Genomic DNA, 461304 nt, shown 5'->3' on the forward strand with positions numbered 1-461304 from the left:
CTGGCGTTGATTTTTGGCACGCTGTTGAGTTCTCAAGGAACGGACGCTTCCTTCGTACTCACCCTTTCGGGCTTTCCTCCGGGCGCTTCCCTTCGTTGTTTCCAACCTTACCAGATTCTTTTTCCGTTCCGTTCCCGGTTCGGATTTTGTATCCAGTGGCCGTTGGAGGGCCTTTTGCCTTTCGGCTGATCCGACTTTATCAGAGACTCTGAGTCGGAATTCCCGCCCCGTTGAGTGGACCTTCCGAGCACACATCAGTGCGCTGGACTTCCCTCAGGCGGAGCCGTAAACGTACTGGAGCGGAGCGGCCGATGCAAATCGAGGGCCGCCCCGCTCCAAGATCACCCGACGAGGTGTCAGACCTCCACCACGACAGGCAGGATCATCGGACGCCGACGGTAGGTGTCGGAGACCCACTTGCCGACCGAGCGACGGATGAGCTGCTGCAGCTGGTGGGGCTCGGAGACCCCGTCGGCCGCGGACTTGTGGATGGCTTCCTGGATCTTCGGAATCACCGCGTCGAAGGCGCCGTCCTCGATACCCGAGCCACGGGCGTGGATGTTCGGGCCGCCCACGATCTTGCCGGTCGTGGAGTCCACCACGACGAAGACCGAGATGATGCCCTCGTCGCCGAGGATGCGGCGGTCCTTCAGGGACGACTCGGTGACGTCGCCGACCGAGAGGCCGTCGACGTACACGTACCCCGCTTGGACCTTGCCGGTGATTTTGGCCTTGCCGTCCAGGAGGTCGACGACGACGCCGTCCTCGGCGATGACGATGTGGTCCTTGGGAACGCCCGTCATGGCCCCGAGCTCGGCGTTGGCGCGCAGATGGCGCCATTCGCCGTGGACCGGCATGAGGTTCTTCGGCTTGCAGATGTTGTAGAAGTACAGCAGCTCGCCGGCCGAGGCGTGGCCCGAGACATGGACCTTGGCGTTGCCCTTGTGGATGACGTTCGCGCCCCAGCGGGTGAGTCCGTTGATGACGCGGTAGACCGCGTTCTCGTTACCCGGGATGAGTGACGAGGCCAGGATGACGGTGTCGCCCTGGACGATGCGGATCTGGTGGTCGCGGTTGGCCATACGGGAGAGGGCCGCCATCGGCTCGCCCTGGGATCCCGTACAGACGAGCACGACCTCGTGGTCCGGAAGGTCGTCGAGGGTCTTGACGTCCACGACGAGGCCGGCCGGCACCTTGAGGTAGCCGAGGTCGCGGGCGATGCCCATGTTGCGGACCATCGAGCGGCCGACGAAGGCGACCCGGCGGCCGTATTCGTGGGCAGCGTCCAGGATCTGCTGGATGCGGTGTACGTGGCTGGCGAAGCTGGCCACGATGATGCGCTTCTGGGCACCCGCGAAGACGCCGCGCAGCACGTTCGAGATGTCCCGCTCCGCGGGGACGAAGCCGGGGACCTCTGCGTTGGTCGAGTCGACCAGCAGGAGGTCGATTCCCTCTTCGCTCAGGCGTGCGAAGGCATGGAGGTCCGTCAGCCGGCCGTCCATCGGGAGCTGGTCCATCTTGAAGTCGCCCGTGTGGACGGCCATGCCCGCGGGGGTGCGGATGGCGACGGCCAGGGCGTCCGGGATGGAGTGGTTGACCGCGATGAACTCGCAGTCGAAGGGTCCGATGCGCTCGCGGTTCCCCTCGGCGACTTCGAGGGTGTACGGGCGGATGCGGTGCTCCTGCAGCTTGGCCTCGATCAGGGCGAGGGTCAGCTTGGAGCCGATCAGTGGGATGTCCGGCTTGAGCCGGAGCAGGTACGGGACACCGCCGATGTGATCCTCGTGGCCGTGCGTGAGCACGATGCCCTCGATGTCGTCGAGGCGGTCCCTGATCGTGGTGAAGTCCGGCAGGATCAGGTCGATGCCGGGCTGCTCCTCCTCCGGGAAGAGGACGCCGCAGTCGACGATGAGCAGTCGGCCTTCGTACTCGAAGACCGTCATGTTGCGGCCGATCTCGCCGAGGCCGCCGAGCGGTGTGACGCGCAGACCGCCCTTGGGGAGCTTCGGCGGGGCGCCGAGTTCAGGATGCGGATGACTCAAAAGACTCTCCTCACCACACGCGCCACGTACCGCTTGGGCACGTGGCGCGCATGACATTCGTGCACTTGCTGTTGTCGTTTTGGTTGTTCGTATTCAGTTGTGAAGTCTGTGGTTACAGCTGTACCCCGCCGGCCGCGAGATCGATCTTGAGCTGGGCGGTCTCGCCCTCGGTGAGCTCGACGAGCGGGAGGCGCAGCGGGCCTGCGGGCAGACCCTGCAGGGCGAGCGCCGCCTTGGTGGTGATGACGCCCTGGGTGCGGAACATGCCGGTGAAGACCGGGAGCAGCTTCTGGTGAATCTCGGTGGCCTTCTGGACGTCGCCCTCCGTGTACGCGTCGATCAGGGCGCGCAGCTCGGGGGTGACCACATGGCCGACGACGGAGACGAAGCCGATGGCCCCGACCGAGAGGAGCGGCAGGTTGAGCATGTCGTCGCCCGAGTACCAGGCCAGTGCGCTCCGGGCGATGGCCCAGCTGGCGCGGCCGAGGTCGCCCTTGGCGTCCTTGTTGGCGACGATGCGCGGGTGGTCGGCGAGGCGGACGATCGTCTCGGTGTCGATCGGTACGCCGCTGCGGCCGGGGATGTCGTACAGCATGACCGGCAGGCCGGTGCTGTCGGCGATGGCCGTGAAGTGCCGGTACAGACCCTCCTGCGGAGGCTTGTTGTAGTACGGCGTGACGGCGAGCAGGCCGTGTGCGCCGGCGCGTTCGGCGGCGCGTGCCAGCTCGACGCTGTGCCGGGTGTCGTTGGTACCGATTCCGGCGACGACGTGGGCGCGGTCGCCCACCGCGTCGAGGACGGCTCGTACCAGCTGGTCTTTCTCCGCGTCACTGGTGGTCGGGGACTCACCCGTGGTGCCGTTGATGATCAGGCCGTCGTTGCCTGCGTCCACCAGGTGGGTGGCGAGCCGCTGCGCGCCGTCGAGGTCAAGTGCGCCGTCCGCCGTGAACGGCGTGACCATGGCGGTGAGGACCCGCCCGAAGGGGATCTGCGGAGTGGAGATTGGAGCCATGGGTAACACGCTACTCGCTGCTCAGCGCGTAGGGCCCCCTCGGGGGACGTGACCTATGCCGTGGTGAGTGGAGCCCGGCACTGCCTGCTCGGGGGTTCAGGCAGTGCCGGGCCCGTTTGATCAGCCTAGATGAACTTCTCGAAACGCCGCAATACGGACACCGAGTAAGGCTGACCGTACATCTGTGCTCTACGGGGCGACACGGCCGTTGCCGTTGAAGGCGGCGTACGTGAGCGGCATCAGCTTGGCCCAGTGCTCCTCCATCTTCTCGCCCACCATCTCGATCTCCCGCTGCGGGAAGGACGCGACCTTCGCCAGCTCGTGCTGGGTGCGCAGGCCGAGGAAGTGCATCAGCGAGCGCGCGTTGCACGTCGCGTACATCGACGAGTAGAGGCCGACGGGCAGGACCGAGCGGGCGACTTCGCGCGCCACTCCGGCGCCGAGCATCTCGTGGTACGCCTCGTACGCCTGGCGGTACGAGTCCTCCATGACCCGGCCGGTCAGCTCCTGCTGCGCCTGGGTGCCCTCCACGAAGACGTACTTCCCGGGACGGCCCTCCTGCACGAGCTTGCGCGACTCGTCCGGCACGTAGAAGACGGGCTGCAGCTCCCTGTAGCGGCCGGATTCCTCGTTGTACGACCAGCCGACGCGGTGGCGCATGAACTCGCGGAAGACGAAGATCGGGGCGCTGATGAAGAAGGTCATCGAGTTGTGCTCGAAGGGGCTGCCGTGGCGGTCCCGCATCAGATAGTTGATGAGCCCCTTCGACCGCTCCGGGTCCTTCGAGAGCTCTTCCAGGGACTGCTCGCCCGCGGTGGAGACCCGGGCCGCCCACAGCACGTCGGAGTCGCCGGCGGTGTGCTTCACCAGCTCGACGGTGACATCGCTGCGGAAGCTGGGCTTGATGTCGGCGTGGGGGTGTGTCACCGGCGGGGGTCCTTCCAGTTGCGTCGCTCGGGCGGCGCCCATTCTCTACGGCGCACCCTCTACAACGACAGCCGGGGCGGCTCGTCCCGATTTTCCCTGTGCCAATTCGCCGGAATCGGGCACCAAGTGGCCGTTCTACGCGTCTGTACCAGTAGCCGCGTACCGTCACACACCGAAAGGGGCCCGCTCCATGTTCCGCCGGCGAGAGGCCGTTCCGTTCACATTCGTCGCCGAGGCCGAGCGCTTCCGTAGCAACGTCACCCCGCCTTCCCCGCAGCGGCCCAGTGCCTCGCAGCTCGTCGGCCGTACGCTGATCGGCCTGACCGTGGTGGCGGGGCTGGTCGGATCGCTGCTTCTGGGCATGCCGGCCCTGGAGGCCCCGGTCTCCCCCAAGGCGCCGAGCCAGGCCCAGCAGTCCGGGGGCGCCGACGGCCGCTGACCTGCCCCCACCGCTCCAACGGGGGCGGGAAGCACACCCATGGCCCCCCTGGGGTGGTCGGCTGATGGCCGCCTCGATAGCCTCACCGGGCACAAGCCCCATCGTGGTGATGAGTGAGGACCAGCCGTGCCCCTGCCCTTTCTGACGGCGGACCGCGCCTTTGACGCGACGGACGACGATGTCGCGCTGCCGTTCGACGATCACGACCACGACCAGTGGCGACGGCCGTACCGTCCTGGCCCCTGGCGGGTCGGAGCGGCCGCGCTGATCCTTCTGCTCGCGTCGTTCGTGCTGCTGGCCGCCATGGTCATCGCCTTCGCCGGCGCCCTGCCCGGCGCCGGTGTCTGCATCGGCATCGGGGCGCTGATGATCTGCGCGGCGCTGCGGCTTCTGCGCATCGGCGCCTGGGTGAGCCGGCACGGGCTGCGGCGCGTGGCCTTCTTCTCCACGACGACCCTGTCGTGGGCGCGGGTCAAGGGCCTGCGCACGGTGCAGCAGCCGGTGCGGTGGCTCGGGCTGCCGCGCACGGTGCAGGGGCAGGCGCTGGTCCTCGTCCGTGAGGGCGACGAGCCGCTCCCGCTGCTCACGGATCACAACGCGGACTTCCTGTCACGCGTCGAGGCGTTCGACCGGGCCGCGGACACGATCGAGGCCTGGGGCGCGGAGTACGGCGCCGCAAGCTGACCCCGGCTTCGCCCGCCCCGTGACCGATCCCGGGGCGGGCCCCACGACAGCGCTCACGCCGTGCCGTCGTGCAGGGCGATCGCCTTCTGCATGGCCTTGCGGGCCCGCGGGGTGTCCCTGGCGTCGTGGTACGCGACGGCCAGCCGGAACCAGCAGCGCCAGTCGCCCGGGGAGTCCTCGGTCTCCGCGCGGCGCTGGGCGAAGACGGCGTCGGCCGAGTCGCGGTCGATCCTGCCGCCGGGCGTACGCGCCAGCTCGTCCACCGGCAGTCCGCCCTCGGCGTCGAGCTCGGCGGCCAGCGCGTTGGCCTTCCTGACGAACTGGGTGTTCTTCCAGAGGAACCAGACACCGATCACCGGCAGGATCAGCACCGCGACGCCGAAGGTGACGGTGAGCAGGGTGCCGTGCCGGATCAGCATCACGCCCCGGCTGCCGACCAGGACGAAGTAGACGACGAGGACGGCACCCGTGACGAAGTAGGAGACTTTCGCGCGCATCCGGGCACTCAGCCGAGGTCGAGGAAGTGCTCGAGGCCGAAGGTGAGCCCGGGGGTCGTCACCACACGCCGCACGCCCAGCAGGATGCCCGGCATGAAGCTGCTGTGGTGCAGGGAGTCATGGCGGATGGTGAGGGTCTCGCCCTCCCCGCCCAGCAGGACCTCCTGGTGCGCCAGCAGCCCGCGCAGCCGTACGGCGTGCACCGGCACCCCGTCGACGTCCGCCCCGCGTGCGCCGTCCAGGGCCGTGACCGTGGCATCGGGCTGCGGTGCGCAGCCTGCCTCGGCACGTGCCGCGGCGATCAGCTGGGCGGTGCGCGTGGCGGTACCGGAGGGGGCATCCGCCTTGTTGGGGTGGTGCAGCTCGACGACCTCGACCGACTCGAAGTAGCGCGCCGCCTGAGCGGCGAACTTCATCGTGAGGACGGCGCCGATGGAGAAGTTGGGCGCGATGAGCACGCCCGTCGACGGGGTGGGTGCCTCCCCGCCGGAGGTAGGGGAAGCGTCCAGCGAAGTGCGCAGATGCGCGAGGCGCTCGTCCGTCCAGCCGGTGGTGCCGACGACGGCGTGGATGCCGTGACGTACGCAGAAGTCGAGGTTGCCCATCACCGAAGCGGGGTTGGTCAGTTCGACCACGACCTGGGCGCCGGTCTCGGCAAGGGTCTCCAGCTTGTCGCCCCGGCCCAGCGCGGCGACGAGTTCCATGTCGTCGGCGGCTTCGACGGCCCGTACCGCCTCGGAGCCGATACGGCCCTTGGCGCCGAGAACGGCCACGCGCAGCTTGCTCATGCTCTTGCTCTCTCTACGAGACGGATTCGTGCAGTCGGTCGGCCTGCTTGTCCTTGAGCGGGCCGATCACCGACAGCGAGGGCCGTTGCCCCAGGACCTCACGGGCCACCGCGCGGACGTCGTCGGGAGTGACCGCGGCTATGTTCGCCAGCATGTCGTCGACCGACATCTGGGCGCCCCAGCACAGCTCGCTCTTGCCGATGCGGTTCATCAGCGCGCCGGTGTCCTCCAGGCCGAGGACGGTCGAGCCGGAGAGCTGGCCGATGGCGCGGTCGATCTCGTCGTCCGCCAGTCCCTCGTTCGCGACCCGGTCGAGTTCGTTCCTGCAGATCTTCAGTACGTCGTGGACCTGGCTGGGCCGGCAGCCCGCGTAGACGCCGAAGAGTCCGCAGTCGGCGAAGCCCGAGGTGTACGAGTAGACGCTGTAGGCGAGGCCGCGCTTCTCGCGGACCTCCTGGAACAGGCGCGAGGACATGCCGCCGCCGAGGGCCGTGTTCAGTACGCCGAGGGCCCAGCGGCGGTCGTCGGTCCTGGCGAGGCCCGGCATGCCGAGGACCACGTGGGCCTGCTCGGTCCTGCGGTCGAGGACCTCGACACGGCCGGCGGTCTTCAGTGTCCTGCTGCCGTCACGGGGGGCGACCGGCAGGCCGTCCGTACGCGTCAGGGCGCCTGCCTTGTCGAAGGCCCTGCGGACCTGGCGTACGACCGTCGCGTGGTCGATGTTGCCCGCCGCTGCGACGACCAGATGGGTCGGGTCGTAGTGCTTCTTGTAGAAGCGGGCGATCTGGGAGCGGTTCAGCGCGTTGATGGTGTCGACCGTGCCGAGCACGGGGCGGCCCAGCGGGGTGTCACCGAACATGGTGTGCGCGAAGAGATCATGGACGACATCGCCCGGATCGTCCTCGGTCATCGCGATCTCTTCGAGGATGACGCCGCGCTCGGCGTCGACGTCCTCGTCGAGGATCAGCGATCCGGTGAGCATGTCGCAGACGACGTCGATCGCCAACGGCAGATCGGTGTCGAGGACCCGCGCGTAGTAGCAGGTGTACTCCTTCGCCGTGAAGGCGTTCATCTCGCCGCCCACCGCGTCGATGGCGGAGGAGATGTCGAGGGCGGAGCGCTTGTGCGTGCCCTTGAAGAGGAGGTGCTCCAGGTAGTGGGTGGCGCCGTTGAGCGAGGGGGTCTCGTCGCGGGAGCCGACGTGCGCCCAGATGCCGAAGGTGGCGGAGCGTACGGACGGCAGGGTCTCCGTGACGATGCGCAGGCCGCCGGGGAGGGTGGTCTTACGCACCGTACCGATGCCGTGCTCGCCCTGGAGAAGCGTTTGGGTACGGGCGACGGCCCGCGCCTCCGAGGAGGTGCGGGCCGTCGTCCTGGCACTACGGGACGTCACTTGTCGGTGTCGTCCTTCTTCTCGGCGTCGTCGCCGGCAGCGTCCTCGTCTGCGATCACGGGGATGAGGGAGAGCTTGCCGCGCTGGTCGATCTCGGCGATCTCGACCTGGACCTTGGCGCCGACCGCGAGCACGTCCTCGACGTTCTCCACACGCTTGCCACCGGCGAGCTTGCGGATCTGCGAGATGTGCAGCAGGCCGTCCTTGCCGGGCATCAGGGAGACGAAAGCACCGAAGGTGGTGGTCTTGACGACCGTACCCAGGTAGCGCTCGCCGACCTCCGGCATGGTCGGGTTGGCGATCGAGTTGATCGTGGCGCGGGCGGCCTCGGCGGCCGGGCCCTCGGAGGCACCGATGTAGATGGTGCCGTCGTCCTCGATCGTGATCTCGGCGCCGGTGTCCTCCTGGATCTGGTTGATCATCTTGCCCTTGGGGCCGATGACCTCGCCGATCTTGTCCACGGGGATCTTGACGGTGATGATCCGCGGGGCGTTCGGGGACATCTCGTCCGGGGTGTCGATCGCTTCCATCATCACGTCGAGGATGTGGAGGCGGGCGTCGCGGGCCTGCTTGAGGGCCGCGGCCAGGACGGAGGCCGGGATGCCGTCCAGCTTGGTGTCGAGCTGGAGGGCGGTGACGAACTCCTTCGTACCGGCGACCTTGAAGTCCATGTCACCGAAGGCGTCCTCCGCACCGAGGATGTCGGTGAGGGCGACGTAGTGCGTCTGGCCGTCGATCTCCTGGGAGATCAGACCCATGGCGATACCGGCGACGGGGGCCTTCAGCGGCACACCGGCGTTCAGCAGCGACATGGTGGAGGCGCAGACCGAGCCCATGGACGTCGAGCCGTTGGAACCGAGGGCCTCGGACACCTGACGGATCGCGTACGGGAACTCCTCGCGCGTCGGCAGCACCGGCACGATGGCGCGCTCGGCGAGGGCGCCGTGGCCGATCTCGCGGCGCTTCGGCGAACCGACGCGGCCGGTCTCACCGACGGAGTACGGCGGGAAGTTGTAGTTGTGCATGTAGCGCTTGCGGGTCACCGGGGAAAGGGTGTCCAGCTGCTGCTCCATACGGAGCATGTTCAGGGTGGTGACGCCCAGGATCTGGGTCTCGCCACGCTCGAACAGCGCCGAACCGTGCACGCGCGGGATGGCCTCGACCTCGGCGGCGAGCGTACGGATGTCCGTGACGCCACGGCCGTCGATGCGCTTCTTCTCCTTGATGACGCGCTCACGGACCAGGGACTTGGTCAGCGAGCGGTACGCCGCGGAGATCTCCTTCTCGCGCCCCTCGAACTGCGGGAGCAGCTTCTCGGCGGCCAGACCCTTGACGCGGTCCAGCTCGGCCTCGCGGTCCTGCTTGCCCGCGATGGTCAGCGCCTGCGAGAGCTCGTCCTTGACGGCGGCGGTGAGCGCCTCCAGGACGTCGTCCTGGTACTCGAGGAAGACGGGGAACTCGCCGGTCGGCTTGGCGGCCTTGGCGGCGAGGTCGGCCTGCGCCTTGCAGAGGACCTTGATGAACGGCTTCGCGGCCTCGAGACCGGCGGCGACGACCTCCTCGGTCGGCGCCTCGGCGCCGCCCTTGACGAGCTCGATGGTCTTCTCGGTGGCCTCGGCCTCGACCATCATGATCGCGACGTCGCCGTCCTCCAGGACGCGGCCCGCGACTACCATGTCGAAGACGGCGTCCTCGAGCTCGGTGTGCGTCGGGAAGGCCACCCACTGGCCGTTGATCAGCGCGACACGGGTGCCGCCGATCGGGCCGGAGAAGGGCAGGCCGGCCAGCTGCGTGGAGCAGGAGGCGGCGTTGATCGCGACCACGTCGTACAGGTGGTCGGGGTTGAGCGCCATGATCGTCTCGACGATCTGGATCTCGTTGCGCAGGCCCTTCTTGAAGGACGGGCGCAGCGGGCGGTCGATCAGACGGCAGGTGAGGACCGCGTCCTCGGACGGGCGGCCCTCACGGCGGAAGAAGGAGCCGGGGATCTTGCCCGCGGCGTACATCCGCTCCTCGACGTCGACCGTCAGAGGGAAGAAGTCCAGCTGGTCCTTGGGGTTCTTGGACGCGGTGGTGGCCGACAGCACCATGGTGTCGTCGTCCAGATACGCCACGGCGGAACCGGCGGCCTGCTTGGCCAGGCGGCCCGTCTCGAAGCGGATGGTACGGGTGCCGAAGGAGCCGTTGTCGATGACGGCCTCGGCGTAGTGGGTCTCGTTCTCCACTAGCGATATCTCCTCGTCTGCGTCCCCCGGCCCGTGTGGCGGGAGGACGGTGGCGGAGAAGCGCGCCTTGTGTGCGGGCCGGTCTTCGATCGAAGCACCCGGATGATGATTCCGGGGGCCACTACCGAGGACCGGCGGCGGAGGGGCGCTCCTCCTCGTTCGGTGTTCCGTTTTCGGTATTGCGTTGTGCGACCAGACTACAAAGCGTCTGTGACATCCCGCACGTACAGCAAAGGGAGCGGCCCCCTCAGAGTGGGAACCGCTCCCTTCACGGCGTCTTACTTCGCGCCCGCCGCACCACGGCGGATGCCGAGCCGGTCGACCAGCGCACGGAAGCGCTGGATGTCCTTCTTGGCCAGGTACTGCAGCAGCCGGCGGCGCTGACCGACCAGGATGAGCAGACCACGGCGGGAGTGGTGGTCGTGCTTGTGGGTCTTGAGGTGCTCGGTCAGGTCGGAGATCCGGCGCGAGAGCATCGCGACCTGGACCTCGGGGGAGCCGGTGTCGCCCTCCTTGGTGCCGAACTCGGACATGATCTGCTTCTTCGTAGCGGCGTCGAGAGACACTCGGTACTCCTCTTTCGGTTCGATGCGCCTGCGAGTGCCCCTGGTCTTGGTCTCAGGGGAGCTTCCGTTGCTCGGAGGCGAAGGCACGATGGGCGCTGCACTCCAGAGTTTCGATGCTCCGGGGTACGCGTACACAAACGGCCGTCACACAGAGTACCAGCTCGCGGCAGCCTGCCGAGCGGGGCAGGGACCGGCACGCTCGTGGGGCGCACCGGTCCGTCTCTCTGGTCCTTCTCGGCGGTCCTTCCGGGCGGTCGTCCCGGGCGGTCCTTCTCCGCGCAGGGTCAGTCCGCGCAGGGTCAGGAGGTCAGCGCCCGGATCGAGTGGTAGACGTCGAAGACCGCGAGGCACAGGGGCACGAGCGTCAGCAGGACGGTCGTCTCCGCGATCTCCAGGAAACGGCCCCAGAAGGGGGTGACGCCCTTGCGCGGAACGATCAGCCCGATGGCGATGATCAGTGCGGCGACGCCGGCGACCGCGGCGGACAGCCAGACCGTACGGATGTCGAGCGCGGTGCCGTCGCCCTTCAGGGCGGCGTGCATCAGCTCGGTGGGCGGGTTCAGGCACAGCCCGAGGCCGAGCAGGATCAGCGACCCGAGGCCCGCCACGAGGGCGCAGCCGACCTGCGCCGTGTAGCGGAAGAGGTGGGCGCGCATCAGCATGGCGATGCCGGTGGCGAGGGCGAGCAGCTGGCCCCACACGTCGTCGGAGAACCCGAGGACCGCGGCCGATCCGACGGCCAGCAGGGCGCAGCCCCCGACGAGGCCGACGAGCAGCTCGTGGCCGCGACGGGCCTGGGCGGCGATGCGCTCGGCGTCGACCGGGCCCTGCGGCGAGGCGGGCTCGGCCCCGTAGCCGCCGACCGAGGTGCGCGGCGGCTCGAAGCCGACGGGCAGGCGGGCGAAGCGCGTGGAGAGACCGGGCAGGAAGGCCAGGGCCCCGACGGCGAGCGGAGAGCACACCGCGGCGGTCTCGGACGGCTCCATCCCGGTCACGATCGCGGCGAAGGTGACGAGCAGGCCGATGGCCGCGGCGAAGACGAACGCGACGAAGGGACCGTCCCCGCCGGGGGCGACCATCATCAGGATCACCGAGACGACCAGCACTGCGGCGCAGGCCAGCAGGAACTGCAGCCGTCCGATGCCCTGCCCGCTCGCCGGCGGCAGCAGTCCCGCGCCGGCGACGGCGGCGTTCGCCATCGCGCCGATGCCCAGGGCGACGGCCGCCCCGCGGTCGTCGTAGACCCGGGCCCGTACGCAGGCGAGCGCGAGCAGCAGTACGCCGGCGACGGCGGCCAGGATGCCCGGCAGGCTGTGCATGTCGTGACGTGGGTCGGCCGACCACAGGACGAAGCCGAGCAGTACCAGCAGCGCCGAGCCGCCGAAGAGCCCGGCGCCGCGCATCAGGGCGTCGTTCCACAGCGTGCGGTCGCGGGCGACCGCGGAGGCGACGGCGTCGGAGACGTCGTCGAACACGGCGGGGGGCAGCGACTCGGCGAAGGGCCGCAGCGACAGCAGCTCGCCGTCGAGGATGCGCTGCGCGACGAGCGAGCGCGCGCCGTCGAGCACGGTGCCGTCGCGGCGCACGAGGTGGTAGCCCACCGGGGCGCCCGCCGCGGGGCTCTGCCCGGACAGCCGGAGGATCTCCGGATAGAGGTCGGCGACGGGGATGTCTTCGGGCAGAGCCACGTCGACGCGACTGTCCGGCGCGACGACCGTGACCCGGCAGAAGCCGGTTCCGCCGCCGGACGGAGTCGCGGGACCCGGGTGACCGGATCCGGTGGCCGCCGCTGGGGCCGTCATACTCACCTGCTGCATCCCCTCGTGATTCGCATGGACCGCCGGGTCGGCACTGCGTTCCGAATGACCCTTTTTTTGCGGTAGTTCATGCGTGCGCAAACACGTCGCGCCACCCTACCGCCCGCCCCCGCACCCCCGCGCAAGTAGGATCCCTCCCCGCGGACGGAACCCGTCGCCACGGGGGCGCCGATAGGAACATTTCCGTCCGGCAAGGGAATTGGTGAGCTGTGAGTCAGATCGTCGTCAAGCGCCCACCACGGGCCCTGCCGTCCGAAGTGCCCGGCGAGCAGGTGCAGCTGCAACCACCGCCCGAGTTGCCCAGAGGGCAGCAGGAGGGCGTGCTGATGCAGCTGCTGCCGATGCTCGGTATGGGCGGTTCCGTCGTCTTCTTCTTCATGACGCCGAATCCGATCATGCGGATCATGGGCATGGTGATGATCGCGTCGACGGTCGCGATGGGCATCGCCATGCTGGTGCGCTACCGGCGCGGTACCCAGGGCCAGCTCGCCGATCTGCGCCGCGACTACCTCAAGTACCTGACCCAGACCCGGCGTACGGTCCTGCGGACCGCCCGTCTGCAACGGGACGCGCAGTTCTATCTGCATCCGTCGCCCGAGCAGCTGTGGGCGCTCGTCGCCGAGGGCAGCCGGGTGTGGGAACGCCGGACGGGTGACGACGACTTCGCCCAGGTGCGCATCGGACTGGGCAGCCAGCAGCTGGCGACGCCGCTCATGGCGCCCGACACCGCGCCGGTGGACGAGCTGGAGCCGCTGACCGCGGGCGCGATGCAGAAGTTCCTCAGCACCCACGGCACTCTCGACGGACTGCCGATGGCCGTGTCGCTGCGCGCCTTCTACCACCTGACGGTGAGCGGCGAGCCGGAGTCCGTCCGCTCCACCGCGCGCGCGATGGTCGGCTCGCTGGCCTCGCTGCACTCCCCCGAGGACCTCGTCGTCGCGATCGCGGCCGGCTCCTCCGCTGCTCCGCACTGGGAGTGGGCGAAGTGGCTGCCGCACGTTCAGGCGCCGGGCGCCGCCGACGGTGCGGGCAGCCGCCGCCTCATCACCACCGACGCCGGCGAGCTGCAGGACATGCTCGCGAGCCACCTCGAAGGGCGGCCCCGCTTCCAGGGCGGCCACCAGCCGCTGCTCGACCGGCCCCACGTCGTCGTCGTGCTCGACGGTCAGTCCGTGCCCCCGATGTCGGCGCTCGCCGCCGCCGAAGGGCTGCAGGGTGTGACGCTCATCGAGGTCGTGCCCGGTGAGATGGCCGCGATGCGCGGCGGGCTGTCCGTCTCGGTCCACCCCGACTCCCTGCAACTGGAGTCGGGGCACGGCCTGGTGTACGACGGAATGCCCGACCGGCTGAGTGTCGAAGCCGCCGAGGCGCTCGCCCGGCAGCTCGCACCGCTGCGTGTCGCCATGGGCGGTGACGACGATGAACCCCTGCTCGCCAACCTCGAGTTCACCGATCTGCTGAACCTGGGCGACGCCGCTTCCGTCGACGTCAGCCGCACCTGGCGACCCCGCTCGCAGGCCGAGCGGCTGCGCGTCCCGATCGGTGTGGGCGAGGACGGTTCCCCGGTCATGCTGGACCTCAAGGAGGCGGCGCAGGAGGGCATGGGCCCGCACGGGCTGTGCGTGGGCGCGACCGGTTCCGGAAAGTCCGAGTTGCTCCGTACGCTCGTACTCGGCCTCGCCGTGACGCATTCATCGGAAACGCTGAACTTCGTCCTCGCGGACTTCAAGGGTGGCGCCACCTTCGCCGGAATGTCGCAGATGCCGCACGTCGCCGCGGTCATCACCAACCTCGCGGACGACCTGACGCTGGTCGACCGCATGGGCGACTCCATCCGCGGTGAGCTCAACCGCCGGCAGGAGCTGCTGCGCGACGCGGGCAACTACGCCAACATCCACGACTACGAGAAGGCGCGCGCGGCCGGTGCCGCGCTGCAGCCCATTCCGTCGCTCGTCCTCGTCATCGACGAGTTCAGCGAACTCCTCACCGCCATGCCGGACTTCATCGAGATGTTCGTCCAGATCGGCCGCATCGGCCGCTCGCTCGGCGTCCATCTGCTGCTGGCCTCGCAGCGTCTGGAGGAGGGCCGGCTGCGCGGCCTGGAGACGTATCTGTCGTACCGGATCGGTCTGCGCACGTTCTCCGCGGCCGAGTCGCGTGCGGCGATCGGCGTCCCCGACGCGTACCAGCTGCCGAACGTCCCCGGCTCCGGCTATCTGAAGTTCGGCACGGACGAGATGGTGCGGTTCAAGGCCGCGTACGTCTCCGGGGTGTACCGGTCGAACGCGCACCACGCGGCGGTGCCCGGCGGTCCGCTGCCCGTGGACCGCCGGCCCGTACCGTTCACGGCCGCGCCCGTGCCGGTCCGCTACGCGGCGCCCACCACCCGGGCCGCCGTCCCGGAGGCGCGTACTCCGGAGGACGACGCGCTCGCCGACTCCGTGCTCGACGTGATCGTGCGACGGCTCGAGGGCCGGGGCGCGGAGGCCCACCAGGTGTGGCTGCCGCCGCTGGACAACCCGCCGCCACTGGACGAGATCCTGCCGGACCTCGCCGGTGTGGAGGGGCGCGGACTGACGCAGCCGGGATTCGAGGGCGCCGGCAAGCTCGTCGTCCCGCTGGGTGTCGTCGACAAGCCCTTCGAGCAGCGCCGTGACGTGCTCTACCGGGACTTCTCCGGGGCGGCGGGCCACATGCAGATCGTCGGCGGCCCGCAGTCCGGCAAGTCGACTCTGCTGAGGACCCTCATCTCGGCGTTCGCGCTGACGCACACACCGCATGAAGTGCAGTTCTACGGGCTGGACTTCGGCGGCGGCGGCATGTCGTCCATCGCGGGACTGCCGCACGTCGGCGGGGTCGCGTCGCGCCTGGACCCCGAGCGGGTCCGCCGCACCGTGGCCGAGGTCTACGGCATCCTCTCCCGGCGCGAGGAGTACTTCCGCAGCGCCGGAATCGACTCGATCGCCACGTACCGCAGGCTCCGCGCCCGCGGTGAGATCTCCGTGACGGACCAGCCGTGGGGCGATGTCTTCCTGGTCATCGACGGCTGGGGCAACTTCCGCAGCGACTACGAGGGGCTGGAGTCCGCGGTCGTCGACATGGCGGTGCGCGGGCTGGGCTACGGGATCCACGTGATCCTGACGGCGTCCCGGTCGATGGACGTGCGCTCCAACATCAAGGACCACCTGATGAACCGCCTGGAACTCCGTCTGGGCGACACCATGGACTCCGAGGTGGACCGCAAGATCGCCATGAACGTGCCGCAGGGAGTCCCCGGCCGCGGTCTGGTTCCCGAGAAGCTGCACTTCATGGCGTCGGTACCGCGTATCGACGGCATCCAGTCCGACAGCGACCTGTCCGAGGCGACCTCAGCGATGGTGCAGGAGGTCAGTCGCCACTGGCCGGGCGCCGCCGCCCCGAAGGTGCGTCTGCTCCCGCGCGAGCTCGCCGGGGACCAACTGCCCGCAGGGTTCGCAGAACCCCGGCGCGGAGTGTCGTTCGCGATCGACGAGAACAACCTGGAGCCGGTGTTCGCCGACTTCGGGCGCGACCCGTTCTTCCTGGTGTTCGGTGAGAGCGAGTCCGGCAAGTCGAACCTGCTGCGCCTGCTCATCAAGCAGTTGACGCAGCGGTACGACGGCAACGCCGCCAAGTTCTTCGTGATCGACAACCGGCGCGCGCTGCTCGACGTCACCCCCGCCACGCACCTTGCCGAGTACGTGCCGATGTCCAACAACATGGAGCACCACGTCGACGCGCTGGCGGACCTGATGCAGCGCCGTGCGCCGTCCGCCGACGTCACGGCCCAGCAGCTCCGCGACCGCAGCTGGTGGCAGGGCCCGGACGTCTTCGTGGTCGTCGACGACTACGACCTCGTGTCCACGTCGAGCGGCAACCCGCTGGCCAAGCTCACGGAGCACCTGCCCTTCGCGCGGGACGTCGGTGTCCGCTTCATCATCGCGCGCAACTCGGCGGGCGCGAGCCGCGCGGCGTACGAGCCGTTCCTGCAACGGATGATGGAACTCGGCGCACAGGGCCTCCTGCTCTCCGGCGACCCGCAGGAGGGCGAGGTGCTCGGCGTCCGCATGCGGCCCATGCCCGCGGGACGAGGCATCTTCGTGTCCCGGCAGCGGGGGAAGCCGTTGGTGCAGACGGGGTGGCTGGGGGATCCGCAGTGAGCGCGTGACGATGTGACCGCGTCACAGCTGACCGCGTGACCATGTGATCGCTTGGCCGGCGTGCGGTGCGTGGTGCCCGGTGCCTTCGGAAGGGCGCCAGCGGCTACTGCGCAGAGGCTGGACGTCCCAGAGCTCCCGGCGTGTGCCCGCCCGGGCGGGCACACGCCGGACGTCGAGCCGCGTTGGGGCCATCCGAAGAGAGGGACCAGGGACATGTCTGGGTTTGCAATATTCATGGTGGTCTTCGGCGTGGCCTTCGTCGCGCTCGGCCTCGCAGACCACCGGGCGATCTGGTGGCGGTTCCAGGCACAACGGCATTCCGACCCTGCCGCCGCCGAGCCCTCCAGCGCCGGGTTCCTCGTCCAGCGGCTGTGCTGCTTCGCGGCGGCCGGCCTGGCGTTCTATGGCTCCTGGACCAACTATCAGCTCCACGAACGGGAGCTGCCCGACGGGACCGGTCAGGCAGAGGTGCTGGAACGGACCGTTGCCGTGGCGAAGTGGCTGGACGGCTCGAGGATGTCCCCGGTGTTCGAAGGGGACGACGGCGCGTGGAACGAGCGCATGGACCCACAGCTCGACGGACCGGAGCGGGACGACCCGACGGCGCTACTGGTGTGGCGTTCGGGCGAGCTGACGCCGAAGGGCAACGTGGAGCACTACGAGGTCAGCAGCACGGACGGCACCACGTGCCTGAAGGTCACGGCCAAGCCCTCGGCCGACCAGCCGGCGCCGGAGGGCATGTCACCGATCGACTTCGACCTGCGCGCCGGCGCCGCGGAGGGCCCCTGCACGAAGTGAGCACAGAAACCTCAATCGATTCCTCTTGAAGCGCCGAGTGAAGAACCGGAAAGGTGTGGCAGATGGCGTGGGATGAGTGGGAACAGCTCAAGACGCAGGCGGCCGGCCGTCAGTCGGAGCAGATGCAGCTGAACCGGGTGCCTGACGAGGGCGGCGGCGGCGGAGGCAGCTACGGCGATCTCACGACGTCCGAGACCGACCTCGCGAAGATCGGCTCGAACGCGTACAAGCTCTTCAACCGCTTGTACGACGAGGCGCGTGTGGCCGGCCCCAGCAGTTCCAAGGCCGCTGAAGACCTCAAGACCGAGGGCTTCGAGATCGGAACAGGGCTCGCCCACGTCGCCAAGCGCTGGGACGAGCAGCTGGGCTCCCTCCGGGATGCCTGCTCCCACATCTCGAACCACATGCGGGTGACCACGAAGATCCACAAGAACGATGAGCAGTACATCACGGGGCAACTGAGCAGCATCGCCACGCTCGACAGCGGGTTCGACGAGCGTGTGGGGCAGCCGGGTGAGAAGAACCCGATCTACGGCGAGAAGAAGAAGGACGAGAAGGACAAATAGTCATGGATCTCGAATCTCTTCGCTCCGCGAAGTTCGGACTTCTCGACGAAGCCGTCACCGACTGGACGACCTTGGTCGGCAAGCTCGCAAGCCTGAAGGAAGACGCGGACAAGGGGCTCCGTGAACAGGCGAATCGCGCGAACTGGACCGGCGAGAACCAGAAGATCTCGAAGCAGTTCATCGGCAGAACGGCCGGCGAGTTCGCCGACGCGCACACCCAGGCCACGTCGATCCGCAACATCCTGCGGGACACCTGCAGCGAGCTCAAGAACTACCAGACCAAGCTCAACGACGCGATCGAGCGCGGGCTCAAGAAGAACCTCACCGTCGTCACCACGACCGGCGGCGGCTTCACGGTCAGCATGAGCATCCATCCCGGTCGGGTCGCGGACGGCAAGAGCGTCCCCAGTCACACCCCTTCGGACGTGACGGCCCTGCGGGACGAGGTGCAGAAGATCCTCGACGACGCGACGGAGAGCGACAGCTCCGCAGCCAAGGTCCTCAAGGCACTCGTCGACCAGAGCAAGCTCGGCTTCTCCGACGCCAACTACGCGGACCGCGACGCGGCCGCTGACGCGCTCAAGGAAGCCGACGCCCTGGCGAAGCTCGCGAAGAAGAAGCCCGAGGACCTCACCGTCCAGGATTTCGACCGGCTCAATGCCGGCCTCAAGAAGTACGCCAACGACGACCTCTTCGCCGAACGGTTCGCCGCGAACCTGGGCGGCAAGGGAACGCTGGACTTCTGGGCGGACCTCAACAGGCCCATGGTCAATCCCGAGCTCATGCACGAGCGGCGTGAACAGTTCGACGACCTCCAGAAGAGTCTGGGCCTGACACTGGCGACCGCCAGTCAGAGCGACACGGCCGCGATGGAGACGTGGAAGCGGGACGTCGTCGCCTTCGCCGACAAGCCGCTGGAGAAGAACGGCGGAATGCCCTTCGGTGGTCAGGTCATGAGCAACCTGATGCGGTGGGGCGACTACGACGACAAGTTCCTGAACGAGTACGGAAACAAGCTCGTCGCGGCGGAGAAGAAACTCACCCACAACGGCGCCCACGTGGCCTGGCAGCCCATCGGCATGTACCCGCAGCTGAACCACACGGGAACCGACTCCGGCTGGGACCCGATGACCGGCTACTTCAAGGCTCTCGCCAACAGCCCTGCGGCCGCGACCGAGTTCTTCGGCGACACGTTCGTCACGAAGGACGAGGACCACGACTTCAAGGTGGAGGGCAAGGACGACCGGCGCGCTCTCAGCAACTTCGAGTACTTCTTCGAGGAGCGCGACTGGCCCAAGGACTACGACAAGGACATGGAGGAGAGCATCGCGGGGCGTAACAACCTCGCGATGGCGCTGGAGGCAGCGACGACCGGCCACCCGGCGGGCGAAAAGCCGACGGCCGACCTGGCTCCGCACTCGCCGGCGCAGGCCAAACTGATGGCGGACATCGTCGCGTCGGTCTCGGAGATTCCCACGCGCCTCACCGACAACGCCGAGATGTCGGACAGCATGGGCCAGATCGCCTCGGAGTACCTGCCGGACATCAACCGCGCGATCGCGGACGATTTGAAGGGGAACACCGACAAGCTCTTCCCCCTGGCGGGCGCCCAGGCGGAACTCGAGCACAAGGACGTCACTGCCTTCCTGGTCAGCGTGGGACAGAGTCCCGACGGCTACTCAGCGGTTGAAGTGGGCCAAAAATCCTACATGGCCGACCTTATGGACTATCACCTAAACCCTGACCTGCCGGCGAACCAGCAGTACCCACAGTCGCCCGAGAACACGATCGAGGCGATCGCCCGCCGTTCCGGAGAGGTAAGCGGAACGCTGGCCATCGGCGTGCAAGAAGCCGTATTGGGCCCAGCCGGCAAGGAGGCAAAGGAGTTCTCCGACTCGGTCGCCCAGCACAAGAACGCGTGGTCCGGGGGTGTCAGCACTGGCATTGGAGTCGGTGTGAGCTTCATCGCCACACCGGTCGGTGGCGCAATCGCCAGCGGCGTCACAAGCACCGTCAGCAGCATGGTTCTCGAGCACGTCTTCCAGCAGTCCGAGACCGACGTGCTGACAGAGGCCAGCAAGCAGGCAGCCGGCCTATGGGAGAAGGGCAAGGAGCTGAGCGGGGCACAGAGCCAGATCGCAGCCATCGAGGCAGCCAAGGCTCATGGGCACGATTACAAGGACCAGGTCGCGGACTGGGCCCTGGAGGGGCGCGACAACGGATTCTCGGACGCCGCGGCAAACGTCCGCCACATGGCAGGCCATCTGACCACGGAGGTTCCCGCCCAATGACTCCTACCAGCACGTCCACAGCCCTCGGACGGGTCGCGGCGCCAGCTCCGAAGCAGCGAACGGCGCGGCGGCTCGCCGCGCTTGTGGCAGCCGCCCAGCTCGCGATGGTGCTTACTGCCTGCCAGGAACCGGAGGATACGCGGTCCTTCAGCGTGCCGTCGGATCTGTGCGGCACCCCGGTGCCCGCCGCCGCACTCGATGCGGTACTGCCCAAGAGCGGCAAGACCCTTGAGGCGCGCGCGTCGTCGCGAGAAGTGGGCCGCACGCACTGTGAGGTCGTCGTCAACGACGCGCTTGTACTCAGCGCCTTCTCGGAGTGGAAGAAGGGCGACTCATTGACGAAGGTGGCCGGCAGCAACCCCTACATCGACCTCGGCGAGCACACCAGCGAGGACGGGACGTACACCTGGAGCAACCAGGGTGGGGTCCGTCTCATCCCCTGCCCGGTGGCCGCCAAGGCTCATCCCGAACGAGACCTCTTCATCAGAGTCCTTATCTACGACAAGAAGTTCTCGGATACCGACGCAGCCAAGAAACTGCTCCTCGCTTACGCGAAGTCCGTTGCGGACTCTGCGGCATGCAAGGGGTCCGCGTCCTGAGTTCGGGCTACGTCCTTTACGACTGAGCACAAAGCAGAGACCCCGGGAGCCGCCTGTGCGGCTCCCGGGGTCTTTCGCGTCGGAACGGACGGAGGGTGGGCACCCCTCGCGCGTGCCCACCGCTGATCAGCGTCCCGATGCGTCGGCCGTAGCCGGACGCGTCAGGCGAAGTAGCTGGCGGCCTTCTTGTCGCCACCCATGTAGTCGCCGCCCGCGTTCGCCACGACCTGGCCGATCTGCATGAGGGCGCGGTGGATGTCCGCAGCTTCCTTGTCCCACTTCACCTGCTCCTGGACGTAGGCGTTGTGCGCCTCGCCCTCCCAGCCGGCGGCAACGGTGGCCATGGCGGTCTTGATCTCCCGCAGGTCCTCTTCGAGCTTCTTGGCCTGGTTGCCGAGCGTGGTCGCCGCCATGTCGAGGCCGTCGTACTTGACGACGAGCTCGTCACCCGAGTTCATGCCCATGATTCCCTCATCTCACGTGTTGTGGTCACTCGGCTGTCGCGCGCCGAGATCGAATGCGTCCAGCGGCTCAGAGGCTGCTGATGCCGGACTTCGGAGCAGCGCTGGTGCCGACGCCGAGGTCGACGTTGATCGCCTGCACGGCGGCGCGGACGTCGTCCTCCGTGCCGTCCTTGATCTTCCTCGAGCTGCTCATCGCCTCGAGGAACTTCGCGAGGATGTTGCCGAGACCCACCATGGAGGTGTTGATCTCCTGCTGCTTCGTGTTGAAGGCCCCGGCACCGATGCCCTTCCACTGGCCCTCAAGGCTGTCGATCGTGCCCTGAATCTGCTGGAGCTGGCCCTTGATCGAGTTGAACTTCTCGAAGAGCTGCTTCTCGAGCTGGATGACTTGCTGGTCTGAAAGCCGCTGGCCCTGTGACACGGTTGCGTTTCCCTTCTGAACTACTGTTGTGACTGGCTGCGTTGCGCCTCACCAGATACTGACAAGGTGAAAGCACAACGTGAGGTGAAGGTCTGAACGGGCCTTGATGGCCCGGAGGTTCGGTCAGGCGCTGCGACGCTTGCGTATGACAGCGAAGGCGCCGACTGCGATGACCACGGCTGCGCCGATCCCGATGATGAGCCCCAACTGACCGCCGTCATCAGTGCTCTTGCTGGAGCCTGTCACAACGGCGTCCGACTCCGCCCCGCCCTTTGGTGCTTGTGACGAAGCTGGTGCAGAGGGGGCGGATGAGGCGGAGGACGAGTCGCCGCCGGCAGTGCCGCCGCCGACCTTGGTGTTGGTGAGGGGGCTGATGCCCGGGTCGCCGGGCTTGCCCACGCCGCGGTTGATGTGGGCGCCGGGACGGACGATGCCGTGGCCGAGGTAGTTGCTCACCGTGCCTTCCTTCCAGTCCTCACCGCGTCCCGCGGACTCGAACATGACACGGAGGACCTGGTTCGCCGTCCAGTCCGGGTGGGCGGACCAGATGAGCGCGGCGGACGCGGAGGCAATGGCGGTGGCGTAGCTGGTGCCCTGGCCCTCGCAGTAGCTCTTGAACTTTTCGTCGCACCACTTGGGCATGTTGCTGCCGGGGGCAGCGATGTCCACGTAGTCTCCGAACGTGGAGTAGTCGGCTACCTTGCCATCCTTGCCCGTTGCGGCAACGGCGACCGCCGCCGGATAGGCGGCCGGATACTGAACTTTGTTGGCTTCATCGGCGTTGTTGCCGGAACCCGCGAAAAGCAGCTTTCCCTTGGACCGGGCATACTCGACGGCCTGCCGATCGTCGGAGCTGTAGAAGTCGGTGGCCATGGAGATGTTGATGATCTTCGCATCACTGTCTGCTGCAGCCTTGATCGCCTCCTCCATGTCGAAGGCGTTCACCTTCTGTTCGTTCTGCAGCTTGGTGTCACTGACCCGAAAGGGAATCACCTGAGCATCCGGAGCCAGCCCCTTGATGCCCCCGCCTGCACCGGTTCCGACGATGACTTCGGCCATCGTCGTGCCATGGCCGGAGTAGTCGTCGGTCTCGTCGCCTTTGGCCTCCGCCACATCCATTCCCTTGAGGACCTGACCCTTGAGGGAGGGGGTAGCCGGGTTGACCCCGCTGTCGATGACGGCGACCTTCATACCCTTGCCGGTCGAGGCCTTCCAGATCTCCTCGGCATGCATGGCACCTAGGTACCACTGCATTGACTGCCCATCAGCGGCTTGCGCCGCAGGGGCAGCAATGACGGATCCGCACGCCATCGCTGCCATCACAGCCATGGCTCCGAAACCTCGCCGGAGCCTTCCGCCCTCGATCGTTCCTGCCGTCATTCTGACTTCCAAGCCTTCCAGTGGTTAGTCGATCACCGGCGGTACAGCACCGCGTCGGCGGTTCGCCCATGTCTCTTCGTCTTCGGTCAGGTAGTCAGGGCGGGCTGTGCCCTCCTGCTCCTCGGGTCCCTTTCGCCGCTGGTTGGCACGACCGCCGGTACCCCCCGTGGCACCAGGGCGCGCGCCGGGCGCGCGGGGGGCGCCGACGACTCCATTCACGCTGGGCGTACCGCGCCCGACCGGTCGGGCAGCCTGGCTCGCGGAGCTGGCTCCTACGACACCTGCCTGGCTCGGCCGGGCCGCAGAGGAGCGTCCCGTGGCAGGGCTGTCTCCACCGATGATCGTGCCTCGGGGAATGCGTGACCCCGTGCTTCCACCGGTGGAACGCTGAGGAGTGCCACCGATGATTCCGTTGCCACGGCTGCCGCTCGGTCCGCTCGTGCCGGTGCTGCGTCCAGCGGCGGGCTGGCTTGTGCCTCCGGGGCGACCCACGATGGGCGCCTGGCTACTGCCTGCGCCTGTTCCGGGACGTCCGGTGCCTCCGCCAGGCATGCCCGTGGCACTCGGGCGACCGACCATCGGCGAACGGCCGGACGACGTGCCGTTCGGAGCTGCCGGGGACCGCCCGGTCGACGTGGCTGAGCGTCCCATGGGCGGCTGCGAGCCGCCCGTCGTGCCTGCACGGCCCACGGCCTTGCTCGGCGGCCCCCCTGCGGTCCTCGGATCGCCTGGCCGAGGAGCCGGACCGGCTCGTCCTGGCAGGCCGAGACTGGTGGGCGGCAGGTTGATCGGATTGGCTGCCTGGTTGGGGTTGCTGACGGCGGTCGGCGGCGCCGTGGTCGGGCCGGTGGTCGTCGGCGGCGGGGCCGTGGCCACGCTGTCGATCTCCATCGATGTGGATCCTGGGACGGAGCCGGGCCTGCCAGGCGCCTCGGTGCGCGGTGCGGTCTCGGCGACGCCGGACTCTCCCAGGCTCGTGGGGCTGGGAGTACGTGAATCCCCCGAACGGCCGCCAGCCGATTCATAGCCCGTGGCATCGTCGATACTGCCCGTAGGCTTCGGCACCGCAGCCTTGTACGCCGCCGGCGGCTTCGGCGCCTCCTGCGCGGCGAGCGTGCTCTGGGAGACGACGTAGAACGAGGCCAGGCGGTTCATCTGGTTGATGGCCTCCTGCCGGTCCTTCTCGACCTGCAGGGCCCTCTGGTACTCGGGGTTGTCGGCCGTCTGCTCGGGGAGCTTGAAGTCCTTGACGTCCTTCTGGATCGCGCGGTTGTCGCGCGGCGGTCGCGCGTTGCGGACCGAGGTCAGGCCGGTGCTGGCGACCTTCATCTGGGCGCCGACCGCGTTGGCCATCTTGCCGACGGACCAGGCGTAGCTCACGACCTCCGCGCCGTAGCGCTGGAACTCCTTGGCGCCTTCGCCCTCCCAGTCGGTCTGCTTGACGAAATCGTCGAGCTCCTTGGCGGCCTTGTTGATGGCGACGTTCGCCTTCTCCAGAGCCTCGCCGGCGTGCTCCAGGTCCGCAGGGTTGGTGCTCTCCAGGAAGTCCAGCATCTCGTTGAGCTTCCGGCCGTCGAACGCGGTCGAGCCCAAGACGCTGCCGGTGGATCCGAAGCCGAAGACGTCGAAGAAGTTCTGCATCTGCTCCACCATGTCGGTGGCGGCGAACTGGCCTTCGATCTGCTCCTGGTCCTTCGCCTGCTCCAGCTCCTGCTTCGTCAGGGGCGGCTGGGTGTCGGACTTCGGCTGCTTCTCTTCACTCATCACTCGTCACCCCAGATCCTTGGTGCCGGACTTGGCATCCTGGCGAGGCTGTGCGGGCTGCGCGGACTTCTGCTGCTGCTCCAGCTCGCGCTCGATCGCTTCGTCCCGCTCCCTGTCCAGCCGGGCGCGGATCTCGTGGAACCGAGCGCGCTGCGCGTCTTCGACGTTGCCGTAGCCGACATCGGCCGCGTGCACGCCGATGCTGAGCAACTCGATCTGGTCGCCGAGCGACTTGGACAGCGAGACCAGTGCCTTGTGGACGCGGTTGTACTCCTTGTAGAAGCCCTCGGCCTCCACGAAGGGCAGCCCGACGCCGAACGACCCGCGGGTGACCCGCTCCGCCGCGACCTTTGTCTTGCCGCCGTCACTGGTCTCCAGATCGGCGAGGGCCGCGTCGACCCGGCTCCGGAACTGCTCCAGCGCGTTTACTCCGACGCCAAGGTCAGCCATTGCCGCCCCCGTCACCAACTGCCTCGAGCACGAGCCAATCCTCCCCGTTTGCTACTGCTGTCCTACCTGCGACCGTGGTGTCCCACGGTCCGCCAACTACCTCGTACACCACTCTATCCACGGGCTATGACAGCCCCAAGTCTCTTATCCGTCACGAGACTTCTGCGGTTGGTCCGCCGTGGACCCGTGTGCTGCTGCAACGTCACCGTCTCGTCCCGATCTCGCTGCGAACGTCTCATCCGAGCGCACTTTGAGCGGTCCGTCGCTTGCGGCGTCGTGAGTCCCGCACCGTCACCGCACCGCCGGCGATGACCGCCACCAGGACTCCCCCGCCCACCACGACGTACGTCGCGACGCGGGCGTTGCGTTCGTCCGCGGATTCGCCGAGGTGGAGTTCGGCGGGGGTCGGTGCCTCGGCGCGGGTGAGGCCTTCGTGGGCGACCGGCTTCTCGATGGGTTTGTCGTCCTCGGTGAGGGCGCGGACCGGGTCGACGACGCCCCAGCCGACGAGCCGGTCGTGGCCGGCGACGGAGCGTTCCGCGGTCTGCTGGATCTGGGCGACGATCTGCTCCTGGGTCCAGTCCCCGTGCTTGCTCTTGATGAGCGCGGCGATGGCCGCGACGTACGGGGCGGAGAAGCTGGTGCCGTTGTCGGTGCAGTGGCCGCCGCCGGGGACGGTGGAGATCATGTCGACGCCCGGGGCGGCGATGCCGACGAAGTCGCCGGACTGGGAGAACGCCGCCCGCTCGTTGTTGCGGTCGGACGAGGCGACGGCCAGGACGCCTTCGAACGAAGCCGGGTAGGTCTTCTTGACGTTGCCGCCCATTCCGTCGTTGCCCGCCGAGGCGACGACGACGATGTCCTTGGCCAGGGCCTTGTCGATGGCCTGCTGCAGCAGTGGCGAGGGCTTCACGGCGTTGGCCGTGTCCTGGGAGATGTTGATGACGTCGGCTTCCTTGGCCACCGCGTGGTCGATGGCTTTGGCCAGTGACTGTGCGGTGCCGTGGCCCTCGGCGTCGTTCTGCTGGATGGGGATGATCACGGCGTCGGGGGCGAGGCCGACGAAGCCGGTGCCCTTGGCGGGCCGGGCGGCGATGATGCCGGCGACCTTGGTGCCGTGGCCCACGGTGTCCGTGGTGCCGTCCTCCTTGCCGCGCTCGATCTTGTTGCCGTCGTCATCCTTGAGGTTCTTGTCCAGGAGGTTGACACCGCTCTTGACGTCGACCGCACTCTTCAGCTGCGGATTCCTGATGTCGACTCCGGTGTCGATGACGGCGACCCGCACGCCCTTGCCGGTGGACTGCTTCCACAGTTCGTCCAGCAGCACGCGTTGCAGCGCCCAGGGGCGGCCCGCATACATCTTCCCGGGGTACGTGCACTGATCGGTCGTGTCCCCCGACGCGGGCGCCACGGGCAGACCGACGACGGCGAGGAGCGCGGTTGCGGCAGCGGCGGTCAGCAGGCGAGGGCGCGGAAGGGCGCGCCGGTGCGGGCGCGGGTCATGTGTGTACGTCATGTCGGGGCCGGTCCTCACGAACCCTGCGGCTGGCTCGCGGCACCGGTGGACAGGCGCGGGCCGGTGGGCAGGAAGGTGGACCAGGCGGCGGGCACCGGTACGGGATCCACGTCCTTGTACCCGAGCCGGTTCTGGGCCTGTTGTGCCTCCTGCGCCCGCGCTTCCTTCTCCTTCTTCGAGCCCGAGGACCCGATGCCGGAGTCGTCCGTGGCGCTGTCGCCGTTGGACTGCATCGCGTAGCGCAGCCCGGTGTCGGTGACCAGGAAGAGGAAGCCCGTGTCCGTGCGGGATCCCTTGAACTGGCGGAACAGCTGACCTGAGCCGGGAGTGACGTACGCGCTGCTCGAACCGGTCGGCAGGGGCGCGGGGAAGTCGGTGCCCGCCCAGGTGCTGAGGGTGGTCGTACCGTCGTCGTCCACCTCGCGCAGGACGTTGCAGACCGTGTTGCGGCTTCCCTCGTCGGCGCCGGCCGAGTTGACGGGCTTCGGGGCCTGCGACGGCCACTTCTTGTCCTGGCCGAAGGCTTCGCCCGGCTGGAAGGTGGCGGCGCTGACGGACTTCGCCTGGCCGTCCTGACCCATGTCGATCAGGTCCTTGCTGTTGAGCAGCAGCTTGGCGGTGAAGTCGGTGACGGGCGCCACCCGGCCGGACAGGACGACGTACTGCTGGGTCCTGGTCCCGTCGGTGGCCTTGAGGACCATGCCGACCTTGTTCACCCCGGGCTCCAGGTCGCCGGGCACGCCCGCGTCCTGGCCCGCACCGGGAATCTTCGGGAACGCGATCCTGTCGCCCTTGTGGAGGGTCTCCAGCCAGGCGGCGGAGACCCGCTGGGCCTCGCGGCCGAGGCCCACCACCTGGCGCAGCAGCAGCTCGTCCTTCTCCACGGGGTAGGCGGTGCCCTCGGCGTCGACGACGTAGCGGGCCTTGTCCGGGCCCTCCACGTACATCAGTTCACCGCCGCGCAGCCGGTTCGCGCCCTCGGTCTTCTTCTCCTCGCGCTCGGCGAGGACGAACGCCGCCTTCTGGATGGCCAGGCCGCCTTCGCCCGGCCGCTCGCAGACGGCCCAGCGCTTGGCGACGCCGGCGTCCTTGGCGTCGGGCAGCCGGTCGGGGGCGTACGGGATGCCGAGAGTGGCGCCGTGCGGGATCTTGCCGTTGTCGAGGACCGACTCGTCGACGTTGATGACCTTGCCCTTGTCGGGCAGGAGGAGCAGCTTCGCCGACGACATGTTGAGGACAGGGTGGAGCTGTGTCTTGCCGTTGGTCTTCAGAACGACATAGCGAGTTGTCGATTTGCTGGCGATGATGACGTTCTCGCCGGGCGAGTCCCATTTCTGGGGTGCCACCGGCTTGAACATTCCCCAGGCGCCGAACACCGCGAGCACGACCACCCCGACGATGGCTCCGGGAACCACCGCACGCAACGGACGAGGTGCGCCCTCCTCCGAGCCGGTCGTGTTTGGCTGCACGAACTGCGCGACCAGTCTCCGCTTCGCGAAGGTGTATGCGTTGAGTTCGTCCCGACGTGATGCCATCTGTCCGCTGTCCCTCTCCCCGCTGGGCGACCAGATTCCCACACCCACGTCATGGGGCCCGCCGCCGCACCGCCCCCTACTATGCCTGCTGGCGCTTGCTCCCCACTGCTCAGGTAGGGTGATCGCCCGGTCAACGCCCATAAGAATTTGGCAAATACGGACACGAGGGGGCAACGCGGCGATGGGTACGGCGACGCGCGCGCGAAGTGGGCGGACTTCCGGACAGGCCCCGGGCAGTTCCCGGCGGCAACGCAGCAACGCCCCTGCGGTCGCGCCCCCTCGGACGGCCCCGGCCTCAACGACCCTGCGGCCCCTGTCGCGTACCAGCCGGATCGGCCCTCTTCAGCTGCGGCAGCTGATGCTCGTGGAGCTGGCACTCGCGCTGGTCGTGGTGGGGGCTGCGCTCGGCGGACTCTGGATGGTGCCGGCGGTCGTCGTCGCCTCGGTCCTGGTGCTGCTCGCGGTGTTGCGCCGGCGCGGCCATGCTCTGCAGGACTGGCTGGCGACCGCGATGGACCTCCGCGCGCGGCGGCGGGCCGCCGAGCCCTCCCCCGCGGACCTGGATCCCTCGCTGGCGCCGCTTGTCGAGGCGATGCCGGGACTGCGCCCACACACGTATGTGGACCGTGACCGGCGTACGGTCGGCATGCTCGGCGACGGCACGTTCCTGACGGCCGTCGTACGGGTCGAGGCGAGCGGTTCCGCGCTGCGTCCCGCCTTCGGCGCGCGGGCCCTGCCGCTGTCGCTGCTGGGCGGTGCGCTCCAGGTCGACGACATCACGCTGGAGTCGGTGCAGCTGGTGCAGCAGGTGCGCTCGGCGCCCGCACCGCACCTGCCGCAGCAGTCGGTCGCCCGGCTCTCGTACGCCCCGCTCCAGGAGCGCACCGGCGCACCCGCGTTGAGGATGACCTGGGTCGCGGTGAAGCTGGACCCGGAGCTCTGCCGCGAGGCGGTCGAGGCCCGCGGCGGCGGGACCGAGGGTGCCCAGCGCTGTCTCGTACGCGTCGCGGACCATGTGGCGAGCCGTATCACCGGAGCCGGGTTCCAGGCCGTGGTCCTGGACCAGGAGGAGCTCAACTCCACGATGGCGACGGCGGCCTGCGCGAGTCCCAGGGCCGCGGCGCTCGCCGGCCGGCCGGGTGCCACCGCGCAGCGCCGCACCACCGAGACGTCGCGGGTCTGGCGCTGCGACGACCGCTGGCACACGACGTACGCCGTCGGCCGCTGGCCCGAGCTGGGCCGCGGGGCGCAGCCGCTGCCCAAGCTGGTGTCGACCCTCACCTCGGCCCCGGCCTACGCGACCACCTTCAGCCTCACCCTGCGCCGGGGTGCACACAAGGGAGCGATGACCGTGGGCGGCCACGTACGGATCACCGGCGGCTCGGACACCGAACTGGTCGGGGTCCGGCGGGTGTTGGAGCAGGCAGCCCGGTCGGCGAAGGTCGGACTGCAGCGACTGGACCGCGAACAGCTGCCCGGCGCGCTGGCGACGATGCCGCTGGGAGGTGCGCGGTGATGGGCGTGACGACCGGACCGGCAGGACGGCTGCGAGGGCTGCTCGGCCCGCGCCACGCGGGTCACACCATGGCGGCGGACGACCTCGGGGCGCTCTCCCTGCCCGTCGGGGACGACGGCGTCGTCATCGGTGACGACGCGGAGGGCCGCCCGCAGATGGTGGGGTTCCACCGGTCGACTCCCTACGACGTCCTGCTGATCGGCGGGCTCTGGACGGCTCAGGTGCTGGCGCTCCGTGCGGCGGGCACAGGCGCACGGGTGGTGGTGGAGACGGGCCGTGCCCAGGCGTGGACGATGCTGGCGCAGGCCGCGGGCGCGGGCCTGGAGTGCATCACGCTCCACGATGTGGGGCGCGTCCCGCCGATGGGCGCCACGGTCGGCAGTCCGGTGGTCGTCATCCGGGACTGCGGCATGCGGCCGCCGCGGGGGCGCGTGGTGTCGTCGCCCTGGCAGTCGGTGCTGACCCTGCTTCCGTATCTGAGCCCGGTCGCGCCGCGGCTGCTGCGTGACTCGACGCTGGTGGGGGTGCAGCGGGTCTCGCCGCAGGAGGCGGAGCAGATCGGCCGGATCCTGGGGCTCTCCCGGGCGGAGAGCGACGCGCTGCCGACACTGGCGGACGGGGTCACGCTCTGGGTGTCCGGTCGTGAGCGGCAATGGGTGATGACGAGCGCCACGGACGCCGAGACGGGGCTGCTGGGCGTGGCCCGCCGGATGGACTGAGGACGGCTGAGGACGGCTGCCGGCGCGGACCGCGGGCGCCGTCCGAAGATCGAGAGCCCGTCCGGAACGGGAGTGGTCGCGAACTCCGCTGGATAGGATGCCCGGTGTGACGGGGGCAACATCCAACTGCGCGGCGCCTCACGGGAAGTCCCCTGGGAACAGGGCATGACCGGGCCGTTCCGGGCTCTTTCGCCCCGGCACCACCGAAAGCGGCACCACCGAAAGGAACGTGGCTCATGGGGAGCGCACAAGAGAAGGACGAGCTCTACGCCCTCGACATCTCCGGCGTCGAGTGGCACGGCGCCCCCGGCACCACCGCGGACGAGGAGCGGGTCGAGATCGCGTATCTGCCCGACGGTGCCGTGGCGATGCGGTCGTCGGTGGACCGGGACACCGTGCTGCGGTACACCGAGGCCGAGTGGCGGGCGTTCGTCCTGGGTGCGCGCGACGGGGAATTCGATCTGCGCTGAGCGCCCGCGCCGGCCGGACGAGCCCGGAGTCGGGGCAGTCGGATCCGGAACCGAGTACGGGTACGGGTACGGGCATGCGTTCAGGCACCCGGAGCCGGGCCGGGTCCGGGAGTTGACCGGGGGCCGTACGGCGAGCGGCGGGCGCCGTCGGCATGTGACGATCCTGTAGCGCCTCGACTGACATGGTCCGTACGGCTTTGCCCGGTTCACCCCTCACGCTGCGGCCCACCCGTGTCACACGGGGCCAGTGCTGAGGCAGGGGTGACCTACCGGACAGTCGTCGACGGGTGGTCCGGCCTGCCGTACCGACAGCGTTGACGATTAGGGTGGGTCAGAGCGCGGCGAGAACCTGCGGGCAGGTGCGCGGCGTCGTACGGGGGAGAGCCGGGCGGACCGGAAGACGGCACGGTCGCCCCCACCCACCACGGCACAAGGGTGCTCGACCACAGGAGGCAAAGTGAACGGCGATCGGGACGAGATCCGCGGGGACTGGAGCGTGCCCGTCGACGATCAGTCCGACGCGGAGCCCGCGGAGCTGACGGGTGAGTTCACCATCGACTACACCCCGCCTGCCTGGTACACGCAGAATGCGTCAGGAGATTCGGCGGGGGGCCCGGCCACGCAGGGAGGGACCCCTCCGCCGCCGTCCGGAGCGCCGGTCGCCGTGCCCGGACTGCCTCCGGGCAGTGGCTTCGAGCCGAACTGGCCGCCCGTGACGCCTGCACCCGCGCAGGCCCAGACGCCCGAGCAGTCGTCCGTGCCCGCTCAGCCGCCGGTACCGGCGCCCGAGGCCGCGCCGGTCGCCCCGGTTGATCCGATAGCCCCCGCGCCTGTCGCCGCTTCGGCCGATACGGGCGGCGGCGCTCCTCAGCCGTTCGGCGGCGGGGACATCGAGAGCGGCGCGACGATGCGGTTCTCCCCCGCCGCGCTGAAGCGCGAGATCGCGGAGAGGGAGGCGGCCGCAGCGGCGGAGGCCGAGGCCAACGCTGACTCCGCCTCCGACCCCGCTCCCGACGCCCGCCTCGACGCCGACGAGGCCGCGGGTGAGGCCGCGGGTGAGAGGGCGGTCGGGGCCGACACCCCCGTGGCCGCCGCTGCGGAGGCGACGGCCGGGGCCCAGGACACGGACAGCGATACCGGTGCAGCACACGAGGACAGCACCGACGAGCCGGCCGTCGTCGAACCCGCCGACGTCGCACCCGGCGATTCCGCCCCGCAGGACTCCGCTCCGCAGGACTCCGCCCCGGTCGTCGCGTCCGGGGAAACCGCCCCGAGCGCGCAGGGCGCGGGCCTGCCCCCGCTGCCGCCCGCGTTCCAGCCGGCCGCGCCGACGGCGGCGCCCCAGTGGCCCGTGCAGGCACAGCAGGCCGACCAGCCCGCGATGCCGGCACAACAGCAGCCGCAGCAGCCGCAAGCGCAGCCCACTTGGCCCGCGCACACCGCGGGCGTCGGCCCTCAGCAGGGTGGCTACGGCTTCCCGCAGCCGGGCGCGGAGAACTCCAACCTCCCCGCCCAGCAGGGTGGCTACGGCTTCCCCCAGCCCGGTGCCGAGAACCCCAACCTCCCCGCCCAGCAGGGTGGCTACGGCTTCCCCCAGCCCCAGCAGCCCCAGCACCTGCCGGCCCATCAGCCGCAGGCCCACCAGCCCGGCGCTCCCCTGCCGCCCGCCGTGCCGGGTCCCAACCCGCAGCCGGTGCACGGCGGTTACGGCTTCCCGCAGGCGCAGCAGCCCGGTGTGCCCGCCCAGCAGACTCCCCAGGTTCCACAGACCCCGCACACGCCCCACCAGCCACACGCGCCGCAGACACCGCAGCCTCCGCACCAGCCCCAGGTCCAGCAGCCTCCGGCCGCTCCCGTCGACCCGCGGACCGGTGCGGCCTGGCCCACGCCCGTCGCGCACGACCAGCGTGAGCGTTCCGTGCCGGGTGCCCCGCTCGGCTACACCGCGGCCGTCGAGCTCTCCTCCGACCGCCTGCTGCGCAACAACAAGCAGAAGGCCAAATCGAGTCGCAACCCCTCCGGTGCCGCCGCCCGTTTCAAGCTCGGCGGCAAGAAGGAGGAGGCCGAGCGGCAGCGCAAGCTCGAACTGATCCGTACGCCGGTGCTTTCGTGCTACCGCATCGCGGTGATCAGCCTCAAGGGCGGCGTCGGCAAGACGACGACCACCACCGCGCTCGGCGCCACCCTGGCCACCGAGCGCCAGGACAAGATCCTGGCCATCGACGCCAACCCGGACGCGGGCACGCTCGGGCGACGGGTGCGGCGCGAGACCGGCGCGACCATCCGCGACCTGGTCCAGGCGATCCCGTACCTCAACTCGTACATGGACATCCGCCGGTTCACCTCGCAGGCGCCCTCCGGTCTGGAGATCATCGCCAATGACGTGGATCCGGCCGTCTCGACGACGTTCAACGACGAGGACTACCGGCGTGCGATCGAGGTGCTGGGCAAGCAGTACCCGGTCATCCTCACCGACTCCGGCACCGGCCTCCTCTACAGCGCGATGCGCGGTGTGCTGGACCTCGCCGACCAGCTGATCATCATCTCCACACCGTCCGTGGACGGCGCGAGCAGCGCAAGCACCACGCTCGACTGGCTCTCCGCACACGGCTACGCGGATCTGGTGCAGCGCTCGATCACGGTGATCTCCGGTGTCCGCGAGACCGGCAAGATGATCAAGGTCGAGGACATCGTGCAGCACTTCGAGACCCGCTGCCGCGGTGTCGTGGTCGTGCCGTTCGACGAGCACCTGTCGGCGGGCGCCGAGGTCGACCTGGACATGATGCGGCCGAAGACCCGTGAGGCCTACTTCAATCTGTCCGCGATGGTCGCCGAGGACTTCGTGCGGGCCCAGCAGGCCCAGGGGCTGTGGACCTCCGGCGGTCAGGGGCACCAGCCCCCGCACATGGCGCCGCCGATGCCGCACCAGCCGTACGCGGCCCAGCCCCAGCCGGGCCAGCCGCAGCCGGGCCAGCCCTATCCGCCGAACCCGCACCAGCCGCCGCACGCAGGACAGCCGCCCCAGGCCGGTCAGCAGCCGCAGGGCGGGCCGCCCCCGTACGGCGGGCAGCAGCCCTACGGTGGACAGCAGCCGTACGGCGGGCCCGTCCCGGGCGCGCAGCAGCAGTGGCACCATTCGCTGCCTCCCCAGGCGCCGTCCGCGCCGAGCCCAGCCGGGCAGCCCCCGGCGCAGCCGGGGCCGTTCCCGGGCCCGCCCGCCCAGCCTCCGGCACAGGCCCAGATCCCCGGCCAGCCCGGTCCGCACGGCGAGCAGCCCGGCCGGCCCGAACTCCCGGGTCCTGTTCCGCCCGCCGGATACGGCTACCCGCAGCAGCAGCCGCAACAGCCCCCGCAGGCACCGCCGGCTCCTCAGCAGTAGGGCTTCAGCGGTTCAGACCAATGAGGGCCCGCGCCGTGTTCCACGGTGCGGGCCCTTCGGCGTTCTCGCAGTCCACAACGGATTTGACGCGGCATCACAGGATCGTTGACTCGTCTGGACCACGCTGATAGACCTTCGCATCACCAGTTGGCGCCCAGAAGATCCACGTGCCGCCTCCAAGCGAGTTACGACGCGAGGTCAACGTCCTATGATCACAACGGCTCCGCACCTCACCCGTCGGCCGAAGGGCCTGCCCCGGCCGCGTCGCGTTCTCCGGCTGCTGGTCGCCTCCGGCATCGCGGCCTCAGCCCTCGCCGTCGTACCGCCTCATCCGCAGGCGTCGGCCGATGCCCGGGCGGTCATGACCGAAGCGGACGGCAAGGACGGCAAGGACGGCAAGGACGGCGCGGACAACGTCCTGACCGTCGCCGTCTCGCAGAGCGTGGACTCCCTCAGTCCGTTCCTGGCGCAGCGGCTGGTCTCCACCAGCGTCCACCGCCTCGTCTACGAGTACCTGACGAACTACGACGCCAAGGACGCGCGCCCGATTCCCGGCCTCGCCACCACCTGGACGCCGTCCGCGGACAAGCTGACGTGGACGTACACGATCCGCAAGGACTCCACCTGGTCCGACGGCAGGCCGGTGACGTCGGCCGACGCCGCCTGGACGTTCAACAAGATGATGACGGACCCGAACGCCGCCACCGCCAACGGCAGCTTCACCGCCAACTTCCGGAAGGTCACCGCCCCGGACCCCGAGACGCTGGTCATCGAGCTGAAGAAGCCCCAGGCGAACATGACCGCGCTCGATGTGCCGATCGTCCCCAAGCACGTCTGGGAGAAGGTCGGCGACTTCTCGAAGTTCAACAACGACAAGCAGTTCCCGGTCGTCGGCAACGGCCCGTTCGTCCTCACCGACTTCAAGGTCGACCAGTACATCAGGCTGAGGCCCAACAAGACCTTCTGGCGCGGCGCACCGAAGTTCGACGAGCTGGTGTTCAGGTACTACAAGGACGGCGACGCGGCGGTCGCCGCGCTGCGCAAGGGCGAGGTCTCCTTCGTCCCCAACCTCACCCCGGCCCAGGCCGCGTCGCTGGAGAACGCCGAGAACATCAAGGTCAACGACGCACCCGGCCGGCGCTTCTTCGCCCTCGCCACCAACCCGGGCGCCCGGGCCAGGAACGGCGGACGATTCGGCAGCGGCCATCCGGCGCTCCTCGACCCGGTGGTGCGGAAGGCTCTGTTCCATGCGGTCGACCGCAAGACCATCGTCGAGAAGGTCTTCCAGGGCCACGCCGTGGAGGGCGAGGGCTACATCCCGCCGCGCTTCGGCCCGTACTTCTGGAAACCGGACACCGCCCGGCGGATCGCGTACGACCCGGCGATGGCGGCCGCACTGCTCGACCGGGCCGGATACCGGAAGAACAGCAGTGGAAAGCGCGTCGGCAAGGACGGCAAGGCCCTGGACTTCCGCATCCTCTGCCACGCCACCGACCCCAACGACAAGGCGATCGGCAAGTACCTCCAGGAATGGTGGGGCGCGCTCGGCGTCGGGCTGAAGGTCGACTGCCTCGACAACGTCTCCGACCCCTGGCTCAAGGGCGACTACGACCTGGCGTTCGACGGCTGGTCCGTCAATCCCGACCCGGACTTCGTCCTGTCCATCCACACCTGCTCCGCACTCCCCGCCACCCCCCGGGACACCGGGGCGACGGACAACTTCATCTGCGACAAGCAGTTCGACGAGCTGTACGCGCAGCAGGCCGTCGAGTACGACGCGACCAGGCGGAGCGCTCTGGTCAAGCAGATGCAGTCCCGGCTGTACGACACCGGATTCATGAACGTGATGGCCTATCCGAACGCGCTGGAGGCCTACCGCACGGACCAGATCAAGTCCATCACGACGATGCCCGAGGCGGCCGGCAATCTGTACGGCCAGGACGGCTACTGGAGCTGGTGGTCGGCGGAACCGGCCGCGGCCGGCGGCTCGTCGTCCGGCGGCGGCGGTTCGTCCGCCGCCGTGGCCATCGGCATCGGGGTGTCGGTCGTCCTGGTCATAGCGGTCGGTGTCATCACCAGTCGGCGACGCCGCGCCTCCGCGGACGACCGTGAGTAGCCGATGAGCGGCACGGCAAGCACGGAGACGGCCCCGGCCGCGACGACCGCGGCCGGGGTACCGGGGTCCCCGGAGGCGCGTGCCGACCGGCGCGATGGTGCGACGGCCTCGGCGTACCCGGCGTATGTGGCCGGCAAGCTGGCGGGTGCGGTCGTGTCGCTGTTCGCCGTGCTCGTCACCAGCTTCTTCCTCTTCCGGATCATCCCGGGCGATCCGGTCAAGGCCATGACCCACGGCATGCCCACGAGCGCGGAGCAACTGGCCACGCTGCGCCGCCAGTTCGGCCTCGATCTGCCGATGTGGCGGCAGTTCACCGACTACTGCGCGGGCGCGCTCACCGGCGACCTGGGCATGTCGTACCAGTTCCGCGCCCCCGTCGGAGAGCTCATCGCGCAGAAGCTGCCCGCGACGCTGCTGCTCACGGGCGTGGCCGTGGTGATCTACTCGGCGCTCGGGCTGTGGCTCGGTACGCGTTCGGCGTGGCGGCACGGCGGAACGGGCGACCGGCTCCACACCGGGGTGGCGCTGACGCTGTGGTCGGTGCCGTCGTTCTGGCTCGGACTGTTGCTGATCATCACCTTCTCGGTGGGCGTCGGCCCGATCCCCGGCATGTTCCCGACCGGGGGTATGGAGTCGGGGGACGCGACGGGTCTCGCGTACGTCCTCGATGTCGCCCACCACATGGTGCTGCCGGTGCTCACGCTGGTCGCCGTCGGCTATGCCCAGACGCTGCTGGTGATGCGTTCCTCCCTGCTGGACGAGATGGGCAGCGACTATCTGACGACGGCGCGGGCGAAGGGGCTGCGGGACGATGCCGTGCGGCGCCGGCACGCCGTACCGAACGCGCTGCTGCCCACGGTCACGATGGTCTTCATCAATCTCGGCCATGTGGCCGCCGGGTCGATCCTCGTCGAGACCGTCTTCTCCTGGCCCGGCCTCGGCGGGCTGTTCTACCAGGCGCTGAGCGTGCCCGATCTGCCGCTGGTGCAGGGGCTGTTCGTGGTCTTCGCGGGCGCGATGATCCTGATGAACCTGCTCGCCGATCTGCTGTATCCGATGCTGGACCCGAGGGTGGGCCGATGACTCTCACCTGGACACGTCGCCGTGCCTCCGCCGTACGGTTCTGGCGCGCGTACCGTACGCACCGCGCGGGCGTCGCCGGACTCGGCGGGCTCGCGCTGCTCGCCCTGATCGCGTTCGCCGCACCGCTGCTCGTCGGCAGCGAGGTGCAGAGCGTCACCCATGCCCCGGGCGGGGCGCTGGAGTCGCCGAGCGGAGCATTCCCGCTCGGCACCGACCAGTTCGGGCGCTCGCTGCTCGGGTTGCTGGTGTGGGGCGCGCGGATCTCGCTCACCGTGGGGCTGCTCGCGGCGGTGCTGTCGGTGGCCATCGGGACACTCGTAGGGATCGTGGCCGGTCACTACGGTGGCTGGTTCGCCACGGTCGTCATGCGGATCACCGACTGGTTCCTGGTGATGCCGACGCTGGTGCTCGCGATCGTGCTAGCGACGGTGATGTCGCGGAGCGTGTGGACGGTGATCCTGGCGATCGGCGTCACGACCTGGCCGACGACGGCGCGGCTGGTGAGGGCCCAGACGATCGCGGTCGAGTCCCGCCCGTACATCGAGCGGGCCAAGGCGCTCGGAGGAGGGCACCGGCACGTCATGGCCCGCCATGTGCTGCCCAATGTGATGCCGCTGGTCCTCGCTCAGACGACGCTCGGCATCTCCACCGCGATCCTGACGGAGGCGACGCTGGCGTTCCTCGGCCTCGGCGACCCGTCGGTGGTGTCATGGGGCGGCATGCTCCAGGACGCCCGGGAGGCGGGTGCCGTGTCGTCCGGGCACTGGTGGTATCTGGCCCCGCCGGGGATCGCCGTGGCGCTGGTCGCGCTGGCGTTCACGCTGTGCGGACGGGCGATCGAGTCCGTGCTCAACCCGAAGCTGGGGGTGGGGCGTTGAGTCTGCTGGAGGTCAGGGACCTGCGGGTGACGTACGGGTCGGGGGCGTGTGCCGTCCCGGCCGTTCGGGGTGTCGATCTGGCGCTCGGCCCGGGGCAGAAACTCGGTGTCGCGGGCGAGTCGGGGTGCGGGAAGTCGACGCTGGCGCTGGCGCTGCTGCGGCTGCTGCCCGTGTCGGCGCGGCTGTCGGGCGAGATCCGCCTCGACGGCGAGGACGTCCTCACCATGTCCTGGGGGCGGCTGCGGGCCGTGCGCTGGGCGGGGGCGTCGATCGTCTTCCAGGGGGCGATGCACTCGCTCAACGCGGTGCACCGGATCGGGGAGCAGATCGCGGAGCCGCTGCTCGTGCACGGGCGGGCGACGCCGGGTGCGGCGAAACGGCGGGCCGGGGAGCTGCTGGAGCAGGTGGGGCTGCCGGCCTCGCGCGCGGCGGCGTATCCGCACGAGCTGTCCGGCGGGCAGCGGCAGCGCGTGATGATCGCGATGGCGCTGGCCTGTGATCCGCGGCTGCTCGTGGCCGACGAGCCGACGACGGCACTGGACGTGATGATCCAGGCGCAGATTCTGCGGCTGATCGAGCAGTTGGTCGCCGCGCAGGACATCAGCCTGCTGATGATCAGCCACGATCTGGCGGTGCTGGCCGACACCTGCGACCGGCTCGCGGTGATGTACGCGGGACGGGTGGTCGAGGAGGGGCCCGCGCGGGCCGTGTACGACGCGGCGGAGCACCCGTACGGACGGGCGCTGTCGGCGGCGTTCCCCCGCATCGGGGACCCTGCCTCGCGCCGGGCGCCTCAGGGGCTGCCCGGTGACCCGCCCGACCCGTCGGCGCTGCCGAGGGGCTGTACGTTCCATCCGCGCTGCCCCGTGGCGCTGGACGCCTGTGCGCGGGACGAGCAGGAGCTGCGCGAGGCAGGACCGGGCCGGCAGGCCGCGTGCGTCCATGCCGGGGCGGCGGTGCAGGCATGACGAGCGTCGAGGAGTCCCCCGTGACCGCGGCTTCCCTGCTGGCGGCGGCCGGCCTGCGTGTGACCTTCCCCGGACGAAGGGGCGCGCCGGCGGCCCGCGCCGTCGACGGCATCGATCTCGACATCGGCTCCGGTGAGATCGTCGCGCTCGTCGGCGAGTCGGGCTGCGGCAAGACGTCCCTCGCGCGGACGCTGCTCGGGCTGGTCGAACCGGCGGCGGGGCGCGTGACGTTCGGCGGGGCGCCGCTGTCGTACGGGTCGAGGGCCCTGAAGGCGTACCGCAGACGCGTCCAGCTGGTGCTCCAGGACCCCAGCGGGTCGCTCAATCCCCGGCACACCGTGTACGAGGCGGTGGCGGAGGGCCTGCGGATCCACGGGTACGGGGGCGACGAGCGCGCCGCGGTCGCGGAGGCGCTCTCGCGGGCCGGGCTCCGGCCGCCGGAGCGGTTCTTCCTGCGCTATCCGCACGAGCTGTCCGGAGGCCAGCGGCAGCGTGTGGTCATCGCGGGCGCGCTCGTCCTGGAGCCCGAACTCATCGTCGCCGACGAGCCGGTGGCCTCGCTGGACGCCTCCGTCCGGGGCGAGATCCTGGCGCTGCTGCTGCGGCTGCGCGACGAACTGGGGCTCTCCGCACTGGTGGTGACCCACGATCTGGGCCTGGCGTGGAACATCGCGGACCGGGTCGCCGTGATGTACCTGGGCCGGATCGTGGAGACGGGGCCGGTGGAGGACGTCCTGACGGCGCCGCGGCATCCGTACACGCGGGCGCTGCTCTCCGTCCTCCCCGAGTCCGCCGGTCCTGCGGTGGTCCTCACCGGGGAGCCCCCGGACCCGTCCCGGATCCCTGCGGGCTGCCGCTTCCACGCACGCTGTCAGATCCTGGCGTCGGGCGAGGCGGAGACGACGGGCGTCGCCGACCGCTGCCGCACCGAGGACCTGCCGGTCCTGCCGGGTTCGGGCCCGGCCGCGGTGGCCTGCCACTGGGCGGCGCCTCGGGTACGCGGCGCCTGAGTCCGTCAGGTGCACGGCGCCCGGATCCTGTCCGGGCCCTGGCGCGGGCCCGCCGCAGAGGTTACGCGTCGTACTCCGTCGTCAGTTCGCGTGCGCGCTTCACATCGTCCGCGATGGCGTCCAGCAGGGCCTCGACGGACTCGAACTTGGCCATGCCGCGCACGTACGCGAGGAAGTCGACGGCCACGTGGAGCCCGTACAGGTCGAGGCCGACGCGGTCGATCGCATACGCCTCGACGGTCCGCTCCGTGCCGTCGAACTGTGGGTTCGTGCCGACCGAGATCGCGGCGGGCATCCGCTCGCCGTCGGCGGTGAGCCAGCCGGCGTAGACGCCGTCCGCGGGGATCGCGGTGTGCGGGAGGGTCTCGACGTTCGCCGTCGGATAGCCCAGCTCACGGCCGCGCTGGGCACCGCGGACGACCACGCCCTCGACGCGGTGCGGACGGCCGAGGATCTCCGCCGCCCCCTCGACGTCGCCCTCGGCGATCAGGCGCCGGGTCAGGGTGGAGGAGAAGGGCTCGCCGCCGCCCGCCTCACCGCGGACGTACAGGTCGACGACCTCGACCTCGTAGTCGTACGTCCGGCCGAGGTCGGCCAGGAACTCGACGTTGCCGGCCGCCTTGTGGCCGAAGCGGAAGTTCGGTCCCTCGATCACGGCGCGGGCGTGGAGCTTGTCCACCAGCACCTTCACGATGAAGTCCGCGGGCGACAGCTTCGAGAACTCCGAGGTGAACGGGAGGATCAGCACCGCGTCGACACCCAGCTCCGCCATCAGCTCCGCGCGCCGGTGGTGCGGGGCGAGCAGCGGCGGGTGGCTGCCGGGGCGCACGACCTCGCTGGGGTGCGGGTCGAAGGTGACCACGACCGACGGGACGCCCAGTTCGCGAGCCCGCTCCACGGCCTGCCCGATGATCAGCTGGTGGCCCCGGTGCACACCGTCGTAGGAACCGATGGTGACGACGCTGCGCCCCCAGTCCTGGGGGATGTCCTCCAAGCCACGCCAGCGCTGCACTGTGACCGCTCCTCGCCCAACCCGAATCGAACCTGTGTACGTCATGATGCGTCTTACGCAGGTCTAAGACTGCCATGCCCACGGTCCTCCGTCGGCATCGGCACCGGCCTGCCCAGCGCCTCCAGGGTCCGGCGCGTGCTCGGGCCGACCAACGCCGCCCACTCCTGCGACGCCTCGGCCTGCCAGGTCACGACCTGAGCGGCGAAGCCGGGCACCCGGTGGGCCAGCTCGACCAGGCGGCGGTCGAAGCGGTTCGCGCCCTCGAGCGTACGGACGAACAGGACGCCGGTGCGGTGGACCAGCTCGCGGGTCCGGGCGTCCGCGCACCGGCCGGAGCCGAGTGCCGCGGCCTCGAGCAACGCGTCCAGGACCGCCAGGTTCCCGCTCTCGTGCCGCTCGTGCTCCAGCAGCACGTCGAGCAGCCCGGCCCGCAGCGGCTCGGAGGCCCGGGAGACCGGGGGCGCCGCGAGCACGCCGGCCAGCGCGCCCCGTACCTCCACGGGCCGTCCCCGCAGCAGGTCCATGACGAGGGGGACGAGCACGGCACGGGCGGCCGGGCCGTGTTCCAGCCGGCGCTCGACGAAGGCCGCGGCGCCCGCCGCCGCACCGGGCCGCAGGCCGGCGTGCTCGGCCACGAGCACGGCGGCGCGGCGGGCCAGCGCGGGCGTGCCGAACTCGGCCAGCGCCCGCAGGACCTCGCCCGCACCGTCGCCGGGGCCCGCACGGTCTCCGGAGCCCGGTGCGGCGCCCGGCCCGTCTCCCGGCCCGTCCTCCGGCCCGTCGGCGGCCTCGCGCAGCCTGGCGCGGAACGCCGCGAACACGGGCTCCGGATGGGTCGACGCCGCGCCGGCGAGGACGTCCGCGGTCAGCCCCCGGTCCCCGCGGCGGTACGCGGCCAGCGCCCGCCCGAGGTAGCGGGCCCTGGTGCGCGGGTCCCGTACGAGGAGCGCGAGCGCGGCGCCGTGCAGTGCGGTGTCGGCCGGCCGGGCCAGCAGCGCCAGCGCGGCGAACCGCAACAGGTCCCGGTCGGTCCCACCGGTGACCCGGACGGCGACGGCCGGACCGTACGTGGCCGCGGCGAGACGACGGCCGGGCCGGCTGTCGTCGTGCGCCCAGCGGTCGACGGCCCGGCAGACGGCGGACGGCTCGTCCTCCACGAGAGCGGCCAGCAGCTCCGCCGCGCGGGGATGGGCGGTGCTGACGAGCGCCTCGCACAGATCGTCCACCGACCGTCCGCGATGGGTGTGGAGCAGCGCCTGAGCGGCTCCGGCGACGGTGGGCCGCATCGCGGCTCCCGGCCCCGCCGGCAGGGGCCGGTCATCGGTGAACCAGCGGCAGAGCAGCGGCTGTACGTCCCGGGGCGAGCGGGCCAGCTCCTCCGCGACCGCGTCGAGGAAGCGTGGCGGGGAGCCGCCCGGCGCGGTCCCGGCGGCACTCTGCGGAGCACCGTCCGCCGGGACGAGGCGGCGGAAGAGATCCATCCGCTCGGCCTCGCCGACGCGCAGCCGCTGCCAGAACCAGGGCCCGAACTCCCCCAGTCCGCCCAGGTTCCGTGGTCCGCCCCCGCGCAGGGAACGGCGGGTGACGCGGTCCGCGAGGGTGCGCAGGACGCCGAGGTACGCGCGCGGCGCGGGGACACGCAGCAGCGTCTCCCGGAGCAGCCCGCACGCCCACCAGCGCGCGTCGTCCGACAAAGGCTCCCTCTCGTCGAACGCCTCGTCGAACGCCTCGTCCAGCGCCTCGATCAGGGCCGTCAGCCGCGGCCCCAGCGCGGACGGCCCGGAGCGGCGGTCGATGAGCAGCAGGGCCTGGACCGCGGTACCGATAAGGTGCCGCGGCGGCGTGGGCGCGACGTCTTCCGCCGCGTCCGGTCCCGCATGGCCGAGCAGTGGGCGCAGTACCCCGTCCACGTCGAGGTGCGCCGCCTGGAGCCACCGCGCGAACTCCTCGTGCGCGAAGCGGTATCCGGCGCCCGCGCGGACCAGCAGGCCCTCGCCCAGGACCGCGGACGCCCAGCCCGTCCGCCAGGGGAACAACTCCCCGAAGGTCTCCCGGTCGAGCCCTCCCTCCCCCGGGCCGAGAGACCGTCTCGCGGCCTCGTGCACCTGCCCCGAGACGCGCGCCGCGAGCCGCCGCACCGCTGTCGCCCGCGGCTCGGGCCGTGCCGCCGCCGCGATCCGGGCCGCCGCGCGCAGGCACACCAGATCCAGGTACGCACCGAAGATCTCGTCCCGGGACGGCCTCCCCGGTACGTCACCCGGCAGTGCCTCACGGACCTCGGCGAGCAGCCGCAGCGCCAGCGGATGGCGGGCGTCGGCGCCGGTCAGGGCTCCGGGCGGCAGTCCGTACCGGACGCGGGCGTCCTCCGCCTCCTGCTCGGTGAGCGCGGCGAGACGCACCACCGGGCGGTGAGCCGCGGTCCGCGGACGGAGCGCCCCGGGCTGCTCCCCGTACCCGGACCGTTCCCAGTGGTCGTGTCCGGAGGCGATCACGAGCCGTACGTCGTTCTCACGGAGCCAGCGCATCGTCCGCGCCGTCCATGCGCGCAGTCGGCCGGCGAGGGCGGCCGGCATCTCCTCGGGACCGTCGAGCAGAACGAACAGCGGGCGCCCGGCTTCCCGCGCGACGCGCGCCACTTCCCCGGGACCGGCCTCCCAGCCGGCGCCGGGAACGGCCTGCGGGCCACGGCGCTGGGCCATGACACCGGCGACGATACGGCCCGACCGGCCGAGCGTACGAGCGACGGCGTCCGCGAGGGAGGCGTCGCCCTCGCGCAGGTCGGCGCCGCGCAGCCAGAGGCTGACGGCCGGCTCCGGGGCCCGGGCGCGACGGGCGGCGAGGGCGGTGAGTTCGGTCGTGCGGCCGGTTCCGGCGTCTCCCGTCAGCCCGAGGACGAGTGCTCCGGACTCCTCGAAGGCCTCGAACTCCTCGATGACGGCGGGACGTTCGACCGGGTCGGTGCGGACGCCGGTGCTCCCGGCCGGACTTGCCGGACCGAGGGAGACGGCGGCGAGCCGCAGCGCGCCCGCGACATTGAGGTCGTCCCCGAACCCGGGAACCGTCGCCGCGTTGCGCCGCAGCAGTTCGGCGAGCGGCCCGGCGGGATCACGCGCCGCGGCCGCTCGCAGCGGTACGGCGAATCCGGCCGCCGGATGCCCCGTGTGCAGCGCGGTGCCGAGCACCGCCACGACGGAACCGGTCGTGGCGTCCAGCACGGGTCCGCCCGTGGCCGTGCCGCCGGGCCGCAGGGCGTCGCTCCCGTCCGCGCCGATCGCCAGTTCCAGGGCGTCGTCGAGGAGATGGAAGCGGTCGGCGGCGGTGTAGGTGGCCCGGGCCGCGCCGAGGACCCGGGCCTCGCGCCAGCCACCCGCGGGGACGCGTACGTAGGCGCCGCTGTCCACCGTGTCCCGTACGGTCACCGGCAGCGGCCGTACGTCGAGCCCTTCGGTACGGATGAGCGCGAGATCCGCCTCCGGAACCGGCACGACGGCATCGCCACCGGCAAGGCGCACGACACCGTCGCCCGGTGGACGCACCATGACCCTGTCGAGCCCGTCGACGGCTTCATGGCTGGTGACGACCGTGCCCCGGTCGTCCGCGACGAACCCGGTCCCACGCGGCCGGCCCGCCGGATCACAGATACGAACCAACGTCGCCAGGTCCCCGCGTCCCATGGCCCGACGGTAGGCCGGTGTTGATCACCAGGAGAAGACCGCCGGGCGAACGCGCCCCCCAGTGCCCCCTCGGTGCACTCCGAGCGCCTGCCCGATGGGGTGAATCCGCACGGCGATGCGGATAGACACCCTGCGAGGGGGATCGTGGAGCGGGCAGCGGCCGTGCCCGCTCCACGATGGAGTCCTCCGGCGAACCGGGCTCGACGCACCGGTCAGGACCGCGACGGGGCCGTCAGCCGAAGACCGCGAGGCTCTTCGCCTTGCCCCGGTGCTGTTCGACCAGCGCCAGGAAGCGGTCCTCCGGGCCGAAGACGGCCACCGCGCCCTCCGTGTCGAAGGCCGGCATGTCCAGCCGTACGCCGTTCAGGAGCAGCCGGGCGCGCTTCTCGTCGACGTCCCAGCGGGGGAACGCCGCCGCCGCGGCCTCGCCGATCGGCATGACCGTCAGCTCCTCCTGGAGCTGGTCCAGCGTCTTCGCCACATCGAGCTTGTACGGACCGACGCGGGTGCGGCGCAGCGCGGTCAGATGTCCGCCCACGCCGAGCCCGGCACCGAGGTCGCGGGCGAGTGCCCGGATGTACGTGCCCGAGGAGCAGACGACCGAGACGACGAGGTCGACGACGGGGGTGCCGTCGTCGGCGACCGCCTCGCGGATGTCGTAGACCTGGAAGGACGACACGGTCACCGGACGGGCCGGGATCTCGAAGTCCTCGCCGCCACGCACCCGCGCGTACGAGCGCTTGCCGTCGATCTTGATGGCGCTGACCTTGGACGGGACCTGCATGATGTCGCCGGTCAGCTCGGCGACGCCCGCGTGGACGGCGTCGCGCGCGACCCCGGAGGCGTCGGTGGACGAGGTGATCTCGCCCTCGGCGTCGTCCGTGACCGTGTTCTGGCCGAGCCGGATCGTACCGAGGTACTCCTTCTCGGTCAGGGCGAGATGGCCGAGGAGCTTGGTGGCCTTCTCGACGCCGAGGACCAGGACTCCCGTGGCCATCGGGTCGAGGGTGCCGGCGTGGCCGACCCGGCGGGTCCTGGCGATGCCGCGCATCTTGGCGACGACGTCGTGCGAAGTGAAGCCGGACGGCTTGTCGACGATGACAAGTCCGTCCGGCGTCCTGTTGTGCTGAGTCATTCGGAGGCTGTGTCCCCGTCCTCGTCCTCGTCCTCCGGCTTGCGGTACGGGTCGGCTTCGCCGGCGTACGTCTTGCCGGTGGAGGCTTCACGCACCTCCGCGTCCTTGGCGCGCGCCTTGTCGAGCAGATCGTCGATCGTGCGCGCGTTGTCGGGGAGGGCGTCCGGGACGAAGCTCAGGGTCGGCGTGAAGCGGACCCCGGTCTGCCGGCCGACCTCGGAGCGGAGGACACCCTTGGCCGACTCCAGCGCCGCGGCGGACGCGGCACGCTCCTCGTCGTCCCCGTAGACCGTGTAGAAGACCGTGGCCTCCCGCAGGTCGCCGGTGACCCGGGCGTCCGTGATCGTGACGAAGCCCAGCCGCGGATCCTTGATTCGCCGGTCCAGGGTCTCCGCGACCACGACCTGGATGCGATCGGCCAGCTTACGGGCCCGCGCGTTGTCGGCCACCGGTCCTTCTCCTCTTTCGCTTACTACTCAGTCTTCGTCCCCGTGGAGCCGCCGTCGAACCGACAGCAGTTCCACCTCGGGCCGGGCGGCGACGAGGCGCTCGCACCGGTCCAGTACGTCTGTGAGGTGACCCGGATCCCCGGACACCGCCGCAAGGCCGATCTCGGCCCTGCGGTGAAGGTTCTGACCGCCCACTTCGGCCACTGCCACCGCGTACTTGCGCTGGAGTTCGGCCACGATCGGGCGGACCACGGAGCGTTTCTCCTTCAGCGAGCGAACGTCGCCGAGAAGCAGATCGAAGGACAGCGTCCCCACAAACATGTATGTCCGGATGTCCCGCCGGTACGGGTTCGGTAGATGCCCTGCCCGCTCTTGGCAGGGACATCAAGAACCGTACACGCACGGCCGGGGCCGATCGACGGGATTACGTCCCGTCGACCGGCCCCGACCACTGTGTGCGTCAGCCGCGCGGCTTCTCGCGCATCTCGTACGTCGCGATGACGTCGTCGATCTTGATGTCGTTGAAGTTTCCGAGGTTGATACCACCCTCGAAGCCTTCGCGGATCTCGGTGACGTCGTCCTTGAAGCGACGCAGGCCCTCGATGTTGAGGTTCTCCGCGATGACCTTGCCGTCGCGGATGAGGCGCGCCTTGGTGTTGCGCTTGACCTCGCCGGAGCGGATGAGAACACCCGCGATGTTGCCCAGCTTGGACGAGCGGAAGACCTCGCGGATCTCCGCCGTACCGAGCTCGACCTCTTCGTACTCCGGCTTGAGCATGCCCTTGAGGGCCGCCTCGATCTCCTCGATCGCCTGGTAGATGACCGAGTAGTAACGGACGTCCACACCCTCGCGCTCGGCCATCTGCGTGGCACGCCCGGCGGCGCGCACGTTGAAGCCGATCACGATGGCGTCGGAGCCGGTCGCCAGGTCGATGTCCGACTCGGTGACCGCACCGACACCGCGGTGCAGCACCCGGATGTCGACCTCTTCGCCGACGTCGAGCTGGAGCAGCGAGGACTCGAGAGCCTCCACCGAACCGGACGCGTCGCCCTTGATGATGAGGTTGAGCTGCTGGACCTCGCCGGCCTTGAGCACCTTGTCCAGGTCCTCCAGCGACACCCGGCGGGTGCGCTTGGCGAACGCGGCGTTGCGCTCACGGGCGGCACGCTTCTCGGCGATCTGACGGGCCGTACGGTCCTCGTCGACGACCAGGAAGTTGTCGCCGGCGCCCGGGACGTTGGTGAGACCAAGGACCAGGACGGGAGTCGACGGGGTCGCCTCCTCCACGTTGTTGCCCTTGTCGTCGAGCATCGCGCGGACACGTCCGTACGCGTCGCCGACGACCATCGTGTCACCGATGCGCAGGGTGCCTCGCTGGACCAGGACGGTCGAGACGGCACCGCGGCCGCGGTCGAGGTGGGACTCGATCGCGATGCCCTGCGCGTCCTGCTCCGGGTTGGCGCGGAGGTCCAGGGCGGCGTCCGCCGTCAGGACCACGGCCTCCAGCAGGGAGTCGATGTTCAGACCCTGCTTGGCGGAGATGTCGACGAACATGGTCTCGCCGCCGTACTCCTCGGCCACCAGGCCGAACTCGGTCAGCTGACCGCGCACCTTGGTCGGGTCCGCACCCTCGACGTCGATCTTGTTGACCGCGACCACGATCGGCACGTCGGCCGCCTTGGCGTGGTTCAGCGCCTCGATCGTCTGGGGCATCACACCGTCGTTGGCCGCCACCACGAGGATCGCGATGTCGGTCGACTTGGCACCACGGGCACGCATGGCGGTGAACGCCTCGTGACCCGGGGTGTCGATGAAGGTGATGCGGCGCTCTTCCTCGTTGACCTTGGTCGAGACCTGGTACGCACCGATGTGCTGCGTGATACCGCCGGCCTCACCCGCGACGACGTTCGTCTTGCGGATGGCGTCCAGCAGCCGGGTCTTACCGTGGTCGACGTGACCCATGACGGTCACCACCGGCGGACGCGCGACCAGGAACTCCTCGCCGCCCTCGTCCTCGCCGAACTCGATGTCGAAGGACTCGAGAAGCTCGCGGTCCTCCTCCTCCGGGCTGACGATCTGAACGGTGTAATTCATCTCGCCGGCGAGGATCTGCAACGTCGCGTCGGACACGGACTGCGTGGCCGTGACCATCTCGCCGAGGTTCATCATCACGGCGACGAGCGACGCCGGGTTGGCGTTGATCTTCTCCGCGAAGTCGGTGAGCGACGCACCGCGCGACAGACGAACGGTCTCGCCGTTGCCGCGAGGCAGCATCACACCGCCGACGGACGGGGCCTGCATGGCCTCGTACTCCTGGCGCCTCTGCCGCTTCGACTTACGGCCACGACGCGCCGGACCGCCGGGACGGCCGAACGCACCCTGCGTGCCACCACGGCCGCCGGGACCACCCGGACGTCCGCCGAAGCCGGGACGGCCACCGCCGCCACCGCCGAAGCCGCCACCGCCGCCGCCACCGGGACGCGGGCCGCCGAAGCCGCCACCGCCGCCACCGGGACGACCGCCGCCACCGGGACCGGCCGGACGGCCGGCGAAGCCGCCGCCGCCGGGACGACCGGCACCGCCGGGACGACCGCCGCCGCCACCGGGGCCACGACCGCCGCCGCCACCACCGGGACCGGGGCGCGGACCGGCAGCGGGACGCTGCGGCATCATGCCCGGGTTCGGACGGTTACCACCGGGGCCGCCGCCGGGGCCACCGGCTCCACGCGGAGCCTGCGGACGCGGCATGCCGCCCGGGGTCGGACGGGCACCGCCGGGACCGGCCTGCGGACGGGGACCGCCCTGACCGGCGCCCTGCGGACGCGGACCGCCCGGCGCACCGGCACCACCGGGACGCGGGGCGCCACCCGGACGGGGCGCCTGGGGGCGCGCCATGCCGGTGGAGCCGCCGGACGTGAAGGGGTTGTTGCCCGGACGCGGGCCCGCGGGACGGGCACCGGGACGCGAGCCCTGACGCTCACCACCGGGGCGCGGGGCACCGCCGCCGGGACGGCCTCCGCCACCCTGGCCACCCTGGCCGGGACGAGCGGACGGACGCGGACCGGGAGTCGCACCGGGCCGGGGACCGGCAGCCGGAGCGGCCGGGGGCGCGGTGAACTCGGGCGCGGCCGGAGCGGCCGGGGTGACCGGAGCCGGCTTCGGAGCGGCCGGGGGCTTGGGGCCCGGGGTCGGCCGCGGGCCGGGGGCAGCCGGAGCCGCAGCCGCGGGAGCACTCTGGGGAGCCTCGGCAGCAGCCGGCTTGGGGGCCGGTGCGCCGGGCTTGGGGGAATTGGGGACAGCGGGACGCGCCGCCTGCGCCGGGGAGGGCGCGGCGGGCGTGGGGGCACCTCCCGCGCGGCTTGCCGCTGCGGGGGAGGGCGTCGCCTTGCGCGGCGCCGCGGGCTTTCCGGCAGCGCGCTTCGCGGGGGAGGCCCCGGAGCCCTGCTGGAAAGCATCAGTCAATTTGCGTACAACCGGCGCCTCGATCGTCGAGGACGCCGAACGGACGAATTCACCGAGTTCTTGGAGCTTGGCCATGACGACCTTGCTCTCCACACCGAACTCCTTGGCGAGTTCGTATACCCGGACCTTAGCCACTTCGCTCCTTTTAGGTCCGGGTTACCGCCGGACCGTCGCTACTTCATGGGCGTACTCATCGCGTACTCATCGAGTGCTCATCGCAATCTCGACCTACTTCCAACTCGCGAGGTACCTGACCGCATGGGGATCCGTGCGGTACTGCTTCCTACCTTCTTACGGTGCTGCCTGCGACGCCGCCATCGCCTCGATGGTGCGGCGTACATCCGCGGTATCGAGCGGCCCCTGGACCCTGAGGGCCCTCGGGAACGCCCGGCGGCGGACCGCCAGGTCGAGACAGACCGAGGCGGGGTGCACATACGCACCCCGGCCGGGCAGCGTACCGCGATGATCGGGGACGCATGCGCCCTCGACCGCCACGATGCGCAGCAGATCGCGCTTGGCCGCTCGCTCCCTGCACCCTGTACACGTTCGCTCAGGGCATGCGCGGGCGTGCGTCCGACCAGACACGACTCAGTCTACCTCCCCGTACCGACCTCACCCCTTTGGGGCAAGAATCGAACAGTTGATGGCTCAAAACTCTTGGCGATCCCTCGGTCACGGAACGCTCCCGCTCCGTGATCTGTTCCCGGACGGCATCCGGGGCCCGGCCTGCCGGCCGGAGGTTCTCAGTCCTGCTCGGCGGGCTGTTCCGTGTCCGGACGGATGTCGATGCGCCATCCGGTGAGCCGCGCGGCGAGGCGGGCGTTCTGGCCCTCCTTGCCGATCGCCAGCGACAACTGGTAGTCGGGCACCGTCACCCGTGCGGACCTGGCGCCGAGGTCGACGACCTCGACCTTGGAGACACGGGCCGGGGAGAGGGCGTTGGCGACCATCTCCGCCGGGTCGTCCGACCAGTCGACGATATCGATCTTCTCGCCGTGCAGCTCGGCCATGACATTGCGCACCCGGCCGCCCATCGGGCCGATGCACGCACCCTTGGCGTTCAGACCACTGCGCGTGGACCGCACGGCGATCTTCGTACGGTGGCCGGCCTCACGGGCGATCGCCGCGATCTCGACCGAGCCGTCGGCGATCTCCGGGACCTCCAGGGCGAAGAGCTTTTTCACCAGATTGGGGTGGGTCCTCGACAGGGTGACGGACGGACCGCGCACGCCCTTGGCCACCCGCACGACATAGGTGCGCAGCCGCAGTCCGTGCGTGTAGTCCTCGCCCGGGACCTGCTCCTGCACCGGAAGGATGGCTTCCAGCTTGTCGTCGAGCTTCACCAGGACGTTCTTGGGGTCCTTGCCCTGCTGGACCTGGCCGGCGACGACATCCCCCTCGCGGCGGGCGTACTCGCCGAAGGTGACGTCGTTCTCGGCGTCCCGCAGCCGCTGCTGGATGACCTGGCGGGCGGTGGACGCGGCGATGCGGCCGAAGTCGTGCGGGGTGTCGTCGAACTCGCGGGGCTCCTGGCCCTCCTCGAGCTCCGCCGGGTCCTCCTTCGCCCACACCGTCACATGCCCGGTCTGCCGGTTGAGCTCGACGCGGGCGTGCCGGCGGCTTCCCTCGGTGCGGTGGTACGCGATGAGGAGGGCCGACTCGATCGCGTCGACCAGCAGGTCGAAGGCAATCTCCTTCTCCTGTGCCAAGCCCCTCAGGAGCTTCACGTCGATGTCCACGGCTACGCCTCCTCTTCCTTCTTGTCCTTGCGGTTGAACTCGATCTCCACGCGCGCCTTGGCGATCTCGGCGAAGGTGACACGGCGGGTGGTGGGCTTACGGCCCTTCACACCCGGCACCTCCAGGTCGAGGCCCTCGTCGTCCAGGTCGAGGATCCGGGCGACCAGCTCGCCGGCGGGCGCGCCCTCCGGGGTGATCAGCTGGAACCTGGCCAGGCGGCCCTTGGCACGAACGTAGTGGCGGTGCTCCTTGAGCGGGCGCTCCGCGCCGGGGGAGGTCACCTCGAGCTGGTACTCGCCGTCCCCCATGGCGTCGCTCTCGTCGAGCTTGTCGGAGATGACACGGCTCAGCTCGGCGCAGGCGTCGAGATCCACACCCTCTTCGGAGTCCACGACGATGCGGAGCACACGGCGGCGGCCGGCCCGGGACAGCTCGATCTCTTCCAGATCCAGATCCGCGGCGCTGACGAGCGGTTCGAGCAGTCCGCGCAGCCTCTCGCTCTGGGTGGTGCTCATCCGGGTGACTCCTCGGCCGCGTGTGCTGTTGTGGGTTTCGTCGCGTGTCAGCACAAAGGGTATCCGGTCCCGGGGGGTGTTGCCGTCCACCCACGGATGACCCGCAGGTACGCTCGCCTGCGGTGATCACAGCGAGGCCGAGGAGACAGGGCGTGGAGCGCACCGGGACGACACGCAGACGTGCGCTCATAGGGGCGGGAGCGGCCGCCACGGCGGCGCTGTCCGGGTGCTCCTCGGACGAGCCCGGCGCCCGGCGCGACCCGCCGCCGTCCGTCTCGGCGGAGACCCTGCTGCGACGTCGGAGCGCGGCTCTGAGCAGCGCGTTGCTCGGGCGGTACGACGCGGTCCTCGCCGCGCATCCGGGGCTGGCGCCCCGGCTGGCCCCGCTGCGGGCGCAGGTGGCGCTGCATGTGCAGGCGCTGTCGCCGACGGGGGACCGGCCGCGGCCCGCCTTCTCGCCGTCGCCGTCGCCGTCGCCGTCCTCGTCGGCCGGGGCTGCGGCGTCGCCGTCGTCCAGCGCGTCGCCGTCGCCGGCCGTTCCCGCCGATGCCGGTACGGCTGTGCGGGAACTGGCCTCGGCCGAGCGGAGTACCGCCGGGGCGCACACCGCCGCGCTGACCGGTGCGCCGCCGGAGTACGCCCGGCTGCTCGCCTCGGTCGCCGCGGCCGGAGCCGTGCATGTGTATCTGCTGACGAAGGGGTCCCGCTGATGAGCACGCTGAACGCCGTGCAGGCCGTGCTCGCCGCCGAGCACGCCGCGGTGTACGGGTACGGCGTCGTCGGCGGCCGGGCCGGTGAGGACCGGCGCCCCGAGGCCAGGTCGGCCTACTCGGCGCACCTGGCACGCCGCGACGCGTGGGAGCGGACCGTCCGCGACCTCGGCGGAAAGCCCGTCGCCGCACAGGCCGCGTACTCTCTGCCGTTCGCGGTGCCGGATGCCGCGGCCGCGGTACGTCTCGCCGCGGTGCTGGAGGACAGGGTCGCCGGCGTCTACTCCGATCTCGTCCGCGCCGCGGAAGGGCCGCTGCGCCGGCAGGCGGCGGAGGCCCTGAGCGAGGCGGCGGTGCGGGCGGTGCGGTGGCGCGGCACCGGCGTAGCCTTTCCTGGGCTTGCCGAGCGGGCCGCAGGGCAGTGAAAGGGAACGACGCACGCATGGGTTTTGAACCGCCCCAGCGTCTGGTGCGGGCGCTCGGCGACAACGACTGGCTCGGACGGCTGCCGAAGCTCTTCGAGGAGACGGTCGCCCGGCACGGTCTGGAGATCGAGCGGGTGATGGCGCCGGGCGGCCGGAGCAGCCTGGTCGTCCTCGTACGGCGGCAGGACGGTACGCAGGCCGCGCTGAAGATCGTCCCGCCGTTCGCGGCGCCGGAACTGGAGCGGGCCGCGCTCGCGCACTGGGACGGATTCGGCGCGGTGCGGCTCCTGGGCGGCTCCGAGGAGGCGCTGCTGCTGGAGCGCCTGCACCCCGAGATGTCGGTGCGCTCGCTGCCGGACGCGAAGGCGCTGCTGGAGGCGGCGGGCACCTTGCGACGACTGTGGGTGGAACCGCCGGCCGGGCACGCCTTCGAGACGGTGGCCGAGCGCACGGGCCGTCAGGCGGCGGCGCTGTCGGGCCGCGCGGACGTGGCGCCTGCGGCACTGGTGGCGGCGGCGCTGTCCGCGCGGGAGGAGCTGACCGCGCTGTCCCCCGAGGAACTGCTGCTCCACGGCAACTTCCGCCAGAGCAAGGTCCTCGCGGGCGACCGTACGCCGTGGCTCGCGGTCGGTCCTGAGCCGCTGGTCGGCGAGCGGGCCTACGACCTCGCACGGCTGGCCCGGGACCGGGCCGAGGACCTGATCGCCGCGTCCGCCGGCGCCTCCTCCGCCCGGCGCCGGGTGAACCGCCTCGCGGACTCCCTGGACGTCGATCGGGACCGCCTGCGCGGCTGGACGCTGTTCCGCGCGGTGGAGTCGGGCACGCGGGCGATCGCCGCGGGGCGCCGCGCGGAGGGCGAACTCTCGCTGGAGTTCGCCGGCTGGCTCTAGGTGTGTCCGGCGAATCCCGCCCGCCGCGCGGACGCCCGGCACTCCCCCGGAGCTTGCGCCCGGGAGACGGCCCCCGCCCCGGGCTCGTGCCTGGGAGGTGCTCCCACCCCGGGCGCGCGTGTCTGAGGGAGACGCCCCGGTAGCCCTCCGGGCACGGGAGACGCGCCCATGGCGCGTCGTCGGGGTCATTCCGGTACGTGCGGTACGCGGACGAGCTGCGCCGGCGTCGGCCGGGGGTACCCCCACCGCCTTTCGACGGCATGCGCCGGACGCCGTGCTCCCCGCACTGCGGGCGCACGGCACGGCGCCCTTCGCCGGACACGGCCTCGCGCGGACCCACGGGGCGCTGTCGCGGGCGCAGGGCCGTCGCACGTCGGCGGGCCGGGGAGTGGTGGATTGCACGGGCTCGTGGCGCCCGGGACCGGCCCGGGCGCCACGGCAGGAGGTCAGGACGTGAGGCGGGCCAGGGCCTCGGCGACGGTGAGTTCCTCGCGCTCGCCCGTGCGGCGGTCCTTGAGCTCGACGACGCCCTCGCCCGAGCGGCGGCCCGCGACCAGGATCTTCGGGACGCCGATCAGCTCCGCGTCGGTGAACTTCACGCCCGGGGAGACCCCGGCCCGGTCGTCCACCAGCACGCGTACGCCCGCCGCGCCCAGCTTCTCCGCGACGTCGAGCGCGAGTTCGGTCTGGAGCGCCTTGCCCGCGGCGACGACGTGGACGTCCGCCGGGGCGACCTCGCCCGGCCAGCACAGGCCCTGCTCGTCGGCGTGCTGCTCGGCCAGCGCGGCGACCGCGCGGGAGACGCCGATGCCGTATGAGCCCATGGTCACGCGGACCGGCTTGCCGTTCTGGCCCAGAACGTCGAGCTGGAAGGCGTCCGCGTACTTGCGGCCGAGCTGGAAGATGTGGCCGATCTCGATCGCGCGGTCGAGCTTGAGCCCGGTGCCGCAGGACGGGCACGGGTCGCCGTCCTCGACGACGACCACGTCGAGGTGGTCGTCGACCTCGAAGTCACGGCCGGCCACGACGTTGCGGGCGTGCGTGTCCGGCTTGTTGGCGCCGGTGATCCACGCGGTGCCCGGCGCGACGCGCGGGTCCGCGATGTAGCGGACCTTCTCCAGGCCCTGCGGGCCGACGTAGCCGCGCACCAGGTCGGGGCGGCCCACGAAGTCCTCGGCCGTGACCAGCTCGACGGTGGCCGGCGCGAGGTGGTCGGTGAGCTTGCCGAGGTCGACCTCGCGGTCACCGGGCACGCCGACCGCGACGATCTCGCCGTCGACCTTCACGAGGAGGTTCTTGAGCGTGGCGGACGCCGGCACACCCAGGTGCTCGGCGAGCGTCTCGATGGTGGGGGTGTCGGGGGTGTCCAGCTCCTCGACGGGGCCGTGCTCACCGGAGACGGGCTTCAGCGCGAAGGTGACCGCTTCCGTGTTCGCGGCGTAGTCGCAGGAGGGGCAGTAGACGAACGTGTCCTCGCCCGCCGCCGCCGGGGCCAGGAACTCCTCGGACGCAGAGCCGCCCATCGCGCCGGAGACGGCGGAGACGATGCGGTGCTCCAGGCCGAGGCGCTGGAAGATCTTGATGTAGGCCTCGCGGTGCAGCCGGTAGGACTCCGCCAGACCCTCGTCGGAGGTGTCGAAGGAGTAGGAGTCCTTCATCTGGAACTCACGGCCGCGCAGGATGCCCGAGCGCGGACGGGCCTCGTCGCGGTACTTCGTCTGGATCTGGTACAGGATGACCGGGAGGTCCTTGTACGAGGTGCACTGGTCCTTCACCAGCTGGGTGAAGATCTCCTCGTGGGTGGGACCGAGGAGGTAGTCCGCGCCCTTGCGGTCCTGGAGGCGGAACAGCTCGGCGCCGTACTCCTCCCAGCGCCCGGTCGCCTCGTACGGCTCCTTGGGCAGCAGGGCCGGCAGCAGCACCTCCTGGGCGCCGATGGCGTCCATCTCCTCACGGACGACGCGGGCGACGTTCTCCAGGACCCGCATGCCGAGCGGCAGCCAGCTCCAGATGCCCGCCGCGTTACGACGGACGTAGCCCGCGCGGACCAGCAGCTTGTGGCTGAGCGTCTCGGCGTCCGCCGGGTCGTCGCGCAGTGTCTTGACCATCAGACGGGACATGCGCTGGACCTGGGCTGCCATGGGTTAACTCCTGCGTGCAAGGAAGGGTGATGTGCAGGAGGTTAGCCGGGCGGTGCCAGCGGGCGGAAATCAGTTCCGCGTTCACGCGCCCCGCATCAGCGGCAGCGGCGCCCCCATCACCGCGTACGGCTTCGGTGCGCTGGGGAACAGGACCTGGCGGGCCAGGTCCTCGTAGCCGAGGGCCCGGTACAGTCCGCGCGCCGGGCTCTCCACGTCGATCGCGGAGAGGATGGAGCGGGGCTGGGACGCGCCGTCCGTGATGGTGGTGATCAGCGAGCGGCCGATGCCTCGCCCCTGGTACGCCGGGTGGACGTGCAGCTCGGTGATCACGAAGGAGTCGTCCAGCCAGTCGTCGCAGCCGTTGCCGCGGAGGTACGGCTCGACGACGGTGGACCACCAGTGGGTGCGGTCGTTCGGCATGCCGTAGACGAAGCCCACCAGACGGCCCTCGGGCGTCGTCGCTCCGAGGGCGTGGGCGCCGGGGCAGAGCAGATGCCGGAGCACGATATGGCGACGGATCCCGATCTCGTCCTCGGTGAGCCCGAAAGCGAGGGCCTGCACGGCGAGGGCGTCGTCCACGCGTGCGGCGAGGTTGACCGGAGCGACCTCGACATCGTGTTCCATGCGGGAACCCTACTTCGCCGTCAGCCGCTCAGAACAGCACGCTCATGAACGCACCGACCTCGCGGAATCCGACACGTCGGTACGCCGCGCGGGCCGCGGTGTTGTAGTCGTTGACATACAGGCTGACCACCGGTGCGACTTCGGCGAGGGCGTAGCGGATCACGGCCGCCATCCCGGTCTCGGAGAGGCCGCGGCCGCGGAACGCGGGGTCGACCCAGACGCCCTGGATCTGGCAGGCCAGTGGAGTGGCCGCGCCGATCTCGGCCTTGAACACGACCCGGCCGTCGTCGATGCGGGCGAAGGAGCGGCCGGCACCCACGAGTTCGGCGACGCGGGCCTGGTAGAGCAGTCCGCCGTCGCCGGCCAGCGGTGACACCCCGACCTCCTCGGTGAACATGGCCACGCAGGCGGGCATGATCACATCCATCTCGTCCTTGCGGATGCGCCGGACGTACGGGTCGGGCGCGACGTCCGGGGGCATGGACTCGGTGATCATGAGCGGCTGGCGGGTGCGGACCTCGCGGGCCGGTCCCCAGCTGGGCTCCAGCAGCTGCCACAGGGCGGCGGTGGTCTCGGCCGGTCCGACGATGGAGGAGCAGCGGCGGCCGGTCCTGCGGGCGCGTTCGGCGAAGGCGCGGACGGCCTCGGGGGTGGCGCAGATGGGGACGAGGTTGGCGCCGGAGTAGCAGAGCGAGCGGAGCATTCCGTCGCTGTACCAGCCCCACATCTCGCCGCCGAGGCGCCAGGGGTCGAGACCGGCGACCTGGACCCGGGCGGTGACGAAGGCGTTGGTGACGGGGTCGCTCTCCAGGACGGCGAGGGCGGCGCCGAGGTCGCCGGGGTCGAGGACCCGAGTGGTGGTCTGCGTCAGCACGAGAGGGCCCTCCATCACTCCTTGCGGGCAACGACAGGTGCCGCTCGGTCGGCTAGCGTCGGCACGCGCCCTGTGATGGCTGCGGCCTGCTGGTCTGTGCACTTTACCTGGAGACGCCGGACGGTACCCCCTCGTGCGGAAGGACCGGGCCCCGGCTGGGGCGGCCCGGTCCTTCGTGTCGCACGGGGTCAGCCGCTGACGGAGATCTCCGGCTCTCCGGAGGCGACGCCGTCCTTCTCCATCTGCTCGGCGATCTTCAGCGCCTCCTCGATGAGGGTCTCGACGATCTTCGACTCGGGGACGGTCTTGATGACCTCGCCCTTGACGAAGATCTGGCCCTTGCCGTTGCCGGAGGCGACGCCGAGGTCGGCCTCACGGGCCTCACCGGGTCCGTTGACGACGCAGCCCATGACGGCGACGCGCAGCGGCACCTCCATGCCGTCCAGACCCGCGGACACCTCGTCGGCCAGCTTGTAGACGTCGACCTGGGCGCGGCCGCAGGACGGGCAGGAGACGATCTCCAGACGGCGCTGGCGCAGGTTCAGCGACTCCAGGATCTGGATGCCGACCTTGACCTCCTCGGCCGGCGGCGCGGACAGCGAGACCCGGATCGTGTCGCCGATGCCCTCGCTCAGCAGCGCGCCGAAGGCGACGGCGGACTTGATGGTGCCCTGGAAGGCCGGTCCCGCCTCGGTCACACCGAGGTGCAGCGGGTAGTCGCACTGGGCGGCGAGCTGGCGGTAGGCGTTGACCATGACGACCGGGTCGTTGTGCTTGACCGAGATCTTGATGTCGCGGAAGCCGTGCTCCTCGAAGAGCGACGCCTCCCACAGCGCGGACTCGACGAGCGCCTCGGGGGTGGCCTTGCCGTACTTCTTCAGCAGCCGCGCGTCGAGCGAGCCCGCGTTCACGCCGATACGGATCGGAGTGCCGGCGTCGTTGGCCGCCTTGGCGATCTCCTTGACCTTGTCGTCGAACTGCTTGATGTTGCCGGGGTTGACGCGGACGGCGGCACAGCCCGCGTCGATGGCCGCGAACACGTACTTCGGCTGGAAGTGGATGTCGGCGATCACGGGGATCTGCGACTTCCTGGCGATGGTGGACAGCGCGTCGGCGTCGTCCTGCGTGGGGCAGGCGACCCGGACGATCTGGCAGCCGGACGCGGTGAGCTCGGCGATCTGCTGCAGCGTGGCGCCGATGTCGGAGGTCCGCGTCGTCGTCATCGACTGCACCGAGACGGGTGCGTCGCCACCGACGGCGACCGAGCCGACCTGGATCTTGCGGCTGACCCTCCGGTGGGCGAGCTTGGTCGGAACGGCCGGCATTCCGAGAGAAATCGCGGTCATCTGCTGTGCAACCCCAAGGTGTGGATCGAGGCCCCGAGAGGGCGGGCTCCAGCCTTCGAGATTACGCCACGGGCCTGGACCCCAGCACACCGCGGCGGCAAACCACCCGAAGGGACGCGGCCGGACACCTCATGGTGTCCGGCCGCGGTGAACAGCGGGCTGCTACGAGATTTTCACCGGGTTGACGATGTCGGCGACCAGCACGAGCAGTGTGAAGCAGATGAAGATCCCCGCGACCACGTAGGCCACCGGCATCAGCTTCGCGACGTCGAAGGGCCCCGGGTCGGGCCGGCGGAAGATCCGGGCGACGTTGCGTCGTACGGACTCCCACAGCGCTCCCGCGATATGACCGCCGTCGAGCGGCAGCAGCGGCAGCATGTTGAACAGGAACAGCGAGAGGTTGAAGCCGGCGAGCAGCATCAGGAACGTGGCCACGATGTTCTGCGTGGGCACGTCCAGGTTGAGCACCTCACCGCTGATGCGTGCGGCGCCGACCACTCCGACCGGGGAGTCGTCCTTGCGCTCGCCGTCGCCGAAGGCCGCGGCCCACAGGTCGGGCACCTTGGCGGGCAGCGAGATGATCGACTCCACGCCGTTCTCGAACATGTCGCCCATGCGGTCCAGGGACTGGCCGAAGGTCTGCGGCATGATCTCGGTCCTGGCGGCGAAGCCGAGATAGCCGGCCGGGACGAACTCCCCGGGGACGACCTGCCCGTCGGCGTCCTTCTTGGCCACCATGTTCTTGAGCAGGGTGGCCTGGAGGACCTTCTCCTGACCGCCGCGGTCGACCGTGATGGTGGCGGGGCCGATGTTCTCGCGGATGCGGTTGGACAGATCGCCCCAGTCCTTGACCGGGACCCCGTTGAAGGCGACGATCCGGTCGTCCTTCAGCAGGCCCGCGGCCGCGGCCGGTGACGTCGGGTCCGTCGCCTCGCAGGTGCTGCGCTCCTCGCTCTGCGGGATGACGCACTTCTGGACGCCGGCGACCTGCGTCGTCTGGGTCGCGAAGCCGAAGGACATCGAGACGCCGAGGAAGATCGCGACGGCGAGGACCAGGTTCATGAACGGGCCCGCGAACATCACGATGACGCGCTTCCACGGCTTGCGCGTGTAGAAGAGCCGGGTCTCGTCGCCGGGCTTGAGCTCCTCGAAGGCCGCCGAGCGGGCGTCCTCGATCATTCCCCGCCAGGGAGAGGTGGAGCGGGCCTCGATACGGCCGTCGGGTCCTGGCGGGAACATGCCGATCATCCGGATGTAGCCACCGGCCGGGATGGCCTTGATCCCGTACTCCGTCTCGCCCTTGTGCCGCGACCAGATCGTGGGACCGAAGCCGACCATGTACTGGGGCACGCGGATGCCGAAGAGCTTGGCCGTGGACAGATGGCCGAGCTCGTGCCAGGCGATGGAGAAGAGCAGTCCGACGGCGAAGAGCGCTATGCCGAGGACCGTCAACAGAATCGTCATGCGCGAGCCTCCGCTGTCGCCTTCGCTGCCAGTGCAGCCAGTTCCCGGGCGCGTGCGCGCGCCCAGGTCTCCGCTTCCAGGACGTCCGGGACCGTCAGCGAGGTTCCCCGTCCGGGGTTGCCGTGTTCGCCGACGACTGCCGTGACCGTATCCATGATTCCGTTGAACGGCAGCCGTCCCGCGAGGAAAGCGTCCACGCACTCCTCGTTCGCGGCATTGAACACCGCCGGGGCGGTGCCGCCCAGTTCTCCGACGTGCCGGGCGAGTCCCACGGACGGGAACGCCTCGGTGTCGAGCGGGAAGAACTCCCAGGTCGAGGCCTTCGACCAGTCGAAGGCGGGAGCCGCGTCCGGCACCCGCTGCGGCCAGCCGAGCCCGATGGCGATCGGGCCGCGCATGTCCGGCGGGGTGGCCTGGGCGAGCGTCGAACCGTCCGTGAACTCCACCATCGAGTGAACGTACGACTGGGGGTGGACGACGACCTCGATCCGGTCGAACGGGATGTCGTAGAGGAGGTGCGCCTCGATGACCTCCAGCCCCTTGTTGACCAGCGTGGCGCTGTTGACCGTGATCACCGGGCCCATGGCCCAGGTGGGGTGGGCGAGGGCGTCCTGCGGCGTGACGTCGGCGAGCTCGTCCTTCGTGCGGCCGCGGAAGGGGCCTCCGGAGGCGGTGACGACGAGCTTGCGCACGTCGGCGCGGGTGCCGGCGGCCAGGGCCTGGAACAGGGCGGCGTGCTCGGAGTCGACGGGGATGATCTGGCCGGGCTTCGCCAGCGCCGTGACCAGCGGGCCGCCGACGATCAGCGACTCCTTGTTGGCGAGCGCGAGCGTGCGGCCCGCCTCCAGTGCGGCGAGCGTCGGGGCGAGGCCGATGGAACCGGTGATGCCGTTGAGGACGGTGTGGCATGCGGAGGCGGCGAGCTGGGTCGCCGCCTCGGGCCCCGCCAGGATCTCGGGGAGCGGCTCGCCCGTTCCGTACTGCTCGCGCAGCGCTTCCCGGAGCGCGGGCACGACGTCCTCGCGGGCGACGGCGACCGTGCGCACCCGCAGTCGGTACGCCTGCTCGGCGAGCAGTCCGACCCGGCCGCCGGCGGCGGAGAGTGCGGTGACGCGGAAGCGGCCGGGGTTGCGCAGGACCAGGTCGATGGCCTGCGTGCCGATGGACCCGGTGGAGCCGAGGACGACGATGTCCCGGCGGCCTTCGGACGGATCGAAGGCGATGTGCGGGTCGGCGAGGGGGGATGGGCTGTCGCTCATGCCCCCCATTGTGGCCGCTTCGGCCGCGGGCACGGACAGGGCGTCCCCTACGCGCCGCCCGCGGGCTTCCCCGCCGAGAACTTGTCCCACTGGGCCTTGATCACTTCCTGGGGTACTCCCCCGATGTCCTTCGTGTCCGTGATCCCCGCGCGGAAGGACAGCGTGGTCGTGCCGGAGCGGACGACCGTGAGGTACTCGTACAGCTTCAGCTTGCCTTTGACGTCGAGGATGGTGAAGCGGTAAGCCTTCGCCTCGTCGCCGACGGCCGGGGCCTTGGCCGCTTCGGCCTTCAGGTACTTGGCCCGCGCGATGGCGCGGACCTCGGTGAATCCTCCGGCGCACTGCCTGCCCGCCGTGTCGAGGGCCTTCATGACCCGGGCGGCGCCGTCGTCGGCGTACGAGCGCAGCTGCACGGCGACGTTGGGGCCGAGCATCTCGTCGGGGTCGTCGACCTCGCGGTGCACCTCGGCCACGGGGTGGAACGACGTGACGTCGGAGGCGAGGCTGACGAGCGGCTGGCAGTCGGCGGGATCGGCGGTGAAGTCCTCGCCGTACGGTTCGCCGAGGCTGAACTCGGAGGCGGTGTACGGGCCGACCTGCTCGCCGTCGGTGAACGCGAGGGCGGTGAGCTGCTGCTCGGACAGCGCGCCGGTGCCGGCGCCAGCCGTGGACCGCGGGGTCGCACCGGGCTTCGCGGAGTCCTGTGCCTCGCCGCCGCAGGCGGCGGTGCCGGTGAGCACCGCGGCGACGACGGCGGTGGCCGCGGCGGCGCGAAGCGTCTGCCGTCCGCCCCGCGTGCCGTGTCCGCCCAGCCGGCCGCCCGTGTGGTTCCCCGCCCCGAACATCCTGCCCCCAGCGTCGAGTTCCGCGTGATCGTGCGTCGCCGCACGATTGTGGCTCACGGGGCGTCAGGCGTCACGGCCGGCCCGACGCGGCCGGAACCGGCCGCCGGCCCACGGGCCGTACACGCCGCCGGGACGAGTGGGGCCCGCGGTGACCGCCCCGCAGGGGACGGCCACCGCGGCACGGTCAGCGGATGGGACGGTGGACGTTCTCCGCCGCCGACGGGCCCGGAGAGGCGTCCGCGATCCAGGGGCCGTCGCCGCTGGGGTCGATGACGCCCTCCTCCAGCCAGGTGTAGGAGCCGGCGAGGACGTCCTTCACCACCGAACGGTCGAGGTCGTCGGTGTTGGTCCACAGCCGGCCGAAGAGCTCCTCGACGCGGATGCGGGACTGCCGGCAGAAGGCGTCGGCCAGCCGGTACGCCTCGCGACCGTGGTCGCCGGTCTTCCGCAGCAGCTCCGCCCGTACGCAGGCGGCGCTCATCGCGAAGAGTTCCGCACCGATGTCGACGATGCGGCCGAGGAAGCCCTGCTTGGTCTCCATCCGGCCCTGCCACCGGGACATGGCGTAGAACGTGGAGCGGGCCAGCTTGCGCGACGCGCGTTCCACGTACCGCAGATGGGTGGAGAGGTCCTCGTGGCCGCGCGGGTGGAACTCGGCGTACGAGCGCGGCAGCTGCCCGGGACCCGCGACGAGTTTGGGCAGCCAGCGGGCGTAGAACGCCGTGGCGGCCGCACCCGCCTTCGCCTTGTCGCCCAAGGACTTGTCGGGGTCGATGATGTCCCCGGCGACCGAGAGGTGCGCGTCGACGGCCTCACGTGCGATCAGCAGATGCATGATCTCGGTCGAACCCTCGAAGATGCGGTTGATGCGCAGATCGCGCAGCAACTGCTCGGCGGGGACCGCGCGTTCACCGCGGGCGGCCAGCGAGTCCGCGGTCTCGAAGCCCCGGCCGCCGCGGATCTGGACCAGTTCGTCGGCCATCAGCCAGGACATCTCGGAGCCGTACAGCTTGGCGAGGGCGGCCTCGATGCGGATGTCGTTGCGGTCCTCGTCGGCCATCTGGGACGCCAGGTCCACGACCGCTTCGAGGGCGAAGGTGGTGGCGGCGATGAAGGAGATCTTCGCGCCGACCGCCTCGTGCGTGGCGACGGGCCTGCCCCATTGCTCACGCACCGCGGACCATTCGCGGGCGATCTTCAGACACCACTTGCCGGCGCCCACGCACATCGCGGGCAGCGAGAGCCGGCCGGTGTTGAGCGTGGTCAGGGCGATCTTGAGGCCCGCGCCCTCGGGACCGATGCGGTTCGCGGCCGGGACCCGGACCTGGTGGAAGCGGGTCACGCCGTTCTCGATGCCGCGCAGGCCCATGAAGGCGTTGCGGTTCTCGACCGTGATGCCCTCGGAGCCGGCCTCGACGACGAAGGCGGTGATACCGCCCTTGTGGCCCTCGGACTTGGGGACCCGGGCCATGACGACGAGGAGGTCGGCGACGACGCCGTTGGTGGTCCACAGCTTCACGCCGTCGAGCACGTAGTCGTCGCCGTCGGGGACGGCCGAGGTGGCCAGGCGCGCCGGATCGGAGCCGACGTCCGGCTCGGTGAGCAGGAACGCCGAGATGTCGGTGCGGGCCAGCCGCGGCAGGAACGTGTCCTTCTGCTCCTGGGTGCCGAAGATCTTCAGCGGCTGCGGTACGCCGATCGACTGATGCGCGGACAGCAGCGCGCCGATCGCGGGGCTCACGGAGCCCACCAGGGCCAGGGCCTTGTTGTAGTACACCTGGGTGAGGCCGAGACCGCCGTATTTCATGTCGATCTTCATGCCGAGGGCGCCGAGCTCCTTGAGCCCGCCGATCACCTCGTCGGGGATCCTGGCCTGGCGCTCGATCAGTGCGCCGTCGATCTTCGTTTCGCAGAAGTCGCGCAGTTTGGCGAGGAACTCCTCGCCGCGCTGCACGTCCTCGGAGGACGGCAGCGGATGGGGGTGGAGCAGGTCGAGCCGGAAACGGCCGAGGAACAGTTCCTTGGCGAAGCTGGGCTTGCGCCAGCCCTGCTCGCGCGCGGCCTCGGCGACCTGACGTGCCTCACGCTCGGTGACCTTTGGTGCCCCGGTGACGTCTGGGGTCACGGTGACCTTCGGGGCGTCCTGCGGAGTGGATGGGGCGGACATGAGGGACTCACCTCGCCGCTGAATCGAGGGCGGCCGGACCGGAATTACCGTCCGGTGCTACTCGTCCGTATCTACCCGATTATCGACCGGCCCACCAGTCCTGCGGAGCAGCCGGGTGGATCCCGCCCCGCTAGCACAAAAGGACGGCCGGAGCCCCCGCACAGTGGGCTCCGGCCGTCGGTTCCGGACGTACTAGAGGGCGAGCCCCGTGAGGACCAGCACCCGCTCGTAGGTGTAGTCGTCCATCGCGAACTTCACGCCCTCGCGGCCCACGCCGGACTGCTTGGCGCCGCCGTACGGCATCTGGTCGGCGCGGTAGGACGGGACGTCGCCGATGACCACGCCACCGACCTCCAGCGCGCGGTGCGCGCGGAACGCGCTCTGCAGGTCGTGGGTGAACACGCCCGCCTGGAGGCCGTACTTGGAGGAGTTGGCCGCCGCGAAGGCCTCGGCCTCGCCGTTCACGCTCTGCACGGTGAGCACCGGTCCGAAGACCTCCTCGCAGGCGAGGGTGGTGTCCGCCGGTACGCCGGTGAGGACGGTCGGCGCGTAGGAGGCCCCGTCGCGCTTGCCGCCGGCGAGGAGCTGGGCGCCGGCCTCGACGGCCTCGTCGACCCAGGACTCGACACGCTTGGCGGCGTCCTCGTTGACCAGCGGGCCGACGTCGGTGGCGGAGTCGGACGGGTCGCCGGTGACCTGGGCCTCGACGGCCGCGACGATCTTCGGCAGCAGTCGGTCGTAGACGGAGGCGTCGGCGATCACGCGCTGTACGGAGATGCAGGACTGGCCGCCCTGGTAGTTGGAGAAGGTGGCGATACGGGTCGCCGCCCAGTCCAGGTCCTCCTCGGAGGCGAAGTCGGCGAGGACGACGGCCGCGCCGTTGCCGCCGAGCTCCAGGGTGCAGTGCTTGCGCGGCACCGAGTCCATGATCGCGTAGCCGACCTTGTCGGAGCCGGTGAACGAGATGACCGGGAGGCGCTCGTCCTGGACGAGGGCGGGCATCTTGTCGTTCGGCACCGGCAGCACGGACCAGGAGCCGGCGGGCAGCTCGGTCTCGGCGAGCAGCTCACCGATGATCAGTCCGGACAGCGGGGTGGCGGGCGCCGGCTTGAGGATGATCGGCGCGCCGACCGCGATGGCCGGGGCGATCTTGTGGGCACACAGGTTCAGCGGGAAGTTGAACGGCGCGATACCGAGGACGACACCCTTGGGGAAGCGGCGGGTGAGGGCGAGCCGGCCCTGGCCGCCGGCGTCGGTGTCCAGGCGCTGGGCCTCGCCGCCGTTGAAGCGGCGGGCCTCCTCGGCCGCGAAGCGGAACACGGAGATGGCGCGGCCGACCTCGCCGCGGGCCCACTTGAGGGGCTTGCCGTTCTCGGCGGAGATCAGCTGGGCGATCTCCTCGGTGCGCTCGACGAGGCGCTTCGACACATGGTCGAGGGCGGCCGCGCGGACATGGGCGGGGGTCGCCGCGAACTCGTCGATGACGGCGTGCGCGGCGGCCACGGCCTCCTCGACCTGGGCATCGGTCGGGACGGCGACCGTGCCGACGAGACGGCCGTCCCAGGGGGAGGTCACGTCGAAGGTCGTCTCGCCGGTGGCCTGGCGGCCGGCGAGCCAGAAGGCGTGCGTGGAAGTCATAGGGGGTCCCGGCCCTTCCGAAGTAGTGGGTGGCTCTTCCCACACGGTAGGGCGGCCCGGCCCGATCGGGGTTTGTCCGCGTTGGAGTGGTCGGCGGGGCCACCCCTGCCGCTTTGGCGAGTGCGCAGGTCACCGCAGGTGCCGGCGGCAGGCGGGGGCGACACGCGGGCAGCTGCTCAGCGGCGGCGTTCCGTGCTGACGATCAGGAACACGCCCGCCACGACGACCGCGCCGCCGAGGGCGATGGGCCAGGTCAGTTGCTCGCCCAGGATCAGCGCGCCGAGGAGGACGGCCACGACCGGGTTGACGTACGCGTACGTGGCGACCAGCGAGAGCGGCGCCGAGTGCAGCAGCCAGGCGTACGCGGTGAACGCGATCAGCGAGCCGAAGACGACGAGATAGGCGAGGGCGGTCCAGGACCGGCCGGAGACCTCGGAGAGCACGAAGCCGTGCTGTTCGCCGCGGCCCAGGCCGACGAGCAGACAGCCGATGCCGCCCGCGACCATCTCGTACGCACTGGCCGCGAACGGGTTGGCCGGCATGGGGATCCGGGAGGACGAGAAGGACCCCACCGACCACATGACGGTCGCGGCGATCACGGTGAACACCCCCCACAGGCGGACGTCGCCGCTGAGACCCGGCACGGTCAGCACGGCGAGGCCCGCGAGCCCGAGCAGTACACCGCCGTACGCCGCGAGCCCGGGCCGCTCACCGGAGGCGCGACGCAGCACGACGACCCACGCCGGGACGACGGCGATGAGGAGCGCGGCGAGGCCGGAGGGCACGGCGGTCTCGGCGAGGACGACGAGTCCGTTGCCGCCGAGGAGGAGCAGCAGGCCGACCAGCGCGGCGGAGGCCAGCTGGGCACGGGTGGCCTTGAGCGCCGGGAGGCCCTGGCGCCAGGCGATGATCGCGGCGAGGATCAGCCCGGCGGCGATGAAGCGCGCGCCGGCCGAGAGGAACGGCGGCATGGTCTCGACGACGACCCGGATACCGAGGTACGTGGAGCCCCACACGACGTAGACGATGGCCAGCGCGCCCCACACGGCCCCCGATATCCGGCGGCCCGGCACGGTCGGTCCCGCGGGCACGGTGGACTCGACGGGCACGGTCGGGCCGGCGGGCACGGTGGAGTCGACGGGCGCGGTCGGGCCGGCGGGCGCGGTGCTCGCGCCGGAGCTGCCGGGCGCGGGCATGCCGGTATCGGCGGTGGGTTGTGTCATCGGTCCTTCTCGTCTCGTGGACGGCCCCACAGGTGTCCCCGCCCAGCTGCTGTCACGAGGCAGGACCCTAGACAGCGCAACACGTAAACGCCATGTTTTCTGCCCGAGTTCGGGCAGCCGAACGGGATTTCCTCACTCGGGGGCCGGGTCCGGGGCCGGACCCATGGTGGCGTTCTCCGTCGCCTTGAGGGCGAGCCACAGCTCCATGCGGACGTCCGGGTCGTCCAGGGAGCGGCCGAGGATCTCCTCCACGCGGCGCATGCGATAGCGCAGGGTGTGACGGTGGACGCCGAGATCGGCGGCTGCCGCGTCCCACTGTCCGTGGCGGGAGAGCCAGGCGCGCAGGGAGGCGACGAGATCGCCGCGGCCGGTCGCGTCGTGCTCGTACAGGGCGCGCAGCATGCCGTCGGCGAAGGCACGCACGGCATCGTCGGCGAGGAGCGGCAGCACGGACCCGGCCGCGAGTTCCTCGTGCTCGACGAGGGCACGGCCCCGCCGGCGGGCGACCGAGAGGGCCTGTTCCGCCTGCTTGTAGGCGCCCGCGGCCGCGATCGGTCCGGTCGGGGCGGACATGCCGACGGCGACTTGCGCCTCCTCGGCCTCGCGCTCCGTGTACGGCTCGCAGGCGAGGGCGACCGCTCCGCCGTCCGCGGCCAGGACGACGAGCCGTCCGTCGTGCTCGGAGACGGTGAGCACCGGCTCCCCCGCCCGGGACGCGGCGGACTCCAGGAACTCGGCGAACGCGTGCACGGGATGCTCGGCCGCCGGGTCGGGTTCGCCCACCGGCTCGGCGATCAGCAGCCGGAACGGTGCGTCCAGCAGGCCCGCGTACAGATCCCCGGCGACCGCCCTGGCGTGGTCGTGCTGCCCGGACAGCATCATCCGGAGCACCGCGGCGCCGAGCCGCTGTTCGGCGGCCTGCAGCGAGCGGGAGCGTTCCGTCGTCAGCGTCAGCAGCGCCACGGCGGAGTGCACGGCGTACCGTTCGGCCGTGCCGAGCGGCGCGGCGGTACCGACCGCGAGGGCGCCGCGGACCCGTCGTCCCGTACCCAGCGACTGCAGTTCGACGCGGTCGTCCGTGCCGCCGACGACGGCACTGGCGGGCGCGGGCCGCTCACGCAGCCGCTCCACGTCACCGGTGAGCCGGGCCGCGCGGCGGGTGGCCCAGTCGGGAGCGGCGGCGACGACGGCTCCGGACGCGTCGTACAGCGCGGCCCAGCCGTCCACATGGGCGGCGAGCTTGGCCAGCAGGGCGGCCGGGCCGTCGGAGAGCGCGGCGCGCGTCAGCTCCCGCTGGGCCTCGAAGCCCGCCGTGACGGCGCGGTACTGGTCGGCGGCGATGGCCGCCGAGACGGCCTTGCTGATGGCGAGGAAGGGAGTGCGGCGCGGTACTTCGAGGAGGGGGAAGTCCTCGGCCTCGGCGGCCTCCAGCAGCGCGTCGGGGATGTCCTCGTAGTTGACGCCGACGGCGAAGCCGAGCCCGACGACGCCCGCGCCCGCCAGACGCCGTACGTAGCGGCGCATCGCCTCGCGGTCGGCGGCGTCCAGCGTCATGGCGGTGACGAGGAGCAGTTCGCCGCCCTCCATGTACGGCACGGGGTCGGCCAGCTCACTGGCGTGCGCCCAGCGCACGGGGGTCCCCAGCCGGTCCTCCCCCGCGCGCACGGTCAGCTTGAGCGCGGAGTGCTGGACGAGGGAGGCGAGGGTGACCGGCATGGGACCGCGGACTTTCGGCAGAGGGACGGGAGGGGTGGGCGTGCGCTGCTGGGCCTTTTCGCCGTCCCGTATGAACGGCGTACCTCGATTCTGCCACTGCGTACGGTTGCCCGGGTCAGGTCCGCAGATCCACCAGCAGCGGCGGTGCGTGGTCCCCGCGTACCGAGGCGAGGGACAGTACGGCGTGCCCGGCGGGCACGGAGTGCGCCAGCTCGGACGCCGACCAGCGCTCCCGCTCGACCTCGCGGACCGTCACCGCCTCGGCGGTGGCGGCCTTGCCGGTCACCAGCCGTCGCATGAAGTGGAGCGCCTTGGTCAGGGGCTCGTCGGAGATGATCTGCCGGTTGGTGACGTCCCTGGTCTGCACCCACTCGGTGCCCCAGGTCTCGGCGAACCGTCCGCCGTCCCAGGGCGCGAGCCCCGCGAACGCCATCCGGCAGCCGACCGCGCCCAGCAGCGGCCCGCGCAGCGGCTCGGGCACGTCCTCCAGGGTGCGCAGCGCGAGGACGACACCGGCGTGCGCGGAACGCAGTCGCTGCACGGCCCTGACCGAGTCGGCGGTGACCGTGGACGTGGCGTCGTCGAGGACCAGGCAGGCGAACAGCGAACGGTCGGTACGGGCGAGCGCGGCCTCGGTGAACTGGGCGAGGAGGAGCCGGGCGATGATGCGGGAGGCCTCCGAATGGCCCCGTTCGGGAAGATCGACGCGGACCCGCAGCGGGTGCTCGATGGCCCGCAGCGAGAACTGCCGGCCCTCGCCGTCGGTGCGGAAGAACTGCGCGAAGGCGGGCCGGTCGAGGAACGCGATCCGCTCGGCGAGCAGCACACCGACGTCGTCGGCGCGCTCCGACTGCCGTACGCGCGCGTCGAGTTCGCGGAGCTGTGACGCCTCGCCCCCGGCCTCCAGGACGGTACGCAGCTCCCCCAGCGCCGCGGGCACGCCACAGACGAGGTCGCGCAGCTCCGGTACGGCAGGGAAGTGACCGTGGACGCTTCGGTAGGGCCCGATGAGCTGCGCGAGCGCGGTGGCGGCCCGGCGGCTGTCGGTCGCCAGATCGCCGACGAGCGCCTCGGCGAGGACGCGGGCGGCCTCGTCGGGGTCGTCGCTGCCGCCGTACAGATCGAGGTCGTGGGTCGACTCCGGCCGGCCGGGGGCGATGACCAGGTCGAACGCGCCGTCGGGAGCGAGGGCCGTGCCGTGCGCGGTGACGGCGACGACGGCGGCCCGGTTCGCGAGCGCCTGCAGGCACATCGCCTCCACGACGGGCCGTACGAGCCGCACGGTCTTCCCCGACCCGGAGGGGCCGACGGCGAGCAGCGAGGTGCCGAGGAGCGCGGGTTCCAGGGCGACGCCGGTGGTGCGGCGGGCGTAGGGGTTGCGGGGGTGGTCGGCCGCGGCGCCGATCCTGACCTGCCCGGTGACCAGGTCGTGCACGGCGGTACGCACCGGCAGGTCCCGCTTCCCGGAGGGGTGCCCGCACGCGGCGGCCCCGTCGGCCCGTACCGCATCGGTGAACGCGGGCAGCCGCTCCGGCCGCGTCCGCACCCCCTGCCAGGCCCGCCGGATCCGCGCGTAGTCGACGTCCCCGAGCGTGCCCTTCCGCGTCGCGTCGGCGAGCGTACGGGCCGCCTCGTCCAGCCCCGCGACCCGCAGCTCGGTCCACTCGGCGGGGTCGGTCCGGGGTTCCTGCGACTCCTGGGCGGTGGGCTCGGCCGACCTGCGCCGGGCGAACACCGGCCAGGTGCCCGCCCTGCCGAGGACCGCGACGACCGCGGCCGCCAGAAGGACGTAGTAGACGTTCGAGAACAGCGCGAGCCACCAGACGGTGCGAGGGATCTCCCGCCACACGCCGGGGAGCAGCACGAACAGGGGCCACAGCGGCACGCCGTAGCGGTGCCAGACCTCGCTCCAGTTGCCGACCCGGCCCATACCGACGGCCAGCAGGCCCAGCACGAGGCCGTAGTAGAGGTAGGCCACCGTGACGAAGAGCCCGTAGTGGGAGTCCGCGGGGTTCGCCCAGTCGTCGGGCACCAGCACCCGCATGGGCAGCAACCACCACTTGTCGACGAAGATCCACCACCCCTCGAGGTACCGGTGCCACAGCAGGGACCAGAGGAGCCAGCCGCACAGGAAGGCGATGGCGGCGCCGCTGAAGAGCTGGCGGGCGGGCACCGCGTCGGGTTCCTCGCTGGGCCGCGCCCGGTGCCCCAGGCGCCAGACGCCCGGTTCGGCCTCGGGGCGCGGGATGCGCAGCCAGTCGGCGACGGAGGCGCCGGTGGTGGGTGCCGGGGCGTGTGCGGGGGCCGGGGGGACGGCGGGTGGCACCGGGGGTGGGCCCGCCGGGCGGGGGACGGGGTGGGCGCCGCCCGTTCGCGGGCCGCGTGCGTCGTACGTGCCTTCGGTCTCCATCAACCCCTGCCCCTTGACCAGCCAGGACCGCGCGTCCGTGCAACCGTCAATCTAGTGGCAGGCAGCGGGGAGTTCAGCGTTCCCGCGTCGCGAGTACGCCATCGCGAGCCGGTCACCGGTGTCCGCCGCGACGGCGGGACCGGACGCCACGCCCCGCCGCCTGCCTGCGGGGCCCGCACCCGCTCTATGTCCGAGACGGACAACGACACGCTCCCACCACTACCGAACGGAGCATGCCGGACCCCCCGACCCGGACCTAGCCTGCGAAGAAAGCAGAAGTGCGTCCGAAAGTCCGCAAGACACCCCCAGGAGCCCTCATGAGCGCCATTCCGCAGGAGCGCCGCGTCGTCACCGCCATCCCCGGCCCCAAGTCGCAGGAGCTGCAGGCCCGCCGCCTGAACGCGGTCGCGGGCGGCGTGGGCTCCGTCCTGCCGGTCTTCACCGCACGAGCCGGTGGCGGCATCGTGGAGGACATCGACGGCAACCGGCTGATCGACTTCGGTTCCGGTATCGCCGTGACCTCCGTGGGTGCCTCCGCCGAGGCCGTCGTACGCCGCGCCTCCGCGCAGCTGGAGAACTTCACCCACACCTGCTTCATGGTCACGCCGTACGAGGGCTACGTGGAGGTCTGTGAGGCGCTCGCCGAGCTGACCCCGGGCGACCACGCCAAGAAGTCGGCGCTGTTCAACTCCGGCGCCGAGGCCGTCGAGAACGCCGTCAAGATCGCCCGTGCGTACACCAAGCGCCAGGCCGTCGTCGTCTTCGACCACGGCTACCACGGCCGCACCAACCTCACCATGGCCCTGACCGCCAAGAACATGCCGTACAAGCACGGCTTCGGTCCGTTCGCCCCCGAGGTCTACCGCGTCCCGGTCGCCTACGGCTACCGCTGGCCGACCGGCCCGGAGAACTGCGGCCCCGAGGCCGCCGCCCAGGCCATCGACCAGATCACCAAGCAGATCGGCCCGGAGAACGTCGCCGCGATCATCATCGAGCCGGTCCTCGGCGAGGGCGGCTTCATCGAGCCGGCCAAGGGCTTCCTCCCGGCGATCGTGAAGTTCGCCAACGACAACGGCATCGTCTTCGTCGCGGACGAGATCCAGTCCGGCTTCTGCCGCACCGGCCAGTGGTTCGCCTGTGAGGACGAGGGCATCGTCCCGGACCTGATCACCACGGCCAAGGGCATCGCCGGCGGTCTGCCGCTCGCCGCCGTCACCGGCCGCGCCGAGATCATGGACGCCCCGCACGCGGGCGGCCTGGGCGGCACCTACGGCGGCAACCCCGTGGCGTGCGCCGGCGCGCTCGGCGCCATCGAGACGATGCGCGAGCAGGACCTCAACGGCAAGGCCAAGCGCATCGAGGAGGTCATGAAGGGCCGTCTGACCGCGATGGCGGAGAAGTTCGACATCATCGGCGACATCCGCGGCCGCGGCGCCATGATCGCGATCGAGCTGGTCAAGGACCGCGCCACCAAGGAGCCGAACGCGGAGGCCGCCGGCGCGCTCGCCAAGGCGTGCCACGCCGAGGGCGTCCTCGTCCTCACCTGCGGCACGTACGGCAATGTGCTCCGTTTCCTGCCTCCGCTGGTGATCGGCGAGGACCTGCTCAACGAGGGCCTGGACGTCATCGAGACGGCGCTCGCGAGCGTGTGACCCCGGCGCGCGGTGGGTAACCGCCCGTAATCGCGCGCTCTCTGTGAAGAACGTGTGGGGGGCCAATGGCGGGATGGCATTCCGGCTGTCGGTCCCCCCACCTGCTGTCGTACGGTTTCCGCAGATGAGAGAAACACCCCGCTCGCAGGAGACTGCGGGCGACTCCAGGACGTGGCCTCCCCAGCTCCGCCCTGGTCGTGCCCTCGCGCACACCACCGGGGCCTCCGGCTCCGGAACTCCTCACCGATCGGATGGCCGCCCGCCCCAAACCCCCCGGGGCGCGCGGCAAACCGGTCCTGGCGGCCGCTCCGGAACCACCCCCCCTGTTCCGGGGCGGCCGACTCCTTTCCTTCTCGCGGCTTTCTCCGCGGCACTGTGCGCCGTCCTCTTCGCGGTGATCACCTGGCAGGTCGTGGACCACGGACCGCTGCGCGCGCTCGACGAGCGCGGCGGTCGCGCGGTCGTGGGCGAGGGGCCGACGGGGCTCACCGAGTTCCTCGCCGACCTCGGCAACATGCAGGTCGCCCTTCCGGTGCTCGGCGCGGCCGTCGCGTGCGCGCTGTACCGGCGCCGCCGCACCCAGGCCCTGGCCGCCGTTCTCGCCATCGCCCTCGTCCCCGCGATGGTCGCCCCCTTGAAGGCGCTGACGGACCGACCGGGTCCCCTGACGGCCGAGACCGGCTACTACCCGTCGGGACACGCGGCGACCGCGATGGTCGCCTACGTCGGGGCGGCGCTGCTGATCGGCAGGTGGCTGATGCCCGTCGCCGCCCTCCTGACGGCGGCGACGGGCATCGGCCTCGTGCTGCGCGGCTACCACTGGCCGCTGGACGTCCTGGGCAGCTGGTGCCTGTGCGCCGTTCTGCTGGTGCTGGTCACCATGTGTACGCGTCGAAGTTCCGGGAGAACTCCCAGCCGCCGAACCGGTCCCAGTTGATCGACCAGGTCATCAGTCCGCGCAGCGCGGGCCAGGTGCCGTGGGTCTGGTACGAGCCGCAGTTGGCCTTCCTAGTCAGGCAGTCCAGCGCCTTGTCGACCTCGGCGGGCGGTGTGTGGCCGTTGCCTGCGGTGGTCGTGGCCGGCAGGCCGATGGCCACCTGATCGGGGCGCAGGGCGGGGAAGATCCGGTCGGGGTTGCCCGCGACGGGGAAGCCCGTGAGCAGCATGTCGGTCATGGAGATGTGGAAGTCCGCGTTCCCCATGGTGTGGTACTGGTTGTCGAGGCCCATGATCGGTCCCGAGTTGTAGTGCTGGACGTGGAGCAGGGTGAGGTCGTCGCGCAGGGCGTGGATGACCGGGAGGTAGGCGCCGGCCCGCGGGTCCTGACCACCGAACGGGCCCGAGCCGTAGAACTGGTAGCCGAGCTGCACGAAGAAGGTCTCGGGAGCCATCGTCAGCACGAAGTCGCTGCCGTACCTGGCCTTGAGCGACTTGATCGCCGAGATCAGATTGACGATCACCGGCGAGGTCGGGCTGCGGAAGTCGGTGTCGCCGGTGTTGAGCGACAGCGAGTGGCCCTCGAAGTCGATGTCGAGGCCGTCGAGCCCGTACTCGTCGATGATCCTCGACACCGACGAGACGAAGGTGTCCCGGGCGGCCGTGGTCGAGAGCTGCACCTGGCCGTTCTGGCCGCCGATGGAGATCAGGACCTTCTTGCCCGCGGCCTGCTTGGCCTTGATGGCGGCCTTGAAGTCGGCGGCGGACTCGACGTTCGGGCACTCGCTCGCCGGGCAGAGGCTGAAGCGGATGTCGCCGGAGGTCACCGAGGTCGGCTCGCCGAAGGCGAGGTTGATGACGTCCCAGGAGTCGGGGACGTCGGCCATGCGGGTGTAGCCGGAGCCGTTGGCGAAGCTCGCGTGCAGGTAGCCGACGAGGGCGTGGGCGGGCAGGCCGGGACCGGGGCCGCCTCCGCTCGTCGTGGTGGCCGTGACGGCGGACGACTTCGGGGACTCCCCCGCGCTGTTGGTCGCGGTGACCTGGAAGCTGTGGGAGGTGGCCGCGGCGAGTCCGGTCACGGTGGCCGAAGTCCCGCTGACCGAGAGGATTTTGGTGCCGCCCCGGTAGACGTTGTAGCCCGTCGCCCCGGACACGGACGACCAGGACAGCGGCACGGTGGAGGACGTCGGCGTGCCCGCGGTCAGACCACCGGGTGCGGCGGGTATCTGGACCGGGGCGCCGCCCGGGCCGAACAGGGAGAGATCGTCGGCCTGGTAGGCGCCGGTGCCGTACCAGCCATGGGTGTAGATCGTCACGGAGGTGGTGGCGGCGCCGGTACGGAACGTCGTCGTCAGCTTCTGCCAGTCCGGCGCCGACTGCGTCCAGGTGGAGACGTCGGTCGTGCCGGTGCCGGAGGCGCCGAGGTAGGCGTAGGCGCCGCGCACCCAACCGCTGAGCGTGTACGCGGAGTCGGGCTGTACCGCGATCGTCTGCGAGCACCTGGCGTTGTCGCTGCCGGCCGGGGTCGCCTGCAGCGCCTTGCTGCCGCCGTGCACCGGCGAGGAGACGGCGGCGCCGCTGCCCGCCGTACAACTCCAGCCGTCCAGGCCGGATTCGAAGCCGCCGTTGCGCGCGAGCTCGGCGTCGGCGGCCTGCGCACTCTGGGCCGAGGCGACGAGCCCGCCCGCGGCGAGCGCGGCCGCCACGACGACGGCGAGGGGTCTGGTGCGGTCCACAACTGCCTCCGGGGTGGGGGTGTTCCGAGTGGAGCGCGCACAACATGGTCCAGACCAATCCGGTTGTCAAGACCTGTGGCAGCCCCGGCCGTCTCACCGGCCCCCCTGGTCCTCGCCCCCGGCCGTCTCACCGGCCCCCCTGGTCCTCGCCCCCGGCCGTCTCACCGGCCCCCCTGGTCCTCGCCCCCGGCCATCGAAGCCACCGCCTCGTGCATGGACAGCTCCAGCAGCGAGGGGTCGGTGAGCGTGCCCGCGCCGTCCGGCAGGATCAGCCAGCGCACACCTCCGGTGGAACGGCCCGGGTACGGCACGACGATCCAGGTGCCGGCACCCACGCCCCGCATGTCCGTCCCCACCCAGCGCTCCGACGTCCCCGGCGGCACGAAGAAGCCCACCCGGGCGTTCCCGAGGTCGGCGAGCACCGGACCCGGCCGGTCGACGAGCCGGGTCAGTACGTCCAGCGTCGGGCAGCCGATGTCGCCCGGCAGCACGATCACGTCCCAGAGCCTGCCGGCCGGAAGCAGCGTGAACTCCCGGGGGTTGCGCTCCCACTCCCTGCGGCAGGCGCCGGGGTCCGGCGCCGCCGCCACCAGCCATTCCACCGCGGTCCTGGCTTCCGGGCCCCCTGAGCCGGTCATCTCCAACAGCCTCCGTTCCGTGCGGTGTCGTGTACGCGGGCGCGACGTACACAGGAGGAGAGCGAGGCCGGGCCGCACTATGACGCGGGTTCCGGGTGCCGGTTGGAGGAAGAGGTGCGCAAGGCCGGAGAGGACCGGCGGACGAACGCCGCGGACGAACGCCGAACGGCGGCCGCACGCCCCTGGCGCACGGCCGCCGAGCAGGCGGAGCGGGACTCAGCTGTCGAAGCCGAGTCCGAGACGGTCCATCGCCTTCAGCCACAGGTTGCGCCGGCCGCCCTGGGCGTCGGCCCGGGCCAGCGACCACTTGGTGATGCCGATCCCGGCCCATGCCACCGGTTCCGGCGGGAACGGCAGCGGCTTCTTGCGGACCATCTCCAGTTCGGTGCGTTCGGTCCGCTCACCGGCGAGCAGATCGAGCATGACCTCCGCGCCGAAGCGCGTCGCGCCGACACCGAGTCCGGTGTACCCGGCGGCATACGCGACCTTCCCGCCGTGCGCCGTGCCGAAGAAGGCGGAGAAGCGCGAGCAGGTGTCGATCGCGCCGCCCCATGCGTGGCTGAAGCACAGGCCCTCCAGCTGTGGGAAGCACGCGAAGAACTGGCCCGCCAGCTTCAGATAGGTCTCCGGGCGGTGGTCCATCTCGGCGGTGACCTTCCCGCCGAACGGATAGATCGCGTCGTAGCCGCCCCACAGGATGCGGTGGTCGGCGGTGATCCGGAAGTAGTGGAACTGGTTGGCGCTGTCGCCGAGCCCCTGGCGGTTGCGCCAGCCGATGGACTCCAGCTGCGCGGGCGACAGCGGCTCGGTCATCAGCGCGTAGTCGTACACCGGGACCGTGTACGGACGCACCCGCTTGACCAGCGACGGGAAGACGTTCGTACCGAGCGCCACACGGCGGGCGTGGACCCGGCCGTAGGCGGTGCGCACGGCCGCCCCGGCGCCGGACGAGGCCAGTTCGAGCGCGCGGGTGTTCTCGTAGATCCGTACACCGAGGTCGACACAGGCCTGCTTGAGGCCCCAGGCCAGCTTGGCCGGATGCAGCATGGCGACGCCGTCGCGGTCCCACAGCCCGCCGAGGAAGGTCGGCGAGTCGACCTGCGCCCGGACCGCGTCCCCGTCGAGCAGCTCCATGCCTTCGGTGAAGCCGAGGCGGCCGGCCTCCTCGTACATCTCATGGAGTTCTTCGAGCTGATGGGGCTCGGTGGCCACGTCGATCTCACCGGTGCGCTCGAAGTCGCAGTCGATTCCGTACGCGGCGACGGCGGCCTCGATGGCGTCGAGGTTGCGCGCGCCGAGCTCCTCCAGCCTGGCCATGTCGTCGGGCCAGCGGGCGAGGCCGTTGCCGAGTCCATGGGTGAGCGACGCGGCGCAGAAGCCGCCGTTTCGGCCCGAGGCGGCCCAGCCCACCTCGCGGCCCTCGATCAGTACGACATCCCGCTGGGGGTCGCGCTCCTTGGCGAGGAGCGCGGTCCACAGTCCGCTGTATCCACCGCCGACGACGAGCAGATCGGTCTTCTCGTCTCCGGTGAGGGCGGGCAGCGCGGCGGGCTTGCCGGGGTCTTCCAGCCAGAAGGCGACGGGCTGGGCGTCGGAGAGTGATGAGGCAAAGGTCATGGCTGCTGGGGCCATGGTTTCCACTCCTTCAGGGCCTACTTGGCTGCTGCGGTCTTCTTCCGCCGGTTGCTGATGACCTGACCGGCGACGACGACGATGACGGCGATGGCGAACATGGCCGTACCGATGACGTTGATCTGGACGGGCGTGCCGCGCTGGGCCGAGCCCCACACGAACATGGGGAAGGTGACGGTGCTCCCCGAGTTGAAGTTGGTGATGATGAAGTCGTCGAAGGAGAGCGCGAAGGCGAGCATCGCGCCCGCGGCGATACCGGGCGCCGCGATCGGCAGCGTGACCCGCAGGAAGGTCTGCACCGGCCCCGCGTAGAGGTCCTTCGCCGCCTCTTCCAGTCTCGGGTCCATCGACAGCACGCGCGCCTTGACCGCCACCACGACGAAACTGAGGCAGAACATGGTGTGGGCGATGAGGATGGTCGTCGCGCCCAGCTCCGCACCGAGGTTGAGGAAGAGCGTCAGCAGCGAGGCGGCCATGACGACCTCGGGCATCGCCATCGGCAGGAAGATCAGCGAGTTGATCGCGCCACGCGCCCGGAAGCGGTAGCGGACCAGCGCGAAGGCGATCATCGAGCCGAGGACGGTGGCGCCGACCGTCGCCCACAACGCGATCCAGAGGGACAGGCTGAGCGAGTCGCACATGTCGGCGACACCGCACGGGTCCTTCCAGGCGTCGAGGGAGAACTCCCGCCAGGAGTAGTTGAAGCGTCCGGCCGGCTTGTTGAAGGAGAACACCATCACGATGATGTTCGGCAGGATCAGGTACGCGAGCGTGAGCAGACCCGCGATCACCACGAGGTTGCGGCGTATCCAGCGCATCAGACGAGATCCTCCGTCCCGGCCCGGCGGATGTAGACCGACACCATGATCAGCACGACCGCCATGAGAATGAACGACAGCGCGGCCGCGGTCGGGTAGTCGAGCACCCGCAGGAACTGCGACTGGATGACGTTGCCGACCATCCGGGTGTCCGTGGAGCCGAGCAGTTCGGCGTTGACGTAGTCGCCGCTGGCCGGGATGAAGGTCAGCAGCGTTCCGGACACGACGCCCGGCATCGACAGCGGGAACGTCACCCTGCGGAAGACGGTCGACGGCTTCGCGTACAGATCACCGGCCGCCTCGTGGAGCCGGGGATCGATCCGCTCGAGCGAGGTGTAGAGCGGAAGGATCATGAACGGCAGGAAGTTGTACGTCAGACCGGTCACGACCGCGAGCGGGGTGGCCAGCACCCGGTTGCCCTCGGTCATCCCGAGCCAGCTGGTGACGTCGAGGAAGCCGACGGTGTTCAGGACGTCCACCACCGGTCCGCCGTCCGCGAGGATCGTCTTCCAGGCGAGCGTGCGGATGAGGAAGCTGGTGAAGAAGGGCGCGATGACCAGCACCAGCAGGAGATTGCGCCAGCGGCCCGCCCTGAACGCGATGAGGTACGCGAGTGGGTAGCCGAGCAGCAGACACAGGACGGTGGCCGTGCCGGCGTACAGCACGGACCGCAGGAACTGCGGGTAGTACTCGCTCAGCGCGTCCCAGTAGGTCTGGAAGTGCCAGGTGACCTGGAAGCCCTGCTCGAGCGAGCCGGTCTGCACGGACGTCGAGGCCTGGTAGACCAGCGGCAGCGCGAAGAAGACCAGCAGCCACAGGATGCCCGGCAGCAGCAGCCAGTACGGCACCAGCTTGCGGCGCACCGGCTGCTTGCGCAGCTGGGGCACGGGGCCGGCCGGCGCGGGCGAGGCGGGAGGTGCCTCGGTGACGGTCATGCGCTCTCCTCCACCGTCTCCACACCGGCATCGATGTCCTGAGCCGCGTCGAGGCCGAACGTGTGCTCCGGGTTCCAGTGCAGGACGACCTCGGCGCCGGGCACGAAGCGGCCGTCGCGCTCGATGTTCTGGACGTACACCTCCAGCTCCGGGCAGACGGGGCTGTCGATGACGAACTGGGTGGAGACGCCGATGAAGCTGGAGTCGGCGATCTTTCCCGTGAACCGGTTGCGGCCCGCGGCTATGTCACCGGCGTCGTCGGCGTGCGCCAGCGAGATCTTCTCCGGGCGGACGCCGACGAGCAGCTTGCCGCCGGTGCGGGGCTGTGTGGCACAGCGTCCGGCGGGCAGCCGCAGTTTGGCGTCGGCGGCCGTGACGACGACCTCTGTGGCGGTGGCCTCGGCGACCTCGGCCTCGATGAGGTTCGACGTACCGAGGAAGTTGGCGACGAACGTCGTCTGCGGGTTCTCGTAGAGCTCGGCGGGTGCGCCCAGTTGCTCGACGCGGCCGCCGTTCATCACCGCGACCGTGTCGGCCATCGTCATGGCCTCCTCCTGGTCGTGGGTGACATGGATGAAGGTGATGCCGACCTCGGTCTGGATCCGCTTCAGCTCCAGCTGCATCTGGCGGCGCAGCTTGAGGTCGAGGGCACCGAGCGGCTCGTCGAGCAGCAGAACCTGCGGGTGGTTGATGAGCGCGCGGGCGACGGCGACGCGCTGCTGCTGGCCGCCGGAGAGCTGGTGCGGCTTGCGCTGGGCGAAGTCGCCGAGCTGGACGAGGTCGAGCATCTCGCCGACCTGCTTCTTCACGGACTTCACTCCGCGGCGGCGCAGGCCGAAGGCGACGTTCTCGTAGATGGTGAGGTGCGGGAAGAGCGCGTAGCTCTGGAAGACGGTGTTGACCGGGCGCTTGTACGGCGGCAGGTCGGTGACGTCCTTGTCGCCGAGGAAGACGGTGCCGGTGGTGGGGTCCTCCAGTCCGGCGATCATCCGCAGTGTGGTGGTCTTGCCGCAGCCGGAGGCGCCGAGGAGGGCGAAGAAGGAGCCCTCGGGCACGGTCAGGTCCAGCGGGTGCACCGCGGTGAACGAGCTGTACGTCTTGCTGATCCCGGAGAGGCGGACGTCGCCGCCCGCTGTCTTGTCAGTCATGGGTCGCGGTCCCAGGGTCTAGGGGGAGCAGGGGAGCAGGAAGGATCAGGCGCCGATGAGCTTGGCGAACTTCTCTTCGTACGCCGTCTCTTCCTCGCTGCTGAGCGAGCGGAAGGCATGGGACTTCGCGGCCATGGCCTTGTCCGGGAGGATCAGCGTGTTCTTGGCGAGCGCCGGGTCGATCTTCGCGAGTTCGGGGCCGACGCCCTCGACCGGGCAGACGTAGTTGATGTACGCGGCGAGCTGGGCCGCGACCGGGAGCTCGTAGTAGTAGTCGATGAGCTTCTCGGCGTTGGTCTTGTGCCTGGCCTTCGCCGGGACCAGCAGGTTGTCGCTGGAGGTCATGTAGCCGGCGTCGGGGACGACGAACTGGATGTCGGGGTTGTCGACGCGCAGCTGCACGAGGTCACCGGCCCAGGCCAGACAGGCCGCGATATCGCCCTTGTCCAGGTCCGAGGTGTAGTCGTTGCCGGTGAAACGGCGGATCTGCTTGGTGTCGACGGCATTCTGGACCTTGGCGACGGCCGCGTTGAAGTCGTCGTCGGTGACCTTGGCCGGGTCCTTGCCCATGTCGATCAGGGTCATGCCGATGGTGTCGCGCATCTCGGACAGACAGGCGACCCGGCCCTTGAGCGCGGGGTCCTCCAGCAGTTGGGAGACGCTCTCGATCTTCCGGCCGCCGGTCGCCTTGGAGTTGTAGGCGATGACGGTGGAGATACCCGTCCAGGGGTACGAGTGCGCACGGCCCGGGTCCCAGTCGGGGCTGCGGAACTGGGGCGAGAGATTGGCGAAGGCGTGCGGCAGGTTGGACGGGTTCAGCTTCTGCGCCCAGCCGAGCCGGATGATGCGGGCGGCGAGCCAGTCGGTGACGCATATGAGGTCGCGTCCGGTCTCCTGGCCGGCGGCGAGCTGCGGCCGGATCTTGCCGAAGAACTCGACGTTGTCGTTGATGTCCTCGGTGTACTTGACCTGGATCCCGGTGCGCTTGGTGAACGCGCCCAGCGAGGGACGGCTCTTCTCGTCCTCGCTGATGTCGATGTACTGCGTCCAGTTGGAGAAGCTGATCTGCTTCTCCTGGGCCGAGCGGTCGTCGGAGGCCGCCGCCGCTTCGCCCTCCCGCTTGGCGGGCGGGATGCCGCACGCGCCGAGCGCGGCCGCCCCGCCCACGGTGAGGGCGCCGATGCCGGTCGCCCGCAGCAGGGAGCGGCGGGAGAGGGCACCCCGGCCGTTCGTCATGCTGCGCCGCATAGCGGCCAGCTGAGCCTCCGAGAGGCGTTCGGGCTGGTACTGCTTCATGCGCTGTGTTGCCTTTCGGGATGGTCGCCGTCGGTCAGGACGTGGGCTGTCACGCGGCCTCAGCCGTGTGCCGTCACAGCCGGTCCCCGAAGATCGTGCGGTGCCAGTCCTTCCTGACCACCGCCGTGTTGTCGTACATCACATGCTTGACCTGCGTGTACTCCTCGAAGGAATAGGCCGACATGTCCTTTCCGAACCCGCTCGCCTTGTAGCCGCCGTGAGGCATCTCGCTGATGATCGGGATGTGGTCGTTGACCCACACGCAGCCCGCCTTGATCTCACGGGTGGCGCGCCCCGCGCGGTAGACGTCCCGGCTCCAGGCGGAGGCGGCGAGACCGTACGGGGTGTCGTTGGCGAGCGCGATGCCCTCGTCGTCGGAGTCGAAGGGCACGACGACCAGGACGGGCCCGAAGATCTCGGACTGGACGACCTCGCTGTCCTGTGCGGCGCCGGCGATCAGGGTCGGCAGATAGTAGGCGCCTCGCTCCAGGGCCCCGCCGGGTGCCTTGCCGCCGGTGACGACGGTGGCGTACGAACGGGCCCGGTCGACGAAGCCGGCGACCCGGTCGCGCTGGGTGTGCGAGACCAGCGGACCGAGGTCGGTGGACGGGTCGAAGGGGTCGCCCAGCCGCACGGTCGCCATCAGGTCGGCGACCCCGGCGACGAAGGCGTCGTAGAGCGGACGCTGGACGTAGGCGCGGGTGGCGGCGGTGCAGTCCTGGCCCGTGTTGATCAGTGAGCCGGCGACCGCGCCCTGCACGGCGGCGTCGAGATCGGCGTCGTCGAAGACGACGAACGGGGCCTTGCCGCCGAGTTCGAGGTGCAGCCGCTTGACGGTGGCGGTGGCGATCTCGGCGACGCGCCTGCCGACCGGGGTCGAGCCGGTGAACGAGGTCATGGCGACGTCCGGATGCCCGACGAGGTGCTCGCCCGCGTCCTTGCCGGCGCCGGTGACGACGTTGACGACACCGGCGGGGATACCCGCCTCCGTCGCCGCCTGGGCGAACAACAGTGAGGTCAGCGGGGTGATCTCGGCGGGCTTGAGGACGATGGTGTTGCCCGCGGCGATGGCCGGGAGGACCTTCCAGGCGGCCATCTGGAGCGGATAGTTCCAGGGCGCGATGGATCCGACGACGCCGATCGGCTCCCGGCGTACGTACGAGGTGTGGTCCCCGCTGTACTCACCCGCGGACTGGCCCTGCAGATGGCGGGCGGCTCCGGCGAAGAACGCGGTGTTGTCGACAGTGCCGGGGACGTCGAACTCCCGGGTGAGCTTGATCGGCTTTCCGCACTGCAGCGACTCGGCCTGGGCGAAGTCCTCGGCCTGCTCGGCGAGTACGGACGCGAAGCGGTGCAGGGCGTCGGAGCGTTCGCCCGGTGTGGCACCCGCCCAGCCCGGGAACGCGTCGCGCGCCGCGGCGACCGCGGCGTCCACGTCGTCGGGGCCGGCCAGCTCGTACTCGAGGACCCGCTCCCCGGTGGCGGGGTCTACGATCGTGTGGTTACGTCCCGATGTGCCGGGGCGCACCTGTCCGTCGATGTACTGTGCGCCGTTCTTGAAACGGTCCTGCACCTGGAAGCGGTTGCCCATGACGCTCTCCGTTGTTCCAGATCGAAGTGAGTGCCGATCCTGACAGAGGCCAACTTCGTCAACAAGTGATTCCGTAGTTGCCTTTTGGTTACGCGACGGATTCGGTCGACCATGTGTCGGGTCGGGGCGAGCATCCCCGTACGAACTGTCAGTGGTGGCTGCCAGACTCGCGTGCATGGGGATGATCGACGCATCGGCCGAGGCTCTGATCGAGCGGGTCGAGAATGGTGAGCGGGTCAGGTATCTGCATTTCTGGGGGCACAGGCCGCGGCCCGACGGTGCCGTCGGTGCCGGCTGTCTGAGCCAGTGGTGGCCGTCGCCGTTCACGGTGGACGGAATCGAGTATGCGACGGCCGAGCACTGGATGATGGCCGGGAAGGCCCGCGTCTTCGGTGACCCGGACGCGGAGCTCAAGGCCGTGGAAGCGGCGAATCCGGCGCTCGCCAAGAAGGCCGGCCGGCTGGTGCGCGGCTTCAGCGACGAGATATGGGAGCGCGAGCGGTTCGGGATCGTCGTCGAGGGCAGTGTGCACAAGTTCTCGCAGCATGCGGATCTGCGCACGTTTCTGCTGGCCACGGGCGACCGCGTGCTGGTGGAAGCGAGCCCGATGGACCGGATCTGGGGCATCGGCCTCTCGGCCGACGACGAGCGGGCCCATGACCCGGCGCGGTGGCGCGGGCTGAATCTGCTGGGCTTCGCGCTGATGGAGGCGCGGCGGTGTCTCGGGCAGGTGAGTGCCGAGCCGTCCGGCGCCTGAGAGCGCGGCCACGGCGGGGGCCGGGCGGCGCGGGGGGGCGGGGGCCGGGCGGCGCGGGGGGCCGCCCGGATACCCGTCACGGGCTCGGCAGGATCCGCCGGGCAGGGGCTAACGCGTGGCCGTGGCCACGGTCAGCGTCGTCTCCCAGGGGTCCTCGTCCGAGCTGTCGGTGAAATCCGGGTCATGGGTGATCGCCCAGATCAGGAAGCCGAGGAACGCCGCGCTGATCACGATGCCGATGGCGCCCAGGATGATCCCGGCCAGCGCCATTCCACCGTTGTTCGCCTCACCGCGCCGGGCGCGGGCACGTCCCAGGAAACCGAAGATCAGCGCGAGGACGCCGAGGATGATCCCGAGGCCGTACATACAGAAGCCGACCACGGCGATGATGCCGAGCACCAGCGCGGTGATGCCCATGCCGTTCGCCGGGGCCTGTACCCAGCCTCCCTGACCGTAGCCGGGGTAGCCCGGGTATCCGGGGTGGCCGCCGTACGGGGCGGGGCCCTGCGCCGCGCCGGGCGCGGCGGCCGGGTAGCCGTAGGGACCGGGCACCGTCTGCGCGGGTCCGCCCGGGGCTGTCGGGGGCGGCGGCACGGCACCGGGCGCGGGTGCGGCGCCGGTGTCCGCACCGGTACCGGGCGCGGCGAAGGGGTCCCCCGCCGCCGGCATCGAGGTCACCGTCGGCTGGTCGTGGACGCCCGGCGGGCGGCCGCCGGGCGCGGCCTTGCCGAGTTCCACCTTGTCCTGCGGCGCCCGGTGCTCCGGCGGAGCCCAGGGATCCGCCGGCCCGTTCTCACCGGGCCGCTGGTCGCTCTGGTCTGACATGGGCCTCCCCCATCGTGGACTTGTCATGCTACGGGCGCCGCTCCGCGCGTCACCCGCCCCGCCTACGATGATCCCTGACCGGTACGGCTGAGCACACGGAGGACCCGATGACCGATCTGCTTCCCTTCATCGCGGGCCTGCCCAAGGCCGAGCTGCACGTCCACCACGTCGGCTCCGCCTCACCGCGCATCGTGTCCGAGCTCGCCGCACGGCACCCGGACTCCAAGGTCCCCACCGACCCGGAGGCCCTCGCCGACTACTTCACCTTCACCGACTTCGCGCACTTCATCGAGGTCTACCTCTCCGTCGTCGATCTCGTCCGTACGCCCGACGACGTCCGGCTGCTCACCTTCGAGGTCGCCCGGGACATGGCCCGGCAGAACATCCGGTACGCCGAGCTGACCGTCACCCCCTTCAGCTCGACCCGTCGCGGCATCCCCGAGCAGGGCTTCATGGAGGCGATCGAGGACGCCCGCAAGGCCGCCGAGACCGAGCTGGACGTGATCCTGCGCTGGTGCTTCGACATCCCGGGCGAGGCGGGACTCGACGCGGCCGAGGAGACGGCGCGGCTCGCCGTCGATCTGCGCCCGGAGGGCCTGGTCTCGTTCGGTCTCGGCGGGCCCGAGATCGGTGTGCCCCGGCCGCAGTTCAAGCCGTACTTCGACCGGGCCGTCGCCGCCGGTCTGCGGTCCGTGCCGCACGCCGGCGAGACCACGGGCCCGGAAACCGTCTGGGACGCGCTCAACGAGCTGCGGGCCGAGCGCATCGGCCACGGCACCAGCTCCACGAAGGACCCGAAGCTGCTGGCCCATCTCGCCGAGCACCGCATCCCGTTGGAGGTCTGCCCGACCTCCAACATCGCCACCCGCGCCGTCGCCACGCTCGACGAGCACCCCATCAAGGAGATGGTGGAGGCCGGTGTGCTGGTGACCGTCAACAGCGACGACCCGCCGATGTTCGGGACCGACCTCAACAACGAGTACGCGGTCGCCGCGCGGCTGCTGCAACTGGACGAGCGGGGCGTCGCCGCGCTCGCCAAGAACGCCGTGGAGGCGTCCTTCCTGGACGCGGCCGGAAAGGCGCGGATCGCCGCCGAGATCGACGCGTACACGGAGCGCTGGCCGGCGAACTGACGAAGCGAGGGGTGTCGCATGCGCACTGTCACCGTCGTAGGACATCGTGGCGACCCGTATGTCGCGCGGGAGAACACGCTGCCGTCGCTGCGGGCCGCGATCGAGCGGGGCGCGGACGCCGTCGAGGTGGATGTCCGCCTCACGCGCGACGGTGTGCCCGTACTGCTGCACGACGACACGCTCAAACGGCTGTGGGGGCACGATCGTCCGCTGGCCCGGCTCACCCACGGGCAGCTCACCGAGCTGACGCGCGGCGCGGTGCCGACCCTGCGCGAGGCGCTGATCTCCGTGGGCAGCCACCGGCTGATGCTCGATCTGCCCGGCGCCGACGAGGCGGCGGTCCGTGCGATCGTCGGCACCGTCCGTGAATGCGGCGCGGGCGAGCGGGTCTACTACACGGGCGGTCCGGTCGGGATGTTCGCCGTGCGCGACGCCGATCCGCACGCGGAGATCGCCCTGACCTGGTCGACGCTCGCCCCTCCCCGTCCGGTCCTGCTCGGCGCGCTGCGGCCGCGCTGGCTCAACTACCGCTTCGGGCTGGTGAGCAGGGAGCTGGCGGACCGGATTCACGGGGACGGTTATCTGCTCTCTGTCTGGACCGCCGACACTCGTGGGACGATGCGCCGGCTCGTGGGTCGCGGAGTCGACTCGATCACCACGAACCGCGTGGACGCGCTCGTCCGTGTACTGCGCGGATCCGGGACAGGGAAGGGACGCACAACGTGACACAGTCCGAGGACACCGGCCAGGACAGGATCCGTACCGACATCGCGCACAACGCCCGGGTCTGGAACTACTGGCTGGGTGGCAAGGACAACTACCTGATCGACCGGCAGGTGGGTGACCAGGTCACCGGGCTGTACCCGAGTATCGGTCAAGTGGCCCGCGCGGACCGGGCGTTCCTCGGGCGGGTCGTCTCCCGCCTCGCCGGTGAGGACGGTGTGCGCCAGTTCCTCGACATCGGTACCGGCCTGCCGACCGTCGACAACACCCACGAGGTCGCCCAGCGCATCGCCCCCGAGTCGCGGGTCGTGTACGTCGACAACGACCCGATCGTGCTGACCCACGCCCGCGCCCTGCTGACCAGCACCCCCGAGGGCCGCACCGAGTACATCGACGCGGACGCCCACCGCCCCGCGGACATCCTGCGGGCCGTCGAGCCGACGCTCGATCTGTCGCGGCCGGTCGCGGTCATGATGCTGGGGATCCTCAACTTCATCCTCGACACGGACGCGGCCACCTCGATCGTCCACCGCATCATGGACGCGGTCCCGTCCGGCAGTTATCTCGTGCTCACGCACCCCACCCTGGAGCTGGGCGGCGAGGGCAACGCGGAGGCGATGGCGTTCTGGAACGAGAACGCGACCCCGCCGATCACGGCCCGCACCCGCACCGAGTTCGCGGGCTTCCTCGCCGGGCTCGACGTGCTGGAGCCGGGCATCGTGTCCTGCGCCCGCTGGCGCGACGGGGGCGCGACGACCGTGGAGGTGGCGCAGTTCGGCGCGGTGGGCCGCAAGCGCTGACGCGGACACGGGGGCGGGGCCTCAGGCGGCGGCGGTCGGTGCCGCCGCCTGCGCCGGAGTCGCCGTTTCCGCAGCCGGTTCCCCAGCCGTTTCCTCAGCCGGTCCGGTCGTCAGCCTCTCCAGCCGCTTGGTCATGCGGTGCAGGACGAGGAGCGGGATCACTCCGAAGACCCCGAAGGACATGTCGATGACGGTCCACCAGAACGGGATCCCGCGGATCGGGCCGCAGACCAGGGCCAGCGGGATGATGCCGGCGCAGGCGATCATGCCGAACTCGATGACCCAGATGTTGCGTACGGGATCGCGGTAGGGGCCGTAGAAGCCCACGGCGATGACGAGGTGGGCGAAGGCCAGCCAGTCGGTGCCGTACAGCAGGAAGGCGTACTGCTCGTCGGCGACGTCCAGGCCGGTGCGGACCCGATCGATCCACGTCTGCAGGCCGGGGAAGGCGTCGGCGACCGGGGAGGCCCAGGACGTCAGGGCGTCCTGTGCGAGGTGCAGCTCGGTGACGAGGGGGAAGGCCGTCAGTCCGCTCAGGACGAGGCAGACGATGAAGACGGCCAACCACACGCGTATGCGGCGCAGAAGCGCTCTTCGCTCGCTCATGTCCGCAGCGTACGCCCAATCATGAACGTGTTCAAAAACGGGGAGCTCCGGTGATTCGCCTGGCCACCGCGTGAGAGGCGACGGCGGCGGCCGCGGCAGTCGCCGGCCCGGTCAGCACATCGCGGCGGCCGGGTGGGCCGCAGCACGCCCGCACGCCGCAGCCGCCCCCGCGCCCGTGCCCACAGGGTGAAGGGCACCACGAGCAGCTGCTACAGCCCGACGATCGAATTCCAGCGCTTCGCGAAGTCCCTGCGCTCATCGGCGGTGATGTCACGCGCGATCGCGAGCCGTTCGCGCATCGCGTCGTCGGGGAAGATCAGCGGATCCTCGGCGAGCGCGGCGAGTTCCTCGTCGTCCGAGTCCGCGAGGACGTCCCGCGCGGCGGGTACCGGACACACGTAGTTGACCCATGCGGCGAGCTCGGCCGCGACCTCGGGCCGGTAGTAGTGGTCGACGAGCGCCTCTGCGTTGCGCTTGTGTCCGGCGAGGTTGGGGATCATCAGCGACTCGGCCCAGAGCTCGGCACCCTCCTCGGGGACCACGAACTCGATGTCGGGATTGTCGGCCTGGAGCTGGATGACGTCGCCCGAGTAGGCCTGGCAGGCGAGCACGTCCCCGGTGGAGAGGTCCTTGATGTAGTCGTTGCCCGTGAAGCGGCGGACGTGCTTGTGCTTCACCAGCCTCTCGACCTGGTCGCACACCATGTGGAAGTCGTCCGCGGTCCAGCCGGTGATGTCGACGCCGTTGCCCTGCATGAGGAGCGCGAAGGACTCGTCCAGACCGGAGAGGAGGGTGACCTTCCCGCGCAGGTCGGCGGCCCAGAGGTCCTCGGTGCTCCTGATCTCCCTGCCCAGCTTCGCGCGGTTGTACGCGATGCCGGTGATCCCGGACTGCCAGGGCACGCTGTGCCGCCGGCCCTCGTCGAAGGCGGGGTGGCGCAGCTGCGGGTCCAGGTACTTGGCGACGTTCGGCTGCCGGTCGCGGTCCATCTCCTGGACCCAGCCGAGGCGTACGAAGCGGGCTGCCATCCAGTCGCTGACGACGATCAGGTCCCGCCCGGTCTCCTGATGGTTCATCAGGGCGGGGCTGATCTTGCCGAAGAACTCGTCGTTGTCGTTGATCTCCTCGGTGTAGCGGACGGAGATCCCGGTGCGTTCGGTGAAGGCGTCGAGCGTGGGGCGCTTGGACGCGTCCTCCTCGTCGGTGTCGACATAGAGGGGCCAGTTGGCGAAGTCGAGAGCCCTCTCCCGGCCGGACCGATCCCGCCCGGCCCGGTCGCCGGGCTCCACGTAGGCGGCGGGCACCCCGCAGCCGGCGAGCGCGAGGCCCACGGTTCCGGCTCCGGTCGCGCCGAGGGCACGCAGCAGGGAGCGGCGGGACATACCTGGCGTCAGGGAGTTCTTCGGCTTCGCTGGCACGGCGGCAGGATGCCGGTCGGCCGGTGCCGGCGGCAATGGACGGTGCGTCGAGCGGGAGCGCGCGGCACCGACACCCTGTCGATCATGGGCATCTGTCTATACTTCCTGGACTACTGTCCATGAACTGTTGGATCCATCATCGAGGGAAGGGTCTTCCGTGACCATCACCGCCCACGTCCTGGTCGCTCTGGTGGCCGCGCTGCACGTCTACTTCCTGGTGCTGGAGATGTTCCTGTGGGAGCGGCCACCGGGACGGGCACTGTCGGGCTTCGACGCGGAGACGGCTCACGCGACGGCGCCGCTGGCCGCCAACCAGGGGCTCTACAACGGCTTTCTCGCCGCCGGCCTGATCTGGGGCCTGATCGCCGCGGACCCGACGGGCCACCGGGTGCAGGTGTTCTTCCTCGTGTGCGTGGTGATCGCCGGGCTGTACGGCGGCGCCACCGCGAACCGTCGGATCTACGGGGCCCAGGCCCTGCCGGGCGCGCTGGCGCTGGCCGCGGTGCTGGTGACGGGATGAGCGGGGACCCGCGGGCCGAGCGCACCCGGGACCGCCTGCGGCGGGCCCTGCTGGAGGAGTGCGCCGAGCGGCCGCTGGCGGAGGTCAGCGTCGCGGGCCTGGTCCGCCGGGCGGGCCTGGGCCGCGCCACGTTCTATCTGCACTACCCGGACCTGGACGCGCTCGCGGTGGACGCCTGCGCCGAGATCGTCCGGGACGCGGTGGAGGCGCTGCACGCCTGGCGCGGGGTGCCCGACCCGGCCGCTCCGCCCGCCGCGCTGACGGAGTTCTTCACGGGGATCGTCGCGCACGCCGCGCTCTACCGCACGCTGCTCCGCGAGGGCGGCGGAGGGCCGCTCGGCGATCTCCTGCACCGCGAACTCCGCGCCCGCAGCCACCGTGAACGCGAACTGGCGGGCGCCCCCGCGCCGGACCTCATCGCCTCCGCGGTGGCCGCCACCTTCACGGGCGTCCTCGCGGACTGGCTGCACGACCGCGTCCCCGCGACGCCGCAGTCCATGGCGGCGCAGGTCTGGCGCCTCCTGCTGGCCCTGCACATGACGCCGCTGCCCTGACTCCGGCGCGGCCGGCGCCGGGTGACGCCCGCGCCGGACCTCATCTCCTCCGCGGTGGCCGCCACCTGAACCCCCGCACGCCCAAGTCCCCCTACATCCCGCCGGCGTCGGGGAAACGCCGGCGAAGCCGGCATGGGGGCTCGACAGCCCGGCCGCTCCGTCCGCCCGGATCCCGCCGGGCGGCTGGATCCTCCGGCTCCGTCCGCCCGTCGAGGACGGGGCACGAGCCCACGCCGGGGTCCTGGCGAACCACGTCCGGCGAAGGAGGACGGCGCCGCACAGCCCGAAGGGCGGGCCCGCAGGCCCGCCCTTCGGTTCCGCACGCCGCCGGAGGCGTTACGCGTCCAGGGACGTCATGACGTGCTTGATGCGCGTGTAGTCGTCGAAGCCGTACGCCGACAGGTCCTTGCCGTAGCCCGACTTCTTGAAGCCGCCGTGCGGCATCTCCGCCACCAGCGGGATGTGGGTGTTGATCCACACGCAACCGAAGTCCAGGGACTTCGACATGCGCATCGCCCGCGCGTGGTCCTTCGTCCACACCGACGAAGCGAGCGCGTACTCCACGCCGTTGGCGTACTCGAGCGCCTGGTCCTCGTCACGGAAGGACTGGACCGTGATGACCGGGCCGAAGACCTCGTTCTGGATGATCTCGTCGTCCTGCTTGAGGCCGGACACGACCGTCGGGGCGTAGAAGTAGCCCTTGTCGCCGACCCGGTGGCCGCCGGTCTCGACCTTCGCGTGGGCGGGCAGCCGGTCGATGAAGCCGGAGACCTGCTTCAGCTGGTTGGCGTTGTTCAGCGGACCGTAGAGCACGTCCTCGTCGTCCGGCCGGCCGGTCTTCGTGTCGGCGGCGGCCTTCGTGAGCGCGATGACGAACTCGTCGTGGATGGACTCGTGCACGAGCACCCGGGTGGCCGCCGTACAGTCCTGGCCGGCGTTGAAGAAGCCCGCGACCGAGATGTCCTCGACGGCCTTCGGGATGTCGGTGTCCTCGAACACGACGACCGGCGCCTTGCCGCCCAGCTCCAGGTGCACGCGCTTGACGTCCTTGGCGGCCGACTCGGCGACCTGCATGCCGGCCCGTACCGAACCGGTGATGGAGGCCATCGCCGGCACCGGGTGCTCGACCATCGCGCGGCCCGTGTCGCGGTCGCCGCACAGGACGTTGAAGACGCCCTTCGGCACGATCGCGCCGATGATCTCGGCCATCAGGACCGTCGAGGCCGGGGTGGTGTCCGACGGCTTCAGCACGACCGTGTTGCCCGCGGCGAGCGCCGGCGCGAACTTCCACACCGCCATCATCATCGGGTAGTTCCACGGCGCGACCTGCGCGCAGACGCCGACCGGCTCACGGCGGACGATGGAGGTCAGGCCCTCCATGTACTCGCCGGCCGAACGGCCCTCGAGCATCCGGGCCGCACCCGCGAAGAAGCGGATCTGGTCGACCATGGGCGGAAGCTCTTCGGTGCGGGTGAGCTCCAGCGGCTTGCCCGTGTTCTCCGACTCGGCCGCGATCAGCTCCTCCGCCCGCTCCTCGAAGGCGTCCGCGATCTTCAGCAGTACCTTCTGGCGCTCGGCCGGCGTGGTGTCGCGCCAGGCCGGGAAGGCCGCGGCGGCGGCGGCCATGGCGGCGTCGACGTCCGCCTGACCGGAAAGCGGCGAGGTCGCGTACACCTCTCCCGTGGCCGGATTGACCACCTCGATGGTCCGCCCGTCCGCGGCGTCCCGGAACTCTCCGTCGATGTAATTGCGCAGACGACGCAGTTCGGTGGTCACAGCCACCCCTCCTGTCAGATGTCCGATGGGTGAGACACCCCCACACTACGTCGCTCAGGCTAGCCCGACGAGCGACGCTTTCGACAGACCCAACGCCGTTCGACTTCGAAATCAGTGAGATTCGGGACCTAGAACAACGAATTTCATTGCGGACGGGTTGCGGGATCGACGACTCCGGTGCACAGTGTGCTCGTGGCCAGTCGAAGCACGGACTCCAGGACCGGGAGCGGATCGTCCCCGACGATCGATGCAGTCTCCCTGGCGATCATCGAACAGCTGCAGGAGGACGGGCGCCGTCCCTACGCCGCGATAGGCAAGGCCGTGGGCCTTTCCGAGGCGGCGGTCCGACAGCGCGTCCAGAAGCTGCTCGATCAAGGCGTGATGCAGATCGTCGCCGTCACCGACCCACTCACCGTGGGTCTGCGACGCCAGGCGATGGTCGGGATCAACGTCGAGGGCGATCTGGACCCGGTGGCCGACGCGCTGACTGCCATGTCGGAGTGCGAGTACGTCGTCATGACGGCGGGCTCGTTCGACCTGATGGTGGAGATCGTCTGCGAGGACGACGACCACCTGCTTGAAGTGATCAACCGGCGCATCCGCACCCTCCCCGGCGTGCGCTCCACCGAGAGCTTCGTCTACCTCAAGCTCAAGAAGCAGACCTACATGTGGGGAACCCGATAGCCGTGAGCAAGGACCTCTCCAAGACCGCCTACGACCACCTGTGGATGCACTTCACCCGCATGTCGTCGTACGAGAACTCACCCGTGCCCACCATCGTGCGTGGTGAGGGCACCTACATCTACGACGACAAGGGCAAGCGCTACCTCGACGGGCTCGCCGGTCTGTTCGTGGTCCAGGCGGGCCACGGCCGCAGGGAACTGGCCGAGGTGGCCGCCAAGCAGGCCCAGGAGCTCGCGTTCTTCCCCGTGTGGTCGTACGCCCACCCGATGGCCGTCGAGCTGGCCGAGCGTCTCGCGAACGAAGCCCCCGGCGACCTGAACAAGGTCTTCTTCACCACGGGTGGCGGCGAGGCGGTCGAGACGGCCTGGAAGCTGGCCAAGCAGTACTTCAAGCTGGTCGGCAAGCCGACCAAGTACAAGGTCATCTCCCGTGCCGTCGCCTACCACGGCACCCCGCAGGGCGCCCTGTCCATCACCGGCCTGCCGGGCCTGAAGGCCCCGTTCGAGCCGCTGGTGCCCGGTGCGCACAAGGTGCCCAACACCAACATCTACCGCGCCCCGCTGCACGGCGACGACCCCGAGGCCTTCGGCCGCTGGGCCGCCGACCAGATCGAGCAGCAGATCCTCTTCGAGGGCGCCGACACCGTCGCCGCGGTCTTCCTGGAGCCCGTGCAGAACGCCGGCGGCTGCTTCCCGCCGCCCCCCGGATACTTCCAGCGGGTCCGCGAGATCTGCGACCAGTACGACGTGCTGCTCGTCTCCGACGAGGTCATCTGCGCCTTCGGCCGCCTCGGCAAGACGTTCGCCTGCGACAAGTTCGGCTACGTGCCGGACATGATCACCTGCGCGAAGGGCATGACGTCGGGCTACTCACCGATCGGCGCCTGCATCGTCTCCGACCGGCTCGCCGAGCCGTTCTACAAGGGCGACAACACCTTCCTGCACGGCTACACCTTCGGCGGCCACCCGGTCTCCGCCGCCGTCGGCGTCGCCAACCTCGACCTGTTCGAGCGCGAGAAGCTCAACCAGCACGTCCTCGACAACGAGGGCGCGTTCCTCTCGACGCTGCAGAAGCTGCACGACCTGCCGATCGTCGGCGACGTCCGCGGCAACGGCTTCTTCTACGGCATCGAGCTGGTGAAGGACAAGCACACGAAGGAGTCCTTCAACGAGGAGGAGACCGAGCGCGTCCTGTACGGCTTCCTCTCCAAGGCGCTGTTCGACGCCGGTCTGTACTGCCGCGCCGACGACCGCGGTGACCCGGTCGTCCAGCTCGCCCCGCCGCTGATCTCCACCCAGGAGACGTTCGACGAGATCGAGCAGATCCTGCGCTCCGTCCTCAGCGAGGCCTGGACGAAGCTGTAGGCGCGAACGGCGGAGCGGACACCGGCGCACGCCGTCCGATCGTCGGCTTTTACGCGGCCCGGATGCACCCCTTCGAGTGAGAAGGGAAGCATCCGGGCCGCGTGCTGTCCGTACACCCGGCTCGCAGTACCTACGGTGCTGTGACCGATCGGCCTTGAGGTCGTTCGCCCGTACGGGGGAACGGAACCAACGGATCTGAACCGAGGTGTACGCCATGGTGGTCCCGCCGGACAACGATGTGCTCTGGGCGCGCTCCCTGAACCACGCCTACCGCGGCTCGCCCGCCCTCTGCGGAGTCTCCCTCGGCGTGCGCGAGGGAGAGATCCTCGCCGTGAACGGCCCCCGCGGCAGCGGGAAGACGACCCTGCTGCGCTGTCTGTCGGGCCAGCTCGTCGCACAGCAGGGCGAGGTCTGGTTCAACAGCAGCCCCGTCCACACCATGGGTCCGCTGGTCCGCGAGCGGCTGCGGCGCGACCGCTTCGGCTGGATCGGCCCGGACCCCCAACTGGTGCCCGAACTGACGGCCTGGGAGAACGCGGCCCTGCCGCTGCTGCTGCGCGGTTCCTCGCACCGCAAGGCCAGGACCGCCGCCCTGGAGTGGCTGGAGCGGCTCGACATCGGCGGCTGCGCGCGCAAGCGCCCCCGCGCGCTGCTGCAGTCGCAGCGGCAGCGGATCGCCCTCGCCCGCGCGCTCGCCATCACGCCCGCGGTGCTCTTCGCCGACGAGCCGACCGCCTCGCTCCACAGCACGGACCGCGCCCAGGTGCTGCGCACGCTCACCACCGCGGCCCGCTCGCATCGCATCACCGTCGTGCTCGCCACCCATGACGAGGAGGTCGCGACGCTCGCCGACCGCGCGGTGTCGCTGATCGACGGCCGGCGCGTGAACCCGGCGAACGGCACGGAGGCGGAAGGCCGGGCCGCGTGCTCGCTCTCCGTCTAGCCCGCGGTGCCCATCCCCTGGTCCTGCTGCGCCGGCTGATGGTCGCGGCGGCCTCCGCGGGAGTCGGCTTCCTTCTGCTGTGCACCCTGTCCTACGCGGTGGCCGGCCCGCATCCGACCGACCCGGCACTGCTGCGGCTGGCGTGGTGTCTCGCGCCGCTCGCCGCGACCGTCCAGTTCGCCGTCGCCGTGGCGCGCACGGACCCGGGCGCGAGGCCCCGGCAGGGGCTGTCCGCGGTGGGTCTGGGACCGGTGCGGCTGACCGCGCTGGCCGCCGCGTCGACGGCCGTGTCCTGCACCCTCGGCAGCATGGTGGCGCTGCTGTTCTTCCTGCATCTGCGGGGCGATCTGACCGGGATGCCGTTCGACGGGGACGCCGCCGAACTGCTCGCCGCGGGACAGCCGTTGCCCCTGGGCGCCGTGCTCCTGCTCCTCGCGCTCGTACCGGTCGTGGGAGCCGGGGCGGCGGCGCTCGCGCTGCGCCCGCGCCGTTCGGCCTGGGGCGAGGGCGTCGATGACGACGAGCCCGAACCGGCCTTCGAGGCCCCGCCCGGCGGACTTCCCTGGGGCGTCGCACTGACGGCCGTGGGAGCCGCGGTCGAGGCGTACGCGGGCCGGGGCACCGGCGGCGGAGGCGGCACACCGGCCGGCGTGCTCGCCGGCTGGACCCTCACCGCCGTGGGCCTCGCCATGGCGGGCCCCGGCATCGCCCACGTGTGCGGGCGCGTTCTGCAGTCCCTGCACCCCGGGGCCGTCCGGCTGCTCGCCGGGCGTGCCCTGATGGACGACGCGCGCCGCATCGGACGTCCGCTCGGGGTCGTCAGCGCGGTGGTGTCCGCCCTGATCGCGGCCTCCGCGCTCGCCGGGGAACGGCCCCAGCCGTTCGGCCCGCTGACCGGGCTCGGCGCGGCACTCGTCGTGGCCTGCACCGTCGCGGCGCTGCTCACCTCGGCCCTGGAGGCCAAGCACGCCCGTGCCACGACTCGGGAGGGCCTCCTCGATCTCGGCGCCCCGGCGGGCCTCCTGCGCGCGACCGTCGCGCTCCGGGCGGTGGTGCTGCTGGCGGTCTTCGCCCCGATCACCTGGGCGGTCGCGGAACTCGCCGCGCTGCCGCTGCGGCGCTGACCCGGGCACGGCGGCCCCGGGCGCGGGGCCTATCGTGAGCGCATGGTGGACGCTAAGAGGCCGCGGTTGGGGTCGTCGTTCGACGACGACCGGGAGATCGAGACGCTGGAGGAGTTCGACCAGGTCGTCACACGACGCGGCAGCCTCGCGGGACACCGTGTCCAGTCCGTCGACCTGACCGGACGCACCTTCGCACTGCTCTCGGCCGACACCACGGGCGCGATGTTCCTCGGCTGCGCCATGGAGCCCGACGCCGCGGCCAAGGTCCGCACGGACGGTGCGCTCGTCTTCCCGCCGATACCGGACCTGCCGTTCGATCCGTACCGCGGTCTGCTGTACTCCCCCGACGAGTTGTTCGACGGGCTCGCCGACGGCGGCTACGAGATCACCTGCGACGCACTCACCTACGAGTGGTTCCAGGAGACCAAGGCCGACCGGGACATCTACGCCTCGATGCTCCGGGCCCTGCACGACGACGCGGTCTCGGACGCCCTCGACGAACTGCTGAACGGCGTTCCCGTGGTCGGTGTGATGGGCGGTCACGCGATGGGCCGCGGCACGGAGGCGTACGCCGGAGCCGCCCGGCTCGGTCGCGCCCTGGCCCGTACCGGACTGACCGTCGCCACCGGTGGCGGCCCCGGCGCGATGGAGGCGGCGAACCTCGGCGCGTACGCCGCCCCGCACCCCGACCCGATGCTCGACGAGGCACTCGAACTCCTCGCCAAGGCCCCCTCGTTCACCCCGTCCGTCACGGACTGGGCGGCGGTGGCCTTCGAGGTGCGCTCCCGCTGGCCGCGGGGCGGCGACTCGATCGGCATCCCCACCTGGTTCTACGGCCACGAGCCGCCCAACCCGTTCGCCGGGCACATCGCCAAGTACTTCGCCAACGCCACCCGTGAGGACGGGCTCCTCTCCCGCTGCACCGCCGGCGTCGTCTTCCTGCCGGGCGCGGCGGGCACGGTCCAGGAGATCTTCGACAACGCGACCCCGAACTACTACGAGTCGCGTGGCGAGCCGACCCCGATGGTCCTGGTCGACCGCGCCCACTGGACGGAGAAGCTCCCGGCCTGGCCGCTCCTGCGGGCCCTGGCCGACAGCCGCTCCATGGACGCCCGCATCACTCTGGTGGATTCGGTGGACGAGGTGCCGCAGGCGCTGGCGCGGCTCACGTCGGCAGGGCAGTCCGCCTGACGGTGTCGGTCCGTCCGAAGGATCCGCCCGCAGGACCGTCGTGAGTCCGACTCAAGGACCATCCTGAAGGCCGGCTGAAGAGGAAAGGCAACTTCCGCACCGAAACCGACGTCTGGCAGTCGGAACGAACAGGACCGACCAGACGTGAACGGAGCTTTTGGTGCTCATAGGACTGCTGACCGCCGTGGCGGCATCCATCTGTTACGGCACGGGCTCCGTCCTCCAGGCCGTGGGCTCGCGCAAGTCGGCCCGCCGGGAGGCTGCCGCCGGCAGTGTCACCCAGCACGGCGGGCCGAGTCTCTCCTCGACCGCCAAGGCGGCGATGACCTGGGAGTTCATCGTCGGCACGATCCTCGACTTCGTGGGGTTCGGGCTGGGCGCGCTCGCGGCGCGGCTGCTGCCGCTCTTCCTGTCGCAGACCGTGATCAGCGCCAATCTGGTGATCACGGCGGTGCTGGCCGTCAAGCTGCTCGGGATCCGGCTCAACCGCGCGGAGTGGACGTCGATCGCCGTGGTCTGCTCCGCGCTGGTGCTGCTGGCGACCGCGGCGGGCCCGGAAGGCAGCGGCCACACGCCGATCTCCACGCACTGGTGGCTGCTGGCGGTCTCGCTGCTGCTGATGGTGGGCGGCACCGTCGTCGTACGTCTTCTGGGAGCACGGGCCGCCATCCTGGCCGGTCTGCTGTCCGGCCTCGGGTTCGGCGCACTCGGCGTCGGGGTGCGCGTGCTGAACGGCATCGACCCGTTCGACCTGGGCGCCCTGCTGTCCGACCCGGCGCTCTACGCGATCCTGGTGGCCGGGATCGGCGGAATGTATCTGCACACCATCGCCCTGCAGATCGGCTCGGTCAACGGCGCCACGGCTGCGCTGGTCGTCGGAGAGACCGTCCTGCCGGGCATGATCGGAGTGCTGTGGCTGGGCGACTCCTCACGGCCCGGGTTCGCCTGGGCGGCGATCACCGGGTTCGTGCTCGCGGTCGCGGGCGCCGTCGCGGTGGCGTGGTTCGGCGACCCGGAAGGACACGGCGGCGAGGCCGGTACGCCGGGACCGGCACCCGTGGAGCCCGGGGCGGCCGGAGCCGGTGTCGAGCCTGTCGGGGGTGTGAGGGCGGCGGCGTGAAGGCCGGACGGGGCGGGCGTCCGTACGCGTACGGACGCCCGGTCAGCCGGCGGTCGGCGCCAGCACCACCACGTCCTCCGCGGCGAAACCCGCTCCGACCTCCGCCCCCACCTCAGGCGCGTCCTTCAGCCCGCATTCGGCCTCCAGCGGCGGCGCTCCGGAGGGCCTCAGCCGTACGGCGACATGGTGGCCGCGGAAGGTCAGCGACTCGACCACGCACCGCAGCCCCGCGTCCGGCGGACCGAGCCGTACCGCCGCAGGCCGCACCAACAGCCGGCACGCGCCCTGAGGAGCACCCGCCGGGACGGGGATCCTCCCCCAGGAAGTCTCCGCCGTCACCCCGGTCACCGTCGCCGGGACCACATTGTCGAAGCCGAGGAAACGGGCGACGAACTCGGAAGCGGGCCGCTGCCACACCTCGCGCGGCGTTCCGCTCTGGGCGATCCGCCCGTCCCGCATGACCACGACCCGGTCGGCGAGCGCGAAGGCCTCCCCCTGGTCATGAGTGACGGCGAGCACCGTCGTACCCAACCGGCCGAAGACGTCGCGCAGTTCGACGACCAGCCGTTCCCTGAGCGTACGGTCGAGCTGGCCGAGCGGTTCGTCGAGCATCAGCAGCCGTGGCCGTGGCGCGAGGGCGCGGGCGAGGGCGACCCGCTGCTGTTCACCGCCGGAGAGGGCGGCGACGGCCCGCTTCGCGGCGCCCGGAAGGCCGACCAGTTCCAGCAACTCCTCGACACGACGCCGCTGTTCGGCCTTCGGTACGCCATGCATGCGCAGGCCGAACGCGACGTTGCCCGCGACGTCGCGCTGCGGGAAGAGCTGGTGGTCCTGGAACATCAGGCCGACCCCGCGCCGGTGCACCGGCACTCCGGTCTGGTCGGCTCCGCCGAGCAGAACCCGGCCGCCGTCGAGGTGCCGCAGCCCGGCGACGGCCCGCAGCAGCGTCGACTTGCCACTGCCGCTCGGCCCCAGCACGCACACGATCTCGTGGTCGGCGACCTCCAGATCCACCGCGTCCAGCGCCGTCCGCCTGCCGAACCGTACGGTCGCGTCCTCGATCGTCAGCATCAGAACTCCCCGGCGGAACGGTCGGGACGGAGCCGGTCGAGCAGCAGCAGGGCCGCCGCGCAGACCAGCATGAGGATGGTCGAAAGGGCCATCGCCTGGCCGTAGTTGAGCTCACCCGGGCGGCCCAGGAGGCGCGCCACGGCGACCGGGAGCGTCGGGTTGTCGGGCCGGGCGATGAAGACGGTGGCGCCGAACTCACCGAGCGAGACGGCGAAGGCGAAGCCTGCGGCGACGAGCAGCGCCCGGCGCACCAGCGGCAGATCGACCTCGCGCCAGGCCCGCAGCGGCGAGGCGCCGAGGACGGCCGCGGCTTCGCGCAGCCGTACGTCGACGGCCCGCAGCACCGGCAGCATGGTCCGTACGACGAAGGGCACCCCCACCAGGGCCTGGGCCAGCGGCACCAGGATCCAGGAGGTGCGCAGATCGAGCGGCGGCTCATTGAGAGTGATGAGGAATCCGAAGCCGACGGTGACGGCGGAGACTCCGAGCGGCAGCATCAGCAGCGCGTCGAAGCCCCTGACCAGCCGGCCCGCCCTCCGGGTGAGGGCGGCGGCCGCGAGACCGCCGATGACGAGCGCGATGGCGGTGGCGGCGAGTGCGTACTGGAGGGAGTTCCCGACGGCTTCGAGCGGAGGTACGAGGAAGGTGCCGCCGCTCGCCTCCGCCGACCGCAGGGCCTCGTAGAAGGTGAAACCGTAGCCGCCGGGCCCGTCCCCCTCGGCGAGCGACCGCTCGACCAGGACGGCGAGCGGCGCAAGGATCAGCAGGACGACGGTGGTCAGGACGGCCGCGAGCAGGGCCCATTGGCCCGCGCCGCGTGGCCGGTGCGCCGTGTGTGCGGGGTCGACGAGCCGCAGCGCGGTCTCCCGTCGCCGCACGGTCCAGGCGTGGACGGCGAGGATCGCGCCGACCGCCGCGAACTGCACGAGCGTCAGCACGGCGGCCGTCGACAGGTCGAGGACCTGGGCGGTCTGCCGGTAGATCTCCACCTCGAGCGTGGCGAACGCCGGTCCGCCGAGGATCTGGACGACGCCGAAGGAGGTGAAGGTGAAGAGGAACACCATCAGCGCGGCGGCGGCCACGGCCGGGGTCAGCGCGGGCAGGGTGACACGCCGCCAGGCCGCGAAACGGCCCGCGCCGAGGACGCGTGCGGCCTCCTCCTGGCGCGGGTCGAGCTGTGCCCACAGGCCGCCCACGGTCCGTACGACGACGGCGTAGTTGAAGAAGACATGGGCGAGCAGGATCGCCCAGACGGTCGTGTCGAGGCGTACGCCCCACAGCTCGTCGAGCAGTCCGCCGCGGCCGACGAGGGCCAGGAAGGCGGTGCCGACCACGACCGTCGGCAGGACGAACGGCACGGTGACGACCGCCCGCAGCAACCGCTTCCCGGGAAAGTCGAAGCGGGCGAACACATACGCGCCGGGAAGGGCGATCAGCAGGGTGAGCCCGGTGGAGGCGAGCGCCTGCCAGGCGGTGAACCAGAGGACGTCGAGGATGTCGGACCGGCCCAGGACCTCGCCGATGCGGCCCAACCGCCAGGCGCCGTCCGCCTGGAGCCCGCGGCCGACGATCGCGGTCACGGGGTAGGCGAAGAAGAGCGCGAAGAACGCGACGGGCACGGCCATCAGCGCGAGCCGGGTCGCGCTCCCGCGCAGGGACGCGGACCCGCGCGCGGAGGTCCTCCCGCGCGGGTCGGCGTCACCACCGGGTGATTCGGCTACTTCAGGACGAGTGAGGACCACGACTGGATCCACTGGTCACGGTTGTCGGCGATCTTCTCCGGAGTCATGGTCCGCGGCTCGGCCACCACTTCACCGAACTCGGTGAACAGCGCGGGGAGCTTCGCGTCCCCCACCACCGGGTTGACGAACATGTTGAGCGGCATGTCCTCCTGGAACTTCTTGCTGATCAGGAAGTCCAGCAGCGCCTTTCCGCCGGCCTCGTTCTTCGCACCCGTGAGCAGGCCGGCGGCCTCGGTCTGGCGGAAGCAGGTGCCGGTGGAGACCCCGGTGGGAGCCTCCTTGGGCTGCGGCTTGGCATACAGCACCTCGACCGGCGGGCTGGAGGCGTACGAGACGACGAGCGGCCGGTCGCCCTTGGCCGCCTTGCCGCCGGCGGAGCCGGAGAACTCCTGGTTGTAGGCGAGCTCCCAGCTGTCGACGACCTTCACGCCGTTGGCCCGCAGCTTCTTCCAGTAGTCCTGCCAGCCGTCGTCGCCGTAGGCGCTGGCGGTCCCGAGGAGGAAACCGAGGCCGGGCGAGGAGCGCTCGGCGTTCTCGACGACGAGGAGGTTCTTGTAGGCGGGCTTGATCAGGTCGTCGAGCGTCCGCGGCGGGGCGAGCTTCTTGTCGGCGAAGTACTTCTTGTCGTAGTTGACGCAGATGTCGCCGGTGTCGACGGGCGTGACCCGGTGCTCGCCGCCGTCGAGCTGCACGGCCTCGGGGATCCGGTCCAGGCCCTTGGCCTCGTACGGCGTGAAGAGGCCGTTGTCGAGGGCCCGCGAGAGGGTGGTGTTGTCGACCCCGAAGAACACGTCGCCCTGCGGGGATCCCTTGGTGAGGATCTCCTTGTTGAGCGCCTCGACCGCGTCGCCGCTCTTCAGCACCTTGACCGTGTAGCCGGTCTGCTTCGTGAACTCCTTCAGCACCGCCGGGGAGGCGTTGAACGAGTCGTGGCTGACGAGCGTCACGGTCTTGGAACCGCTTCCGGCCCCCTGACCGGCGGAGTCGTCCTTGGACTCCCCGCCGCAGGCCGCGAGCGTACTGACGCCGAGGGCGGCGGCCAGCACGGTGACCGTGATCTTCTTGGTGGTGCTCACTGAGATTCCTCCTGGGCATGACCAGGAAGAGACGCGGCCCTGCCCGTCTCCGGATCGGACATCCGGAGACGGGCAGGGCGCAACAGCTTGAGTCTCGTCCGAACTTCCTACCCAGAATGACCTGGGCGAGGTTCAGAGGGTCTGCGGCCTTGACGGTTGCCGCACTCTCAGCGCTGTGGCGCTCCCCTGTCGGAATATGAAGATGTTTCGAGCCTAGATTACATGGGCCCTTCGGGCGGGCTGCTAGCGCTCGGAGGCCGCGAGCTGTCCGCAGGCTCCGTCGATCTCCTGGCCCCGGGTGTCCCGGACGGTCACCGGCACGCCATGGGCGGCGATCGCCTCGACGAAGGCCTTCTCGTCCTCGGGACGGGAGGCCGTCCACTTCGAGCCCGGCGTGGGGTTGAGCGGGATCAGGTTGACGTGCACCCGCTTGCCCTTGAGGAGACGGCCGAGCAGGTCACCGCGCCATGCCTGGTCGTTGATGTCGCGGATCAGGGCGTACTCGATGGAGATGCGGCGGCCGGACTTCTCCGCGTACTCCCATGCGGCGTCCAGGACCTCCCGCACCTTCCAGCGCGTGTTGACCGGGACGAGGGTGTCGCGCAGCTCGTCGTCCGGGGCGTGCAGCGAGACGGCGAGCCTGCACTTGAAGCCCTCGTCGGCGAAGCGCAGCATCGCCGGGACCAGGCCGACGGTGGAGACGGTGATTCCTCGCTGGGAGAGGCCGAGCCCGTCCGGCTCGGGGTCGGTGAGCCGGCGGACGGCGCCGACGACCCGCTTGTAGTTGGCCAGGGGCTCGCCCATGCCCATGAACACGATGTTGGACAGGCGCGCCGGGCCTCCGGGGACCTCTCCGTCGCGCAGGGCGCGCATGCCGTCGACGATCTGGTGCACGATCTCGGCGGTGGACAGGTTGCGGTCGAGCCCGGCCTGGCCCGTGGCGCAGAACGGGCAGTTCATTCCGCAGCCGGCCTGCGAGGAGATGCACATCGTGACCCGGTCCGGATAGCGCATCAGCACGGATTCGACGAGCGTGCCGTCGTGGAGCCGCCACAACGTCTTGCGGGTGGTGTCGTCGTCGCAGGAGATGTGCCGGACGACGGACATCAGATCGGGCAGCAGCTCCGACGCGAGCCGCTCACGCGCGGCCGCGGGGATGTCGGTCCACTGGGCGGGGTCGTGGGCGTACCGCGCGAAGTAGTGCTGCGACAGCTGCTTCGCGCGGAACGGCTTCTCGCCGATGGCGGCGACAGCGTCCTTGCGCTCTGCGGGCGACAGGTCGGCGAGGTGCCGCGGGGGCTTCTTGGCTCCGCGGGGGGCGACGAAAGTGAGTTCTCCGGGCTTAGGCATGGCCGTACCAGTGTCGCAGATCCACTCGCCCGGCCCAGGCCCTCATCTGCGCGCAGTGGTCGCATGGGCCGGCTCCGGCCGTCCGGCCCTCCTGCGACGGCCCGCGTACGGCCAGGACCTGAGCCGTCCCATCGAGCGTCCACGCAGGTCAGAGACTGGTCCTGGGTTCTTCGCAGCGGGCGTCCGTCCGGGGCGATCAGGCAGGATCGGCGGCCGCGCTCTCCGCTGAATAGCACACGCCGCACGTCAGTCGTCTGGCTTTGGGCCTGGGCGGGGGGTTGGGCACACCGGGCACCGGATCGCTGGTGACATGCAGATGCGTGCGGCACATCCCGGCACCGCATCGGGCGCACGTGGCTACAGCGACAGCCTGAACCGGTCGGAGCGCGTCAGTGGCGCAGTCATAGCAATGCATGGCGACCGCCCTTCCGAACTGTTGAGCCTTCCCATACCGCTGGCCGGCGAGAAGGCGCAGGAGGGCGATGACGCCCCCCCCGTCACGGCGCCGGCCGACGAAGCTTCGGTGTACCCAGAGTTGAGCATCATCACTGGTAGGGAGGCCTCAGAAGCCGCCCTTCCAGCGTGCCTCCGGCATGGCCGGTGCGCATTCCGAAGGAACGGGACGAGGCAGCGGTGACCGTCAGGTCAGGGGCGGCAGCGCCTCGTAGACGCCGGCGAGCGCCGCAGGGGTGTCGGTGCCGTCGTCGACCGCGGTGTGGCCGTCGTGGACCACGACGCGGGTGAGGCCGTCCATGACGGGTGGCCCGGTGGGGCGGGACGGCAGGCGGGAGAAGTCCACGTCGTCCAGGGCGGCGCGCAGGGCGGCCAGGCCTGCCGGGGTCATCCGGCCGGGGCGGTCGGGGGACCGGGGTGCCACGCGAAGGAAGCGGCCGTCCTCGTACACGACGAGGGAGTTGTGCCGGCCGTCGATGCCGCCGCTCTCGGTGAACGTGAGGAGCACGGAGTGCGGGTCGGGCGTGGTCGCCGGGTCCGACGTCGGGCCGGGCGCGGGTGTGCCGGGCAGGGGTGTGCCGGCGGTGGCGGCCGGTGCCGACGAGCTGGACCTGGTGGCGGGCCGGGGTTCCGCGGCGTCGCCACCGTCCGTCACACAGCTCGTCATGGTCATGAGTACGGCCAGCAGTCCCGCTCCGCGGACGATCCGCCTCAGCATGCTCAACCCCCTGTCGCCCCGGCTCCGACTACTCCGGCTACTCCGGCCCAGCATGGAGGCGCGGGGTCCTCGAGGACAGTCCCTCGAACCGCCGAGGCACGACCGGCGGGGGCCATGGCGGTCGGTCGGAGACGGTGGGAGGCGACGGAACTGCCTCCCGAGGAGAACGAGAAAGGGCCCACCGTCCCGTGGACGACGAGCCCCTGCTCCGGAAATCCCCGCTCAGCCGGCGCCGACGAACACCACGAAGAGCAGCCACACCACCGGCGCCGTCGGCAGCAGCGAGTCCAGCCGGTCCATGATGCCGCCGTGGCCGGGCAGCAGCGTGCCCATGTCCTTGATGCCCAGGTCCCGCTTGATCATCGACTCGCCCAGGTCGCCCAGGGTCGCGCTGACGGCGACCGCGAGCCCGAGGAGCAGGCCCTGCCACCAGGTGCCGCCGTCGATCAGAAGCGGCATGCACAGGGCACCCGCCGCCATCCCGAACGCCACCGCTCCGACAAGACCCTCGCGGGTCTTTCCGGGGCTGATGCGCGGGGCGAGCTTGCGCTTGCCGAAACGCCAGCCGATCGCGTACGCGCCGGTGTCGCTGACGACTGTCAGCAGGAGGAAGGTGAAGACACGCTGGGGGCCGTCGTCGGCGGTGAGCATCATCGCCACGAACGTGGCCAGGAACGGCACGTAGAACGCGGCGAACAGCCCGGCCGTGACGTCCTTGAGGTAGCCCTCGGGCGGTTCGGTCATCCGCCAGCCGAGCACCGCGAGCCCGGTGAGGGCCATGGCCACCCAGGCGCCCTCGGCCCCTCGCACATAGCCGGCCACGACCATCGCCGCACCGCCCACCGCGAGCGGTACCAGGGGCGCCTTGATGCCCTTGCGCTCCTGAAGGCGGGAGGTGAGCTCCCAGAGGCCGACGACCACGGCGACCGCGATCACGCCCACGAACACGGCCTTGACGACGAACAGCGCGGCGATGATCACCGCTCCGAGCCCGACGCCGACCCCTATCGCAGCACGAAGATCGCGGCCGGCGCGCTTCTTCTGCGGCGGCTGCGACGGCTGGGAAGCCGCAGGCGGCGGGGGGCTGGGCATGGGCTCCTGCGGCATCTCGTCACGGAACAGGGGGCCACTCGGCCGAGCGGCCCCCCGGTCGCGGTTTTCGCGGTCCTCAGCGTCTCTACCTGCGTCGGGATCGTCCGGCACGATGGGCATGGGCCGAGTCTGCTGGGCGACAAGCTCATCGTATGCGGGACCCGCCGGGGCAGCCCCCTGGTCGGGCGGGCCCCAGTAGCCGGCGCTCGGCGGGGCCCCCCAGGAAGAGTCGTTCATCAGACCTCGAGCAGCTCGGCTTCCTTGTGCTTGAGCAGCTCGTCCACCTGCGCGACGTACTTCGCGGTGGTGTCGTCGAGCTCCTTCTCCGCACGACGGCCCTCGTCCTCGCCGACCTCGCCGTCCTTGATCAGCTTGTCGATGGCCTCCTTGGCCTTGCGGCGCACGGAGCGGATCGAGATCCGGGAGTCCTCGGCCTTGCCCTTGGCGACCTTGATGAACTCACGGCGGCGCTCCTCGGTGAGCTCGGGGAACACCACCCGGATGATGTTGCCGTCGTTGCTGGGGTTGACGCCCAGGTCGGAGTCCCGGATCGCCTGCTCGATGTTGCGCAGCGCGCTCTTGTCGAACGGCGTCACCACGGCCATGCGCGGCTCCGGCACCGAGAAGGAGGCGAGCTGGTTGATCGGCGTCAGCGCGCCGTAGTAGTCGGCCACGATCTTGTTGAACATCGCCGGGTGCGCACGCCCGGTGCGGATCGCGGCGAAGTCCTCCTTGGCGACCAGGACGGCCTTCTCCATCTTCTCCTCGGCCTCGAGGAGGGTCTCTTCGATCACCACTTGCTCCTGCGTGTCTTGGTGGGCCCGGCGTGTACGGGTGACGATCCGGTTCACGGATGCGCGTGGCGAACCGCGTTGCGGGTCCGCTCCACGATTCCGTGTCCCGATTTCGCGTCACGAGTACGAGGCCGGAGAAAACTTGGCGGCGCGTCTTTCCTGCACGGTGTCCGACCGGCAGGGCTTTGTCCATCCCGGAGGGTGGCGCCCAGGGTCAGGCCCGGGTGCCCTGGTCGCTCACGAGCGTGCCGATCTTCTCACCCCGGACCGCCCGCGCGATATTGCCTGCGGCGAGCAGTTCGAAGACGAGGATCGGCAGATTGTTGTCGCGGCAGAGCGTGATGGCGGTGGCGTCGGCGACCTTCAGGTTGCGGGCGAGCACCTCCCCGTACTCCAGCGCGTCGAACTTCACGGCGTCCGGGTTGGCCTTCGGGTCCGAGTCGTACACCCCGTCGACCCCGTTCTTGCCCATGAGCAGGGCTTCGGCGTCGATCTCGAGGGCGCGCTGGGCCGCGGTGGTGTCGGTGGAGAAGTAGGGCATGCCCATACCGGCGCCGAAGATGACGACGCGGCCCTTCTCCAGGTGGCGCACCGCCCGCAGCGGAATGTACGGCTCCGCGACCTGGCCCATGGTGATGGCCGTCTGGACGCGGGAGTCGATCCCCTCCTTCTCCAGGAAGTCCTGGAGGGCGAGGCAGTTCATGACCGTACCGAGCATGCCCATGTAGTCGGACCGTGCCCGGTCCATGCCGCGCACCTGGAGTTCGGCGCCGCGGAAGAAGTTGCCGCCGCCGATGACGACCGCGATCTCCGCGCCGTCACGGACGACCGCGGCGATCTCCCGTGCGATGGCGTGTACGACGTCGGGGTCGACGCCCAGGCCACCGCCGCCGGAGAAGGCTTCCCCGGACAGCTTCAGCATGAAGCGGCCGGCTTTCTGGCCGGTGTGGTCGCTCTTGTCGTCGGCAGCCGGATTGGCGTCCGCGCCCTTGTTCATGGAGATCTCCTCGTGCACATACGAAGAAGGCCATTGCCGGTGGGTGCTGGTGTCCCTGCGGCAATGGCCTCCTCGTCAGATCTGCGGTCGTCCGGCGTCCACGCGGCCGACGACTGCTGGGAAACCCTAGCGGGATCCCGTGTCGATCGCGTACCGGCTCAGATGCCGACCTTGATGCGCGAGAAGCGCTTCAGGGCGACACCGGCCTCGTCCAGGATCTGCTGGACGGACTTCTTGTTGTCGAGCGCGTACGGCTGGCCAAGGAGGGTTGCGTCCTTGAAGAAGCCGTTGATGCGACCCTCGACGATCTTCGGGAGCGCGGCCTCGGGCTTGCCCTCGGCGCGGGTGGTCTCCTCGGCGACGCGACGCTCGGACTCGACGACCTCGGCCGGAACGTCCTCACGGGAGAGGTACTTCGGCGCGAAGGCGGCGATGTGCTGCGCGATGCCCTTGGCGACCTCGGGGTTCGGCTTGTCGAGCTCGACCAGAACACCGATCTGCGGGGGCAGGTCGGGCATGGTGCGGTGCATGTAGGCCGTGACGAAGGCGCCGGAGAACTGCGCGAAGCGGTCCAGGACGATCTTCTCGCCGAGGTTGGCGTTGGCCTCGTCGACGTACGCCTGGACGGTCTTGCCGGGCTCGATCTCGGAGCCAAGCAGCGCCGCGATGTCGGCCGGGGCGGTCTTGGCGGCGTGCGCGGCGAGCGCGCCGGCGACGGCCTGGAACTTCTCACCCTTGGCGACGAAGTCCGTCTCGCACTTCAGCTCGAGGATGACACCCGAGGTGTTGTCGTCGGCGATCAGGGAGACCACGGCGCCGTTCTCGGCGGAGCGGCCCTCGCGCTTGGCGACGCCCTTCTGGCCCTTGATGCGCAGTGCCTCGACGGCCTTGTCGACGTTGCCGTCGGCCTCGTCGAGCGCCTTCTTGCAGTCCATCATGCCCGCGCCGGTGAGCTCGCGGAGCTTCTTTACGTCAGCGGCGGTGTAGTTCGCCATGTCTGTGAATCTCTCTGAAGTCGAAGAGCTGAGGTCGAAGATTCGAACGATCTACGGGTCAACGGCGGGGGCTTCGTGGGCCCCCGCCGTCAACATCCGAACCTGGGTGTCAGGCCTGCTCGGCGTCCGCAGCCGGAGCCTCGGCAGGAGCCTCGGCGGCAGCCTCGGCCGGCTTCTCGGCCTCGGCGGCCGGGGTGCCCTCGGCGGCCGGGGTCTCGTCGGCCTTCTTCTCGCCCTCGAGCAGGTCGCGCTCCCACTCGGCCAGCGGCTCGCCCGCGGCCTTGTCGCCCGGCTTCGAGTCACCGGTCGCGACGCCGGAGCGGGCGATGAGGCCCTCGGCGACGGCGTCGGCGATCACACGGGTGAGCAGCGTGACGGAGCGGATCGCGTCGTCGTTGCCCGGGATCTTGTAGTCGACCTCGTCGGGGTCGCAGTTGGTGTCGAGGATCGCGACGACCGGGATGTGGAGCTTGCGCGCCTCACCGACGGCGATGTGCTCCTTCTTGGTGTCGACGATCCAGACGGCGCTCGGCACCTTCTGCATCTCGCGGATACCACCGAGGGTCTTCTCCAGCTTGGCCTTCTCGCGGGAGAGGACCAGGAGCTCCTTCTTGGTGAGGCCGGAGGCGGCCACGTCCTCGAAGTCGATCGCCTCGAGCTCCTTCAGACGCTGAAGGCGCTTGTAGACGGTGGAGAAGTTGGTGAGCATGCCGCCGAGCCAGCGCTGGTTGACGTAGGGCATGCCGACGCGGGTCGCCTGCTCGGCGATGGCTTCCTGCGCCTGCTTCTTGGTACCGACGAACATGATGGAGCCGCCGTGGGCGACGGTCTCCTTGACGAACTCGTAGGCGCGGTCGATGTACGACAGCGACTGGAGCAGGTCGATGATGTAGATGCCGTTGCGCTCGGTGAAGATGAAGCGCTTCATCTTCGGGTTCCAGCGACGGGTCTGGTGACCGAAGTGGACGCCGCTCTCCAGCAGCTCCCGCATCGTGACGACGGCCATGGCCGTATCTCCTTGAGTTTTCTCGGTTGTGTCCTGACGCCCCGACGCGCCGTGCCACAAGGGACCGAGGAGCGCGGCCACCGACCGCGAATGAGGGTGGTGGCGGGGCGTGCGAAGTCGACCCGGTGACCCGGATCGCCAGAAGAAGTGTACGGGACCGCCGCGGTGCCGGGTGACGGCGCTGTCCACAACCGGCCGGTTGTCCACAGATCCGGACCATGATCAGCGTGGATGGGCGGTTTGAGGGACCGTCTGAGTCATGAATCGCGTACGGGTCGTGACGATCGCATTGGCGGCCGTGCTGCTGGTGCTGCTGCCGGGTGGGGCGGCGTGGGCGGCGGACTGGCCGGTGGGTCCGCCGCGCCCCACGGTGGTCCGGGGCTGGGAGCCGCCGGCCTCGGCATACGGGCGGGGCCACCGTGGCGTGGACCTGGCGGCGCCTGCGGGTACGGAGGTGCGTGCGGCGGCGCCGGGGCGGGTGTCCTTCGCGGGGGCGGTGGCAGGGCGCGGGGTGCTCTCGATCGCCCTGACGGGCACGGGTGGCCCTCCGCTGCGCACCACCTACGAGCCGGTGCGCCCGCTGGTCCCGGCGGGGACCGAGGTGGCCGAGAACCAGGTGGTGGCCGTCGTCGCGGACGGTTCCTCGCACTGCCCGCAGGGGTGTCTGCACTGGGGTCTGCGTCGCGGCGAGCAGTACCTCGACCCCCTGTCGTTGCTCCCTCCGGCGGCCCTGCGCCGGGGGCCGTCCCGGCTGCTGCCCGTCTTCGGGGTGCCGGTGGCGCACGGAGCCCCCGCCGGCCCGGCCGCGGCGTCGGCGGGCACGGCTCGGGCGGGCATGGCGGGTGGGGACCCGGTCCAGGCACTGGTGCTCGCCGTGGCCGCGGCCTGGTCGCACAGGGCGCTGCGGCGTCCGCGTGCCCGTCCGGCCGGGACGGAACAGCTCCGCATGGCGGCCGGGACGGCCGGGACGGGTGAGGGAGGTGGGACGGGCAGGTTCAGTCGCCCAGGACGCCACGCAGCGCCATCGAGACCGCGGCCTCGGAGATGGCGGAGGGGTCCTCGGCCGCGCCGAGCTCGATGCGCCGGACGGCGGCGTCCACCACGCCCTGGAGGAGCATGGCGGCCAACCGCGGCTGTTGATGGCCCAGTTCCCCGAGCGCCTCCACGATCATCGCGACGAGCCCGCCGTGCGCGGCGCGGATCTTCTCCCTGGCGCCGTCGTCCAGCTCGCTGGCGGAGATCGCGACGACGGCCCGGTGGCGCCGGTCGCCGACCAGTTCCAGCTGCTGGCGTACATACGCCTCGACCTTGCCCTCGGGTGTCTGCGCCCCCTCCATGGCGGCCTCGACCTCGGCCGCCCAGACCGGGAAGTCGACGGCGCAGAGCTCTTCGACGACCGCGGCGCGGGAGCGGAAGTACTCGTACACCGAGGACCTGGCGAGGCCCGTGCGCTCGGCGAGGGCGGGGAAGGTCAGCGCCTCCGTACCACCTTCGGACAGCAGGGAACGCGCGGCGTCCAGCAGGGCGCCTCGCTGCATGGTCCGGTGCTCGGCCACGGAGGCCGCTCGAATCCTGGGCACGGGTCCACTCTACGACCGGTGCGCGATCCGGGGGCGGGACAGGGAAGGACTGCCCGGCGTCGCACAGGGCGTCATCGGCCGACGTCGGCCAGCTTCGCCCTGAGCTGCAGCACCGATTTGGTGTGGATCTGGCTGACCCGGCTCTCGGTGACGCCCAGGACGTTGCCGATCTCGGCCAGGGTGAGGCCTTCGTAGTAGTAGAGGGTGACGACGGTCTTCTCACGGTCGGGGAGGGTGTTGATGGCGCGGGCGAGCAGCCGGCGCAGCTCGCGGCCCTCGGCGACCTCGACCGGGTCGTCGGCAGCGGTGTCCTCCAGCGTGTCCATAAGGCTGAGCCGGTCGCCGCCCTCGCCGCCGACATGGAGCAGCTCTTCCAGCGCCACGACGTTCGCCAGGGACAACTGGCTGAAGACGGAGTGCAGTTCCTCGAGCGAGATGCCCATCTCCGAGGCAACCTCGCCCTCCGAGGGGGTCCGCCGCAGCTGCGCCTCCAGCGTGGCGTAGGCGCGCTCCACATTGCGCGCCTTCTGCCGCACGGATCGGGGGATCCAGTCCAGCGCCCGGAGTTCGTCGATCATGGCGCCCCGGATGCGGGTGATCGCGTACGTCTCGAACTTGATCGAGCGCTCGATGTCGAACTTCTCGATCGCGTCGATGAGGCCGAAGACGCCCGAGGAGACGAAGTCCGCCTGCTCGACGTTGGACGGCAGCCCGACGCTCACCCGGCCCGCAACGTACTTCACCAGCGGTGAGTAGTGCAGGATCAGCTGCTCCCGCAACCTGCCGTCGCCCGTGGTCTTGTAGGACCGCCACAGCTCTTCGAGCGACGACGGCGCGGGCGGCCGCACGGTGCCACGGGCGGCGGGGGGCACTGCCGCGTGGTCAGACCCGGAGGTGTGCTGGGGCATGCGTTGCCTTGAGCCGTTCTGCTGTGGAGTGTGTAGGGACGGGTTGTCTGTGCCGATGGCTGGGCGGTGAACCTGGTGAGCGTAGCGTGACTGGAGGATTGCGGTGCGCGAACAGCGGCGTATCGCGCCTCCGCGGGTATGTACCGTCGGCCACACCTTCGAACGAGGGCCGACGCCGAACGCGCCGGCCCTCCCGGTGTCACCGAGTGGGCCGCGAGGGTCATCGGCATCACCTTTTCACCCGAATGCGCCAGGTCAAGTACCGCCTCGCCGTGCGTTCGACCCTGGTGTCGCGGCCGTCGCCAACTGCCAGTGATCGCCGTGCCGTTCGACGAAGCCCAGCGAGTGCAGTTCGTACAGCCTGGCGAGCGCCTCGTCGGGTGTGGTCCCAGCCCGCCGGGCGAGATCGGACCCGCCGAGCGCGCCCCTGGCCGGTAGGGCGTCCAGCATCCGTGCGCAGCCGGGGCGGAGAAGATCCCTGGGGAGCACCGGTCCCCGGCGCGCCGGGGCGAGGTCCCCGATGTCGCCGACCAGCTCGACCACTTCGTCGGCGTCGGTGACCAGCACGGCCTCCTCCCGCAGCAGTTCATGCACTCCCGCGGAGAGTCCGCTGGTCACCGGGCCCGGGACGCCCATGGTGAAGCGGCCGAGGCGCTGCGCGGCGCGGGCGGTGACCAGCGAACCGCTCCGGTATTCGGCCTCCACGACGACCGTGCCCCGGGTCAGGGCCGCGATCACCCTGTTCCGCGTCACGAATCTGCCGCGGGTCGGATGGGCGCCCGGCGGCAACTCGGCGATCACCAGCCCCTGTTCCACGATGCGGCCGACCAACTCCGCATGGGCCCGCGGATAGACGACGTCGACGCCGCAGGCCAGCACCGCGACCGTCGCACCACCCGCGGCGAGCGCACCCCGGTGGGCGGCGCCGTCGACCCCGTGGGCCGCGCCCGAGACGACGACCCAGCCGCGCTCGGCGAGGCCCGTGCCGAGGCTCGCGGCGATATGGGCGCCGTACGGGGTGCAGGCCCTGGCGCCCACCACCGCGACCGAGCGCAGCGCCCATATCCGCAGGTCGGGGCGGCCCCGCACCCAGAGCCCGACCGGTCTCGCCTCCCCGAGGTCGTCCAGCTGTCCCGGCCATTCCGGGTCGCCCGGGCAGAGGAAGCGGCCGCCGGCCGCCGCCACCGTGTCGAGGTCGCGCTCCGGGCGGGCCACCGCCGCCCGGAGCCGATAGCCCTCGACGCGCCGCTCCCCCGCTCCCGGCAGCGTGCCTTCGGGCAGCGCGGGGGCGGTGAGCCGTGCCATCAGCTCCACGGCCCCATGGCGCGCGAGCCACCTCCCCGCGCCCTCATCACCCGGTTCGACGACCCGCGTCAACGCCGCACGTGCCATCCGCTCCTCGTCACTCACTCCCGCCGTCATGTCCCGCCCTCCGGCCATGCGCTCCTGCTCACCGGCCACGCGCTCCTGCTCACCGGCCACGCGCTCTCGCTCACCGCTCGCCTCCGATGCCCACCGGGACACCCCTGGCGATGCCCGTGCGCAGCTCCAGGGCCAGGTCCACGTCCTGGGCGGTGGGCCGGGCACGGCCCGCGAGATCGGCGATCGTCCAGGCCACGCGGAGCACGCGGTCCAGGCCCCGGGCGGTGAGCAGCCCACGCTCCATGTCCCGCTCGGCCGCGGCGAGCGCGCCGGGGGCCACCTGCCAGCGGGTGCGCAGCTCGTGCCCGGGCACCTCGCTGTTGACGCTCCACGGTGTGCCCTCCAGCCGGTCTGCCGCTCTGGCTCTCGCCTCGCCGACCCGGGCGGCGACGGCCGCGGAGGATTCCCCTCGCGCGCCCTGTCCCATCAGGTCCGCTCGGTTGACCGGCTCCACCTGGACGCGCAGGTCGACCCGGTCGAGCAGCGGTCCCGACAGCCGGGCCTGGTAGCGCCGGATCAGCGAGGCGGGGCAGTCGCATCCGGCGCCGTGCAGGGTGTGCCGTCCACAGGGGCAGGGGTTGGCCGCCAGCACCATGAGGAAACGGGCGGGAAGCCGGACCACTCCCGCGCTGCGCGCGACGACCACATGCCCGGATTCAAGCGGCTGACGGAGCGCGTCGAGCGCCTTGCCGGAGAACTCGGGAGCCTCGTCGAGGAACAGGACTCCCCGGTGCGCCAGGGACACCGCTCCGGGTCTCGCCAGACCCTGGCCGCCGCCGACGAGGGACTGCATCGTCGCCGAATGGTGCGGGGCGCAGTACGGCGGCGTACGCACCAGGGGCTCGCCGGGCGGCAGGATGCCCGCGACCGAATGAACGGCGGTGACCTCCAGGGACTCATGCCGGGTCAGCGGCGGCAGCACGGCCGGCAGCCGCTCCGCCAGCATGGTCTTGCCGGCGCCCGGCGGCCCCTGGAGCAGCAGGTGGTGGCTCCCGGCCGCCGCGACCTCCAGAGCGGTGCGCGCGACATGCTGCCCGGCCACGTCCGCGAGGTCGGGCCAGGGCCCCTCGCCGCGACCCGCTCCGGCGGCGAGCCCCGTGCCGACCCCGGCGCCGGGCACCATCAGTCCGGCCAGCATGGCGTCCGGCCTGCCTGCGCCGTCGGGCTCCTCCTCGGGCACGGGCTCGTCGTTGAGCACGGCGATGAGCTGGCGCAGGCTCCGCACCCCGAGGACCGAGACGCCGGGCACGAGCGAGGCCTCACCGGCGGTCCGCTCCGGAACGACCACCTGTTCATAGCCGGCCTCGGCCGCGGCGAGGACCGCGGGAAGCACCCCGCGCACGGGCCGCACCCTGCCGTCGAGCCCGAGCTCGCCGACGAGCACCAGATCGGCGATCGCCCTCGGGTCGATGCGCTCCGCCGCTCCCAGCACCGCGCAGGCGACGGCGAGATCGAAACCGCTGCCGCTCTTGGGCACGGAGGCGGGGCTGAGGCCGACCGTGAGCTTCTTCTGCGGCCATTCCGCGTCCGAGTTGACGACGGCCGCCCTGACCCGGTCCCGGCTCTCCACGAGGCTCTTGTCGGGCAGTCCGACCAAGGTGAAGGCCGCCACTCCCGGCTCCAGGTCCGCCTGGACCTCGACGACGACGCCCTCGACGCCCACGAGCGCCACCGAGCACGTACGCGCGAATCCCATCAGGCCACCCCCCGCGCATGCTCGACCTGGGGCGCGCCGCGCCGGGGCAGGACCACCCCGATCAGATCGATCCGCACGCCGCCCGGGGGTGGTGGTCCGCCGTGCCGCTCCAGCCAGCAGGCCGCCAGCTGTCTGAGCCGGTCCGCCTTGGCGGGTGTGATCGCTGCCATCGGGTGCTCGAAGGGCTCCCGCCCCCCTGGCCCGCCTCTGCGGGTCTTGACCTCGCAGACGACCATCGTGTCGCCGTCCCGGGCGACGATGTCGATCTCGCCCGTCCGGCCGCACCGCCAGTTCCGTGCTAGAACGGCCATTCCGGCTTCGGCGAGCCGACGGGCCGCCAGCTCCTCGCCGTACCGCCCCAGTGCCCCCGTCGCGTTCATCTCGGCACCACCTCCGGCACCGACTGTGCCGCGCGCGGACCGAGCGAATGGATCTTGGTGGACAACCGACCGATTGTGGATAACTCCGTCACCCACGCGAGCGCGACGGCTCAGCTTCCACGCACCGCTCAGCCCTCGCCCGCGCCACCCGGCGGGAGTGCGAAGACCGGAAGCGCGAGGACTCAGCCTCCCGGAAGCTCCAGGTCGCTCTTGTTCAGCTCCTCGATGTTCACGTCCTTGAACGTGAGCACGCGGACCTGCTTGACGAACCTGGCCGGCCGGTACATGTCCCAGACCCAGGCATCCGCCATCGAGACCTCGAAGAAGACCTCACCCTGCACCGAGTGCACCTGCATCTCGTAGTCATTGGTGAGATAGAAACGGCGCTCGGTCTCGATCACGTATTTGAACAGACCGACGACGTCGCGGTACTCCCGGTAGAGCTTCAGCTCCATCTCGGTCTCGTACTTCTCGAGGTCCTCGGCGCTCATGGCATGTTCCCCTTCAGCCGTGCGTCCCCCTATTGTGCGCCAGCCCCGTACGTCCCTAGACGATTTCCCGGGCCAGAACCACCGGTGCACTCGGAGGACCCTCGACGAGCAGCGTGCGCAGCAGCTCGGCGAGTCTGGTCGGGTACACCGTCTCACGCGCCGCCGACAGTTCGGCGGAGGTCCACCACCTCAGGCCCGCGACGCTGCGCCGCTCCAGCCGCGTCAGGCCGGTGAGGCTCGTGGCCGTCTGCCGGGTACGTGCCAGGTAGTACCACTCGTCCTGGTCCCAGCGCCGCCCGTCGAACGGGAACGAGCACTCGCGCTGCCAGATCACCGGGCCCAGCTCGACGTCTGTGATCCCCGTCTCCTCGGCCACCTCGCGCAGCGCGGCCTCCGCGCGGCTCTCCGCACCCTCGACCCCGCCACCGGGCGTGAACCACCAGTCGTCGGCCGGATCGTCCGGCTCGAAGCCGTGCAGCAGAAGAATGCGGTCCTGGGGATCGAGGAGCACCACCCGGGCGACCCGGCGCAGCTCCCGCCCGGGCTCACCCCCGGCGCCACCGGACGCAGGGGCCTCCCGATGCTCCTCAGACACCCGCGGTGACCCTGCTGCGGGCGGCGGGCTTCCTCCCGCGGCCGAGGGCCCGCGCGAGCGGCCCGTACGCCGCGCCACCCAGGATCAGCACGGCGCCGATCACCACGGCCCCGATCACCAGCCGGATGGGCCCCGGCTGCGAGATCCCGCCGGGCAGCTCTGCGAAGCTCCGCGGCCGCTCCACCAGTCCCTCCATCGGCCAGGCGACGGCGTCCAGCCGGGCGCTGACGGCTTCACGCGGCACGGAGCCCTGCGCCGCGTCCTGCAGATGCGAACGGGAGTCCAGGGAGCCCATGCGTTCGTCGCCGAGGAGGAAGAGGTGCCCCTTGGGCACGGTGACGGTGAATCCGGTCGGCGAGGCCGGCTCCTCACCCCGCAGATACGGTTCTTCGACCGCTTGTCCGTTGACGCTCATCCGGCCGCCGGCATCGCAGCACGCGATCTTGTCGCCGCCGACGCCGACCACCCGCTTCACCATCGGGGCGTCGCCCCACACCTTGTCGGTGAAGACGACGACGTCACCGCGCCGCACCTCGGAGCCGTCGATCCGCTGTGCCAGCACCCGGTCGCCGGGCTTCACGGTCGGAGACATCGAGTCGGTCGGCACCGTGTACGGCTGGTAGATCAGCGCCCCCCAGACGAACCCACCGAGGAAGAGCACACAGCCCACAGCCACGGCCAGCCCCGACAGCACACTGCCGAGGCGGCCGTGGCCGCTTTCCGTACGTCCTGTTCCGCTCATCCCAGCGCTCCCCACCTCGGAGACCGACGATCGCTGATCCGAGCGGCACCCTACCCGGCGGTACGGTCGCCCGTCAGCCTCCGCCTGCGCCAGAGCACGAACGGCACCGCCCCGGCGAGGCCGATCGCACCGGGCGCCACGGCCGCCGCGGCCCCCAGACCGGGCTGGTCATAGGTGGCCGGAACCGGCAGCGTCGCCCAGCGGTCGACCGGCCATGCCACGACCACGGCCCGCCCCACGACATCGTCGACCGGCACGAAGCCCTTGTTCGCGTCCTCGGTGTGATAGCGGGAGTCCCTGGAGTTCTGGCGGTGGTCGCCCATCACCCAGATCTTGCCGTCCGGCACCTTGAACGGTCCGAAGGGCATGTCGTCACAGGGAGTGTCACCGGGATAGATGTACGGCTCGTCCAACGCCTTCCCGTTGACCTTCACCGGACCACCCTTACGGCACTCCACCGTGTCACCACCGACCGCGATCGTCCGCTTGATCAGATCCTTCTCCTCGGACGACGGCATCAGACCGATGAAACTCAGGAACTTCTGCACCACATTCGGCTCAGGAGTCGGCTCCCCGTCCAGCCAGCCACCCGGATCATGGAACACCACCACCTCACCACGCTCCGGCTCCCCACCGAACCACGGCGTCAACTTGTCCACCAACACCCGGTCACCACGCTGCAACGTGTCCTGCATCGAATCCGACGGAATCGAAAACGCCTGCACCAGAAACGTCTTGATCAACAACGCCAGCACCAACGCGATGACGATCAGCAGCGGCAACTCCTTCCAGAAGGAGCGCGGCTTCCTCGCCGTCCTGTCGCCCCCGTCCGCGGCGTGCGCGCTCTCGGGCGCTTCCGGATCCTGTCTCTCGCCCGCAGTGCTGGAGGCAGATTCGGCGGACTGCTCGGGCCTCTGCTCGGGCTCTCCATGTCCAGATCGTGCACCGACGGCCACGTCGCTCACATCCGCTCCTCACTCAGCGTCAACGCCTGCCCTCTGGGCCCCGCCAATCACGGGCCCACTACCGAACAACGAGCGGGAGTTCCGCAGGGCTACTGCCGTTCTCCGATCGCCTTCCCGGCGACGGGCGCCGACGCTCCGGCCCGCCTGTCACCGACGAACGCCCCCCGGTTCGGTCGGCGTGCTCGCCGAGTGGACCGAGGGGCGGTTCAAGTGCCTTCCGGTACCGGCGAGCGGCACCGAATCCATCATCGCGCATACCGGATGGCCCGAGCCGACCGGGCCGCCTCCGAGCCGGCCAGGACGGCCACGACAGCCACGACAGCCACGACAGCCACGACGCGAGCCGGGCTCAGGCCGATGGCGGCTTTGATGGAGCAACAGCTCGTGACCGGTCGTCAGTCACTGTTGCGCGCGGGCCCGGCCTTTCTCCGCGCGGGATCCCGGCCCTCCCGGCCTTCGCCTGCGCCAGAGCACGAACGGCACCGCCCCGGCGAGGCCGATCGCACCGGGCGCCACCGCCGCCGCGGCCCCCAGACCGGGCTGGTCGAAGGTGTCCGCAACCGGCAGCGTCGCCCAGCGATCGACCGGCCATGCCACCACCACGGCCCGCCCCACGACATCGTCGACCGGCACGAACCCGTCGTGTGCCAGCTGCTGGTTGTAGCGCGAATCCTGCGAGTTCTGGCGGTGATCGCCCATCACCCAGATCTTGCCGTCCGGCACCTTCAGCGGTCCGAAGGGCATGTCGTCACAGGGAGTGTCACCGGGATAGATGTACGGCTCGTCCAACGCCGTCCCATTGACCCTCACCGGACCACCCTTACGGCACTCCACCGTGTCACCACCGACCGCGATCGTCCGCTTGATCAGATCCTTCTCCTCGGACGACGGCATCAGACCGATGAAACTCAGGAACTTCTGCACCACGTTCGGCTCAGGAGTCGGCTCCCCGTCCAGCCAGCCACCCGGATCATGGAACACCACCACCTCACCACGCTCCGGCTCCCCACCGAACCACGGCGTCAACTTGTCCACCAACACCCGGTCACCACGCTGCAACGTGTCCTGCATCGAATCCGACGGAATCGAAAACGCCTGCACCAGAAACGTCTTGATCAACAACGCCAGCACCAACGCGATGACGATCAGCAGCGGCAACTCCTTCCAGAAGGAGCGGTGCCCCCGGGCGCCGCCCTCCTGCGGGCGGGCCCCGGCCGGATCAGTGTCTTCGGGTTCTTCGTGTCCGGATCGTGCGTCGACCGCCACGTCCCCCACATTCACTCCTCGCTCCGTGCCGCGCCCCGTGCCGGAGACGATGCAGGCCCACCGCCCCCAGGGCGAGCGGGAGTTCCGCGGAGCCCGGGAGCTGGATCATTCCGTTCGGATCCTGACTGGACACACTATGCGACGGGCCGTGCGCGACGGTCGCACCACCACGGGTATCGGGCACCGACGCGTACGTCTCGCGCTCCTCCAGCCCGCGCCAGTGGCCGAGCGGCCAGGCGATCACCACGGCCCGCCCCACGACCTCGTCCATGGACACCGTGCCGTCGTACTCCTCGTCCAGATGAGCCCGCGAGTCCGCCGAGTTGGAGCGGTGGTCGCCCATCACGAAGATGCGTCCGGCCGGGACCCGTACCTCGAACCTCAGGGTCGAGGGGGCGTTGCCGGGGTGGAGATAGGGCTCGTTCAGCGGTACGCCGTTGACCGTGACCCGGCCGTCCTGGTCGCAGCACTTGACGGTGTCGCCGCCGACCGCGACGACCCGCTTGATCAGGTCCTGCTCGTCGTCGGACGGCAGCAGACCGATGAAGGTCAGCGCCTCCTTGACCTGCTTGACGACGACCGGATCGTCCTGCTGGGGGGCCTGTTCCTCCTGGAGCCAGCCGCCGGGGTCCTTGAAGACGACCACGTCGCCGCGCTCCGGCTGGGAGCCGAACCACGGCGTCAGCTTGTCCACCAGCACCCGGTCGTCGATCCGGATCGTCTGTTCCATCGAGCCGGAGGGGATCACGAACGCCTGGACGAGGAAGGTCTTGAGGACCAGCGCGATCAGCAGCGCCACGGTGATGAGGAGCGGGATCTCCTTGACGGCGGACCGCTGACGCCGGCGTTTCACCTTCTTCGCGAGCTTGCGCCGCTCCGCACGACCCGGGAGCGTCCGGCCGCCGTTCGTCGGACGGGTGCCGGTCGGCAGCCGGGTGTCGGAGCGGTGGCTCGCACGGCGTCCGCGGTTACCCATGGGCGCCGTCCGGTGCGGACACACGGTCGAAGGCGCCCGTCGGGCGCAGCACGGTCCAGCGGCCGGCCGGCCAGCCGATCCAGTCGGCGCGGCCGATCACGTTGTCCAGGGGCACCATGCCGCCTCCCGGCTCGCCCAAGTGGTCGCGGGAGTCACGGGACTTGCTGCGGTGGTCACCCATGACCCACAGGGTGCCCTGCGGTACGACGATGTCGAAGCGGACCTGGGACGGGGCGTCGCCAGCGTACAGATAGCGCTCGTCGACCGGTACGCCGTTCACCTCGAGTCTCCCCCTCTTGTCGCAGCAGACCACGCGGTCGCCGCCCACCCCGACCACACGTTTGACGAAATCGGTCTCGGACGGTTCCGCGAGGCCGACCGAGGCGAACGCCTCCCTCGTCAGGGAACTGACCGGATTCTCCTGGACACCCTCCCGTACGAAGGATCCGGTGCCGTCGAACACGACCACGTCCCCGCGCCGGGGCTCGGAACCGAAGCGGTACGCCAGCTTGTTCACCAGCACCCGGTCACCGACCTCCAGGGCAGGCTGCATGGAGGTGCTGGGGATCAGGAACGGCTGCACCACGAAGTGGCTGAGCAGCAGCAGGAACACGGCGCAGACGCCGCCGAGCAGACCGGTCCGCCGCCAGGAAAGCCAGGAGAGCCACCGCGATACGCGTACGGAGCGCGACCCCTCTTCGGCCCCGGACCGTTCGGTCTCGGAGGCGGAAGAGCGGTCGCGCTCCGTGTGCTGTGCTTCGGTGTCCATTGGGGCCAGATGCTATCCGGCCGCCGTAAGAACCGTATGAGGCCGCAGCAGGGCGCGGGTGTGAGCCGGAGCTCAGTTCTCGCGCTTCTCCTTGATCTTCGCAGCCTTGCCGCGCAGCTCACGCAGGTAGTAGAGCTTGGCGCGACGGACGTCACCGCGCGTGACGAGCTCGATCTTCTCGAAGATCGGGCTGTGCACCGGGAAGGTGCGCTCGACGCCGACGGAGAAGGAGACCTTGCGGACGGTGAAGGTCTCGCTGACGCCAGAGCCCTGGCGGCGGATGACGACACCCTTGAACTGCTGGATACGGGAGCGGTTGCCCTCGATGACGCGAACGTGGACGTTCACGGTGTCACCGGGACGGAAGGCGGGGAGGTCGGTCCGCAGCGAGGCGGAGTTGACCACATCGAGCACGTGCGACATGTTCGTCTGCTTTCTTCACCGATGCCACAGGTCATCAGCGGTATCTGGAGATGAGATGGGAGCCGCGGCGTCGGAGCGGGCGTCGTGTCCCCCTGTGGCAGGGGCGCACGCCGGACGTACGGCAGCGGCCTATTCTTCCACGGCCTCCGGCCTGCGCCAAAATCGGCCGTCGGGCGAGGGCGCCCAGCCGAGGATGGAGAGGATTTCCCGGTCCTTCTTGTCGAACGCCGACGGGTCGCAGCGCTCGATGAGGTCGGGCCGGTTCAGCACCGTGCGGCGGAAGGCCTCGTCCCGCCGCCATCGCGCGATCCTGCCGTGGTGCCCGCTGAGCAGGACGTCGGGGATGCCGTGGCCCCGCCAGACCGGTGGCTTGGTGTAGACGGGCCCCTCCAGGAGGTTGGCCATGGCGCCGGGAGCGAAGGAGTCGTCGCGGTGCGATTCGGCGTTCCCGAGGACGCCCGGCAGCAGCCGCGCCACGGCTTCCGTGACGACCAGGACGGCCGCCTCGCCGCCGGCGAGCACGTAGTCCCCGATGGAGACCTCGTACACCGGTATCCGGGTGGCGTACTCGTCCATGACCCGGCGGTCGATGCCCTCATAGCGGGCGGGGGTGAAGATCAGCCAGGGCCGCTCGGACAGTTCGACCGCGAGCTCCTGGGTGAACGGGCGGCCGCTGGGGGTCGGCACGACCAGCGCGGGCGCGTGCGCGCCCGACTCGTATCCCGCGGCGAGGGTGTCGTCCAGTGCGTCGCCCCAGGGCTCGGTCTTCATGACCATGCCGGGGCCGCCGCCGTACGGGGTGTCGTCGACGGTGCTGTGCCGGTCGTAGGTCCACCGGCGCAGGTCGTGCACATGGACGTCGAGCTGTCCGCGTGCCCGCGCCTTGCCGACCAGCGAGACGTTCAGCGGGTCCAGGTACTCGGGGAAGATCGTGACGACGTCGAGCCGCATCAGGCGCCTTCCCCGGCGTCGTCGTCACGTGAGGACGCGATCTCCGCCCGCTCGTCGATGAGTCCGGGCGGCGGGTCGATGACGGCCTTCTGCTCGTCGAGATCGATCTCGGTGACGATCTCCTCGACGAACGGGATCATCACCTCGCTGCCGTCGGGGCGCTCGACGATGAAGAGGTCCTGCGAGGGCAGATGGGAGATCTCGATGATCCGGCCGACCTCGGTGCCGTCGGTGAGCACCACGTCCAGGTCCATCAGCTGGTGGTCGTAGAACTCGTCGGGTTCGTCCGGTCGCTCGTCCGGGTCGACGTCGGCGATCAGCAGGGTGTTGCGCAGCGCCTCGGCACCGTTGCGGTCCCTCACGCCCTCGAAACGCAGCAGCAGACGGCCGCTGTGCACCCGCCCCGTCTCGATGGTCAGCGGTCCGGCGGAAGCCGGTTCGGTGGCCAGCACGGCTCCGGGGCCGAGCCTCAGCTCCGGCTCGTCCGTACGTACCTCGACGGTGACCTCGCCCTTGATGCCGTGGGCACGGCCGATCCGTGCGACTACCAACTGCACGCTTGATGCTCCTGTCATACGACGACGGGCCGGGGCGGGCCGGTAGGCCCTCCCCGGCCCGCGCCGGTTTTCGAACGAGTCAGCGGACCTGGTCCACGTCGACGAGGTCGACACGGATACCACGGCCGCCGATGGCGCCCACGACGGTGCGCAGGGCGCGAGCGGTGCGGCCGTTGCGGCCGATCACCTTACCGAGATCGTCGGGGTGCACCCGAACTTCGAGCACCTGGCCGCGCCGCAAATTGCGCGAGGCCACCTGCACGTCCTCGGGGTTGTCGACGATGCCCTTCACGAGGTGCTCGAGAGCCTCCTCGAGCATGCTCAGGCCTCGGTCGACTCGGCGGGAGCGGCCTCGGCCTCGTCCGCCTTCTTCTCGGTCTTCTTCGACTTCTGGGTGATGGCGTCACCCTTGGCGTCGTCGCCCTCGAGGGCCTTGGCGAAGTCGTCGAAGGAACGACGCTTGTCTTCCTTCGTCGCCGGGGCCAGCAGCGGCTTCTCCGGGGCGGGCAGGCCCTTGTGCTTCTGCCAGTCACCGGTGAGCTTGAGGATCGCGAGCACCGGCTCGGTCGGCTGGGCGCCGACGGACAGCCAGTACTGGGCGCGCTCCGAGTCGACCTCGATACGCGACGGGTTGTACGTCGGGTGGTACAGACCGATCTCCTCGATGGCCCGGCCGTCACGGCGGGTACGGGAGTCGGCGACGACGATGCGGTAGTGAGGCGAACGGATCTTGCCCAGACGCTTCAGCTTGATCTTGACTGCCACGGGAGTGGGTTCTCCTGGTTTTGACGTGGTTGGGCACAACGAGATGCCGCGTGGGGTTGCGGTACCCGATGGCCCGATGGACGCGTCAGCCGGAGGAGAGAGGGGTCCTATGCGACTGTCGAGTACAGCTAGACATTGTGCCACACGGATCCGGACCGGCGGGCCCGAGGCCGTGGGACCCCGGGCCCGGGGGCCGGCCGGTCGCTGCCGCCACCCTCGGAAGGTGACGGATCAGCTCGCCGCGGCCACCGGCTCGGGGATGCGGAAGGGCTTCCCGCAGCCGCCGCAGACGATCGGCGCCTGAGCGAGGACGGAGGGAACGACCCGGACGTTCCTGCCGCAGTCGCAGACGGCCTTCACCCGGACGCCGCCGCCGGACGAACCGTGCCTGGCGGCCGGGCCCCGGAAGGTCCGCTTGGTGTCGGAGGCGGTGGCGACCGTGTGCGCGGCGAGGGCGCGCTGCAGCCGCTCGATCGTCGGCCGGTACCGCCGCTTCGCCTCGGGGGTGAGCGTGACCAGTGAGAAACCGCTGCTCGGGTGCGGCTCCTCCGGGTGGTCCAGGCCCATCTCCTCGGCGATCGCCAGGAACCGGCGGTTGTGGTAGCGGCCGGCGCGCGAGGTGTCCCGCACTCCTCGGGCGGCGGCGATGCCGTGGACTGCCTCATGGAGCAGTCGTTCGAAGGAGAGCTCGTGCCCGCAGGCCGACGAGGACTCTCCGATCAGTGACTCTGGCGCGGCAAGATCGGGCAGCTCGGGGTGGTGCCGCTGAATGTCGGCCCACGCCTGTGCCAGCTCTGCGGCGAGAACAGGTGGTGTCGTGCTCACGTCGTGATAACGAGCCGGGCCCCTTGCGGGTTCCATTCCGGGGCATCCCAAATAATTTGCACGTACCCGTCAGTTGCCATTGATGCGTCCTGACGAGGGCGGGTGCGCTGATCTGCGGAGAAGCCTCGCAGCTCACAACAAGGTGGTACGTAGCCACGCCGTCTACGCGGCGGTGCCGGAGCATGAGCCAGGGGCGCGTGCTCACCTTCCGTGCGCCGGAGGCGCGGGTGGCACGGTGGGGCGCGCTCAGTAGGCGCGCGCGACGATCGCGAGCGTACCCGGGGCGTCGTCCGCCTCCGGCACCGACCCGTCCTCCGCCACCAGGCACCGTACGGACACCGCCTGATCGGCGAGCGCGATCTCGCCCTCGGTGCCGAGTGCCGCCCACGCGATCCGCGCCCAGCCTCCCGCGGCCGCGGCATCGGCGGCCTCCTCGACGGTGCTCACCTCGACCGTGCGTGCCTCGCGGCGTTCACGCGACTGGCGGAGCAGCAGCGCCTGGTCCTCCTCCAGCACCGTGGGCAGCAGCCCGGCGAGCGCGTCGAGCGCGACGGGCTCCTTGCCTCCGGGGATGCGCCGGGCCAGCATCGCCGTACCGCTCTCCAGATCGCGCGGGCCGATCTCGATCCGTACGGGCACTCCCTTGAGCTCCCAGTCCACGGCGCGCCGGCCGAACGGGGTGTCCGTGCGGTCGTCGACCTGGACCCGGATGCCCGCGGCCTTCAGCCGGTCACCGGTCTCACGGACCTTCGCGAGCACCGCCTCGTCGCCCTTGATGGCGAGGACGACGGCCTGGACGGGGGCCAGCCGGGGCGGCACGCGCAGTCCGCTGTCGTCGCCGTGCGACATGATCAGGCCGCCGACCATCCGCGTGGAGGAGCCCCAGGACGTCTGCCAGACCATTTCCTGCTTGCCGTCCTTCGACAGGTAGGTGGTGTTGAAGGCCTTGGAGAAGTTCGTGCCGAGCTCATGGCTCGTGCCCATCTGGAGCGCCTTGCCGTCGCCCATCATCGCTTCCAGCGTCAGGGTGTTGACGGCGCCGGCGAAGCGCTCCCTCGCGGTCTTGCGGCCCAGCACGACGTCGATGCCGAGGACGTCGGTCATGAAGCGTGCGTAGACGTTCCGGTGGATGTGGGCGGCGTAGTCCCGGGCCTCCTCGTAGGTGGCGTGGGCGGTGTGGCCCTCCTGCCAGAGGAACTCGGTCGTGCGCAGGAAGACCCTCGGCCGCATCTCCCAGCGGACCACGTTCGCCCACTGGTTGATGAGCAGCGGCAGGTCCCGGTAGCTCTGCACCCACTTGGAGAAGTAGTCGTTGATGATCGTCTCCGAGGTGGGGCGGACGACGACCGGCTCCTCCAGCTCCTTGCCCCCGCCGTGCGTGACGACCGCGAGTTCGGGGGCGAAGCCCTCGACGTGCTCCGCCTCCTTCGTCAGGTACGACTGCGGGATGAAGAGGGGGAAGTACGCGTTGGACGCCCCGGCTTCCTTGATCCGGGCGTCCAGGTCCTGCTGCATCCGCTCCCAGAGCCCGTATCCGTACGGCCGGATCACCATCGTGCCGCGCACCGGGCCGTTGTCGGCGAGCTCCGCCTTGTTGATCAGGTCCTGGTACCAGCGAGGGAAGTCCTCCGCCTGCGGCGTGAGGACGGGTGCCTTTGCCATGGCGGGAATCGTACGGCCGCTGCACTCTGGATGCGGAACCGATCGGCGCGGGGGCGCACGACCGGGGCATGCGAGGCAATGCGGTGCGACCCCTGGACGTACGGACGGATGCGCAGTTCCCTGGCATACGGGGGAGCGCGAGCGAACGTACACGGGGGCTGTCACTCAGGGCACAGCTGACCTCTCGTCGGATTGGGGCGCTTTTCGATGACTCCTACGCTCGTCCCGCACCACCCCCGCACGGCCTCCGCGCCCCCGGTGGATCCGGCGGCGCGTGCCCGTGACTGGGCAGAGATCCAGGAACGGATGCTGGTGCCGCTCTACGAGGCGGCGTACGAGCACCTGGAGGTCGGCGCGGGCTCTCGGGTGCTGGGGCTCGGCTGCGGTTCAGGTCTCGCCCTGCTCATGGCCGCGGCGCGCGGGGCGCGCGTCACCGGCGTCGACTCGGACCGCTCAAGGATCGCGCTGGCGCGCGAGCGGCTCACCCCGGATCCCGAGCTGTCGGGCGAGCGGGGTGGTGCGCCGCAGATCGCGCGCCTGGTGGAGGGCGAGCCCGGGGACGCGGCCGACCCCGGGCGCTCCAGGTTCAGCATGATCACCGTTTTTCAGCCGATCGGGTGTACGGCCGGCGACTCCGAAGGTCTGGTGCCCGCGCTGCGGGCGGTGGCTCCGCTCGCCGAGCGCGGCAGCCCCGTGGTGCTGGCCGGCTGGGGCCCGCCGGAGCGGTGTGCCACCTCGGCGGTGCTGCGGGTGGCGAGCCGGCTCACCGAGCGGCTGCGGGCCGGCGGCGGCTGGCGGCCGACGCTGCGGGACGATCTGGAGGACGTGGCGACCAGGGCGGGCCTGAAGCCGGACGGCTCGGGGCGGGTGGCGTGCCCCTTCGGGTACGCGGACCTGGAGAGCGCCGTGCGGGGGCTGCTGTCGACCGGGCTGTTCGACGCGGCCGTACGGGCCACGGACCAGGCGCAGGTGGAGAAGGAGGTCACGGAGGCGCTCCATCCGCATGTGCGGGCCGACGGGACGGTGTGGATGCCGAACGTCTTCCGGTACCTGATCGCCCGTACTCCCTAGACATCGCCCGTACACGGGTAAGCCGCGCAGGTACACGGGCAGGCCTTGCAGGCACACGGGCAGGCCTCGCAGGTACGCGGCGCAGGCAGCGCGTCCGTCCGTCTTCGGGCAGCCCTTCGTCTCACGCGTCCGAGGGGTGCTTCGTGAGGCGGGCGATGCCCGCCGCGCGGTACGCCGCTTCCTCGTCCAGCGTCTCACTCGCGAGCAGCGCCTGCGCCAGCGCGTCCAGCCGGTCGCGGTTGTCGCGCAGTTGCCGGCAGGCGCTCTCGTAGCACTCGTCGGCGATGCGGCGCATCTCGTGGTCCACCGCGTCCAGCGTCGCCGGGGCGGCCGTGAGTCCGTAGGGCTCCTGGCCGTCGCCCCCGATCGCGGTGAACCGGCCCACGCGTTCGCTCATGCCCCAGCGTCCGACCATCCCCCTGACCAGCCTGGTGACCTGTTCGAGGTCGTTCTCCGAGCCGGTGGTGACGATCCCGAAGACGACGTGCTCGGCCGCCATCCCGCCGAGCGCCCCGATGATGCGGCCACGCAGATACTCCTCGGTGTACGCGTACTTGTCGGAGTCCGGGGTGGAGAGCGTGACGCCCAGCGCCCGGCCCCGGGGAACGATCGTGACCTTGCGGACGGGGTCGGCGCCGGGCTGGAGCATCCCGAGCAGCGCGTGGCCGCTCTCGTGGTACGCGGTCCTGCGACGCTCCTCCTCGGGCATCACGAGCGCCCGCTCCGCGCCGAGCTGGACCTTCTCCAGCGCGTCGGACAGATCGCCCTGGGTGACCTCGCGCTGCCGGCGCTTGACCGCGAGCAGCGCGGCCTCATTGGCGAGGTTGGCCAGTTCGGCACCGGTCATCCCCGGTGTCGTACGGGCCACCTGGGCGAGGTCGACTCCCCCGGCGAGCGGGATGTCCCGGGTGTGGATCCGCAGGATGGCCTCGCGGCCGCCGCGGTCGGGCGGGCTGACCTGCACGATCCGGTCGAACCGGCCGGGCCGGGTGAGCGCGGGGTCGAGGACGTCGGCCCGGTTGGTGGCGGCCAGCACGACGACGCCTTCCGAGCCGGTGAAGCCGTCCATCTCGGTGAGGATCTGGTTGAGGGTCTGTTCGCGTTCGTCGTGACCGCCGATACTCGCGCCGCCGCCGCGAATCCGGCCGATGGTGTCGATCTCGTCGATGAAGACGATGGCGGGCGCGACCTTGCGGGCCTCGGCGAAGAGCTCCCGTACGCGTGAGGCGCCGACACCCACGATCATCTCGATGAACTCGGACGCGGACGCGGAGAAGAACGCCACCCCGGCCTCGCCCGCCACGGCGCGCGCGAGCAGCGTCTTCCCGGTGCCGGGCGGTCCGGAGAGCAGAACGCCTCCGGGCATCCGGGCGCCCATCTCGCGGTAGGCCTGAGGGTTCTTGAGGAAGTCGACGACATCGCTCAGCTCGCCCTCGACCTCGTCGATCCCCGCCACGTCCTCGAAGGTGGTGCGCTTGCCCGAGGTCACCTCGACGGGCTTGGGCGGCGCCTTGCGGCCGAGCGGCCCGGCGCCCAGTCGCCCTCCCATCCGCCGGGCGAGGAACACCCAGAGGAGGACGAGCAGCAGAAGCGGCGCGAGGGAGAGCAGCAGATTGGCGAGGAGGCTGCGCTGGACGACGACCGGCTCGGCCGTCACGGTGACGCCCTTGCTCGTCAGTTGCTGCCAGAGGTCGTCGTCGGCGAACGCCGGGCGCTGGGTGGTGAACTTGGTGTAGTCGCCCTTGCCGTCGGGAACGGGCCGCTCGTTCTTCAGCTGTCCCTCGATCGTGTCGCCCTTGGCGTAGATCTTGGTGACGTTCCCGGCGGTGACCTGTTTGGTGAACTCGGTGTACGAGATCGTCCGCTCGTCGCCGTTCGTGAAGTACGACAGGGCCACGAAGGCGATGCAGAAGACCAGGATCGCGGCGAGGACAAGTCCGGGCCAGCCGCCCGGCATCTTCCGCTTCGGCGGCGTGGGCGGGGGCGCTCCCTCGGAACGCCACGGCTGGTCCGTGCGATCACGCGGGGGTACGGAATTGGCCACGTCCGCCCTCCGCTCCCTGTGCCGCTCCGGTGATCTCTGCCCATGACCGCACAGATGCCGGTGCGCTGCCACCCGGAGGGGAACGGACGGAGCAAGGGAGGACCACCGCGATGGGCCGGGGAGCGCCCCGGACGGGCGAGGGCCCCGCGGTCGGTGACCGCGGGGCCCTGCTCACACATCGTCCGGGGGCCGGTCAGCCCATGAACTTCTTGAACTCGTCCGGCAGCTCGAAGTCCTGAGCGTCCTGGCCGCCGGCGGGGAGCCCGAAGGCGTTGCCCTGGCCCGCCTGTTCGCGGCGGGCGGCCGCGGCCTCCTCGTCGGCCTTGCGCTTCATCGGGTTGCCGGAGCGCTGCTTGCCCTTGGCCTGCTTCTGCTTCTTCTTCTGGCGGCCGGGGCCACCGCCCATGCCGGGGATCCCGGGCATGCCCGGCATACCGCCGCCCTGGGCCATCCGCGACATCATCTTGCGGGCCTCGAAGAACCGCTCGACCAGGTTCTTGACGGCACTGACGTCGACACCGGAACCGCGGGCGATACGGGCCCGGCGGGAGCCGTTGATGATCGTCGGGTCGGTGCGCTCACCGGGCGTCATCGACTTGATGATCGCCGCGGTGCGGTCGACGTCGCGCTCGTCGATGTTGTTGATCTGGTCCTTGATCTGGCCCATTCCGGGCAGCATCCCGAGCAGCTTGGAGATGGAGCCCATCTTCCTGACCTGCTCCATCTGCGCCAGGAAGTCGTCGAGCGTGAACTCCTTGGGGCCCTTCGCCAGCTTGGCCGCCATCTTCTCGGCCTCGGCCTGGCTGAAGGTCTGCTCGGCCTTCTCGATGAGCGAGAGCATGTCGCCCATGCCGAGGATGCGGGACGCCATGCGGTCCGGGTGGAACGCGTCGAACTCGTCCAGCTTCTCGCCGTTGGAGGCGAACATGATCTGCTTGCCGGTGACGTGCGCGATGGAGAGCGCGGCACCGCCGCGGGCGTCGCCGTCCAGCTTGGACAGCACGACACCGTCGAAGCCGACGCCGTCGCGGAAGGCCTCCGCGGTGTTGACCGCGTCCTGGCCGATCATGGCGTCGACGACGAAGAGGACCTCGTCGGGGCTGACCGCGTCCCGGATGTCCGCGGCCTGCTGCATCATCTCCTGGTCGATACCGAGACGGCCGGCGGTGTCCACGATGACGATGTCGTGGACCTTCGTCTTCGCGTAGTCGATCGACTCCTTGGCGACCTGGACCGGGTCGCCCACGCCGTTGCCCGGCTGGGGTGCGAAGACGGCGACGCCGGCCCGCTCGGCGACGACGGCCAGCTGGTTCACCGCGTTGGGGCGCTGGAGGTCACAGGCGACGAGCAGCGGCGAATGGCCCTGGCTCTTGAGCCAGAGGCCGAGCTTTCCGGCGAGCGTGGTCTTGCCCGCGCCCTGGAGACCCGCGAGCATGATCACGGTGGGCGGCTGCTTGGCGAAGCGCAGCCGGCGGGTCTCGCCGCCGAGGATGCCGATGAGCTCCTCGTTGACGATCTTGATGACCTGCTGGGCGGGGTTCAGCGCCTGGGACACCTCGGACCCGAGGGCGCGCTCCTTGATCTGCTTGATGAAGGCGCGCACGACGGGCAGTGCCACATCGGCCTCGAGCAGCGCGATACGGATCTCGCGCGCCGTGGCGTCGATGTCCGCCTCGGACAGGCGGCCCTTGCCCCGGAGGTTCTTGAATGTCGCTGCAAGGCGGTCGGAGAGGGTGTCGAACACGGCGGTCGCGGATCCTCAGGTCTCGGGGGCGGGCGGACAGATGTGTCCCAAGGGTATCCGGCCGCGTGGGATGGGGTCTGCCCCCTGTCCACGCTCCCGCCCCGGGCCCGTCACCCGCGCAGTGCGGCCTCCAGCGTCCGCGCGACGCCCGCGGCCTCCCCGGCGGGCAGCGGGGCGCCTTCGGGCCCTGTGACGTAGAACGCATCGACGGCGTTGGCCCCGAGGGTCGACACATGGGCGCTGCGTACCCGGACCTCCGCCGATTCGAGGGCGTGGCCGATGCGGTGCAGCAGCCCCGGCGCGTCCTGGGCCCGCACCTCGATGACCGTGGCCAGCCGGGACGCGGCCGGGGCGACGGTGACCCGGGGCGGCGGGGCCGTGCCGCCCCGCCTGCGGGGATAGGCGGCTTCGCGTTCGGCGAGCCTGGCCGGGATGTCCAGTGAGCCGTCGAGGGCGCGTACGAGATCGGCGCGGAGCCGGGCGGCCTGCGGGAGCGACCCGTAGGCGGCCGCGACCCGCCAGTTCAGTACGAGCACGGCGCCCGGGCCGACCTCGCCGGGGAGCTCGACGGCGCGCAGATCGGCGGCGCGCACGGTGAGCCGGTGCAGGGCGAGGACGCCCGCGACCGCGGGCAGCACACCGTGCTGGTCGGGTACGGCGATGAGGAGTTCCACGCCGACGGGTTCGGGTTCGCCGTCCGGCAGCGGGGTCTCGGTCTGGGCGTGCAGGGCCAGTACGGGCCCGTCGGTGCGCAGCGCCTCGACGGCGAGCCGTTCCTGTTCCGCGCTGGGAGCGGCGGGCTCCGGCTCGTCGGGGGTCTCCCCCGCGAGTACCCCGGCGACCCGTTTGACGAGGTCGGCTACGAGCGAGCCCCGCCAGGCCGACCAGGCGGCGGGCCCGGTCGCGAGGGCGTCGGCCTCGGTGAGCGCGTGCAGCAGCTCCAGGGTGCTCGCCGAGCCCACGACGTCCGCGACCGAGCGCACGGTCGCGGGATCGTCGAGATCGCGCCGGGTGGCGGTCTCGACGAGCAGCAGATGGTGGCGTACGAGGGTGGCGATGACCGGCACGTCGTGCTTGTCGAAGCCGATCCGGGTGGCCACGTCGCGGGCGATGGTCTCGCCGGCCACGGAGTGGTCGCCTGGCCAGCCCTTGCCGATGTCGTGGAGGAGGGCCGCGACCAGGAGCAGGTCGGGGCGGCCGACGCGGCGGGTGAGGGCGGACGCACGCACGGCGGCCTCGACGAGGTGACGGTCCACGGTCCAGGTGTGGACGGGGTTGCGCTGCGGCCGGCAGCGGACCCGTTCCCAGTCGGGCAGCAGCCGGGTGATGAGGCCCTCGGCCTCCAGGGCCTCCCAGACCGCGACCGTGGGTTCACCGGCGCCGAGGAGCGTGACGAGTTCCTCGCGGGCGTCGGCGGGCCAGGGCACGGGCAGCGGCTTGGTGGCCCTGGCGAGGTGCCGTACGGCGTGCAGGGACAGCGGCAGTCCGGACTGGGCCGCGGCGGCAGCCGCCCGCAGCGGCAGCACCGGGTCGCGCTCGGGCCTGGCACTGCGGGCGAGGACGGCTTCTCCGTCCATCTCGACGACGCCTTCGGCGAGCGGGGTGCGCTCGGGCTCCGGCCGCCGGCCCCCGGAGAACATGGCGCGCAACCGGGGCCGCGCGGACCGGGACCTGAGCACGCGGTTCACTTCGCGCCAGGTGACGTCGGAGGCGTACGAGACCGTCCGTGCGGCCTCGTACACCTGGCGCAGCAGCGTGTCGGCGTCGAGCAGGCCGAGGTCGGCGGCGACCTGGTCCTGCTCCTGGAGCGCGAGCCGGTCGGTGGCGCGCCCCGTGGTCAGATGCAGCGCGTCACGCGTGTCGAGGAGGACGCGGCGGGCTTCGGCGAGGCCTTCGCGGGGTGCGTCGGCGAGCCAGGACGCGGCGACGGCGCGCAGAGCGGTGGCGTCGCGCAGTCCGCCGCGGGCCTCCTTGAGGTCGGGTTCCAGCAGGTACTGGAGTTCGCCCTGGCGTTCGGCCCGTTCACGGCACAGTTCGTCGAGTTCGGGCAGGCGCTTGGGCGCCTGGTTGCGCCAGTCGGCGAGGACGGCGGTGCGCAGTCCGGCGAGCAGCCCGAGGTCTCCGGCGACGGCGCGGGAGTCGAGCAGCCCGAGCTGGACCTTGAGGTCGTCGCCCGCGGCCTTCCGGGCCTCGGCCGAGGTGCGTACGGAGTGGTCGAGCGCGAGCCCGAGGTCCCAGATCGGGTACCAGATCCGGTCGGCGAGCGCGGCCAGCGCCCCGGCGGCCGCGCTGCCGTCGTGCAGCAGGAGCAGGTCGAGGTCGCTGCGCGGGGAGAGTTCGCCGCGGCCGTACCCGCCGACGGCGACGAGGGCGGCGCCGCGCACTCCGGTGCTCTGCGCCGCGGCGGTGAAGAGCGCGGAGAGCCAGTCGTCGGTCAGCCGGGCCAGCGCGGCACGGCGCGGCGGCCCGGACCGCGCCTTCTCCTGGAGGAGGCGCAGCCGGGCCGCCGCATACCCGCTGGGTCCCGAGTCTTCGGTTTCCGTGGTCAGATCGACGCTCGTCACCCAGCAACTCCTGTCTACAGCGCGTCCGGGCCGCGTTCGCCGGTCCGGACCCGTACGGCGGTGTCGACCGGCACGCTCCACACCTTGCCGTCTCCGATCTTGCCGGTCCGGGCCGCCTTCACCACCACGTCGATGAGCTGTTCGGCGTCACCGTCCTCGGCCAGCACCTCGATCCGGATCTTCGGGACGAGGTCGACGGTGTACTCCGCGCCCCGGTAGACCTCGGTGTGACCGCGCTGCCGTCCGTAGCCGCTGGCCTCGGTGACCGTGAGCCCCTGGACTCCGAAGGCCTGCAGGGCCTCCTTGATCTCGTCCAGCCGGTGCGGCTTCACGACTGCGGTGATGAGCTTCATGCGTCCACCTTCTTGTTCTGCGGTGCGGCCGGCGCGGTCTCGGCGGGTACGGGGGCGGTCTTGCGGGAGCCGGCGCCGCCGCCCGCTCCGCTGAAGTCGTACGCGGTCTCGGCGTGCTCGACCTGGTCGATTCCGGAGATCTCGTCGTCCTCGGGGACCCTCATGCCGATCGTCTTGTCGAGGGCGAAGGCCAGGATCGCGGAGACGATCAGAGAGTAGGCGAGAACGGCGAAGACACCGACGGCCTGCTTGCCGAGCTGGTCGAGTCCGCCGCCGTAGAAGAGGCCCTTGACGTCGGACTGGACACCGCCGGTGGCGAAGAAGCCGACGAGCAGGGAGCCGACGACACCGCCGACCAGGTGGACGCCGACGACGTCGAGGGAGTCGTCGTAGCCGAACTTGTACTTGAGGCCGACGGCCATGGCGCACAGGAGTCCGGCGACGGCACCGATGCCGATGGCACCGAGCGGGGAGCAGGAGCCGCCGGACGGGGTGATGGCGACGAGGCCCGCGACCGCGCCGGAGGCGGCGCCGAGGGTGGTGAAGGAGCCGTGGCGGATCTTCTCGTACCCGAGCCAGGCGAGCATCGCGGCGGCGGTGGCGACCTGGGTGTTGACGAACATGACCGCGCCCACGCCGTCGTCGTTGCCGAGCCACGAGCCGGCGTTGAAGCCGAACCAGCCGAACCACAGCAGAGCGGCGCCGAGCATCACCAGCGGCAGGCTGTGCGGCCGCATCGGGTCCTTCTTGAAGCCGACGCGCTTGCCGATGACGAGGATCACGCCGAGAGCCGCGGCACCCGCGTTGATGTGGACGGCCGTACCACCGGCGAAGTCGATGACGCCCATCTCGAACAGCCAGCCGCCCGCGCCCCAGACCCAGTGCGCGACCGGGAAGTAGACGACGGTGACCCACAGCGTGATGAACAGGGCCCAGGCGGTGAACTTGACCCGGTCCGCGAGGGCGCCGCTGATCAGCGCGGGCGTGATGATGGCGAACATCAGCTGGAAGACCGCGAAGACGTACACCGGGATGGTGTAGCCGTCCCAGAGCTGGGTGATCCCGATGCCGCTGAGTCCGACGTAGTCGGAGGACCAGCCGATGAGGGAGCCGGAGTCGGTGCCGAAGGCGAGGCTGAAGCCGTAGAGGACCCAGAGGATCGTGACGATCCCGAGGCTGATGAAGCTCATCATCAGCATGTTGAGGGTGCTCTTGACGCGGACCATGCCTCCGTAGAAGAAGGCCAGCCCAGGCGTCATGAGCATCACCAGTGCGGAGCAGATGAGCATGAACCCGGTGTTGGCGGCAGACAGCTCAGGGGCGTCTGCGGCAAGCGTGATGCCTGGGGGCATCGGCGTCTCCTCGTCGTCGTACGGCCTGTGCGGGGCGGGAGCCTGTTCGGCCGGCAGCCTGTTCGACCGGCTCCGGTACGGCTGCCTGTGGAGTCGGCCGGTTATGCGCCAGAGGTTGGCGCGCCGCGGTTTCCGACGATGCCGCACGATGTTTCGCCGCAGTGACGAAGAGGTCGGGCGTGTTACGCGCCCATGAACTGAAGGGTCACGGGAAGATCACGCGCGTACCCTCCGCGGGCAGCGCCTCCGCCCTTCCGCGGGCCGTGCGACCGCCCTTCCGCGGGCCGTGCGACCGCCCTTCCGCGGGCCGTGCGACCGCCCCTCCGCGGGCCGTGCGACCGGCGCGACGGTCACCCGTTTGACCTGGCGTGGGGGGCCGAGTCGGGCTGTCGGGGTGACCGTCGCGCCGGGGTCCGGGGGACGGGCCGCTCAGACCGCTTCCGCGGTCTCGGGCAGCTGTGCCGTGAGCAGATCGGTGAGGTGGGCGACCTCGGCGACGTCGCCGAAGTCCCTGGCCGCCGTGTCGACGGTCTTGCGCAGCCGGTTGTTGACCCGCTCGGAGCGGACCCGCTTGGCGATGTGCAGCGCCTGCTCGGCGAGCTGTGTGGACCGCTCCGGCTCGCGCTTGAGCAGATGCACGGTGGCCATGCCGACCAGGTTGAGTGCGTACGACCGCTGGTGCTCGTCGTCCTTGCCGAAGAGCTCGACGGCGCGCTCCATGACGGGTTCGGCGAGCGAGGCGTAGGTGGGGCTGCGGCCCGCGACGTAGGCGAGGTCGCGGTAGGAGTGGGCGTTCTCCCCGTTGAGCTCGGCCTCGGAGAAGAAGCGGATCCAGTCGGGCTCGGGCTCGTCGGCCTCGAGGGCGTCGGCGAAGGTGTCCTCCGCCATGCGGACGGCCCGCTTGGTCTTGCTGGGCTGGCCCATGTTGGCGTAGGCGCGGGCCTCCATCGCATACAGCATGGACTGGGTGCGCGGGGTGGCGCAGTCACGGCTGCCGTACTGCGCGAGGTGGATGAGCTCCAGGGCGTCGTCGGGCCGGCCGAGGTGGATCATCTGACGGCTCATGGAGGAGAGGATGTACGAGCCCAGGGGCTTGTCACCGGCCTCCTTGGCGGCGTGCAGGGCGAGGACGAAGTACTTCTGCGCGGTGGGCTGCAGACCGACGTCGTAGCTCATCCACCCGGCCAGTTCGGCCAGTTCGGCGGCGCAGGTGAAGAGCCGCTTGGAGGTGGCCGCGAGCTGCGGCTCCTGGAGCAGGTCGGTCACCTCGTGGAGCTGGCCGACGACCGCTTTGCGGCGCAGTCCGCCGCCGCACTGGGCGTCCCACTGGCGGAACATGGCGGTGGTGGATTCCAGGAGGTCCAGCTCCGGCTTGGAGAGCCGGGAGGGGCGGCGGGTGAGCGCGGCCGATTCCCCGGTACCGGGGTCGGCCGGCGGCGAGGGCACCAGCCAGCGCTGCATCGGCTCGATGAGGGCGGGCCCCGCGGAGAGCGCGAGCGAGGTGCCGAGGAAGCCCCGGCGGGCGAGCATGAGGTCACTGCGGGAGAACTCGCTGAGCAGCGCGACCGTCTGAGGGCCGGCCCAGGGGAGGTCGACTCCGGACACCGAGGGCGACTGGTGGGCGGTGCGGAGTCCGAGGTCCTCGATGGCGACGACGGTGCCGAACCGCTCGGAGAACAGCTCGGAGAGGATGCGCGGGATCGGCTCGCGCGGCTGCTCGCCGTCCAGCCATCTGCGGACCCGCGAGGTGTCGGTGCTGATGTGGTGGGCGCCGATCTGCCGTGCCCGGCGGTTCACTTGACGTGCGAGCTCGCCCTTCGACCAGCCGCTGCGCACGAACCACGAGCCCAGCTGCTCGTTCGGGCGCTTGCCGGTGCTCGTACCGTCTGCGCCGCTGCCGCTCACGGGAACGCCCCCATCCACTGAATGTCCTTGCATGCCTTGCCGCGCACATGTCTTGCCACGAAGTCCTGCCGCGATGCCTGGTCGCGCGGACCGGTTTTCGAATCACCGGCAGAATGCCGCGAGTTGCGGCTTTCCGTACGGGGATCGCACCCTTCGAACAGGAAACCGAGTTGCCTCCGGCATACCCACGGATGCGAAGAAACCCAGGGTCCGTGTACCGAAAGTAATCCTACGATCACCGGTCCCGCCATGGCGATTCCAGAAACGCCACCATTCGCCACCCCTTCGAATGAACTCGTCTGCGGCCAGGCGCGATTCACTTGACACACGACGATCGGGAGCCGGCGGAAGGTTGCGCGCCAGGGCGCGCGCGACCGGACGCACCACCCCGAGCGACACTTCGCGCCGACGGGGCAGCACGACGGCGACGCAGCGTCACCGGCAGACTCCGGGTCGTAACCACCGGCGAGTTCCACCCGTTGGAGGGGGCATGGGCTTCACGATCGGCGGCTCCCGGGTCCGGGAGATCCGGCCCGGCTCTCGACGCCGCGGCCGCACGACGGAGTGCACGGCAGTGGCCGAGTACACAGGACTGTGGGGCTGGGACGTGGCCCTGGGCGCCCGCGCCTCGGCGGGGCGTTGCTCATGCGGCGACGCCGCGTGCGCCTCCCCCGGAGCGCATCCACTGGCCTTCGCGCCCGAGGTGCCGGCGGGTGCGACGCTCGACGACGCGGCGAAGGCGTGGGCCGAGGTGCCCGGCGCGGCGGTACTGCTTCCGGTGGGCCGGATGTTCGACGTCCTGGACGTCGCCGAGTCGGCCGGCCGGCGCGCCCTGGTCCGGCTGGAGCGGATGGGGCTGCCGCTGGGACCGGTGTGCGCGACGCCGACGGGCCGCGCCCAGTTCTTCGTCGCGCCCGGGGCCGCAGCCCAGCTGCCCGAGCTGCTCTACCGCATGGGCTGGGACGACGCGGACCTCGACCTGCACTGCCTGGGGCCGGGCCACCACATCACGGCGCCGCCCTCCGACCACGCGGGCCTCGGCCCCGCCCGCTGGCTCCGCCCGCCGGCCCTCGACGCTTTCGGGGCCCCGCCCCAGGCCCGGCTTCTGCTGGGCACGCTGGCGTACGTCTGCCACCGCTCCACCGCGGCGTGATCCCTCGGGGTCCTGCCGTGTCCTCGGGTGCCGGACGGGCTGGGTCTTCCAGCCCGTCCGGCACCCGAGGACCGGGACTTCGGGGCGGTGCGCCGTAAGGCTGCACCGTGAGGCGGGGTCCGGGGCGGAGCCCCGGGTGTGATCGTTAGTCGCCGATCAGCGCGTCGGCTAGTCGCCGATCAGCGCGTCGACGAATGCCTCCGGCTCGAACGGGGCCAGGTCGTCCGGGCCCTCGCCGAGGCCGACGAGCTTGACGGGAACGCCGAGTTCACGCTGGACGGCGATGACGATGCCGCCCTTGGCCGTGCCGTCGAGCTTGGTCAGGACGATGCCGGTGATGTCCACGACCTCGGCGAAGACACGGGCCTGCACCAGGCCGTTCTGACCGGTCGTGGCGTCGAGGACGAGCAGGACCTCGTCCAGCGGGCCGTGCTTCTCGACGACACGCTTGACCTTGCCCAGCTCGTCCATGAGGCCGGTCTTGGTGTGCAGCCGCCCCGCGGTGTCGATGAGCACGACGTCCGCGCCCTCCGCGATGCCCTCCTTGACGGCGTCGAAGGCGATCGACGCCGGGTCGCCGCCCTCGGGCCCGCGCACCGTACGCGCGCCGACCCGTTCGCCCCAGGTCTGGAGCTGGTCGGCGGCGGCCGCGCGGAAGGTGTCCGCCGCGCCCAGGACGACACTGCGCCCGTCCGCGACGAGCACCCGCGCCAGCTTGCCCGTGGTCGTCGTCTTGCCGGTGCCGTTGACACCGACGACCATCACGACGCCCGGGGTGTCCAGGCCGCTCTCGGTCTTCACCTCGCGGTCGACGTCCGTGCCGATGAGGGCGAGCAGCTCCTCGCGAAGCAGGCCCCGCAGCTCGTCCGGCGTGCGCGTGCCGAGCACCTTCACCCGCTCGCGCAGATGCTCGACGAGCTCCTGCGTCGGTGCGACGCCGACGTCGGCGGTGAGGAGCGTGTCCTCGATCTCCTCCCACGTCTCGTCGTCGAGGTGCTCGCGCGAGAGCAGGGTGAGCAGTCCCTTGCCCAGCGTGTTCTGCGAGCGGGCGAGGCGGGCGCGCAGCCGTACGAGACGGCCCGCGGTCGGCTCCGGGATCTCGATCGCGGGAGCCTCGGGCTCGGCGACGACCGGATCCTCGATGGCGGCCGGGGTCTCGACGGCCTCCTCCGCCGTCGGGAGGTCGACCTCCTCGATGGTGCGGCGTGGCTCTTCCCGCGGTGTCTCCGCCTCCTCGCCGACATGCGGCTCGGCGGGCGGAGCGGTGATGGTCGGCGTGCTCGACGGTGCCGAGGGCGGCAGCTGCTTCTTCTTGCGGCTGCTGACCACGAGCCCGCTGATCGCGCCGATCGCGACCAGGGCGATGACTACAGCAAGGATGACGATTTCCATAACCCACCCAGTATCGGCCACGTCCGGTGAGGACCGGCCTGCTCAGAGGATCACACAAGGATCCGCGCCCATTTTTGGGCCTTTTGCCAGAGAACGTTACGATGGCTCTTCCGGCCGCCTCGCGGTCGGCGCTCTCCCGGGGCCCGCAGTCCCCGGACTCCCCACCTTTCCTACGGAGCCTCTTCAATGCCTCACGCCTCCGAGTCCGAAGGCGCGATAGAGACCCGTGGCCTCGAGCCCGTCCCCGACGGTGAGCGCACCGGCCACGTCCGCGAACTCTTCCCGACCTGGGTCGCCGCGAACATCAGTGTGCTGCTGCTCACCATGGGCGCGGGCCTGATCGTCTTCAACGGCCTCAACATCTGGCAGGTCCTGGTCGTCGGAATCGCGGCGCCCGCCCTCTCGTACGGGATCGTCGGCCTCATCTCGCTCGCCGGCAAGCGCGGCGGATCCCCGGGCATGGCGCTCTCCCGCGCGGTCTTCGGTCAGCGGGGCAACCGCTTCCCGGGTTCCCTCATCTGGGTGGCCCGTTGGGGCTGGGAGACCATCAACGCGGTCACCGGCGCGTACGCCCTGCTGACCGTGCTCGACCTGCTCTTCGGCGTACGGCCGAACACCGCGCTGATCGTCGTCACGCTCCTCCTCTTCGTCGCGGCGACCTTCCTCGTGTCCGGCCTCGGCATCAACGCCCTGCGGGCGTGCAGCAAGTGGTCGACGTATCTCTTCGGGGCGTTCTCCGTACTCGTCCTGGTCCATCTGGCGGCCAACACCGACTGGTCGGCCGTGCTGGACAAGCCGGCGGGATCGACCGCGATGATGATCGCGGGCATCGGCACCATCGCGGCCGGCGGCATCAGCTGGGTGCCGTCGGGTCCGGACTTCACCCGCTATCTGCCGCGAACCGCGTCCGGCCGTGCGGTGGTCGCCTCGACGGTCGGCGGCGCCGGCATCGTCGTGCTGCCGATGGTGCTGATGGGTGCGGTGATGGCCGTGGCCACGCCGGACCTGGCGTCGGCCAAGGACCCGGTCTCGTTCATCGGCGAGCTGCTGCCGGCCTGGATCTCGGTGCCGTATCTGCTGATCGCGCTGGTGGGCATGCTGCTGATCAACGCGATGTCGATGTACTCGGCCGGCTTCACGGCCCAGACGCTGGGCATCAACGTGCCGCGGGCCTGGGCGGTCAGCGTGAACGCGGTCATCTCGCTGGTCTTCGGCTTCCTGCTGATGGTGGTGGCGACGAGCTTCATCGGCTCGTTCATCTCCTTCCTCACGCTCCTCGCCGTGGCGTTCTCCGCGTGGATCGGTGTCTTCGGCGCCGACATGCTGCGTGGGCGTACGTACGACGGCGACGCGCTGATGGACACCGGCCGCACCAGCGCGTACTGGTACCGGGGCGGTTTCGCCTGGCAGGCCATGACGGCCTGGGCCGTCGCCCTGGTGGTGGGTCTGCTGTTCACCAAGGTCGACTGGTTCAGCGGCCCGCTCGCCACGTCCTGGGTCGGGAAGAACGGTCTGGGCTGGGTGGTGACGATCGTCGTGGCGGCCGCGCTGTACGCGGCGCTGCCGCGCACGAGCACGGCCGCGGAGTCCGCCGCGCAGGCGACGACCGAGCCGGCGGAGGACTCCGCGGAAGAGCCTGCGCCCGCGCCTGTTTCCATCTGACGCAACGTCAGCTAGCGTCCCTCTCCGCCTGCTCACACCCGGTAGAGGGGGACGCTCGTCATGGCCTTCACCGTCGTACGGTTCAACCTCGTCGATCCCTCGGCGACGCCCGAGTCCCTCGCGGCCCGCTACCGCGCCGCCCTGGAGATGGCGGCGTACGCCGACGACCGCGGCGTCGACACGATCCAGACCGAGGAGCACCACGGCGCCGTCAACAACTGGCTGCCCTCCCCCTTCACCTTCGCCGGAGCCGTGTTCGGGGCGACCCGCCGGATCGCGGTGACCGTCTCGGCGATCATCGGCCCGCTGCACGATCCGCTGCGGCTGGCCGAGGACATCGCCGTACTGGACCTGCTGAGCAAGGGCCGGCTGGTCACGGTGGCGGGCATCGGCTACCGGCGGGAGGAGTACGCGGCCCACGGCGTCGACTGGCACCGGCGCGGCGCGCTCCAGGACGAGCTGCTGGAGACCCTGCTCGCGGCTTGGACCGGCGAGGAGTTCACCCATCAGGGGCGTACGGTACGGGTCACTCCGCGCCCGTACACCCAGCCGCATCCGCTGCTCCTGGTCGGCGGCTCCTCGAAGGCGGCCGCCCGTCGTGCCGCCCGCCTCGGGCTGCCGTTCTTCCCGAGCGCCCATCTGCCGGAGCTGGAGGCCTACTACCACCAGCAGCGCGAGGAGCTGGGGACCGAGGGGTTCTGCATGATGCCGGCGGCGCAGGTGCCGCTGCTGCACGTCGCGGAGGACCCCGACGAGACCTGGGCGCGCCACGGGGCGCACTTCCTGCACGAGGCCCGGACGTACGCGTCCTGGCAGTCCACGGAGATCCGCTCGGCGGTCAAGTCGTCGGCGACCACGGTGGCGGAGCTGCGGGCGGAGGGGGTCTACCGGGTGGTGACCCCGGACGAGTGCGTCGAGCTGGGCGCCGACAGCCTCGTCCTGCATCCGCTGTGCGGCGGGATGCCGGTGGACGAGGGCTGGCGCAGCGTCCAACTGCTGTGCGAACAGGTGCTGCCCCGGCTCAAGGGCTGAGCCGGGGCAGTTCCATGGCCTTGGTGGCCGAGGAGAGGGGCAGCGGGGATTAGCCCATCTCCTCCAACGCCTTGCCCTTCGTCTCCGGCACCCATTTGAGGATGAACGGGATCGAGAGCACGGCGAAGATCGTGTAGATGATGTAGGCGCCGGACAGGTTCCAGTCCGAGAGCGACGGGAACGTCACGGTGATCAGCCAGTTGGCGATCCACTGGGCGGAGGCGGCGACGCCCAGCGCGGCGGCACGGATCTTGCCGGGGAACATCTCGCCGAGCAGCACCCACACCACGACGCCCCAGGAGAGGGCGAAGAACAGCACGAAGAAGTTGGCGGCGAAGAGCGCGACCGTGCCCTGGAGGCTGGGCAGCGAGACCACACCGTCGATCTCGGTCTTGTACGAGAAGGCCCAGGCGGCGAGGCCCAGCGAGATCGCCATGCCGACGGAGCCGATGAGCGCGAGGGGCTTGCGGCCGAGCCGGTCGACCAGGACCATCGCGATCACCGTACCGATGATGTTCACGATCGAGGTCTCGAAGGCGTAGAAGAACGAGCTCTCCGGGTTGATGCCGACCGACTGCCACAGCGACGAGCTGTAGTAGAAGATCACGTTGATGCCGACGAGCTGCTGGAAGACGGAGAGGCCGATACCGATCCAGACGATCGGCAGGAAGAGGAACTTGCCGCCGAGCAGGTCGCTGAAGGAGGGCTTGCGCTCGTGGCGCATGTTCTGCTCGATCTCGGCGACCCGGGTGTCGAGGTTGACCGTCTTGCCCTCGACGTCGCGGAGCACCTTGCGGGCCTGGTCGTGACGGCCGACGGAGATCAGGTAGCGGGGCGACTCGGGAATGACGAAGGAGAGCAGTCCGTAGAGGACGGCCGGGATCACCATGATGCCGAGCATCCACTGCCAGGCCTCGAGGCCGCCGATGCGGCCGCGCTGGTCACCGTTCGCGAGGTTGAGGACGCCCCAGTTGACCAGCTGTGAGATGGCGATGCCGGTGACGATGGCGGCCTGCTGAAAAGAGGCGAGCCGGCCGCGGTACGCGGACGGGGAGACCTCGGCGATGTAGGCCGGGGCGATGACCGAGGCCATGCCGATGGCGATGCCGCCGATGACGCGCCACATGGCGAGGTCCCAGAGGGCGAACGGAAGCGCGGAGCCGATGGCGCTGGCCGTGAACAGCACCGAGGCGATCTGCATGACACGGATGCGGCCGATGCGGTCGGCGATCCGTCCGGCGGTGGCCGCACCGATGGCACAGCCGATCAGCGCTGCGGCGATGACCTGCGCCAGGGCCTCCGAGCCGACGTCGAAGCGGTCCTTGATGGCCACGACTGCACCGTTGATCACCGCGCTGTCGTAGCCGAAGAGAAAGCCTCCCATCGCGGCCGCCGCCGCGATGAAGATGACATGGCTGAGGTGCTCCGGCCTGGCCTTGCGGCCTTCCGGTGCCGGCGCCTGCGGGGTGCTGGTCACGTGTACTCCTGGGGCCACCCGGCAACGGCGCCGGGCGTGGGGGGCGAGCCCTTCCAGTGGCGCACAACATGACGCCGCCCACCACTTGAAGGTAAAAGCAACGTTGCAGAGACTATGCGTTCAAGTTTCGAAGTCAAGAGCGCATCATGAAGTCACAGGACCCGCAACACTTCGAAGAGTTGTGTACAAGTATTGAAGATCCAGGTGAGAGGGCATACGGATCGACGATCAGCGAAGACGCTGGCTGATCACCTTGGAGACGCCGTCACCCTGCATGGAGACGCCGTAAAGGGCGTCCGCGACCTCCATCGTCCGCTTCTGATGCGTGATCACGATCAGCTGGGAACTCTCCTGCAGCTCCTGCATGATGCGGATGAGCCGCTGGAGGTTGGTGTCGTCGAGCGCCGCCTCGACCTCGTCCATGACGTAGAACGGGCTGGGCCGGGCCTTGAAGATCGACACCAGCATCGCCACGGCGGTCAGCGAGCGCTCACCGCCGGACAGCAGCGACAGCCGCTTGACCTTCTTGCCCGGCGGCCGGGCCTCCACGTCCACGCCCGTGGTGAGCATGTTGTCGGGGTCGGTCAGAATGAGCCGGCCCTCACCGCCGGGGAAGAGCCGCGAGAAGACGCCCTCGAACTCGCGTGCAGTGTCCCGGTACGCCTCCGTGAACACCTGCTCGACGCGTTCGTCGACCTCCTTGACGACCTGCAGCAGGTCGGCGCGGGTCTTCTTCAGGTCTTCCAGCTGCTCGGACAGGAACTTATGGCGTTCCTCCAGCGCCGCGAACTCCTCCAGGGCGAGCGGATTCACCTTTCCGAGCTGCTGGTACGCCCGTTCGGCGGACTTGAGCCGCTTCTCCTGCTCGGCGCGGGTGAACGGCCGCGGCTGGTTGCGCGGATGCTCGGGGTCCTCCGGAAGCTCCTCGCCCTCGGCGGGCGGCGACGGCGGTACGAGCTGATCGGGGCCGTACTCGGAGACGAGGCCCGCGGGCTCGACGCCCAGCTCCTCCAGGGCCCTGGTCTCCAGCTGCTCGATGCGCAGACGCTTCTCCGCGCCGAGGACCTCGCCGCGGTGGACGGAGTCGGTGAGCTTGTCGAGCTCGCTCTTGAGGTCCCGGCCCTCGGCGCGGGCGGCGGTCAGCTCCCGCTCGCGCTCGGCCTTCGCCGCCTCGGCGGCGGCACGTTCCTGCTCGGCCCGTACGACGGACACCTCGACATGCGCGAGGAGCTGACGGGCGCCATGGGCCACCGCCTGGGCCACGGTGGCCTCGTGGCGGAGCCGGGCGCGGCGCTGTTCGGCGCGCGCCCGTGCCTCGCGCTCGGCGCGTGCGCCGCGGTCCAGCGCGTCGGCGCGCCCCGCGAGCCCCTTCACGCGTTCCTCGTGGGTACGGACCTGGAGCCGCGCCTCCATCTCGGTCTGCCGGGCGTTGGCCCCGTCGGCCGCGAGCCGGTCCCGTACGGAGGCGTCCGGCTCCTCCTCGACGGGAGTCTCCTCGGCGACGACCAGCCGCTCCGCCAGTTCCTCCGCCTCGTACAATGCCTTCTCCAGCGCCTCTTCGGCGCGCTCGGCCGCCGCGGCCGTACGTTCGGCCTCCCCGGCCGCCCCACGCGCCTGTCCCGCCAGCCGGCCCAGCTGCTGGGCGAAGCCGGCCTTCTCCTTCTCGGCGGCCCGCCGTCGCTCGCCCAGTTCCTCGACGAGCGCTGCGGACGCCGTGCGCCGCACGGTGGTCTCGCGCTGCTGCACGGCGAGTTCCTCGCACCGTACGGCCAGCTCCTCCAGCTCGGCGGCGGCCTCGTCGACCGACGCCTGCACCTCCAGCAGGCTGGGCGCCCCCGCGGACCCGCCGTGCGCGAAGTGCGCGCCGAGCACATCGCCTTCGGCGGTGACGGCGATCAGCCCCGGCCGCGTCCGGACCAGGTCCTCGGCGTCCTCCAGGGTGCCGACGACCACCATCTCCCGTACGAGGCGCTCCACCGCGGGCATCAGCTCCCTGGGCCCCCGCACCAGCTCGGCGACCCGCGGCGGCTCTCCGGGTGCCGCGCCGGAGGCGACGCCCCGGTCCTGGAGCGGCACCGACGGGACGCGGTCCCGCACTTCCGCAGGGCTTCCGGCCCCGCCGTCGAGCGCCGCCCGAGCCGGACCTGACGCCGCGCCACCGGCCGGTGCCGGGCCGGGCACGGGCTCACGCGCCGAGGCGGGCAGTGCGCCGCCCGGCACCGCCCCGCCACCGGTATCCGGTGCGGCGCCGGTTCCGTAGGAGGCGGCCTGCTTCGGGACGGACATCAGCAGGGACGCCCGGCCCGCGTCCTGCTTGCGCAGCAGACGGATGGCTTCGGCGGCCGTCGCGGGGTCGGTGACGGCGATCGCGTCCGCCGCCGCGCCGAGGGCCGCGGCGACCGGGATCTCGTAGCCAGGGGTCACCGTCAGAAGCTCGGCGGCCGGGCCGAGCAGGCCGGACAGCCTGTCCCGGGCGGAGAGCAGGGCGCCGGTGCCGTCCTTGCGGCGCAGGCCCTGGGCGAGGGCGTCGTGGCGGGCGGCGACGGCGGCGCGCTTGCGCTCCGCCGCCGTGGCCGCTTCCCGTGCGGCGGACAAAGCGGACTCCGCCTCGGCCAGTTCGCGCCTGGCGGCGTCGTGCTGTCCGGCGAGCGACGAGTCGTCCGCGTCCAGCCCGTCGACCTCGGCCTTGAGCTGCTCGTACTCCTCCTGGGCCGCTGTCGCCCGCTCCTGCGCCTCGTCCCGGGCGGCCGCGAGCCGGCCGATCTCCGCCTGGGCGGAGGCGGCACGCGAACGGGCCGCGTTGACCTGACCGTTCAGCCGGGCCAGCCCTTCACGCCGGTCGGCGATCGCGCGTGCGACGTCCTTCAGCCGGCGCTCCTCGACCGCCAGCTCGCGCTCCAGTTCGGCCCGATGGGCGACGGTGTCGTCCAGCGCGCGTTCGGCCGCGTCCAGCGCTGCCTCCAGCTCCGCCTCCTGCTCGCGGATGCGGGCGGCCTCGCGCTCCATGTCCTCGGGGTCGCGGCCGCGTCGTTCCTCCGTGGGCGCCGCCGTGGCGCTCTTGACCCGGGCGTCGGCCAGCGAGACCGTGCCCCGGACCCGCTCGGCCAGTTGCGACAGCTCGTACCAGGTCTGCTGGGCCCGCTGCAGCCGTGGCGCCAGCCGGCGTACCTCGTCCTCCAGATCCGCCTCACGCGCCTGCGCCGCCTTGAGATCGGCTTCCGCGGCCTCTTTGCGTTCCTTCAGCGCGGCCTCGTCGGCGACCTCGGTCCTGAGCGCCTCCCGCATCCGTACGAGGTCGTCGGCGAGCAGCCGCAGCCGCGCGTCGCGCAGATCCGCCTGGATGACGGCGGCCCGACGCGCCACGGCGGCCTGCCGCCCCAGCGGCTTGAGCTGGCGCCGCAGTTCGTCCGTCAGGTCCTGGACGCGGGCGAGGTTCGCCTGCATCGCGTCCAGTTTCCGCAGCGCCTTCTCTTTCCGCTTGCGGTGCTTGAGAACGCCCGCGGCCTCCTCGATGAACGCCCGGCGTCCCATCGGGTCGGCGTGCAGCACGGAGTCGAGCTGTCCCTGACCGACGATGACGTGCATCTCGCGCCCGATACCCGAGTCGGAGAGCAGTTCCTGAATGTCCAGCAGCCGGCAGGTGTCCCCGTTGATCTGGTATTCGCTGCCGCCGTTGCGGAACATGATCCGCGTAATCGTGACCTCGGCGTATTCGATCGGCAGCGCCCCGTCGGAGTTGTCGATCGTCAGCGACACCTCGGCGCGGCCGAGCGGCGGCCGCCCGGTCGTCCCGGCGAAGATGACGTCCTCCATCTTCCCGCCGCGCAGGGACTTCGCCCCTTGTTCACCCATGACCCAGGACAGCGCGTCCACGACATTGGACTTGCCGGAACCGTTCGGCCCCACGACACAGGTGATGCCGGGCTCGAAGCGCAGCGTCGTCGCGGAGGCGAATGATTTGAACCCGCGCAGGGTCATGGCCTTGAGGTGCACGCCGCTGGACTTTACCTCCCGTCGCCCGGAGATCACCGGAGATGTCGGTTCCCGGCTACCGCCCCGGCCGTTGTCCCGGCTGCCTTGTGCGTTTCACCCATGAGGGCGCAGGGCACATCAGACGGTAAGCGGCGCACTACAACGAGGGAAACAAAGAAAGAAGGGACGCCGAAGCGTCCCTTGCATACATACCTGCCTTGCGAGAGAGTTTCTCACCGGACCCCGACGGGGACTGGGATCAGGTGAGCGCGGGCTCGCCCTTGGGTACGTCGATGTCGATGCCTTCGAGCAACGACTCGCCATGGTGCTGTGCGGCGGCGCTGAGCGCGTCGTTCTCGGACTGGATCCGTACGAGCTCGGATTCCAGGTCCTGGACGCGTTGCTGAAGCCGTCGCATCTCGGCGAGGAGTCGCGGGTCGGAACCGCCGACATAACCGAGAAGCGCCTTTGCCATGATGGATGGTCCTCCACACTGAGTGACCGACCGATGCGGTGTGGGTCGTGAGGGATTCGCACCCGCGGTGCTCGGCAGCGCTTGTGTTTACTGCGGTTCGTACTGCCAAACAGCTGAGGTGCGCGGGGCTTCCAGCGTCTCACCAAAAAGTTTGACGGTCAACACGATCACACCCCGTATCGACGGGCGAGCCGCGGGCTCACGACCGTGACACACACGGCTGCGGCTCTCCTGCGGGCCCCGGGGGCGTGGAGATCATCCTTACTGCGGCAGCCTGGCACGGCAGGACCGTAATTGGCAACCACCAGCGCGTTTCTTGCGAACACGTGTGCTGGGGGCAGTCATCTGAACACATGGTGTGGCCGTATCGCAGGCATCCGCTCAGCGGATCGCGAACCCGTCGTAGCCGCCGCGCGGATCGCCCCAGATTTCCGTGACACCGTCGACGGCGCCGGGCGTGTCGGAGGACCTGAGCCACTCCAGGAGACGGTGGCAATTCTCACGTGGACCTTCGGCCACGATCTGCACCCTGCCGTCGTCCAGATTGAGCGCGAAGCCGTGGAGGCCGCCGATCTCCATGGCGTTTGCCCTGGTGAACCAGCGGAAGCCCACTCGCTGTACTCGGCCGCGTACCCATGCGGTGAGCCGTGCGTGTTCGTTCATGCGCGCAAGCTACACGTGAGCCCATCGGTCGATCGCCCTCGCCTCACTTCCCTCAGCCCCGTATTCGCGTACAGTCCCGACGAAATGGACTCCACTCATTCGGGTCAGTCCAGACATTGTCGACTTGCAGTCAGGACGAGGAAGGGCGAGCTGGATGGGACGCCATCGCCGGAAGAACCGGGCCGCGGTGCCTGTACGTACCGGGCTCCTCGGGGTCTCCGCAGCCATGGCGGTGGGCGCCGTGGCCGTGGCCGCCGGTCTGCTGCCGGGCAGCGACGTGTTCACCGGGGCAAGTGAGAAGACCAGCGCCCAGCAGGTGCGCGAGGCGCGCTCCGGTGACCTGAACGCCCTGGGCGGCGCCTCCGTCACCCCGTCCGAGCGTCCCTCCGCGTCGGTGAGCCGTGGCGCCGAGGGGGCGGCGAAGTCGTCAAAGGGCCTGTCCTCCACGTCGAGCAAGCCGTCGCCGTCCGCGTCCGCGACGCCGGCGAAGAAGAAGCCCGCGCCCAAGGCGCCCGAGGCGAAGCGGCCGGCGGCTCCTGAGGCGAAGGCCCCGGCGAAGCGGACCGCCGCCCCGGAGCGCAGGTTCAAGCCCCTCCCGACGAAGCCGCCCCGTACCCAGGCCCCTGTCGGCTCCGGCGAGTCCGCGGCCGAGGCTGAGGTGCTGGCGCTGGTCAACCAGGAGCGCGCGAAGGTCGGCTGCAGCCCGGTGCGCCCGAAGGCGTCGCTGGCCTCCCTCGCGGACAGGTTCAGCTCGGACATGGCGGCGCGCGGCTTCTTCGACCACACCGACCCGGACGGGGACACCCCGTGGGACCGGGCCTCGCAGGCCGGTGTCGGCGGGCTCGGCGGCGAGAACATCGCCCGCGGCCAGGCCGACGCCCGGACCGTCATGAACTCCTGGATGAACAGCGACGGCCACCGCGCGAACATTCTCAACTGCGAGTACCGGACGCTGGGCGTGGGTGTCTCCTTCGCCGAGGGCGGCCCGTGGTGGACGCAGGACTTCGGCTACTGAGACATCCGCGGGTCGGCGACCTGTCAGCTTTCCTGGGCCGCCTCGGAGCCGTCATCGGCTACCGAGGCGGCCCGGATTGCATCCAGGCGGCTCGCGTACGCGTCTTCGCGGAGTTAGGCGGTCTGCGGATGTCGGGAACGCGCCACCGGCTCCGTCCCAGGGACATCAGCGGCCACCACCGGCCGCACGAGGGAGAAGGAGAAGCCGGCGTGGCGATTCAGCGGATGGACAACGTCGGCATCGTCGTCGAGGACTTGGATGCCGCCATCGCGTTCTTCGTGGAACTCGGCATGGAGCTGGAGGGCAGGGCGGAGGTCGAGGGCCTCGTCGCCGACCGGTGCACCGGACTCGACGGCGTCCGCTGCGACATCGCGATGGTCCGGACCCCGGACGGTCACAGCCGGCTCGAGCTGGCGAAGTACCGCAGCCCCGCCGTGATCAGCGCAGGGCCGCGCAACCGGCCGCACAACATTCTGGGCACGCACCGCGTCATGTTCGCCGTCGACGACATCGAGGACACCGTTGCCCGCCTGCGCCCTCACGGCGCCGAACTCGTCGGCGAGATCGCCCGGTTCGAGGACAGTCATCTGCTCTGCTACGTCCGCGGACCGGAGGGCATCATCGTCGGACTGGCCGAGCAACTGCGCTGAGAAGGAAGAACCGCACCATGCGGCCGAACGTGATCATCGAGGTCCCGAACCGGCCGTCGAAGAGTGCTCGGCGACGGCCGACGCTGCCGACCACCGACAGCTGAGTCGCGGGTCGCAGCGTTGATCGATGGCACGGCCGGCAGTCGTGCGTCCCGGGCGCTGCCGGGTTCAGTCGTTGCAGCCTGGGCCGTCGCTCGGGTCGACGCAGGTGTTGATCCCGGTTCCGCCGTTGTTGGTGTTCGTGCCCGGTCCGCCGTCCAGGGCGTCATCGCCGGCGTCCCCGAAGAGCTGGTCGTTACCCGCCTTGCCGAAGAGCTGGTCGTTGTCCCTTCCGCCGCGGATACGGTCGTTGCCGCTTCCGCCGTAGAGGGTGTCGTTGCCCAGGAAGCCGGAGAGCCTGTCGTTGCCCGAGTCGCCTGAGAGCTCGTCGTTGCCCGTCTCACCGCGGAGTTCGTCGTTGCCCGATTCGCCGTGGAGGTTGTCGTTGCCCCAGCCGCCGAAGAGCTGGTCGTCGCCCGAGCCACCGGCGAGCCGATCGTTGTCCCGGTCGCCGTTGAGGGTGTCGTTGCCCGGGCCGCCGCAGATGAGGTCGTTGCCACCGAGCGCGTAGACCGTGTCACTGCCTCCGAGCGCGAAGATCACGTCGTTGCCGGGGGTGCCGATGATGACGTCGTTCTCCTCGGTGCCCACTCTGGTGGGTCTGGCGTCCTCGCACATCGAGTCGCTCGAGTGGGACGAGGTGGTCGAGTGGCGCGAGGTGCTCGACTGGATCGAGGTGGTCGATTCGACGGCTCGGCTCAGTGTTCCGGGTGCGGCGGCCACGGTGGAGGTGGAGAGGAAGAACGGCCCTCCGACGACGAGCACGATGAGTGCGGACACCGACCGGGCACTGGCACGGCACCGGCCGGAGCGCCCGGTCGGAGCCGTCGTCGACCGGTCGTCGTCAAAAGGGCGGAGCTGGGACATGGCTCTGCTGTCTCCCCGGTGAGATGCTCAGCTGTCCTTCACAGAAAGTCACACTTCCGCCCGGCTCGCTGTGCCGCCCGAGGGGGCCACCATCGCCCGCGAGCCGTCTACGCAGGTCACGGCCGATGAGCCGTGCCCCATCAGCACTCCTTCGGCCGTCACCCGCACGGAACGATCACAGCGAACAGGCGGGTCCGGCGCATACCAGCACACAGCGCTCTCCCTCGGTGAGCGCTGTGCGGGCGTAGGGTGTCGCGCATGGACGACGCCATCGCCTTCGACGTGTTCGACCGGCAGTGTCCGTCGCGCGGCACGCTGGAGCACGTGACCGGGCGGTGGGGCAGCCTGACGCTGGGCGCGCTGTACGAGAGCGGCTCCCGCTTCAACGAGCTGCGGCGGCGCGTCGACGGGGTGAGCGAGAAGATGCTCTCGCAGACGCTCCACGCCCTGGAGCGGGACGGTCTCGTGCACCGCGAGGCGCAGCACACCAACCCGCCGCGGGTCGACTACGAACTGACGCCGCTCGGGCGCGAGGTCGCCGGGCGGCTGCTCGGCCTGATCCACCTGGTGGAGGGCCGCATGCCGGAGGTACTGGCGGCGCGCGAGCGCTACGACGGGACGCGCGGCAGCGAGCGGACGGGGCGCGGCGGGCGCTGACAGCGCGGGCAGAAGTAGCTCGACCGGTTCATCCAGGGGCGTCGGCGCATCGGTGTGCCACAGCGGCGGCAGGGCTCGTCCTCGCGCCCGTAGGCGTCCAGCGACCGGTCGAAGTAGCCCGATTCACCGTTCACATTGACGTAGAGGCTGTCGAAGCTGGTGCCGCCGACGGCGAGGGCGGCGTTCATCACGTCCCGTGCATGGCCGAGGAGTTCGGCGGACCTGGGGCGGGTGAGGCTCCCGGTGGGCCGGTCGTAGTGCAGCTTGGCGCGCCACAGGGCCTCGTCGGCGTAGATGTTGCCGACCCCGCTGATCAGGGACTGGTCGAGCAGAGCGCGCTTGACCGTCGTACGCCGCAGCCGCAGCGCCGTGTGGAAGGCGGCGTCGTCGAACTCGGGGTCGAGCGGGTCCCGGGCGATGTGGGCGATCGCGTCCGGCAGGCCCTCGGGGGTGGTGTCGTGGAGCGAGAGTCCGCCGAAGGTGCGCTGGTCGACGAAGCGGAGCTCGGTGCCGAGGCCGTCCTCGAACCGGATCCGGATCCGGAGGTGCTTCTCGTCGACGGCGGCCTCGGGCTGGACGAGCAGCTGCCCGCTCATGCCGAGATGCCCGAGGACAGCGGCCCCGCTGTCCTCCAGCGGCAGCCACAGGTACTTCCCGCGTCGCCTCGCCACCCCGATGCGATGCCCCTCGAGCCGTGCGGCGAAGTCCTCGCCGCCACCGAGGTGCCTGCGCACGGCGCGCGGATGCAGGACCTCCACGCTCCCCACGGTCCGGCCGGCGACCCATTGCTCAAGCCCCCGTCGCACGACTTCCACCTCGGGCAACTCGGGCACGGACCCCTCCGGAGCTCTCTCGCTACAACGCTCGCAGCGTACCTCTCGCCCTCCCGGGCCCGGGCCACGGGGCCGCTCCCTCCTGCCCGGGGGCAGACGCCCGGGAAAGGGAAAACCTCCTGCCGCGCATACGCGCGACAGGAGGTCGGAAGCGGTGCCTCAGGCCGTGGCCCGGGGTGAAGGGGTGTCGGCGGCCCCTTCGTCTTCTGCGGACTGAGCGGCTTCCGCGGCCTTCGCCGCCTCAGCGCGCTCGTCCGCCGCCGCGCGCTCGTCCGCCGCGGCGCGGATCGCGCGCCACGCGGACTCCGCCGCCTGCTGTTCCGCTTCCTTCTTGCTGCGGCCGGTGCCGGTGCCGTACGAGACACCACCGACGCGGGCAGCAGCAGTGAAGGTCTTCTCGTGGTCCGGACCGGTCTCGGAGACCAGGTACTCCGGGACGCCGAGCCCCTCGGCCGCCGTGAGTTCCTGGAGGCTGGTCTTCCAGTCCAGGCCGGCCCCGAGGTTCGAGGACTTCTCGATCAGTGGGTCGAAGAGCCGGTGGACCAGCTCGGACGCCACGTCGAGGCCTTGGTCGAGATAGACCGCGCCGATCACCGCTTCCAGGGTGTCGGCGAGGATGGACGCCTTGTCCCGGCCGCCCGTGCCCTCTTCGCCCCGGCCGAGCCGGATGAAGGAGCCCAGGTCGAGGCCGCGGCCGACCTCCGCCAGCGCACGCGAATTGACCACCGCGGCCCGCAGCTTGGCCAGCTGGCCCTCGGGCAGGTCGGGGTGGGTTCGGTACAGCGTGTCCGTGACCACCAGTCCGAGCACCGAGTCCCCGAGGAACTCGAGCCGCTCATTGGTGGGCAGGCCGCCGTTCTCGTACGCGTACGAACGGTGGGTCAGCGCACGCACCAGAAGGGCGGACTCGAGCTGATACCCGAGCCGCCCTTCCAGAAGCGTGTGGGACGAGGCAGAACTGATGCTGTCGGACATCGTGCCTCTCACCAGCCGCTCAGACCTCGAGGACCTGGCGCTTGTTGTAGGTGCCGCAGCTCGGGCACGCGATGTGCTGCTGCTTCGGCTCCTGGCAACGCTCACACGAAACCAGGGTGGGGACCGCAGCCTTCCACTGCGACCGGCGGTGGCGCGTGTTGCTGCGCGACATCTTCCGCTTCGGAACAGCCACGGCTACTTCTCCTGCTTCTCGTCGACGCCCGCTTCGGCGCCGCTCATCTCGTCCTTCTCACCGGTTCCGAGTGAATCGGTGAGTCCCTGCAGTGCCGCCCAACGGATGTCGACGGCGTCATGGTGGTGCTCCGGGTCGTCGTTCAGGTTGGTTCCGCATTGGGAACACAGCCCTGCACAGTCCTCCCGGCACACCGGCTGCATCGGCAGTGCGAGCACCACCGCATCACGCAGCACAGGCTCGAGGTCGAACAAGCCGTCCTCGAGGAAGAGCCTGTCCTCGTCGTCCTCGGCGTCGTCGACGGGCTCCGCTTTGGGGCGGCCCCGTTCGTCGGCGTCGGGGTACGAGAACATCTCCTGGAAGTCCGCCGCGACCTCTTGGCGCAGCGGCTCCAGACACCTTACGCACTCCCCCTCGGCCACGGCACGGGCGGTGCCTGTGACAAGCACCCCTTCCATGACGGACTCGAGGCGGAGCTCAAGCTCCACGGGCGCACCCTCCGGCACGCCGATGACCCCCTCGATGCCGAGGATCGCCGGCGCACCGGGCGCCTGGACCGAGCGGGAGAGCCGCTGGAGCGCACCGGGCCGCCGGCCCAGCTCGTGTGTGTCGAACACGAGAGGGTTGCGGTGGTCGAGGCGGGCGTTCAGGGCTTCTCCTGCTTTCGGATCGTGTGGGGGGCCGCGGTTTCGGCGCAGCATCGGCTGCACGCACGCGCGACCGAAGAGCCAGGATACTGGACCGTTCGCTCCAGGCCCAATCCGGTCCGTACCGGATCAGCGACCCTGCTCGTAGCGCCGCAGCTGCTCCAGGTCGATCATGCTCGTGTCGAAGAAGCTGGTCTCGTCCAGCGCGGCGGCCTGGGGCTGGGCCTGGGGCTGCTGGTACGCGTAGGGGTCCTGGTGCTGGGGCTGAGCCTGCTGCTGGTACGCGTACGCCTGGTCGTAGCCCTGCTGCTGTCCCCCATACCCTCCGGCGTAGGGGTCCTGCTGGTACGCGTACATGTCCTGGTGCTGAGGCTGGTGCTGGTGCTGGGCCTGCTGCTGGTACGCGTACTGATCCGCCTGCGCGGGGATCTGCACCGCCTGCTGGACCTGCGGCTGGGGATCCGCCAGTTCCGCAAGCCCGGCCAGGTAGTCCGCGTCGCTCGTGTGCCGCATGCCCCCGGCGGCGTCCTGGGCGGCGACGTGCGCGCCGAGATCGTCGGTGGCGATACGGCCGTGCAGCTTCTGCCTGCCGCGGCCGACGGCCTCGAGCGTCTTGGAGAGCACCGCCTCGAAGGCACCGAGCTTGGCGTCCACGTAGTCGTCGGCGCGCTGGATCAGCGTCTGCGGGTCCGCGCTGTACTCCGGGGCGTCCTCGTCGGCGTACCCCTGCTCGTCCAGCCCGGGCCCGCGGCCGAGCAGCTTCTCGCGGCCGCGGTCGACCGAGCCGATGGTCTTGTTGAGGACGACCTCGAAGTTGGCGAGCTTGGAGTCGACGTAGTCGTCGGCCTCGGCGCGGATCTCCTCGGCGTCCCGGCGGGCCTCGGCGAGGATGCGGTCGGCCTCGTCCTGGGACTGCCGGGCGATCTGGGTGTCGGAGATCAGCGAGCCACGCTCCGAATGGGCGGCCTCGATGATCCGCTGGGCCTCCTGGCGGGCGTGCTCGACCATCTGGTCCCGGCCGCCGATCAGCTCCTGCGCCTGGGCGAGCGAGCCGGGCAGTGCCTGGCGCACCTCTTCGAGCATCGCGAGCAACTCGGCGCGGTTGACCACGCAGGAGGCCGACATGGGCATGGACCGGGCGTTCCCGACCGCCTCGACGATCTCGTCGAGCTTCTTCTGCACGTCCACCGTGTGCTCGCCACTCTCTACAGTCACTTCGGCCACTACGGCCGATATGGAGACGGACGGAACGACTGTACGGGCAGTCGGCGCCCGGCCGACACCGGGTGACGGCCCGTCAGGATCCCGCTTCCGGCGTCGGTTCCGGCCTCACTTCTTCGGGAGCCGCTCGGTCAGCGCCGCGAGGACGACCGGGGGCACCAGGTGCGAGACGTCCCCGCCCCAGGCCGCGACCTCCTTGACCAGCGAGGACGACAGGAAGCTGTAGGTCGGGCTGGTCGGCACGAACAGCGTCTCGACGCCCGAGAGGCCGTTGTTCATCTGGGCCATCTGCAGCTCGTAGTCGAAGTCGCTGACGGCGCGGAGGCCCTTGACGATGGCGGGGATGTCCCGCTCCTTGCAGTAGTCGACGAGCAGGCCGTGGTAGGCCTCGACCTCGACGTTGCCGTATTCGGCGGTCACCTCGCGGATCAGCTCGATCCGCTCTTCGACGGTGAACAGTCCCTGCTTGGACTGGTTGATCATCACCACGACGTGCACGACGTCGTACAGCTTGGAGGCGCGGGCGATGATGTCGAGATGTCCATTGGTGATGGGGTCGAACGACCCCGGACAGACGGCGCGGCGCAACTGAATTCCCTCGCTCTCCGGTCCGGTCATGGTGCGTCTTCGCACGTAGAGGCGGCGCGACCGTACCAAAGCGTTCCCTCGCCGTAGCGACGGGCCCGCAGTGGCTCGATTCCCTCGGGCCAGGCGAACTCACCGCCCCTGGTGCTGCGCTCCACGGTGACGAGCGCATCCTCCGCGAGCCACCCTCCCGAGCGGAGTGTGAGGAGAATCTCGCGAAGATCGTCGTCCGTGACGGCGTACGGAGGGTCGAGGAACACCACGTCGTACGGTGCCGTCGGCGGGGGTCCCTGGACGATCTGCTCGGCCCGGCCCGTGCGGACCTCGGCACCGGGCAGGGCGAGCGTCCGCACGTTCTCCCGGACCGTACGGGCGGCGCGACCGTCGGCCTCGACGAGCAGCGCGTGGGACGCGCCGCGTGACAGCGCCTCCAGGCCGACCGCGCCGGAGCCCGCGTAGAGATCGGCGACACGGATGCCCTGCAGGGTGCCGAGCATGGACTCCCAGGTGGAGAACAGGCCCTCGCGTGCCCGGTCGGAGGTGGGGCGGGTGCCGTTGCCCGGCGGCACGGCCAGGCGGCGTCCGCCGGCCGCGCCGGCGATCACGCGGGTCATCTGAGTCCTTCACGAAGACGTTCGTCCGGTCCGGTTCGATCCGGACCGGTCACCTCCACGATATGGGCTGTCGGCGGCGGGGGCGCAGGCCCCGGCCGGGTACCGGGCCTCGGCCCGGGCCCGCCCCCGGCGTCAGCCCTTGTCGAGGTACTGCTCGCGGTCCTTGTCCAGCAGCGCGTCCAGCGCCGTGCGCAGCTCCGGCAGATGCTCCAGCTCCGGGTCGGCGGTGACGACGGACACCGCCTCCTCGCGGGCCGCGGCGATGACCTCCTCGTCCTCGATGACCGCGAGGACCCGGAGCGAGGAACGCACTCCGGACTGGGCCTGGCCCAGCACATCGCCCTCACGGCGCTGTTCGAGGTCGATACGGGAGAGCTCGAAGCCGTCCAGCGTGGCGGCGACCGCACCGAGCCGGGCGCGGGCCGGGCTCGCCTCCGGCATCTCCGTGACGAGCAGGCACAGTCCGGGGGCGGAGCCCCGGCCGACGCGGCCGCGCAGCTGGTGCAGCTGCGATACGCCGAAGCGGTCGGCGTCCATGATCACCATCGCGGTCGCGTTCGGCACGTTCACCCCGACCTCGATGACGGTGGTGGCGACCAGCACGTCCACCTCGCCCGCGGCGAAGCGGCGCATGACGTCGTCCTTGTCGTCGGGGGCCATGCGGCCGTGCAGCACCTCCACCCGCAGCCCCTTCAGGGGGCCCGCCGTCAGCTGCCCCGCCACGTCCAGCACGGCCAGCGGCGGCCGCTTCTCGGCCTCGTCCTCCGCCGACTTCTTCCGCTGCTCGTCCTGGTCGTCGCCGATCCGCGGGCACACCGCATACGCCTGGTGCCCGCCCTCCACCTCCTCGCGCACCCGCTCCCACGCCCGCGCCAGGAAGTGCGGCTTGTCCGCGGCCGGGACCACATGCGTGGCGATCGGGGAGCGCCCGGCGGGCAGTTGGTCCAGCACGGAGGTCTCCAGATCGCCGAAGACCGTCATCGCGACCGTACGGGGAATGGGCGTGGCGGTCATGACCAGCAGATGGGGCGGCTGCTTGCCCTTGCCGCGCAACGCGTCGCGCTGCTCCACGCCGAAGCGGTGCTGTTCGTCGACCACGACCAGCCCCAGATCGTGGAACTGCACCTTGTCCTCGATCAGGGCGTGCGTGCCGATGACGATCCCGGCCTCGCCGGTGACCAGGTCGAGCAGCGCCTGACGGCGGGCGGCGGCGCCCATCGAGCCGGTGAGGAGCACGACCTTGGTCGCCCGCTCGGCGCCGCCGAGCATGCCGCCCTCGGCGAGATCGCCCATCATCTCGGTGATCGACCGGTGGTGCTGCTGGGCGAGGACCTCGGTCGGCGCGAGCATCGCCGCCTGGCCGCCCGCGTCCACCACGGCGAGCATGGCCCGCAGGGCGACCATGGTCTTGCCACTGCCGACCTCGCCCTGGAGCAGCCGGTGCATCGGATGCTCCGTGGCCAGGTCGCCGAAGATCTCCGCGGACACCTTCTGCTGGCCCTCGGTGAGGGTGAAGGGCAGCCGTGCGTCGAAGGCGTCGAGCAGCCCGTCGGGGACCGGTCTGCGGGCGACCGCGGGGAGTTGTGCGTCCGCGTGGCGCCGCCGGGCGAGGGCGACTTGGAGGACGAAGGCCTCGTCCCACTTCAGTCGCTGCCTGGCGTCCTCGATGTCGGCCTTGGTCTGCGGCCTGTGGATCTTGAGCAGGGCCTCGGGGAGGGGGACGAAGCCACGGCCTTCACGCAGCGCGGGCGGCAGCGGGTCGAGGGCCTCCCCGGCCTGCGGGAGGACCGCGTCGACGGCCTTGGCGATCTTCCAGGACTCCAGGCCCTTGCAGGCCGGATAGATCGGGATGAGCCGGCCGGCGAAGGCACTGACCACGCCGTCGCCGCTGTCGGCGTCCAGCCGCTCGTACGTGGGATGGGCCAGCTGCAGCTTGCGGTTGAACACGGAGACCTTGCCGGCGAACATCGCGCGGCTGCCGGGGAGCAGGTCCTTGTGCGGTTTGTGGATGCCACGGCCGAAGAACACCAGCTGCAGCCGTCCGCTGCCGTCGGTGATGGTGATCTCCAGCCGCTGACCGCGTCCGCCGTTGAACTTGAGCACGCGCGCGTCCGCGACCTGCGCGACGACGGTCACGTCCTCGTCGAGCGGCAGCTCGTCGAGCCTGGTCAGCTGGCCGCGCTCCTCGTACCGGCGCGGATAGTGGTGGAGCAGGTCTCCGACGGTGTGCAGGTCGAGGTGCTCGGCCATGACCTTCGCGGTCGCGGGGCCGAGAGTCGTCTTCAGCGGTTCGTCCAACACGCGGTCCATTGCACACCACCGCACCGACAACCGTCGCGCACCGCCGGATATCCCCTGGTCACGTCGGTGCCGTGCCCCCTAGGATGGCGCGGTCTCCCCCGCCTTCCAAAGCCGCGATCACCGTCGACCGGGATCGCCCTACCCGCGCCGCCGCTCGTCCCCCCACCCGGCGCAGCGACGATGACTTCTGAGACCACACCACAGTCCACCGTGCCCACTCCGCACACCTTCCAGGTCGATCTGCGCGGCCTGGTGGATCTCCTCTCCCACCATCTCTACTCCAGTCCCAAGGTCTATCTGCGCGAGCTGCTGCAGAACGCCGTGGACGCGATCACCGCACGCCGGGCCGAGCAGCCGGACGCGCCCGCCCGGGTGCGGCTGTACGCCGAGGACGGCCGGCTGCGGGTCGAGGACAGCGGCATCGGGCTGACCGAACAGGACGTGCACAGCCTGCTCGCCACCATCGGACGCAGTTCCAAGCGGGACGGCGGGCTGGAGTCCGCGCGGGCCGAGTTCCTCGGCCAGTTCGGCATCGGCCTGCTCGCCTGTTTCGTCGTCGCCGCGGAGATCCGGGTCGTCAGCCGGTCCGCGCGGACGCCGGACGCGCCGCCCGTGGAGTGGGCGGCGCGCGACGACGGCTCGTACACCGTGCGCACGCTCCCGGACGATGCCCGCAGCGAGCCCGGCACGACCGTGTACCTCACGGCCCGCCCCGGCAGTGGTGACTGGCTCGCGCAGGACCGGGTCCGGGCGCTGGCCCGGGACTTCGGCTCGCTGCTCCCGTACGACGTGCGCGTGGGCGAGGAGCCGGTCACCGATCTGCCGGCGCCCTGGGACCGCCGCCATCCGAGTCCGGCGGCGCGCCGGGTGGCCCTCGCGGGCCACTGCCACGAGCTGTTCGGCTTCACCCCGCTCGACTCGATCGAGCTGGACCTGCCGCTCGTGGGCGTCCGCGGTGTCGCGTACGTGCTGCCCTCCGCGGTGAGTCCGGCGCAGCGCGCGGGCCACCGTGTGCACCTCAAGGGCATGCTGCTGACCGACCGGGCCGACGAACTCCTGCCCGACTGGGCCTTCTTCGTACGCTGTGTCCTGGACACCGACAGCCTGCGGCCGACCGCGTCGCGCGAGTCGCTGTACGCGGACGAGACGCTCGCGGGCGTACGGGACGCTCTCGGCGCCCGTGTGCGCGACTGGCTGACGGGGCTCGCGGCGGGCGATCCCCAGCGGCTCGCGCAGTTCCTCTCCGTCCACCACCTGGGCGTGAAGTCGCTGGCCCGGCACGACGACGGCATGTTCCGCACGATGCTTCCATGGCTGCCGTTCGAGACGACCGACGGCCGGCTGTCCCTGGAGGAGTTCGCCCAGCGGCATCCGGTGGTGCACTTCACCCGCAGCGTCGAGGAGTACCGGCAGGTCGCGCCGATCGCGTCCGCGCAGGGCATCGGCGTGATCAACGGCGGCTACACCTATGACTCCGAACTGGTCGAGCGGCTTCCCTCGGTCCGCCCCGGAACCGTGGTCGCCGAACTCGACGCCGACACCGTCACCGCCCACCTCGACGCGGTCGACCCGGCCGACGAACTGGCCCTCGCGGGCTTTCTGTCAGTGGCGCGTGCCACGCTGGATCCCCTCGGCTGCGATGTGTCCCTGCGTTCGTTCCACCCCGTGACCGTGCCCGCACTGCACCTCGACGACCGGGCGGCCCGCCATGAGCAGGCCCGCGCGGACGCGGAGGAGCAGGCGGACGACCTGTGGGCGGGCATTCTCGGCTCGCTGCGCGGCAGCGCGCCGCGGGCCCGCCTCGTCCTCAACCACCTCAACCCGCTGATCCGCAGGATCAGCGCCCTCGACCCGCAGCTCACGGGCACGGCCGTCGAGTCGCTCTACGGGCAGGCCCTGCTGATGGCGCAGCGCCCGCTGCGTCCCGCCGACTCGGCCCTGCTCAACCGTGCGTTCATCGGCCTGCTCGAATGGGCCACCCACGACCAGGAGGAGGACCGTTGACCCTCACGTTCCAGGCCCTGCGCGAGGCGATGCGGGACAACTTCGCCCAGCCCGAGGGCCCCGCCCGCAACGCACGCGCGGAGCGGTTGCTCGCCGAGGCCGAGCAGCTCGGTGAGCCGCTGGCCGTCATCGAGGCCCTCGGGCACCAGCTGCAGGTCTACAACTACAGCTCCGAGAAGGCCAAGATGTTCGTCCCGTTCGCGCGGTTGCTGCGGATGTGGGACGAACAGCCCGGGGATTTCGACGACTTCGAGACCCACTCCCTGCACTGGGTGTTCAAGTGGGTGTCGAGCGGCATGCTCGACCAGCCGCACATCCCGCTCGCCTCGATCGAGAAGTGGCTCGGCGAGATGGAGCACCGCTACCGGCTGGCCGGTCACTCCGAACGGGCCGTGCGGCAGGGTGAGTTCCGGGTCGCCCGGCATCTGGGCGACCGGGAGCGGGCGCAGCGCGCGTACGCCGCGTGGCTCGCCGCCGACCGGGACCGGATGAGCGACTGCCACGCCTGCGAGCTGCACGGGCAGGGCTCCTGGCAGGCCGAGCTCGACGACGACGCCCGCGCGCTGGAGATCTGGCAGCCGGTCCTCGCGGGCGAGCACACCTGTGCCCATGAGCCGCACGCCGTACTGGCGTCCTCGCTGCTGCCGCTGGTCAGGCTCGGCCGGACCGACGACGCGCGCGCCAACCACCTGCGCGGGTACCGCATGGTGCGCCCCATGGAGAGCATGCGGGGCTCGGTGTCGCTCCACGTCGAGTTCTGCACGCTGACCGGCAACGAGGCGCGGGCGCTGGAGATCCTCGCCGACCGTCCCGCCTACTTCACGGACGACGGCGACCCCGACTCGCTCATGGACCATCTCGCCGTCACCGCGCTGCTGATGGACCGGCTCGTGGCGCTCGGGCACGGCGACCAGGGCGTGCCGGGGCCCGCGGGGACGTCCTGGACGGCCGGCGCCCTCGCGGAGCACGCGCGGGCGCAGGCCCTCGCGATCGCCGGACGCTTCGACGAGCGCAACGGCACGGTGTCGGTGAGCACGCTCGTACGGGAGCGGATGGCGCGGCGGCCGTTGCTGGAGCGACTTCCGCTGGGCGTACGGGCGGTTCGGCTGACCGCCGCCGAACCGTCGTCGGCGGCGCCCGCGTCCGCGCCGGTGTCCACGGTGCGGCCCGCCCCGGCCGGTACCGAGGAGCTGCTGGCTGAGGCGCGGCGGCTGACCGGACAGCGGCATCCGGACGCCGGGGCCGCATGGGCGGCGCTCGCCGAGGCGGCGGACGCCACGGAGCTCGACGACCGGTCGCTCGCCGAGATCGACGACCACCGCGCGATGTCCCGCAGCACCGAGCCGGCGGAGTCCGCGCGACTGTTCCGCTCCGCCGCGGAGCGGTACGAGGCCCTCGGCGACCCAGGGGAAGCGGCGGCCGCGCTGGCCCGCGCCGCGTACGCGATCGCGCGCGACGGCCGTACCGACGAGGCCCTCGCCGCCGTCGAGGAACCTTGCGCGCGGGTGCTGGCGCTGCACGCCGAAGGCGCCACCGGCGCCGGTCAGGCCGCGGGGGCGCTGCTCAACCGGGTACGGATCCATCTGGCGCGGCTCCATGACGCAGACGCCACAGGTGCCGATGCCGGCGCTGGTGCCGACGCCGACGCCGACGCCGACGAGCGGGCCGAGGCGCTGGAAGGGGCGGTGGCCGAACTGCTGGCCTTCGCCGGGCCGCATCACGAGGACCCGCGGGTGGCCGACCGGGTCGCGGAGGCGGAGAGCGTCCTCGGTGATCTCGCGGCGCACCGCGGGGACGCCGAGGCCGCCGCCGAGCGGTACGAGGCCTCGGCCGCGCTCTACCACCGGGCCGGGCTGCCCTGGTACGCGGTCGAGCCGGAGGCCCGTCTCGTGCCGGTGGCCCGCCACCTCGGCGATCTGGAGACGGCGGAGCGCGCGGCCCGTGCGGCCCTGGAGCACGGTTCCTCGTACGTGGACACGCTCGGGCACACCCGGTTGCACCTCCAGCTGGCCGAAGTCCTGGGCGAGAGCGGCCGGTTCGAGGAGGCCGCCGGGCATGCGCTGGAGGCCGCGCACTGGGCCGACGAGGCCGGCGAGAGCGCGGGCTTCGGCACGTACGCCCGGCACCAGCTGGGCGGCTGGCTGCTGCGCGCCGGGCGGACGGAGGAGGCGGCGGCCATTCTGGAAGCCGTCCTTCCGGATCTGACCGTCGACGACCACGGCGAAGGGATGGTCGTCCAGACCCTGTGGTGGCTCGGTGACGCGCTCACAGTGCTCGGGCAGTCGCGCGAGGCCGCCGAGCACTGGCTGAAGGCGGCCGACATCGCCCGGGGCTGGCCCGAGCAGCGGGACCACGCGATGCTCGCGAACCTCGCGGGCCAGGCGCTGTACCGCGCGGGGCTGAACGAGGAGGCCGACCGCGTGTACGAGCGCGCCGGCACGCTCTGGCGCGAGCTGGGCGACGTCCACGCGGTGGTGCGCGCGCTGCGGGTGCGTGCGTGGATCGCGGTCCGCGAGGGGCAGGCGGGGCCTCAGGCGGCGCGGGCGTTCATGTCCGCGGCGGAGAAGGAGTGCGAGCAGGCGCTCGCGCAGGCCGACGATCCGGCGTCCGGAGCGCGCCTGCGCGCGGAGCTCGCGGACACCCACCGGCAGACCGGCGAACTGATCGCCGGCCAGGGCGAGGGTTCGGAGACGTACGCGGAGGCCCTGCCGTACGTCGAGCAGGCGATCGCCTGCTTCGAGGAGGCGGGCGAGGACTTCGCGGATCTACGGACGGGGGCGCAGCTGATGGCCGCCTGGCTGGAGGCGGACCTCGGCGCGACGGAGTCGGCGACGGCACGGGCGCGGGCGGTCCTGGCCGCCTACGCGACCGCGTCGGACGAGACGGCGGAGTCCCGCCGCGCGGAGGCGGAGCAGCTGCTGGAGTACGTCTCCGGCTAGGTCGTGTCAGACACGACCTGGGTCGTCCCTGACTCCGGGACCGGGCCGGATCATCGGCCCGGTCCACCGGGACGGGTCCCGAAGGCGAGCGGCCCGTTGCACGGTGCCCGCGTCACTCCACGCCGATGAGCAGCGGCGCGCCGCCGCCGTGGTAGATCACCGTGTCCACCGCCAGGTATCCCGACCGCACATGCGCCTCCAGGCGGTCCGCCAGCCCCTCCGCCGCCCCGTCCGGGAGCACGAGGGTGACCAGTTCGCCGCCGGCCGAGAGCATGCGGTCCAGAACCGTTTCCGCCGTGGTCGCCAGGTCCGCGCCGATGACCGCCACATCGCCCTCGATCAGTCCCAGGACGTCCCCGGCCTGGCACACGCCCGCCGAGGTGAAGGACTGCCGCTCGGCGACGGCCAGTTCGCCGTAGCGTGTCGCGCCCGCCGCCGAGGTCATGGCGACGACGTCCTCGTCGAAACGGCGGTCCGGTTCGTGGACGGCGAGCGCCGCGATGCCCTGGACCGCCGAGCGGGTGGGGATGAGCGCGACGCGGACACCCTCGTCCCTGGCCTGTTCCGCGGCCGCGGCCGCGGTGTGCCGCAGGTCGAAGTCGTTGGGCAGGAGCACGACCTCACGGGCGTGCGCCCGCCGGATCGCCTCGACGAGTTCACCGCTGGCCGGCGGCTCCCCGGGCCGTGCGAGCACCGTCGTCGCACCTGCCTCCGCGCACAGGCCCGCGAGTCCCTCCCCCGGCACCACCGCGACGACGGCCCGCTGGACGCGTTCCCTCGGCTCCGTGTGCTCGGCCGCGGCGAAGTGCGTGATCCGGATCCGGTACGGCCGGCCCGCCTCGACGCCCGCCTCGACCGCAGCGCCCGCGTCGTCGACGTGCACATGGACGTTCCACAGTCCGTCACCGCCGACCACGACGAGTGAGTCGCCCAGCCCGTCGAGCCGGGACCTGAGGCGCGTCACGGCGGCGTCGTCCGCCTCCAGGAGGTAGATCACCTCGAAGGCGGGGCCTCCGTCGGCGCACGGCTCGGTGGCCGCGGACACGACCGGATGGACCCGTGCGGAGCCCCGTGGGGAGGGCCGCGAGGAGGGCCGTGCGGCCGGCGCGTCCCCCGTCACCGCCTCGACCAACGCGCCCAGCACCGCCAGCAGCCCCTGGCCCCCCGCGTCCACGACACCGGCCCTGCCGAGCACGTCGAGCTGGCCGGGAGTCTCTTCCAGCGCCCGGCAGGCACGTGCGTACGCGGCCGTCACCGCGGTGGCGTCGTCCCCGGCGCCGGCGGCGTGCGCGGCTTCCGCCGCCGCCGACGCCACGCTCAGGATGGTGCCCTCCACGGGATGCGCGACCGCCTCGCGCGCGGACTCCGCGGCCCGCCGCAGCGCTTCGGCCGCCCCGCCGTCCCGCTCGCCGAGCACCTCGGCCATGCCCCGCAGCAGCTGCGCCAGGATCGTGCCCGAGTTGCCGCGGGCCCCGATCAGCGCCCCGTGCGCCATGGCCCGCACCGCGTCCGCGAGCCCCGGGGCGCCGGAGCCGGTCTCGTAGGCCGCGAACACCGCCTCCACGGCCCGCGCCGCGGACTCGACGGTCAGGTACAGGTTGGTGCCGGTGTCACCGTCCGCGACCGGATAGACATTGATCGCGTCGATCTCCTCGCGCTCCCTGCCCAGCGCCTCCAGAGCGAGTGAGCACCAGGTGCGGACCGCCAGGGCATCGAGGGGCTGCGGCAACTAGGTCCTCCTTCGGGGGTCCCTCCACGTCCCCAGGGCGCGCAGAGGGGAGGCTGGGCTGCACCGCAGGGTAGCCCCGAGAGGGGCCGGGAGCCGGGGCGGGGGCGGAGGAAGCCATGGTAGTTTCGTTCTACGGGTGCAGCCGTTGTATGCTGCTCCGGTTGCCCGATGAAAATCGGGCCATTCCCCCGGCAGGCCACTTCAGATCACTGATTCCGGCACGCCGGAATTCACCGTAAGTGCATCTGAAGTCTTTGGAGTGACCCGTGGCTGCCAACTGCGACGTCTGCGGCAAGGGGCCGGGCTTCGGCAACAACATTTCGCACTCGCACCGCCGTACGTCTCGTCGCTGGAACCCGAACATCCAGCGCGTGCGTGCCGTGGTCGGTCGGACGCCGAAGCGGCTCAACGTCTGCACCTCGTGCATCAAGGCCGGCAAGGTCTCGCGCTAACGCCGACGTTTCGTCGTAGCGCAGCCCCTGCGGTTGCCTTGAAAAGCCGGTCCACCTCGGTGGACCGGCTTTTTGCCGTGCCCGCGGTCCCGCCGCCGTCACGAGCCAGGTGTCATGACGGCCCGGCTGCCGTCACGCGCGCCAGGCCCAGGCGTGGTCGACCGGTCCGATCCCGCCGCCCAGCGCGAAGCCCTCGGCGATCGCGCCGGTGACATAGTCCTTCGCGGCCGAGGCGGCCTCCGGGACGCTCAGCCCCTTCGCCAGCCCCGCCGCGATCGCCGAGGCGAGGGTGCAGCCCGTGCCGTGTGTGTGCCGGTTGTCGAGCCGGGGGGCACGCAGCCAGTGGATCTCGGTGCCGTCGGTGAGCAGGTCCACGGCGTCGCCTTCGAGATGCCCGCCCTTGATCAGCGCCCAGCGCGGCCCGAGCGCGAGGACCGCCTCGGCCGCGCGCCGCAGATCGCTCTCGGACTGCGTCCGTACGCCCGTCAGCTGTGCGACCTCGTCGAGATTCGGGGTCGCCACGGTCGCGACGGGAAGCAGCCTCTTGCGTACGGAGTCCAGCGCCGAGGCGGCGAGCAGCGAGTCGCCGTGCTTGGAGACGCCGACGGGGTCGACGACGACGGGCGCGTCCGTCCCGGACAGCAGCTCCGCGACGGTCTCGACGAGTTCGGCCGACGCGAGCATCCCCGTCTTGACCGCCTGGACGCCGATGTCGTCGACGACGCTCCGGTACTGCGCGCGCACCGCCTCGACGGGAAGTTCCCAGGCACCCTGCACCCCGAGCGAGTTCTGCGCGGTGACGGCCGTGATGACGCTCATGCCGTGGACACCGAGGGCGAGCATCGTCTTGAGGTCGGCCTGGATGCCGGCCCCGCCGCCGGAGTCGGATCCGGCGACGGTCAGCACCCGCGGCGGAGCCTGCCGGGTCATGAGCCCTCCCCGAAGTGGTCCCAACCGCCCTTGCTGGTCCAGGGCGCTCCGTCGACGGTCACCTGCGGCAGTGCCGACGGGTTGAGCACCTCGCCGATCACCTTCCAGCGGGCGGGCAGCTTCACGTCCTGGGGGAAGGTCGCGACGATGGCGTGGTCCTCACCGCCGGAGAGCACCCACTGGAGCGGGTCGACCCCGACGGCCTGGCCGATGTCGTTCATCTGCGAGGGGATGTCGATGAGTCCGGAGCGCAGGTCTATGCGGACCTTGCTCGCCTCGGCGATATGGCCGAGGTCGGCGACGAGCCCGTCACTGACGTCGGTCATCGCGGTGGCGCCGAGTCCGGCGGCGGCCGGGCCCGCGTGGTACGGCGGTTCGGGGCGCCGGTGGGCCTCGACGAAGGCCCGGGGCGAGCGGAAGCCACGGGAGAGGACCGCGTGCCCGGCGGCGGACCAGCCCAACCAGCCGGTGTAGGCGACGACATCGCCGGGCTGGGCGCCGGCCCTGGTCACCGGGTCGTGGTTGCGCAGATCGCCGAGGGCGGTGATCGCGACGGTGATGGTGTCGCCCCGTACGACGTCACCGCCGACCACCGCCGCGCCCGCGACCTGGCATTCGTCGCGGATGCCGTCCATCAGCTCGGTGGCCCAGGTGACCGGGAGGTCGGCGGGGACGACGAGACCGAGCAGCAGCGCGGTCGGCACGGCGCCCATGGCCGCGATGTCGGCGAGGTTCTGCGCGGCCGACTTGCGGCCCACGTCGTACGCGGTCGACCAGTCGCGCCGGAAGTGCCGTCCCTCCAGCAGGAGGTCGGTGCTGGCCACGACCCTGCGGTCGGGTGCGGCCACGACCGCGGCGTCGTCGCCGGGTCCGAGCCGTACGGCGGGGGTGGAGGTGAGCCTGGAGGTGAGCTCCCTGATGAGCCCGAACTCCCCCAGCTCGCCCACAGTGCCCTTCATCTCGTCATGCCCTTCGTCGCCGCGGTGCCGCCGGACGGCCCGGCCCACCTGATCTTCGTGCGGTCGCGAGCCGTCACCGCTGTAGGTACCGTCGAGTAGGCCCCGTCGGCCGTCAACTTCTGTGCCGTGTACGCCACGCTGCGAGTGCCTCGGGGCGCGCAGGTCTCCCCGCGGCCCGCGGCGACGCGATACCGTGGCGTCCCTTCTCCCCACATGATCCTCGTGGCCGCCCTGGAGGTTCCGTGGTACAGGCGTACATCCTTATTCAGACCGAGGTGGGCAAGGCGTCGACGGTCGCCGACACCATCTCCAAGATCCCGGGGGTGATCCAGGCCGAGGACGTGACCGGGCCGTACGACGTGATCGTGCGTGCCCAGGCGGACACGGTCGATGAGCTGGGCCGCATGGTGGTCGCCAAGGTCCAGCAGGTGGACGGCATCACGCGTACGCTGACGTGTCCGGTCGTGCACCTGTAGCCCCCGTCTACGCTTGGCCGGTGATGTCTCACCGCCGGCTTCTGTCTCTGCCCGCCGCCGCTGTGCTGTTGGCTGCCGCGGGCTGCTCCTCCACGGACGCGCCCGCGTCGATCACGGTTCCCGCTCCCCCCGCCGAGGAGAAGGCCCTGTGCCAGGCGCTGCACGAGGCGCTGCCGGAGTCGGTGGGCGGTGCGAGCCGCCGTGATCCCGAGCCGCGTTCCGAGCTGACCGCCGGGTGGGGGGACGCCGCGATCGTACTGCGCTGCGGCGTTCCCCGCCCCGCGGGGCTGCTGAGTGAGAAGGCGGACGGGGTGGTGGTGAACGGCGTCGAATGGTTCGCCGAGGAACTCGACGACGGCGCCCGGTTCACCACCACGTACCGCAAGACCTATGTCGAGGTGACGCTGTCGAAGCAGTTCACCGACGTGGGGCCGCTGACGGACCTGGCGGGACCGGTCGCGAAGACGGTCCCGCCACGTTTCGAGACGGTACCGAGCGCCCCGAGCGACTCCGGTACGCCCTAGCGCAGACCCGTGGAGCGCCGCAGCGCCGCCTGGATCAGCCGGTCGACGAGCTCCGCGTAGCCGACGCCGGTCTCCTGCCACATGCGCGGGAACATGGAGATGGGCGTGAAGCCCGGCATGGTGTTGATCTCGTTGATCACGAACTCGCCGTCCTCGGTGAGGAAGAAGTCCGCGCGGACGAGTCCCTCGCACGACGCGGCCTCGAAGGCATCGACCGCGAGCCGCCGCACCTCGGCGGTCTGCTCGTCGGTGAGCGGCGCGGGCACGAGTCCGGTCGCCGAGTCGATGTACTTGGCCTCGAAGTCGTAGAAGTCGTGGGCGGAGACGGGCGGGATCTCCGCGGGCAGACTGGCGCGCGGGCCGTCCTCGAACTCCAGCACTCCGCATTCGATCTCGCGGCCGCGCAGCAGCGCCTCCACGATGATCTTCGGGTCGTGGCGCTGGGCCTCCTCGACGGCCTCGTCCAGTCCGGAGAGGTCGTCGACCTTGGTGATGCCGATCGAGGACCCGGCGCGGGCGGGCTTCACGAAGAGCGGCCAGCCGTGCTCACCGGCGAAGTCGATGATCTTCTTGCGTGCGGCGGAAGGATCCTGCACCCACTCACGGGGCCGGATCACCTCGTAGGGACCGACGGGCAGGCCGAAGGAGATGAAGACCCGCTTCATGTACTCCTTGTCCTGGCCGACGGCCGAGGCCAGGACGCCCGAACCGACGTACGGGACGCCTGAGAGCTCCAGCAGGCCCTGGAGGGTGCCGTCCTCGCCGTACGGTCCGTGCAGCATGGGGAAGACGACGTCGACCTCGCCGAGCGCCTTGGGCACGGAGCCCGGCTCGCTGTAGACCACCTCGCGGTTGGCCGGGTCGACGGAGAGGACCACGCCGCCCTCGGCCGATTCCGCCAGGTCGGCGACGGTGGGCAGCTGCCGGTCGGCGATGGCCATCCGGTCGGGCTCGTCGGCCGTCAGCGCCCAGCGGCCGTCCGTCGTGATGCCGATGGGCAGGACGTCGTACTTGCTGCGGTCGATGGCACGCAGAACGGCGCCGGCCGTCACGACGGAGATCGCGTGCTCGGAGCTGCGGCCGCCGAAGACGACCGCGACGCGCGGCTTGCGGAGCGCCTCGCCACTGGTGGGGGCAACGCCGGTGCTCTGGGACTGGTTCTCGCTCATATCGCGACGAGCGTACCCTGCGCCCCGATCGGGTCGAAGGGGCGCGCGGCCGTCAAACGGACGAGCGTGCTCCGGCGGCGTACGTCCCCACGCGTAGCGCGGGTCAGTGGCGCTCCGGCTTGGCGCTGCGCGACATCAGTTCCTTGAGCGCGACGACCGGCGGCTTGCCCTCGTGGACGATCGACACGACCGTCTCGGTGATGGGCATGTCGACGCCGTGCCTGCGGGCCAGATCCAGTACGGACTCACAGGACTTGACGCCCTCGGCGGTCTGCTTGGTGGCGGCGATGGTCTCCTGGAGCGTCATACCGCGGCCGAGGTTGGTGCCGAAGGTGTGGTTCCGGGAGAGCGGCGAAGAGCAGGTCGCGACGAGATCGCCGAGGCCGGCGAGGCCGGCGAAGGTCATCGGGTCGGCGTCCATCGCGAGGCCCAGGCGGGTCGTCTCGGCGAGGCCGCGGGTGATGAGGGTGGCCTTGGAGTTGTCCCCGAGGCCCATGCCGTCCGCGATGCCGACGGCGAGGCCGATGACGTTCTTGACCGCTCCGCCGAGTTCGCAGCCGACGACGTCGGTGTTGGTGTAGGCCCGGAAGTACGGGGTCATGCACGCGGACTGGAGCCGCTGGGCGACCGATTCGTCGGCGCAGGCCACGACAGCGGCGGCGGGCTGGCGGTCGGCGATCTCCTTGGCCAGGTTGGGCCCGGTGAGGACGGCCACCCTCCGCCTGACGTCGTCGGGGGCGCCCCCGGCGGGCGCCTTGGCGACCACTTCCTCGATGACCTCGCTCATCCGCTTGGCGGTGCCGAGTTCGACGCCCTTCATCAGGGAGACGAGCACGGTGTCGGGGGCCAGTTTCGGCGCCCATTCCGTGAGGTTGGCGCGGAGGGTCTGGGAGGGCACGACGAGGACGGTGAAATCGGCGTCGCGGGCGGCCTGTGCGGGGTCGGTGGTGGCCCGTACCGCTTCCGGGAGCTGGACGCCGGGGAGATAGTCGGGGTTGGTGCGAGTGCTGTTGATGGCGTCGACGAGCCCCGCGCGGCGGCCCCACATGGTCACCTCGCAGCCCGCGTCGGCGAGGATCATCGAGAAGGCCGTGCCCCATGAGCCGGTGCCGAAGACGGCGGCCTTGACGGAACGAGTCACTTGGTTCCCTCCCCGGCGGCCTTGCGCCGCTGCTCGGCCCTCGCCGTACGGTGGTCGAAGGGCTCGGCCGGCGCCTTCTCGCCCCGGACCTCCTCCAGCTGCGCGGTGATCGCGGCCATGATGACCTCGGTGACCTCGCGCAGTACCTCGGGAGTGGGCTCCTGACCGTGGAACCGGGTGAGGTCCACGGGCGGTCCGGCCTGCACGATCAGGGTCTTGCGGGGGAACAGCCGCAGCTTGTTCTCCCTGGCGTACGGCGGCATCGCCAGGTTGGCGCCCCACTGGGCGACGGGAATGACCGGGGCCTTCGTGAGCAGCGCGATGCGGGCGGCGCCGGTCTTGCCGGCCATGGGCCACATCTCGGGGTCGCGGGTCAGCGTTCCCTCGGGGTAGAACGCCACGCATTCGCCGCGCTCGATGGCGTCGACGGCGGCGCGGAACGCGTCGAGGGCGTTCGTCGTCTCACGGTAGACGGGGATCTGGCCGGTGCCGCGCAGCATCATGCCGACGAACGACACCTTGAAAAGGGCGGCCTTCGCCAGAAAGCGCGGGACGCGTCCGGTGTTGTACTGGTAGTGCGCGTAGGACAGCGGGTCCAGGTAGGAGTTGTGATTCACCGCCGTGATGAATCCTCCGTCGGCCGGAATGTGCTCCATTCCTCGCCAGTCCCGCTTGAACAGAACGACCAACGGCGGTTTCGCGATGACCGCCGCCAAGCGGTACCAGAAGCCGATTCTGCGGCGGGACACTCGGACACCTTCCTCTTTGGACCTGGCTGCTGCCTGGCTGCTGGGGGTCAAGTGTCGCCCCAGGCCCCTGGTCTGTCGAGAACACCGTACGCCCCGCCTCCCGCGCCGGAGCCCCGGGCCGTGGTGCCCGCAGGTGACAATGGGCCCGTGCACTGGTCACTGGTCGTACCGCTGAAGCCCCTCGCGCTGGCCAAGAGCAGGCTGTCGGAGGCCGCGGGCGGAGCGATGCGCCCACAGTTCGCGCTCGCCTTCGCGCAGGACACGGTGGCCGCCGCGCTGTCGTGCGGCGCGGTAGGGGATGTGGTCGTCGTCACGGACGATCCGCTGGCGGCGGCGGAGCTGGGCGTGCTGGGCGCGCGCATCGTGCCGGACTCCCCGGGAGCGGGGCTCAACGCGGCGCTGGCCCACGGTGCGCGAGCGGTGCGCGCACTGCGTCCCGGCGCGGCGGTGGCGGCGCTGAACGCGGATCTGCCTGCACTGCGTACCACCGAATTGGAACGGGTGCTCGCCACGGCCGGGAAATCTCCGCGGACTTTCCTCGCGGACACCGCGGGAATTGGGACGACATTCCTGTCGGCCCGGCCCGGGGCGGAATTGCGTCCGGCTTTCGGCGGGCGCTCACGGCGCCGGCATTTGGTCTCCGGGGCCGTGGAAATCGAATTGGACGGCGTGGAGTCGGTACGCCGTGACGTGGACACCGGGGACGATCTGCGGGCCGCGCTCGCGCTGGGGGTGGGCCCGCGGACGGCCGCGCAGTGCGCGACGGCATCGGCGCCGTGGGGGTCCTGAGCACCGGCGGCGGGCCCGTGCGGGCCCGGGGCCTGGACGGAACGCCCGTTGGCGTCGCCGGATACGCTCTGGGCATGCAGGCGACCGCGTACACGTACGACTCAGAGACCCGCAGCGGGAGTGTGCTGCTCGACGACGGGACTCCGGTGGACTTCGGCACCGCGGCGTTCGACGCCGGCGGGCTGCGGCTGCTGCGCCCCGGCCAGCGGGTGCGCATCGAGACCGAGGGCGAGGGCAAGTCCCTGCGGATCACGCTGGTGACGCTGCAGACGCTCTGACCCGGACGCGCCGCGGGCCGGGCTCCCCGGAGGGAGTCCGGCCCGTCGCGTGAGTGGCCCTGAGGTGTCGCGCCGCTTACTTCTTGCGCGCGGTGGTCTTCTTGGCGGTGGTCTTGCGCGCCGTCGCCTTCTTCGCGGGCGCCTTCTTGGCCGTCGCCTTCTTGGCGGGAGCGGTCTTCTTGGCCGCAGCCGTCGTCTTCTTGGCAGTGGTCTTCTTGGCCGCCGTGGTCTTGGCGGTGGCCTTCTTGGCCGTGGTCTTCTTCGCGGCGACCTTCTTCGCCGCGGTGGTCTTCTTCGCGGCCGTCGTCTTCTTCACCGCCGCCTTCTTGGCGGTGGCCTTCTTCGCGGCGGCCTTCTTGGCGACGGTGCCGACCTGGAGGCTGCCCTTGGGAGCCTTCTTGACGGCCACTTCGCCACCCCTGGGGAGCTTCTTCGAGCCGCTGACCAGGTCCTTGAAGCCCTGGCCCGCGCGGAACCGCGGCACCGAGGTCTTCTTGACCCGGACGCGCTCACCCGTCTGCGGGTTGCGGGCGTAGCGGGCCGGACGGTCCACCTTCTCGAACGAGCCGAAGCCGGTGACCGAAACCCGGTCGCCGCCGACAACCGCGCGGACGATCGCGTCGAGTACCGCGTCGACAGCCTCGGCGGCCTGCTGTCGGCCGCCCATCTTGTCGGCAATCGCTTCTACGAGCTGCGCCTTGTTCACGTCTTCCCCTTCGGAGACATCGCCGGAACGAAACTGTTCAAGCTTTTTCGCACGTTAGGCAGATATATACCGCAAATCAAACACGAAACGGGCTAATCACCCTAGTGCCGCAACGAAGTCGACCGTCACGGCCACGCGACGGAGCCGCATATAGCCCCAGTCGCCGGGTGGTCAGTCACCTTGGGGGAAACGACCTTCATCGAGGTCCTTCATCAACCGGTCCAGGCGCCTTGCGGCGTCTGCGAGATCGTGCTTCGCCACGGCCGTCACTGCCAGCAGCTTCCGCGAGAGCGCCATCCTTACGCCCTCTGGGACTTGCAGTTCACGCACCCTTGTGTGCGCTTCCTTCAATCGGGCCGCGACTGCCTCGTAGAGCTCGAGTTGGCTGTCGCGTTCCATGCACCGATTGTGCCATCTGGGGCGAGTTGTCGCCCCACAGGGTCTCAACAAGCGACTGCGCCCCCCACCGGGCGGTGGGGGGCGCAGTACGGGAAAAGCGCTGCTCAGACCTCAATTGTGCGGGGCTTGAAGGCCGGCCGTGCCGCCTCGTACGCCGCGATGTCCGCTTCGTTCTGAAGGGTGAGGCTGATGTCGTCGAGTCCGTTCAACAGCCTCCATCGAGCGTTCTCGTCCAGCTCGAAACCGGCCGTGATGCCCGCCGCGCGGACCTCGCGCCGCTCCAAGTCGACGGTGATTTCGGCGTTCGGGTCGGCCTCGGTCACCTCCCACAGCCGATCCACGGTCTCCTGCGGGAGGACCACGGTCAGCAGGCCGTTCTTGAGCGAGTTGCCGCGGAAGATGTCCGCGAAGCGGCTCGAGACGACGGCCTTGAAGCCGTAGTTCTGGAGCGCCCAGACGGCGTGCTCACGGGACGAGCCGGTGCCGAAGTCGGGGCCGGCGACCAGGACCGTCGCGCCCTGTCGCTCCGGCTGGTTGAGAATGAAGTCGTCGTTCCTGCGCCAGGCCTCGAAGAGCCCGTCCTCGAAGCCGTCGCGGGTGACCTTCTTCAGCCAGTGGGCCGGGATGATCTGGTCGGTGTCGACGTTGCTGCGGCGCAGCGGGACGGCCCGGCCGGTGTGCGTGGTGAAAGCTTCCATGGTGTTCAGACTCCGGCGGGCGTACGGGTGTCGGACAGGTCGGTGGGTGAGGCCAGGTGGCCGAGCACCGCGGTGGCGGCGGCGACCTGCGGCGAGACCAGATGGGTCCGGCCGCCCTTGCCCTGACGGCCCTCGAAGTTGCGGTTGGAGGTGGACGCGGAGCGCTCACCGGGAGCCAGCTGGTCGGGGTTCATGCCCAGACACATCGAGCATCCCGCGTGCCGCCATTCGGCGCCGGCCTCCTTGAAGACCTTGTCCAGGCCCTCCTCGACGGCCTGCAGCGCGACGCGCACCGAGCCGGGGACGACCAGCATCCGTACGCCGTCGGCGACTTTGCGGCCCCCCAGGATCGAGGCCGCGGAGCGCAGGTCCTCGATACGGCCGTTGGTGCAGGAGCCTACGAAGACGGTGTCGACCTTGATGTCGCGCAGCGCCTGCCCGGCGGTCAACCCCATGTACTCCAGGGCCTTTTCGGCCGCGTGCCGCTCCGATGCGTCCTCGTACGAAGCCGGGTCGGGGACGCTCGCCGAGAGCGGCGCACCCTGGCCGGGGTTGGTGCCCCAGGTGACGAACGGGGAGAGTTCGGTGGCGTCGATGAAGACCTCGGCGTCGAAGACGGCGTCGTCGTCGGTGCGCAGCGTCTTCCAGTACGCGACCGCCGCGTCCCAGTCCTCGCCGCGGGGGGCGTGGTCACGACCCTGCAGATAGTCGAACGTGGTCCGGTCGGGGGCGATCATGCCCGCACGGGCGCCGGCCTCGATCGACATGTTGCAGATGGTCATGCGGGCCTCCATCGAGAGCTTCTCGATGGCCGAGCCGCGGTACTCCAGGATGTAGCCCTGGCCGCCGCCGGTGCCGATCCTGGCGATGATCGCCAGGATCAGGTCCTTGGCGGTGACGCCGTCGGGCAGCTCGCCCTCGACGGTGATCGCCATGGTCTTGGGGCGGGCCAGCGGCAGCGTCTGGGTGGCCAGGACGTGCTCGACCTGGGAGGTGCCGATCCCGAACGCCAGCGCGCCGAAGGCGCCGTGCGTGGAGGTGTGGGAGTCACCGCAGACCACGGTGGTGCCGGGCTGGGTCAGCCCCAGCTGCGGTCCCACGACGTGGACGACGCCCTGCTCGACGTCGCCGAGCGGGTGCAGCCGGACGCCGAACTCCGCGCAGTTCTTGCGCAGCGTCTCCAGCTGGGTGCGCGAGACCGGGTCGGCGATGGGCTTGTCGATGTCGAGGGTCGGGGTGTTGTGGTCCTCGGTCGCGATGGTGAGGTCGAGCCGCCGCACCCGGCGGCCGTTCTGGCGGAGGCCGTCGAACGCCTGCGGGCTCGTCACCTCGTGCAGGAGGTGGAGATCGATGAAGAGGAGGTCGGGCTCGCCCTCGGCGCGCCGGACGACGTGGTCGTCCCAGACCTTCTCCGCGAGTGTCCTACCCATCGCTTTCCCTCCGGCCCGGCAGCGTCGCCGGGCCCAACTAGAGATCGATTGCGCAAGCCGTCCGCACCACGGGTGCCGGGCGGGGGAACGCGGGCCCTTGTGCGGCCGTACATCCAGGTTCGCAACTTCTCGGAGAAATTGAACTTGCGTTTCACAGAGTGAGACGTGAGTATCGTTGCATGGACAACTCTAGCGGCGTCGGCGTTCTCGACAAGGCTGCTCTGGTATTGAGCGCCCTGGAGTCCGGTCCGGCCACCCTCGCCGGGCTGGTCGCGGCGACAGGGCTTGCACGACCCACGGCACATCGTCTCGCCGTGGCTCTGGAACACCACCGGATGGTGGCGAGGGACATGCAGGGGCGGTTCATTCTGGGCCCGCGGCTGGCGGAGCTCGCGGCGGCCGCGGGCGAGGACCGGCTGCTCGCCACGGCGGGACCGGTACTGACGCATCTGCGCGACGTGACGGGCGAGAGCGCGCAGCTGTACCGACGGCAGGGAGACATGCGTATCTGTGTGGCGGCCGCCGAGCGGCTGTCCGGACTGCGGGACACGGTGCCCGTGGGATCGACGCTCACGATGAAGGCCGGCTCGTCCGCCCAGATCCTGATGGCCTGGGAGGAGCCGGAGCGCCTGCACCGCGGCCTCCAGGGCGCGCGTTTCACGGCGACGGCACTGTCCGGCGTACGGCGCCGCGGCTGGGCGCAGTCGATCGGCGAGCGCGAGCCGGGTGTCGCCTCGGTCTCCGCGCCGGTGCGCGGCCCCTCGAACCGGGTGGTGGCCGCGGTCTCGGTCTCCGGACCGATCGAGCGCCTGACCCGCCACCCGGGCCGGATGCACGCCCAGGCGGTCATCGACGCGGCCGGCCGCCTCTCGGACGCCCTGCGCCGCTCGGGCTGACCTGCGGGGCTCGCCTGCCGGCGAGCAGCGGACGTACCGACGGAGGAGCTCCCGCGGGGAGCTCCTCCGTCGCTGTCAGCGCCGCCGTCATCCCGCCTTCAGGCGGTCCGCCGCACGGTCACCGCGCTGGGCGACCGGGACGACGCCCGTCGCCGCGCCGAGCCCGAACGCCGGCATGTTGATGTAGACGTTCTCGTACGAGCCCGCGGGGACGATGTAGGTCTCGTGCCAGAAGCCGACCTTGCCCTTGCCCTCGCGCATCCGGCGGTTGAACGCGGCCCAGGCCGGGCGGTGCTCCTTGTCCTGCGCCGTCGCGTACGCGAACAGCTTCTCCCTGGACTCCCAGTACTGGACGGTATAGACGAGCCGGGGACCGCCCAGCAGCAGCTGATAGCCGCGCAGTCCGCTGTCCCTGTCCTTGGACAGCTCCTTCAGCATGCGCGGCATGGCCTTGAACACCGGCCACCAACTCCGCACCGCCCTGAAGCTGTTGATGCGCATTCCGATGAGGAAGACGACGACCTCCGCCTGCCCCTCCGCGGCCATGCGCCCTTGAATCGGAGTGCTGCCCATCACCGGTTCCCCCTTCGTGAGCCGTTGGATAGTCCTGCTATCCATGATTGGATAGTGACACTCTCCAAGGAAGGGCGCAAGTGCATGAGACTGGCGGAACTCAGCGAACGCAGCGGGGTGCCGATACCGACGATCAAGTACTACCTGCGTGAGCGGCTACTGCCGCCCGGGCACCGGATCACCGCCACCCAGGCCGAGTACGACGACACACATCTGCGCCGGCTCGGGCTGGTCCGGGCGCTGATCCAGGTCGGCCGGATCCCCGTGGCTACCGCCCGCGAGGTACTGGCCGCCATCGCCGACGACAGCCTCGACCACCACATGCGGCTCGGCGCGGCCGTCTGGTCCATTCCGCACGGCCAGGACCCCGACGAGGAGGACCCCTCCACCGGAACAGCGCACCGCACCGCCGAAGCCCTGCTGGAGCGGCTCGACTGGGACTTCGGCCGCGAGACGGGGGCGCGGTCGCCCGCGTACCGGATGCTGGTCGCCGGGATCGCCACGATGCTGCGCCTCGGCTATCCCTGCGGCATCGAGGAACTGCTGCCGTACGCCAGGAGCGCGACCCAACTGGCCGTCACCGACCTGGACTTGGTGGAGCGTTACGAGTCCGAGGAGGAGCAGGTGGAGGCCGCGGTGGCGTTCACCGTGCTGTACGAGCCGGTGCTGCTGAGCCTGCGCAGGCTGGCCCAGGCCGAGGAGTCCAACCGCCGCTTCGGCTGAACGGGGCACCGGGAACGCGAGAAGGCCCTCCCCGAACAGGGAGGGCCTTCTCTTCGCGTACCCCCGACCGGATTCGAACCGGCGCTACCGCCTTGAGAGGGCGGCGTGCTAGGCCGCTACACAACGGGGGCAAGATCTTGATCCATCGAGTGGATCCGCTGGGCTACCAGGACTCGAACCTAGACTAAATGAACCAGAATCACTCGTGCTGCCAATTACACCATAGCCCATGGTGGTATAGACCAGTACCCCCGACCGGATTCGAACCGGCGCTACCGCCTTGAGAGGGCGGCGTGCTAGGCCGCTACACAACGGGGGCCCTAGCGATCCCACCCGGCGTCAGCCGGGTGATGTCACTGCGCGGGCATCGGGAGCGACCCTGATGACCAGCAGGATGGATCTGTACCCCCGACCGGATTCGAACCGGCGCTACTGCCTTGAGAGGGCAGCGTGCTAGGCCGCTACACAACGGGGGCTTTGCAGATGAGCTCTGCGAGCTGGCCTACCAGGACTCGAACCTAGACTAACTGAACCAGAATCAGTCGTGCTGCCAATTACACCATAGGCCACCAAAACTCAACCCCCACCACGGGGGTTTCGTTCGGGTTGTGCGCTTCCGGTTCCGGGCTTGCGGCCCGCACCCCTCGGCGCAGGAAGAACATTACCTGAAGGTGGACGGCGCTCCAAAACGGGTATCGCGCCGCAGCAGGGCGGGAAGCTCGTCCAGTCCCGTGATCCGGATCAGCTCCGGCCGTCCGCCCAGCCCACCGCGGTCCAGCCAGATACCGGTAAGCCCCGCCGCCCCGGCGCCCTCCGCATCGATGTCGGGGTGGTCGCCCACGTACGCGACGTCCCGCGGCGGCAACGCGAGCGCCTCGCACGCGGCGTGGAAGGCCGCGGCCTGGGGCTTGGCGACCCCCAGCTCCGCCGCGCACACGACCGCCTCGAAGCGGTCCCGCACCCCGAGCACGGTCAGCTTGCGGTGCTGGTTGTGGATCGAGGAGTTCGAGAGCACGCCGTGCCGGAAGTCGGCGGCCAGCAGGTCCAGTACGGGCAGGGCGTCGGGGAACAGCTGCCAGGCGGCCTCGTAGTGGGTGACGTAGCGGGCGAACCACTCGTCGGCCTCGGCGTCGCTCATCCCGAGCACCCCGAGGAAGTCCCTCACCCGGTCCCGGCGCTGCGCCTCGAAGCCGACCCCGCCGGCCTCGAAGCGGCGCCAGTGGAAGCGGGTGAGCTCCTTCCAGCGGGTGAGAGCCTGGTCGACGGAGCCGTACCCCTCGGCCAGGCCCTCCGCCTGAAGATGCCGCTCCATACCGGCGTGGTCGGCGCCGGCGTAGTCGAAGATCGTGTCGTCGATGTCCCAGAGGACGGCTCGGATCGGCATGACACCGAGGCTAGCCCCGCCGGACCCCCGGCCGGGGGTCCGGGGGTCGCCCCCCGGAAAACGCAGTGTCGATGACCCGGAGGACCGCTCGGCCCCGCACGACACCGAGGCTAGCCCCGCCGGACCCCCGGCCGGGGGTCCGGGAGTCGCCCCCCGGAAAACGCAGTGTCGATGACCCGGAGGACCACTCGGATCCGCACGACACCGAGGCCGGCCCCGGCACCGCCTGGATCGGCAGGTCCGCGGTCACGCGGAGGCGGGGACCGCCTCCGCGGGGACGACGAAGAAGTCGGTCACGAAGCAGGTGACCTCGCCGGCGGCGTCGCGGCCCACCCAGGTCGGGTAGGTGCCGTCGCCCCAGCCCGTCATGAACGCGGCCACGGTGTGGCCGGTGGACGGGTCGGTGATCAGCTGCGGCCCCGAGAACCAGTCGGCACTGTAAAGGGTGTCCCACAGCAGCCCTTCCTCCTCCTCGCTCTGCGGGAAGGTGCCGTCGCAGGCGGCGTCGTAGAAGCAGCCGGTCGCGACGTCGACGGGGTAGCCGAAGAACTCGTCGTCACCGAGTTCCGCGGGGTTCTGGCCCGCCCTGGTGCCGATCTCCCAGGACTCGGTGGGCGTGTCCTTGATCACGAGGCGCGCGGCGGCGATCCGCCGGTGGGGCGGACCGTCGGGCTCCGGATCCGCCGGGTCCATGAGCGTGGCCACGGCGCATTCCACCCGGTAACGGCCCGGCGCGACCTCCGCGACGAAGGGTTCGGCCTCGCCGCACCCGAGCTCGACGAACGGGTCGCAGGCGACGACGCGACCGGTGGGCAGCCACAGCTCGCCCCCGGGAACCACGGCCAGGGTGCCGGTGACCCCGGGCTCGTCCTCGAACTCGTTCCCCGGCGTGAAGTGCCAGGCGTAGTCGGGCGCGGACATGGGCATCGGGTGTCCCCCAGCGAGAGATCGGTGGCCGTGGATGCCCGCACCCTAGCCGCAGCCGACGGCAACGCCTCAGGGGCGGCAGCCGCAACGGCTGCCGCCCCTGAGGGACGTACGCAAGACGCCTACGCGGAGAGCTTCGCCAGCGCGGCGTCGACGCGGGCCAGGGTGCGCTCCTTGCCCAGGATCTCCAGCGACTCGAAGAGCGGCAGACCCACCGTGCGGCCGGTCACCGCCACGCGGACCGGGGCCTGCGCCTTGCCGAGCTTGAGGCCGTGCTCCTCGCCGGCGGCCAGGACCGCGTTCTTCAGCGACTCCGGGCTGGACCAGTCGGCGGCGTCGAGCTTCTCGCGCGCGGTGCGCAGCAGCGCGTCGGAGCCCTCCTTCATCGCCTTCTGCCAGGACGCCTCGTCCTCGACCGGCTCCTTGAGGAACAGGAAGTCGACATTGGCGGTGATGTCGGAGAGGACCGTCAGCCGGGTCTGGGCGTACGGGGCGATCGCCTCCCACGCGGCCTGGTCGAAGTCCTCGGGCGCCCAATGGGCGTGCGGGGCCCGCAGCCAGGGCTCGCAGGCCTCGGTGAAGGCCTTCACATCGAGCCGCCGGACGTGGTCGGCGTTGATCGCCTCGGCCTTCTTCAGGTCGAAGCGGGCCGGGTTGGCGTTGACGTCCACGATGTCGAACTTCTCGACCATCTCGGCGATGGAGAACACGTCCTGGTCCGCGGAGAACGACCAGCCCAGCAGCGAGAGGTAGTTGAGCAGGCCCTCGGGGAGGAAGCCGCGCTCGCGGTAGAGGTTGAGCGAGGCCTGGGGGTCGCGCTTGGACAGCTTCTTGTTGCCCTCGCCCATGACGTACGGGAGGTGGCCGAAGGCCGGGATCTCCTTGGCGATGCCGAGCTCGATCAGCGCCTTGTAGAGCGCGATCTGGCGCGGGGTGGAGGACAGCAGGTCCTCACCGCGCAGCACGTGCGTGATCTCCATCAGGGCGTCGTCGACCGGGTTGACGAGCGTGTAGAGCGGCGCGCCGCTGGCCCGGACGATGCCGTAGTCGGGCACGTTGTCCGGCGTGAAGGTGAGCTCGCCGCGGACCAGGTCGGTGAAGGTGATCGGCTCGTCGGGCATCCGGAAGCGGACGATGGCCTCACGGCCCTCGCGCACGTAGGCGGCCTTCTGCTCGTCGGTGAGATCGCGGCAGTGGCCGTCGTAGCCGGACGGCCTGCCCGCGGCACGGGCGGCCTCGCGGCGCTCGTCCAGCTCGGTGACCGTGCAGTAGCAGTGGTAGGCGTACCCGCCCGCCAGGAGCTTCTCGGCGACGTCCCGGTAGATGTCCATGCGCTGCGACTGGCGGTAGGGCTCGTGCGGGCCGCCGGTCTCGGGGCCCTCGTCCCAGTCGAGGCCGAGCCAGCGCAGCGAGTCGAGCAGCTGGTTGTACGACTCCTCGGAGTCGCGGGCCGCGTCGGTGTCCTCGATGCGGAAGACCATGGTGCCCTGGTTGTGCCGGGCGAACGCCCAGTTGAACAGGGCGGTGCGGACCAGGCCCACATGGGGGTTGCCGGTCGGCGAGGGACAGAAACGTACGCGGACGTTCGTCGCGTTAGCCACGCTTGATCACCTTGTTGGTGAGAGTGCCGATGCCTTCGATGGTGACGGCGACCTCGTCGCCGACGTTGAGGGGGCCGACCCCGGCGGGGGTGCCGGTGAGGATGACGTCTCCGGGGAGCAGCGTCATGGCCTCGGTGATGTGGACGACCAGGTCCTCGATGGAGCGGATCATGTCGCTCGTACGACCCAGCTGGCGCTGCTCGCCGTTGACCGTGCACTGGATGGTGAGGTCGGCGGGGTCGAGGTCGGTCTCCACCCAGGGGCCGAGCGGGCAGGAGGTGTCGAAGCCCTTGGCCCGGGCCCACTGCTTCTCGCGCTTCTGGGCGTCGCGCGCGGTGACGTCGTTGGCGCAGGTGTAGCCGAAGATGACGTCCTTCACACGCTCGCGCGGGACCTCGCGGCAGAGCCGGCCGATGACGACGGCGAGCTCGGCCTCGTGGTGCAGTTCGTCGGAGAAGGACGGGTACTCGATCGCGTCGCCGGAGCCGATCACCGAGGTGGTGGGCTTGAAGAAGGCCACCGGGACCTCGGGCACCTCGTTGCCGAGCTCCGCCGCGTGCTCCGCGTAGTTGCGGCCGATGGCCACGACCTTGTTGGGGAGGACGGGCGGCAGGAGCCGGACCTTGCTCAGGGGCACTTTCGTACCGGAGAGCTCGAAGTCCGTGTAGGGGATGCCCTTGATGATGTCGAGAACGAGACCGGCCGGGTCGCCGGTTCCCTCGCCCTCGACCGCGCCGAAGGCGACATTCCCGTCGATGGAGAATCTGGCGATGCGCACGGGTGGCTCGTGCCCCTCTGCTTCCGCTGGCTGGAGTCTGACGCTCCAGGCTAACGCGCGAGAGGGGCCTGGCCTGCCGTATCAGGGCGCCACCGGGGTTACGGCACCACCGGGGCGTCCACAAGGGTGGTGCGGCGGGGGTTGGCGGTCTGGAGGGGAAGGTCGGCCGAGTGCTCCGGCTGAGCCTCCGGCTGCAGTTCGACGGCGTCCTCGAGGTGCGCCAGCGTCGTGCGCCGGGGGTTGGCTATGTTGCGGAACATCATCGTCGTCTTCATCGCTCGCCTAGTCAGAGTGCCGGTGCTTGTAAAGCGTCAGGCTAAACATCGATTTCCCTGCGAAAGCATGGAAGAGCCAACGATCTACGTGTGAGTTTGCTCACGGAGCGACAGGCAATTCCGTCATTCCGGACCACCAAGACCCCTCGCAGAAACGGACATTGCGCCCCTGAACGCGCTATTCCGCTCCTGATCATGGCGACTGGGACACCCCCCACCCGTAAGCGACTCGTCGCCGAATGCCCCATTCATCCAGAATCACTTTCTACGAGTTGTGACACGACGCTCACAACGTGTCACTCAGGTCACAGCCCGGTACACGGCCCTTGTTGGAGATCCGGCACTGTGCTGGAATTCCACGCACCGCCGCGGGTTTCATCCGGCGCGCAGGGGCGCAACGCTGCGCCGAGTGGCGGCGGAAGGGGGAGAAGCGCCGGTCACTCCACGACCGACTTGGGGCGTCTCCACCGCCCCACGACGCCGACACCGTCCCGCCGTTCTGCGGAGGGACGCCTGGTCCAGAGGTTGCGACGCTAGTGCAGGGACGTTTCAAGAGGGATGGCATGGGGCGTCCCCAGGCCCGCCAGGGCCAAGGGGAAGCTGCCGCTGAACAGGAGCCGCGCGTCGGGACAGACCGCGGCCCCTCGCCCCAGCACACCCAGAACCAGGGCCAGGCCGGCGACTCCGGTGACCGCGGAGCGCGCCCCGGCGCGGCTTCGTCCACCGCCGAGCCGGCGGATCGCCCCAAGTCCAAGTCCAAGGGCCCTTCCGACACGGGCTCACGAATAGCCCTGCGCAACTGGCGCATCAGCACCCGACTGGTCTCCCTGCTCACCCTCCCCGTCGTCGCGGCGACCACGCTGGGTGGACTGCGTATCAACCAGTCGATGGACGACATCGAGCAGCTGAACCACATGCAGCTGCTGACGAAGCTGACCAAGGAAGCCACGGCCCTCGCCGAGGCGCTCCAGGAGGAGCGCGACCACGCGGCGGGCCCGCTGACCCACGGCGTCCCCGCCAGCCGCTTCGAGGTCGACCAGCCCCGTAAGGACACGGACCGCAAGAGGCAGGCCTTCCTCGCCGCGACCGTCGACATCGGCGACACCACGGGGGACGAGGCGCTGGAGAGCATCCACTCCAACGTCAGCCAGATCGCCCAGCAGGTCACCACGATCGCCAAGATCCGTGGCACCGCCTACGCCGAGAGCGACGGCGGCATCTCGACCACGCAGACGATCAACCGGTACAACCGGCTGATCGAGTCGCTCCTCACCCTGTCCCAGGACATGGCCCAGGCGACCAACAACCCGGAGATGATCAAGCGCACGCGTGCGCTGGCGGCGTTCTCCGCCGCCAAGGAGTACGCGTCCATCCAGCGCGCGATCATCGCGGCCGCTCTGCCGGCGAACACCAAGGCCGACGGCTCCATGAACGAGAACGACCGTCTCACCGGTGACGACGCCGCGGAGAACGAGAAGCAGTCGCTCGACTCGTTCAAGCGCATCTACGCCTCCCTCGGCGGCAACGCCGAGGAGCTGACCGCCCCGCTGGTCGACGGCAACTCCGAGATCGAGGACGCGAACGAGTACGCGAACCGCGTGCTCAGCAGGCCGAACGGTCTGGCGAGTGTGGATCGCCGCACCTACAAGGACTGGACCGACAAGGCCGACACCAAGATCGACGCCATGAACACCATCGAGAAGACGCTTCTCGGTGAGATGGAGAGCAAGGCCCGCGAGCTCAAGCAGGAGTCGCAGCAGGACGCCATCATCAACGGTGCGCTGATCCTGCTCGTGCTCGGCGTCTCGCTCATCGGCGCCTTCGTCGTGGCCCGGTCCATGATCCGCTCGCTGCGCCGGCTGCAGGACACCGCCACCAGGGTCGCCCAGGACCGGCTGCCCGAGCTGGTCAAGCAGCTGTCCGAGTCCGACCCGCAGGACGTCGACACCACGGTCGAGTCCGTCGGTGTGCACTCCCGGGACGAGATCGGCAAGGTGGCCGCGGCCTTCGACGACGTGCACCGCGAGGCGGTCCGCCTCGCCGCCGAGCAGGCCCTGCTCCGTGGCAACGTCAACGCGATGTTCACCAACCTGTCGCGTCGTTCGCAGGGTCTCATCCAGCGTCAGCTGTCGCTGATCTCCGAGCTGGAGTCCCGCGAGGCCGACCCGGACCAGCTGTCCTCGCTCTTCAAGCTGGACCACCTCGCGACCCGTATGCGCCGTAACGGTGAGAACCTCCTCGTCCTCGCGGGCGAGGAGCCGGGCCGCCGCTGGACCCGGCCCGTCCCGCTCGTCGACGTGCTCCGTGCCGCCGCCTCCGAGGTGGAGCAGTACGAGCGCATCGAACTGGCGGCCGTCCCGGGTACCGAGGTCGCCGGCCGGGTCGTCAACGACCTCGTGCACCTCCTCGCCGAGCTGCTGGAGAACGCGACGTCGTTCTCCTCGCCGCAGACCAAGGTCCGCGTGACCGGTCACGCGCTGCCCGACGGACGCGTCCTCGTCGAGATCCACGACACCGGCATCGGCCTCTCCCCCGAGGACCTCGCCGCGATCAACGAGCGGCTGGCGTCGCCGCCCACCGTGGACGTCTCCGTGTCCCGCCGCATGGGTCTGTTCGTGGTCGGCCGCCTGTCCCTGCGGCACGGCATCCGTATCCAGCTCCGTCCCTCCGACTCCGGTGGTACGACCGCGCTGGTCATGCTCCCCGTCGACGTCGCCCAGGGCGGCAAGAAGCCCCCGGCCAAGCCCGGCGCCGGCGCTCAGAACGGCAACCCGCAGGCGCCTTCGGGTGCCGGTGGCGGCGGACGCGGTCTGACCGGCGGTCCCGGTGCGGCAGGCGGCCGTCCGGGCCTCGGCGGCGGTCCTTCGGCCGGCTCCGGTGGTCCCGGTGGGCAGCGCGGCCAGGTCGGTGCGGGATCGGCTCCGCGTGCGGCGCTTCCCCCTCGGGACAGCGCCCCGTTCCAGGGCGGCCCGCAGCAGGGCGGCATGGGACAGGACTCCGCCCAGCAGGACTTCTCCCGTCAGGGCGGCGCTCCCGCGAACGCGTTCGGTGCCGACAGCGGCCGTGGCCGTCCGGCGGCTCCGCAGGCGCCCGGTGCGCAGGACCGCGGACGGGGCCGCAACTCCGGTCGGCACACCGCCCGGACGGGTGGCGACCGCGGACAGCAACTGCCGCCGGCCGGTACCCCGCGTGGCGAGCTTCCCGGCGGCGGTCAGCAGCAGCGCCCGCAGACCACCAGCTGGGGCAACGAGCAGCCGTCGGCGCCGCAGTCGCGTTCCTCGATGGACGCGCCGCGCGGTCACGAGGAGCACGATTCCACCGGTCAGTACGGCCGCCCGACGGGTGCGGCGGGCGACCGGCAGGGTCCCGGTGCCACCGAGCAGTTCGCCAGGCCCGACTACAACGGTCCGCGGCCCGGTGCCCAGGACCCGGCGGCCACGGAGCAGTTCGCCCGCCCGGACTTCGGCAGTGCTCCTCAGCGCCCTGCCGGGGGCTACGGGGGCGCCGGCCAGCGTCCGCCCACGCCCCATCAGGGTCAGGGTCAGCCGGGAGGCCAGCACCAGCGCCAGGGTGGCGCCGGCTACGCCGCACCGCGTCCGCCCGTGGGCAGCCTGCCCGCGCAGCCGCAGCCCGAGGCGCTGCCGCCGGCGGGCCCCGGTGACGGCCGTACGCCGCTGTACGACACGCTGGAGACGAACTGGTTCCACCAGGGCCAGGGCGGTCAGGCGAACGGGGCCCCGCAGGCTCCCGCCGCGCCGCAGCAGCCGCCCGCCGGGCGTCCTGCTCCGCCGGCGCCGCCGCGCCGTCCGGCCACCCCTCCCGCGAACCAGTCCGGCCAGACCGGTCAGCACAACGCGAGTGCCACTTCCTGGCGCACCTCGCCCAACGACGAGCTGGTGCGCCAGGCCGAGCGGGTCCGCAAGCCCGCGGCCGGCGGTATCACCACCTCGGGTCTGCCCCGTCGGGTGCCGCGCGCCAACCTGGTGCCGGGTACCGCCCAGGAGCCGACCCACCAGTCCGGTCCGCAGGTCTCCCGTGCCCCCGATGACGTACGGGGCCGGCTGACCAACCTCCGTCGGGGCATTCAGCAGGGCCGTCAGGCGGGCAGCTCCGGCACCACCGGAAGCTTCAACGTCGGCCCCACTCACCAGCAGGAGCGATAGTTGAGCCCGATGAGCCAGGCGGCGCAGAATCTGAACTGGTTGATCACCAATTTCGTGGACAACACCCCCGGGGTGTCGCACACGGTGGTGGTCTCCGCCGATGGTCTGCTGCTGGCGATGTCCGAGGGGTTTCCGCGTGACCGCGCCGACCAGCTGGCGGCGGTGGCGTCCGGGCTGACCTCGCTGACCGCGGGGGCGTCCCGGATCTTCGAGGGGGGCCCGGTCAACCAGACCGTGGTGGAGATGGAACGCGGGTTCCTCTTCATCATGTCCGTCTCGGACGGCTCCTCGCTCGCCGTACTCGCCCACCCGGACTGCGACATCGGTCTGGTGGGCTACGAGATGGCTCTCCTGGTCGATCGTGCCGGCACGGTCCTCACCCCGGACCTGCGCGCCGAGCTCCAGGGGAGTCTGCTCCACTAGGAGCCCTCAGCAAGCCCGCCCCCGGGGTGTGCGCCCCAAGGCACACCCCACGGGCAGCCCTTCATACGTCCATACCGTCAGGCCGCCTCACCCGGCCCCCCACCGGCCCACTCAGACGGCACAGCCGACCACTTGCTGTCACGCCCGGAGGATTCATGACCCCGCCCCCCGCCTCTCACGATCCGTACGGTGTCCCCGTGGACACCGACTACGGACATGAGGGCGACCAGCCGCTGGTGCGTCCTTATGCGATGACCGGCGGCCGGACCCGGCCGCGGTACCAACTCGCCATCGAGGCGCTGGTCAGCACCACGGCCGACCCGGCGCACCTCTCGACGCTCCTGCCCGAGCACCAGCGGATCTGCCACCTCTGCCGGGAGGTCAAGTCCGTGGCCGAGGTGTCGGCCCTGCTGTCGATGCCGCTCGGGGTGGCGCGGATCCTGGTGGCGGACCTGGCGGAGGCCGGCATGGTGGCTATCCACCAGCCGGGCAACGGAGAGGCCGGCGGTACGCCGGACGTGACACTGCTCGAAAGGGTGCTCAGTGGACTTCGCAAGCTCTAGCGGCGGTGCGGCCCGGTCGACCACCAGCGCGAAGATCGTGGTGGCGGGCGGCTTCGGCGTGGGCAAGACCACGTTCGTCGGCGCCGTCTCGGAGATCAACCCGCTGCGTACCGAGGCGGTCATGACGTCCGCGTCGGCGGGCATCGACGATCTCACCCACACCGGGGGCAAGACCACCACCACGGTGGCCATGGACTTCGGCCGTATCACCCTGGACCAGGACCTGATCCTGTACCTGTTCGGCACACCCGGACAGGACCGCTTCTGGTTCATGTGGGACGACCTGGTACGCGGCGCCATCGGCGCCGTCGTCCTCGTCGACACCCGCAGGCTCGCCGACTGCTTCCCCGCGGTCGACTACTTCGAGAACAGCGGCCTGCCCTTCGTCGTGGCCCTCAACGGCTTCGAGGGGCATCAGCCGTACACGCCCGACGAGGTGCGCGAGGCGCTGCAGATCGGTTCCGACGCACCGATCATCACCACCGACGCACGCCACCGCGCGGACGCCAAGAGCGCGCTCATCACCCTGGTCGAGCACGCACTCATGGCACGTCTCAAGTAGAAGTGGCCGTACGCCAGTTGTCGTAGACGTGTGCGAGGCGGGCCGTGTCCTTTGACACGGTCCGCCTCCATGTTCATAACGTTTCGACAGAGAATTCTCCGGGCTCGGACACCCGACGCATCCGGCTGGTACCACTGCGCTCACAAAGGCCCCTCTATTTGACGGGGCTCGCTCTTTATGCCCGTTTTATCTGAGGCCTGGAGCACTCGGAACGGCCAGTTCCCGCTGTTTGGAACGGACCCGCTCGGCGTGCTGAAATCAACGAACTCGTGAGTAGTACGGCCCTGAACAATAATCGGCACAACGTAGGTGCCGACGCCGAGAGGTTGTTGGTCGAGTGAGGCGAAGCAATACGAGCTCCGCAGAGCAGATGGCGCGGGGCAACTTCACCCCGCCCCCGCGTGCAGCGGCGTCGCCTGCGGATGTGCAGCCCGTGGCGCCCGCCACCAGTGGCAGCTCCAGCAGACTGTCCCCGCGCAACTGGCGTGTGCCGACGCGACTGAACGCGATCCTCCTCATACCCGTGCTGGTCGGCCTCGTCATGGGCGGCTTCCAGGTGAAGGGGTCGATCGACACCTGGAACGAGGCGCAGGACGCCGAGAAGACGGCGCTCGTCGTGCGCGCCGCCTCGGAGTACGGCCAGGCCCTCCTCAACGAGCGCGACCTCACGGCCCAGCCGCTCCTCGAGGGCAAGCCCGCGACGGACCCGGGAGTCGCCGGTCCGCGTGCCATCACGGACGCCGCCAAGAAGAAGTTCGACGAGGCCGTCAAGGACATGCCGGAGAAGCAGGGCATGGAGCGGCGCCTCAAGCTCTTCCGTGCCGCTGAGCCGGCCCTGGAGGGCCTCCGTCAGGCCGCGTACACGGAGCGCTTCGAGACGCCGGCGAAGTCCGAGGGCGACCCGAACGACCCCAACGACGACAAGCGCGGACCGGTCGCCACCCAGGAGAGCTACACGCTCGTCCATCACTACCTGATGGAGTTCTCCAACGAGCTCGGCCTGGGCACCGGCAACATCACCAGCTTCGGCCGCATGGTGTACGCCATCCAGCTCGCCAAGGCCGCCGGGTCCCTGCAGCGCTCGATCGGCGTGGAACTGCTCGTCCGGCCCAACGAGAAGAAGAACATCAGGGCCGGCCAGACGATCGCCTTCACCTCCTACGCCTACCTGGAGGGCATCGCCCTCGGCGAGTACCAGTCCGGTGGCACGGACGAGGACGTCCAGAGGCTGAAGGACGTCATGGCTCGCAAGACGGAGGACGGCCAGAAGAAGCTGGCCGCCGCCGCGGCCCAGGCCGCCGCCGCGAACGTGAAGTTCACCCCTCCGCCGAAGGCCGAGAACGGTTCCTACCTCGACGGCATGGTCGGCGCGATCGGCACCGGTGCCGATCCCGAGGAACTCGCCGAGAAGGGCGTGACCCCGAGGGTCTGGCTGCCGGCCTCCACCGCCAAGTTCGAGGGCTACAGCGAGATCGAGAAGAACCTCGTCGACAGGTCCGTGGCCGAGGCCGCCCGGATCTCCGACGAGGCCAAGACCGACGCCATCGTCAACGGTCTGATCGTCATCATCGCGCTGCTCGCCGCGTTCATCCTGGCCGGCATGGTGGCCCGCCAGATGAGCCGCTCGATGCGCCAGCTGCGCACCGCCGCCTTCCGCATCGCCGAGCAGCGCCTGCCGATGCTGGTCGACCAGCTGTCGCGCACCGAGCCGGGCCGGGTCGACACCCGCGTCCAGCCGATCCCGATCGACAGCAAGGACGAGATCGGCGAGGTCGCCCGCGCCTTCGACCAGGTCCACCGTGAGGCCGTCCGGCTCGCCGCCGAGCAGGCCCTGCTCCGTGGCAACGTCAACGCGATCTTCACCAACCTGTCGCGCCGCAACCAGTCGCTGATCGAGGGCCAGCTGACCCTGATCACCGATCTGGAGAACAACGAGGCCGACCCGGACCAGCTGGAGAACCTCTTCAAGCTGGACCACCTCGCGACCCGTATGCGCCGCAACGGCGAGAACCTCCTCGTCCTCGCCGGCGAGGAGCCCGGCCGCCGCTGGAACCAGCCGGTCCCGCTGGTGGACGTGCTCCGCGCCGCCTCCTCCGAGGTGGAGTCGTACGAGCGCATCGAGCTCACCGGCGTCCCGGAGACCGAGATCCACGGCCAGGCCGTGACCGACCTCGTGCACCTCCTCGCCGAGCTGCTGGAGAACGCCACCACGTTCTCCTCGCCGCAGACCAAGGTTCGGGTCACCGCGACGCGGCTGCCCGACGGCCGGGTCATGATCGAGATCCACGACAAGGGCATCGGCCTGACCGCCGAGGACTTCGCCGACATCAACCACAAGCTGGCCAACCCGCCGACGGTGGACGCCGCCGTCTCGCAGCGCATGGGCCTCTTCGTGGTCGGCCGCCTCGCCGACCGGCACGGTGTCCGCGTCCAGCTGCGCCCCTCGGGTGAGCAGGCCGGCACGACCTCCCTGGTCATGCTCCCGGACGCGATCACCCACGGTGGCGGTGGCGAACCGCTCCCCAACGACGACTTCACGGTCTCGCAGATGATCCCTCAGCAGCAGTCCTTCGAGCCCGCCCCGATGCTCACCGCGGCCGAACTCGGCTTCGACGACTCCCGTTACGAGGACCAGTCCGCGGAGGACCCCCGCCAGCTGGACCCGGTCAACCGCTCGCTGATGCGCGAGGAGCGCCGTGCCGCGCTCGAGGCGCAGTCGCACGGTGACCGCCCGCTGTTCCGCGACGAGACGGATCAGTCGTACGGCGAGCAGGAGAACTACGCCGAGGCCCAGTACGACCAGGGCTACGCGCAACAGCCGCAGTCCGCGTACGAGCAGAACGGCTACGAGTCGAACGGCTACGGCCAGGGCGGCTACGAGCAGAACGGTTACGACAACACCGGTCGGTTCCCGGCCTCCGGCGGCTACCCGGAGCACCAGGAGCAGGGCTATGCGGAGGCCGCGTACGACGCTCCGCAGGGTGCCGCGCCGCAGTACGACGACACCTTCGCCCCCCAGTCCCACCAGGAAGAGTGGACGGATCAGGGCACGTACCAGGGTGCGTACGAGCCGGAGTACCGGGCGGAAGCGGAATCTGCTCCGTCCGGTCCCGCGAACGCTCCCGAGCGCGTAGGCTTCGAGCGTCCGGGCCCGGCCGCCGGTAGCGGTCACCAGATGACCAACGCCGGTCTGCCGCGTCGTGGCGGCGGCCAGCAGGGGCAGTCCCCCGCCGACGCCCGCAACGGCCAGGCGGGCCAGGCCCCGCAGGCCCCCCAGGCCCCCCAGACCCCGCAGGGCGGACACACGGACGCGGACGGCTCCGGTGACTGGCGCTCGAAGAACGACGAGCGCTGGCAGCGGGCCGAGAAGCTCCGGGAGCCCAAGGCGGGTGGGGTCACCTCGTCCGGCCTTCCCCGCCGCGTTCCCAAGGCCAACCTGGTCGAGGGCACGGCGGAGCAGACCCCGCAGGGCGGACCCCAGGTGTCCCGCGCCCCTGAGGACGTGCGTGGCAGGTTGAGCAACCTGCGGCGCGGTGTCCAGCAGGGACGCAGCGCGGGAACGGACACGAACGGATCGGGCTTCGGCCCGGGTAGCACCTACAACCAGGAGCGTTAGTGTGAGCCCGATGAGCCAGGCGGCGCAGAATCTGAACTGGTTGATCACCAACTTTGTGGACAACACCCCCGGGGTGTCCCACACGGTGGTGGTCTCCGCCGACGGACTCCTGCTGGCGATGTCCGAGGGATTCCCGCGTGACCGTGCCGACCAGCTGGCGGCCGTCGCGTCCGGGCTGACCTCGCTGACCGCGGGCGCCTCCCGCATCTTCGAGGGCGGCGCGGTCAACCAGACCGTTGTGGAGATGGAGCGCGGCTTCCTCTTCCTCATGTCCATCTCGGACGGCTCTTCACTGGCCGTGCTCGCCCACCCCGATGCCGACATCGGCCTCGTGGGCTACGAGATGGCCCTCCTGGTCGATCGTGCAGGCAGCGTCCTCACCCCGGACCTGCGCGCCGAACTCCAGGGAAGTCTTCTCAACTAACAGAACGGCAGTGCGTTTCCCGCCACCGCACCATAGGGTGCGGTGGCGCGGTACCACAGGGACATGGACCGGGCGTACGGCACTCGGAGGAGGAGAAAAGTGGCAACACCCCCAGGCGGACATCCATATGACGGTGCTCACCAGTCTCCGGGTGAGCAGGGGCAGAACCGCTTCAACTTCCCCTCCGCACCGAGCAGAGGTGGCGGTGCGCAGCCGTACCAGCGGCCGCAGCAGCCGTACGACCCGTCCTACAACCAGCCGCAGGGACCCCGGATCCAGCCGGTGGCTCCTCGGCGGGCACCGGAGCCGGCACCCGCGTCGGGCAACAACAACCCGTTGGTGCGCCCGTACGCGATGACCGGCGGCCGGACCCGGCCGCGGTACCAGCTCGCCATCGAGGCGCTGGTCAGCACCACGGCCGATCCCGCGCGGCTGCAAGGGCAGTTGCCCGAGCACCAGCGGATCTGCCGGCTGTGCTTCGAGATCAAGTCGGTCGCTGAGATCTCGGCACTTCTCACCATCCCCCTCGGCGTCGCCCGGATCCTCGTAGCCGACCTGGCGGAGGCCGGACTTGTCGCCATCCACCAGCCCGGCGGCGACGAGGCCGCCGGCGGCCAGCCAGACGTGACACTGCTCGAAAGGGTGCTCAGTGGACTTCGCAAGCTCTAGCGGCGGTGCAGCCCGCTCAACCACCAGCGCGAAGATCGTGGTGGCGGGCGGCTTCGGCGTGGGCAAGACCACGTTCGTCGGCGCCGTCTCGGAGATCAACCCGCTGCGTACCGAGGCCGTGATGACGTCCGCGTCGGCCGGCATCGACGACCTCACCCACACCGCGGGCAAGACCACCACCACGGTGGCCATGGACTTCGGCCGTATCACCCTGGACCAGGACCTGATCCTGTACCTGTTCGGCACACCCGGACAGGACCGCTTCTGGTTCATGTGGGACGACCTGGTACGCGGCGCCATCGGCGCCGTCGTCCTCGTCGACACCCGCAGACTCGCCGACTGCTTCCCCGCGGTCGACTACTTCGAGAACAGCGGCCTGCCCTTCGTCGTGGCCCTCAACGGCTTCGAGGGACACCAGCCGTACACGCCCGACGAGGTGCGCGAGGCGCTGCAGATCGGCCCCGACGCACCGATCATCACCACCGACGCACGCCACCGCGCGGACGCCAAGAGCGCGCTCATCACCCTGGTCGAGCACGCACTCATGGCACGCCTGCGGTAGCCGCCTCCGTCGCCGTACCGGTCCCGTACGCGGGAAGGCCCCGCACTCCACACGGAGTGCGGGGCCTTCCTCGTCCCCAGGTGTGGACGGAGAAGCCGGGGGCTTGCGCGCCGTGGGTACGCGAAGGCCCCGGCGCCCCCTGGTGGGGGCGGCGGGGCCTTGGTGGCGGTAGGGCGTCAGCCCTGCCAGGAGTGAGGGGCGCGGAAGCCGGACTGGCGTTCCAGGCGGCGCCACCCGGCGGTGCTGCGGCCGCGGTGGGCAGGGGCGTCCTGCGGCTGCGCGGCGGCGCGGGCGAGGAGGACGGCCGTGATCGCGGCCAGTTCCTCGGGGTCGGCGTGGCCCTTCTCGACCCGGAGCAGGGATTCGGCGGGCATGGTCATCTGCAGCATTCTCCTCGTGGGTTACTGCGGGGGGTTGCCGTGCTTGCGGGACGGCAGGTCGGCGTGCTTCGTGCGGAGCATGGCGAGGGAGCGGATGAGCACCTCGCGCGTCTCGGCCGGGTCGATGACGTCGTCGACCAGGCCGCGCTCCGCGGCGTAGTAGGGATGCATGAGCTCGGCCTTGTACTCCTTGACCATGCGGGCGCGCATGGCCTCGGGGTCCTCGGCGTCGGCGATCTGGCGGCGGAAGATGACGTTGGCCGCGCCCTCCGCGCCCATCACGGCGATCTCGTTCGTCGGCCAGGCGTAGGTGAGGTCGGCGCCGATGGACTGGGAGTCCATGACGATGTACGCACCGCCGTACGCCTTGCGCAGGATCAGCGAGATCCGCGGCACGGTCGCGTTGCAGTACGCGTACAGCAGCTTCGCGCCGTGGCGGATGATGCCGCCGTGCTCCTGGTCGACGCCGGGCAGGAAGCCGGGCACGTCCAGCAGCGTGATGATCGGGATGTTGAAGGCGTCGCACATCTGGACGAAGCGCGCGGACTTCTCGCTCGCCTCGATGTCGAGGACGCCGGCCAGCGACTGAGGCTGGTTGGCGACGATGCCGACGACCTGGCCGTCGAGCCTGGCCAGGGCGCAGATGATGTTGCGGGCCCAGCGCTCGTGGATCTCCAGGTAGTCGCCGTCGTCGACGATCTCCTCGATCACCTTGTGCATGTCGTACGGACGGTTGCCGTCCGCCGGGACCAGGTCGAGGAGCACGTCGGAGCGGCGGTCGGCCGGGTCCTCGCCGTGCGTCTGGGGCGGGTTCTCGCGGTTGTTGGACGGCAGCATCGACAGGAGGTAGCGGACCTCCGCGATGCAGGTCTCCTCGTCGTCGTACGCGAAGTGCGCCACGCCGCTCGTCTCGGCGTGCACATCCGCGCCGCCGAGGCCGTTCTGGGTGATCTCCTCGCCGGTGACCGCCTTGACCACGTCGGGGCCGGTGATGAACATCTGCGAGGTCTCGCGGACCATGAACACGAAGTCCGTCAGCGCCGGCGAGTAGGCGGCGCCGCCCGCGCACGGGCCGAGCATCACGCTGATCTGCGGGATGACACCGGAGGCCCTGGTGTTGCGCTGGAAGATGCCGCCGTAGCCCGCGAGGGCGGAGACGCCCTCCTGGATGCGGGCGCCGGCACCGTCGTTCAGCGACACCAGCGGGGCACCGGCCGAGATGGCCATGTCCATGATCTTGTGGATCTTCGTGGCGTGAGCCTCGCCGAGCGCACCGCCGAAGATCCGGAAGTCGTGCGCGTAGACGAAGACCGTACGGCCCTCGACCGTGCCCCAGCCCGTGATCACACCGTCCGTGTACGGCTTCTTCGACTCCAGGCCGAAGCCCGACGCCCGGTGCCGCCGCAGTTGCTCGACCTCACGGAACGACCCCGCGTCCAGCAGCAGCTCGATGCGCTCACGCGCGGTCAGCTTGCCCTTGGCGTGCTGCGCCTCGGTCGCACGGTCACTGGGTCCGCGCCGCGCCTGCTCGCGAAGGGCGTGCAGCTCGGCCACACGCCCTCGTGCGTCGGTCGGCTCGCCCGCGGTCTCGTCCAAAACGGTCATGTACGAACCCTACGGAGCAGACCGAGGAAATCCTGCCGTTGACTCCGTACAGTCTCGCGCCCGTTCTGCTGTCAGCCCCGTACAGAACCGTTCCGCACTGCAGGCGAAGTACCAGTTGAACAGGCCACCGAATTGTCGTGATCCAACAAAGGCGTCAACCGATGGCCATCTCCCAGCCATGTACGGCACCTGCCGTACCCGAAGTGACGCGCAGTCGCGGGACGCGACCCGGAACGCAGGGGTTCGCCGATGTGGAGGGTAGCGGCCGGGGCCCGGTGGCGTACGAGCACGCCCGCCGCGGCGGTGACGGTGTGCGCGCCCACCGTAGCGGGCTGCCGGAAGTGCGCCGCGGTGGGACCGGCCGAGGGGAAGGAGAGGGACCGGCAGGTGCCGGAATTGTCGAGGATCTCCAGCCGGCGCCGGTCGGCGGCACGGTCGGCCACGGCCCGTCGGAAGGTCCCGGGCATGAGGATGCACACGTACGACGAGTTCACCGGATCGGTCCCGTGCCCGGACGGGCGTGTGGGGTGCCCCGACGGCACCCCACACCCCGGCCGGGCCGTCAGCCGCAGTGGAAGCGTGCGCCGCCCCAGTCGGCGTGGTCGTTGCCGTTCCCGTCCCCGCCGTCGGTGACCGTCAGATCGACGTACTGGGCGCCGGTGAGGTCCGCGGTGAGCTGCCACGCCGCGTCCGTGGCCCGCAGAACCGGCGACCTCACCTTCTCCGCGCCGTCCGCCGCCACGGCGAACTGCACGCTGCCGCGAGATGCCTGGACGTCGTCCACACCCACCTCGGCCGTGAGGGAGGTGCACCGGCCGCCCAGGTAGTAGCGGACCTTCGCCGGGGCGTGCGTGCCGAGGCCCTTGGCGTAGGCCACTCCCCCGATCTTCAGGGGGCTGCCGTCTCCGGTGCCGGTCTCCCCGTTGGAGAGATCGCGCTCGACCGGTCCCCAGCCGTTCTCCGCGGAGGTCCAGTCCAGATCACTCGCCCAGGTGTCGGTGGCCGGCGGTGGCGGCAGGGTCCGTACGCTCGTCCTCGCGCCGAGCGTACGGCTGCCGCCGGTGACGGTGTAGGTGGCCGCCGAACTCAGCTCGTACGTCCGGTACTCGGCGTCCACGGGAGGTGTCACCTGCCAGGTGGCGGTGGCCTTGTCCCCCGGTGCGACCGACGCGAAGGCGACCGGGCCCGCGGGCTCCGCCGTCCATCCGGCGGGCAGCTCCAGGCCGACCGAGACGTCCGTGGCGGCGCTCGCCTCGTCGTTGGTGAAGACGGCCTTGACCTCGTTCCCCCGGCCCGGCTCCAGGGTCTCGGCGGCCGCGGCCACGCTCAGCGTTCCGCAGGCCGGTGCCGCCCCGGCCGGCCCGAGGTCGGTGACGGTGAAGCCGTCCAGCACGAAGTCGGCGCCTTCGGGGGCGTCGGAGCGCTTCCGCAGCCCGGTCCAGGTGTCACCGCAGCCCGCCGTGACGGTCTCGGTGAAGTGCCCGGTGGTGCGCTGGGCACCGATGGGCGTCCGGCGGACCTCCACGGAGCCCCCGGTGGCCCGGTCGTAGCCGGTGACCCATTCGTACGCGCCCGCGTGGCTCGACTGGTGGTCGTACTCGACCCGGTAGGTGTGCCCGTCCTTCATCGGCACGGTCCACGGCGCGGTCCGGTACACCAGCCCGCTGTTCTCGTCGTGCGCCTTCAGCGACTCCGCGCCGCCGATCACATCGTCGATCGGCTTCCCGTTCCAGCCGGACTGGGTGTACGGGGCGTGCAGCTGACTGACATGGGTGCGCGGGTCGGTCACGCCGCCGGCGTCGCCCTTGAGGAACGGTCCCCAGCCCTGGTCGACGGCCTCGAAGTCCTCGTACACGACCGTGCCGTCCTTGACCGCGGGTGCGTTCTCGACCAGCCGTACGTCATCGACCCGCACCGCGGCCGGGGATCCCTGCGCGGCGTCGATCCTCAGGGTCACGGTGCCGCCGGCCGGGGCGAGGAAGTTGACCTTGGCCCGCTGGAAGGAGGTGGAGTGCCAGTCGGAGGCCGCGACCAGGTTCTCGGCGGTGGACCGTTCGACGGTGACGGACCGCCCGCCGGCGGAGAGGACCGTACGGCGTGAGGCTCCCGGTTCGACCTCGATCCACGCGGAGGCGGTGTACCGCTTGCCCGGTGTGAGGCCGGTGATCCGCTGGGCGAGCGAGGCGGCCGCCGGGCCCGTCAGCTCGGCGCTGTTGCGCCCCTGGTCGTCGGTGTCGCGTGCGACCGTGCCGGTCTTCGTCCACGATCCGAGCCGTGCGTCGTTGAAGCCGGGGTCCCCGACCTTGCCGCCCTCGCCCCAGAGGGCGGCCCGCGGCGCGGGTGCGCGGTCCGGGTGGAGGACGTAGGGCTGTCCGGCCTCGGCGGTGAGGGTGATCCTGCCGTCGGCGGGGCGTACGGTCCCGGCCTTCACGCGTCCGTTGTCGGTGAGCTTGTACACGGTGTAGCCGCCGCTGCCGGGGACGGCCCAACTGCTGGTGCCACCGGCCTTGTTGTAGTGGTACAGCTTCTTCCCGCCGTCCCACGGCAGCAGATACCGGTCGCCGTCGAGGACCTTGCGCCCGTGGTCGTAGAACGTGCGGCGGCCGTCCTCGACCGTCCCGCGCAGCCCTCCGGTGAAGGCGATGTCATTGCCCTCCCAGCGGGTGATCCGCTCCTGCTGCAGGAACTTCGCGGGCAGGTTCCGCTGCCAGATGTTGGCCTGGAAGGCATTCCAGTCGGTCTCCCCGGTCCAGCCCTCGAAGTCCTCCAGGGCTGTCTGGCCGAGCACCGGGTGGTTGTTCCAGATGTCCTTCTCGCCGTTGCGGATGAAGCGGATGATCTGGGAGTTGAGCCCCTTGTTGGTGGCGCCTCCGTAGTCCAGGTCGTTGGCCCAGTGCGACCAGAGCGAGGCCCGCTCGAACTTGTCGGCCCACTCGGTGGCGACGTTCCAGCCCTGCTTCTGCACGGCCTGCATCGTCTTGTCGGCGATCCAGCCGTGCGAGTAGTAGACGTCGATGTAGAGCAGGCTGAGGTTGGGGTCGGTCTCGTCGCGCAGCTGCTGGAACCTGCGGGCGAGGTCGCCGCTGTTGATGTCACGCCGCTGATCGATGTAGTAGCTCTGGTTGAGCCAGTTCCAGCCGGGCTTGGTCCTGTCGACGAGGGTCTCGCTGAAGTTCCTGGCCTCCGGGTACGACTCGGTGGCGTTGACGTGCACGCCGAAGGTCGCGCCCCACTTCTTTCCGGCCTTCAGCAGCGTGTTGAGGTCCCTGAGCCCGCCGGCGCGCTTGTTGTAGTTGCCGCCGTAGTCGGGGTGGGCGGAGTCGTGCCCTTCGGAGCCGTACCCCTTGAGCACGGCGAGCTGTCCGAGTCCGTCCGTGGCGAGCGAGACGCGCTTCACGTCGTCGAGGGTGCGCAGGAACGGGTGCGTGGCCTGGCTGGCGAAGTTGAACGGGATGTGGGTGACGACCCGGTCCGGCGTGGCGTCGCCGCCCGGCGCCTCGATGCCGATCGTGCGGAAGGCGACGGCGCCGTCCTGCCAGTCGGTCTTTCCGTCGGCGTTGGCGTCGGGGGTGACGACGACCTTGGCCCACGGCAGGTCCTTGCCGCTTTCGGGCCGTGGGGCGCCCTCGCCGCGATAGGTCCACTGTCCGGACCGGACGCCGACGCGGACGGATCCGTCGTCCGCCGTGCGGGCCTGGTGCCAGAAGCGGGCGTCGTCGCCGCCGGTGGCGCCGGAGGGCTTGTCGTAGCTGGAGTTGGACTCGACGGCGGCGGCGAGCGCGCCCGTGTTGAGGAGGGCGTACGAGGCTCCGACGGGCGAGGCGTCGGCCGGGGTCTCGTCGGTGACTCGGCCGAAGACGTCGGCGGTCCTGGTCGAGTCGGGATCGAGGCGGGTGAACGCGGTCGCGGCGCCGTCGTCCGTGCTGCCCACCGAGACCAGGTCGTGCCCCGGAATGTCGATGGTCCCGACGCGGAACGCCTCCGTGTCGCGCACGGCGGTCACCTTGAAGGTGGTGGTCCGGCCGGCCACGGAGAGCGTCGTGTCGATCTCGACGCCGGGGAGGCCGGGGAACGTCAGGGTGTACGCGGCTGCGGCTCCCCGGACCACGGGTGCGGCTTCGAGCCGCACGGCGTGGGCCGTGCCGTTGAGCGTGACCTCGGTGACGGGGCGGGTGCTGCCGAGCAGACGGGCGCCCGTGGCGCGGTCGGTGTACGACAGGACGCGTGGGAAGTCGTCCGCGACGGCGACGGCGAGCTGCCCCGAGGTGAGCACCGGCGAGGCGGCGGTGGCGGCCGGGCCGTGGCCGTGGACTGCGAGGGCCGGCCCGGTCGGCGCCATGAGGGCGGCCGTGACGACGGCGACCACGCAGGCGGTGCGGGGCCTTCTGATGAGCGACATGGGGACTGGGTAGCGGCCGCGGCGGGGCGGGGTCAACGAAGTCGTACGGCTGCGGCGCCGCCAGTCCAACAACGTCGGTCCGTTAGTCCAAGTGGCGGAATGTGATCACCCGCTCACGGAGCAGGGTGGGAAAAATCCCACGGAAATGTTGAACGTTGAACGGGAATGACTCTATGGTGGTCGTCGTTGAAGGTTCAACGAGTGGCCGGGAAGGCCACCGACCCGCCCGACCACAGCATCCACGAGGAGAAGTCATGGGCCTGTTCAACCGCAAGAACGAGACCACCACCGACGCCGTCGCCCCGCGCGAGGTGAACCCCGCACTCGCCGCGCTGAGCGGTGACTACAGCATCGACCCCGCCCACAGCAGCATCGGCTTCACCGTCCGCCACGCCATGGTCACCAACGTCCGCGGCAGCTTCGGTGAGCACGAGGGCACGCTGCGGCTGGACGGCTCCGACCCGGCCTCCTCGACCGCGGCCATCGACGTCAAGATCGCCAGCGTCGACACCGGCATCGCCGACCGCGACGGCCACCTGCGCAGCGGCGAGTTCTTCGACGCCGAGGCCTTCCCGCTGATGACGTTCCGCTCGACCTCGGCCGAGCAGCTGGGCGGCGAGAAGTACCGCATCACCGGCGACCTCACCATCAAGGACGTCACCCGCCCGCTCTCCATCGACCTGGAGTTCAACGGTGTGGCGACGGACGTCTACGGCAACGAGCGCGTCGGCTTCGAGGGCAGCGCCGAGATCCTGCGCTCCCACTGGGGTCTGACGTGGAACGCCGCGCTGGAGACGGGCGGCGTGATGGTCAGCGACAAGGTGAAGCTGAACTTCGACATCTCCGCGATCAAGGCCGCTGCCTGACCGTAGGCCCCACCACGGCCACAGCACGGGCTCCACAGCAGCCGGCGAACCCCCGTCCCGACCGGACGGGGGTTCGGCGCGTTCGACGATGCCGCCTCGCGCGGTTACGCGGCCCGCCGGTAGGTACCGCCGTCCCTCGTACGGGTCAGCAGCTGCGCCTCGACCAGATAGCGGCGCAGCGCCGAACAGTCGTCGTGGACCGTGCGGATCGCGTCGTTGACCTCGGGCTCCGTGTAGGACCGGCCGGGCTCGAAGAGGGTCCGCGCCAGGTGGACGAGCAACTGCTCACGGCGCACCGCCCTACGGGGGATCGCCGTGAGCCGTCCCTGGGAGAAGAGTGCGGTCACGTCCCGCGATCCGCCGGATTCATTGTCGGACATGGCCGGAAGCCTCCTGCACCGCTCCGCGCCCGCGCAACGCGTTTTCCCGGCCGCGCCCCAGGGGCGTTCGCACGCTACAGCGGTATGTGGATGTCCAGGACCGGCCCGCCGGCGTGGACCGGCGGCGCGTCGAGCCTCTCCAGGACATGGAGCATCGGCGCGTTGCCTGCGGCGACCGCCGCGGTCAGGGTGTGATGTCCGTCCCGGCGGGCCACGTCGGCCGCGTGCGCGGCCAGTGCCGTGCCCAGCCCCTTGGACTGCCACGCGTCCTCGATCAGCACGGCGAACTCGCCCACGCCCTGCCGGTCGGTACGCATGACGTTGGTCATGGCGATGATGTGGTCCATGCGCTGGGCGGTGGTGGTGACCAGGGTGGTGCCGCGTTCCGGGTCGGTCAGCAGCCGCCATCCCGCCACGGACAGCTCGGGCTTGCCCGAGTGGTAGCGCAGCGCGCGGCTGCCCGGTGAGCAGCGGCGGTGCAGCGCCTGGACGGGCCCGAGATCGTCAGGGGTCACCTCGCGGGTCCGGGTACTGGTGCCGTCGGTCAGCGTGATCGGGTGTGCGGTGCGTCGAGCGCCGGCGTCAGGCATACGGGGACTTCCTCACATCGGGCATGCGGACGAAGTGCCCTGGACCCCCGTACGGGCGACTGCCCGCCCCGGCACAGGAGAAGTCTTTTGCCGCCACCCGGCCGGCTCAAGGAAGGTTCGCGCCATATTGGTCACGCTTCGCGCACACCGGGTCACCGAACGGATCGGGATTCCGTCGCATTCACCTCGCGGAGCCGTAAGCCGTCCGGTCATCCCTCCCGGAGTGTCCGCTCACCCCTCCCGGAGTCGCTCCACGCGCTCGCCCGTCCTCGTCTCGATCTCCGAGGCCACCTCGTGCAGCAGCGAGTGGCTCACACCGCTCAGCGCACGCGCCACGGCCAACTCGTCGCCGATATGAGGGATGTCCTGGTCGGTGCGGTTGCGGTGGGCCGTGCCCTCGCCGACGAAGAGTTCGGCGTTCTGGCCGCGCAGCCGGGCCTCCGCCTGGGTGGTGCGGTCGTTCTCGGTGATGACGATCTCGACGTTCCATTTCTTGGTGCGCATCAGAAGCCACCGCCTCCGTCGAAGCCGCCTCCGCCGCCCCAGTCGCCGCCGAAGCCGCTGCCACCGAAGTCGGAGGAGCTGAAGTCTGCGCCGCTGAAGTCGCCGCCGCCGAAGTCACCGCCGCCGTACTCGGCCGCGTAGGCAGGGGTGGACAGCGCGCTGCCGAGCAGGGTGCCCGCGAGCAGGCCCGGCAGCAGCCCGCCGCCGTAGTAGCCGCCGGCCCAGGGGCCGTAGGCCGGACCGGCCTCCCAGTACGGGCGGCGGCCGGACTCGGTCTCGACGGTGCGGCCGAGCGGGTCCTCGCCGTCCTGGAGACGGGCCGCGTCGGCGGCGCAGACCGGGACTTCGCGGGGTGAACCGCCGGACGGGGTCCAGGTCATGTCGGTGAGGGAAGGTCCGTGGCGCGGGTCGAAGAAGCACGGCGCCCGGCGTTCGGGGAGCGGAGCGCCGTCGCGGCGCGCGGAAAGGACCGCGAGCGAGTAGCGGCCTTCCTCCAGCGCCTCGGTGACGCTGCGGACGTCGTGCGGATGCTCGGCCGACGCCATGGCGGACTTGGCGTCCTCGTACGAGTCCAGGGCGCGTTCGTAGTCGGCGCGCATCGCGTCGTCCGCGCCGCGCTCGGAGGGGTGGAAGTCGAGCCGGTCGAGCTCCTCGCCGTACGCGGTGATGTCCTCGTCGACGACGACGCGCAGCTTCTCCAGCGCGTCCCGCTCCTCCTCCACCTTGCGGCGGCGGCCGCGCCGGACCAGCGCGTAGGCGCCGGCGCCGCCCGCGACGAGGACGGTGCCGATCGCGATCAGCGAGCCGGTGGAGGCACCGCTCTCGGAACCGCCGCTCCAGGAGGAGGGTGCGGTGCCGCGGACGGTCGGGAGGGCCTGGTCGACGAAGTTGTCGAGCTGGGTGGCGGCGTCGACGCCCGGCGCCTTCACTCCGGACACGATGTTCCGCACGGCGTCGGCCGGCATGACGCTTCTGTCCGCGCCCGCGTCGAAGCCGTCACCGAGCCGGATCCCGTACAGCCCGGTGATCCCCGTCGCGGTTCGCAGATTGCGCAGCACGCTGTCCGCGGGGAACTGCGAGCCTTCGGGCAGTACGGCGATGAACACGGGCTTGTCCGCGTTCTCGATCTTCTGCGCCAGGGCCTTCTGGTCGGCCTCGGAAAGCTGGGAGCGAGCCCCCGGATCGACGTAGACCGGGCCCTGCTTCAGGGCCTCGGCCGCGTCGGAGATGCCCGTGGCCCTGGCGCCCGCGCCAGGGGCCAGGGCCAGCAGCAGGAAGAGTGTCAGCCCGGCGAGGGCAGACAGCAGGGCGAACGGCCTGGTCCTCATAGCATCGAAGCTACCCGAATGGCATGAAATAGGACATGGCCGCAGGTGGGAGGACTCCGGAACCGCACGGGCGGCTCCGGATCCGCCTCCGGCTACTGGGCCGGCTCGACCCCGGCCCGCAGCAGTCCGTAGGTGTAGGCGTCCTCCAGGGCCTGCCAGGAGGCGGCGATGATGTTGTCACCGACGCCGACCGTCGACCATTCACCGTTGCCGTCGCCCGTCGTGATCAGTACGCGGGTGGTGGACCCCGTGCCGTGGCGGCCTTCGAGGATGCGGACCCGGTAGTCGACCAGCTCCAGCTTGGCGAGCTGCGGGTAGATCCGCTCCAGCCCCACCCGGATCGCCCGGTCCAACGCGTTGACCGGCCCGTTGCCCTCGGCCGTCGCGACGATCCGCTCGCCCTTGGCCCACAGCTTGACCGTGGCCTCGTTGGCATGGGTGCCGTCGGGGCGGTCCTCGACGATCACGCGCCAGGACTCCGTACGGAAGTACAGGCGCGGTCTGCCCTCCGCCTCCTCGCGCAGCAGCAGTTCGAAGGAGGCGTCGGCGGCCTCGTACGTGTAGCCCCTCAGTTCGCGCTCCTTGACCCGCTCCACGACCCGGCCGACGAGCTCGCGGTTGCCGCCGAGGTCGACGCCGAGTTCCTTGCCCTTGAGCTCGATGGAGGCACGGCCGGCCATGTCGGAGACGAGCATCCGCATGGTGTTGCCGACCTGCTCGGGGTCGATGTGCTGGTACAGGTCCGGATCGACCTTGATCGCGGAGGCGTGCAGTCCGGCCTTGTGGGCGAAGGCGGAGACACCCACATAGGGCTGGTGCGTCGACGGCGTGAGGTTGACGACCTCGGCGATGGCGTGCGAGATCCGGGTCATCTCCTGCAGGGCGCCCGCGGGCAGCACCTTCTTGCCGTACTTCAGCTCCAGCGCGGCCACGACGGGAAAGAGGTTGGCGTTGCCGACGCGCTCGCCGTAGCCGTTGGCGGTGCACTGGACGTGCGTGGCGCCGGCGTCGACGGCCGCGAGGGTGTTGGCGACGGCGCAGCCGGTGTCGTCCTGGGCGTGGATGCCGAGGCGGGCGCCGGTGTCGGCGAGGACGGTGGCGACGACGGCCTGGATCTGGGCGGGCAGCATGCCGCCGTTGGTGTCGCAGAGGATGACGACGTCGGCACCGGCCTCGGAGGCGGCCCTGACCACGGCCTTGGCGTACTGCGCGTTGGCCCGGTAGCCGTCGAAGAAGTGCTCGCAGTCGACGAAGACGCGCCGGCCCCGGGAGCGCAGGTACGTGACGGTGTCGCGGACCATCTCCAGGTTCTCGTCGAGCGTCGTGCGCAGAGCGAGCTCGACATGGCGGTCGTGGGACTTGGCGACCAGCGTGATCACCGGCGCACCGGAGTCGAGCAGCGCCTTGACCTGCGGGTCCTCGGCGGCCTTGGCGCCCGGCCGGCGAGTGGCGCCGAACGCGACGAGCTGGGCGTGCTTGAGGTCGATCTCCTGGCGGGCCCGGGCGAAGAATTCGGTGTCCCGGGGGTTGGCGCCCGGCCACCCGCCCTCGATGAAGCCCACGCCGAACTCGTCGAGGTGCCGGGCGATGGTCAGCTTGTCCGCGACGGTGAGGTTGATGCCCTCGCGCTGCGCGCCGTCGCGCAGCGTGGTGTCGAAGACATGGAAACCGTCGTCGGTGACGCCGTACCTATCGGTGTCCGTGGCCTCTGTGGTCATGGCTGTTGTGACTCCTGTCGGATGAGTGGCTCCGGAATTCGTGGCTCCACTTGCCCCCATCTTCGCGCGCCTCTCGTCCGGCCGGGGTGGGGCCGTAAAACGAAAAGACCCCTCGCGGGTGCGAGAGGTCTGCGCGCGGGTCTGGGGCACGGTGCCGCTGCCGCGGGGGTTACTGGCCACGGGTCAGCGGTCACTGCGGACCGGCGCGCTGCTGCCGATAATCATGGCGAATGCGAGCACGGTGGCAGTCTGCCACATATGCGTGCCGGCATGGACAGCGGTCTCAGCATGCGGGCGTCGTCCGGTGACCCGCTCCCGCACCCGTTCAGCGGGCGGGGTGCCGCCCGGCGCAGTGGTAGGGGAAACCCATGAGTTCACAACCCCCCACAGGACCGCCGTCCGGACCCGTGCCCCGGCCGTCCGGGCCGGTTCCCGGTCCGCCGCCGCCCGGTTCCGGCCCGTCCGGCGGACGCTCCCGTCGTGCCCTGGCACTGATCGTCGGCGGGGCGGCGGCGGTGCTGGCCCTCGTCGTGGTGCTGGTGTTGTCACTCGGCGGCGACGGGGACGACGGCGGCGGAGGTTCCGGCTCCCCCACCCCGGTCGACACGAAGGCGGCGGAGGCGGACGCACACGCGGTCGCGACCCGGGTGGCCCTGGCGCCCCCGGACTGGGGTGCCGGCTTCACCCGGCACGATCCGTACGAGGTGGACCCCGCGCAGGAGTCGCTGGTGCGGGAGGACTGCGAGTTCGCCGGCCGCCCCAGCCGGGCCGGCACGCTGGCCTCCCTGCAGCGCAACGTGCACCAGACGTCGTCCGGCATCGCGGGGACGTCCGAGGTCAAGGTGTTCGTGGACGAGGCCACGGCGAAGCAGTACCTCGCCGACGCCCGGGACAACATCCACCGCTGTCCGGAACAGCACCGGGCCAAGGAACGCTGGAACGGCGTGCGCGAGGCGACCCCGCCGCGGGTGACCGGCTTCGACGAGCTGGTGTCCGAGGAGGGCCACCAGGTCGTCACCGCGAACGGGGGCAAGGTCGACGACCTCTACGTCATCGCCACCGGACGGGACGGCAAGAGTGTCCTGAGCGCCTACGTGGTCGGCAACAGCAAGCTGGACCCGCAGATCCACAAGTACGCCGCGGACTCGCTCCAGAAGATGCAGCAGCGCCTCGTGCAGCGGCCGGAGGCGGCGGCCACGGGCGGCTGACCGCCGTGCACGGAGACGGGGCGTCACGACCGGGACGGCAACGACCGGGAGTACCTGCGTGCGTCACGTACCCGGGTTCACCGGCGTCAGTGCCTCGTCGATGAACTCCCCTACGTGACCGAGGACCTGTTCCCGGCTCGTGCCCGGTATCCCCACCGCGACATGGACGGAGAAGCCGTCGAGCAGCGCGCGCAGCCGGGCGGCGAAGCGATCCGCGTCGACGGCGCGGAACTCGCCGCGCGAGCTCCCCTCGGCGAGCAGCGCGACGAGATCGCGGTGCCAGGCGCCCTCGATGGCGGCCTGGCGGGCGCGGGCGTCGTCGTCGGCGTTCTGCGAACGGTTCCAGACCTCCAGCCACAGCGTCCAGTGCGGGTCGCGGTGGCCGTCGGGGACGTACAGGTCGACGTAGGCGTCGAGCCGTTCGCGCGCGGGCCCGAGCCTGGACAGCAGGGAGCTGCGCTCCGCGCCGAGGCGGCCCTCGCTCCACTCCAGGGTCTGGAGCAGCAGCTCGTCCTTGGTGCGGAAGTAGTAGAGGAGATGCCCGCTGCTCATCCCCACCTCGCGCCCGAGCCCGGCCATGGTGAGCCCGTCGAGCCCGCGCTCGGCGATGGTCGCCATCGCCGCGGCGAGCAGTTCCTCACGGGGCGGGGCGGCGTTGCGGCGTCGAGAGGGCGGGGGAACGTTCACCCGTACGTTGTACCCGATCCGCCCGGTCCCCGCGGATGACCCGTGCCCCGCCCCGGAACCCGGGTCAGACACGCGGTTGCTGCTGCGTGATGCAGTGGATGCCGCCCCCGCCCGCGAAGATCGCTCTCGCGTCCACCAGGGTCACCGTGCGGTCCGGGAACAGCCGCCGGAAGACGGCTGCCGCGATCTCGTCGTTCGGGTCGTCGAAGGCGCACAGCACCACTCCGTCGTTGCAGAGGTAGTGGTTGATGTACGAGTAGTCGACCCAGTCGCCGTCCTCGTCCTTGAGGACGGTGGGCGCCGGGATCTCGACGACCTCCAGGGCCCGGCCGCGGGCGTCCGTCCGGCCGCGGAGGAGCTCGGCATAGGTCCGGGAGCGCTCGTGGTCCGGGTGGGCGGGGTCCTTCTGGCTGTGGACGAGGACCACGCCCGGCCGGGCGAACGCGGCGACGATGTCGACGTGGCCCTGCGTGCCGTACATGCCGTAGTCGCCGCTCAGACCGTGCGGCAGCCAGATCGCCTTCTCGGTGCCGAGCCTGGCGTGGATCTCGGCCTCGACCTGTTCCCGGGTCCAGTCGGGGTTGCGGCCGGCGCCGAGCTGGACCGTGTCGGTCAGCAGGACCGTGCCCTCGCCGTCGACGTGGATCGCCCCGCCCTCGTTGACGAGGCCCGAGGAGTGGACGGGGACGTTCACGAGGTCCGCGACATGGCGGGCGATCTTGGAGTCGTGCTCCCAGCGCGCCCAGTCCTGGGCGCCCCAGCCGTTGAAGACCCAGTCGACGGCGGCGAGAGCGCCCTCGTCGTCCACGACGAAGGTCGGGCCGATGTCCCGCATCCAGGCGTCGTCGAGCTCGCGCTCCACGATCTCCACGTCCTCGCCCAGGAGTTCGCGGGCGCCTTCGCGCTGGCCGGGCCCGACGACCATGGTGACCGGCTCGAAGCGGCGCACGGCACGGGCGACGTCCGCCCAGGCGGCGCGCGCCTGAGCGAGTTCCTCGTCGTCGGTGAAGGTCGGGTTGGGACCCGGCCAGGCCATCCAGGTGCGCTCGTGGGGGGCCCACTCGGGCGGCATACGGAACGTCATGACGTGAGTCCTAGAGGAAGTAGAGGCGGTTGAGGGACATGGATTCGACCGGGTCCGAGCGGAGCGGATCGCCGTCGAGCGTGACCAGTCCGCTGTGCGCGTCCACGGCCACGTCGCCGACCCGGGAGTTGAGGAGCAGGTCCTTGGGACCGATGCCCCGGGTGCCGCGTACCCCGACGCGGCGCCGGCGCGTGGGCATCCTGTCGTCGCCGAGGGTGGCCGCGGCCTGGGACACGAACGCCACGGAGATGTCCGCGGGGGTTGCCCCGTGGGCGCCGAACTGCGGTCCCAGGACGAGCGGTTCGCAGGTGTCGGTCGCGGCGTTCGGGTCGCCGGTCACCCCGTACGCCGGGAAGCCGGCCTTCAGCACGAGCTGCGGCTTCGCCCCGAAGAACTGCGGCTTCCACAGCACGATGTCGGCGAGCTTGCCGCTCTCGATCGAGCCGATCTCGTGCGCGAGACCGTGGGCGACGGCCGGGTTGATCGTCAGCTTGGCGACGTAGCGCAGGACGCGCGCGTTGTCGTCGTGGGCGCCGTCGCCGGCCATGGGCCCCAGCTCGGCCTTCATCTTCCCGGCCATGGCGAAGGTGCGGCGCACGGTCTCCCCCGCGCGGCCCATGCCCTGGGCGTCCGAGGAGGTGATGCCGATCGCGCCCAGGTCGTGCAGGACGTCCTCGGCTCCCATCGTCCCGGCGCGGATGCGGTCGCGGGCCATGGCGGCGTCACCGGGCAGGTCGGTCTTGAGGTCGTGTACGGAGACGATCATTCCGTAGTGCTCGGCGACGGCGTCCCGGCCGAACGGCAGGGTGGGGTTGGTGGAGGAGCCGATGACGTTCGGCACGCCCGCCATCTTGAGGACGTTCGGTACGTGCCCTCCGCCGCAGCCCTCGATGTGGAAGGCGTGGATGGTCCGGCCGTCGAGGACGTTGAGCGTGTCCTCGACCGACAGGCATTCGTTGAGGCCGTCGCTGTGCAGAGCGACCTGGACGTCGTACTCCTCGGCGACCCGCAGCGCGGTGTCGAGGGCGCGGGTGTGGGCGCCCATGTCCTCGTGGACCTTGAAGCCGCTGGCGCCGCCCTCGGCGAGCGCCTCGACGAGCGGGGCGTCGCCGGAGGAGGAACCGCGGGCGAGGAAGCCGATGTTGACGGGCCAGGCGTCGAAGGCGTTGAAGGTGTGCTTGAGGGCCCAGGGCGAGTTGACGCCGACGCCCCACACGGGGCCGAACTCCTGGCCGATGATCGTCGTGACACCGGAGGCGAGGGATGCCTCCATGACCCGCGGCGACAGCAGATGCACATGGGTGTCGACGGCGCCGGCGGTGGCGATGAGGCCCTCGCCGGAGACGATCGACGTGCCGGTGCCGACGACGACGTCCACACCGTCGAGGGTGTCCGGGTTCCCGGCGCGTCCGATACCGGCGATACGGCCCTCGCGGATGCCGATCGACACCTTGCGGATGCCCTGGACGGCGTCGATGACGAGGACGTTGCTGATGACGACGTCACAGGTCTCGCGGACCGCGGCGGCCTTCAGATGAATGCCGTCGCGGGCCGTCTTGCCGAAGCCGGCGAGGAACTCGTCCCCGGGCTTCTGGGAGTCGGACTCGACACGCACGACGAGTCCGGAGTCGCCCAGCACGACCCGGTCTCCGGCGCGGGGGCCGTGGACGCTCGCGTACTCGTGCGGATCGATACCGGTCACCGGTCCTCCTCCTGCTGCTGGTCCTGCTGCTGGTCCTGCTGCACCTGCTCCTCCGCGTCGGCGCCGAGATAGCCGCAGGCCGACGCGCGGCTCAGGGCCTCGGCCTTCGCGCCCGGCGCGTCGAGCGGACCGTCGACGAGGCCGGCGAAGCCGATGGCGATGCGGTCGCCGCCGATCGGTACGAGTCCGACCTCGGCCTCGCCGCCCGGGTCGAAGCGGACGGACGACCCGGCGGGGACGCAGAGGCGCATGCCGTAGGCCGCCGCCCGGGGGAAGTCGAGCCGGGGGTTGGCCTCGAAGAAGTGGAAGTGGGAGGTGACGCTCACGGGCACGGTCGCGGTGTTGCGTACGGTCAGCCGCACCGCGGGCTCGGGTACGGGCTGCGCGGGTCCGGGCAGGACGGCGCCGGGGGCCGCGTCGCCGAGGCCGCCGCCCCCGATGGGGTCGGAGACGACCGCGAGCCGGGATCCGTCGTCGAAGACGGCCTCGACATGGACCTCGGTGACCACATCGGCGACACCGGGCAGGACATCGCCGGGGCCGAGTACGGAGCGGGCCGCCTCGATCGCCTCGGCGAGCCGTCGCCCGTCCCTGGCCGCCTCGCAGACGGTGTCGGCGATCAGTGCGGTCGCCTCGGGGACATTGAGCTTGAGCCCACGGGCACGCCGCGCCCGGGCCAGTTCGGCGGCGCCGAACAGCAGCAGCCGGTCGCGCTCGGTCGGGGTCAGTCGCACGTCACCACGCCTCCCTGGAGGTCCACCGCGGCCTCCTGCTGGGTGCATCGCTCCGGAACCTCTGCATCCGAATCCGGAAGTTTGAACGACACTCTAACCCGCACTTTCCTTGACCGGAAGCATTGACGCCCGCTCTTCTCCGGGTTCACATAGAGCAGCACTCAAACGACGCCTGTGGACCAGGGAGAGCCCGATGCCGATCGAACAGCGCGGAGTCGACACCATCCCCGAAGCGGAACGGACCAGTGGTCCCCGCGATCTCGTCGCGATCCTGCTCGGCTCCAACCTCTGCCTTGGCGTGATCGTCTTCGGCTGGCTGCCGGTCTCCTTCGGTCTCGGCCTGTGGGGCGCGATGACGTCGGTGGTCGCGGGCACGGTCGCCGGTGTGCTCGTGACGGCACCGCTCGCGCTCGTCTCACTGCGCACGGCGACCAATCTCTCCACGTCCAGCGGTGCCTTCTTCGGCGTACGCGGACGGCTGATCGGCTCGGTCGTCGGCCTCCTGCTGTCCCTCGGGTACACCGCGCTGACCCTGTGGATCGGCGGCGACGTGATGGTCGGCACCCTGGCCCGGCTGACCGGCATGCCGGCCGGCGGCCCGAGCCACGCGCTGGTCTACGCCCTGCTGGCCGCGTGCACCGTGATCGGCGCGGTCTTCGGCTACCGGCTGCTGCTGCGGATGAGCAAGGTCCTGGCGCTCGGGATGATCGCGCTGCTCGCGCTGGGCCTCGTGGCATACGTGCCGGACCTGACGAGCGCCGCGCCGCCCGACGCCCCGTACCTGATGGGCTCCTTCTGGCCGACCTGGGCGCTCTCGGCCGTGGCCGCCGGGCTCAGCGGTCCGATCGCCTTCATCACGCTGCTCGGCGACTACACCCGCTACATCTCGCCACGGCGGCACACCCCGCGCGCGGTGCTGAACGCGACCTGTCTGGGCCTGTTCGCCGGACTCCTGATCCCGCAGTTGTTCGGCACCTTCACCGCGCTGGCCGCCCGCGCCTCGCTCGACTACGCGGGCCCGCTGGTCGAGGCCTCCCCCACCTGGTACCTGCTGCCGCTGCTGTTCGCCGCCGCGGCCGGTTCGGTCGGCAACGCCGGGCTGATGCTGTACTCGATGGGCCTCGACCTCGACGCGATCGTCCCCAGGGCCAGCCGTACCGCGGCCACCGTGATCGTCGCGGTCGTCGCCACCGTCTGCGTCTTCCTCGGGCACTTCGCCTGGGACGCCCGGTCGGCGATGACGTCGTTCGTCCTGCTGCTCACGGCGATCGGCACCCCTTGGGCCGTGATCACCCTCATGGGCCATCTGCGCTGCCGGGGCGCGTACGACGCCGAAGCGCTCCAGGTCTACAACCGGCGTGCCCGGGGCGGCGTCTACTGGTTCCGCGCGGGCTGGGAGCCACGGGCGGCCATCGCCTGGACGCTCGGCGCGGGGGTGGGCCTGCTCTCCGTCTCGACCCCGTTCCACGAGGGCCCGCTGCTCGCGCTGACCGGCGGCGTGGACTGCAGCTTCGTCCTGTCCGGTGTGACGGGTGGCCTGGTGTACGCGGTGCTCCGGCCGCGGCCGGAGGCGGCGCCCGCCACCGATCCGGCCGGCCGGATCATGACCGCCGTGGACTGACGGCTCCCCTCCGGGCCACGGTCCGCCACGCGGTCGGCGGGCGAACGGCAGGGCTCCCGCACGCGGTGCGTGCGGGAGTCTTCGCCGTGCTGCCTTCGCCGTGCTGCCTTCGCCTCCGAGCCTTCGCCGCGCCCTTTGCCGCGGTGCGGGCCATCCGGAACGGGGCTCCTAGCCCAGCGTGTGCATCCAGTCGTGCGGGTCCTGGGCGGCGCCCGTCTGGATGTCGAGCAGCGCCTTGCGCAGCTCCATCGTGACCTTGCCCGGCTCGCCGTTCGCCTGCGACCACTCGCCGTGGGCGGACTTGACCGTGCCGACGGGGGTGATGACGGCGGCGGTGCCGCAGGCGAAGACCTCGTGCAGCGTGCCGTTCTCGGTGTCGCGCTTCCAGTCGTCGATGGACACCCGGTCCTCCACCGCCTCGTAGCCGAGGTCGCGGGCGAGCTTGAGGAGCGAGTCACGGGTGATGCCCGCGAGCAGCGAGCCGGTGAGCTCGGGCGTGACGATCTTGTCCCCGTACACGAAGTACAGGTTCATCCCGCCCAGCTCCTCGACCCACTTGTGCTCCACGGCGTCGAGGTAGGCGACCTGGTCACAGCCCTTCGCGGCGGCCTCGGCCTGGGCGAGCAGGGACGCGGCGTAGTTGCCGCCGGTCTTGGCGAAGCCGATGCCGCCGGGCACCGCGCGGACGCGGTCCTCGGAGAGCCAGATCGAGACGGGCTTGACGCCACCGGGGAAGTACGGGCCGGCCGGTGAGGCGATGACGATGAAGAGGTACTCGTTGGCCGGACGCACGCCGAGACCGACCTCGTTGGCGAACATGAACGGACGCAGATACAGCGAGGCCTCGCCGCCGTGCGCCGGGACCCACGCCTTGTCCTGCTGGACCAGCGCGTCGCAGGCCGCGATGAACGTCTCGACCGGCAGCTCCGGCATGGCCAGGCGCCGGGCGGAGACCTGGAAGCGCTCCGCGTTGGCGTCGGGCCGGAAGGTGGCGACCGAGCCGTCGGGCCTGCGGTAGGCCTTCAGCCCCTCGAAGATCTCCTGCGCGTAGTGCAGCGTCATGTTGGCCGGGTCCATGGACAGCGGCGCGTACGGGGTCAGCTGCGCATCGTGCCAGCCGCGCCCTTCGGTCCACTTGATCGTCACCATGTGGTCGGTGAAGTGGCGGCCGAATCCGGGGTTGGCCAGGATCGCCTCGCGCTCCGCGTCGGACAGCGGGTTCGAGGAGGGCTTGAGCTCGATCGTGGTCGTCGTCATGTCTGCGTGTCCTTCACCGTGTGTTTGTGACGGACCGAACCCATGACCGTCTCTGCTAGGACGTCCGAGCTTCCCCGCATGGTGCGGCCCCACGTCCGATTATCGCAGCGCGTGGGGGCCGGAGCAGAACACAGCAGAACGGCGTGAATCGCGGCCCATGGCTTGATGGTGGCACCCGGAGGCCGCAAAGGAGAAGCCGCCGGGTGCGTTGCGACCCGGCGGCTTCGAGGTTTCGAGAGTCGACGGATCAGCCCGCTACTCGTACGGCGAGCGCGTCGCCGATCTCGTCGGTGGTGCGGGCGGTGCCTCCGTCGCGCTCCGCCAGGTCGGCGGCGACGGCGTCCTCGATGCGCACGGCCTCGGTCTCGTGGCCGAGGTGGCGCAGGAGGAGGGCGACGGACAGGATCGTGGCCGTCGGGTCGGCCTTGCCCTGGCCCGCGATGTCCGGCGCGGAGCCGTGGACGGGCTCGAACATGGACGGGAACTCGCCCGTCGGGTTGACGTTTCCGGAGGCGGCCAGTCCGATGCCGCCGGTCACGGCAGCGGCCAGGTCGGTCAGGATGTCACCGAAAAGGTTGTCGGTGACGATGACGTCGAAGCGCTCGGGCTGGGTGACGAAGAAGATCGTCGCGGCGTCGACGTGCAGATAGTCGGTGGTGACCTCGGGGTACTCCTGGCCGACCCTGTCGAAGATGTTCTTCCACATGTGGCCCGCGTACACGAGGACGTTGTTCTTGTGAACCAGCGTCAGCTTCTTGCGGGGGCGGGCCTTGGCCCGCTCGAACGCGTCACGCACGACACGCTCGACGCCGTACGCCGTGTTGACGCTGACCTCGGTGGCGACCTCGGCGGGCGTACCGGTGCGCAGCGAGCCGCCGTTGCCGGTGTACGGGCCCTCGGTGCCCTCGCGGACGACGACGAAGTCGATGTCGGGGCGGCCCGCGAGCGGGGTCGCGGTGTTCGGGAAGAGCTTCGACGGACGCAGGTTGACGTAGTGGTCGAAGGCGAACCGCAGCTTCAGCAGCAGCCCGCGCTCCAGGACGCCGGACGGCACGGAGGGGTCGCCGATCGCGCCGAGCAGGATCGCGTCGTGCTGCTTGAGGGATTCGAGTTCCGCGTCCGGGAGGGTCTCGCCGGTGCGGTGCCAGCGCTTGGCACCGAGGTCGTACTCCTTGGTCTCCAGTTTCACATCCTGAGGAAGCACGGCCGAGAGGACCTTGAGGCCCTGGGCCACGACCTCCTGGCCGATGCCGTCACCGGGGATCACTGCGAGATTGAGGCTGCGAGACATATCGGCACCGTACTCCGCGTCCCAGCGAATGACATTCGACGTCCACCATACGGACGCACTTCTCACACGCGGTTTCGTTGAACTCCGTTCATCCGGAGTCTAGCGAAGGGCCGCAAGTTACTGGCAAGTTACCCCGCATGACCGAAGACACCCCACGGGTCGGGATCCCCGACCGTCTTGCGCGTGGCATGAGCATGCCCGAGCAGCACGAGTATCTGCGTGCCCGGCACGCCCGCCCGAAGGTCTCCCGGCGCGGGGCGCTGACCGGCGGTCTCGCGAGCGGACTCGCCGCGGCCGGCGGCGGCCTTCTGGCCGGCCGGGCGAGCGCCGCGACCGGCTCCCCCACGCTGGTCACGCGGTGGCCACGGCCAAGGTCGACGGCTCGCTCGTGGCACCGTTCGGCCGCCACCTGGCCTTCGGTGCCGACCCCAGGACGCAGATGCGGGTCTCCTGGCAGGTGCCGTTCGCGGTGCGGCGGCCGTATCTGCGGGTGGGGCTGAAGCCGTGGGAGCTCAGCCGGCGGATCGAGGCCGAGGTGCGCCCGCTGCACACTCCCTCGCTGTCGCGGAAGCTGCCCGCGGTCGACCAGTACTACCTGCATGTGGGCCTGGACGGGCTGAAGCCCGGAACGACGTACTACTACGGGGTCGGCCACGACGGCTTCGACCCGGCGGACGCCTCGCGGATGTCGACCATCGGTTCGTTCCGTACGGCCCCGGCGGCGCCCGAGAAGTTCGTCTTCACGGCCTTCGGCGACCAGGGCGTGAGCTACGACGCCCTCGCCAACGACCAGTTGATCCTCGGCCAGAACCCGGCCTTCCACCTGCACGCGGGCGACATCTGCTACGCCGACAGCAGCGGACAGGGCAAGGAGTCCGACACGTACGACGCGCGGGTGTGGGACCAGTTCCTGGCGCAGACGGAGAGCGTGGCCTCGCGGGTGCCGTGGATGGTGACCACCGGCAACCACGACATGGAGGCCTGGTACTCGCCGAACGGCTACGGCGGCCAGTCCGCGCGCTGGTCGCTCCCCGAGAACGGTCCGGACGCGAAGAACGCCCCCGGCGTCTACTCGTTCGTGTACGGGAACGTGGGCGTCGTGGCGCTGGACGCGAACGACGTCTCGTACGAGATCCCCGCCAACAAGGGCTACACGGACGGCGCACAGACGGCCTGGCTGGACAAGCGGCTCGGTGAACTGCGCGCCCGGCCCGAGGTCGATTTCGTGGTCGTCTTCTTCCACCACTGCATGTACTCGACGTCGACGCACGCGTCCGACGGCGGTCCGCGGGACGCGTGGCTGCCGCTGTTCACCAAGCACCAGGTGGATCTGGTGATCAACGGGCACAACCACGTCTACGAACGCACCGACGCGGTCAAGGGCGGCGAGGTCGGCAGGCCCGTGCCGATCGGGGCGACGACCGACCCGACGCGGGACGGCATCGTGTACGTCACGGCCGGCGGAGCCGGGGCGGATCTGTACGGCTTCGGGCTCGGCGTGAAGGACAGCTACGAGGGCAACGTCCACGACCACGACCACATCGTGACCTTCCACTGGACGAAGCTGCGGCTGCCCGACCCGGACACGGTCGAGTGGTCGCGCGTCCGCTACACCGGCTTCTCCTTCCTCGCGGTGGAGGCGGAGACCGGCGCGGCGGCGAAGCTGAAGGTCTCCGCGCTCGCCGAGACCGGCGAGCGCATCGACTACTTCGAGGTCAGACGCGGTCAGTGACCCCGGGGCGCCCCGGAGGTCAGAGCACGGCGGCGCCGGGTCAGTGCCCGGTCTCGCCGCCGTTGTCCCTGCGGTCGAGGGCTCGCTGCAGGGCGGCGGCGGCGTTCGCGGCGGCGCTCTTGCGGTCGGACTCGCTGGTGCGGGGCGTGTGACGGACGCGGCGGCGGAAGGTCGTCTCGGGCATGGTGATCGACTCCTTGAGATCACAAACGATCGAAGGCGCCGGAAGAGGCGGAGAGCGGGGCCGCAGGGGTTGCCTGCTTGGGGCACCGGCTCGGGGCCGCCATTCGCTGGATCGAGCGAGACGTTCGGCTCCTACAAAGCTAAGGGAGCCGGGCCTCGCTGTCTCTACAATTAGTCGGACTTCCTACTATCTGAGACGCGATCTTGAAACGGTGCTGGTGAGAGCGTGCACCTGGCTCAGAGCACGTCGCCGTCGCGCCAGTCGAAGAGCAGCGCGGACGTGGCGGAGTCCGGCAGGGAGCCGCCGCCGGCGGGCCTGAGGTAGGCGGAGCCCTCCTCGTCCGGGAGGTGGATGACGCCGTCGGGGCTCAGCGCCTCGATCCGGCCCCGCCACAGCTGCCAGCCGCGTGCGGCGTAGAGCGTGGCGCCGTCGTCGGAGGCGGAGAGGGCGCCGAGTTCGTACGCGCCGTCGATGACCGTCTCCAGCGCCGCCATCACGCGGCCGCCCAGGCCCTCGCGACGGCGGTCGGCGCGGACGCCGACGGCCTCGACGTAGCCGGTGCGGTACGAGCGTCCCGCGTGCAGCACCCGGCGCATGATCACGCTGCCGTGGGCGGCGATCCCGTCACTGTCGCCGATGAAGGCGTGGATGCCGCCGAGCCCGTGGGTCCAGTCCTCGTGGCCGAAGTCGCCGTCGAAGGCTCCGTCGAGCATGAGGCGGATCTCGTCGAGCGTGGCCGCGGACAGCTGGTAGGTGTGGGCCGTACGCAGCTCCGTCGTGGTGTCCGTCATGTGCGCCACTCTGTCAGGGTCACACGCCGGGCCACCGCCCGTATGCGCTCATCAGGACGGTCCGGGGTGCGCACGCTGCGCACCCCGGACCGCTTCACCGATCGACGGCCTCCCGGGGAAGCACGTCCCCGGCGTCAGTACACGGCGTCAGTACACGGCGTCAGTACACGTTGACGCCGTACGCGGCCAGCGCCTCCCGCACCGGCTGGTGGATCGCGGAGCCGTTCGTGCCCGTGCAGCCGGAGCTGCCCGAGTGGATGCCGAGGGCGACCGAGCCGGCGAAGTGCGCGCCTCCGCTGTCGCCGCCGGCCGAACAGGCGGTCGTACGGACCATGTTGTAGACCGGTCCGTCGCCGTAGTTGACCGTCACGTTGACGGCGGTGACGGTGCCGCTGGTCAGCTTGGTGGTCGATCCGCTCTTCTGGATCGACTGGCCCACGACGGCGTCGGCGGCGGAGGTGATGTCCTGGTTGCCGCCGTTGTAGAGGTTGACGTGGCCGAACGGCGCGGAGCCGTCGGTGTAGCGCACGATGCCGTAGTCGTTGGTCGGGAAGCTGGTTCCCTCACGGACTCCGATCACCGGACCACCGGACGTGGCCGACCAGTTGGCGCCGGCGTTGGTGCAGTGCCCGGCGGTCAGGAAGTAACGGGTCGAGCCCTTGGCGACGTTGAAGGCGGCCGAGCAGCGGTAGCCGCCGCCGTAGATCGCGTCGCCTCCCGCGACCTCGCGATGGAAGGTGCCGGGGACACGGGCGATGCGGACGGCGCCGCCGAGGGAGTCGGCGACCCGGCGCAGCCGGGCCATGTCCCTCGCCGAGACGGACTCGTCGGCCTCGACCGCGATCTGGTTCGTCCGGGGGTCCACGCCCCAGGACGTACCGGTGATCTTCGCTCGGGACTCCAGGGCGGCCATGGCGGCGTCCAGCTGGGCAGCGCTGCGCTGTACCCGCTGCGGAACCGCTCCGGCCGCCCGGACCCGTTCAGCCGCGGCCTCGGTGGTGACGGTGACGACGAGCTTTCCGCTCGCCCGGTCCTGGTAGGTGCCGGCGCTGTCGCCGCCGAGCTGCCGTTCGACCCGGGCGTCGAGCGCGTTGAGCGGGAGCGGGGCGGGTGTGGGCTCGACGGCGGCTCCGGCGGGGGCGGCGCCCAGCCCGAGCGAGCCGGCGACGAGAAGGACGGAAAGACCGATGCGCGCACGGATGGTGCGTCTCATTCGAGGGGTCTCCTTCGACGGTTACGTGTGGGGACGTACCGTCAAAGCAATTTGGCATGACCACATCATGAGCACAAGGGTCTGGACCAATCCGGCCTCTGATCGCGGAGGAACGCACACGCCGGTGCCCCCGGCCGGACGGCCGGGGGCACCGCGGTGACGCCGCTGGGTCACCTAGGAGGACGTGGTTCTCTCGAGCTGCCGGGCGACCCGCCCCACCCATTCGGTGAACTCGTCCCGGTGCGCCTTGCCCCCGCACAGCGCGGCGGCCTGCGGATCCGTGATCCGGTCGGGCCCCGCCGCGTCCAGCAGCCGGTGCAGTTCCGTCAGCACGGAAGCGAGCCGCTGCGCATCGGGATGCTCGATCGCGTCGGCCCCGTGACCGGGGCCGAGAGTCGTGGAACCTGGCATGGTTGTCCCTCCTCGGCGCGAGTCCCCCTGGTCAGCAGCCTAAGCCCGCCCAGGACCGTGCGCCGGACATGAGCCCGCCCCCGGCCGGTCTGTGGGGGACCGGCGGGGGGCGGTGTTCACGGGACGGGCCGTGCGGCCCGGTGCGGGCGTCAGCCCATGTGCGGGTAGCCGTACTCGGTCGGCGGCACCAGCGTCTCCTTGATCGCGCGGGTCAGCGTCCAGCGCATCAGGTTCTGCGGGGCACCCGCCTTGTCGTTGGTGCCGGAGGCGCGGCCGCCGCCGAAGGGCTGCTGTCCGACGACGGCGCCGGTCGACTTGTCGTTGATGTAGAAGTTGCCCGCCGCGTAGCGGAGCTTGTCCATCGTGTACGCGGTCGCCGCACGGTCACCGGAGATGACCGATCCGGTCAGCGCGTACGCCGACACCGACTCCATCTGCGTCAGCATCTCGTCGTACGCGTCGTCCTCGTAGACGTACACGGCGAGGATCGGGCCGAAGTACTCGGTCGTGAAGACCTCGCTCGAGGCGTCGGTGCACTCGATGACCGTGGGACGGACGAAGTAGCCGACCGAGTCGTCGTACGTACCGCCCGCGACGATCGTGCAGGTCGGGTCCTGCTTCGCACGGTCGATCGCGGCCTTGTTCTTGGCGAACGAACGCTCGTCGATGACGGCGCCGATGAAGTTCGTCAGGTCGGTGACGTCACCCATCCGGATGCCGTCGACCTCGGCCGCGAACTCCTCCTTGAAGCCCGAGTTCCAGATGGAGGCCGGGACGTACGCACGCGAGGACGCGGAGCACTTCTGGCCCTGGAACTCGAAGGAGCCGCGGGTCAGCGCGGTCTTCAGGATGGCGCGGTCGGCGCTCGGGTGCGCGACGACGAAGTCCTTGCCGCCCGTCTCACCGACGATGCGCGGGTAGGAGCGGTACTTCTCGATGTTGTTGCCGACCGTCTTCCACAGGTGCTGGAAGGTCTTGGTCGAACCGGTGAAGTGGATACCGGCAAGTTCGGGGTGGTTCAGCGCCACCTCGGAGACGGCGATGCCGTCGCCCGTCACCAGGTTGATGACACCCTTGGGCAGACCGGCCTCCTCCAGCAGCTGCATCAGCAGCACGGCGGCGTGCGTCTGCGTCGGGGACGGCTTCCACACCACCACGTTGCCCATCAGGGCGGGGGCGGTGGGCAGGTTGCCCGCGATGGCCGTGAAGTTGAACGGCGTGATCGCGTAGACGAAGCCCTCCAGCGGGCGGTGGTCGAGGCGGTTCCACACACCCGGGGAGTTGGCCGGCGGCTGCTCGGCCAGGATCTGGCGGGCGTACGCCACGTTGAAGCGCCAGAAGTCGATCAGCTCGCAGGGAGTGTCGATCTCGGCCTGCTGCGCGGTCTTCGACTGGCCCAGCATGGTGGAGGCGGCCAGCGTCTCGCGCCAGGGGCCCGACAGCAGCTCGGCGGCGCGCAGGATGATCGCGGCGCGGTCGTCGAACGACATCGCGCGCCACGCCGGGGCGGCGGCGAGGGCGGCGTCGATCGCGTCCTGCGCGTCCTGCTGGGTGGCGCCGCGGAAGGTGCCGATGACGGCCTGGTGGTTGTGCGGCTGGACGACCTTGAACTCCTCGCCGCCACCCATGCGCTTCTCACCGTTGATGGTCATCGGGAGGTCGATGGGGTTCTCGGCCAGCTCCTTGAGCTTGGCCTCCAGCCGGCCACGCTCGGCGGATCCGGGCGCATAGCCGTGCACCGGCTCGTTGACGGGGGTGGGGACCTGGGTCACAGCGTCCATGAGTTCCTTGACTCCTTTTTGAGAGGGGTGGGAGGGCTCAGTCCTGGGGCCCTGGGTCAGTTCTTGGTGATCATCGACCGTGCGAAGAACAGGAGGTTGGCCGGCTTCTCGGCGAGGCGGCGCATGAAGTAGCCGTACCAGTCGGTCCCGTACGCGGTGTACACACGCATCCGGTGCCCTTCGGCCGCCAGCCGCACATGCTCCTCGCCGCGGATGCCGTACAGCATCTGGAATTCGTACTCGTCCAGTTTGCGCCCGGCACGGCGTGCGAGCTCCTGGCTGATGGAGATCAGTCGCGGATCGTGGGATCCGATCATCGGGTAGCCCGCGCCGTCCATGAGGATCTTCAGGATGCGGACGTACGCCTTGTCGATCTCGGCCTTGTCCTGGTACGCGACCGAGGCCGGCTCCTTGTAGGCGCCCTTCACGATGCGTACACGGCTGCCGTTCGCTGCCAGGCGGCGGGCGTCCTCCTCGGTGCGGAAGAGATACGCCTGGATCACACAGCCGGTCTGCGGGAAGTCCTTCCGCAGCTCCTCGTGGATGGCGAACATCGAGTCGAGAGTGGTGTGGTCCTCGGCGTCCAGGGTGACCGTGGTGCCGATCGCGGCGGCGGCCTCGACGACCGGGCGGACGTTGGCGAGCGCCAGCTCGTGACCGCCTTCCAAGGACTGGCCGAACATCGACAGCTTGACCGACATCTCGGCCCTCGTGCCGAGGTCCAGCGGCGCGAGCCGCTCGATCAGCTCCAGGTAGGCGTCGCGGGCGGCGGCGGCCTGCTCGCGGGTCGTGATGTCCTCGCCCACGACGTCGAGGGTGACCTCGAGGCCCTTGTCCGTCAGGTCCGCGACGATCGGCACGACCTCGTCGACCGTCTCGCCCGGAATGAAGCGGTTGACCACCGGCTTCGTCATCGGGGCGGCCGACACAAGGCGACGCATCTTGTCGCTGCGCGACGCGGCGAGGATCACGGGACCCAGCACGGGCACCTCCACGGAACACGGATAGCGGGAGGCCGAAACCCAACGATCCGGGTACGGCACGGAGAACCACCGTGAAACCTAGATATCGGTCCGATGCTGGGCCATCTACAGCTGTCACGCATCCGGTCCCCCTTCTTCAGACATTTGTCTGAAGAGGCGCCCGACCGGTGCGAGAATGTCCGGGTGAAGGGCGATTACCAGGAACTTGTCGACGAGATCTCCGGGCTGCTCGGCGCCCCCGCGACCCTGGAGAACCGCGACTTCGAACTGATCGCCTTCGGCGCGCACGACAGCGACGACGACAGCACCATGGACCCCGTACGCACCCGTTCGATCCTCACCAGGAAGTCCACACCGGCGGTCCGGGCCTGGTTCGAGGGCTTCGGCATCGCACGGGCGACCGGCCCGGTGCGGATCCCGGCGGCCCCGGAGGCGGGGGTCTTCCGTGACCGGATCTGTCTGCCGGTCCGCCATCGCGCGATCGTCCTCGGCTACGTCTGGCTGCTCGACGCCGACCCCGGGCCGACGCATGAACAGCTGTCCGCGGCGATGGAGGTGACCGACCGGATCGGCCTGCTGCTCGCCGACGAGGAGCGGGCGGGCACGGATCTGTCCCGCGAGTTCCGCGCGGTGCTGACCGCCGAACGCGGCTGGCAGTACGACATGGCCCTCGCGGCCCTCCGCACGGCGCTGGGCCCGGACGCGGACGGGCTGCACGCGGTGGTGTGCGTGGCGCCGTGGCCGTCCGGCGAGGCCCCGTCGGCGCGCACGGTCGCGGGGGCGTCGGCGCTGTGTACGCTTGCCTGGCTGTGGCCGACGGCCGCCCTCCCGTACGGCTCTCCGGGTGACACCAGGTCCGGTACGGGCGGCGAGGCGACGGGGCCGGGCGCGACCCGGCAGGGCGCCAGGACCGGTCGTGGGGCCTCCGGAGGGGAGGCGGCAGGTGGGGGGACGGGGACGGGCACGTCCCGGGCAGGCAACCACAGCGGCGCGAGGGCCGCCGAAGCGCAGGCATCCGACAGCGAGGGCGGCGGCCACGCGCTCGCCGTGCTCGTGCGGCTGCGCGCCACCGATGTGCTCGCTCCCGCCGTCACCGCGGCCGGTCGGCTGTCCGGCACCGCGGGGTCCGCCGGCACCACGGGGTCCGCATCCGCAGGATCCGTGGGGCCCGCCGTCGCGGGCATCGCGCTCCCCCGGCGCGGCATCGGTGATCTCAGCACCTCATGGCGCGAGGCCGCCTCCGCCGCCCGCGCCGCTCGGGCCGAGCCCCGGCTCGGGCCGATCGCCGACTGGGCGTCGATCGGTCCGTACCGGCTGCTCACCGCGCTGCCTCCGGCGCCCTCGCCGGACCCCGCGACCGCTCCCCTGCTCGGCCCTTCCCATGCCGAACTCGCCCGCACGGCCGAGGTGTTCCTCGACTGTGCGGGCCAGGCGGGCCGTGCCGCCTCCGCCCTGGGCATCCACCGCCAGACCCTCTACTACCGGCTCTCCCGGGTCGAGCAGCTCACCGGCCTCGATCTGGACGAGGGCGAGGACCGGCTGCTGCTGCACATGGCGCTGAAGGCCGTACGTCTCTGAGCCCGTGACCTGCAGAAACGCTCCTTCCGGCGGGTCGCGTACCCCTTCGGGTGAATGACGCATGGCGGTGATCGGGGCAGGGCAGCTTGATCGCGTCCATCACACCCCCGTCGCCCTCGGACGGGGACCTCCTCCACCGCACACCGGGAGTCGTCATGCTCCGCAGACTCGCTGTGCCCGCAGCCGCCGCCCTCGCCGCCCTCGTCCCGGTCCTCCTCCACGCCCCGGCCGCGGCCGCGCACGCCGCCGGGCCACCGGCCGCGCACGCCCCCGGGCAGGTGTGCTTCTGGACCGGGGCCGGACAGCACGGCACCGGATGGTGCTACGGCCCACCGGGCTATGCGGACGTTCCCGAGTTCCTGCACGACAAGGCGGTGTCCTTCCGCTCGGACCTCAACCGCGACGTGTACGCCATCGACTGGGGTCGCGGCACCTGCTACGCCCGGCTGATCCGCGCGTACGACTACAGCGACAACTGGTCCTGGGGCTCCCGGATCGACGGCGTCGCCGACACGAACCAGGGCTGCGAGGCCGGCTGACCCGTGAACGCCCTCCGCACCGCGGGCGCCGTCACCGCGGCGCTCGTGCTGTCAGGCCTGTCGGGCTGTGCCACGGCGCCCTCCGGGCCCGCCCTGCCCACGACCGAGCGGGCCAGGGACGACCTCATCCGGTCCGCCCAGCAGGTTCTGGTGTCCCGCTGCCTGGCCGACCAGGGGCTGAGCACCACCGGCCCGAGACCCCCGTCCCCCGCCGAGGGCAGGCGGCTCCAGGCCGCCCTCTTCGGCACCGGCCCGGCCGAGCTGTCCCTCACCCTCCCCGGCGGCCACACCGTCAGCGCCCACACCGACGGCTGTCTGGCCTCCGCCCAGCGCGTCCTCTACGGCGACCAGCGCGGCTGGTTCCGCGCCCAGGTGACCTACAACAACGTGCGTGCGGAGGCCGGGGCGCGGATGCGGACCGATCCGGCCCATCGCGCCGCCCTGGCGCGGTTCACCCGCTGTACCGCGTCGTCCACCGCCGGCCACTGCGCGCGTGAGAGCGGGCTGGCCGACGTCGAGGCCCGGCTCGAACCCGCCCGGCTGGCCGAGGTCCGCGCCCTGCGACGCGACCAGCTGGACACCTACACGCGGCTGCGCACCCGCGCACTGCACCGAGCGGCGGAGCTCTCCTCCGCGCATCTCCAGAGGAACACCACAGAGAAAGGCCTTCCCACTCCATGACCGTGAAGCGCACCCTCGCCTCCGCCGCGACCGCCGTCCTTCTGCTCACCGGCGCTCTCACCGCGGCCGCCTCGCCGGCCGGGGCCGCCGACTGCCCGAGCGGTGAGTTCTGCACATGGGAGAACGCGGACTTCACCGGCCAGCGCGCCAACTGGTCGGGCGACGACCACTGGTGGGAGAGCTGGATCGCCGACGAGGACTCCTCGTGGGCGAACCACGGCATCTCCGGCCCCGGCATCAAGGACCACGTCAAGGTGTACTCAAGTGCCAACCTGGGCGGGCACATGACGATCTGTCTGGCTCCGGGCCAGGAGGTCAACTACAACGGTGCGGCCAACGACGACGGCGACTCCCACACCTGGGCCATGGGCTGCTGAGACACCCCCGCCCGGCCGGCCCCGCATGTCATGTGCGGGGCCGTTCCAGGCGCCGGCGGCTGCACCATGCTCGCCCTCATGCCCTGTGAACGCGGCGTACCCACCCCGTGAACGCTTCTGTGACGGGCGCGTTCGAGGGGTGGGTACGGGTGTCGACGGGGCCGAGACCCCGGCGTCAGTCGGTCAGATTCACCGAACGGGCCGACGTCGCACCGATCTCCTCGGCGATCTCGTTCAGCACGGGCTGCGGCACGGTGTCGTCGACGGTCAGCACGACCAGCGCCTCGCCGCCCTCCTCCTGACGCGCGACCTGCATGCCCGCGATGTTGAGCCCGGCCTCACCGAGGATCCGGCCGACCGTGCCGACGACACCCGGGCGGTCCTCGTAGCGCGCCACGACCATGTGGTCGGCCAGCGCCAGGTCGATGTCGTAGTCACCCACGGCGACGATCTTCTGCAGGTGCTTGGGCCCGGCCAGCGTGCCGGAGACCGCGACCTCCTCGCCGTCGGAGAGCGTGCCGCGCACGGTCACCACATTGCGGTGGTCCGGAGACTCGGAGCTGGTGGTGAGACGGACCTCGACACCGCGCTCCTGCGCGAACAGCGGCGCGTTCACATACGACACGGTCTCGTCGATCACGTCCTCGAACACGCCCTTCAGCGCGGACAGTTCGAGCACCTTCACATCGTGCTGGGTGATCTCGCCGTACACCTCGACATCGAGACGGACCGCGACCTCGCCCGCCAGCGCGGTGAAGATCCGGCCGAGCTTCTCGGCGAGCGGCAGACCCGGGCGCACGTCCTCGGCGATGACGCCGCCCTGGACGTTGACCGCGTCCGGGACCAGCTCCCCGGCGAGCGCGAGGCGTACCGACTTGGCGACCGAGATACCGGCCTTCTCCTGGGCCTCGTCGGTGGACGCGCCGAGGTGCGGGGTGCAGACGACCTGGTCGAACTGGAACAGCGGCGAGTCGGTGCACGGCTCCTTCGCGTACACGTCGAGGCCCGCGCCCGCGACCCGGCCCTCCTTGAGCGCCGAGTACAGCGCCTCCTCGTCGACGATCCCGCCGCGCGCGGCGTTGACGATGCGGACGGTCGGCTTGACCTTGTGCAGCGCCTCGTCGCCGATGAGACCGAGCGTCTCGGGGGTCTTGGGGAGGTGGACGGTGATGAAGTCCGAGACCTCCAGCAGCTCGTCCAGCGTCAGCAGCTTGACGCCCATCTGCGCGGCACGCGCGGGCTGTACGTAGGGGTCGTACGCGACGATCTTCATCCCGAAGGCGGACATCCGCTGGGCGACCAGCACACCGATGCGGCCGAGGCCGACGACTCCGAGGGTCTTCTCGCTGAGCTCCACGCCGGTGTACTTGGAGCGCTTCCACTCGCCGTTCTTCAGCGCGGTGTTGGCCTGCGGGATGTTGCGCGCGGTGGCGACGAGCAGACCGCAGGCGAGCTCGGCGGCGGTCACGATGTTGGACGTCGGCGCGTTGACGACCATCACGCCGGCCTTGGTGGCGGAGGAGACGTCCACGTTGTCCAGTCCGACACCGGCGCGGGCGACGACCCTGAGCTTCTTGGCGACGGCGATCGCCTCGGCGTCGACCTTGGTGGCGGAGCGGACCAGGATCGCGTCGACATCGGCGATGGCAGGGATCAGCTCGGCGCGGTCCGCGCCGTTGCAGTGCCGGATCTCGAAGTCCGGGCCGAGCGCGTCCACGGTGGCGGGCGACAGCTCTTCGGCAATGAGTACAACGGGTTTACGGGGCGCAGTGCTCACGTGAGTCCTCACTGGTCCAATGCGGACGGCCGTCCCGACGGCCGCTGGCGGTGGAGGGGCTAGCCGCGTGGAAGACGCACGACGCTGTGGGCCTGACCTGACGCGTATGTACTGACCACTCTAGTGGTGCTGGGGGGCTGGTTCTCCGCCTTGGCGGAAGGATCACCCGTCCGGGTTGGACTTGGTGTCCAACGGCGGTTCCTGAACCGCGCGGGCTCCGTGGGGACGGATCCGGGGACCGTCCGAACGACGTGCGGCGGGCCCCGAAGGACCCGCCGCACCGGGGCTTACGCCTCCTCGTTGTCGACCCAGCTCATGAGCTTGCGCAGCTCCTTGCCCGTGGTCTCCAGGAGGTGGTTCTCGTCCTGCGTCTTGTACTCGTTGTACTTCTTCAGACCGCCGTGGTACTCGTCCATCCAGTTCTTGGCGAACGTGCCGTCCTGGATCTCGGCGAGGACCTTCTTCATCTCGGCCTTGGTCTGGTCCGTGATGATCCGCGGGCCGGTGACGTAGTCGCCCCACTCGGCGGTCTCGGAGACCGACCAGCGCATCTTCTCCAGGCCGCCCTCGTACATGAGGTCCACGATCAGCTTCAGCTCGTGCAGGCACTCGAAGTACGCGATCTCGGGCTGGTAGCCGGCCTCGACCAGGGTCTCGAAGCCCGCCTTGACCAGCGCGGAGGTGCCACCGCACAGGACGGCCTGCTCACCGAAGAGGTCGGTCTCGGTCTCCTCGGTGAAGGTGGTCCTGATGACGCCGGCGCGGGTGCCGCCGATGCCCTTGGCGTACGAGAGCGCCAGCGCGAAGGCGTTGCCCGTCGCGTCCTGCTCGACACCGGCGATGCACGGAACGCCGCGGCCCTCCTCGTACTGACGGCGCACCAGGTGACCCGGGCCCTTGGGGGCGACGAGCGCGACGTCCACACCGGCGGGGGGCTTGATGAAGCCGTACCGGATGTTGAGGCCGTGACCGAAGAAGAGGGCGTCGCCGTCCTTCAGGTTGTCCTTGATGGACTCCTCGTACACCTGGGCCTGGATGGGGTCCGGGACCAGGATCATGATGACGTCGGCCTCGGCGGCGGCCTCCGACGGCGTCACCACGCGCAGGCCCTGCTCCTCGGCCTTGGCCTTGGACTTGGACCCCTCGTGCAGACCGACGCGGACGTCCACACCGGAGTCACGCAGCGACAGCGCGTGGGCGTGGCCCTGGCTGCCGTAGCCGATGACCGCGACCTTGCGGCCCTGGATGATGGACAGGTCGGCGTCGTCGTCGTAGAACAGCTCGGCCACTGGGTTTCTCCTTGGGTGTGCTGGTGTTGCATCCCACCGTACGGCGGGGAGGGATGAGGGGGTCTTCTGGTCTCGCCATCCGGGCGGTGCGACCGGGTGCTGGTCGCACCGCCCGGTGGCACCGCCGAGTGGCGCGCCGGCCGGGCGGCCGGGCGGGCCGGGTCAGGCGCTGCGGTCGAGGGCGCGCAGGCTGCGGTCCGTGATGGAACGGGCGCCACGCCCTATGGCGATCGTGCCGGACTGGACGAGTTCCTTGATGCCGAACTGCTCCAGCATCTTCAGCATGGCGTCGAGCTTGTCACTCGATCCGGTGGCCTCGATGGTGACGGCCTCGGGCGAGACGTCAACGGTCTTGGCGCGGAAGAGCTGGACGATCTCGACGATCTGGGAGCGGGTCTCGTTGTCGGCACGGACCTTCACCAGGACGAGCTCGCGCTGGATCGCCGCGCTGGGCTCGAGTTCGACGATCTTCAGGACGTTGACCAGCTTGTTGAGCTGCTTGGTCACCTGCTCCAGCGGCAGGTCCTCGACATTGACCACGATCGTGATGCGGGAGATGTCGGGGTGCTCGGTGACACCGACGGCGAGCGAGTCGATGTTGAAGCCGCGACGGGAGAACAGGGCGGCGATCCTGGCCAGGATGCCCGGGGTGTTCTCCACCAGGACGGAGAGCGTGTGCTTGGACATGGTCGGGGTGTCTCTCTCTCGCTCAGTCGTCTTCGTTGTCGCCGAAGTCGGGGCGGACGCCCCGTGCGGCCAGGACCTCGTCGTTGGAGGTGCCGGCGGCGACCATCGGCCACACCATGGCGTCCTCGTGGACGATGAAGTCGACCACGACCGGGCGGTCGTTGATCGCGTTGGCCTCGGCGATGACCTTGTCCAGATCGGCCGGGTCCTCACAGCGCAGGGCGACGCAGCCCATGGCCTCGGACAGCTTCACGAAGTCCGGGACGCGGGTGCCCTTGCGGGGCGTCTGGCTGGCGCCGACCTGGGAGCCGGTCGTGCGGTGCCCGGTCTCGTCGGAGTGCAGGACGGTGCTGGAGTAGCGCTCGTTGTAGAACAGGGTCTGCCACTGGCGGACCATGCCCAGCGCACCGTTGTTGATGATCGCGACCTTGATCGGGATGCCGTTCAGCGCGCAGGTGACCAGTTCCTGGTTGGTCATCTGGAAGCAGCCGTCGCCGTCGATCGCCCAGACGGTACGGTCCGGCATGCCGGCCTTGGCGCCCATGGCGGCCGGGACGGCGTAGCCCATGGTCCCGGCGCCGCCGGAGTTCAGCCAGGTGGCCGGCTTCTCGTAGTCGATGAAGTGGGCGGCCCACATCTGGTGCTGGCCGACGCCGGCCGCGTAGACGGTGCCCTCGGGGGCGAGCTGGCCGATGCGCTGGATGACCTGCTGCGGCGAGAGGCTGCCGTCGTCCGGCAGGTCGTAGCCGAGGGGGTAGGTCTCGCGCCAGCGGTTGAGGTCCTGCCACCAGGCGCTGTAGTCCCCGGCGTTGCCCTCGCTGTACTCGGCCTGGACGGCCTGGACCAGGTCGGCGATGACCTCGCGGGCGTCCCCGACGATCGGGACGTCGGCGGCGCGGTTCTTGCCGATCTCGGCCGGGTCGATGTCGGCGTGGACGATCTTGGCGTACGGGGCGAAGCTGTCCAGCTTTCCGGTGACACGGTCGTCGAAGCGGGCACCGAGGGCGACGATCAGGTCGGCCTTCTGCAGCGCGGTGACGGCGGTGACCGCACCGTGCATGCCCGGCATTCCCACGTGCAGCGGGTGGCTGTCGGGGAACGCGCCCAGCGCCATCAGGGTGGTGGTGACGGGGGCGTTGGTGAGTTCGGCGAGGACCTTCAGCTCGGCGGTGGCATTGGCCTTGAGCACGCCGCCGCCGACGTACAGGACCGGGCGCTTGGCCTGGGTGATCAGCTTGGCGGCCTCGCGGATCTGCTTCGCGTGCGGCTTGGTGACCGGCCGGTAGCCCGGCAGCTCGGTCTGCGGGGGCCAGCTGAAGGTGGTCTGCGCCTGGAGGGCGTCCTTGGCGATGTCGACCAGGACCGGTCCGGGGCGGCCGGTGGAGGCGATGTGGAAGGCCTCGGCGATCGTCCGCGGGATGTCCTCGGCCTTGGTGACCAGGAAGTTGTGCTTGGTGATCGGCATCGTGATGCCGCAGATGTCCGCCTCCTGGAAGGCGTCCGTGCCGATGGCCTTGCTCGCGACCTGGCCGGTGATCGCGACCAGCGGGACGGAGTCCATGTGCGCGTCGGCGATCGGCGTGACCAGGTTGGTGGCGCCTGGACCCGAGGTGGCCATGCACACGCCCACCCTGCCGGTGGCCTGCGCGTAGCCCGTGGCGGCGTGGCCGGCGCCCTGCTCGTGACGGACCAGGATGTGGCGCACCCGGGAGGAGTCCATCAGCGGGTCGTAGGCGGGGAGGATGGCGCCGCCGGGGATGCCGAACACCGTCTCGGCCCCGACTTCCTCGAGAGAGCGGATGAGGGACTGCGCGCCCGTGACGTGCTCGGTGGTGACGGTGGTCTGTCCGCCGGTACGGGCCCGCGGCTGCGGATGGTGGGCCCCGGTGGCCTGCTCGGTCATCGGCATTCTCTTCTCGAAGCTGAGGGTTTCTGCGGGTCTCGAAGCTGGGGGTTTTGCGGGGTTTTGCTAAGTACCAGTGCAACAAAAAACCCCTCGTGCCGTGGGGCAAGCGAGGGGAGCGCGCCGGTGCGGTCTGCGGAGCCCGTACAGGGCCCTGCTTCAGCCGACGCGCTTTCCAAGTACGAGAATTCGGGTGCGCATGGCACTGACCCTCCCCCCGGCGCACTGTCACTGTCAAGTGGGTGGGACAGGCGTCTCATTATTTGAGCGCATCGGGGGATGTTCGAAGACTTCCGGCGGCGCCGGGGAGCGCCGGGCGGGCAGCGCACGGCCCGAGAGCACCGGCAGGGCGGCCCCTCCGGGCACCGGGAACTCGCCGCACGCCAGAGCGCGGCGCAGCCGGTACTCGTCGAGCGGTCCCGAGAAGGCCATCCCCTGGCCGTGGGTGCACCCCATGGCGCGCAGGGCCAGCACCTGCTCCGGCACGTCCACGCCGTCCGCCACGGACTGCATGCCGAGGTCGCGGGCGATCCGCAGCAGTCCCGCGGTGATCTTGTGCAGTCTGGCCGATTCCACGACGCCCTCGACCAGGCCCCGGTCGAGTTTCAGCACATCGATGGGGAGGCGGCGCAGCGCGTTGATCGCGGCGTACCCGCTGCCGAAGCCGTCCAGGGCGATCCGTACGCCGAGTCTGCGCAGCGCGACGAGGCGCTGCTCCAGCTCGTCGAAGGAGATCCGCGGGTCGCTGTCGGCGAGCTCGATCACGAGGGAACCCGACGGCAGTCCATGGCGGGTGAGCAGGCCCTCGATGGAGCCGAGGGGCATGGACCGGTCCAGGAGCCGGCGGGCGGGGAGCCGCACCGACACCGGCGCCCGGTGGCCGAGCCGGCCACGCTCCGCCGCCTGCTCGACGGCTTCCTCCAGCAGCCGGTGGCCGAGCTCCGCGGTGCGGCCGCCGTCGTCGGCGACCCTCAGGAACTCGGCGGGCGTGAAGAGGATGCCCTGGGCCGATCTCCAGCGGGCCTGCGCGGCGACGGCCGCGATCCGGCCGTCGGCGAGGCTGACCACGGGCTGGTGGAGCAGCGCGAACTCGCCTTCGTGGAGTGCGGTGCGCAGCCGGGTGGCCCGGTCCGTCCGGCGGACGACGTCGGCCTGCATCTGGGGCACGTACAGCTCGACCCGGTCCTTGCCGCCGGCCTTGGCCCGGTACATGGCCAGGTCGGCGTTGCGCAGCAGCTCGCCGGCGCTGATGCCGGGCTCGGCGAAGGCGACGCCGATCGACGCGGCCACCCGTACCTCGTTGCCCTCGACCCGGTAGGGCTGGGAGAGCATGAGCCGCAGCCGGTCGGCGATCTCCTGCACCTGGAGCTCCCGGGCCGGGCCGTCCCTGGAGCCGTCGCCGAGGATCAGGGCGGCGAACTCGTCACCCCCGAGCCGGGCCGCGGTGTCACCGGCCCGTACGGAGTCCTGGAGCCGGCGGGCGGCCTGGATCAGCAGCTCGTCCCCGGCCTGGTGGCCATGGCGGTCGTTGACGCCCTTGAAGCCGTCCAGGTCGATGAAGAGCACGGCCGTGCCCGCGTCGCCTGCTCGGCGGCCGCCGAGCGCCTGCCGCACCCGCTGGGTGAACAACGCCCGGTTGGGCAGGTCGGTCAGCGGGTCGTGCTCGGCGTTGTGCTGCAACTGGGCCTGGAGGCGCACCCGTTCGGTGACGTCCCTGCTGTTGAAGATCAGCCCGCCCTGGTGGCGCTTGACCGTGGATTCGACGTTCAGCCACTGGCCGGTGCCGGACCTGAAGCGGCATTCGATCCGGGTCGTGGGCTCCTCCGAAGGGGGAGCGGCCAGAAATCGGCGCACCTCGTGCACGACCCGGCCGAGGTCCTCGGGATGGATGAGCGTTGCCAGCTCGGAGCCGATGAGTTCGTCCGCGTCCCGGCCGTACACTCCGGCGGCGGCCGGGCTGACGTAGCGGAGTATGCCCGTCGGCGCGGCGATCATGATCACATCGCTGGAGCCCTGCACCAGGGAGCGGAAGTGGTTCTCCTTCTGGGCCAGTTCATGAGTGAGGGCGATGTTGTCGAGCAGCATGATGCCCTGCCGGACGACCAGGGCGAGGACGACGGTGCAGCCGGTGAAGACCACGACCCGGTCCACGCTGCGATCCTCGATGACGTTGTAGAGGATGCCCAGCGTGCAGACGGCAGCCGCCAGGTACGGGGTGAGGGCGGCGAGGGAGCCGGCGATGGGCCGGACCGCGGGGCGGGCGGCGCGGGGAGGTCCGGCGCTCGGCTCCAGCCTGCGCACTCCCCAGGGCGCGTACGCGAGAAGGAGCGACGCGGCGAACCAGCCGGCGTCGAGCAGCTGTCCCGAGCGGTAGTTCTCCCGCAGCAGCGGCGAGGTGAACAGCGCGTCGCACAGCACGGTCAGGGCGAGCGCGGCGATCGCCGTGTTGATCCCCGACCTGTTGACGTGCGACCGGCGGAAATGGAGGGCGAGCACCATGCTGACGAGAACGATGTCAAGCAGCGGATAGGCGAGCGACAGCGCCGCCTCGGCCACGCTCTCCCCCTCGAAATGCGCCGTGTGCGCGAGGGCGAGGCTCCAGGAGAGGGTGAGCAGTGAGCCGCCGATCAGCCAGGCGTCCAGCGCGAGGCAGACCCAGCCGGCCCGGGTGACCGGCCGCTTGGCGAGGACGAGCAGTCCGACGATGGCGGGCGGCGCGAAGCAGAGGAAGAACAGATCGGCCAGGGACGGGCTCGGCACCGCGCGGCCGAGGACCACCTCGTACCAGCCCCAGACCGCATTCCCACAGGCGGCCATGGCGGAGGAGACCGCGAACAGGACCCAGGCGGGCCGGAAGCGGCTGTCGCGCGCACGCGCGTAGAGGAAACACGAGACCGAGGCGATCAGGGCGGCGACACTGAGCCCGAAGTCACCCATGATCAACGCGAGTTGCTCGGATCCCCAGCCCAGGGCGGCACCGATGGCGTAGCCCCCGCTGGCGAGACCGAGCAGCACCTGCGGGAGCAGTCCCGTACCACCGCCCTCCTGGACCGGGCGGCGGGCGAGGAATGCGGCCGGGGCGCTCACCGGCCCGCTCCTGACAGCGCTTTCAGCCGGCTCCGCCGACGGGGGCGGACATGCATGCCGCCCCTGGTGCGCCTGCGGGGGACGTCCGGCCCGCTCGGACCCGTCGGGAGGACCGGTCCGCGCATCGGAGCGCGTGAGGGTGGTCGGCGGCGCCCCCGCCGCGTCGGATTGTTTGCCCATTGGCCGTGCATCGCCCGTCGCCCCCCTCGAAGTCTGCTCGCTCCGCAGCGCCGATCTCGAACCCGACGCAGCCCCCAAGTCGGGACGATACACCAGAGTCGTCACTCAGGGACATAGCTTATCTACTCTCAGTGACTGCAAGCGAGTTCACCGACACAGGGTGCATCCGCCCGACTCCGCTGCGTGTCCGGCGCGTTCCAGTGTGGCGTCTATTCGGTCGTGAGGACCACGTTTCGCAGAGGCTCTCCTGCCGCGTACCGGGCGATCTGTCCGGCGAGCAGACGCTTGGCGCGCGGCATGAACGCCGATGTGGAGCCGCCGACATGGGGGCTGATGAGTACGCCGGGGGCGTGCCAGAGCGGGTGGCCTGCGGGCAGCGGCTCGGGGTCGGTGACGTCGAGGGCGGCGGTGATCCGGCCGGTCTCGACCTCCTTGAGCAGGTCTTCGGTGTCGACGACCGGTCCGCGGGCGACGTTCACCAGCAGGGCGCCGTCCTTCATCCGGGACAGGAAGCCGCCGCCCGCGAGATGGCGGGTGGCCGGCGTGAGCGGGGTGGAAAGGATCACGACGTCGGCCTCGGGCAGCAGCGCCGGCAGGTCGGTGAGTGCGTGCACTTCGCCGCGCTCGGTGGTACGTGCGGAGCGCGCGACGCGCGCCACCCGCGCGCATTCGAAAGGCGCGAGCCGGTCCTCGATGGCGGCGCCGATCGAGCCGTAGCCGACGATCAGCACCGACTTGTCGGCGAGCGCCGGATAGAAGCCCGCGTACCACTCCTCGCGCCGCTGGCCTTCCACGAAGCGGGGGATGCCACGCAGGGAGGCGAGGATCAGGGCGAGGGCGAGCTCGGCGGTGCTCGCCTCGTGGACTCCCCTGGCGTTGCAGAGGCGTACGCCCGCGGACAGCGTACCGAGGCCGGGTTCGACGTGATCGATGCCGGCCGAGAGGGTCTGGACGACCCGCACGGATGTCATGGCGGCCAGCGGGCGTACCGCGACCTCCGTGCCCCTCATGTACGGGACGGCGTAGAAGACACAGTCCGCGGGGTCGGCGGGAAAGTCCCGTCCGCCGTCCCAGAAGCGGTAGTTGAGTCCCGACTCCGCGGGAGCGGGGAGCCCCTCGATCTGGTCGGCCGGAATGGGGAGCCACACGTCAGCAGTCATGGTCAGGAGGCTAACCGCCGGGAGGCTGAGCGCGGCGCCTCGGCAGGCAGACGTTAGTTTGGGGAACGGCACAGGGAGGGGTACGAGCAGGTGGACCGCAGGACAATCGGTGCGGCGGCGCTCGGCGTGGGCGCGATCGGCCTCGGCTGTATGCCGATGAGCTGGGCGTACACCAGTTCGCAGCAGCGTGGTGACCGGTCGCTGCGCACCGTGCACGCGGCGCTCGACGCGGGGGTGAGTCTGCTCGACACGGCCGACATGTACGGCCCGTTCACCAATGAACTGCTGCTCGGCAGGGTGCTGAAGGAGCGGCGGGCCGACGTCTTCGTCTCGACGAAGGTCGGGCTGCTCGTCGGCGACCAGCACCTCGTCGCGAACGGCCGGCCTGGGTATGTGCGGCGGGCGTGCGACGCGTCGCTGCGCCGGCTGGGGACCGACGTCATCGATCTGTACCAGCTCCATCGCGCGGACCCGGAGGTCCCGGTGGAGGAGACCTGGGGTGCGATGGCGGAACTGGTGTCCGCGGGGAAGGTACGGGCCCTGGGGCTGTGCGCGGTGGGAGCGCGTGCCGCGCGCAGACCGGGTGCGGGGCTCCATGACGGAACGATCCGGCAGCTGGAGCGGGTGCAGCAGGTCTTCCCGGTGAGCGCCGTCCAGGCGGAGCTTTCGGTGTGGTCTCCGGACGCGCTCGGCACGCTGCTGCCGTGGTGCGAGGCGCGGGGTGTGGGCTTTCTGGCCGCGATGCCGCTGGGCAACGGCTTCCTCACCGGCACGCTGACGCCCGGGGAGGGGTTCGAGCCGGATGATCTGCGGGCCCGGCACCCGCGCTTCACCGCCGAGATGATGGCGGCGAACCAGCCGCTGGTGGCGGGGCTGCGGCGGGTCGCCGGGCGGCACGGCCCCGGTGCCACCCCGGCCCAGGTGGCGCTGGCCTGGGTGCTGGGTCAGGGTCGTCATGTCGTGCCGGTTCCGGGGGCCAAGCGGGAGCGGTGGGCCGTGCAGAACGCGGCGGCTGCGCGGCTGGCGCTGACCGACCGGGACGTCGCCGAGATCGCGGCACTGCCGCCGGCCAGGGGATCCTGGGATCAGTGACGGCCCTGTGTCCCGCGATCGCCGCGGTCTTCGCGAGGATCGGGAACCTCGGGCCGGGATGCGGTGTATGAACAGTAGGCGTGCGGCTCGTACGGCTCACGCCACCCGTTCCCCGGCGAAGGGATCAAGAACAGTGCAACGTTCAGCTGTGACGGCCGTGCTGGCCGCTGCCGCGCTGCTGCTCGCCACCGGGTGCTCGTCCGACGGCGGGACAGGACCGACCGGGGGCCACGACGCCGCCCCGTCCGGCCAGGTCTCCCCGTCCGCCACGGCCGGCGGGGCGGGCGCGAGCGCACCGCCGGCGAAGGGGTCGGTGAAGGTCGCGGCCACTCTGGCCCGGGATCTGAAGTCCCCCTGGGGCCTGGCCGCTCTGCCCGACGGCGATCTGCTGGTGTCGTCGCGTGACGAGGGCACGATCACGCGCATCGACGCCGAGACCGGGAAGAAGACGGTCATAGGTTCGGTGCCGGGCGTCGCCCCGGCCGGTGAGGGCGGCCTGATGGGGCTGGCCGTCTCCCCGTCCTTCGCCTCCGACAGCCTCGTCTACGCGTACTTCACCACCGCGTCGGACAACCGCATCGCCCGCATGCTCTACGACGAGCGCAAGCCTGCCGGGCAGCAGCTCGGCGCTCCCGACACGATCCTCAGGGGCATCCCCAAGGGCCGTATCCACAACGGCGGACGGATCGCCTTCGGCCCCGACAAGATGCTGTACGCGGGCACGGGCGAGTCGGGAGACACGGGGCTGGCGCAGGACAAGAAGTCGCTGGGCGGCAAGATCCTCCGGATGACCCCGGACGGGGAGCCGGTGCACGGCAATCCGTCGGCGGATTCCGTGGTCTATTCGTACGGGCACCGCAATGTGCAGGGTCTCGCCTGGGACTCCCAGAAGCGGCTGTGGGCCGCCGAGTTCGGGCAGAACACCTGGGACGAGCTGAATGTGATCGAGCCCGGCAGGAACTACGGCTGGCCCGAGGTCGAGGGCAAGGGCGGCAAGCCGGGCTTCGCGGATCCGGTGGCCCAGTGGCGGACGGAGGAGGCGTCCCCGAGCGGGATCGCCTACGCCGCGGGATCGATATGGATGGCCGGTCTGAGGGGTGAGCGCCTGTGGCGGATCCCGCTGGCCGGAGCGGTACCGTCCGCCGAACCCCAGCCGTTCCTGGAAGGGACGTACGGCCGGCTGCGTACGGTCCTGCCGGTCGCCGGCTCCGGCGGAGGGAGCGAGATCTGGCTGGTCACGAGTGAGACGGACAACCGGGGCACGCCCGAACCGGGTGACGACAGGGTCCTGCGGCTGCAGGTCGAGTGACACCTGGCCGCACGGTCACGGTGAGGGGCGTCAAGCGCTCGGGCAGTCACGCGGTCAGGTGGGCAGGCGCGGTCACGCGGTCAGGTGGGCAGGCGCGGTCACGCGGTCCGCTGGGCAGGCGCGGTCACGCGGTCCGGTGGGCAGGCGCAGTCACGCGGTCACGCGGTCGCCGGGAAGAGGCGGAGGCGGTGTGCCAGGGCGGCCGCCTCGCCCCGGCCGGTGACGCCGAGCTTGGCCAGGATGTTGGAGACATGGACGCTCGCGGTCTTGGGTGAGATGAAGAGCTCCTCTGCGATCTGGCGGTTGGTGCGGCCTGCCGCCACCAGACGCAGGACGTCCTGTTCGCGCGGGGTCAGTCCGAAGTCCTCGGCCGGGGCCGGGACCGTGGCGGACATGAGCTCCGGCTCCGGCTCCGGCACGGTGAGACGGATGCGGGCGCGCTGGGCGAGCAGTTCGGCGTCCTCTGCGAGCCGGCGCGCGCCGAGGCTCCGTGCGGCGGTGTGGGCGGCCCGGAGCAGCGCGGCGGCCTCGTCCCGCCGGCCGCCCTCGCCGAGGAGGGCGTCCGCCGCGCGGAGCTGGACGACGGCGAGCTCGTAGGGGCGCTCCAGGCGTGCGAAGGCGGCGGTCGTCTCCCGCCAGCGGTCGGCTCTCTCCCGGTCCTCGGCGCGCAGCAGTTCGGCCTCGGCGTAGAGCGCATGGGCCTGCCAGAGGGCCACCGGTGCGGCGAGCCGCTTGGCGGTGGCGCGGATCAGCCGGAGCGCCTCGGCGCGGCCGTCCTCGGCTGCCGGGAGGCCGCGTGACTCGGCCTCGGTGGTGGCGGCGAGGAGCACCATCGGCCAGGCGTAGCGGTGGGTGCCGGTGGGGAAGCCGCCCTCCGCGGCCCGGGCGAACTCGGCCCGGACATCGGCGACTCGCCCCTGCGCGGCAGCGATCGCCAGGGAAACGCGGGCGAGCAGAAGGGAGTTCTGCGGCATCGGATCGTGCGGGCCGTAGTGCTCGACGGCATCCGTCAAGTGGCGGGCGGCGGTGACCGGTTCGCCGCGGGTGAGGGCGATCCGGGCGAGGAGGCAGCTCGCGGCGCCGCGTGGCTTGGAGCTGTGCGCGGTCTGGAGCAGCCGGAGAGCACCGCGCTCCGCCTCGTCCAAGAGGCCTATCGAGAACTGGGCGGAGACGAGATTGCCGAGGACCCAGTCCGCGTTGTCCACCAGGCCGTGGGTGAGACTGAGCTTCAGCCCTTCCGCCCCGGCGGCCACCGCTTCGCGGGAGCGGCCGAGCGACTGGAGCTGGGAGACGATGTTGGTGTAGGCGCGGCCCGCTTCGGCGACCAGTCCGAGTTCCAGGGTTCGGTCCCGCACGGCGCACATCTCGGCGAGACCACCGTCGATGTCGCCGGCGTCGACCATGAGGCCGCCCAGCGTGAGGCGGGCGTTGAGTTCGATCTCCTCGGCGTCGACGAGGCGGGCGTACTCGACGGCCCGCTCAGCGGCGGCAAGGCTCTCCGGGCCGGGAGCGTGCAGCATGCCCCAGCCGGCGGCGGTGGCCAGGACCTGGGCGTGGACGGCCGACGGCGGGAGTCCGCGCACCAGTTCCTGGGCGGTCGCGATCTCTTCCCAGCCGTCGCCGCGGGCCAGGTTCTGCACCAGCTTGGAGCGCTCGGTCCAGAACCAGGCCGCGCGCTGGAAGTCCGTACCGCCGGAGTGGGTGGCGGCCGGGGCGTCGTCCTCCGCCGCCAGCAGCCGCAGGGCGGTCTTGACGATCTTGAGGGCACGTTCGCGTTCACCGCAGAGCCGGGCGGCGACGGCGGCCTCGGCGAGCAGGTCGAGGAAGCGCAGCGGGGTGGTGCTGGGGTCGCAGCCGCACGGCGGGTAGGCGCCCGCGTAGTCCATCGGCCGGAGTGTGGAGCGGGCCTGCGCGGGGACGTCGTCCCACAGCTCCATGGCCCGTTCCAGAAGCCGCAACTGTTCGGAGTAGGCGTGGCGTTTGCGGGCCTCGACGGACGCGAGCAGCACGGCGGGCAGGGCATGCGCCGCGTCGTGCGCGTGGTACCAGTAGCTGGCGAGCCGGGTGGCCCGCTGGTCGGCGGGGACGATGCCGGGGGCCGCTTCCAGGGCTTCGGCGTAGCGGCGGTTGAGGCGGGACCGTTCGCCCGGGAGCAGGTCGTCGCTGACGGCCTCGCGCACCAGGGAGTGCCGGAAGCGATATCCGTCGCCGTCGGGTGTGGCGAGCAGGATGTTGGCGCCGACGGCGGCGCGCAGTGCCTCGATGAGTTCGTCCTCGCCAAGGCCGGCGACGGCTGCGAGCAGCGGGTGCTCGACGGCGGATCCGCCCTCGGCGACGATCCTTGCGACCCGCTGGGTGTGCTCGGGCAGACTCTCGACGCGGACGAGCAGGAGGTCGCGAAGCGAGTCGGTCAGTCCGGTCCGGCAGCCCTCGTGGGCGGCGACGGCGAGTTCCTCGACGAAGAAGGCGTTGCCGTCGGAGCGTTCGAAGATGTCGTCGACGAGCGACGGGGCCGGTTCCGCGGCGAGGATGCCGGCCATCTGGCGCGCGACCTCGTCGCGGCTGAAGCGGGGCAGTTCGACGCGCTGGACGGTGCGCAGCCGGTCGAGTTCCGCGATGAGGGGCCGCAGCGGGTGGCGTCGGTGGATGTCGTCGGAGCGGTAGGTGGCGATGACGACGAGACGGCCGCGGCGCAGGGTGCGCAGCAGGTAGGCGAGGAGGTGCCGGGTGGAGGCATCGGCCCAGTGGAGGTCCTCCAGTACGAGGACGACCGTGCGTTCCACCGCCATGCGTTCGAGCAGACGGGCGGTCAGTTCGAAGAGCCGGGCCGTGCTGTCCTCGTCGGGCCTGCCCCGCCCGCCGGGCGAGGACTCGCCGAGCTCGGGCAGCAGCCGGGCCAGTTCCTCCTCCTGGCCCACGGCCGCCGCGGCGAGTTCGTCGGGCAACTGCCGCCGCAGGGCGCGCAGCGCGGTGGAGAACGGCGCGAAGGGCAGCCCGTCCGCGCCGATCTCGACGCAGCCGCCGAGGGCGAAGACGGCGCCCTCGCGACACGCCTCGTCGTGGAACTCCTCGATGAGCCGGGACTTGCCGACTCCGGCCTCGCCCGCGATGAGCAACGCCTGCGGCTCTCCCGCGGTGGCGCGGGAGAGCGCATGGGCGAGTGCGGTGAGTTCGCCGGTGCGGCCGACGAACACGGGGCTGACGGACCTGGTCTCCACGCCGCCGAGCATCGCACAGAGGTCCGGGCCGACGGCGCGGAATTTCAGGGTGCCCGTCATGTCCCGGGCCGGTCAGGCGGTCCGGGCGTACCGGCCCTGACTGCTCACCCGGCCCTCCGGTGCGTGTACGGCCGATGAGCGGGCCGCGCGACGGGCGGCCCGCCGCGCGGCAGGGCGTGCGTCGCGTACTTCGCGGGCCAGCCGCTCGTTCTCCGACCGGCGGAGCATCTCGGCGTGCCGGATCTCGTGAAGGTGGTGCTCGAACATGATGTTCTCCCTGGTGACGGGGTCGGCGGCCTGCGGGGCCTTCGCTTTCCGCGATGTCTCGACTCTCGTCCCCAAGGGGGTGCGGCCGCATCGGGAGAGTGCCGCATCTTCGCGCGGCGAGGTCCTTAGACGGGCGCGTCCGGAGGGTCCCGGCGGCCTAAGTCCCCCCGGTTCAGGACCGGGTGGGGCGCCACGGAGGGGCCCGATGCCCGCGCCGGGCGGGCACGTGAGACAGGCAGGACAGGTGCGCGAGCCCGGACGATAGCCTGCCGCAGTGATCGAGAACGGGGGCGCCGTGCGAGGCGCGGGGGCCGGACAGGACCGGAGCGAGGACCGGGCGGCGACACACGCCTGGGTGACCAAGGCGCTGGCCGAGGGCGAGCACGTCACCGAGTCCGTACGACTGCGCGGAGGCTGGACCTCCGAGATGCGGAGCCTGCGCGTCGAGGGCCCTGCCGGGGAGCGCACGATGGTGCTGCGGTCCTTCGTCAGACCCTTCTTCGTACGTCATGCGCCGGGCCTGTTGAGCCGCGAGGCGGACGTACTGCGGCTGCTCGGGGAATCGGAGGTGCCCGCGCCCTCGCTCGTCGCCGTGGACGCGACCGCGGAGCACTGCGACTTCCCCTCGCTGCTGATGACCCTGCTGCCGGGCGGAGTAAGGGTCCAGGACGAAGGCGCCGGCCGACGAGCGCAGTTGCTCGCCGAGCAGTTGCTGCGCATCCACCGGGTACGGGTGACCGAGGAGTCACGCCCGCGCACCTACCAGCCGTGGGCCTCCGCCGAGCGGGTCACGCCGCCCGCGGACAGCGGACGGCCCGGACTGTGGGAGCGGGCGGTGGAGGTGATCGGGCAGGCACCGCCCGAGTATCAGGGGTGCTTCCTGCACCGTGACTTCCACCCGGGCAATGTGCTCTTCACCGGTACTGACACGAGCACCGGCACGGCCACGGACACCGGCACCGGCACGAGCACCAGCGACGACCTGCGGATCAGCGGGGTCGTCGACTGGGTGGAGACGTCGTGGGGGCCGGCCGACCTGGACGTGGCGCACTGCTCCACCACGCTGGCCCTGCTGCACGGCGCTCCCACGGGCATGCGCTTCGCCGACCTGTATCTCGCGGCCGGCGGGAGGCTCGCCGAGGATCCGGCGGCGCAGCTGTACTGGCGGCTGCTGGACGCGCTGGCGTTCGCACCGGACGCGGAGAAAGTCGGGCTCCCCTGGCGTGAGCTGGGCCGTACGGATCTCACGCCCGCCGTCCTGACCGGCAGACTGGAGGACTATCTCCAGGCTCTCTTCGACCGGTTCGGCTGAGTCCCCGGCCGGGTCGGGGCCGGCGGTTCACGATCGCCCCGCCACCCCGGCCCGGCGCCGCGCCGCCCCGCCGGACCGACCCGACGCGCCCGTACGTACGGCTCCACGGCATCCGCCGCGGCCGCCCCGGGGATCAGCGCCGGTCCGCCGCGCGCCGCTCGCGCCACTCGGGGGCCAGCACGGACCAGACCTCCATGTCATGGCGGATGCCCTGCCACGGGAAGCTCTCGCGGAGGACTCCGTCACGGCTCATCCCGAGCCTCTTGGCGACGGCGAGGGAGCGCTGGTTCGCGGAGGAGGCGAGCCATTCGACGCGGTGCATCCCGCGTTCGTCCACCGCCCAGTCGATGAGGTGCTCGACGGCCCGGCTGATCAGCCCCCGGCCGGCAGCGGACGGCTCCAGCCAGACGCCGACCTCGCAGGACTCGGTCTGGGTGTCGAAGATCCGGAAGAGCACTCCGCCCACGAGGACACCGTCCAGCCGGACGGCCCAGAGGTGGCCGGTGTCCGCGGCCTGCTTGTCGGCGTAGCTCTGGAGCAGCGCGCGGGCCGACTCGAGGTCCGTCACGTTCACCGTGAACGGCACCCACGGACCGGCGTACTCCCGCGCCCGTCCGATGTGGTCGAGGAACTCCTCCGCCTGCCAGGGGCCGATGGGCCGCAACTCGGCGCCGTCCCCCAGGGATATCGCGAACATACCGCTCTGTCTCCTTGTGGTGGGCTACCGCGCGAGCGGGCTGTCCTCGCTCACACGCAACTCCGGGATCCTCGCATGTACGGGCGAAAGCCTCTCGGGAGTTTCGATGCAGATACGGGGCAACCTGCGGTCCAGCCAGCGGGGCAGCCACCAGTTCGCGCTGCCCAGCATGTGCATCAAGGCCGGAACCAGCAGCGTACGGAGGACGAACGCGTCCAGTGCGACGGCCGCGGCGAGTCCGATGCCGAACATGGCGATGACGCGGTCTCCGCTGAGGACGAACGCGAGGAAGACGGAGATCATGATGACCGCCGCGGAGTTGATCACGCGGCCGGTCTCGGCGAGCCCGACGCGTACGGCACGCCGGTTGTCCCCGGTCTCCAGCCACTCCTCGTACATCCGGCTGACCAGGAAGACCTGGTAGTCCATGGAGAGCCCGAAGAGCACCGAGATCATGATCACGGGCAGGAAGGGTTCGATCGGTCCGGCGCTGCCGAGTCCCAGGAGTTCGCTGCCCCAGCCCCACTGGAAGATCGCGACGACGACACCGAACGCGGAGGCGACCGCGGCCACGTTCATCAGCGCCGCCTTGACCGGGATGCCGACCGAGCGGAAGGCGAGCAGCAGCAGCACACAGCCGAGCGCGATGACCACGAGGGCGAACAGCGGCATCTTGCCGACGATGATCCCCGCGAAGTCGTCGTAGCTCGCGGTCACTCCGCCCACGTACACCTCCAGCGAGGTGCCGCTCTCGGTGACGGGCAGGACGTCCGTACGCAGCCGGTCGACGAGCTCGCTGGTGCGCTGTGACTGGGGCGAGGTCTCCGGTACGAGGGTGAGTACGGCCGTGTCGGCGCTGCCGTTGAAGGTGATGGGGCTGACGGACGCGACGCCCTGGGTGTCCCGGAGAACGGCGGGCAGCTTCTGCAGCGCCAGTCGGTCGTCGGCGCCGTCGAGCGCGGCGACGAGGGTGAGCGGACCGTTGGTGCCGGGCCCGAACCCCTCGGCGATCAGGTCGTACGCCTTGCGGGTGGTGCTGGTGGCGGGACTGTTGCCCTGGTCGGACGTGCCGAGGTGGAGCGAGAACGTGGGCAGCGCGAGCACCGCCATCACCACGGTGGCGACCAGCCCCAGCAGCTTCGGACGACGCTCCACGAAGGCCGACCAGCGGGCGGCGAATCCGGTCGGGAGCTCCGGACGCGGTCCGCGCCGGGCGAAGCGGCGACGCTCGGGGCGGCCCAGGGCGCGCATCCCGATGCAGGACAGCAGTGCGGGCAGCAGGGTCACCGAGGCGGCGACGGTCAGGAGGACCGTCAGACACGCGGCGATCGCCACTCCGTTGAGGAAGGAGAGGCGCAGGATCAGCATGCCGAGCAGCGCGATGCACACGGTCAGGCCGGCGAAGACGACGGCGCGCCCGGTGGTCGCCACGGCACGCTCGGCGGCCTCGGCGACCGGCAGTCCCCGTCTGAGGCCCTTGCGGTGCCGGGTGACGATGAACAGGGCGTAGTCGATGCCGACGCCGAGGCCGATCAGCAGACCGAGTACGGGCGCGAAGTCGGCGACGTCCATCGCATGGCCGAGCAGCACGATGCCCGAGTACGCGGTGCCGACGCTGACCAGTGCCGTGGCGATGGGCAGCAGGCTGGCGGCGAGCGAGCCGAAGGCGAGGAAGAGGACGACAGCGGCGACGGCGACGCCGACGATCTCGGCGATGTGCGAGGTCGGCGCCTCGGTCAGGGCAGTGGCACTGCCGCCGATCTCGACCTGCAGTCCGTCGCCGGCGGCCGCCCTGGCCGTGTCGACGACGGCTTGCGCCTGGGCCCTGGGGACGTCCTCGGCCTGCGCGTCGAAGACGACCGTGGCGTAGGCGGTGCGGCCGTCCTCGCTGATCTGTACGGCGCCGTCCGGGCCGAGGACGCCTCCGTTGCCGCCTGCGGCCGCGGCGGCGCTGTCATCGCGCTTGCCGTCCGTGGTCCTGGCTTTCGCGTCGCCCTTGTCTTTCGCGTCGCCCTTGGCCTCGGTCTCGGCCTTGTCCTTGCTCTCGGCCTTGTCCTTCGACCCGGCTTCGGACTCGCTCTTGCCCGTGCCCTTGGACGCCTTCGCGGTGGGCGCCTTCGCGGTGGCCGCCTTCGCGGTGATCTCGTACGGACCGGTGACGGAGGCGACCCCGTCCAGCCGCGCGACCGCCTTGAGCATCGTGGTCGTGCGCTGCTTGACGGCGGCACTGCGTACGCCGGCGTGCTCGCTGTGCCAGACGATGGTCTCCCCGGCACCGCCCTGGCCGTGGAAGCCGTCCCGGAGCAGTTCGGTGGCCCGGCCCGACTCGGTACCGGGAACGTCGTAGTCGGAGGAGTACGAGGTGCCCGCGAAGCCCGCCGCGACCGAGACACCGCCGAGGGCGAGCAGCCAGAGCAGGACGGCGACGAGACGGTGCCTGATGCACCACCGGGCGATGGCGGCCAACGGACGAGCTCCCTGGTTCGTGGATCTTCACTGGGAACTGCCCGCAAAGAACGCATGACCTACGGAGCATCACTCTGTCAGGTGATAGTGATCGCTAGGACCCGTTCGCCCGGTTCGTGGTCATACTCACAGGGCTGCGCGGAATGCGGAGCGGAGTTCCCCGATTTCCGCACAGCCCTGAAGGTTCACGTATGGCCGGTGATGTCACCCGGAGATGCTGGGGCGTCCGTTCTCGATGTGCCCCATCAGGCGCCTGCGGAAGGCGACACTGCCGTTGCCCGCAGGAGTGGCGCTCTCAGCGGCGTCGTTCTCGGTGCCGTCGTCCGCCGTGACCTCGATGTCGTACCAGCCGTGGGCGTCCGCGGCCGAGTGGACGACGCTGCGGCTGCGGCCGGGCTTCACCGTGAGCTGCCGGGTCCAGTCCCGCAGGTCCTCCTCGTCGACGTATCCGAGCGGGCGGACGGTGAAGGTGATGGTCCGGTCGCCGCAGTTGCGGAACGTGAGGTGCAGATCGCGGTCGTGGTGGTCGATGCGCGAGGTGACCTCGGCACCGGACCCGGTGGCCGGTCCCGCGAACTCGCGACGGAAGCCGTTCGGCCCGGTGATCGTGAAGCGGTAGGAGTCCCCGGTAAGGGGCACGCTCCACTGTGCTGTGCCCCTTACGTCCTTGTGCTGGGGTACGGGGAACTCACCGGCGTACGGGTACAGCGCGAAGTGGGCGCTCGCCCGCCCCGTGTTGGTGAGCGTGACCTTCACCGTGCCGTCGCCGGGCTTCGCGGAGGCGTCGGGCTGGTACGGCAGGGGCCGCGCGGGCCGGGCGCCCGGCTCCTGCTCGGGCATGTGCTGGACCAGCGGTGGCTGCGGCCGCCAGCGGCCGGTGAACGGCGGGATCGCACCGGGCTGCTCCACCTCGGGCAGCGGCCGGCCGCGGCGGAAGTCGAAGGCGGAGGTGAGATCGCCGGTGACACCGCGTCGCCAGGCGGTGATGTTGGGCTCCTCGACGCCCGTCCACTTCTCCAGGAAGCGGACGACCGAGCTGTGGTCGAAGGTCTCGGAGCAGACGTAGCCGCCGACGGTCCACGGCGAGACGACGAGCAGCGGGACGCGGATGCCGAGGCCGGTGGGCTTGCCCTGCCAGCGCTCGCTGGTGTTGTCGGCGGGCGGCACCGGCGGCGGGACGTGGTCGAAGAATCCGTCGTTCTCGTCGTAGTTGATCAGGACGACGGTGTGCCGCCACACATCGGGGTGCGAGCCGAGCGCGTCCAGCACCTTGTAGACGAGCGTGGCGGAGGCGATCGGCGAGGAGGAGCCGGGGTGCTCGGAGTCGACGGCGGAGGGCACCAGGTACGACACCTCGGGCAGCGTGCCCGCGGCCACGTCCGCGCGGAACTGATCCGCGAGGCTGCCGGTCTCGCCGCGCCGCAGCCCGCGCTCGAAGAGGGAGCGCTCCTCTTCGGTGAGGGTGGCGACGCCCTCCTCCAGCGCGGCGAGCAGCAGGGCCCGCTCGGCGGCGTCGGAGGTGTCGCGGACCTTCGCGTAGAAGGCCTCCATGAAGGTGAAGTCGCCGGCCTTGGCGAGCGCCTTCCGCGCGATCTTCTTGAAGGTGGTGAAGAACTCGATGTTGTTGTCGGTGAAGTTCTCCCACTCCTGGTACGTCTTCCAGCTGCGGCCCGCCTTCTCCAGCCGCTCGGCGTAGGTGGGCCACGGGTAGCCGGGATGGCTGCCCTCGGCGTACGCGGCGTTGGTCACGGCGCGGCTGCCGTCGGCCTCGAAGCCGGTCCAGCCGCTCCACAGGTGGTTGCGGTTGGGGCTCGTCGAGGTGTGGATCGAGGAGTGGTAGGCGTCGCAGATGGTGAACGTGTCGGCCAGCTCGTAGTGCAGCGGGATGTCGCGGCGGTCGTAGTACGCCATGGTCGCGGCGGTCTTGGCCGAGATCCAGCCGTCCATCCAGCCGTCGCGCCAGGCCTTGGCCCCGCCGCCCCAGGAGTGGTCGAGGTCGCCGATGTACTGGAGGTCCTTCGCCTGCGTCTCGGCGGCGTCGCGGACCGGGAAGGGCAGCACGGTGCCGAGCGGGCCGGGCTGCTCGAAGACCGGCTTGCCCGTGGGGAGTTCGACGGCATTGCGGTCGCCGAAGCCGCGAACGCCGCGGAGAGTGCCGAAGTAGTGATCGAAAGAACGGTTCTCCTGCATGAGGATCACTACGTGGCGAATCGCGCGCAGACCACCGGAGGGCGCCTCGGCGGCCAGCGCCTGCTGCAGGGACGGAGGCAGCAGGGACCCGGCTGCCGCGGCACCGAGGGCGCCCCCGCCGAGTGCGAACAGCCGTCGCCGTGAGATGTCCGTGGCCAAGTGATCCTCCCGAGTCGCGCGTTACCGCCCGGAAGCTAGTGAGAGCAGATGGCGGAGGAAAGGCCCGGGGACGTCAGCGGGATGAACGTCCAAGAGTGACGCGGAAGAGCCCGGACGAGATCGCGCCACCGGAAGGCGGGCTTCCGGACCAGACACGGCAGCCATGTCGGCGGGGCCTGCCACCATGGGGTCATGACCAGTCCGGGGGAATCGAATGCTGTCGCCGTCACCACGCCCGTCGGCGCCGCCGAGCTCGCGGAGCGGCTCCACGGAGCGCCACGGGAGCACCTCGGCCGGCCGCCGGTCGTGGTCGTGGCGTACCCGCCGGAGGCCACGCGGCTGGAGCGGCGCGAGGCGTTCCGTGCGGTGTACGGCCCGATCGTGGCCAGGATCGGCGAGCCGACGCTGTACGGCGGATCGGCCTGGGGCCCCAATGTCCGCTGGCGTGACGGCGCCCGGCTGGTGCTGCTGTCCGGGGACCGGTTCCAGGTCACGCTCTCGGTGCACCGGCCCGAGGACCTGGAGCGGGACGAGCACCGCTGCTTCACCTGGGGCGGTGCCTGGTCGGTGGACGAGCCGCACGACTTCGATCTCCTGCCGTACAGCTGGCAGTTGTACCGGAGCGGGCCCGGCGAGCAGCCCGGCGACGTCCCCGGGCGCCGGCTCGCGGGCGGCTGGGAGCATCTGGAGAGCGCCCTGGGGCTGATGCTCGCGGCCTGGACGGAGCAGCTTCCCGTGCAGGTGCCGGGTGACTGGGCGGGCTTCACGATCGTGGCCGACCGCGACCCGGGGCGCGATCTGGTCGTCTCGTACAGTCCGGGCGAAGGGCTGGGCGTCGCGATCGACGACCGGGACGCGGAGCAGGGCCCGGAGCGCGTGCGTCAGATGCGCGAGCGCGGCTGGCAGGGCCACGACCGGGGCTGGTGGCAGTCGGTGTTCCCGGAGGCCTACGAGAACGCCGCGGCCGCCTCGGCCCGGCTGGCCGTCACCGAACTCCGCTGCCGCGGCGCCACCGGCCCGCAGGAACTGGCCTCCCGCGACGCCGGCGTCAACGACCGCGGCGAGCTGTGGCTCCCGGGCCTCGGCATACGAACGCACTGACGGGCCGCGCGTACGGAGCAGGGCCCGTGCTGATCGGCCCGAGGCTCGAGGTCCGACGCCCGAGGCCCGCGGCCCGCGGCCCGCGGCAGCCTCGGGCCTCGGCGACGCGCCCGTCGGGCGCATACGGACGCGCGGCCCTCGGTTCGGCGCGCGGGTGCGGCGGGCCCGCACCACCAGGCGACGAACCGAGCCCGGACACCGAGCCGAGGCCAGGCAGCGGCACGGCTCTCGGCAGGCGGCCGGTCGGAGGGGCAGCCGGGCAGCGGAGGCGACACGCACGCGCAGGGGCGGGACACCGTGTTCCGGTATCCCGCCCCTGTGCTCGTACGGACGGCGATCAGCCCTCGGTCACGCCGAGCTTCTCCAGGATCAGCTCCTTGACGCGGGCCGCGTCGGCCTGGCCGCGGGTGGCCTTCATGACCGCACCGACGAGCGCGCCGACGGCCGCGACCTTGCCGCCGCGGATCTTGTCCGCGATCCCCGCGTTCCCGGCGATCGCCTCGTCGACGGCCGCGCCGAGCGCGCCCTCGTCGGAGACGATCTTCAGGCCGCGCTTCTCGACGACGGTGTCCGGGTCGCCCTCGCCCGCGAGGACGCCCTCGATGACCTGGCGGGCCAGCTTGTCGTTGAGCGAACCGTCGGCGACCAGGGCGGTCACCCGGGCCACCTGCTGCGGGGTGATCGCCAGCTCGTCGAGCGCGACGCCCGACTCGTTGGCACTGCGGGCCAGTTCGCCCATCCACCACTTGCGCGCGGAGCCGGAGTCGGCGCCCGCGTCGATCGTGGCCACGATCAGATCGACCGCGCCCGCGTTGAGGATCGACTGCATGTCGTGCTCGGTGACGCCCCACTCCTCGCGGAGCCGGTTCCGGCGGACCCGCGGCAGCTCGGGCAGTCCGGCGCGCAGCTCCTCGACCCACTCACGGGCCGGGGCGACGGGGACGAGGTCGGGCTCCGGGAAGTACCGGTAGTCCTCCGCCTCCTCCTTGACCCGCCCGGAGGTCGTCGAGCCGTCCTCCTCGTGGAAGTGACGCGTCTCCTGGACGATCGTGCCGCCCGAGGAGAGCACCGCCGCGTGGCGCATGACCTCGAAGCGGACCGCGCGCTCGACCGACCGCAGCGAGTTGACGTTCTTCGTCTCGGAGCGGGTGCCGAACTTCTCGGTGCCGTTCGGCCGCAGCGACAGGTTCACGTCGCAGCGCATCTGGCCCATCTCCATGCGGGCCTCGGAGACACCGAGGGCCCGGATGAGCTCGCGCAGCTCGGCGACGTACGCCTTGGCGACCTCGGGGGCGCGCTCACCAGCACCGACGATCGGCTTGGTGACGATCTCGATGAGCGGGATGCCCGCGCGGTTGTAGTCGAGCAGGGAGTGGGACGCGCCGTGGATACGGCCGGTGGCACCGCCGACGTGGGTCGACTTGCCGGTGTCCTCCTCCATGTGGGCGCGCTCGATGTCCACGCGGAAGATCTCTCCGTCCTCCAGCTGGACGTCCAGATAGCCGTTGAAGGCGATCGGCTCGTCGTACTGCGAGGTCTGGAAGTTCTTCGGCATGTCCGGATAGAAGTAGTTCTTCCGGGCGAAGCGGCACCATTCGGCGATGTCGCAGTGCAGCGCGAGGCCGATCTTGATGGCGGACTCGACACCCACGGCGTTCATCACCGGCAGGGCGCCGGGCATGCCGAGGCAGGTGGGGCAGGTCTGCGAGTTGGGCTCGGCGCCCAGCTCGGTCGAGCAGCCGCAGAACATCTTGGTCCTGGTGCCGAGTTCGACATGGACCTCCAGGCCCATGACGGGGTCGTACGACGCGAGAGCGTCCTCGTACGGCACCAGGTCAGTCGTGACGGTCACGGTGAAACTTTCCCTCTCAGCCGAGCAGGACGTCGTCGTCGCCCAGGCGCTTCAGCTCGCGGTAGAGCAGCGCGAGGCCGGTGATGATGGCGGCGGCGGACACGGCGGCGTCGATCAGCCGGAGCGTGTCGTGCTCCATGCGAGCCTTCTTGACCTGCTTGGCGACGCCGATCGCCCCGAAGGCGGTGGTGCCGATGGACAGGTACGTGCCGGTCTTGGACTTCTTGAAGCCCTTGGCCTTCTGCAACGTGCTCACAGTGACGGTGCCTCCTCCAGCAGCGGGTGCCCCCACTTTTCCACGAAGGCGGCCTCGACGGCGGCACCCACCTTGTAAAGACGGTCGTCCTTCATGGCGGGGGCGATGATCTGCAGACCGACCGGGAGGTTGTCCTCCGGAGCCAGGCCGCAAGGCAGCGACATCGCCGCGTTGCCGGCCAGGTTGGTCGGGATGGTGCACAGGTCGGCGAGGTACATCGCCATCGGGTCGTCGGCGCGCTCGCCGATCGGGAAGGCGGTGGTCGGCGTCGTCGGGGAGACGATCACGTCGACCTGCTCGAAGGCCTTCTCGAAGTCACGGGTGATGAGCGTGCGGACCTTCTGGGCGCTGCCGTAGTACGCGTCGTAGTAGCCGGACGACAGGGCGTACGTGCCGAGCATGATGCGGCGCTTGACCTCGTCGCCGAAGCCCTCCTCGCGGGTCAGCGAGGTGACGTCCTCGGCCGACTTCGTGCCGTCGTCGCCGACGCGCAGGCCGTAGCGCATGGCGTCGAAGCGCGCGAGGTTCGAGGAGCACTCGGACGGCGCGATCAGGTAGTACGCGGAGAGCGCGAGGTCGAAGGACGGGCAGTCCAGCTCGACGATCTCGGCGCCGAGTTCCTTCAGCACCTCGACGGCCTCGTCGAAGCGCTGGACGACACCGCTCTGGTAGCCCTCGCCACGGAACTGCTTGACGACGCCGACGCGCATCCCGGCGACCGAGCCGTTGCGTGCCGCCTCGACGACCGGCGGGACCGGGGCGTCGATGGAGGTCGAGTCGAGCGGGTCGTGCCCGGCGATGACCTCGTGCAGCAGCGCCGCGTCGAGGACCGTGCGGGCACACGGGCCGCCCTGGTCGAGGGACGAGGAGAAGGCGACCATGCCGTAGCGGGAGACACCGCCGTAGGTCGGCTTGACGCCGACCGTGCCGGTGACGGCGGCGGGCTGGCGGATGGAGCCGCCGGTGTCCGTGCCGATGGCGAGCGGGGCCTGGTAGGAGGCGAGGGCGGCGGACGAACCGCCGCCGGAGCCGCCGGGGATGCGGGTCAGGTCCCAGGGGTTGCCGGTGGGGCCGTACGCGCTGTTCTCGGTGGAGGACCCCATGGCGAACTCGTCCATGTTGGTCTTGCCGAGGATGACGACGCCGGCCTCCTTCAGCCTGCGCGTCAGGGTGGCGTCGTACGGCGGGATCCAGCCCTCGAGGATCTTGGAGCCGACGGTGGTCGGGATGCCCTCGGTGGTGAAGATGTCCTTCAGCGCCAGCGGCACACCGGCGAGCGGGCCGAGCTTCTCGCCACGCTCGCGCTTCTCGTCGATCGCGCGGGCCTGTGCGAGCGCGCCCTCACGGTCGATGTGGAGGAAGGCGTGGACCTTCTCGTCCACGGCCTCGATCCGGGCGAGGTGCGCCTCGGTGACCTCGACGGCCGTGAGCTCGCCGGAAGCGATCTTCGCGGCGATCTCGGCCGCGGTCAGCTTGATGATGATGCTGTCCGTCATGACTGTTTAGTCCTCCCCCAGGATCTGCGGCACCTTGAAACGCTGCTGCTCCTGTGCAGGGGCGCCGGAGAGCGCCTGCTCGGGGGTGAGCGACGGACGGACCTCGTCCGCGCGCATGACATTGGTCAGCGGCAGCGGGTGGGAGGTCGGCGGTACGTCTTGGTCGGCGACCTCGGAGACGCGGGCGACCGCGCCGATGATGTCGTCGAGCTGTCCGGCGAAGTGGTCGAGCTCTTCGCCCTTCAGCTCCAGACGCGCCAGCCGTGCGAGGTGGGCGACCTCCTCGCGCGTGATGCCAGGCATGCAGCGATCCTCAGGGGTGAGTGTGATGGTTTTGGCCCAATCCTATGGGCCAGGGCCGGGTGCCCGCGAAACCCTTTGCCGCGGGAGCGCGCACGGCCCGCCTCGGGACACCGCCCGGACCACCACCGGCCGGCCGCCGGCCCGCCCACCGCCGGTCGGTCGGCGGGCACCCGCGCGGCCCGGGCGGGCGATCCGCGGACCCCGTTCCCACTCTCTCCCGGCACCGGTCATGTCCCGTTCATGTCGAGTGTGCCGAGGGCTGGCTCACTGGCTCAAGTTGTCCGAACAACTTCTGGCGCCGGGGTCCTCTCCCGGGCGGAGAGGACCTCAACTCCGGTGTCCCCATTCAGAAACGCCGCCTCCGGCGGCAGCGCCCTGTCGCTGCTCTCACCCACCAGCCCCCGCGAAGGTGACCGGCTGACCTTCCGCTGGACCACCGACGCACCCCACGCCAAGAACTGGATCGGGATCTACGACGGCGACCGCAGGCCCGGCGTGGGCTCCTCGCTGGTGTGGTCGTACGTCACCGACGCGTCCGGTGACACCACGCTCGACACCACGGGCCTCGGCGAGGGCACCTACACCGCGTATCTGCTGGCCGAGGACGGATACGACATCCTCGCCAGGACCGAGCCGTTCACCGTCGCGTTCCGGCCGCCCGTGACTCCCCCGCACTGCGCCGTCGACTCCTTCACGACGGGCGCCTGCGCACCGGGGACCCGCGTCTCCCTCGCGCTCGGCCCGCTGTGGATCCGCCCCGAGGGCAACGCCTCCGGCACCCCTTCCTTCCGGCGGCTGACCGGGGACTCCTGGCTGGGCGTCTCCTCCGACGGCAAGGTCACCGGCATCGCGTCCGCCGGGCCCCGCTCCCGCCCCGCGCGGATCACCGTCGCGGTCAAGGACAGCGCGGGCGGCACGGACACGGTGACCGTGCAGGTGCCGGTCCGGCCGGTCTCGGCGCGGCCCCGGCTGACGGTCGCCTCGCTGAACCTGTGGGACGCCGCCGGGAACGTCGCCGACGCCCACGAGAAGCTGCTCCGGCTGATCCTCGGGCAGGGACTCGACGCCGTGGCGCTCCAGGAGACCGGCGGCACCGCCGCCCGCCCCCTGGCCGACGCGCTGGGGTGGTACGCCTGTGACAGCGCGGCCGGGGTCGGCCTGATCAGCCGCTTCCCGCTCTCGGACATCGCGTCCCCGCCCACGGCCGACGTCCCGGCCGTCGCGGCGACGCTCCGGCTGCCCGGCGGCCGGAACGTACGGCTGTGGGGCGCCCAGCTCGACGAGGCCGCCTACGGGCCGTACGCCCTCAGGGCGGGCCGCACGCCCGCCGAGGTCGAGGCCGCCGAGCTGAGGACCGTCCGCCACCGGCAGACCGGCGCGCTGCTGACGGCGATGCGGTCCGACCTCGCCGCGTCCCGTACGGCGCCGGTGATCCTCGCCGCCGGGCTGGCCTCCCCCTCGCATCTGGACCGCAAGGGCCGCGGCGCGGTCCGCTGGCCGGTCACGGTCGCCCTCGGCAGGGCCGGGCTGACCGACGCCTTCCGCGACGAGCACCCGAACGCCGCGCGTGAGCCGGGGGTCACCTGGTCGCCGGCGCGCGGCGACGAGCCGCAGGACCGGATCGACCAGGTCCAGTACGCCGGCCCGCTGCGCGTCGAGGGGGCGTACACCCTGTGCACGGGATGGCCGCGCCCGGTTCCGGACACCGCCGGCAACAGCTGGCCCTCCGACCACGCCGCCCCCGCCGTCACCTTCTCGCTCCGCTGAGCGGGGCCATGCCACCACCGCCGCACGCTGAACCGAAGGACACCCACGCCATGACTCCGCTGAGCCGCCGCGCCTTCGTCGGCGCGTCCGCCGCGACCGCCGCCGTTGCCGCCGTCGGCCTTCCCGAGGCGGACGCCTCGGCCGCCCCGCGACCCCGCGGGTCCATCGAGGACGTGAAGCACGTGGTGATCCTGATGCAGGAGAACCGCAGCTTCGACCACTACTTCGGCACCCTGAACGGCGCCCGGGGCTTCGACGACCGTCAGGCGCTGACTTTCCCGGGCGGCGACTCAGTCTTCAGGCAGCCGGCTCCCGGGCGTGCCGACGGCTTCATGCTGCCGTACCGCATGGACACGACGAAGTACAACGCCCAGAACGCCTCCGGCCTCCCGCACGACTGGGGCACCGGCCACACGGCCGTCAACGGCGGTGCGATGAACAAGTGGGTCGCCTCCAAGGGCGAGCGCACCATGGGGTACTTCACCCGCGAGGACATCCCCTACCAGTTCGCCCTCGCCGACGCGTTCACCCTCTGCGACGCCTACTTCTGCTCGCAGGCCGGGCCGACCGACCCCAACCGGCTGTACCTGTGGTCCGGTTCGTGCGGCCCCGGCAAGGACGGAACGACCGGTCCGTGGACGGACAACACCCCGGTCACGGACAACCCCGTCGCGGACTGGACGACGTACGCGGAGCGGCTGGAGGACGCCGGCGTCAGCTGGCGCGTCTACCACAACCCGTCGAAGGACGAGCGGTACGGCGACTACGACGACAACGGGCTGTCGTACTTCGGGCAGTTCCACGCGTTCCCGAAGGACGACCCGCGGTACATCAACGCGATGACCAAGTTCGATCTGACGGCCTTCGACGCACATTGCAAGGACGGCACCCTGCCGACGGTCTCCTGGCTGGTGGCGCCGTATCTGTTCTGCGAGCACCCGGAGGCGGGCCCGAACTACGGCGCGCACTGGGTCGACACGGCGCTGCAGTCGCTGTTCTCGAACCCGGACGTGTGGAAGCACACCGTGTTCCTGCTGATGTACGACGAGAACGACGGCTACTTCGACCACGTCCTGCCCCCGTTCCCGGAAGCGGGAACTCCGGAGGAGTTCGCCGAGGGGCGGCCGATCGGTCTCGGCAACCGGGTGCCGTTGTGGGCGATCTCCCCCTGGTCGCGCGGCGGCTGGGTCAACTCGCAGGTGTTCGACCACACGTCGGTGCTGCGGTTCCTCGAGGTGGTGACGGGGGTGCGCGAGCCGAACATCTCGGACTGGCGGCGGGCCGTCTGCGGCGACCTGACCAGCTGCTTCGACTTCAGCAGGCCGGACTACTCGATACCGGCGCTGCCGGACACGAACGAGCTGATGGCGAAGGCCGACGCGGCCCAGGCGCTGCCGGCGGTGAAGCTGCCGCCGAGCGGCGGCCAGTCGATGCCCACCCAGGAGCCGGGCACCCGGCCGCATCGGCCGCTGCCGTACCGGCCGTGGGCCGAGGTGGCGGTGGACCGGGAGACGGGCAAGGTCGTCTGCACCCTCGCCAACCAGGGGACGGAGACCTTCCACTTCACCGTGCTGCCGAACACGCTCAAGCCGTTCACGGGCACCCCGTTCACCGTGGCACCGGGCACGTCGCGGACGTACACGTGGGACGCCTCGGAGACCGACGGGCGGTACGACTTCACCGTGATGGGCGCGGACGGCTTCGTGCGCCGCTTCTCCGGCACGGTCGTCCGCTCCGGACGCGAGGCTGCCGCGCCGGTGCCGTCGGTGACGGCCGCACTGCACGGCCGCCGTCCCGAGCGGGCGAGGGTGGAGCTGAGGTTCGCCAACGCGGGCGAGACGGAGGTGTCCTTCACGGTGACCCCGGACGGCGACGCGAGGGCCGCCCGCACGGTGTGGGTGGGGCCGGGCGACCGCTCCTCGCTGACCTGGGAGATCCGCGGGGGCCGTTACGACCTGGAGGTGACGGCGGCGAACGGGTCCCGCTTCGTCCGCCGTTACGCGGGCACGGTGCACGCCACGGCCTAGTGCTGTGCCGGAAAGGTTCACCGCCGTGTGCCGCGGGCCCTGACCCCCGGGGGTTCTCCCCCGGGGGGCTTTCGCGAGGCTTTCCGCGGGGCCTAGTTCACGACGTGGCCCGAAGAGCGCTCCGCCTCGGTCGGCGGGACGGCAGGGAGCTCTGCGACGGGGCGGCGCCAGCCGTGTTCGCCGCGGGCCCGCAGCCATGCCGTGGTCTCCTGGGGCGGCATGGCGGCCGCCACCAGCCAGCCCTGCACCGCGTCACAGCCCAGGTCGCGCAGTCGCTCCCAGGTCTCGTCGTCCTCGACGCCCTCGGCGACCACGAGCAGTCCGAGCGAGTGGGCGAGGTCGACGGTGCAGCGGACGATCTCGGCGTCCTCGGTGTCGATCGCCAGCCGGGCGACGAACGACCGGTCGATCTTCAGCTCGCTCACGGGCAGCCGGCGCAGATGGACCAGCGACGAGTAGCCCGTGCCGAAGTCGTCGAGCGACATCTTCACACCGTGGCCGGTGAGTGCGGCGAGGGTGTCGGCGGCCCGCTGCGGGTCCTCCAGCAGCACATGCTCGGTGATCTCCAGCTGCAGCGCGCCGGCCGGGACGCCGTGCCGGGCGAGCCGGGCCGCGACGGCGCCCGCGAAACCCGGGGTGTGGACGTCGCGCGGCGACACATTGACCGCGACGGGCACTTCGAGCCCCTGGGCGCGCCACTTGGCGACCTGGCCGAGCGCGGTCTCCAGGACGTACTCCGTCAGATGGGGCATCAGTCCGGAGGACTCGGCTATCGCGATGAACTCGTCGGGCGGGACCCGGCCCCGGTCCGGGTGCACCCAGCGCACCAACGCTTCCAGTCCGGCGACACGGCCGTCGAAGCCGACCTTGGGCTGGTAGTGGAGCTCGACCTCGCCCGCGTCCAGTGCCCGGCGCAGATCGCCGAGCAGTCCGAGCCGGTCCGGGGTGTTCGAATCCCGCTTGGATTCGTACACCTCGACGCCCGTACGGTCACGCTTGGCCTGGTACATCGCCACATCGGCGCGTCTGAGCAGTCCTTCGGCGTCCAGCGCATGGTCCGGGAAGACGGCGAGACCCGCGCTGGCCTCCAGCACCAGCGTGAGTCCGTCGAGGTCGAGCGGCGAGGACAGCTGGCCGACCAGATGGCGGGCGACCCGCTGTGCGCTGGTGGTGGAGTCGGCCGTGGGGAGGAGCACGGCGAACTCGTCGCCGCCGAGCCTGGCCGCCTCCGCCCCGCGCGGCAGTGCCAGCTTCAGCCGTTCGGCTATCTGGAGGAGGAGCCGGTCGCCCGCGAGATGGCCGAGCGTGTCGTTGACCGAGCGGAAGCGGTCGAGATCGATCAGGACGAGGGCCGAACGGGCGCCGACACCCTCGGCCTCCTCCAGTGCCGCCCAGGTGCGCTCCAGCAGCCACTGGCGGTTGGGCAGTCCGGTGAGCGGGTCGCGCAGCTGCTCCTCGGCCCGGGCGCGGGCGATCCAGAGTGTGGAGTCGAGGGCGATCAGCGGTACGGCGAAGAGCGGCAGCAGGATGGGCATGGCCGTCGCCACCACGCAGATCAGCGGGGTGATGCCGAGCAGGGCGACGGCGACGAGCCCCTGCCGGAGCAGGGCCGTCCTGGCGACGGTGGGCAGGCCGGCGGCCTGCGGTGCCAGGGTGTACCAGAGCAGCAGGCGGGTGACGGCGAGATACGCGGCCGCAGCGAGGACCACTTCGAGGACCGCGCCCGGGCCCCACTGCAGTGGCTGCCACGGCTGTTCGACCGTCGGCGTCTCGCCGAACGCGGTCAGGACGAGGGCGGCCGCGCCGAGGCCCAGGACGTCGGCGGCACCGTGCAGTACGCCCTGTTGCCGGCGGTGCCGCCGGGCGACACCGGCCGGCACCACGACGGCGAGGCTGACCATGCCGGCGGGCACCCAGCCGTACAGCATCAGCACGGCGAGGGTGAGGGCGGCACCGGAACCGGTGCCGCCCCACCAGCGGTCGCGCCCGAGGGCGACCAGATGACCGACGATGACGCCGGTGAGGACGGCGAGGGACCAGCCCTCGGTGCCGCCGGGGAAGAGCGCGTGCCCTTCCCGCAGAGAGCTGAACAGACCGGCCGCCAGGGCGACGGCGGCGATTCCCATGATGAGGTAGGGCAGCGTGGAGGCGATGCCCGCGACGAACGCGAGTCCCGCGAAACCACGCGGCCGTGAGACCGGGGCGGCGCTCTCGGTCGGTTTCATTCCCGTCCCTCTCACAGCCGGCGGTGCCGATGCCACGCGATGGCCCCCGTGTCATGCGACCACGGCCGGAATCCCACCACGCAGCCATGCACGACAGGCGCACATCTCAACAGTAGGCCGCGGAAGCCCCTGACGGGCAGCGCTCTACAGCTCTTGCCCGAATGCGGCCCGGCCACCCTTATCCATCTGATATGCGCCGAACGGGTGAACCCCGCCGGGAGTTCGGCCCGCACATCCGTACTACTCGGCGACCGGAACCGCGGCGTCACGAGCGGCCTCGGGCCCCTGTTCAAGCAGGACAGCGAACCCTTCCTCGTCCAGCACGGGGACCTTCAGCTGCATGGCCTTGTCGTACTTCGAACCGGGGTTGTCACCCACCACGACGAAGGCGGTCTTCTTCGAAACGGAACCTGTCACTTTCGCTCCTCGGCTCTGGAGCGCTTCTTTTGCGCCATCCCGAGTGAAGTCCTGAAGCGTTCCCGTCACGACGACGGTGAGGCCTTCCAGCGGGCGTGGTCCCTCGTCCTCGCCGGTGCTCTCCTCCTCCGTCCGGACTCCGGCGGCCCGCCACTTGCGCAGGATCTCGCGGTGCCAGTCCTCCTCGAACCACTGCTTGAGGGAGGCGGCGATGGTCGGGCCCACGCCCTCGACGGCCGCCAGCTCCTCCTCGGTGGCCTGCTCGATCCTGTCGATGGAGCGGAACTCACGGGCCAGGGCCTCGGCGGCGACAGGTCCCACATGGCGGATGGACAGGCCGGTGATGATGCGGGCGAGCGGGCGCTGCCTTGCCGCCGCGATGTTCTCCAGCATCGCCAGCGTGTTCTTCTTCGGCTCACCCTGCTGGTTGGCGAAGACCGTGACGACCTTCTCCTCGCCGGTCTTCGGGTCACGCTTGGGCAGTCCGCTGTCCTGGTCCAGCACATAGGCCTTGATGGGCAGCAGTTGCTCGACCGTCAGATCGAACAGATCGCCCTCGTCGGTCAACGGCGGCTCGGCCGGCTCGAGCGGCTTGGTCAGCGCCGCGGCCGCCACATACCCGAACGCCTCGATGTCCAGGCTCTTGCGCCCCGCCAGGTAGTACACGCGCTCACGCAACTGGGCCGGGCAGGCCCGGGCGTTGGGGCACCGGAGGTCGACGTCGCCCTCCTTCATCGGCCGCAGCGCCGTGCCGCACTCGGGGCACTCGGCCGGCATCACGAACTCCCGCTCTGTGCCGTCCCGCAGGTCGACGACGGGCCCGAGGATCTCCGGGATGACATCGCCCGCCTTGCGGAGCACGACCGTGTCGCCGATGAGGACGCCCTTGAGCTTGACCACGTCCTGGTTGTGGAGCGTGGCGAACTCGACCTCGGAACCCGCGACCGTGACCGGCTCCACCTGCGCGTACGGAGTGACCCGGCCCGTACGGCCCACGCCCACACGGATGTTGATCAGCTTGGTGTTGACCTCTTCCGGCGGGTACTTCCAGGCGATCGCCCAGCGCGGCGCCCGCGAGGTCGAGCCGAGCCGGCCCTGGAGCGGGATCTCGTCGAGCTTGACGACGACGCCGTCGATCTCGTGCTCCACGGAGTGGCGGTTCTCGCCGAAGTAGGCGATGAACTCGCGGACCTCGTCGAGCGAGTCCACCACCTTGTTGTGCCTGGCTGTGGGCAGGCCCCACTCATGGAGCAGCTCGTACGCCTCGGAGAGGCGGCGGAGCTCCAGGCCGACGCGCGCACCGATGCCGTGCACCACCATGTGGAGCGGAAGGGTGGCGGTGACCTTGGGGTCCTTCTGCCGCAGCGAACCCGCCGCGGAGTTGCGGGGATTGGCGTAGGGCTGCTCGCCCGCGGCCACGCGCCGGGCGTTCAGCTCCTGGAAGGCCTCCATCGGGAAGTAGACCTCGCCGCGGATCTCGACGAGATCCGGGACACGGTCACCCGTCAGCCGCTCCGGGATGTCCGAGATCGTGCGGACGTTGGGGGTGATGTCCTCTCCGGTGCGTCCGTCGCCACGGGTCGCGGCACGGGTCAGCCGGCCCTTCTCGTACGTCAGGTTGACCGCGAGGCCGTCCACCTTCAGCTCGCAGAGGAAGTGGTACTCCGACGTGCCGACCTCCTTGGCGACACGCTCCGCCCAGCCCGCGAGCTCCGCCTCGTCGAAGGCGTTGTCGAGCGAGAGCATCCGCTCGCGGTGCTCGACCGCGGTGAACTCCGTCTCGTACGGCCCCGCGACCTTCTGGGTCGGCGAGTCGGGCGTGCGCAGCTCCGGATAGTCCTCCTCCAGCGCCTGAAGCGACCGCATCAGCGTGTCGAACTCCGCGTCGCTGATGACCGGCTGGTCCTTCACGTAGTACCGGAAGCGGTGCTCCTCGACCTGCTCGGCCAGCTGGGCATGCTTCTCCCGTGCCTGCGCCGGCACCGGCCCCTGCTGTTCGACAGCCACCGTTTCGTCCTCCCGTTACCTCAGCCCTCAGCCCATTACTCAGGGTTGTCCGCGAGCGATCGCGCCGCCCGGACGCAGTGCGCGAGAGCCGCGCGCGCATACGCGGGCGAAGCACCCGCCAGCCCGCACGAAGGGGTGACCACCACGGAACCCGCGAGAGTCCCCGGATTCAGCCCCAGCCTGCGCCACAACGTCCTGACACCCATGACGCTACCGGCAGGGTCTGACAATGGACCGTCGGTGGACGCCACGACTCCCGCGAAGAGCTTCGTACCGCCCTCCACGGCCTCGCCGATCGCCTCCTCATCACGCTCGGTGAGCAGCCCGAAATCGAACGAGACGCCCGCGGCCCCGGCCCTGCGCAGCAGTGCGAACGGGACGTCCGGCGCGCAGGAGTGGACGATCACCTGCCCGTCGCCGACGGCACCCGTCACATCCCGCAGCGCGCTCTCGACGATCTGCCGGTCCACGGCGCGGTGCGTCCGGTAGCCGCTGGCGGACCTCACGTGGCCGCGCAGCACGGCCGTCAGGGACGGCTCGTCGAGCTGCAGCACCGGCCGGGCACCGGGGACGCGCCGCCGGAGCTCGGCGAGGTGCACACGGAGTCCTTCGGCGAGCGAGGCCGTCAGGTCGCGGCAGGCGCCCGGGTCGGACAGCGCCGCCTCGCCGTTCCTCAGCTCCAGGGCGGCCGCGAGCGTCCACGGCCCCACGGCCTGGACCTTGAGCGGGCCCTCGTACCCCTGGGTGAACTCCTCCAGCGCGTCCAGGTCCTCCCCGAGCCACGAACGCGCCCGGCGGGTGTCGCGGCCCGGCCGGTCGCTGATGCGCCAGCCGCTCGGCTCGACGTGCGCGTACATCTCCACGAGCATGCCGAGACTGCGCCCGATCATGTCGGCGCCGGGGCCACGGGCGGGCAGCTCGGGCAGATACGGGAAGTCCTCGAAGGTGCCGGTGACGGCCTTGGCGGCCTCCCGGGCGTCCCCGCCCGGCATGGAACCGACCCCGGTCGCGGGGCCCCACACGATGTCGCTCACCGGCCCGGCCGGACCGTCAGATCGTTGACCTCGGCATCGCGCGGGAGGTCCAGGGCCATCAGGATCGTCGTCGCGACCGACTCGGGGTCGATCCACTTCGACGCGTCGTACTCCTTGCCCTCCTGCTGGTGCACCTTGGCCTGCATGGGGCTGGCGGTGCGGCCGGGATAGACGGAGGTGACCCGGACTCCGTTCGCCCTCTCCTCCTGGCGCAGCGAGTCGGCGAGTGCCTTGAGGCCGTGCTTCGAGGCGGCGTAGGCACCCCATTCGGCGTGGGCGTTGAGACCCGCGCCGGAGTTGACGAAGATCACCGTGCCCTGGGAGACCCGGAGTTGGGGCAGCAGCAGCCTGGTCAGCTCGGCCGGGCTCACCAGGTTCACATTGAGCTGGGCCTGCCAGGTCTTCGGCGTGAGGTCGCCGATGCGGCCGAGGTCCACGATGCCCGCGATGTGCAGCAGCGAGTCCAGGCGCTCGGGCAGCGTCTGGTGGGAGAAGGCCCAGGAGAGCCGGTCGGGGGTGCCGAGGTCGCCGACGAGGGTGCGGGCGCCGGGATGGGCCTGGGCCAGCTCCTTGGCGCGCCCGGCGTCGCGGGCCAGCAGGACGAGGTCGTCGCCGCGCTCGTGCAGCCGGCGGGCGACGGCCGCGCCGATGCCGGAGCCCGCCCCGGTGATCAGATGGGTAGCCATACCGGCAATGCTCGCATCACAGAACCCCGGCACTCTCCTCGAGGTAGGCCAGCGCGCCCACCGGCTCCTCGGCGAAGAAGACCAGGTCGGTGAGGGGGACGGGAAGGAAGCCCTCGTCCTCCATACGGCGGAACTGCTGCTTCAGTCCGTCGTAGAACCCGGCCGTGTTGAGCAGCACCACGGGCTTGGTGGTCTTGCCGTGCTTCTTCAGCTCCAGGATCTCCGTGGCCTCGTCCAGCGTGCCCGTGCCCCCGACCATGATCACGACCGCGTCGGCCCTGTCCAGCAGCAGCGCCTTGCGCTCGGCGAGGTCGCGCGCGACGACCATCTCGTCGGCGACGGGCCTGGCCGCGTCCTGCAGGAACTCCACCGAGATTCCCACCAGGCGCCCGCCCGCCTCCTGCACACCGTCGGCGACGACCTTCATCAGACCGACGTCGGAGCCGCCCCAGACCAGGGTGTGACCGCCCTTGCCGAGCAGCTCGGCGAATTCGCGGGCGGGGCGGGTGTAGCGCTCGTCGAGGTCGGCGGCGGAGAGGAAGACGCAGATGTTCATGCCGTCACGGTACGGGCCGCCACCGACATCCGGTCCCCCGGCGGGCGGTCCGGTGCCGGCTCCGGCGCCCCGCGCGCCCTGCGGTTTCCGGGAAAGTCCCTCCGGCGCCGATGAGTTCGCGGCGCGCCGCCGGTCTGCCGTGCATGGAGAAGCCGAACCCGACGTCGAGCAGGACCCGCGGCACGGTGAAGTCGCAGGACGGCACCGCCATCGCGTACGAGCGCCGGGGCGACGGGCCACCTCTGGTCCTGGTGAGCGGCGCACTGGCCACCGCCGCCGACGAGGCGCCGCTCGCCTCGCTGCTCGCACACCGGTTCAGTGTGATCAGCTACGACCGGCGGGGGCGTGGCGGCAGCGGCGACACGGCTCCGTACGCCGTGGAGAGGGAGGTCGAGGATCTCGCCGCGGTCGTCGAGGAGGCGGGCGGGAGCGTGTCCGTCCACGGGACATCCTCGGGCGGGGCGCTGGCCCTGGAGGCGGCGGCCGCCGGGCTGCCCATGGTCCAGTTGTCCGTCTACGAGCCGCCGTTCGTCACCGACCCGGCCGGCCGGGAGGCGACGGCGGCCCATCGGGCCCGGCTGGAGGATCTGCTCGCCCGCGACCGGCGGGGTGACGCGCTGGAGCTGTTCCTGACGGACGTCCTGGCGCCCGGTGTGCTCGGCGGGCTGCGGCGCTCCCCGCTGTGGGCGGAGCTCGAGGCGCTCGCGCACACCCTGGTGTACGACCACGCGGTGCTGGGTGACGCGCGGGTACCCGCCGAGCGGCTCCGCGAGGTCACCGCACGGGTGATGGTCGTGGACGGCGGTGCGAGTCCCTCATGGCAGCGGGAGACCGTCCGCGCGGTCTCCGAAGCACTCCCCCGCGGCCGCCACCGCACCCTGACGGGCCAGACCCATGAGGTGGCACCACATGTGCTGGCGCCGGTGCTGGAGGGATTCTTCGCGGGCGCGGCCTGAACGAGGTTCCGCGCGCGGCTCAGGCCGTGACCGCGTGCCGTCGCCGGGTCGTCGTCGCGATCGTCGCCGAGCCGACGACGCGTGTGTCGTCGTACAGCACGATCGCCTGGCCGGGTGCCACACCGCGGACGGGCTCGGTGAAGGTCACCAGCAGCTCGTCGCCCACCAGTTCGGCGGAGACCTCGGTCTCACCGCCGTGGGCACGGAGCTGCGCCGTGTACGTACCGGGGCCGGAGGGGGCCGTTCCGCACCAGCGGGGCTTGATCGCGGTGAGAGCGGTGACCTCCAGGGACTCGGCCGGTCCCACGGTCACGGTGTTGTCGACGGGCGAGATGTCCAGGACGTAGCGCGGCTTGCCGTCGGGGGCCGGGTGGCCGATGCGCAGACCCTTGCGCTGGCCGATGGTGAAGCCGAACGCGCCTTCGTGGGTGCCCACCTTCGCGCCGGACTCGTCGACGATGTCGCCCTCCGCCTTGCCGAGGCGCTCGGCCAGGAACCCCTGGGTGTCGCCGTCGGCGATGAAGCAGATGTCGTGGCTGTCGGGCTTCTTCGCCACGGCGAGACCGCGCCGCTCGGCCTCCGCGCGGATCTCGTCCTTGGTGGTCAGGGTGTCCCCCAGCGGGAACATGGCGTGGGCGAGCTGCTTCTCGTCGAGCACTCCGAGCACGTAGGACTGGTCCTTGGCCATGTCGCTCGCCCGGTGCAGCTCGCGGGTGCCGTCCTCGCGCAGCACCACGGTCGCGTAGTGGCCGGTGCACACCGCGTCGAAGCCCAGCGCCAGCGCCTTGTCCAGCAGCGCGGCGAACTTGATCTTCTCGTTGCAGCGCAGGCACGGGTTCGGGGTGCGGCCCGCCTCGTACTCCGCGACGAAGTCCTCGACCACGTCCTCGCGGAACCGCTCGGCGAGGTCCCAGACGTAGAACGGGATGCCGATGACGTCCGCCGCGCGGCGGGCGTCGCGCGAGTCCTCGATGGTGCAGCAGCCGCGCGCGCCGGTACGGAACGACTGCGGGTTCGCTGACAGCGCGAGGTGCACCCCGGTCACGTCATGGCCCGCTTCTGCGGCACGGGCGGCGGCGACGGCGGAGTCCACCCCGCCGGACATGGCGGCGAGGACGCGGAGGGGGCGCTGGCGAGTCTCAGTCATAGCCCTACCAGAGTACGGGGCGGCGGGAACCGAAAGCTCACGAGTAAACGTTCGGGAAGTGATCGGGAGCGAAGAGGGGTGGCATGGGGCGTAACGAGGGGCAGCGCGGCTTGGGCCGGCGGGCCGTGCTGATCGGCGGCGGAGCCGCGCTCGTCGGGGTGGGTGTGGCGGCCCGGGACGAGCTGGCGCGTGCCTGGTGGCGGCTGCCCGGCATGGAGAAGAAGCGCGTGGAGGGCGAGCTGGACCACGCGGGCGCGGTGTGGACGGCGGCCTCGCGGTCGAACTGGCGCCGTGCGGACCGGCCCGACGACTACACGATCGACCGCGTCGTGATCCATGTCGTCCAGGGCAGCTACCGGACGGCGCTGCGGGTCTTCAAGGATCCGGGGCACGGCGCGGCGGCGCACTACGTGGTGGGCAAGGACGGGCGGGTCGCCCAGATGATCCGCGAGCTCGACGTCGCCTTCCACGCCGGGAACCGGGGCGTCAACGAGCGGAGCATCGGCATCGAGCACGAGGGCTTCGTCGACCGCCCGCGGGACTTCACGGACGCGATGTACGCGTCGTCGGCGCGGCTGACGGCCGGGATATGCCGGCGGTACGGCATCCCGGTGGACCGGGAGCACATCATCGGCCATGTGGAGGTGCCGGGGACGGACCACACGGACCCGGGTCCGCACTGGGACTGGGACCGGTACATACGGCTGGTGCGCGCCGTTCCGGCGGTGTCGCCTTCGCCCAGCACCGGCCCGAGCACCACGACCGCTAGCTGAGCCCCGCCGTACGGGCCCGCTCCACCGCCGGCCCGATCGCCTTCGCGACGGCCTCGACGTCCTCCTCGGTGGAGGTGTGGCCGAGGCTGAAGCGGAGCGTGCCGCGGGCCAGATCCGGGTCGGTGCCCGTGGCGAGGAGGACATGACTGGGCTGGGCGATGCCGGCCGTGCAGGCGGAGCCCGTGGAGCACTCGATGCCCTGGGCGTCCAGAAGGAGGAGCAGCGAGTCGCCCTCGCAGCCGGGGAACGTGAAATGGGCGTTGGCCGGAAGCCGGTTCTCCGGGTCACCGCCGAGGATCGCGTCGGGTACGGCGCCGCGCACGGCGTCGACGAGCTTGTCGCGCAGCGCGCCGATGTCGCGGGCGAAGTCGTCGCGGTGCTCGGCGGCGAGCCGCCCGGCGACGGCGAAGGAGGCCACGGCGGGGACGTCGAGGGTTCCGGAGCGTACGTGCCGCTCCTGGCCGCCGCCGTGCAGCACCGGCACCGGGCTGTACTCACGGCCGAGCAGCAGTGCGCCGATCCCGTACGGGCCGCCGATCTTGTGGCCGCTGACGGTCATCGCGGCGAGGCCGGAGGCGCCGAAGTCGACGTCGAGCTGCCCGAAGGCCTGGACCGCGTCCGAGTGCAGCGGAATGCCGAACTCCGCAGTGATGTCGGCGAGTTCACGGACCGGCATGACGGTGCCGATCTCGTTGTTGGCCCACATGACGGTGACGAAGGCCACATCCGCGGGGTCGCGCTCGATGGCTTCGCGCAGCGCCTCGGGGTGCACCCGGCCGTGGGTGTCGACGGGCAGGTACTCGACGTCCGCACCCTCGTGCTCGCTGAGCCAGTGCACGGCGTCGAGCACGGCGTGGTGCTCGACCGGGCTGGCCAGGACGCGGGTGCGGCGCGGGTCGGCGGCGCGGCGGGCCCAGTACAGTCCCTTGACGGCGAGGTTGTCCGCCTCGGTGCCGCCCGAGGTGAGGACGACCTCGCTGGGGCGCGCCCCGAGCGCCTCGGCGAGGGTCTCGCGGGCCTCCTCGACGGTTCGGCGGGCCCGGCGGCCCGCGGCGTGCAACGACGAGGCGTTGCCGGTGACGGCGAGCTGGGCGGTCATCGCCTCGATCGCCTCCGGAAGCATCGGAGTGGTCGCGGCGTGGTCGAGGTAAGCCATGGTGCAGACGATTCTACGAGCCGCCCGGGGCCGACTTCCGCCCCCGGGCGGCCAGGGGGTCAGCCGCCCGGGCTCCAGACGACCATCCCGTTGCCGACGACGAGCGTGGCGAGGACGACGAGGTCGGCCACGCCGAGCGCGAGCCCCAGCAGAGCCCGTCCGCGCCGGGCCGTACCGCGCCACAGGGCGAGGCCCGCGAGGACGATGGCGACGGGTCCGAGGACGATGTTCATCACGAGCAGCCCGGCCAGGCCGAGGACGAACGAGGCGACGGCCATGCCGTCGGCGTCGCGCGTGCCGCTGAACCGGCGGGCGGACGAGGTGAGTTCCATGGTGGTGCCGCTCCTCTTCGGTCAGCGCGCCGCGCGGCGCGCGAGGCGCTCACGTACGGCGAAGCCGAGCAGCCAGACGCCGATGACGGCGGCGGCCGCGGTGGACACGGACAGCGGGATCTGGGCCACGGCGCCCAGGAGGACGCCCAGCAGGGCGACCGCGGCGACGAGGGCGATCATCTTCCCCCACCCCTCCTTTGAGAGTACGAGTGTTAACTGACTTCTCAGTCTAGTCTTCCGCATACGAGAGAACAGTTGTTTACTGAATGGCATGAGTCACACCATCGGCATCCGCCAGGCCCAGAAGTTGAAGACCCGTCAGGCATTCCTGGACGCCGCCCTGCGGCTGCTGGAGAACCAGAGCCTGAGCAGCCTCGGGCTGCGCGAGGTGACCCGTGCCGTGGGCGTGGCGCCGACCGCGTTCTACCGGCACTTCGCGGATCTGGCCGAGCTCGGTGTGGCACTGGTCGAGGAGACGCTGGGCAGCCTGCACGGGCTGGTCGCGGAGATCCTCGCCGACACCGGCGACAGCGAGGTACGGATCGACCGCACCGTGGACCTCATCGCCCGTCATGTGCGCGAGCAGCCCGCCCACTTCCGCTTCATCGCGCGTGAGCGCCACGGCGGCGTCGGACCGGTGCGCGCGGCCATCGCGTCCCAACTGCACGGCTTCACCGAGGAGGTGACCGCGGCGCTGGCCCGGGAACCCGTGTCGGAGGGGTGGAGCGAGGAGGATCTGCGGATGCTGGCGGGCGTGTACGTCGAGCACATGGTGATGACCGCGTCCGCGTTTCTGTCGGCCCACGAGTCCGGCGAGCCCGGCTCCCCCGCCGAACCCGACGAGGAGCAGATCGCCCGCACGGCCCGCGACCGGCTCCGCCTGGTCTCCCTGGGCCGCCGCCACTGGGTTGCGCGCGATCCCGGGCACCGCCCGTCCTGAGCCCGGCGGCCCGGAGCCCGAAGCCCGGCCTCGGCAGGCCCGGGTCAAGACCCGCCGGACACCCCCGAGGCGGTGTCGTTCTCCGGTGGCCGGCCCTCGCCGGCCATGAACCGCCAGACCAGGCCGTGCCCCAGCACGACCAGCAGGATCAACAGCACCGCCTCGGCCTGGATGGGTTCGAGACCGACGGCGCCGGCGAGTTCCGGAGCCGCCCCCACGACCGCGAAGAGGGCGTGGAACAGGGCCGCCGCGCCCATGGCCGCGGCCAGCAAGAGGGACGAGCCGTCACCGCGGCCGCGCACGAGCAGCTCCCACGCCGACTCCGTCGTCCCGGTGCACCGACACTCGCGGGCCACCCGGCCGGACGCGGCCAGGGAGGGCGCCTTGGGGCTGCCCCGCCCGACCGCGGGGCAGCCCGGCCCGTTCGCGGGTCAGCCGCGCGACAGAGGCGCCTTCGCCAGCTGGCGTGACTGGGCGACCAGCCGGTCCGCGCTGTCCCAGACCTCGGCGTCCTCCTCCAGGAAGCCGCCGGCGAGGTTGCGGGTGGTGATGGCGACCCTGAGCGGGCCCGGCGCCGGGCGGCAGCGGATGTGGGTGGTGAGCTCGACGGTGGGAGTCCAGCCCTTGAGGCCCAGCTCGAACGAGGTCGGCGGAAGCGCGTCCACGGTGAGCAGCAGCGACAGCGGGTCGGCGTCACGGCCGTCGGCGAGGCCGAACCAGCCGCGCATCTCACCCTTGCCCGAGGGCGCGCCGACGACCCAGCCGACGGTCGCGGGATCGAGCTTGATGTTCAGCCGCTCGGTGATCGCGGAGGAGCCGGGGATCGCGGGCGCGGGCCCGTCGGACGGGCCGAGGCAGTGCTCGTACGGGGGCATGGCCGGGGGCTTCGCGCTCGTACGGACGTCGTCGGGCAGCCCGTCGAGGTCGCCGTACGTGGCGAGGACGCGGATGCGCTCGACCTCGGTGCCGTCCTGCGCGTACTGGAAGAGGGAGGCCTGGCCGGTGGAGAGGGTGCGTCCGGTCCGGATCGTCTCGGTACGGATCACCGCGGGGCCGGGCTCGGAGGGGCTGAGGTAGTGCGCGGAGACGGCGAACGGATCGGGGTGCGGGAGGGCGTCCCCCAGGGCGCGGCCGAGCAGCGCCAGCAGGTAGCCGCCGTTGACGGCGGTGATGATCGTCCAGCCCGCGGAGAGCTCCGCGTCGTACACACCGGGTACGTCCGCGTCCCGGAGGGTGACAGCGGTGTCGCGGTCGAACTCGCTGTCTCCGATGCTTGCCTGTGCCACTTGTGCCACCTGTGCCATGCCTGAACCGTACAACAGATAACTACTAAGCGGTAGCTTTCCTGTGGACGGACCGCCCGTTCCCGCTCAGGCGGTCTCTTCGGCGGCCGACGAACGCCGGTTCCAGGCGCGCGGCGCCCGCCAGTGGAAGCGCATCGCGAGCAGACGTATGGCGAACGCCGTCAGGACCGCGAGTCCGCTGGTGACGCCGTTGAGCATGTCGAAGCGGATGAAGAGGACGACCATCGTGGCGCCGACGATGGCGGGAACGGCGTACAGGTCACGGTCCCAGCGCAGCAGCGACGGCACCTCGTTGGCGAGCACGTCGCGCAGCACACCGCCGCCGACCGCGGTGGCGAGGCCGAGGGTCGCCGAGGCGGTCAGGCCGAGGCCGTACTCGTACGCCTTGGTCGTCCCGGTGACGGCGAAGAGGCCGAGACCGGCGGCGTCGAAGACGTTGACCGACCCCTGGATGCGTTCGACCTCGGGGTGGAGGAAGAAGACGAGGCCGGCGGCGACGAGCGGCATCACGAAGTATCCGAGATCCGTGAACGCGGCGGGCGGCACGGCGCCGATGATCAGATCGCGGAACAGGCCGCCGCCGAGGGCGGTGACCTCGGCGAGTACGGCGATGCCGAAGACGTCGAAGTTCTTGCGTACGGCAAGGAGGGCGCCGGAGATCGCGAAGACGAAGATGCCGATGAGGTCCAGGGCATGCTGAACGGAGGGGGTGAACAGTTCGCGGAGCACCGACCAATTGTGCCGCCTCCCGACAGGAGGCCCGCCCGGCCCCCGTCAGGGCCGGGGAACGGGCCGGGGCGCGGGCACCATGGCCCGCGCCCCGGTGGACGTACCCCTGGCTACTTGCTCGCGGGAGCCTCCGAGGCGTTCTCCGCGGAGATCCCGTCCTTGCCGTCGGAGACCACAGGGGTCTCGTCCGACGCGTCCGGCTCGGAGGCCGCAGAAGCCTCATCCGACTCGGAGGCCGCAGAAACCTCGTCCGACTCGTCCGCCTCCGGCACGTCCTCCGCACCGTCGGACCGCTCGGCGGAGTCCTTCACACCGCCGGCCGGCTCCTCGCGGGGAGACGGGACCGTCGCCTCCGCCTCGTCCTCGGCCGCTTCCGCCGCGTCCTCGGAAGCCTCGGCCACCGACCCCGACGTGGCGACGACCTCGGGATCGACGTCCTCGACACCCTCGCGGACCGCGGGGACGACCTCGCCCGACGTGCGGGCGATCTCGCCCGAGGCGATCTCCGCCGCGAAGTGGCACGCCACCTTGTGACCGCCGCCGAGGTCCTTCAGCTCGGGCCGCTTCGTGGCGCACAGCGTGTCCTGCTTCCACGGGCAGCGCGTGTGGAAGCGGCAGCCCGCGGGGGGGTTCGCGGGCGAGGGAAGGTCCCCGACCAGCAGGATGCGCTCGCGACGGTCCTCGACCTCCGGGTCCGGCACCGGCACCGCCGACATCAGCGCCTTGGTGTACGGGTGCTTGGGCTCCGCGTACAGCGCGTCGCTCGGGGCCTCCTCCACCAGGGAGCCGAGGTACATGACGCCGATCACGTCCGAGATGTGCCGGACGACGGCGAGGTCGTGGGCGATGACCAGGTAGGTCAGGCCCAGCGACTCCTGGAGCTCCTCCAGCAGGTTGATGACCTGCGCCTGGATCGAGACGTCCAGCGCCGAGACCGGCTCGTCGCAGATGATCACGTCCGGTTCGAGCACCAGCGCCCGGGCGATCCCGATCCGCTGCCGCTGACCGCCGGAGAACTCGTGCGGGTAGCGCGACAGCGCGTTCGTCGGGAGCCCGACCTTGGCCAGGATCTCCTTGATCTTCTCCCGGCGTTCGTCCTGGTTCGCGCCGATGCCGTGCGCGGCCATGCCCTCGGAGAGGATCGACTCGATGTTCTGCCGCGGGTTGAGGCTGCCCAGCGGGTCCTGGAAGACCATCTGGAGCCGGCGCCGGAAGGTGCGCATCTCCTTCTCGGGCAGCTTCGCCAGGTCCGTGCCGTCGAGGACGACCTCGCCGTCGGTGATGTCGACGAGGCGGAGCACCGCCCGGCCCAGCGTCGTCTTGCCGCATCCGGACTCGCCGACGAGGCCGTACGTCTGACCGGCCTCGACGGACAGCGAGACGCCGTCCACGGCGTAGACGTGGCCGACCGTGCGGTCGAAGAGGATGCCCTTCTTGACGGGGAAGTGGACCTTCACTCCGTCGAGTTCGAGCAGGCTCATGCCGGGACCTCCGTCGTGGCCAGGACCGGGTTGACGCAGCGGGCCCGGTGCCCGGCCTCGCGTGGTTCGGTCAGTTCGGGCGTGCCGGTGAGGCACTCCAGCTCGTAGCGGTCGCAGCGCGGCGCGAAGGCACAGCCGTCGGTCCAGGCGATCTGGTCGTTGATGGACCCGCGGATCGGGTTGAGGGACTCGCCGCGCGGGGCGTCGAGCCGCGGGATGGAACCGAGCAGCCCGTGGGTGTACGGGTGCGTCGGGTGGGCGAACAGCTCGCGCCGCCCGGAGGATTCGACGACCTTGCCCGCGTAGAGCACGTTGACCTGGTCGCAGAGCCCGGCGACGACACCCAGGTCATGGGTGATCATCAGCAGGGCGGTGCCCTCCTCGTCGACGAGCTCCTTGAGCAGCTCCAGGATCTGCGCCTGGATCGTGACGTCGAGCGCGGTGGTCGGCTCGTCCGCGATCAGCAGCCGGGGCGCACAGGCCACGGCCATGGCGATCAGGGCGCGCTGCCGCATTCCGCCGGAGAGCTGGTGCGGGTACTCCTTGAGCCGCCGCGTCGGGTCGGGGATGCCGACCCGGTCCAGCAGGTGCGCGGCCTCCTTGCGGGCGGCCTCGCCCTTCAGACCGCGGTGGCGCTGGAGGATCTCGGTCACCTGGATCCCGATCGGGATGACCGGGTTCAGCGAGGACAGCGGGTCCTGGAAGATCATCGCGAGCTTGCTGCCGCGCAGGTCCCGGATCTTGCGGGGGCTCATCGTCAGCAGGTCGGCGCCGTCGAAGTCGGCCCGCCCGCCGAGGGTGACGCCCTTGGACGGGAGGAGGCCCATCAGGGCGAGCGAGGTGACGGACTTTCCGCAACCCGACTCGCCGACGAGTCCGACGACCTGGCCCTCGTCGACGGAGAAGGAGACCCCGTTGACGGCCTTGACGTCCTTGCGGCCGCGTCCGCCGAAGGTGACGGTGAGTTCGTCCACGTTGAGCAGTGGCATGACATCAACCTCGCAGCTTCGGGTCGAGGGCTTCGCGCATGGCCTCGCCGAGCAGGGTGAAGCCGAGGGCGGTGATGATGATGCCGACCGCCGGATAGAGGGACATCATCGGCGCGTTGTCGAAGAAGCGCTGTGCCTGGGAGAGCATGACGCCCCACTCCGGGACGGCCGGGTCGGGGTTGCCGAGACCCAGGTAGGAGAGTGCCGCGGCCTCGATGATGGCGGTGGCGAGGCTGAGCGTCGCCTGGACGATCACCGGGCTGAGCGAGTTCGGCATGATCTGGGTCATGACGATGCGCCGCTTGCGTACGCCGAGGGCGCGCGCGGCGAGCACGTAGTCGCTGCCGCCCTGCGCGAGCATCGAACCGCGCAGGAGCCGGGCGAAGATGGGGATCTGGACCACACCGACGGCGATCATCACCGTGGTCAGCGACTGTCCCATCACCGCGGCGACGGAGACGGCGAGCAGCAGCGACGGCAGGGCCAGCAGGATGTCGGTGACCCGCATGATGGTGTCGTCGACGCGCTGCCCCGCGCGCCCGCCGAGGGTGGCCGCCGCGCCCGACAGGGCGCCGACGAGGGCGCCGAGGACCAGGCCGATGAGCATGGAGACCACACCGACCAGCAGCGTCTGCCGGGCACCCACGAGCATGCGGGAGAACAGGTCGCGGCCCAGGTGGTCCAGGCCGAACCAGTTCTCCCCCCTGGCGCCGACGAACTTGCCCTGGTTGGGGAAGACTTCACCGCGCCAGGTCTGCGCGGTCGGTGTGTGCGGGGCGAACCACGGCCCCACGATCGCGATCACGACGAAGAGGGCGATGACGACGGCGCCGATGATGGCCATCTTGCTGGAGCGAAGGCGGCGGAACGCCTCGCGCCAGAGGCTGGCACCGCTGGAGGTCTCGGTCTGCGCGGTGAGTTCCGCGAGCCGGTCGATCTTCGACGTCTTGGTAGTTGCCAGGCTCATCAGTGCACCCGCACCCTCGGATCAATGACGCTGTACGCGAGGTCGACCAGCAGGTTGATCAGGACGTACACGGTCGCGATGAACATGATGAAGCCGACGAGCACCGGGTAGTCGCGGGCGTCGATCGCCTTGCGGATGAAGTCGCCGATGCCGCCGAAGGAGAACACCGACTCGGTGAGCACCGCGCCCGACAGCAGGCTGCCGGTGAGCAGACCGATCGTGGTGACGACGGGCAGCAGCGCGTTGCGCAGGATGTGCCGGCCGCGGACGATCCTGCGCTCCAGACCCTTGGACTCGGCGGTGCGGACGTAGTCCTCGCCGAGTACCTCCAGCACGCTGGCACGGGTCATCCGGACGATGACGGCGAGCGGGATGGAGGACAGGGCGATCGCGGGCAGCACCAGGTGCATGATCGCGTCCCAGGAGGCGTCGAACTCACCGGTGAGGACGCCGTCGAGGACGGCGAATCCGGTCACCGTGGTGGCGTCGATCCCGGTCTCGAGGCGGCCGAAGCTGGGGAAGATCCCGAGATTGACCGCGAAGACGCCCTTGAGGAGCAGGGCGAGGAAGAAGACCGGGATGCAGATCCCGACGAGCGACCCGGAGACCGAGGCCACGTCGATCCAGCCGCCGCGCTTGCGGGCGGCGAGGTAGCCGAGCGGGATGCCGACCGCCACGGCGATCAGCATCGCCGCGACGCTGAGCTCCACGGTGGCGGGGAATCTCAGGACGAACTCGTCCCACACCGGCTGTCCGGTCTGGGTCGAGGTGCCGAGGTCGAGTTCGAAGATCCGCTTGAGGAAGCGTCCGTACTGGACGTAGAGCGGCTGGTCGAGTCCGAGCGCGCGGTTGATGCGTGCCACTTCGGCTTCGGTCGCCCGCTCGCCCAGGATCGCTGAGGCGGGTCCGCCGGGCAGCCGGTTCAGCCAGATGAAGAGCAGAACCGACAGGCCGAGCAGGGTGGGTATCAGCTGTAGCAGTCGTCGTACGACGAGTCGCAACACCCCGCATGCCCCTTTCTTGCGTGTGTTGTACGAGTGGTACGGGAATGGGAAGCGGGTCCGCCCGGCCAACGGCGTTCCGTCGGCCGGGCGGACCCCATGCGTGTGCTACTTGAAGGAGACCTCGGCGAAGTTCTCCTGCGTCAGCGGGGAGACCTTCGGCGGGTTGACGTTCTTGCCGAAGGCGATGGCCGGCGGCGAGGAGGACAGCGGCAGGCCCGGCAGGTACTCCATGATGGCCTCGTTGGCCTTCTTGTAGAGGTCCACCCGCTTGGTCGGGTCGGCCTCGATGGAGCCCGCCTTCACCGCGGCGAAGACCTTCGGGTCCTTGAAGCCCCACTGCTTGTCGTACTCGGCGAACCAGGTACCGATGAAGTTGTAGCCGTCGTTGAAGTCACCGGTCCAGCCGAGCATGTGCAGGGAGCAGGAACCGGCCTCGGTGGCGTCCAGGTAGTCCGGGGCCCACTTCATCGGCTTCGGGGTGACCTTGACGCCGGCCTTCTCCAGGTCGGCCTTGATCAGCTCGAAGATGTCCTGCGGAGCAGGCATGTACGGGCGGGTGACCTCGGTCGGGTAGCAGAAGTCGATCGACAGGTTGCCGGCACCCGCGGAGGCGAGCAGCGACTTGGCCTTGGCCGTGTCGAAGGGGTACTTCTTCACGTTCTCGGAGAAGCCGGCGACCGTGTCGGGCATGAACTGCGTGGCGACCTTGCCGCCCTCGGGCAGCTGGGTCTTGACCAGGTTCTCGCGGTCGATGGCGTGCGCGATGGCCTGGCGCACGGCGGGCTTCTTCAGCGCCGGGTTCTTCTCCTGGGACATGCCGAGGTAGAAGAGGTTGAAGACGTCACGGGTCGGCACCTTGAAGCCGGCGCTCTCCAGCGTCTTGATGTCGGCGGGGGCGACCAGGTCGTAGCCGTCGATGTCACCGGCCTGCAGCGCCTGACGGCGGCCGTCCTCGGTGTCGATCGTGCGGATGACCAGGTTCTTCACCTTGGCCTTCTCGCCCCAGTAGTCGTCGAAGCGCTCGAGGGAGACTTCCTTGTTGCCCTTGTTCCACTTCGAGATCTTGTACGGGCCGGTGCCGGCGACCGTGCCGGCCTCCTGGCTGTACTTGGGGTACGTGATCGCGTCGCCCTTGGCGGTCGCGTCCTGCTTCTTGTACTCCGCCAGCGCCTTCGGCGAGTGGATGGCGAGGGCCTGGAGCGAGAATCCGCCGGGCAGGTTGGCCGAGGGCTCGTTGACCTCGATGACCGCGGTGTTCTCGTCCTTGGCGGTGCAGGACTTGTAGTTCGCCTTCGGCGTTTCCTTGTCCTCGTTCTTGGCGAAGCCACCCATGATGGTCTGCCAGTAGTACGAGACCGCGCTCGACTGGTACGTGCCCGTCCAGTTGAACCAGTGGTCGTAGTTGGCGCAGACCGCGGCCGCGTTGAACGCCTCGCCGTCGTGGAACTTGACGCCCTTGCGGAGGTTGAAGGTCCAGACCTTGCCGGCCGGGTCGGCCGACCACTTCTCGGCGAGACCGCCGACGAGCTTGCTGCCGCCGGACTCGTGCTCCAGCAGCGCCTCGAAGGCCTGACGGGTGACGCGGAACGTCTCACCGTCGCTCGCGAGGGCCGGGTCCAGGGAGCCCGGGTCGCCCGGAGCGCCGAAGACAAAGGTGTCCTTGGCGTCACCCTTGTCGCCGCCCTTGTCGCGCTCGCTCGAGCAACCCGTGGCGATGAGGCCGACCGCGACGGCCGCCGTTATCACCCTGACGGCTCTGGACTTGAATATTGGCATGGTCCACCCCTGGAATCCGCCTGTGGAGGAGGTCTTGACCGGCCGAACACTACAGACGAGTCTCGAACGGGAGAACAGTCCGCATAGCGGTGATGCACACCTGAGACCCGGACACTCGCCAAAACGGGTCCATCCGGGACATCGGACCGCGTCCCGTTAACTTCCAGGACACGGAACGCCGTTGGGCGGGCGCCCCGACGGGGGTGGGTCAGCGGTACTGGGCGGTGGGCGGCGGGTAGCCGTAGCCCGGCTGCTCGGGCGGCGCGGCGTGCGCCTCGCGGTCGTAGAAGGGACGGGCGTTGGCCCGCAGCCACATGGTCACCGGGTCGTACTCGTCGGACATGGCGACGGTGGACACCGGGAGTCCGTCCGGGACGGCGGCGATCGACTGCTGCATCATCGCGCGCACCGTGTCGACGGACTGCTGGCCCGTGTCGTACAGATCGAGGCCGATGGCGAGATACGGGGCGCCGAGCGCGGGCTGGACCCAGGCGCGGCGCAACGAGCGGACGGCCGGGGTGCGGTGGGCGTTCTGCGTGAGCAGGGCGTAGAACTGCGGGATCTCGATGGCCGGCTCGGAGAGCCTCAACGGCCCGGCGGGCATCCGGTCGAGGCCGGTGGCGATCCGGCGCAGATCGGCCCAGGGGATGCCGACGCCGCCGCCCGGCGCGTGCGGGTTGAGCCAGATGCCCCAGCGGTCGGGGTAGAGGGCGCGGGCGATGTCGACGCCACCGACCACCTCGTGCGACCTGGTCCAGCCCGAGGCGGAGAGCTCCTGCGCGGAGGTGACACAGGGCGCGTAGCCGAGGCCGTCCACCTCCATGTTTCCGTACTGGGCGTCGGGGGAGCCCGCCTGGCCGTGCCAGAGGAGCATCCAGACCCGGCCGTCGGAGAGGGCGTGCAGGAGCGCCTCGTACGCGTCGTAGCGCCCGGGCGTCACCTGGCGCAGCATGTGCTCGACCTGCCCGGCCGCAGCGGTGCCTGACGCACTCACTCTGGGTCCCGCCCCTCTTCGATCCGCCGTTCCCTCGGGCCGCCCTGGGCACACGAGTGCGGCGACCACGTCATCAAACCAGCTTAAGCGGCCGTACCGACACCAACTTGACGACTACGCGTACTGCCGGGTGTAGAACGGCCGTACCCGGTTGAGCATCCAGTCGCCGACCGGGTCCTGGGCGATGTCCAGCAGCACGAGGTTGACCGGCCACTTCACGGCGACGCGGCCGAGCGCGCGGCCGAGCGCGTCCATGGGCGCGGTGCGGTCGGAGTCGTCGAAGGCGGAGAGCTGGACGCCGACGAAGAGGACGGGGTCGCCGCCCTCGACGCTGGCCAGCACCCGGCGGGCGGTCTGCACGACCCGGGTGGACTCGAACTCGCCCGCAGCGGCGGCGAGGAAGTCGACCGGCTCCTCCTGCCAGTCCGGTTCGAAGAGCCGGACGCGGCCGCCGCTCGCCGAACCGTCCAGTGCGGTGCGACCTCCCCGGCACAGCTCGGCGACGGCGGGCGGCGGGAGCGGTACGCCGACGGCGCCGCCGGGGTTCACGGCGATGCCGAGCTGCGGGGGCAGCCCGCGGGCGAACTCGACCGCCGGCGCGACGGTGCCGGACATCTGGTCGCCCATGCAGAGGAGGAACTGGTGCTGGGAGCTGAAGACGGGGACGTACGGCGCGCCGTCGATCTCCAGGGTCGGCAGGTCGAGGCCGGGGCTGTCGGGGCCGCCGCCGTTGGGCAGGGGCACCCAGACGGCGCTGCGGGCCAGCACCTCGACGAGGCGGCCACCGGCCGCGGGGTTGCCGACCGAGGCGGCGAGCACCTCTTCGAGCTCATTGGCGGGCCATGTCGTGTCCACTTGCGTTCCCTGCTTCCCCGTCCGGCCCCGTGGGGCCGTGATGTCCTGCGCAGCAGGGTAACGGGCACGGACGCGGCCCCGTCCCGGGCGCCCGCTTCCCGGACTGCGCCTCGGACCCCCGCGCGGCGAGCTCCCCCGTGTGCGGGGCCGCCGACTCCGGTCCGCGCCCCGCCGGCGGACGCGCCGGGGACGCCCGGCGACGGCGATCGCCGGGCAGGGTCCTCGGAGTCCGGAGCCCCCCGTGGACGGGCAGGCGCACGGCAGGGCCCGGGGAGCGCGCCCGCCGGGGTCGATCGTCGAGGCGCGGCCGCGGGCCTCGGGGAACCTGCGACGGGCTCCCGCGCGGAGCCCGCCCGCGCCGCGGCGCCGGACGGCTCCGGCGGAGTCCGCCCGGCGATCGAGGCCGGACGCCCGGGTCAGGGCGTGTCGGTGAAGGCGATGCGGGAGAGGGCCGAGGCGCCCTCGCGGTCCAGGAGGACCGCGGAGGCGCAGCCCGTGGGGAGGCGGCCGCGCTCCGCGTCGCGGATGAGGCGGCCCACCGCGCGCCGGTGGCGGGCGAAGGCGTAGCCGGAGACGCCCCGGCCGCGCTCCCGCTGGCCCGCGCGGGCGACGTCCGGGGTCACGTCCAGCAGGAGGAGGTGGAGGGCCCGGCCACGGCGGCGGGCCTCGCGGGCCAGCCAGCGCCGCACCCAGGACTGCGTCCCGCAGTCGTGGACGACCACGCTGGCTCCGGAGTGCAGTGCGCGCCACAGCCCGGCGTAGTGGGCCAGGCGGACGAGCGGGCGGTAGACGGCGTAGGGCAGCCGCCGGGGCATCCGGCGGGCCCAGCGGTCGCGGGCGTCCTGCGAGTCGATCCCGCCGCCCTCGGCCGTGCGCCGGATCAGTGTGGACTTCCCGCTTCCGGGCAGCCCGGAGATCACCACCACGTCCCCGCGGCGGAAGGCGAGCGCGCGCGGGCCGCGCCCGCCCCGTTCCCGCAGGTCACGCACGACCGGCGTGGCCGTGGCGACGACCAGGAGCTCGCGCCGGGGCGCACCCGGCCGAGCCGGAACTCGTGGCCGGGCGGGCACCCCGGCCGTCGCCGGATACGCACCGGTCCGATGCAACGTCATCACTCTCCCCCTGTCGGGTCTGACGAGACCCTGCCCAAGAAGCTTAAAGAAAAGGTAATGACCAACAAGTGATTTGCCGATCAGGGCGCCCGTGCAATGATGTCCGCGCAAACTGCATACCGGCCGCTTGAATCCGCGCGGGAGAGTCCTGGCCACTGTGTGGGCCGGGCGCCGAAGGAGCAAGTCCCTCCCTTGAATCTCTCAGGCCCCGTACCGCGCGCGATGAGGCAGATCTGAAAAGCGGGCCGCAGCTCCTGTGGCTCCACCCAAGGTGCAAGTCGCGATCACCCGCGCACGGGGTCGTGATGAACCTCTCAGGTTTCGATGACAGATGGGGAGGATCGTCCTCGCCAGTCATGCCCTGGGAGCCCCATCCATGAGCAACGCCCCCCGTCTCACCGCCCTCGATGCCGTGCATCGCTCGCTGGGCGCGACGATGACCGATTTCGCCGGCTGGGACATGCCGCTGCGATACGCGAGTGAGCGCGACGAGCACAACGCCGTACGCACCAAGGCCGGTCTGTTCGACCTCTCCCACATGGGTGAGATCACCGTCACCGGGCCGCAGGCCGCCGCTCTGCTGGACCACGCGCTGGTCGGGAACATCGGCGGCGTCGCCGTCGGCCGTGCCCGCTACACGATGATCTGCCGTGCGGACGGCGGCATCCTCGACGACCTGATCGTCTACCGCCTCGGTGAGACGGAGTACATGGTCGTCGCCAACGCCTCCAACGCGCAGATCGTCCTGGACGCCCTCACCGAGCGGGCCGGCGGCTTCGACGCCGCTGTACGCGACGACCGCGACGCATATGCGCTCATCGCCGTACAGGGCCCCGAGTCCCCTGGCATCCTCAAGTCGCTCACCGACGCCGACCTGGACGGACTGAAGTACTACGCGGGCCTCCCCGGCACCGTCGCCGGCGTCCCCGCCCTGATCGCCCGTACCGGCTACACCGGCGAGGACGGCTTCGAGCTGTTCGTCGAGCCGCAGCACGCGGAGAAGCTGTGGAAGGCGCTGACCGAGGCGGGAGAGCCGGTCGGTCTCGTCCCCTGCGGTCTGTCCTGCCGCGACACGCTGCGCCTGGAGGCGGGCATGCCGCTGTACGGCAATGAGCTGACCACCTCGCTCACCCCCTTCGACGCGGGTCTGGGGCGGGTCGTGAAGTTCGAGAAGGAGGCGGACTTCGTGGGGCGCGCGGCGCTCCAAGCCGCCGCCGAGCGTGCCGCTCAGAACCCGCCGCGCAAGCTCGTCGGCCTGATCGCCGAGGGCCGCCGCGTGCCGCGCTCGGGCATGTCCGTGGTCGCCGGCGGCGAGGTCGTCGGCGAGGTCACCTCCGGTGCCCCGTCCCCGACCCTGGGCAAGCCGATCGCCATCGCCTATGTGGACGCGGCACATGCCGAACCGGGCAGCGAAGGCGTGGGCGTCGACATCCGCGGTACCCATGAGCCGTACGAGGTCGTGGCGCTCCCCTTCTACAAGCGCCAGAAGTAGTCACTCCAGCAGCTTCAGCAGCCCCCATCAGCAGCACTCCCCCGCGTACAGGAGAATTCAGGTCATGAGCAACCCCCAGCAGCTGCGTTACAGCAAGGAGCACGAGTGGCTGTCGGCCGCCGAGGACGGCGTGTCGACGGTCGGCATCACGGAGCACGCGGCGAACGCGCTCGGCGATGTCGTGTACGTCCAGCTCCCGGAGGTCGGCGACACGGTGACCGCGGGCGAGACCTGCGGTGAGCTGGAGTCGACCAAGTCGGTCAGCGACCTGTACTCCCCGGTGACCGGCGAGGTCGTCGCGGCCAACCAGGACGTCGTGGACGACCCGTCGCTGGTGAACTCCGCCCCGTTCGAGGGTGGCTGGCTGTTCAAGGTGCGGATGGCGGAGGAGCCGAAGGACCTGCTCTCCGCCGCCGAGTACACCGATTTCGCCAGCTGACCAGACCTGACCGTAGGGATCGCGTGATGTCGCTTCTCAACACCTCTCTCCACGAGCTCGACCCGGATGTCGCCGCCGCCGTCGACGCCGAGCTCCACCGTCAGCAGTCCACCCTGGAAATGATCGCCTCGGAGAACTTCGCCCCGGTCGCGGTCATGGAGGCACAGGGCTCCGTCCTCACCAACAAGTACGCCGAGGGCTACCCGGGCCGCCGCTACTACGGCGGCTGTGAGCACGTCGACGTGGTCGAGCAGATCGCCATCGACCGCATCAAGGAGCTGTTCGGCGCCGAGCACGCCAACGTCCAGCCGCACTCGGGCGCCCAGGCCAACGCGGCGGCGATGTTCGCGCTGCTCAAGCCGGGCGACACGATCATGGGTCTGAACCTCGCCCACGGCGGGCACCTGACCCACGGCATGAAGATCAACTTCTCCGGCAAGCTCTACAACGTGGTCGCGTACCACGTCGACGACGCCACCGGCCAGGTCGACATGGCCGAGGTCGAGCGGCTCGCCAAGGAGTCCAAGCCGAAGCTGATCGTGGCCGGCTGGTCCGCGTACCCGCGCCAGCTGGACTTCGCCGCGTTCCGCCGGATCGCGGACGAGGTCGGCGCGTACCTGATGGTCGACATGGCCCACTTCGCGGGTCTGGTCGCGGCCGGGCTGCACCCGAACCCGGTGCCGCACGCCCATGTCGTGACCACGACCACCCACAAGACGCTGGGCGGCCCGCGCGGTGGCGTGATCCTCTGCACCTCCGAGCTGGCCAAGAAGATCAACTCCGCGGTCTTCCCCGGCCAGCAGGGCGGTCCGCTGGAGCACGTCATCGCGGCGAAGGCGGTCTCCTTCAAGGTCGCGGCCTCCGAGGAGTTCAAGGAGCGCCAGCAGCGCACCCTGGACGGCTCGAAGATCATCGCCGAGCGTCTGGTCCAGGACGACGTCAAGCAGGCGGGTGTCTCGGTCCTGTCCGGCGGCACGGACGTCCACCTCGTCCTGGTGGACCTGCGACACTCGGAGCTGGACGGCCAGCAGGCCGAGGACCGGCTCCACGAGGTCGGTATCACGGTCAACCGCAACGCGGTCCCGAACGACCCCCGTCCGCCGATGGTCACCTCGGGCCTGCGTATCGGTACGCCGGCGCTCGCCACCCGCGGTTTCCAGGCCGAGGACTTCCGTGAGGTCGCCGACGTCATCGCCGAGGTGCTCAAGCCGTCGTACGACGCCGAGGCCCTGAAGGCACGCGTCTCGGCGCTGGCCGCGAAGCACCCGCTTTACCCTGGTCTGTAAGCGAAGCCCGCAAGCAGCCCGCAGCAGAACAACAGGGGCACCGCGCACACTGGACAGTGAGTGCGGTGCCCCGCACCACGTACCGCCCCTCTGCACCACACCCCTGGCAGACGACGGCGTCTACCACCTCAAGGAGTACCCCGTGGCCATCTCGGTCTTCGACCTGTTCTCGATCGGCATAGGCCCGTCCAGCTCCCACACGGTCGGCCCGATGCGAGCCGCCGGCCTGTTCGCCCGCCGGCTGAAGAACGAGGGCGTGCTCGCCCACACCACCGCGGTACGGGCCGAGCTGTACGGCTCGCTGGGGGCGACGGGCCACGGCCACGGCACTCCGAAGGCCGTCCTGCTGGGCCTGGAGGGCGAGTCCCCGCGCACCGTCGACGTCGAGACCGCCGACGACCAGGTCGAGCGCATCAAGGCCACCAAGCGGATCAACGTGCTCGGGGCGCACGAGATCGACTTCGACTTCGACGAGGACCTCGTCCTGCACCGCCGCAAGGCGCTCCCGTACCACGCGAACGGCATGACGCTGTGGGCGTACGACGCCGACGGTGCCACGCTGATGGAGAAGACGTACTACTCGGTCGGCGGCGGCTTCGTCGTCGACGAGGACGCCGTCGGCGAGGACCGGATCAAGCTGGACGACACCGTGCTGAAGTACCCCTTCCGCACCGGTGACGAGCTGCTGCGGCTCGCCCGCGAGACCGGCCTGTCGATCTCCGCGCTGATGCTGGAGAACGAGAAGGCCTGGCGCACCGAGGAGGAGATCCGCGAGGGCCTGCTGGACATCTGGCGGGTCATGCAGGCCTGTGTCTCGCGCGGCATGTCCCGCGAGGGCATCCTGCCGGGCGGTCTGAAGGTGCGCCGCCGGGCCGCCACCACCGCGCGCAAGCTGCGCTCCGAGGGCGACCCGCTGGCCCTCTCGATGGAGTGGATCACGCTCTACGCGATGGCCGTGAACGAGGAGAACGCGGCGGGCGGCCGCGTCGTCACCGCGCCGACGAACGGCGCCGCGGGCATCATCCCCGCGGTCCTGCACTACTACATGAACTTCGTGCCAGGCGCCGACGAGGACGGTGTGATCCGCTTCCTGCTGGCGGCCGGAGCGGTCGGCATGCTCTTCAAGGAGAACGCGTCGATCTCCGGCGCCGAGGTCGGCTGCCAGGGCGAGGTCGGCTCGGCGTGCTCCATGGCGGCCGGCGCGCTCGCCGAGGTGCTCGGCGGCTCCCCGGAGCAGGTGGAGAACGCCGCGGAGATCGGCATGGAGCACAACCTGGGCCTGACCTGCGACCCCGTCGGCGGTCTCGTGCAGATCCCGTGCATCGAGCGCAACGGCATGGCGGCGGTCAAGGCCGTCACGGCGGCCCGGATGGCGATGCGGGGCGACGGCAGCCACAAGGTCTCCCTGGACAAGGTCATCAAGACCATGAAGGAGACCGGCGCGGACATGTCGGTGAAGTACAAGGAGACCGCGCGCGGCGGTCTCGCGGTGAACATCATCGAGTGCTGAGGCCGCATCGCTACACCGACGGCACGTAGGACGGCCCCCGGCGCATGCGCCGGGGGCCGTCCTACGTACGCCGTTTGCGCCGGGCCCGGTCAGGCCTGGTCGATCGACGCCCAGAACTCGTCGAAGGTCAGCAGGCCGTCGCCGTTGCCGTCCTTGGTCTTGATGACAGCTTCCGCGACCGTCTCGGTCACGTGGAAGTCGCCGAGCTGCGCCATGGCGCTCTTGTACTCGGCGGCAGAGATCAGCCCGTCGCCGTTCAGGTCGAATCGATCGAAGGCCTTACGTGCCGACTCGATGTCCGCCACAGGTCCACCCCTTCTTCATGCATCACTGACGGAGGCCAGATTATCGGCGGTGGCCGGTGATCCGGCCCGCGGGGGCATCGGGGACGATGGGGACATGAGCGAATCGGTGGCACGGATCCTGGCAGCGGCCGCGCGCGGAGACTTCCCGCCACAGGACGGCCGTACCACCGTGGTCCCGCAGCCCGGTGCGCGGGACGCGGGCGTGCTGGCCTTCACGGCGCACTCGGTGGTGTTCACCGACGAGGACCCGGAGTGGGTACGGGGCACCCTGGCCGCCGCCGCGAGCGATCCCCTCGCCGCCAGCATGAACCCCGGCTTCCTGCACGCGTTGACGACTCGGACCGGCCGTTCCATGAACACCATCGATCTGCTGACCGTCGCCGACGCCCGTCCGGGTCCGCCGGGGCTCGCGCTGCGGGAGATCGAGGACCCGGCGCATCCGCGGGTCGCACGGGCGCTCAAGTACCGCGACGAGGTACGGGTGTGGGCCGCGGACGGCGGTGTGCTGGTGCTGGGCCGCGGGGTCGCCGGGCGCTGGGAGGCCGCGATCGAGGTCGACCTGGAGGCTCGTGGCGCGGGACTGGGGGTGGAGCTCGCACTCGCGGCACGCCATTTGGTCCCCGGCACACACATCTGGGCCCAGCAGTCACCCGGAAACGCCCGCAGCGTACGGACGTTCCAGCAGGCCGGCTATCGACCGGTCGGCTCCGAGGCCCTGTTGACCGCCGGCTGACGCTCCGTGCGCCCGCGCGTGCCGTCGCCCGGCGGTGCTGTCCCCCGGCGTGCCGTCACCCGGCCGTGCGGTCGTCTCCGGAGCCCGTCCCGCGTTCGGGTCAGCGGAAGACTCCGGTGTGGCCGAGTGAGTAGCGTCCCGGCTGCGGATACACCGCGAGTCCGTGCGGGCCGCTGCCGACAGGGATGCGGGCGAGCTGTTCACCGGTCGTGGTGTCGACCGCGTACACCTCGGAGTGGTAGCGCCCGGACAGCCACAGGACCCGGCCGTCCGCGGAGACTCCGCCCATGTCGGGTGAGCCGCCGCCCGGCAGCTGCCACTTCTTCGTCAGCCTGTCCCGGGCGAAGTCGAAGACCGAGATGGATCCCTCGCCACGGTTGGTGATGTACATCTCCCGCGAGTCACGGCTCACGTAGAGGCCGTGGCAGCCCTTGCCGGTGAGCAGCAGGTTCGGCGTGGTGAACTTCTCTCCGTCCAGGACCCACACGCCGTGGGCGACCATGTCGGCGATGTAGAAGGTCCTGCCGTCCGGCGAGATCTTCACGTCCTGCGGCATCGCGCCGCCGTACGGAAGCTTCTGCTGGCCGATGACCTCCATCGTCTCCGTGTCGACCTTGAGCAGCTCCCCGGAGAACTCGCAGGAGACGATGAAGTACCGCCCGTCCGCGGAGAAGTCGGCGTGGTTGACGCCGTAGCAGGAGACCGGCGTGGTCTTGACCGTCCGCATCGTGTGCGGGTCACGGAAGACCAGTTCCCGGTCGAGGGAGGCCATGACGACGGCGTGGCGGCCGTTGGGCGTGAAGTAGAGGTTGTAGGGGTCATGGACCTCGACGGGCTCGCCCGCGGTGCCGGTGGCCGGGTCGATCGGGGTGAGGGTGTGGCCGCGGTTGTTGTTCACCCAGAGGGTCTTGAGGTCCCAGGACGGCACGACGTGCTGGGGCTGGACACCGACCGGGATGGTCTCGACGACCTTGTACGTGGCCGGGTCGATGACCGAGACCGTGTTGGAGTTGGTGTTGGGGACGTAGACCCGCGACGGGAAGTCCCTCACCACCGGCGAGAGCCTGCCGGGGCGGTCGGCGGCGTACACGTCCTTGGGATCGAGGAGCGGCGGCATACCGGGCAGCCCGGCCGGAGCGACGGCCTCCCTGCTCCGAAGCGGCAGCGCGGTCCGCGGGACGTCCGCGTCCCTCTCCTCGGGTGCGCTGCAGCCGGCGCCGGGGACGGCGAGCAGGGCGGCCGCGAGGAGGGGCAGGGATCGCTTGGTGAGATGCAGCATCAGGTCGGCAGCTCCGTGATCGGCACCGCGGGCGGTCGGCTCCCGCACAGTAGGGGCGATGCAGGCGAAAAGTAACGATTGGCACACTTCGGGACCTTCATGGCTCGCGCGTCAGGTCTACACCAACCGATGCTTCACCCAGATGCACCCATACCTATTCACGGTTTACCAGGCGAGTGGCCCAGTTCACCTTTAATTCAACATTAAAATGTCAACTTATGTCCGATTTTGCACTGATAGGGACTTTTGGCAGTGGGGCGCATGTCTGCCATAGTCGTTGGCACGACCCCCACTGACCCGGGCCAGGTCGTCCAGAAGAAGCGGGCCGTGGATACACCCCCTCCGTCCACGACCGCACACGCGAAGCCCCCTCAGCGCCGTAGCACGGTGGACAGGGGGCTTTCGTGCGTCAGCGTTCGGAGACCCGCATCTCGAACCAGGTGGTCTTGCCGCGCGGCAGCAGATCGACGCCCCACCGGTCGGAGAGCTTGTCGACGAGGAAGAGCCCGCGCCCACTGGTGTCCAGCTCGTGCACGGGCAGCAGACAGGGCAGCCCGCGCGAGGGGTCACGCACCTCGATACGGATCCAGCCTCGCCGGCGCACCATCCGCAACCCGAACACCCGCGCGCCGGTGTGCCGCACCGCGTTGCCCACGAGCTCGGAGACGAGCAGGATCGCGTGCTCGGCGATCTGCGGCGAAAGCGCCCACTGACGCAGGACCACACACTGCGTCAGCCTGCGGGCGGTGGCCGCGGACTCGGGACGGGACGGGAGCTGGACCTCCTCGTCCGTCGGATCACCGAACAACTCGACCGCCCTGAGCGCCTGCTCGTCCTCGACGGCCGGCAACCACCGCGCGGCGGTCGCGCCGCCCCGCGCCCACGGTTGCTCCGCACCTTCCAGCCCCGCCATGGCCCCCATCATGGCCGCATCGGGCCCCTCCAGGGGCCGTTCCCCAGGAATCGATGTCCCGGAACGCACCGTTCCGGGACATCGGCCCGACATATGCCCCCGACAGGAGGAGGGCCATCACAGCCCGACTGACCTGCGGTGACGCACCGTACGCGCATGCTCGCCACAAGCAGTGACGCCAAACGCCTTAAGGTTTCTTTAAGGCTCGATTAAGCCGCACACGAGGTTGACGCTCCGGGCCTCCGTGTCCAACCGGCAGCCCGGCAAGGGCAGTTCAGACGAACTTCGCCTTGCCCGGACCCTCCTCGACGAAGCTGCGCATGCCCCGCTCACGGTCCTCGGTCGCGAACAGCCCCGCGAACCAGTTCCGTTCGACGGCGAGACCGGTGTCGATGTCGGTCTCCAGCCCGGCGTCGACGGACTCCTTGGCGGCCCGCAGGGCCAGCGCCGGCCCCTGGGCCAGCTTCGCCGCCCACGCGTGGGCCTGCTCGTACACCTCGCCGGCCGGCACGACCCGGTCGACCAGGCCGATGGCCAGGGCCTCCTCGGCCTTCACCTGGCGGCCGGTGAAGATCAGGTCCTTGGCCTTGGAGGGGCCCACCAGCCGGGCGAGCCGCTGGGTGCCGCCCGCGCCCGGGATCAGGCCGAGCAGGATCTCCGGCTGCCCCAGCTTGGCGTTGTCGGCGGCGATCCTGAAGTCGGCGCAGAGCGCCAGCTCGCAGCCACCGCCCAGGGCGTAGCCGGTGACGGCGGCGACGACGGGCTTGGGGATACGGGCGACGGCGGTGAACGAGTCCTGCAGGGCCTTGGACCGCTTGACCATCGCGGCGTGGTCCATGACCTGCATCTCCTTGATGTCCGCGCCGGCCGCGAACACCTTCTCCCCGCCGTAGATGATCACGGCCCGTACGTCGTCACGGTCGGTCGCCTCGGCGGCGAGTTCGCGCAGCCGGTCCTGGGTGGCGATGTCCAGGGCGTTCATCGGAGGGCGGTCCAGGCGGATGGTGCCGACGCCTTCGGAGACTTCGAGTTCGACTGTCATACGGGGAGGTTAGCCCCCGTTAACGCACGAGGGCCCGGTGCTGTCCGTCACAGCACCGGGCCCGGCGTCCGTATGTGTCGCGGACCTACTTGGTCCACTCGGCCCAGGACATGTTCCAGCCGTTCAGGCCGTTGTCCGGGGAGATCTGCTTGTCCTTGGAGTTCTTCACGATCACGACGTCGCCGATGATCGAGTTGTTGTACATCCACGCCGCCGGCGTACCGCCGTCGTACGCGCCGCGCACATCGCGCAGGCCCACACAGCCGTGGCTGACGTTGGCGGAACCGAAGGTGCCGCTCGATGCCCAGTAGTTGCCGTGCATGAAGGTGCCCGACGTGGACAGGCGCATCGCGTGCGGCACGTCCTTGATGTCGTACTCACCGCCGAAGCCCACGGTGGCGCCGTTCATGCGCGTCACCTTGTACTTCTCGCTGATGACCATCTCACCGTTGTACGTGGTCGTCGACGGGGCGCCCGCGGTGATCGGGATGGTCTTGACGACCTTGCCGTCACGCACGACCTTCATGGTGTGGGCCTTGGCGTCCACGGTGGAGACCTGGCTGCGGCCGATGGTGAACGTCACCGTCTTGGCCTGCTTGCCGTACACGCCGGGCCTGCCCTCGACGCCGTCCAGGTTCAGCTTGACCGTCACCTTCGTGCCCGCGGCCCAGTACTTCTCGGGGCGGAAGTCCAGCCGGTCGTTGCCGAACCAGTGGCCCTCGACCGGGACCGACGGCTCGGCGGTCACCTTGATGGCCTTCTCGACGGCCTCGGGGTTGGTGATGCCGCGGGTGAAGTTGATGGAGACCGGCATGCCGACGCCGACGGTGGAACCGTCCTCCGGCGTGTAGTGACCCACGAAGGTGTTCTTCGGGGCGAGCGTGGTGAAGGTCGTGTCCTTCGCGGACTCCCGGCCCTCGGCGTCCTTGGCGACCGCGTGCACCTTGTACTTGGTCGCGGCGGCGAGATGCGCCAGCGGCTCCCAACTCGTGCCGCCCGCGGCGATCTTCCCTTCGACCGCGTTGCCCTTGTCGTCCTGGACGGCGACCTCGGTCAGCTTGCCCTTGTCGGCGCTCACCTTCAGCGCGCCGCTGGTGGCGACCGAGTCGGCGCCGTCCTTGGGCGCGATGGTGACGACCGCCTGCGAGGCCGCCGTACCGACCTTGCCGCCGTCCTTGACGCCCTTGTCGCCGCCGCTGCCGCTGTCGTTGCCGCCGCCCCCGCAGGCGGACACCAGCAGCAGCAACGCCCCCATGGCGAGGGCCGGCAGCGCGGCACGCCCGCGTCGCCGGCCCCTGCGGACCGATGCCCCCGATATCGGCTGCCCGTTCACGATGTGCTGTCTCCCCTCGCACGGCCTGGCCCCGCCATGGCCCGCACCCCCACGCGCTCGACCGGCGCGTACTGCGATAGATAATCACACCGCAAGCCTCGGGAGGTTCTTGCAAATGTCACCGTTCCGTCGCAAATCTGCCCGGTAACCGTGCGGGCCATGCGGAACGGCCGGGGGTCATCTCAGGGCCGAGCCGATCTGCCAGTCCCGCCAGTTCATGTTCCAGCCGCTCAGACCGTTCCAGGGCGCGACGACCCGGTCGGGGGAATTGACCACTTCCACCACGTCGCCGATCAGTGTCCGGTCGAAGAACCAGCCCGCCGGGGAGTCCTGGCTGCCGCCCTTCTCGTCGCGCAGACCGATGCAGCCGTGGCTGACGTTCCGCAGGCCGAAGATGCGCGGGTCGACCCAGTAGTTGCCGTGCAGGAAGGTGCCCGAGGTGGTGAGCCGCATCGCGTGCGGCACGTCCTTGATGTCGTACTCGCTCTTGCCCCGCCGGTCCGTGAAGCCGACCGTGGCGCCGTTCATGCGGGTGACGTCGAACATCTCGCTGACGACCATCTTGCCGTTGTACGTCCGCGTCTTCTTCCCCCCGGTGGTGACCGGCAGGGTCGTCACCAGCCGGCCGTCGCGGCGTACCTCCATCGTGCGTTCCTGGGCGTCGACCACGGAGGTCTGCGAACGTCCCACGGTGAAAGCGATGGTCTTGCGCTGGATGCCGAACACACCGGGCGCGCCCTCGACGTCCCGCAGCCGCATGTCGACGGTCACCTTGGTGCCCGGCTTCCAGTACGCGCGCGGACGGAAGTCGAGCCGTTCCGCGTCGAACCAGTGTCCGACGACCTCCACCGGCGGTACGGAGGTGACACGGATGGCACGTTCCACCGCGGCGCGGTTCTTGATGCCCCGGTTGAAGTCGAACGAAATGATCATTCCGGTGCCGACGGTGGTGCGGTTCTCCGGGATGACGTAGCCGGTGAACCGCTGCTCGGGCACGACGGTGGTGAACGTGGTGTGCCGGGCCGAACGACGGCCGTGGGCGTCCAGGGCCACCGCGTCCACGCGGTACTTGGCGGCCAGTGCCAGCCGGGTGCCGTCGGCGGGCCGCCAGCTCAGCCCGTCCTGCGAGATCGCGCCGGGGACCTTGGCGGGCCGCGCGTCCTCGATCTGCGTCACCTCGACCCGCTCCAGCCGCCCGTCGGGCACGGTCACTTCCAGCCTGCCGTCCGCGGCGACGCCCTCGGCCTCGTCCTCGGGCGTGATCCGGATGGTGTCCCCGGGCGCCCGTGGCTTGTCGCCTTCGGTGCCCGGAACGCCGCCGGTACAGCCGGTCAGCCCGGCCAGCAGTCCTGTCCACAGCAGGGCGACGACCAGCGTGGCCCTCGTCCGCCTCACCGCGTTGCTCACTTCAGTCCACCTCGTGGGGGTCGCAAAGACACAGCACGTTCCGCCCAACGACCGCCACCCTCCTGGGGAAACGTGACAGCGGGTCATGTTGGGAGTAGCACAGCGCGGGCAGAACTGGTGGGAGGACCACGCGCGGGGGCAGCGGCCGGGACGCCGTGTGCAGCAGCCGGCGGGGCCCGACGAGCCGCGGGAGGCCGACACGTGTCGAGCGCAGCCGAGCAGGAGGCAGTGCGGGAAGGGGAGCGTCCCCTTCCCGCCGTGGGACGGCGTCCGGGCCCGAACGGACGGCGCGGGGAGGCGGATGTCCCCGTACCGCCCGTCTGGCCGGGGGCACCGACCCCGCTGGGCGCGCGGTACCGGGTCGGTCCCGACGGGGTCGCCGGCACCAACTTCGCGCTGTGGGCGGGCGGGGCCGAGGCCGTCGAGCTGTGTCTGTTCGACGGGGCGGGGACGGAGACCAGGCTGCCGCTGACCGAGCTGACGCATGAGATCTGGCACGGCTTCGTCCCCGGCGTACGGCCGGGGCAGCGCTACGGCTTCCGGGTGCACGGCCGCTGGGACCCCTGGACCGGCGGCCGCTGGAACCCGGCGAAGCTGCTCCTCGACCCGTACGCACGTGCCGTCGACGGCGAGTTCGCCCTGCCGCCCGAGGTGTACGGGCATGTGCGCGACTGGCCGCAGCAGCATGTGGCCGACACGGTGCGCGACGACCGGGACTCGGCGCCGTACGTGCCCAAGGGCGTCGTCGTCCACGACGACGCGCCGGACGACGAGTGGGCCGACGACCGGCGGCCCAAGACGCCGTGGGCCGACTCGGTCATCTACGAACTGCACGTACGCGGCTTCACCAAGCTCCACCCGGACATCCCGCAGGAGCTGCGCGGTACGTACGCGGGCCTCGCCCATCCGGCGGCGATCGCGCATCTGGTACGGCTCGGGGTGACCGCGGTCGAGTTGCTGCCCGTGCACCAGTTCGCCCACGAGGACCATCTGCTGCGGCGCGGGCTGAGGAACCACTGGGGCTACAACTCCATCGGCTACTTCGCGCCGCACGCCGCCTACAGCGCGTCCGGGACGGCCGGGCAGCAGGTGGGCGAGTTCAAGCGGATGGTGCGGGCGCTGCACGCCGCGGGCATCGAGGTGATCCTCGACGTCGTCTACAACCACACGGCGGAGGCGGGCGAACTGGGGCCGACGCTCAGTCTCAAGGGCATCGACAACCGCGGCTACTACCGCCTCCAGGCCGACGCCCGCCGCTACGCCGACTACACCGGCTGCGGCAACACCCTCCATGTCGTCCAGCCCCATGTGCTGCGGCTGATCACCGACTCGCTGCGCTACTGGGTCACCGAGATGGGCGTCGACGGCTTCCGCTTCGATCTCGCCGCGGCGCTCGCCCGCTCGATGCACGACGTGGACATGCTCTCCCCGTTCCTCGCCGTGATCGCACAGGATCCGGTGCTGCGGCGGGTGAAGCTGATCGCCGAACCGTGGGACGTCGGCAACGGCGGCTACCAGGTGGGGGCGTTCCCGCCGCTGTGGACGGAGTGGAACGACCGCTACCGGGACGCGGTCCGGGACTTCTGGCGCGGTGCGCTGCCAGACGTCCGCGACCTCGGCTACCGCCTCTCCGGCTCCAGCGACCTGTACGCCTGGGGCGGCCGGCGGCCGTACGCCTCGGTCAACTTCATCACGGCCCACGACGGCTTCACCCTGCGCGACCTGGTCAGTTACGAGCGCAAGCACAACGAGGCGAACGGCGAGGGCAACCGGGACGGCACGAACGACAACCGTTCCTGGAACTGCGGTGCCGAGGGCGAGACCGACGACCCCCGGATCAACGCGCTGCGTCGGCGGCAGATCCGCAACCTGCTCACCACCCTGCTGCTGTCCACGGGTGTGCCGATGCTGGTCGCCGGCGACGAGATGGGCCGTACGCAGGGCGGCAACAACAACGCCTACTGCCAGGACAACGAGGTCGGCTGGCTCGACTGGTCGCTGCTGGAGCAACCGGGGTCGAGCGGGCTGCTGGCCCTCACCTCCCGGCTGCTCGCGCTGCGCGGGGCGCATCCGGTACTGCGCCGCCGGGCGTTCTTCTCCGGCCGGCCGCAGACCGCCGACGGACTGCGGGACCTGGCGTGGTTCACCCCGCGCGGCGCGGAGATGACCGAACAGGACTGGTACGCGCCCGCCTCGACGGTCGCGCTCTTCCTCTCCGGCCGGGACATCCCGGGCCGGGACGCGCGCGGGGCACAGGTCGTCGACGACAGCTTTCTGACGATCCTGCACGCGGCCGACCGGCCGACGGCCTTCCACCTGCCGGGTCCGCCCTGGGCGGAGGCGTACGAACTGGTCGTCGACACCTCGCTGGAGGAACAGTCGTCGGCGCCGGGAACGGTGCACGGGGGCGGCGAGCGGGTGACGGTGCCGGGGCGGTCGGTGCTGCTGCTGCGGGTGTGCGACGGGCGGTGACGCGCCGGTCAGCCCAGGATGCCCCGGTCGTAGCCGGCCGCCACGGCCGCCGCGCGGTCCTTGACGGCCAGCTTGGCGTAGATGTGGGTGAGATGGGTCTTCACCGTGGCCTCGCTGATGAACAGCACGGCGGCGATCTCGCGGTTCGAGGTGCCCCTGGCGACCAGTGCGAGCACCTCTCGCTCGCGTGCGCTCAGGGGCTCGTCCCGGGGGACGGGATTGCGGACGCGGGAGACCAGCCGTGAGGCGACCGCCGGGGAGAGGACCGTACGGCCCTCGGCGGCGGCACGGACGGCGGTGAACAGCTCCTCGCGCGGGGCGTCCTTGAGGAGATAGCCGGTCGCGCCCGCCTCGATGGCCGGGAGCGTGTCGGCGTCGGTGTCGTACGTGGTGAGGACGAGGACCTTGGCACGGGATCGCCGGCGGGTGATCTCGGCGATGGCCTCGACCCCGCCGCCGCCGGGCATCCGCAGGTCCATGAGGACGACATCGGGGTCGAGCCGCTCGGTGAGCGCGACGCCCTGGACTCCGTCGGCCGCCTCGCCGAGCACCGCGAAGCCGGGCGCCGACTCGAACATGCCGCGCAGCCCGTCCCGTACGACGGGATGGTCGTCGACGATCAGTACGGAGATGGTCCGGTCAGCCATGGCGCACCAACGGTACGCGAGCCGAGACCGCGGTACCGCCGCCCGGCTCGGATTCGACGGAGACCGTGCCGGCGATGCGTGCGGCGCGGGCGCGCATCCCGTCCAGACCGAAGCCGCTCGTGCCGGTACGGGCGGGCGGGACGTGGGGGTCGAAGCCGCGCCCGTCGTCCCGGACGTCGAGGGTCACTTCGTCGCCCATGTACGACAGGGTCACTCCGGCCCGGTCGGCGCGTGCGTGCCGGGCGGTGTTGGCGAGGGCTTCCTGGGCGATCCGCAGCAGCGTGGCGGCGACCTCGGCGTGCAGGGTCTCCACGGCTCCCGTGACGGTGAAGCGGGCCGGGACTCCGCTGCGTTCCGACCACTGGGCGACGGTCTTCTCCAGCGCCTCGGGCAGTTCGTCGTGGGCGAGGGCCGACGGGGAGAGGTTCTGCACCGAGCGTCGGGCCTCGCCGAGGCTGTGCCGGGCGAGGGCGGCGGCCCGCTCCGCGTGCTTGCGGGCGACGTCCGCGTCGTCGGTGCCGGTGACCACCTGCAACTGGGCGACGATGCCGGTCAGTCCCTGGGCGATCGTGTCGTGGATCTCGGCGGCGAGCCGGCGCCGCTCGTCGGCGACGCCCGCCTCCCGGGCCTGGACGACGAGCTGGGCGTGCAGCCCCGCGTTCTCCTCCAACGCCTGCTCCAGCCGGGCGTTGGTGCGCTCCAGCTCGGCGATCGTGGCGGCCTTCTGCCGTGCGCTCTCGGCCTCCTCGACCGCGATCCGGGCGAAGACGAGCGAAAGACAGGCGTTGAGGGCGAACAGCGCACCGAACGCGACCCAGTTCATCGCCGTCGCCGGCGGCAGCCCGCCGGACTGCGAGCCCGCCATCGTCACGGCGGTGACGACGAGTCCGGCGTACGCCCAGCGGCGCGGCAGCAGGATGCCCGCGTCGAAGTAGCCGAGCACGGCGTAGATGGCGAAGAACGGGTTGAGCCAGGTGAGCGCGAACGCGAGGACCGTACGGGCCGCGTAGTAGATCCACGCGGGTACGGCGAACTCCGGTGTCCCGGGCCGGGTGCGGCTCCACCACAGCTCCAGGACGAGTGCCATCGGCAGCAGGGCGAGCGCCACGTACCGTTCGGTGCCGGGCGTCAGCGACGGCGCGGTGGCGGCCGCGATCGGGGCGGAGAGACCGAGCAGGGCGTACGGGCCGTGGCGGAGGAACTGTTCCCAGCGCTGTTCGGCGGTGGTCATGCGCCCAGTGTCCCCCGGGTGCCGGGGAGGGATCACTCCCACCGGAACCAGCGGACCGCGACACCGGTCAGCAGCAGTGTCCAGGCCGCGGTGACCGCGATGGCGGTCCAGCCCGGCCAGCCGCCCGCCGCCGCCCGGTCCAGTGCCTCGGACGCCGCGCCGAACGGGGTGAACCGCACGATGCGCTGGAGCATGTCCGGCATGACCTGCACCGGCAGCCACACCCCGGCGGTGAACATGGCCGGGAAGAACACGACCGAGCCGATCGCCGCCGCGATCTTCTGTGTACGGGAGACCGCGCAGACGGTCGCGCCGAGTGCCAGCGCCCCTGCCGTGGTGAGGACGAGGGCGAGGAGGTAGCCGGCGGGCTGCCGGGGCAGTTCGACGCCGTAGGCGATCCGCCCGACGGCGAGGGCGAGCAGCGCCGAGAGCAGGGCCGCGGCGCCGTGCAGCACCAGCTGCGCGGCGAGAAGCGCGGCCGGGCGCACCGGTGTGGTCGACATCCGGCGCAGGATGCCGCGTTCCCGGTAGCCGGTGAGGACGGGCGGCATGGCCTGGAGCCCGGCCACGATCATGGCGAGGAGCACGGCGACGGGGACGTACAGATCGATGACGCGCCGGCCGCCGAGGTCGTCGGAGACCACCCGGAAGGACGGGACGAGGCCGATGATCGTGAGCAGGACGGAGGGGAACACGAGGATCCAGAAGAGGCTGCCGGGTTCGCGGGTGAAGAGCCGCGACTCGGTCCTCAGGACGGCGGCTGCGGGGGACGGCATGTCAGACCTTCTCCTCCGTGAGGTCGAGGAACGCGTCGTCGAGGGTGGCCTCGGTGACGCGGAGCTGGTGGGCGGTGACGCGATGGCGGGCGAGGAGCGTGATCACGGCGTTGGCCGTCTCGTCGGTGCCGTGGATGACGACCCGGCCGTCCCTGGTCTCGACGGAGGCGGCTCGGGGCAGTCCGGCCAGGTCGCGTTCGTCGAGGGGCCGTGACGGGGTGAAGGAGATGACGGTGCCGCCGCCGGTGCGGCGGATCAGCCCCGACGGCGTGTCGAGTGCGGCGATCCTGCCCCTGTCGATGACGGCGATCCGGTCGCAGAGCCGCTGGGCCTCCTCCATGAAGTGCGTGACCAGGAGGACGGTGACGCCGCCGGCCCGGACGTCCTCGATCAGGGTCCAGGTGTCACGGCGGGCCCGCGGGTCGAGTCCGGTGGTGAGCTCGTCGAGGACGACCACGCGGGGGTTGCCGATCAGCGCGAGCGCGATGAACAGCCGCTGCTTCTGGCCGCCGGAGAGCTTCGCGAAGCGGGTGGTGAGCTTGTCGGTGAGTCCGAGCCGTTCGGCGAGCGGCCGCCAGTCGGCGGGCTGCGGGTAGAACGCGGCGTACAGCTCCAGGGCCTCCCGCACGGTCAGCTTCGGCTGCAGTTCGCTCTCCTGGAGCTGCGCGCCGAGGACGCGCGTCACGCGCTCGTGGTCGGTCACCGGGTCGAACCCGGCGACGCGGACCGTGCCCGCGTCGGGCGGCCTCAGTCCCTCGACGCATTCGACGGTGGTGGTCTTGCCCGCGCCGTTGGGGCCGAGGATCCCGAAGATCTCGCCCTCCTCGACGCGGAAGGTCACGCCGTCCACCACCGGCCGGCCGGCGTAGGACTTGCGCAGTCCCTGCACTTCGACAATCGCCATGGGTACGAGGGTGCTGGCCGGTGTCCGTGCGCGGTATCGGCCGACGCGCTCGAAGAAGCATCAGCCGATCGGTCGATGGGCCCCTACGACCTCGCGGGGGCGCGAAAACTCGGTGGGCTCTGTCAGTGGTGAACCGTAGGCTCGCTCCTGATGTCCACCACAGCTGCAGTCACCCACGATGACCGGTCCACCGTCCGCTCACTGCTACGGCTGTGGCCGTACGTACGGCCGGTGCGGGCCCGGCTGTTCACCGCGGCGTGCGTCGCGGTCGTCGCGTCGTGTCTGAGCCTGGTGATCCCCCTGGTCCTCAAGTGGATGGTGGACGGGCCGGTCGCGGAGCGGGACACCGGCGGGGTGTGGCTGGGGGCGCTGTACCTCCTGCTGCTCGGTCTCGCCGAGGCGGTGCTCTTCGGCTTCCGGCGGTGGCTGGTGGCCCGCCCGCTGGCCGGGGTGGAGGCCGCCATGCGCGCCGACCTGTTCCGGCATCTGCAGCGTCTGCCCGTGGCGTTCCACGACCGGTGGGCGTCGGGACAGTTGCTGTCGCGCGGGACGACGGATCTGATGCTGCTGCGGATGTTCCTCGCGTTCCCGCTGACGTTCCTGTTCGTCAACGGGGTGACGATCCTCGTCGGCGCGGGGATTCTGCTCGCCCAGGAGTGGACGCTGGGGCTGATGCTGCTGGCGCCGGTCGCTCCGCTGGTGTTCGTGGTCGCGAGGTTCGAGGGGCGCTACTCGACGGTCGCGCGGACGGCGCAGGACCAGGTCGGCGATCTGACGACGGTCGTCGAGGAGAGCGTGCTCGGCATCCGCATCGTCAAGGGCTTCGGTCGGCATCGCAGCCAGGCGGCCGCCTTCCGTGCGCTGGCCGGGCGGCTGCGTGGCACGGAGCTGGTCAAGGCCCGGCTCCTGGGGGGCATCTGGGCGACCATCATGATCATCCCCGAACTGGCGATCGGCGCGGCGCTGGTCGCCGGCACGATGCAGGTCGCGGACGGCACGCTGTCGGCCGGCACCCTCGTCGCCTTCCTGTCCACGGCGCTGGCGCTGCGCTGGCCGGTGGACGCGATGGGGTTCCTGCTCGCCATGAGTCAGGAGGCGGCGACGGCCACGGACCGGTACTTCGAGGTCCTGGACGCGGCGGAGGAGGCCGACGGGGAGGAAAGGCCATTCTCCGGGCCCGGCCAGGGCGGGGCGGTCGCCGGTGGGCTGCGGTTCGAGGGGGTCGAGTTCCGCTTCCCCGACGCGTCGGCGGACGCGGCACCCGTACTGAGGGGCATCGATCTGCACATCCGCCCCGGCGAGACCATGGCCCTCGTCGGGGGCACGGGCAGCGGCAAGACGACGCTGACCGCGCTCGTGCCACGGCTGTACGAGGTGACCGGCGGGCGGATCACCCTGGACGGGCACGACATCACCGCGATGCCCCGCGAGGAGCTTCGCCGGCTGGTGTCCATGGCCTTCGAGGAGCCGACGCTCTTCTCGGCGAGCGTCGGGGAGAACGTGCGCATGGGCGACGAGGACGCGGCGGACGAGGACGTGCGGCGGGCACTGGACGTGGCGCAGGCCGGGTTCGTGGAGTCATTGCCGCAGGGCGCGCGCACCCAGGTCGGTGAGCAGGGCCTCAGCCTCTCCGGCGGTCAGCGGCAGCGGCTCGCGCTCGCGCGTGCGGTCGTCGGGCGCCCGCGGTTCCTGGTGCTCGACGACCCGCTGTCGGCGCTCGACGTGCACACGGAAGCGCTGGTGGAGGCCGCGCTCCGGCGCGTCCTGGAGGACACCACCGCCCTCGTCGTGGCGCACCGGCCGTCCACGGTGCTGCTGGCCGACCGGGTGGCGCTGCTGTCGGGCGGCCGCATCGCCGCCGTCGGCACGCATCACGAACTGCTGCGGGACAACGCCGAGTACGCCTGGCTGATGTCGGGCGATCACGCCGAGGAGCGAGCCCGATGACCTCATCGACGGACACGACGCCGCAGCCGGACGCCGACGGCACGGCGGAGGGGAGCACCACGGTCAGGGACACCGGGACCGGCTGCTCCGCGGCCGGCGGCTCCATGGCCACCGGTCCCACGGCCGGTTCCGGTGCCGCCGGATCCGCCCGCGGTGGGCACAAGGGCACCCGACGAGCGAGCACGCCGGACACCGACACCGACACCGACACCAAGGGTGATCCCTTCGACCGGGACTCCCTGCCCACGCCCGAGGGCGCCACCGGAGCGCTGCTGCGGTCACTGCTGGCGCCCCGCCGTGCCCGCGTCGTCCTCGCCGCGCTGCTCCTGTTCCTGCAGCAGGCCGCCGCGCAGGCGGGCCCGTTGCTCGTCGCGTACGCCATCGACAGCGGCGTGCCCGCGCTGCGACGCGGCGACCACGGGCCTCTCGTGGTGGTCGGCGCCGGGTACGCCGTGTGCGCGATCGCGTCCGGCGCGTTCCAGTACGCCTTCATCCGCGCCTCGGCGCGCGTCAACCAGGACGTCCTGCTCGATCTGCGCGGCCGCATCTTCCGGCACGCCCAGGCGCTCAGTGTGGACTTCCATGAGCGGTACACCTCGGGTCGGCTCATCTCCCGCTCCACCACCGATGTCGAGTCACTGCGCGAGCTCCTCAGCGAGGGACTGCAGGAGCTCATCGGCGTCGTCCTGGCCTTCGTCTACATCTCGGCGATGCTGCTCTGGCTGGACCTCGGCATCGGCGGACTCGCCGTGCTCAGCTTCGTACCGCTGTATCTGCTCGTGCGGCTCTACCAGCGCCGGGCCGGGGTCGTGTTCGCCGAGCGGTCCAGCGCGATCGCCGCCGTCATCGTGAAGTTCGCGGAGACGATGAACGGCATCCGGCCGGTGCGCGCCTTCCGCCGTGAGCGCGCGAACGACGAGCGCTTCCGCGTGCTGAACGAGCGGCACGCCCGCAGCAACGGCGACGCGCTGCTGGAGATGGCCCGCTATGTCGTCGGCTCCCGGCTGGTGGCGAACACCGCGGTGGCGGGCATGGTGCTGTGGGGCGCGTACCGGGTGACCGAGGGGACGCTGGCGCTCGGAGTGCTTGCGGCCGCCGTGCTGTACCTGCGGCGGCTGTACGACCCGATCGACCGGCTCGGCATGTTCCTGAACTCCTACCAGTCGGCGGCCGCTTCGCTGGAGAAGATCGCGGGCCTGCTGGCCCAGCGGCCGTCCGTGCCGGAGCCCGAGCGCCCTTCGCGACTGCCGGCGCGCACCGGGGCCGGCCCGTCGGCGGGTCCCGACCGGGAAGGTGCCGCCGGACCCGGCCGGGAGGTGGTCTTCGAGGACGTCCGATTCGCCTACCGCACCGGCGGCGAGGTCCTCCCCCGGTTCGCCCTGACGATCCCGGCCGGCCAGACCGTCGCGGTCGTCGGCTCGACCGGCGCGGGCAAGTCCACGCTCGCGAAGCTGCTGGCCCGCTTCTACGACCCGACGGAGGGGCGCGTCCTCCTCGACGGCGTCGACCTGCGCGAGCTGGCCACGCCGGAACTGCGCCGCGGGGTGGTGATGGTGACCCAGGAGGCGTTCCTGTTCTCCGGCACGGTCGCGGAGAACATCGCGATCGGCCGGCCTGACGCGACCCGTGAGGAGATCGAGCAGGCCGCGAAGGAGATCGGCGCGCACGACTTCGTCTGCGGACTGCCGGAGGGCTACGACACGGACGTACGCAAGCGCGGCGGCCGGATCTCGGCCGGCCAGCGCCAGCTCGTCGCCTTCGCGCGGGCGCTGCTCGCCGACCCGGCGGTCCTGATCCTCGACGAGGCGACGAGTTCCCTGGACATCCCGGGCGAGCGGGCCGTGCAGCGCGCGATGAACACGGTGCTGAGCGGCCGTACGGCGATCGTCATCGCCCACCGGCTGTCGACGGTCGAGATCGCCGACAGGGTGCTGGTGATGGAGCACGGCCGGATCGTCGAGGACGGTGCCCCGGCCGGACTCATCGGTGGAACGGGGCGGTTCGCGGGGCTGCACCGGGCATGGCAGGAGAGCCTGGTCTGACGTCGCCTGCTCCAGCGGGTGCCCATGGCGGGTCCGGTGTGGCGAGCCTCGTGCCCAGGAGGCGGCACGGGCCGTAGCTTCCCTGGAGGCACGTGTCGGCGGTGCGTCGCGGGAGGTCCTCATGCCGGGTATCGGATGGCAGGCAGCGGCGGGACTGGCGGGGCTGATGATGCTGTCCGCACCGGCCGCCTCCGACCCCACCTCCGCCTCCGCCTCCCCGCCGGCCTCGTCACCCCTCTCCCCGCCCGCCAGGGCGGTGTTCGCCTATGTCGCCGACCTCGGCTCGGACACCGTCTCGGTGATCGACACCCGCACCAACGCGGTCGTCGACACCGTCCCCGTCGGCAGCGGACCCGACAGCGTGGCCGTCTCCCCGGACGGATCGCGCGTCTACGTCACCGACTCCGCGGCGGACACGGTCTCCGTCATCGACGCCCGCACGAACGACGTCACGGACACCATCGGTGTCGGCGACGAACCGAGCCGGGTGGCGGTGTCGCCGGACGGCCGCCGCGTGTACGTCGCCAACGTGGCCTCGGACGACGTGTCCGTGATCGACACCCGCTCCGGCACGGTCGAGGACACGATCGACGTGGGCGACTTCCCGCTCGGCCTGGCGGTGCTGCCGGACGGCTCAGCGCTCTACGTCGCGAACGCCGGCACCGACGACGTCTCGGTCGTCCGTACCGCGACCAACACGGTCGTCCGCACCGTCCCCGTGGGCAGCGGACCCACCGGGCTGGCGATCACCCCACGCGGCTCCCGGGTCTACGTCACCAATCTCACCTCGGACGACGTGTCGGTGATCGACGTCCGCACCGGCAGGGTCGTCGACACCGTCGACGCCGGCGACGAGCCCAGCGGACTGGTGGTGCTGCCGGACGGCCGGCGCGTGTACGTCGCCAACTTCGGCTCGGGCGATGTGACGGTGATCGGCACCCGCACCAACCGGGTCCTCGCCACCGTCCCCGTCGGCGACGGCCCCAACGGCGTGGCCGTCACGCCTGACGGCTCCCGCGTCCACGTCACCAACGCCGACACGGACGACGTGTCGGTGATCGACACCGCGACCGACGCCGTCACGGCCACGATCGACGTCGGCGACAGCCCCACCGGAGTGGCGATCACCCCGGCGGGGCGGCGCGATGGCCACCGGAGCCGCTCCGTGCCGGCTGCCGGGCCCCTGCGGTGAACAACGGATCCCACGCCTCCACATGTCTGACGCCTTTTCAGACAATCCCCACGCGGCCCGCGCCCTCGCCCGGCGCGGGGAGTACCGACGGCGACCGAACCGGAATCACCGGCGCCGCAGGACGGCGGTCCGTCGGGCGGTGGGCGGACGGCATGGAACGGGCCACCTTCGAAGACATCGCGACGCGTCACGCGTACCCTCTGCTCACCACTCCCATGGAGCGGGACGTATGCGGCCCGGATCCCGGCACACTCCTCGGATTCGGGCTGGCCCGCCCGTTCGGCGACGCCGCCGTGAAGATCCATGAAACGTCCGCTTAACGAACACGGGCTTTCACACAACGGACGCATTCCGGCCATTCTCTTGACGCGCTCCTGACAGCAGTTGTCTGTTCCTGCGACTCTTCCATCGATCCACGCACCACATGCTCCGTCGCTCTGCCGGACGGCCCACCCAGCCGCCCGTAACCCCCCTCGCAGAAGGAGTTCGCGTGAGACCCACGCCCAGCCGTCGCGCGTCCGCGACCGGCGCTCTGCTCGCAGCCGCAGCCCTCCTGGCCGTCGGAGTCCAGTCCGGCGCCGCCTCCGCGGCACCCGATGCCGCCCCAGCCGCCCCCAAGCAGCAGGCCGCCTCGGCGGCCGACCCCGGCGCGCTGCCCGCGCAGCTCTCCCCCGCCCAGCGGGCGGAGCTCATTCGCGCCGCCACCGCCACCACGGCGGCCACCGCCGCCGAACTCGGCCTCGGCGCCCAGGAGAAGCTCGTCGTCCGCGATGTCGTCCAGGACCGGGACGGCACCACGCACACCCGCTACGAGCGCACCTACGCGGGCCTGCCCGTCCTCGGCGGTGACCTGGTCGTCGCCGAGACGAAGGCCGGACGGACCGAGTCCGTCACCAAGGCGTCCGCGGCCGTGCTCAAGAACGTCGACACCAGCGCGGACGTCACCCCTGCCGCCGCCACGCGGCAGGCCGTCGCCGCCGCCCGTTCCGAGGGCTCGAAGGAGACTGCCGCCGACCGGGCGCCGCGCAAGGTCGTCTGGCTGGCCCAGGGCAAGCCGGTTCTCGCGTACGAGACCGTCGTCGGCGGCCTGCAGCACGACGGCACGCCCAACGAGCTGCACGTCGTCACCGACGCCACCACCGGCAAGAAGCTCTACGAGTGGCAGTCGATCCACCAGGGCACCGGCAACACGATGTACAGCGGCCAGGTCACGCTCGGCACCGCGCCGTCGTACACCCTGACCGACACCGGACGCGGCAACCACAAGACGTACAACCTCAACCGCGGCACGTCCGGCACCGGCACCCTGTTCTCCGGCTCCGACGACGTCTGGGGCGACGGCACCGCGCAGAACGCCGAGACGGCCGGCGCCGACGCGCACTACGGCGCCGCGCTCACCTGGGACTACTACAAGAACGTGCAGGGCCGCTCCGGCATCAAGGGCGACGGCGTCGGCGCGTACTCCCGGGTCCACTACGGCAACAACTACGTCAACGCCTTCTGGTCCGACAGCTGCTTCTGCATGACGTACGGCGACGGCTCCGGCAACGCCAAGCCGCTCACGTCGATCGACGTGGCCGCGCACGAGATGACGCACGGCGTCACCTCCAACACCGCCAAGCTCATCTACAGCGGGGAGTCCGGCGGCCTCAACGAGGCGACGTCCGACATCTTCGCGGCCGCCGTCGAGTTCTACGCCAACAACCCCCAGGACAAGGGCGACTACCTGGTCGGCGAGAAGATCGACATCAACGGCGACGGTACCCCGCTGCGCTACATGGACAAGCCCAGCAAGGACGGCGCCTCCAAGGACGCCTGGTACTCGGGCCTCGGCGGCATCGACGTGCACTACTCCTCGGGCCCGGCCAACCACTGGTACTACCTGCTCTCCGAGGGCAGCGGCGCCAAGTCCATCAACGGCGTGAACTACGACTCGCCGACCTCTGACGGTCTGCCGGTCACCGGGATCGGCCGCGACAAGGCCTCCCTGATCTGGTTCAAGGCGCTCACCACGAAGTTCAACTCGACGACCAACTACGCGGCCGCGCGCACCGGCACGATCGCGGTCGCGACCGAGCTGTACGGCGCGACCAGCGCCGAGGTCAAGTCCGTCACCGACGCCTGGGCGGGCATCAACGTCGGCTCCCGGCCCGGCGGCGGCAACCCCGACCCGGGCACCGTCTTCGAGAACACCGCGGACGTCTCCATCCCGGACAACGGCACGGCGGTCACCTCCTCGGTCACCGTCTCCGGCCGCTCGGGCAACGCGCCGAGCGCCCTCAAGGTCGGCGTGGACATCATCCACACCTGGCGCGGTGACCTGGTCGTCGACCTGGTCGCCCCGGACGGGACGGTCTACAACCTGAAGCCGTTCAGCTCCTCCGACTCGGCGGACAACGTGCAGACGACCTACACGGTCAACGCCTCCTCCGAGGTCGCCAACGGCGTCTGGAAGCTGCGGGTCCAGGACCGGGCGGCGTACGACACCGGCTACATCAACAGCGTCAAGCTCACCTTCTGAGCCGACGCGCATCCGAGGCTGCCCGGGGGCACGGTGCCCCCGGGCAGCCTCCGCGTCTCGTGACCGCGGCTTGCGCAGGACGCGCCGCGTCAGCGCATCAGCACCCCCGCACCCTCCGCCGTCGTCCCCGAAGGCAGCGCCACCAGCCCGAGGTCGGCGCCGTGCGGCAGCAGCGGATGGGCGGGCAGCACACGGACCGTGTAGCCGAAGGGCCCGGTGCGGTCGAGCGCGAGCGGGCCCTCGTAGATCCGGCGACCGGTCCCGTCGGGACCTCCGGGAGCCGGCTTCAGCGGGAAGGTCTGGGCGTCGCCGATCGCGTCGTCCGGATCGACCCGCCCCGCCACGGCCTGCACCTCCACGTCCTCCGGCTGGAGCGCGCCGAGGGTGACACAGACGCGCAGGGCGAGGGTGGATCCCAGCTCCGCCGTGCCCACGGCCGCGCCCGCCTCGACATGGTCGACGGAGACACCGGGCCAGGCCGCCCGCACCCGGCCTTTCCAGCGGGCCAGTTCACGGGCGGTCTCCCCGTCCAGGGCGAGTGCACGATGGGCGCCGGCCGCCGGGGCGTAGAGCCGGTCCACGTACTCGCGCACCATCCGGTCCGCCAGCACCCTCGGTCCGAGCGAGGTGAGCGTGCGGCGGACCATCTCGACCCAGCGGCCCGGAAGCCCGTCCGCGTCCCGGCCGTAGAACAGCGGTGCGATGCGCTCCTCGATCAGCCCGTACAGCGCGGCGGCCTCCAGATCGTCCCGGCGGTCCTCGTCGTCCGCGGCGCTGCCGTCGGCCGTGGGCACGGCCCAGCCGAAGTCGGGCTCGTACCACTCGTCCCACCAGCCGTCGAGCACCGAGAGGTTGAGCGCGCCGTTGAGGGCGGCCTTCATTCCGCTGGTGCCGCACGCCTCCAGCGGCCGCAGCGGATTGTTGAGCCACACGTCGCAGCCCGGGTAGAGCTTGCGCGCCATCGCCATTCCGTAGTCGGGCAGGAAGACGATCCGGTGGCGCACCCGCGGGTCGTCCGCGAACCGCACCAGCTCCTGGACCAGCCGCTTCCCCCCGTCGTCCGCGGGATGCGCCTTGCCCGCGACGACGATCTGCACCGGCCGCTCCGGATGCAGCAGCAGCTCCATCAGCCGGTCGCGGTCGCGCAGCATCAGGGTGAGCCGTTTGTAGGCGGGAACACGGCGGGCGAAGCCGATGGTGAGCACATCGGGGTCCAGCACCCCGTCGATCCAGCCCAGTTCCGCGGTCCCGGCACCGCGCTGGCGCCAGGACGCGTACAGCCGCCGCCGTACCTCGTGCACCAGCTGCTCGCGCAGCTCCCGGCGCAGCTCCCACAGGTCGGCGCCCAAAGTGGCGGCGATGTCGTCGCCCAGAGCGAGCACCTCGGGCGCCACCCAGGTGGGGGCGTGGACCCCGTTGGTGACGGAGGTGATCGGGACCTCCGGCGCGTCGAAGCCCGGCCACAGGCCCTGGAACATCTCGCGGCTGACGGCGCCGTGCAGCGTCGAGACGCCGTTGGCGCGCTGTGCCAGGCGCAGGCCCATCACGGCCATGTTGAACACGTTGGGCTCGCCGCCCGGGTAGCTCTCCGTGCCCAGGCGCAGGACCCGTCCCGCGTCCACGCCGGACAGCTCGCCGCCGTCGCCGAAGTGACGGGCGAGCAGCTCACGGTCGAAGCGGTCGATCCCGGCCGGGACAGGGGTGTGGGTGGTGAAGACGGTCCCGGCTCTGACCGCCTCGAGCGCGGCGTCGAAGTCCAGTCCGTACGGGAGGAGCTCACGGATCCGTTCGAGCCCCTGGAATCCGGCGTGGCCCTCGTTGGTGTGGAAGACCTCGGGCTCCGGATGGCCGGTGAGCCGGCAGTACGTGCGGACCGCGCGGACGCCGCCGATGCCGAGGAGCATCTCCTGAAGCAGCCGGTGTTCGCTGCCGCCGCCGTACAGCCGGTCGGTGACGTCGCGCTCGCCCGGCGCGTTCTCCTCGACGTCGGAGTCGAGGAGCAGCAGGGGTACGCGGCCGACCTGCGCCTGCCAGAGGTGGGCCCGCAGCGCCCGGCCGCCGGGCAGCGCGAGGGACACCTGGGCGGGTGCGCCGCCGGGCTCACGGAGCAGGGCCAGCGGCAGCTCGTCGGGGTCGAGGACGGGGTAGTGCTCCTGCTGCCAGCCGTCGCGTGACAGCGACTGGCGGAAGTAGCCGTGCCGGTAGAGCAGCCCGACGCCGATCAGCGGGACACCGAGATCGCTGGCGGCCTTGAGGTGGTCTCCGGCGAGTATGCCGAGGCCGCCCGAGTACTGCGGGAGCGCGGCGGTGATGCCGAACTCCGGTGAGAAGTACGCGACGGCTCCGGGCAGCGGCGCCCCGTCGCCGGACTGCTCCTGGTACCAGCGGCGTCCGCGCAGATAGTCGTCGAGATCGCGGGCGGCGTCCTGGACGCGGACCAGGAAGTCCGGGTCGGTGGCGAGTTCCGCGAGCCGCCCCGCGGAGACGGAGCCGAGCAGCCGCACCGGGTCGCCGCCCGCCTCCTGCCATCCGGCGGGGTCCACGGTGCGGAAGAGCTCCCGTGTCGGCGCATGCCATGACCAGCGCAGATTGCGGGCCAGCTCGCTGAGCGGGGCGAGGGGTTCGGGGAGGACGGGGCGGACGGTGAATCGACGAATGGCCTTCACAGGTCCCACCTTCGAAGCGGAGGTTCAGCCGGGGACGCACAGCGCTGTGCGTCCGCCCAACCCTTCGACCGTAGTGGCGTCGCGCGTTCAGCGACCACGGCGCGAGGAGGGCGCATCGGGCCGTGCCACCTTCGGCGGATGTCTGAACCGTCTTGCCCGTACGGCTACGACCCAGTAGTTAACGAACCACCGGATTGCGCACCCGAAGGGCGTGGGAAGGCTCCCCCGGTACGCACCGGAGCACACTCGCGACCCTTCCATTCGAGTGAACGCGGACAGGAGCGGCCATGCCCGCAGCCCGCCAGCCGTCAACGGAGCAGCTACAAAGAACTCCCGCACCCCGTGAAGCCGCGTCCCGCGGAGACACACCCCGTGAAGCCGCATCCCGTGAGGCGGAACCGCCCGTTCGACCCGCCATGCCCGCACAGCCCCCAGGTGATGCCGTGAACCCGCTGATTGGCCGCATTCCCGTCCTGGACGTACGCCCGCTCGTCGACTGCGGCCGAAGGCCCGCGAAGGCGGTGGTCGGCGAGACCTTCCATGTCACCGCCACCGTGTTCCGTGAAGGGCACGACGCGGTCGCCGCGAACGTCGTCCTGCGCGACCCCGGCGGCAGGCCGGGTCCCTGGACCCCGATGCGTGAGCTGGCGCCCGGGACCGACCGCTGGGGGGCCGAGGTCACCCCCGACGCCGAGGGGCAGTGGACGTACGGCGTCGAGGCGTGGAGCGATCCGGTGGCCACCTGGCGCCATCACGCCGGGATCAAGATCCCGGCCGGGATCGACACGGCGCTGGTGCTCGCCGAGGGCGCCGAGCTGTACGAGCGGGCCGCCGCAGGCGTGCCGAAGAAGGACGGCCGGGAGGCGGTGCTCGCCGCCGCGGACGGACTGCGGGACGGGGGCCGGACGGACCGGGAGCGGCTGTCGGCCGCGCTCGACCCGGCTGCGATGGCAGCCCTCGACCGCCATCCGCTGCGCGAACTGGTCACGTCCTCGCCGCCGTTGCCGCTCCAGGTGGAGCGCACCAGGGCGCTGTTCGGGTCCTGGTACGAGTTCTTCCCGCGGTCCGAGGGCGCGACGGTCAAGCGCGGCAGGCCGGTCTCGGGGACCTTCAGGACCGCGGCGCAGCGGCTGCCCGCCATCGCCGCGATGGGTTTCGACGTGGTGTACCTGCCGCCGATCCATCCCATCGGCAACACCTTCCGCAAGGGCCCCAACAACTCGCTGGAGGCCGGTGCGCACGATGTCGGCGTGCCCTGGGCGATCGGCTCGCCCCTGGGCGGCCACGACACGGTCCACCCCGCCCTCGGCACCCTGGGCGACTTCGACGAGTTCGTCCGCTGCGCCCGCGATCTGCGGATGGAGGTGGCTCTGGACTTCGCGCTGCAGTGCTCCCCGGACCATCCCTGGGTGGAGCAGCACCCCGAGTGGTTCCACCACCGCGCCGACGGCACCGTCGCCTACGCCGAGAACCCGCCGAAGAAGTACCAGGACATCTATCCGATCGCCTTCGACCAGGACATGAAGGGCCTGGTCAAGGAGACCCTGCGGGTGCTGCGGCACTGGATGGCGCACGGGGTGCGCATCTTCCGCGTCGACAATCCGCACACCAAGCCGGTGGTCTTCTGGGAGAAGGTCATCGGTGAGATCAACCGCGCCGACCCCGACGTGATCTTCCTGGCCGAGGCGTTCACCCGTCCCGCGATGATGCACACGCTGGCCGCGATCGGCTTCCAGCAGTCGTACACGTACTTCACCTGGCGCAACACCAAGCAGGAGCTGACCGAGTATCTGACCGAGCTGTCCGGCGAGTCGGCCGCGTACATGCGCCCCAACTTCTTCGCGAACACGCCGGACATCCTGCACTCCTACCTCCAGGAGGGCGGCCGGCCGGCGTTCGAGGCGCGTGCGGTGCTGGCCGCGACGCTCTCGCCCACCTGGGGCGTGTACGCCGGGTACGAACTGTGCGAGAACGCCGCGCTGCGGCCGGGCAGCGAGGAGTACCTGGACTCCGAGAAGTACCAACTACGGCCCCGCGACTGGGAGTCGGCCGAGCGCGAGGGGCGCAGCATCGCTCCCCTCATCACCACGCTCAACCGGGTCAGGCGTCGTCACCCGGCGCTCCAGCAGCTGCGGAACATCCACTTCCACCACACCGACAACGACGCCGTGATCGCGTACAGCAAGCGAACGGGTTCGAACATCGTTCTGGTGGTCGTCAATCTCGACCCCCACCACACCCAGGAGGCGACGGTCTCGTTTGACATGCCGGAACTCGGCCTCGACTGGCACGAGACCGTACCGGTGCGCGACGAGCTCACCGGCGAGACCTATCACTGGGGCAGGGCAGCCTATGTGCGCCTCGAGCCGGGCGTCACGCCTGCGCACATCGTGGTCCTGCGACCGTCCCCGCCGATCGGAGGGTCACCCACATCATGATCGTCAACGAGCCCGTCCACGACCTCTTCGAGGACACCCCGGCCAAGGACCGGGACCCCGACTGGTTCAAACGCGCCGTCTTCTACGAAGTGCTCGTACGGTCCTTCCAGGACAGCAACGGCGACGGGGTCGGTGACCTCAAGGGCATCACCGCCAAGCTGGACTATCTGCAGTGGCTGGGCGTCGACTGCCTGTGGCTGCCGCCGTTCTTCAAGTCACCACTCCGGGACGGCGGTTACGACGTCTCCGACTACACGTCCGTCCTCCCCGAATTCGGCGACCTCGCCGATTTCGTCGAGTTCGTCGACGCCGCGCACCAGCGCGGCATGCGGGTCATCATCGACTTCGTCATGAACCACACCAGCGACCAGCACCCGTGGTTCCAGGAGTCCCGCAAGGACCCGGACGGCCCGTACGCCGACTACTACGTCTGGGCCGACGACGACAAGCAGTACCAGGACGCGCGGATCATCTTCGTCGACACGGAGACCTCCAACTGGACCTTCGACCCGGTCCGCAAGCAGTACTACTGGCACCGCTTCTTCTCCCACCAGCCGGACCTCAACTACGAGAACCCGGCCGTGCAGGAGGAGATCGTCTCCGCGCTGCGCTTCTGGCTCGACCTCGGCATCGACGGCTTCCGGCTGGACGCGGTGCCCTACCTCTACCAGGAGGAGGGCACCAACTGCGAGAACCTCCCGGCGACGCACGAGTTCCTCAAGCGCGTCCGCAAGGAGATCGACGCCCACTACCCGGACACGGTGCTGCTGGCCGAGGCCAACCAGTGGCCCGAGGACGTCGTCGACTACTTCGGCGACTTCCCCGCGGGCGGCGACGAGTGCCACATGGCGTTCCACTTCCCGGTGATGCCGCGCATCTTCATGGCGGTACGCAGGGAGTCCCGCTACCCGGTGTCCGAGATCCTCGCCAAGACCCCGGCGATCCCCAAGAACTGCCAGTGGGGGATCTTCCTGCGCAACCACGACGAGCTGACCCTGGAGATGGTCACCGACGAGGAGCGCGACTACATGTACGCGGAGTACGCCAAGGACCCGCGGATGCGCGCCAACATCGGCATCCGGCGGCGGCTCGCGCCCCTGCTCGACAACGACCGCAACCAGATCGAGCTGTTCACCGCGCTGCTGCTGTCGCTGCCCGGCTCGCCGATCCTGTACTACGGCGACGAGATCGGGATGGGCGACAACATCTGGCTGGGCGACCGGGACGCGGTGCGCACGCCGATGCAGTGGACGCCGGACCGCAACGCCGGTTTCTCGTCCTGCGATCCCGGCCGGCTGTATCTGCCGACCATCATGGACCCGGTCTACGGCTACCAGGTCACCAATGTCGAGGCATCGATGGCGTCGCCGTCGTCGCTGCTGCACTGGACCCGGCGGATGATCGAGATCCGGAAGCAGAACCGTGCCTTCGGGCTCGGCTCCTTCACCGAACTGCCGTCGTCGAACCCGGCCGTGCTGGCGTATCTGCGCGAGGCCCCCTCGACGGAGGACGGCACGGACGATCTGGTGCTGTGCGTGAACAACTTCTCGCGGTTCGCCCAGCCGACGGAGCTCGACCTGCGGAGGTACAACGGCCGTCATCCGGTGGAGCTGATCGGCGGGGTGCGGTTCCCCGCGATCGGTGAGTGGCCCTATCTGCTGACGCTCGCGGGGCACGGCTTCTACTGGTTCCGGCTGCGCGGCGAGGCCGTCGCCGGCGAGACCGCGGTGAACGGGACGGCACGGAAGACGGCGGCCCCCAGGGGCGTGTGATTCCGGCACATGCCATGTCGTGTGCGGGGCGGTTGTCACCGCCCCGCACGGGGCACGATTCCCCTCATATCGAGGCTGGTTCCAGGACGGATCGCGAGACCGGTTCCGTGACCGGTTCCGTGACCTGTTGCGATACCCGGTTCCGCGACCCGGTTCCGAGTCCGTACGGACCATCCTCACCCGACACTCCCCCGGCCTGCGGCGGGGGGACCCCCATGCACAGCCCGGACAGCTATTATTTGCCGCAATCCGGGACACTCTTCGCATCCTGTGGTGTGCCCGGGGAAAGGACGCGATGCCATGTCGGAGGCTGCATCCACCCGGACCCCCGTCGCCCTGCTGCCTTCGCTCTCGCCACTGCTGCGCGAGTGGCTGCCCCGGCAGCGGTGGTTCGCGGGAAAGGGACGCCCGGTCACCGGCTTCTGTCTGGTGGCGGCGGCCGAGCTGCTGCCGGTCGACTCGACCGGCCCCGGTCTGCTGCATCTGCTGCTGCGCGTCCAGCAGGCCGGGCAGGCCGCCGGGAAGGCCACCGGCGCCGGGGGCAGGACCGCCGGCGGCAAGCGGGACGCGGCGCACGGCGGCGACTGCTACCAGCTGCTGCTCGGCGTCAGGACCACGCCGCCGCCGTATCTCGCCTCCGCGCTGATCGGCCGCGTGGCCGACGGCCCGCTGGCCGGCCGGACCGTCTACGAGGGCCTGCACGACCCACGGCTCGCGGCGCTGCTGCTGGAGCGGCTGCGCACCCCCGGGCGGTTCGGCCCGCTCCGCTTCGACCGGGCGGTGCCCGTGCTGGGCGGACTGCCCGCCCGGGTGCTGGACGCCGAGCAGTCCAACTCCTCTCTGGTGTACGGGGATTCGTACATCCTGAAGATCTTCCGCCGGGTGTACCCGGGCATCAACCCCGATCTGGAGCTGCCGCTCGCACTCGCCGGTGCGGGCTGCGACCGGGTGCCCGCACCCGTCGCCTGGTTCGAGTCGGACGCTCCCGAACCCTGCACCCTGGGCGTCCTCCAGCCCTATCTGCGCGGCTCCCAGGACGGCTGGCAGCTCGCGCTGAAGGCGCTCGCCGAGGGGCGGGACTTCATCGCGGAGGCCCAGGCCCTGGGCCGGGCCACCGCCGAGGTGCACACCGCGCTCGCGGCGGCCCTGCCGACGGTGTCGCTGAGCCGCCCGCAGACCGAGGATCTGGCGACCGCGATGAACGAGCGGCTGGACGCGGCCGTACGCGCCGTGCCCGCCCTGCTGCCGTACGTCCGGGGGCTGCGCACCGCATTCGACGCGATCGCCGGGGCCACCTTCGACGGCGACGGCCGGGCCCAGCGCATCCACGGCGATCTGCATCTCGGCCAGACGCTGCGCACCCCCGACGGCGGCTGGTCGGTCATCGACTTCGAGGGCGAACCGGCCCGTCCGCTCGACGAGCGCCGTGAGGTCCAGCCGCCGGTGCGCGACATCGCGGGGATACTGCGCTCCTTCGACTACGCGGCCCGCTCGCACCGCCCCTGGAACCCGGCTTGGGCGGCGCGCTGCCGTGCCGCGTACTGCGACGGCTACGCCGAGGCGTCGGGCAGCGACCCGCGGGCCGAGCCGGAACTGCTGCGTGCCTACGAGACCGACAAGGCGGTGTACGAGGTCGTGTACGAGGCCCGGCACCGGCCGGACTGGCTGCCGGTACCGATGTCCGCGATCCGGCGACTCGCCGGCCCCGCGGGCTGACCCCGACCCCGCCTGCCCCGACCCCCCTGACCACTCCCCCCACCCATGTACAAGGAGGCCGTCCCCCGTGACTCCCCGCAATGGCATTCGCCCCGCCAAACCGCTCGATGATTCCGACCGGGAGCGGCTGCTCAGCGGCACGCATCACGATCCGCATGCCCTGCTCGGCGCGCACGTCGTCCGGGGCGGGGTGGTGTTCCGCGTGCTGCGGCCGTACGCGGAGTCGGTGACGCTGCTGGCCAAGGGGCTGCGGGCCGAGCTGCACGCGGACGGCGACGGCTTCTTCTCGGCGCTGCTGCCGCTGCGCAAGGCGCCCGAGTACACGCTCCAGGTGGCGTACGAGGACACCACGGTCGAGTTCGCCGACCCGTACCGCTTCCTCCCCGCGCTCGGCGACCTCGACCTGCATCTGATCGGAGAGGGCCGGCACGAGGAGCTGTGGCAGGCCCTCGGGGCCCGGCCGATGACGCACCAGGGCGTCACCGGGACCCGGTTCACGCTCTGGGCGCCGAACGCGCGCGGCGTCAGGGTCGTCGGTGACTTCAACTACTGGGACGGCACGGCCTCCTCGATGCGCTCGCTCGGCTCGTCCGGGATCTGGGAGCTGTTCCTCCCCGGCATCGGCGACGGCACGCTCTACAAGTTCGAGATCACCCGGCCCGACGGCACCCGCACGGTCCGCGCCGACCCGATGGCGCGCCGCACCGAGGCTCCGCCCGCCAACGCGTCCGTCGTCACCGAGTCCCACCATGTGTGGCACGACGCGGAGTGGATGGAGCAGCGCGGAAGCCGGCCCGTGCACGAGGCGCCGCTCTCCGTCTACGAGGTGCATCTGCCGTCCTGGCGTCCGGGGCTCACCTACCGGCAGCTCGCCACCCAACTCCCCGCCTACGTCAGGGACCTCGGCTTCACCCATGTCGAGCTCATGCCGGTCGCGGAACATCCCTTCGGCGGGTCGTGGGGCTACCAGGTCACCGGCTTCTACGCGCCGACGGCCCGGATGGGCACCCCGGACGACTTCCGCCATCTGGTCGACGCACTGCACCGGGCCGGCATCGGGGTCATCGTCGACTGGGTGCCCGCGCACTTCCCCAAGGACGACTGGGCGCTGGCCGAGTTCGACGGCCGTCCGCTGTACGAGCACTCGGATCCGGCCCGGGCCGCGCACCCCGACTGGGGCACCCTCGAATTCGACTACGGCCGCAAGGAGGTCCGTAACTTCCTCGTCGCCAACGCCGTGTACTGGTGCGAGGAGTTCCACATCGACGGGCTGCGGGTGGACGCGGTCGCCTCGATGCTCTACCTCGACTACTCGCGCGAGCACGGCGAATGGAGCCCCAACGAGCACGGCGGCCGGGAGAACCTGGACGCCGTCGACTTCCTCCAGGAGATGAACGCGACCGTCTACCGCCGGTGCCCGGGCGTCGTCACGATCGCCGAGGAGTCCACGGCCTGGGACGGGGTGACCCGGGCGACCCACCATGTCGGACCCGGCGGCTTCGGCGGACTCGGCTTCGGCCTGAAGTGGAACATGGGCTGGATGCACGACTCGCTCGGCTACATGGAGCACGAGCCGGTGCACCGCAAGTTCCACCACAACGAGATGACGTTCTCGATGGTGTACGCGTACAGCGAGAACTACGTGCTGCCGATCTCGCACGACGAGGTCGTGCACGGCAAGCGGGCACTGGTGTCGAAGATGCCCGGCGACTGGTGGCAGCAGCGCGCCAACCACCGGGCGTACCTCGGCTTCATGTGGGCCCACCCCGGCAAGCAACTGCTCTTCATGGGGCAGGAGTTCGCCCAGGGCGCGGAGTGGTCGGAGGGCCACGGCCCGGACTGGTGGCTGCTCGACCCGTCGTACGCCGCCGAGCCGGACCACCGTGGCGTACGGGACCTGGTGCGCGAGCTGAACACGGTGTACGCGGCGAACCCGGCGCTGTGGCAGCAGGACACCGTCCCCGAGGGCTTCGCCTGGGTCGACGGCGGAGCCGCCGACGACAATGTCCTCGCCTTCCTCCGTTTCGACGCCGAGGGGGCGCCGCTGCTCGCGGTGTCGAACTTCTCACCGGTGGTGCGCCACGAGTACCGGATCGGGGTCCCGCCGTCCGTGTCCGCCTGGGCGGAGGTGCTGAACACGGACGCGGCGCGGTTCGGCGGCGGTGACGTCGGCAACGAGGAGCCGCTGAAGCCGGAATCCGTCGCCGCCCACGGCCACCGTACGAGCGTCCAGCTCACCCTGCCGCCGCTGGCGACGGTGTGGCTGAAGCCGGTGTGACCGGGGCGGCGGGTGTGATGACCCCGAGCCGCTGGGTGGCCCGGGTCAGCGCCACGTAAAGGTCGTTGGGCAGCATCAGCTCGGGCGCGACGACCAGCACCGTGTCGAACTCCAGGCCCTTGGCCTGGCGCGGGTCGATCAGCACGACGGGCCGGGAGAGGTCGAGCGGCCCGTCGTCGCCGAGGCCCGTGAGCCGCGCGTGCAGTTCGCGCGGGGCGATGACGGCGAGCCGGCCCTCGGCCGGTGCCTCTTCCCGCGCCAGCCGGGCCACCCCGTCGAGCGCGACGGTGCGCTCCCAGGGGTGCACGCCCGTGGAGCGGATGGAGCGCGGCGGGGTGAATCCGGGGTCACCGGCCCGGCGCCGCCCGGCCGCGTACTCCATGATCTCGGCGGGCGTACGGTAGTTGACCCCGAGCCGCGCCAGCTCCCAGCGGTCCTCGACGAACGGCCCGAGGACCTGCTGCCAGAAGTCCCCTCCCTCCCCCACGGCCTTCGGTGTGGCAGGCGCCGCCAGGTCACCGGTCTGCGCCGGGTCGCCGACGAGGGTCATCGAGCGGGTCGGGCAGCGGCGCATCAGCAGCCTCCAGGCCATCGCCGACAGCTCCTGCGCCTCGTCGACGATGATGTGCCCGAACGCCCAGGTCCGGTCGGCGGCCGCGCGCTCGGCGGCGCTGCGGTGGTCGGCCTCCTCGTGCCGCTCGGCCATGCGCTCCGCGTCGATGATGTCGTGGGCGGACAGCACCTCCGAGGCGTCGGCGTCGACGTCCTCCTTGTCCTCGAACTCGTAGGTACGGGAGGCGTACGAGACATCGAGGACGCCCTGCGCGTACGCGATCCGGCGGGCCCGCTCGGCCTCGGCGGCGGCGCGCGCCGCGGAGTCGTCCTCGCCGAGGAGCTCGGCGGCCTCGTCGAGGAGGGGCACGTCGGCGGATGTCCAGGGGCCCCGGGTGCGCCGGATCAGGGCGGCGTCCTCGTCGGGGAGACGGGTGGGGTCGGCGAGGTAGTCCGCGAGGAACTCCTGCGGGGTGAGCGACGGCCAGAGCGACCTGATCGCGGCGTGCACCTCGCTGCTGGCGGCGACGGCCTTGCCCAGCTGGGCGATGTCGTCGGGGCCGAGGAAGTTCGGGCCGCCGTAGGGGTCGGCGCCGATGCGGTCGACGAGCCGGCCGGTCAGGTCGTCGACGATCCGGAAGGCGAAGTAGGGCATGGCGAGGTTGTGCGGAAGTCCGGTCTCGCGGGCCTTGTGACGTGCCTCCACGGCCATGTCCCAGTCGAGGACCAGTTCCCCGTCGTCGTGCGCGATGACGATGGGCTCATCCTTGTCGGGCACCCGCTGCCGGTCCCGTACGGCCTCGGCCAGCACGGCGGCCATGTCCGCGCGGCCCTTGACGGCGGCGGCCGCGGGGCTGTCGGTGCCCGTGGCGTGCACACCGGGGAACAACTCGCCGACCGTCGCCAGCAGTACGCCCGTCTCACCGAGCGAGGGCAGCACCTCTCCGATGTAGCCGAGGAAGGCGGGGTTGGGCCCGACGATCAGCACGGCCCGCTTGGCGAGCTGCTCCCGGTGCGCGTACAGCAGGTACGCGGCCCGGTGCAGCGCGACCGCGGTCTTCCCGGTGCCCGGCCCGCCCTCGACGACGAGCACTCCGTGCTGCGGGGCGCGGATGATGTGGTCCTGTTCGGCCTGGATCGTCGAGACGATGTCCCCCATGCGTCCGGTGCGGGCGCTGCCGAGGGCGGCGAGCAGCACCTCGTCGGCGTCGTGCGACTCGTAGCCGGTGCGGGTGGGGTCGGCGAGATCCATGATCTCGTCGTGCAGCGCGGTGACGGTGCGGCCCTCGGTGGTGATGTGCCGACGGCGGCGCAGCCCCATCGGCTCGTATCCGGTCGCGAGATAGAACGGCCGCGCGACAGGAGCGCGCCAGTCGATCAGCAGCGGAGTGCGCTCGGTGTCGTCCTTGCGGATTCCGGTGCGCCCGATGTGATGGGTGACTCCGTCACGCCGGTCGATACGCCCGAAGCAGAGCCCGGTGTCCGCGGCATTCAGCGCGGCGAGCGACGCGGAGTGCTCGGCCACGCCGATATCGCGCTCCACACGCGCCTGCCGGTCGGTGCTGACCTGCGCGATCGTGGCGCGGACGGCGGCCTCGGCCTCGGCCCGGAGCTGGTCGAGGCGCTCATGGGCGAGCGAGACGAATTGTTGTTCCTGCCGCATTTCCTCGGTTGACAATGCAGCTCCTGAACCGCTAGAGTACGTTTATTGAACTTCTCCGTGTGCTTTGTCACGTGCACACATGGAACTATTCAATATACGCGAGAAAATGCCTCGGCCGTCAAATGCGGACCGGGGCTTTCTGTTTGTGTACGCGGCTTGTGTACGCGGCGCCCGGAACCGGCTCATCAGCTGTTCCCCGTGGGGCTGAGCCCGTAACCGCGGTCAGGCGTCGCAAGCATCAGCGCCGAGTCCGTGTGGAGCGTGATGCGCACCGGCGTGAAGGTGGTGGCGTCCACCGGCGACTCCCCGGTGCCGGGATTGCGGGCGTAGCGCGGATGGGCGCCTCCGCTGATCTGCCAGCGGATGCGGTGACCGACGGCGAAGCGGTGGGCGGTGGAACTCATCGGCACGGTGATGCGCGAGGGCTCCTGCCCGGCGGTCCGGAGCCGGCCGAGACCGTCGCAGACGTTGACGGAGCGGCCTTGAGCGTCCACGTCGCACAGGCGGGTGAAGACGTCGCCGTGGCCGGTGTCCGTGGAGATACCGAGCCGCGCGGAAACCGGGCCGAGCACGTCCACGGGTGCGGTCAGCGGAGGGCCGGTGAAGGTCACGACGTCGTCCCGCAACTCCAGGGTGCCGTTGTCGCGAGGACCTGCCGTACGGGAGAGCAGCGGGCCGCCGAGGGAGGGCGTGGGGTCGTCCGGGTCATAGCGGAACGACGTCAGTGGTGCGGATCGGGCAGGAGCCAGCTGGGTGAGGTGTCCCTGCGCGGTGGGAAACCACCGACTGACGGCCGTGGCCGGCGGCCAGTCGTCCATGTCCCGCCAGTCGTCCTCGCCGCCCACGTGCACGCGCACCCGGGTGGGACGGAGGCCGCAGCGATCGGCGTACAGATGCGCGCGCAGCCACGCGAGGCTCTCGGCGAACACCTCGGGCCAGCCCTGCTGCAGCGCGGATGTGTGGGTCCAGGGGCCGACGAGCAAGGCCGTCTCGCACCCGGCCTCACGCAGGCGGAGGTACTGCTCGATGGTCTGGTCGCCCAGTGCGTCGTGCCATCCGGTGATCAGGCCGGTCGGCACACTCAGCCGCTCCGCCACCGTCGCCAACGACGCGCCGCGCCAGTACGGGTCGTCGGCATCCGGGTGCGCCATCACGTCGTCCAGCCAGGGCACATCGTCCCCGAGAGCGGATGCGTACGCCCCGCGCAACGGCTTCGCGGTGATGACATCGCGCAGGCGACGCCGCAGACGCAGCGTCGCCCTCAGGAACGGTGCCATGCCTTGGTGCTGATAGGTCATGCCGGCGCCGACGGCGAGGGCGTTCTCCAGGCGCAGCGCACCATCCGCGTGGAACAGCGCGTGCGGATCGTGCAGCCCCACCTGCACCACCATCGCCTTCAGTTCCGGGGGCGGGTCCACGGCGAGGGCCCACTGCACGTATCCCAGGTAGCTGGGGCCGACGGTCCCCAGCGTTCCGTCGAACCAGCTCTGCTCGCGCAGCCAGGACACCGTGGCCCGCCCGTCGGCGACCTCGTTGCGCCACAGATCGAACTCACCGCCGGAGCCGCCGGTGCCGCGGCAGCTCTGCAGCACTACGTGAAAGCCCTGTTCGGCGAAGAGCACGCCGTACATGGGAGACCACGGCAGGCCCCTGCCGTACGGCGAGCGCACCAGGAGGGTGGGGAAGTCGCCCTCGGCGCGCGGGAAGTAGTGGTCCGTGATCAGCGGGCTGCCGTCGGCTGCCGGCACGAGCAGCCCCGGCTGCCACCCGACGTCGTGCCGTTTGGGCGGGAGGCCGCGCCAGGTCGCCCTCATCATCCGTGCGGCAAGCGGCGGTCTACCGGAAGGCCGTGCCCAGGTCGGCCTCGGCGCAGGATCCTGCGTGCGTGATGCCATCGTTCCCCTCCTCGATATCCGTACGATGTACGAGAATAGAGGATGCTTGGATGAGGCCCAAGGGCCGCCTCGATCGAGGAAGGGAACGTGGACCATGCCCCGTGAGGGTGGAGCCGGCGCCTCAGGCGTCGACCCCGAGCAGCTCTGGCTGAGCTCCGCCCAGCCCCGTAGGGGCCGCAAGCCCGCCCACAGCCGGGCGGCGATCACGGCGGCGGCAGTTGCCCTGGCGGACGCGGAGGGGCTCGAAGCGGTCACCATCCGGAGAGTCGCCGCACAGGTCGGAGCCGGCGCCATGTCGCTCTACAGCTACGCCCCCGACAAGGAGACGCTGCTGGAGCTGATGGTCGACCACGTCAGCGGCGAACTGCCGACCACGAGCACACCCACCGGTGACTGGCGCGCCGAGCTGAAGACCATCGCCCACCTCCAGCGCGCCCACATGCTGCGACACCCCTGGCTGCCCGCCGCTCTGGCCGCCCGCCGCGTCCCCGGCCCCAACACCCTGGCCTTCCTGGAACGCGCGCTCGCCGCCTTGCGGCCCACCGGACTGGACGGTGCGGCGAAGCTGGAGGTCTTCGCACAGCTCACCGCGTTCGTGGCCGGGCACGTCGCCCATGAGATCGCGCGGGCCGCGGCCGCGCAGTCCCCCGACCGCACCGCGGCAGAGGCCCGTTACCTCGCCGCTGTCGCCGCGGACGGCCACCACCCGGAACTCGCCGAAGCCCTCGCCGCCCCCGGACGCCCCCTCGCGCCCGAAGCCACCTTCACCCGGTTCCTCAACCGCCTGATCGACGGCCTCGACACCGACTGATCCGCTCCGCCGCACCGCGCCCCCTCGCGAACGCATCGCGCCCCCTCGCGAACCCCCGCCGGCGGCGGCAGGCGGCTCATGGTCACCGGCTCGGCGTCGACCGCTGCACCGATGTTCCCCAAGACCCTTCCCTTCAAGGCCCATACCTTCGTCGGTCCGGCGTGGACGTAAGACCGATGTCCGGCAGCCGGTCGGCCTCTTTAGCGTGCCCGCATGACCGCTGAGACCACGTCGCCGGCGTCCCGCCCCGGGCCCGTGCCCGTACGCACCGGGGAACGCGCGCTCGCGCCCGACCTCGCGCGAGGGCTGATGCTCCTGCTCATCGTGCTGTCCAACACCGCGTTCCATCTGTGGGCGGCACAGCGCGGTCCCTCGGGATGGCAGCCGGTCGACGGGTCGTGGCCGGACCGGGCGGTGCAGTTCACGATGATCGTGGTGCTGGATCTGCGGGTCTACCCGCTGTTCGCGTTCCTCTTCGGCTACGGGATGACGCAGCTCTACCAGCGCCAGACCGCGGCCGGGAGGTCCGAGCGCGAGGCGGTCGCCATCCTGCGCAGGCGCAGCCTTTGGCTGCTCCTCATCGGTCTCGCGCACGCGACCCTGCTGATGGCCGGCGACATCCTCGGCTACTACGGGCTGCTGAGCCTGGTGCTCGGCTGGTTCTTCCTGCGCCGCAGCGACCGCGCGCTGACCTGGTGGATCTGGATCGCGACCGCGCAGCTGGCACTCCTGACGGCGGGGCCGGCACTGTTCGCCCTGTTCCAGGGCGAGTTGGGTTCACTCGGGGACGCGGCCGCGGAGCCGGGGCACCTGGCGTACGCCGGCGGTGAGGAGAGCTGGCTCGCCGCGGCCGGCACCCGGCTGACCACCGGCCTGTTCGTGACGTTCGCCGCCGCGCCGCTCTCCCTCGTCGGCGGCACCTACGTCATCTTCCTGCTCGGCTTCTGGGCCGCCCGGCGGCGCGTCCTTGAGGAGCCCGGTCGCCATCTGCCGATGCTGCGCCGCACAGCCGTCGTCGGCATCACCGTCGGCTGGCTCGGCGGACTGCCCGCCGCCCTCGCCCACATCGGCACACTGCGCGTACCGGACGCGGCGCAGAGCGAGTCGGGAGCCCTGACCGTCCTCCGGGACGTCACCGGCAACGCCGCCGGCCTCGGATACGTCGCCGCCATCGCCCTGTTCGCGCACTGGTGGACCGCTCGTCCGGCCCGCGGGCGCACTCCGGGTGCCACGGCCATGGCCGCCGTGACCGCCGTGTCCGCGGTCGGCAAGCGGTCGCTGTCCTGCTACCTCGCCCACTCGCTGGTCTTCGCGCCGCTCCTCGCGGCCTGGGGCCTGGGCCTGGGGGAGCACCTCACGAGCGCGACGACGGTCCTGTTCGCGACCGCCGTCTGGCTGCTGACGGTGGCCGGCGCGTACGCCCTGGAACGCCAGGGCCGCCGCGGCCCCGCCGAGGCGGTGCTGCGGCGGCTGATGTACGGCGGACAAGGCGAACGACGTCGCCCCGACGAACCCCGGCCCGGCGAACCGGCCCGAATGACCCCGGCATGACGGCGCGGGCCTAGGCGCCCCGAAGCGCCTCCACCGTGCTCGCCCAGTCGTCGCCGCCGTGGCCTCTGGCGATCGCCCGGTCCGCCACGGCCTTGATGGATTCCAGCTGGGAGACGTCGAGTCCGCGGTGGCGGGCGGCGTGCAGGATGTGGTCGACGCCCGTCGCCATCATGCCGAGGTTGGCCTCGGCGCCCGGGTAGGTGCCCGCGTCGATGTTCTCCGCCGTGTACTCGGCGATGGGCGGCAGGATCTGCACGATCGTCCCGAGGTACGGCGCGATGTCCACGGCCCTGACACCGTCGGCCGCGGCCAGCGCGTACGCGTGCACCAGGCCCGAGATGCTGCCGTAGAAGAAGTCCAGCAGCGAGAGGTCGTAGAGCGCGGCCAGTCCTGGGTCCGTGCCCACGAAGACGGTCCGGCCGCCGAGCGCCTTCAGGGTGGACTCGTGCCGCTGGAACGCCTCCTGCGAGCCGGAGTGGAAGAGCAGCGCGTCGGGCGTGCCGACCAGCGGGGTCGGCACCATGACGGAGCCGCCGACGTACGCGATGGAGTGCCCGGCGGCCCAGGCGGCGCTCTCGCGGGAGCGCTCGGGGGTGTCGGAGGTGAGGTTGACCAGGACCCGGCCCCGGAGCGCGTCGGCGAGCGGTTCGAGGATCGCCCGGGACGCCTGGTGGTCCACCACGCAGATGACGGTCAACTCGGCGGCGCGTACCGCCTCTTCGGCACTGGCGGCGCGCACGGCGCCGCGTGCGACGAGTGCGTCGCCCTTGCCCGGCGAGCGGTTCCAGACGGTGGTCGGATGGCCCGCGGCGAGCAGCGCTCCGGCGAGGGCCTGTCCCATGGCGCCGAGGCCGAGGACGGTGACGGGAGGATTGGTGGTGCTGTCGGTAGGCATACGGATCATGCTTGTTCGCCGTACACAACCCCACAAGTACCGACAAAGAAGTCGGATACTCACCTGGGGGTAATGATCCAGCTCAGCGGCTCGGGGGCAGCAGCGGCTTCCGCTGCACCGGTGACGACAGCACGATCGAGGTCGTCGTACGGCCGAGGGCCGAGGTCTGCTCCAGCACGTCCTCCAGGTGCACGGTGTCCGTCACGGCGACCTTGATGATCCAGCAGTCCTCGCCGACGACGTGGTGGACCTCCAGGACCTCGGGGCGGGAGGTCAGCTCCAGCGTCCTGGGGTGCTTCAGGTTGTAGCCGCCGTGCGGGTCGACCCGGATGAAGGCCTGGATGCCGTACCCCAGGCGGGCCGGGGACACGTGCGCGCCGTATCCGGTGACCGCGCCGCACGCCTCCAGCCGGCGCACCCGCTCGGTCACCGCCGCCGGGCTGAGCCGCACACGGCGGCCGAGCTCGCTGAGTCTGATGCGGCCGTCGCTCTGGAGGAGCTCCAGGATCTGCCGGTCGACGGCGTCGAAGGCCGCCGCCGAGGTTTCGACAGTGGCGGGGCGCAGATGCCGTGGTTCTTTCGGTGCGGCGGCCGGATCTCCCACGGTTCCCCCTTCAGGTCATGGCCTGCAAACGTAACACTTGGTGTGCCGCAAAGGGGAGTTGAAGGGAAACGGTAATGGGCAGCGACAAGGGCGGGGAGCTCGGGATATGCGTCATCGGCGGGAACCGCTATTTCGGCCGACGGCTGATATCTCGGCTGCTGCGGAGCGGACACCGGGTGACGGTCGTCAATCGAGGTTCGTCGAGACCGCCCGCGGGTGTCACTCATCTCCTGGCCGACCGTGATGACGAGGATTCCCTGAATGCCGCGCTGGCATCCCGCACTTTCGACGTCGTCATCGACCAGGTCTGCTACACACCGCGCCAGGCGGAGATCGCCCGCCGCGTGTTCGGACCGCGCACCCGGCGCTATGTCATGACGTCGACGGTCGAGGTGTACGAGCACGAGCACTCGCCGCTGCCGGTCCGCGAGGAGGCCGTCGATCCGCGTACCGTGCCGGTGGACACCACCCTGCCCTGGGACGACCCGGACTTCCTCGACGCGCACTACGGAGAGGGAAAGCGGCAGGCCGAAGCGGTCTTCGCCCAGGACCCGGCGCTTTCCCACGTGGCGGTGCGCGTGGCTCATGTGCTGGGCGGGGACGACGACTTCACCGGGCGCCTCGATCACTACGCGCGGCGGATCCGGTCCGGCGAACCCGTGCTCGTGCCGGTCGGGAACCAGCCCGCGACGTATGTGTACGTCGAGGAGATCGCCGACTTCCTCGCCTGGACGGCGGTCCAGGATTTCACCGGCCCGGTCAACGCCCATTCCCATGGTCCCCTCACCACGTCGGACATCTGCGCCGCGATCGAAAGGGAAGTGGGAGGAAAGGCCGTGTTCCATGAGGTCGAGGCCGGTGAGACCTCGCCGTTCTCCTTCACCCGCTCCTACGGAATGGACAATTCCCGCGCCGAGCGGCTCGGTTTCGCCTTCCGACACACCTCGGACTGGCTGGCGCAGGCGGTCGCCGAGACCGTGCGCGCGACGCGGGACGGAGAGGACGAACGGTGATGCACCACCGCACGATCGGAGGCGTACGGGTCGGCGCGATAGGCCTCGGCGCCATGCCGCTGTCCATCGAGGGCCACCCGGACGAGGCACGCGCCGTCGCGACGGTCCACGCCGCCCTCGACGCCGGGGTGACGCTGATCGACACGGCCGACTCGTATCATCCGCCGAACGGCGAGCCGGGCTCCGGTGAACTGCTGGTCGCCCGCGCGCTCGCAGCGTACGGCGGCGATACCGGCGACGTCCTCGTCGCCACCAAGGGCGGCAGGGGACGCACCGCCGCCGGCGGCTGGTCCGTGAACGGCGACCCCCGCCATCTCAAGCGTGCCGCGCGGGAGTCCGCCCGGCGGCTGGGCGTCGAGGCGATCGGGCTGTACCAGCTGCACAAGCCCGATCCCGCGGTGCCGTACGCCGATTCGCTGGGCGCCGTCCGTGAGCTGCTCGACGAGGGCACCATCCGGCTCGCCGGAATCTCCAACGCCGACGCGGCGCAGATCGGCCAGGCTCGCGAGATCCTCGGCGAGCGGCTGGTGTCGGTGCAGAACCGCTACTCGCCCGCCGTGCGGGACAGCGAGCGGGAGCTTCGGCTCTGCGCCCGACTGGGACTGGCGTTCCTGCCGTGGAGTCCGCTCGGCGGGATCTCGCGCAGCTCGCTTGACGGAAGGTCGGGGCAGGCCGTGCAGCCGGCATTCGCGGGCTTCCACCGGGTGGCCAGGGAGCGGGGGGTGAGCCCCCAGCAGGTGGCGCTCGCCTGGCTGCTGGCGCGATCACCCGTGGTGATCCCGATCCCGGGGGCGAGCAGACCGGAGTCGGTACGGGACTCGGCCGCCGCGGCCGCGATCGTGCTCAGCGACGAGGAGGTCCGGCTGCTCGACGCGGCGTGACGCGGCGGGAGAGGTACCGGGCGGCAGCACGGCTGCCCGGCGCGGCGGGACGCGGTCGAGGGGGTGCCCGGCACAGCGTACGGGCCACGCCCGTGTCGCCAACCGGCTTGTGCGTTCGGGAAGTTAAGGCACGCAAGGCATTGACGGCTGCCCTGTCTCCATCTACAAAAACTCTCTGAGAGCGCTCTCAGCCCCCACTCCGGCACCACCCCCCTCCGGAGGTCTTCCTTGAGCACGAGCCGCATCAGCAGACTCTCGCGATTCCCCGCCCTCACCGCCGTCCTCGCCGCCGTGGTCGCCCTCACCGGCTTCCTCGCCGTCGGCGGCGCCGGGACCGCGCGCGGGGACGTACCGCCCGCACCCGGCTGGAACCTGCAGTGGAGCGACGACTTCACCGGGCCTGACCGGTCCCTGCCGTCCTCCGCCGACTGGCAGATCGACACCGGTCACGGCTACCCCGGCGGCCCCGGCAACTGGGGCACCGGCGAGATCCAGAACTACACGTCCAGTCCCGACAACCTCAGCCTCGACGGCAACGGCAATCTCCGCATCACCCCGCTCCGCGACGGCGCCGGGAACTGGACCTCCGCCCGGATCGAGACCCGCCGCGCCGACTTCAAGGCCCCGGCCGGCGGCACACTCCGTATCGAGGGCCGCATCCAGATGCCCAATGTGACCGGTGACGCGGCACTCGGCTACTGGCCCGCGTTCTGGGCGCTCGGCGCGCCGTACCGGGGCAACTACTGGAACTGGCCCGGCATCGGCGAGTTCGACATCATGGAGAACGTCAACGGCATCAACTCCGTCTGGGGCGTGCTCCACTGCGGGGTGAACCCCGGCGGGCCGTGCAACGAGACGACGGGCCTCGGCGCCAGCCGCACCTGCCCCGGCGCCAGCTGCCAGTCGGCGTTCCACACGTACCGCTTCGAGTGGGACCGCTCAGCCTCGCCCAACGCGCTGCGCTGGTACGTGGACGACCAGCTCTTCCACAGCGTGGACCAGAACCGGGTGGACGCGGGCACCTGGGCCAACATGACCGAGCACGCGGGCTACTTCCTCCTGCTCAACGTCGCGATCGGCGGTGCCTTCCCGGACGCGCTGGCCGGGAAGACCCCGACGGCCGCGACCGTCCCCGGGCGCCCCATGCTGGTCGACTACGTCGGCGTGTGGACCCGGGGCGGCAGCACGACCCCGCCGGACCCGACCGACCCGCCCCCGTCCGGCTCCTCCCAGCTGTACCTGCGGGGCAGCGGCGCCGCCGGTGACGCGACCGGCGCAGGCTCCACCGTCGCGCTCGCCTCGGCCGGGGGCGCGAACCACGACGGCAGCCCGCACAGTCCTCAGGTGTTCACCTCCGGCCCGATCACCAGGGCGTACAACGGCGGCTCGACCCAGTTCGACCTCTTCGTGGACGCGGGCACGACCGTCGCCAACGGCCAGCAGGTCAGGGTGAGTTACGACCGCACGGGAGACGGGACCTGGGACCGCACCGAGACGTACCACTACTTCGCCACCGATCCCGCGCCGGGCTACGAGCACTACACACAGGCCAGAGGGCTGCAGTCCGCCACCGGTACGCACGGGAACCTGACGAACGGCAAGGTGCGCATCGAGGTGTGGAACGCCATCGGCAACGGCGCCAGCACCCTGGGCATCGGCAACCAGTCCCTCGTCCGCATCCCGTTCGGCTGACGGGAGGACGACGGACATGCTGATCCGCAGACTGCTCGCGGGCGCGGCGGCCGCGCTCTTCCTGACGACGGCCGGATGCGCGACCGGGAACGACCACGGCGGCGCGGGCCACGGCCGGACGAACCACAAGGCCCACGCCTACACGTACACCAAGGCCCAGGCGGCGGCGATCACCGCCCAGGCCGCGGCCCCGCTGCGAGGGAGCGAGTTCCGCGCCGACTGCTTCTCCAGCCACCGGCAGGGCGACGACCCGATCGTCTTCCCCGGCCAGGCGGGCCGCTCCCACATCCACGAGTTCTACGGGAACAGGACGGCGAACGCCTCCTCGACGCTCCAGTCGCTGAGCGCGGGCACCACCAACTGCACCCCGCAGACCGACCTTTCCTCCTACTGGACGCCCACCCTCTACCAGAACGGAGTGCCCGTGGCCCCCGAGCGGGTCACCGTCTACTACCAGGGCATCACCGACCGGACGCGTGCCGTCGCCCACCCGCGCGGACTGCGGTACGTCGTCGGCAACGCCCTCGCCACCTCGCCCGACCAGAATCCGGCCGCGCGCTGGTCCTGCGTCGGCCGGCCCGAGTCGAGCCGGGACTTCATGAACTGCCCGGCCGGCACCAAGCTGGAGAACTATCTGGACTTCCCCACCTGCTGGGACGGGAAGAACCTGGACAGCGCCAACCATCGTGACCACATGGCGTACGCGACCGGCCAGACGTGCCCGTCCAGTCACCCCGTGGTCGTGCCCCGGCTGGAGCTGCTGATCACCTGGCCGGTTCAGGGCGGCGGGCTCACCCTCGCCGGCACCCGGGACGGGGTGAATGTGACCGACGCCCCCGGCTACACCTTCCACGGGGACTTCTTCAACGCCTGGGACCAGGCGGAGCTGGAGCGCCGGGTGCGGGACTGCGTCGTCGCGGGCTACGTGTGCGGTACGGACGGGCGTCCGATCGAGCAGTGAGCCCAGGAGTGCCGCGCCGCCGGGACGGGTGTCCCGGCGGCGTCGGCATGCCGTACGGCATTCCGCTCGGCGTGACGCTCCGGACGGTCAGGCGCCCGGGGCCCGGAAGTCGACGGCCTTCCTGGTGGCCGCGTCGATGTCCGCCGGGCTGAGCAGGGGTACGGCCCTGGAGCGGATCGCCCCCGTGGCACGTACCGCGATCGATGTGGCGGCCATGGAGACGTCGTCGGGCATGTCGGCGACGACGTACAGGTCGTCGTCGCCGAAGGCGAAGTACATCCATTCGAGGGTGCCGCCGCACGACGCGAGGGTCCGCTCCACGGCCTCCTTGCGGCCCGAGCCGCCCTCGGCGAGCAGGCCCTTGGTGCCCTCGGCGCTGTAGCTGGCCTGGATCAGGTACTTCGGCATGTGCCTCTCCCGTTCGATCGCCTGGGATCCGTCCGGGATCCACCCTTGGGCAGCTCCCGGGTTCGGGCCATCCGAAGGGGTCCGGGCGGGGACGGGGCACTCCGGGCGGGGGCGGGCCCGCCGGGCTTCAGGCCCGGCCGCGCAGGCTGGTCGCCGTCGTGCCCGCGCGGGTACGGAGCAGCAGCCGCAGGGTGCCCGGGTTCTCGTAGCCGACGCGGCGGGCGATGACGGGGAGGGGCAGGGTCGTGGTCCGCAGCAGATGGCTCGCCTGCTCGACCCGCAGATCCTGGACGAAGCGGACCGGGGTGGTGCCCAGCGTTCTGGACACGACACGTTGCAGGGTGCGTTCGCTGATGCCCAGCGCACGTGCCGCCTCGGAGACGACGAGCGGCTCGTGGAGGTGCTCGCGGGCCCAGCGTTCGAAGGCCGAGACGGTCGGGTCGCTCTGGGCGAGCGCGGCGGGGATGGCGTACGCGGCCTGGGAGGGCCGGTCGTCCACGACGAGATAGCGGGAGACGAGTTCGGCGAGGGCCGGGCTGGCGGCGCGGACCACGGACAGGGCGAGGTCCAGGTGCGCGAAGGCGGCTCCGGCGGTGGTGATGCCGCCGGAGACGGTCACCATCGAGGTCTCGTCGAGGCCGACGGCCGGGTAGCGGGCCCGGAACACGGGAGACAGCCACCAACTCGTCGTCGCCCGCCGTCCGTCGAGCACCCCGGACTCGGCGAGCAGGAACGTGCCCGTGCAGGCGGAGGCGACCGGTGTGCCCGCGGACCGGACCTCGGTGAGCAGCCCGCGCGCGGGCCGGGTCGTGTCTGCGGAGACGTAGGCGAGCAGGGCGTCGGGGCGGCGCTCCGTGGTGGCGGGGACGACGAGCAGATCCGCGTCGGCGACCGAGCCGGCCGGCTCGGTGTGCACGGTGTGGCCCACACCGGTGGTGACCCGGCGGCGGAATCCGACGGTGTGGATCTCCCACTCGGGAGGGGGCTGAGGCAGCTCACCGCGCAGGGCGTTCGCCGTGTGCAGGACGTCGAGGATCGCGGAGAGCCCGGAGCCGAACACTCCGTCGAGCGCGAGTACGGCCACCTTCATGTCGGGAATCGTATCAACGACGTCGGATCCGACACTCCCCCGGCGAACTGCGCCGGGCTTGGATTCTCCGTATGAGCATGGACATCAGCAGTGAAGAAGCCCTCCGGGACACCCGGTCCCGTACGCACACCTGGGGCGCGCCGGTGCGGCCGACGGCCGACATCCTCGGGATGACCGGGCGGGAAATCCTGCAGGCCGGGATCGACGGCCGCTTCCCCTCCGCGCCCATCATGAGCACGCTCGGGTTCCGGTTCGTCGAGGTCGGGGACGGCCTCGCGGTCTTCGAGACCGAGCACGGCGAGCACCTCTACAACCCGATGGGCAGCGTGCACGGCGGCTATCTGGCGTCGGTGATGGACGCGGCGCTCGGCTCGGCGGTGATGAGCCGGCTGCCCGCGGGCTCCACGTACACCACGACCCAGCTGGGACTGCATCTGATCCGCCCGGTCTTCGCGGACACCCCGCCGCTGCGGGTCTCGGGCACGGCGCTGCACGTCGGGCGGTCCACGGCGACGGCCGAGGCGCGGGTGGTGGGGATCGAGGACGGGAAGCTGTACGCGCACGGGTCGACGACGTGTGCGGTGTTCTCCTTCCCCGCCGGCTGACACGGGCAGGGGCCCCGGCGTGGTGCCGGGGCCCCTGAGGGTGTCGTGGGACGAGGTGTCCGGGATTCCCGGACGGGGGTGTCCGGGATTCCGGGGGTGTCCGGGGTTCCGGACGGGGTGCCCGGGGTTCCCGGTGGGGGTGTCGAGGTGCTCAGACCTTGACGGCCGGCTCGGCGACGGCCCCGTCCCGCTGTTCCGGTACGTCGGCGTGGGCGGCCGGGGCATGGTCGTCGACGAGGGTCTTCTCGTCGAAGGGGATGTGCCCGGCGAGGACCTCGGCAGCCCGCTCCTTGTCGATCTCCTTCGTCCAGGTGCCGACGAGGACCGTGGCGACGGCGTTGCCCGCGAAGTTGGTGAGGGCCCTGGCCTCGCTCATGAACCGGTCGATGCCGACGATCAGACCGACGCCGTCGACCAGCGCGGGCTTGTGCGACTGGAGGCCGCCGGCGAGGGTCGCCAGACCCGCTCCGGTGACGCCCGCCGCGCCCTTGGACGCGATGACCATGAAGACGAGCAGCGAGATCTGCTCGCTGATCGAGAGCGGGGTGCCCATCGCCTCGGCGACGAAGATCGAGCCCATCGTCAGGTAGATCGCGGTGCCGTCGAGGTTGAACGAGTAGCCGGTCGGGACGGTGATGCCGACGACGGGCTTCGAGACGCCCAGGTGCTCCATCTTGGCGATGAGCCGCGGCAGGGCGGACTCGGACGACGAGGTGGAGAGGATCAGCAGGAACTCCCGGCCGAGGTACTTCAGCAGCGCGAACAGGTTCATGCCGGCGACGAGCCGCAGCAGTGCGCCGAGCACCAGGACCACGAAGAGCGCGCAGGTGATGTAGAAGCCGATCATGATCACCGCGAGCGACTTCAGCGCGTCGACACCGGTCTCGCCGACCACCGCCGCGATCGCGCCGAAGGCACCGACGGGCGCCGCCCACATGATCATCGCGAGGATGCGGAAGACGAGCTTCTGGATGTGCCCGATACCGCGCAGGATCGGCTCACCCGCCGTGCCCATGGCCTGCAGCGCGAAGCCCGCGAGCAGGGCCACGAGCAGCGTCTGGAGCACCTCGCCCTCGGTGAAGGCGGAGACCAGCGTCGTCGGGATGATCCCGAGGAGGAAGTCGACGGTGCTCTCGCTCGCGCCCGCCGCCTGCTTCTCGCCGGCGGCCCTTGCCGCCTCCGTGAGGTCCAGCCCGGCGCCCGGCTCCAGGAGGTTGCCCACGAGCAGCCCGATGGCGAGCGCCACGGTCGACATGACCAGGAAGTAGCCGAGGGCGAGGCCGCCGACGGCGCCGACCTTGGCGGCCTTGCGGACCGAGCCGACGCCGAGCACGATCGTGCAGAAGATGATCGGGGAGATCATCATCTTGATCAGGTTGACGAACCCGGTGCCGATCGGCTTGAGCTCGACGGCGACTCCGGGGGCCGCGAAGCCCACGATGATGCCGAGGACGACGGCACCGATGACGGCGAGATACAGATAATGGGTGCGGTCCCGCCTTGCGGCTGCTGGTGCGGCTTCGCTTGCCACGGGGATTCCTCCTCGGCTGATGAGCATCCACGTCCCGGTGGATGCCGGTGACTATTCAGCAGCCTGTGACTCCGGTCACCCTTGCGTGCGTTTCGTTCACACGAAATCAGCCAGGCAGACTTGACCCATGCACATACCCCGCCCACGGAGCCTCGCCGGCCAGCTCTTCGCGATGCAGGTGGTCCTGGTCGCCGCGATCGTGGCGGGGTGTGCGTTCTTCGCCTATCTCACCGATCGTGAGCAGGCCGAGGAAACCGCCCGCCGGCAGGTGACCGCCACCGCGACCGCGGTGGCGGACTCGCCGTCGGTGGTGGCCGCCGTGCGGTCACCCGATCCGACCGCGGTGCTGCAGCCCTACGCCGAGCGACTGCGGAAGGACTCGGGCGTCAACTTCGTGGTGATCATGGCTCCGGACGGCACACGGTGGACGCATCCGGAGCCGGGCGAGATCGGCCGTACGTATCTGGGGCACATCGACGAGGCGCTGCGCGGGCGTACGTTCTCCGAGACGCACATGGGGGTGCTGGGCCGCTCGGTACGGACGGTGGCACCGGTGCGTGAGGACGGCCGGGTCGTCGCGCTCGTGAGCTCGGGGATCACCATCGACAGGATCAGCGAGCAGGTGCGGGAGCAGGTCACCGCGCTGCTGGGGATGGCGGGGGTGGCCCTGGCGCTGGGCGGCGTCGGCACGTACGTGATCAACGCACGGCTGCGCCGGCACACGCACGGGATGAACGCGTCGGAGCTGAGCCGGATGCACGACTACCACGAGGCCACGTTGCACGCGGTACGTGAAGGGCTGCTGATGCTGGACGGGCGGCGGCGCATCGCCCTGATCAACGACGGCGCACGCGAGTTGCTCGGGCTGGACGCGGACGTGGTGGGCCGGAGCGCCGGCGAACTGGGCCTGCCGCCCGGGCTGACGGGGGTGCTGCTGGCGAGTGAGGCGCGGGTCGACGAGCTGCATCTGACCGCGGACCGGGTGCTGGTCGTGTCCACCCAGCCGGTGGTCGGCGGCGAGCGCCGGGGCACGGTCGTGACCCTGCGGGACCACACCGAACTCCAGGCGCTCACCGGCGAGCTCGACTCCGAGCGTGGCTTCACCCAGGCGCTGCGCGCCCAGGCCCACGAGGCCGCGAACCGGCTGCACACCGTGGTCTCCCTGATCGAGCTGGGCCGCGCGGACGAGGCGGTCGAGTTCGCCACGGCCGAGCTCGAACTGGCCCAGGTCCTCACGGACCGTGTGGTCAGCGCGGTCGGCGAGCCGGTGCTGGCGGCGCTGCTGCTGGGCAAGGCGGCCCAGGCCAACGAGAGCGGCGTCGAACTGGTCCTGACCGACGACAGCCGCATCGACGACGGGGTCCTGCCGCCGTGGCTGCCGCCGCGCGATCTGGTCACCGTGCTCGGCAACCTCATCGACAACGCGGTCGAGGCGTCGTCCATGTCCCCGGCCACTGACGGCCCTACGGCTCCGCGCCCCGGGGTGCCCGGCGCCCTCGGCCTTCCGGCCGGCCACACCGGGCCTGCCGCGCCCGGCCCTGCGGACCCGGTGTCCCCGGCATCCGCAGTCCCGGCCGACGCCGCCCCACCCACACCTGCAGACCCGCAGCCGGTCACCGTCCCGGTGGCCCGCGGATCCCGGACCGCGGACACGGAGCCGGACCCGCTGCGGACCCCGCACGGACACGCCGGACCCGGAACCGGCCGACTCCCCGCGAGGGAAGGCGGGGTGAGGCCCCACGGCCGGCCGGCCGCGACAGCCGTTCCGCATGCCCGCGAGGCGCCGCCCGGCGAAGGGGCACCGGCGCAGGGGGCGGGGTCCGCGCACCGCCACCCCCGAGTCGTCGTCACCGCCCGCACCGACGACGGCGAACTCGTCCTGCGCGTCAGCGACTCCGGCCCCGGGGTGCGTTCCGGCGACGTGGAGGCCGTGTTCGAGCGGGGCTGGTCGACCAGGGGACCCGGCCGGGGGCTGGGGCTCGCGCTGGTGCGGCAGGCCGCGCACCGGGGCCGGGGCACGGTCGAGGTGGCGCAGGGCCCTCATGGCGGCGCGGAGTTCACGGTACGACTGCCGCTCGGAGCGGCGGAGGTGAGCGCATGACCGCACCCGCCGCCATCCGCGTACTCGTCGTCGAGGACGATCCCGTCGCCGCCGACGCGCACGCCCTGTACGTCCGGCGCATGCCCGGGTTCACCGTCGCCGGGGTCGCCCATTCACGGGCGGAGGCGTACCGGGTGCTGGAGCGCACACCCGTCGAGCTGATCCTGCTCGACCTGTATCTGCCCGACGGGCACGGGCTGCAACTGCTGCGCTCCCTGCGTGCCGCCGGGCACTCCGCCGACGTGATCGCCGTGACGTCCGCGCGCGATCTGGCCATCGTCCGCGAGGGCGTGTCCCTCGGCGTGGTCCAGTACGTGCTGAAGCCGTTCACCTTCGCCACGCTCCGCGACCGGCTCGACCGGTACGCCGAGTTCCGCGCCACCGCGGGCGAGGCGTCCGGTCAGGACGAGGTGGACCGGGCGCTCGCGACGCTGCGAACCCCTCAGCCCACCACGCTCCCGAAGGGCCTCAGCGCGCCCACGCTGGAGGCCGTGACCCGCACCCTGCGGGACACCGAGGCCGGCCTCACCGCGGCCGAGGCGGCCGCGTCGGTCGGTATCTCGCGCATCACCGCGCGCCGCTATCTGGAACACCTGGTCACCGAGGGCCGCGCCGCCCGCAGCCCTCAGTACGGCCAGATCGGCCGCCCGGAGCTCCAGTACCGCTGGATCCGCTCGGCCCGCTGAGCCGGCCCGTCGGCCGACCGCCCCACGCGACCACCGGAGCCGTACCGCCGCACCACGCGGCCACCGCACCACGCGACCCCCGGAACCGTACCGCCGGGCCATCGGCCGAAAGCCCTTTCGTGCACGGGCATTGACCTTGATTCAGGGCCGGACCTACGGTCACCGGGCAGCCCCCACGGCTGACAGAGGAGGTCGTGCCCGTGCGCCCCACCGCTCCACCGACCCTCGCCCCTCCCGTACTCGCCCTCGCCCTCGGGCTCGTCCTCACCGCCTGCGGTGGCGGCTCCGGCGCGGGCGACACGAACACCGTCGAGGTGGTCTACAACCGCTCGACCGACAACAACATCCGCTTCAAGGACGCCTTCCTGGAGTCCGTGAAGAAGGAGTTCGAGAAGGCCCACCCCGGCAAGACGGTCAAGCTGATCCCCGTCCAGGCCCCCGACAACGACTACGCCACCAAGGCGCAGCAGATGATGCGCTCCCCGAAGACCGCCCCCGACCTGGTCTACGAGGACACCTTCCGCATCAACTCCGACATCAAGGCCGGGTACTTGAAGCCCCTCGACGACTACCTCGCGAAGTGGGACACCTGGGACCAGTTCGTCGACACGGCCCGCGCGGCCGCGAAGGCCGAGGACGGCAAGACGTACGGCGTCCCGGACGGCACGGACACCCGTGGCCTCTGGTACAACAAGGAGATCTTCGCCAAGGCGGGCCTGCCCGCCGACTGGCGGCCCGGGAACTGGAACGAGGTCCTCGACGCCGCCCGCACCGTCAAGCGCGAGGTCCCCGGCGTCATCCCGCTCAACGTCTACACCGGCAAGGGCCCAGGCGAGGCGGCCGTGATGCAGGGCTTCGAGATGCTGCTGTACGGCACGGGCGCGGACCCGCTGTACGACCCGGCGGCCAAGAAGTGGGTCGCGGGCGGCAAGGGCTTCCAGGACGCACTCGGATTCGTGCGGACCGTGTACGGGGAGAAGCTCGGCCCGGACGTCTCGGACGCGCTCGACCCGAACGTCGGCACCCGTGTCGCGACCGAGTTCTTCCCCGAGGGCAAGCTCGCCATCTCCCTCGACGGCTCCTGGATGGGCCAGAACTGGATCAACAAGGGCCCCAAGGAGTGGCCGGCCTGGGAGAAGGACCTGGCACAGGCACCGATGCCGACGCAGCACGGCCAGGCTCCCGGCAAGGTGTCCATGTCCGGCGGCTGGACGTGGGCGATCCCGCAGAAGGCGAACAACCCGGATCTGGCCTGGGAGTTCCTCAAGACGCTGCAGTCGCGGGAGAACGCGGTGCGGTGGGACGTCGTGGGCGCCCAGATCGCGGTGCGCAAGGACGTGGCCGCGGACCCGCGCTATCTGTCGTCCATGCCCGGCATCAGGTTCTTCACCCAGCTCGTCCCGTACACGCACTACCGGCCCGCGCTGCCCGTCTATCCCCAGGTGTCCACGGCCATCGGGGAGGCGATGGAGAAGGTGACGACCGGTGACGCCTCTCCGGCGGCCGCGGCGAAGGCCTACGATGAACAGCTGCGGACCATCGCCGACGGCGCGGTCGTGGAGAAGTGAGCCGGGACAGCCGGGACTCTCGCGGAGCCCGGGCGTGGCGGTGGGTGCCGCTGACCCCCGCCACGCTGCTCCTGCTGCTGTTCCTCGCCGGGCCGATCGGCTACTGCGTGTGGATCGCGTTCACCGACACCCAGCTGACCGGGGCGTCCGGTTCGCACTTCGTCGGCCTGGACAACTTCCGCCGCGCCTTCGCCGACGAGGACTTCCGCAACGCGGTGTGGCTGACGCTGGTCTTCACCGTGGTCTCGGCGGTCCTCGGGCAGAACACGCTGGGGCTGGCGCTGGCCGGGCTGATGCGGGCCGCGTCCCGGCCGGTGCGTACGCTCACGGGCGCGCTCGTCATCACGGCCTGGGTGCTGCCGGAGATCGTCGCGGCGTTCCTGCTGTACGCGTTCTTCCGTCGCGAGGGCACGCTCAACGCCGTGCTGGACTGGCTGCATCTGCCGTCCCAGAACTGGCTGTTCACCCTCCCGGTCCTCGCGGTGTCGTTCGCCAACGTCTGGCGCGGCACCGCGTTCTCGATGCTGATCTACTCGGCCGCGCTCGCCGAGGTCCCGCGGGACGTCACCGAGGCCGCCGAGGTCGACGGCGCCGGGGGCGTCCGCCGGCTGCGGTACATCACGCTGCCGATGATCCGCCGTTCCATCGGGACGACGCTGATGCTCAACACGCTCTCCACGCTGTCCGTCTTCGGTCTCATCTGGGCGATGACCCGCGGCGGGCCCGGCAATCGCAGCCAGACCCTGCCGGTGTTCATGTACGACCAGGCGTTCCTGAAGAGTCTGATCGGGTACGGGACGGCGGTGGCGCTGCTGCTGCTCCTGGTCGGCTCGCTGTTCTCGGTCGTGTACCTGCGGCTGCTGAAGGTGGAGGTCTGATGCGGGGTCCGATGCGCGGCCGGGCACGGGGGCCGGTGCACCGTCGTACGAAGGCCCGCCTCGCCGCCGACGCCGCGCTGCTGCTCACCGCGGCGGGCTTCGCGCTTCCGCTGCTCTGGCTGGTGCTGGCGTCGGTGAACGCGGACGCCGATCTGCGGGTACGCCTGCCCGGCTCGGTCACGGCCGAGCACTTCGACGCCGTACTCACCGACGAGATCACCTTCACGCCGATGCTCAACAGTCTGCTGCTGTGCGGCGGTGCGACCGTCGTCACGGTCGTCTGCGCGGCGCTGGCGGCGTATCCGCTCTCCCGCTACCGGTCCCGCTTCAACCGGCCGTTCCTGCTGACGATCCTCTTCACGACCTGTCTGCCGATCACGGCGGTGATGGTTCCGGTGTACGGCCTGTTCGTCCAGGTGGAGCTGATCGACACGATGCACGGGACGGCGCTGTTCCTCGCGACCTCCCAGCTTCCGTTCGCCATCTGGCTGATGAAGAACTTCATGGACGGCGTCCCGCTCGTGCTGGAGGAGGCGGCGTGGACCGACGGAGCGTCGATGACGCAGACCCTGACCCGGGTGGTGCTGCCCCTGATGGGCCCGGGGGTCACGGTGGTGATGATCTACACGTTCATCATGCTCTGGGGAAACTTCTTCGTCCCCTTCATGCTGCTGCTCTCCCCCGAGCAGCTTCCCGCGTCCGTCTCCGTCTTCACCCTGTTCGGCAACTACGGCTCGGTGGTCTACGGCCAGCTGGCGGCGTTCTCGATCCTCTACTCGCTGCCGGTGCTGGTGCTGTACGTGCTGATCGCCCGGCGGCTCGGCGGCGGCTTCACGCTCGGCGGCTCGGTCAAGGGATGATCACTCTGGAGTTTCCTACGAGTTCCGGGCTTTGGGTAAACCCACCGTAGCCAGCAGTGACTGTCCGCTCCTACGGTGTGCGCGTGCACTCCACCCCGCCCTTCAACGCCCCCGCCGCCCGCCGCCTGCGCGAGGCCCTGGGGATGGCACCCGGGCATGTCGCCTACGGACTCCAGGCGCAGTACGGCCTCCAGATATCCCCGGACGTCGTGGTCGCCTGGGAACGGGGCCTCCTGGCGCCGGACTCCCAGGAACTGACCGCGCTCGCCGGGGTGCTGTGGTGCTCCCCCGCCGAACTGCTCGGCGCACCCCAGAGCCTGCGCGAGCACCGGATGGCCCGCGCACTGAGCCCCGACGACCTGGCGCGCCGCATCGGCCTGGACTCCGCCGCGTACCGGCGCATGGAGGACACGAACCACTGGCGCGGCAACGAACGCCAGACCGCGGCGCTCGCCCAGGCCCTGGCCCTGTCCCCGCGCGAGCTGCTGACGGCGACCGGCCGCAACGAGGAGCTGGCGGATCTGCTCCGCAGCGCGGCGACGACCCGCTGGCAGGCGTACGTACGCCCGGTGGCGAAGATTCTGCCGATGCCGAAGCGCCGGCTGGAGGGCGTCCTGCAACAGCTGCACGCCGACTACCACGCCCGTATGGCGGCCACTTCCAGCTGGGGCGCCTCGGAGAGCTCCGGCGAGTCGGGCAAGGAGTTCCTCGACCGGATCGTGCACCAGTTCTGGATACTGGCTCCCGGCTGAGCCCGTGGCCGGCGAAGCGCCTACTCCCTTCCGAAACAACGTAGTTACCCGGGGGTAGAGGGAACGCCGCATTCCGTCCATTGTTGAACGCGAACATGCCAAGGCCCTTTCGGCACTCCGTGCCCGACAAGGCGTCCACCGGACCTCCTCAGGAGTGAACCCCCCATGCATGTACGCAGATGGACCTCCCGCGCCGCGGTCTCGTTCGCCGCGGTGGCCCTCACCGCCTCGATGACGGCCACCGCCACGGCCGCGACCGCACCCACGACGGCACCCGCACCCACTCCCGCGGTGCAGCGGGCCGGCGCCACCTTCGCCGCGCTCGGCGGCGTCGACTACGCGACCTGGCAGCGCGATGTCTCGGCCGTCGTCGCCACCGCACGGCCGTACATCGAGCAGCGCACGGCCGACGCGTCCGGCAAGCGGCTGGCGATGGTGCTGGACATCGACAACACCTCGCTGGAGACGGACTTCCACTACTTCTGGGAGTACCCGACCCCCGCGGTCAAGCAGGTGCTGGACCTCGCACGCTACGCCGACTCCCGTGGCGTGGACATCTTCTTCGTCACGGCCCGGCCCGGCATCATCGAGTCGCTGACCTCGTACAACCTCCACAAGGCCGGCTACCCGGTCGACGGGCTGTACGTGCGCAGCATTCCCGATCTGTTCGAGGAGGTCAGCGCGTACAAGACCGGTAAGCGCGCGGAGATCGAGGCCAAGGGCTACACGATCATCGCGAACGTCGGCAACAGGTCCAGCGACCTGGTCGGCGGTCACGCCGAGCGCACGTTCAAGCTGCCGGACTACGACGGCAAGCTGTCCTGACGCGTTCCCGCGCGAACCCGCCCGTCCGCCGGTCCGGCCGCCTCACGGCCGCGACCGGCGGACGGTGCACCACGTCCCGGCCCCGGGCTCCCGGGTCCGGGATGCCGGGGTCAGAAGACCGACTCGGCCTCGTGCATCCGGTCCTCGGGCACGGTCTTCAGCCGGGTGACCGCCTCCGCGAGGGGGACCATGGCCACCTCCGTACCACGCAGCGCGGTCATCATGCCGAACTCGCCGCGGTGCACGGCCTCCACCGCGTGCCAGCCGAAGCGGTTCGCGAGCACCCGGTCGTACGCGGTCGGGACGCCGCCGCGCTGCACATGGCCGAGGATGACGGGGCGGGCCTCCTTGCCGAGGCGGCGCTCCAGCTCCCCGGCGAGCCGGGTGCCGATACCCGTGAAGCGCTCGTGACCGTACTGGTCGATCTCGCCCTTCTTGTACTCCATGGAGCCCTCGGCCGGATGTGCGCCCTCGGCGACGCAGATGACCGCGAACTTCTTGCCGCGCGAGAAGCGCTCCTCGACCATCTTCACCAGGTCCTCGACGTGGAAGGGCCGCTCGGGCAGGCAGATGCCGTGGGCGCCGCCCGCCATGCCGGACTCCAGCGCGATCCAGCCGGCGTGCCGGCCCATCACCTCCACGACCATGACCCGCTGGTGGGACTCGGCCGTGGTCTTGAGCCGGTCGATGGCCTCGGTGGCGACGGTGACGGCGGTGTCGAAGCCGAAGGTGCGGTCGGTGGAGGAGATGTCGTTGTCGATGGTCTTCGGTACGCCGACGACGGGCATCCCGGCGTCCGCCAGCATCCGGGCGGCGGTCAGCGTGCCCTCGCCGCCGATCGGGATGAGCGCGTCGAGGCCGTACCGGCGTGCCAACTCCCCCGAGTTCTCGGCGGCTTCGCGCAGCCGGGAGCGCTCCAGGCGGGCCGAGCCGAGGATCGTGCCGCCGCGGGCGAGGATGCCGCTCACCGCGTTGAGGTCCAGGGGCCGGTAGTGGCCGTCGAGCAGCCCCTTGAACCCGTCCTCGAAGCCGATGACTTCATCCCCGTGGCCGGTCATGGCACGGTGCACGACCGACCGGATCACTGCGTTCAGGCCGGGGCAGTCACCGCCTGCGGTGAGAATTCCGATGCGCATCGTGCTGTGTCTCCTGCTCGCTAGCGTTACCTGTGAGCCCTTCTCGATTCTCACACGCCCGGTCCGGACCTCGCCGGTCCGGACCCTCCGCCGGTCCGGCTTCGCATGGCGGGCGCCCTACCCACCCGCAGAGGTATTGTCAAGAGGGCAATGCCACCCTATCGAGTTATTTCGAGCGCATGAGTGCACACATGAGCTCGCAGTTCAGCAGGACACTCGCCGATGAGCAGGACAGGAGAGCACGCGTGACGCGGAGCGTGTACGTGACCGGGATCGATCGCGGAGACGGTCGCCAGGTGGTGGAGCTGGGGGTCATGGAGCTCCTGACGCGCCAGGTGGACCGGGTGGGGGTCTTCCGCCCACTCGTGCACGACGGACCCGATCGCATGTTCGACCTACTGCGTGTGCGCTACCGGCTCTCCCAGGACCCGGCGTCCGTGTACGGCATGGACTACTACGAGGCCGCCGCGCTGCAGGCCGAGAAGGGCACCGACGAACTGGTGTCCCAGCTGGTCGACCGCTTCCACCAGGTCGCACGCGACTACGAGGTCGTCCTCGTCCTCGGCACGGACTTCCACGCCACCCAACTCCCCGACGAGCTGGCGCTGAACGCCCGGCTGGCCAACGAGTTCGGCGCCTCGGTCATACCCGTGGTGGGCGGCAAGGGCCACACGGCGGAGTCGGTGCGGGCGGAGGCCCGCAACGCCCACCGCGCCTACGAGGTGCTGGGCTGCGACATCCTCGCGATGGCCGTGAACCGGGTGGCCCCGGAGGACCGCCAGGCGATCGCCGAACGGCTCGCGGCCCGCGTCCCCGTCCCCTGCTACGTGCTGCCCGACGAGCCTGCGCTCGCCGCGCCCACGGTCGCGCAGGTCACCCAGGCCCTGGGGGCCACCGTGCTGCTCGGGGACGATTCCGGGCTCGCCCGGGACGCGCTCGACTTCGTCTTCGGCGGCGCGATGCTGCCGAACCTGCTGAAGGCCCTGACCCCCGGCTGCATGGTCGTCACCCCCGGCGACCGCGCCGACCTGGTGGTCGGCTCGCTCGCCGCGCACTCCGCGGGCACCCCGCCCATCGCGGGCCTGCTGCTCACCCTCGACGAGCGCCCGGCCGACTCGATCCTCACGCTGGCCGCCAGGCTGGCGCCGGGCACACCCGTGCTCTCGGTGCCCGGCGGCTCCTTCCCCACCGCGGCCGAACTCTTCGCGCTCGAAGGCAAGTTGAGCGCCGGGACGCCGCGCAAGGCGGAGACCGCGCTCGGCCTGTTCGAGCGCCACGTCGACACGGCGGGGCTGCTCGCCCGGCTCGAGGTGGCCCGTACCGGCCGGGTCACCCCGATGATGTTCGAGCACGACCTGCTGGAGCAGGCCCGTTCCCAGCGCCGCCGCGTCGTGCTGCCCGAGGGCACCGAGGAGCGCGTGCTGCGCGCGGCCGACGTCCTGCTGCGGCGAGGCGTCTGCGACCTGACCCTCCTCGGCGACACCGACGTCATCCGCAAGAAGGCCGCGGACCTCGGCATCGATCTCTCCCAGGTGCAGCTGATCGACCCGGCCACCTCCGAGCTCCGCGAGGAGTTCGCCGAGCTGTACGCGGGGCTGCGCGCCCACAAGGGCGTGACCGTGGAGCTGGCGCACGACGTCGTCTCGGACGTCAACTACTTCGGCACCCTGATGGTCTCGCAGGGCCTCGCGGACGGCATGGTCTCCGGCTCCGTCCACTCCACCGCCGCGACGATCCGCCCGGCCTTCGAGATCATCAAGACCACTCCGGGGGCCTCGATCGTCTCCTCCGTCTTCTTCATGTGCCTCGCCGACAAGGTGCTCGTGTACGGCGACTGCGCGGTCAACCCGGACCCGGACGCCGAGCAGCTCGCGGACATCGCGGTCCAGTCGGCGGCGACGGCGGCCCGCTTCGGCGTCGAGCCGCGGATCGCGATGCTGTCGTACTCCACCGGGACGTCCGGCTCGGGCGCGGACGTGGACAAGGTGCGCGAGGCGACCAAGCTGGTGCGTGAGCGCCACCCGGAGCTGAGTATCGAGGGCCCGATCCAGTACGACGCGGCGGTCGAGCCGTCCGTCGCCGCGACCAAGCTGCCGGAGTCCGAGGTGGCGGGCCAGGCGACGGTCCTGATCTTCCCGGACCTCAACACCGGCAACAACACCTACAAGGCGGTGCAGCGCTCGGCCGGCGCGGTGGCCGTGGGACCGGTGCTGCAGGGTCTGCGCAAGCCGGTCAACGACCTGTCGCGGGGCGCGCTGGTCAGCGACATCGTCAACACGGTCGCGATCACCGCGATCCAGTCCCAGGTTCAGGAGCTCCCCGTATGACCGCCTCGCGCGTCCTCGTCCTCAACTCCGGCTCCTCGTCGGTGAAGTACCAACTGCTCGACATGCGCGACGGCTCCCGGCTGGCCGTCGGCCTGGTCGAGCGGATCGGCGAGGAGACGTCCCGGCTGGTGCACAACCCGCCGGCCGGCGACGGGGGCGGGAAGCGGGAGCGTACGGGCCCGATCGCGGACCACGCCGCCGCGCTGAAGGCCGTCGCCGAGGAGCTGACGCACGACGGGCTCGGCCTGGACTCCCCCGAGCTGGCGGCGATCGGCCACCGGGTGGTGCACGGCGGCCTGAAGTTCACGGCCCCGACCGTGATCACCGAGGAGGTGATGGCGGAGATCGAGCGCCTGGTGCCGGTGGCGCCGCTGCACAACCCGGCCAACATCACCGGCATCCGCACGGCCCAGGCCCTGCGCCCCGACCTGCCCCAGGTCGCGGTCTTCGACACGGCGTTCCACACGACGATGCCGGAGTACGCGGCCCGGTACGCGATCGACGTCGAGACCGCGGACGCGCACCGCATCCGCCGCTACGGCTTCCACGGCACCTCGCACGCGTATGTGTCGCGCAAGGCGGCCGAGCTGCTGGGCAGGGCGCCAAAGGACCTCAACGTCATCGTGCTGCACCTGGGCAACGGGGCGTCCGCGTCGGCGGTCGCGGGCGGCCGCTGCGTGGACACCTCGATGGGGCTGACCCCCTTGGAGGGCCTGGTCATGGGGACCCGTTCCGGTGACATCGACCCGGCGGTGACCTTCCACCTCAAGCGGGTCGCCGGGATGTCCGAGGATGATGTCGACGTCCTGCTGAACAAGAAGAGCGGTCTGGTCGGACTGTGCGGCGACAACGACATGCGGGAGATCCGGCGGCGGATCGACGAGGGCGACGAGCGCGCGCGGCTCGCCTTCGAGATCTACGTCCACCGGCTCAAGAAGTACATCGGCGCTTACTACGCGGTTCTCGGGCGCGTGGACGCGGTGGTGTTCACTGCGGGCGTGGGCGAGAACGCGGCTCCCGTGCGGGAAGCGGCCGTCGCCGGTCTGGAGGAGCTCGGTCTTGTGGTGGACACGGACCTCAACGCCGTACGGTCGGACGAGCCGCGGATCGTCTCGCCCGACTACGCGCGGGTGGCGGTCGCGGTGGTGCCGACCGACGAGGAACTGGAGATCGCCCGGCAGACGTTCGCCCTGGTCGACGCGGGGCCGGACGACGCGGGCCGGCCGGCCGGTGCCTGAGCGGCCCGGCAGGCCACGCCTGAGCGGCCGAGCGCCCATTTGTACATTCCACCAGACGGAATATTCCGCGTAGAAACAAACCGATAGGATCCGCCTCATGCGCCGTTCCAAAATCGTCTGCACACTGGGCCCCGCCGTCGACTCCTACGAGCAGCTGAAAGCGCTCATCGAGGCCGGCATGAACGTGGCCCGATTCAACATGAGCCACGGAACCCAGGCAGAGCACCAGGAGCGGTACGACCGTCTCCGCAGGGCGGTGGCGGAGACCGGCCGCCCCGTGGGCGTGCTCGCCGACCTCCAGGGCCCGAAGATCCGTCTGGAGACCTTCGCCGAGGGCCCGGTCGAGCTGGTCCGCGGTGACGAGTTCACGATCACCACCGAGGACGTCGCCGGAGACAAGTCCGTCTGCGGTACGACGTACAAGGGCCTGCCCGGCGACGTCTCCAAGGGCGACCAGGTCCTGATCAACGACGGCAACGTCGAGCTGCGGGTCGTCGAGGTCGCCGGCCCGCACGTGAAGACGGTCGTCATCGAGGGCGGTGTCATCTCCGACCACAAGGGCATCAACCTGCCCGGCGCGGCGGTGAACGTCCCGGCCCTCTCCGAGAAGGACGTCGAGGACCTGCGCTTCGCGCTGCGGATGGGCTGCGATCTCGTCGCCCTGTCCTTCGTGCGCGACGCGAGCGACGTCAAGGACGTCCACAAGGTGATGGACGAGGAGGGCCGCCGGGTCCCCGTCATCGCCAAGGTGGAGAAGCCGCAGGCCGTGGAGAACATGGCGGACGTCGTCATGGCCTTCGACGGCGTGATGGTGGCGCGCGGCGACCTTGCCGTCGAGTACCCGCTGGAGCGGGTCCCGATGGTGCAGAAGCGGCTCATCGAGCTGTGCCGCCGCAACGCCAAGCCGGTGATCGTCGCGACTCAGATGATGGAGTCGATGATCACCAACTCCCGCCCGACCCGCGCCGAGGCGTCCGACGTCGCCAACGCGATCCTGGACGGCGCCGACGCGGTCATGCTGTCGGCGGAGTCCTCGGTGGGCGCGTACCCGATCGAGACGGTCAAGACGATGTCCAAGATCGTCACGGCGGCGGAGGAGGAGCTCCTCTCCAAGGGCCTCCAGCCCCTCGTCCCCGGCAAGAAGCCGCGCACCCAGGGCGGCTCCGTCGCCCGCGCGGCCTGCGAGATCGCCGACTTCCTCGGCGGCCGCGCCCTGGTCGCCTTCACCCAGTCCGGCGACACGGCCCGCCGTCTCTCCCGCTACCGGGCCCAGCCGCCCATCGTGGCCTTCACGACGGAGGAGTCGACCCGCAATCAGCTCACCCTGAGCTGGGGCGTGGAGCCCTTCATCGCCCCCTTCGTGGAGACCACGGACGCGATGGTCGACTTCGTCGACGCGGCCCTGCTGAAGCTCCAGCGCTTCAACGAGGGCGACACCATGATCATCACGGCGGGATCCCCTCCCGGCGTCCCGGGCACCACGAACATGGTGCGGGTGCACCACCTGGGCGGCGGCAAGCACGACTGACGCCGCTCGACCGCTCGTACGGCTGTGGGCCGCACCCCGGTGAGGGGGTGCGGCCCACAGCCGCTTGGGTCACCCGCACGCGCCCCGGGCGGCTGGATACGCACCCCGAAGCGCTGGTCATCAAGGCCCGCTACCACAACTGAGCCGTCCCCGTGCCCGTATGCCGCGAGCGGGAGCACGCGGCAGGTCGGCGGACCGCTGGCCCGAGGCGCCGGGAAGGGTCCGGCGGCGCTGTACGGGATGAGGCGCGAGTGTCGGAAGGTCCGGGGGTGGCGCCGCGCGACGGTCAGCTGACGTGCCCCGATTCCACCGGGTACTCCGGCGGCGACTGACCTCCGTGGACAAAGCTGTGGGCCGCGCCCCCGAAGGGGTGCGGCCCACAGTTTCTTTCCGCGGCTCCCGGAAGATCAGCCGGCGTTACCACCGGTGAAGTAGTTGTGCAGTCCCGGCACCGACAGCGTGCCGCCGAACTGGCCGGCCTGTGTCACCTTCACGTTGGTGAAGAAGGCGAAGGGAACGTTCAGCGGCGGCGGGGTCTTGGGACTGAAGGTCACGGGGATGAGGCCGAAGAGGTTGCCCTTCAGCTCCTCCGTGTACATCGTCACCGTGCCGTTGCGGATCGTGGAGGTCGACCCCTTCTCCGCCTCGACGTGCGCCGTGGTCCCGTTCGGGCCGACGACCAGCTGGTGCAGGTCCTTGATGTCCACGCCCGAAGCCGTGAACTTCAGCACCTTCTTGGTCTTGCCGCCACCGGTCCTGACCTCGACGATGCCCTTGTAGTCGAGGCCCGTCAGCGTGAGCTTCGAGCTCTCCAGCACCCAGGGGTCGTCCGGGAGCGACGGGATGCCCGGCTCCAGCTCGGCGGCGGCCAGGGCCTCGGGGTCGGCGGTCGGGCACGGGAAGCGCGGCTTGCCGTCCGCGCCCACGGGTATGTCCTCGTCCTTGATCGGGTCGAGGCCCTTGACCTTGTCGTCCAGCTCCTCCACCTCGGCGCCGGCCTTGTCGGCCGCGTCCTTGATGGCGTCCTTGGTCTTGTCCGTCGCCTTGTCGACCTCGTCCGTCACGTCCTTGACCGCGTCCGCGGGCTTGGACGTGGCGTCCTCGGCGGGCTTGGGCGAGGCCGTCTCGGTCGGCTTCGCCGTCTCACTCGGCGTCGGCGCCGGAGTCGCCGCCGGCTCCTTGTCGGGGCCGTCGAAGAGGTCCTTGAGGGCGTCGCCGACTCCCAGCGGGTCGAGCGGGTTACGCGTCTCCGACTCGCTCGGGGCCGGGGACGGGCTCGTCTGCTCCGGGTCCTTCTCGTCCGTACGGCCGGACTCGGAGGCGGAGGGAGTCGCACCCGGCTCGGCCTCGTCGTCCTTGTCGTCCGCGGAACCGCTCGGGGACGGCTCGGGCTTGGCGGTCTCCTCGTCGGACGGCTTCGCCGACTCGGAGGGCTTGGGCGACTCGGACTCCGCGGGTTCGTCGGAGCGGGTCACGCACGGGCCGGCGGCGAAGGGGATGTCCTTCTCGTCGGCGAGTGCGAGCTTGGGGGTGAGGCCCATGCCCACGAACACGGCGGTGGGCATCGCGGCCAGGGCTATCGCCTTGCCGGCCGGCTTGTGGAGCTTGGTCAGCAGGGACTTGCGCGGAGCCGCGTGACGCGGCCCCTTTCTCGCTTCCGCCCCATCGCCCCCGGCCGTGGTCAGCGGTGTGACATCACCCTGCACTGTTCCTCCCGCCATGGGCGTCGATGGTGGTCTCGTGCGTGTTCGGGTCGTACGGGCCCCACGGCTCCTGGTCGGCCTTGTCCGGAGCACCGGCGGGCACCGGGGCCTCGGTCCTGTCCGCTTCCGCCTTCGGCTTGCCCGGTGCCCAGGAGACCGAGAGCGCACCGCCGATGAGCGAGAGCAGGAAGCCGATGATGAAGCCGCCCAGGTTGGCGACCGGGATGGACACCAGCGCGAGCAGGATCGCGGCAACACCCGCGAACACCCTGACGAGAGGCTGGAACCACATGGTCAGGCCGAGCGTGACCAGCAGTACGCCGATGATCAGTGAGCCCGCGCCCGCGGTCGTCGCCATGGAGAGCGTCATGTGCCCGAGCTTGAGACTCGCGTACGGGAAGTAGGCGATCGGAATGCCACCGAGCAGGGTGAACAGGCCTGCCCAGAACGGTCGCTGCCCCCGCCAGTCGCGGAAGCGCTGCCGGATGACGCGGAGGAAATCTTCGTTCTGCCCCGTGGACTCGGCGCTCATGGAAAACAGCTCCCTGGAACTGGTGTTGCAGTGTGGAGAGTTGGGCGGGCGGGCGAAGCCGTATCAGCTCCCCCGCCCGCCCGGACGGGATGACCGTCAGTAGCACTCGACCTTGGGGCCGTCGCCCTTGTGCAGGCTCATCTGGAGTCCGCCGAGTTCGAACGTGCCGGCAGTGGTCGCCCACGCCTTCTGCTGGACCCCGGTCAGCTCCGCCTCATCGGCCTGCTGAGCGAAGCCGTTGGGCAGGATGGACTTGTCCTTGACGATCGGACCCTTGCCACCGGCCCGCTGGTCGGTGTCCTTGGCCGCGACGCCGATGTCGATGTTCGTGAACTTCGCGTCGGCCTTGAGGTCGGTGACGTCGAGGTACAGGTCCTTGGCCTTGACCTGCTTGCCGTTCTGACCGGCGTTCAGCTGCAGCGTGATCTTGCCGAGCAGCGGAACGTCGGACACCACGGACTGACACATGTCCGTGATCGTCGCGGTCTCGAAGGTCGAGATCGCGACCGGCCGGGCTACCTTCTCGTCGCCCTTGAGGTCCTTGTACCCCATGTCGACGCCGCCGTACTGGGCGAAGCCGTAGCCATGCAGGTAACCGGCCTCGACCTTGAACTCCTGGCCCGACACCGCGAACGACGCGGCGAGCGCGCCCTGTGCCAGTCCGACGCCTATCGCAGCCGTCGCGGCCACGGACGGCACCATGACAACGGCGAACCGCTTCCATCTGGTCCCACCACGTACCTGGGACATATCAGTTCCTCCTTCTCGGACGTACATCTCCGGTACGGACCTCGAAGGATCCGTACCTGGGATGGGAGAAGTGCTACGTCCTCGGGAAGGAGAGCGCCTGTGCGTCAGGCGCGAGCCGCGTCCGAATCACCGGCGATCACCCCCGAGCGACAACCACTGGCCACGCCTTCGCGCAACCTCGATGGACAGGCCCTGCCGGTCGGGCAGGAACCCCCCTGTCCGCGGTCGGCGCCTCTGCCGCCGGCCGACTCGGTGGGGACCCAGGACCGCGGTACGCGGCTGGCTGCCGGGCTGGTGCGGTGATGGACCGAGCGTCGCCGATCGTGGTGCATTACGAGCCGGGGCACAAGGGGGTTCGTTACTGACTAGTAACGGACGGATAACCACGCCACGACGGGGTGGTGTCGACCGGCAACACAGGGTGCCTCGGACCCCATCGACAGATCCGGAGATTGGAGTGAAAAAGCGGACAGAACAACGGCGTTGATTTACTGCGAGTAACAGCGGCCGCGTTTACCAAGTTTTGGTAAAGCGCGGCCGCTCATTGTCACTCTGTCGCCAAATCGGCCACCGCTCCGGGCGATATCAGCCGGGCGCCGGCGCCCCCTGCCGCTGCTCGCAGGAGGCGGTCGGCTTCAAACCAGGACCGTCAGAACAGAACTCGCGCAAGGGCCGTACGGGCCGCGGACACCCGCGGGTCGTCCGGGCCGATCACCTCGAAGAGCTCCAGCAGTCGCAGCCGGGCCGCGTCGCGGTCGTCGCCGGCGGTGAGCCGCACGGTGTCGACGAGCCGGCCGAAGGCGTCCTCGACATGGCCGCCGACCAGATCCAGATCCGCCGCGGCGATCTGCGCCTGGACGTCGCCCGGCGCGTCCGCCGCGTCCTTGCGCACCTTCTGGGGGTCCATGTCCCGCACCCGGGACAGGAGTTCGGCCTGGGCGAGCCCGAGCTTGGCCTCCGAGTTGCCCGGGTCGTCGGCGAGCACGTTCTTGTACGCCTGCACGGCGCCGCCGAGGTCGCCGGCGTCGAGCGCCTGGACGGCCGCTTCGAGCAGCGCGTCGTACGGTCCCGCCGGGATCTCGGCCTCGGGAGCGGGGGCGCCTTCCTCGGCGTCCGCGTCGACGGTGAGGCCGGTCAGGCCGAAGCGCTGCTCGCCGACCTGGATCAGCTGGTCCAGGGTCTGGCGGATCTGCGGCTCGGGCGCGAGGCCCTGGAAGAGCGGCAGCGCCTGACCGGCGACCACCGCGAAGACGGCCGGGATGCCCTGGATCCCGAACTGCTGCATCAGCATCTGGTTGGCTTCGACGTCGATCTTGGCGAGCACGAAGCGGCCGTTGTACTCCCGGGCCAGCCGCTCCAGCACAGGGCTCAGCTGCTTGCACGGTTCGCACCACTCGGCCCAGAAGTCGAGGACGACCGGGACCTCCGCGGAGCGCTGGAGGACATCGAGCTCGAAGCCCGCCTCGTCGACATCGATCACCAGGCTGGAGGGGGACACGGCACCGCCGCCGCCCTGCCGGGCGGTCTCCGCGCGCGTCTGCTCCGCCTTGGCCTTGGCCTCACCGGCCGCCTTCACCGCGGCGAGGTCGACGACGCCACTCATGGACATGTTCCTAGGCTGCATGAGTACATCCTCCCCCTTCCGCGCGCACGAGTGAAAAGTCCGTGGAGCACCGGTCCTGCGCTCCGGCCCCGAGCACCACTCCTGTGCCTCGGTTCCGCGTGGCGCCGGGTCCCCACCTGACGCCTGTGGCTGTCGCTCTCGCCGAGCTCCCGCTCAGCTTTCGCTACGAGTCGTAGCGTAACTCCTGTACCACTTCACCGGGAAGGTTCACCCGGTGAAGTGGCTCACAACAATCCACCTACTGGCCGGTATGGTCGCCGTCATGTGTAGTCACAGCCGTCGGAGCACGACCCGCACCGGCCGTCCGCGCAGCGCCGAGGCGGACGCCGCCATCCTCGACGCGACCAGGGCCGCCCTGGTCGAGCTGGGCTGGTCCAAGCTGACGATGGGCGATGTGGCGACCCGCGCCGGCGTGGCCAAGACCACCCTCTACCGCCGCTGGGCCGGCAAGAACGAACTGGTCGTGGACGCGGTCGCGGTCCTCTTCGACGAGCTGGAGCTGCCGGACCGGGGCAGTCTGGCCGCGGACGTGGAGGGTGTCGTGCTCCAGTTCGCGGCGCTGCTGGAGCGGCCCGAGGCCAGGACCGCGCTGATGGCGGTGGTCGCCGAGTCGACCCGCGACGAGCCGCTGCGCGAGCGGATCCGGGTCTCGATCGTGGACCGCCAGAAACGGCTCGTCCTGGAGGGACGGGAACGGGCCGAGGCGCGTGGCGAGCTGCCGACGGAGTCCGACCCCGTGGCGGCCGCCCGCACCGCCGACCTGATCTTCGACGTGATCGCGGGCGCGGTGGTGCACCGGGCACTGGTGAGCTGCGAACCGGTTGACGAGGACTGGGTGCGTCGCTTCACCGCGGTCCTGCTGGGCGGCCTGGGAGCGACGGCCCGGGAAGCCTGAGCCGCGCCCCCGCCCCCGCCCCGCCCGGCCCGGAAGTCAGACCTGGTACCGATCCGCCGCGAAGAGGTGCAGGTTCTCCGCCACCCACTCCGACGTCCGCTTCAGCCCTTCCTCCAGCGGGACCTCCGGCTCCCAGCCCGCCCACTCCCGCGCACGCCGGTTGTCGGACAACAGCCGCTCCACCTCGCTGCCCGAGGGTCGCAGCCGTGCCGGGTCGACGACGATCTCGGCCCGCCGGCCCGAGGCCGCGATGAGCCCGGCCGCGAGGTCCCCGATCGAGATCTCCCGTCCGGTACCGAGATTGACGACCTGTCCGAGGGCCCGGTCACAGGCCGCCGTCGCGAGGAAGCCGCGGGCCGTGTCCGTGACATAGGTGAAGTCCCGCGTCGGGCTGAGCGAGCCGAGCCTGATCTCCCGGGCTCCGGCGTGCAGTTGGGCGAGGATCGTCGGGATCACCGCACGCGCGGACTGCCTCGGGCCATAGGTGTTGAAGGGCCTGACCACCGTGACCGGCAGGTCGAAGGCGTGCCGGTGCGACAGCGCCATCATGTCCGCGCCGATCTTCGAGGCGGAGTACGGGGACTGCGGCTGGAGCGGGTGGTTCTCGGAGATGGGCACGGTGAGGGCCGTGCCGTACACCTCGCTCGTCGAGGTGTGCACCAGCCGGCGGACACCGTGCCTGCGGCAGGCCTCGGCGATGTTCTCCGTACCGTTGACGTTCGTCTGGACGTAGGCGCCGGGCGAGTCGTAGCTGTACGGGATGCCGATCAGCGCCGCCAGATGGAACACCGTGTCGCAGCCGGCGACGGCGTCCATCACCCGGCCCGCGTCGCGCACATCGCCCGCGAGCATCTCCACCTCGCCCATGAGGTGCGCCAGATGGCCCTTCTCCGCGTACGGCTTGTAGTGGACGAAGGCACGGACGCGTGCCCCGCGTTCCACGAGCAGATCGACGAGGGTGGAGCCGATGAAGCCCTCGGCGCCGGTGACGAGGACGGTGCGGTCGTTCCAGTTCATGCTGCGTACTCCTTGGTGGACGAGGCGAGTTCGAGGACACGGGCGGCCAGCAGATCCGCGGCACGGGCGTGCGGCCCCGGGTCGGCGGCCGTGCTCATCGCGGCCAGCCGTGCCGGATCGGCGAGCAGCGCAGCGGTGAGCGCGTCGAGCCGTTCGGCGGTGGTGTCGGCGTCCGGGAGCAGCAGTCCCGCGCCGGCGTCGGTGAGGACCCGGGCGTTGTGCGTCTGGTGGTCGCCGGGCGCGTGGGGGTAGGGGACGAGGACGGCCGGCACTCCGGTGGTGGCGAGTTCGGCGACGGTCGCCGCGCCGGCCCGGCTGACGACGAGGTCGGCGGCGGCGTAGGCGAGGTCCATCCGGTCGAGGTAGGGGACGGCCCGGGCCACGGGCGAGTCACCGAGCCGGCGCCGGGTCTCCTCCAGTGCGGCGGGCCCGGTCTTGATGAGGAGATGGACGTCGCTGCGGTCCCGCCACCGCTGTGCGAGCCCGATCGCGGCCTCGGTGAGCCGGGCCGCGCCGAGGCTTCCGCCGTTGACCAGCAGCAGCCGCGCCCCGTCGGGGATGCTCAGTTCGCGGCGGGCGTGCTCGCGCAGCGATGGGCGGTCGAGTCCGGCGAGCGCCGCGGCGATGGGCATTCCGGTGGTCAGGGCGTTCTCGCCGCCCGCCAGGTGCGCGCGGCTGCGGTCGAAGGCGACGGCGAGATGCGGGGTGAGCCGGGCGGCGAACTGGTTGGCCCGGCCGGGTACGGCGTTGGACTCGTGGATCAGGCTGGGCAGCCCGGCCAGCCGGGCGCCGAGGATGACGGGCGCGCTCGGGTAGCCGCCCATACCGACGGCGATGTGCGCCCGCTGAGCGCGCAGGATCGTGCGGCACTGGGCGCCGGACCTCAGCAGCGCGGCCGGCAGCAGATAGCGTCTGGCGCCCAGCGAGGGGTCGAAGGGGATCATGTCGACGGTGTGCAGGCGGTGTCCCGCGCCCGGTATCAGCTCGGTCTCCAGACCGCGCGTCGTGCCGACGAAGGAGATCACCGCCTCCGGTACGGCCCGGCGCAGCGCCTCGGCGAGCGCGAGGCCCGGGTAGATGTGGCCACCGGTACCGCCGGCGCCGATGACGACGGACAGCGGCTCCGCGGCGGTCCACGGACCGGGCCGGGCACCTGGCTGCGAACCGGTCGACGGGCCGTGCCACGGACCGTGGGAGGAATCGGTCGACGGACCGTTCGCCGGAGCGGGCCGGGGTCGCTCCGGCGGGCGGGACTGTGGTGGTGGTGTGCGCATGACGGCACGCTCGCGGAACGCCTTAAGAGAGATCTAAGAAGCCGGTTTGGCAGTCTTGAGGACATGGGAGCAGCGAAGATCCTGGTCGTCGACGACGATCCGGAGGTACGGGCCGCGGTGGCCGACGGCCTCTGCGTCGAGGGCTACGAGGTACGGGAGGCGCCGGACGGTCTGTCCGCGCTCTCGGAGATGGCCGCCTGGCAGCCGGACGCGCTGGTCCTCGATGTGATGATGCCGGTCCTGGACGGACTCGCCGTGTGCCGTCGGCTGCGCGCGCTGGAGGACCGCACCCCGGTGATCGTGCTCACCGCGCTGGACTCGGTGAGCGAGCGCGTGGACGGCCTGGACGCGGGGGCGGACGACTATCTCGTGAAGCCCTTCGCCCTCGACGAACTGACCGCGCGAGTACGGGCCCTGCTGCGCCGGGCGGCTCCCGGCGACCCGGACGACGCGGCCGAACTGCGCTTCGCGGATCTCGTGGTGGACCCCGTCTCCCGCACCGGCAGCCGGGGCGGACGCCCCCTGGAGTTCAGCCGTACCGAGTGCGCGCTGCTGGAACTGCTGCTGCGCCATCCACGGCAGGTGCTCACACGGGAGCTGATCCATGAACGGGTCTGGGGCCGAGACTTCGGGCCGGCCTCCAACTCGCTCGCCGTGTACGTGGGTTATCTGCGGCGCAAACTGGAGGCGGGCGGTGAGCCGAGACTGGTCCACACGGTGCACGGGGTCGGCTACCGGCTGGACCTCCCGTGAGCGGCGTGCGCAGGCTGGGCGCGCGCTGGCGGCGCCGCAGGCCGGTCCGTACGAGGCTGGCCCTCGCCGCCTCCGCGGCCGTCGCGGTGGTCGCGGTGGGGGTGTGCGCCGCCGCGTTCGTCGTGCTCCGGTACTCGATGTACCGCCAGCTGGATCTGAATCTGACCCAGTCCGCGACCCAGGTCACCCAGCAGAACCGGGGTGCGGCGCCGGATGTCCTGGCGGGCGAGTGCCGCTTTCTGTCGGCTCCCGCCTGCGCGCAGATCGTGCCCGCCGATCCGGCGGACGATCCGTCCGCACCGCCGTATCCGCTGCCGGTCTCGGCTCCGGTCCGCGAGGTGGCGGCGGGCGCGCGGGCGCCGTACTTCACCAACATCACGGTCGCGGGCGGTCCTGCCAGGATGCTCACCACCACCTTCGGCCGGGACAAGGCGCTCCAGGTCGCCCTGCGCGCCGACACGGTGGAGCAGGGTGTGCGGCAGGCGGCCTGGCTGCTGTCGCTGGTCGGAGCGGCCGGGGTGGTGCTGGCCGGGGCACTGGGCTACGGGGTGTCGCGCACGGGTCTGGCCCCGGTGGCCCGGCTCACCGCGACGGCGGAGCGTATCGCCGCGACCCGCGATCCCCGTCACCGGATCGAGCTGCCGCCCGGTCCGCCGGGGCGGGAGGACGAGGTGACCCGGCTCGCCACCACGTTCAACACCATGATGGGCGAGCTGGAGAAGTCGGTCACGGCGCAGCGGCGGCTGGTGGCGGACGCCTCCCACGAGCTGCGTACGCCCCTGACCTCGCTACGGACCAACGCCGAGCTGCTCGCCCGCGGCGACCGGCTCACACACTCCCAGCGCGACCGGGCCTCGGCGGCGCTCGCCCGGCAGCTGCGCGAGGTGACGGGGCTGGTGAACGACCTGATCGAGCTGGCCAGGGACGAGGAGCCGGATCCGCTGCTGGAGGCCGTGGCACTCCGGCAGCTCACCGAGCACGTGGTGGAGACGGCGCGGGCGCACTGGCCGGCCACGCGCTTCACGCTGTGGACCGATGACGCGGTGGCGGAACTCACCCTGCCGGGTGTGCCGGCACGGCTGTCGCGGCTGCTGACGAACCTGCTGGACAACGCGGCGAAGTTCAGCCCTCCGGGAGCGGCCGTCGAGGTCGCGCTGACCGCCGTGGGCCTGACGGTCCGCGACCACGGTCCGGGGATCGCGCCACAGGACGTCCCGTATGTCTTCGACCGCTTCTACCGTGCGGAGTCGGCACGGGCCCTGCCCGGCTCGGGTCTCGGCCTCGCGATGGCCCGGCAGATCGCCCGGGCCCACCGCTGCGAGCTGACGGCACAGAACGCCACGGGCGGCGGCGCGCTGTTCCGCCTCACCTTCCCGGCAGCTGCCCCCGGTCCCGCGTGAGCGCGGGCTTGCCCGGCCACGTCACCTTGGTGAGCTGCTCCGCCTCCTCGGGCGGCAGCAGACCGGCGCCGACGAGCGCGGCACGGCCCGCCATCCGCCCGGCCGTCTTGAAGCCGTACTCGGAGGAGTCCACTTCGTGGTGGCGGCCGTCGGTGATCCGGACGCGGGCGGCCACTCCGTCGAGGCCCTCCAGCAGGCCCGCCCGGATCGCGGGCAGGTACTCCGCGGGCAGCAGTTCGTCGGGCACGGTGTTCACGATGTCCGGCTCGCCGCCGTCCCCGGGCGGCTCGAAGTCGACGGTGAGCCGGGCGAAGGGGCCGCAGCAGATGTACTGGAAGGCGACGCGTACGCCGTGCACGGGAACGGGAAGACCGGCCATCCGGCCACCGTAGGGGCGTGATGGCCGGTGCATCCAGCGGTTTGCGGGACGGCTCAGAAGCCGGGCGGCTCCGTGTACGTCCCCCACTCGTCGCGCAGCACGCCGCAGATCTCCCCCATCGTGGCCTCGGCACGGACCGCGTCGAGCATCGGCTCGATCATGTTCGAGCCGTCACGGGCGGCGGCGAGCATCCTGTCCAGCGAGGCCTTTACGCGTGCGTCGTCGCGCTTCGCCTTGCGGTCGCCCAGGATGCGGACCTGCTCCCACTCGACCTCGTGGCTGACGCGGAGGATCTCCAGGTCGCCGGTGACCGAGCCGTGGTGGACGTTGACGCCGACGACCCGCTTGTCGCCCTTCTCCAGCGACTGCTGGTAGCGGAAGGCCGACTCCGCGATCTCGCCGGTGAACCAGCCGTCCTCGATGCCGCGCAGGATGCCGGAGGTGATGGGCCCGATGGGGTGCTTGCCGTCCGGGTGGGCGCGCAGTCCGCGCTCCTTGATCTGCTCGAAGATCTTCTCGGCGTCGGCCTCGATCCGGTCGGTGAGCTGCTCCACGTACCAGGCGCCGCCCAGCGGGTCGGCCACGTTGGCGACGCCGGTCTCCTCCATCAGCACCTGCTGGGTGCGCAGGGCGATCTCGGCGGCCTGCTCGGACGGCAGGGCCAGGGTCTCGTCGAGGGCGTTGGTGTGCAGCGAGTTGGTGCCGCCGAGGACGGCCGCGAGGGCTTCGACGGCCGTGCGTACGACGTTGTTGTACGGCTGCTGGGCGGTCAGCGACACACCGGCGGTCTGGGTGTGGAAGCGCAGCCACTGCGCCTTGTCGGTCTTCGCGCCGTAGACCTCCTTCATCCAGCGGGCCCAGATGCGGCGGGCCGCACGGAACTTGGCGATCTCCTCGAAGAAGTCGAGGTGCGCGTCGAAGAAGAAGGACAGTCCGGGCGCGAAGACGTCCACGTCCAGACCGCGGCTCAGGCCGAGCTCGACGTATCCGAAGCCGTCCGCGAGGGTGTACGCCAGCTCCTGCGCGGCCGTCGAGCCCGCCTCGCGGATGTGGTAGCCGGAGACGGACAGCGGCTTGTACGCGGGGATGGAGCGGGCGCAGTGCTCCATCAGGTCGCCGATGAGGCGCAGGTGCGGCTCGGGCTGGAAGAGCCACTCCTTCTGCGCGATGTACTCCTTGAAGATGTCGGTCTGGAGCGTGCCGTTGAGCACGGCCGGGTCGACTCCCTGGCGCTCGGCCGCGACCAGGTACATGCAGAACGCCGGGACGGCGGGGCCGCTGATCGTCATCGAGGTCGTGACGTCGCCGAGCGGGATGTCCTTGAAGAGGGTCTCCATGTCGGCGGCGGAGTCGATGGCGACACCGCAGTGGCCGACCTCGCCGAGCGAGCGCGGGTCGTCGGAGTCGCGCCCCATCAGCGTCGGCATGTCGAAGGCGACGCTCAGTCCGCCGCCGCCGGCGGCGAGGATCATCTTGTACCGCTCGTTGGTCTGCTCGGCGTTGCCGAAGCCGGCGAACTGGCGGATGGTCCAGGTGCGGCCGCGGTAGCCCGTCGGGTACAGACCGCGGGTGAACGGGTACTCGCCGGGCCATCCGATCCGCTCGAAGCCGTCGTAGGTGTCGCCGGGCCGCGGCCCGTAGACCGGCTCGACCGGATCACCGGAGAGCGTGGTGAAGTCGGCGTTCCGCTTCTTGGCGGTGTCGTACCGGGCCTGCCAGCGGCGGCGGCCCTCGTCGATGGCGTCAGCGTCCATGCCCTCAAATTTACTTGGACGTCCTAGTAAATGTCGATGGCAGACCGCCGTACGTGTCGTACGGCGGTGGGATTACGCCTTGGCGACCGCGGGGACAGGGCCTGCGACCAGCGGCTCTACCGAGCGTGTGACCTTGCGCTCCACGAAGAAGGCGGCGAAGGGGATCGTCCCGGAGAGCAGCACCCACAGCAGCTTGCCGAACGACCACTTGGCCTTGGAGCCCAGGTCGAAGGCGAAGACCAGATAGATGATGTAGAGGATGCCGTGCGCCTGGGAGACGGCGAACGTGACGTCCTCACCCGTGTCGAAGCCGTACTTGAACACCATGCAGGTGCACAGCACGAGCAGCATGACGGCGGTGACGTAGGCCATCACCCGGTAGCGGGTCAGGACGCTCTTCTTCATGCCGACGAGCGTAACGACCCACTTCGGGCGATCTTGCAGCGGGTCGGGCCCCCGGCTCAGCCTTCGTCGAAGTCGTGCGCGGCGACCCTGAGCGGCCGCAGCAGGGCGAAGATCTCCCCGCACTCCTCGGAGTCGTACGCCCCGAGCCCGAAGTCCATCGCCATCAGATCGCCGGTGGCCGCCTCGACGACCTCACGGCCCTTCTCGGTGATGGAGGCGAGCGTGCCGCGGCCGTCGTTGGGGTTGGGGCGCTTGGCGACCAGACCGGACTTCACCAGCCGGTCCACCGTGTTCGTCACGGAGGTCGGGTGCACCATCAGCCGCTCCCCGATCTTCGACATCGGCAGCTCTCCGGCCTTGGAGAAGGTGAGCAGCACCAGCGCCTCGTAACGGGCGAAGGTCAGTCCGTACGGCTTGACCACGGCGTCGACCTCGGCGAGCAGGATCTGCTGCGCGCGCATGATCGAGGTGATCGCGGCCATCGAGGGCACGGGGCCCCAGCGCTGCTGCCAGAGCTCATCGGCTCGGGCGATGGGGTCGAAGGGGAGGCTGAGCGGCTTCGGCACGGCACCGACCTTACCCACTGGTCACATGCTGGTCAGCCCTGTCTCGAACTTCGGTACCGGACCGCTGCCGGACCACTGCCGGGCCCCGTGCGGAGCCCGGCAGGAGGGTCGTCAGGAGGACTCCGCCGACAGATGCCGCTCGACGGTCTCGACCTTGCTCGTCAGGCCGTCCGTGACACCGGGCCTGATGTCCGCCTTGAGGACGAGGGAGACACGCGGGGCGCGGGCCTCCACGGCCGCGACGGCGCGCTTGACGACGTCCATGACCTCGTCCCATTCACCTTCGATCGAGGTGAACATCGCGTCCGTGCGGTTCGGCAGCCCGGACTCGCGGACGACGCGGACGGCGTCGGCGACGTACTCACCGACGTCCTCGCCCACGCCGAGCGGGCTGACGGAGAAGGCGACGATCATGCGCTCACCTTGCCCTCGCGACGGGCGCGGGCGGCGATGACGGCGTCCTCGGCGGCGCGCTTGAGCTTGCGCTCGGCGAAGAAGCCGCCGAAGGGCAGGACGGAGAGCACGAAGTAGAGCGCGGCCGTCTTGATGTCCCACTTGGTGCGGTTCCAGGCGTCCAGCCAGAAGACCACGTAGAGGATGAAGAGGACGCCGTGGATGGCGCCCATGACCGGAACCGCGTTGAACTCCGTCGTGCGCTTGAGCACAGAGCAGACGAGCAGCAGCAGGAACGACACGGCCTCCGGCGCCGAGACGAGCCGGAGGCGGTGGAGGGCGGAGGCGGTCTTGAAGTCCACGAAAAGCACCTTCGGTGGAGGGGGCGATGGTCTTGTGAACGCACGCACAAGCGGTTCCATTGTGGCATCGCGCTTTCCCGGTTCTTTACCCGGGTGGGCTCGGGGACGGGTCGGGGTCAGGTTCATTCAGGAGGGCCTGTCCGGGAACGCACCCTGCCCAGTACCTTCACTCCGTGGCAATGTTCCGACTTCAAGGCAGCAAAGTGCTCGCCGTCGACATGACCGGGGACTCCGTCAAGGCGAAGAACGGGTCGATGGTCGCGTACGACGGCCAGATGAACTTCAAGAAGCTCTCCGGCGGCGGTGAGGGCATCCGCGGCATGGTGACCCGCCGGCTCACGGGCGAGCAGATGACCATGATGGAGGTGAAGGGCCAGGGCACCTGCTATTTCGCCGATCGCGCGTCCGAGATCAATCTCGTTTCGCTGCACGGCGACAAGCTGTACGTGGAATCGAGCAATCTGCTCTGCACGGACGGCGGACTGCGCACCGGCACCAGCTTCACCGGGCTGCGCGGCGGCGCCACCGGCAACGGTCTCTTCACGACGACCATCGAGGGCAGCGGCCAGGCGGCGATCATGTCGGACGGCCCGGCCGTGGTGCTGCGGGTGACGCCCCAGTACCCGCTCGCCGTCGACCCGGGCGCCTATGTCGCGCACCAGGGCAATCTCCAGCAGAACTTCCAGTCCGGGGTCACGTTCCGGACGCTCATGGGCGAGGGCGGCGGCGAGGCCTTCCAGATCCGGTTCGAGGGCGACGGGCTCGTGTACGTACAGCCGAGCGAGCGGAACACCATCGGAGGAGACGTCTGATGCCGTTCCGTGAGATCAACTCGAAAGTGGTCGAGGCGACGGTGGTCCCCGGCCAGAAGATGTTCAGCCAGCGCGGCGCGATGCTCGCGTACAAGGGTGAGGTCTCCTTCACCCCGAACACGGCGGGCGGCCAGGGCGGTCTGATGTCGATGATCGGACGGCGGGTGGCCGACGAGGCGACACCGCTGATGACCGTCGAGGGCTCAGGGACCGTGATGTTCGGCCACGGCGGCCACCACATCCAGGTCATCGGCCTGACCGGCGACACCCTCTATGTCGAGGCGGACCGGCTGCTCGCCTTCGACGGCACGCTGCAGCAGGGCACGATGTTCATGGGCTCGCAGGGCGGGGTCATGGGCATGGTGCGCGGCCAGGTCACCGGCCAGGGCCTGTTCACCACCACCCTGAAGGGGCACGGCGCGGTCGCGGTCATGGCGCACGGCGGAGTGATCGAACTGCCGATCACCCCCGGCCGGCCGGTCCATGTCGACCCGCAGGCGTACGTCGCGCACCACGGCGACGTACGGAACAAGCTCTCCACCGCGCTGGGCTGGCGCGACATGGTGGGGCGCGGCTCGGGCGAGGCGTTCCAGCTGGAGCTGAGCGGCAGTGGTGCGGTCTACGTCCAGGCGTCGGAGGAGAAGCTGTGAGCACGCCCGTGGTTCTTGACCCGATGACCCTGCCGAGCGACGACAACGTCAATCCGTACACCTTCTGCGTGGAGCTCAAGGGCTCGCAGTGGTTCCTGCAGAAGGGCAAGATGATCGCCTACTACGGGCGCATCGACTTCAACGGGATCGGCCACGGCCGGCTGGACCGGCTGATGCGTACGAGCTTCCACTCGCCGCTGCACGCGAGCGACTGGGTGGTAGCCGAGGGCAGCGGGAAGATGCTGCTCGCGGACCGGGCCTTCGACGTCAACTCGTTCGACCTGGACGAGGGCAATCTGACGATCCGGGCCGGGAACCTCCTCGCGTACCAGCCGACGCTGGCCCTCAAACAGTCGATCGTGCCGGGCTTCCTGACGCTGATCGGCACGGGGAAGTTCGTGGCGGCGTCGAACGGGCCCGTCGTGTTCCTGGAGCCGCCGATCCGGGTGGACCCGCAGGCACTGGTCGGATGGGCGGACTGTCCGTCGCCGTGTCACCACTACGACCACGGGTACATGAGCGGGGTCATGGGCGGTCTGCGGCAGCTGTCCGGGATCGGCGGGGCGTCCGGCGAGGAGCACCAGTTCGAGTTCGTGGGCGCCGGGACGGTGCTGCTGCAGTCGACCGAGACGCTCATGCCCGAGCAGGCGACGGGCACGGTGCCCCATGCGGACGGGGTGCCGGGCGGGGGTCACGGCGGCCACGGAGCGCCTGGTCAACACGGGTCCTCTCCTCGCCTCCCCGGTCAACTGGGGGACCTCCAGCGTCGCTTCGGCTTGTGAGCGGTAGGCTGCGGAGTGTGACATCGAACGTGTGCGCCCTTGGCGGGGGAACCTGGACGCCGGATGTCACGGCCAATGTCACTACCCCCACCTTCGTCCGGATTTCAACTTCTTAGGGTAGTATCCATATATGGAGACCGAGACTGCCACGCGCTGGCTGAGCGATACGGAACAATGTGCCTGGCGCACGTATCTGGACGTCAATCGGCTGCTGACGTATCAGATGGAGAAGGACCTCCAGCCGTTCGGCCTGACCAACAACGACTACGAGATCCTCGTCAATCTCTCCGAGTCCGCCGACCGGCGCATGCGGATGAGCGATCTTGCGGGGGCCACGCTCCAGTCGAAGAGCCGGCTCTCCCACCAGATCACCCGCATGGAGAACGCGGGACTGGTCCGCCGGGAGAACTGCGAATCCGACCGTCGCGGGCTGTACGCCGTGCTCACCGACCAGGGCATGGAGACGATGCAGAAGGTCGCGCCGCACCACGTCGAGTCCGTGCGCCAGCACTTCATCGACCTGCTGTCGCCGGAGGCGCTCGCCGACCTCCACGAGTCGCTGAGGCCGGTGGCGGAGCATCTGCGCGGCCGCCGCGGCAGGATCTGACGGGGTCCGCCTCCCCCGCCGGACCCCACGCCGCGCGAGCGACGACCGGCCTCGGACCGGCCGCCGGGCAGCGCCGCCCGGGCGTGGTCCGGCGCGGCCCTGAGCGGTCCGGATGAGCGGTCCGGGTGAACGGTCCGGATGAGCGGTCCGGGATGAGCTGACCCCGGCGCGGACCCTCCCGGCCGGGCGGGTCAGGAAGCCGTGGGCAGGCGGAGCTCGAAGAGTGCGCCGCCCCCGGGGGCGCTGGAGACGGTCAGGGTGCCGCCGTGGCGGTGGGCCACGTCACGGGCGATGGCGAGGCCCAGACCCGCGCCGCCCGCGTCGCGCGTGCGGGCGGCGTCGAGACGTACGAAGCGCTCGAAGATCCGCTCACGCTCGGCTTCCGGCACGCCCGGACCGTCGTCCGCGACCGCCAGCACGACCCCGTCGGCACCCGCACGCCGCACGGTCACCGAGACCTCGCTGCGCGCGTGCCGCTGCGCGTTGTCGAGCAGATTCCCGAGCACCCGCGCCAACTGCCCCCGCGATCCGACCACGTCCACCGCCTCGTCGGCGGCGAGGGTCACCTTCACGTTCACCGGCAGCCGGTCGGCCGCGCCCCGCCGGGCCACCTCCTCGTGGACCATCGCCACCGGATCGAAGCGCGCCTGCCCGGGCCGCTCCCCCGCGTCCAGCCGGGCCAGCAGCAGCAGATCGGCCGCCAGCTGCTGCAGCCGTACGGTGTCGGCGACCGCACCGGGGACGTCCAGCAGGTCCGGGTGCGCGGCGCCCACCTCCAGCTGGGTGCGCAGCGAGGCGATCGGGCTGCGCAGCTCGTGCGAGGCGTCCGCGACGAAACGCCGCTGGCGCTCGACCGAGGCCTCCAGCGCGGCGAGCGTCTCGTTGGTGGTACGAGCCAGCCGGGCCACCTCGTCGCGCGAGTCCGGCTCGGGCACGCGCCGCGACAGGTCCTCGGAGGCGGTGATCGCCGCCATCTCGGCCCGGATGCCCTCGACGGGCCGCAGCGCGCGCCGCGTCACCAGCCAGGTCACGCCCCCGACGACGAGCAGCAGCACGGGCAGGCCGATCAGCATCGCGTCGCGCACCGTGCCGACCGCGCGCTGCTCGGTGGTGAGCGGCACCCCGGCGTACACGGTGACGGTGTCGCCCGCGCCGTCCGTCGCGCGTACCGCCGCGAAGCGGTACTCCGCCGTCTTCCCGTCCACCGTCGCGGTGCCGTTGCGGAGCCTCGGTTCGTCGTCGTCCCCGTCCCCGCCGTCGTCGCCGCCCGACGGGGTCAGGGAGATCGCCTGCAGGTCCTCGCCCGCGGCCAGTACGCGGCCGTCCTCGTCGATCACCCGTACGGGACTGTCCTCGCCGTCCGGCAGGTCCAGCCGGTAGTACGCGACACCGCGGTCGATCTGCGTGGCGACGTCCCGCGCGGCGACCTCGGCCTGGAGCCCGGCCTGGCCGGTGAGATTCGCCCGCAGGACGAGCACCACGGCCAGCCCGGCGGCGATCAGCGCGGCGGCGACGACGAGCGTGGCGCCGAGCGCGGCCTTCGCCCGTACCGACGTCACCGGTCCGCCAGCCGGTAGCCGGCGCCGCGCACCGTCTGGATCGCCGAGGGGCCCAGCTTGCGGCGCAGCGCGCTGACGTACACCTCGACGATGTTCGGGTCGCCGTCGTAGGCGAAGTCCCACACGTGCTCCAGGATCTCCGGCTTGCCGACCACTTCGCCGGGCCGCAGGGCCAGCTGTTCCAGTACGGCGAACTCCTTCGCGGTCAAGGCGACTTCCTCCTCCCCGTGGTGCACACGGCGGGTGGCGGTGTCGACGGTGAGCCCGCCGGCGCGGAGCACGGGCGAGGCGGCCCCGGCGCGGCCGCGGCGGCGCAGCAGTGCCTTGACGCGGGCGACGAGGACGACGTACGAGAACGGCTTGGTCAGATAGTCGTCGGCGCCGGTGTCGAGGCCCTCGGCCTCGTCGTACTCGCCGTCCTTGGCGGTGAGCATCAGGATCGGCACGTCATTGCCGGCGGCGCGGAGGGCGGCGCAGACGCGGTAGCCGTTCAGCCCCGGCAGCATGATGTCGAGGACGACGAGGTCGTACGCGTCCTCGCCGGCGCGGTGCAGCCCTTCCAGGCCGTCGTGCACCACGTCCACGGCGAAGCCCTCCGCGGTGAGCCCCCTGGCGAGGGACAGCGCGAGTCGCTTCTCGTCCTCCACGATCAACAGCCTCATGGGCACAGGGTCGCAAACGGAACCTGAAGGCGCCTTCAGGCGCCTTCAGGTGGGCTTCAGCGTCGCCCGGGCAGTGTGGTCCCCGTGATCACAGACGTCATCACGACCAGTCACCGGAAGGTACGACTCATGAAGCGACGCAAGCTGACCATCGCGGTCCTCACCGCAGCTGTCCTCGCCGGCGGCGGAACCGCCACCGCGTTCGCCGTCTCGCACGGGAGCGGGGACGACGACGGGAACGGCGGCACCGTGAAGGTCACGGTCACGGATGCCATCGACTCGGCTCTGCGCGCCGTGCCCGGCACGGTCACCAGCGCCGGGCTGGACGACTCCGCATGGGAGATCGACGTCCACGGCAAGGACGGCGTCTGGCACGACGTGACGCTCGACGCGACCACGGGCAAGGTCAGGGAGGACGAGCGCTCGGACAGCGACGACCGCGCCCCGTCCCCCACGGACGCCCCGGTCTCCGCCTCCGTCGCGGCCCGGGCCGCCACCAAGGCCGTGCCGGGCACGGTGACCTCCATCGACCTCGACCACAGGCACAGCGCCGACGGACTGGTCTGGGAGGCGGACGTCCGGGGCAAGGACGGCCGGCACCACGAGCTGACGGTGGACGCGAGGACGGAGAAGGTCACCGTGGAGTCGCCGGACCACGACTGACCCGGCCCCTCGACCGGAGCCCCGCGCCGGCCGGCCCGATCGCCGGTCCACCGCGCGGGGCCCGGACGGGCATGATGACCGAGGCACACGGCCCCGCCCCCGAAGCCCTGCCCCGGGCTATTCGCCCGTGAGGCCCGCGACCAGTTCGTCCGCCGCCGCGTACGGGTCCAGTTCGCCCGCGACGATGCGTGTCGCGAGTGCGTCGAGGCGGCGGTCGCCGCGGAGGTCGCCGATGCGTTCGCGCAGGGCCGTGACCGCGATGGTCTCGACCTCGTGGGCCGCGCGGCGGGCGCGGCGCTCCGTGAGGACGCCGTGTTCCTCCATCCAGGCGCGGTGCTTCTCCAGGGCCTCGACGACCTCGTCGATGCCCTCCGCCCGCGCCGCGACCGTCTTCACGATCGGCGGCCGCCAGTCACCCGGCGCCCGGGACTCGCCCAGCCCGAGCATGTGGTTCAGCTCGCGGGCCGTCGCGTCGGCGCCGTCACGGTCCGCCTTGTTGACGACGTACACGTCGCCGATCTCCAGGATGCCCGCCTTCGCGGCCTGGATCCCGTCGCCCATGCCGGGCGCGAGCAGCACCACCGACGTGTCGGCCTGGGAGGCGATCTCGACCTCCGACTGGCCGACGCCGACCGTCTCGACGAGCACCACGTCGCAGCCGGCCGCGTCCAGGACGCGGATCGCCTGGGGCGCGGCCCAGGCGAGACCGCCCAGATGACCGCGGGTGGCCATCGAGCGGATGTACACGCCGGGGTCGGAGGCGTGCTCGGACATCCGGACCCGGTCGCCGAGCAGCGCCCCGCCGCTGAACGGGGAGGACGGGTCGACGGCCAGGACGCCGACCCGCTTCCCGGCCCGCCGGTACGCCGTCACCAGCGCCGAGGTGGACGTCGACTTCCCGACGCCCGGCGAACCGGTCAGGCCCACCACGTACGCACCGCCGGTCAGCGGCGCCAGCTCCGCCATGACCTCGCGGAGCTGCGGGGACGCCCCCTCGACGAGCGAGATCAGCCGGGCCACGGCCCGCGGCCTGCCCTCCCTCGCCTGGGCGACCAGCTGGGGGACGTCCACCATCGTGCGTGCTCCTTCGTGGGTCGTCAGTTGCCGGGTACGCGGACGATCAGCGCGTCGCCCTGACCGCCACCGCCGCACAGCGCGGCCGCGCCGACCCCGCCGCCACGCCGCTTCAGCTCCAGCGCCAGGTGCAGGACGAGACGCGCACCGGACATGCCGATCGGGTGGCCCAGGGCGATCGCACCACCGTTGACGTTCACCTTTTCCGGGGATACCCCGAGGTCCTTCATCGACTGCACGGCGACCGCGGCGAACGCCTCGTTGATCTCGATGAGGTCGAGGTCGGAGACCTCGAGGCCCTCCTTCTTCAGCGCGTGCGCGATCGCGTTGGACGGCTGGGACTGGAGCGAGTTGTCCGGGCCCGCGACGTTGCCGTGCGCACCGATCTCCGCGATCCACTCCAGGCCGAGTTCCTGGGCCTTGGCCTTGCTCATCACGACGACCGCGGCCGCGCCGTCGGAGATCTGCGAGGACGTCCCCGCGGTGATCGTGCCGTCCTTGGTGAACGCGGGGCGCAGCTTGCCGAGCGACTCGGCGGTGGTCTCGGCGCGGATGCCCTCGTCCTGGCTGAAGAGGACCGGCTCGCCCTTGCGCTGCGGGATCTCGACGGGCGTGATCTCGGCCTCGAACAGGCCGTTCTTCTGCGCCGCCGCGGCGCGCTGGTGGGACAGCGCGGCGATCTCGTCCTGCTCGGGGCGGGCGATGCCGAGCCGCGTGTTGTGCTTCTCCGTCGACTCGCCCATGGCGATGCCCTCGAAGGAGTCGGTCAGACCGTCGTACGCCATCGCGTCGAGCATCTCGATCGCGCCGTACTTGAAGCCCTCACGGGACTTCGGCAGCAGGTGCGGCGCGTTGGTCATGGACTCCTGGCCGCCGGCGACGACGACGTCGAATTCACCCGCTCGGATCAGCTGGTCGGCGAGCGCGATCGCGTCGAGTCCGGAGAGGCAGACCTTGTTGATGGTCAGCGCCGGGACGCTCATGGGGATGCCGGCCTTGACGGCGGCCTGCCGGGCCGGGATCTGCCCGGCGCCGGCCTGCAGCACCTGGCCCATGATCACGTACTGCACCTGGTCGCCGCCGATCCCCGCCCGGTCCAGCGCGGCCTTGATGGCGAAACCGCCCAGATCGGCGCCGGAGAAGGACTTCAGGGACCCGAGCAGCCGCCCCATGGGCGTGCGTGCCCCGGCGACGATCACGGAGGTGGTGCTGTTCGTTCCAGTCATGAGAGGGGTTCCCCTTCCAGCGCGGCGGCTGAGGAGTGAACGAGGGTTTACTCGAACTGTACTGAGCGGTACGCGTTCGGGTCACCGGCCGACCGGTGTGATCGCGCGCACGTTGCGTAATCACCGCCGGGAGCGCTGCACTGGAGCCATGCTGACGCGAATCGACCACATCGGGATCGCCTGTTTCGACCTCGACAAGACCGTCGAGTTCTACCGGGCCACGTACGGCTTCGAGGTCTTCCACACGGAGGTCAACGAGGAGCAGGGCGTACGGGAGGCCATGCTCAAGATCAACGAGACCTCGGACGGCGGCGCCTCCTACCTCCAGCTGCTGGAGCCCACCCGCGAGGACTCCGCCGTGGGCAAGTGGCTGGCGAAGAACGGCGAGGGCGTCCACCACATCGCCTTCGGCACGGCGGACGTCGACGGCGACGCCCAGGCGATCCGGGACAAGGGGGTAAGGGTGCTCTACGACGAGCCGCGCATCGGCTCGATGGGGTCCCGGATCACCTTCCTGCACCCCAAGGACTGCCACGGTGTCCTCACCGAACTGGTCACTTCCGCCGACCCGTCCTCAGCCGAGCACTGAACGACACGAATCCCGGCCCGGTAGAGTGGGCCGCTCCGGGCCGGGGCCGGGACCGGAGCCGCGCCGCGGCTCGTGGTTGACGTATCTGATCTGACACCATTCCCCGGGGGGCCGTTCACCGCGAACGGTTCTCGTCTGAGTTGAGTTGCGACCAGGGGACGGATGGGACCGCGCAGTGCGGGGCTACGAACGCCAGGAGAGCCACCGAGCTGACGACGACCACCTCTCGCGGTTCGAAGCCGAGATGGACCGGCTGAAGACCGAGCGGGAGAAGGCCGTCCAGCACGCCGAGGACCTCGGATACCAGGTCGAGGTGTTGCGCGCCAAGCTCCACGAGGCGCGCCGCTCCCTCGCGTCCCGTCCCGCGTACGACAGCGCCGACCTCGGATACCAGGCCGAGCAGCTGCTGCGCAACGCCCAGGTCCAGGCCGACCAGCTGCGCTCCGACGCCGAGCGCGAGCTGCGTGACGTCCGTGCGCAGACGCAGCGCATCCTCCAGGAGCACGCCGAGCACCAGGCGCGGCTCCAGGCGGAGTTGCACGCCGAGGCAAATCAGCGCCGCCAGCGCCTGGACCAGGAGCTGGCCGAGCGCCGCCAGACCGTCGAGGCGCACGTCAACGAGAACGTGGCCTGGGCCGAGCAGCTCCGCGCCCGCACCGAGTCCCAGGCCCGCAGGCTGCTCGACGAGTCGCGCGCGGAGGCCGAGCAGGGTCTGGCCGCGGCCCGGAGCGAGGCCGCCCGGGTCGCCGAGGAGACCCGGCATCGGCTCGGCTCCGAGGCGGAGTCCGCCCGCGCGGAAGCCGAAGCGATCCTGCTGCGCGCCCGCAAGGACGCCGAACGGCTGCTGAACGCCGCGTCCAACCAGGCCCAGGAAGCCACGAGCCACGCCGAGCAGCTGCGCTCCACCACCACCGCCGAGTCCGACCAGGCACGCCAGCAGGCCACGGAACTCAGCCGGGCCGCCGAGCAGCGGATGCAGGAGGCCGAGGAGAAGCTGCGCGAGGCCCGCGCGGAGGCCGAGAAGGCCGTCAGCGAGGCCAAGGACGCCGCCGGCAAGCTGCTCGCGAGCGCCGAGTCGGCGAACGAGCAGCGCACACGTACCGCCAGGTCGGAGATCGCCCGTCTGGTCGGCGAGGCCACCAAGGAGGCCGAGACCCTCAAGGCCGACGCCGAGCAGTCGCTCGCGGACGCCAGGGCCGAGGCGGAGAAGCTCGTCGCGGAGGCCGGCGAGAAGGCCCGTACGGTCGCCGCGGAGGACTCCGCCGCTCAGCTCGCGAAGGCGGCCCGTACCGCGGAGGAGGTCCTGGACAAGGCCTCCGAGGACGCCAAGGCCACCACGCGCAAGGCCACCGAGGAGGCCGAGCGGATCCGCCGCGAGGCCGAGGCGGAGGCGGACCGCCTGCGCGGTGAGGCCCACGACACGGCCGAGGAACTCAAGGGCGCCGCGAAGGACGACACCAAGGAGTACCGCGCCAAGACGGTCGAGCTGCAGGAGGAGGCCCGCCGGCTGCGCGGCGAGGCCGAGCAGCTGCGCGCGGAGGCGGTCGCCGAGGGCGAGCGGATCCGCGGCGAGGCGCGCCGTGAGGCCGTCCAGCAGATCGAGGAGGCGGCAAGGTCTGCCGAAGAGCTGCTGACGAAGGCGAAGGCCGACGCCGACGAGGCGCGTTCCAAGGCCACCACGGACAGCGAGCGGGTCCGCACGGAGGCCATCGAGCGGGCCACGACGCTGCGCCGGCAGGCCGAGGAGACGCTGGAGCGCACTCGCGCCGAGGCGGACCGGCTGCGTGCCGAGGCCGAGGAGCAGGCCGACGAGGCGAAGGCGGCCGCCGAGCGCGCCGCCGCCGAGGTGCGCGAGGAGACCGAGCGCGGGGTCGCCGCCCGTCAGGCCGAGGCGGCCGACGAGCTGACCCGGCTGCACACGGAGGCGGAGTCGCGTCTCGCGTCCTCCGAGGAGGCGCTGACCGGGGCGCGCGCCGAGAGCGAGCGGATCCGCAGGGAGGCCGCGGAGGAGACCGAGCGGCTGCGCACCGAGGCCGCCGAGCGGATCCGTACGCTCCAGGCACAGGCCGAACAGGAGGCCGAACGGCTGCGCGACGAGGCCGCTTCGGACGCCTCGGCGTCGCGGGCCGAGGGCGAGTCCGTGGCCGTACGGCTGCGCACCGAGGCCGCCACGGAGGCCGAGCGGCTCAAGTCGGAGGCGCAGGAGAGCGCCGACCGGATCCGCAGCGAGGCCGGGGCCGCCGCCGAGCGGGTCGGCCAGGAGGCGACCGAGGCGCTCGCCGCCGCGCAGGAGGAGGCCAACCGGCGCCGCCGGGAGGCCGAGGAGACGCTCGGCGCGGCCCGTACGGAGGCCGACCAGGAGCGGGAACTGGCCCGCGAGCAGAGCGAGGAACTGCTCGCCTCGGCCCGCAACCGGGTCGAGGAGGCGCAGACCGAGGCCCAGCGGCTGGTCGAGGAGGCGGACCGGCGGGCCACCGAGATGGTGTCGGCGGCCGAGCAGACCGCCCAGCAGGTACGGGACTCCGTCTCCGGTCTGCAGGAGCAGGCCGAGCAGGAGATCACCGGGCTGCGCAACGCCGCCGAGCACGCGGCGGAGCGCACGAGGACCGAGGCGCAGGAGGAGGCGGACCGCGTCCGCGCCGACGCCTACGCGGAGCGGGAGCGGGCCGCCGAGGACGCGGGCCGTGTCCGGGCCCGCGCCGACGAGGAGGCGGAGGCCGCCCAGTCGCTCGCCGAGCGGACCATGGCCGACGCGATCTCCGAGTCGGACCGGCTGCGCGCGGACACCGCTGAGTACGCCCAGCGGATGCGTACGGAGGCGTCGGACGCGCTCGCCTCCGCGGAGCAGGACGCGTCGAGGACCCGGGCCGAGGCCCGCGAGGACGCCAACCGCATCCGCTCCGAGGCCGCGGCGCAGGCCGACCGGCTGGTGGGCGAGGCGACGAGCGAGTCGGACCGGATCACCACCGAGGCCACGGAGCTGCTGTCGCTGGCCGAGCAGGACGCGACCCGGCTGCGTACCGAGGCCGAGCAGGTCAGGGCGGACGGCGAGCGCGAGGCCGAGGACCTGCGCGCGGCCGCCCGCGCCGACGGCGAGCGGGTGCTGGACGAAGCCAGGAAGGCCGCGGACAAGCGCCGCGCCGACGCGGCCGAGCAGGCCGACCAGCTCATCGCCGAGGCGGCCGCCGAGGCCGAGCGGCTGCGGGCCGAGGCGGCCGAGACCGTGGGCTCCGCCCAGCAGGCCGCCGAGCGCATCAGGACCGAGTCGGACCGGGTGCGTTCGGACGCCGAGAGCGCGGCCGAGCAGATGCGTGCGGAGGCCCGCGAGGAAGCCGACCGTACGCTCGACACGGCCCGTCAGGACGCGGCGAAGCGCCGTGCCGACGCGGCCGAGCAGGCCGACCAGCTGATGGCGAAGGCCCAGGAGGAGGCGCTGCGCGCCACCACCGAGGCCGAGTCGCAGGCCGACACGATGGTCGGCGCGGCCCGCAAGGAGGCCGAGCGGCTGGTCGCCGAGGCGACCGTCGAGGGCAACTCGCTGGTGGAGAAGGCCCGTACGGACGCCGATGAGCTGCTGGTGGGGGCGCGCAGCGACTCGACCGCCATCAGGGAGCGCGCGGACGAGCTGCGGACCCGCGTCGAGGGCGAGGTCGAGGAACTGCACGAGCGGGCCCGCCGGGAGTCCGCCGAGCAGATGAAGGCCGCGGGCGAGCGCTGCGACCAGCTGGTGAAGGCGGCGCAGGAGCAGCAGACCGAGGCCGGGGCGAAGGCCAAGGAGCTGGTGTCGGACGCCAATTCGGAGGCCGGCAAGGTGCGGATCGCCGCGGTGAAGAAGGCCGAGGCGCTGCTCAAGGAAGCCGAGCTGAAGAAGGCCGAGCTGGTGCGCGAGGCCGAGAAGGTCAAGGCGGAGGCGGAGCGCGAGGCCGAACACATGATCGCGGAGGGCAAGCGGGAGCTCGATGTGCTGGTGCGCCGGCGCGAGGACATCCAGGCGGAGATCTCCCGGGTCCAGGACGTTCTGGAGGCACTGGAGTCGTTCGAGGCGCCGGGCGGCGGCAAGCCGGGGTCCAACAGCGGGTCCGGCGGGGTCAAGGCGGGGGCGACAGCGGGGGTTACACGTTCGAGTGGCAAGTCCTCCGACGGCTAGCCACTCAAAAGGCTGGACATTCTCCATATCAAACGGGCATCCGCTCGATGACACGCCGCCTCGGCGCCTAGGATTCCCCCTATCACCTCACCGGTCTCATTCGACAGGAACCCCATGAGCGACACTTCCTCCCCCTTCGGCTTCGAGCTCGTGCGGCGTGGGTACGACCGCGGTCAGGTGGATGACCGCATTACCAAACTCGTCGCCGATCGTGACAGTGCTCTTGCACGGATCACCTCTCTGGAAAAGCGCATCGAGGAGCTCCACCTCGAGACGCAGAATGCCCAGGCCCAGGTCAACGACGCGGAACCGTCGTACGCGGGACTGGGTGCGCGTGTCGAGAAGATCCTCCGTCTCGCCGAGGAGGAGGCGAAGGACCTGCGCGAGGAGGCCCGTCGCGCCGCCGAGCAGCACCGTGAGCTCGCCGAGTCGGCGGCCCAGCAGGTGCGCAACGACGCGGAGGCGTTCGCGTCCGAGCGCAAGCAGAAGGCCGAGGACGAGGGCGTCCGCATCGTCGAGAAGGCCCAGGGCGAGGCGAACTCGCTGCGCACCGACGCGCAGAAGGACGCGCAGTCCAAGCGCGAGGAGGCGGACGCGCTCTTCGAGGAGACCCGCGCCAAGGCCGCCCAGGCCGCCGCGGACTTCGAGACGAACCTGGCGAAGCGCCGCGAGCAGTCCGAGCGTGACCTGGCGTCGCGTCAGGCCAAGGCGGAGAAGCGGCTCGCCGAGATCGAGCACCGGGCCGAGCAGCTTCGCCTGGAGGCCGAGAAGCTGCGCACGGACGCGGAGCGCCGGGCGCGTCAGACCGTCGAGACCGCGCAGCGCCAGGCCGAGGACATCGTGGCGGACGCGAACGCGAAGGCGGACCGTATCCGCAGCGAATCGGAGCGCGAGCTGGCGGCGCTGACGAACCGTCGCGACTCCATCAACGCCCAGCTGACCAACGTCCGCGAGATGCTGGCCACGCTGACGGGTGCGGCGGTCGCCGCGGCGGGTACGCCTGCCGACGACGAGCCGATCTCCCGGGGTGTGCCGGCGCAGCAGACCCGCTGACGCGTCGCTTCCCACGTCCGTGCCCGGCGCCTCCACGGCGCCGGGCACGGGCGTTTGCTGTTGCGTCCTCGTCCTCGTCGCCGCCCTCGTCGCCGCCCGCGTCGTCGTCCCGTCCCGGACTCCGTTCCGGCCCGGGCGCGGAGGGCAACCGTCGGGGCACGGCGGCGTCATCCTCCGGTTACCCAAAGCGGTGGCGCAGGGCATCCGCCGCCCGTAGCGTGAACGCATGATCGAGCTCGAGGGTCTCAGCAAGCGCTTCGGCGCCAAGGTCGCGGTCGACCATCTCACCTTCAAGGTGCGACCTGGCGTCGTGACCGGCTTTCTCGGGCCGAACGGCGCGGGCAAGTCGACGACGATGCGCATGATGCTGGACTTGGACAACCCCACGAGCGGGACGGTCCGGATCGACGGCAAGCACTACCGGGACCTTCAGGAGCCGCTCAAGTACATCGGCGCACTGCTGGACGCGAAGGCGATGCACGGCGGCCGCAGCGCGTACAACAATCTGCTCTGCCTGGCCCAGGCGAACCGGATCCCGGAGAGCCGCGTGGCCGAAGTCCTCGACCTGGTCGGGCTGACGGCAGTGGCCAGGAAGAAGACGAAGGGTTTCTCCCTCGGCATGGGCCAGCGGCTGGGAATCGCCTCCGCGCTGCTCGGCGATCCGGAGATCCTGATGTTCGACGAGCCGGTCAACGGACTCGACCCCGAGGGAATTCACTGGATCCGCAATCTGATGCAGCAGCTCGCCGCCGAGGGGCGGACGATCTTCGTTTCCTCGCATCTGATGAGCGAAATGGCCCTCACCGCGGGACACTTGATCGTCATCGGCCAGGGCCGACTGCTCGCGGACACGTCGATGGCCGATTTCATTCATCAGAATTCGCGCAGTTACGTCCGGCTGCGTTCCCCCCAGCAGGAGCGGCTGCGGGACGTCATCCACGAGTCGGGACTGACTGCCGTCGAGGCCGGCAACGGCACGCTGGAGGTCGACGGCGCCACCACGGAACGGCTCGGTGAGCTGGCCGCGGAGCACCGGATCGTGCTCCATGAACTGAGCGCCCAGCGTGCCTCGCTGGAGGAGGCGTTCATGCAGATGACGGCGAGCGCGGTGGAGTACCACGCCCATTCCGCCCCCGGTTCCGGCCCCCAGTGGGCCCCGCGCGACAAGGGAGCCTGACCCATGGCCTCGGTACCCGCCGTTCTCCGGTCCGAGTGGACCAAGATCCGCTCGGTCGCCTCCACCACCTGGACCCTGGTCAGCGCCTTCGCCGTGACGGTCGCCCTCGGTGGCCTGCTGTCGGCGCTGCTGTCCTCGAACTTCGACGACCTGCCGGCGCCGGAGCGCGCCACGTTCGACCCGACGCTCATCAGCTTCTCCGGAATGGCGCTGGGCCAGCTCGCGATGGTCGTCTTCGGCGTGCTCGTCGTCGGCACCGAGTACAGCTCGGGCATGATCCGCACCTCGCTCGCCGCCGTGCCGCAGCGCGCGACCTTCCTCTTCAGCAAGGTCGTGGTGGCCGGGGTGCTGGCGCTGCTCGTCGGAATGGCGACGAGCTTCCTCAGCTTCTTCCTCGGCCAGGCCCTGCTCGGTGAGCACGGCACCTCGATCGGCGAGGAGAACGTGCTGCGCGCGGTGATCGGCGGCGGGCTGTACATGAGCCTGATCGCGATCTTCTCGATGGGCGTCGCGGCGATGCTGCGCAGCTCGATGCTGTCGCTCGGCATCCTGATGCCGTTCTTCTTCCTGGTCTCCCAGATCCTGGCGGCCGTTCCGTACGCGAAGGACGTGGCCCGTTACTTCCCGGACCAGGCGGGCTCGAAGATCATGCAGGTGGTGCCGCAGGCGATGAACAGCGCGGAGGCTCCGTACGGTCCCTGGGGCGGCCTCGGCATCATGCTCATCTGGGTGGCTGTGGCACTGCTCGGAGGATTCCTGGTGCTCAAGCAGCGGGACGCCTGATCCGCCACATGTGGGACTCGTGCAGCATGGCTGGAACCGTCAAGCCGCGGATATCCTCCTAACTCTTACGGGGGCCTGCGGCCGCAGCATGGTCCGTGCCCCGACGACCTGACCTGTCGATGGGGCTGGAGTAATGATCGAGGCAGTCGGCCTGACAAAGCGCTACGGCGCCAAGACGGCCGTGTACAACCTTTCCTTCCAGGTACGACCCGGTGCCGTCACCGGCTTCCTCGGGCCCAACGGCTCCGGCAAGTCGACGACCATGCGCATGATCCTCGGACTTGACCAGCCGACTTCCGGCCATGTCACGATCGGTGGCCATCCCTTCCGGAGCCTGCCCAACGCACCGCGCCAGGTCGGGGCGCTGCTGGACGCCAAGGCCGTGCACGGCGGGCGCAGCGCGCGCAATCACCTGCTGTCGCTCGCCCAGCTGTCCGGTATCCCGGCCCGGCGGGTCGACGAGGTCCTCGGCGTCGTCGGGCTGCAGGAAGTCGCCAAGCGGCGTTCCAAGGGCTTCTCGCTCGGTATGGGGCAGCGGCTCGGGATCGCGGCGGCGCTGCTGGGCGACCCGCAGGTGCTGCTCTTCGACGAGCCGGTCAACGGACTCGACCCCGAGGGCATCCTCTGGGTGCGCAATCTGATGAAGCAGCTGGCCGCCGAGGGCCGCACCGTGTTCGTCTCCTCGCATCTGATGAGCGAGATGGCCCTCACCGCCGACCACTTGATCGTGATCGGGCGCGGGCAGCTGCTCTCGGACATGAGCATCAAGGACTTCATCTCGCACAACTCGGCCGACTTCGCCCGGGTGCGGACGCCGGCGACCGAGCCGCAGCAGCGGGAGAAGCTGACGAGCGTCCTCACCGAGGCCGGCGGCCAGGTCATGCCGGAGCCGGACGGGGGGCTGCGGGTGACGGGGCTCGCGCTGCCCGCGATCAGCGATCTGGCGCACGGCGCCGACGTACGGCTGTGGGAGCTCTCACCGCACCAGGCCTCGCTGGAGGAGGCGTACATGCGGATGACGCAGGGCGCCGTGGACTACCGCTCGACGGACGACCAGAAGGCCGGTCTGATGCAGCAGCCGCCGATGGGGTACGCCCCGCCGGCGCAGCCGGTCGTCGTGCCCGAGGTGCCGCAGCAGGGCTGGTACGCCCCGCCGCCGCCCGGCCAGAACCCGTACGCGACTGCCCCGGCGCCCGTCCCGGCCGGCGCACCGGCCGCACCCCAGGTCGCGCCTCCCGCCGCCCCGCCGGCCGAGGCCGCGCCCGCCCCGGCGCCCGCGACCGCCCCCGCAGACCTGACCAAGAGCAACACCGAGGACGCCTGATGACGACCCCGTACCAGCAGCAGGGCGCGCACCCGCAGGCCGCTTACTCCCCGGCCGCCTACCCGCAGGCCGGGTACGACTCCCCGATTCCCGTGCGGGCCGCGCACCTCGGCGATGCGCTCGCCTCCGAGTGGACCAAGATCCGTTCGGTCCGGTCCACGATGTGGACGCTCGGCGTCATGATCGTGCTCATGGTGGGCATCGGCCTGCTCTCCGCCTTCGCCGTGTCCGCCTCCGACGCCCGGCTGGGCGAGGAGTCGGTCCTCAGCCTCGGCTTCTTCGGCGTTCTGCTCGGCTCGATCTGTGTGATCACGCTCGGCGTGCTGACCATCGCCTCCGAGTACGGCACCGGAATGATCCGGACGACCCTGACCGCCTGCCCGAGCCGCGGCCGGGTGCTGACCGCGAAGGCGATCGTCTTCTTCCTCCTGGTCTTCGTGATCACGTCCGTAACCGCCGGGATCGTCGGCGCACTGCAGACGTCGATCGTGACCGGCGGCGTCAACACCGGTGAGGACTGGCTCCGGGCCACCGTGGGCGCCGGCCTGTACGTCGCGCTGCTCGGTCTGCTCTCGCTCGCCGTCGGGGCGCTGATCCGGCACTCCGCGGGTGCGATCACGATCATGATCGGCCTGGTGCTGCTGCCGCTGGTCCTGGCGCTGTTCATGTTCTCGCCGTCGCTGCGCGAGGTGCAGGAGGCGCTCTTCGAGTACTCGATCCCGAGCCAGCTCGGCGTGCTGTACAGCGCACCGGTCACGAACTCGGGACCGACCGGCTGGGACCCGCTGTTCATCATGCTGGGGGCCACGGTCGTCGCGCTGGTGGGCGCCGGCTTCTCCCTCGCCAGGCGCGACGTCTGATTCCTGTCCGGTACGCGGTGGCCGCCGCTCAGTACCGGGGAGCGTTACGGGACCGCTGCACCCGGGAGGTGCGGCGGTCCTTCGCGTTCCAGCACGCCTTGTGCCAGTGGCGCCGGTCGTCCACGCCGCCGTACTCCGGCCAGGCCACCACGTGCGGCGTCCCGGACGGGATCTCCTGGTCGCAGCCGGGGCAGCGGTAGCGCTTGCCCGCCGCGCTCGCCCCGGCGACCAGCCGGACCCGCCAGTCCTCGCCCTGCCAGTTCTCGGACCGCTCCAAGCCGCCGTAGCGCTCGCCCGCCTCGCTCGCGCGGTCGGTCGGCTTCTCGCCGCCACGGGGGCGGTTCCGGCGCGGGGACACGTGGCACCTCAGGGGGGCAGAGCGGACAGTTCCTCATCAGCCTACGGTCCCCGGCCCCGGGTAGGCGCCCCGTACGACGCCGGAGCACGGCACCCACAGGGGCCAGTTACCGGAAAATCGCAACAACTTCACGTGGGGCCGTGCCCTTGGCACGTGTCAGACGTTGTTGCCTATGTGGGGGGAGTGCCGCGTCGGCCGCAAGGAGGCAAAAGGCGATGCGCGTTGGAGCTTTTGTACTGGCCGCCCAGTTCCCGGGGCAGGGCCACGGGGAGGCGCTGCACCGGGCGGTGCGGTCCGCCGAAGCAGCCGAGGCAGCCGGGCTCGACTCGGTCTGGCTGGCCGAGCACCACTTCGTGCCGTACGGCGTGTGCCCGTCGGCGGTGACCCTGGCTGCGCTGCTGCTCGGCCGCACGGAGCGGATCCGGGTCGGCACGGCGGTGAGCGTGCTGCCGACCGTCCATCCCGTGGCGCTGGGCGAGCAGGCGGCGCTGCTGCATCTCACGTCCGGAGGACGGTTCTCGCTCGGGGTCGGCCGCGGTGGCCCCTGGGTCGACCTGGAGGTCTTCGGCTCCGGGCTCGCGTCCTACGAGAAGGGCTTCCCCGAGTCGCTGGATCTGCTGCTGCGCTGGCTGCGCGACTCCCGTGTCTCGGCCGAGGGGGATCGATTCGCCTTCCGTGAAGTCCCCGTCGTACCGCGGCCGGACGAGCTGCTGGACGGCCCCGAAGGACCGGAAGTGATCGTTGCCTGCACCTCGCCCGCGAGCGTGCGGCTGGCCGCCGAGCGCGGGCTGCCGATGCTCCTCGGGATGCACTGCGGCGACGAGGAGAAGGCCGACATGGTCGCCCTGTGGCGCAGTCACGCCCTCGCGGCGGGCCATGCGCCGGACGCCGTCGCGGGAGCCGGGCACGTGTCGGCCGGCGTGGCACAGATCGAGGACAGCCGAGCCGTGGCGGAGGAGACTCTCGTCAAGGCCATGCCCGGCTGGCTCAAGCAGGGCCTGGACGCCCATGTCACGGTGGACGGCAGGACGCGCGCGATGCGCGACCCCGTCGCGTACACGGAGCTGCTGTGCGGGCTGCATCCGGTGGGCCCGCCCCAACTGGCCGCGGACCGGCTGGCGGCGACGTCGGAGCGCACTGGCATCACCCGCTTCGCGCTGCTCTCCGAGGGCTCCGGCGATCTGGCGGCCACGGAGGAGAACGTACGGCGTCTGGGCACCGAGGTGCTGCCGCTGCTCCGCTGAGCGGGCGGACGAGCAGGCGGGCCGCACCTGCGTGCGGCCCGCGCTCCTCCCCCGGCCCGTCGTCCGGCGGAGGCTGCCGCCCCGGTGTGCGAAGAGCCTCCGGCGGTGCGGAGCGGCAGCAAAAGACATCAGCAGTCGCGCAGTTCGGGCGACTGATTGAGCAGCTGGGCCCTTACGGAAGTAAAGCGGGCGTGCCGCTCGTCCACCGAGGGGTCCAGCGGGAACACCGCGACGCGGTGGCAGTTCTGGAAAGCGAGCCGCACCCCGAAGTGCCGCTGCAGCGCACCCCGGATGGCGTCACTCGCGAGTGCGCGCAACAGCTGACCACGTGCCTGCTCGTCCGGCGGCGGCGTCTGGTTGTCGGCGAACTCTCCGCCGTCCACCTTCAGCTGAGCCACCAGAGAACTGATCATCTCCCATGCAAAAGGCAGGGAGGTCCGGACGCAGTCGACGAATGCAGCTTCGTCGACCTCGCCTCGCTCGGCCTGTTCCAACAGCGCCGGTGAGACGTCGAGCGACATGGGTTCTCCTCTCGCGACCCCGCACCAGCGGGGTCTTACGGGCAGGGAAGGAGGCGCGACGGCGCATGCCTGAGTACGGCGATAACGACGACGCAGAGTGCACGACCGACGACCTCCTGCTTCCACGTTAGGCGCGCTGTCTGGTCCGCACCAGGAGAATGGGAACACAACCGGCCAATAACGTAAGTGCACAAGAGGGGCGACCCGTAGGGACTCGGACAGGGGCGGGGTGGGCGACAGGTGGAGGAATCGCGCGCGGGGAGGTCGGTCGAGTAGCGTTGCGCACCATGCGTCTCGTCATCGCCCGCTGTTCCGTGGACTACGCGGGCCGGCTCACCGCCCACCTGCCCTCCGCCCCCCGTCTGATCCTGGTCAAGGCAGACGGCAGCGTCTCCATCCACGCGGACGACCGGGCGTACAAACCGCTCAACTGGATGTCCCCTCCGTGCACGCTCAAGGAGGGTGATGACAACGTCTGGACGGTCATCAACAAAACGGGCGAGAAACTGATCATTACGATGGAGGAAGTCCTCCACGACTCGTCCCACGAGCTGGGTGTGGACCCGGGCCTCATCAAGGACGGCGTGGAAGCACACCTGCAGGAGCTTCTGGCAGACCGGATCGAGACACTCGGCGAGGGCTACAGCCTGATCCGGCGCGAGTACCCGACGGCGATCGGCCCGGTGGACATTCTGTGCCGGGACTCCGACGGCGCGACGGTGGCGGTGGAGATCAAGCGGCGCGGCGAGATCGACGGTGTCGAGCAGCTCACCCGCTATCTGGAACTGCTGAACCGCGACCCTCATCTGGCGCCGGTCCGCGGCGTCTTCGCGGCGCAGGAGATCAAGCCCCAGGCGCGGGTACTGGCGACGGACCGCGGCATCGGCTGCGTGGTGCTGGACTACAACGCCATGCGCGGCATCGAGGACGACAAGCTGCGTCTGTTCTGACGGGGCCGGCCTCCGGGCCGGACCCGGTGCACCCGGCCCCCGGCCGGTTCCGGGGGTGCGGGGTACGAGTGCCACAGCAGGCGGCCGGCTCGCCCCGCGCGGGCATGGCCGACCACGGAACCGGTCCACAGGCCCGCGCCGGGGCCCCTGTCACTGCCTGAGGCAGCGGCGGACGGCAGCCGTCGGCACCGGACGGGCACCCGGCGCACCCGACCCACCCCAGGGTGAGCTGAGCCGGGCAGACACAGCCCCGCCGAGGCGCTCCGGCACGCGACCTCACGGCGCCCACGCCCTCCCGGCCCGGCAGTCCGGGCGCGGACCGGCGCGGGTTGTGGGGCTGGGGCAGCCGTCGGCACCGGATCGCGCGTGCGGACCGTACGCAACCGTCCGGCACGCCGTCGGCCGAGCCGTCGGACACTGTCCGACACACCGGCAGACCGCAGCCGTCAGCACCCGATCACGTCGGACAGCACAGCCCCGCGCACCACGCCCCGGCGGGGCAAGGCGCGGACAGCGGCTGGCTGCGCCGGGCGCGGCACGGCCGGGTGCCACCCCCGGCCGACCGTGGACCGGCGCCGATACGCCCGTACGTCGTCCCTGACGGGACGCGCCGTCAGGTCGAGGAGCTGCTCGACAGCGCCTGGCTGCTGCTCGGGCTGCCGGAGGTGGCTGTTGCCCCGTTGCTCGTCATGCCGACGGCCGTGCCGGAGGACGGCGTCTCACTCGGCGTGCCCGTCGGCTCCGTCGGCGTACTGGTGGGGGTCCCGCTGGGCGTGCTGGTCGGGGGTGTCGACGAACCCCCGCTCGACGACGGCGTGCCCGTCGTGCCCGTCGACGTGCCCCCCGTCGTGGACGGCCCGCCCGAGGTCCCGCCCGTCGTGGACGAACCCCCCGTCGTCGAACCGCTCGTGCCGGAACCGCCGCCGCCCGTCGTCGTCGACGAGCCGTCGCCCGGCGTCGACGGGTCGTCCGCCGAGCCGCTCTCGCCCGGCTCGGCGATGGTGGGCTTCCCCGACTTGGTGGCGTCGGGTGTGCCGGCGGGGCTCTGGGTGGAGTCGTCGGCCGGTTCGTCCGCGTTGAGGCTGTCGCTGCCGTCGTCCTCGTTCGCCGACTGCTCGTTGGTCACCTGGTCCGCGGGGTCCTCGCTGCCGGACGTCGCTCCCAGGGTCACCACCGTGCCGAGGACGACGGCGAGCAGCGCGCCCGCGCCGGCCGCAACCAGGTTGCGGCGGGTGCCGGACAGGACGGCGCGGCGCGCGCCGACGAGCAGGGACGTCGGCGTCGGGGTGTCTCGACGGGTGACGAGGGTCTCCAGGGACGGAACGGCGGCCGGGACGCCCCCTGACGGGGACGCCGGCTCCTCGTTGCCCGCGGCGGGGTTCTCCTCCCCCGCCGCTGAACGCCCGTCGGGCGGCAGGCTTCCCTCACGGTCGGCCACGAGGGCGAGCGCCCGTCGTCCCGCGACCGTGCCGCGCTTGTCGGCCAGCGCGCCGCGCAGGGCGATGGACGCCTCCAGCTCGGCGCGGGCCCGGTCCAGACTCCCCGTACAGAGGGCGAGCACGCCCAGCTCGTGGTGGAAGTAGGCCTCTTCTGCGACCTCGCCGGCGATGCGGGCCGCCTCCTGCCCATTCCGCAGGGTGCGCTCCCAGGCGCCCCAGTGCAGCCCGGCGGCGAACGCGGGCGCGGCGCTGCGGGCCAGCAGCACCGCGGCGCTGGCGTGCCCCGCCTCCTGGCCCGGCACCAGTACGCCCATCGCCGCGAGGATCGCGTCGGCCTCGGCGGCCGCGCGTGCCGGCGCCACCGAAGGGTGGCCGGCCCACCAGGCGTAGTGCTGGGCGGCGGTGTGGGCCCGGGCCACGGCGTCCTCGCCGTAGCCGGCGGCCTCCAGCTGTGCGGCGACACCGGCGGCCAGCCGGTACCGGGAGCCGACGGGGGTGAGCAGGGCGCAGCTGGTCAGTTCGCCGATGGCGGCGTCCGCGTGGGTGTCGCCGACGAGTGCCGGCAGATGCGCCTGGTGCGGTACCTCGCCGCCGAGGGCGACGGCGAACCGCAGGGCGTCGCGCGCCGATTCGCTCAGCCGGGAGGCGAGGAGCGCGGCGGGGGCCGCGCCCTCACCGATCGTCGGAAGCGGTACGTCGTGCCCGTCGGCGAAGACGTCGTCCGCGTCGTCGTCATCGTCGTCGTGGCCCGGCCCCTCGGCCAGGGCGCGCAGGGCGTCGCGCTGCCGGAGCAGCGCTCCCGCCTGGACGAAGCGCAGCGGCAGACCCTCCGACTCGAACCAGAGGTCCCCCGCCCAGTTCGCCTCGTCGTCGGTGAGCGGCCGATCCACGGCCCGCTCCAGCAGCTCCAGCGCCGCGCCGCGTTCGAGCCCGGAAAGGAACACCTCTTCGAGGTGGGAGTCGGCCGTCGGCGCCGCGACATCGGGGGTGGCGGCGAGCAGGAAGGCGCACTCCGGTGTGGCGTCGAGGAGCTCGTCCAGCGCGCTGCCGCCGAACTCCAGGTCGTCGAGGAGGACGACGGCGCCGATGCCACGGACGTGTTCGAGCAGCGTCGTGCGGTCGGGCCGGTGCAGCGTGGCGCTGTGGACGACGGCGAAGAGCTCGTACAGCAGCTCGGTCGCCGTCCGGCGGTAGCCGGAGAGCCGGATCACTCCGTCTGGCGCGAGGCCGGCGCAGTCCGCGGCGACGGCGTCGAGCAGGGCGCTGCGCCCCGATCCCGCGGGCCCGGTCAGCCGGACCGACCGGCCGCGTCCGAGGAGTCGTACGAGCCGCTCACGCTCCTCCTGGCGTTCCAGCAGGGGCAGCGGGGGCGCGGCGGGGCCCGCCGGCACCGGTGGCCGGCCGGCGCGCCGCAGTTCCTCGCGCTCCTCGGCGGTGTGGCGCGCGGGCGCCGCCGGCTGCTCGCCGGGGCGGCCGGGCTCTATCTCGCTTCCGTCGACGGGGTTGACGGTGAGCGTGAAGTCGCCCGCGACCAGCCGGACGGTGCGGGCGGGCGTGGGTGTCTGCGCGAACTCGGCCGGCACGGCGTCGCGCGGCGGGCGCTGCGCGCCTGCGCCGTCGTCGCCGCGGTCGTTGTCGTGGCCGTACTCTTCCGGTCCCCGGTTCGTCGGGTCCATGGTCAAAGCCCCCAGATGGCGTCTCGTGCGGAAGCCCCTCCCGGCCGGTCTGCACGCTCCGCTGCCGCTTCTGGTCCGGTGCCCGCCGTGTGGGTCTGTGAATCGGTGGGCGACCGAACCCTAGACCGTTGTCGAGTATCCGGGAACAGCCGGGGTCGCGGGCCGCCCAGGACGTCACGGTCTCGTGAGGATTGCGCACCCTGCCAGGTGTCGTCCGCTCAGACCCGAGGCAGGGACTCTGCGGCGATTCCACCCTCGATGGCCAGGATTCGGTGCAGCCGGGTGGCCACCAGGAGGCGCTGCATCTGCGGCGGCACGCCGCGCAGGACGAGCCGTCGGCCGCAGCGGCCCGCCCGTCGGTGCGCCCCCATGATGACCCCGAGTCCGGTCGCGTCCCAGGAGTCCAGATCGGTCAGGTCGAGTACCAGGTCGCCGACTCCGTCGTCGACGGCCGAGTGCAGGACCGTTCGGGCGTCCGCCGCGCTTCGGACGTCGAGGCGGCCCCCGACGACCAGCTCGGCGTGGTCGCCCCTGATGTGCATATGCGCTCCCCGAGAGTGCTCTGTCTGTCAGATCCGACTTCTCTGTCTGCTCTGCTCGCGTTCCGACTGCGTTGTTCTTTTGCAACAACTGACTGCCCTACGCGCACAGAAGTTGCCGCCTGTAAGCGAACCGATACCGAATTCACCCTGAGGGGTGACGATGCGCAGGGGCGTACGGCCCCCTGCGCACTCAGTGCTTGTAGAAGCCCTGCCCGCTCTTGCGCCCGATGTCACCGGCGTCCACCATCCGGCGCATCAGCTCCGGCGGCGCGAACTTCTCGTCCTGCGACTCGGTGTAGATGTTGCTGGTCGCGTGCAGCAGGATGTCGACGCCGGTCAGGTCGGCGGTGGCGAGCGGCCCCATGGCGTGGCCGAAGCCGAGCTTGCAGGCGATGTCGATGTCCTCGGCGGTCGCGACGCCCGACTCGTACAGCTTGGCGGCCTCGACGACGAGCGCCGAGATGAGACGGGTGGTCACGAAGCCCGCGACGTCACGGTTGACGACGATGCAGGTCTTGCCGACGGACTCGGCGAACTCGCGAGCGGTGGCGAGGGTTTCGTCGCTGGTCTTGTAGCCGCGGACGAGCTCGCAGAGCTGCATCATCGGGACGGGCGAGAAGAAGTGCGCGCCCACGACGCGCTCCGGGCGCTCGGTCACGGCCGCGATCTTGGTGATCGGGATGGCGGAGGTGTTGGAGGCGAGGACCGTCTCGTCCCGTACGAGCTTGTCGAGGGTGCGGAAGATCTCGTGCTTGACCTCGAGCTTCTCGAAGACGGCCTCGACGACGATGTCCGCGTCGGCGACGGCGTCGAGGTCGGTGGTCGTGGTGATGCGCGCCAAGGCCGCCTCGGCGTCGGCCGCTTCGAGCTTGCCCTTGGAGACGAACTTGTCGTACGAGGCCTTGATGCCGTCGGTGCCACGGGTCAGGGCCGCGTCGGTCACGTCACGCAGCACGACGTCCCAGCCCGCCTGGGCGGAGACCTGCGCGATTCCGGACCCCATGAGTCCGGCCCCGATGACGGCGAGCTTCCTGGCCACTGCTGCACCCCTTAACACACGTTTATTTATCCGATCTCTGCCGGAGATTAGCGGTCACGGGCGGCCCTGTGGCGGTGAAGAGATGCGCGTCACGCCCGCCCCTCGCCCGGCCACCACCGCTCAACGAGGCCATCCGGGGCGTGGTTCCGTCTCCCATGACGGACATCACACCCGTACGGGGTGTCAGGTGAGGTGCCCTGCCGTGAGGTGAGGCGCCCCGCCGCCGGCCGAGGCGTCGACTCCGCCGGGCGGGAGGCCGGCGCACTCACCCCGCGCGCAGCGCGTAGCCGAGGACCCGCTCGCCGAGCAGCTCCTCCATCACGTCGATGAGCACGAGGGCCTCGCGGGAGACCTCGACGGGGCGGCGGCCGGCCATCATCTCCCGCCCGATGGTGCCCATCACGGTCTCGTACAGCCAGTTGATCTGACCCGCCATCAGAGCCGGCATCGGGTCGTCGGGGGCGGCGCCGGTCTCCTCGCGCAGCGTCCGGGCCAGGCGGTCGACGATCTCCCGCTGGAAGGTCAGCACCCGCGACTGGAGGGTGGAGGCACCGTGGATGACCCGAAGGAAACGGTCATATCCCTCCATCAGTCCGACTTGTGGCGAGACGGCCTCGACCTCCGTGCGCAGTTCGCGCAGGACGGCCACGGCCGCCGACTCACCCTCGTCCCGCCCGCGGACCCAGCGCGCGAGTCGGTCGACGAGTGCGGTCTCACGGTCGAAGAAGAGGTCCTCCTTGGCCGGGAAGTAGTTGTAGACGGTGTTGACGGAGACGTCCGCGGCCTGCGCGATCTCCGCGATGGTCACCGCGTCGAAGCCGCGCTCCATGAACAGGCCCGTGGCCACGTCCGAGATGTGCTGCCTGGTCCGGCGCTTCTTCCGCTCCCTGAGCCCCTCAGCCATGCGCCCATCGTAGCCGTCACTGGGGACATTTGTTTTTTGGAGTCATTGCAAATTTTCAGTGCCTCTGCTTTTCTTGGCGCATGGCAGTCCTCATGACCTCCGGCCTCGCCCGGACGTTCACCACGAAGAGCGGCCCCGTCGCCGCGGTGCGCGGCATCGACCTCACCGCCGAGCGCGGCGAGATCCTCGGATTCCTCGGCCCGAACGGCGCGGGCAAGACCACGACCCTGCGCATGCTCACGACGCTGCTGCGGCCCACCGGCGGCACCGCGGCCATCGCCGGCCGCGATCTCACGACCGACCCCGCGGGTGTACGCGAGAAGATCGGCTACGTCGCCCAGTCCGGCGGTGTCGACCCGACCGTCACCGTGCGCGAAGAGCTGGCGACCCAGGCGCGGCTCTACCGCTTCTCCCGGTCCGACGCGGCCGCCCGTGCCGAGGAACTGGCGCACGAACTCGACCTCACCGGGCTTCTCGACCGCCCGTGCGCCGCGCTCTCGGGCGGCCTGCGGCGCCGGCTCGACATCGCGATGGCCCTCACCCACCGGCCTGAAGTCCTCTTCCTCGACGAGCCGACCACCGGACTCGACCCAGGCAGCCGCGCCGACCTGTGGAACCTCGTGCGGCGGCTGCGTGACGAGTACGGCACGACCGTCTTCCTCACCACGCACTACCTCGACGAGGCGGACGAGCTGTCCGACCGGCTCGTCGTCATCGACAACGGCACCGTCGTCGCCGAGGGAACCCCGACGGCGCTGAAGCAGCGCCACGCCGGATCGGCGGACGCCTCCCTCCAGGACACCTTCCTCGCCATCACCGGACGCGGCCCCGCCCCGGTGGACACCACACCCGTCGCCGTCTGACCGGCCGTACGTCAAGGAGTTGCCCCGTGCTGATGCACGACACCGCGCTGGTCTTCGGCAGGTACGCCCGTCAGACCCTGCGCTCCAGGCTCCAGATGCTCTTCGGCGTGCTGATGCCGCTGCTCTACCTGCTGTTCTTCGGGCCACTGCTCACCGGGCTGCCCCTCGGCACCCAGGGCGACTCCTGGCAGATGCTGGTGCCAGGACTGCTGCTCCAACTCGGCTTGTTCGGCGCCTCGTTCGCCGGATTCGCCATCATCGCCGAGAAGCACACGGGCGTCGTCGAGCGGATGCGGGTGACCCCCGTCAGCCGGCTCGCGCTGCTGCTGGGCCGGGTGCTGCGCGATACCGCGGTCCTGCTGTTCCAGGCCATTCTGCTGGTGCTGGCCGCGCTGGCGATGGGGTTGCGGGCACCGCTCGGCGGCATCCTCATCGGCTTCGCCTTCCTCGCCGTACTGACGGTCGCGCTCGCCTCGCTGTCGTACGCGCTGGCGATGAAGGTCGCCGAGCCGCACGAGTTCGGGCCGGTGGTCAACGCGTTGACCATGCCGTCGATGCTGCTGTCCGGGCTGATGCTGCCGATGGCACTGGCACCGGGCTGGCTGGGCGCCCTGTCGCACGTCATGCCGTTCCGCTACCTGGTGGACGCGGTCCGGGCCGGCTACGTCGGCGACTACGCGAGCACGACGATGCTGTACGGCGCGCTGGTCGCCCTCGCCTTCGCGGCGCTCGGGGTGAGCGCGGGCACACGGGTCTTTCGCAGGGCGGGCGCGTGACCGGGCGGGTCCGAGCCTAGGCTGGCCACATGGTCAATCTGACGCGCATCTACACGCGCACCGGCGACAAGGGCACCACGGCGCTCGGCGACATGAGCCGCACCGCCAAGACGGACGTGCGGATCTCGGCGTACGCGGACGCCAACGAGGCCAACGCTGTGCTCGGCACGGCCATCGCGCTCGGCGCTCTCCCCGAGGAGGTCGTGAAGGTCCTCGTCCGGGTCCAGAACGACCTCTTCGACGTGGGCGCGGACCTCTCCACGCCGGTCGTGGAGAACCCGGAGTACCCGCCCCTGCGCGTGGAGCAGACGTACATCGACAAGCTGGAGGCGGACTGCGACCGCTTCCTCGCGGAGCTGGACAAGCTCCGCTCCTTCATCCTCCCGGGCGGTACGCCCGGTGCGGCGCTGCTGCACCAGGCGTGCACGGTGGTCCGGCGCGCCGAGCGCTCCACCTGGGCGGCGCTGGAGGTGCACGGAGAGACGATGAACCCGCTGACGGCGACGTACCTCAACCGGCTATCGGATCTGCTCTTCATCCTTGCCCGTACGGCCAACAAGGAGGTCGGGGACGTCCTCTGGGTGCCGGGCGGGGAGCGCTGACCCGGCAGCGGCCGGTGCCTTCTTCGGCCAGATCGCGTAGCTGAGCGCGATCAGGCCGTGGATGGCGGCCGCCCGCCAGGCGACGTGCATCCAGTCCTCCAGCGATCCGGTCCTGGACGCGTCGCCGACGTACCGGACGGCGATCTGGAGCAGCGCGGTCGTGACGGCGGCCGCGACGGCCGTGCCGAGCCACACCTTGCCCTCGTACCTGGCGCGGCCCATTCCGTGGCGCGGCGGCTTCACCGGCGGCGGTGCGCCGCCGAAGCGGTGCGCGGCGTGGCCGTCGAGCCACTTGATGGTGCGGTGGCCGTGGCCGACGGTGTACCCGATGTAGACCGCGGCGAGCCCGTGCTTCCAGCTCGGCTCGGCTCCGTTCTTGAGGTCGATGGCCGTGACCACCAGCAGAACGATCTCCAGCAACGGCTCCATCAGCAGGACGGCCAGTCCGGTCCGCGGCATCCTCAGCAGATAGCGCACGGCCAGACCGGCGGCCAGCAGCACCCAGAAACCGATCTCACAGATCACGATGAGCGTGACGATCACGACGGCTCTCCCTTCGCACCGTTCCAGGCTCGCGGCCCCGGAGCGGGGATTCGTCGTCGTGAGTGACGAACCGCGACTGCATCCTTCGATGTAGCGCCGGCTCAGCCCGGGCGGGGAGGCCAGGGGCCTCCCCTTCCGTGTTTCATGGGGTGGTGAGACTCCCCCGCCCCCACCGCGACGACGTCCTCATCGCGGCCGCCGGTCTCGTCGGCGGTCTGCTGCTGTGGTCGCTCGGCCTGAACCTCACCGAGGACCGCCGCCCGCTCTCCGGTGACTGGGCGACGCTCGGGCCGCTCTTCGTCATGTCCTGCATGGAACTGCTGCGGCGGACCATGCCGAGGACGGCGCTCGCCGTGGGCACGATCGCGATCGTGGTGGACCAGTTCACTCTGGGCAACATCGCGACGGTCCTGATGTACACGGACATCGTGTACGCCGCCGTCGTGTACGGGACGCCCGCCTCGGCCCGTCGCATCCCGTACACCACCGGACTCGTCACGGTCGCGGCGACGGTCGGCTTCCTGGCCTGGTTCCAGAAGCCCGCCGCCCTGCTCCTCGGGTTGGTCGTCGGGCTGGTCGCGTTCGGTCCTGCCGCCACCGGCGCGCTCGTACGCAACCACCGCGAGGCCGCGGACGCGGCGCGGCTGCGGGCCGAGCAGACCGCGCTGCTCGCCGAGATGGACCGCAGCCAGGCGGTCATCGCCGAACGGGCCCGGATGGCCCGCGAACTGCACGACATGGTCGCCAACCATCTCTCGGCGATCGCCATCCACTCCACCGCCGCGCTCTCCCTCGACGAGCCGGCCACCACCCGGCAGGCGCTCACCGTCATCCGGCAGAACAGCGTGGAGGGTCTCGCGGAGATGCGCCGGCTGATCGGGCTGCTGCGCGACAGCGGGGACGACACCGAGCCGGCCGTCGCGCCCACGCTCGCTGGCCTGGACGCACTGGTCGCCCAGGCGCGTACGAACGGCGAGGCGAGCGGGCTGAGCTTCACCCTGGACGACGCCGTCGAGGCGGACGCTGCACCGCCCGCGCCGGTGGCTCTCGCCGCCTACCGGATCGTGCAGGAGTCGCTGACGAACGCGCTGAAGCACGCGCACGCGGGCGAGGTCGTCGTGCGTCTGACGGGCGGCGCGCCGGGCGACGCGCTGACCGTGACGGTGACCAGCCCCTACGGCGGGACGCGGGGGCCGCGCGTACCGGGCTCCGGCTCCGGACTGGTGGGGATGCGGGAGCGGGTCGCGCTGCTGGGCGGCGTGTTCGAGGCGGGTCCTGAGCCCGGCCCGGCCGGCGGCCCGGCGAAGATCTGGCGGGTGCGGGCGGTGCTGCCCATGGTGGACGACAAGGAGCCCTCGGCATGATCCGGGTAGTGGTCGCGGAGGACCAGAGCGCCGTGAGGGCCGGTCTGGTCCTCATCCTGGGCAGCGCCCCGGACATCGAGGTGGTCGGCGAGGCCGGGGACGGGGAGGAGGCGGTGCGCCTCGCCCGTGAGCTGCGGCCGGACCTGGTGCTGATGGATGTGCAGATGCCACGGCTGGACGGGGTCTCGGCGACCCGGCAGGTGGTCGGGGAGGGGCTCGCGGACGTTCTCGTGCTGACGACCTTCGATCTCGACGAGTACGTGTTCGGGGCGCTGCGCGCGGGCGCGGCCGGCTTCCTGCTGAAGAACGCCGAGGCGAAGGATCTGGTCGAGGGCGTACGGACGGTGGGGCGCGGCGAGGGGCTGATCGCGCCGGCCGTGACCCGGCGACTGCTCGCCGAGTTCGCGTCACCCTCCCCGGTACGTTCGCCGGACGCCCCCGACCCCGCCGTACTCGACGTACTGACGAGGCGTGAGCGCGAGGTGCTCTCGTGTCTGGGCGAGGGCATGTCGAACGCCGAGATCGCGGTACGGCTGCAGATGGCGGAGGCGACCGTGAAGACTCATGTGAGCAGGCTGCTGGGGAAGCTGGGGTTGCGCAGCAGGGTTCAAGCGGCCGTTCTGGCGCAGGAGTTGGGGATCTGAGGAGCCTGGGGCGTACCGGCGTTCGACTTTGGTCTGGACCTCTTGACGATTGGTCCAGACCTTCCTAATCTCACCGCACGCACACCGTGGTGAGCCCCGCGGAGTGCTCTGCACGGACCGGCCCCCCTTTTGTCCGTCCGCGAACTCGAGGAGCACCCCTTGAGCACGAGTACCCCCCGCACCAGAAGCAGATTCAGATCCAGAGCGACGGCGGGACTCACCGCCCTGCTGCTCCCCCTCGCAGCCATGGTCGGCCTCGCCACGCCCGCGGCAGCGGCCACCTCAGCGACCGCCACGTACGCCAAGGTCCAGGACTGGGGCAGCGGCTTCGAGGGCAAGTGGACGGTGAAGAACACCGGCACCACCTCGATCGCGTCCTGGACCGTCGAGTGGGACTTCCCCTCCGGTACGTCCGTCACCTCCGCCTGGGACGCCGACGTCACCGGCTCCGGCACCCGCTGGACCGCCAAGAACAAGAGCTGGAACGGCACCCTCGCCCCCGGCGCCTCCGTGTCCTTCGGGTTCAACGGCGCCGGACCCGGCTCGCCCTCCAACTGCCGCCTCAACGGCGGCTCCTGCGACGGCGGCACCGTCCCCGGCGACAACCCGCCGTCCGCCCCCGGCACCCCGTCCGCGAGCGGCATCACCAACACCGCCGTGACGCTGAGCTGGACCGCCGCCACCGACGACAAGGGCATCAAGAACTACGACGTCCTGCGCGACGGCACCAGGGTCGCCACGGTCACCGGACTGACGTACACCAACTCCGGGCTGACCGCGGGCACGGACTACTCGTACACGATCCAGGCCCGCGACACCGCCGACCAGACCGGCCCCGTCAGCGGCGCCCGCGCGGTGCGCACCACCGGTGGCGGTGACCCGGACCCCGGCCCCGGCGGCAAGGTCAAGCTGGGCTACTTCACCAACTGGGGCGTCTACCAGCGCAACTACCACGTGAAGAACCTGGTGACCTCCGGTTCCGCGTCGAAGATCACGCACATCAACTACGCCTTCGGCAATGTCTCCGGCGGCCGCTGCACCATCGGTGACTCCTACGCCGACTACGACAAGGCCTACACCGCGGACCAGTCGGTCGACGGTGTCGCCGACACCTGGGACCAGCCGCTGCGCGGCAACTTCAACCAGCTGCGCAAGCTCAAGGCCCGCTACCCGCACATCAAGGTGCTCTGGTCCTTCGGCGGCTGGACCTGGTCCGGCGGCTTCCCGCAGGCCGTCCAGAACCCGACCGCCTTCGCCGAGTCCTGCTACCAGCTGGTCGAGGACCCGCGCTGGGCGGACGTCTTCGACGGGATCGACCTGGACTGGGAGTACCCGAACGCGTGCGGACTCTCCTGTGACACCAGCGGCCCGGCCGCGTTCAAGAACATGATGCAGGCCATGCGCGCCAGGTTCGGCCCGAACAACCTGGTCACCGCGGCGATCACGGCCGACGCGAGCAGCGGCGGCAAGATCGAGAAGACCGACTACGCGGGCGCCTCGCAGCACTCCGACTGGTTCAACGTGATGACGTACGACTTCTTCGGCGCGTTCGACGCGGACGGTCCGACCGCCCCGCACTCGCCGCTGACCTCGTACGCCGGCATCCCGCAGCAGGGCTTCACCTCCGCGGACGCCATCGCCAAGCTCAAGGCCCAGGGCGTGCCGGCGGCGAAGCTGCTGCTCGGCATCGGCTTCTACGGCCGCGGCTGGACGGGCGTGACCCAGGCGGCACCGGGCGGATCTGCCACCGGTCCCGCCCCGGGCACGTACGAGCAGGGCATCGAGGACTACAAGGTCCTCAAGACGTCCTGCCCGTCCACCGGCACCATCGCCGGCACCGCCTACGCCAAGTGCGGCAGCAACTGGTGGAGCTACGACACGCCGGCGACGATCGGCGGAAAGATGAGCTGGGCCAAGAACCAGAGCCTGGGAGGCGCGTTCTTCTGGGAGTTCAGCGGCGACACCACGAACGGTGAGCTGGTGAGCGCGATCAACAGCGGCCTGGGATAACACCCTTCGGCCGGGTACGGCAGCGGGGGCGGTGCTTCACGCACCGCCCCCGCTTCATGCTCTGCGGCCACTTCCCACTCCGCGCCCGCTTGATGCTCTGCGCCCGCTAGGCCACATTCACCCTCTGGCCGGGAGGCGCCGCCTCCAGCCAGGCGAGGAAGCCGGTCAGCGCGTCCTCGCTCATCGCCAGCTCAAGGCGCGTCTCCCGGTGGAGACAGCCCAGCACGATCGCGTCCGACAGCAGCGCGAGCTCCTCCTCGCCCTCCGGCGTACGACGGGAGAGGACCTCGATCGCCGAGCGCTCCAGGGCGCGGCGCGGACGGGGCGCGTAGGAGAAGACGCGAAACCACTCGACCCGGTCGCCGCTGTAGCGGGCCACCCCGTACACCCAGCCCTTGCCGGAGTGATCGCTCTCCTCCGGCACGTTCCAGCGCAGGCTGCAGTCGAAGGTGCCGCCCGAGCGCTGGATCAGCCTGCGGCGCAGGCCGAAGACGAAGAGCCCGATCACCACCAGTGCGACGACCAGTCCGCTCACAAGCAGAGCGAGGAACATCTCCACCGACCTCCTCGCTTCGTCCCGTAGCGGAATACAACCTGCATCTGCACCTGCATCGCCTCAGCCGCGACCCGGTCTGGAGAAGTCCAGCACGGGCCGCGGCTGAGTGTGGTCCATCGGCGGGGGTGCGATCAGCGCACCGCCACCGCGCGCAGCCGGACGTCGGCGCGCCGCGCGGCGACGGCGTCGTCGTCGGCCTTGGCGCGCTCCAGCGCACGCTCGGCGCGCTGGGCGTCGATCTCGTCCGCCAGCTCGGCGATCTCCGCCAGCAGCGACAGCTTGTTGTCGGCGAACGAGAGGAAGCCGCCGTGCACAGCGGCGACGACCGTTCCCTCGCTCGTACGGATGGTCACCGGGCCCGACTCCAGCACACCGAGCAGCGGCTGGTGACCGGGCATGACGCCGATGTCGCCGGACGTGGTGCGCGCCACGACCAGGGTGGCCTCGCCGGACCAGACCTGGCGGTCGGCGGCGACCAGCTCGACGTGCAGCTCAGCAGCCAAGAGTGGCTCCTCGGGTCACCACCCGGCGGTCATGCCGGGTGTTGGGTCATAAGTCTAGTAGTGCTCCGGACGCCGAAGCGCCGGGGCTCACCCCCGGGGGTCCCCGGGGAGGGCGTGAAGAGGGGGACGGGAGGGACCCCGTCCCCCTCTACGAGTCACGGGACTCAGGAGACGCCGAGCTCCTTGGCGTTGGCCTTGAGGTCCTCGAGGCCACCGCACATGAAGAACGCCTGCTCCGGGAAGTGGTCGTACTCACCGTCGCAGATCGCGTTGAACGCGGAGATCGACTCGTCCAGCGGCACGTCCGAACCGTCCACACCGGTGAACTGCTTCGCCGCGTGGGTGTTCTGGGACAGGAAGCGCTCGACACGACGGGCACGGTGGACAACGAGCTTGTCCTCCTCGCCCAGCTCGTCGATACCGAGGATCGCGATGATGTCCTGGAGGTCCTTGTACTTCTGCAGGATTCCCTTGACGCGCATGGCCGCGCTGTAGTGGTCCTGCGAGATGTAGCGCGGGTCCAGGATGCGGGACGTGGAGTCCAGCGGGTCCACCGCGGGGTAGATGCCCTTCTCGGAGATCGGACGGGACAGAACCGTCGTCGCGTCGAGGTGGGCGAAGGTGGTGGCCGGCGCCGGGTCGGTCAGGTCGTCCGCGGGGACGTAGATCGCCTGCATCGAGGTGATCGAGTGACCACGGGTCGAGGTGATGCGCTCCTGCAGGAGGCCCATCTCGTCCGCAAGGTTCGGCTGGTAACCCACCGCGGACGGCATACGGCCGAGCAGGGTGGACACCTCGGAACCGGCCTGGGTGAAGCGGAAGATGTTGTCGATGAAGAACAGCACGTCCTGCTTCTGCACATCGCGGAAGTACTCCGCCATGGTCAGACCGGCCAGGGCCACGCGCAGACGGGTGCCCGGGGGCTCGTCCATCTGGCCGAAGACCAGCGCGGTCTTGTCCAGAACGCCGGACTCTTCCATCTCCGCGATGAGGTCGTTGCCCTCACGGGTGCGCTCACCGACACCGGCGAACACGGAAACGCCCTCGTGCAGCTTGGCCACACGCATGATCATTTCCTGGATGAGGACGGTCTTGCCCACACCCGCGCCACCGAACAGACCGATCTTTCCACCCTTGACGTACGGGGTGAGAAGGTCGACGACCTTCAGGCCGGTCTCGAACATCTCGGTCTTCGACTCGAGGTCCTCGAACTTCGGTGCCTTGCGGTGGATCGCCCAGCGCTCGGTCTCCTGGCCGTTGGCTTCCGGCTCGTTCAGCACCTCACCGAGGGTGTTGAACACCTTGCCCTTGGTGAAGTCGCCGACGGGGACGGTGATGCCCTTGCCGGTGTTGGTCACCGGGGCCTGGCGGACCAGACCGTCGGTGGGCTGCATCGAGATCGTACGGACCAGGCCCTCACCGAGGTGCTGGGCGACCTCGAGAGTCAGGGTCTTCGTCGTGCCCGGGTTGGCCGGGTCCGGGACGTCGACGTTCAGCGCGTTGTAGATCTCCGGCATCGCGTCGACGGGGAACTCCACGTCGACGACCGGGCCGATGACCCGCGCGACGCGGCCCGTCGCCGTGGCCGTCTCAACAGTGGTGGTCATTAGTAGTCACTCCCCGCGGTCGCGTCGGCCAGGGCGCTCGCGCCTCCGACGATCTCGCTGATTTCCTGGGTGATTTCGGCCTGGCGGGCCGCGTTGGCAAGTCGGGTGTACGTGTTGATCAGGTCACCCGCGTTGTCGGTCGCCGACTTCATCGCCTTGCGCCGGGCCGCGTGCTCGGAAGCGGCGGCCTGGAGCAGGGCGTTGTAGATGCGGCTCTCGACGTACCGCGGAAGCAGTGCGTCGAGGACGTCCTCCGCCGACGGCTCGAAGTCGAACAGCGGAAGCAGTTCGTCCTTCGCGCCGCTCTCGGCCGCGGCCTTGGTCTCGGCGAGGCTGAGCGGCAGCATCCGGTTGTCCACCGGCGACTGCGTCAGCATCGAGACGAACTCGGTGAAGACGATGTGGAGCTCGTCCACGCCACCCTCGGCCGTCTCCTTCTCGATCGCCTCGATCAGCGGTTCCGCGATCGCCTTGGCATTGGCGTACGACGGATTGTCGGTGAAGCCCGTCCACGAGTCCGCGATCTTCAGCTCACGGAAGCCGTAGTAGGCCACACCCTTGCGGCCGACGACGTACGTGTCGACCTCCTTGCCCTCGCCACGGAGCCGCTCGGTGAGCCGGGCGGCCGTCTTGATGGCGTTGGAGGAGTAGCCGCCGGCCAGACCGCGGTCGCTCGTGAGGAGCAGTACCGCGGCGCGGCTCGGGGCGTCCGCCTCCGTGGTCAGCGGGTGCTTGGTGTTCGATCCGGTCGCCACCGCCGTGACCGCGCGGGTCAGCTCGGTCGCGTACGGCGTGGAGGCGGCCACCTTGCGCTGTGCCTTGACGATGCGCGAGGCGGAGATCATCTCCATCGCCTTGGTGATCTTCTTCGTCGCGGTGACCGACTTGATACGACGCTTGTAGACCCGGAGCTGGGCTCCCATGAGTCAGGTCCCTTCCGTCGTCACTTCGAGGCGTTGACGGTCGCCGGAGCGTCCTCGCCGAGCAGGTTGCCGTCGGAGGTCTCGAACTGCTTCTTGAAGGTGGCGATCTGCTCCGCGACCTTCTCGAGGGTGTCGTCCGACATCTTCCCGCCCTCACGGATGCTGGTCATCAGCGAGGCCTGGTCGCGGTGCAGGTAGTCCAGCAGCTCGCGCTCGAAGCGGCGGATGTCCTCGACCGGGACGTCGTCCATCTTGCCGGTGGTGCCGGCCCAGATGGAGACGACCTGGTCCTCGGTGGAGTACGGGGCGTACTGCGCCTGCTTCAGCAGCTCGACCATGCGCTTGCCGCGCTCGAGGGCCGACTTCGACGCGGCGTCCAGGTCGGAACCGAAGGCGGCGAACGCCTCCAGCTCGCGGTACTGGGCCAGGTCGACACGGAGCCGGCCGGAGACCTGCTTCATGGCCTTGTGCTGGGCGGAGCCACCGACACGGGAGACCGAGATACCGACGTTCAGGGCCGGACGCTGACCGGCGTTGAACAGGTCGGACTCCAGGAAGCACTGGCCGTCGGTGATGGAGATGACGTTGGTCGGGATGAACGCCGAGACGTCGTTGGCCTTGGTCTCGACGATCGGCAGACCGGTCATCGAGCCGGCACCCATGTCGTCGGAGAGCTTGGCGCAGCGCTCCAGCAGACGGGAGTGCAGGTAGAAGACGTCACCCGGGTAGGCCTCACGGCCCGGCGGGCGGCGCAGCAGCAGCGACACGGCGCGGTAGGCGTCGGCCTGCTTCGACAGGTCGTCGAAGATGATGAGGACGTGCTTGCCCTCGTACATCCACTGCTGACCGATGGCCGAACCGGTGTACGGCGCGAGGTACTTGAAGCCCGCCGGGTCGGACGCCGGGGCGGCGACGATCGTCGTGTACTCCAGGGCACCGGCCTCCTCCAGCGCGCCGCGCACGGACGCGATGGTGGAGCCCTTCTGGCCGATGGCGACGTAGATGCAGCGGACCTGCTTGTTCACGTCGCCCGAGCGCCAGTTGTCACGCTGGTTGATGATCGTGTCGATGCACAGCGCGGTCTTGCCGGTCTGACGGTCACCGATGATCAGCTGACGCTGGCCACGGCCGACCGGGGTCATCGCGTCGACGGCCTTGTAGCCCGTCTCCATCGGCTCGTGCACCGACTTGCGCTGCATGACCGTGGGGGCCTGCAGCTCAAGGGCGCGGCGGCCCGAGGTCTCGATCTCGCCGAGGCCGTCGATCGGGTTGCCGAGCGGGTCGACAACGCGGCCGAGGTAGCCCTCGCCGACGGCGACGGACAGGACCTCGCCGGTGCGCTGGACCGGCTGGCCCTCCTCGATGCCGCTGAACTCACCGAGGACGATGGCACCGATCTCGCGCTCCTCGAGGTTGAGGGCGAGGCCGAGGGTGCCGTCCTCGAACTTCAGCAGCTCGTTGGCCATGGTCGAGGGAAGACCCTCCACCTTCGCGATGCCGTCGCCGGCAAGGCTGACCGTGCCGACCTCCTCGCGCGAGGCCGCGTCCGGCTGGTACGACTGGACGAAGTTCTCCAGCGCGTCCCGGATCTCCTCCGGCCGGATCGTGAGCTCCGCCATCTGGGTTCCCTGCTCTCCTTGTTGGGCCCGAAGTTTCACTTTGGGGGTCTGGGGGCGACCCCCAGGAATCCTCTGCGGCCCAACCGGGCCGCTCTAGCACATGCTTGTTGAGTTGGTGGCCTGTCAGCCGGCGATGCGGCGGTTCGCCTCGGCGATCCGGTCCGCGATCGTCCCGTCGATCTGCTCGTCACCGACCAGCACCGAGATCCCGCCGAGGACCTCGGGGTCCACGTCCAGGTTCAGGTGCATCTCGCGGCCGTACAGCTTCGCCAGTACGGCTCCGAGGCGCTGCTTCTGCTGGTCGCTCAGCGGCACCGCCGTGGTGACCACGGCGACCATCCGGTTCCGGCGCGCCGCGGCGAGCTTGGAAAGGGACTCGAGTCCCGCTTCCAGGCTACGTCCCCGGGGCGCGGTCACAAGACGGACCACAAGACGCTCGGTGACCGGGTTGGCCTTGCCTCCGAGCAGGCTGCGGAGCAGCTCGCCCTTGGCGGAGACATTCGCGGTCCGGTCGGTCAGCGCGGCACGCAGCTCGGTGCTGGAGGAGACGATCCGGCCGAACCGGAACAGCTCGTCCTCCACGTTGTCCAGCGCACCGGCCCGCTGGGCGGCGGTGAGGTCGGCGGTGGCCGCCAGCTCCTCGACCGCGTCCACCAGGTCACGCGACTGCGACCAGCGGGAACGCACCATGCCGGAGACCAGGTCGACGGTCTCGCCGCCCACCTGACCGCTCAGCAGTCGCGCGGCGAGCTCGGCCTTGGCCTCACCGGCCTGCGCCGGGTCGGTCAGGACCCGACGCAGCGACACCTCGCGGTCGAGCAGCGCGGTAACGGCGGCCAGCTCCTCGGCGAGCTTCGCCGCGTCGACCGACGTGTTGTCGGTCAGCGCGTCGAGACGCTCACGTGCGGAAGCCAGTGCCTCGCGGCTCGCTCCGTTCATCGGGCAGCCTCGGCCTTCTCCTCGAGCTCGTCGAGGAAGCGGTCGATGGTGCGGCTCTGGCGGGCGTGGTCGTCGAGGGACTCACCGACCAGCTTGCCGGCCAGGTCGGTGGCGAGCTTGCCCACGTCCTGGCGCAGCGCGGACGCCGCGGCCTTGCGGTCGGCCTCGATCTGGGCGTGACCGGCGGCGACGATCTCCTCGCGCTGCCGCTGACCCTCCGCGCGCATCTCAGCGATGATCGCGGCGCCCTGCTCCGTGGCCTCCTGGCGCAGCCGTGCGGCCTCGTGGCGGGCCTCGGCGAGCTGAGCGCGGTACTGCTCCAGCACGCTCTGGGCCTCGACCTTGGCCGCCTCGGCCTTCTCCATCCCACCTTCGATGGCCTCGCGGCGCTCTTCCAGAACCTTGTTGATGTTCGGGAGGAGCTTCTTGGCCAGGAAGAAGAAGACGATGGCGAAGGCGATGGCGCCGATGAGCAGCTCGGGACCCGGAGGAACGAGCGGGCTCTGCTCCTCCCCGGCCGCCAGCTGAACGAAGTTGGCGATCACATCAATGCCTTTCGTCGAAAAGTGTCAGGTAGCTGAGAATTAGCGACCGAACACGAACGGCATAACGATGCCGATGAGGGCGAGCGCCTCACAGAAGGCGAAGCCGAGGATCTGGTTGGCACGGATCAGGCCGGCAGCCTCGGGCTGACGGGCCAGAGCCTGGGTGCCGTTACCGAAGACGATGCCGACGCCGATGCCGGGGCCGATGGCGGCGAGGCCGTAGCCGATGGAGCCGAGCGAACCGGTGACGGCGGCGAGGGTCTCAGTGGCAGCCATGCTGATTCTTCCTTTTCATTTACGGACCGGTGGGGGTTGGCCACCGGACGTTTCCGGGGTGGTGCGGGCGGGATTGACTCAGTGGTGCTCGGCGAGAGCGCCCTGAATGTAGGAGCAGGCCAGCAGCACGAACACGTACGCCTGGACGGCCTGGACGAAGAGCTCGAAGACGATCATGGCCATCGTCATCACGAACGAGACGCCGGCGGCCGGGATCATGTAGCTGTTCAGCAGGTACCAGGAGGCGACGGTGAACATCACCAGCATCAGGTGACCGGCGAACATGTTGGCGAAGAGTCGCACCGCGTGCGTGAACGGGCGGACCAGCAGGTTCGAGAAGAGCTCGATGAACGACACGAGCCACTTGATCGGGCCCAGCGACGGGTCGTAACCCGTGATGTTCTTCCAGCCGCCGACGAAACCGTGGCGCTTGAAGGTCAGCGACACCCAGATCACGTAGACCATGACCGCGAGGACGACCGGGTACGCGATGATCGACGACACCGGGAACTGGGCCAGCGGGATCACGGACCAGATGTTCATGATCCAGACGAAGAAGAAGATCGAGACCATCAGCGGGACGTACTTCTCGCCCTCCCGCTTCCCGAGGGTCTCGTAGACGATGCCGCGGCGCACGAAGTCGTAGCCGGCCTCGCCGATCATCTGCACCTTGCCGGGGACGACCTTCGCCTTGCCGAAGGCCACCCAGAAGAAGGTGACGACCACCAGCGTGGTGAGCAGCGCGAGCAGCATCACCTTGTTGAACTCGAAGCCGCCGACGTGGAACAGCGGCTGGAAGAGGAAGGAGTGCAGGCCCGGTGCCGGAAAGCCACAGCCGTTGTCGGCCAGGATGCGGCAGCTCCAGTCAAAGGCGAGCGTGGTCTGTTCAGCACTCACCGCGGGCTCCTTCGGCGTGACGCATGGGTTCGGCAACCTCGTTGTGTCGGCGCGGCGCGCAGCCGCGAGTCGGCACCGGACTGGTGTTTCGGATGTGGGGGCGGCGGTCAGGCATCGAGGCCTCGCGTTCGAGCAGGCGTCAGCTCAGATGCCCGCGCCCGCAGTGCCGCAGTTGGCACCGGACGATAGCAGGATCTCGAACGCCCACTTATCCCGGCCCTACCCGTCACGACGACGGCCCCGTCTTTTCGCCCTTGCGGGGATCGGACGGCTCCGGCTCGACGTACAGGATCTTGGCCTTCATGTGGGCACGGGCCTGTGCGGCCACCCAGACCAGCGTCGCCGCGACGAGCGAGGCGGCGAAGGCCTTGGGGTTGAACAGGGTGGTGTCCTTGAAGGCGGCGACGAAGATGAACAGCACGAGCAACTGCGTCGTGTAGAGCATCAGGCCCATCGCCTGGAACAGCTGCGGGAACTGCTTGGCGGTCCGCTGCAGGATGACGATCCCGATGCCCATGAAGAGGATGACCACCAGGGTGCCGACGACCGCGCCGAGCGCTCCCTTGCCGCCGGCGAGCACACCGCTGATCACGGCGGCGATCACGCCGACGGCAGCAGTGGGCACGGCGGTCTGGAGGAGAGTCCGGACGTCGTTGGACGGCATGGCGGCAGCTCCGCGGGGTGGTGGGGGCAGTGGTGTCGTCATGGACGAGCGTAGATCCGGTCCGAGGCAGGTCCCGGGGCCGAAGAATCCGCGCACTACGGTCCTTCGGCTCTGTCTCCGGCTCTCGTGAACCGTATCACAAACTATTTGAATAGGTCTTTACCCATAGGGTGTGCCAACTGTCACACATGAGAGTGACCCTGCGCGTGTGTGCACGATCCCAGAGCGGTTTGTCTGGTATTGCACGGAAACGTCAACTCGGCGTCCCGGCCTTACGCCGGTCGTTGAAGCGTGAACGTGACCCGATCGCGGTCGCTCCGTTGATGCCCGCAGGCACCGGAACGCGCTCTTCCGGGTGTCCCTCCGGTCGCTCGCCGACCGTCTCGCCGTACGCCGAGGGGCGCACGTGCTCGTGCTGCGGACGGCGCCGGTAGCGGGGCGGAACGAAGGACTCCGCCCAGCGCGGGGCCCTCGGGGTGAAGCGCGGCAGCAGCAGGAGTCCCAGGCCGAGGGCGCTGAGCACCACGATCGCGAAGACGATCCACATCGACGCGCTGTGCACCGAGTACAGAACGACGCCGAAGGCGATCAGCGCCGACCAGAAGTACATGATCAGCACGGCGCGACTGTGCGAGTGCCCGATCTCCAGCAGCCGGTGGTGGAGGTGGCCGCGGTCGGCGGCGAACGGCGACTTGCCCTTCCAGGTACGGCGGACGATCGCCAGCACCAGGTCCGCGAACGGGATGGCGATGATCGTCAGCGGCAGCAGCAGCGGGATGAAGACCGGCAGCGCCGCGTGCGTGGCCTCGCGGGTGCCGCCCTCGAACAGCTTCAGCGCGTCGGGGTCGACCTGCCCGGTCACCGAGATCGCGGACGCGGCCAGCACCAGGCCGATCAGCATCGATCCGGAGTCGCCCATGAAGATCCGCGCCGGGTGCATGTTGTGCGGGAGGAAGCCCAGGCACATGCCCATGAGGATGGCGGTGAACAGCGTGGCGGGCGCGGCGGCCTCGATCGTGTAGCCGAACCACATCCGGTACGCATAGAGGAAGAAGGCCGCGGAGGCGATGCAGACCATGCCGGCGGCGAGGCCGTCCAGGCCGTCCACGAAGTTCACGGCGTTGATGGTGATGACCACCAGCGCCACCGTCAGCAGCGTGCCCTGCCACTGGGTGAGGGAGACCGTGCCGACGCCGGGGATCGGCAGCCACAGGATCGTCAGACCCTGCATCACCATCACGCCGGCGGCGATCATCTGCCCGCCCAGCTTGATCAGCGCGTCGATCTCGAACTTGTCGTCCAGCACACCGATCAGCCAGATCAGCGCGGCGCCCGAGAGCAGGGCGCGCGGCTCGTTGGAGAGCTCGAAGACGCTGTTGAGATTGCGCAGATGGTCCGCGACCAGCAGTCCCGCGCACAGGCCGAAGAACATCGCGATACCGCCGAGTCGCGGCGTCGGTTCACGGTGCACGTCGCGGGCGCGGATCTCCGGCATCGCTCCGGTCGCGATGGCGAACTTCCGCACCGGACCGGTCAGCAGATAGGTCACCGCGGCCGTGACACAGAGCGTCAGCAGGTAATCACGCACGGGCTGCCCCACAGGAATCGCTGGCCATCTCAGCCCCACACCCTAGCTTTGTTGGCCACATGGTTGAGGACATACGAGCGGCCCGAACGGTTGCACACCGCCCCGCCCCTTCTCGGATTCACCTCAATACGGCGGAAATCTCCCGGCCAGTGCACGTACTTCTTCGCGTACGCGCCGGGTGTCCTCGCCCTCCGCACGCAGCGCAGTGGTGAAAAGCACAGCGATCCTCGCCATCTCTGCCTCGCCCATGCCCTGAGTGGTGAGCGCGGCGGTGCCCAGACGGATTCCTCGTCCGTCCCCGTACGGCAGCGCGCAGGTGTCCAGCACGAGCCCTGCCGCGGCGAGCCGGCCGCGGGCCGTGCGGCCCTCCACACCGAGCGCTGCGGGGTCGGCGGTGATCAGGTGGGTGTCGGTGCCGCCGGTGGTGACCGCGAAGCCCTCCGCGGCCAGCGCCTCGGCGAGGACCCTGGCGTTGGCGACGACGTGATGGGCGTACGCCGTGAACCCAGGTGTGGCCGCCTCGCCGAACGCGACGGCCTTCGCGGCGATGGTGTGCATCTGGGCACCGCCCTGGGTGAACGGGAACACCGCGCGGTCGATGCGCTCCGCCAGATGGCTGCCGCAGAGGATCATTCCGCCGCGGGGGCCGCGCAGCACCTTGTGCGTCGTGGCGCAGACGACGTCCGCGTACGGGACGGGGCTGGGCGCCGCTCCCCCGGCGATCAGGCCCATCGGGTGGGCCGCGTCGGCGATCAGATACGCACCGACCTCGTCGGCGATCTCGCGGAACACCTCGTAGTCGGGGTGGCGGGGGTACGAGATCGAGCCGCAGACGATCGCCTTGGGCCGGTGCTCACGCGCGAGCCTGAGGATCTGCTCGTAGTCGAGGAGTCCCGACTCGGCGTCGACGCCGTACGGGACGAACTCGAACCAGCGTCCCGAGAAGTTGGCCGGCGAGCCGTGTGTGAGGTGCCCGCCGAACGCCAGGCCCATCGCGAGGACGGTGTCTCCCGGCCGCAGCAGCGCCGCGTACGCCGCGAGCACGGCGGACGAGCCCGAGTGCGGCTGCACATTGGCGTGCTCGGCGCCGAAGAGGGCGGTGGCCCGCTCGACGGCGATGCGCTCGGCGGCGTCCACGAGCTCGCAGCCACCGTGGTGGCGGGCGCCGGGGTAGCCCTCGGCGTACTTGTTGGCGAGCGGGGAGCCGAGGGCGGCGAGGACCGCCGGCGAGGTGAAGTTCTCCGCGGCGATCAGTTGCAGGCTGTCGGTCTGCCGGGCCATCTCGCCCAGGATCACCTCGGCGATCTCGGGGTCCTGACGGCGCAGCAGTCCGAGGTCCGCGGGCGTGGTGGGGGTGGTGGCGGCGCTGGGTGCGGTACTGACCGGCATGGGGTTCTCCCGGCCTCGCGTGGGGTGACGGCCCCTCCAATGTAGGCCGCGGGCGGGTCCTGCGCTCCGTATACGCCCGTACGGCGGCCGGTCGGTCGTGGGACCGGACTCCGGTCAGTGGTGGGACCGGACTCCGGTCAGCGCGGTGAGGACGGGGTCCAGGGCCTGGTGGATCTCGTCGCCGATCGAGCGGAAGAAGGTGATCGGCGCCCCGTACGGGTCGTACACCTCGTCGGCCTCCGCGCTCGGTGCGAGCAGCCAGCCGCGCAGCGCCGCCGCCGCCCGCACCAGTGCCCGCGCGCGCTCGACGACACCGTCGTCCAGGGCGTCCGGCAGCGTCGCCGGGTCTATCGCCCGGACGAGCCGGGTGAACTCCTTCAGCGTGAACGTGCGCAGACCGGCGGAGTGGCCCATGGAGATGACCTGTGCGCGGTGGTCGCGTGTGGCGGTCAGCACCAGGTCCGCGCGGATGACGTGCTCGTCGAGCAGCTCGCGGCCGACGAAGCCGCTGGGGTCGGCACCGAAGTCGCCGAGGACCGTCGCGGCGTTCGCCTCCATGGGCGCGCCCTCGTGCCCCCAGGTGCCCGCGCTCTCCACGATCAGCCCGCCGGCGAGGGGGTCGCCGAGGCGGCGGCTGAGGGCATGCCGCGTCAGCCGCTCGGTGATCGGCGAGCGGCACACGTTGCCGGTGCTGACGTGGAGAATGCGGAAGGCGTCGTCCGTACCGCCTATGCCACGCCCCTCAGGGGCAGTCAACTGGCCACCTCGAGGTCGGGTACGACCTTGCGGAGCTCGTCCGCGTCCAGCGCGCCCGCGCGCAGCAGGACCGGGACCTTGCCGGTGACGTCGACGATCGAGGACGGCACGATGCCGGGCGTCGGGCCGCCGTCGAGGTACACGGAGACGGAGTCGCCGAGCATGTCCTGCGCGGCGTCGCAGTCCTCGGGCGACGGGTGGCCCGTCAGGTTCGCGGACGAGACGGCCATCGGGCCGACGTCGGTGAGCAGCTCGATGGCCACGGGGTGCAGCGGCATCCGGATGGCGACGGTGCCCCGGGTGTCGCCGAGGTCCCACTGCAGCGACGGCTGGTGCTTGGCGACCAGCGTCAGCGCGCCCGGCCAGAACGCGTCGACGAGCTCCCACGCCTGCTCGGAGAAGTCGGTGACCAGGCCGTGGAGGGTGTTCGGGGAGCCGATGAGGACCGGGGTGGGCATGCTGCGGCCACGTCCCTTGGCCTCCAGCAGATCGGCGACGGCCTCGGAGCTGAACGCGTCCGCACCGATGCCGTACACGGTGTCGGTGGGGAGCACGACCAGTTCGCCGCGGCGGACGGCCGATGCGGCTTCCCGCAGGCCGGTGGTGCGGTCCGTCGCGTCGTTGCAGTCGTATCGCCGAGCCATCAGCGGGCCTCCTGGTCCATGGACACGTACACAGTGCGGTTGATCACGGCATTGCCTTGCGCGCGGTCGCGAAGCGCGGGCGGTTGTTCAGGTCGGGGTGGTCGGCCGCGTCCGCCCAGCCGTCCTCCTCCTTGAAGATCCACGGCACCTGGCCGCCCTGGGTGTCGGCGTGCTCGACGACGACGAGACCGCCGGGCCGCAGCAGCCGGTGCGCGGTGCGCTCGATGCCGCGGATGGTGTCGAGGCCGTCCTCCCCGGAGAAGAGGGCCATTTGAGGGTCGTGGTCACGGGCTTCGGGGGCGACATACTCCCACTCGGTGAGCGGGATGTACGGCGGGTTGGAGATGACCAGGTCGACCTGGCCGTCGAACTCCGGGAGAGCGCTCAGGGCGTCGCCGTGGTGCACGGTGACCCTGGACCCCTCGGCGTTCTTCCGGGTCCAGCCGATGGCGTCGTCGGACAGCTCGACGGCGTGCACGCGCGAGCGCGGCACCTCCTGGGCGATGGCGAGGGCGATGGCCCCGGAGCCGGAGCACAGATCGATGACGAGCGGTTCGACGACGTCCATGGCCCGTACGGCGTCTATGGCCCAGCCGACGACCGATTCGGTCTCCGGACGCGGCACGAAGACCCCGGGGCCGACCTGCAGCTCCAGATAGCGGAAGAAGGCGCGCCCGGTGATGTGCTGCAGCGGCTCGCGGGCCTCGCGGCGGGCGATCGTCTCCCAGTAGCGGGCGTCGAAGTCCGCGTCCTTGACCAGATGCAGCTCACCGCGCTTGACGCCGTGGACGAAGGCGGCCAGCTCCTCCGCGTCGAAGCGGGGCGAGGGCACGCCTGCGTCGGCCAGCCGCTGGGTGGCCTGGGCCACCTCGGCAAGCAGCAAGGAGCGGGGGTACGGGGGACGTCCCCCGGGGAGCGACTGCACGCTGGTCCTCCGGGCTGGGCAGGGCTGTTCGATGTACGCGGCTTACGCTGCGGCGAGCTTTGCGGCGGAGTCGGCGTCGACGCAGGCCTGGATCACCGCGTCCAGTTCACCGTCGAGCACCTGGTCCAAGTTGTACGCCTTGAATCCGACGCGGTGGTCCGAGATCCGGTTCTCCGGGAAGTTGTACGTACGGATCTTCTCGGAGCGGTCCACCGTGCGGACCTGGCTGCGGCGGGCGTCCGCGGCCTCCTGCTCGGCCGCTTCCTGGGCCGCGGCGAGCAGCCTGGAGCGCAGGATACGCATCGCCTGCTCCTTGTTCTGGAGCTGGCTCTTCTCGTTCTGGCAGGACGCGACGACGCCGGTGGGGAGGTGCGTGATGCGCACCGCCGAATCGGTCGTGTTGACGGACTGGCCGCCGGGTCCCGAGGAGCGGTAGACGTCGATGCGCAGATCGTTGGCGTGGATCTCGACGTCGACCTCCTCGGCCTCCGGGGTCACGAGGACACCGGCGGCGGAGGTGTGGATCCGGCCCTGGGACTCGGTCGACGGCACCCGCTGCACGCGGTGCACCCCGCCCTCGTACTTCAGCCGTGCCCAGACGCCCTGACCGGGCTCCGTGGCGCCGTTGCCGCCCTTGGTCTTCACCGCGACCTGGACGTCCTTGTAGCCGCCGAGCTCGGACTCGGTGGCGTCGATGATCTCGGTCTTCCAGCCGACGCGCTCGGCGTAGCGCAGGTACATCCGCAGCAGATCGCCGGCGAACAGCGCGGACTCGTCGCCGCCCGCGCCCGCCTTGATCTCCAGGATGACGTCCTTGTCGTCGCTGGGGTCACGGGGCACCAGCAGCAGCCGCAGCTTGTCGGTGAGCTCCTCGCGCTGCTTCTCCAGCTCCTTCACCTCGGCGGCGAAGTCCGGGTCGTCGGCGGCGAATTCCCTGGCCGTCTCGATGTCGTCCCCGGTCTGCTTCCAGGAGCGGTAGGTGCCGATGATCGGGGTGAGCTCGGCGTACCGCTTGTTGAGCTTGCGCGCGTTCGCCTGATCGGCGTGGACCGAAGGGTCGGCGAGCTGCTTCTCCAGGTCGGCGTGCTCGCCGACCAGTTCCTCGACCGCTTCGAACATCGGGTGCTCCTGGGATTTCGTACTGCTGGATGGCTGCGGGAGAGACGGCAAAGCGCCGGTCCCGGCCGCCCCGCGCAGGGGCAGCCGAGGACCGGCGCAGTGGCTCGCTACTTCTTGGCGGAGCCGGCAGCCTTGCCGAAGCGGGCCTCGAAGCGGGCCACACGGCCACCGGTGTCGAGGATCTTCTGCTTGCCCGTGTAGAACGGGTGGCACTCGGAGCAGACCTCGGCGCGGATGTTGCCGGCCTGGATCGTGCTACGGGTGGTGAACGACGCGCCACAGGTGCAGCTCACCTGGGTCTCGACGTACTCGGGGTGGATGTCGCGCTTCAAGGGTGTCTCCTAGTTTCGGGAGGGCACCGGGTCGCACTCGCGGGATGCGCGCACGTGAACCGGGGCCGACGTACCAGTCTGCCAGGACCGGCCGTATCTCCCAAAACCGGGGGCCGCCCCCAGGTATTCCCCGCCGCCGCGGGACCGCGGGAGGGCTACTTCACGATGCCCTTGGCCTGCCCGTCCGCGGTGCCCTTGGTCGCCGAGGCGGGGATCGGCAGATCGTTCTTGAGGGCGGTCCAGACCTGCTGTCCCTGCTTCTTCAGGGGCGCGACACGGTTGGGATCACGCTTGTCGTAGTCGACCGGCATCGTGATCATCTGGACGTCCTCGGCACCGAGGCCCTTGAGGCCGGTGGCGAAGTCGACGAGTTCCTTGACCGAGTCGAGCTCGGAGTCGGGCGTGATGGCCTTGGTGGCGGTGTCGGCGAGGTCGTAGAGCTTCGTGGGGTTGGTGAACACCCCGACGTCCTTGACCTGCTGGATGAACGCCTTGATGAATGCCTGCTGCAGCTGGATCCGGCCGAGGTCGCTGCCGTTGCCGACGGACTTGCGGGTCCGTACGAGCCCGAGGGCCTGCTCGCCGGTGAGCGTGTGCTTGCCCGGCTTGAGGTCGAGATGGCTCTTGGAGTCGCTGATCGCCTCGCTGGTGGTGATGTCGACGCCGCCGAGCTCGTCGATCAGCTTCTTGAAGCCGGTGAAGTCGACCTCCATGTAGTGGTCCATGCGGATGCCGGAGATCTTCTCGACGGTCTTCACCGCACAGGCCGGGCCGCCGACCTCGTACGCCGTGTTGAACATGGCGCGGCTCTCGGCGGGCACGGTCCCGCCCTCGCTGTCGGCGCACCGGGGCCGGTCGATGAGGGTGTCGCGGGGCACGGAGACGACGGCGGCCTTCTTGTGGCCCTCGTAGACGTGCACGATCATCGCGGTGTCGGAGCGGGCGCCGCCCTCGTCCGTGCCGTACTTGCCGTTGGCGCCGGCGCGGGAGTCGGAGCCGAGGACGAGGATGTCCATGGATCCGTTGTCGACGTCGTCGGGGCGGTCGGTGCCGAGCTGGTTGTTGATGTCGACGCCCTGGATGTTGCCGTTGAGCTTGATGTAGACGTAGCCGAGCCCCGATCCCCCGATGAGCACCAGTCCGGCCGCGGTCCACGCGGCGAGCGACGCGGCCTTCCGCCGGGCTGTGGGCGGCTTACGACGAGCGCCCGTGCCACGTATTCGGCCCTTGCTCTGGTCGGCCATAACTCCTCAAGTCCTCGTAGGTCCCGTTACCCCCGGCCATGACGTTCAGGCACGGTTTGTCCACCCTGTCAAGCTTTGTTACGCCACCAGTGAGACGGCCGAGGGGCAAGAAGGGTTGCACAGGGTCATGAGAGGTCTGTGAGAAGTGCATGAGAAGGGGCCCGCACCGACCGTGTGTGACACGGTCGGTACGGACCCCTTTTCACCTGCGACTTTCGACCGCGTCAGCCGAACAGGTTGTACGCCTGCCAGCCGACACCGAAGTCCTTGCGTGTGGCGAAGATCCCACCGGTCGCCGCGCTGTTGCCGTTGCCCGGGTAGAGCCACAGCTTTCCGGTCGAGTCACGGACCAGGAGGTCGGCGTGACCGTCGCTGTTCACGTCACCGACGGTGACCAGCGCGGTGAAGCTGCTGAGGGTGAACTTCCCGACCAGCCGACGGGCCTCGAACGGGGCCGCGGCGTTGCCGGTGCCCCGGTAGAGGTAGGTGGAACCGTCGGAACCACGGGCGAGCACGTCGGGCTTGCCGTCGTTGGTGAAGTCACCGTGACCGCGGACCACGCCGTACTGGCCCCAGCCGCCGCCGGCCTGGACGGGGGCGGCGAAGCCGCCGTTGCCCTTGCCCGGGTAGAGGATCAGGTAGCCGGTGGAGTTCACGGTGAGCAGGTCGGGCAGCTCGTCGCCGGTGAGGTCACCGGGGATCAGGATCTGCTTGTTCTTGGCCCAGCCGGTGGACAGCAGCTTCGGGTCCGCGTCGCTGTACGCCCAGTAGACGTAGCCGTTGCTCGCGCGGTAGACGAGGTCTTCCCAGTCGTCACGGTTGAGGTCGCCCTGGACCATCAGGTTGACGCCGGCGAAGTTGCCGTGGTTGAGCGTACGGGCGAACGAAGTGACCTTCGAGGTCCAGCCGAACAGCGTGTTGTCCGAGGTACGGCGCGCGAGCACGTCGGCCGTGTGGTCGTTGTTCCAGTTGGCGTCGTCGACGCGCGCCTGGACCGGCGCGGAGTAGGTGGAGACCTTCGCGTACACGCCGTACTTGCCCGCGGCCGAGCAGTCGACGTCGCCCCACGAGACGATGCCGACGAGCTTGCCGCCGACGACCAGCGGGCCGCCGGAGTCACCGTTGCAGGTGGTCTCGGTGGTGGCGTCGTCGCCCGTGGGCGCGGCGCCGGCGCAGACCATGTGGCCCTTGATGAACTTCGCCGCGGTCTGCGTCGGTGCCGGGTAGGCGGCGGCGCAGTCGGTGTCCGAGACCATGTCGGCGTCGGCGACCTTCAGGACGTCCGAGCCGCTGTTCGGCTCGGTGGAGCTGGTGCGGCCCCAGCCGTACACCTTGCCGTCGAGCCCGGCCTGGTAGAGCGCCGAGTCGGTGGGCTGCGCGAGCGGCAGCGGCTTGACCGTGGACGGCACCGTCGACGTGAGCGTGAGGACGGCCACGTCGTTGTCGATCGTGTACGGGCTGTACTGCGGGTGGTTCCACTGGCGGTACGCGCCGAGGACCGTGCCGCCGTGGAAGTCCCACGTACCGTCGCCGTTGTCCGTGGGCACCTGATCGGTGCCGACGACGACCGCGCCGTCCTGGTACCACTTGATGCCCTTGACGCAGTGCGCCGCGGTGGCGACCTTCGTCGGCGCGATCACGACGCCGCCGCAGAAGTAGCCCGCGCCGGTGCTGTCGGAGAAGTGGAGCTGAGCCATCCAGGGCGCCGCGGAGATGCCCGTCGTCGAGCCGCCGATGATCCGGGCGCTCGGCGCGCTGCTCCCGCTCGCCTCGGCGGACGGCTGCTTGACGAGGGACCGCTCGCTCTTGGCGTCGGCCTTCATCGCCTGGCCGACGCGCTGGCGAAGCTCCTTCTGCGACGGCTCCGCCGGCTTCTGCGACTCCACGCTGATCGTGGGCACCTCGCCCGCCTCGGCGGAGTCGGATCCGGTGAACGCGAAGCCCGCACCGGCCAGCGCGACGACCGCCGCCATGGCCGGAAGTGCGAGTGTCATGCGGCGCTTGTGCCGGCCACCACGCGTGCGTATCTGCACTCGGTAACCCCTCGGGTTGAACCGGCGGAGCGCGACCGCCCCACCGGAGGAATCTCTGGCAGTGGTGGGGCATTGCAGGCCTTGTGGGCAGCACGCCTCAAGAGGCCCCCCGGCCTCGGCAGGTGCTGCGCAGTGGAATCCCCCCACCTCGATCCGCAGATGATACGTGCGTCAACTGCTGGTTGACCAGCGACGGGTGGGGATCCGGTGAAAACGAGACCGCCCCGTCACCTCGGGGGTGACGGGGCGGTCCGCTACGTACGGAACTGCGTACTGATACGACGTCAGTCGCCGTTGCCCGGCGTCGGCGTCGTCTTCTGGATCTGCAGCAGGAACTCGGCGTTCGACTTCGTCTGCTTCATCTTGTCGAGCAGCAGCTCGATCGCCTGCTGCTGGTCGAGCGCGTGCAGCACCCGGCGCAGCTTCCACACGATCGAGAGCTCATCGGCACCGAGCAGGATCTCCTCCTTGCGGGTGCTGGACGCGTCGACGTCCACCGCCGGGAAGATGCGCTTGTCGGAGAGCTTCCGGTCGAGCTTGAGCTCCATGTTGCCGGTGCCCTTGAACTCCTCGAAGATCACCTCGTCCATGCGCGAGCCGGTCTCGACCAGCGCGGTGGCCAGGATGGTCAGCGAGCCGCCGTCCTCGATGTTGCGCGCGGCACCGAAGAAGCGCTTCGGCGGGTACAGCGCGGTCGAGTCGACACCACCGGACAGGATGCGTCCGGACGCCGGGGCCGCCAGGTTGTAGGCGCGGCCCAGACGGGTGATGGAGTCCAGCAGGACGACCACGTCGTGACCCAGCTCGACGAGACGCTTCGCGCGCTCGATGGCCAGTTCGGCGACCGTGGTGTGGTCCTCGGCCGGGCGGTCGAAGGTCGAGGAGATGACCTCGCCCTTGACCGACCGCTGCATGTCGGTGACCTCTTCCGGACGCTCGTCGACGAGGACGACCATCAGGTGGCACTCGGGGCTGTTGACCGTGATCGCGTTGGCGATCGCCTGCAGGATCATGGTCTTGCCGGTCTTCGGCGGGGCCACGATCAGGCCTCGCTGGCCCTTACCGATCGGCGACACGAGGTCGATGATGCGGGTGGTCAGCACGCCCGGGTCGGTCTCCAGACGGAGCCGGTCCTGCGGGTAGAGCGGGGTCAGCTTGTTGAACTCCGGGCGGCCGCGGCCGGATTCGGGCGCCATGCCGTTGACGGAGTCCAGGCGGACCAGCGCGTTGAACTTCTCGCGGCGCTCGCCCTCCTTGGGCTGCCGCACGGCGCCGGTGACGTGGTCACCCTTGCGCAGACCGCTCTTGCGGACCTGGGCCAGGGACACGTACACGTCGTTCGGACCGGGCAGGTAGCCCGAGGTCCGGATGAACGCGTAGTTGTCGAGGATGTCGAGGATGCCCGCGACCGGGATCAGCACGTCGTCCTCGGAGACCTGCGGCTCACCGGTCGCGAAGTCGTCACGGCCACGACGGCCACGACGGTCGCGGTAGCGGCCACGGCGTCCGCGCCGGCCACCCTCGTCGTCGAAGTCGTCCTGGGGGCCGCCGCCCTGACGCTGCTGCTGGCCGCCCTGCTGCTGGCGCTGGCCGCCCTGCTGGTCGTCGCCCTTGCCGCGGCCACCGCGGTCACCGCGGTCACCGCGGTCACCGCGGTCACCGCGGTCACGGTCACGCTGGCGGTCACGACGGTCGCCGCCGCGCTCGCCGCGGTCACGCTGACGGTCGCCGCGCCGGCCCTCGGCCGTGTCGGTGGCGGCCTCGGCCTTGGCCTCCGTCTGCGCCTCGGCGCGGACCTCGGTCTTGACGTCGCCCTTCGGCTCGGCCTGGGCGGCCTCGCCCTCCGGGCTGCCGGCGGGGGCCGTGGCGCGGCGGCGACGGCGCTCGCCGGCCGGGGCGTCGTCACTGGCCGGCTGGCCGGGGATGTCGATCTGCTGCTGAGCCGCCGGCTTCTCGGCCTTCGGCTCGGCGGCAGCGCTCTCGTCACCCGTACGGGCCTTGGAGGTGGCGCGGCGCTTCGGCTTGGTCTCGGCCGCGCCCGTGTCGGCGCTCTTCGCCGCGGTGCCCCCGGAGGCCGCCGCCGGGGAGGAGCCCCCGCCCTGCGCCTCCTTGATGACCTCGATCAGCTGGCTCTTGCGCATCCGCGCGGTGCCCCTGATGCCGAGGCCGGAAGCGACCTGCTGCAGCTCGGCCAGGACCATGCCCTCAAGGCCGGTGCCGGAACGGCGGCGCCGGGAGGTGGTGCCAGTGGCAGCACCTTCGGCGGGCGCGGCGGTGTCGACACTGTTGTCGGCAGTCACGCCCATCAGATCGGTGGTGTCGCTCACGAAGGGTCCTTCCCTGGAGCGGACGTCGGCCTTCTGGCTCGGCGACCGGTTGTGCTGTCCGACGGCGGTCTGTGATCTTTCGGATCGTGGACCGAAGCCGGGGCGGTGGTCCCGCCGGGTTACGGCGGAAGAGATGTACGTGCAAGGCCCGGCCCGAGTTCCCCCTGCTCGGCCCTCTCTTCGGGAAAAGCGAGGGGTGTCGTGCCGGTTCCGGAGCGTGCTCGAAACTGCTCAGGCAGGCTGCTCAGGCAGTTGGGGAGGCTCCCGGAAGAATGGTGGTCCCGGAGGGGGACACGAAGCACCGCGCCACAAGAATGTGGGCTGCGTACTTGAGGTTAACACTACCGGCTCCAACAAACATTCCCCCTCTCCTTCACCGGCAATCCCGTGTCGTTACGAGGCGAGCGGCAGAACACTCGCGCCCGCGGCGTCGAGGGCCAGCCTGTTCGCCGCCCAGCCCTCACCTGCCAGCCGTGCGACCTTGTCGGCCGCACTGTCCTCGGCCAGCGCGAGCACCGTGGGGCCCGCGCCGGAGATGACTGCGGGGACGCCGTCCGCTCGCAGTCGGTTCACCAGTTCCACGCTCTGCGGCATCGCCGGGGCGCGGTACTCCTGGTGGAGTCGGTCCTCGGTGGCCGGAAGCAGCAGCTCGGGGCGCCTGGTGAGGGCCTCGACGAGCAGCGCGGCACGGCCCGCGTTGACCGCGGCGTCGACGTGCGGGACCGTACGCGGCAGCAGTCCGCGGGCGGTCTCGGTGAGCACCGCCCTGCCGGGGACGAAAACCACCGGAACGATGGAGTCCGACGGGTCCATCCTGATGGCGCGCGCCGCGCCGGCGTCGGTCCAGGCAAGGGTGAAGCCGCCGAGCAGACAGGCGGCGACATTGTCCGGATGCCCCTCGATCTCCGTGGCGAGCTCCAGCAGCGCCGCGTCGTCGAGCCGGGCGTCGCCGCCTATGGTCACCGCGCGGGCGGCCATGATGCCGGCGCAGATGGCGGCCGATGAGGAGCCGAGGCCGCGGCCGTGCGGGATGCGGTTGGCGCAGACGACCTCGAGACCGCGCGGCTGCCCGCCGAGCAGGTCGAAGGCCGTGCGCAGCGAGCGTACGAGCAGGTGGCTCTCGTCGCGGGGCAGCGTCTCGGCGCCCTCACCCGCGATGTCGACGTGCAACCCGGAGTCCGCCACCCGGACGACGACGTCGTCGTACAGCCCCAGCGACAGGCCGAAGGCATCGAAGCCAGGCCCGAGATTGGCGCTGGTGGCGGGCACGCGCACCCGGACGGCGGCGGCGCGGAATGCGGGACCGGCCATCGCTCGACGACACTCCTTGGTTCTGATCCGTGCTGATCTCTGTGATCTGTGGTGATCGGGTCTGATCGGCGTGGTGAGGACGTGGGGCAGGGGAAAGTGCGAAGACCCACGGGCCATGACGGCAACGACCGCGGCATGTGCGGCGGCGGGGTTCGCTACAGCTTATCGAAGGAAGGTTCTGCGGCGACATAGGGCGCACGGGAGGCGCACGATGCGTGTCGCCTTCTTCCCATGCTCCCGCTTGCGGTGCCTTGTGCGGGCATGGGCCGGGGCGCCCCTGCCTGGGCGGGGTGCCCCGGATGCCGCCTACGGGAAGAGTTGCCGCTTACGCCAGGCCGAGCCGCTCCGCCGCCGCGGCGGCGTCCACCGGGACGGTCAGCGGCTGGGGCGCTCCGGCGACCGCCCAGTCCGGGTCCTTGAGGCCGTTGCCGGTGACCGTGCAGACGATCTTCTGGCCGGGGTCGACCTTGCCCTCTTCGGCGGCCTTCAGCAGGCCGGCCACCGAGGCGGCGGAGGCGGGCTCCACGAAGACGCCCTCGCGCGAGGCCAACAGCTTGTACGCGCGCAGGATCTGACGGTCGGTCACCTCGTCGATGAAGCCGCCCGACTCGTCCCTGGCCGCGAGCGCGAACTGCCAGGACGCCGGGTTGCCGATCCGGATCGCGGTGGCGATCGTCGAGGGGTCCTTGACGACCTCACCGCGGACGATCGGCGCCGAGCCGGAGGCCTGGAAGCCCCACATCCGCGGGGTGCGGGTGGACAGCCCGTCCGCCGCGTACTCCTTGTAGCCCTTCCAGTACGCCGTGATGTTGCCGGCGTTGCCCACGGGCAGCACATGGATGTCCGGTGCGTCGCCGAGCGCGTCGACGATCTCGAAGGCCGCGGTCTTCTGGCCCTCGATACGGACCGGGTTGACCGAATTGACCAGCGCCACCGGGTAGTTCTCGGACAGACCGCGGGCCAGCACCAGGCAGTCGTCGAAGTTGCCGTCGACCTGCAGGATCTTCGCTCCGTGGACCAGCGCCTGACCCAGCTTGCCCATCGCGATCTTGCCCTGCGGGATCAGGACGGCGGAGACCATCCCGGCCCGGCCGCCGTACGCCGCGGCGGATGCCGAGGTGTTGCCCGTGGAGGCGCAGATGACGGCCTTCGCGCCCTCCTCCTTGGCCCTGGTGATCGCCATCGTCATCCCGCGGTCCTTGAAGGACCCGGTCGGGTTGGCACCCTCGACCTTGAGATGAACCTCACATCCGGTGGCCTCGGAGAGGGACTGGGCGAGAACGAGCGGCGTACCGCCCTCGCCGAGCGTGACGACCGGCGACGTGTCCGTCACCGGGAGCCGGTCACGGTACTCCTCGATGATGCCGCGCCACTGGTGGGTGCGAGTGCTCATGGGTCCTTACTCTCCTTCAACCCGCATGATGCTGGCGACACCACGCACGGTGTCGAGCTTGCGCAGCGCGTCGACGGTCCCGGACAGGGCGGCGTCGGGCGCGCGGTGGGTGACGACGACGAGCGATGCCTCGCCGTCCTTGCCCGTCTGGCGGACCGTGTCGATCGATACGCCGTGCTCGGCGAAGACCGTCGCGACCTGGGCGAGGACGCCCGGCTTGTCGGCCACGTCGAGGCTGATGTGGTAGCGCGTCACGACCTCGCCCATGGAGCTCACAGGCAGCTGGGTGTACGCGGACTCGCCGGGGCCGGTGGCCTCGGCGAGCTTGTTGCGGCAGACGGCGACCAGGTCGCCCAGGACCGCGGAGGCGGTCGGCGCGCCGCCGGCGCCGGGGCCGTAGAACATCAGCCGCCCGGCGGCCTCGGCCTCGACAAAGACCGCGTTGTACGCCTCGCGGACGGAGGCCAGCGGGTGGCTGAGCGGGATCATCGCGGGGTGGACGCGGGCCGTGACGGACCTGCCGTCCGCCGCCCGCTCACAGATCGCCAGCAGCTTGATGGTGCAGCCCATCTGCCTGGCGGAGGCGAAGTCGGCGGCGGTGACCTCGGTCATGCCCTCGCGGTAGACGTCGTCGAGCCGTACGCGGGTGTGGAAGGCGATACCGGCGAGGATCGCGGCCTTGGCGGCGGCGTCGAACGCCTCGACGTCGGCGGTAGGGTCCGCCTCGGCGTACCCGAGGGCGGTGGCCTCGTCGAGCGCCTCGGAGTAGCCGGCTCCGGAGGTGTCCATCTTGTCGAGGATGAAGTTCGTCGTGCCGTTGACGATGCCGAGGACACGGTTGACCTTGTCGCCGGCGAGCGACTCACGCAGGGGCCTGATCAGCGGGATCGCGCCGGCGACCGCGGCTTCGAAGTACAGGTCCCGGCCGTGTTTCTCGGCGGCGGCGTACAGCGTGGCGCCGTCCTCGGCGAGCAGCGCCTTGTTGGCGGAGACGACGGATGCGCCGTGCTCGAAGGCGGTGGTGATCAGGGTGCGGGCGGGCTCGATGCCACCGATGACCTCGATGACCACATCGAGGTCGTCGCGCTCCACGAGCGCCTTGGCGTCGGTGGTGATCAGCTCCTGCGGGATCCCCTCGCGGACCTTGGAGGGGCGGCGGACGGCGACCCCGGCGAGTTCCACCGGGGCGCCGATCCGGGCGGCGAGGTCGTCGGCGTGCGTCGTCATGATGCGCGCCACCTCTGAGCCGACCACTCCACAGCCCAGCAGCGCCACCTTCAGCGGACGCGTACGCATCATCCGACCTCGTTTCTCATAAAGCAGGGTGCGAACCAGTCTCACTCACCGGATGAGGGTTTCCGTCCCCTGTCCGGATTCTGAGACATATATTCCATCAGCCGACATCGAGACGCAGGAGATCTTCCTCCGTCTCCCGCCGGACGATCACTCGCGCCTCGCCGTCGCGCACGGCGACGACGGGCGGACGGAGTACGTGGTTGTAGTTGCTGGCCATCGAGCGGCAGTAGGCGCCGGTCGCCGGCACCGCGATCAGGTCGCCCGGCGCCAGATCGGCCGGCAGGAAGGCGTCCCGTACGACGATGTCGCCGCTCTCGCAGTGCTTGCCGACGACGCGCACCAGCATCGGCTCGGCGTCGCTCGCGCGCGACACGAGCGCCACGCTGTACTCGGCGTCGTAGAGCGCCGTGCGGATGTTGTCGGACATGCCGCCGTCGACGCTGACGTACGTACGCAGTCCTTCGAGCGGCTTGATCGTGCCGACCTCGTACAGCGTGAAGGCGGTGGGTCCGACGATGGCCCGCCCCGGCTCGACCGAGATGCGCGGCGTGCGCAGCCCGGCCGCCTCGCACTCGCGGGTGACGATCTCGCCGAGCGCCTTGGCGATCTCGTGCGGCTCACGCGGGTCGTCGTCGGAGGTGTACGCGATGCCGAGGCCGCCGCCGAGGTCGATCTCGGGCAGCTCGACACCGTGCTCGTCGCGGACCTCCTTGAGCAGGCCGACGACCCGGTGGGCGGCCACCTCGAAGCCGGACGTGTCGAAGATCTGCGAACCGATGTGCGAGTGGATGCCGATGAGTTCGAGACCGTCGAGCTGGAGGGCGCGCCGTACGGCCTCGGCTGCCTGGCCGCCGGCGAGCGCGAGGCCGAACTTCTGGTCCTCGTGGGCGGTGGCGATGAACTCGTGGGTGTGCGCCTCGACGCCGACGGTGACCCGGATCTGGACGCGCTGGCGCCTGCCGAGGGACTGGGCGGTGTGCGCGACGCGGACGATCTCCTGGAAGGAGTCGAGGACGATGCGTCCGACGCCGGCCCGTACGGCCCTCTCGATCTCCTCGGTGGACTTGTTGTTCCCGTGGAAGGCGATGCGCTCGGCGGGCATTCCGGCCTCGAGGGCGGTGGCCAGCTCACCGCCGGAGCACACGTCGAGGTTGAGCCCCTCCTCGTGGAGCCAGCGCACGACGGCGCGGGAGAGGAACGCCTTCCCCGCGTAGAAGACGTCGGCGTCCTTGCCGAAGGCGTCGGCCCAGGCGCGGCAGCGGGCTCGGAAGTCGGCTTCGTCGAGGAAGTAGGCGGGGGTGCCGAACTCCTCGGCCAGGCGGGTGGCTTCGATACCGCCGACGGTGACGACGCCGTCGGCGTTGCGGGTCACGGTGCGGGACCAGACCTTCCCGTCGAGCACATTGAGGTCGGTCGGCGGAGCGGCGTAGTGCCCTTCGGGCAGGACGTCGGCGTAGCGGGGCCCGGCGGGGTGTGCGGAACGGCTCATTCTTCTCTCACATCTACAGGTGTTCGGGTGCGCTGATGCCGAGCAGGGCCAGGCCACCGGCCAGCACCGTCCCGGCGGCTTCGGCAAGGGCGAGCCGGGAACGATGGGTGGCCGAGGGTTTCTCGTCACCCATGGGCAGCACGGTGTGCTGGAAGCCGAGGAAGGCGTCGGCGGTGGCTTCGAGGTGCCGGGCGACCCGGTCGGGGGCGCGCAGCCGGGCGGCGGACTCGATGACGGCGGGGTGGTCGCCGAGGGCGGTGAGGAGGGGGGTCGCGGGGGCGTCGTGGGCGGCGGTCCCTTGGGGGAAGGCTGTGGTGAGGCCTGTCGTAGTGGTCCCGGCCGCGAACCCCAGGTCGGCGGCGTTGCGGAGCAGGGCGCGGCTGCGGGCGTGGGCGTACCGCACCCGGAACAGCGGGTTGTCCTCGTTCTGTACGAGGAGACCCTCGCCGGGGAGGGGGCGGTCGTGGGCGGCGGGCCGGAGGAGGGCCCACAGGGCGGCGTCCCGGCCGACGCGCGCGAACGGTGCGTCGTCGTCCGGCCCGTCGTTGTACGGTCCGTCGTGCTTTTCGTGGCCCGGTCCGTCGCCGTGCGCGGGGACGGCGGTGATCCGCTCCTCGCCACCCGGCTCGACGGCGGCGTCGGCCCCCTGGGCGACGAGCAGCCGTACGGCGGTGTCGGTGATGACGCGGGCACGCAGCTCGTCGGCGGGAGCGAAGCGGACGCGGGTCCCGGCGAGGCCGTCGCCGTATCCGTAGCGCGTGCCCTGCTCACACACCGCACGGACGAGGGCGCCGGCGGAGTCGTCGCCGAGGGTGAAGTTCAGGAAGCCGGGGCCGGTGATCTCGACCCGGGCAATGCCGGGGCTGTCGGTGATGCGCGCCTTCAGGACCTCGGCCACGTCCCTGGCCTGCCGCCCTGCCGGCGCGGCCAGCCGGAGCGCGATGCTGGTGGCGTAGTCCCCGGACCCTCCGGGCCGGGACCGCTCGACCTTCACCCGCTCGGGTACGGGACCGCGCAGAGCGCCCTCCTCGACCGCACGGCGCACGGCGCCCAGCACGGTACGGGAGAGCTCTGCGGGGGTCACGGGACAAGCGTATGGGAGAGAGGGGGTGTGATCGCGAACCGGTTTCGCCATCCGGTCAGCCCCGCGTGCTCCCCGCCCGCCCGGCACCATGCCTGCCGTCTACTGACGGCGGGCCCTCCCTGTGCATCAACTGCCGGACGAGCCGCACCAGCTCGGCCGGCTCGAAGGGCTTGGCGAGGAACGCGTCGACCCCGGCGGCGAGGCCGGTCTCCACCTCGTACTGCGTACAGGCACTGATGATCGCGACGGGCACCGTCTTGGTCCGCGGATCGGCCCGCAGCCGCGCGGCGGTCCGCAGCCCGTCGAGCCGGGGCATCACCACGTCCAGCGTGATCACATCCGGCATCACCCGGTGCACGACCTCCAGGCACTCGGCACCATCGGCCGCGGTCACGACCTCGAAGCCCTCCAGCTCGAGATTGACCCTGATCAGCTGCCGAATAACCCTGTTGTCGTCCACGACAAGCACCCGGCCGGACACGCCTGACACAACTCGAGAGTAGGCGGCGGAACGGGGCTGCGTCCGGGTTTTCCCCACTTCCGACCCGTCCGGGGGTCGGAACGCGACGAAGAAACCCCGACCACGCCACCGACGGCGCGGCCCCGATTGGCATCCACCGCCAGGCACCCGGTGTCCGGGGCGGGGCGAGCACCGGCTCTGCCATCCATCCGCCGCCCGTCCGCCGTCGTCACGCGCTGGAAATACCTGTTCACGGGCACCCCATGGGAGCTGGTAGGGTTCTACCCGTCGCCGCCGAGAGCGGCGGACGCCCCCGTAGCTCAGGGGATAGAGCAACGGCCTCCGGAGCCGTGTGCGCAGGTTCGAATCCTGCCGGGGGCACTTCGCCTCAACCAGCACGATCATGCGGTTGACCAGCGTAGATGCCAAGTATGGAGAGCGGGAACCAGTCTCACTGGGTCCCGCTCTTCGTCGTTGGTTCGCATGGCCTGCGATAGACCTGCGATAGACCTATCTTCACCCCCCGAACCACGTGGCCCCGAACGCTGTCGTGCGCGGCAAGCGTGGGCACCTCCAAAAGACACAGCACCGCGGGCACGGGAAGGGATAGCCTCAGCGGATCTGGGTTCACGAGGGGGAGGACAACGGCACATGAGAGCCCGCAGTACATGGCAGCGCTTCTCTCCAAGCACGAAAGCCGCCGTCGATCGGGCCCTGTACGCAAGTGGGATGCCGGAGGAGACTCTCGCTCTGTATTCGCGCTGGTGGCAGCTGGAAACTTATCTGCGCTCCTTGATCTATGTGGAACTAAGAGCCTCCCATGGCGTCGATTGGATCAACCACATTGGCCAGAGTGCGATGACCAGACAGCAAAAGGACGAGGCTCGCAGCTACATGGCCACTGCGGATTGGGAAGATCCGCTGAGTTACCTGGATGTCGGGCGACTGTTTCCGCTACTCGAAGCAAATTGGTCCCTTGTCGAGCGGTCACTAATGAACAAGGAAGCGCTCATGGCACGCGCCTCGGAGCTGCTTGCCATACGTCACCGCCTCGGGCATCTCCGGCGCCCCCATCCCGACGACCTCAGTCGACTTGAGCAGACACTCCGAGATCTTGAGAAGGGGGCTTTCACCGCCTTCGCTGCCTACAATCGCGAGTACTACCCCGGCCGCGAAATCGCTGATCCGGTCGTGGCAGCTTGGGTGCGCGAAGAGCATCCAACGGCTAAGAGGCTGATCAAGCATGCTCAGCTTCAATACGACGTGGTCTTTCGCCTGTCGTACACCATTCGCCCCTTCGCTACCGCGCCGAGTGACGGGGCAGCAATCAGCGGGGGCGCTGGCCTCCTGTGGAGGGCTACCTTTCACATGCGTGGCCAAGAAGTTCGCCCATCAACTCTGTGGCGAGATAGCTACTTGGACCTAAGCGCTAGGCAACTGCTCGTCCACATGCTCATAGACCACGGAACGGTGTCATTCACGTTTCCCGCGGTAGATGACAGCAAGCGAGTGGCGGACGCCATCGGCGAGGCATTTGACGCCGTCCTCCTCAGCGCTCGCCCATACCGGGGGCTGAGTGAGCGTGAGCTAGTCGAGTCTCCGATGCGGAGCATCCACCTGGATCCCCGGATCCAAATAAACTCGGTCTGGAATGTCGTCGACGACACCACCGTACCGATCACAATCTTCGGAGCTTGACCTTGGGACGCCTCACGTGGAGGCGTCCCAAGGCAATTCTTCCAAGTCAGATTGACCAGTCGATCTCCTTTTCAATCTTCCGATTCATAGCTTCTTCCTGGCCGTAGATGCATCCTTCGTACACTCGATGGATCACCTCGGGCGAGTTGCCGACCCTCCGAGCGACCTCGGCCACGGGCACGCCGGCGTTCAGCCATGTCGTGATGCAGGTGTGCCGCAAGTCGTACGGCCGGCCCCCGAGGATCGAGACCTGAAGGTCAGGTGGGAACGCGTACTCCCGCGCGTCCCGCCACACGCGCCAGTAGGTGCTGCTGCCCACCAGACCACCCCGCTCGTTCGTGAAGAGCCGGCCGTCCCTGGCTGTACCGAATTCCTTGAGATGGGCGCCGAGTATGGTCACCAGCAAGGGCGGGATCGGGACCGGTCGATCTTCCTGAGCCTCCCGCGACTTCAACCCCCGTGTGTCGTGGCGTTCGCCGCTGTCCGTCCATTGCTTGCCGGACACCGGGCGAGTGTTGCGGAGCGTCAACACGCCCCACCCCTTCTCCGGGAGATAGCAGTCAGTCTTCCTGAGTCCTACGGCCTCGCTCGGGCGGAGCGCCGCGAAGTACATGACTGCGTAGAACGCCACCAGCCGGCGCCCCTTCCGCCGATTCCATGTCCCGACGTATGAGACGGCGGCGAGCAATTGAGCCGCCTGAACCTTGTTCACGAGAACCCGCGGGTCGACGCGGTCAGACGCGGAAGCCTTCACCTTCTTGATCGCAGCTAGGGGGTTATCCGTAAGGAGCTTGCGCTCAATCGCGTATTCCACAGCGGTGTTGAGAGCGCGCCGCCGACGACGGGAGGTCTCCCCCGCCGCAGCTGTGCCGTCCAGCTTGAAGGAGATCCGGTATTGCACATCTCTCAGGATCTTCGGGTCTTGCAGAGCCGAGACAGGGAGAGATTTCTTGGAGATCCACCCGTAGGCGCCTTCAAGGTGGGCCGGCGGATTCTGATCGGCATTCCTCGGTATCACAGCCCAACGGAGGGCAAGACGCAGGTCTTCCGGTGACGGCATCCGCTGCTCCTGCTCCACCATGGCCAGCGTCACCGCGGCCAGCCCGTCGGCGATGCCCTCACGGGTCTTCGCCGCCGCGGTCGGCCAACGAAGGGCCATGTACTCACGGCAGAAGGCGAACCAGGACAGCACCTCGCGAGCCTGCCCCGCCGCTTCCGCAGCTCGGACTTCGGACTCAGGAAGCCCATCGGCAACGCGGAACGCCTCGCCGCGACGCATGGCCTGCCACAGCTCGGACCTACGGCTCTCCGCGAGAGCCACGGTGGCAAACGTGGCGCTGCTGACCTTCCCGCCTACCTTCCAGCGGAGTTGGTACGGGCGAGTCTTGCTCTGAGCCTTGGTTACCTTCCACAGACGTACATCGAGGGAGAAGCCCCCCGGGGCCGTGCGATTGTCACGCCCGGCCCCGGAGTTGGTGCCTTTCGTCACGCGCTCTCCTCCAGCGACTCAAGCCACCGGCTCAGCTCAGATCGGCGGATTCGCACGGCGCCGTTCGGGAGCTTGATGGACTTCGGGCCCTTCTTGCAGGCGCGCCAGCGGTAGAACGTCGCTCGCGGCACGCCGATCTCTTCTATGACTTCGGGGATGGTCAGCATCTCGTCGCGAGGCCTGGCCACGATCCCTCCTAGGCAGAGGCGATGGGGGCGAGATCCGCCCCTTCCTGTCAGGTCCGCTACTTCCGCTACCTCCGCTACCGCCCTGGTCAGGGACATGATCGAGGTAGCGGATAGGGGTAGCGGTAGCGGATACGGCAGCTACCGGCCCGGCAGTCGCGGACCGGACCGGTAGCGGATACGGCAGTCAGGTAGCGGATGAATCCGCGCTTGCCGCTACCCTTTTCAAGGCTCTGACCTGCGCGGTAGCGGAAGTAGCGGAAGTAGCGGACTCTCAGGGGGAGGGGGGCAGTACCGCGCCCACGCGTCGGCCAGATCGGCCGCGTAGTAGCCCTTCATCACGCTGGTGCCGCTCTTGATGTTCCGCGCCGCGATCGGCTTGTTGTCCGCGGTCATGTACTCCCGCAGCATCCGCGACAGCCCCCGGGCATCAAGCGGCCTGCCGCTCATGTCCGCCCACGGGGCCTCCTCCAGGCTGTGCAGCCGGTCCAGGACGCCGACCGTCGGGAGGCGGTCGATGCCGTTGAAGACGTAGTCCCGCAGGTCCGTGAGCAGTCGGATGCCGATGCTGCCCTTGTCGCCCTCTTTCGCCGCGTTGACCAGCTCGACGCACGCGGCGCGCGCCCGCCTGGGCCACTCCCCTCCAGCGGCGTCGGCGACGGAAATGAGCGGTTCCCACACGTCGGCCGGCCGGTCGGTCACCTCCGGCGGCAACTCGGGGAAGACCCCGTCCACGAGGTGGCTGATGCTGGTGGCCCAGTTGGCGAGCCGGTCGCGCAGCGCGTGTCCTTCCTTCTCGTGGATACGCTGCCGGTACGGCTCCACCCGTTCGTTCCTCGCGCGCCGGCGCATGCGGATGATGATCGACCTCGTGAGGATCGTGTCCGGGAGCGAGCCGAGTCCGGCCATGGCGACGGCGCAGTAGGAGGGGAACTCCTGAACTTGCTGGTTGGCTCCGTCGCCGACGCAGCGCCACATGCCGACCCCGCGGCGGTGCCCGGCGTTCAGGAATCCGCGCAGGGGTTCGTTGTCGCCTGCTTTGGGGCCGAAGACGGTGTCCACCTCGTCGAAGAGAATCGTCGGGCGGGTCTCCAGCGTGGACACGGCGCGGAAGAGCACCGATGCCGAGGCGTTCGCTGCCACGAGCGGCTTGGGCACGAGGGTTTCCACGATCTCCAGGGCCCGCGACTTCCCGGAGCCCGGCTCGGGTGAGAGGAAGGCGATGCGCGGGGTGGCGTCGAAGCAATCGAGCAGGTGAGCGTGCGCGTCCCACAGCGTCACCGCGACATAGGCGGCGTCGATGGGGAAGACGTTGAACCTGCGGTGGAAGGCTTCCACCTCATCGAGCAGCGCCGCCCCGTCCGTCGCCGGGCGGCTGGTCTGCTCCGTGATGGTGCTGGTCATGCTGCGTTCCTCCCTTCCTGAGAGGTGCGGAGCGGGCACACGTCGCGGTGCGCCTGGTGGTCTTCGACCAGGGCGAGCACTCGGGCTTTGCCGACGGCGCTGCCGTCCCTGCCGCACGCACACCGGGAGGTGGCCGTGGGCACCGTGCCGCGGCCGGGTGCGGTGATGTGGAGCCACGCGATCGGGTGGCGGCCGTCGCCCGGGTGCGTGCCAGGGCGAAGAGCAGAAGGGACGCCCTTGCGGGCGGCGCCCTTCGGAGCGCCCATCGCCGCCGGAACCTGAGCCAGAGCGGCGGCATGCGGCTTGTCGGTGGTGCCGGGATGGCTCTTCATTGGGGGATGCGGGCGGGCGGTCATGCCGCCCTCCGCTGCGGGTTGTGGGCAATGGACCAGTTCAGACCGCTGCGTACAGTGGAGGCGCACTGGCGCTCCGACAGGCCGGCGCACTCCCCCGCCGAATGAAGAGCCTCCTCCACCACGTCGCGCGGGAGGTCGCCCCACGCGATGAACCGCCCGAGTGCTCGCGCCGCCGCGAGCAGTGTCTCGTTGCGCTCGCCCTGCGGCGCGTCCCGCACGCTCGCCGTTTCCGCCCGCAGCGCGGCTGCGGCGTAGCGGGACGCCCGGGACGAGGACGGTACAGCCATCAGCCCTCTCGAGGCCCGACGGGGCGTCAGAAGCGCGTACAGCCAATCTGGCATTGGGATAGCCGGGGTGGGGTCTACGGGTGTGTACAGGCCGGTGGGGGTGATGCTGCCTGCGGCCACGACGTAGCCGCCCCACGCCCGTGTGTCGATCAGCTTGCCGAGCTTGCCCGCGGTGTTCGCGAGCCGCACCCCATGCGGAACGGTGAAGTACAGATGCGCTCCGCCGCTTGCAGTCCGCACCGTGTGGGTGGTGGGCATGGCCTGCCCGGTGCGCTCGCAGAGCGCACGAAAGGTCGTCAAGCCGCAAGGCGTGTCCGTACTGTTCTTGCGCTTGGGCATGTCGAGGTCCACGACCAGCAGTTCGGAGGGGCCGGTGGCGATGCCGACGTTGAACGGCAACGTGCTCCACGCCCGGCGGATGCGGTCGGGGTCGATGGTGGCTCGCTCTTCCCACTTGCGGTGGCCGCCCGCGCAATCCCCGATGCCGGGGCAGACTGCCTCCCCGTGGAGCGCGGGGCGCTTGTCGTGTGGGCGCAGGGGGAAGACGTGCCAGCCGCGTTCTGCGGCGGCCAGCGCCGCGGTGAGCGGCGCCGTGGGTGGTACATGGGTCATGCTGGATGTCTCCAGTTCTGTGAAGGTGCTGGATGGGCCGGGGCGGGCGCGATCTTTGGCGAGAGGGCGCCCGCTCCGGGCGTATCTAGGCCGCGTTGCGGCGTCGGGTTGGGAAGTCGATGACAGTGGCCAGCCGCGCGGGTTCCGCCGCGGGCTGCGGGGCCGTCTCTCGCCCGTTCGGCGGCTGGGTGCCGGTGGGCTGGGTGGCCCGGTGTGCGGCGAGTGCGGCGGCCAGGGCGTCATCGGCCCGGCGGGATACCCGGTGTCCGGCGAGGAAGACCGTGCCGGCGACCGCGGCCGGGGTGAACAGGACACCCGCGACGATCAGTTCGGCGTTCATGCCGCCTCGCCTCCGATGGTGGCGAGCAGTTCGGGGAGTGAGCCGCCGAGGACGGTGAGGCGGCGTTCGATGGCTTGCCATGAGGTGGGGTCGATGCTCATGAGCGCGGCGGCGGCTGCGGGGAGGTCGCCGCGGGCGGTGGCTTCCAGGGCGGTGCGCAGTTCGCCTGCGGCCATGAGTGTGATCGGATCGGTCATGATCGGGACCTCCTTGTCAGAGTTGGCCGAGGGCGTCGATGACGGCGCGGGCGAGTTCGTTGATGGGGCCGGAGGCGCCGGTGGAGGCGAGGAAGAAGCCGAACCCGGCGGCGGTGAACGCGCTGCCGTAGCCGAGGGAGTTGGAGCGCAGGAGGAAGAACAGGACGAGCCCGAAGAGGGCGACGAGGGAGACGGTGACGACCACGGCGGGGAACTCCTTTGACGGTGTGTCGGGATGGCTGGCTAAACTTCGGGCACCCTCGGGTGCTGGCAAGCTCGTGGGAATGGCCGACGGTTGCGCCCACCTAGCTCCTGCAAAGAGCGGGGTACGTCTCATGACGGGCACCGTCGGCCGCTTCGTGTCCGGGTCAGCGGGTGCCGTCGCGGTGGATGCGCGCGGCGACGTTGAACAGGTGGCGGCCGACGCGCATACGACGACCGGTGGCCTTGCAGCGGCGGCAGTCCTTGCCGCGCTTCATGCGGCCCTTGCGGTCGGTCTTCATCTCGAAGCCCCAGCCGCGGCACTTGCGGCAGGGTCCGAACGGCACGGCCGCACACAGCCCGCCGTAACAGAACGTGACAGCGAGCAGGCAGGCGATAGCGAACAGGGCAGGGGTCATGACGGGCCCTCCCAGGCGGGTTTCAGGGGTTTTCGCAGGTGAGTCGCTATGCGCTAGCAGCCTGATCAGACAGGGTGCGGGCCGCTATCGGGCCTGCTATCGATAGCAGGGCATCCCGCTATCGATAGCAGCCCCGGGAGGTCAGCCCGCGTCCCGATTCTGATTACGCTCCGCTACCACAGCGGCGATGTCGGCGCGCTTGATGCCGCGCTTGTTGACGAACTTGCCCTCGATGCGCCGGCCGACCTGCCCCGGGGTGATGCCGTAGGGCTTGAGGACGGCGGTCAGGTGCGCCGTCTGCTCCTCACCCGACATCTGCGCCCACTCCCCGTACGCCTCGGGCCGGAGCTCCGCGAGCCGTTCGACGACGGTCTCGTTCCACACCTTGGCTTCCTTCTCGGGGATCACCGCGAGAACGTCCGCCAGCAGCGTCGTCGACGTGGCCGCGGCCGGTTCGAATACTTCGCCCAGGGCGTGGCCGGAGAGGGTGCCGGCCTGCTCGCGCAGCGCGCGGGCGCGCAGGGCGATGAGCTCGGCCTTGGGGGCGTCGATGTTGGCGGCGGCGACGATGCGGGCGTCGGCGCCTTCGCCCATGAAGTAGCAGATGCCCTTGTCGGCCCAGGAGAACATCGTGGCCCGCACCCCGCGCCGGTAGGAGGAGGTGCCGAGCACCATGTCGTTCTCCAGCTGGCCCATGACCTTCAGGCAGAACCGGGCGGACGCGTTCGCGCTAATGCCCGTGGGCAGCGACTTGGCGTCCGGACGCTGCGTCGCGAGCAGGAGCACGATGCCGGTGGCGGGTCCGCGCTTGACCAGGTCGGTGCAGATCTGCTCCAGCTCCTTGCCGTACTCGGGGTGCTCGAACCACTTCTGGCACTCGTCCACCCCGATCACGATCGGGTGCAGGCCCAGCGACTTCTTGTCCGCCAGCAGGCTGGTGACCTTCGACTCCGGGCAGATGTCTCTGGGCAGGGAGCGGATCATCTTGGCCCGGCGACGCAGCTCTTCTTGCAGCTCCCGCATGTCGGCGAGTGCGTACTCGATGTCCTCGTCTTCTTCACCGGCCCGGTGCCGGTGGGCGACCGCGTCGCCGACCGGGTCGAGGTCGCCGGTGCCCTTGAGGTCGTAGGTGTGCAGCTCCGCCCGCGGATCCAGCGCCGCGATCAGCAGCAGCAGACGCAGCAGGAACGTCTTGCCCATGCGCGGGATCGCGCCGATCACGGCCGCGATGTACATGAGCGTGATGTCGACCCAGCGTCCGCGCTGGTCGGTGCCGAAGGCGACCGGCTTGAACAGGTCCACCGAACCTGCCTTCAGCAGCGGCCAGTCCGGCTTGCGCACGGTGGACATGTCCTGATCACCGACCCACAGCACCAGGCGGCCGGTGTGCTCGTGCGTCACCGCCTCCGGCCACACACACCCCAGCGGGCGGCGCAGGCCGGACGCGAGACGCTCGCGCTTCTCGATGATGTCCGTGACCGTCACGCCGTAGGGGAGGTTGCCCTCCGCACGCCAGCCCGGCCCGTCGCGAGTGATCGGGGCGGTGAACTCAAACCCCTCCTTCCCCTTGCCCTGCGCCTGATTGATCGCGGGAATGCCGAGCGAGCCGAGCGCGCGCAGCACAATGTCGGACGTGAGCTTCACGGCCTTGGGCATCTCCACCGCCCGATGGATCACCGGGGCATCGGCCTGCCGACCGTTCCACCCCAGCGCCATGACCAGGGCTGAGACGGACAGCGCCTGAAGCCAGCCCGGGGCGAGCACGTAGATGGCAAGCGCCGCCCCCAACCCGACGAACAGGGACAGCACCGAGATGAGGGTGCGGAGTCGGACCCGGCCGTCACGCTGGCGTGACAGCTTCAGGTACTCGGCCGCGTCCTCGCGCCGCACCGCGGCGAGCCGGACCGGCTCGCCCTCCCGGTCTGCGACCCACCGCATCGTCCCCCCGACGAACCGTGCCGCCCCGGTCGGCGCCTGAAAGGCGAGACGGGCGGCGTAGACCGGGGAACGCAGCGCGTGATACCCGGCCGCGTGGGCGTAGTGCCGGGCAACCCAGGACGCGGCGGTCTTCAGCTCCGCCGTCGACCGCAGCCACACCGGGATCACGTCCCGGCGGCGGGCGCCCATGAGCCGACCCAGATACCCCGGACCAGCAGCCGTCGGAGTCGGCTGGTCGACCATCACAACGGCGGTCGGGTCGCCCGACCCCGCCCCGTCCGAGTCGGCCGACGGGTCGGCGGTCGGGTCGCCCGACCCCGCCCCGTCCGAGTCGGCCGACGGGTCGGCGGTCGGGTCGGTGTGCGAGTCGGCCGACCCCGCGCGGGCCGACCGCGCCATGCCGAGGTCGACCACATCCGCACCCGAGTTGGGCGACGGGTCGGCGGCCATGTCGGCTTCGAGTCGGTTGAAGAAGTCGTTCTCATCCTCGGGGTGCTTCACTGAAGCTTCCTTCTCTCGGGAGGGAAAGGCGGGCCCGGCTGGCGCTGTGAGAGGTGGACGGCCGGGCCCGCCAGATCGATCGTCGACCCCGATCGGGCCGACGACGGGGAGAGTTCCTCCCCCCTTGTGCAGGGGGAGGGTTCCTCCCCCTCGGTCAGGCTGTGCGCTGTTCCTCGGGGTAGGCGCAGGGCACGCACGTGCCGAGCGAGGGCGGGATGACGTACCCGACATCGCGTCGGCAGGCGGGGCAGGTGCGGCGGGCGAGCATCGCCAGCGCGAGCGCGCCCCACTTGCGCGACGTCATCGGCCGCACCGGCTTCGCCCGGTCAATCCGGTACAGGTGGGCGACAGCAACGCCCGTCTTGCGGCGGGGTGAGCGGCGCATGAGCTGCGCGGCGACCGGCTGCCCGCCGGGGCGCAGTCCGCGTGCACGGAGCTGTCGGCGGGTGGCGTAGCCGTCCGGGGCGAGGCGCCAGGGGTAGGTGGGGATGCCGTAGCGGGCGCCGGTCGGGTCGTAGCACTTCCCGTAGGCCGGGGACATCAGGCGACCATCCCCACATCCGGCGGGATGGTACGAGCGCCGCGGCGTCCGGAACGGCGTCCGGTGACGGTGGCGAACAGGCGGCCAAGCCCGGCCCGGCGGATGCCGGCTCGGCCCTCCTTGGCCGCGTACATTGCCTCATCCGCCCGCCCCAACAGTGCGGACAAGTCCTCACCGGGGAAGTCCGCAGCACGTACCCAGCCCAGTGAGACCGTGGTGCGCACCGCCGAGTCTTGACCGTCAACGGGGCGGGCAAGCACGCCATGCAGCACGGCGAGCAGATCGCCGACCGTGCCGTGGGTATCGAGGACGACGGCGGCGAACTCATCACCCCCGAGCCGCCCCACCACACCGGACCGGCCGACGTAGCGGGCCAGCCGCTCCGCGGTCGCCTGAAGGAGCGCGTCCCCGGCCGCGTGGCCGTAGGTGTCGTTGATTTGCTTGAACTTGTCGACGTCCGCGAGGACAACCACCGCCCGCGGATCCTTCAACAGGACCGTGGCACGGCGGGTAAAGCCCTCGCGGGTCCGCAGCCCGGTGAGCGGGTCGCGGCGTGCCGTGTGCAGGCTGCGGCGCAGCCACCGCGCGTGTGTGGCCCATCCGACCGCGAGCGGCGCGGCGGCAGCGAGCGCGGGTAACAGGGTGCTGCTCATGCCGCCGCCCCCTCGAACTCGACTGGACGCGCGGCCTCAGTCCGCTCGGCCAGCAGCGCGTCCCGCACCGTGCGGGAGTTGGCTGCCGAGCAGCGGAGCTCGGTGCGGATCTTCTCGGCGTTGATCTCACCGTCCGACCAGTCGGCGGTGGCTTCCCGCGCCGCCGCCAGCAGCTCCCCCGCCGTACGCGTCGCCTTCGCCTTCGTGCCCGGCTTCCGGCCCCGGCCTCGGCGCGGCCTGGGCGCCTCATCCTTCGGCGTCGCCTCGGGCTCGGGCTGGGACTCGGGTGACGTCGCGACGTCGGCGCCGGCGGGTGAAAGGTCGCCGAGCCTGAGCAGCACCCGGGTGCGGTGCGGGGTGTGCTTCCTCCAGCGGCGCCCATGGATCTCGCGCAGCTCAGCGCGGGCAAGCTGCCGCTCCTTCTCCCGCTCCAGCGCCACGGTGTAGGAGGTGATCTCCCACAGCGTCATGCGCCGCCACAGGGCGAAGGTGGAGGGGAACGCGAGCAGCCACCGGGTGAAGCGGATCTTGTCCATCCGCCGGCCGGTCGCAGCCCCGATGCGGACGGCGTAGATGTGGGCGCCGATCTCGGAGAACACCACCCACAACAGCGGCATCGTCCCGTGAGCCACCTTCGCCCACATGCCGTGCCCGGCTGCGACGTTCAGCCCGCACGTGATCAGCGTGAGCACCCAGGGCACGAACCGCACCCAGGCCAGCGCCATATCCATGCGGATCAGCAGCAGGTTGGCCACGGTGAACACCGGGATCGCCACATCGATACCGACCGGCAGCATCCACGGCGAGGCGAACCCCCACCGCAACGCAGCCTCCGAGACCGCATCGAACGAAGAGACCAGGCCCAGCGCCCCGACCCCGGCCGCGAACAGCGCACCAGCACCGGCAAGGCCCATCTCCGGGCGGGTCAGCGGCGGAACCACCGGCCGATCCCTATCTGCCGTAGTCGTCATGCCGCTGCCCCCTTCCGCACCCGAGGACGACGGCGCGCCGCCGACCGGACCAGCGGGGTGACGTTGAACAGCTCCGGCGCGAACGCCTCAATCGCCTCCGCGGCGACGCGGGACACCTCATCCGGCAGGTGCGGGTTGTCCGCGAGGATGTCGCGCGCCGCATCCAGCCGCGCCACCCGCTCCATCTCGCTCTCGCCCTCCACCCCCAGCCACAACTCAACCGGGGTACCGAGCGCGAGCTCAACAAACTCAGTGGCCGTAACAGCCACATGACCAGCAACGATGGTCTTCATGGGTCGTACTCCTCATCAGGTGGGAACGGCCCGAACAGCGCCCCCGGAGTTGCACCTCCGGGGGCGCGCCGTTGGAACCAGGAACCCGGCTCCCCTCAACCCCGCCCGTACGACACCGCGCAGTACACGGCGCCGGACGGGCGAAGGAGGCAACCGGCCGCCGCACCAGGTGCGGCGGAAGTTGAGGTAGTACGTGTCTCCTTCATCGCGACCGCGCTCCCGTGTCAGGTAGAGCTGTCCGGCCCCGAAGTAGGCGTATGGAGACATGACCTTTCGGTCTAAGCCCTCCGGTTAATGACAAGGCGCCGGGTCGCCTCCCCCCGTCCGATGCGGGGCCCCTGATCGTGCGAACTTGCAGGTCGAGCACTTGCAGACACAGCCGCCGAAACCCCGCCGGGTTCATCGTACTGGCACGCACCAGCATGTACTAGCACAGGCGGCGGTGCAAGAGGGCGCTGAGATTTCGTGCTAGGCCGTACTAGGGGTGGGTACGCTCGATGGCGTGATGAGCGCTGAAATCTCGAAAGACGACCCGCGGCCGGAGTCCGAGCAGGCGGCCGACATCCTGCGGCAGGAGATCCTTCGCGGCGACATCAAGCCTGGAGCCCATGTGGGGTCCGTACGAGACCTGACTACGCGGTTCAAGATCTCGGGAATGACAGTGCAGCGAGCCCTCTCGATCCTTCGCGAGGACGGGCTGATCCTGACTACGTCGCGAGGCAGCTACGCCCGCGATCCGGAGCAAGCCGGCGAAGCCGACGCGAATGTCGACCTTCCCGAGGTTCTGCGCCAGCTCGAACATCTCACCTCCCAAGTCTCGGAACTTCGCGGCAGGCTCGAAGCGCTCGAGAGCCGCTCCGTGCCAGGTAGTGCGTGATCCGCAACCAGCATGCAGGGAACGGGAGTTGAGAGATAAGTGACAGCCCGGGGACAGCTGCGCAGACGAGGGGACATGTCCGGTGACACCGCCCTGTCACCTTCCCTGTCCCCCCGGCTCACGCGCGAGACTCGGAGCAGGCACTCGGAGGAGGGCGCATGACCGACGACAGGCCCGCATGGGCGCGACGCATCGCCGCTGAACGAATGGCGCGCGACTGGTCTCAACGTGATGCAGTCAGGGCTCTGCGTGCGCACGCCCCAGCAGAGCTGCCTGCCGAAGACAGCATGATCCGCCAGTGGAAGCGCTGGGAGTCGGGCCAGACGCCGAACGACTTCTACCAGCCGATCATCGCGGCCACCTTCGGCACCGTGACACACGCGCTGTTCCCCGCGCCGGCACGGCGAGACGGAGACCGGGAGATCTTGGCGGCAAGCGGCATGGAGACGCTGGAGATCGTGAGCCGACTGAACCGGTCCGACGTCGACAACGCCACGCTCGATGCTCTGCGGATCACGACAGACCGGCTCGCCTCGGAGTACCCGTTCATGCCGAGTGAACAGCTCCTCATCGAGGGGCGACAGTGGCTCCGCCGTGTCGTCGACCTCCACACAAAGAGCCTCACGCTCGCACAGCACCGCGAAGTGCTCGCCTTGTCCGGGTGGCTCGCGCTACTGGTCGGCTGCGTCGAGTACGACACTGGCGACCGTCACGCCGCCGAGTCGACGCGCCGCGCCGCGCTCTCCCTCGCAACCGAAGCCAACCATGCCGAAGTAGCCGGGTGGGCGCATGAAATGCGGGCATGGTTCGCCCTCACGACCGGCGATTACCGCGGTGTCATCGCCGCAGCGCAGGCCGGAGCCGACGTAGCGCAGCACCACGGTGTGGCCGTGCAGCTTGCCGCACAGGAAGCCAAGGCATGGGCGCGGCTCGGGGACCGCAGGCAGGTGGAGGTAGCCCTAGACAAGGGTCGACGGATGCTCGAAGCAATGCCGCACCCTGAAAACTTGGACAACCACTTCGTCGTGGACCCCGCCAAGTTCGACTTCTACGCGATGGACTGTTACCGCCTGGTCGGCGAAGACAAGCTTGCTCGTACGCTCGCGAGCGAAGTCCTGAGGACGGGGACGGACTTCGACGGCACCGATCGCTCGCCAATGCGGAACGCGGAGGCGCGAGTCACGCTCGGAGTCACGGCGGCACGCGCGGGTGACTTGGAACAGGCACTCGCCATGGGGACTCGAGCTCTCGAAGGGGACCGCCAGTCTGTGCCGTCTCTGATCATGACCAGTCGCGAACTTGCTGCCGAGATGCGCCGGCTATACAGCTCCGAACCGGCAGCGCAGGACTATCTCGCGCGACTGAACTCCCTCGGACACGAAAAGCCCGGCTTCCTGCCTCAGTGATTAGTTGCGGGTCTCCTCAGAACGGAGGCTCATCCTTAACTCTAAGAATTAGCTGCGCAATGCCTTCATGACCAGAACTCTGCAACCTCTGAGCGAATTCAGCATGACGACCATAAGGCACCCCACGCGCAATATGCACTAGCACGTCCTCCGGAACCTCGGCCGCCTTGAATGCCTTAAACACTTCCCCAATTCGATACGACTCCGCAGCTCCAACACCCCGGAGCAACTTAATATCGTCTCCATTCCCTAGCCGTTCGAAATGCCTAAACACTTCCAGCAAGCGATCAGATGTGCGCTTCTCGCCAACGAGACCGAGAAGTCGATCCGCATCTTTACCCAACGCAGCTGACCGCAGGTGATTTACTGCAGCCTCAATATTCTTCGATAGATGCCAACGCCCAACGGAAGCAAGGAAGTCGTCAACATAGGTTCCCACGCCGGCCCGCCGAAGCCCTGCAACGATGGCCGGAGAGGCGCTGGCTCCATGACGCCTGGCCGCATGCGTGAGCAGTGGGCCTATAGTCCGATCCTTCTCACTCACATACCACGGATCACGTTGCCCTTCCCAAGCGTCAGGCTCGTATGACGAAAACTCCGCATGGAAAGCCGCCACCGTTCTAACCACTCCCTGCGGGGAATCCTGTGCAGCACTCTCCAAAAAGCCAACAAATGACATCTCGGCCTGCATCATCTCGCCTATCACTTTCGGAAGCCAGTTCGCCACCTCTACCGATTTCGACTCATTAATCACCTTCACCAGATCAAACATGTGCGCTTGCTGAAGCGGCTCAACATTCCAGTCGATTTCCCACCCCGCCGACATTTCCCCAAACCCTGCAATCGCCCCCGCTCCTCTTGAAATAGCCAAGACCGTTGCGACCCTTTCTCTCCAAACGCCCGGATCAATTTCCTGTGGCGGTAGAGGAATACCGTTTAGCCTGGCATGCTCCGCCAAGGCTTCAACGATCGAAAGCACCTGCAGCAAGTTGACGGGACTCCGTCCAGCGATCTTTTCCTGAATCGTGGATCTCGCCATCGGGTGTTCTCGACCTTGTCTGGCAATGAGCCGTTCAATCGCTCGGATGGAAGGGCCACCCGCCCGGACTTGCAGATCTCTTAGCTGCGCTGCCAAGTCCACCGGCAATCCCCTTCCACAGGTGTCCACCGCCGTCCGTTCCTGTCCGGAAACGTCTGGCCGTTGTCAAGAAACCCTAGGTCAACGGGGCTTGTGGTGTCCGGGAGTTGCCGAAGCTGGCCGTCAGTGTTGGGGTCTTCCATCCGGACAGGTTTCCTTGGAACAAGGACAGCCCCGCCCCTTGACAGAGGGGCGGGGCTGATCGACGAAGCCTGCGGGCAGCCTACCTACCTGCGGGTCCGTACCGAACGGAGGACCAACCCCTATGCAACCTGAAAGCCCTCCGAACAAGGAGAGTAACGATGGGAAAGACGACTGGGTCAACCGCTGCCTAGCCTTCACGACGGCCGCCGCGGCTCTCCTCGGGGCTCTAGGGGCTCTGGTCACAGCCGTTCGCGGCTGAGGGCATGCTGCTTCGCCGCAATGGCTGACGTACCCCCTTCTGTGCCCTGACAAGGCCCAACACGGCCTGAGCGGTGGACAGTCGGGGGGCCAAACAGGGGGCCAAACAGGGCAGCAGCACTGAGACTGTGCTGGACGGCTATGGACAGTTCCGGAGGCGAATCAGCAGAACAGGGAGCATGAACCGTGGGGATCAGCGCCTCTGATCGCGTTCGGGACGAAGAGGTCGTGGGTGCCAGTCCCTGCCACCCCGACAGGCAGGTCAAGCCACTGCCCCCTCTCAAGTGAGAGGGGGCAGGTGCGCTGCGTGGACCCGCGCAGTTCAAAGTCCTGGGGCAATGTGTCTGCCCGTCCCGCTACCCAAGCGCCTCCGCGTGCAGGCGGTGGACAGTAGCCGCGAGTAGGCGTCGAAGCTTGTCCCTGTTGGCGCCGTAGGTCTTCAGCGCGTGGCAATTCGGGCACAGGGCGATCATGTTCAAGGGGAGGTCAGCCCCGCCCTTGGCTAGATCCAGTACATGGTCGACCTGCAAGATCGGCTCTCCTGCGGTGGTGCGCTCTTTGGGGTGGCCGGCGCATTGGGGACTTTCGCAATTGCCGCCGCTGCGGCGAATGACTGCTGCTCGGGCGCTCGGATCACGGATGAAGCGGTCAACGAGCGACGACTTCTTTGTCTGCTCCCGCCGTTTGGCACTGGCATCCGCGGCTATTGCCAAGCGCTTGTAGGCGTCCTCGTCAGTCTCTGTGGCGTCGCGTGCCTCGGGATCCAGGTCGCCAGGACGGTAGCTGTCTGTGTCGTCGTGAAGCGCACCGGTGTCGGCCTCGAGGGCCTCGAGCACGTCCTGAGCCCAGCTCTCGCGCTCGGGGGATGGCACGGGGGCCAGAATCCACAGGAACTCGCGACGCCACTCGCCGTCGGCTCCTACGCCCCAGCGCAACCGACGTTGAACGATAACGGTCCAGGTTTCAAAGCTGAACTGCTTCTGGAATGGCTTGTGCCAGTAGCGGAGGGGACGGCCGGCGGACTGGTACTCCGCCATGAGTTCGTTGCCATCCGTGATGCTCTGATCTCCGGAGAGACCGTCCCCGACGTAGGCGATCCAGCCTGTGTCGGGCAGCCGGCCGTCGGCGTAGGGGCCCTTGTCGTCGGAGAAGGCGCTCAGGACGCCGTCAGCGAGGCAGCCAATGCCCGCCATTTTCTGCCCGCCGTAGGCGCGCCAGATGGCATCCCGGTCCTTGAAGCTCTCCCCGAGTTGTGGGCGAAGGGCATCGGCCCACCTGCCAGCGAGCAGGTCGTGAAGGCCAAAGTCCTCCAACAAGCCGGCCGGCAGGGGAAAGAAGTACCGCACGAGGAGTCCTGCGGCGGCCTCGGCGGCAACCTGCGGTTGCGTACGCAGCAACTCGTAGTCGTCCTCACGCAACCCGCCCGACGGGTCAACGCGATTCAGTGACTGGAGCGTTGGGCGGCGTCCCCTGCTGGTCAGAGTAAGTTCTTGGACGAGGTCCACGGTCCACAGGTCATCGTTCACGAGTGCCCAAAACGGGTACAAGACGCCGTCCTTGCCGTTCTCGGCCTGAGCGTACTTCTCCAGCAGGGGCGCAACCGCATCGCGCGTGGTCGACCACGACTGCATGCGGGATGCGCCAGCAGCGACCTGACCAATCGCCCACAGGAGGAGCGCAGGACGGTGCATTGCTGTGCCGCCTGCCCTACGCGCCGGCCGCACGTCACCTACCCGCCTGCGAAACGTCTTCGGCGGCTCCACGACAGTGAAGCCCTCCCGCCTCAACCAGGCCACCGCGTGCTTGAGGCCTCCGCTGAACTGCGAGGGCTTGAGGGCTTCGCCGAAGTCATACAGGTGAGCAACGCCGGCTATGGCTTTGGAGTCGTACTCCTGTCCTTCATGGACGAGCAGGTAGGAAGCAGCCGCGCGGAAGCCGTAGGTGTCGAGGAACGTCTCCCGTCCGACCCGATCGTGCTCTGCAATCGCTTGGAGAATCCCCGCGCGCGTGATCTCAGCAGGTGCCATGACCGACACGGTAGATCAGGGCACGGACAGAGCCTCGGTGATCCCTGCGCACGGTATGCGATAGAGATCAGCCCAGTGCGAGGGCCCTAGGCCGAACTTCGCAGGTCAAGCCTCGTTCGCTGACCTGTAGCGGCATGCCCTCCGGAGCCGTGTGCGCAGGTTCGAATCCTGCCGGGGGCACAGAAGCCGGAACAGCGTGCTCAAGCCGCTGACCAGCCGAAGTGCCAGACATTGAGAGCCGGGCCCAGTCCCACTGGGTCCGGCTCTCTATCGTTGTGCATCACTGGTCGCGTGTGAGCAGCGTGTGTGAGTGGAGCGCAGGCCGTCAGCCAGTCGCCGAGGCTAGGAAGCGATACATGGCTTGGCCGTCAGCCTCGGCCTCGGCATCCCGCAGTTCCCGCCAAGCCGCGTGACCCGGATCTAGAAGCGCCTTCGCTGTTGCCAGCCTCCGTTTATCCCCCTTGGTCAACTCACGCTTCAGGGTGATCGGGTTACCCGGCAGTGAGAGCAGGAACGCCAGATCGCGGTAGTGCTTGTCTTTGGGAGCAGTTGGGATGCTCAAGGCTGCGGCCTTTCCCACGATCGCACCCAGCAAGCTGGGGCGATAGATGACTCCAACTCGCTCGTCTAGCTGGACCTTCACGCCTTCAGTTCGCTGCACCGCCTGTCGGCCACCAGGTACTTCCAGGGTCGATCCTGGGGGCGTGGTCGTGAGGTCGGCCCGCTCCCCTAGATGGTCTGGAGCGAGCAGGTCGACCACAAGCTCTCCTGCACCGTCACGCCTCGTATACCTGTGCGCCTTGCCCTCAGGCGACACGCCGTCCGATTCGAAACCCAAGTCTCGCAGCGCGCTCACGAGCAGCCTGAGACTCTCTGGGCTGGAGAGCACGTCAGCCAACACGTCGAGATCCTGACTCGCAGCCGGTGGGGTTCTGTCGTGCTCCAAGCCGTGAAGAAGCACCATCTGCCCGCCGATCAAGGTCCAGACCTGCGGGACCCTCTCCGAAAGGTCCAGGAGAGTACCCCAAAGGCTGGCAACAGTTCCCGTGAGCAAGTTTGACGCAATGCGAACACGGGGCTCACTCACTGTCGAGCCGCCTACCCAGCACTGAGGACGCCAGCAACGATTCAAGTATGCCTTCGGCCGCGACCTTAGCCCGATCCTCGTGGGCATCGAGCAAGTCGGCTGCGACCACAGAAGCGGGCGCGTCATGCCCCTCATCCGAGTCCTGAGAGTCCGACGCCAGGAAGGGCCAAGCGCTCGCTGGCGGCACCCGAACGACGAGGTTGCCACGCTGGGCGTCCAACACTAGGCCGAATGCAGCCTCTAGCTTTCCGATTCGTTCTGGATGCACGTAGATCTCGGCTCGGCCTGGAGCGACGTAGTCAGCGCCAACCCGTGGTGCGGCACTAGCACCGGCGCGCACCACGTCCGCATCCTCAAGCAGCGCTGCCAGCAGGCCCCGATGCACCCTGTAGCGCCTCACGTCGGCCCTCGACGCGAGGAGTTTTTGAATACGCGAGGCAGGCACTTCCCCGTGCACAGCAAGGTTCCGTAGCCGCGCCAGCAAGCGAGAGCGCTCCGCGTCTGACAACCCAGAGGGGCGGCTGCCGGACAAGATAGCGAGAGCACCCCAGGCGTTGCGTGCCGACAGAGGACGCCCCGACTCAGGCGCGAGGTTCTTGCGATCCTGCAAGCTGCTGACGTCAACGAGCCATCGCCCCCCCACCCTCGATCCTTGCAGCTTGCCAGCCTGGAGCAGCTGGCGCACACGCGAGTCATGCACGCCCAAGCTTTCGGCAGCCTGCCTGACAGATACGAACTCCACGCTCACACCTCCTTGCGTGTTCCCTCTCGAAAGCGAGAGGGAACACGCAACCAGTGTCGTCCCTCCAGCGGGTTGCGTCAAACCTCTCGCCATCGAGAGGGAACACGCAAGGGCGGACTCCAAGCGCGGAGATTTAGTCAAGCTAGAGTAAAATCCATGCCGCCGCGGTGGACCCTATGGATACGCTCCGTAATGAGAGATCACGGAGCGTATCCATAGAGTCCAGGACGCCACCTTGATGGCGGTCACTTTGAGTAATGCCCTGGGTGACGTTCCTACCAGCCCATAGCCTTTTCGATCTTCTTGTTGTTCAGCTCCTCGTGGCCGTCGATGCATCTTCGTAGCGGCGGTGGATGACCTCGGGCGAGTTGCCCGCGCGGCGAGCAACTTCAGCGACCGGGACGCCTGCGTTCAGCCAGTTCGTGATGCAGGTGTGCCGCAGGTCGTACGGGCGATGAGCAAGCGGGGATTCCACCTCGTCCGGCGGCAGGCCGATCGGGCGGGCCTCCTGCCAGACCCTCCAGTAGCTGGACGTCCCGAGCACGGAGCCACGTTCGTTGGCGAAGAGCCGGCCGTCTTTCGCCGTGCCGAACTCCTCTATGTGCGCGCGGAGCATGGCGAACCAGCGTCGGAGGAATCGGGACCGGACGATCCGCCTTGGGCTCCCGGGACTTGAGCCCGCGCTTGTCGTGACGCTGGCCTGAGTCCGTCCACCGCTTGCCGGATACCGGCCGGGTCTCCTTGAGCGTGAGCGTCCCCCACCCCTTCTCGGGGAGGTAGCAGTCCTTCTTCCGGAGCCCCACCGCCTCAGCCGGCCGCATCGCCGCGTACAGCTGGCAGGCGAAGAGGCGACGAGCCGCCGCCCCCGGTTCCGGTGGACGGACCCCACGTACGACACGGCGGTGAGGAGCTGCTCGCTTTGGATCGCATTGACCAGGACCCGGGTCCACGACATCGCCCGTGGTGGATCTCCCCGTTCGCTTCACCCCCAAGAGCGGGTTCTCCTCCGGGTACCCGCACTCAATGGCGTACTCCATGGCCGTGTTGAATCCGCGGCGACGACGCTTGTAGGTCTCCCCAGCCGCCGGGGTGTCGTCCAACTTAAATGAGAGCCGGTACTGGACATCCCGGACCACCTTGGGATCGGTGAGAGCGGAGAGCGCCAGCGAACGGGTCCGGAGCCACGTGCAGGCCGCTGCGAGTTCAGGTGGCGGCTCCTCGCCCTCGTGCGCCGGTACGACCGCCCACCGCACCGCGAGACGCACCTCCTCCGGCGTGGGCACCTTCTTCCCCCTCCTCCGTCATCGCGAGCGCCACAGTGGCCAGGCTGTCGGCCAGTCCCTCACGGGTCTTGGCTGCAGCCGTACGCCACCGGCTCGACATGTACTCACGGCTGAAGTCCCACCAGGAGGGATCGGGCTTCTCATTCGCCTTGGCGGCAGCCGCTCGAAGTTCGGACTCCGGCGGACCGGACTCCACGTCGAATGCCTCGCCCTTCCGCATCGCCTGCCACAGCTCGGACCGGCGGCTCTCGGCGAGGGCGACCGTAGCGAAGCTAGCGGCCTTAACCTTTCCCGCCACCGTCCAACGAATCTGGTACGGAGCCTTCTTGCTCCGCACCTGGTTTACCTTCCACACTCGGACGTCCGTGGAAAGGGTCAGTTCGCCCGATGCGGCCGGGCGCCCACTCCTGCGGGCGCCCGGCGTCGGGCTGGTCTTGCGGTGATTCACGCGGCTTCCTCCATCGGCTCGATCCACCGGTCCAATTCCGAGCGACGGATACGCACCGCACCGTTCGGGAGTTTGATGGACTTCGGCCCCTTCCTGAGCTGTCGCCAGCGGTTGAACGTCGCTCGGGGCACGCCTATCTCTTCAATGACCTCAGAAATGGTCAACATTTCGTCGCGGAACTTGGCCACGACTCCTCCTTTTGAAAGCAGCGGGCACAGCCCGGCTTGAAATCCCGGCCGAGGGGCGGCGATTGCGGGATGGCGTGGACTTCGGTCTCAGTCCGCCTGGGCGCGTGTGTCCGAGTTCGGATTTCCGAGTCACGAGCACGATGGGCAGGACTTCCGCGTACTCCGACCACAGCTCCGCTTCGGTGCGGCGCACCTTCGGCCGTTCCAGGCGGAGTGGCAGGAGTCGTTCGGCGAGGTCGGGGCGGATGACGCCGACGTCGATGCCGGTCAGGAGCAGGGGGCGGCGGTAGCGGGCTCGGAAGACGTCTCCGTCGGTGAACAGGGCGCGCTTGACGCTCTCGGCACCGGTGACGATGCAGCACATGGCGTCGGACAGGTCCGGGGTCATGTGGGAGAGGTTGTCCAGGGCGGTGATCCATCCTGCCGCGACGGCCGCGATCAGGTTGTCCTCGTCTTTCGGGGCGCGGCGAAGGTCACTGCTCATGCCTTCGGTGATCCGGACGAGCATCCGCCCCCCGGTCGACTTTCCCGCCCCTTGCGGTCCGGTGAGGAAGGGGGCGGGGACGGGCAAGGAGGGTTCCAGGCAACCGATCAGCCAGGCCATGGCCAGGCATTCGGTCTCCGCATTGGCGAAGTTGTAGAGCCTGAACAGCAGGTCAATGCCCTTGCCATTGGTGTCCTTGGCGGGCATGGGAAGTTCCCCGGTGAGCTGCGTGCGCCGCCAGCACGCGGGGCGGGAATGGTGATGTCCCATCCGGTGGGGTGGATGCGGACGGACTGTCCGTCGGTGCGGCCCAGGTCGAGCCACGTCGCCCCATCGAAGCCGGGTGCGACGCGGATGTGGATGGGCTGTACCTGCTCGGTGAGTGCGAGTGCTTCGATCAAGTCGAGTGCCTCCTTCATCGCGGCAGTCCGGTCGCCTCGGGCGCGCGGGGGGATCTCGTCCGCTGCCACTGAGGCACGATGGAAGTGTGCAGAACACTGCTGCCGTCCCCCCCGCAGCAGGTTCCGGCCCGGAGCTGCTGGACCCCGCGCTGGCCCAGATCGTGAGGGAGGCTGGAGCCTCCATAGGCCAGGTGTATCTGCTGCCGCCGGGCGAGAGCGTCTTGTGGCTGACGGTGATGAGCAGCGTCTCGCGAGAGATCACCGGCCCCTGGGCGCGCGTGGCGCTGGACGCCTCGGTCCCGGTGGCGGACGCCGTGCGCGAGCGGCGCCTGGTATGGATCGGCGGCCGGGAAGAGATGGCGCGCCGCTACCCCAGGGCCGCGCTCGTGCTGCCCTACCCCTTCGCGGTGGCCTCAGCTCCGATCACCACCGGCACCACCACGTGGGGCGGGCTGGTGCTGCTGTGGCCCGGCTCGCACCCGCGGCAGCTGGCACCACAGGAGTGCGACACGGTCCACGCGTGCTGTCACCGTCTCGGCCTTCTCCTGCAGCAGGCCGCTGACACCGGCCACCCGGTGCTGCCCGGGCCCGAGCCGCGGGTGCTGCCCTTGCCCCCCGGCCGTGTCCCCGGCTCAGCCGAAGCACGGGCAGCATTCGACTTCACCGAACGGCTCCCCGGTGGCTGCTGCGCGCTGGACGTGGAGGGCCGGATCACCTTCGTCACCACCGCCGCTGCCGACCTCCTCGGTGCCGCCCCCTCCAGCCTGCTGGGCGCCAAGCCCCGGGAGGCGCTGCCGTGGCTGGACTACCTGGCCTTCGAAGACCAGTACCGGGCCGCGGTGATCAGCTGCCAGCCCACGTCCTTCACCGCCCTGCGCCCACCGAACCAGTGGCTGTCCTTCCACCTCTACCCGGACGCCTGCGGCCTCAGCGTCCGCATCACCCCGGCCCCCTCGGCTGATGCCCCGGACACTTCAGAGGTGCTGTACCCAGCGCCCCCAGCCACGCCGACTCGGGCAGGCGCGCTGTACGACCTGATGCACCTTGCCGCCACGCTCACCGAGGCCGTCAGTGTGGGGGACGTGGTCGAGATGGCCGCCGACCAGGTCATGCCCGCCTTCGACGCCCAGGGCTTCGTCCTGTTCGTGGCTGAGAGTGGCCGGCTGCGTGTTGTCGGCTGCCGCGGTTACCGGCCCGAGGTCATCAACTCCCTCGACCTCCCGCGCCTCGGGGACGAAACAACCCCCACCGTGCGCACTCTGAGCACTGGAGTTCCCCTCTTCTTCGCCTCCCCCAGCGAAATGGAACAGCTCAACCCCGACATCCCGCGGCTGACCGACAGGGCGGCCTGGGCCTTCCTGCCGCTGATCACCTCCGGCCGCCCCGTCGGCTGCTGCGTGGTCTCCTTCGACCGGCCCCACACCTTCACCCCCGACGAACGCGCCATCCTGACCTCTCTGGCCGGCCTGATCGCCCAGGCCCTGGAACGCGCCCGCCTCTACGACGCAAAGCACCAGCTCGCCCACGGTCTGCAGACCGCCCTGCTCCCCGCCGCCCTCCCGACCATGCCCGGCCTGGAAGTGGCCGCCCGCTACCTGCCCGCGGCCCGTGGCATGGACATCGGCGGAGACTTCTACGACCTCATCCGCTGCGGCGACACCACCGTCGCCGCCGCCATCGGCGACGTCCAGGGCCACAACGTGAACGCCGCCGCCCTCATGGGGCAGGTCCGCACCGCCGTCCACGCCACCGCCGGTGCACCCCCCGGCGAGGTCCTGGCCCGCACCAACCGCCTGCTCACCGACCTCGACCCCGGCCTGTTCACCAGCTGCCTCTACGCCCACCTCGACCTGGCGCGCCACCGCGCCCACCTGGCCAGCGCCGGCCACCTCCCGCCGCTGCTGTACTACCCCGACGGGCCCACCAAGGTCCTCGACCTGCCGCCCGGACTCCTGCTGGGCATCGACCCGGCCGCCGACTACCCGACGACCGAGATCCCCCTGCCACCCGGCGCCGTGCTCGCCCTGTACACCGACGGTCTCGTCGAAACGCCCGGCACCGACCTCGGCGAGGCCATCGCCGGCCTCGCCGACCTGCTCACCCAGTCCCGGGGGCAGAGCATGGACGCCCTCGCCGAGACCCTCATCCACCACGCCCAGCAGACCGCACCCCGAAACGACGACATCGCTTTGCTCCTCATCAGCCCACAACAAACCCGCGAATGACACGAACGAGACCAGCGGCCTGACGGCAACCGAGCCCGTACGAAGAAGGATCGTGGTCCTGGCCTCTCGTGATCGGCCCGACGCCGTGCTCAGTCGGAAGTGGAGCGGCGGCGGTCGGCTGGAGCCGGTCCGGTTGCCTGGCTTGCCTGGGCGAGGAGGCGTTCCCAGGTGCGCGTGGACCCGCCGTGCTGGTGGGCGAGTGCTGCTGCGAGGTGCTGGCGGGGGGCGTCTTCGGCGGCGTTGAGGGCTGCGGCAGCGGTGTGCAGGCGGGGATCGCCCTCGTAGGCGTGGGCTTTGCGGGGGCCTGTTCCCTTGCCTGGGGGTCGGCCGCCTCCCTTTCCCTGTCCGGGTGGGTTGTTCCGGCGCTCCTCGATGTCGCGGCGGGGCCAGACGCGGACGCTGTAGACGGTCACGCCTGCTGAGAGGTAGCCCTGGGTCGCGTAGGCGCGGACGGTACTGGCCGCGATGCCGAGCAGGGTGGCTGCCTCTTCATCGTTGCGGAGGTCGTCGGGGTGTTCTCCGGCGGGCAGTGCGGGGATGGGCAGGCCGTTGAGGTGGGCGTGGGCCTGGGCGAGGTCGTAGATCAGGATGCGGCTGCTGGGGAAGAGGCTTGCCACGCGCCGGCGGAAGGCGGGGGCATCGCGCCGGCGCCAGGTGGCGATGGGGACGCCGGCCTGTCGGGCGACGTCGGATTCGTTGATCACGGGGCGGCTGCGGGGGATCACGAGGTGGCTTCCTTGGCGGCTGTCGGTCGCGGGCTGGCCTTGTAGGCTGGTGGTGCTTCCTTGTGCCGGCGTTCTCGTCGGCGTGGATGTTGGTCAAGGGCCGGTGGTGTGCCGGGCCGCTTCTTGCAAGTGGCTCTCCATCGGCCCTTTCGCCGTCTCACTCTTCCAGCGCTGGACATCGCGCGGGCTGCGGAGCCTGACGATCTCGACGTGGCTTTGTTCACGATCATGAACAAAGCCAGAGCTGGGTGCGAGTTTCCACATCGAGCTCGCGCTTCACTGGAGCCAGGGCTGTACGTAGCTGTGCTGGATCTCTGCTTGCTCACGCCACTTCCGAGTGAGGAGCGAGTGACCAACAGGGGCACCTGGCAGCAGGGTTGCGATTCTGGCTGGTCGGGCCGCCTTCAGTGAACAAACCTTGCTTGCCCTCCGGAGCCATCTGCGCTGGTTTCCCACGCTCGTTGGTGAGGAGCCGGCCGTCTCCGCGGCGCCGAGGTGGTCACGAGGGATGGCGACGGGCTGAGGGCGGGACCGGTGTGGGTCGGGCCTCGTTCACTGGTCGGTTCTTCAGGCCGCGGCGTCGTGCAGCCCGGCGGAGTCGGCCCGCTGTTTGCCGACGCTCGCCGTTCCACAGCCGTTCTCGGGCAGCTTCAAGACATCCGTCGCGCTCAGCACGGCCGCGCGCCCGGGACGATGCCCTGGGCTAATGGCCCCTGTCCTCGTCCCGCTCGGGCCCGGCCACCGGCCACCAGCCGCCAGCCACCGAACGGCGCTGAGTGTTCCGGCCCGACCCCCGCCCGCGTGGCCCAAGGGCATCGGGCCCGCGACTGTCGGATGTCACAAGACAGGACACCATCCTGTCAATTGCGCAAAAGGTGCGTTTCGCATTCGAGCCGCAGGCCGTCGGTCTCCTAGTCATCCGAGGAGAACAACTTGATGACCACAGTCAGTCCCACCTTGGTGACCCTGGGTATGCCGTTGCACACGACTGCCGTCTCCGACACGGCGATCGCCCTGCTCGACGACCGGGGAACGGTGCTCGGGTGGACTCAGGCCGCCGAGCAGCTTGTCGGACACTCCCCTGGGGATGTGGTGGGCCGGGCAGCCGAGCTCGTGCTGCCGTCCTTCGCGGGAGTGCCGACGACGTCCGACTTCGTCGAGCAGTGCCGGGCCCGGAACGGCTGGTCGGGTACGGCAGCGGTACGCCACCGCGACGGCCGTGTCCTCGACGTCTGCCTGCGGATCTCGAGATTGCAGGGGCTGGACGGAACAGCGCGGTGGCTCGCGTCCCTGGCCGATGCCGGGTCGCTGTCCGGGGAGGCGGTGGGCGAGTCGGTGCGGGGGCCGCTTCTCGCCCGCGCACCGATCGGCGTCGTCATCCGCGACCCGCAGCTGCGGTGCACCTGGACGAACGAGACGATGGCGAGCCACGACGGCGTTCCCAGCGACCGACGGCTCGGACACCGGTTGACCGACGCGCTGCCCACCCCCGAGGCCGAGGCCCTCCAGGCGGTGATGCGCCAGGTGCTCCAGAGCGGTACCACCAAGGTCCACGAGTACCGGACATGGCTGCCGACGAGCCTGAGCCGGGAACGTTCGTTCGCCGTTTCGATCCAGTGCCTTCAGGGTGCGGACGGCCAGCCGCTGGGGGTCTGCGCCATCAGCGCCGATGCCGTCGAGAGCCGGCGGACGCGCGAGCGCCTCGCCGTCCTCGGAAAGGCCGGCGCGCGTCTTGGCAGCACCCTGGACGTGATGCAGGCCGGCCAGGAACTGGCCGACCTCGCCGTACCTCTGCTCGCCGACTACTGCGCCGTGGACCTTGAGCAGTCGGTCTCGTTCGGGGACGGGCCACCGGTCCGCATCGGCGCGACGGGCAAGCGCCTCCCCGGTCTCCGGCGTGCCGGCCTGGCCTCGATCCGGCCAGGGGTCCCGGAATCCCCGTGGGTGCGCGGTGAGTTGGTCCCCGTGCCGCCGGGCTCACCCCTCACCGCCGTCCTGCGTGCCGGGACGTCCCGCCTGGAACCGGTCATGGACACCGGTGCGGGCACCTGGGTCGACATGGTGCCGAGCCTCGCGCAGAAGGTCCGCGAGACCGGCATGCACTCGATCATGATCGTCCCCATCCGCACACGGCGCGCCCTGCTGGGCGTGGCGCTGTTCGCCCGTACGGAGAATCCGACGCCGTTCCATGATGTCGATCTGCTCCTGGCCGAAGAACTCGTCGGCCGCGCCGCGCAGTCGCTGGACAACGCCCGCCAGTACGCCCGCGAGCACACCGCCGCCCTCGCGCTGCAACGCCATCTGCTCCCCCGCCGGTTGAGGGGCGGCATGGCGGTCGAGGTGGCCTCGCGCTACCTGCCGGCCGACGTGGACCACTGTGTCGGGGGCGACTGGTTCGACGTGATCCCGCTGTCCGGCGCGCGGGTGGCGCTCGTCGTCGGCGACGTGGTCGGGCACGGCCTGCACGCCGCCGCGACGATGGGCAGACTTCGCACCGCCGTGCACACCCTCGCCGACATGGAACTGCCGCCCGGCGAGCTCATGTCCCACCTCGACGACACGGTGCAACGATCGGGCGAGGAGGACGACGACCTCCCGGACCAGATCCCCACCGTGGCGGGCGCCACGTGCCTGTACGCCGTCTACGACCCCGCCACCCGCCGGTGCACCATGGCATCGGCCGGGCACCCCCCGCCCGCGATCATCGACCCGCAGGGCCGGGTCACGTACCCCGACCTCCCCACCGGAGCCCCCCTGGGGGTCGGCCTGGGGGACCCCTTCGAGTGCGTGGATCTGGAACTGGCCGAGGGAAGCGTCCTCGCCCTGTACACCGACGGGCTGATCGAGACCCGCGACCACGACATCGAAGAGGGAATGCACCGGCTGGGCGCGGCCCTGTCACAGCCGGGCCGATCCCTGGAAGACCTCTGCGACATCGCCACGCAGACGCTGCCGGACCACGCGACGTGCGACGACGTCACGCTCCTCCTCGTCCGGACCCGCTCCCTCGACCCGAGCCAAGTGGCCTCCTGGACACTGCCCGGTGGCCGGTCCGCCGTCTGGAGCGCCCGTGACCTGGCGGCGCGTCAACTGAAGGAATGGGGCCTGGAGGGCCTTGAGGACACCACGAAACTGATCGTCAGCGAACTCGTCGGCAACGCCATCAGTCACGGTTCCGGACCGATCGGGCTGCGGCTCGTCCGTCACCAGGTCCTGACCTGTGAGGTCTCCGACGCCAACGCCTTCGCCCCCCATCCGCGTCGCGCGCGCACCACGGACGAGCACGGCCGCGGCCTCTTCCTCGTCGCCAAGCTGTCCCGCAGGTGGGGCTCCCGCTCGACATCGGGCGGCAAGGTCATCTGGGCCGAACAAGACCTCCCCCGCATACCCGCCCCCCGATCGGTGCCCACGTGATTCCCAGGCGCCTCTTATTCCAGGGGGCCTCTGATTCCAGGGGCCTCGGCCTGATCGCCCGGTCAGGCCGTGGATCGCTCGGTCAGGCCGAGCATCGCCCGGTCAGCCGCGCCCTGCACCGCACCCGCGGCCGGCGGGGTCAGCGGTCGTCGCGGCCCTCCTCGCGGAGCCTTCGCCAGACGCGGGTGCGGTGCAGGGCGTAGAGGGCGATGAGCAGGACGACCGCCTGGAGTCCCACGGCGAGCAGCCAGAAGACGGCGCGGCTTTCCAACTCGTTGGTCATGTAGGTGAAGTTCATGCCGAAGAACCCGGTGAGGAACGTCAGCGGGAGGAAGATCGTCGACACGATGGCCAGCCGGTTGATCACGCCGTTCTGCTCGCCGGCGACGAGTGAGGAGTAGCTGAGGAAGGCCCGCCGGGCGGCGTCCTGGAGGGACTCGATACTGGCGAGTACGAGCCGTGCCGCGCGGAGGTACGAGTCGGCGAGCCTGTGCCGCGCCTCCGGGAACCTGCTGCTCATCATCCTGCGTGTGAAGGTCTCGTCCGTCGCCTCCAGGAACGGCAGCAGGGCGTGGTGCAGGAGGCCGGCGTGCCGACGCAGCCGGGACAGACGGTAGACCTGCTGGGGGTGCCGGTGCTGGAACATGTCGTCCTCGAGGTCCTCCACCTCCAGCAGCGCCTGGGTGGCGGAGCGGCGGAAGGTCTCCAGGGCCTCTTCGAGCAGCAGGAACAGCGTCGCCACGGTGTCGGCGGGTCGTTCCTGCGGCAGCCGGGCCACGAGGCTCGCCATCGGCCCGCTGGGCTTTCGGTGGACCGTGACCAGATGCCGCTCGGTCACGTACACGTGGATATGGGCGACCTCGCCGTCCTCGATCGCGGGTACGACGAATCCGGCGCTGTCCCCGAGGAACTCGGCCCGCGGGGATTCGCCCGGCCTGCCGAGCCATGAGAAGCCCTCGCCCTGCAGGCCGAGCTGGTGCGCGATGGACCGCTCGCCGGGCGGTGACTCCGCGGGCAGCTCGATGTCCACGAACAGGAAAGGGGATTCCGCGAGGCGCTCACGCGCCTGCGACAGAGGTGTACGAGTGACGGTCCCCTCCGGCAGCGTCACCACCGTTACGTTCATCGCCCCTCGCTCCGGATCACGGGCACACGCTCCAGCCTCTGCAAACCGCGACGTCCACGCATGCCGAGGGACCCATTCGCACCGCCGGGCGTCCGCTGTCGCCAGGCCTGGGGCGCTGGGCACTGTGGGATGGTGGTGGGGTGATTCTGGAGGACCTCGTCCGGCTGCGCCGGGCCCGTGACCTGATGGACCGGGAGTACGCGAAGCCGCTCGACGTTCCGGCGCTGGCGCGGGTCGCCCTCATGTCGGCGGGCCATTTCTCCCGCAGCTTTCGTGCCGCCTTCGGCGAGACGCCGTACAGCTATCTGATGACGCGCCGGATCGAGCGGGCCAAGGCGCTGCTGCGGCGCGGTGACCTGTCGGTGACGGAGGTCTGCTTCGAAGTCGGCTGTACGTCGCTGGGGTCGTTCAGCTCGCGGTTCACGGAGCTGGTCGGGGAGAGCCCGAGCGCGTACCGGGCCCGCCGCCATGACGAGGGCGCCGCCATCCCGGCCTGCGTCGCCAAGATCCACACGCGACCGGTCAGGAACGGAGAAGCGAACCCCGCCCCGCGCCCCCTAGCGTGAAGCACATGGAAATCAAGCTTTCGCAGTGCTTCATCGCCGTCGACGACCACGACAAGGCGCTCGCCTTCTACCGGGACGTTCTCGGTCTGGAGGTCCGCAACGACGTCGCATTCGAGGGGATGCGCTGGGTGACCGTCGGCTCTCCCTCGCAGCCGGACGTGGAGATCGTCCTGGAGCCGCCGCTCGCGGACCCGAACGCCTCCCCCGCCGACCGACAGGCGATGGCCGAGCTGCTGGCCAAGGGCATGCTGCGCGGCGTCATCTTCACCACCGACGACTGTGACGCCGCTTTCGAGCGCATCAGCAAGGCGGGGGGCGAGGTGCTGCAGGAGCCGGTCGACCAGCCGTACGGCGTGCGCGACTGCGCCTTCCGCGACCCCTCCGGCAACATGCTGCGCTTCAACCAGCCGCGCAAGCAGTGAGCTCCGGTCCCGGGAACCGGGCGACGTCGGCCCGTCGGGACCACCACGCCCCACCGAGGTCGCTCGCCGCCCTGCCGTGAGGCAGCGGTCGACCACGGTCTGAGCCGTGCCGGTACCCGGAGACCCCGCTCTCAGCACGTGTGCCGAGAGCGGGGTCCCGGCGTTTCCGGCAGCGATGCGCCATGCCCTGTGACGCGCCTGTGACAGTCGGGGGACACCGCCATGAAGTAGCCCGTGCACGCTTTTTCGAAAGAGGACAAATAGCAGTATTCGGGCATAAGCCCCCTGCTTCCGAGGGCGCGAGCAGTGACGACCAAGCCGATACGTCGGAGGAAATCCCATGAGCGTCACACTCATCGCGCCGCAGACCGAAGCCTCCGCACCGACGCTGGCCCCGCGTGAGCGGGAGACGCTGCGCCTCATCGCCTCAGGGTGCACCTATCTGCAAGCGGCTCGCCAGATGGGGCTCTCCAAGCACACGGTCGACGCCTATCTGCGCCGTATCCGCGCCAAGCTCAACATCAACAACACGGCCGAGCTCACCCGGCTGGCGATCTCTCTGGGGCTGTGACGACCACCGGGACCAGCGGGACGGGACCAGCGGGACCACCATCCGGCGGTGGCATGGCCGGTAGCATAAGGGGCATGCGCGAGCCCACCCGGAAGTACTCGATCACGATGCCCCGGGACATCGCGGAAGCCGCTCGCGCTCGCAGTGGCCCCTCGGGCCTCTCCGCCTACGTCGCCGCGGCGGTCGCCCGCCAGATCGAGCGCGACAACCTCAACGAGATCGTGGCCGTCGCCGAGGCGGAGCACGGACCCGTCGCCGACGAGGAGGTCCAGGCCCTGCGGGACCGGCTCCTGCGGGCCCGCCGGCAGCGGACGAGCGGCGGAGCGGACTCCTCGTGACGCGGTCCCCCGCGGTACCGGGCGGCACCCTGGTCCTCGACGGCGAAGGACTGGCCAAGGCGGTGCTGCGCGACCGCGCGGTCGCCGGATGGCTCGCCCTCGCCCGCGCCGACGACATGCGGGTGATCACCAGCGCGGCGGCCGTCGTGGAGGTGATCCACCCGCGGATCAACCGCCGGGCCCTGGAGTGGACCCTGTCCCGGATCGTCGTCGAACCGGTCGACGAGCCCATCGCCCGCCACGCCGCGGCCCTGCTCGCCGACGCCGGCCTGCACGGCAGGAAGTACGCCGTCGGCGCCATCCTCGCGTCCACCGCTCTCGCCGCCCCCGGTCCCACCACCGTCCTCACCTCCGGCCCCGAGGACATCACCGCACTGTGCGGCGGCGGGCGCGTCACCGTCATCGAGATCTGACCCGACCTCGTCGCCTTGCCTGCCTCCCGGCAGGGCCGACGGCCGGGGGAAGCGGGAGTCCACGGGGCGCCGTCGTACGCCGGTGCCGGACATGGGCCCCGGTCAGGGACTTCACCGTCGGCGGCATGCCAGGAGTTCCACGTGTCACCCGACCGGCCCAAGTGCCTGTGCCGAGTTTGCGGACATTTGAACGTGTGAATTCCCATCCGGTCCGGCCGCGGTGCCGAATACCTCTCAGGCGCGATTCAGGCTCCTCCCGCCAGGAGGGCTCGGGCGCCGCCGACAACGTCCGGCGCCCGGTGCGATCGCTCCGGTTCGACGATGGCAAAACTTTGATGCGGTGGCCGGACCGCTGGCCATCGGCGGTACGCAGGCCACGTGTCAGCAGCAGCTCCGTCGAGGTGTACTGAGGTCCGGCGGGATCGAGTTCGAGTGGCAACACGGCGGTGGACGACAGAGACTAGGGGTCGTGGTTTGCGACCGGAGAACAGTTCACGAACACGTGACTTCCGGATTGCTCGTTCCGGCCACCGCCGGAACGCGAGGACATCGAGTGTCGGTTGCCCGGGACGACGGCGACCGGCATTTCCTCAAGGAGCTCGCATGGTGGAAAAGTCTGTCGAGGTCCTGACGCCCGATCCGGATAAATCTGCGCTCACCGAGCACAGGCTCAACGGCTCGCCGACAGGGAACGGGGCGGCCCGCACCGAGAAGGCGTTCACCGAGGTGCTGGCCGGCCTCGTGGACGCGGAACAGGTGTCGGTCGACAGTCACTTCTTCGACGACCTCGGCGCGAACTCCCTGGTCATGGCGCATTTCTGCGCACGAATCAGGAAGCGGGACGACCTGCCGTCGGTGTCGATGAAGGACATCTACCAGCACCCGACGATCCGGGGTCTGGTGACGGCACTCGTGGTCGAGGCGCCCGAACCTGCCGAGTCGTCAGTATCGGTTCCGGCCGAGACGCCGATCCCCGCGCGCACCGGGCAGTACATCTTCTGCGGAATGCTGCAGACGCTGTTCTTTCTTGCTTACTGCTTCGCCCTCGGCATCGTGACCGCCCGTGGCTACGAATGGGTTTCGGAAGGCTCCGGCCTGGTGGACGTCTATGTGCGGTCACTGATATTCGGCGGCGCCGGCCTCATCGGGCTCTGCGTCTTTCCCGTCGTGGCCAAATGGATTCTCATAGGCCGCTGGCGGCCACGCGAGTTCCCCGTCTGGAGTCTTACCTACTTTCGCTTCTGGATCGTCAAGGTACTGGTCAACGCGAACCCGATGAGATTCTTCGTCGGAAATCCTTTGTACGTGCTGTACCTGCGGGCCCTCGGCGCACACATCGGAAAAGGCGTCACCATTCTCTCCCGCATCATTCCGGTCTGCACCGACCTGCTGACGATCGGCGCCGGTACGGTCATCCGCAAGGAGTCGTACTTCACTTGCTACCGGGCCCATGCCGGACGGATCCAGACCGGCCGCGTCACCTTCGGCAAGGAAGCGTGCGTCGGGGAGAAGACCGTCCTCGACATCGACACGTCGATGGGCGACCGGACGCAGCTGGGCCACACGTCAGCGTTGCAGAGCGGCGAGGCCGTCCCGGACGGAGAGCACTGGCACGGGTCCCCGGCAGAGCGCACGGACGTGGACTACGTACGGGTCGCACCGGCACGTTGCAGCACACCACGCCGGTTCGGCTTCGGACTCGCGACCGTGCTCCAGCTGTTCCTGGTGTACGTGCCGCTGACCGTCGGGGGCGCGTACATGCTGGTGACCGAGGTGCCGGCGGCGGGTGAACTGCTCGGCCCCGGGGCGACCGGGGTCAGGACCCTCGGGCTCTACCTGGACGCGCTGATCCTTTCCAGCGTGCTCTTCTTCGGCTTCGTCATCCTGGGCATGGTCCTCCTGTTCACCGTGCCGCGTCTGCTGAGTCTGGCGATCAAGCCGGACAAGGTCTATCCGCTCTACGGCCTGCACTACTCGCTGCACCGGCTGATCGCCCGCATGACGAACATCAAGTTCTTCGCCTGGCTCTTCGGCGACAGTTCGGCGATCGTGCACTATCTGCGCCGCCTCGGCTACGACTTGTCCGAGGTCGAGCAGACCGGGTCGAACTTCGGCACCCGGGTGCAGCACGAGACCCCCTACCTCAGCACGGTCGGCAGCGCAACGATGGTCGCCGACGGGCTCTCCCTCATCAACGCCGACTTCTCGGGCACGTCCTTCCGCGTGTCCCGGGCGTCGATCGGGGCGCACAACTTCCTCGGGAACAACGTCGCCTATCCCTCGGGTGGCCGGACGGGCGAGAACTGCCTGCTCGCGACCAAGGTGATGGTTCCCCTGGACGGCGAAGTCCGCGAAGGGGTCGGCCTGCTGGGATCGCCGGCTTTCGAGATCCCCCGCACGGTGCTGCGCGACACCCGGTTCGACCACCTCAGGACCGGTGACCAACTGCGCCGCAGCCTCGCCGCGAAGAACCGCTACAACCTCCGCACCATGATCTTCTGCCTCTTCGTGCGCTGGCTGCACGTCTTCGCGCTGACGCTCTTCGGCCTCGCGACCCTGGACATGTACGGCGTCTTCGGGCAGCTGATGATCGCCGTGTACCTGGCGGCCACGCTGGCGTTCTCGGCCGTCTACTTCACCATGATGGAGCGCTGGATCACGAAATTCCGGTCGCTGCAACCGCAGTTGTGCTCCATCTACGACCCGTACTTCTGGTGGCACGAACGCCTCTGGAAGGTGCCCGAGGAGTACCTCAACCTCTTCAACGGCACGCCCTACAAGAGTCTGCTCTGGCGGATGCTGGGCGTCCGCGTCGGCAAGCGGCTCTTCGACGACGGCGCTTCGATCACCGAGCGGACGCTCACCACCATCGGGGACGACTGCACGCTGAATGCGGCAAGCAAGATCCAGTGCCACTCGCAGGAGGACGGCACCTTCAAGTCCGATCACAGCACGATCGGTGCCGGCGCGACGCTCGGCGTCAACGCCCACATCCACTACGGCGTGACGGTCGGCGACCACGCGCAGCTCGCCGCCGACTCCTTCCTGATGAAAGGCGAGGAAATGCCCGATCACGCCCGGTGGGGCGGGAACCCGGCCACGGAGTCGCGCAAGGTCCCCTATCAACCAGCAGCGCTGACGAGCCGCCCCGAGGGGCGAGTCGCGCTGCGGCGCCGGTGAGAGGAGGGGACGGAAACCATGGGCGTGGATGTGCGGGTGGATGCGGGTCGGGAGTTCTGGCGTGGGGTGGTGGGTGGGGGTGGGTTTGCTTCGGTTCCGCGGTGGGTGTCGG

At 70.6% G+C, this 461304-nt stretch carries 402 protein-coding genes, 6 tRNA genes, 5 pseudogenes and 2 riboswitches; of the genes and pseudogenes, 144 read left to right on the top strand and 269 right to left on the bottom strand.

Going from position 1 to position 461304, the window contains the following annotated elements; translation table 11 throughout:
* A partial coding sequence (locus tag ACIQMR_RS16440; protein WP_401386936.1) for a hypothetical protein occupies positions 1-189 on the top strand: 189 nt, incomplete at its 5' end.
* Between the two features lie 167 nt (positions 190-356).
* On the opposite strand, the gene ACIQMR_RS16445 is transcribed toward ACIQMR_RS16440, so the two are convergent.
* From ACIQMR_RS16445 to thyX, 3 genes are all read right to left on the bottom strand, one after another.
* Complete coding sequence (locus ACIQMR_RS16445; RefSeq protein ID WP_401386939.1) at positions 357-2042, bottom strand: ribonuclease J; 1686 nt, start codon at positions 2040-2042, stop codon at positions 357-359.
* 112 nt (positions 2043-2154) lie between these two features.
* Complete coding sequence (gene dapA, locus ACIQMR_RS16450) at positions 2155-3054, bottom strand: 4-hydroxy-tetrahydrodipicolinate synthase (RefSeq protein WP_401386942.1); 900 nt, start codon at positions 3052-3054, stop codon at positions 2155-2157.
* A 189-nt stretch (positions 3055-3243) separates the two neighbouring features.
* Positions 3244-4023 (bottom strand): FAD-dependent thymidylate synthase, encoded by a 780-nt coding sequence (thyX, locus tag ACIQMR_RS16455; protein WP_401386945.1) that lies wholly within the window; start codon positions 4021-4023, stop codon positions 3244-3246.
* Between the two features lie 148 nt (positions 4024-4171).
* Here thyX and ACIQMR_RS16460 point away from each other — a divergent pair, with 148 nt between their 5' ends.
* Together ACIQMR_RS16460 and ACIQMR_RS16465 are read left to right on the top strand one after the other, a co-directional pair.
* On the top strand, positions 4172-4420 hold the full coding sequence (locus ACIQMR_RS16460) for a hypothetical protein (protein ID WP_328726324.1): 249 nt from the start codon (positions 4172-4174) through the stop codon (positions 4418-4420).
* A gap of 126 nt (positions 4421-4546) precedes the next feature.
* A complete protein-coding gene (locus ACIQMR_RS16465; protein WP_401386949.1) occupies positions 4547-5104 on the top strand; it encodes a hypothetical protein in 558 nt (185 codons plus the stop codon).
* Between the two features lie 53 nt (positions 5105-5157).
* Here ACIQMR_RS16465 and ACIQMR_RS16470 read toward each other — a convergent pair whose 3' ends face one another.
* The 6 genes from ACIQMR_RS16470 to eccD form a co-directional block, all read right to left on the bottom strand.
* On the bottom strand, positions 5158-5601 hold the full coding sequence (locus ACIQMR_RS16470) for a hypothetical protein (protein ID WP_401386952.1): 444 nt from the start codon (positions 5599-5601) through the stop codon (positions 5158-5160).
* An 8-nt stretch (positions 5602-5609) separates the two neighbouring features.
* Positions 5610-6389 (bottom strand): 4-hydroxy-tetrahydrodipicolinate reductase, encoded by a 780-nt coding sequence (gene dapB, locus ACIQMR_RS16475; RefSeq protein ID WP_401386955.1) that lies wholly within the window; start codon positions 6387-6389, stop codon positions 5610-5612.
* 13 nt (positions 6390-6402) lie between these two features.
* Positions 6403-7782 (bottom strand): pitrilysin family protein, encoded by a 1380-nt coding sequence (locus ACIQMR_RS16480; RefSeq protein WP_266384074.1) that lies wholly within the window; start codon positions 7780-7782, stop codon positions 6403-6405.
* On the bottom strand, positions 7779-10007 hold the full coding sequence (locus ACIQMR_RS16485) for a polyribonucleotide nucleotidyltransferase (RefSeq protein ID WP_266384072.1): 2229 nt from the start codon (positions 10005-10007) through the stop codon (positions 7779-7781). The genes ACIQMR_RS16480 and ACIQMR_RS16485 overlap by 4 nt, the downstream gene beginning before the upstream one ends.
* 278 nt (positions 10008-10285) lie before the next feature.
* A complete protein-coding gene (rpsO, locus tag ACIQMR_RS16490) occupies positions 10286-10573 on the bottom strand; it encodes a 30S ribosomal protein S15 (RefSeq protein WP_030943387.1) in 288 nt (95 codons plus the stop codon).
* Between the two features lie 299 nt (positions 10574-10872).
* Entirely contained in the window at positions 10873-12375 is a 1503-nt protein-coding gene (gene eccD / locus ACIQMR_RS16495; RefSeq protein WP_401386960.1) for a type VII secretion integral membrane protein EccD, read from the bottom strand.
* 224 nt (positions 12376-12599) lie between these two features.
* On the opposite strand from eccD, the gene eccCa reads away from it, so the two are divergent.
* The 5 genes from eccCa (at position 12600) to ACIQMR_RS16520 (ending at position 20822) form a co-directional block, all read left to right on the top strand.
* Positions 12600-16568, top strand: a complete 3969-nt coding sequence (eccCa, locus tag ACIQMR_RS16500; RefSeq protein ID WP_401386962.1) for a type VII secretion protein EccCa — start codon at positions 12600-12602, stop codon at positions 16566-16568.
* 213 nt (positions 16569-16781) lie between these two features.
* Positions 16782-17366, top strand: a complete 585-nt coding sequence (locus ACIQMR_RS16505) for a hypothetical protein (RefSeq protein ID WP_401386965.1) — start codon at positions 16782-16784, stop codon at positions 17364-17366.
* Positions 17367-17428: 62 nt separating this feature from the next.
* Positions 17429-17932: a hypothetical protein gene (locus ACIQMR_RS16510; protein WP_401386968.1), complete on the top strand. Its 504-nt coding sequence runs from the start codon at positions 17429-17431 to the stop codon at positions 17930-17932.
* Positions 17933-17934: 2 nt separating this feature from the next.
* Complete coding sequence (locus tag ACIQMR_RS16515; RefSeq protein WP_401386971.1) at positions 17935-20223, top strand: hypothetical protein; 2289 nt, start codon at positions 17935-17937, stop codon at positions 20221-20223.
* On the top strand, positions 20220-20822 hold the full coding sequence (locus ACIQMR_RS16520; RefSeq protein ID WP_401386974.1) for a hypothetical protein: 603 nt from the start codon (positions 20220-20222) through the stop codon (positions 20820-20822). Before ACIQMR_RS16515 ends, ACIQMR_RS16520 begins: the two co-directional genes overlap by 4 nt.
* Before the next feature lie 161 nt (positions 20823-20983).
* On the opposite strand, the gene ACIQMR_RS16525 is transcribed toward ACIQMR_RS16520, so the two are convergent.
* The 7 genes from ACIQMR_RS16525 to eccB all read right to left on the bottom strand — a co-directional run bounded on the left by ACIQMR_RS16525 (position 20984) and on the right by eccB (position 28352).
* On the bottom strand, positions 20984-21286 hold the full coding sequence (locus ACIQMR_RS16525) for a WXG100 family type VII secretion target (RefSeq protein WP_266384055.1): 303 nt from the start codon (positions 21284-21286) through the stop codon (positions 20984-20986).
* A gap of 67 nt (positions 21287-21353) precedes the next feature.
* Positions 21354-21707 (bottom strand): WXG100 family type VII secretion target, encoded by a 354-nt coding sequence (locus tag ACIQMR_RS16530; RefSeq protein ID WP_266384053.1) that lies wholly within the window; start codon positions 21705-21707, stop codon positions 21354-21356.
* Between the two features lie 123 nt (positions 21708-21830).
* On the bottom strand, positions 21831-23036 hold the full coding sequence (locus ACIQMR_RS16535) for a S8 family serine peptidase (protein WP_401386978.1): 1206 nt from the start codon (positions 23034-23036) through the stop codon (positions 21831-21833).
* A 75-nt stretch (positions 23037-23111) separates the two neighbouring features.
* Positions 23112-24851, bottom strand: a complete 1740-nt coding sequence (locus ACIQMR_RS16540; protein ID WP_401386981.1) for a hypothetical protein — start codon at positions 24849-24851, stop codon at positions 23112-23114.
* Between the two features lie 6 nt (positions 24852-24857).
* A complete protein-coding gene (locus ACIQMR_RS16545; protein ID WP_401386984.1) occupies positions 24858-25301 on the bottom strand; it encodes a hypothetical protein in 444 nt (147 codons plus the stop codon).
* A 235-nt stretch (positions 25302-25536) separates the two neighbouring features.
* A complete protein-coding gene (gene mycP / locus ACIQMR_RS16550) occupies positions 25537-26817 on the bottom strand; it encodes a type VII secretion-associated serine protease mycosin (RefSeq protein ID WP_401386986.1) in 1281 nt (426 codons plus the stop codon).
* A gap of 14 nt (positions 26818-26831) precedes the next feature.
* The gene (gene eccB, locus ACIQMR_RS16555; protein ID WP_401386989.1) at positions 26832-28352 is read right to left on the bottom strand and encodes a type VII secretion protein EccB; all 1521 of its coding nucleotides are present in this window, start codon (positions 28350-28352) and stop codon (positions 26832-26834) included.
* A gap of 181 nt (positions 28353-28533) precedes the next feature.
* Here eccB and eccE point away from each other — a divergent pair, with 181 nt between their 5' ends.
* From eccE to ACIQMR_RS16600, 9 genes are all read left to right on the top strand, one after another.
* Positions 28534-29868, top strand: coding sequence for a type VII secretion protein EccE (gene eccE, locus ACIQMR_RS16560; protein ID WP_401386992.1), 1335 nt, complete (start codon positions 28534-28536; stop codon positions 29866-29868).
* Positions 29868-30587: a hypothetical protein gene (locus ACIQMR_RS16565; protein ID WP_401386995.1), complete on the top strand. Its 720-nt coding sequence runs from the start codon at positions 29868-29870 to the stop codon at positions 30585-30587. Before eccE ends, ACIQMR_RS16565 begins: the two co-directional genes overlap by 1 nt.
* Before the next feature lie 236 nt (positions 30588-30823).
* Positions 30824-31057 (top strand): DUF397 domain-containing protein, encoded by a 234-nt coding sequence (locus ACIQMR_RS16570; RefSeq protein WP_401386998.1) that lies wholly within the window; start codon positions 30824-30826, stop codon positions 31055-31057.
* Between the two features lie 457 nt (positions 31058-31514).
* Complete coding sequence (locus ACIQMR_RS16575; RefSeq protein ID WP_401387001.1) at positions 31515-34436, top strand: SCO5717 family growth-regulating ATPase; 2922 nt, start codon at positions 31515-31517, stop codon at positions 34434-34436.
* 208 nt (positions 34437-34644) lie between these two features.
* Positions 34645-36552, top strand: coding sequence for an ABC transporter substrate-binding protein (locus ACIQMR_RS16580; protein ID WP_401387004.1), 1908 nt, complete (start codon positions 34645-34647; stop codon positions 36550-36552).
* 3 nt (positions 36553-36555) lie between these two features.
* Positions 36556-37635, top strand: coding sequence for an ABC transporter permease (locus ACIQMR_RS16585; RefSeq protein WP_401387007.1), 1080 nt, complete (start codon positions 36556-36558; stop codon positions 37633-37635).
* Entirely contained in the window at positions 37632-38513 is an 882-nt protein-coding gene (locus ACIQMR_RS16590; protein WP_401387010.1) for an ABC transporter permease, read from the top strand. Before ACIQMR_RS16585 ends, ACIQMR_RS16590 begins: the two co-directional genes overlap by 4 nt.
* A complete protein-coding gene (locus tag ACIQMR_RS16595) occupies positions 38510-39481 on the top strand; it encodes an ABC transporter ATP-binding protein (RefSeq protein ID WP_401387013.1) in 972 nt (323 codons plus the stop codon). The genes ACIQMR_RS16590 and ACIQMR_RS16595 overlap by 4 nt, the downstream gene beginning before the upstream one ends.
* A complete protein-coding gene (locus ACIQMR_RS16600; protein WP_401387016.1) occupies positions 39478-40491 on the top strand; it encodes an ABC transporter ATP-binding protein in 1014 nt (337 codons plus the stop codon). The genes ACIQMR_RS16595 and ACIQMR_RS16600 overlap by 4 nt, the downstream gene beginning before the upstream one ends.
* Before the next feature lie 61 nt (positions 40492-40552).
* On the opposite strand, the gene ACIQMR_RS16605 is transcribed toward ACIQMR_RS16600, so the two are convergent.
* The 9 genes from ACIQMR_RS16605 to rimP all read right to left on the bottom strand — a co-directional run bounded on the left by ACIQMR_RS16605 (position 40553) and on the right by rimP (position 52478).
* The gene (locus tag ACIQMR_RS16605) at positions 40553-41503 is read right to left on the bottom strand and encodes a bifunctional riboflavin kinase/FAD synthetase (protein ID WP_401387019.1); all 951 of its coding nucleotides are present in this window, start codon (positions 41501-41503) and stop codon (positions 40553-40555) included.
* A 53-nt stretch (positions 41504-41556) separates the two neighbouring features.
* Positions 41557-45177, bottom strand: a complete 3621-nt coding sequence (locus ACIQMR_RS16610; protein ID WP_401387022.1) for a trypsin-like peptidase domain-containing protein — start codon at positions 45175-45177, stop codon at positions 41557-41559.
* 232 nt (positions 45178-45409) lie between these two features.
* Positions 45410-46312, bottom strand: a complete 903-nt coding sequence (gene truB / locus ACIQMR_RS16615) for a tRNA pseudouridine(55) synthase TruB (RefSeq protein ID WP_401387025.1) — start codon at positions 46310-46312, stop codon at positions 45410-45412.
* Positions 46309-46761: a 30S ribosome-binding factor RbfA gene (rbfA, locus tag ACIQMR_RS16620; protein WP_401387028.1), complete on the bottom strand. Its 453-nt coding sequence runs from the start codon at positions 46759-46761 to the stop codon at positions 46309-46311. Before rbfA ends, truB begins: the two co-directional genes overlap by 4 nt.
* Positions 46762-46788: 27 nt before the next feature.
* Positions 46789-47082 carry a DUF503 domain-containing protein gene (locus tag ACIQMR_RS16625; RefSeq protein ID WP_266384004.1) on the bottom strand — a complete coding sequence of 98 codons (294 nt, stop codon included), beginning with the start codon at positions 47080-47082 and terminating at the stop codon, positions 46789-46791.
* Positions 47083-47221: 139 nt separating this feature from the next.
* On the bottom strand, positions 47222-50359 hold the full coding sequence (gene infB, locus ACIQMR_RS16630; protein WP_401387031.1) for a translation initiation factor IF-2: 3138 nt from the start codon (positions 50357-50359) through the stop codon (positions 47222-47224).
* Between the two features lie 156 nt (positions 50360-50515).
* Positions 50516-50809 (bottom strand): YlxR family protein, encoded by a 294-nt coding sequence (locus ACIQMR_RS16635; RefSeq protein ID WP_401387034.1) that lies wholly within the window; start codon positions 50807-50809, stop codon positions 50516-50518.
* Between the two features lie 158 nt (positions 50810-50967).
* Positions 50968-51963, bottom strand: coding sequence for a transcription termination factor NusA (gene nusA / locus ACIQMR_RS16640; protein ID WP_401387037.1), 996 nt, complete (start codon positions 51961-51963; stop codon positions 50968-50970).
* 2 nt (positions 51964-51965) lie between these two features.
* On the bottom strand, positions 51966-52478 hold the full coding sequence (rimP, locus tag ACIQMR_RS16645; protein ID WP_266383993.1) for a ribosome maturation factor RimP: 513 nt from the start codon (positions 52476-52478) through the stop codon (positions 51966-51968).
* A gap of 152 nt (positions 52479-52630) precedes the next feature.
* Between rimP and ACIQMR_RS16650 the strand changes: the two genes are divergently transcribed.
* From ACIQMR_RS16650 to ACIQMR_RS16660, 3 genes are read left to right on the top strand one after another with little or no spacing between them, the layout of a single operon-like run.
* Positions 52631-53188 (top strand): hypothetical protein, encoded by a 558-nt coding sequence (locus ACIQMR_RS16650; protein WP_401387040.1) that lies wholly within the window; start codon positions 52631-52633, stop codon positions 53186-53188.
* Positions 53188-53613 (top strand): ferritin-like domain-containing protein, encoded by a 426-nt coding sequence (locus tag ACIQMR_RS16655; protein WP_401387043.1) that lies wholly within the window; start codon positions 53188-53190, stop codon positions 53611-53613. The genes ACIQMR_RS16650 and ACIQMR_RS16655 overlap by 1 nt, the downstream gene beginning before the upstream one ends.
* 17 nt (positions 53614-53630) lie before the next feature.
* On the top strand, positions 53631-54503 hold the full coding sequence (locus tag ACIQMR_RS16660; protein WP_401387045.1) for an aminoglycoside phosphotransferase family protein: 873 nt from the start codon (positions 53631-53633) through the stop codon (positions 54501-54503).
* Positions 54504-54949: 446 nt separating this feature from the next.
* Here ACIQMR_RS16660 and ACIQMR_RS16665 read toward each other — a convergent pair whose 3' ends face one another.
* The 12 genes from ACIQMR_RS16665 to ACIQMR_RS16720 form a co-directional block, all read right to left on the bottom strand.
* Entirely contained in the window at positions 54950-56644 is a 1695-nt protein-coding gene (locus ACIQMR_RS16665; RefSeq protein WP_401387048.1) for a proline--tRNA ligase, read from the bottom strand.
* Positions 56645-56725: 81 nt separating this feature from the next.
* Positions 56726-57268: a GNAT family N-acetyltransferase gene (locus tag ACIQMR_RS16670; RefSeq protein ID WP_266383981.1), complete on the bottom strand. Its 543-nt coding sequence runs from the start codon at positions 57266-57268 to the stop codon at positions 56726-56728.
* Positions 57269-57296: 28 nt separating this feature from the next.
* Positions 57297-58142, bottom strand: coding sequence for a GNAT family N-acetyltransferase (locus ACIQMR_RS16675; protein ID WP_401387866.1), 846 nt, complete (start codon positions 58140-58142; stop codon positions 57297-57299).
* 188 nt (positions 58143-58330) lie between these two features.
* Positions 58331-59488, bottom strand: coding sequence for a flavodoxin-dependent (E)-4-hydroxy-3-methylbut-2-enyl-diphosphate synthase (gene ispG, locus ACIQMR_RS16680; protein WP_401387052.1), 1158 nt, complete (start codon positions 59486-59488; stop codon positions 58331-58333).
* 162 nt (positions 59489-59650) lie between these two features.
* Positions 59651-60952: a M50 family metallopeptidase gene (locus tag ACIQMR_RS16685; protein WP_401387055.1), complete on the bottom strand. Its 1302-nt coding sequence runs from the start codon at positions 60950-60952 to the stop codon at positions 59651-59653.
* A complete protein-coding gene (gene dxr / locus ACIQMR_RS16690) occupies positions 60949-62211 on the bottom strand; it encodes a 1-deoxy-D-xylulose-5-phosphate reductoisomerase (protein WP_401387058.1) in 1263 nt (420 codons plus the stop codon). The genes ACIQMR_RS16685 and dxr overlap by 4 nt, the downstream gene beginning before the upstream one ends.
* Before the next feature lie 47 nt (positions 62212-62258).
* A complete protein-coding gene (locus ACIQMR_RS16695) occupies positions 62259-63113 on the bottom strand; it encodes a hypothetical protein (protein WP_401387061.1) in 855 nt (284 codons plus the stop codon).
* A 127-nt stretch (positions 63114-63240) separates the two neighbouring features.
* Positions 63241-65223, bottom strand: coding sequence for an acyl-CoA dehydrogenase family protein (locus ACIQMR_RS16700; RefSeq protein ID WP_401387064.1), 1983 nt, complete (start codon positions 65221-65223; stop codon positions 63241-63243).
* A gap of 192 nt (positions 65224-65415) precedes the next feature.
* Positions 65416-66861, bottom strand: coding sequence for an aldehyde dehydrogenase family protein (locus ACIQMR_RS16705; RefSeq protein WP_401387066.1), 1446 nt, complete (start codon positions 66859-66861; stop codon positions 65416-65418).
* Between the two features lie 176 nt (positions 66862-67037).
* Entirely contained in the window at positions 67038-68084 is a 1047-nt protein-coding gene (locus ACIQMR_RS16710; protein WP_401387069.1) for an EamA family transporter, read from the bottom strand.
* A gap of 132 nt (positions 68085-68216) precedes the next feature.
* Complete coding sequence (locus ACIQMR_RS16715) at positions 68217-69800, bottom strand: PucR family transcriptional regulator (protein WP_401387072.1); 1584 nt, start codon at positions 69798-69800, stop codon at positions 68217-68219.
* Between the two features lie 115 nt (positions 69801-69915).
* Positions 69916-72210 (bottom strand): ATP/GTP-binding protein, encoded by a 2295-nt coding sequence (locus tag ACIQMR_RS16720; protein ID WP_401387075.1) that lies wholly within the window; start codon positions 72208-72210, stop codon positions 69916-69918.
* Positions 72211-72527: 317 nt separating this feature from the next.
* On the opposite strand from ACIQMR_RS16720, the gene gabT reads away from it, so the two are divergent.
* Complete coding sequence (gabT, locus tag ACIQMR_RS16725; RefSeq protein WP_401387078.1) at positions 72528-73862, top strand: 4-aminobutyrate--2-oxoglutarate transaminase; 1335 nt, start codon at positions 72528-72530, stop codon at positions 73860-73862.
* Between the two features lie 124 nt (positions 73863-73986).
* Complete coding sequence (locus tag ACIQMR_RS16730) at positions 73987-74799, top strand: phosphatase PAP2 family protein (RefSeq protein ID WP_401387081.1); 813 nt, start codon at positions 73987-73989, stop codon at positions 74797-74799.
* Here the strand turns inward: ACIQMR_RS16730 and ACIQMR_RS16735 are convergent.
* From ACIQMR_RS16735 to ACIQMR_RS16770, 8 genes are all read right to left on the bottom strand, one after another.
* Positions 74738-76534, bottom strand: coding sequence for a chitinase (locus tag ACIQMR_RS16735; protein ID WP_401387084.1), 1797 nt, complete (start codon positions 76532-76534; stop codon positions 74738-74740). The genes ACIQMR_RS16730 and ACIQMR_RS16735 overlap by 62 nt on opposite strands.
* Positions 76535-76695: 161 nt before the next feature.
* Entirely contained in the window at positions 76696-77172 is a 477-nt protein-coding gene (locus tag ACIQMR_RS16740) for a hypothetical protein (protein ID WP_401387087.1), read from the bottom strand.
* A gap of 216 nt (positions 77173-77388) precedes the next feature.
* Positions 77389-78804 carry an NAD(P)/FAD-dependent oxidoreductase gene (locus tag ACIQMR_RS16745; RefSeq protein WP_401387090.1) on the bottom strand — a complete coding sequence of 472 codons (1416 nt, stop codon included), beginning with the start codon at positions 78802-78804 and terminating at the stop codon, positions 77389-77391.
* 20 nt (positions 78805-78824) lie between these two features.
* Positions 78825-79622: an ABC transporter permease gene (locus ACIQMR_RS16750; RefSeq protein WP_401387093.1), complete on the bottom strand. Its 798-nt coding sequence runs from the start codon at positions 79620-79622 to the stop codon at positions 78825-78827.
* On the bottom strand, positions 79622-80557 hold the full coding sequence (locus tag ACIQMR_RS16755) for an ABC transporter permease (protein WP_401387095.1): 936 nt from the start codon (positions 80555-80557) through the stop codon (positions 79622-79624). The genes ACIQMR_RS16750 and ACIQMR_RS16755 overlap by 1 nt, the downstream gene beginning before the upstream one ends.
* Positions 80554-81705 carry an ABC transporter ATP-binding protein gene (locus tag ACIQMR_RS16760; RefSeq protein ID WP_401387098.1) on the bottom strand — a complete coding sequence of 384 codons (1152 nt, stop codon included), beginning with the start codon at positions 81703-81705 and terminating at the stop codon, positions 80554-80556. Before ACIQMR_RS16760 ends, ACIQMR_RS16755 begins: the two co-directional genes overlap by 4 nt.
* A 45-nt stretch (positions 81706-81750) precedes the next feature.
* Positions 81751-83001 carry a spermidine/putrescine ABC transporter substrate-binding protein gene (locus tag ACIQMR_RS16765; RefSeq protein WP_401387101.1) on the bottom strand — a complete coding sequence of 417 codons (1251 nt, stop codon included), beginning with the start codon at positions 82999-83001 and terminating at the stop codon, positions 81751-81753.
* A 73-nt stretch (positions 83002-83074) separates the two neighbouring features.
* Positions 83075-84592, bottom strand: coding sequence for a gamma-aminobutyraldehyde dehydrogenase (locus tag ACIQMR_RS16770; protein ID WP_401387104.1), 1518 nt, complete (start codon positions 84590-84592; stop codon positions 83075-83077).
* 175 nt (positions 84593-84767) lie between these two features.
* Between ACIQMR_RS16770 and ACIQMR_RS16775 the strand changes: the two genes are divergently transcribed.
* Positions 84768-85349 carry an NADAR family protein gene (locus ACIQMR_RS16775; protein WP_401387107.1) on the top strand — a complete coding sequence of 194 codons (582 nt, stop codon included), beginning with the start codon at positions 84768-84770 and terminating at the stop codon, positions 85347-85349.
* 108 nt (positions 85350-85457) lie between these two features.
* Here the strand turns inward: ACIQMR_RS16775 and ACIQMR_RS16780 are convergent, their stop codons facing one another.
* Positions 85458-86174 carry a DUF4190 domain-containing protein gene (locus tag ACIQMR_RS16780; RefSeq protein ID WP_401387110.1) on the bottom strand — a complete coding sequence of 239 codons (717 nt, stop codon included), beginning with the start codon at positions 86172-86174 and terminating at the stop codon, positions 85458-85460.
* A 107-nt stretch (positions 86175-86281) separates the two neighbouring features.
* Between ACIQMR_RS16780 and ACIQMR_RS16785 the strand changes: the two genes are divergently transcribed.
* From ACIQMR_RS16785 to ACIQMR_RS16795, 3 genes are read left to right on the top strand one after another with little or no spacing between them, the layout of a single operon-like run.
* On the top strand, positions 86282-87307 hold the full coding sequence (locus ACIQMR_RS16785; RefSeq protein WP_401387113.1) for an adenosine deaminase: 1026 nt from the start codon (positions 86282-86284) through the stop codon (positions 87305-87307).
* A gap of 18 nt (positions 87308-87325) precedes the next feature.
* Positions 87326-88033 carry a glycerophosphodiester phosphodiesterase gene (locus tag ACIQMR_RS16790; protein WP_401387116.1) on the top strand — a complete coding sequence of 236 codons (708 nt, stop codon included), beginning with the start codon at positions 87326-87328 and terminating at the stop codon, positions 88031-88033.
* Complete coding sequence (locus ACIQMR_RS16795) at positions 88030-88830, top strand: SAM-dependent methyltransferase (protein ID WP_401387118.1); 801 nt, start codon at positions 88030-88032, stop codon at positions 88828-88830. Before ACIQMR_RS16790 ends, ACIQMR_RS16795 begins: the two co-directional genes overlap by 4 nt.
* A 21-nt stretch (positions 88831-88851) precedes the next feature.
* Here ACIQMR_RS16795 and ACIQMR_RS16800 read toward each other — a convergent pair whose 3' ends face one another.
* The 3 genes and pseudogenes from ACIQMR_RS16800 to ACIQMR_RS16810 all read right to left on the bottom strand — a co-directional run bounded on the left by ACIQMR_RS16800 (position 88852) and on the right by ACIQMR_RS16810 (position 90818).
* The gene (locus ACIQMR_RS16800) at positions 88852-89436 is read right to left on the bottom strand and encodes a hypothetical protein (protein ID WP_401387121.1); all 585 of its coding nucleotides are present in this window, start codon (positions 89434-89436) and stop codon (positions 88852-88854) included.
* A 31-nt stretch (positions 89437-89467) separates the two neighbouring features.
* Positions 89468-89642, bottom strand: a pseudogene (locus tag ACIQMR_RS16805) (HXXEE domain-containing protein); the annotation flags it as partial.
* A gap of 3 nt (positions 89643-89645) precedes the next feature.
* Complete coding sequence (locus ACIQMR_RS16810; protein ID WP_401387869.1) at positions 89646-90818, bottom strand: PotD/PotF family extracellular solute-binding protein; 1173 nt, start codon at positions 90816-90818, stop codon at positions 89646-89648.
* A 193-nt stretch (positions 90819-91011) separates the two neighbouring features.
* On the opposite strand from ACIQMR_RS16810, the gene ACIQMR_RS16815 reads away from it, so the two are divergent.
* Positions 91012-91374, top strand: coding sequence for a DUF1304 domain-containing protein (locus ACIQMR_RS16815; protein WP_401387123.1), 363 nt, complete (start codon positions 91012-91014; stop codon positions 91372-91374).
* A complete protein-coding gene (locus ACIQMR_RS16820; RefSeq protein WP_401387125.1) occupies positions 91371-91928 on the top strand; it encodes a TetR/AcrR family transcriptional regulator in 558 nt (185 codons plus the stop codon). Before ACIQMR_RS16815 ends, ACIQMR_RS16820 begins: the two co-directional genes overlap by 4 nt.
* Before the next feature lie 336 nt (positions 91929-92264).
* Here ACIQMR_RS16820 and ACIQMR_RS16825 read toward each other — a convergent pair whose 3' ends face one another.
* Positions 92265-93704, bottom strand: coding sequence for a gamma-aminobutyraldehyde dehydrogenase (locus tag ACIQMR_RS16825; RefSeq protein ID WP_401387128.1), 1440 nt, complete (start codon positions 93702-93704; stop codon positions 92265-92267).
* Positions 93705-93896: 192 nt separating this feature from the next.
* Between ACIQMR_RS16825 and ACIQMR_RS16830 the strand changes: the two genes are divergently transcribed.
* The 6 genes from ACIQMR_RS16830 to ACIQMR_RS16855 all read left to right on the top strand — a co-directional run bounded on the left by ACIQMR_RS16830 (position 93897) and on the right by ACIQMR_RS16855 (position 100130).
* Positions 93897-94388, top strand: coding sequence for an Lrp/AsnC family transcriptional regulator (locus ACIQMR_RS16830; RefSeq protein WP_262007703.1), 492 nt, complete (start codon positions 93897-93899; stop codon positions 94386-94388).
* The gene (locus ACIQMR_RS16835; protein WP_266383911.1) at positions 94373-95752 is read left to right on the top strand and encodes an aspartate aminotransferase family protein; all 1380 of its coding nucleotides are present in this window, start codon (positions 94373-94375) and stop codon (positions 95750-95752) included. Before ACIQMR_RS16830 ends, ACIQMR_RS16835 begins: the two co-directional genes overlap by 16 nt.
* Positions 95753-95966: 214 nt before the next feature.
* Entirely contained in the window at positions 95967-96695 is a 729-nt protein-coding gene (locus ACIQMR_RS16840; RefSeq protein WP_385478905.1) for an ABC transporter ATP-binding protein, read from the top strand.
* Positions 96677-97819 carry a hypothetical protein gene (locus tag ACIQMR_RS16845; protein ID WP_401387133.1) on the top strand — a complete coding sequence of 381 codons (1143 nt, stop codon included), beginning with the start codon at positions 96677-96679 and terminating at the stop codon, positions 97817-97819. Before ACIQMR_RS16840 ends, ACIQMR_RS16845 begins: the two co-directional genes overlap by 19 nt.
* Before the next feature lie 42 nt (positions 97820-97861).
* Entirely contained in the window at positions 97862-99010 is a 1149-nt protein-coding gene (locus tag ACIQMR_RS16850; protein WP_401387136.1) for an LOG family protein, read from the top strand.
* Between the two features lie 160 nt (positions 99011-99170).
* On the top strand, positions 99171-100130 hold the full coding sequence (locus ACIQMR_RS16855; RefSeq protein WP_401387139.1) for a hypothetical protein: 960 nt from the start codon (positions 99171-99173) through the stop codon (positions 100128-100130).
* 42 nt (positions 100131-100172) lie between these two features.
* Here the strand turns inward: ACIQMR_RS16855 and ACIQMR_RS16860 are convergent, their stop codons facing one another.
* The 11 genes from ACIQMR_RS16860 to rpsB all read right to left on the bottom strand — a co-directional run bounded on the left by ACIQMR_RS16860 (position 100173) and on the right by rpsB (position 111424).
* Positions 100173-101201, bottom strand: coding sequence for an ABC transporter ATP-binding protein (locus tag ACIQMR_RS16860; protein WP_401387141.1), 1029 nt, complete (start codon positions 101199-101201; stop codon positions 100173-100175).
* Entirely contained in the window at positions 101201-102826 is a 1626-nt protein-coding gene (locus tag ACIQMR_RS16865; RefSeq protein ID WP_401387143.1) for an ABC transporter permease, read from the bottom strand. Before ACIQMR_RS16865 ends, ACIQMR_RS16860 begins: the two co-directional genes overlap by 1 nt.
* 92 nt (positions 102827-102918) lie before the next feature.
* A complete protein-coding gene (locus ACIQMR_RS16870) occupies positions 102919-104019 on the bottom strand; it encodes a thiamine ABC transporter substrate binding subunit (RefSeq protein ID WP_401387145.1) in 1101 nt (366 codons plus the stop codon).
* Between the two features lie 86 nt (positions 104020-104105).
* Positions 104106-104217, bottom strand: a riboswitch (TPP riboswitch).
* Between the two features lie 45 nt (positions 104218-104262).
* Positions 104263-105369: a 23S rRNA (adenine(2503)-C(2))-methyltransferase RlmN gene (rlmN, locus tag ACIQMR_RS16875; protein ID WP_266383889.1), complete on the bottom strand. Its 1107-nt coding sequence runs from the start codon at positions 105367-105369 to the stop codon at positions 104263-104265.
* A gap of 196 nt (positions 105370-105565) precedes the next feature.
* Entirely contained in the window at positions 105566-105784 is a 219-nt protein-coding gene (locus ACIQMR_RS16880; protein ID WP_401387148.1) for a DUF2180 family protein, read from the bottom strand.
* 225 nt (positions 105785-106009) lie between these two features.
* Positions 106010-106540 (bottom strand): hypothetical protein, encoded by a 531-nt coding sequence (locus ACIQMR_RS16885; RefSeq protein ID WP_401387151.1) that lies wholly within the window; start codon positions 106538-106540, stop codon positions 106010-106012.
* Positions 106541-106762: 222 nt separating this feature from the next.
* The gene (locus tag ACIQMR_RS16890; protein WP_401387154.1) at positions 106763-107869 is read right to left on the bottom strand and encodes a phosphatidate cytidylyltransferase; all 1107 of its coding nucleotides are present in this window, start codon (positions 107867-107869) and stop codon (positions 106763-106765) included.
* A complete protein-coding gene (gene frr, locus ACIQMR_RS16895; RefSeq protein WP_266383881.1) occupies positions 107869-108426 on the bottom strand; it encodes a ribosome recycling factor in 558 nt (185 codons plus the stop codon). The genes ACIQMR_RS16890 and frr overlap by 1 nt, the downstream gene beginning before the upstream one ends.
* Before the next feature lie 214 nt (positions 108427-108640).
* Complete coding sequence (gene pyrH, locus ACIQMR_RS16900) at positions 108641-109423, bottom strand: UMP kinase (protein WP_358668978.1); 783 nt, start codon at positions 109421-109423, stop codon at positions 108641-108643.
* 158 nt (positions 109424-109581) lie between these two features.
* Positions 109582-110418, bottom strand: coding sequence for a translation elongation factor Ts (gene tsf, locus ACIQMR_RS16905; protein WP_401387157.1), 837 nt, complete (start codon positions 110416-110418; stop codon positions 109582-109584).
* A gap of 109 nt (positions 110419-110527) precedes the next feature.
* Entirely contained in the window at positions 110528-111424 is an 897-nt protein-coding gene (gene rpsB, locus ACIQMR_RS16910; protein ID WP_401387160.1) for a 30S ribosomal protein S2, read from the bottom strand.
* A gap of 334 nt (positions 111425-111758) precedes the next feature.
* On the opposite strand from rpsB, the pseudogene ACIQMR_RS16915 reads away from it, so the two are divergent.
* Positions 111759-112229: pseudogene (locus ACIQMR_RS16915) on the top strand (murein hydrolase activator EnvC family protein); the annotation flags it as partial.
* 190 nt (positions 112230-112419) lie between these two features.
* On the opposite strand, the gene ACIQMR_RS16920 reads toward ACIQMR_RS16915, so the two are convergent.
* From ACIQMR_RS16920 to proS, 19 genes are all read right to left on the bottom strand, one after another.
* Positions 112420-112980 carry a TetR/AcrR family transcriptional regulator gene (locus ACIQMR_RS16920; protein WP_401387871.1) on the bottom strand — a complete coding sequence of 187 codons (561 nt, stop codon included), beginning with the start codon at positions 112978-112980 and terminating at the stop codon, positions 112420-112422.
* 95 nt (positions 112981-113075) lie between these two features.
* Positions 113076-113912 carry an RNA polymerase sigma factor WhiG gene (gene whiG / locus ACIQMR_RS16925; protein ID WP_266383870.1) on the bottom strand — a complete coding sequence of 279 codons (837 nt, stop codon included), beginning with the start codon at positions 113910-113912 and terminating at the stop codon, positions 113076-113078.
* A 255-nt stretch (positions 113913-114167) separates the two neighbouring features.
* The gene (dprA, locus tag ACIQMR_RS16930) at positions 114168-115334 is read right to left on the bottom strand and encodes a DNA-processing protein DprA (protein WP_401387874.1); all 1167 of its coding nucleotides are present in this window, start codon (positions 115332-115334) and stop codon (positions 114168-114170) included.
* Positions 115335-115404: 70 nt separating this feature from the next.
* On the bottom strand, positions 115405-117030 hold the full coding sequence (locus ACIQMR_RS16935; RefSeq protein WP_401387163.1) for a YifB family Mg chelatase-like AAA ATPase: 1626 nt from the start codon (positions 117028-117030) through the stop codon (positions 115405-115407).
* The gene (locus ACIQMR_RS16940; RefSeq protein WP_401387166.1) at positions 117030-117410 is read right to left on the bottom strand and encodes a YraN family protein; all 381 of its coding nucleotides are present in this window, start codon (positions 117408-117410) and stop codon (positions 117030-117032) included. Before ACIQMR_RS16940 ends, ACIQMR_RS16935 begins: the two co-directional genes overlap by 1 nt.
* A gap of 182 nt (positions 117411-117592) precedes the next feature.
* Positions 117593-117901, bottom strand: a complete 309-nt coding sequence (locus ACIQMR_RS16945) for a DUF2469 domain-containing protein (protein WP_003965949.1) — start codon at positions 117899-117901, stop codon at positions 117593-117595.
* Positions 117902-117956: 55 nt separating this feature from the next.
* Positions 117957-118496, bottom strand: coding sequence for an NUDIX hydrolase (locus ACIQMR_RS16950; protein ID WP_401387169.1), 540 nt, complete (start codon positions 118494-118496; stop codon positions 117957-117959).
* A complete protein-coding gene (gene lepB, locus ACIQMR_RS16955) occupies positions 118489-119238 on the bottom strand; it encodes a signal peptidase I (protein ID WP_401387172.1) in 750 nt (249 codons plus the stop codon). Before lepB (ACIQMR_RS16955) ends, ACIQMR_RS16950 begins: the two co-directional genes overlap by 8 nt.
* A 50-nt stretch (positions 119239-119288) precedes the next feature.
* Positions 119289-120203, bottom strand: a complete 915-nt coding sequence (gene lepB, locus ACIQMR_RS16960; protein ID WP_401387175.1) for a signal peptidase I — start codon at positions 120201-120203, stop codon at positions 119289-119291.
* 399 nt (positions 120204-120602) lie between these two features.
* On the bottom strand, positions 120603-121469 hold the full coding sequence (gene lepB, locus ACIQMR_RS16965; RefSeq protein WP_401387177.1) for a signal peptidase I: 867 nt from the start codon (positions 121467-121469) through the stop codon (positions 120603-120605).
* A complete protein-coding gene (gene lepB / locus ACIQMR_RS16970) occupies positions 121423-122445 on the bottom strand; it encodes a signal peptidase I (protein WP_401387180.1) in 1023 nt (340 codons plus the stop codon). The genes lepB (ACIQMR_RS16965) and lepB (ACIQMR_RS16970) overlap by 47 nt, the downstream gene beginning before the upstream one ends.
* Complete coding sequence (lepB, locus tag ACIQMR_RS16975; protein WP_401387183.1) at positions 122438-123214, bottom strand: signal peptidase I; 777 nt, start codon at positions 123212-123214, stop codon at positions 122438-122440. The genes lepB (ACIQMR_RS16970) and lepB (ACIQMR_RS16975) overlap by 8 nt, the downstream gene beginning before the upstream one ends.
* 72 nt (positions 123215-123286) lie before the next feature.
* The gene (gene rplS, locus ACIQMR_RS16980; protein ID WP_266383848.1) at positions 123287-123637 is read right to left on the bottom strand and encodes a 50S ribosomal protein L19; all 351 of its coding nucleotides are present in this window, start codon (positions 123635-123637) and stop codon (positions 123287-123289) included.
* Between the two features lie 129 nt (positions 123638-123766).
* Positions 123767-124588, bottom strand: coding sequence for a tRNA (guanosine(37)-N1)-methyltransferase TrmD (trmD, locus tag ACIQMR_RS16985; RefSeq protein WP_401387186.1), 822 nt, complete (start codon positions 124586-124588; stop codon positions 123767-123769).
* A complete protein-coding gene (gene rimM / locus ACIQMR_RS16990; protein ID WP_401387189.1) occupies positions 124588-125145 on the bottom strand; it encodes a ribosome maturation factor RimM in 558 nt (185 codons plus the stop codon). The genes trmD and rimM overlap by 1 nt, the downstream gene beginning before the upstream one ends.
* Before the next feature lie 79 nt (positions 125146-125224).
* Positions 125225-125464 carry an RNA-binding protein gene (locus tag ACIQMR_RS16995; protein ID WP_266383839.1) on the bottom strand — a complete coding sequence of 80 codons (240 nt, stop codon included), beginning with the start codon at positions 125462-125464 and terminating at the stop codon, positions 125225-125227.
* A gap of 2 nt (positions 125465-125466) precedes the next feature.
* Positions 125467-125910, bottom strand: a complete 444-nt coding sequence (gene rpsP / locus ACIQMR_RS17000; RefSeq protein WP_358670117.1) for a 30S ribosomal protein S16 — start codon at positions 125908-125910, stop codon at positions 125467-125469.
* Positions 125911-126141: 231 nt separating this feature from the next.
* Entirely contained in the window at positions 126142-126771 is a 630-nt protein-coding gene (locus tag ACIQMR_RS17005) for a hypothetical protein (RefSeq protein WP_401387193.1), read from the bottom strand.
* A 210-nt stretch (positions 126772-126981) separates the two neighbouring features.
* A complete protein-coding gene (proS, locus tag ACIQMR_RS17010; protein WP_401387195.1) occupies positions 126982-128397 on the bottom strand; it encodes a proline--tRNA ligase in 1416 nt (471 codons plus the stop codon).
* A 207-nt stretch (positions 128398-128604) separates the two neighbouring features.
* Between proS and ACIQMR_RS17015 the strand changes: the two genes are divergently transcribed.
* On the top strand, positions 128605-129468 hold the full coding sequence (locus ACIQMR_RS17015; protein WP_401387198.1) for a methyltransferase domain-containing protein: 864 nt from the start codon (positions 128605-128607) through the stop codon (positions 129466-129468).
* A 121-nt stretch (positions 129469-129589) separates the two neighbouring features.
* Here ACIQMR_RS17015 and ftsH read toward each other — a convergent pair whose 3' ends face one another.
* The 6 genes from ftsH to ACIQMR_RS17045 all read right to left on the bottom strand — a co-directional run bounded on the left by ftsH (position 129590) and on the right by ACIQMR_RS17045 (position 139430).
* A complete protein-coding gene (gene ftsH / locus ACIQMR_RS17020) occupies positions 129590-131512 on the bottom strand; it encodes an ATP-dependent zinc metalloprotease FtsH (protein ID WP_401387200.1) in 1923 nt (640 codons plus the stop codon).
* 193 nt (positions 131513-131705) lie between these two features.
* Positions 131706-133256, bottom strand: coding sequence for a signal recognition particle protein (gene ffh, locus ACIQMR_RS17025; RefSeq protein ID WP_358670110.1), 1551 nt, complete (start codon positions 133254-133256; stop codon positions 131706-131708).
* A gap of 110 nt (positions 133257-133366) precedes the next feature.
* Positions 133367-135820, bottom strand: a complete 2454-nt coding sequence (locus ACIQMR_RS17030; RefSeq protein ID WP_401387203.1) for a [protein-PII] uridylyltransferase — start codon at positions 135818-135820, stop codon at positions 133367-133369.
* A 14-nt stretch (positions 135821-135834) separates the two neighbouring features.
* Positions 135835-136173, bottom strand: a complete 339-nt coding sequence (locus ACIQMR_RS17035) for a P-II family nitrogen regulator (protein ID WP_266383816.1) — start codon at positions 136171-136173, stop codon at positions 135835-135837.
* Positions 136170-137525, bottom strand: coding sequence for an ammonium transporter (locus ACIQMR_RS17040; RefSeq protein WP_401387206.1), 1356 nt, complete (start codon positions 137523-137525; stop codon positions 136170-136172). Before ACIQMR_RS17040 ends, ACIQMR_RS17035 begins: the two co-directional genes overlap by 4 nt.
* A 429-nt stretch (positions 137526-137954) precedes the next feature.
* Positions 137955-139430 carry a hypothetical protein gene (locus tag ACIQMR_RS17045; protein WP_401387209.1) on the bottom strand — a complete coding sequence of 492 codons (1476 nt, stop codon included), beginning with the start codon at positions 139428-139430 and terminating at the stop codon, positions 137955-137957.
* 490 nt (positions 139431-139920) lie between these two features.
* On the opposite strand from ACIQMR_RS17045, the gene ACIQMR_RS17050 reads away from it, so the two are divergent.
* The gene (locus ACIQMR_RS17050) at positions 139921-140583 is read left to right on the top strand and encodes a bifunctional DNA primase/polymerase (RefSeq protein WP_401387212.1); all 663 of its coding nucleotides are present in this window, start codon (positions 139921-139923) and stop codon (positions 140581-140583) included.
* Positions 140584-140751: 168 nt separating this feature from the next.
* Here the strand turns inward: ACIQMR_RS17050 and ftsY are convergent, their stop codons facing one another.
* Complete coding sequence (gene ftsY / locus ACIQMR_RS17055) at positions 140752-141975, bottom strand: signal recognition particle-docking protein FtsY (protein ID WP_401387215.1); 1224 nt, start codon at positions 141973-141975, stop codon at positions 140752-140754.
* A gap of 186 nt (positions 141976-142161) precedes the next feature.
* Between ftsY and ACIQMR_RS17060 the strand changes: the two genes are divergently transcribed.
* Both ACIQMR_RS17060 and ACIQMR_RS17065 read left to right on the top strand, forming a co-directional pair.
* Positions 142162-143637 carry a cytosine permease gene (locus ACIQMR_RS17060; RefSeq protein WP_401387217.1) on the top strand — a complete coding sequence of 492 codons (1476 nt, stop codon included), beginning with the start codon at positions 142162-142164 and terminating at the stop codon, positions 143635-143637.
* Between the two features lie 60 nt (positions 143638-143697).
* A complete protein-coding gene (locus tag ACIQMR_RS17065; RefSeq protein ID WP_401387220.1) occupies positions 143698-144669 on the top strand; it encodes an LLM class flavin-dependent oxidoreductase in 972 nt (323 codons plus the stop codon).
* Between the two features lie 49 nt (positions 144670-144718).
* Here ACIQMR_RS17065 and ACIQMR_RS17070 read toward each other — a convergent pair whose 3' ends face one another.
* The 4 genes from ACIQMR_RS17070 to ACIQMR_RS17085 all read right to left on the bottom strand — a co-directional run bounded on the left by ACIQMR_RS17070 (position 144719) and on the right by ACIQMR_RS17085 (position 151256).
* Positions 144719-146146, bottom strand: coding sequence for a sugar porter family MFS transporter (locus ACIQMR_RS17070; protein ID WP_401387223.1), 1428 nt, complete (start codon positions 146144-146146; stop codon positions 144719-144721).
* A 228-nt stretch (positions 146147-146374) separates the two neighbouring features.
* A complete protein-coding gene (locus ACIQMR_RS17075) occupies positions 146375-150139 on the bottom strand; it encodes an AAA family ATPase (protein WP_401387226.1) in 3765 nt (1254 codons plus the stop codon).
* 238 nt (positions 150140-150377) lie between these two features.
* Complete coding sequence (locus tag ACIQMR_RS17080) at positions 150378-150593, bottom strand: hypothetical protein (RefSeq protein WP_266383794.1); 216 nt, start codon at positions 150591-150593, stop codon at positions 150378-150380.
* Positions 150594-150974: 381 nt separating this feature from the next.
* Positions 150975-151256 (bottom strand): acylphosphatase, encoded by a 282-nt coding sequence (locus ACIQMR_RS17085; RefSeq protein ID WP_266383791.1) that lies wholly within the window; start codon positions 151254-151256, stop codon positions 150975-150977.
* A gap of 187 nt (positions 151257-151443) precedes the next feature.
* Here ACIQMR_RS17085 and ACIQMR_RS17090 point away from each other — a divergent pair, with 187 nt between their 5' ends.
* Together ACIQMR_RS17090 and ACIQMR_RS17095 are read left to right on the top strand one after the other, a co-directional pair.
* Positions 151444-152271, top strand: a complete 828-nt coding sequence (locus ACIQMR_RS17090; RefSeq protein WP_401387229.1) for a CAP domain-containing protein — start codon at positions 151444-151446, stop codon at positions 152269-152271.
* Between the two features lie 209 nt (positions 152272-152480).
* Positions 152481-152921, top strand: a complete 441-nt coding sequence (locus ACIQMR_RS17095; RefSeq protein ID WP_401387232.1) for a VOC family protein — start codon at positions 152481-152483, stop codon at positions 152919-152921.
* A 168-nt stretch (positions 152922-153089) separates the two neighbouring features.
* Here ACIQMR_RS17095 and ACIQMR_RS17100 read toward each other — a convergent pair whose 3' ends face one another.
* Entirely contained in the window at positions 153090-153611 is a 522-nt protein-coding gene (locus tag ACIQMR_RS17100; RefSeq protein ID WP_401387235.1) for a calcium-binding protein, read from the bottom strand.
* Between ACIQMR_RS17100 and ACIQMR_RS17105 the strand changes: the two genes are divergently transcribed.
* A complete protein-coding gene (locus tag ACIQMR_RS17105; protein ID WP_401387238.1) occupies positions 153604-153909 on the top strand; it encodes a hypothetical protein in 306 nt (101 codons plus the stop codon). The two genes, ACIQMR_RS17100 and ACIQMR_RS17105, sit on opposite strands and share 8 nt — an antisense overlap.
* A 236-nt stretch (positions 153910-154145) precedes the next feature.
* Positions 154146-154544, top strand: a complete 399-nt coding sequence (locus ACIQMR_RS17110) for a winged helix-turn-helix transcriptional regulator (RefSeq protein ID WP_401387241.1) — start codon at positions 154146-154148, stop codon at positions 154542-154544.
* On the opposite strand, the gene mutM is transcribed toward ACIQMR_RS17110, so the two are convergent.
* The 8 genes from mutM to recG all read right to left on the bottom strand — a co-directional run bounded on the left by mutM (position 154496) and on the right by recG (position 161922).
* The gene (gene mutM, locus ACIQMR_RS17115; protein ID WP_401387243.1) at positions 154496-155377 is read right to left on the bottom strand and encodes a bifunctional DNA-formamidopyrimidine glycosylase/DNA-(apurinic or apyrimidinic site) lyase; all 882 of its coding nucleotides are present in this window, start codon (positions 155375-155377) and stop codon (positions 154496-154498) included. The genes ACIQMR_RS17110 and mutM overlap by 49 nt on opposite strands.
* A 159-nt stretch (positions 155378-155536) precedes the next feature.
* Entirely contained in the window at positions 155537-156352 is an 816-nt protein-coding gene (rnc, locus tag ACIQMR_RS17120) for a ribonuclease III (RefSeq protein ID WP_401387246.1), read from the bottom strand.
* A 19-nt stretch (positions 156353-156371) separates the two neighbouring features.
* Positions 156372-156545, bottom strand: a complete 174-nt coding sequence (rpmF, locus tag ACIQMR_RS17125; RefSeq protein ID WP_026165248.1) for a 50S ribosomal protein L32 — start codon at positions 156543-156545, stop codon at positions 156372-156374.
* Between the two features lie 2 nt (positions 156546-156547).
* Positions 156548-157246 carry a YceD family protein gene (locus ACIQMR_RS17130; protein WP_401387251.1) on the bottom strand — a complete coding sequence of 233 codons (699 nt, stop codon included), beginning with the start codon at positions 157244-157246 and terminating at the stop codon, positions 156548-156550.
* Positions 157247-157321: 75 nt separating this feature from the next.
* Positions 157322-158380, bottom strand: a complete 1059-nt coding sequence (locus ACIQMR_RS17135) for a cell division initiation protein (RefSeq protein ID WP_401387877.1) — start codon at positions 158378-158380, stop codon at positions 157322-157324.
* Positions 158381-158521: 141 nt separating this feature from the next.
* Positions 158522-159031, bottom strand: a complete 510-nt coding sequence (gene coaD, locus ACIQMR_RS17140; protein WP_401387254.1) for a pantetheine-phosphate adenylyltransferase — start codon at positions 159029-159031, stop codon at positions 158522-158524.
* A complete protein-coding gene (gene rsmD / locus ACIQMR_RS17145) occupies positions 159028-159612 on the bottom strand; it encodes a 16S rRNA (guanine(966)-N(2))-methyltransferase RsmD (protein ID WP_328726277.1) in 585 nt (194 codons plus the stop codon). The genes coaD and rsmD overlap by 4 nt, the downstream gene beginning before the upstream one ends.
* A 132-nt stretch (positions 159613-159744) precedes the next feature.
* A complete protein-coding gene (gene recG, locus ACIQMR_RS17150) occupies positions 159745-161922 on the bottom strand; it encodes an ATP-dependent DNA helicase RecG (protein WP_401387258.1) in 2178 nt (725 codons plus the stop codon).
* 171 nt (positions 161923-162093) lie between these two features.
* Here recG and ACIQMR_RS17155 point away from each other — a divergent pair, with 171 nt between their 5' ends.
* Together ACIQMR_RS17155 and ACIQMR_RS17160 are read left to right on the top strand one after the other, a co-directional pair.
* Positions 162094-163917, top strand: a complete 1824-nt coding sequence (locus ACIQMR_RS17155; protein ID WP_401387261.1) for an HSP90 family protein — start codon at positions 162094-162096, stop codon at positions 163915-163917.
* On the top strand, positions 163884-166856 hold the full coding sequence (locus tag ACIQMR_RS17160; RefSeq protein WP_401387264.1) for a tetratricopeptide repeat protein: 2973 nt from the start codon (positions 163884-163886) through the stop codon (positions 166854-166856). Before ACIQMR_RS17155 ends, ACIQMR_RS17160 begins: the two co-directional genes overlap by 34 nt.
* Positions 166857-166968: 112 nt before the next feature.
* Here ACIQMR_RS17160 and ACIQMR_RS17165 read toward each other — a convergent pair whose 3' ends face one another.
* Positions 166969-168585, bottom strand: a complete 1617-nt coding sequence (locus tag ACIQMR_RS17165) for a DAK2 domain-containing protein (protein ID WP_401387267.1) — start codon at positions 168583-168585, stop codon at positions 166969-166971.
* A 266-nt stretch (positions 168586-168851) separates the two neighbouring features.
* On the opposite strand from ACIQMR_RS17165, the gene rpmB reads away from it, so the two are divergent.
* Positions 168852-169037, top strand: coding sequence for a 50S ribosomal protein L28 (gene rpmB, locus ACIQMR_RS17170; RefSeq protein WP_003957616.1), 186 nt, complete (start codon positions 168852-168854; stop codon positions 169035-169037).
* Positions 169038-169169: 132 nt separating this feature from the next.
* On the opposite strand, the gene thiD is transcribed toward rpmB, so the two are convergent.
* Both thiD and ACIQMR_RS17180 read right to left on the bottom strand, forming a co-directional pair.
* Positions 169170-169967: a bifunctional hydroxymethylpyrimidine kinase/phosphomethylpyrimidine kinase gene (thiD, locus tag ACIQMR_RS17175; RefSeq protein WP_401387270.1), complete on the bottom strand. Its 798-nt coding sequence runs from the start codon at positions 169965-169967 to the stop codon at positions 169170-169172.
* Positions 169964-170926, bottom strand: coding sequence for a thiamine-phosphate kinase (locus tag ACIQMR_RS17180; RefSeq protein WP_266383753.1), 963 nt, complete (start codon positions 170924-170926; stop codon positions 169964-169966). Before ACIQMR_RS17180 ends, thiD begins: the two co-directional genes overlap by 4 nt.
* A 242-nt stretch (positions 170927-171168) precedes the next feature.
* Between ACIQMR_RS17180 and ACIQMR_RS17185 the strand changes: the two genes are divergently transcribed.
* Both ACIQMR_RS17185 and ACIQMR_RS17190 read left to right on the top strand, forming a co-directional pair.
* Entirely contained in the window at positions 171169-171402 is a 234-nt protein-coding gene (locus tag ACIQMR_RS17185; RefSeq protein WP_017947604.1) for an Lrp/AsnC family transcriptional regulator, read from the top strand.
* A gap of 23 nt (positions 171403-171425) precedes the next feature.
* Complete coding sequence (locus ACIQMR_RS17190; protein WP_401387880.1) at positions 171426-171926, top strand: DUF3515 domain-containing protein; 501 nt, start codon at positions 171426-171428, stop codon at positions 171924-171926.
* Here the strand turns inward: ACIQMR_RS17190 and ACIQMR_RS17195 are convergent.
* The 3 genes from ACIQMR_RS17195 to ACIQMR_RS17205 form a co-directional block, all read right to left on the bottom strand.
* The gene (locus tag ACIQMR_RS17195) at positions 171923-173095 is read right to left on the bottom strand and encodes a D-alanine--D-alanine ligase family protein (protein ID WP_401387273.1); all 1173 of its coding nucleotides are present in this window, start codon (positions 173093-173095) and stop codon (positions 171923-171925) included. The two genes, ACIQMR_RS17190 and ACIQMR_RS17195, sit on opposite strands and share 4 nt — an antisense overlap.
* A gap of 103 nt (positions 173096-173198) precedes the next feature.
* The gene (locus tag ACIQMR_RS17200; protein WP_401387275.1) at positions 173199-174236 is read right to left on the bottom strand and encodes an NAD(P)H-dependent glycerol-3-phosphate dehydrogenase; all 1038 of its coding nucleotides are present in this window, start codon (positions 174234-174236) and stop codon (positions 173199-173201) included.
* On the bottom strand, positions 174233-174985 hold the full coding sequence (locus tag ACIQMR_RS17205) for a lysophospholipid acyltransferase family protein (protein ID WP_401387278.1): 753 nt from the start codon (positions 174983-174985) through the stop codon (positions 174233-174235). The genes ACIQMR_RS17200 and ACIQMR_RS17205 overlap by 4 nt, the downstream gene beginning before the upstream one ends.
* A gap of 147 nt (positions 174986-175132) precedes the next feature.
* Between ACIQMR_RS17205 and cofC the strand changes: the two genes are divergently transcribed.
* Together cofC and ACIQMR_RS17215 are read left to right on the top strand one after the other, a co-directional pair.
* Positions 175133-175774: a 2-phospho-L-lactate guanylyltransferase gene (cofC, locus tag ACIQMR_RS17210; RefSeq protein ID WP_401387281.1), complete on the top strand. Its 642-nt coding sequence runs from the start codon at positions 175133-175135 to the stop codon at positions 175772-175774.
* Positions 175775-175848: 74 nt separating this feature from the next.
* The gene (locus ACIQMR_RS17215) at positions 175849-176052 is read left to right on the top strand and encodes a hypothetical protein (RefSeq protein WP_266384490.1); all 204 of its coding nucleotides are present in this window, start codon (positions 175849-175851) and stop codon (positions 176050-176052) included.
* A gap of 76 nt (positions 176053-176128) precedes the next feature.
* Here the strand turns inward: ACIQMR_RS17215 and ACIQMR_RS17220 are convergent, their stop codons facing one another.
* The 4 genes from ACIQMR_RS17220 to leuC all read right to left on the bottom strand — a co-directional run bounded on the left by ACIQMR_RS17220 (position 176129) and on the right by leuC (position 179285).
* Positions 176129-176758, bottom strand: coding sequence for an HU family DNA-binding protein (locus tag ACIQMR_RS17220; RefSeq protein WP_266383743.1), 630 nt, complete (start codon positions 176756-176758; stop codon positions 176129-176131).
* A gap of 171 nt (positions 176759-176929) precedes the next feature.
* Positions 176930-177157: a hypothetical protein gene (locus ACIQMR_RS17225; RefSeq protein ID WP_093653521.1), complete on the bottom strand. Its 228-nt coding sequence runs from the start codon at positions 177155-177157 to the stop codon at positions 176930-176932.
* A gap of 104 nt (positions 177158-177261) precedes the next feature.
* Positions 177262-177855, bottom strand: a complete 594-nt coding sequence (gene leuD / locus ACIQMR_RS17230; RefSeq protein WP_401387286.1) for a 3-isopropylmalate dehydratase small subunit — start codon at positions 177853-177855, stop codon at positions 177262-177264.
* Positions 177856-177860: 5 nt separating this feature from the next.
* Positions 177861-179285 carry a 3-isopropylmalate dehydratase large subunit gene (leuC, locus tag ACIQMR_RS17235; protein ID WP_401387288.1) on the bottom strand — a complete coding sequence of 475 codons (1425 nt, stop codon included), beginning with the start codon at positions 179283-179285 and terminating at the stop codon, positions 177861-177863.
* A gap of 179 nt (positions 179286-179464) precedes the next feature.
* Between leuC and ndgR the strand changes: the two genes are divergently transcribed.
* Positions 179465-180181 (top strand): IclR family transcriptional regulator NdgR, encoded by a 717-nt coding sequence (gene ndgR, locus ACIQMR_RS17240; RefSeq protein ID WP_266383737.1) that lies wholly within the window; start codon positions 179465-179467, stop codon positions 180179-180181.
* An 87-nt stretch (positions 180182-180268) separates the two neighbouring features.
* Here the strand turns inward: ndgR and ACIQMR_RS17245 are convergent, their stop codons facing one another.
* On the bottom strand, positions 180269-180754 hold the full coding sequence (locus ACIQMR_RS17245; RefSeq protein ID WP_401387883.1) for a DUF4188 domain-containing protein: 486 nt from the start codon (positions 180752-180754) through the stop codon (positions 180269-180271).
* A gap of 84 nt (positions 180755-180838) precedes the next feature.
* Between ACIQMR_RS17245 and ACIQMR_RS17250 the strand changes: the two genes are divergently transcribed.
* On the top strand, positions 180839-181477 hold the full coding sequence (locus ACIQMR_RS17250; protein ID WP_401387293.1) for a MerR family transcriptional regulator: 639 nt from the start codon (positions 180839-180841) through the stop codon (positions 181475-181477).
* A 58-nt stretch (positions 181478-181535) separates the two neighbouring features.
* On the opposite strand, the gene ACIQMR_RS17255 is transcribed toward ACIQMR_RS17250, so the two are convergent.
* The 10 genes from ACIQMR_RS17255 to ACIQMR_RS17300 all read right to left on the bottom strand — a co-directional run bounded on the left by ACIQMR_RS17255 (position 181536) and on the right by ACIQMR_RS17300 (position 186442).
* Positions 181536-181608, bottom strand: a tRNA-Glu gene (locus tag ACIQMR_RS17255).
* Positions 181609-181635: 27 nt separating this feature from the next.
* Positions 181636-181707: transfer RNA gene (locus tag ACIQMR_RS17260), tRNA-Gln, on the bottom strand.
* Positions 181708-181723: 16 nt separating this feature from the next.
* Positions 181724-181796: transfer RNA gene (locus ACIQMR_RS17265), tRNA-Glu, on the bottom strand.
* A gap of 84 nt (positions 181797-181880) precedes the next feature.
* Positions 181881-181953: transfer RNA gene (locus ACIQMR_RS17270), tRNA-Glu, on the bottom strand.
* Between the two features lie 21 nt (positions 181954-181974).
* Positions 181975-182046: transfer RNA gene (locus tag ACIQMR_RS17275), tRNA-Gln, on the bottom strand.
* A 92-nt stretch (positions 182047-182138) separates the two neighbouring features.
* On the bottom strand, positions 182139-182861 hold the full coding sequence (locus ACIQMR_RS17280) for an HAD family hydrolase (RefSeq protein WP_401387296.1): 723 nt from the start codon (positions 182859-182861) through the stop codon (positions 182139-182141).
* Positions 182862-183107: 246 nt separating this feature from the next.
* Entirely contained in the window at positions 183108-183788 is a 681-nt protein-coding gene (locus tag ACIQMR_RS17285; protein WP_401387299.1) for a DUF4241 domain-containing protein, read from the bottom strand.
* Positions 183789-183910: 122 nt separating this feature from the next.
* Positions 183911-185389 (bottom strand): glutamate--tRNA ligase, encoded by a 1479-nt coding sequence (gene gltX, locus ACIQMR_RS17290; RefSeq protein ID WP_401387302.1) that lies wholly within the window; start codon positions 185387-185389, stop codon positions 183911-183913.
* Positions 185382-186167 carry a fumarylacetoacetate hydrolase family protein gene (locus ACIQMR_RS17295; protein ID WP_266383726.1) on the bottom strand — a complete coding sequence of 262 codons (786 nt, stop codon included), beginning with the start codon at positions 186165-186167 and terminating at the stop codon, positions 185382-185384. The genes gltX and ACIQMR_RS17295 overlap by 8 nt, the downstream gene beginning before the upstream one ends.
* Before the next feature lie 98 nt (positions 186168-186265).
* On the bottom strand, positions 186266-186442 hold the full coding sequence (locus tag ACIQMR_RS17300; RefSeq protein ID WP_401387306.1) for a hypothetical protein: 177 nt from the start codon (positions 186440-186442) through the stop codon (positions 186266-186268).
* Between the two features lie 563 nt (positions 186443-187005).
* Between ACIQMR_RS17300 and ACIQMR_RS17305 the strand changes: the two genes are divergently transcribed.
* The 8 genes from ACIQMR_RS17305 (at position 187006) to ACIQMR_RS17340 (ending at position 197424) form a co-directional block, all read left to right on the top strand.
* A complete protein-coding gene (locus ACIQMR_RS17305) occupies positions 187006-190605 on the top strand; it encodes a nitrate- and nitrite sensing domain-containing protein (protein ID WP_401387309.1) in 3600 nt (1199 codons plus the stop codon).
* A 9-nt stretch (positions 190606-190614) separates the two neighbouring features.
* Positions 190615-191028 (top strand): roadblock/LC7 domain-containing protein, encoded by a 414-nt coding sequence (locus ACIQMR_RS17310; RefSeq protein ID WP_266384487.1) that lies wholly within the window; start codon positions 190615-190617, stop codon positions 191026-191028.
* Between the two features lie 155 nt (positions 191029-191183).
* On the top strand, positions 191184-191591 hold the full coding sequence (locus ACIQMR_RS17315) for a DUF742 domain-containing protein (protein WP_093653512.1): 408 nt from the start codon (positions 191184-191186) through the stop codon (positions 191589-191591).
* Positions 191572-192153: an ATP/GTP-binding protein gene (locus ACIQMR_RS17320; protein WP_266383718.1), complete on the top strand. Its 582-nt coding sequence runs from the start codon at positions 191572-191574 to the stop codon at positions 192151-192153. Before ACIQMR_RS17315 ends, ACIQMR_RS17320 begins: the two co-directional genes overlap by 20 nt.
* A gap of 337 nt (positions 192154-192490) precedes the next feature.
* Positions 192491-195769 (top strand): nitrate- and nitrite sensing domain-containing protein, encoded by a 3279-nt coding sequence (locus ACIQMR_RS17325; RefSeq protein ID WP_401387313.1) that lies wholly within the window; start codon positions 192491-192493, stop codon positions 195767-195769.
* A 10-nt stretch (positions 195770-195779) separates the two neighbouring features.
* Positions 195780-196193: a roadblock/LC7 domain-containing protein gene (locus ACIQMR_RS17330; protein ID WP_030125847.1), complete on the top strand. Its 414-nt coding sequence runs from the start codon at positions 195780-195782 to the stop codon at positions 196191-196193.
* Positions 196194-196292: 99 nt separating this feature from the next.
* Positions 196293-196862, top strand: coding sequence for a DUF742 domain-containing protein (locus tag ACIQMR_RS17335; protein ID WP_401387316.1), 570 nt, complete (start codon positions 196293-196295; stop codon positions 196860-196862).
* Positions 196843-197424, top strand: coding sequence for a GTP-binding protein (locus ACIQMR_RS17340; protein WP_401387319.1), 582 nt, complete (start codon positions 196843-196845; stop codon positions 197422-197424). The genes ACIQMR_RS17335 and ACIQMR_RS17340 overlap by 20 nt, the downstream gene beginning before the upstream one ends.
* 176 nt (positions 197425-197600) lie before the next feature.
* Here the strand turns inward: ACIQMR_RS17340 and ACIQMR_RS17345 are convergent, their stop codons facing one another.
* The 3 genes from ACIQMR_RS17345 to ACIQMR_RS17355 form a co-directional block, all read right to left on the bottom strand.
* A complete protein-coding gene (locus ACIQMR_RS17345) occupies positions 197601-197804 on the bottom strand; it encodes an acyl-CoA carboxylase subunit epsilon (protein WP_266383710.1) in 204 nt (67 codons plus the stop codon).
* A gap of 21 nt (positions 197805-197825) precedes the next feature.
* Positions 197826-199409, bottom strand: a complete 1584-nt coding sequence (locus ACIQMR_RS17350; protein ID WP_401387323.1) for an acyl-CoA carboxylase subunit beta — start codon at positions 199407-199409, stop codon at positions 197826-197828.
* 562 nt (positions 199410-199971) lie between these two features.
* The gene (locus tag ACIQMR_RS17355) at positions 199972-203808 is read right to left on the bottom strand and encodes an endo-alpha-N-acetylgalactosaminidase family protein (protein WP_401387326.1); all 3837 of its coding nucleotides are present in this window, start codon (positions 203806-203808) and stop codon (positions 199972-199974) included.
* Between the two features lie 254 nt (positions 203809-204062).
* Between ACIQMR_RS17355 and ACIQMR_RS17360 the strand changes: the two genes are divergently transcribed.
* Positions 204063-204674 (top strand): YceI family protein, encoded by a 612-nt coding sequence (locus tag ACIQMR_RS17360; protein ID WP_401387329.1) that lies wholly within the window; start codon positions 204063-204065, stop codon positions 204672-204674.
* 104 nt (positions 204675-204778) lie between these two features.
* Here ACIQMR_RS17360 and ACIQMR_RS17365 read toward each other — a convergent pair whose 3' ends face one another.
* From ACIQMR_RS17365 to cimA, 5 genes are all read right to left on the bottom strand, one after another.
* The gene (locus ACIQMR_RS17365; RefSeq protein ID WP_401387331.1) at positions 204779-205054 is read right to left on the bottom strand and encodes a DUF2087 domain-containing protein; all 276 of its coding nucleotides are present in this window, start codon (positions 205052-205054) and stop codon (positions 204779-204781) included.
* Between the two features lie 74 nt (positions 205055-205128).
* Entirely contained in the window at positions 205129-205644 is a 516-nt protein-coding gene (locus ACIQMR_RS17370; protein WP_401387334.1) for a GNAT family N-acetyltransferase, read from the bottom strand.
* A 231-nt stretch (positions 205645-205875) separates the two neighbouring features.
* The gene (locus ACIQMR_RS17375) at positions 205876-206148 is read right to left on the bottom strand and encodes a DUF1876 domain-containing protein (RefSeq protein WP_401387337.1); all 273 of its coding nucleotides are present in this window, start codon (positions 206146-206148) and stop codon (positions 205876-205878) included.
* On the bottom strand, positions 206148-207476 hold the full coding sequence (locus tag ACIQMR_RS17380; RefSeq protein WP_401387340.1) for a hypothetical protein: 1329 nt from the start codon (positions 207474-207476) through the stop codon (positions 206148-206150). Before ACIQMR_RS17380 ends, ACIQMR_RS17375 begins: the two co-directional genes overlap by 1 nt.
* Before the next feature lie 92 nt (positions 207477-207568).
* Positions 207569-209194 (bottom strand): citramalate synthase, encoded by a 1626-nt coding sequence (cimA, locus tag ACIQMR_RS17385; protein ID WP_401387343.1) that lies wholly within the window; start codon positions 209192-209194, stop codon positions 207569-207571.
* Between the two features lie 368 nt (positions 209195-209562).
* On the opposite strand from cimA, the gene ACIQMR_RS17390 reads away from it, so the two are divergent.
* Positions 209563-210402 carry a hypothetical protein gene (locus ACIQMR_RS17390; protein WP_401387346.1) on the top strand — a complete coding sequence of 280 codons (840 nt, stop codon included), beginning with the start codon at positions 209563-209565 and terminating at the stop codon, positions 210400-210402.
* A 63-nt stretch (positions 210403-210465) separates the two neighbouring features.
* Here ACIQMR_RS17390 and ACIQMR_RS17395 read toward each other — a convergent pair whose 3' ends face one another.
* The 4 genes from ACIQMR_RS17395 to ureA all read right to left on the bottom strand — a co-directional run bounded on the left by ACIQMR_RS17395 (position 210466) and on the right by ureA (position 214609).
* A complete protein-coding gene (locus tag ACIQMR_RS17395) occupies positions 210466-211089 on the bottom strand; it encodes a TetR/AcrR family transcriptional regulator (RefSeq protein ID WP_401387349.1) in 624 nt (207 codons plus the stop codon).
* Between the two features lie 64 nt (positions 211090-211153).
* Positions 211154-212173 carry an agmatine/peptidylarginine deiminase gene (locus tag ACIQMR_RS17400; protein ID WP_401387352.1) on the bottom strand — a complete coding sequence of 340 codons (1020 nt, stop codon included), beginning with the start codon at positions 212171-212173 and terminating at the stop codon, positions 211154-211156.
* Between the two features lie 10 nt (positions 212174-212183).
* The gene (locus ACIQMR_RS17405; protein WP_401387887.1) at positions 212184-213866 is read right to left on the bottom strand and encodes an urease subunit alpha; all 1683 of its coding nucleotides are present in this window, start codon (positions 213864-213866) and stop codon (positions 212184-212186) included.
* Between the two features lie 5 nt (positions 213867-213871).
* Positions 213872-214609, bottom strand: coding sequence for an urease subunit gamma (gene ureA / locus ACIQMR_RS17410; protein ID WP_401387355.1), 738 nt, complete (start codon positions 214607-214609; stop codon positions 213872-213874).
* A gap of 193 nt (positions 214610-214802) precedes the next feature.
* Between ureA and ACIQMR_RS17415 the strand changes: the two genes are divergently transcribed.
* Positions 214803-216230, top strand: a complete 1428-nt coding sequence (locus ACIQMR_RS17415; protein WP_401387358.1) for a cytosine permease — start codon at positions 214803-214805, stop codon at positions 216228-216230.
* Positions 216231-216398: 168 nt separating this feature from the next.
* Here ACIQMR_RS17415 and ACIQMR_RS17420 read toward each other — a convergent pair whose 3' ends face one another.
* Positions 216399-217487: a branched-chain amino acid aminotransferase gene (locus ACIQMR_RS17420; protein WP_401387361.1), complete on the bottom strand. Its 1089-nt coding sequence runs from the start codon at positions 217485-217487 to the stop codon at positions 216399-216401.
* A 247-nt stretch (positions 217488-217734) separates the two neighbouring features.
* Entirely contained in the window at positions 217735-218778 is a 1044-nt protein-coding gene (locus ACIQMR_RS17425; protein WP_401387364.1) for a 3-isopropylmalate dehydrogenase, read from the bottom strand.
* A 137-nt stretch (positions 218779-218915) separates the two neighbouring features.
* On the opposite strand from ACIQMR_RS17425, the pseudogene ACIQMR_RS17430 reads away from it, so the two are divergent.
* A pseudogene (locus ACIQMR_RS17430) lies at positions 218916-220510 on the top strand (purple acid phosphatase family protein).
* Positions 220511-220550: 40 nt separating this feature from the next.
* Here ACIQMR_RS17430 and ACIQMR_RS17435 read toward each other — a convergent pair.
* The 6 genes from ACIQMR_RS17435 to ACIQMR_RS17460 all read right to left on the bottom strand — a co-directional run bounded on the left by ACIQMR_RS17435 (position 220551) and on the right by ACIQMR_RS17460 (position 225873).
* Positions 220551-220694, bottom strand: a complete 144-nt coding sequence (locus tag ACIQMR_RS17435) for a hypothetical protein (protein WP_266383659.1) — start codon at positions 220692-220694, stop codon at positions 220551-220553.
* A 236-nt stretch (positions 220695-220930) separates the two neighbouring features.
* Entirely contained in the window at positions 220931-221485 is a 555-nt protein-coding gene (locus tag ACIQMR_RS17440) for an aminoglycoside 2'-N-acetyltransferase (protein WP_401387367.1), read from the bottom strand.
* Positions 221486-221645: 160 nt separating this feature from the next.
* Positions 221646-222698 (bottom strand): S1 family peptidase, encoded by a 1053-nt coding sequence (locus ACIQMR_RS17445; RefSeq protein ID WP_401387369.1) that lies wholly within the window; start codon positions 222696-222698, stop codon positions 221646-221648.
* A 174-nt stretch (positions 222699-222872) separates the two neighbouring features.
* Positions 222873-223109 carry a hypothetical protein gene (locus ACIQMR_RS17450; RefSeq protein ID WP_401387372.1) on the bottom strand — a complete coding sequence of 79 codons (237 nt, stop codon included), beginning with the start codon at positions 223107-223109 and terminating at the stop codon, positions 222873-222875.
* 149 nt (positions 223110-223258) lie between these two features.
* A complete protein-coding gene (pruA, locus tag ACIQMR_RS17455; RefSeq protein ID WP_401387374.1) occupies positions 223259-224890 on the bottom strand; it encodes an L-glutamate gamma-semialdehyde dehydrogenase in 1632 nt (543 codons plus the stop codon).
* A gap of 56 nt (positions 224891-224946) precedes the next feature.
* Positions 224947-225873, bottom strand: a complete 927-nt coding sequence (locus ACIQMR_RS17460; protein ID WP_401387377.1) for a proline dehydrogenase family protein — start codon at positions 225871-225873, stop codon at positions 224947-224949.
* Between the two features lie 183 nt (positions 225874-226056).
* On the opposite strand from ACIQMR_RS17460, the gene ACIQMR_RS17465 reads away from it, so the two are divergent.
* The 4 genes from ACIQMR_RS17465 (at position 226057) to ACIQMR_RS17480 (ending at position 229048) form a co-directional block, all read left to right on the top strand.
* Positions 226057-227451, top strand: a complete 1395-nt coding sequence (locus ACIQMR_RS17465) for a PucR family transcriptional regulator (RefSeq protein ID WP_401387380.1) — start codon at positions 226057-226059, stop codon at positions 227449-227451.
* Positions 227452-227606: 155 nt separating this feature from the next.
* Positions 227607-227990 carry a hypothetical protein gene (locus tag ACIQMR_RS17470; RefSeq protein ID WP_401387383.1) on the top strand — a complete coding sequence of 128 codons (384 nt, stop codon included), beginning with the start codon at positions 227607-227609 and terminating at the stop codon, positions 227988-227990.
* 3 nt (positions 227991-227993) lie between these two features.
* Positions 227994-228671 (top strand): hypothetical protein, encoded by a 678-nt coding sequence (locus ACIQMR_RS17475; RefSeq protein WP_401387385.1) that lies wholly within the window; start codon positions 227994-227996, stop codon positions 228669-228671.
* A complete protein-coding gene (locus ACIQMR_RS17480; RefSeq protein WP_401387388.1) occupies positions 228668-229048 on the top strand; it encodes a peptidase inhibitor family I36 protein in 381 nt (126 codons plus the stop codon). The genes ACIQMR_RS17475 and ACIQMR_RS17480 overlap by 4 nt, the downstream gene beginning before the upstream one ends.
* Positions 229049-229223: 175 nt before the next feature.
* Here the strand turns inward: ACIQMR_RS17480 and serA are convergent, their stop codons facing one another.
* The 6 genes from serA to ACIQMR_RS17510 form a co-directional block, all read right to left on the bottom strand.
* On the bottom strand, positions 229224-230825 hold the full coding sequence (gene serA / locus ACIQMR_RS17485) for a phosphoglycerate dehydrogenase (RefSeq protein WP_401387391.1): 1602 nt from the start codon (positions 230823-230825) through the stop codon (positions 229224-229226).
* 287 nt (positions 230826-231112) lie between these two features.
* Complete coding sequence (gene ilvC, locus ACIQMR_RS17490; protein WP_401387394.1) at positions 231113-232114, bottom strand: ketol-acid reductoisomerase; 1002 nt, start codon at positions 232112-232114, stop codon at positions 231113-231115.
* Between the two features lie 162 nt (positions 232115-232276).
* Positions 232277-232801 (bottom strand): acetolactate synthase small subunit, encoded by a 525-nt coding sequence (ilvN, locus tag ACIQMR_RS17495; RefSeq protein ID WP_019889675.1) that lies wholly within the window; start codon positions 232799-232801, stop codon positions 232277-232279.
* A gap of 22 nt (positions 232802-232823) precedes the next feature.
* Entirely contained in the window at positions 232824-234710 is a 1887-nt protein-coding gene (locus ACIQMR_RS17500; protein ID WP_401387398.1) for an acetolactate synthase large subunit, read from the bottom strand.
* Between the two features lie 228 nt (positions 234711-234938).
* Positions 234939-237791 (bottom strand): putative bifunctional diguanylate cyclase/phosphodiesterase, encoded by a 2853-nt coding sequence (locus ACIQMR_RS17505; protein ID WP_401387401.1) that lies wholly within the window; start codon positions 237789-237791, stop codon positions 234939-234941.
* A gap of 389 nt (positions 237792-238180) precedes the next feature.
* Positions 238181-239131, bottom strand: coding sequence for a 2-hydroxyacid dehydrogenase (locus tag ACIQMR_RS17510; protein ID WP_401387403.1), 951 nt, complete (start codon positions 239129-239131; stop codon positions 238181-238183).
* Between the two features lie 90 nt (positions 239132-239221).
* On the opposite strand from ACIQMR_RS17510, the gene ACIQMR_RS17515 reads away from it, so the two are divergent.
* Both ACIQMR_RS17515 and ACIQMR_RS17520 read left to right on the top strand, forming a co-directional pair.
* On the top strand, positions 239222-240223 hold the full coding sequence (locus ACIQMR_RS17515; protein ID WP_401387406.1) for an aldo/keto reductase: 1002 nt from the start codon (positions 239222-239224) through the stop codon (positions 240221-240223).
* 148 nt (positions 240224-240371) lie between these two features.
* Entirely contained in the window at positions 240372-241532 is a 1161-nt protein-coding gene (locus ACIQMR_RS17520; protein WP_401387409.1) for a PQQ-dependent sugar dehydrogenase, read from the top strand.
* A gap of 158 nt (positions 241533-241690) precedes the next feature.
* Here the strand turns inward: ACIQMR_RS17520 and ACIQMR_RS17525 are convergent, their stop codons facing one another.
* The gene (locus tag ACIQMR_RS17525) at positions 241691-244762 is read right to left on the bottom strand and encodes an AAA family ATPase (protein ID WP_401387890.1); all 3072 of its coding nucleotides are present in this window, start codon (positions 244760-244762) and stop codon (positions 241691-241693) included.
* Positions 244763-244822: 60 nt separating this feature from the next.
* Positions 244823-245017, bottom strand: coding sequence for a hypothetical protein (locus ACIQMR_RS17530; RefSeq protein ID WP_401387412.1), 195 nt, complete (start codon positions 245015-245017; stop codon positions 244823-244825).
* A 277-nt stretch (positions 245018-245294) separates the two neighbouring features.
* Between ACIQMR_RS17530 and ACIQMR_RS17535 the strand changes: the two genes are divergently transcribed.
* Complete coding sequence (locus ACIQMR_RS17535) at positions 245295-246329, top strand: phosphotransferase family protein (RefSeq protein ID WP_401387893.1); 1035 nt, start codon at positions 245295-245297, stop codon at positions 246327-246329.
* Positions 246330-246462: 133 nt separating this feature from the next.
* Here ACIQMR_RS17535 and ACIQMR_RS17540 read toward each other — a convergent pair whose 3' ends face one another.
* The 3 genes from ACIQMR_RS17540 to ACIQMR_RS17550 all read right to left on the bottom strand — a co-directional run bounded on the left by ACIQMR_RS17540 (position 246463) and on the right by ACIQMR_RS17550 (position 251841).
* Positions 246463-247026, bottom strand: a complete 564-nt coding sequence (locus ACIQMR_RS17540) for a GNAT family N-acetyltransferase (RefSeq protein WP_401387415.1) — start codon at positions 247024-247026, stop codon at positions 246463-246465.
* A gap of 24 nt (positions 247027-247050) precedes the next feature.
* Complete coding sequence (locus tag ACIQMR_RS17545) at positions 247051-249492, bottom strand: MMPL family transporter (RefSeq protein ID WP_401387418.1); 2442 nt, start codon at positions 249490-249492, stop codon at positions 247051-247053.
* Between the two features lie 204 nt (positions 249493-249696).
* On the bottom strand, positions 249697-251841 hold the full coding sequence (locus tag ACIQMR_RS17550) for a phosphocholine-specific phospholipase C (protein WP_401387421.1): 2145 nt from the start codon (positions 251839-251841) through the stop codon (positions 249697-249699).
* Positions 251842-252033: 192 nt separating this feature from the next.
* Between ACIQMR_RS17550 and ACIQMR_RS17555 the strand changes: the two genes are divergently transcribed.
* Positions 252034-252942, top strand: coding sequence for a hypothetical protein (locus ACIQMR_RS17555; RefSeq protein WP_401387424.1), 909 nt, complete (start codon positions 252034-252036; stop codon positions 252940-252942).
* Positions 252943-253279: 337 nt separating this feature from the next.
* Here ACIQMR_RS17555 and gatB read toward each other — a convergent pair whose 3' ends face one another.
* From gatB to gatC, 4 genes are read right to left on the bottom strand one after another with little or no spacing between them, the layout of a single operon-like run.
* The gene (gene gatB, locus ACIQMR_RS17560) at positions 253280-254794 is read right to left on the bottom strand and encodes an Asp-tRNA(Asn)/Glu-tRNA(Gln) amidotransferase subunit GatB (protein WP_401387426.1); all 1515 of its coding nucleotides are present in this window, start codon (positions 254792-254794) and stop codon (positions 253280-253282) included.
* A 16-nt stretch (positions 254795-254810) separates the two neighbouring features.
* On the bottom strand, positions 254811-255050 hold the full coding sequence (locus ACIQMR_RS17565) for a hypothetical protein (RefSeq protein WP_401387428.1): 240 nt from the start codon (positions 255048-255050) through the stop codon (positions 254811-254813).
* Entirely contained in the window at positions 255047-256546 is a 1500-nt protein-coding gene (gatA, locus tag ACIQMR_RS17570) for an Asp-tRNA(Asn)/Glu-tRNA(Gln) amidotransferase subunit GatA (RefSeq protein WP_401387431.1), read from the bottom strand. The genes ACIQMR_RS17565 and gatA overlap by 4 nt, the downstream gene beginning before the upstream one ends.
* A 6-nt stretch (positions 256547-256552) precedes the next feature.
* The gene (gene gatC / locus ACIQMR_RS17575; protein WP_015036350.1) at positions 256553-256849 is read right to left on the bottom strand and encodes an Asp-tRNA(Asn)/Glu-tRNA(Gln) amidotransferase subunit GatC; all 297 of its coding nucleotides are present in this window, start codon (positions 256847-256849) and stop codon (positions 256553-256555) included.
* Positions 256850-257185: 336 nt separating this feature from the next.
* Here gatC and ACIQMR_RS17580 point away from each other — a divergent pair, with 336 nt between their 5' ends.
* Together ACIQMR_RS17580 and ACIQMR_RS17585 are read left to right on the top strand one after the other, a co-directional pair.
* Positions 257186-258616: an endonuclease/exonuclease/phosphatase family protein gene (locus ACIQMR_RS17580; protein WP_401387434.1), complete on the top strand. Its 1431-nt coding sequence runs from the start codon at positions 257186-257188 to the stop codon at positions 258614-258616.
* A gap of 50 nt (positions 258617-258666) precedes the next feature.
* Positions 258667-260643 carry a phosphocholine-specific phospholipase C gene (locus tag ACIQMR_RS17585; protein WP_401387437.1) on the top strand — a complete coding sequence of 659 codons (1977 nt, stop codon included), beginning with the start codon at positions 258667-258669 and terminating at the stop codon, positions 260641-260643.
* A gap of 92 nt (positions 260644-260735) precedes the next feature.
* On the opposite strand, the gene ACIQMR_RS17590 is transcribed toward ACIQMR_RS17585, so the two are convergent.
* From ACIQMR_RS17590 to ACIQMR_RS17610, 5 genes are all read right to left on the bottom strand, one after another.
* On the bottom strand, positions 260736-262868 hold the full coding sequence (locus tag ACIQMR_RS17590; RefSeq protein WP_401387439.1) for a putative bifunctional diguanylate cyclase/phosphodiesterase: 2133 nt from the start codon (positions 262866-262868) through the stop codon (positions 260736-260738).
* A gap of 240 nt (positions 262869-263108) precedes the next feature.
* Positions 263109-265292 carry an NAD-dependent DNA ligase LigA gene (gene ligA, locus ACIQMR_RS17595; RefSeq protein WP_401387442.1) on the bottom strand — a complete coding sequence of 728 codons (2184 nt, stop codon included), beginning with the start codon at positions 265290-265292 and terminating at the stop codon, positions 263109-263111.
* A gap of 35 nt (positions 265293-265327) precedes the next feature.
* Positions 265328-266326 carry a methionine synthase gene (locus ACIQMR_RS17600; protein WP_401387445.1) on the bottom strand — a complete coding sequence of 333 codons (999 nt, stop codon included), beginning with the start codon at positions 266324-266326 and terminating at the stop codon, positions 265328-265330.
* Complete coding sequence (locus ACIQMR_RS17605; protein WP_401387448.1) at positions 266323-267012, bottom strand: SDR family oxidoreductase; 690 nt, start codon at positions 267010-267012, stop codon at positions 266323-266325. Before ACIQMR_RS17605 ends, ACIQMR_RS17600 begins: the two co-directional genes overlap by 4 nt.
* A gap of 16 nt (positions 267013-267028) precedes the next feature.
* Positions 267029-267568: a TIGR00730 family Rossman fold protein gene (locus ACIQMR_RS17610; RefSeq protein ID WP_401387451.1), complete on the bottom strand. Its 540-nt coding sequence runs from the start codon at positions 267566-267568 to the stop codon at positions 267029-267031.
* A 143-nt stretch (positions 267569-267711) separates the two neighbouring features.
* Between ACIQMR_RS17610 and ACIQMR_RS17615 the strand changes: the two genes are divergently transcribed.
* Positions 267712-268524, top strand: coding sequence for an alpha/beta fold hydrolase (locus ACIQMR_RS17615; protein ID WP_401387453.1), 813 nt, complete (start codon positions 267712-267714; stop codon positions 268522-268524).
* A gap of 19 nt (positions 268525-268543) precedes the next feature.
* On the opposite strand, the gene mnmA is transcribed toward ACIQMR_RS17615, so the two are convergent.
* Complete coding sequence (mnmA, locus tag ACIQMR_RS17620; RefSeq protein WP_401387456.1) at positions 268544-269671, bottom strand: tRNA 2-thiouridine(34) synthase MnmA; 1128 nt, start codon at positions 269669-269671, stop codon at positions 268544-268546.
* Between the two features lie 83 nt (positions 269672-269754).
* On the opposite strand from mnmA, the gene ACIQMR_RS17625 reads away from it, so the two are divergent.
* Positions 269755-270444, top strand: a complete 690-nt coding sequence (locus ACIQMR_RS17625) for an N-acetylmuramoyl-L-alanine amidase (protein WP_401387459.1) — start codon at positions 269755-269757, stop codon at positions 270442-270444.
* Here the strand turns inward: ACIQMR_RS17625 and ACIQMR_RS17630 are convergent.
* The 3 genes from ACIQMR_RS17630 to ACIQMR_RS17640 are packed head-to-tail and all read right to left on the bottom strand — an operon-like array spanning position 270437 to position 272112.
* The gene (locus tag ACIQMR_RS17630) at positions 270437-271600 is read right to left on the bottom strand and encodes a cysteine desulfurase family protein (RefSeq protein WP_401387461.1); all 1164 of its coding nucleotides are present in this window, start codon (positions 271598-271600) and stop codon (positions 270437-270439) included. The genes ACIQMR_RS17625 and ACIQMR_RS17630 overlap by 8 nt on opposite strands.
* Before the next feature lie 59 nt (positions 271601-271659).
* Complete coding sequence (locus ACIQMR_RS17635; RefSeq protein ID WP_401387464.1) at positions 271660-271932, bottom strand: DUF4190 domain-containing protein; 273 nt, start codon at positions 271930-271932, stop codon at positions 271660-271662.
* Between the two features lie 21 nt (positions 271933-271953).
* Positions 271954-272112 (bottom strand): hypothetical protein, encoded by a 159-nt coding sequence (locus ACIQMR_RS17640; RefSeq protein WP_358666735.1) that lies wholly within the window; start codon positions 272110-272112, stop codon positions 271954-271956.
* 91 nt (positions 272113-272203) lie between these two features.
* Here ACIQMR_RS17640 and ACIQMR_RS17645 point away from each other — a divergent pair, with 91 nt between their 5' ends.
* A complete protein-coding gene (locus tag ACIQMR_RS17645) occupies positions 272204-272872 on the top strand; it encodes a TetR family transcriptional regulator (protein ID WP_401387467.1) in 669 nt (222 codons plus the stop codon).
* Between the two features lie 44 nt (positions 272873-272916).
* Here the strand turns inward: ACIQMR_RS17645 and ACIQMR_RS17650 are convergent, their stop codons facing one another.
* The 11 genes from ACIQMR_RS17650 to ACIQMR_RS17700 form a co-directional block, all read right to left on the bottom strand.
* The gene (locus ACIQMR_RS17650) at positions 272917-273174 is read right to left on the bottom strand and encodes a hypothetical protein (RefSeq protein WP_401387470.1); all 258 of its coding nucleotides are present in this window, start codon (positions 273172-273174) and stop codon (positions 272917-272919) included.
* Positions 273175-273303: 129 nt separating this feature from the next.
* Positions 273304-274176: a thioesterase family protein gene (locus ACIQMR_RS17655; protein WP_401387473.1), complete on the bottom strand. Its 873-nt coding sequence runs from the start codon at positions 274174-274176 to the stop codon at positions 273304-273306.
* 66 nt (positions 274177-274242) lie between these two features.
* Entirely contained in the window at positions 274243-274905 is a 663-nt protein-coding gene (locus ACIQMR_RS17660) for a trimeric intracellular cation channel family protein (protein ID WP_401387476.1), read from the bottom strand.
* A gap of 110 nt (positions 274906-275015) precedes the next feature.
* A complete protein-coding gene (locus tag ACIQMR_RS17665) occupies positions 275016-276386 on the bottom strand; it encodes an ABC transporter ATP-binding protein (protein ID WP_401387479.1) in 1371 nt (456 codons plus the stop codon).
* The gene (locus tag ACIQMR_RS17670; protein ID WP_401387482.1) at positions 276383-277375 is read right to left on the bottom strand and encodes an ABC transporter ATP-binding protein; all 993 of its coding nucleotides are present in this window, start codon (positions 277373-277375) and stop codon (positions 276383-276385) included. The genes ACIQMR_RS17665 and ACIQMR_RS17670 overlap by 4 nt, the downstream gene beginning before the upstream one ends.
* Before the next feature lie 4 nt (positions 277376-277379).
* Positions 277380-278342, bottom strand: coding sequence for an ABC transporter permease (locus ACIQMR_RS17675; protein ID WP_401387485.1), 963 nt, complete (start codon positions 278340-278342; stop codon positions 277380-277382).
* Positions 278342-279346, bottom strand: a complete 1005-nt coding sequence (locus tag ACIQMR_RS17680; protein WP_401387488.1) for an ABC transporter permease — start codon at positions 279344-279346, stop codon at positions 278342-278344. Before ACIQMR_RS17680 ends, ACIQMR_RS17675 begins: the two co-directional genes overlap by 1 nt.
* A gap of 105 nt (positions 279347-279451) precedes the next feature.
* Positions 279452-281122 (bottom strand): ABC transporter substrate-binding protein, encoded by a 1671-nt coding sequence (locus tag ACIQMR_RS17685; RefSeq protein ID WP_401387491.1) that lies wholly within the window; start codon positions 281120-281122, stop codon positions 279452-279454.
* Between the two features lie 208 nt (positions 281123-281330).
* A complete protein-coding gene (locus ACIQMR_RS17690; protein ID WP_401387494.1) occupies positions 281331-282116 on the bottom strand; it encodes an enhanced serine sensitivity protein SseB C-terminal domain-containing protein in 786 nt (261 codons plus the stop codon).
* Between the two features lie 114 nt (positions 282117-282230).
* Positions 282231-282971, bottom strand: coding sequence for an enhanced serine sensitivity protein SseB (locus ACIQMR_RS17695; protein WP_401387496.1), 741 nt, complete (start codon positions 282969-282971; stop codon positions 282231-282233).
* A gap of 416 nt (positions 282972-283387) precedes the next feature.
* The gene (locus ACIQMR_RS17700; protein ID WP_401387499.1) at positions 283388-284083 is read right to left on the bottom strand and encodes an AAA family ATPase; all 696 of its coding nucleotides are present in this window, start codon (positions 284081-284083) and stop codon (positions 283388-283390) included.
* Between the two features lie 128 nt (positions 284084-284211).
* Positions 284212-284309: riboswitch (glycine riboswitch) on the top strand.
* A gap of 150 nt (positions 284310-284459) precedes the next feature.
* Here ACIQMR_RS17700 and gcvT point away from each other — a divergent pair.
* The 4 genes from gcvT to ACIQMR_RS17720 all read left to right on the top strand — a co-directional run bounded on the left by gcvT (position 284460) and on the right by ACIQMR_RS17720 (position 288810).
* A complete protein-coding gene (gene gcvT / locus ACIQMR_RS17705; protein ID WP_401387502.1) occupies positions 284460-285575 on the top strand; it encodes a glycine cleavage system aminomethyltransferase GcvT in 1116 nt (371 codons plus the stop codon).
* A gap of 64 nt (positions 285576-285639) precedes the next feature.
* Positions 285640-286014, top strand: a complete 375-nt coding sequence (gene gcvH, locus ACIQMR_RS17710; protein WP_401387505.1) for a glycine cleavage system protein GcvH — start codon at positions 285640-285642, stop codon at positions 286012-286014.
* A gap of 26 nt (positions 286015-286040) precedes the next feature.
* On the top strand, positions 286041-287300 hold the full coding sequence (gene glyA, locus ACIQMR_RS17715) for a serine hydroxymethyltransferase (RefSeq protein WP_328726248.1): 1260 nt from the start codon (positions 286041-286043) through the stop codon (positions 287298-287300).
* Positions 287301-287442: 142 nt separating this feature from the next.
* Positions 287443-288810: an L-serine ammonia-lyase gene (locus ACIQMR_RS17720; RefSeq protein ID WP_401387508.1), complete on the top strand. Its 1368-nt coding sequence runs from the start codon at positions 287443-287445 to the stop codon at positions 288808-288810.
* Positions 288811-288899: 89 nt separating this feature from the next.
* On the opposite strand, the gene ACIQMR_RS17725 is transcribed toward ACIQMR_RS17720, so the two are convergent.
* Complete coding sequence (locus tag ACIQMR_RS17725) at positions 288900-289115, bottom strand: EF-hand domain-containing protein (protein WP_358666716.1); 216 nt, start codon at positions 289113-289115, stop codon at positions 288900-288902.
* Between the two features lie 94 nt (positions 289116-289209).
* Between ACIQMR_RS17725 and ACIQMR_RS17730 the strand changes: the two genes are divergently transcribed.
* Complete coding sequence (locus ACIQMR_RS17730) at positions 289210-289848, top strand: GNAT family N-acetyltransferase (RefSeq protein WP_401387511.1); 639 nt, start codon at positions 289210-289212, stop codon at positions 289846-289848.
* Between the two features lie 100 nt (positions 289849-289948).
* Here the strand turns inward: ACIQMR_RS17730 and ACIQMR_RS17735 are convergent, their stop codons facing one another.
* From ACIQMR_RS17735 to ACIQMR_RS17755, 5 genes are all read right to left on the bottom strand, one after another.
* On the bottom strand, positions 289949-291127 hold the full coding sequence (locus ACIQMR_RS17735) for a hypothetical protein (protein ID WP_401387514.1): 1179 nt from the start codon (positions 291125-291127) through the stop codon (positions 289949-289951).
* 409 nt (positions 291128-291536) lie between these two features.
* Positions 291537-292040 (bottom strand): ATP-binding protein, encoded by a 504-nt coding sequence (locus ACIQMR_RS17740; RefSeq protein WP_266383513.1) that lies wholly within the window; start codon positions 292038-292040, stop codon positions 291537-291539.
* 274 nt (positions 292041-292314) lie between these two features.
* Positions 292315-293082 carry an enoyl-CoA hydratase/isomerase family protein gene (locus ACIQMR_RS17745; protein ID WP_401387517.1) on the bottom strand — a complete coding sequence of 256 codons (768 nt, stop codon included), beginning with the start codon at positions 293080-293082 and terminating at the stop codon, positions 292315-292317.
* An 85-nt stretch (positions 293083-293167) separates the two neighbouring features.
* Positions 293168-294415, bottom strand: a complete 1248-nt coding sequence (locus tag ACIQMR_RS17750) for an Ig-like domain-containing protein (protein ID WP_401387520.1) — start codon at positions 294413-294415, stop codon at positions 293168-293170.
* Positions 294416-294592: 177 nt separating this feature from the next.
* Positions 294593-295822, bottom strand: a complete 1230-nt coding sequence (locus tag ACIQMR_RS17755; RefSeq protein ID WP_401387523.1) for an Ig-like domain-containing protein — start codon at positions 295820-295822, stop codon at positions 294593-294595.
* Positions 295823-296023: 201 nt separating this feature from the next.
* Here ACIQMR_RS17755 and glgX point away from each other — a divergent pair, with 201 nt between their 5' ends.
* On the top strand, positions 296024-298294 hold the full coding sequence (gene glgX / locus ACIQMR_RS17760) for a glycogen debranching protein GlgX (protein ID WP_401387526.1): 2271 nt from the start codon (positions 296024-296026) through the stop codon (positions 298292-298294).
* Between the two features lie 8 nt (positions 298295-298302).
* Here glgX and ACIQMR_RS17765 read toward each other — a convergent pair whose 3' ends face one another.
* The 4 genes from ACIQMR_RS17765 to ACIQMR_RS17780 are packed head-to-tail and all read right to left on the bottom strand — an operon-like array spanning position 298303 to position 301852.
* Positions 298303-298941 (bottom strand): response regulator transcription factor, encoded by a 639-nt coding sequence (locus tag ACIQMR_RS17765; protein ID WP_358666703.1) that lies wholly within the window; start codon positions 298939-298941, stop codon positions 298303-298305.
* Positions 298934-300172 (bottom strand): sensor histidine kinase, encoded by a 1239-nt coding sequence (locus tag ACIQMR_RS17770; protein WP_401387530.1) that lies wholly within the window; start codon positions 300170-300172, stop codon positions 298934-298936. Before ACIQMR_RS17770 ends, ACIQMR_RS17765 begins: the two co-directional genes overlap by 8 nt.
* Positions 300173-300204: 32 nt before the next feature.
* On the bottom strand, positions 300205-300948 hold the full coding sequence (locus ACIQMR_RS17775) for an ABC transporter permease (RefSeq protein WP_401387533.1): 744 nt from the start codon (positions 300946-300948) through the stop codon (positions 300205-300207).
* 1 nt (position 300949) lies between these two features.
* Complete coding sequence (locus tag ACIQMR_RS17780) at positions 300950-301852, bottom strand: ABC transporter ATP-binding protein (RefSeq protein ID WP_401387536.1); 903 nt, start codon at positions 301850-301852, stop codon at positions 300950-300952.
* Between the two features lie 150 nt (positions 301853-302002).
* On the opposite strand from ACIQMR_RS17780, the gene ACIQMR_RS17785 reads away from it, so the two are divergent.
* The 5 genes from ACIQMR_RS17785 to ACIQMR_RS17805 all read left to right on the top strand — a co-directional run bounded on the left by ACIQMR_RS17785 (position 302003) and on the right by ACIQMR_RS17805 (position 309554).
* Positions 302003-303799, top strand: a complete 1797-nt coding sequence (locus tag ACIQMR_RS17785) for an ABC transporter ATP-binding protein (protein WP_401387538.1) — start codon at positions 302003-302005, stop codon at positions 303797-303799.
* Complete coding sequence (locus tag ACIQMR_RS17790; protein ID WP_401387541.1) at positions 303796-305841, top strand: ABC transporter ATP-binding protein; 2046 nt, start codon at positions 303796-303798, stop codon at positions 305839-305841. Before ACIQMR_RS17785 ends, ACIQMR_RS17790 begins: the two co-directional genes overlap by 4 nt.
* Before the next feature lie 121 nt (positions 305842-305962).
* Complete coding sequence (locus tag ACIQMR_RS17795; RefSeq protein ID WP_401387544.1) at positions 305963-307033, top strand: beta-propeller fold lactonase family protein; 1071 nt, start codon at positions 305963-305965, stop codon at positions 307031-307033.
* A 152-nt stretch (positions 307034-307185) separates the two neighbouring features.
* Positions 307186-307353 (top strand): hypothetical protein, encoded by a 168-nt coding sequence (locus ACIQMR_RS17800; RefSeq protein ID WP_401387547.1) that lies wholly within the window; start codon positions 307186-307188, stop codon positions 307351-307353.
* 170 nt (positions 307354-307523) lie between these two features.
* The gene (locus ACIQMR_RS17805; protein WP_401387551.1) at positions 307524-309554 is read left to right on the top strand and encodes a M4 family metallopeptidase; all 2031 of its coding nucleotides are present in this window, start codon (positions 307524-307526) and stop codon (positions 309552-309554) included.
* An 89-nt stretch (positions 309555-309643) separates the two neighbouring features.
* On the opposite strand, the gene glgP is transcribed toward ACIQMR_RS17805, so the two are convergent.
* The gene (glgP, locus tag ACIQMR_RS17810) at positions 309644-312220 is read right to left on the bottom strand and encodes an alpha-glucan family phosphorylase (protein ID WP_401387553.1); all 2577 of its coding nucleotides are present in this window, start codon (positions 312218-312220) and stop codon (positions 309644-309646) included.
* A 452-nt stretch (positions 312221-312672) separates the two neighbouring features.
* Here glgP and ACIQMR_RS17815 point away from each other — a divergent pair, with 452 nt between their 5' ends.
* The 4 genes from ACIQMR_RS17815 to glgB all read left to right on the top strand — a co-directional run bounded on the left by ACIQMR_RS17815 (position 312673) and on the right by glgB (position 320424).
* On the top strand, positions 312673-314658 hold the full coding sequence (locus ACIQMR_RS17815) for an alpha-1,4-glucan--maltose-1-phosphate maltosyltransferase (protein WP_401387896.1): 1986 nt from the start codon (positions 312673-312675) through the stop codon (positions 314656-314658).
* Positions 314655-316430, top strand: coding sequence for a maltose alpha-D-glucosyltransferase (gene treS / locus ACIQMR_RS17820; protein ID WP_401387556.1), 1776 nt, complete (start codon positions 314655-314657; stop codon positions 316428-316430). The genes ACIQMR_RS17815 and treS overlap by 4 nt, the downstream gene beginning before the upstream one ends.
* A gap of 300 nt (positions 316431-316730) precedes the next feature.
* On the top strand, positions 316731-318146 hold the full coding sequence (locus tag ACIQMR_RS17825; RefSeq protein WP_401387558.1) for a maltokinase: 1416 nt from the start codon (positions 316731-316733) through the stop codon (positions 318144-318146).
* A gap of 67 nt (positions 318147-318213) precedes the next feature.
* Positions 318214-320424 (top strand): 1,4-alpha-glucan branching enzyme, encoded by a 2211-nt coding sequence (gene glgB / locus ACIQMR_RS17830; protein WP_401387561.1) that lies wholly within the window; start codon positions 318214-318216, stop codon positions 320422-320424.
* Here the strand turns inward: glgB and ACIQMR_RS17835 are convergent.
* Both ACIQMR_RS17835 and ACIQMR_RS17840 read right to left on the bottom strand, forming a co-directional pair.
* A complete protein-coding gene (locus ACIQMR_RS17835) occupies positions 320381-322639 on the bottom strand; it encodes a HelD family protein (protein WP_401387898.1) in 2259 nt (752 codons plus the stop codon). The genes glgB and ACIQMR_RS17835 overlap by 44 nt on opposite strands.
* 185 nt (positions 322640-322824) lie before the next feature.
* Positions 322825-324453, bottom strand: a complete 1629-nt coding sequence (locus ACIQMR_RS17840) for a CocE/NonD family hydrolase (RefSeq protein WP_401387901.1) — start codon at positions 324451-324453, stop codon at positions 322825-322827.
* 175 nt (positions 324454-324628) lie between these two features.
* Here ACIQMR_RS17840 and ACIQMR_RS17845 point away from each other — a divergent pair, with 175 nt between their 5' ends.
* Both ACIQMR_RS17845 and ACIQMR_RS17850 read left to right on the top strand, forming a co-directional pair.
* Entirely contained in the window at positions 324629-325345 is a 717-nt protein-coding gene (locus ACIQMR_RS17845) for a TetR/AcrR family transcriptional regulator C-terminal domain-containing protein (RefSeq protein WP_401387564.1), read from the top strand.
* Between the two features lie 213 nt (positions 325346-325558).
* Entirely contained in the window at positions 325559-326896 is a 1338-nt protein-coding gene (locus ACIQMR_RS17850; protein WP_401387567.1) for a DUF418 domain-containing protein, read from the top strand.
* Between the two features lie 10 nt (positions 326897-326906).
* On the opposite strand, the gene ACIQMR_RS17855 is transcribed toward ACIQMR_RS17850, so the two are convergent.
* Positions 326907-327791, bottom strand: coding sequence for an NAD(P)-dependent oxidoreductase (locus ACIQMR_RS17855; RefSeq protein WP_401387570.1), 885 nt, complete (start codon positions 327789-327791; stop codon positions 326907-326909).
* Positions 327792-327873: 82 nt separating this feature from the next.
* Positions 327874-328395, bottom strand: a complete 522-nt coding sequence (locus ACIQMR_RS17860) for an Lrp/AsnC family transcriptional regulator (RefSeq protein ID WP_401387573.1) — start codon at positions 328393-328395, stop codon at positions 327874-327876.
* Positions 328396-328469: 74 nt separating this feature from the next.
* Here ACIQMR_RS17860 and ACIQMR_RS17865 point away from each other — a divergent pair, with 74 nt between their 5' ends.
* From ACIQMR_RS17865 to ACIQMR_RS17880, 4 genes are all read left to right on the top strand, one after another.
* Positions 328470-329408 carry an NAD-dependent epimerase/dehydratase family protein gene (locus ACIQMR_RS17865; RefSeq protein WP_401387575.1) on the top strand — a complete coding sequence of 313 codons (939 nt, stop codon included), beginning with the start codon at positions 328470-328472 and terminating at the stop codon, positions 329406-329408.
* Positions 329408-330289, top strand: coding sequence for an aldo/keto reductase (locus ACIQMR_RS17870; protein ID WP_401387578.1), 882 nt, complete (start codon positions 329408-329410; stop codon positions 330287-330289). Before ACIQMR_RS17865 ends, ACIQMR_RS17870 begins: the two co-directional genes overlap by 1 nt.
* A 228-nt stretch (positions 330290-330517) precedes the next feature.
* Complete coding sequence (locus tag ACIQMR_RS17875) at positions 330518-331981, top strand: glycoside hydrolase family 16 protein (RefSeq protein ID WP_401387581.1); 1464 nt, start codon at positions 330518-330520, stop codon at positions 331979-331981.
* Between the two features lie 16 nt (positions 331982-331997).
* Complete coding sequence (locus ACIQMR_RS17880) at positions 331998-332942, top strand: DUF1996 domain-containing protein (protein WP_401387583.1); 945 nt, start codon at positions 331998-332000, stop codon at positions 332940-332942.
* An 87-nt stretch (positions 332943-333029) separates the two neighbouring features.
* Here the strand turns inward: ACIQMR_RS17880 and ACIQMR_RS17885 are convergent, their stop codons facing one another.
* Positions 333030-333350 carry a GYD domain-containing protein gene (locus tag ACIQMR_RS17885; RefSeq protein WP_401387586.1) on the bottom strand — a complete coding sequence of 107 codons (321 nt, stop codon included), beginning with the start codon at positions 333348-333350 and terminating at the stop codon, positions 333030-333032.
* 127 nt (positions 333351-333477) lie between these two features.
* Positions 333478-334440: a GlxA family transcriptional regulator gene (locus ACIQMR_RS17890; RefSeq protein ID WP_401387589.1), complete on the bottom strand. Its 963-nt coding sequence runs from the start codon at positions 334438-334440 to the stop codon at positions 333478-333480.
* A 71-nt stretch (positions 334441-334511) separates the two neighbouring features.
* Here ACIQMR_RS17890 and ACIQMR_RS17895 point away from each other — a divergent pair, with 71 nt between their 5' ends.
* Complete coding sequence (locus tag ACIQMR_RS17895) at positions 334512-335045, top strand: PaaI family thioesterase (protein ID WP_401387592.1); 534 nt, start codon at positions 334512-334514, stop codon at positions 335043-335045.
* Positions 335046-335196: 151 nt separating this feature from the next.
* Here ACIQMR_RS17895 and ACIQMR_RS17900 read toward each other — a convergent pair whose 3' ends face one another.
* Positions 335197-336576: a cation:dicarboxylate symporter family transporter gene (locus ACIQMR_RS17900; protein WP_401387594.1), complete on the bottom strand. Its 1380-nt coding sequence runs from the start codon at positions 336574-336576 to the stop codon at positions 335197-335199.
* A 127-nt stretch (positions 336577-336703) separates the two neighbouring features.
* Between ACIQMR_RS17900 and ACIQMR_RS17905 the strand changes: the two genes are divergently transcribed.
* From ACIQMR_RS17905 to ACIQMR_RS17935, 7 genes are all read left to right on the top strand, one after another.
* Complete coding sequence (locus ACIQMR_RS17905) at positions 336704-338677, top strand: ATP-binding protein (RefSeq protein ID WP_401387597.1); 1974 nt, start codon at positions 336704-336706, stop codon at positions 338675-338677.
* Complete coding sequence (locus ACIQMR_RS17910) at positions 338674-339363, top strand: response regulator (protein ID WP_266383425.1); 690 nt, start codon at positions 338674-338676, stop codon at positions 339361-339363. Before ACIQMR_RS17905 ends, ACIQMR_RS17910 begins: the two co-directional genes overlap by 4 nt.
* A 200-nt stretch (positions 339364-339563) precedes the next feature.
* Positions 339564-340931: an extracellular solute-binding protein gene (locus ACIQMR_RS17915; RefSeq protein ID WP_401387599.1), complete on the top strand. Its 1368-nt coding sequence runs from the start codon at positions 339564-339566 to the stop codon at positions 340929-340931.
* A complete protein-coding gene (locus ACIQMR_RS17920; RefSeq protein WP_401387602.1) occupies positions 340928-341809 on the top strand; it encodes a carbohydrate ABC transporter permease in 882 nt (293 codons plus the stop codon). The genes ACIQMR_RS17915 and ACIQMR_RS17920 overlap by 4 nt, the downstream gene beginning before the upstream one ends.
* On the top strand, positions 341809-342669 hold the full coding sequence (locus ACIQMR_RS17925) for a carbohydrate ABC transporter permease (RefSeq protein WP_401387605.1): 861 nt from the start codon (positions 341809-341811) through the stop codon (positions 342667-342669). The genes ACIQMR_RS17920 and ACIQMR_RS17925 overlap by 1 nt, the downstream gene beginning before the upstream one ends.
* Positions 342670-342812: 143 nt before the next feature.
* Positions 342813-343421: an XRE family transcriptional regulator gene (locus ACIQMR_RS17930; protein WP_401387903.1), complete on the top strand. Its 609-nt coding sequence runs from the start codon at positions 342813-342815 to the stop codon at positions 343419-343421.
* A gap of 165 nt (positions 343422-343586) precedes the next feature.
* A complete protein-coding gene (locus ACIQMR_RS17935; RefSeq protein ID WP_401387608.1) occupies positions 343587-344246 on the top strand; it encodes an HAD family acid phosphatase in 660 nt (219 codons plus the stop codon).
* 110 nt (positions 344247-344356) lie between these two features.
* On the opposite strand, the gene ACIQMR_RS17940 is transcribed toward ACIQMR_RS17935, so the two are convergent.
* Positions 344357-345382 (bottom strand): ATP-dependent 6-phosphofructokinase, encoded by a 1026-nt coding sequence (locus ACIQMR_RS17940; protein ID WP_266383413.1) that lies wholly within the window; start codon positions 345380-345382, stop codon positions 344357-344359.
* 245 nt (positions 345383-345627) lie between these two features.
* On the opposite strand from ACIQMR_RS17940, the gene pta reads away from it, so the two are divergent.
* The 3 genes from pta to pyk all read left to right on the top strand — a co-directional run bounded on the left by pta (position 345628) and on the right by pyk (position 350475).
* Positions 345628-347709 carry a phosphate acetyltransferase gene (gene pta / locus ACIQMR_RS17945; protein WP_401387611.1) on the top strand — a complete coding sequence of 694 codons (2082 nt, stop codon included), beginning with the start codon at positions 345628-345630 and terminating at the stop codon, positions 347707-347709.
* A complete protein-coding gene (locus tag ACIQMR_RS17950) occupies positions 347706-348947 on the top strand; it encodes an acetate kinase (RefSeq protein WP_401387614.1) in 1242 nt (413 codons plus the stop codon). Before pta ends, ACIQMR_RS17950 begins: the two co-directional genes overlap by 4 nt.
* 97 nt (positions 348948-349044) lie before the next feature.
* Positions 349045-350475, top strand: a complete 1431-nt coding sequence (gene pyk, locus ACIQMR_RS17955) for a pyruvate kinase (RefSeq protein WP_401387617.1) — start codon at positions 349045-349047, stop codon at positions 350473-350475.
* A gap of 407 nt (positions 350476-350882) precedes the next feature.
* On the opposite strand, the gene ACIQMR_RS17960 is transcribed toward pyk, so the two are convergent.
* From ACIQMR_RS17960 to ACIQMR_RS17975, 4 genes are all read right to left on the bottom strand, one after another.
* Positions 350883-352181, bottom strand: coding sequence for a hypothetical protein (locus ACIQMR_RS17960; RefSeq protein WP_401387906.1), 1299 nt, complete (start codon positions 352179-352181; stop codon positions 350883-350885).
* On the bottom strand, positions 352171-352710 hold the full coding sequence (locus ACIQMR_RS17965; protein WP_401387620.1) for a DUF6114 domain-containing protein: 540 nt from the start codon (positions 352708-352710) through the stop codon (positions 352171-352173). The genes ACIQMR_RS17960 and ACIQMR_RS17965 overlap by 11 nt, the downstream gene beginning before the upstream one ends.
* Positions 352711-352806: 96 nt before the next feature.
* Positions 352807-353460 (bottom strand): DUF6230 family protein, encoded by a 654-nt coding sequence (locus ACIQMR_RS17970; protein ID WP_401387623.1) that lies wholly within the window; start codon positions 353458-353460, stop codon positions 352807-352809.
* Positions 353461-354109: 649 nt separating this feature from the next.
* Positions 354110-355084, bottom strand: coding sequence for a tetratricopeptide repeat protein (locus ACIQMR_RS17975; protein WP_401387626.1), 975 nt, complete (start codon positions 355082-355084; stop codon positions 354110-354112).
* A 262-nt stretch (positions 355085-355346) separates the two neighbouring features.
* Between ACIQMR_RS17975 and ACIQMR_RS17980 the strand changes: the two genes are divergently transcribed.
* Positions 355347-355979 carry a TetR/AcrR family transcriptional regulator gene (locus ACIQMR_RS17980; RefSeq protein ID WP_401387629.1) on the top strand — a complete coding sequence of 211 codons (633 nt, stop codon included), beginning with the start codon at positions 355347-355349 and terminating at the stop codon, positions 355977-355979.
* 36 nt (positions 355980-356015) lie between these two features.
* On the opposite strand, the gene ACIQMR_RS17985 is transcribed toward ACIQMR_RS17980, so the two are convergent.
* Entirely contained in the window at positions 356016-356996 is a 981-nt protein-coding gene (locus tag ACIQMR_RS17985) for an SDR family NAD(P)-dependent oxidoreductase (RefSeq protein WP_401387632.1), read from the bottom strand.
* Positions 356993-358270 carry a UDP-N-acetylglucosamine--N-acetylmuramyl-(pentapeptide) pyrophosphoryl-undecaprenol N-acetylglucosamine transferase gene (locus ACIQMR_RS17990; protein ID WP_401387635.1) on the bottom strand — a complete coding sequence of 426 codons (1278 nt, stop codon included), beginning with the start codon at positions 358268-358270 and terminating at the stop codon, positions 356993-356995. The genes ACIQMR_RS17985 and ACIQMR_RS17990 overlap by 4 nt, the downstream gene beginning before the upstream one ends.
* A 63-nt stretch (positions 358271-358333) precedes the next feature.
* On the opposite strand from ACIQMR_RS17990, the gene ACIQMR_RS17995 reads away from it, so the two are divergent.
* Together ACIQMR_RS17995 and ACIQMR_RS18000 are read left to right on the top strand one after the other, a co-directional pair.
* On the top strand, positions 358334-359023 hold the full coding sequence (locus ACIQMR_RS17995; RefSeq protein ID WP_401387638.1) for a response regulator transcription factor: 690 nt from the start codon (positions 358334-358336) through the stop codon (positions 359021-359023).
* Complete coding sequence (locus tag ACIQMR_RS18000; RefSeq protein ID WP_401387641.1) at positions 359020-360423, top strand: sensor histidine kinase; 1404 nt, start codon at positions 359020-359022, stop codon at positions 360421-360423. The genes ACIQMR_RS17995 and ACIQMR_RS18000 overlap by 4 nt, the downstream gene beginning before the upstream one ends.
* Here the strand turns inward: ACIQMR_RS18000 and ACIQMR_RS18005 are convergent.
* The 6 genes from ACIQMR_RS18005 to ACIQMR_RS18030 all read right to left on the bottom strand — a co-directional run bounded on the left by ACIQMR_RS18005 (position 360389) and on the right by ACIQMR_RS18030 (position 364282).
* Complete coding sequence (locus ACIQMR_RS18005; RefSeq protein ID WP_401387644.1) at positions 360389-360802, bottom strand: hypothetical protein; 414 nt, start codon at positions 360800-360802, stop codon at positions 360389-360391. The two genes, ACIQMR_RS18000 and ACIQMR_RS18005, sit on opposite strands and share 35 nt — an antisense overlap.
* A gap of 53 nt (positions 360803-360855) precedes the next feature.
* Complete coding sequence (locus tag ACIQMR_RS18010; RefSeq protein WP_401387646.1) at positions 360856-362556, bottom strand: methylmalonyl-CoA mutase; 1701 nt, start codon at positions 362554-362556, stop codon at positions 360856-360858.
* A gap of 72 nt (positions 362557-362628) precedes the next feature.
* A complete protein-coding gene (locus tag ACIQMR_RS18015; protein ID WP_401387648.1) occupies positions 362629-362961 on the bottom strand; it encodes a DUF3817 domain-containing protein in 333 nt (110 codons plus the stop codon).
* A gap of 56 nt (positions 362962-363017) precedes the next feature.
* Complete coding sequence (locus ACIQMR_RS18020; protein ID WP_401387651.1) at positions 363018-363527, bottom strand: MarR family winged helix-turn-helix transcriptional regulator; 510 nt, start codon at positions 363525-363527, stop codon at positions 363018-363020.
* Between the two features lie 111 nt (positions 363528-363638).
* Positions 363639-363941, bottom strand: coding sequence for an MTH1187 family thiamine-binding protein (locus ACIQMR_RS18025; protein WP_266383360.1), 303 nt, complete (start codon positions 363939-363941; stop codon positions 363639-363641).
* Entirely contained in the window at positions 363938-364282 is a 345-nt protein-coding gene (locus ACIQMR_RS18030) for a DUF3817 domain-containing protein (RefSeq protein ID WP_401387655.1), read from the bottom strand. Before ACIQMR_RS18030 ends, ACIQMR_RS18025 begins: the two co-directional genes overlap by 4 nt.
* 179 nt (positions 364283-364461) lie before the next feature.
* Between ACIQMR_RS18030 and ACIQMR_RS18035 the strand changes: the two genes are divergently transcribed.
* The 4 genes from ACIQMR_RS18035 to ACIQMR_RS18050 all read left to right on the top strand — a co-directional run bounded on the left by ACIQMR_RS18035 (position 364462) and on the right by ACIQMR_RS18050 (position 367133).
* The gene (locus ACIQMR_RS18035; RefSeq protein ID WP_401387908.1) at positions 364462-365094 is read left to right on the top strand and encodes an AIM24 family protein; all 633 of its coding nucleotides are present in this window, start codon (positions 364462-364464) and stop codon (positions 365092-365094) included.
* Positions 365094-365744 (top strand): AIM24 family protein, encoded by a 651-nt coding sequence (locus tag ACIQMR_RS18040; protein ID WP_401387658.1) that lies wholly within the window; start codon positions 365094-365096, stop codon positions 365742-365744. Before ACIQMR_RS18035 ends, ACIQMR_RS18040 begins: the two co-directional genes overlap by 1 nt.
* Positions 365741-366526: an AIM24 family protein gene (locus tag ACIQMR_RS18045; RefSeq protein ID WP_266383350.1), complete on the top strand. Its 786-nt coding sequence runs from the start codon at positions 365741-365743 to the stop codon at positions 366524-366526. The genes ACIQMR_RS18040 and ACIQMR_RS18045 overlap by 4 nt, the downstream gene beginning before the upstream one ends.
* 130 nt (positions 366527-366656) lie before the next feature.
* Positions 366657-367133, top strand: a complete 477-nt coding sequence (locus tag ACIQMR_RS18050) for a MarR family winged helix-turn-helix transcriptional regulator (protein ID WP_401387661.1) — start codon at positions 366657-366659, stop codon at positions 367131-367133.
* Positions 367134-367324: 191 nt separating this feature from the next.
* Here ACIQMR_RS18050 and ACIQMR_RS18055 read toward each other — a convergent pair whose 3' ends face one another.
* Both ACIQMR_RS18055 and ACIQMR_RS18060 read right to left on the bottom strand, forming a co-directional pair.
* Complete coding sequence (locus ACIQMR_RS18055; protein ID WP_401387664.1) at positions 367325-368692, bottom strand: ATP-binding protein; 1368 nt, start codon at positions 368690-368692, stop codon at positions 367325-367327.
* Positions 368689-369354 carry a response regulator transcription factor gene (locus ACIQMR_RS18060; RefSeq protein WP_401387667.1) on the bottom strand — a complete coding sequence of 222 codons (666 nt, stop codon included), beginning with the start codon at positions 369352-369354 and terminating at the stop codon, positions 368689-368691. The genes ACIQMR_RS18055 and ACIQMR_RS18060 overlap by 4 nt, the downstream gene beginning before the upstream one ends.
* A gap of 129 nt (positions 369355-369483) precedes the next feature.
* Here ACIQMR_RS18060 and ACIQMR_RS18065 point away from each other — a divergent pair, with 129 nt between their 5' ends.
* The gene (locus ACIQMR_RS18065) at positions 369484-370017 is read left to right on the top strand and encodes a PepSY domain-containing protein (RefSeq protein WP_401387670.1); all 534 of its coding nucleotides are present in this window, start codon (positions 369484-369486) and stop codon (positions 370015-370017) included.
* A 117-nt stretch (positions 370018-370134) separates the two neighbouring features.
* Here ACIQMR_RS18065 and meaB read toward each other — a convergent pair whose 3' ends face one another.
* Both meaB and ACIQMR_RS18075 read right to left on the bottom strand, forming a co-directional pair.
* Positions 370135-371091 (bottom strand): methylmalonyl Co-A mutase-associated GTPase MeaB, encoded by a 957-nt coding sequence (gene meaB / locus ACIQMR_RS18070; RefSeq protein WP_385474708.1) that lies wholly within the window; start codon positions 371089-371091, stop codon positions 370135-370137.
* Between the two features lie 23 nt (positions 371092-371114).
* Positions 371115-372317, bottom strand: a complete 1203-nt coding sequence (locus tag ACIQMR_RS18075) for an acetyl-CoA C-acetyltransferase (protein ID WP_401387674.1) — start codon at positions 372315-372317, stop codon at positions 371115-371117.
* A gap of 148 nt (positions 372318-372465) precedes the next feature.
* Between ACIQMR_RS18075 and mce the strand changes: the two genes are divergently transcribed.
* The 7 genes from mce (at position 372466) to ACIQMR_RS18110 (ending at position 382250) form a co-directional block, all read left to right on the top strand.
* A complete protein-coding gene (gene mce, locus ACIQMR_RS18080; protein WP_266383329.1) occupies positions 372466-372906 on the top strand; it encodes a methylmalonyl-CoA epimerase in 441 nt (146 codons plus the stop codon).
* 175 nt (positions 372907-373081) lie between these two features.
* A complete protein-coding gene (scy, locus tag ACIQMR_RS18085) occupies positions 373082-377053 on the top strand; it encodes a polarized growth protein Scy (RefSeq protein WP_401387678.1) in 3972 nt (1323 codons plus the stop codon).
* Between the two features lie 114 nt (positions 377054-377167).
* Complete coding sequence (locus tag ACIQMR_RS18090; protein WP_401387680.1) at positions 377168-378106, top strand: cellulose-binding protein; 939 nt, start codon at positions 377168-377170, stop codon at positions 378104-378106.
* Positions 378107-378332: 226 nt separating this feature from the next.
* Positions 378333-379283 carry an ABC transporter ATP-binding protein gene (locus ACIQMR_RS18095; RefSeq protein ID WP_266383320.1) on the top strand — a complete coding sequence of 317 codons (951 nt, stop codon included), beginning with the start codon at positions 378333-378335 and terminating at the stop codon, positions 379281-379283.
* Between the two features lie 3 nt (positions 379284-379286).
* Positions 379287-380066: an ABC transporter permease gene (locus ACIQMR_RS18100; protein ID WP_401387683.1), complete on the top strand. Its 780-nt coding sequence runs from the start codon at positions 379287-379289 to the stop codon at positions 380064-380066.
* A gap of 133 nt (positions 380067-380199) precedes the next feature.
* Positions 380200-381390 (top strand): ABC transporter ATP-binding protein, encoded by a 1191-nt coding sequence (locus ACIQMR_RS18105; RefSeq protein WP_401387686.1) that lies wholly within the window; start codon positions 380200-380202, stop codon positions 381388-381390.
* Positions 381390-382250, top strand: coding sequence for an ABC transporter permease subunit (locus ACIQMR_RS18110; protein ID WP_401387689.1), 861 nt, complete (start codon positions 381390-381392; stop codon positions 382248-382250). Before ACIQMR_RS18105 ends, ACIQMR_RS18110 begins: the two co-directional genes overlap by 1 nt.
* Before the next feature lie 28 nt (positions 382251-382278).
* On the opposite strand, the gene ACIQMR_RS18115 is transcribed toward ACIQMR_RS18110, so the two are convergent.
* Complete coding sequence (locus ACIQMR_RS18115; protein WP_401387692.1) at positions 382279-382608, bottom strand: ATP/GTP-binding protein; 330 nt, start codon at positions 382606-382608, stop codon at positions 382279-382281.
* Between the two features lie 215 nt (positions 382609-382823).
* On the opposite strand from ACIQMR_RS18115, the gene ACIQMR_RS18120 reads away from it, so the two are divergent.
* Positions 382824-383852, top strand: coding sequence for an LLM class flavin-dependent oxidoreductase (locus tag ACIQMR_RS18120; RefSeq protein ID WP_401387695.1), 1029 nt, complete (start codon positions 382824-382826; stop codon positions 383850-383852).
* A 128-nt stretch (positions 383853-383980) separates the two neighbouring features.
* Here ACIQMR_RS18120 and ACIQMR_RS18125 read toward each other — a convergent pair whose 3' ends face one another.
* Positions 383981-384373, bottom strand: a complete 393-nt coding sequence (locus tag ACIQMR_RS18125) for an SCO5389 family protein (protein WP_266383303.1) — start codon at positions 384371-384373, stop codon at positions 383981-383983.
* Between the two features lie 287 nt (positions 384374-384660).
* Here ACIQMR_RS18125 and nucS point away from each other — a divergent pair, with 287 nt between their 5' ends.
* Entirely contained in the window at positions 384661-385323 is a 663-nt protein-coding gene (gene nucS / locus ACIQMR_RS18130) for an endonuclease NucS (protein ID WP_385474718.1), read from the top strand.
* 613 nt (positions 385324-385936) lie between these two features.
* On the opposite strand, the gene ACIQMR_RS18135 is transcribed toward nucS, so the two are convergent.
* From ACIQMR_RS18135 to ACIQMR_RS18150, 4 genes are all read right to left on the bottom strand, one after another.
* Positions 385937-388438: an ATP-binding protein gene (locus ACIQMR_RS18135; RefSeq protein ID WP_401387699.1), complete on the bottom strand. Its 2502-nt coding sequence runs from the start codon at positions 388436-388438 to the stop codon at positions 385937-385939.
* A 218-nt stretch (positions 388439-388656) separates the two neighbouring features.
* Positions 388657-388980, bottom strand: coding sequence for an STAS domain-containing protein (locus tag ACIQMR_RS18140; protein ID WP_041984301.1), 324 nt, complete (start codon positions 388978-388980; stop codon positions 388657-388659).
* Between the two features lie 190 nt (positions 388981-389170).
* Positions 389171-390019, bottom strand: coding sequence for a 3-hydroxyacyl-CoA dehydrogenase family protein (locus ACIQMR_RS18145; RefSeq protein WP_266383295.1), 849 nt, complete (start codon positions 390017-390019; stop codon positions 389171-389173).
* Positions 390020-390284: 265 nt separating this feature from the next.
* The gene (locus tag ACIQMR_RS18150; protein WP_401387703.1) at positions 390285-390923 is read right to left on the bottom strand and encodes a TetR/AcrR family transcriptional regulator; all 639 of its coding nucleotides are present in this window, start codon (positions 390921-390923) and stop codon (positions 390285-390287) included.
* An 80-nt stretch (positions 390924-391003) separates the two neighbouring features.
* On the opposite strand from ACIQMR_RS18150, the gene ACIQMR_RS18155 reads away from it, so the two are divergent.
* From ACIQMR_RS18155 to ACIQMR_RS18165, 3 genes are read left to right on the top strand one after another with little or no spacing between them, the layout of a single operon-like run.
* Complete coding sequence (locus ACIQMR_RS18155) at positions 391004-391786, top strand: ABC transporter ATP-binding protein (RefSeq protein WP_401387706.1); 783 nt, start codon at positions 391004-391006, stop codon at positions 391784-391786.
* Positions 391787-391812: 26 nt separating this feature from the next.
* Positions 391813-392562 (top strand): ABC transporter permease, encoded by a 750-nt coding sequence (locus ACIQMR_RS18160; RefSeq protein ID WP_401387709.1) that lies wholly within the window; start codon positions 391813-391815, stop codon positions 392560-392562.
* A gap of 29 nt (positions 392563-392591) precedes the next feature.
* On the top strand, positions 392592-393164 hold the full coding sequence (locus ACIQMR_RS18165; protein ID WP_401387711.1) for a cob(I)yrinic acid a,c-diamide adenosyltransferase: 573 nt from the start codon (positions 392592-392594) through the stop codon (positions 393162-393164).
* Here ACIQMR_RS18165 and ACIQMR_RS18170 read toward each other — a convergent pair.
* Complete coding sequence (locus tag ACIQMR_RS18170; protein WP_401387714.1) at positions 393081-393707, bottom strand: hypothetical protein; 627 nt, start codon at positions 393705-393707, stop codon at positions 393081-393083. The genes ACIQMR_RS18165 and ACIQMR_RS18170 overlap by 84 nt on opposite strands.
* A 149-nt stretch (positions 393708-393856) precedes the next feature.
* On the opposite strand from ACIQMR_RS18170, the gene ACIQMR_RS18175 reads away from it, so the two are divergent.
* From ACIQMR_RS18175 to ACIQMR_RS18185, 3 genes are all read left to right on the top strand, one after another.
* Complete coding sequence (locus tag ACIQMR_RS18175) at positions 393857-395071, top strand: sensor histidine kinase (RefSeq protein WP_401387717.1); 1215 nt, start codon at positions 393857-393859, stop codon at positions 395069-395071.
* Positions 395068-395715: a response regulator gene (locus ACIQMR_RS18180; protein ID WP_401387720.1), complete on the top strand. Its 648-nt coding sequence runs from the start codon at positions 395068-395070 to the stop codon at positions 395713-395715. The genes ACIQMR_RS18175 and ACIQMR_RS18180 overlap by 4 nt, the downstream gene beginning before the upstream one ends.
* Positions 395716-395874: 159 nt before the next feature.
* A complete protein-coding gene (locus ACIQMR_RS18185; protein WP_401387723.1) occupies positions 395875-397725 on the top strand; it encodes a glycosyl hydrolase family 18 protein in 1851 nt (616 codons plus the stop codon).
* A gap of 106 nt (positions 397726-397831) precedes the next feature.
* Here the strand turns inward: ACIQMR_RS18185 and ACIQMR_RS18190 are convergent, their stop codons facing one another.
* The 26 genes from ACIQMR_RS18190 to ACIQMR_RS18315 form a co-directional block, all read right to left on the bottom strand.
* Positions 397832-398278: a DUF2550 domain-containing protein gene (locus ACIQMR_RS18190; RefSeq protein ID WP_401387726.1), complete on the bottom strand. Its 447-nt coding sequence runs from the start codon at positions 398276-398278 to the stop codon at positions 397832-397834.
* Positions 398279-398412: 134 nt separating this feature from the next.
* Entirely contained in the window at positions 398413-398784 is a 372-nt protein-coding gene (locus ACIQMR_RS18195) for a F0F1 ATP synthase subunit epsilon (RefSeq protein ID WP_401387729.1), read from the bottom strand.
* Positions 398785-398948: 164 nt separating this feature from the next.
* Positions 398949-400391: a F0F1 ATP synthase subunit beta gene (atpD, locus tag ACIQMR_RS18200; RefSeq protein ID WP_401387731.1), complete on the bottom strand. Its 1443-nt coding sequence runs from the start codon at positions 400389-400391 to the stop codon at positions 398949-398951.
* Positions 400391-401314 (bottom strand): F0F1 ATP synthase subunit gamma, encoded by a 924-nt coding sequence (locus ACIQMR_RS18205; protein WP_401387734.1) that lies wholly within the window; start codon positions 401312-401314, stop codon positions 400391-400393. Before ACIQMR_RS18205 ends, atpD begins: the two co-directional genes overlap by 1 nt.
* Positions 401315-401334: 20 nt before the next feature.
* Positions 401335-402933: a F0F1 ATP synthase subunit alpha gene (gene atpA, locus ACIQMR_RS18210; RefSeq protein ID WP_401387737.1), complete on the bottom strand. Its 1599-nt coding sequence runs from the start codon at positions 402931-402933 to the stop codon at positions 401335-401337.
* 123 nt (positions 402934-403056) lie between these two features.
* Positions 403057-403872: a F0F1 ATP synthase subunit delta gene (locus ACIQMR_RS18215; protein ID WP_401387739.1), complete on the bottom strand. Its 816-nt coding sequence runs from the start codon at positions 403870-403872 to the stop codon at positions 403057-403059.
* The gene (locus tag ACIQMR_RS18220; RefSeq protein ID WP_266383256.1) at positions 403869-404417 is read right to left on the bottom strand and encodes a F0F1 ATP synthase subunit B; all 549 of its coding nucleotides are present in this window, start codon (positions 404415-404417) and stop codon (positions 403869-403871) included. The genes ACIQMR_RS18215 and ACIQMR_RS18220 overlap by 4 nt, the downstream gene beginning before the upstream one ends.
* 39 nt (positions 404418-404456) lie before the next feature.
* The gene (gene atpE, locus ACIQMR_RS18225; RefSeq protein ID WP_017949948.1) at positions 404457-404693 is read right to left on the bottom strand and encodes an ATP synthase F0 subunit C; all 237 of its coding nucleotides are present in this window, start codon (positions 404691-404693) and stop codon (positions 404457-404459) included.
* Between the two features lie 78 nt (positions 404694-404771).
* Positions 404772-405542: a F0F1 ATP synthase subunit A gene (gene atpB / locus ACIQMR_RS18230; RefSeq protein ID WP_401387911.1), complete on the bottom strand. Its 771-nt coding sequence runs from the start codon at positions 405540-405542 to the stop codon at positions 404772-404774.
* Between the two features lie 274 nt (positions 405543-405816).
* Positions 405817-406254: a hypothetical protein gene (locus ACIQMR_RS18235; RefSeq protein ID WP_266383254.1), complete on the bottom strand. Its 438-nt coding sequence runs from the start codon at positions 406252-406254 to the stop codon at positions 405817-405819.
* A gap of 253 nt (positions 406255-406507) precedes the next feature.
* Positions 406508-407842, bottom strand: coding sequence for an MraY family glycosyltransferase (locus ACIQMR_RS18240; protein WP_401387744.1), 1335 nt, complete (start codon positions 407840-407842; stop codon positions 406508-406510).
* A 123-nt stretch (positions 407843-407965) separates the two neighbouring features.
* On the bottom strand, positions 407966-409231 hold the full coding sequence (gene glyA / locus ACIQMR_RS18245) for a serine hydroxymethyltransferase (RefSeq protein ID WP_401387747.1): 1266 nt from the start codon (positions 409229-409231) through the stop codon (positions 407966-407968).
* Between the two features lie 114 nt (positions 409232-409345).
* On the bottom strand, positions 409346-409987 hold the full coding sequence (locus ACIQMR_RS18250) for a protein-tyrosine-phosphatase (protein ID WP_401387750.1): 642 nt from the start codon (positions 409985-409987) through the stop codon (positions 409346-409348).
* Positions 409984-410631 carry an L-threonylcarbamoyladenylate synthase gene (locus ACIQMR_RS18255; protein WP_266383243.1) on the bottom strand — a complete coding sequence of 216 codons (648 nt, stop codon included), beginning with the start codon at positions 410629-410631 and terminating at the stop codon, positions 409984-409986. The genes ACIQMR_RS18250 and ACIQMR_RS18255 overlap by 4 nt, the downstream gene beginning before the upstream one ends.
* A 43-nt stretch (positions 410632-410674) precedes the next feature.
* Positions 410675-411556, bottom strand: a complete 882-nt coding sequence (prmC, locus tag ACIQMR_RS18260) for a peptide chain release factor N(5)-glutamine methyltransferase (protein WP_401387754.1) — start codon at positions 411554-411556, stop codon at positions 410675-410677.
* A 42-nt stretch (positions 411557-411598) separates the two neighbouring features.
* Positions 411599-412675, bottom strand: coding sequence for a peptide chain release factor 1 (gene prfA / locus ACIQMR_RS18265; RefSeq protein WP_401387757.1), 1077 nt, complete (start codon positions 412673-412675; stop codon positions 411599-411601).
* Positions 412676-412782: 107 nt separating this feature from the next.
* Positions 412783-413007: a 50S ribosomal protein L31 gene (rpmE, locus tag ACIQMR_RS18270; protein ID WP_138053108.1), complete on the bottom strand. Its 225-nt coding sequence runs from the start codon at positions 413005-413007 to the stop codon at positions 412783-412785.
* Between the two features lie 155 nt (positions 413008-413162).
* Positions 413163-414251 carry an LCP family protein gene (locus ACIQMR_RS18275; RefSeq protein WP_401387761.1) on the bottom strand — a complete coding sequence of 363 codons (1089 nt, stop codon included), beginning with the start codon at positions 414249-414251 and terminating at the stop codon, positions 413163-413165.
* A gap of 224 nt (positions 414252-414475) precedes the next feature.
* Positions 414476-416224, bottom strand: a complete 1749-nt coding sequence (locus ACIQMR_RS18280; RefSeq protein WP_401387914.1) for a trypsin-like serine protease — start codon at positions 416222-416224, stop codon at positions 414476-414478.
* A 344-nt stretch (positions 416225-416568) separates the two neighbouring features.
* Positions 416569-418611 (bottom strand): transcription termination factor Rho, encoded by a 2043-nt coding sequence (gene rho / locus ACIQMR_RS18285; RefSeq protein WP_401387764.1) that lies wholly within the window; start codon positions 418609-418611, stop codon positions 416569-416571.
* Positions 418612-419004: 393 nt separating this feature from the next.
* Positions 419005-419922, bottom strand: coding sequence for a homoserine kinase (gene thrB / locus ACIQMR_RS18290; protein WP_401387767.1), 918 nt, complete (start codon positions 419920-419922; stop codon positions 419005-419007).
* A gap of 325 nt (positions 419923-420247) precedes the next feature.
* On the bottom strand, positions 420248-421315 hold the full coding sequence (gene thrC, locus ACIQMR_RS18295) for a threonine synthase (protein ID WP_401387770.1): 1068 nt from the start codon (positions 421313-421315) through the stop codon (positions 420248-420250).
* A 6-nt stretch (positions 421316-421321) separates the two neighbouring features.
* A complete protein-coding gene (locus ACIQMR_RS18300; RefSeq protein WP_401387917.1) occupies positions 421322-422611 on the bottom strand; it encodes a homoserine dehydrogenase in 1290 nt (429 codons plus the stop codon).
* Between the two features lie 97 nt (positions 422612-422708).
* Positions 422709-424100 carry a diaminopimelate decarboxylase gene (gene lysA, locus ACIQMR_RS18305; protein ID WP_401387773.1) on the bottom strand — a complete coding sequence of 464 codons (1392 nt, stop codon included), beginning with the start codon at positions 424098-424100 and terminating at the stop codon, positions 422709-422711.
* A gap of 13 nt (positions 424101-424113) precedes the next feature.
* Entirely contained in the window at positions 424114-425184 is a 1071-nt protein-coding gene (nrtL, locus tag ACIQMR_RS18310; RefSeq protein WP_401387776.1) for an ArgS-related anticodon-binding protein NrtL, read from the bottom strand.
* A 55-nt stretch (positions 425185-425239) separates the two neighbouring features.
* On the bottom strand, positions 425240-425665 hold the full coding sequence (locus tag ACIQMR_RS18315; RefSeq protein ID WP_401387920.1) for a response regulator: 426 nt from the start codon (positions 425663-425665) through the stop codon (positions 425240-425242).
* A 288-nt stretch (positions 425666-425953) separates the two neighbouring features.
* On the opposite strand from ACIQMR_RS18315, the gene ACIQMR_RS18320 reads away from it, so the two are divergent.
* Positions 425954-426025, top strand: a tRNA-Arg gene (locus ACIQMR_RS18320).
* A gap of 348 nt (positions 426026-426373) precedes the next feature.
* On the top strand, positions 426374-427342 hold the full coding sequence (locus ACIQMR_RS18325) for a Swt1 family HEPN domain-containing protein (protein WP_401387778.1): 969 nt from the start codon (positions 426374-426376) through the stop codon (positions 427340-427342).
* A gap of 46 nt (positions 427343-427388) precedes the next feature.
* Here ACIQMR_RS18325 and ACIQMR_RS18330 read toward each other — a convergent pair whose 3' ends face one another.
* The 14 genes from ACIQMR_RS18330 to ACIQMR_RS18395 all read right to left on the bottom strand — a co-directional run bounded on the left by ACIQMR_RS18330 (position 427389) and on the right by ACIQMR_RS18395 (position 437729).
* Positions 427389-428831, bottom strand: a complete 1443-nt coding sequence (locus tag ACIQMR_RS18330) for a tyrosine-type recombinase/integrase (RefSeq protein WP_401387781.1) — start codon at positions 428829-428831, stop codon at positions 427389-427391.
* A complete protein-coding gene (locus tag ACIQMR_RS18335; protein WP_401387782.1) occupies positions 428828-429019 on the bottom strand; it encodes a helix-turn-helix transcriptional regulator in 192 nt (63 codons plus the stop codon). The genes ACIQMR_RS18330 and ACIQMR_RS18335 overlap by 4 nt, the downstream gene beginning before the upstream one ends.
* A 222-nt stretch (positions 429020-429241) precedes the next feature.
* Positions 429242-430420, bottom strand: a complete 1179-nt coding sequence (locus ACIQMR_RS18340) for a DUF3631 domain-containing protein (protein WP_401387785.1) — start codon at positions 430418-430420, stop codon at positions 429242-429244.
* Positions 430417-430752, bottom strand: coding sequence for a hypothetical protein (locus tag ACIQMR_RS18345; RefSeq protein WP_401387788.1), 336 nt, complete (start codon positions 430750-430752; stop codon positions 430417-430419). The genes ACIQMR_RS18340 and ACIQMR_RS18345 overlap by 4 nt, the downstream gene beginning before the upstream one ends.
* 20 nt (positions 430753-430772) lie before the next feature.
* The gene (locus ACIQMR_RS18350; RefSeq protein WP_401387790.1) at positions 430773-431675 is read right to left on the bottom strand and encodes a bifunctional DNA primase/polymerase; all 903 of its coding nucleotides are present in this window, start codon (positions 431673-431675) and stop codon (positions 430773-430775) included.
* Between the two features lie 85 nt (positions 431676-431760).
* On the bottom strand, positions 431761-432015 hold the full coding sequence (locus tag ACIQMR_RS18355; protein WP_401387793.1) for a hypothetical protein: 255 nt from the start codon (positions 432013-432015) through the stop codon (positions 431761-431763).
* Complete coding sequence (locus ACIQMR_RS18360) at positions 432012-432212, bottom strand: hypothetical protein (protein ID WP_401387796.1); 201 nt, start codon at positions 432210-432212, stop codon at positions 432012-432014. Before ACIQMR_RS18360 ends, ACIQMR_RS18355 begins: the two co-directional genes overlap by 4 nt.
* A gap of 16 nt (positions 432213-432228) precedes the next feature.
* A complete protein-coding gene (locus tag ACIQMR_RS18365; protein ID WP_398231851.1) occupies positions 432229-432417 on the bottom strand; it encodes a hypothetical protein in 189 nt (62 codons plus the stop codon).
* A gap of 163 nt (positions 432418-432580) precedes the next feature.
* Complete coding sequence (locus ACIQMR_RS18370) at positions 432581-432832, bottom strand: hypothetical protein (RefSeq protein ID WP_401387799.1); 252 nt, start codon at positions 432830-432832, stop codon at positions 432581-432583.
* 141 nt (positions 432833-432973) lie between these two features.
* Positions 432974-435271, bottom strand: a complete 2298-nt coding sequence (locus ACIQMR_RS18375; protein ID WP_401387802.1) for a cell division protein FtsK — start codon at positions 435269-435271, stop codon at positions 432974-432976.
* 154 nt (positions 435272-435425) lie between these two features.
* Entirely contained in the window at positions 435426-435812 is a 387-nt protein-coding gene (locus ACIQMR_RS18380; RefSeq protein ID WP_401387805.1) for an RRQRL motif-containing zinc-binding protein, read from the bottom strand.
* On the bottom strand, positions 435812-436465 hold the full coding sequence (locus ACIQMR_RS18385) for a GGDEF domain-containing protein (protein ID WP_401387808.1): 654 nt from the start codon (positions 436463-436465) through the stop codon (positions 435812-435814). Before ACIQMR_RS18385 ends, ACIQMR_RS18380 begins: the two co-directional genes overlap by 1 nt.
* Positions 436462-437436, bottom strand: a complete 975-nt coding sequence (locus ACIQMR_RS18390) for a DUF2637 domain-containing protein (protein ID WP_401387811.1) — start codon at positions 437434-437436, stop codon at positions 436462-436464. The genes ACIQMR_RS18385 and ACIQMR_RS18390 overlap by 4 nt, the downstream gene beginning before the upstream one ends.
* On the bottom strand, positions 437433-437729 hold the full coding sequence (locus ACIQMR_RS18395; protein WP_401387814.1) for a hypothetical protein: 297 nt from the start codon (positions 437727-437729) through the stop codon (positions 437433-437435). The genes ACIQMR_RS18390 and ACIQMR_RS18395 overlap by 4 nt, the downstream gene beginning before the upstream one ends.
* A 505-nt stretch (positions 437730-438234) precedes the next feature.
* Here ACIQMR_RS18395 and ACIQMR_RS18400 point away from each other — a divergent pair.
* Positions 438235-438606, top strand: coding sequence for a GntR family transcriptional regulator (locus ACIQMR_RS18400; RefSeq protein ID WP_401387817.1), 372 nt, complete (start codon positions 438235-438237; stop codon positions 438604-438606).
* Positions 438607-438764: 158 nt separating this feature from the next.
* The gene (locus tag ACIQMR_RS18405; protein WP_401387819.1) at positions 438765-440012 is read left to right on the top strand and encodes an XRE family transcriptional regulator; all 1248 of its coding nucleotides are present in this window, start codon (positions 438765-438767) and stop codon (positions 440010-440012) included.
* A 16-nt stretch (positions 440013-440028) separates the two neighbouring features.
* On the opposite strand, the gene ACIQMR_RS18410 is transcribed toward ACIQMR_RS18405, so the two are convergent.
* The 9 genes and pseudogenes from ACIQMR_RS18410 to ACIQMR_RS18450 all read right to left on the bottom strand — a co-directional run.
* Positions 440029-441153 (bottom strand): hypothetical protein, encoded by a 1125-nt coding sequence (locus ACIQMR_RS18410; RefSeq protein WP_401387822.1) that lies wholly within the window; start codon positions 441151-441153, stop codon positions 440029-440031.
* Positions 441154-441908: 755 nt separating this feature from the next.
* Positions 441909-443579 carry an HNH endonuclease gene (locus ACIQMR_RS18415; RefSeq protein ID WP_401387825.1) on the bottom strand — a complete coding sequence of 557 codons (1671 nt, stop codon included), beginning with the start codon at positions 443577-443579 and terminating at the stop codon, positions 441909-441911.
* A gap of 325 nt (positions 443580-443904) precedes the next feature.
* Positions 443905-444558 carry a hypothetical protein gene (locus ACIQMR_RS18420; RefSeq protein WP_401387828.1) on the bottom strand — a complete coding sequence of 218 codons (654 nt, stop codon included), beginning with the start codon at positions 444556-444558 and terminating at the stop codon, positions 443905-443907.
* Between the two features lie 100 nt (positions 444559-444658).
* Positions 444659-445123, bottom strand: coding sequence for a type IV toxin-antitoxin system AbiEi family antitoxin (locus tag ACIQMR_RS18425; RefSeq protein ID WP_401387921.1), 465 nt, complete (start codon positions 445121-445123; stop codon positions 444659-444661).
* 156 nt (positions 445124-445279) lie between these two features.
* Positions 445280-445501 (bottom strand): annotated as a pseudogene (locus ACIQMR_RS18430) (helix-turn-helix domain-containing protein); the annotation flags it as partial.
* 217 nt (positions 445502-445718) lie between these two features.
* Positions 445719-446024 (bottom strand): hypothetical protein, encoded by a 306-nt coding sequence (locus ACIQMR_RS18435; protein ID WP_401387831.1) that lies wholly within the window; start codon positions 446022-446024, stop codon positions 445719-445721.
* 587 nt (positions 446025-446611) lie between these two features.
* Positions 446612-447139, bottom strand: a complete 528-nt coding sequence (locus ACIQMR_RS18440; protein ID WP_401387834.1) for a hypothetical protein — start codon at positions 447137-447139, stop codon at positions 446612-446614.
* Entirely contained in the window at positions 447136-447327 is a 192-nt protein-coding gene (locus ACIQMR_RS18445) for a helix-turn-helix transcriptional regulator (protein WP_401387837.1), read from the bottom strand. The genes ACIQMR_RS18440 and ACIQMR_RS18445 overlap by 4 nt, the downstream gene beginning before the upstream one ends.
* A 133-nt stretch (positions 447328-447460) precedes the next feature.
* Positions 447461-448233, bottom strand: a pseudogene (locus ACIQMR_RS18450) (ATP-binding protein); the annotation flags it as partial.
* A 65-nt stretch (positions 448234-448298) separates the two neighbouring features.
* Between ACIQMR_RS18450 and ACIQMR_RS18455 the strand changes: the two are divergent.
* Positions 448299-450437 (top strand): SpoIIE family protein phosphatase, encoded by a 2139-nt coding sequence (locus ACIQMR_RS18455; RefSeq protein ID WP_401387840.1) that lies wholly within the window; start codon positions 448299-448301, stop codon positions 450435-450437.
* Between the two features lie 89 nt (positions 450438-450526).
* Here the strand turns inward: ACIQMR_RS18455 and ACIQMR_RS18460 are convergent, their stop codons facing one another.
* Entirely contained in the window at positions 450527-451162 is a 636-nt protein-coding gene (locus ACIQMR_RS18460; protein ID WP_401387843.1) for a DNA-binding protein, read from the bottom strand.
* A gap of 936 nt (positions 451163-452098) precedes the next feature.
* Between ACIQMR_RS18460 and ACIQMR_RS18465 the strand changes: the two genes are divergently transcribed.
* Positions 452099-454576: a SpoIIE family protein phosphatase gene (locus ACIQMR_RS18465; RefSeq protein WP_401387845.1), complete on the top strand. Its 2478-nt coding sequence runs from the start codon at positions 452099-452101 to the stop codon at positions 454574-454576.
* Positions 454577-454715: 139 nt separating this feature from the next.
* On the opposite strand, the gene ACIQMR_RS18470 is transcribed toward ACIQMR_RS18465, so the two are convergent.
* Positions 454716-455702 (bottom strand): CorA family divalent cation transporter, encoded by a 987-nt coding sequence (locus tag ACIQMR_RS18470; protein WP_401387848.1) that lies wholly within the window; start codon positions 455700-455702, stop codon positions 454716-454718.
* Positions 455703-455842: 140 nt separating this feature from the next.
* Here ACIQMR_RS18470 and ACIQMR_RS18475 point away from each other — a divergent pair, with 140 nt between their 5' ends.
* The 6 genes from ACIQMR_RS18475 to ACIQMR_RS18500 all read left to right on the top strand — a co-directional run bounded on the left by ACIQMR_RS18475 (position 455843) and on the right by ACIQMR_RS18500 (position 461192).
* Entirely contained in the window at positions 455843-456268 is a 426-nt protein-coding gene (locus tag ACIQMR_RS18475) for a helix-turn-helix transcriptional regulator (protein ID WP_401387851.1), read from the top strand.
* Positions 456269-456273: 5 nt separating this feature from the next.
* Positions 456274-456690 carry a VOC family protein gene (locus ACIQMR_RS18480; RefSeq protein WP_266383135.1) on the top strand — a complete coding sequence of 139 codons (417 nt, stop codon included), beginning with the start codon at positions 456274-456276 and terminating at the stop codon, positions 456688-456690.
* A 340-nt stretch (positions 456691-457030) separates the two neighbouring features.
* Entirely contained in the window at positions 457031-457261 is a 231-nt protein-coding gene (locus tag ACIQMR_RS18485; protein WP_401387855.1) for a response regulator transcription factor, read from the top strand.
* Positions 457262-457335: 74 nt separating this feature from the next.
* Positions 457336-457599 carry a CopG family transcriptional regulator gene (locus ACIQMR_RS18490; protein ID WP_401387858.1) on the top strand — a complete coding sequence of 88 codons (264 nt, stop codon included), beginning with the start codon at positions 457336-457338 and terminating at the stop codon, positions 457597-457599.
* Positions 457596-458012, top strand: a complete 417-nt coding sequence (locus tag ACIQMR_RS18495; RefSeq protein WP_401387860.1) for a DNA-binding protein — start codon at positions 457596-457598, stop codon at positions 458010-458012. Before ACIQMR_RS18490 ends, ACIQMR_RS18495 begins: the two co-directional genes overlap by 4 nt.
* 603 nt (positions 458013-458615) lie before the next feature.
* Positions 458616-461192 (top strand): Pls/PosA family non-ribosomal peptide synthetase, encoded by a 2577-nt coding sequence (locus tag ACIQMR_RS18500; RefSeq protein ID WP_401387863.1) that lies wholly within the window; start codon positions 458616-458618, stop codon positions 461190-461192.
* Positions 461193-461304 lie beyond the last annotated feature (112 nt).

It is taken from the genome of Streptomyces sp. NPDC091376, from assembly GCF_044757085.1.
Lineage (GTDB): Bacteria > Actinomycetota > Actinomycetes > Streptomycetales > Streptomycetaceae > Streptomyces > Streptomyces pratisoli.

Excerpts from the sequence above, each read along its gene's own strand:
- dapA (WP_401386942.1), bottom strand. The coding sequence starts at position 3,054 with ATGGCTCCAATCTCCACTCCGCAGATCCCCTTCGGGCGGGTCCTCACC.
- thyX (WP_401386945.1), bottom strand. The coding sequence starts at position 4,023 with ATGGGCGCCGCCCGAGCGACGCAACTGGAAGGACCCCCGCCGGTGACA.
- ACIQMR_RS16460 (WP_328726324.1), top strand. The coding sequence starts at position 4,172 with ATGTTCCGCCGGCGAGAGGCCGTTCCGTTCACATTCGTCGCCGAGGCC.
- ACIQMR_RS16470 (WP_401386952.1), bottom strand. The coding sequence starts at position 5,601 with ATGCGCGCGAAAGTCTCCTACTTCGTCACGGGTGCCGTCCTCGTCGTC.
- dapB (WP_401386955.1), bottom strand. The coding sequence starts at position 6,389 with ATGAGCAAGCTGCGCGTGGCCGTTCTCGGCGCCAAGGGCCGTATCGGC.
- eccD (WP_401386960.1), bottom strand. The coding sequence starts at position 12,375 with ATGACGGCCCCAGCGGCGGCCACCGGATCCGGTCACCCGGGTCCCGCG.
- ACIQMR_RS16505 (WP_401386965.1), top strand. The coding sequence starts at position 16,782 with ATGTCTGGGTTTGCAATATTCATGGTGGTCTTCGGCGTGGCCTTCGTC.
- ACIQMR_RS16510 (WP_401386968.1), top strand. The coding sequence starts at position 17,429 with ATGGCGTGGGATGAGTGGGAACAGCTCAAGACGCAGGCGGCCGGCCGT.
- ACIQMR_RS16515 (WP_401386971.1), top strand. The coding sequence starts at position 17,935 with ATGGATCTCGAATCTCTTCGCTCCGCGAAGTTCGGACTTCTCGACGAA.
- ACIQMR_RS16520 (WP_401386974.1), top strand. The coding sequence starts at position 20,220 with ATGACTCCTACCAGCACGTCCACAGCCCTCGGACGGGTCGCGGCGCCA.
- ACIQMR_RS16525 (WP_266384055.1), bottom strand. The coding sequence starts at position 21,286 with ATGGGCATGAACTCGGGTGACGAGCTCGTCGTCAAGTACGACGGCCTC.
- ACIQMR_RS16535 (WP_401386978.1), bottom strand. The coding sequence starts at position 23,036 with ATGGCTGTGATGGCAGCGATGGCGTGCGGATCCGTCATTGCTGCCCCT.
- ACIQMR_RS16540 (WP_401386981.1), bottom strand. The coding sequence starts at position 24,851 with ATGAGTGAAGAGAAGCAGCCGAAGTCCGACACCCAGCCGCCCCTGACG.
- ACIQMR_RS16545 (WP_401386984.1), bottom strand. The coding sequence starts at position 25,301 with ATGGCTGACCTTGGCGTCGGAGTAAACGCGCTGGAGCAGTTCCGGAGC.
- mycP (WP_401386986.1), bottom strand. The coding sequence starts at position 26,817 with ATGACGTACACACATGACCCGCGCCCGCACCGGCGCGCCCTTCCGCGC.
- eccB (WP_401386989.1), bottom strand. The coding sequence starts at position 28,352 with ATGGCATCACGTCGGGACGAACTCAACGCATACACCTTCGCGAAGCGG.
- eccE (WP_401386992.1), top strand. The coding sequence starts at position 28,534 with ATGGGTACGGCGACGCGCGCGCGAAGTGGGCGGACTTCCGGACAGGCC.
- ACIQMR_RS16565 (WP_401386995.1), top strand. The coding sequence starts at position 29,868 with ATGGGCGTGACGACCGGACCGGCAGGACGGCTGCGAGGGCTGCTCGGC.
- ACIQMR_RS16570 (WP_401386998.1), top strand. The coding sequence starts at position 30,824 with ATGGGGAGCGCACAAGAGAAGGACGAGCTCTACGCCCTCGACATCTCC.
- ACIQMR_RS16580 (WP_401387004.1), top strand. The coding sequence starts at position 34,645 with ATGATCACAACGGCTCCGCACCTCACCCGTCGGCCGAAGGGCCTGCCC.
- ACIQMR_RS16585 (WP_401387007.1), top strand. The coding sequence starts at position 36,556 with ATGAGCGGCACGGCAAGCACGGAGACGGCCCCGGCCGCGACGACCGCG.
- ACIQMR_RS16590 (WP_401387010.1), top strand. The coding sequence starts at position 37,632 with ATGACTCTCACCTGGACACGTCGCCGTGCCTCCGCCGTACGGTTCTGG.
- ACIQMR_RS16600 (WP_401387016.1), top strand. The coding sequence starts at position 39,478 with ATGACGAGCGTCGAGGAGTCCCCCGTGACCGCGGCTTCCCTGCTGGCG.
- ACIQMR_RS16610 (WP_401387022.1), bottom strand. The coding sequence starts at position 45,177 with ATGGGACGCGGGGACCTGGCGACGTTGGTTCGTATCTGTGATCCGGCG.
- truB (WP_401387025.1), bottom strand. The coding sequence starts at position 46,312 with ATGACTCAGCACAACAGGACGCCGGACGGACTTGTCATCGTCGACAAG.
- ACIQMR_RS16625 (WP_266384004.1), bottom strand. The coding sequence starts at position 47,082 with ATGTTTGTGGGGACGCTGTCCTTCGATCTGCTTCTCGGCGACGTTCGC.
- rimP (WP_266383993.1), bottom strand. The coding sequence starts at position 52,478 with ATGAGCACCACCCAGAGCGAGAGGCTGCGCGGACTGCTCGAACCGCTC.
- ACIQMR_RS16655 (WP_401387043.1), top strand. The coding sequence starts at position 53,188 with ATGAGCACGCTGAACGCCGTGCAGGCCGTGCTCGCCGCCGAGCACGCC.
- ACIQMR_RS16660 (WP_401387045.1), top strand. The coding sequence starts at position 53,631 with ATGGGTTTTGAACCGCCCCAGCGTCTGGTGCGGGCGCTCGGCGACAAC.
- ACIQMR_RS16665 (WP_401387048.1), bottom strand. The coding sequence starts at position 56,644 with ATGGCAGCCCAGGTCCAGCGCATGTCCCGTCTGATGGTCAAGACACTG.
- ACIQMR_RS16670 (WP_266383981.1), bottom strand. The coding sequence starts at position 57,268 with ATGGAACACGATGTCGAGGTCGCTCCGGTCAACCTCGCCGCACGCGTG.
- ispG (WP_401387052.1), bottom strand. The coding sequence starts at position 59,488 with ATGACCGCGATTTCTCTCGGAATGCCGGCCGTTCCGACCAAGCTCGCC.
- ACIQMR_RS16685 (WP_401387055.1), bottom strand. The coding sequence starts at position 60,952 with ATGACGATTCTGTTGACGGTCCTCGGCATAGCGCTCTTCGCCGTCGGA.
- dxr (WP_401387058.1), bottom strand. The coding sequence starts at position 62,211 with ATGAGCGACAGCCCATCCCCCCTCGCCGACCCGCACATCGCCTTCGAT.
- ACIQMR_RS16700 (WP_401387064.1), bottom strand. The coding sequence starts at position 65,223 with ATGTCCGCCCCATCCACTCCGCAGGACGCCCCGAAGGTCACCGTGACC.
- ACIQMR_RS16705 (WP_401387066.1), bottom strand. The coding sequence starts at position 66,861 with ATGACTTCCACGCACGCCTTCTGGCTCGCCGGCCGCCAGGCCACCGGC.
- ACIQMR_RS16710 (WP_401387069.1), bottom strand. The coding sequence starts at position 68,084 with ATGACACAACCCACCGCCGATACCGGCATGCCCGCGCCCGGCAGCTCC.
- ACIQMR_RS16715 (WP_401387072.1), bottom strand. The coding sequence starts at position 69,800 with ATGCCGGTCACCCTCGCCTCCCTCGTCCAGCACTCCGCGCTCAAGCTG.
- ACIQMR_RS16720 (WP_401387075.1), bottom strand. The coding sequence starts at position 72,210 with ATGGAGACCGAAGGCACGTACGACGCACGCGGCCCGCGAACGGGCGGC.
- gabT (WP_401387078.1), top strand. The coding sequence starts at position 72,528 with ATGAGCGCCATTCCGCAGGAGCGCCGCGTCGTCACCGCCATCCCCGGC.
- ACIQMR_RS16730 (WP_401387081.1), top strand. The coding sequence starts at position 73,987 with ATGAGAGAAACACCCCGCTCGCAGGAGACTGCGGGCGACTCCAGGACG.
- ACIQMR_RS16740 (WP_401387087.1), bottom strand. The coding sequence starts at position 77,172 with ATGACCGGCTCAGGGGGCCCGGAAGCCAGGACCGCGGTGGAATGGCTG.
- ACIQMR_RS16745 (WP_401387090.1), bottom strand. The coding sequence starts at position 78,804 with ATGGCCCCAGCAGCCATGACCTTTGCCTCATCACTCTCCGACGCCCAG.
- ACIQMR_RS16750 (WP_401387093.1), bottom strand. The coding sequence starts at position 79,622 with ATGCGCTGGATACGCCGCAACCTCGTGGTGATCGCGGGTCTGCTCACG.
- ACIQMR_RS16755 (WP_401387095.1), bottom strand. The coding sequence starts at position 80,557 with ATGACCGTCACCGAGGCACCTCCCGCCTCGCCCGCGCCGGCCGGCCCC.
- ACIQMR_RS16760 (WP_401387098.1), bottom strand. The coding sequence starts at position 81,705 with ATGACTGACAAGACAGCGGGCGGCGACGTCCGCCTCTCCGGGATCAGC.
- ACIQMR_RS16765 (WP_401387101.1), bottom strand. The coding sequence starts at position 83,001 with ATGAAGCAGTACCAGCCCGAACGCCTCTCGGAGGCTCAGCTGGCCGCT.
- ACIQMR_RS16770 (WP_401387104.1), bottom strand. The coding sequence starts at position 84,592 with ATGGGCAACCGCTTCCAGGTGCAGGACCGTTTCAAGAACGGCGCACAG.
- ACIQMR_RS16775 (WP_401387107.1), top strand. The coding sequence starts at position 84,768 with ATGGGGATGATCGACGCATCGGCCGAGGCTCTGATCGAGCGGGTCGAG.
- ACIQMR_RS16780 (WP_401387110.1), bottom strand. The coding sequence starts at position 86,174 with ATGTCAGACCAGAGCGACCAGCGGCCCGGTGAGAACGGGCCGGCGGAT.
- ACIQMR_RS16785 (WP_401387113.1), top strand. The coding sequence starts at position 86,282 with ATGACCGATCTGCTTCCCTTCATCGCGGGCCTGCCCAAGGCCGAGCTG.
- ACIQMR_RS16790 (WP_401387116.1), top strand. The coding sequence starts at position 87,326 with ATGCGCACTGTCACCGTCGTAGGACATCGTGGCGACCCGTATGTCGCG.
- ACIQMR_RS16800 (WP_401387121.1), bottom strand. The coding sequence starts at position 89,436 with ATGAGCGAGCGAAGAGCGCTTCTGCGCCGCATACGCGTGTGGTTGGCC.
- ACIQMR_RS16810 (WP_401387869.1), bottom strand. The coding sequence starts at position 90,818 with ATGTCCCGCCGCTCCCTGCTGCGTGCCCTCGGCGCGACCGGAGCCGGA.
- ACIQMR_RS16820 (WP_401387125.1), top strand. The coding sequence starts at position 91,371 with ATGAGCGGGGACCCGCGGGCCGAGCGCACCCGGGACCGCCTGCGGCGG.
- ACIQMR_RS16840 (WP_385478905.1), top strand. The coding sequence starts at position 95,967 with ATGGTGGTCCCGCCGGACAACGATGTGCTCTGGGCGCGCTCCCTGAAC.
- ACIQMR_RS16850 (WP_401387136.1), top strand. The coding sequence starts at position 97,862 with ATGGTGGACGCTAAGAGGCCGCGGTTGGGGTCGTCGTTCGACGACGAC.
- ACIQMR_RS16860 (WP_401387141.1), bottom strand. The coding sequence starts at position 101,201 with ATGCTGACGATCGAGGACGCGACCGTACGGTTCGGCAGGCGGACGGCG.
- ACIQMR_RS16865 (WP_401387143.1), bottom strand. The coding sequence starts at position 102,826 with ATGGCCGTGCCCGTCGCGTTCTTCGCGCTCTTCTTCGCCTACCCCGTG.
- rlmN (WP_266383889.1), bottom strand. The coding sequence starts at position 105,369 with ATGCCTAAGCCCGGAGAACTCACTTTCGTCGCCCCCCGCGGAGCCAAG.
- ACIQMR_RS16880 (WP_401387148.1), bottom strand. The coding sequence starts at position 105,784 with ATGCATTGCTATGACTGCGCCACTGACGCGCTCCGACCGGTTCAGGCT.
- ACIQMR_RS16885 (WP_401387151.1), bottom strand. The coding sequence starts at position 106,540 with ATGCTGAGGCGGATCGTCCGCGGAGCGGGACTGCTGGCCGTACTCATG.
- ACIQMR_RS16890 (WP_401387154.1), bottom strand. The coding sequence starts at position 107,869 with ATGAACGACTCTTCCTGGGGGGCCCCGCCGAGCGCCGGCTACTGGGGC.
- pyrH (WP_358668978.1), bottom strand. The coding sequence starts at position 109,423 with ATGAACAAGGGCGCGGACGCCAATCCGGCTGCCGACGACAAGAGCGAC.
- tsf (WP_401387157.1), bottom strand. The coding sequence starts at position 110,418 with ATGGCGAACTACACCGCCGCTGACGTAAAGAAGCTCCGCGAGCTCACC.
- rpsB (WP_401387160.1), bottom strand. The coding sequence starts at position 111,424 with ATGGCCGTCGTCACGATGCGGGAGCTGCTGGAGAGCGGCGTCCACTTC.
- whiG (WP_266383870.1), bottom strand. The coding sequence starts at position 113,912 with ATGCCCCAGCACACCTCCGGGTCTGACCACGCGGCAGTGCCCCCCGCC.
- dprA (WP_401387874.1), bottom strand. The coding sequence starts at position 115,334 with ATGACGGCGGGAGTGAGTGACGAGGAGCGGATGGCACGTGCGGCGTTG.
- ACIQMR_RS16935 (WP_401387163.1), bottom strand. The coding sequence starts at position 117,030 with ATGGGATTCGCGCGTACGTGCTCGGTGGCGCTCGTGGGCGTCGAGGGC.
- ACIQMR_RS16940 (WP_401387166.1), bottom strand. The coding sequence starts at position 117,410 with ATGAACGCGACGGGGGCACTGGGGCGGTACGGCGAGGAGCTGGCGGCC.
- ACIQMR_RS16945 (WP_003965949.1), bottom strand. The coding sequence starts at position 117,901 with ATGAGCGCCGAGGACCTCGAGAAGTACGAGACCGAGATGGAGCTGAAG.
- lepB (WP_401387172.1), bottom strand. The coding sequence starts at position 119,238 with ATGAGCGGAACAGGACGTACGGAAAGCGGCCACGGCCGCCTCGGCAGT.
- lepB (WP_401387180.1), bottom strand. The coding sequence starts at position 122,445 with ATGGGTAACCGCGGACGCCGTGCGAGCCACCGCTCCGACACCCGGCTG.
- lepB (WP_401387183.1), bottom strand. The coding sequence starts at position 123,214 with ATGGACACCGAAGCACAGCACACGGAGCGCGACCGCTCTTCCGCCTCC.
- rplS (WP_266383848.1), bottom strand. The coding sequence starts at position 123,637 with ATGTCGCACGTGCTCGATGTGGTCAACTCCGCCTCGCTGCGGACCGAC.
- trmD (WP_401387186.1), bottom strand. The coding sequence starts at position 124,588 with ATGCGGCTCGACGTCGTCACGATCTTCCCCGAGTACCTGGACCCGCTG.
- ACIQMR_RS16995 (WP_266383839.1), bottom strand. The coding sequence starts at position 125,464 with ATGCTCGAGGAGGCTCTCGAGCACCTCGTGAAGGGCATCGTCGACAAC.
- ACIQMR_RS17005 (WP_401387193.1), bottom strand. The coding sequence starts at position 126,771 with ATGGAACCCGCAAGGGGCCCGGCTCGTTATCACGACGTGAGCACGACA.
- proS (WP_401387195.1), bottom strand. The coding sequence starts at position 128,397 with ATGGCAAAGGCACCCGTCCTCACGCCGCAGGCGGAGGACTTCCCTCGC.
- ACIQMR_RS17015 (WP_401387198.1), top strand. The coding sequence starts at position 128,605 with ATGACTCCTACGCTCGTCCCGCACCACCCCCGCACGGCCTCCGCGCCC.
- ACIQMR_RS17035 (WP_266383816.1), bottom strand. The coding sequence starts at position 136,173 with ATGAAGCTCATCACCGCAGTCGTGAAGCCGCACCGGCTGGACGAGATC.
- ACIQMR_RS17040 (WP_401387206.1), bottom strand. The coding sequence starts at position 137,525 with ATGCCCCCAGGCATCACGCTTGCCGCAGACGCCCCTGAGCTGTCTGCC.
- ACIQMR_RS17050 (WP_401387212.1), top strand. The coding sequence starts at position 139,921 with ATGGGCTTCACGATCGGCGGCTCCCGGGTCCGGGAGATCCGGCCCGGC.
- ftsY (WP_401387215.1), bottom strand. The coding sequence starts at position 141,975 with ATGGAAATCGTCATCCTTGCTGTAGTCATCGCCCTGGTCGCGATCGGC.
- ACIQMR_RS17060 (WP_401387217.1), top strand. The coding sequence starts at position 142,162 with ATGCCTCACGCCTCCGAGTCCGAAGGCGCGATAGAGACCCGTGGCCTC.
- ACIQMR_RS17065 (WP_401387220.1), top strand. The coding sequence starts at position 143,698 with ATGGCCTTCACCGTCGTACGGTTCAACCTCGTCGATCCCTCGGCGACG.
- ACIQMR_RS17080 (WP_266383794.1), bottom strand. The coding sequence starts at position 150,593 with ATGGCAAAGGCGCTTCTCGGTTATGTCGGCGGTTCCGACCCGCGACTC.
- ACIQMR_RS17085 (WP_266383791.1), bottom strand. The coding sequence starts at position 151,256 with ATGAACGAACACGCACGGCTCACCGCATGGGTACGCGGCCGAGTACAG.
- ACIQMR_RS17110 (WP_401387241.1), top strand. The coding sequence starts at position 154,146 with ATGGACGACGCCATCGCCTTCGACGTGTTCGACCGGCAGTGTCCGTCG.
- rnc (WP_401387246.1), bottom strand. The coding sequence starts at position 156,352 with ATGTCCGACAGCATCAGTTCTGCCTCGTCCCACACGCTTCTGGAAGGG.
- ACIQMR_RS17130 (WP_401387251.1), bottom strand. The coding sequence starts at position 157,246 with ATGCTGCGCCGAAACCGCGGCCCCCCACACGATCCGAAAGCAGGAGAA.
- coaD (WP_401387254.1), bottom strand. The coding sequence starts at position 159,031 with ATGACCGGACCGGAGAGCGAGGGAATTCAGTTGCGCCGCGCCGTCTGT.
- rsmD (WP_328726277.1), bottom strand. The coding sequence starts at position 159,612 with ATGACCCGCGTGATCGCCGGCGCGGCCGGCGGACGCCGCCTGGCCGTG.
- recG (WP_401387258.1), bottom strand. The coding sequence starts at position 161,922 with ATGGACCGCGTGTTGGACGAACCGCTGAAGACGACTCTCGGCCCCGCG.
- ACIQMR_RS17155 (WP_401387261.1), top strand. The coding sequence starts at position 162,094 with ATGACTTCTGAGACCACACCACAGTCCACCGTGCCCACTCCGCACACC.
- ACIQMR_RS17160 (WP_401387264.1), top strand. The coding sequence starts at position 163,884 with ATGGGCCACCCACGACCAGGAGGAGGACCGTTGACCCTCACGTTCCAG.
- thiD (WP_401387270.1), bottom strand. The coding sequence starts at position 169,967 with ATGACCCGGCAGGCTCCGCCGCGGGTGCTGACCGTCGCCGGATCCGAC.
- ACIQMR_RS17180 (WP_266383753.1), bottom strand. The coding sequence starts at position 170,926 with ATGAAGGGCACTGTGGGCGAGCTGGGGGAGTTCGGGCTCATCAGGGAG.
- ACIQMR_RS17190 (WP_401387880.1), top strand. The coding sequence starts at position 171,426 with ATGTCTCACCGCCGGCTTCTGTCTCTGCCCGCCGCCGCTGTGCTGTTG.
- ACIQMR_RS17195 (WP_401387273.1), bottom strand. The coding sequence starts at position 173,095 with ATGAGCGAGAACCAGTCCCAGAGCACCGGCGTTGCCCCCACCAGTGGC.
- ACIQMR_RS17215 (WP_266384490.1), top strand. The coding sequence starts at position 175,849 with ATGCAGGCGACCGCGTACACGTACGACTCAGAGACCCGCAGCGGGAGT.
- ACIQMR_RS17225 (WP_093653521.1), bottom strand. The coding sequence starts at position 177,157 with ATGGAACGCGACAGCCAACTCGAGCTCTACGAGGCAGTCGCGGCCCGA.
- leuD (WP_401387286.1), bottom strand. The coding sequence starts at position 177,855 with ATGGAAGCTTTCACCACGCACACCGGCCGGGCCGTCCCGCTGCGCCGC.
- leuC (WP_401387288.1), bottom strand. The coding sequence starts at position 179,285 with ATGGGTAGGACACTCGCGGAGAAGGTCTGGGACGACCACGTCGTCCGG.
- ndgR (WP_266383737.1), top strand. The coding sequence starts at position 179,465 with ATGGACAACTCTAGCGGCGTCGGCGTTCTCGACAAGGCTGCTCTGGTA.
- ACIQMR_RS17245 (WP_401387883.1), bottom strand. The coding sequence starts at position 180,754 with ATGGGCAGCACTCCGATTCAAGGGCGCATGGCCGCGGAGGGGCAGGCG.
- ACIQMR_RS17250 (WP_401387293.1), top strand. The coding sequence starts at position 180,839 with ATGAGACTGGCGGAACTCAGCGAACGCAGCGGGGTGCCGATACCGACG.
- ACIQMR_RS17280 (WP_401387296.1), bottom strand. The coding sequence starts at position 182,861 with ATGCCGATCCGAGCCGTCCTCTGGGACATCGACGACACGATCTTCGAC.
- ACIQMR_RS17285 (WP_401387299.1), bottom strand. The coding sequence starts at position 183,788 with ATGCCCATGTCCGCGCCCGACTACGCCTGGCACTTCACGCCGGGGAAC.
- ACIQMR_RS17300 (WP_401387306.1), bottom strand. The coding sequence starts at position 186,442 with ATGAAGACGACGATGATGTTCCGCAACATAGCCAACCCCCGGCGCACG.
- ACIQMR_RS17305 (WP_401387309.1), top strand. The coding sequence starts at position 187,006 with ATGGGGCGTCCCCAGGCCCGCCAGGGCCAAGGGGAAGCTGCCGCTGAA.
- ACIQMR_RS17310 (WP_266384487.1), top strand. The coding sequence starts at position 190,615 with ATGAGCCAGGCGGCGCAGAATCTGAACTGGTTGATCACCAATTTCGTG.
- ACIQMR_RS17315 (WP_093653512.1), top strand. The coding sequence starts at position 191,184 with ATGACCCCGCCCCCCGCCTCTCACGATCCGTACGGTGTCCCCGTGGAC.
- ACIQMR_RS17330 (WP_030125847.1), top strand. The coding sequence starts at position 195,780 with ATGAGCCAGGCGGCGCAGAATCTGAACTGGTTGATCACCAACTTTGTG.
- ACIQMR_RS17345 (WP_266383710.1), bottom strand. The coding sequence starts at position 197,804 with ATGACCATGCCCGCCGAATCCCTGCTCCGGGTCGAGAAGGGCCACGCC.
- ACIQMR_RS17350 (WP_401387323.1), bottom strand. The coding sequence starts at position 199,409 with ATGACCGTTTTGGACGAGACCGCGGGCGAGCCGACCGACGCACGAGGG.
- ACIQMR_RS17355 (WP_401387326.1), bottom strand. The coding sequence starts at position 203,808 with ATGTCGCTCATCAGAAGGCCCCGCACCGCCTGCGTGGTCGCCGTCGTC.
- ACIQMR_RS17360 (WP_401387329.1), top strand. The coding sequence starts at position 204,063 with ATGGGCCTGTTCAACCGCAAGAACGAGACCACCACCGACGCCGTCGCC.
- ACIQMR_RS17365 (WP_401387331.1), bottom strand. The coding sequence starts at position 205,054 with ATGTCCGACAATGAATCCGGCGGATCGCGGGACGTGACCGCACTCTTC.
- ACIQMR_RS17370 (WP_401387334.1), bottom strand. The coding sequence starts at position 205,644 with ATGCCTGACGCCGGCGCTCGACGCACCGCACACCCGATCACGCTGACC.
- ACIQMR_RS17375 (WP_401387337.1), bottom strand. The coding sequence starts at position 206,148 with ATGCGCACCAAGAAATGGAACGTCGAGATCGTCATCACCGAGAACGAC.
- ACIQMR_RS17380 (WP_401387340.1), bottom strand. The coding sequence starts at position 207,476 with ATGAGGACCAGGCCGTTCGCCCTGCTGTCTGCCCTCGCCGGGCTGACA.
- cimA (WP_401387343.1), bottom strand. The coding sequence starts at position 209,194 with ATGACCACAGAGGCCACGGACACCGATAGGTACGGCGTCACCGACGAC.
- ACIQMR_RS17390 (WP_401387346.1), top strand. The coding sequence starts at position 209,563 with ATGAGTTCACAACCCCCCACAGGACCGCCGTCCGGACCCGTGCCCCGG.
- ACIQMR_RS17400 (WP_401387352.1), bottom strand. The coding sequence starts at position 212,173 with ATGACGTTCCGTATGCCGCCCGAGTGGGCCCCCCACGAGCGCACCTGG.
- ACIQMR_RS17415 (WP_401387358.1), top strand. The coding sequence starts at position 214,803 with ATGCCGATCGAACAGCGCGGAGTCGACACCATCCCCGAAGCGGAACGG.
- ACIQMR_RS17420 (WP_401387361.1), bottom strand. The coding sequence starts at position 217,487 with ATGACGACGACCACGATCGAGCTCAAGCCCTCCTCGAACCCGCTGTCC.
- ACIQMR_RS17425 (WP_401387364.1), bottom strand. The coding sequence starts at position 218,778 with ATGTCTCGCAGCCTCAATCTCGCAGTGATCCCCGGTGACGGCATCGGC.
- ACIQMR_RS17435 (WP_266383659.1), bottom strand. The coding sequence starts at position 220,694 with ATGCCCGAGACGACCTTCCGCCGCCGCGTCCGTCACACGCCCCGCACC.
- ACIQMR_RS17440 (WP_401387367.1), bottom strand. The coding sequence starts at position 221,485 with ATGACGGACACCACGACGGAGCTGCGTACGGCCCACACCTACCAGCTG.
- ACIQMR_RS17445 (WP_401387369.1), bottom strand. The coding sequence starts at position 222,698 with ATGAGACGCACCATCCGTGCGCGCATCGGTCTTTCCGTCCTTCTCGTC.
- ACIQMR_RS17450 (WP_401387372.1), bottom strand. The coding sequence starts at position 223,109 with ATGCCAGGTTCCACGACTCTCGGCCCCGGTCACGGGGCCGACGCGATC.
- pruA (WP_401387374.1), bottom strand. The coding sequence starts at position 224,890 with ATGGACGCTGTGACCCAGGTCCCCACCCCCGTCAACGAGCCGGTGCAC.
- ACIQMR_RS17470 (WP_401387383.1), top strand. The coding sequence starts at position 227,607 with ATGCTCCGCAGACTCGCTGTGCCCGCAGCCGCCGCCCTCGCCGCCCTC.
- ACIQMR_RS17480 (WP_401387388.1), top strand. The coding sequence starts at position 228,668 with ATGACCGTGAAGCGCACCCTCGCCTCCGCCGCGACCGCCGTCCTTCTG.
- ilvN (WP_019889675.1), bottom strand. The coding sequence starts at position 232,801 with ATGTCCAAGCACACGCTCTCCGTCCTGGTGGAGAACACCCCGGGCATC.
- ACIQMR_RS17500 (WP_401387398.1), bottom strand. The coding sequence starts at position 234,710 with ATGCCGATGACCGAGCAGGCCACCGGGGCCCACCATCCGCAGCCGCGG.
- ACIQMR_RS17510 (WP_401387403.1), bottom strand. The coding sequence starts at position 239,131 with ATGACTGCTGACGTGTGGCTCCCCATTCCGGCCGACCAGATCGAGGGG.
- ACIQMR_RS17525 (WP_401387890.1), bottom strand. The coding sequence starts at position 244,762 with ATGCTCGGCGGCGTGGAGACCAGGTCCGTCAGCCCCGTGTTCGTCGGC.
- ACIQMR_RS17530 (WP_401387412.1), bottom strand. The coding sequence starts at position 245,017 with ATGTTCGAGCACCACCTTCACGAGATCCGGCACGCCGAGATGCTCCGC.
- ACIQMR_RS17540 (WP_401387415.1), bottom strand. The coding sequence starts at position 247,026 with ATGTTCGCGATATCCCTGGGGGACGGCGCCGAGTTGCGGCCCATCGGC.
- ACIQMR_RS17555 (WP_401387424.1), top strand. The coding sequence starts at position 252,034 with ATGACCAGTCCGGGGGAATCGAATGCTGTCGCCGTCACCACGCCCGTC.
- gatA (WP_401387431.1), bottom strand. The coding sequence starts at position 256,546 with ATGACGGACAGCATCATCATCAAGCTGACCGCGGCCGAGATCGCCGCG.
- gatC (WP_015036350.1), bottom strand. The coding sequence starts at position 256,849 with ATGCCTGGCATCACGCGCGAGGAGGTCGCCCACCTCGCACGGCTGGCG.
- ACIQMR_RS17585 (WP_401387437.1), top strand. The coding sequence starts at position 258,667 with ATGACTCCGCTGAGCCGCCGCGCCTTCGTCGGCGCGTCCGCCGCGACC.
- ACIQMR_RS17590 (WP_401387439.1), bottom strand. The coding sequence starts at position 262,868 with ATGAAACCGACCGAGAGCGCCGCCCCGGTCTCACGGCCGCGTGGTTTC.
- ACIQMR_RS17605 (WP_401387448.1), bottom strand. The coding sequence starts at position 267,012 with ATGGCTACCCATCTGATCACCGGGGCGGGCTCCGGCATCGGCGCGGCC.
- ACIQMR_RS17610 (WP_401387451.1), bottom strand. The coding sequence starts at position 267,568 with ATGAACATCTGCGTCTTCCTCTCCGCCGCCGACCTCGACGAGCGCTAC.
- ACIQMR_RS17615 (WP_401387453.1), top strand. The coding sequence starts at position 267,712 with ATGGAGAAGCCGAACCCGACGTCGAGCAGGACCCGCGGCACGGTGAAG.
- mnmA (WP_401387456.1), bottom strand. The coding sequence starts at position 269,671 with ATGACTGAGACTCGCCAGCGCCCCCTCCGCGTCCTCGCCGCCATGTCC.
- ACIQMR_RS17625 (WP_401387459.1), top strand. The coding sequence starts at position 269,755 with ATGGGGCGTAACGAGGGGCAGCGCGGCTTGGGCCGGCGGGCCGTGCTG.
- ACIQMR_RS17630 (WP_401387461.1), bottom strand. The coding sequence starts at position 271,600 with ATGGCTTACCTCGACCACGCCGCGACCACTCCGATGCTTCCGGAGGCG.
- ACIQMR_RS17635 (WP_401387464.1), bottom strand. The coding sequence starts at position 271,932 with ATGGAACTCACCTCGTCCGCCCGCCGGTTCAGCGGCACGCGCGACGCC.
- ACIQMR_RS17640 (WP_358666735.1), bottom strand. The coding sequence starts at position 272,112 with ATGATCGCCCTCGTCGCCGCGGTCGCCCTGCTGGGCGTCCTCCTGGGC.
- ACIQMR_RS17645 (WP_401387467.1), top strand. The coding sequence starts at position 272,204 with ATGAGTCACACCATCGGCATCCGCCAGGCCCAGAAGTTGAAGACCCGT.
- ACIQMR_RS17655 (WP_401387473.1), bottom strand. The coding sequence starts at position 274,176 with ATGGCACAGGTGGCACAAGTGGCACAGGCAAGCATCGGAGACAGCGAG.
- ACIQMR_RS17665 (WP_401387479.1), bottom strand. The coding sequence starts at position 276,386 with ATGAGCCTGCTCGAACTCGACGGAGTGAAGGTCCACTTCCCCGTCAAG.
- ACIQMR_RS17670 (WP_401387482.1), bottom strand. The coding sequence starts at position 277,375 with ATGCCACTGCTCAACGTGGACGAACTCACCGTCACCTTCGGCGGACGC.
- ACIQMR_RS17675 (WP_401387485.1), bottom strand. The coding sequence starts at position 278,342 with ATGAGCCTGGCAACTACCAAGACGTCGAAGATCGACCGGCTCGCGGAA.
- ACIQMR_RS17685 (WP_401387491.1), bottom strand. The coding sequence starts at position 281,122 with ATGCCAATATTCAAGTCCAGAGCCGTCAGGGTGATAACGGCGGCCGTC.
- ACIQMR_RS17700 (WP_401387499.1), bottom strand. The coding sequence starts at position 284,083 with ATGACGTTGCATCGGACCGGTGCGTATCCGGCGACGGCCGGGGTGCCC.
- gcvT (WP_401387502.1), top strand. The coding sequence starts at position 284,460 with ATGAGCAACGCCCCCCGTCTCACCGCCCTCGATGCCGTGCATCGCTCG.
- gcvH (WP_401387505.1), top strand. The coding sequence starts at position 285,640 with ATGAGCAACCCCCAGCAGCTGCGTTACAGCAAGGAGCACGAGTGGCTG.
- glyA (WP_328726248.1), top strand. The coding sequence starts at position 286,041 with ATGTCGCTTCTCAACACCTCTCTCCACGAGCTCGACCCGGATGTCGCC.
- ACIQMR_RS17730 (WP_401387511.1), top strand. The coding sequence starts at position 289,210 with ATGAGCGAATCGGTGGCACGGATCCTGGCAGCGGCCGCGCGCGGAGAC.
- ACIQMR_RS17735 (WP_401387514.1), bottom strand. The coding sequence starts at position 291,127 with ATGCTGCATCTCACCAAGCGATCCCTGCCCCTCCTCGCGGCCGCCCTG.
- ACIQMR_RS17740 (WP_266383513.1), bottom strand. The coding sequence starts at position 292,040 with ATGGCGGGGCTGGAAGGTGCGGAGCAACCGTGGGCGCGGGGCGGCGCG.
- ACIQMR_RS17745 (WP_401387517.1), bottom strand. The coding sequence starts at position 293,082 with ATGACAGTCGAACTCGAAGTCTCCGAAGGCGTCGGCACCATCCGCCTG.
- ACIQMR_RS17765 (WP_358666703.1), bottom strand. The coding sequence starts at position 298,941 with ATGGCTGACCGGACCATCTCCGTACTGATCGTCGACGACCATCCCGTC.
- ACIQMR_RS17770 (WP_401387530.1), bottom strand. The coding sequence starts at position 300,172 with ATGACCACCGCCGAACAGCGCTGGGAACAGTTCCTCCGCCACGGCCCG.
- ACIQMR_RS17775 (WP_401387533.1), bottom strand. The coding sequence starts at position 300,948 with ATGCCGTCCCCCGCAGCCGCCGTCCTGAGGACCGAGTCGCGGCTCTTC.
- ACIQMR_RS17780 (WP_401387536.1), bottom strand. The coding sequence starts at position 301,852 with ATGGCGATTGTCGAAGTGCAGGGACTGCGCAAGTCCTACGCCGGCCGG.
- ACIQMR_RS17785 (WP_401387538.1), top strand. The coding sequence starts at position 302,003 with ATGTCCACCACAGCTGCAGTCACCCACGATGACCGGTCCACCGTCCGC.
- ACIQMR_RS17790 (WP_401387541.1), top strand. The coding sequence starts at position 303,796 with ATGACCTCATCGACGGACACGACGCCGCAGCCGGACGCCGACGGCACG.
- ACIQMR_RS17795 (WP_401387544.1), top strand. The coding sequence starts at position 305,963 with ATGCCGGGTATCGGATGGCAGGCAGCGGCGGGACTGGCGGGGCTGATG.
- ACIQMR_RS17800 (WP_401387547.1), top strand. The coding sequence starts at position 307,186 with ATGGAACGGGCCACCTTCGAAGACATCGCGACGCGTCACGCGTACCCT.
- treS (WP_401387556.1), top strand. The coding sequence starts at position 314,655 with ATGATCGTCAACGAGCCCGTCCACGACCTCTTCGAGGACACCCCGGCC.
- ACIQMR_RS17825 (WP_401387558.1), top strand. The coding sequence starts at position 316,731 with ATGTCGGAGGCTGCATCCACCCGGACCCCCGTCGCCCTGCTGCCTTCG.
- ACIQMR_RS17835 (WP_401387898.1), bottom strand. The coding sequence starts at position 322,639 with ATGCGGCAGGAACAACAATTCGTCTCGCTCGCCCATGAGCGCCTCGAC.
- ACIQMR_RS17840 (WP_401387901.1), bottom strand. The coding sequence starts at position 324,453 with ATGAGGGCGACCTGGCGCGGCCTCCCGCCCAAACGGCACGACGTCGGG.
- ACIQMR_RS17845 (WP_401387564.1), top strand. The coding sequence starts at position 324,629 with ATGCCCCGTGAGGGTGGAGCCGGCGCCTCAGGCGTCGACCCCGAGCAG.
- ACIQMR_RS17850 (WP_401387567.1), top strand. The coding sequence starts at position 325,559 with ATGACCGCTGAGACCACGTCGCCGGCGTCCCGCCCCGGGCCCGTGCCC.
- ACIQMR_RS17855 (WP_401387570.1), bottom strand. The coding sequence starts at position 327,791 with ATGCCTACCGACAGCACCACCAATCCTCCCGTCACCGTCCTCGGCCTC.
- ACIQMR_RS17865 (WP_401387575.1), top strand. The coding sequence starts at position 328,470 with ATGGGCAGCGACAAGGGCGGGGAGCTCGGGATATGCGTCATCGGCGGG.
- ACIQMR_RS17870 (WP_401387578.1), top strand. The coding sequence starts at position 329,408 with ATGCACCACCGCACGATCGGAGGCGTACGGGTCGGCGCGATAGGCCTC.
- ACIQMR_RS17880 (WP_401387583.1), top strand. The coding sequence starts at position 331,998 with ATGCTGATCCGCAGACTGCTCGCGGGCGCGGCGGCCGCGCTCTTCCTG.
- ACIQMR_RS17885 (WP_401387586.1), bottom strand. The coding sequence starts at position 333,350 with ATGCCGAAGTACCTGATCCAGGCCAGCTACAGCGCCGAGGGCACCAAG.
- ACIQMR_RS17890 (WP_401387589.1), bottom strand. The coding sequence starts at position 334,440 with ATGAAGGTGGCCGTACTCGCGCTCGACGGAGTGTTCGGCTCCGGGCTC.
- ACIQMR_RS17895 (WP_401387592.1), top strand. The coding sequence starts at position 334,512 with ATGAGCATGGACATCAGCAGTGAAGAAGCCCTCCGGGACACCCGGTCC.
- ACIQMR_RS17905 (WP_401387597.1), top strand. The coding sequence starts at position 336,704 with ATGCACATACCCCGCCCACGGAGCCTCGCCGGCCAGCTCTTCGCGATG.
- ACIQMR_RS17910 (WP_266383425.1), top strand. The coding sequence starts at position 338,674 with ATGACCGCACCCGCCGCCATCCGCGTACTCGTCGTCGAGGACGATCCC.
- ACIQMR_RS17925 (WP_401387605.1), top strand. The coding sequence starts at position 341,809 with ATGCGGGGTCCGATGCGCGGCCGGGCACGGGGGCCGGTGCACCGTCGT.
- ACIQMR_RS17930 (WP_401387903.1), top strand. The coding sequence starts at position 342,813 with ATGGCACCCGGGCATGTCGCCTACGGACTCCAGGCGCAGTACGGCCTC.
- ACIQMR_RS17935 (WP_401387608.1), top strand. The coding sequence starts at position 343,587 with ATGCATGTACGCAGATGGACCTCCCGCGCCGCGGTCTCGTTCGCCGCG.
- ACIQMR_RS17940 (WP_266383413.1), bottom strand. The coding sequence starts at position 345,382 with ATGCGCATCGGAATTCTCACCGCAGGCGGTGACTGCCCCGGCCTGAAC.
- ACIQMR_RS17950 (WP_401387614.1), top strand. The coding sequence starts at position 347,706 with ATGACCGCCTCGCGCGTCCTCGTCCTCAACTCCGGCTCCTCGTCGGTG.
- pyk (WP_401387617.1), top strand. The coding sequence starts at position 349,045 with ATGCGCCGTTCCAAAATCGTCTGCACACTGGGCCCCGCCGTCGACTCC.
- ACIQMR_RS17965 (WP_401387620.1), bottom strand. The coding sequence starts at position 352,710 with ATGAGCGCCGAGTCCACGGGGCAGAACGAAGATTTCCTCCGCGTCATC.
- ACIQMR_RS17970 (WP_401387623.1), bottom strand. The coding sequence starts at position 353,460 with ATGTCCCAGGTACGTGGTGGGACCAGATGGAAGCGGTTCGCCGTTGTC.
- ACIQMR_RS17975 (WP_401387626.1), bottom strand. The coding sequence starts at position 355,084 with ATGCAGCCTAGGAACATGTCCATGAGTGGCGTCGTCGACCTCGCCGCG.
- ACIQMR_RS17980 (WP_401387629.1), top strand. The coding sequence starts at position 355,347 with ATGTGTAGTCACAGCCGTCGGAGCACGACCCGCACCGGCCGTCCGCGC.
- ACIQMR_RS17985 (WP_401387632.1), bottom strand. The coding sequence starts at position 356,996 with ATGAACTGGAACGACCGCACCGTCCTCGTCACCGGCGCCGAGGGCTTC.
- ACIQMR_RS17990 (WP_401387635.1), bottom strand. The coding sequence starts at position 358,270 with ATGCGCACACCACCACCACAGTCCCGCCCGCCGGAGCGACCCCGGCCC.
- ACIQMR_RS17995 (WP_401387638.1), top strand. The coding sequence starts at position 358,334 with ATGGGAGCAGCGAAGATCCTGGTCGTCGACGACGATCCGGAGGTACGG.
- ACIQMR_RS18005 (WP_401387644.1), bottom strand. The coding sequence starts at position 360,802 with ATGGCCGGTCTTCCCGTTCCCGTGCACGGCGTACGCGTCGCCTTCCAG.
- ACIQMR_RS18010 (WP_401387646.1), bottom strand. The coding sequence starts at position 362,556 with ATGGACGCTGACGCCATCGACGAGGGCCGCCGCCGCTGGCAGGCCCGG.
- ACIQMR_RS18015 (WP_401387648.1), bottom strand. The coding sequence starts at position 362,961 with ATGAAGAAGAGCGTCCTGACCCGCTACCGGGTGATGGCCTACGTCACC.
- ACIQMR_RS18025 (WP_266383360.1), bottom strand. The coding sequence starts at position 363,941 with ATGATCGTCGCCTTCTCCGTCAGCCCGCTCGGCGTGGGCGAGGACGTC.
- ACIQMR_RS18035 (WP_401387908.1), top strand. The coding sequence starts at position 364,462 with ATGTTCCGACTTCAAGGCAGCAAAGTGCTCGCCGTCGACATGACCGGG.
- ACIQMR_RS18040 (WP_401387658.1), top strand. The coding sequence starts at position 365,094 with ATGCCGTTCCGTGAGATCAACTCGAAAGTGGTCGAGGCGACGGTGGTC.
- ACIQMR_RS18050 (WP_401387661.1), top strand. The coding sequence starts at position 366,657 with ATGGAGACCGAGACTGCCACGCGCTGGCTGAGCGATACGGAACAATGT.
- ACIQMR_RS18060 (WP_401387667.1), bottom strand. The coding sequence starts at position 369,354 with ATGAGGCTGTTGATCGTGGAGGACGAGAAGCGACTCGCGCTGTCCCTC.
- ACIQMR_RS18065 (WP_401387670.1), top strand. The coding sequence starts at position 369,484 with ATGAAGCGACGCAAGCTGACCATCGCGGTCCTCACCGCAGCTGTCCTC.
- meaB (WP_385474708.1), bottom strand. The coding sequence starts at position 371,091 with ATGGTGGACGTCCCCCAGCTGGTCGCCCAGGCGAGGGAGGGCAGGCCG.
- ACIQMR_RS18075 (WP_401387674.1), bottom strand. The coding sequence starts at position 372,317 with ATGACTGGAACGAACAGCACCACCTCCGTGATCGTCGCCGGGGCACGC.
- mce (WP_266383329.1), top strand. The coding sequence starts at position 372,466 with ATGCTGACGCGAATCGACCACATCGGGATCGCCTGTTTCGACCTCGAC.
- ACIQMR_RS18090 (WP_401387680.1), top strand. The coding sequence starts at position 377,168 with ATGAGCGACACTTCCTCCCCCTTCGGCTTCGAGCTCGTGCGGCGTGGG.
- ACIQMR_RS18095 (WP_266383320.1), top strand. The coding sequence starts at position 378,333 with ATGATCGAGCTCGAGGGTCTCAGCAAGCGCTTCGGCGCCAAGGTCGCG.
- ACIQMR_RS18100 (WP_401387683.1), top strand. The coding sequence starts at position 379,287 with ATGGCCTCGGTACCCGCCGTTCTCCGGTCCGAGTGGACCAAGATCCGC.
- ACIQMR_RS18105 (WP_401387686.1), top strand. The coding sequence starts at position 380,200 with ATGATCGAGGCAGTCGGCCTGACAAAGCGCTACGGCGCCAAGACGGCC.
- ACIQMR_RS18110 (WP_401387689.1), top strand. The coding sequence starts at position 381,390 with ATGACGACCCCGTACCAGCAGCAGGGCGCGCACCCGCAGGCCGCTTAC.
- ACIQMR_RS18120 (WP_401387695.1), top strand. The coding sequence starts at position 382,824 with ATGCGCGTTGGAGCTTTTGTACTGGCCGCCCAGTTCCCGGGGCAGGGC.
- ACIQMR_RS18125 (WP_266383303.1), bottom strand. The coding sequence starts at position 384,373 with ATGTCGCTCGACGTCTCACCGGCGCTGTTGGAACAGGCCGAGCGAGGC.
- nucS (WP_385474718.1), top strand. The coding sequence starts at position 384,661 with ATGCGTCTCGTCATCGCCCGCTGTTCCGTGGACTACGCGGGCCGGCTC.
- ACIQMR_RS18135 (WP_401387699.1), bottom strand. The coding sequence starts at position 388,438 with ATGGACCCGACGAACCGGGGACCGGAAGAGTACGGCCACGACAACGAC.
- ACIQMR_RS18140 (WP_041984301.1), bottom strand. The coding sequence starts at position 388,980 with ATGCACATCAGGGGCGACCACGCCGAGCTGGTCGTCGGGGGCCGCCTC.
- ACIQMR_RS18150 (WP_401387703.1), bottom strand. The coding sequence starts at position 390,923 with ATGGCTGAGGGGCTCAGGGAGCGGAAGAAGCGCCGGACCAGGCAGCAC.
- ACIQMR_RS18155 (WP_401387706.1), top strand. The coding sequence starts at position 391,004 with ATGGCAGTCCTCATGACCTCCGGCCTCGCCCGGACGTTCACCACGAAG.
- ACIQMR_RS18165 (WP_401387711.1), top strand. The coding sequence starts at position 392,592 with ATGGTCAATCTGACGCGCATCTACACGCGCACCGGCGACAAGGGCACC.
- ACIQMR_RS18180 (WP_401387720.1), top strand. The coding sequence starts at position 395,068 with ATGATCCGGGTAGTGGTCGCGGAGGACCAGAGCGCCGTGAGGGCCGGT.
- ACIQMR_RS18190 (WP_401387726.1), bottom strand. The coding sequence starts at position 398,278 with ATGTTCCTCGCTCTGCTTGTGAGCGGACTGGTCGTCGCACTGGTGGTG.
- atpD (WP_401387731.1), bottom strand. The coding sequence starts at position 400,391 with ATGACCACCACTGTTGAGACGGCCACGGCGACGGGCCGCGTCGCGCGG.
- ACIQMR_RS18205 (WP_401387734.1), bottom strand. The coding sequence starts at position 401,314 with ATGGGAGCCCAGCTCCGGGTCTACAAGCGTCGTATCAAGTCGGTCACC.
- atpA (WP_401387737.1), bottom strand. The coding sequence starts at position 402,933 with ATGGCGGAGCTCACGATCCGGCCGGAGGAGATCCGGGACGCGCTGGAG.
- ACIQMR_RS18215 (WP_401387739.1), bottom strand. The coding sequence starts at position 403,872 with ATGAACGGAGCGAGCCGCGAGGCACTGGCTTCCGCACGTGAGCGTCTC.
- atpE (WP_017949948.1), bottom strand. The coding sequence starts at position 404,693 with ATGGCTGCCACTGAGACCCTCGCCGCCGTCACCGGTTCGCTCGGCTCC.
- ACIQMR_RS18235 (WP_266383254.1), bottom strand. The coding sequence starts at position 406,254 with ATGCCGTCCAACGACGTCCGGACTCTCCTCCAGACCGCCGTGCCCACT.
- glyA (WP_401387747.1), bottom strand. The coding sequence starts at position 409,231 with ATGCCGGTCAGTACCGCACCCAGCGCCGCCACCACCCCCACCACGCCC.
- ACIQMR_RS18255 (WP_266383243.1), bottom strand. The coding sequence starts at position 410,631 with ATGGCTCGGCGATACGACTGCAACGACGCGACGGACCGCACCACCGGC.
- prfA (WP_401387757.1), bottom strand. The coding sequence starts at position 412,675 with ATGTTCGAAGCGGTCGAGGAACTGGTCGGCGAGCACGCCGACCTGGAG.
- ACIQMR_RS18275 (WP_401387761.1), bottom strand. The coding sequence starts at position 414,251 with ATGGCCGACCAGAGCAAGGGCCGAATACGTGGCACGGGCGCTCGTCGT.
- ACIQMR_RS18280 (WP_401387914.1), bottom strand. The coding sequence starts at position 416,224 with ATGGCGGCGGTCGTCGCGCTGGCCGGTGCGGGCTTCGCGTTCACCGGA.
- thrB (WP_401387767.1), bottom strand. The coding sequence starts at position 419,922 with ATGGCCGGTCCCGCATTCCGCGCCGCCGCCGTCCGGGTGCGCGTGCCC.
- thrC (WP_401387770.1), bottom strand. The coding sequence starts at position 421,315 with ATGAGCACTCGCACCCACCAGTGGCGCGGCATCATCGAGGAGTACCGT.
- ACIQMR_RS18300 (WP_401387917.1), bottom strand. The coding sequence starts at position 422,611 with ATGCGTACGCGTCCGCTGAAGGTGGCGCTGCTGGGCTGTGGAGTGGTC.
- lysA (WP_401387773.1), bottom strand. The coding sequence starts at position 424,100 with ATGAGCCGTTCCGCACACCCCGCCGGGCCCCGCTACGCCGACGTCCTG.
- ACIQMR_RS18325 (WP_401387778.1), top strand. The coding sequence starts at position 426,374 with ATGCCGGAGGAGACTCTCGCTCTGTATTCGCGCTGGTGGCAGCTGGAA.
- ACIQMR_RS18340 (WP_401387785.1), bottom strand. The coding sequence starts at position 430,420 with ATGACCAGCACCATCACGGAGCAGACCAGCCGCCCGGCGACGGACGGG.
- ACIQMR_RS18345 (WP_401387788.1), bottom strand. The coding sequence starts at position 430,752 with ATGAAGAGCCATCCCGGCACCACCGACAAGCCGCATGCCGCCGCTCTG.
- ACIQMR_RS18350 (WP_401387790.1), bottom strand. The coding sequence starts at position 431,675 with ATGACCCATGTACCACCCACGGCGCCGCTCACCGCGGCGCTGGCCGCC.
- ACIQMR_RS18355 (WP_401387793.1), bottom strand. The coding sequence starts at position 432,015 with ATGAACGCCGAACTGATCGTCGCGGGTGTCCTGTTCACCCCGGCCGCG.
- ACIQMR_RS18360 (WP_401387796.1), bottom strand. The coding sequence starts at position 432,212 with ATGACCGATCCGATCACACTCATGGCCGCAGGCGAACTGCGCACCGCC.
- ACIQMR_RS18370 (WP_401387799.1), bottom strand. The coding sequence starts at position 432,832 with ATGACCCCTGCCCTGTTCGCTATCGCCTGCCTGCTCGCTGTCACGTTC.
- ACIQMR_RS18380 (WP_401387805.1), bottom strand. The coding sequence starts at position 435,812 with ATGTCCCCGGCCTACGGGAAGTGCTACGACCCGACCGGCGCCCGCTAC.
- ACIQMR_RS18385 (WP_401387808.1), bottom strand. The coding sequence starts at position 436,465 with ATGAGCAGCACCCTGTTACCCGCGCTCGCTGCCGCCGCGCCGCTCGCG.
- ACIQMR_RS18390 (WP_401387811.1), bottom strand. The coding sequence starts at position 437,436 with ATGACGACTACGGCAGATAGGGATCGGCCGGTGGTTCCGCCGCTGACC.
- ACIQMR_RS18395 (WP_401387814.1), bottom strand. The coding sequence starts at position 437,729 with ATGAAGACCATCGTTGCTGGTCATGTGGCTGTTACGGCCACTGAGTTT.
- ACIQMR_RS18400 (WP_401387817.1), top strand. The coding sequence starts at position 438,235 with ATGAGCGCTGAAATCTCGAAAGACGACCCGCGGCCGGAGTCCGAGCAG.
- ACIQMR_RS18405 (WP_401387819.1), top strand. The coding sequence starts at position 438,765 with ATGACCGACGACAGGCCCGCATGGGCGCGACGCATCGCCGCTGAACGA.
- ACIQMR_RS18415 (WP_401387825.1), bottom strand. The coding sequence starts at position 443,579 with ATGGCACCTGCTGAGATCACGCGCGCGGGGATTCTCCAAGCGATTGCA.
- ACIQMR_RS18435 (WP_401387831.1), bottom strand. The coding sequence starts at position 446,024 with ATGCTCCGCGCGCACATAGAGGAGTTCGGCACGGCGAAAGACGGCCGG.
- ACIQMR_RS18465 (WP_401387845.1), top strand. The coding sequence starts at position 452,099 with ATGACCACAGTCAGTCCCACCTTGGTGACCCTGGGTATGCCGTTGCAC.
- ACIQMR_RS18470 (WP_401387848.1), bottom strand. The coding sequence starts at position 455,702 with ATGAACGTAACGGTGGTGACGCTGCCGGAGGGGACCGTCACTCGTACA.
- ACIQMR_RS18480 (WP_266383135.1), top strand. The coding sequence starts at position 456,274 with ATGGAAATCAAGCTTTCGCAGTGCTTCATCGCCGTCGACGACCACGAC.
- ACIQMR_RS18485 (WP_401387855.1), top strand. The coding sequence starts at position 457,031 with ATGAGCGTCACACTCATCGCGCCGCAGACCGAAGCCTCCGCACCGACG.
- ACIQMR_RS18490 (WP_401387858.1), top strand. The coding sequence starts at position 457,336 with ATGCGCGAGCCCACCCGGAAGTACTCGATCACGATGCCCCGGGACATC.
- ACIQMR_RS18500 (WP_401387863.1), top strand. The coding sequence starts at position 458,616 with ATGGTGGAAAAGTCTGTCGAGGTCCTGACGCCCGATCCGGATAAATCT.